At 73.8% G+C, this 461373-nt stretch carries 406 protein-coding genes, 1 tRNA gene, 2 pseudogenes and 2 riboswitches (2 of these 411 cut by a window edge); of the genes and pseudogenes, 169 read left to right on the top strand and 240 right to left on the bottom strand.

The features are described 5' to 3' along the window. From ACN27A_RS32775 to rpe, 6 genes are all read right to left on the bottom strand, one after another. Nucleotides 1-306 carry the beginning of a bifunctional 3,4-dihydroxy-2-butanone-4-phosphate synthase/GTP cyclohydrolase II gene (locus ACN27A_RS32775; protein WP_421458286.1) on the bottom strand. The gene continues 960 nt to the left of window position 1, outside the view, so the window shows 306 of its 1266 coding nt (coding positions 1-306); it begins with the start codon at nt 304-306; its stop codon lies off the left edge, out of view. Nucleotides 307-373: 67 nt separating this feature from the next. Then, nucleotides 374-1072 (bottom strand): nicotinamide riboside transporter PnuC, encoded by a 699-nt coding sequence (pnuC, locus tag ACN27A_RS32770; RefSeq protein ID WP_421458285.1) that lies wholly within the window; start codon nt 1070-1072, stop codon nt 374-376. Then, nucleotides 1072-1752, bottom strand: coding sequence for a riboflavin synthase (locus ACN27A_RS32765; RefSeq protein WP_421458284.1), 681 nt, complete (start codon nt 1750-1752; stop codon nt 1072-1074). Before ACN27A_RS32765 ends, pnuC begins: the two co-directional genes overlap by 1 nt. Nucleotide 1753: 1 nt before the next feature. Continuing rightward, complete coding sequence (ribD, locus tag ACN27A_RS32760) at nt 1754-2815, bottom strand: bifunctional diaminohydroxyphosphoribosylaminopyrimidine deaminase/5-amino-6-(5-phosphoribosylamino)uracil reductase RibD (RefSeq protein ID WP_357579345.1); 1062 nt, start codon at nt 2813-2815, stop codon at nt 1754-1756. 160 nt (nt 2816-2975) lie between these two features. Further along, a riboswitch (FMN riboswitch) is annotated at nt 2976-3150 on the bottom strand. Nucleotides 3151-3231: 81 nt separating this feature from the next. Beyond that, nucleotides 3232-4188 (bottom strand): GGDEF domain-containing response regulator, encoded by a 957-nt coding sequence (locus ACN27A_RS32755; protein WP_121395205.1) that lies wholly within the window; start codon nt 4186-4188, stop codon nt 3232-3234. Between the two features lies 1 nt (nt 4189). Beyond that, nucleotides 4190-4870, bottom strand: a complete 681-nt coding sequence (gene rpe / locus ACN27A_RS32750; RefSeq protein WP_132240180.1) for a ribulose-phosphate 3-epimerase — start codon at nt 4868-4870, stop codon at nt 4190-4192. A gap of 247 nt (nt 4871-5117) precedes the next feature. Here rpe and ACN27A_RS32745 point away from each other — a divergent pair, with 247 nt between their 5' ends. Next, nucleotides 5118-6005, top strand: a complete 888-nt coding sequence (locus ACN27A_RS32745) for a septum formation family protein (protein WP_421458283.1) — start codon at nt 5118-5120, stop codon at nt 6003-6005. Nucleotides 6006-6117: 112 nt separating this feature from the next. After that, nucleotides 6118-7008 (top strand): septum formation family protein, encoded by an 891-nt coding sequence (locus ACN27A_RS32740; RefSeq protein WP_421458725.1) that lies wholly within the window; start codon nt 6118-6120, stop codon nt 7006-7008. Nucleotides 7009-7051: 43 nt separating this feature from the next. On the opposite strand, the gene ACN27A_RS32735 is transcribed toward ACN27A_RS32740, so the two are convergent. The 19 genes from ACN27A_RS32735 to pyrR form a co-directional block, all read right to left on the bottom strand. After that, nucleotides 7052-8794, bottom strand: coding sequence for a M28 family peptidase (locus ACN27A_RS32735; protein WP_421458282.1), 1743 nt, complete (start codon nt 8792-8794; stop codon nt 7052-7054). 164 nt (nt 8795-8958) lie between these two features. Continuing rightward, nucleotides 8959-10506, bottom strand: a complete 1548-nt coding sequence (locus ACN27A_RS32730) for an RsmB/NOP family class I SAM-dependent RNA methyltransferase (protein WP_421458281.1) — start codon at nt 10504-10506, stop codon at nt 8959-8961. Beyond that, complete coding sequence (gene fmt, locus ACN27A_RS32725; protein ID WP_151454093.1) at nt 10503-11429, bottom strand: methionyl-tRNA formyltransferase; 927 nt, start codon at nt 11427-11429, stop codon at nt 10503-10505. Before fmt ends, ACN27A_RS32730 begins: the two co-directional genes overlap by 4 nt. Nucleotides 11430-11433: 4 nt before the next feature. Then, nucleotides 11434-11994 (bottom strand): peptide deformylase, encoded by a 561-nt coding sequence (gene def, locus ACN27A_RS32720; protein WP_132240175.1) that lies wholly within the window; start codon nt 11992-11994, stop codon nt 11434-11436. A 146-nt stretch (nt 11995-12140) separates the two neighbouring features. After that, nucleotides 12141-13124 carry an AAA family ATPase gene (locus tag ACN27A_RS32715; protein ID WP_421458280.1) on the bottom strand — a complete coding sequence of 328 codons (984 nt, stop codon included), beginning with the start codon at nt 13122-13124 and terminating at the stop codon, nt 12141-12143. 257 nt (nt 13125-13381) lie between these two features. Continuing rightward, the gene (locus tag ACN27A_RS32710) at nt 13382-15418 is read right to left on the bottom strand and encodes a primosomal protein N' (RefSeq protein ID WP_421458723.1); all 2037 of its coding nucleotides are present in this window, start codon (nt 15416-15418) and stop codon (nt 13382-13384) included. A 71-nt stretch (nt 15419-15489) separates the two neighbouring features. Then, nucleotides 15490-16683 (bottom strand): methionine adenosyltransferase, encoded by a 1194-nt coding sequence (gene metK, locus ACN27A_RS32705; protein WP_091632919.1) that lies wholly within the window; start codon nt 16681-16683, stop codon nt 15490-15492. An 88-nt stretch (nt 16684-16771) separates the two neighbouring features. Then, complete coding sequence (gene coaBC / locus ACN27A_RS32700; RefSeq protein WP_421458279.1) at nt 16772-17980, bottom strand: bifunctional phosphopantothenoylcysteine decarboxylase/phosphopantothenate--cysteine ligase CoaBC; 1209 nt, start codon at nt 17978-17980, stop codon at nt 16772-16774. Nucleotides 17981-17994: 14 nt separating this feature from the next. Further along, nucleotides 17995-18258, bottom strand: a complete 264-nt coding sequence (rpoZ, locus tag ACN27A_RS32695; protein ID WP_007075826.1) for a DNA-directed RNA polymerase subunit omega — start codon at nt 18256-18258, stop codon at nt 17995-17997. 46 nt (nt 18259-18304) lie between these two features. Further along, nucleotides 18305-18838: a guanylate kinase gene (locus ACN27A_RS32690; RefSeq protein WP_421458278.1), complete on the bottom strand. Its 534-nt coding sequence runs from the start codon at nt 18836-18838 to the stop codon at nt 18305-18307. 25 nt (nt 18839-18863) lie between these two features. After that, on the bottom strand, nt 18864-19181 hold the full coding sequence (mihF, locus tag ACN27A_RS32685; protein WP_007458370.1) for an integration host factor, actinobacterial type: 318 nt from the start codon (nt 19179-19181) through the stop codon (nt 18864-18866). Between the two features lie 175 nt (nt 19182-19356). Next, nucleotides 19357-20196, bottom strand: a complete 840-nt coding sequence (gene pyrF, locus ACN27A_RS32680) for an orotidine-5'-phosphate decarboxylase (RefSeq protein WP_421458277.1) — start codon at nt 20194-20196, stop codon at nt 19357-19359. Between the two features lie 105 nt (nt 20197-20301). Further along, the gene (locus ACN27A_RS32675; protein WP_421458276.1) at nt 20302-21576 is read right to left on the bottom strand and encodes an adenosylmethionine--8-amino-7-oxononanoate transaminase; all 1275 of its coding nucleotides are present in this window, start codon (nt 21574-21576) and stop codon (nt 20302-20304) included. Then, nucleotides 21573-22592 (bottom strand): quinone-dependent dihydroorotate dehydrogenase, encoded by a 1020-nt coding sequence (locus ACN27A_RS32670; RefSeq protein ID WP_421458275.1) that lies wholly within the window; start codon nt 22590-22592, stop codon nt 21573-21575. Before ACN27A_RS32670 ends, ACN27A_RS32675 begins: the two co-directional genes overlap by 4 nt. Nucleotides 22593-22701: 109 nt before the next feature. Next, complete coding sequence (gene carB, locus ACN27A_RS32665; protein ID WP_421458274.1) at nt 22702-26103, bottom strand: carbamoyl-phosphate synthase large subunit; 3402 nt, start codon at nt 26101-26103, stop codon at nt 22702-22704. Beyond that, entirely contained in the window at nt 26096-27259 is a 1164-nt protein-coding gene (carA, locus tag ACN27A_RS32660) for a glutamine-hydrolyzing carbamoyl-phosphate synthase small subunit (RefSeq protein ID WP_421458273.1), read from the bottom strand. The genes carB and carA overlap by 8 nt, the downstream gene beginning before the upstream one ends. Further along, nucleotides 27256-28533 (bottom strand): dihydroorotase, encoded by a 1278-nt coding sequence (locus ACN27A_RS32655; protein ID WP_421458272.1) that lies wholly within the window; start codon nt 28531-28533, stop codon nt 27256-27258. The genes carA and ACN27A_RS32655 overlap by 4 nt, the downstream gene beginning before the upstream one ends. Then, nucleotides 28530-29456, bottom strand: a complete 927-nt coding sequence (locus ACN27A_RS32650; RefSeq protein WP_121395245.1) for an aspartate carbamoyltransferase catalytic subunit — start codon at nt 29454-29456, stop codon at nt 28530-28532. Before ACN27A_RS32650 ends, ACN27A_RS32655 begins: the two co-directional genes overlap by 4 nt. Further along, a complete protein-coding gene (gene pyrR / locus ACN27A_RS32645) occupies nt 29453-30037 on the bottom strand; it encodes a bifunctional pyr operon transcriptional regulator/uracil phosphoribosyltransferase PyrR (protein WP_421458271.1) in 585 nt (194 codons plus the stop codon). The genes ACN27A_RS32650 and pyrR overlap by 4 nt, the downstream gene beginning before the upstream one ends. Nucleotides 30038-30321: 284 nt before the next feature. Here pyrR and ACN27A_RS32640 point away from each other — a divergent pair, with 284 nt between their 5' ends. Continuing rightward, nucleotides 30322-30810 (top strand): transcriptional regulator, encoded by a 489-nt coding sequence (locus ACN27A_RS32640; RefSeq protein ID WP_013285505.1) that lies wholly within the window; start codon nt 30322-30324, stop codon nt 30808-30810. Between the two features lie 123 nt (nt 30811-30933). On the opposite strand, the gene nusB is transcribed toward ACN27A_RS32640, so the two are convergent. The 5 genes from nusB to ACN27A_RS32615 all read right to left on the bottom strand — a co-directional run bounded on the left by nusB (nt 30934) and on the right by ACN27A_RS32615 (nt 35208). Next, nucleotides 30934-31344, bottom strand: a complete 411-nt coding sequence (gene nusB / locus ACN27A_RS32635; RefSeq protein ID WP_172896683.1) for a transcription antitermination factor NusB — start codon at nt 31342-31344, stop codon at nt 30934-30936. Between the two features lie 23 nt (nt 31345-31367). Beyond that, a complete protein-coding gene (gene efp / locus ACN27A_RS32630) occupies nt 31368-31925 on the bottom strand; it encodes an elongation factor P (RefSeq protein WP_132240163.1) in 558 nt (185 codons plus the stop codon). A gap of 704 nt (nt 31926-32629) precedes the next feature. Next, entirely contained in the window at nt 32630-33061 is a 432-nt protein-coding gene (gene aroQ, locus ACN27A_RS32625; RefSeq protein WP_421458270.1) for a type II 3-dehydroquinate dehydratase, read from the bottom strand. Further along, nucleotides 33058-34134 (bottom strand): 3-dehydroquinate synthase, encoded by a 1077-nt coding sequence (aroB, locus tag ACN27A_RS32620; protein WP_421458269.1) that lies wholly within the window; start codon nt 34132-34134, stop codon nt 33058-33060. The genes aroQ and aroB overlap by 4 nt, the downstream gene beginning before the upstream one ends. A gap of 108 nt (nt 34135-34242) precedes the next feature. Then, nucleotides 34243-35208, bottom strand: a complete 966-nt coding sequence (locus ACN27A_RS32615; RefSeq protein WP_421458268.1) for a helix-turn-helix transcriptional regulator — start codon at nt 35206-35208, stop codon at nt 34243-34245. Nucleotides 35209-35288: 80 nt separating this feature from the next. Here ACN27A_RS32615 and ACN27A_RS32610 point away from each other — a divergent pair, with 80 nt between their 5' ends. Beyond that, nucleotides 35289-36017, top strand: coding sequence for an alpha/beta fold hydrolase (locus ACN27A_RS32610; RefSeq protein WP_421458267.1), 729 nt, complete (start codon nt 35289-35291; stop codon nt 36015-36017). A gap of 31 nt (nt 36018-36048) precedes the next feature. On the opposite strand, the gene ACN27A_RS32605 is transcribed toward ACN27A_RS32610, so the two are convergent. From ACN27A_RS32605 to ACN27A_RS32595, 3 genes are all read right to left on the bottom strand, one after another. Then, the gene (locus ACN27A_RS32605) at nt 36049-36552 is read right to left on the bottom strand and encodes a shikimate kinase (protein ID WP_421458721.1); all 504 of its coding nucleotides are present in this window, start codon (nt 36550-36552) and stop codon (nt 36049-36051) included. Nucleotides 36553-36598: 46 nt separating this feature from the next. Beyond that, on the bottom strand, nt 36599-37777 hold the full coding sequence (aroC, locus tag ACN27A_RS32600) for a chorismate synthase (protein ID WP_421458266.1): 1179 nt from the start codon (nt 37775-37777) through the stop codon (nt 36599-36601). Between the two features lie 141 nt (nt 37778-37918). Next, nucleotides 37919-38944, bottom strand: coding sequence for a hypothetical protein (locus ACN27A_RS32595; protein WP_421458265.1), 1026 nt, complete (start codon nt 38942-38944; stop codon nt 37919-37921). A gap of 117 nt (nt 38945-39061) precedes the next feature. Between ACN27A_RS32595 and ACN27A_RS32590 the strand changes: the two genes are divergently transcribed. Then, entirely contained in the window at nt 39062-39718 is a 657-nt protein-coding gene (locus ACN27A_RS32590) for a TetR/AcrR family transcriptional regulator (RefSeq protein WP_421458264.1), read from the top strand. 7 nt (nt 39719-39725) lie between these two features. Here ACN27A_RS32590 and ACN27A_RS32585 read toward each other — a convergent pair whose 3' ends face one another. From ACN27A_RS32585 to ACN27A_RS32530, 12 genes and pseudogenes are all read right to left on the bottom strand, one after another. Next, the gene (locus ACN27A_RS32585; protein WP_421458263.1) at nt 39726-40646 is read right to left on the bottom strand and encodes a glycosyltransferase family 2 protein; all 921 of its coding nucleotides are present in this window, start codon (nt 40644-40646) and stop codon (nt 39726-39728) included. Next, a complete protein-coding gene (locus tag ACN27A_RS32580; RefSeq protein WP_421458718.1) occupies nt 40643-41263 on the bottom strand; it encodes a glycosyltransferase in 621 nt (206 codons plus the stop codon). Before ACN27A_RS32580 ends, ACN27A_RS32585 begins: the two co-directional genes overlap by 4 nt. Nucleotides 41264-41331: 68 nt before the next feature. Next, nucleotides 41332-41814, bottom strand: coding sequence for a UDP-N-acetylglucosamine--LPS N-acetylglucosamine transferase (locus ACN27A_RS32575; RefSeq protein ID WP_421458262.1), 483 nt, complete (start codon nt 41812-41814; stop codon nt 41332-41334). A gap of 226 nt (nt 41815-42040) precedes the next feature. Beyond that, nucleotides 42041-43300: a hypothetical protein gene (locus ACN27A_RS32570; RefSeq protein ID WP_421458261.1), complete on the bottom strand. Its 1260-nt coding sequence runs from the start codon at nt 43298-43300 to the stop codon at nt 42041-42043. Next, nucleotides 43297-44199 (bottom strand): sulfotransferase domain-containing protein, encoded by a 903-nt coding sequence (locus tag ACN27A_RS32565; RefSeq protein ID WP_421458260.1) that lies wholly within the window; start codon nt 44197-44199, stop codon nt 43297-43299. Before ACN27A_RS32565 ends, ACN27A_RS32570 begins: the two co-directional genes overlap by 4 nt. 8 nt (nt 44200-44207) lie before the next feature. Next, the gene (locus ACN27A_RS32560; protein WP_421458259.1) at nt 44208-45821 is read right to left on the bottom strand and encodes a lipopolysaccharide biosynthesis protein; all 1614 of its coding nucleotides are present in this window, start codon (nt 45819-45821) and stop codon (nt 44208-44210) included. Next, nucleotides 45818-47056, bottom strand: coding sequence for an O-antigen ligase family protein (locus tag ACN27A_RS32555; protein ID WP_421458715.1), 1239 nt, complete (start codon nt 47054-47056; stop codon nt 45818-45820). Before ACN27A_RS32555 ends, ACN27A_RS32560 begins: the two co-directional genes overlap by 4 nt. Before the next feature lie 117 nt (nt 47057-47173). After that, complete coding sequence (locus ACN27A_RS32550) at nt 47174-48796, bottom strand: lipopolysaccharide biosynthesis protein (protein ID WP_421458258.1); 1623 nt, start codon at nt 48794-48796, stop codon at nt 47174-47176. Further along, nucleotides 48789-49340, bottom strand: a complete 552-nt coding sequence (locus ACN27A_RS32545; protein WP_421458257.1) for an acyltransferase — start codon at nt 49338-49340, stop codon at nt 48789-48791. The genes ACN27A_RS32550 and ACN27A_RS32545 overlap by 8 nt, the downstream gene beginning before the upstream one ends. A 94-nt stretch (nt 49341-49434) precedes the next feature. After that, nucleotides 49435-51363, bottom strand: a complete 1929-nt coding sequence (locus ACN27A_RS32540; RefSeq protein ID WP_421458256.1) for a hypothetical protein — start codon at nt 51361-51363, stop codon at nt 49435-49437. Between the two features lie 221 nt (nt 51364-51584). Next, nucleotides 51585-53285, bottom strand: coding sequence for a DUF7594 domain-containing protein (locus ACN27A_RS32535; protein WP_421458255.1), 1701 nt, complete (start codon nt 53283-53285; stop codon nt 51585-51587). Nucleotides 53286-53439: 154 nt separating this feature from the next. Next, nucleotides 53440-53538 (bottom strand): annotated as a pseudogene (locus tag ACN27A_RS32530) (shikimate dehydrogenase); the annotation flags it as partial. Nucleotides 53539-53715: 177 nt separating this feature from the next. Here ACN27A_RS32530 and ACN27A_RS32525 point away from each other — a divergent pair. Further along, the gene (locus tag ACN27A_RS32525; protein ID WP_421458254.1) at nt 53716-53979 is read left to right on the top strand and encodes a hypothetical protein; all 264 of its coding nucleotides are present in this window, start codon (nt 53716-53718) and stop codon (nt 53977-53979) included. Between the two features lie 687 nt (nt 53980-54666). Here ACN27A_RS32525 and ACN27A_RS32520 read toward each other — a convergent pair. The 9 genes from ACN27A_RS32520 to ACN27A_RS32480 form a co-directional block, all read right to left on the bottom strand. After that, nucleotides 54667-55494 (bottom strand): shikimate dehydrogenase, encoded by an 828-nt coding sequence (locus ACN27A_RS32520; RefSeq protein ID WP_421458253.1) that lies wholly within the window; start codon nt 55492-55494, stop codon nt 54667-54669. Next, on the bottom strand, nt 55494-56699 hold the full coding sequence (gene mltG / locus ACN27A_RS32515; protein WP_421458252.1) for an endolytic transglycosylase MltG: 1206 nt from the start codon (nt 56697-56699) through the stop codon (nt 55494-55496). Before mltG ends, ACN27A_RS32520 begins: the two co-directional genes overlap by 1 nt. After that, the gene (gene ruvX / locus ACN27A_RS32510; protein WP_421458251.1) at nt 56696-57157 is read right to left on the bottom strand and encodes a Holliday junction resolvase RuvX; all 462 of its coding nucleotides are present in this window, start codon (nt 57155-57157) and stop codon (nt 56696-56698) included. Before ruvX ends, mltG begins: the two co-directional genes overlap by 4 nt. Nucleotides 57158-57229: 72 nt before the next feature. Beyond that, nucleotides 57230-59908, bottom strand: coding sequence for an alanine--tRNA ligase (gene alaS, locus ACN27A_RS32505; RefSeq protein ID WP_421458250.1), 2679 nt, complete (start codon nt 59906-59908; stop codon nt 57230-57232). Then, nucleotides 59905-60210, bottom strand: coding sequence for a hypothetical protein (locus ACN27A_RS32500; protein WP_132240143.1), 306 nt, complete (start codon nt 60208-60210; stop codon nt 59905-59907). The genes alaS and ACN27A_RS32500 overlap by 4 nt, the downstream gene beginning before the upstream one ends. A gap of 28 nt (nt 60211-60238) precedes the next feature. Then, complete coding sequence (locus tag ACN27A_RS32495; protein ID WP_089000990.1) at nt 60239-60700, bottom strand: DUF948 domain-containing protein; 462 nt, start codon at nt 60698-60700, stop codon at nt 60239-60241. Nucleotides 60701-60849: 149 nt separating this feature from the next. Then, the gene (locus ACN27A_RS32490; RefSeq protein ID WP_311414457.1) at nt 60850-61473 is read right to left on the bottom strand and encodes a hypothetical protein; all 624 of its coding nucleotides are present in this window, start codon (nt 61471-61473) and stop codon (nt 60850-60852) included. Between the two features lie 2879 nt (nt 61474-64352). After that, nucleotides 64353-65861, bottom strand: coding sequence for a replication-associated recombination protein A (locus ACN27A_RS32485; RefSeq protein WP_421458249.1), 1509 nt, complete (start codon nt 65859-65861; stop codon nt 64353-64355). A gap of 76 nt (nt 65862-65937) precedes the next feature. After that, the gene (locus tag ACN27A_RS32480; protein WP_089000992.1) at nt 65938-66159 is read right to left on the bottom strand and encodes a hypothetical protein; all 222 of its coding nucleotides are present in this window, start codon (nt 66157-66159) and stop codon (nt 65938-65940) included. A gap of 165 nt (nt 66160-66324) precedes the next feature. Here ACN27A_RS32480 and ACN27A_RS32475 point away from each other — a divergent pair, with 165 nt between their 5' ends. Beyond that, complete coding sequence (locus ACN27A_RS32475) at nt 66325-67065, top strand: GNAT family N-acetyltransferase (RefSeq protein WP_421458248.1); 741 nt, start codon at nt 66325-66327, stop codon at nt 67063-67065. Nucleotides 67066-67231: 166 nt separating this feature from the next. Here the strand turns inward: ACN27A_RS32475 and ACN27A_RS32470 are convergent, their stop codons facing one another. From ACN27A_RS32470 to ACN27A_RS32440, 7 genes are all read right to left on the bottom strand, one after another. Next, a complete protein-coding gene (locus ACN27A_RS32470) occupies nt 67232-68581 on the bottom strand; it encodes an MFS transporter (RefSeq protein ID WP_421458247.1) in 1350 nt (449 codons plus the stop codon). Between the two features lie 2 nt (nt 68582-68583). Continuing rightward, complete coding sequence (locus ACN27A_RS32465; protein ID WP_421458246.1) at nt 68584-69156, bottom strand: ArsR/SmtB family transcription factor; 573 nt, start codon at nt 69154-69156, stop codon at nt 68584-68586. A 112-nt stretch (nt 69157-69268) separates the two neighbouring features. Then, complete coding sequence (locus ACN27A_RS32460) at nt 69269-70081, bottom strand: SDR family oxidoreductase (protein ID WP_421458245.1); 813 nt, start codon at nt 70079-70081, stop codon at nt 69269-69271. 150 nt (nt 70082-70231) lie between these two features. Beyond that, nucleotides 70232-72037, bottom strand: coding sequence for an aspartate--tRNA ligase (aspS, locus tag ACN27A_RS32455; protein ID WP_421458244.1), 1806 nt, complete (start codon nt 72035-72037; stop codon nt 70232-70234). Nucleotides 72038-72188: 151 nt separating this feature from the next. Next, on the bottom strand, nt 72189-72377 hold the full coding sequence (locus ACN27A_RS32450; RefSeq protein ID WP_421458243.1) for an MFS transporter: 189 nt from the start codon (nt 72375-72377) through the stop codon (nt 72189-72191). A 103-nt stretch (nt 72378-72480) separates the two neighbouring features. Beyond that, on the bottom strand, nt 72481-73530 hold the full coding sequence (locus ACN27A_RS32445) for a S1 family peptidase (RefSeq protein WP_421458242.1): 1050 nt from the start codon (nt 73528-73530) through the stop codon (nt 72481-72483). A 289-nt stretch (nt 73531-73819) separates the two neighbouring features. Continuing rightward, entirely contained in the window at nt 73820-74296 is a 477-nt protein-coding gene (locus tag ACN27A_RS32440) for a winged helix-turn-helix transcriptional regulator (protein WP_421458241.1), read from the bottom strand. 56 nt (nt 74297-74352) lie between these two features. Between ACN27A_RS32440 and ACN27A_RS32435 the strand changes: the two genes are divergently transcribed. Next, nucleotides 74353-74874 (top strand): PaaI family thioesterase, encoded by a 522-nt coding sequence (locus ACN27A_RS32435; protein ID WP_421458240.1) that lies wholly within the window; start codon nt 74353-74355, stop codon nt 74872-74874. Nucleotides 74875-74961: 87 nt separating this feature from the next. On the opposite strand, the gene ACN27A_RS32430 is transcribed toward ACN27A_RS32435, so the two are convergent. The 3 genes from ACN27A_RS32430 to ACN27A_RS32420 form a co-directional block, all read right to left on the bottom strand. Continuing rightward, the gene (locus ACN27A_RS32430; protein ID WP_421458239.1) at nt 74962-75894 is read right to left on the bottom strand and encodes an acyl-ACP desaturase; all 933 of its coding nucleotides are present in this window, start codon (nt 75892-75894) and stop codon (nt 74962-74964) included. 69 nt (nt 75895-75963) lie between these two features. Further along, the gene (hisS, locus tag ACN27A_RS32425) at nt 75964-77292 is read right to left on the bottom strand and encodes a histidine--tRNA ligase (protein ID WP_421458238.1); all 1329 of its coding nucleotides are present in this window, start codon (nt 77290-77292) and stop codon (nt 75964-75966) included. Between the two features lie 90 nt (nt 77293-77382). After that, a complete protein-coding gene (locus tag ACN27A_RS32420) occupies nt 77383-78099 on the bottom strand; it encodes an MBL fold metallo-hydrolase (protein WP_421458237.1) in 717 nt (238 codons plus the stop codon). A gap of 323 nt (nt 78100-78422) precedes the next feature. Here ACN27A_RS32420 and ACN27A_RS32415 point away from each other — a divergent pair, with 323 nt between their 5' ends. Together ACN27A_RS32415 and ACN27A_RS32410 are read left to right on the top strand one after the other, a co-directional pair. Continuing rightward, entirely contained in the window at nt 78423-79310 is an 888-nt protein-coding gene (locus ACN27A_RS32415) for a peptidylprolyl isomerase (RefSeq protein ID WP_421458236.1), read from the top strand. Between the two features lie 65 nt (nt 79311-79375). Continuing rightward, complete coding sequence (locus tag ACN27A_RS32410) at nt 79376-80215, top strand: peptidylprolyl isomerase (protein WP_421458235.1); 840 nt, start codon at nt 79376-79378, stop codon at nt 80213-80215. A gap of 241 nt (nt 80216-80456) precedes the next feature. Here the strand turns inward: ACN27A_RS32410 and ACN27A_RS32405 are convergent, their stop codons facing one another. The 8 genes from ACN27A_RS32405 to ruvC all read right to left on the bottom strand — a co-directional run bounded on the left by ACN27A_RS32405 (nt 80457) and on the right by ruvC (nt 89863). Next, entirely contained in the window at nt 80457-82970 is a 2514-nt protein-coding gene (locus ACN27A_RS32405) for a RelA/SpoT family protein (RefSeq protein ID WP_393166976.1), read from the bottom strand. A 169-nt stretch (nt 82971-83139) separates the two neighbouring features. Then, nucleotides 83140-83706: an adenine phosphoribosyltransferase gene (locus ACN27A_RS32400; protein ID WP_421458234.1), complete on the bottom strand. Its 567-nt coding sequence runs from the start codon at nt 83704-83706 to the stop codon at nt 83140-83142. Nucleotides 83707-83807: 101 nt separating this feature from the next. Then, nucleotides 83808-85001 (bottom strand): protein translocase subunit SecF, encoded by a 1194-nt coding sequence (gene secF, locus ACN27A_RS32395; RefSeq protein WP_421458233.1) that lies wholly within the window; start codon nt 84999-85001, stop codon nt 83808-83810. Nucleotide 85002: 1 nt separating this feature from the next. Continuing rightward, nucleotides 85003-86928, bottom strand: a complete 1926-nt coding sequence (secD, locus tag ACN27A_RS32390) for a protein translocase subunit SecD (RefSeq protein WP_421458232.1) — start codon at nt 86926-86928, stop codon at nt 85003-85005. Between the two features lie 258 nt (nt 86929-87186). Further along, nucleotides 87187-87531 (bottom strand): preprotein translocase subunit YajC, encoded by a 345-nt coding sequence (gene yajC / locus ACN27A_RS32385; protein ID WP_421458231.1) that lies wholly within the window; start codon nt 87529-87531, stop codon nt 87187-87189. 138 nt (nt 87532-87669) lie between these two features. Continuing rightward, nucleotides 87670-88740 (bottom strand): Holliday junction branch migration DNA helicase RuvB, encoded by a 1071-nt coding sequence (gene ruvB, locus ACN27A_RS32380; protein WP_421458230.1) that lies wholly within the window; start codon nt 88738-88740, stop codon nt 87670-87672. Then, nucleotides 88737-89339, bottom strand: coding sequence for a Holliday junction branch migration protein RuvA (ruvA, locus tag ACN27A_RS32375; protein WP_089001017.1), 603 nt, complete (start codon nt 89337-89339; stop codon nt 88737-88739). Before ruvA ends, ruvB begins: the two co-directional genes overlap by 4 nt. Then, nucleotides 89336-89863, bottom strand: a complete 528-nt coding sequence (gene ruvC / locus ACN27A_RS32370) for a crossover junction endodeoxyribonuclease RuvC (protein ID WP_132240119.1) — start codon at nt 89861-89863, stop codon at nt 89336-89338. The genes ruvA and ruvC overlap by 4 nt, the downstream gene beginning before the upstream one ends. A 211-nt stretch (nt 89864-90074) precedes the next feature. On the opposite strand from ruvC, the gene ACN27A_RS32365 reads away from it, so the two are divergent. Continuing rightward, on the top strand, nt 90075-90857 hold the full coding sequence (locus ACN27A_RS32365) for a 3-hydroxybutyrate dehydrogenase (RefSeq protein WP_421458229.1): 783 nt from the start codon (nt 90075-90077) through the stop codon (nt 90855-90857). 14 nt (nt 90858-90871) lie between these two features. Beyond that, nucleotides 90872-92791, top strand: a complete 1920-nt coding sequence (locus tag ACN27A_RS32360; protein ID WP_421458711.1) for a helix-turn-helix domain-containing protein — start codon at nt 90872-90874, stop codon at nt 92789-92791. 91 nt (nt 92792-92882) lie between these two features. Here the strand turns inward: ACN27A_RS32360 and ACN27A_RS32355 are convergent, their stop codons facing one another. Together ACN27A_RS32355 and ACN27A_RS32350 are read right to left on the bottom strand one after the other, a co-directional pair. After that, on the bottom strand, nt 92883-93491 hold the full coding sequence (locus ACN27A_RS32355) for a TetR/AcrR family transcriptional regulator (protein ID WP_327027709.1): 609 nt from the start codon (nt 93489-93491) through the stop codon (nt 92883-92885). An 11-nt stretch (nt 93492-93502) separates the two neighbouring features. Then, complete coding sequence (locus ACN27A_RS32350; protein WP_421458228.1) at nt 93503-95071, bottom strand: MFS transporter; 1569 nt, start codon at nt 95069-95071, stop codon at nt 93503-93505. Nucleotides 95072-95744: 673 nt separating this feature from the next. Here ACN27A_RS32350 and ACN27A_RS32345 point away from each other — a divergent pair. Then, nucleotides 95745-96329, top strand: coding sequence for a hypothetical protein (locus tag ACN27A_RS32345; RefSeq protein WP_421458227.1), 585 nt, complete (start codon nt 95745-95747; stop codon nt 96327-96329). Between the two features lie 187 nt (nt 96330-96516). On the opposite strand, the gene ACN27A_RS32340 is transcribed toward ACN27A_RS32345, so the two are convergent. From ACN27A_RS32340 to ACN27A_RS32310, 7 genes are all read right to left on the bottom strand, one after another. Then, entirely contained in the window at nt 96517-96852 is a 336-nt protein-coding gene (locus ACN27A_RS32340) for a hypothetical protein (RefSeq protein WP_421458226.1), read from the bottom strand. A 58-nt stretch (nt 96853-96910) separates the two neighbouring features. Beyond that, a complete protein-coding gene (locus ACN27A_RS32335; protein ID WP_421458225.1) occupies nt 96911-97558 on the bottom strand; it encodes a transcriptional regulator in 648 nt (215 codons plus the stop codon). A 76-nt stretch (nt 97559-97634) separates the two neighbouring features. After that, the gene (locus ACN27A_RS32330) at nt 97635-98651 is read right to left on the bottom strand and encodes a branched-chain amino acid ABC transporter permease (protein WP_421458224.1); all 1017 of its coding nucleotides are present in this window, start codon (nt 98649-98651) and stop codon (nt 97635-97637) included. Further along, the gene (locus ACN27A_RS32325) at nt 98648-99529 is read right to left on the bottom strand and encodes a branched-chain amino acid ABC transporter permease (protein ID WP_421458223.1); all 882 of its coding nucleotides are present in this window, start codon (nt 99527-99529) and stop codon (nt 98648-98650) included. Before ACN27A_RS32325 ends, ACN27A_RS32330 begins: the two co-directional genes overlap by 4 nt. A gap of 7 nt (nt 99530-99536) precedes the next feature. Then, the gene (locus tag ACN27A_RS32320; protein WP_421458222.1) at nt 99537-100796 is read right to left on the bottom strand and encodes an ABC transporter substrate-binding protein; all 1260 of its coding nucleotides are present in this window, start codon (nt 100794-100796) and stop codon (nt 99537-99539) included. Nucleotides 100797-100836: 40 nt separating this feature from the next. After that, entirely contained in the window at nt 100837-101529 is a 693-nt protein-coding gene (locus ACN27A_RS32315; protein ID WP_421458221.1) for an ABC transporter ATP-binding protein, read from the bottom strand. Then, on the bottom strand, nt 101516-102277 hold the full coding sequence (locus ACN27A_RS32310) for an ABC transporter ATP-binding protein (protein WP_421458220.1): 762 nt from the start codon (nt 102275-102277) through the stop codon (nt 101516-101518). Before ACN27A_RS32310 ends, ACN27A_RS32315 begins: the two co-directional genes overlap by 14 nt. A 310-nt stretch (nt 102278-102587) precedes the next feature. Between ACN27A_RS32310 and ACN27A_RS32305 the strand changes: the two genes are divergently transcribed. Continuing rightward, nucleotides 102588-103448 carry an SPFH domain-containing protein gene (locus tag ACN27A_RS32305; RefSeq protein WP_421458219.1) on the top strand — a complete coding sequence of 287 codons (861 nt, stop codon included), beginning with the start codon at nt 102588-102590 and terminating at the stop codon, nt 103446-103448. Nucleotides 103449-103491: 43 nt separating this feature from the next. Here ACN27A_RS32305 and ACN27A_RS32300 read toward each other — a convergent pair whose 3' ends face one another. From ACN27A_RS32300 to dnaE, 3 genes are all read right to left on the bottom strand, one after another. After that, the gene (locus tag ACN27A_RS32300) at nt 103492-104529 is read right to left on the bottom strand and encodes an aminotransferase class V-fold PLP-dependent enzyme (protein WP_421458218.1); all 1038 of its coding nucleotides are present in this window, start codon (nt 104527-104529) and stop codon (nt 103492-103494) included. A 72-nt stretch (nt 104530-104601) separates the two neighbouring features. Next, a complete protein-coding gene (locus ACN27A_RS32295; RefSeq protein WP_421458217.1) occupies nt 104602-105513 on the bottom strand; it encodes a hypothetical protein in 912 nt (303 codons plus the stop codon). 61 nt (nt 105514-105574) lie between these two features. Further along, the gene (gene dnaE / locus ACN27A_RS32290; RefSeq protein WP_421458216.1) at nt 105575-109105 is read right to left on the bottom strand and encodes a DNA polymerase III subunit alpha; all 3531 of its coding nucleotides are present in this window, start codon (nt 109103-109105) and stop codon (nt 105575-105577) included. Between the two features lie 257 nt (nt 109106-109362). Between dnaE and ACN27A_RS32285 the strand changes: the two genes are divergently transcribed. From ACN27A_RS32285 to ACN27A_RS32275, 3 genes are all read left to right on the top strand, one after another. Beyond that, nucleotides 109363-109926, top strand: coding sequence for an RNA polymerase sigma factor (locus ACN27A_RS32285; protein WP_421458215.1), 564 nt, complete (start codon nt 109363-109365; stop codon nt 109924-109926). Then, nucleotides 109923-110549, top strand: coding sequence for a hypothetical protein (locus tag ACN27A_RS32280; RefSeq protein WP_421458214.1), 627 nt, complete (start codon nt 109923-109925; stop codon nt 110547-110549). The genes ACN27A_RS32285 and ACN27A_RS32280 overlap by 4 nt, the downstream gene beginning before the upstream one ends. 82 nt (nt 110550-110631) lie before the next feature. After that, complete coding sequence (locus ACN27A_RS32275) at nt 110632-111480, top strand: NmrA/HSCARG family protein (RefSeq protein ID WP_421458213.1); 849 nt, start codon at nt 110632-110634, stop codon at nt 111478-111480. Here the strand turns inward: ACN27A_RS32275 and ACN27A_RS32270 are convergent. Next, complete coding sequence (locus tag ACN27A_RS32270) at nt 111477-113045, bottom strand: serine/threonine-protein kinase (protein WP_421458212.1); 1569 nt, start codon at nt 113043-113045, stop codon at nt 111477-111479. The two genes, ACN27A_RS32275 and ACN27A_RS32270, sit on opposite strands and share 4 nt — an antisense overlap. Before the next feature lie 245 nt (nt 113046-113290). Between ACN27A_RS32270 and ACN27A_RS32265 the strand changes: the two genes are divergently transcribed. The 7 genes from ACN27A_RS32265 to ACN27A_RS32235 all read left to right on the top strand — a co-directional run bounded on the left by ACN27A_RS32265 (nt 113291) and on the right by ACN27A_RS32235 (nt 119512). Further along, nucleotides 113291-113926 carry a hypothetical protein gene (locus ACN27A_RS32265; RefSeq protein ID WP_421458211.1) on the top strand — a complete coding sequence of 212 codons (636 nt, stop codon included), beginning with the start codon at nt 113291-113293 and terminating at the stop codon, nt 113924-113926. 131 nt (nt 113927-114057) lie between these two features. Then, nucleotides 114058-114399, top strand: a complete 342-nt coding sequence (locus tag ACN27A_RS32260) for a PadR family transcriptional regulator (protein ID WP_089001033.1) — start codon at nt 114058-114060, stop codon at nt 114397-114399. Next, nucleotides 114396-115346, top strand: a complete 951-nt coding sequence (locus ACN27A_RS32255; protein ID WP_421458210.1) for a permease prefix domain 1-containing protein — start codon at nt 114396-114398, stop codon at nt 115344-115346. The genes ACN27A_RS32260 and ACN27A_RS32255 overlap by 4 nt, the downstream gene beginning before the upstream one ends. Nucleotides 115347-115473: 127 nt before the next feature. Next, nucleotides 115474-116760 carry a sensor histidine kinase gene (locus ACN27A_RS32250; protein WP_421458209.1) on the top strand — a complete coding sequence of 429 codons (1287 nt, stop codon included), beginning with the start codon at nt 115474-115476 and terminating at the stop codon, nt 116758-116760. A gap of 14 nt (nt 116761-116774) precedes the next feature. Continuing rightward, nucleotides 116775-117476, top strand: coding sequence for a response regulator (locus ACN27A_RS32245; protein WP_421458710.1), 702 nt, complete (start codon nt 116775-116777; stop codon nt 117474-117476). An 81-nt stretch (nt 117477-117557) separates the two neighbouring features. Beyond that, nucleotides 117558-118451, top strand: a complete 894-nt coding sequence (locus ACN27A_RS32240) for an ABC transporter ATP-binding protein (RefSeq protein WP_421458208.1) — start codon at nt 117558-117560, stop codon at nt 118449-118451. Next, on the top strand, nt 118448-119512 hold the full coding sequence (locus ACN27A_RS32235) for an ABC transporter permease (protein ID WP_421458207.1): 1065 nt from the start codon (nt 118448-118450) through the stop codon (nt 119510-119512). Before ACN27A_RS32240 ends, ACN27A_RS32235 begins: the two co-directional genes overlap by 4 nt. Nucleotides 119513-119573: 61 nt before the next feature. Here the strand turns inward: ACN27A_RS32235 and ACN27A_RS32230 are convergent, their stop codons facing one another. From ACN27A_RS32230 to ACN27A_RS32215, 4 genes are all read right to left on the bottom strand, one after another. Continuing rightward, a complete protein-coding gene (locus tag ACN27A_RS32230; protein WP_421458206.1) occupies nt 119574-120236 on the bottom strand; it encodes a DUF402 domain-containing protein in 663 nt (220 codons plus the stop codon). A 198-nt stretch (nt 120237-120434) separates the two neighbouring features. Then, nucleotides 120435-121184, bottom strand: coding sequence for a YebC/PmpR family DNA-binding transcriptional regulator (locus ACN27A_RS32225; protein WP_101409175.1), 750 nt, complete (start codon nt 121182-121184; stop codon nt 120435-120437). A gap of 235 nt (nt 121185-121419) precedes the next feature. Continuing rightward, complete coding sequence (locus ACN27A_RS32220) at nt 121420-121716, bottom strand: hypothetical protein (RefSeq protein ID WP_421458205.1); 297 nt, start codon at nt 121714-121716, stop codon at nt 121420-121422. A gap of 2 nt (nt 121717-121718) precedes the next feature. Beyond that, entirely contained in the window at nt 121719-122378 is a 660-nt protein-coding gene (locus ACN27A_RS32215) for an NADPH-dependent FMN reductase (protein WP_421458204.1), read from the bottom strand. A 104-nt stretch (nt 122379-122482) separates the two neighbouring features. On the opposite strand from ACN27A_RS32215, the gene ACN27A_RS32210 reads away from it, so the two are divergent. Then, on the top strand, nt 122483-123334 hold the full coding sequence (locus tag ACN27A_RS32210) for a helix-turn-helix transcriptional regulator (RefSeq protein ID WP_421458707.1): 852 nt from the start codon (nt 122483-122485) through the stop codon (nt 123332-123334). Between the two features lie 39 nt (nt 123335-123373). On the opposite strand, the gene pdxT is transcribed toward ACN27A_RS32210, so the two are convergent. The 6 genes from pdxT to pgsA form a co-directional block, all read right to left on the bottom strand. Next, nucleotides 123374-123982, bottom strand: coding sequence for a pyridoxal 5'-phosphate synthase glutaminase subunit PdxT (pdxT, locus tag ACN27A_RS32205; RefSeq protein ID WP_421458203.1), 609 nt, complete (start codon nt 123980-123982; stop codon nt 123374-123376). A 99-nt stretch (nt 123983-124081) separates the two neighbouring features. After that, on the bottom strand, nt 124082-124999 hold the full coding sequence (gene pdxS / locus ACN27A_RS32200) for a pyridoxal 5'-phosphate synthase lyase subunit PdxS (RefSeq protein ID WP_151456191.1): 918 nt from the start codon (nt 124997-124999) through the stop codon (nt 124082-124084). A gap of 216 nt (nt 125000-125215) precedes the next feature. Then, nucleotides 125216-125710 carry a hypothetical protein gene (locus ACN27A_RS32195; protein WP_393167334.1) on the bottom strand — a complete coding sequence of 165 codons (495 nt, stop codon included), beginning with the start codon at nt 125708-125710 and terminating at the stop codon, nt 125216-125218. A 12-nt stretch (nt 125711-125722) separates the two neighbouring features. Beyond that, on the bottom strand, nt 125723-126883 hold the full coding sequence (locus ACN27A_RS32190) for a glycosyltransferase family 4 protein (protein WP_311414472.1): 1161 nt from the start codon (nt 126881-126883) through the stop codon (nt 125723-125725). A 15-nt stretch (nt 126884-126898) separates the two neighbouring features. Beyond that, nucleotides 126899-127831, bottom strand: a complete 933-nt coding sequence (locus tag ACN27A_RS32185; protein ID WP_421458202.1) for a phosphatidylinositol mannoside acyltransferase — start codon at nt 127829-127831, stop codon at nt 126899-126901. Between the two features lie 43 nt (nt 127832-127874). Next, nucleotides 127875-128507, bottom strand: a complete 633-nt coding sequence (gene pgsA / locus ACN27A_RS32180) for a phosphatidylinositol phosphate synthase (RefSeq protein WP_327027678.1) — start codon at nt 128505-128507, stop codon at nt 127875-127877. Nucleotides 128508-128759: 252 nt separating this feature from the next. Between pgsA and ACN27A_RS32175 the strand changes: the two genes are divergently transcribed. Further along, a complete protein-coding gene (locus ACN27A_RS32175; RefSeq protein ID WP_421458201.1) occupies nt 128760-130922 on the top strand; it encodes an elongation factor G-like protein EF-G2 in 2163 nt (720 codons plus the stop codon). A 161-nt stretch (nt 130923-131083) separates the two neighbouring features. Here ACN27A_RS32175 and ACN27A_RS32170 read toward each other — a convergent pair whose 3' ends face one another. Both ACN27A_RS32170 and ACN27A_RS32165 read right to left on the bottom strand, forming a co-directional pair. Further along, nucleotides 131084-132142, bottom strand: coding sequence for an aldo/keto reductase (locus ACN27A_RS32170; protein ID WP_421458200.1), 1059 nt, complete (start codon nt 132140-132142; stop codon nt 131084-131086). A 190-nt stretch (nt 132143-132332) separates the two neighbouring features. Continuing rightward, a complete protein-coding gene (locus tag ACN27A_RS32165) occupies nt 132333-132845 on the bottom strand; it encodes an HIT family protein (RefSeq protein ID WP_421458704.1) in 513 nt (170 codons plus the stop codon). Between the two features lie 224 nt (nt 132846-133069). Between ACN27A_RS32165 and ACN27A_RS32160 the strand changes: the two genes are divergently transcribed. Further along, complete coding sequence (locus ACN27A_RS32160) at nt 133070-133807, top strand: D-Ala-D-Ala carboxypeptidase family metallohydrolase (protein WP_421458199.1); 738 nt, start codon at nt 133070-133072, stop codon at nt 133805-133807. Nucleotides 133808-133868: 61 nt separating this feature from the next. Here the strand turns inward: ACN27A_RS32160 and thrS are convergent, their stop codons facing one another. Beyond that, nucleotides 133869-135869 carry a threonine--tRNA ligase gene (thrS, locus tag ACN27A_RS32155; protein ID WP_421458198.1) on the bottom strand — a complete coding sequence of 667 codons (2001 nt, stop codon included), beginning with the start codon at nt 135867-135869 and terminating at the stop codon, nt 133869-133871. Nucleotides 135870-136135: 266 nt separating this feature from the next. Between thrS and ACN27A_RS32150 the strand changes: the two genes are divergently transcribed. Continuing rightward, entirely contained in the window at nt 136136-137032 is an 897-nt protein-coding gene (locus tag ACN27A_RS32150; protein ID WP_421458197.1) for a YcnI family protein, read from the top strand. 43 nt (nt 137033-137075) lie between these two features. Here ACN27A_RS32150 and ACN27A_RS32145 read toward each other — a convergent pair whose 3' ends face one another. Further along, nucleotides 137076-137996: an ADP-ribosylglycohydrolase family protein gene (locus tag ACN27A_RS32145; RefSeq protein WP_421458196.1), complete on the bottom strand. Its 921-nt coding sequence runs from the start codon at nt 137994-137996 to the stop codon at nt 137076-137078. A 74-nt stretch (nt 137997-138070) separates the two neighbouring features. Between ACN27A_RS32145 and ACN27A_RS32140 the strand changes: the two genes are divergently transcribed. Both ACN27A_RS32140 and ACN27A_RS32135 read left to right on the top strand, forming a co-directional pair. Beyond that, nucleotides 138071-138760 (top strand): response regulator transcription factor, encoded by a 690-nt coding sequence (locus tag ACN27A_RS32140; RefSeq protein ID WP_089001050.1) that lies wholly within the window; start codon nt 138071-138073, stop codon nt 138758-138760. Between the two features lie 29 nt (nt 138761-138789). Next, nucleotides 138790-140178, top strand: coding sequence for a HAMP domain-containing sensor histidine kinase (locus ACN27A_RS32135; protein ID WP_421458195.1), 1389 nt, complete (start codon nt 138790-138792; stop codon nt 140176-140178). 238 nt (nt 140179-140416) lie between these two features. Here ACN27A_RS32135 and ACN27A_RS32130 read toward each other — a convergent pair whose 3' ends face one another. Both ACN27A_RS32130 and ACN27A_RS32125 read right to left on the bottom strand, forming a co-directional pair. Further along, the gene (locus tag ACN27A_RS32130) at nt 140417-141442 is read right to left on the bottom strand and encodes an adenosine deaminase (RefSeq protein ID WP_421458194.1); all 1026 of its coding nucleotides are present in this window, start codon (nt 141440-141442) and stop codon (nt 140417-140419) included. After that, nucleotides 141439-142245 carry a trans-aconitate 2-methyltransferase gene (locus ACN27A_RS32125; protein ID WP_421458193.1) on the bottom strand — a complete coding sequence of 269 codons (807 nt, stop codon included), beginning with the start codon at nt 142243-142245 and terminating at the stop codon, nt 141439-141441. Before ACN27A_RS32125 ends, ACN27A_RS32130 begins: the two co-directional genes overlap by 4 nt. Before the next feature lie 85 nt (nt 142246-142330). On the opposite strand from ACN27A_RS32125, the gene ACN27A_RS32120 reads away from it, so the two are divergent. Then, nucleotides 142331-143314, top strand: coding sequence for an aldo/keto reductase (locus tag ACN27A_RS32120; protein WP_421458192.1), 984 nt, complete (start codon nt 142331-142333; stop codon nt 143312-143314). 40 nt (nt 143315-143354) lie between these two features. Further along, nucleotides 143355-143549, top strand: a complete 195-nt coding sequence (locus tag ACN27A_RS32115) for a hypothetical protein (RefSeq protein ID WP_421458191.1) — start codon at nt 143355-143357, stop codon at nt 143547-143549. 198 nt (nt 143550-143747) lie between these two features. On the opposite strand, the gene ACN27A_RS32110 is transcribed toward ACN27A_RS32115, so the two are convergent. The 7 genes from ACN27A_RS32110 to ACN27A_RS32080 all read right to left on the bottom strand — a co-directional run bounded on the left by ACN27A_RS32110 (nt 143748) and on the right by ACN27A_RS32080 (nt 148364). Beyond that, nucleotides 143748-143951, bottom strand: a complete 204-nt coding sequence (locus ACN27A_RS32110) for a cold-shock protein (RefSeq protein ID WP_007075740.1) — start codon at nt 143949-143951, stop codon at nt 143748-143750. Nucleotides 143952-144243: 292 nt separating this feature from the next. After that, a complete protein-coding gene (locus ACN27A_RS32105) occupies nt 144244-144516 on the bottom strand; it encodes a DUF4235 domain-containing protein (protein ID WP_416607350.1) in 273 nt (90 codons plus the stop codon). Further along, nucleotides 144513-144863, bottom strand: a complete 351-nt coding sequence (locus ACN27A_RS32100) for a DUF3618 domain-containing protein (protein WP_421458190.1) — start codon at nt 144861-144863, stop codon at nt 144513-144515. Before ACN27A_RS32100 ends, ACN27A_RS32105 begins: the two co-directional genes overlap by 4 nt. Then, the gene (locus ACN27A_RS32095; RefSeq protein WP_151456905.1) at nt 144860-145294 is read right to left on the bottom strand and encodes a phage holin family protein; all 435 of its coding nucleotides are present in this window, start codon (nt 145292-145294) and stop codon (nt 144860-144862) included. Before ACN27A_RS32095 ends, ACN27A_RS32100 begins: the two co-directional genes overlap by 4 nt. Before the next feature lie 543 nt (nt 145295-145837). Beyond that, complete coding sequence (locus ACN27A_RS32090; RefSeq protein WP_421458189.1) at nt 145838-147034, bottom strand: mechanosensitive ion channel family protein; 1197 nt, start codon at nt 147032-147034, stop codon at nt 145838-145840. Nucleotides 147035-147117: 83 nt separating this feature from the next. Next, nucleotides 147118-147939 carry a DUF1206 domain-containing protein gene (locus ACN27A_RS32085; protein ID WP_421458188.1) on the bottom strand — a complete coding sequence of 274 codons (822 nt, stop codon included), beginning with the start codon at nt 147937-147939 and terminating at the stop codon, nt 147118-147120. A gap of 59 nt (nt 147940-147998) precedes the next feature. Further along, entirely contained in the window at nt 147999-148364 is a 366-nt protein-coding gene (locus ACN27A_RS32080; protein WP_421458187.1) for a hypothetical protein, read from the bottom strand. Between the two features lie 91 nt (nt 148365-148455). Between ACN27A_RS32080 and ACN27A_RS32075 the strand changes: the two genes are divergently transcribed. Continuing rightward, on the top strand, nt 148456-149682 hold the full coding sequence (locus ACN27A_RS32075; RefSeq protein ID WP_421458186.1) for a cysteine desulfurase-like protein: 1227 nt from the start codon (nt 148456-148458) through the stop codon (nt 149680-149682). Beyond that, nucleotides 149679-149966: a GNAT family N-acetyltransferase gene (locus ACN27A_RS32070; protein ID WP_421458185.1), complete on the top strand. Its 288-nt coding sequence runs from the start codon at nt 149679-149681 to the stop codon at nt 149964-149966. The genes ACN27A_RS32075 and ACN27A_RS32070 overlap by 4 nt, the downstream gene beginning before the upstream one ends. Before the next feature lie 19 nt (nt 149967-149985). Here ACN27A_RS32070 and ACN27A_RS32065 read toward each other — a convergent pair whose 3' ends face one another. Then, on the bottom strand, nt 149986-151482 hold the full coding sequence (locus ACN27A_RS32065; protein ID WP_421458184.1) for a glycoside hydrolase family 3 protein: 1497 nt from the start codon (nt 151480-151482) through the stop codon (nt 149986-149988). A 178-nt stretch (nt 151483-151660) separates the two neighbouring features. On the opposite strand from ACN27A_RS32065, the gene ACN27A_RS32060 reads away from it, so the two are divergent. From ACN27A_RS32060 to ACN27A_RS32045, 4 genes are all read left to right on the top strand, one after another. Further along, on the top strand, nt 151661-151783 hold the full coding sequence (locus tag ACN27A_RS32060; RefSeq protein WP_255474757.1) for a hypothetical protein: 123 nt from the start codon (nt 151661-151663) through the stop codon (nt 151781-151783). A gap of 91 nt (nt 151784-151874) precedes the next feature. After that, a complete protein-coding gene (locus tag ACN27A_RS32055; protein ID WP_421458183.1) occupies nt 151875-152825 on the top strand; it encodes a TIGR03557 family F420-dependent LLM class oxidoreductase in 951 nt (316 codons plus the stop codon). Nucleotides 152826-152912: 87 nt separating this feature from the next. Then, nucleotides 152913-154544 (top strand): RecQ family ATP-dependent DNA helicase, encoded by a 1632-nt coding sequence (locus tag ACN27A_RS32050; RefSeq protein ID WP_421458182.1) that lies wholly within the window; start codon nt 152913-152915, stop codon nt 154542-154544. Between the two features lie 68 nt (nt 154545-154612). Continuing rightward, a complete protein-coding gene (locus ACN27A_RS32045) occupies nt 154613-155116 on the top strand; it encodes a hypothetical protein (protein ID WP_132236000.1) in 504 nt (167 codons plus the stop codon). A gap of 67 nt (nt 155117-155183) precedes the next feature. On the opposite strand, the gene ACN27A_RS32040 is transcribed toward ACN27A_RS32045, so the two are convergent. Continuing rightward, nucleotides 155184-155957, bottom strand: a complete 774-nt coding sequence (locus tag ACN27A_RS32040) for an ABC transporter permease (RefSeq protein ID WP_225852357.1) — start codon at nt 155955-155957, stop codon at nt 155184-155186. Beyond that, nucleotides 155950-156915, bottom strand: a complete 966-nt coding sequence (locus tag ACN27A_RS32035; RefSeq protein WP_421458181.1) for an ATP-binding cassette domain-containing protein — start codon at nt 156913-156915, stop codon at nt 155950-155952. The genes ACN27A_RS32040 and ACN27A_RS32035 overlap by 8 nt, the downstream gene beginning before the upstream one ends. 68 nt (nt 156916-156983) lie before the next feature. Between ACN27A_RS32035 and ACN27A_RS32030 the strand changes: the two genes are divergently transcribed. Together ACN27A_RS32030 and ACN27A_RS32025 are read left to right on the top strand one after the other, a co-directional pair. Further along, nucleotides 156984-157775, top strand: a complete 792-nt coding sequence (locus ACN27A_RS32030; protein WP_421458180.1) for a TetR/AcrR family transcriptional regulator — start codon at nt 156984-156986, stop codon at nt 157773-157775. Nucleotides 157776-157859: 84 nt separating this feature from the next. Continuing rightward, nucleotides 157860-158840 (top strand): helix-turn-helix domain-containing protein, encoded by a 981-nt coding sequence (locus ACN27A_RS32025; protein ID WP_421458179.1) that lies wholly within the window; start codon nt 157860-157862, stop codon nt 158838-158840. A gap of 218 nt (nt 158841-159058) precedes the next feature. Here ACN27A_RS32025 and ACN27A_RS32020 read toward each other — a convergent pair whose 3' ends face one another. Genes ACN27A_RS32020 through ACN27A_RS31985 form a run of 8 tightly spaced genes read right to left on the bottom strand, consistent with a single transcriptional unit; the run spans nt 159059 to nt 167827 of the window. After that, complete coding sequence (locus tag ACN27A_RS32020; RefSeq protein WP_421458178.1) at nt 159059-160042, bottom strand: DNA topoisomerase IB; 984 nt, start codon at nt 160040-160042, stop codon at nt 159059-159061. Further along, nucleotides 160026-160979, bottom strand: a complete 954-nt coding sequence (locus tag ACN27A_RS32015; RefSeq protein WP_421458177.1) for a glycosyltransferase family 9 protein — start codon at nt 160977-160979, stop codon at nt 160026-160028. The genes ACN27A_RS32020 and ACN27A_RS32015 overlap by 17 nt, the downstream gene beginning before the upstream one ends. After that, nucleotides 160976-161677 (bottom strand): SDR family oxidoreductase, encoded by a 702-nt coding sequence (locus ACN27A_RS32010; RefSeq protein ID WP_421458176.1) that lies wholly within the window; start codon nt 161675-161677, stop codon nt 160976-160978. The genes ACN27A_RS32015 and ACN27A_RS32010 overlap by 4 nt, the downstream gene beginning before the upstream one ends. After that, nucleotides 161674-163233, bottom strand: coding sequence for a PfkB family carbohydrate kinase (locus tag ACN27A_RS32005; RefSeq protein WP_421458175.1), 1560 nt, complete (start codon nt 163231-163233; stop codon nt 161674-161676). Before ACN27A_RS32005 ends, ACN27A_RS32010 begins: the two co-directional genes overlap by 4 nt. A 16-nt stretch (nt 163234-163249) precedes the next feature. Continuing rightward, nucleotides 163250-163906, bottom strand: a complete 657-nt coding sequence (locus ACN27A_RS32000) for a D-sedoheptulose-7-phosphate isomerase (protein WP_421458701.1) — start codon at nt 163904-163906, stop codon at nt 163250-163252. After that, a complete protein-coding gene (locus ACN27A_RS31995; RefSeq protein WP_421458174.1) occupies nt 163903-165117 on the bottom strand; it encodes a glycosyltransferase in 1215 nt (404 codons plus the stop codon). The genes ACN27A_RS32000 and ACN27A_RS31995 overlap by 4 nt, the downstream gene beginning before the upstream one ends. Next, the gene (locus tag ACN27A_RS31990) at nt 165102-166079 is read right to left on the bottom strand and encodes a glycosyltransferase (RefSeq protein WP_421458173.1); all 978 of its coding nucleotides are present in this window, start codon (nt 166077-166079) and stop codon (nt 165102-165104) included. The genes ACN27A_RS31995 and ACN27A_RS31990 overlap by 16 nt, the downstream gene beginning before the upstream one ends. Then, nucleotides 166076-167827 (bottom strand): HAD-IIIA family hydrolase, encoded by a 1752-nt coding sequence (locus ACN27A_RS31985; protein ID WP_421458172.1) that lies wholly within the window; start codon nt 167825-167827, stop codon nt 166076-166078. Before ACN27A_RS31985 ends, ACN27A_RS31990 begins: the two co-directional genes overlap by 4 nt. Nucleotides 167828-168016: 189 nt before the next feature. On the opposite strand from ACN27A_RS31985, the gene ACN27A_RS31980 reads away from it, so the two are divergent. The 3 genes from ACN27A_RS31980 (at nt 168017) to ACN27A_RS31970 (ending at nt 170329) form a co-directional block, all read left to right on the top strand. Next, nucleotides 168017-168445, top strand: a complete 429-nt coding sequence (locus ACN27A_RS31980) for an SRPBCC family protein (protein WP_421458171.1) — start codon at nt 168017-168019, stop codon at nt 168443-168445. After that, complete coding sequence (locus ACN27A_RS31975) at nt 168442-169443, top strand: SDR family oxidoreductase (RefSeq protein ID WP_421458170.1); 1002 nt, start codon at nt 168442-168444, stop codon at nt 169441-169443. Before ACN27A_RS31980 ends, ACN27A_RS31975 begins: the two co-directional genes overlap by 4 nt. Nucleotides 169444-169561: 118 nt before the next feature. Continuing rightward, complete coding sequence (locus tag ACN27A_RS31970) at nt 169562-170329, top strand: polyprenol monophosphomannose synthase (RefSeq protein ID WP_421458169.1); 768 nt, start codon at nt 169562-169564, stop codon at nt 170327-170329. A gap of 680 nt (nt 170330-171009) precedes the next feature. Here the strand turns inward: ACN27A_RS31970 and ACN27A_RS31965 are convergent. Continuing rightward, nucleotides 171010-172614: a phytoene desaturase family protein gene (locus tag ACN27A_RS31965; protein WP_421458168.1), complete on the bottom strand. Its 1605-nt coding sequence runs from the start codon at nt 172612-172614 to the stop codon at nt 171010-171012. A gap of 70 nt (nt 172615-172684) precedes the next feature. Between ACN27A_RS31965 and ACN27A_RS31960 the strand changes: the two genes are divergently transcribed. Continuing rightward, nucleotides 172685-174118, top strand: a complete 1434-nt coding sequence (locus tag ACN27A_RS31960; protein WP_421458167.1) for an aldehyde dehydrogenase family protein — start codon at nt 172685-172687, stop codon at nt 174116-174118. Nucleotides 174119-174179: 61 nt separating this feature from the next. Here the strand turns inward: ACN27A_RS31960 and ACN27A_RS31955 are convergent, their stop codons facing one another. Further along, nucleotides 174180-174581, bottom strand: a complete 402-nt coding sequence (locus tag ACN27A_RS31955) for a ChaB family protein (RefSeq protein ID WP_091095813.1) — start codon at nt 174579-174581, stop codon at nt 174180-174182. A 158-nt stretch (nt 174582-174739) separates the two neighbouring features. On the opposite strand from ACN27A_RS31955, the gene ACN27A_RS31950 reads away from it, so the two are divergent. The 4 genes from ACN27A_RS31950 (at nt 174740) to ACN27A_RS31935 (ending at nt 177077) form a co-directional block, all read left to right on the top strand. Then, nucleotides 174740-175720, top strand: coding sequence for a YihY/virulence factor BrkB family protein (locus tag ACN27A_RS31950; protein ID WP_421458166.1), 981 nt, complete (start codon nt 174740-174742; stop codon nt 175718-175720). A 72-nt stretch (nt 175721-175792) separates the two neighbouring features. Further along, nucleotides 175793-176209, top strand: a complete 417-nt coding sequence (locus tag ACN27A_RS31945; protein WP_132235968.1) for a DUF2795 domain-containing protein — start codon at nt 175793-175795, stop codon at nt 176207-176209. Nucleotides 176210-176261: 52 nt separating this feature from the next. Continuing rightward, nucleotides 176262-176723: an SRPBCC family protein gene (locus ACN27A_RS31940; RefSeq protein ID WP_151455771.1), complete on the top strand. Its 462-nt coding sequence runs from the start codon at nt 176262-176264 to the stop codon at nt 176721-176723. 93 nt (nt 176724-176816) lie between these two features. Next, nucleotides 176817-177077 (top strand): hypothetical protein, encoded by a 261-nt coding sequence (locus tag ACN27A_RS31935; RefSeq protein ID WP_421458165.1) that lies wholly within the window; start codon nt 176817-176819, stop codon nt 177075-177077. Between the two features lie 49 nt (nt 177078-177126). Here ACN27A_RS31935 and ACN27A_RS31930 read toward each other — a convergent pair whose 3' ends face one another. Further along, complete coding sequence (locus ACN27A_RS31930) at nt 177127-178332, bottom strand: MFS transporter (RefSeq protein WP_421458164.1); 1206 nt, start codon at nt 178330-178332, stop codon at nt 177127-177129. Nucleotides 178333-178486: 154 nt separating this feature from the next. On the opposite strand from ACN27A_RS31930, the gene ACN27A_RS31925 reads away from it, so the two are divergent. Continuing rightward, complete coding sequence (locus tag ACN27A_RS31925) at nt 178487-178699, top strand: hypothetical protein (protein ID WP_132235960.1); 213 nt, start codon at nt 178487-178489, stop codon at nt 178697-178699. 118 nt (nt 178700-178817) lie between these two features. Here the strand turns inward: ACN27A_RS31925 and ACN27A_RS31920 are convergent, their stop codons facing one another. Beyond that, nucleotides 178818-179267 (bottom strand): hypothetical protein, encoded by a 450-nt coding sequence (locus ACN27A_RS31920; protein ID WP_132235958.1) that lies wholly within the window; start codon nt 179265-179267, stop codon nt 178818-178820. A gap of 162 nt (nt 179268-179429) precedes the next feature. On the opposite strand from ACN27A_RS31920, the gene ACN27A_RS31915 reads away from it, so the two are divergent. Further along, nucleotides 179430-179807 carry a DUF6401 family natural product biosynthesis protein gene (locus ACN27A_RS31915; RefSeq protein WP_421458163.1) on the top strand — a complete coding sequence of 126 codons (378 nt, stop codon included), beginning with the start codon at nt 179430-179432 and terminating at the stop codon, nt 179805-179807. A gap of 168 nt (nt 179808-179975) precedes the next feature. On the opposite strand, the gene ACN27A_RS31910 is transcribed toward ACN27A_RS31915, so the two are convergent. After that, nucleotides 179976-180842: a mechanosensitive ion channel family protein gene (locus ACN27A_RS31910; protein ID WP_421458162.1), complete on the bottom strand. Its 867-nt coding sequence runs from the start codon at nt 180840-180842 to the stop codon at nt 179976-179978. A gap of 189 nt (nt 180843-181031) precedes the next feature. On the opposite strand from ACN27A_RS31910, the gene ACN27A_RS31905 reads away from it, so the two are divergent. The 3 genes from ACN27A_RS31905 (at nt 181032) to ACN27A_RS31895 (ending at nt 185271) form a co-directional block, all read left to right on the top strand. Further along, a complete protein-coding gene (locus tag ACN27A_RS31905) occupies nt 181032-183158 on the top strand; it encodes a SpoIIE family protein phosphatase (protein WP_421458161.1) in 2127 nt (708 codons plus the stop codon). A gap of 40 nt (nt 183159-183198) precedes the next feature. Beyond that, nucleotides 183199-183876, top strand: coding sequence for an HAD family hydrolase (locus tag ACN27A_RS31900; RefSeq protein ID WP_421458160.1), 678 nt, complete (start codon nt 183199-183201; stop codon nt 183874-183876). A gap of 105 nt (nt 183877-183981) precedes the next feature. Beyond that, a complete protein-coding gene (locus ACN27A_RS31895; protein WP_421458159.1) occupies nt 183982-185271 on the top strand; it encodes a cation:proton antiporter in 1290 nt (429 codons plus the stop codon). Nucleotides 185272-185307: 36 nt separating this feature from the next. On the opposite strand, the gene ACN27A_RS31890 is transcribed toward ACN27A_RS31895, so the two are convergent. Further along, nucleotides 185308-186249 (bottom strand): NAD(P)/FAD-dependent oxidoreductase, encoded by a 942-nt coding sequence (locus tag ACN27A_RS31890; protein ID WP_421458699.1) that lies wholly within the window; start codon nt 186247-186249, stop codon nt 185308-185310. Nucleotides 186250-186413: 164 nt separating this feature from the next. Between ACN27A_RS31890 and ACN27A_RS31885 the strand changes: the two genes are divergently transcribed. Further along, nucleotides 186414-186629 carry a DUF3072 domain-containing protein gene (locus ACN27A_RS31885; protein ID WP_421458158.1) on the top strand — a complete coding sequence of 72 codons (216 nt, stop codon included), beginning with the start codon at nt 186414-186416 and terminating at the stop codon, nt 186627-186629. Here the strand turns inward: ACN27A_RS31885 and ACN27A_RS31880 are convergent. After that, on the bottom strand, nt 186623-187138 hold the full coding sequence (locus ACN27A_RS31880) for a metallophosphoesterase family protein (protein ID WP_421458157.1): 516 nt from the start codon (nt 187136-187138) through the stop codon (nt 186623-186625). The genes ACN27A_RS31885 and ACN27A_RS31880 overlap by 7 nt on opposite strands. 157 nt (nt 187139-187295) lie before the next feature. Between ACN27A_RS31880 and ACN27A_RS31875 the strand changes: the two genes are divergently transcribed. The 5 genes from ACN27A_RS31875 to ACN27A_RS31855 all read left to right on the top strand — a co-directional run bounded on the left by ACN27A_RS31875 (nt 187296) and on the right by ACN27A_RS31855 (nt 191900). Then, on the top strand, nt 187296-188675 hold the full coding sequence (locus ACN27A_RS31875; RefSeq protein WP_421458156.1) for a glycoside hydrolase family 6 protein: 1380 nt from the start codon (nt 187296-187298) through the stop codon (nt 188673-188675). Between the two features lie 77 nt (nt 188676-188752). After that, entirely contained in the window at nt 188753-189562 is an 810-nt protein-coding gene (locus ACN27A_RS31870) for a helix-turn-helix domain-containing protein (protein ID WP_421458155.1), read from the top strand. A 52-nt stretch (nt 189563-189614) separates the two neighbouring features. Then, nucleotides 189615-190199, top strand: coding sequence for a general stress protein (locus tag ACN27A_RS31865; protein WP_421458154.1), 585 nt, complete (start codon nt 189615-189617; stop codon nt 190197-190199). Between the two features lie 221 nt (nt 190200-190420). Continuing rightward, nucleotides 190421-190903, top strand: coding sequence for a MarR family winged helix-turn-helix transcriptional regulator (locus ACN27A_RS31860; RefSeq protein WP_421458153.1), 483 nt, complete (start codon nt 190421-190423; stop codon nt 190901-190903). 10 nt (nt 190904-190913) lie between these two features. Next, nucleotides 190914-191900: a pirin family protein gene (locus ACN27A_RS31855; RefSeq protein WP_421458152.1), complete on the top strand. Its 987-nt coding sequence runs from the start codon at nt 190914-190916 to the stop codon at nt 191898-191900. Between the two features lie 120 nt (nt 191901-192020). On the opposite strand, the gene ACN27A_RS31850 is transcribed toward ACN27A_RS31855, so the two are convergent. Beyond that, nucleotides 192021-192149 carry a hypothetical protein gene (locus ACN27A_RS31850; protein WP_255474758.1) on the bottom strand — a complete coding sequence of 43 codons (129 nt, stop codon included), beginning with the start codon at nt 192147-192149 and terminating at the stop codon, nt 192021-192023. Nucleotides 192150-192291: 142 nt separating this feature from the next. On the opposite strand from ACN27A_RS31850, the gene ACN27A_RS31845 reads away from it, so the two are divergent. Continuing rightward, a complete protein-coding gene (locus ACN27A_RS31845; RefSeq protein WP_421458151.1) occupies nt 192292-193881 on the top strand; it encodes a phospholipase D family protein in 1590 nt (529 codons plus the stop codon). A 16-nt stretch (nt 193882-193897) separates the two neighbouring features. On the opposite strand, the gene ACN27A_RS31840 is transcribed toward ACN27A_RS31845, so the two are convergent. Next, entirely contained in the window at nt 193898-194635 is a 738-nt protein-coding gene (locus ACN27A_RS31840; protein ID WP_421458150.1) for a hypothetical protein, read from the bottom strand. A 376-nt stretch (nt 194636-195011) separates the two neighbouring features. Here ACN27A_RS31840 and ACN27A_RS31835 point away from each other — a divergent pair, with 376 nt between their 5' ends. Further along, a complete protein-coding gene (locus ACN27A_RS31835; RefSeq protein ID WP_357579948.1) occupies nt 195012-195839 on the top strand; it encodes a SigB/SigF/SigG family RNA polymerase sigma factor in 828 nt (275 codons plus the stop codon). Nucleotides 195840-195976: 137 nt separating this feature from the next. Here the strand turns inward: ACN27A_RS31835 and ACN27A_RS31830 are convergent, their stop codons facing one another. The 3 genes from ACN27A_RS31830 to ACN27A_RS31820 are packed head-to-tail and all read right to left on the bottom strand — an operon-like array spanning nt 195977 to nt 198799. After that, nucleotides 195977-196594 (bottom strand): GNAT family N-acetyltransferase, encoded by a 618-nt coding sequence (locus tag ACN27A_RS31830; RefSeq protein WP_421458149.1) that lies wholly within the window; start codon nt 196592-196594, stop codon nt 195977-195979. Further along, a complete protein-coding gene (locus ACN27A_RS31825; RefSeq protein ID WP_421458148.1) occupies nt 196591-198117 on the bottom strand; it encodes an APC family permease in 1527 nt (508 codons plus the stop codon). Before ACN27A_RS31825 ends, ACN27A_RS31830 begins: the two co-directional genes overlap by 4 nt. 40 nt (nt 198118-198157) lie before the next feature. Continuing rightward, the gene (locus ACN27A_RS31820) at nt 198158-198799 is read right to left on the bottom strand and encodes a GOLPH3/VPS74 family protein (protein WP_421458147.1); all 642 of its coding nucleotides are present in this window, start codon (nt 198797-198799) and stop codon (nt 198158-198160) included. A 126-nt stretch (nt 198800-198925) separates the two neighbouring features. On the opposite strand from ACN27A_RS31820, the gene ACN27A_RS31815 reads away from it, so the two are divergent. The 3 genes from ACN27A_RS31815 to hrpB are packed head-to-tail and all read left to right on the top strand — an operon-like array spanning nt 198926 to nt 202644. Next, nucleotides 198926-199768, top strand: coding sequence for a helix-turn-helix domain-containing protein (locus tag ACN27A_RS31815; RefSeq protein ID WP_421458146.1), 843 nt, complete (start codon nt 198926-198928; stop codon nt 199766-199768). Nucleotides 199769-199807: 39 nt separating this feature from the next. Beyond that, nucleotides 199808-200008: a DUF397 domain-containing protein gene (locus ACN27A_RS31810; RefSeq protein WP_132235920.1), complete on the top strand. Its 201-nt coding sequence runs from the start codon at nt 199808-199810 to the stop codon at nt 200006-200008. A gap of 29 nt (nt 200009-200037) precedes the next feature. Then, nucleotides 200038-202644: an ATP-dependent helicase HrpB gene (gene hrpB, locus ACN27A_RS31805; protein ID WP_421458698.1), complete on the top strand. Its 2607-nt coding sequence runs from the start codon at nt 200038-200040 to the stop codon at nt 202642-202644. Between the two features lie 86 nt (nt 202645-202730). Here the strand turns inward: hrpB and ACN27A_RS31800 are convergent, their stop codons facing one another. Further along, nucleotides 202731-203456, bottom strand: a complete 726-nt coding sequence (locus tag ACN27A_RS31800) for a PP2C family protein-serine/threonine phosphatase (RefSeq protein ID WP_132235916.1) — start codon at nt 203454-203456, stop codon at nt 202731-202733. A gap of 228 nt (nt 203457-203684) precedes the next feature. Here ACN27A_RS31800 and ACN27A_RS31795 point away from each other — a divergent pair, with 228 nt between their 5' ends. The 3 genes from ACN27A_RS31795 to ACN27A_RS31785 all read left to right on the top strand — a co-directional run bounded on the left by ACN27A_RS31795 (nt 203685) and on the right by ACN27A_RS31785 (nt 208084). Further along, a complete protein-coding gene (locus ACN27A_RS31795) occupies nt 203685-206297 on the top strand; it encodes a glycoside hydrolase family 9 protein (RefSeq protein ID WP_421458145.1) in 2613 nt (870 codons plus the stop codon). Nucleotides 206298-206482: 185 nt separating this feature from the next. Then, entirely contained in the window at nt 206483-207385 is a 903-nt protein-coding gene (locus ACN27A_RS31790; protein ID WP_421458144.1) for a hypothetical protein, read from the top strand. Between the two features lie 165 nt (nt 207386-207550). Further along, entirely contained in the window at nt 207551-208084 is a 534-nt protein-coding gene (locus ACN27A_RS31785) for a GNAT family N-acetyltransferase (protein ID WP_421458143.1), read from the top strand. Between the two features lie 193 nt (nt 208085-208277). On the opposite strand, the gene ACN27A_RS31780 is transcribed toward ACN27A_RS31785, so the two are convergent. Genes ACN27A_RS31780 through ACN27A_RS31770 form a run of 3 tightly spaced genes read right to left on the bottom strand, consistent with a single transcriptional unit; the run spans nt 208278 to nt 210987 of the window. Beyond that, a complete protein-coding gene (locus ACN27A_RS31780; protein ID WP_421458142.1) occupies nt 208278-209243 on the bottom strand; it encodes a TIGR03885 family FMN-dependent LLM class oxidoreductase in 966 nt (321 codons plus the stop codon). A 55-nt stretch (nt 209244-209298) separates the two neighbouring features. Continuing rightward, complete coding sequence (locus tag ACN27A_RS31775) at nt 209299-210711, bottom strand: NADP-dependent succinic semialdehyde dehydrogenase (protein ID WP_421458141.1); 1413 nt, start codon at nt 210709-210711, stop codon at nt 209299-209301. Between the two features lie 12 nt (nt 210712-210723). Continuing rightward, nucleotides 210724-210987, bottom strand: a complete 264-nt coding sequence (locus tag ACN27A_RS31770) for a DUF6343 family protein (RefSeq protein ID WP_421458140.1) — start codon at nt 210985-210987, stop codon at nt 210724-210726. A 289-nt stretch (nt 210988-211276) separates the two neighbouring features. On the opposite strand from ACN27A_RS31770, the gene ACN27A_RS31765 reads away from it, so the two are divergent. After that, complete coding sequence (locus ACN27A_RS31765) at nt 211277-211900, top strand: antibiotic biosynthesis monooxygenase (RefSeq protein ID WP_421458139.1); 624 nt, start codon at nt 211277-211279, stop codon at nt 211898-211900. A gap of 144 nt (nt 211901-212044) precedes the next feature. After that, nucleotides 212045-212896 (top strand): GDSL-type esterase/lipase family protein, encoded by an 852-nt coding sequence (locus tag ACN27A_RS31760; protein ID WP_421458138.1) that lies wholly within the window; start codon nt 212045-212047, stop codon nt 212894-212896. Between the two features lie 61 nt (nt 212897-212957). On the opposite strand, the gene ACN27A_RS31755 is transcribed toward ACN27A_RS31760, so the two are convergent. From ACN27A_RS31755 to ACN27A_RS31745, 3 genes are all read right to left on the bottom strand, one after another. Continuing rightward, nucleotides 212958-213716, bottom strand: coding sequence for an EcsC family protein (locus ACN27A_RS31755; RefSeq protein ID WP_421458137.1), 759 nt, complete (start codon nt 213714-213716; stop codon nt 212958-212960). 38 nt (nt 213717-213754) lie between these two features. Further along, nucleotides 213755-213898, bottom strand: a complete 144-nt coding sequence (locus tag ACN27A_RS31750; protein ID WP_357579935.1) for a hypothetical protein — start codon at nt 213896-213898, stop codon at nt 213755-213757. A gap of 103 nt (nt 213899-214001) precedes the next feature. Further along, nucleotides 214002-214838: a peptidase M23 gene (locus ACN27A_RS31745; RefSeq protein ID WP_421458136.1), complete on the bottom strand. Its 837-nt coding sequence runs from the start codon at nt 214836-214838 to the stop codon at nt 214002-214004. A 417-nt stretch (nt 214839-215255) separates the two neighbouring features. On the opposite strand from ACN27A_RS31745, the gene ACN27A_RS31740 reads away from it, so the two are divergent. The 3 genes from ACN27A_RS31740 to ACN27A_RS31730 are packed head-to-tail and all read left to right on the top strand — an operon-like array spanning nt 215256 to nt 217354. Then, nucleotides 215256-216176 carry a PAC2 family protein gene (locus ACN27A_RS31740; RefSeq protein WP_132235896.1) on the top strand — a complete coding sequence of 307 codons (921 nt, stop codon included), beginning with the start codon at nt 215256-215258 and terminating at the stop codon, nt 216174-216176. Nucleotides 216177-216213: 37 nt separating this feature from the next. Then, nucleotides 216214-217011 carry an exodeoxyribonuclease III gene (locus ACN27A_RS31735; RefSeq protein ID WP_421458135.1) on the top strand — a complete coding sequence of 266 codons (798 nt, stop codon included), beginning with the start codon at nt 216214-216216 and terminating at the stop codon, nt 217009-217011. Nucleotides 217012-217039: 28 nt separating this feature from the next. Then, nucleotides 217040-217354 carry an antibiotic biosynthesis monooxygenase gene (locus tag ACN27A_RS31730; RefSeq protein ID WP_327027597.1) on the top strand — a complete coding sequence of 105 codons (315 nt, stop codon included), beginning with the start codon at nt 217040-217042 and terminating at the stop codon, nt 217352-217354. Between the two features lie 155 nt (nt 217355-217509). On the opposite strand, the gene ACN27A_RS31725 is transcribed toward ACN27A_RS31730, so the two are convergent. Then, a complete protein-coding gene (locus ACN27A_RS31725) occupies nt 217510-218187 on the bottom strand; it encodes a class F sortase (protein WP_421458134.1) in 678 nt (225 codons plus the stop codon). Nucleotides 218188-218195: 8 nt separating this feature from the next. Then, complete coding sequence (locus ACN27A_RS31720; protein WP_421458133.1) at nt 218196-218783, bottom strand: hypothetical protein; 588 nt, start codon at nt 218781-218783, stop codon at nt 218196-218198. Between the two features lie 219 nt (nt 218784-219002). Here ACN27A_RS31720 and trmB point away from each other — a divergent pair, with 219 nt between their 5' ends. Together trmB and ACN27A_RS31710 are read left to right on the top strand one after the other, a co-directional pair. Beyond that, on the top strand, nt 219003-219632 hold the full coding sequence (gene trmB / locus ACN27A_RS31715; RefSeq protein WP_421458697.1) for a tRNA (guanosine(46)-N7)-methyltransferase TrmB: 630 nt from the start codon (nt 219003-219005) through the stop codon (nt 219630-219632). 113 nt (nt 219633-219745) lie between these two features. Beyond that, nucleotides 219746-222250 carry a DEAD/DEAH box helicase gene (locus tag ACN27A_RS31710; RefSeq protein WP_421458132.1) on the top strand — a complete coding sequence of 835 codons (2505 nt, stop codon included), beginning with the start codon at nt 219746-219748 and terminating at the stop codon, nt 222248-222250. A gap of 89 nt (nt 222251-222339) precedes the next feature. Here the strand turns inward: ACN27A_RS31710 and helR are convergent, their stop codons facing one another. Together helR and ACN27A_RS31700 are read right to left on the bottom strand one after the other, a co-directional pair. Next, nucleotides 222340-224487, bottom strand: a complete 2148-nt coding sequence (gene helR / locus ACN27A_RS31705) for an RNA polymerase recycling motor ATPase HelR (RefSeq protein ID WP_421458695.1) — start codon at nt 224485-224487, stop codon at nt 222340-222342. Between the two features lie 407 nt (nt 224488-224894). Further along, nucleotides 224895-225278, bottom strand: coding sequence for a hypothetical protein (locus tag ACN27A_RS31700; RefSeq protein ID WP_421458131.1), 384 nt, complete (start codon nt 225276-225278; stop codon nt 224895-224897). 194 nt (nt 225279-225472) lie between these two features. Between ACN27A_RS31700 and ACN27A_RS31695 the strand changes: the two genes are divergently transcribed. The 3 genes from ACN27A_RS31695 (at nt 225473) to ACN27A_RS31685 (ending at nt 229180) form a co-directional block, all read left to right on the top strand. After that, a complete protein-coding gene (locus tag ACN27A_RS31695; protein WP_132235878.1) occupies nt 225473-226117 on the top strand; it encodes a hypothetical protein in 645 nt (214 codons plus the stop codon). A 141-nt stretch (nt 226118-226258) separates the two neighbouring features. Then, nucleotides 226259-228043, top strand: coding sequence for a hypothetical protein (locus tag ACN27A_RS31690; protein WP_421458130.1), 1785 nt, complete (start codon nt 226259-226261; stop codon nt 228041-228043). Nucleotides 228044-228088: 45 nt separating this feature from the next. Continuing rightward, nucleotides 228089-229180 carry a glycosyltransferase family 2 protein gene (locus tag ACN27A_RS31685; protein WP_421458129.1) on the top strand — a complete coding sequence of 364 codons (1092 nt, stop codon included), beginning with the start codon at nt 228089-228091 and terminating at the stop codon, nt 229178-229180. 22 nt (nt 229181-229202) lie between these two features. On the opposite strand, the gene ACN27A_RS31680 is transcribed toward ACN27A_RS31685, so the two are convergent. The 4 genes from ACN27A_RS31680 to ACN27A_RS31665 are packed head-to-tail and all read right to left on the bottom strand — an operon-like array spanning nt 229203 to nt 233155. Beyond that, the gene (locus ACN27A_RS31680) at nt 229203-230147 is read right to left on the bottom strand and encodes an ABC transporter substrate-binding protein (RefSeq protein WP_421458128.1); all 945 of its coding nucleotides are present in this window, start codon (nt 230145-230147) and stop codon (nt 229203-229205) included. After that, nucleotides 230147-230995 (bottom strand): ABC transporter ATP-binding protein, encoded by an 849-nt coding sequence (locus tag ACN27A_RS31675; RefSeq protein WP_421458127.1) that lies wholly within the window; start codon nt 230993-230995, stop codon nt 230147-230149. The genes ACN27A_RS31680 and ACN27A_RS31675 overlap by 1 nt, the downstream gene beginning before the upstream one ends. Before the next feature lie 25 nt (nt 230996-231020). After that, nucleotides 231021-232112 carry a FecCD family ABC transporter permease gene (locus tag ACN27A_RS31670; protein WP_421458126.1) on the bottom strand — a complete coding sequence of 364 codons (1092 nt, stop codon included), beginning with the start codon at nt 232110-232112 and terminating at the stop codon, nt 231021-231023. Further along, on the bottom strand, nt 232109-233155 hold the full coding sequence (locus ACN27A_RS31665) for a FecCD family ABC transporter permease (protein WP_421458125.1): 1047 nt from the start codon (nt 233153-233155) through the stop codon (nt 232109-232111). Before ACN27A_RS31665 ends, ACN27A_RS31670 begins: the two co-directional genes overlap by 4 nt. A gap of 154 nt (nt 233156-233309) precedes the next feature. Between ACN27A_RS31665 and ACN27A_RS31660 the strand changes: the two genes are divergently transcribed. Beyond that, nucleotides 233310-233669 carry a YciI family protein gene (locus tag ACN27A_RS31660; RefSeq protein ID WP_311412870.1) on the top strand — a complete coding sequence of 120 codons (360 nt, stop codon included), beginning with the start codon at nt 233310-233312 and terminating at the stop codon, nt 233667-233669. A 13-nt stretch (nt 233670-233682) separates the two neighbouring features. On the opposite strand, the gene ACN27A_RS31655 is transcribed toward ACN27A_RS31660, so the two are convergent. Further along, nucleotides 233683-234117: a cytidine deaminase gene (locus ACN27A_RS31655; protein ID WP_366639046.1), complete on the bottom strand. Its 435-nt coding sequence runs from the start codon at nt 234115-234117 to the stop codon at nt 233683-233685. Nucleotides 234118-234291: 174 nt separating this feature from the next. On the opposite strand from ACN27A_RS31655, the gene hrpA reads away from it, so the two are divergent. Then, nucleotides 234292-238317: an ATP-dependent RNA helicase HrpA gene (gene hrpA, locus ACN27A_RS31650; RefSeq protein WP_421458124.1), complete on the top strand. Its 4026-nt coding sequence runs from the start codon at nt 234292-234294 to the stop codon at nt 238315-238317. Here the strand turns inward: hrpA and ACN27A_RS31645 are convergent. Both ACN27A_RS31645 and ACN27A_RS31640 read right to left on the bottom strand, forming a co-directional pair. After that, entirely contained in the window at nt 238284-239624 is a 1341-nt protein-coding gene (locus tag ACN27A_RS31645; protein ID WP_421458123.1) for an FAD-dependent oxidoreductase, read from the bottom strand. The two genes, hrpA and ACN27A_RS31645, sit on opposite strands and share 34 nt — an antisense overlap. A gap of 193 nt (nt 239625-239817) precedes the next feature. Next, nucleotides 239818-240747 carry a LysR family transcriptional regulator gene (locus ACN27A_RS31640; protein ID WP_421458122.1) on the bottom strand — a complete coding sequence of 310 codons (930 nt, stop codon included), beginning with the start codon at nt 240745-240747 and terminating at the stop codon, nt 239818-239820. Between the two features lie 77 nt (nt 240748-240824). Here ACN27A_RS31640 and ACN27A_RS31635 point away from each other — a divergent pair, with 77 nt between their 5' ends. From ACN27A_RS31635 to ACN27A_RS31605, 7 genes are all read left to right on the top strand, one after another. Further along, nucleotides 240825-241514, top strand: a complete 690-nt coding sequence (locus tag ACN27A_RS31635) for a succinate dehydrogenase cytochrome b subunit (RefSeq protein WP_421458121.1) — start codon at nt 240825-240827, stop codon at nt 241512-241514. A 1-nt stretch (nt 241515) separates the two neighbouring features. After that, nucleotides 241516-243453 (top strand): fumarate reductase/succinate dehydrogenase flavoprotein subunit, encoded by a 1938-nt coding sequence (locus ACN27A_RS31630; protein ID WP_151456381.1) that lies wholly within the window; start codon nt 241516-241518, stop codon nt 243451-243453. Then, the gene (locus ACN27A_RS31625; RefSeq protein WP_132235856.1) at nt 243450-244214 is read left to right on the top strand and encodes a succinate dehydrogenase/fumarate reductase iron-sulfur subunit; all 765 of its coding nucleotides are present in this window, start codon (nt 243450-243452) and stop codon (nt 244212-244214) included. The genes ACN27A_RS31630 and ACN27A_RS31625 overlap by 4 nt, the downstream gene beginning before the upstream one ends. Nucleotides 244215-244944: 730 nt before the next feature. Next, the gene (locus ACN27A_RS31620) at nt 244945-246129 is read left to right on the top strand and encodes a zinc-dependent alcohol dehydrogenase (protein ID WP_421458120.1); all 1185 of its coding nucleotides are present in this window, start codon (nt 244945-244947) and stop codon (nt 246127-246129) included. Continuing rightward, nucleotides 246126-247070: an SDR family NAD(P)-dependent oxidoreductase gene (locus tag ACN27A_RS31615; protein ID WP_421458119.1), complete on the top strand. Its 945-nt coding sequence runs from the start codon at nt 246126-246128 to the stop codon at nt 247068-247070. The genes ACN27A_RS31620 and ACN27A_RS31615 overlap by 4 nt, the downstream gene beginning before the upstream one ends. 86 nt (nt 247071-247156) lie before the next feature. Then, a complete protein-coding gene (locus ACN27A_RS31610) occupies nt 247157-248158 on the top strand; it encodes a serine hydrolase (RefSeq protein WP_421458118.1) in 1002 nt (333 codons plus the stop codon). A gap of 110 nt (nt 248159-248268) precedes the next feature. Beyond that, a complete protein-coding gene (locus ACN27A_RS31605; RefSeq protein ID WP_421458117.1) occupies nt 248269-249414 on the top strand; it encodes an MBL fold metallo-hydrolase in 1146 nt (381 codons plus the stop codon). A 6-nt stretch (nt 249415-249420) separates the two neighbouring features. Here the strand turns inward: ACN27A_RS31605 and ACN27A_RS31600 are convergent, their stop codons facing one another. Next, nucleotides 249421-250932 (bottom strand): deoxyguanosinetriphosphate triphosphohydrolase family protein, encoded by a 1512-nt coding sequence (locus tag ACN27A_RS31600; RefSeq protein ID WP_421458116.1) that lies wholly within the window; start codon nt 250930-250932, stop codon nt 249421-249423. Between the two features lie 146 nt (nt 250933-251078). Here ACN27A_RS31600 and ACN27A_RS31595 point away from each other — a divergent pair, with 146 nt between their 5' ends. Together ACN27A_RS31595 and ACN27A_RS31590 are read left to right on the top strand one after the other, a co-directional pair. After that, a complete protein-coding gene (locus ACN27A_RS31595) occupies nt 251079-253547 on the top strand; it encodes a Tex family protein (protein WP_421458115.1) in 2469 nt (822 codons plus the stop codon). 105 nt (nt 253548-253652) lie between these two features. After that, nucleotides 253653-254087 (top strand): hypothetical protein, encoded by a 435-nt coding sequence (locus ACN27A_RS31590; RefSeq protein ID WP_421458114.1) that lies wholly within the window; start codon nt 253653-253655, stop codon nt 254085-254087. A gap of 77 nt (nt 254088-254164) precedes the next feature. Here ACN27A_RS31590 and ACN27A_RS31585 read toward each other — a convergent pair whose 3' ends face one another. After that, the gene (locus ACN27A_RS31585) at nt 254165-255124 is read right to left on the bottom strand and encodes a DUF389 domain-containing protein (RefSeq protein ID WP_421458113.1); all 960 of its coding nucleotides are present in this window, start codon (nt 255122-255124) and stop codon (nt 254165-254167) included. A gap of 229 nt (nt 255125-255353) precedes the next feature. Here ACN27A_RS31585 and ACN27A_RS31580 point away from each other — a divergent pair, with 229 nt between their 5' ends. The 4 genes from ACN27A_RS31580 (at nt 255354) to ACN27A_RS31565 (ending at nt 259855) form a co-directional block, all read left to right on the top strand. Continuing rightward, entirely contained in the window at nt 255354-256049 is a 696-nt protein-coding gene (locus ACN27A_RS31580; protein WP_421458112.1) for a sugar transferase, read from the top strand. Next, a complete protein-coding gene (locus ACN27A_RS31575) occupies nt 256046-257194 on the top strand; it encodes a DegT/DnrJ/EryC1/StrS family aminotransferase (protein ID WP_421458111.1) in 1149 nt (382 codons plus the stop codon). Before ACN27A_RS31580 ends, ACN27A_RS31575 begins: the two co-directional genes overlap by 4 nt. Next, nucleotides 257191-257835, top strand: coding sequence for an acetyltransferase (locus tag ACN27A_RS31570; protein WP_421458110.1), 645 nt, complete (start codon nt 257191-257193; stop codon nt 257833-257835). Before ACN27A_RS31575 ends, ACN27A_RS31570 begins: the two co-directional genes overlap by 4 nt. 148 nt (nt 257836-257983) lie before the next feature. Next, nucleotides 257984-259855, top strand: coding sequence for a polysaccharide biosynthesis protein (locus ACN27A_RS31565; RefSeq protein WP_421458109.1), 1872 nt, complete (start codon nt 257984-257986; stop codon nt 259853-259855). A gap of 61 nt (nt 259856-259916) precedes the next feature. Here the strand turns inward: ACN27A_RS31565 and wecB are convergent, their stop codons facing one another. From wecB to ACN27A_RS31545, 4 genes are read right to left on the bottom strand one after another with little or no spacing between them, the layout of a single operon-like run. Continuing rightward, nucleotides 259917-261041 carry a non-hydrolyzing UDP-N-acetylglucosamine 2-epimerase gene (gene wecB, locus ACN27A_RS31560; RefSeq protein ID WP_357578507.1) on the bottom strand — a complete coding sequence of 375 codons (1125 nt, stop codon included), beginning with the start codon at nt 261039-261041 and terminating at the stop codon, nt 259917-259919. Then, the gene (locus ACN27A_RS31555) at nt 261038-262276 is read right to left on the bottom strand and encodes a glycosyltransferase family 4 protein (RefSeq protein ID WP_421458108.1); all 1239 of its coding nucleotides are present in this window, start codon (nt 262274-262276) and stop codon (nt 261038-261040) included. Before ACN27A_RS31555 ends, wecB begins: the two co-directional genes overlap by 4 nt. Continuing rightward, a complete protein-coding gene (locus tag ACN27A_RS31550; RefSeq protein ID WP_421458107.1) occupies nt 262273-263400 on the bottom strand; it encodes an NAD-dependent epimerase/dehydratase family protein in 1128 nt (375 codons plus the stop codon). The genes ACN27A_RS31555 and ACN27A_RS31550 overlap by 4 nt, the downstream gene beginning before the upstream one ends. Continuing rightward, nucleotides 263394-264434, bottom strand: coding sequence for an SDR family NAD(P)-dependent oxidoreductase (locus ACN27A_RS31545; RefSeq protein ID WP_421458106.1), 1041 nt, complete (start codon nt 264432-264434; stop codon nt 263394-263396). Before ACN27A_RS31545 ends, ACN27A_RS31550 begins: the two co-directional genes overlap by 7 nt. Nucleotides 264435-264734: 300 nt before the next feature. Here ACN27A_RS31545 and ACN27A_RS31540 point away from each other — a divergent pair, with 300 nt between their 5' ends. Then, nucleotides 264735-266171 (top strand): hypothetical protein, encoded by a 1437-nt coding sequence (locus tag ACN27A_RS31540; protein WP_421458105.1) that lies wholly within the window; start codon nt 264735-264737, stop codon nt 266169-266171. A 47-nt stretch (nt 266172-266218) separates the two neighbouring features. Here the strand turns inward: ACN27A_RS31540 and ACN27A_RS31535 are convergent, their stop codons facing one another. From ACN27A_RS31535 to ACN27A_RS31510, 6 genes are read right to left on the bottom strand one after another with little or no spacing between them, the layout of a single operon-like run. Beyond that, nucleotides 266219-267370, bottom strand: a complete 1152-nt coding sequence (locus tag ACN27A_RS31535; protein ID WP_421458104.1) for a glycosyltransferase family 4 protein — start codon at nt 267368-267370, stop codon at nt 266219-266221. Further along, nucleotides 267367-268689 (bottom strand): glycosyltransferase, encoded by a 1323-nt coding sequence (locus ACN27A_RS31530; RefSeq protein WP_421458103.1) that lies wholly within the window; start codon nt 268687-268689, stop codon nt 267367-267369. Before ACN27A_RS31530 ends, ACN27A_RS31535 begins: the two co-directional genes overlap by 4 nt. Then, nucleotides 268686-270080, bottom strand: a complete 1395-nt coding sequence (locus ACN27A_RS31525) for a lipopolysaccharide biosynthesis protein (protein ID WP_421458102.1) — start codon at nt 270078-270080, stop codon at nt 268686-268688. The genes ACN27A_RS31530 and ACN27A_RS31525 overlap by 4 nt, the downstream gene beginning before the upstream one ends. Nucleotides 270081-270090: 10 nt before the next feature. Then, nucleotides 270091-271209 carry an acyltransferase family protein gene (locus tag ACN27A_RS31520; RefSeq protein WP_421458101.1) on the bottom strand — a complete coding sequence of 373 codons (1119 nt, stop codon included), beginning with the start codon at nt 271207-271209 and terminating at the stop codon, nt 270091-270093. A gap of 60 nt (nt 271210-271269) precedes the next feature. Then, entirely contained in the window at nt 271270-272529 is a 1260-nt protein-coding gene (locus ACN27A_RS31515; protein ID WP_421458100.1) for a glycosyltransferase, read from the bottom strand. Further along, a complete protein-coding gene (locus tag ACN27A_RS31510) occupies nt 272526-273470 on the bottom strand; it encodes an NAD-dependent epimerase/dehydratase family protein (RefSeq protein ID WP_421458099.1) in 945 nt (314 codons plus the stop codon). The genes ACN27A_RS31515 and ACN27A_RS31510 overlap by 4 nt, the downstream gene beginning before the upstream one ends. Nucleotides 273471-273678: 208 nt before the next feature. On the opposite strand from ACN27A_RS31510, the gene ACN27A_RS31505 reads away from it, so the two are divergent. Continuing rightward, nucleotides 273679-274608, top strand: coding sequence for an NAD(+)/NADH kinase (locus tag ACN27A_RS31505; RefSeq protein WP_421458098.1), 930 nt, complete (start codon nt 273679-273681; stop codon nt 274606-274608). A 329-nt stretch (nt 274609-274937) separates the two neighbouring features. On the opposite strand, the gene pgm is transcribed toward ACN27A_RS31505, so the two are convergent. Both pgm and glgC read right to left on the bottom strand, forming a co-directional pair. Beyond that, nucleotides 274938-276584 carry a phosphoglucomutase (alpha-D-glucose-1,6-bisphosphate-dependent) gene (pgm, locus tag ACN27A_RS31500; protein WP_421458097.1) on the bottom strand — a complete coding sequence of 549 codons (1647 nt, stop codon included), beginning with the start codon at nt 276582-276584 and terminating at the stop codon, nt 274938-274940. Next, the gene (gene glgC, locus ACN27A_RS31495) at nt 276581-277813 is read right to left on the bottom strand and encodes a glucose-1-phosphate adenylyltransferase (protein ID WP_421458096.1); all 1233 of its coding nucleotides are present in this window, start codon (nt 277811-277813) and stop codon (nt 276581-276583) included. The genes pgm and glgC overlap by 4 nt, the downstream gene beginning before the upstream one ends. A 95-nt stretch (nt 277814-277908) precedes the next feature. On the opposite strand from glgC, the gene glgA reads away from it, so the two are divergent. Next, nucleotides 277909-279111, top strand: a complete 1203-nt coding sequence (gene glgA, locus ACN27A_RS31490) for a glycogen synthase (RefSeq protein WP_421458095.1) — start codon at nt 277909-277911, stop codon at nt 279109-279111. A 30-nt stretch (nt 279112-279141) separates the two neighbouring features. On the opposite strand, the gene ACN27A_RS31485 is transcribed toward glgA, so the two are convergent. The 4 genes from ACN27A_RS31485 to ACN27A_RS31470 form a co-directional block, all read right to left on the bottom strand. Next, nucleotides 279142-279597 carry a type II toxin-antitoxin system VapC family toxin gene (locus ACN27A_RS31485; RefSeq protein WP_421458094.1) on the bottom strand — a complete coding sequence of 152 codons (456 nt, stop codon included), beginning with the start codon at nt 279595-279597 and terminating at the stop codon, nt 279142-279144. After that, nucleotides 279587-279826 carry an AbrB/MazE/SpoVT family DNA-binding domain-containing protein gene (locus ACN27A_RS31480; protein WP_363621822.1) on the bottom strand — a complete coding sequence of 80 codons (240 nt, stop codon included), beginning with the start codon at nt 279824-279826 and terminating at the stop codon, nt 279587-279589. Before ACN27A_RS31480 ends, ACN27A_RS31485 begins: the two co-directional genes overlap by 11 nt. Nucleotides 279827-279895: 69 nt before the next feature. Beyond that, a complete protein-coding gene (locus ACN27A_RS31475) occupies nt 279896-281068 on the bottom strand; it encodes a helix-turn-helix domain-containing protein (RefSeq protein WP_421458093.1) in 1173 nt (390 codons plus the stop codon). A gap of 16 nt (nt 281069-281084) precedes the next feature. After that, the gene (locus ACN27A_RS31470; RefSeq protein WP_421458092.1) at nt 281085-281282 is read right to left on the bottom strand and encodes a hypothetical protein; all 198 of its coding nucleotides are present in this window, start codon (nt 281280-281282) and stop codon (nt 281085-281087) included. A gap of 242 nt (nt 281283-281524) precedes the next feature. Between ACN27A_RS31470 and ACN27A_RS31465 the strand changes: the two genes are divergently transcribed. The 3 genes from ACN27A_RS31465 (at nt 281525) to glgB (ending at nt 286296) form a co-directional block, all read left to right on the top strand. Further along, nucleotides 281525-281752 carry a winged helix-turn-helix domain-containing protein gene (locus ACN27A_RS31465; protein ID WP_121395625.1) on the top strand — a complete coding sequence of 76 codons (228 nt, stop codon included), beginning with the start codon at nt 281525-281527 and terminating at the stop codon, nt 281750-281752. Nucleotides 281753-282112: 360 nt separating this feature from the next. Beyond that, on the top strand, nt 282113-284206 hold the full coding sequence (locus ACN27A_RS31460) for a maltotransferase domain-containing protein (protein WP_421458091.1): 2094 nt from the start codon (nt 282113-282115) through the stop codon (nt 284204-284206). Beyond that, nucleotides 284194-286296 (top strand): 1,4-alpha-glucan branching protein GlgB, encoded by a 2103-nt coding sequence (gene glgB, locus ACN27A_RS31455; RefSeq protein WP_421458090.1) that lies wholly within the window; start codon nt 284194-284196, stop codon nt 286294-286296. The genes ACN27A_RS31460 and glgB overlap by 13 nt, the downstream gene beginning before the upstream one ends. A 47-nt stretch (nt 286297-286343) precedes the next feature. On the opposite strand, the gene ACN27A_RS31450 is transcribed toward glgB, so the two are convergent. Both ACN27A_RS31450 and ACN27A_RS31445 read right to left on the bottom strand, forming a co-directional pair. Then, nucleotides 286344-288380: a family 10 glycosylhydrolase gene (locus ACN27A_RS31450; RefSeq protein ID WP_421458089.1), complete on the bottom strand. Its 2037-nt coding sequence runs from the start codon at nt 288378-288380 to the stop codon at nt 286344-286346. 568 nt (nt 288381-288948) lie between these two features. Further along, complete coding sequence (locus tag ACN27A_RS31445) at nt 288949-289989, bottom strand: App1 family protein (RefSeq protein ID WP_421458088.1); 1041 nt, start codon at nt 289987-289989, stop codon at nt 288949-288951. Between the two features lie 209 nt (nt 289990-290198). Here ACN27A_RS31445 and ACN27A_RS31440 point away from each other — a divergent pair, with 209 nt between their 5' ends. The 4 genes from ACN27A_RS31440 to ACN27A_RS31425 all read left to right on the top strand — a co-directional run bounded on the left by ACN27A_RS31440 (nt 290199) and on the right by ACN27A_RS31425 (nt 294565). Next, nucleotides 290199-291818, top strand: a complete 1620-nt coding sequence (locus ACN27A_RS31440) for a hypothetical protein (RefSeq protein WP_421458087.1) — start codon at nt 290199-290201, stop codon at nt 291816-291818. 61 nt (nt 291819-291879) lie between these two features. After that, entirely contained in the window at nt 291880-292677 is a 798-nt protein-coding gene (gene yaaA / locus ACN27A_RS31435; RefSeq protein WP_421458086.1) for a peroxide stress protein YaaA, read from the top strand. A 101-nt stretch (nt 292678-292778) separates the two neighbouring features. Beyond that, nucleotides 292779-293453, top strand: coding sequence for a hypothetical protein (locus tag ACN27A_RS31430; RefSeq protein ID WP_421458085.1), 675 nt, complete (start codon nt 292779-292781; stop codon nt 293451-293453). Between the two features lie 137 nt (nt 293454-293590). Then, on the top strand, nt 293591-294565 hold the full coding sequence (locus tag ACN27A_RS31425; RefSeq protein ID WP_421458084.1) for a TAXI family TRAP transporter solute-binding subunit: 975 nt from the start codon (nt 293591-293593) through the stop codon (nt 294563-294565). Between the two features lie 36 nt (nt 294566-294601). Here ACN27A_RS31425 and ACN27A_RS31420 read toward each other — a convergent pair whose 3' ends face one another. The 3 genes from ACN27A_RS31420 to ACN27A_RS31410 form a co-directional block, all read right to left on the bottom strand. Beyond that, nucleotides 294602-296062 (bottom strand): ATP-binding protein, encoded by a 1461-nt coding sequence (locus ACN27A_RS31420; protein ID WP_421458083.1) that lies wholly within the window; start codon nt 296060-296062, stop codon nt 294602-294604. Between the two features lie 9 nt (nt 296063-296071). Further along, on the bottom strand, nt 296072-296728 hold the full coding sequence (locus ACN27A_RS31415) for a response regulator transcription factor (protein ID WP_132235788.1): 657 nt from the start codon (nt 296726-296728) through the stop codon (nt 296072-296074). Between the two features lie 141 nt (nt 296729-296869). Continuing rightward, nucleotides 296870-297181 (bottom strand): hypothetical protein, encoded by a 312-nt coding sequence (locus tag ACN27A_RS31410; protein ID WP_311412826.1) that lies wholly within the window; start codon nt 297179-297181, stop codon nt 296870-296872. A 114-nt stretch (nt 297182-297295) separates the two neighbouring features. On the opposite strand from ACN27A_RS31410, the gene ACN27A_RS31405 reads away from it, so the two are divergent. Next, nucleotides 297296-297634: a DUF952 domain-containing protein gene (locus ACN27A_RS31405; protein ID WP_311412825.1), complete on the top strand. Its 339-nt coding sequence runs from the start codon at nt 297296-297298 to the stop codon at nt 297632-297634. Nucleotides 297635-297793: 159 nt separating this feature from the next. Beyond that, entirely contained in the window at nt 297794-298336 is a 543-nt protein-coding gene (locus tag ACN27A_RS31400) for an acyltransferase (RefSeq protein WP_151454371.1), read from the top strand. Nucleotides 298337-298393: 57 nt separating this feature from the next. On the opposite strand, the gene ACN27A_RS31395 is transcribed toward ACN27A_RS31400, so the two are convergent. The 4 genes from ACN27A_RS31395 to ACN27A_RS31380 form a co-directional block, all read right to left on the bottom strand. Beyond that, nucleotides 298394-300139, bottom strand: coding sequence for a CDP-glycerol glycerophosphotransferase family protein (locus ACN27A_RS31395; protein ID WP_421458082.1), 1746 nt, complete (start codon nt 300137-300139; stop codon nt 298394-298396). Nucleotides 300140-300314: 175 nt separating this feature from the next. Next, entirely contained in the window at nt 300315-301598 is a 1284-nt protein-coding gene (locus ACN27A_RS31390) for a nucleotide sugar dehydrogenase (protein ID WP_421458081.1), read from the bottom strand. A gap of 4 nt (nt 301599-301602) precedes the next feature. Further along, nucleotides 301603-303174: a glycosyltransferase family 2 protein gene (locus tag ACN27A_RS31385; protein ID WP_421458080.1), complete on the bottom strand. Its 1572-nt coding sequence runs from the start codon at nt 303172-303174 to the stop codon at nt 301603-301605. After that, the gene (locus ACN27A_RS31380; protein ID WP_421458693.1) at nt 303171-304742 is read right to left on the bottom strand and encodes a glycosyltransferase family 4 protein; all 1572 of its coding nucleotides are present in this window, start codon (nt 304740-304742) and stop codon (nt 303171-303173) included. Before ACN27A_RS31380 ends, ACN27A_RS31385 begins: the two co-directional genes overlap by 4 nt. Nucleotides 304743-305028: 286 nt before the next feature. Between ACN27A_RS31380 and ACN27A_RS31375 the strand changes: the two genes are divergently transcribed. Beyond that, entirely contained in the window at nt 305029-306345 is a 1317-nt protein-coding gene (locus ACN27A_RS31375; RefSeq protein WP_421458079.1) for a hypothetical protein, read from the top strand. A 15-nt stretch (nt 306346-306360) separates the two neighbouring features. Here ACN27A_RS31375 and ACN27A_RS31370 read toward each other — a convergent pair whose 3' ends face one another. Next, nucleotides 306361-308172: a hypothetical protein gene (locus tag ACN27A_RS31370; RefSeq protein ID WP_421458078.1), complete on the bottom strand. Its 1812-nt coding sequence runs from the start codon at nt 308170-308172 to the stop codon at nt 306361-306363. A gap of 15 nt (nt 308173-308187) precedes the next feature. Beyond that, nucleotides 308188-309753: a glycosyltransferase family 4 protein gene (locus ACN27A_RS31365; RefSeq protein WP_421458691.1), complete on the bottom strand. Its 1566-nt coding sequence runs from the start codon at nt 309751-309753 to the stop codon at nt 308188-308190. Nucleotides 309754-309984: 231 nt separating this feature from the next. Here ACN27A_RS31365 and ACN27A_RS31360 point away from each other — a divergent pair, with 231 nt between their 5' ends. Beyond that, nucleotides 309985-311160: an acyltransferase family protein gene (locus ACN27A_RS31360; RefSeq protein WP_421458077.1), complete on the top strand. Its 1176-nt coding sequence runs from the start codon at nt 309985-309987 to the stop codon at nt 311158-311160. Between the two features lie 142 nt (nt 311161-311302). On the opposite strand, the gene ACN27A_RS31355 is transcribed toward ACN27A_RS31360, so the two are convergent. From ACN27A_RS31355 to ACN27A_RS31340, 4 genes are all read right to left on the bottom strand, one after another. Beyond that, complete coding sequence (locus ACN27A_RS31355) at nt 311303-313867, bottom strand: glycosyltransferase (RefSeq protein ID WP_421458076.1); 2565 nt, start codon at nt 313865-313867, stop codon at nt 311303-311305. An 83-nt stretch (nt 313868-313950) separates the two neighbouring features. After that, nucleotides 313951-314988: a Gfo/Idh/MocA family protein gene (locus tag ACN27A_RS31350; RefSeq protein WP_366638948.1), complete on the bottom strand. Its 1038-nt coding sequence runs from the start codon at nt 314986-314988 to the stop codon at nt 313951-313953. Continuing rightward, nucleotides 314985-316094: a DegT/DnrJ/EryC1/StrS family aminotransferase gene (locus ACN27A_RS31345; protein WP_151454984.1), complete on the bottom strand. Its 1110-nt coding sequence runs from the start codon at nt 316092-316094 to the stop codon at nt 314985-314987. The genes ACN27A_RS31350 and ACN27A_RS31345 overlap by 4 nt, the downstream gene beginning before the upstream one ends. A 95-nt stretch (nt 316095-316189) precedes the next feature. After that, nucleotides 316190-316870, bottom strand: a complete 681-nt coding sequence (locus tag ACN27A_RS31340) for a TetR/AcrR family transcriptional regulator (RefSeq protein ID WP_421458075.1) — start codon at nt 316868-316870, stop codon at nt 316190-316192. A gap of 150 nt (nt 316871-317020) precedes the next feature. Between ACN27A_RS31340 and ACN27A_RS31335 the strand changes: the two genes are divergently transcribed. From ACN27A_RS31335 to ACN27A_RS31320, 4 genes are all read left to right on the top strand, one after another. Next, on the top strand, nt 317021-317917 hold the full coding sequence (locus tag ACN27A_RS31335; protein ID WP_421458074.1) for an ABC transporter permease: 897 nt from the start codon (nt 317021-317023) through the stop codon (nt 317915-317917). Beyond that, nucleotides 317910-318725 carry an ABC transporter ATP-binding protein gene (locus tag ACN27A_RS31330; protein WP_421458073.1) on the top strand — a complete coding sequence of 272 codons (816 nt, stop codon included), beginning with the start codon at nt 317910-317912 and terminating at the stop codon, nt 318723-318725. Before ACN27A_RS31335 ends, ACN27A_RS31330 begins: the two co-directional genes overlap by 8 nt. 144 nt (nt 318726-318869) lie before the next feature. Next, the gene (locus ACN27A_RS31325) at nt 318870-320372 is read left to right on the top strand and encodes a D-ribitol-5-phosphate cytidylyltransferase (protein ID WP_421458072.1); all 1503 of its coding nucleotides are present in this window, start codon (nt 318870-318872) and stop codon (nt 320370-320372) included. 36 nt (nt 320373-320408) lie between these two features. Beyond that, nucleotides 320409-322136 (top strand): CDP-glycerol glycerophosphotransferase family protein, encoded by a 1728-nt coding sequence (locus ACN27A_RS31320; RefSeq protein ID WP_421458071.1) that lies wholly within the window; start codon nt 320409-320411, stop codon nt 322134-322136. 63 nt (nt 322137-322199) lie between these two features. Here ACN27A_RS31320 and ACN27A_RS31315 read toward each other — a convergent pair whose 3' ends face one another. The 3 genes from ACN27A_RS31315 to ACN27A_RS31305 all read right to left on the bottom strand — a co-directional run bounded on the left by ACN27A_RS31315 (nt 322200) and on the right by ACN27A_RS31305 (nt 325823). Beyond that, nucleotides 322200-322943 carry an alpha/beta fold hydrolase gene (locus tag ACN27A_RS31315; RefSeq protein ID WP_421458070.1) on the bottom strand — a complete coding sequence of 248 codons (744 nt, stop codon included), beginning with the start codon at nt 322941-322943 and terminating at the stop codon, nt 322200-322202. Between the two features lie 105 nt (nt 322944-323048). Then, the gene (locus ACN27A_RS31310; protein WP_421458069.1) at nt 323049-323894 is read right to left on the bottom strand and encodes a C39 family peptidase; all 846 of its coding nucleotides are present in this window, start codon (nt 323892-323894) and stop codon (nt 323049-323051) included. 229 nt (nt 323895-324123) lie between these two features. Next, a riboswitch (cyclic di-AMP (ydaO/yuaA leader) is annotated at nt 324124-324264 on the bottom strand. 320 nt (nt 324265-324584) lie between these two features. Next, nucleotides 324585-325823 carry an acyltransferase family protein gene (locus tag ACN27A_RS31305; protein WP_421458068.1) on the bottom strand — a complete coding sequence of 413 codons (1239 nt, stop codon included), beginning with the start codon at nt 325821-325823 and terminating at the stop codon, nt 324585-324587. A 310-nt stretch (nt 325824-326133) separates the two neighbouring features. Here ACN27A_RS31305 and ACN27A_RS31300 point away from each other — a divergent pair, with 310 nt between their 5' ends. The 3 genes from ACN27A_RS31300 to ACN27A_RS31290 all read left to right on the top strand — a co-directional run bounded on the left by ACN27A_RS31300 (nt 326134) and on the right by ACN27A_RS31290 (nt 329682). Next, complete coding sequence (locus tag ACN27A_RS31300; RefSeq protein WP_421458067.1) at nt 326134-327459, top strand: polysaccharide pyruvyl transferase family protein; 1326 nt, start codon at nt 326134-326136, stop codon at nt 327457-327459. A gap of 100 nt (nt 327460-327559) precedes the next feature. Next, nucleotides 327560-328195 (top strand): alpha-ketoglutarate-dependent dioxygenase AlkB, encoded by a 636-nt coding sequence (locus ACN27A_RS31295; RefSeq protein ID WP_421458066.1) that lies wholly within the window; start codon nt 327560-327562, stop codon nt 328193-328195. A 164-nt stretch (nt 328196-328359) separates the two neighbouring features. Next, a complete protein-coding gene (locus ACN27A_RS31290; protein WP_421458065.1) occupies nt 328360-329682 on the top strand; it encodes a uracil-xanthine permease family protein in 1323 nt (440 codons plus the stop codon). A 220-nt stretch (nt 329683-329902) separates the two neighbouring features. Here the strand turns inward: ACN27A_RS31290 and ACN27A_RS31285 are convergent, their stop codons facing one another. Together ACN27A_RS31285 and ACN27A_RS31280 are read right to left on the bottom strand one after the other, a co-directional pair. Next, on the bottom strand, nt 329903-332392 hold the full coding sequence (locus tag ACN27A_RS31285; protein ID WP_421458064.1) for a DNA gyrase/topoisomerase IV subunit A: 2490 nt from the start codon (nt 332390-332392) through the stop codon (nt 329903-329905). 29 nt (nt 332393-332421) lie between these two features. Next, on the bottom strand, nt 332422-334479 hold the full coding sequence (locus tag ACN27A_RS31280) for a DNA gyrase/topoisomerase IV subunit B (protein WP_421458063.1): 2058 nt from the start codon (nt 334477-334479) through the stop codon (nt 332422-332424). Between the two features lie 586 nt (nt 334480-335065). Here ACN27A_RS31280 and ACN27A_RS31275 point away from each other — a divergent pair. Continuing rightward, entirely contained in the window at nt 335066-336325 is a 1260-nt protein-coding gene (locus ACN27A_RS31275; protein WP_421458062.1) for a hypothetical protein, read from the top strand. Between the two features lie 159 nt (nt 336326-336484). Here the strand turns inward: ACN27A_RS31275 and ACN27A_RS31270 are convergent, their stop codons facing one another. Both ACN27A_RS31270 and ACN27A_RS31265 read right to left on the bottom strand, forming a co-directional pair. After that, the gene (locus tag ACN27A_RS31270; protein WP_421458061.1) at nt 336485-337126 is read right to left on the bottom strand and encodes a class I SAM-dependent methyltransferase; all 642 of its coding nucleotides are present in this window, start codon (nt 337124-337126) and stop codon (nt 336485-336487) included. A 9-nt stretch (nt 337127-337135) separates the two neighbouring features. Next, a complete protein-coding gene (locus ACN27A_RS31265; RefSeq protein WP_421458060.1) occupies nt 337136-337714 on the bottom strand; it encodes an Rrf2 family transcriptional regulator in 579 nt (192 codons plus the stop codon). 113 nt (nt 337715-337827) lie between these two features. Between ACN27A_RS31265 and ACN27A_RS31260 the strand changes: the two genes are divergently transcribed. The 3 genes from ACN27A_RS31260 to ACN27A_RS31250 all read left to right on the top strand — a co-directional run bounded on the left by ACN27A_RS31260 (nt 337828) and on the right by ACN27A_RS31250 (nt 341495). Beyond that, a complete protein-coding gene (locus tag ACN27A_RS31260) occupies nt 337828-339096 on the top strand; it encodes a globin domain-containing protein (protein WP_421458689.1) in 1269 nt (422 codons plus the stop codon). Nucleotides 339097-339315: 219 nt separating this feature from the next. Further along, nucleotides 339316-340533: a glycosyltransferase gene (locus tag ACN27A_RS31255; protein WP_421458059.1), complete on the top strand. Its 1218-nt coding sequence runs from the start codon at nt 339316-339318 to the stop codon at nt 340531-340533. A 98-nt stretch (nt 340534-340631) separates the two neighbouring features. Next, a complete protein-coding gene (locus ACN27A_RS31250) occupies nt 340632-341495 on the top strand; it encodes an alpha/beta fold hydrolase (RefSeq protein ID WP_421458058.1) in 864 nt (287 codons plus the stop codon). A 53-nt stretch (nt 341496-341548) separates the two neighbouring features. On the opposite strand, the gene ACN27A_RS31245 is transcribed toward ACN27A_RS31250, so the two are convergent. Then, the gene (locus tag ACN27A_RS31245; RefSeq protein ID WP_165947796.1) at nt 341549-341719 is read right to left on the bottom strand and encodes a hypothetical protein; all 171 of its coding nucleotides are present in this window, start codon (nt 341717-341719) and stop codon (nt 341549-341551) included. Nucleotides 341720-341910: 191 nt separating this feature from the next. Between ACN27A_RS31245 and ACN27A_RS31240 the strand changes: the two genes are divergently transcribed. Both ACN27A_RS31240 and ACN27A_RS31235 read left to right on the top strand, forming a co-directional pair. Next, entirely contained in the window at nt 341911-342546 is a 636-nt protein-coding gene (locus tag ACN27A_RS31240) for a hypothetical protein (RefSeq protein ID WP_421458057.1), read from the top strand. Between the two features lie 162 nt (nt 342547-342708). After that, nucleotides 342709-343074, top strand: coding sequence for a hypothetical protein (locus ACN27A_RS31235; RefSeq protein WP_421458056.1), 366 nt, complete (start codon nt 342709-342711; stop codon nt 343072-343074). A gap of 127 nt (nt 343075-343201) precedes the next feature. Here the strand turns inward: ACN27A_RS31235 and ACN27A_RS31230 are convergent, their stop codons facing one another. From ACN27A_RS31230 to ACN27A_RS31220, 3 genes are all read right to left on the bottom strand, one after another. Beyond that, nucleotides 343202-343729, bottom strand: coding sequence for a DinB family protein (locus ACN27A_RS31230; protein WP_421458055.1), 528 nt, complete (start codon nt 343727-343729; stop codon nt 343202-343204). Between the two features lie 60 nt (nt 343730-343789). After that, nucleotides 343790-343981, bottom strand: coding sequence for a hypothetical protein (locus tag ACN27A_RS31225; protein ID WP_421458054.1), 192 nt, complete (start codon nt 343979-343981; stop codon nt 343790-343792). An 87-nt stretch (nt 343982-344068) separates the two neighbouring features. Beyond that, the gene (locus ACN27A_RS31220; protein ID WP_421458053.1) at nt 344069-344980 is read right to left on the bottom strand and encodes a DUF72 domain-containing protein; all 912 of its coding nucleotides are present in this window, start codon (nt 344978-344980) and stop codon (nt 344069-344071) included. A gap of 201 nt (nt 344981-345181) precedes the next feature. Between ACN27A_RS31220 and ACN27A_RS31215 the strand changes: the two genes are divergently transcribed. From ACN27A_RS31215 to ACN27A_RS31195, 5 genes are all read left to right on the top strand, one after another. Then, nucleotides 345182-346252, top strand: coding sequence for a hypothetical protein (locus tag ACN27A_RS31215; protein WP_421458052.1), 1071 nt, complete (start codon nt 345182-345184; stop codon nt 346250-346252). Nucleotides 346253-346372: 120 nt separating this feature from the next. After that, on the top strand, nt 346373-347128 hold the full coding sequence (locus ACN27A_RS31210; RefSeq protein ID WP_421458051.1) for a Pr6Pr family membrane protein: 756 nt from the start codon (nt 346373-346375) through the stop codon (nt 347126-347128). Nucleotides 347129-347239: 111 nt separating this feature from the next. Then, a complete protein-coding gene (locus ACN27A_RS31205; RefSeq protein ID WP_421458050.1) occupies nt 347240-348286 on the top strand; it encodes an NAD(P)-dependent alcohol dehydrogenase in 1047 nt (348 codons plus the stop codon). Between the two features lie 24 nt (nt 348287-348310). Continuing rightward, complete coding sequence (locus ACN27A_RS31200) at nt 348311-348826, top strand: 2'-5' RNA ligase family protein (RefSeq protein WP_421458049.1); 516 nt, start codon at nt 348311-348313, stop codon at nt 348824-348826. Between the two features lie 101 nt (nt 348827-348927). After that, on the top strand, nt 348928-349794 hold the full coding sequence (locus ACN27A_RS31195; protein WP_421458048.1) for a S1 family peptidase: 867 nt from the start codon (nt 348928-348930) through the stop codon (nt 349792-349794). Nucleotides 349795-349846: 52 nt separating this feature from the next. On the opposite strand, the gene ACN27A_RS31190 is transcribed toward ACN27A_RS31195, so the two are convergent. The 4 genes from ACN27A_RS31190 to ACN27A_RS31175 form a co-directional block, all read right to left on the bottom strand. Continuing rightward, nucleotides 349847-350767 (bottom strand): carbohydrate ABC transporter permease, encoded by a 921-nt coding sequence (locus ACN27A_RS31190; protein ID WP_421458047.1) that lies wholly within the window; start codon nt 350765-350767, stop codon nt 349847-349849. Then, entirely contained in the window at nt 350764-351714 is a 951-nt protein-coding gene (locus ACN27A_RS31185; RefSeq protein WP_421458046.1) for a carbohydrate ABC transporter permease, read from the bottom strand. The genes ACN27A_RS31190 and ACN27A_RS31185 overlap by 4 nt, the downstream gene beginning before the upstream one ends. Before the next feature lie 10 nt (nt 351715-351724). Next, entirely contained in the window at nt 351725-353074 is a 1350-nt protein-coding gene (locus tag ACN27A_RS31180) for an extracellular solute-binding protein (protein WP_421458045.1), read from the bottom strand. A gap of 156 nt (nt 353075-353230) precedes the next feature. After that, on the bottom strand, nt 353231-354307 hold the full coding sequence (locus ACN27A_RS31175) for an NYN domain-containing protein (protein WP_421458044.1): 1077 nt from the start codon (nt 354305-354307) through the stop codon (nt 353231-353233). A gap of 149 nt (nt 354308-354456) precedes the next feature. Here ACN27A_RS31175 and ACN27A_RS31170 point away from each other — a divergent pair, with 149 nt between their 5' ends. The 3 genes from ACN27A_RS31170 (at nt 354457) to ACN27A_RS31160 (ending at nt 357784) form a co-directional block, all read left to right on the top strand. Then, nucleotides 354457-355746 (top strand): histidine kinase, encoded by a 1290-nt coding sequence (locus tag ACN27A_RS31170; protein WP_421458043.1) that lies wholly within the window; start codon nt 354457-354459, stop codon nt 355744-355746. Further along, nucleotides 355734-356402, top strand: a complete 669-nt coding sequence (locus ACN27A_RS31165) for a response regulator (protein WP_421458042.1) — start codon at nt 355734-355736, stop codon at nt 356400-356402. Before ACN27A_RS31170 ends, ACN27A_RS31165 begins: the two co-directional genes overlap by 13 nt. Nucleotides 356403-356635: 233 nt before the next feature. Beyond that, nucleotides 356636-357784: an endonuclease gene (locus tag ACN27A_RS31160; RefSeq protein ID WP_421458041.1), complete on the top strand. Its 1149-nt coding sequence runs from the start codon at nt 356636-356638 to the stop codon at nt 357782-357784. Nucleotides 357785-357984: 200 nt separating this feature from the next. Here ACN27A_RS31160 and ACN27A_RS31155 read toward each other — a convergent pair whose 3' ends face one another. Next, on the bottom strand, nt 357985-359148 hold the full coding sequence (locus tag ACN27A_RS31155; protein ID WP_421458040.1) for an LLM class flavin-dependent oxidoreductase: 1164 nt from the start codon (nt 359146-359148) through the stop codon (nt 357985-357987). A 190-nt stretch (nt 359149-359338) separates the two neighbouring features. Here ACN27A_RS31155 and ACN27A_RS31150 point away from each other — a divergent pair, with 190 nt between their 5' ends. From ACN27A_RS31150 to ACN27A_RS31140, 3 genes are read left to right on the top strand one after another with little or no spacing between them, the layout of a single operon-like run. Further along, a complete protein-coding gene (locus tag ACN27A_RS31150; RefSeq protein WP_421458039.1) occupies nt 359339-360319 on the top strand; it encodes an aliphatic sulfonate ABC transporter substrate-binding protein in 981 nt (326 codons plus the stop codon). After that, nucleotides 360316-361146 (top strand): ABC transporter permease, encoded by an 831-nt coding sequence (locus ACN27A_RS31145; RefSeq protein WP_421458038.1) that lies wholly within the window; start codon nt 360316-360318, stop codon nt 361144-361146. The genes ACN27A_RS31150 and ACN27A_RS31145 overlap by 4 nt, the downstream gene beginning before the upstream one ends. Then, nucleotides 361119-361850, top strand: coding sequence for an ABC transporter ATP-binding protein (locus ACN27A_RS31140; RefSeq protein WP_421458037.1), 732 nt, complete (start codon nt 361119-361121; stop codon nt 361848-361850). The genes ACN27A_RS31145 and ACN27A_RS31140 overlap by 28 nt, the downstream gene beginning before the upstream one ends. A 129-nt stretch (nt 361851-361979) precedes the next feature. Here the strand turns inward: ACN27A_RS31140 and ACN27A_RS31135 are convergent, their stop codons facing one another. The 5 genes from ACN27A_RS31135 to ACN27A_RS31115 all read right to left on the bottom strand — a co-directional run bounded on the left by ACN27A_RS31135 (nt 361980) and on the right by ACN27A_RS31115 (nt 377000). Continuing rightward, nucleotides 361980-362546 (bottom strand): flavin reductase family protein, encoded by a 567-nt coding sequence (locus ACN27A_RS31135; RefSeq protein ID WP_421458036.1) that lies wholly within the window; start codon nt 362544-362546, stop codon nt 361980-361982. 444 nt (nt 362547-362990) lie between these two features. Next, nucleotides 362991-363623 (bottom strand): CG0192-related protein, encoded by a 633-nt coding sequence (locus ACN27A_RS31130; RefSeq protein ID WP_421458035.1) that lies wholly within the window; start codon nt 363621-363623, stop codon nt 362991-362993. 83 nt (nt 363624-363706) lie between these two features. Continuing rightward, nucleotides 363707-364738, bottom strand: a complete 1032-nt coding sequence (locus ACN27A_RS31125) for an MBL fold metallo-hydrolase (RefSeq protein WP_421458034.1) — start codon at nt 364736-364738, stop codon at nt 363707-363709. Next, nucleotides 364735-375753: a MupA/Atu3671 family FMN-dependent luciferase-like monooxygenase gene (locus tag ACN27A_RS31120; protein ID WP_421458033.1), complete on the bottom strand. Its 11019-nt coding sequence runs from the start codon at nt 375751-375753 to the stop codon at nt 364735-364737. Before ACN27A_RS31120 ends, ACN27A_RS31125 begins: the two co-directional genes overlap by 4 nt. Then, on the bottom strand, nt 375750-377000 hold the full coding sequence (locus tag ACN27A_RS31115; RefSeq protein ID WP_421458032.1) for an MFS transporter: 1251 nt from the start codon (nt 376998-377000) through the stop codon (nt 375750-375752). The genes ACN27A_RS31120 and ACN27A_RS31115 overlap by 4 nt, the downstream gene beginning before the upstream one ends. A gap of 223 nt (nt 377001-377223) precedes the next feature. Here ACN27A_RS31115 and ACN27A_RS31110 point away from each other — a divergent pair, with 223 nt between their 5' ends. Next, nucleotides 377224-378024: a crotonase/enoyl-CoA hydratase family protein gene (locus ACN27A_RS31110; RefSeq protein ID WP_421458031.1), complete on the top strand. Its 801-nt coding sequence runs from the start codon at nt 377224-377226 to the stop codon at nt 378022-378024. Nucleotides 378025-378148: 124 nt separating this feature from the next. Here ACN27A_RS31110 and ACN27A_RS31105 read toward each other — a convergent pair whose 3' ends face one another. Beyond that, a complete protein-coding gene (locus tag ACN27A_RS31105; protein WP_421458030.1) occupies nt 378149-379243 on the bottom strand; it encodes a sugar kinase in 1095 nt (364 codons plus the stop codon). 3 nt (nt 379244-379246) lie between these two features. Next, nucleotides 379247-379912: a bifunctional 4-hydroxy-2-oxoglutarate aldolase/2-dehydro-3-deoxy-phosphogluconate aldolase gene (eda, locus tag ACN27A_RS31100; protein ID WP_421458029.1), complete on the bottom strand. Its 666-nt coding sequence runs from the start codon at nt 379910-379912 to the stop codon at nt 379247-379249. Nucleotides 379913-379966: 54 nt separating this feature from the next. Between eda and ACN27A_RS31095 the strand changes: the two genes are divergently transcribed. From ACN27A_RS31095 to ACN27A_RS31085, 3 genes are all read left to right on the top strand, one after another. Then, complete coding sequence (locus tag ACN27A_RS31095) at nt 379967-380743, top strand: IclR family transcriptional regulator (protein ID WP_421458028.1); 777 nt, start codon at nt 379967-379969, stop codon at nt 380741-380743. Nucleotides 380744-380935: 192 nt separating this feature from the next. Beyond that, entirely contained in the window at nt 380936-382489 is a 1554-nt protein-coding gene (locus tag ACN27A_RS31090; protein WP_421458027.1) for a ricin-type beta-trefoil lectin domain protein, read from the top strand. A 94-nt stretch (nt 382490-382583) separates the two neighbouring features. Next, nucleotides 382584-383846 carry a family 16 glycosylhydrolase gene (locus tag ACN27A_RS31085; RefSeq protein ID WP_421458026.1) on the top strand — a complete coding sequence of 421 codons (1263 nt, stop codon included), beginning with the start codon at nt 382584-382586 and terminating at the stop codon, nt 383844-383846. A 127-nt stretch (nt 383847-383973) separates the two neighbouring features. Here ACN27A_RS31085 and ACN27A_RS31080 read toward each other — a convergent pair whose 3' ends face one another. Further along, nucleotides 383974-384915, bottom strand: coding sequence for a phosphotransferase (locus ACN27A_RS31080; RefSeq protein WP_421458025.1), 942 nt, complete (start codon nt 384913-384915; stop codon nt 383974-383976). Nucleotides 384916-385094: 179 nt separating this feature from the next. Between ACN27A_RS31080 and ACN27A_RS31075 the strand changes: the two genes are divergently transcribed. The 5 genes and pseudogenes from ACN27A_RS31075 to ACN27A_RS31055 all read left to right on the top strand — a co-directional run bounded on the left by ACN27A_RS31075 (nt 385095) and on the right by ACN27A_RS31055 (nt 391595). Then, complete coding sequence (locus ACN27A_RS31075; protein ID WP_421458024.1) at nt 385095-385634, top strand: hypothetical protein; 540 nt, start codon at nt 385095-385097, stop codon at nt 385632-385634. A gap of 671 nt (nt 385635-386305) precedes the next feature. Then, nucleotides 386306-387832: a TROVE domain-containing protein gene (locus tag ACN27A_RS31070; RefSeq protein WP_421458023.1), complete on the top strand. Its 1527-nt coding sequence runs from the start codon at nt 386306-386308 to the stop codon at nt 387830-387832. A 165-nt stretch (nt 387833-387997) separates the two neighbouring features. Further along, a complete protein-coding gene (locus tag ACN27A_RS31065) occupies nt 387998-388897 on the top strand; it encodes a bile acid:sodium symporter family protein (RefSeq protein ID WP_421458022.1) in 900 nt (299 codons plus the stop codon). Nucleotides 388898-388981: 84 nt separating this feature from the next. After that, nucleotides 388982-389464 carry an NUDIX domain-containing protein gene (locus tag ACN27A_RS31060; RefSeq protein WP_421458021.1) on the top strand — a complete coding sequence of 161 codons (483 nt, stop codon included), beginning with the start codon at nt 388982-388984 and terminating at the stop codon, nt 389462-389464. A 261-nt stretch (nt 389465-389725) separates the two neighbouring features. Then, nucleotides 389726-391595: pseudogene (locus ACN27A_RS31055) on the top strand (ATP-binding cassette domain-containing protein). 49 nt (nt 391596-391644) lie between these two features. On the opposite strand, the gene ACN27A_RS31050 reads toward ACN27A_RS31055, so the two are convergent. The 3 genes from ACN27A_RS31050 to ACN27A_RS31040 all read right to left on the bottom strand — a co-directional run bounded on the left by ACN27A_RS31050 (nt 391645) and on the right by ACN27A_RS31040 (nt 395644). Then, entirely contained in the window at nt 391645-393228 is a 1584-nt protein-coding gene (locus ACN27A_RS31050) for a DHA2 family efflux MFS transporter permease subunit (protein ID WP_421458020.1), read from the bottom strand. A gap of 191 nt (nt 393229-393419) precedes the next feature. Continuing rightward, complete coding sequence (locus tag ACN27A_RS31045) at nt 393420-395048, bottom strand: isovaleryl-CoA dehydrogenase (protein WP_421458019.1); 1629 nt, start codon at nt 395046-395048, stop codon at nt 393420-393422. Continuing rightward, on the bottom strand, nt 395045-395644 hold the full coding sequence (locus tag ACN27A_RS31040) for a TetR/AcrR family transcriptional regulator (RefSeq protein WP_421458018.1): 600 nt from the start codon (nt 395642-395644) through the stop codon (nt 395045-395047). The genes ACN27A_RS31045 and ACN27A_RS31040 overlap by 4 nt, the downstream gene beginning before the upstream one ends. A gap of 135 nt (nt 395645-395779) precedes the next feature. On the opposite strand from ACN27A_RS31040, the gene ACN27A_RS31035 reads away from it, so the two are divergent. Then, nucleotides 395780-396526, top strand: coding sequence for a hypothetical protein (locus tag ACN27A_RS31035; protein ID WP_421458017.1), 747 nt, complete (start codon nt 395780-395782; stop codon nt 396524-396526). A 108-nt stretch (nt 396527-396634) separates the two neighbouring features. On the opposite strand, the gene ACN27A_RS31030 is transcribed toward ACN27A_RS31035, so the two are convergent. The 6 genes from ACN27A_RS31030 to ACN27A_RS31005 all read right to left on the bottom strand — a co-directional run bounded on the left by ACN27A_RS31030 (nt 396635) and on the right by ACN27A_RS31005 (nt 403405). Then, on the bottom strand, nt 396635-397075 hold the full coding sequence (locus ACN27A_RS31030) for a hypothetical protein (protein ID WP_132236024.1): 441 nt from the start codon (nt 397073-397075) through the stop codon (nt 396635-396637). A gap of 101 nt (nt 397076-397176) precedes the next feature. Next, complete coding sequence (locus tag ACN27A_RS31025) at nt 397177-398340, bottom strand: FG-GAP repeat domain-containing protein (RefSeq protein ID WP_421458016.1); 1164 nt, start codon at nt 398338-398340, stop codon at nt 397177-397179. Nucleotides 398341-398504: 164 nt separating this feature from the next. Further along, nucleotides 398505-399431 carry a hypothetical protein gene (locus ACN27A_RS31020; RefSeq protein ID WP_421458015.1) on the bottom strand — a complete coding sequence of 309 codons (927 nt, stop codon included), beginning with the start codon at nt 399429-399431 and terminating at the stop codon, nt 398505-398507. A 128-nt stretch (nt 399432-399559) separates the two neighbouring features. Next, on the bottom strand, nt 399560-401008 hold the full coding sequence (gene rox, locus ACN27A_RS31015) for a rifampin monooxygenase (RefSeq protein ID WP_421458014.1): 1449 nt from the start codon (nt 401006-401008) through the stop codon (nt 399560-399562). A 273-nt stretch (nt 401009-401281) separates the two neighbouring features. Then, a complete protein-coding gene (locus tag ACN27A_RS31010; protein WP_421458013.1) occupies nt 401282-401956 on the bottom strand; it encodes a DNA alkylation repair protein in 675 nt (224 codons plus the stop codon). Nucleotides 401957-402106: 150 nt separating this feature from the next. Continuing rightward, nucleotides 402107-403405: an MFS transporter gene (locus ACN27A_RS31005; protein WP_421458012.1), complete on the bottom strand. Its 1299-nt coding sequence runs from the start codon at nt 403403-403405 to the stop codon at nt 402107-402109. A gap of 161 nt (nt 403406-403566) precedes the next feature. Between ACN27A_RS31005 and ACN27A_RS31000 the strand changes: the two genes are divergently transcribed. Beyond that, nucleotides 403567-404682: a MerR family transcriptional regulator gene (locus ACN27A_RS31000; RefSeq protein ID WP_421458011.1), complete on the top strand. Its 1116-nt coding sequence runs from the start codon at nt 403567-403569 to the stop codon at nt 404680-404682. 116 nt (nt 404683-404798) lie between these two features. On the opposite strand, the gene ACN27A_RS30995 is transcribed toward ACN27A_RS31000, so the two are convergent. Further along, nucleotides 404799-405542 (bottom strand): SDR family NAD(P)-dependent oxidoreductase, encoded by a 744-nt coding sequence (locus ACN27A_RS30995; protein ID WP_421458010.1) that lies wholly within the window; start codon nt 405540-405542, stop codon nt 404799-404801. A 142-nt stretch (nt 405543-405684) separates the two neighbouring features. Between ACN27A_RS30995 and ACN27A_RS30990 the strand changes: the two genes are divergently transcribed. The 6 genes from ACN27A_RS30990 (at nt 405685) to ACN27A_RS30965 (ending at nt 410720) form a co-directional block, all read left to right on the top strand. Continuing rightward, on the top strand, nt 405685-406317 hold the full coding sequence (locus tag ACN27A_RS30990; protein ID WP_421458009.1) for a hypothetical protein: 633 nt from the start codon (nt 405685-405687) through the stop codon (nt 406315-406317). A gap of 57 nt (nt 406318-406374) precedes the next feature. Further along, nucleotides 406375-406929: a GrpB family protein gene (locus ACN27A_RS30985; protein ID WP_421458008.1), complete on the top strand. Its 555-nt coding sequence runs from the start codon at nt 406375-406377 to the stop codon at nt 406927-406929. 146 nt (nt 406930-407075) lie between these two features. Beyond that, nucleotides 407076-407441 (top strand): DUF6204 family protein, encoded by a 366-nt coding sequence (locus ACN27A_RS30980; protein ID WP_421458007.1) that lies wholly within the window; start codon nt 407076-407078, stop codon nt 407439-407441. A 452-nt stretch (nt 407442-407893) separates the two neighbouring features. Next, complete coding sequence (locus ACN27A_RS30975) at nt 407894-408181, top strand: hypothetical protein (RefSeq protein WP_132235651.1); 288 nt, start codon at nt 407894-407896, stop codon at nt 408179-408181. Between the two features lie 592 nt (nt 408182-408773). Then, the gene (locus ACN27A_RS30970; RefSeq protein WP_421458006.1) at nt 408774-409148 is read left to right on the top strand and encodes a hypothetical protein; all 375 of its coding nucleotides are present in this window, start codon (nt 408774-408776) and stop codon (nt 409146-409148) included. 21 nt (nt 409149-409169) lie between these two features. Beyond that, on the top strand, nt 409170-410720 hold the full coding sequence (locus ACN27A_RS30965; protein ID WP_421458005.1) for a hypothetical protein: 1551 nt from the start codon (nt 409170-409172) through the stop codon (nt 410718-410720). Between the two features lie 303 nt (nt 410721-411023). On the opposite strand, the gene ACN27A_RS30960 is transcribed toward ACN27A_RS30965, so the two are convergent. Beyond that, a tRNA-Val gene (locus tag ACN27A_RS30960) sits at nt 411024-411095 on the bottom strand. 104 nt (nt 411096-411199) lie between these two features. After that, complete coding sequence (locus ACN27A_RS30955; protein WP_421458687.1) at nt 411200-411745, bottom strand: TIGR02611 family protein; 546 nt, start codon at nt 411743-411745, stop codon at nt 411200-411202. A 303-nt stretch (nt 411746-412048) separates the two neighbouring features. Between ACN27A_RS30955 and ACN27A_RS30950 the strand changes: the two genes are divergently transcribed. Continuing rightward, the gene (locus tag ACN27A_RS30950) at nt 412049-412480 is read left to right on the top strand and encodes an SsgA family sporulation/cell division regulator (RefSeq protein WP_053653619.1); all 432 of its coding nucleotides are present in this window, start codon (nt 412049-412051) and stop codon (nt 412478-412480) included. Between the two features lie 103 nt (nt 412481-412583). Here ACN27A_RS30950 and ACN27A_RS30945 read toward each other — a convergent pair whose 3' ends face one another. Then, on the bottom strand, nt 412584-413360 hold the full coding sequence (locus ACN27A_RS30945; RefSeq protein ID WP_132240034.1) for a glucose 1-dehydrogenase: 777 nt from the start codon (nt 413358-413360) through the stop codon (nt 412584-412586). A 270-nt stretch (nt 413361-413630) separates the two neighbouring features. Between ACN27A_RS30945 and ACN27A_RS30940 the strand changes: the two genes are divergently transcribed. From ACN27A_RS30940 to ACN27A_RS30930, 3 genes are read left to right on the top strand one after another with little or no spacing between them, the layout of a single operon-like run. Then, nucleotides 413631-414533, top strand: coding sequence for a helix-turn-helix transcriptional regulator (locus ACN27A_RS30940; RefSeq protein ID WP_421458004.1), 903 nt, complete (start codon nt 413631-413633; stop codon nt 414531-414533). Between the two features lie 7 nt (nt 414534-414540). After that, nucleotides 414541-414996: an RrF2 family transcriptional regulator gene (locus ACN27A_RS30935; RefSeq protein ID WP_121398934.1), complete on the top strand. Its 456-nt coding sequence runs from the start codon at nt 414541-414543 to the stop codon at nt 414994-414996. Further along, nucleotides 414996-415508, top strand: a complete 513-nt coding sequence (locus tag ACN27A_RS30930; RefSeq protein ID WP_421458003.1) for a GNAT family N-acetyltransferase — start codon at nt 414996-414998, stop codon at nt 415506-415508. Before ACN27A_RS30935 ends, ACN27A_RS30930 begins: the two co-directional genes overlap by 1 nt. 39 nt (nt 415509-415547) lie before the next feature. Here the strand turns inward: ACN27A_RS30930 and ACN27A_RS30925 are convergent, their stop codons facing one another. Next, nucleotides 415548-416117, bottom strand: coding sequence for a flavin reductase family protein (locus tag ACN27A_RS30925; RefSeq protein ID WP_421458002.1), 570 nt, complete (start codon nt 416115-416117; stop codon nt 415548-415550). Nucleotides 416118-416442: 325 nt separating this feature from the next. Between ACN27A_RS30925 and ACN27A_RS30920 the strand changes: the two genes are divergently transcribed. Next, entirely contained in the window at nt 416443-416622 is a 180-nt protein-coding gene (locus ACN27A_RS30920) for a DUF4236 domain-containing protein (RefSeq protein WP_007075522.1), read from the top strand. A gap of 57 nt (nt 416623-416679) precedes the next feature. Here ACN27A_RS30920 and ACN27A_RS30915 read toward each other — a convergent pair whose 3' ends face one another. After that, complete coding sequence (locus ACN27A_RS30915; protein ID WP_421458001.1) at nt 416680-417570, bottom strand: hypothetical protein; 891 nt, start codon at nt 417568-417570, stop codon at nt 416680-416682. A gap of 125 nt (nt 417571-417695) precedes the next feature. Continuing rightward, nucleotides 417696-418217, bottom strand: coding sequence for a VOC family protein (locus tag ACN27A_RS30910; protein ID WP_421458000.1), 522 nt, complete (start codon nt 418215-418217; stop codon nt 417696-417698). A 50-nt stretch (nt 418218-418267) separates the two neighbouring features. On the opposite strand from ACN27A_RS30910, the gene ACN27A_RS30905 reads away from it, so the two are divergent. Further along, on the top strand, nt 418268-418729 hold the full coding sequence (locus ACN27A_RS30905) for a MarR family winged helix-turn-helix transcriptional regulator (protein ID WP_421457999.1): 462 nt from the start codon (nt 418268-418270) through the stop codon (nt 418727-418729). Nucleotides 418730-418786: 57 nt separating this feature from the next. Then, nucleotides 418787-420349 (top strand): tetratricopeptide repeat protein, encoded by a 1563-nt coding sequence (locus ACN27A_RS30900; RefSeq protein ID WP_421457998.1) that lies wholly within the window; start codon nt 418787-418789, stop codon nt 420347-420349. A 157-nt stretch (nt 420350-420506) separates the two neighbouring features. On the opposite strand, the gene ACN27A_RS30895 is transcribed toward ACN27A_RS30900, so the two are convergent. Together ACN27A_RS30895 and ACN27A_RS30890 are read right to left on the bottom strand one after the other, a co-directional pair. Continuing rightward, nucleotides 420507-422033 carry a sensor histidine kinase gene (locus ACN27A_RS30895; RefSeq protein ID WP_421458685.1) on the bottom strand — a complete coding sequence of 509 codons (1527 nt, stop codon included), beginning with the start codon at nt 422031-422033 and terminating at the stop codon, nt 420507-420509. Between the two features lie 95 nt (nt 422034-422128). Beyond that, nucleotides 422129-422785 (bottom strand): response regulator transcription factor, encoded by a 657-nt coding sequence (locus ACN27A_RS30890; RefSeq protein ID WP_132240027.1) that lies wholly within the window; start codon nt 422783-422785, stop codon nt 422129-422131. A gap of 93 nt (nt 422786-422878) precedes the next feature. Here ACN27A_RS30890 and ACN27A_RS30885 point away from each other — a divergent pair, with 93 nt between their 5' ends. Both ACN27A_RS30885 and ACN27A_RS30880 read left to right on the top strand, forming a co-directional pair. Next, nucleotides 422879-423973, top strand: a complete 1095-nt coding sequence (locus tag ACN27A_RS30885; protein ID WP_421457997.1) for a LolA family protein — start codon at nt 422879-422881, stop codon at nt 423971-423973. A 173-nt stretch (nt 423974-424146) separates the two neighbouring features. Beyond that, a complete protein-coding gene (locus ACN27A_RS30880) occupies nt 424147-426453 on the top strand; it encodes a HelD family protein (protein WP_421457996.1) in 2307 nt (768 codons plus the stop codon). 85 nt (nt 426454-426538) lie between these two features. Here ACN27A_RS30880 and ACN27A_RS30875 read toward each other — a convergent pair whose 3' ends face one another. Continuing rightward, a complete protein-coding gene (locus ACN27A_RS30875) occupies nt 426539-426946 on the bottom strand; it encodes a hypothetical protein (protein ID WP_421457995.1) in 408 nt (135 codons plus the stop codon). Between the two features lie 393 nt (nt 426947-427339). On the opposite strand from ACN27A_RS30875, the gene ACN27A_RS30870 reads away from it, so the two are divergent. After that, entirely contained in the window at nt 427340-427744 is a 405-nt protein-coding gene (locus ACN27A_RS30870) for a hypothetical protein (RefSeq protein WP_151455875.1), read from the top strand. Between the two features lie 69 nt (nt 427745-427813). Here the strand turns inward: ACN27A_RS30870 and ACN27A_RS30865 are convergent, their stop codons facing one another. The 3 genes from ACN27A_RS30865 to ACN27A_RS30855 all read right to left on the bottom strand — a co-directional run bounded on the left by ACN27A_RS30865 (nt 427814) and on the right by ACN27A_RS30855 (nt 432118). Then, on the bottom strand, nt 427814-428773 hold the full coding sequence (locus tag ACN27A_RS30865) for a sporulation protein (RefSeq protein WP_421457994.1): 960 nt from the start codon (nt 428771-428773) through the stop codon (nt 427814-427816). Between the two features lie 419 nt (nt 428774-429192). Next, the gene (locus ACN27A_RS30860; protein ID WP_421457993.1) at nt 429193-429969 is read right to left on the bottom strand and encodes a DeoR/GlpR family DNA-binding transcription regulator; all 777 of its coding nucleotides are present in this window, start codon (nt 429967-429969) and stop codon (nt 429193-429195) included. A gap of 22 nt (nt 429970-429991) precedes the next feature. Then, nucleotides 429992-432118 carry a beta-galactosidase gene (locus ACN27A_RS30855; RefSeq protein ID WP_421457992.1) on the bottom strand — a complete coding sequence of 709 codons (2127 nt, stop codon included), beginning with the start codon at nt 432116-432118 and terminating at the stop codon, nt 429992-429994. A gap of 271 nt (nt 432119-432389) precedes the next feature. On the opposite strand from ACN27A_RS30855, the gene ACN27A_RS30850 reads away from it, so the two are divergent. Genes ACN27A_RS30850 through ACN27A_RS30835 form a run of 4 tightly spaced genes read left to right on the top strand, consistent with a single transcriptional unit; the run spans nt 432390 to nt 437736 of the window. Further along, nucleotides 432390-433715, top strand: coding sequence for an ABC transporter substrate-binding protein (locus tag ACN27A_RS30850; RefSeq protein ID WP_421457991.1), 1326 nt, complete (start codon nt 432390-432392; stop codon nt 433713-433715). Between the two features lie 21 nt (nt 433716-433736). Beyond that, nucleotides 433737-434693 carry a carbohydrate ABC transporter permease gene (locus tag ACN27A_RS30845; RefSeq protein ID WP_421457990.1) on the top strand — a complete coding sequence of 319 codons (957 nt, stop codon included), beginning with the start codon at nt 433737-433739 and terminating at the stop codon, nt 434691-434693. Continuing rightward, the gene (locus tag ACN27A_RS30840; protein WP_421457989.1) at nt 434690-435601 is read left to right on the top strand and encodes a carbohydrate ABC transporter permease; all 912 of its coding nucleotides are present in this window, start codon (nt 434690-434692) and stop codon (nt 435599-435601) included. The genes ACN27A_RS30845 and ACN27A_RS30840 overlap by 4 nt, the downstream gene beginning before the upstream one ends. Further along, on the top strand, nt 435598-437736 hold the full coding sequence (locus tag ACN27A_RS30835) for an alpha-galactosidase (RefSeq protein ID WP_421457988.1): 2139 nt from the start codon (nt 435598-435600) through the stop codon (nt 437734-437736). Before ACN27A_RS30840 ends, ACN27A_RS30835 begins: the two co-directional genes overlap by 4 nt. A gap of 125 nt (nt 437737-437861) precedes the next feature. On the opposite strand, the gene ACN27A_RS30830 is transcribed toward ACN27A_RS30835, so the two are convergent. Together ACN27A_RS30830 and ACN27A_RS30825 are read right to left on the bottom strand one after the other, a co-directional pair. Continuing rightward, on the bottom strand, nt 437862-439652 hold the full coding sequence (locus tag ACN27A_RS30830) for a trypsin-like serine protease (RefSeq protein ID WP_421457987.1): 1791 nt from the start codon (nt 439650-439652) through the stop codon (nt 437862-437864). Between the two features lie 435 nt (nt 439653-440087). Next, the gene (locus ACN27A_RS30825; protein ID WP_421457986.1) at nt 440088-441476 is read right to left on the bottom strand and encodes a cellulase family glycosylhydrolase; all 1389 of its coding nucleotides are present in this window, start codon (nt 441474-441476) and stop codon (nt 440088-440090) included. A gap of 239 nt (nt 441477-441715) precedes the next feature. Here ACN27A_RS30825 and ACN27A_RS30820 point away from each other — a divergent pair, with 239 nt between their 5' ends. Further along, nucleotides 441716-442678: a TIGR03557 family F420-dependent LLM class oxidoreductase gene (locus ACN27A_RS30820; protein ID WP_421457985.1), complete on the top strand. Its 963-nt coding sequence runs from the start codon at nt 441716-441718 to the stop codon at nt 442676-442678. Between the two features lie 11 nt (nt 442679-442689). After that, entirely contained in the window at nt 442690-443532 is an 843-nt protein-coding gene (locus ACN27A_RS30815) for an alpha/beta fold hydrolase (RefSeq protein ID WP_421457984.1), read from the top strand. Between the two features lie 311 nt (nt 443533-443843). Here the strand turns inward: ACN27A_RS30815 and ACN27A_RS30810 are convergent, their stop codons facing one another. The 7 genes from ACN27A_RS30810 to ACN27A_RS30780 form a co-directional block, all read right to left on the bottom strand. Beyond that, on the bottom strand, nt 443844-444614 hold the full coding sequence (locus ACN27A_RS30810) for a hypothetical protein (protein ID WP_421457983.1): 771 nt from the start codon (nt 444612-444614) through the stop codon (nt 443844-443846). A 277-nt stretch (nt 444615-444891) separates the two neighbouring features. Further along, nucleotides 444892-445743 carry an endonuclease/exonuclease/phosphatase family protein gene (locus ACN27A_RS30805; RefSeq protein ID WP_421457982.1) on the bottom strand — a complete coding sequence of 284 codons (852 nt, stop codon included), beginning with the start codon at nt 445741-445743 and terminating at the stop codon, nt 444892-444894. Nucleotides 445744-445751: 8 nt separating this feature from the next. Then, on the bottom strand, nt 445752-447242 hold the full coding sequence (locus ACN27A_RS30800) for a phosphatase PAP2 family protein (protein ID WP_421457981.1): 1491 nt from the start codon (nt 447240-447242) through the stop codon (nt 445752-445754). A gap of 79 nt (nt 447243-447321) precedes the next feature. Then, on the bottom strand, nt 447322-448323 hold the full coding sequence (locus tag ACN27A_RS30795; RefSeq protein WP_357577568.1) for a YihY/virulence factor BrkB family protein: 1002 nt from the start codon (nt 448321-448323) through the stop codon (nt 447322-447324). Beyond that, entirely contained in the window at nt 448316-449323 is a 1008-nt protein-coding gene (locus ACN27A_RS30790) for a diacylglycerol/lipid kinase family protein (protein ID WP_421457980.1), read from the bottom strand. The genes ACN27A_RS30795 and ACN27A_RS30790 overlap by 8 nt, the downstream gene beginning before the upstream one ends. Before the next feature lie 262 nt (nt 449324-449585). After that, nucleotides 449586-450164: a Clp protease N-terminal domain-containing protein gene (locus tag ACN27A_RS30785; protein WP_421457979.1), complete on the bottom strand. Its 579-nt coding sequence runs from the start codon at nt 450162-450164 to the stop codon at nt 449586-449588. Continuing rightward, nucleotides 450164-450400 (bottom strand): HTH domain-containing protein, encoded by a 237-nt coding sequence (locus ACN27A_RS30780; protein ID WP_089001290.1) that lies wholly within the window; start codon nt 450398-450400, stop codon nt 450164-450166. The genes ACN27A_RS30785 and ACN27A_RS30780 overlap by 1 nt, the downstream gene beginning before the upstream one ends. A 133-nt stretch (nt 450401-450533) precedes the next feature. On the opposite strand from ACN27A_RS30780, the gene ACN27A_RS30775 reads away from it, so the two are divergent. Further along, complete coding sequence (locus ACN27A_RS30775; RefSeq protein ID WP_421457978.1) at nt 450534-450968, top strand: VOC family protein; 435 nt, start codon at nt 450534-450536, stop codon at nt 450966-450968. A gap of 109 nt (nt 450969-451077) precedes the next feature. After that, entirely contained in the window at nt 451078-451830 is a 753-nt protein-coding gene (locus ACN27A_RS30770; RefSeq protein ID WP_421457977.1) for a PP2C family protein-serine/threonine phosphatase, read from the top strand. A 257-nt stretch (nt 451831-452087) separates the two neighbouring features. On the opposite strand, the gene ACN27A_RS30765 is transcribed toward ACN27A_RS30770, so the two are convergent. Beyond that, nucleotides 452088-452336, bottom strand: a complete 249-nt coding sequence (locus tag ACN27A_RS30765; RefSeq protein ID WP_421457976.1) for a hypothetical protein — start codon at nt 452334-452336, stop codon at nt 452088-452090. Between the two features lie 151 nt (nt 452337-452487). Beyond that, on the bottom strand, nt 452488-453081 hold the full coding sequence (locus ACN27A_RS30760; protein ID WP_421457975.1) for a hypothetical protein: 594 nt from the start codon (nt 453079-453081) through the stop codon (nt 452488-452490). A gap of 1135 nt (nt 453082-454216) precedes the next feature. Here ACN27A_RS30760 and ACN27A_RS30755 point away from each other — a divergent pair. The 3 genes from ACN27A_RS30755 to ACN27A_RS30745 all read left to right on the top strand — a co-directional run bounded on the left by ACN27A_RS30755 (nt 454217) and on the right by ACN27A_RS30745 (nt 458669). Then, nucleotides 454217-455074: a universal stress protein gene (locus tag ACN27A_RS30755; protein ID WP_421457974.1), complete on the top strand. Its 858-nt coding sequence runs from the start codon at nt 454217-454219 to the stop codon at nt 455072-455074. Nucleotides 455075-455170: 96 nt separating this feature from the next. Beyond that, nucleotides 455171-457573: a phosphoketolase family protein gene (locus tag ACN27A_RS30750; protein ID WP_421457973.1), complete on the top strand. Its 2403-nt coding sequence runs from the start codon at nt 455171-455173 to the stop codon at nt 457571-457573. Between the two features lie 223 nt (nt 457574-457796). Then, nucleotides 457797-458669: a universal stress protein gene (locus tag ACN27A_RS30745; RefSeq protein ID WP_421457972.1), complete on the top strand. Its 873-nt coding sequence runs from the start codon at nt 457797-457799 to the stop codon at nt 458667-458669. Between the two features lie 102 nt (nt 458670-458771). Here the strand turns inward: ACN27A_RS30745 and ACN27A_RS30740 are convergent, their stop codons facing one another. Beyond that, a complete protein-coding gene (locus ACN27A_RS30740; protein WP_421457971.1) occupies nt 458772-461114 on the bottom strand; it encodes a heavy metal translocating P-type ATPase in 2343 nt (780 codons plus the stop codon). Nucleotides 461115-461304: 190 nt separating this feature from the next. Between ACN27A_RS30740 and ACN27A_RS30735 the strand changes: the two genes are divergently transcribed. Then, a protein-coding gene (locus ACN27A_RS30735; RefSeq protein WP_421457970.1) for an Acg family FMN-binding oxidoreductase crosses the window boundary here: on the top strand, nt 461305-461373 show its beginning. It continues 942 nt past the right edge of the window; only the first 69 of its 1011 coding nucleotides appear in the window; its start codon is at nt 461305-461307; its stop codon lies beyond the right edge, outside the window.

Genomic DNA, 461373 nt, shown 5'->3' with positions numbered 1-461373 from the left:
GGCGGAGATGCCGGTGCCGATCCCTTCCCGGGCGTCCACGGTCACCGTGTAGGCGGTGCCGCGCCGGTCCTGGTTGGTGTGGTGCTGCGGCGGCAGGTCCAGCCGGTCGCACTCGCTCTCGGTCAGCGGCGCGCAGATGTAGCCGGACGTGTGGCGCACCATGAAGGCGAGCAGCTCCGGCGTCGCCAGCTCGGCGGCGAAGATCAGGTCGCCCTCGTTCTCCCGGTCGGCGTCGTCGACCACGACGACGGGCCGGCCGGCGGCGATGTCCGCCACCGCCTGCTCGATGCTCGCAAAGGTGGTCATGCCGGCACTCCGCTTCGCTCCGTGCCGCCATGAGGCACCACCACACTGAGCCTGATGATTCGCTCGCTCATGCCACGGCCTCCGAGTAGGTCGACGGGATCGGGGCGGGCGCCGGGCGGGCGGCCCGCGAGGTGCGCCACCAGGCGACCAGGCCCCAGGCGCAGAACGCGCCGTAGACGAGGTACATGGCGGCCGAGGGGTAGAACCCGCCGCGCAGCAGCAGCGGCACGCCGACCGCGTCGACGGCGATCCAGATGAGCCAGAAGTCCACCCAGCCGCGCGCCATGCCGTACGTGGCGAGCAGGCTGCCGGTGAGGATCCAGGCGTCCGGCAGCGGCCCCCAGGAGCCGAGCGCGGCGAGCAGCGGGTACGCCGCGGCGGTGCCGATCCCGGCCGCGGCCAGCAGGCCGAGCCGTTCCCGGCCGGTGGCCCAGCGGGGCGCCACCGCGACCCCGTCGCCGTCGCCGCCGTGGCGGCGGTTGCGCGACCAGCGCCACCAGCCGTAGACGCTGAGCGAGAAGAAGAAGACCTGCCGGCCCGCCTGCCCGTAGAGGTCGTGCGCCTGCGGCGTGACGAAGACGCCGCCCAGGAAGACCGTGAACAGCAGCGCGTTGCCGATCATGCCGACGGGCCAGGCCCAGACCAGCCGGCGCAGGCCGAACACCGCCGACGCCAGCCCGAAGCCGTTGCCGACGATCTCCCGGACCAGCACCGGCGACCCGGCGATGTCGACCTGCGCGTGGAGCAGCCAGCCGAGCGGGCCCATCAGGCCGCCCCGCCCGTCGTGGCGACGCCCGGCAGACCCGCGACCGGCAGCCCGGGCGGGCCGGCGTCGGGGACGGCGGGATCGGCCAGCCGGGCGCCGAGCAGCCGCTCGACGTACTTGGCGAGCACGTCCACCTCGAGGTTGACCGGGTCGCCGACGCCCCGGGCGCCGAGGGTGGTCAGCTTCAGCGTGGTCGGGATCAGGCCGACCGCGAACCAGTCCGGGCCGACCCCGGAGACGGTCAGCGAGACGCCGTCGACCGTGATCGAGCCCTTCTCCACCACGTACCGGGCGAGGGCGGCGGGCAGCCGGAACCGGACCGTCTCCCACTGCGCGGCCGGCTCGCGGGCGATCACCTCGCCGACGCCGTCGACGTGCCCCTGCACGAGGTGCCCGCCGAGGCGGCTGCCCAGCGCGGCGGCCCGCTCCAGGTTGACCGGATCGCCGGCCCGCAGCGCGCCCAGCGCGGAGCGGCGCAGCGTCTCCCCCATCACGTCCGCGGTGAAGGTCCCGTCGGAGACGTCGACCACGGTCAGGCAGACGCCGTTGACCGCGATCGAGTCGCCGTGCCGGGCGTCCGAGGTGACCAGCGGGCCGCGGACCGCGACCAGCGCCGAGTCACCCGCCGTCTTCGTGATCCGGACGACCTCACCCAACTCCTCGACGATGCCGGTGAACATGTCAGCCCTCCCTCTTCCGGGGCAGCGCGGTGATCCGCAGGTCGGGTCCGACCTGCGTGACGTCGACGAACTCCAGGTCGATGGCCTCGGCGATGGTGTTCACCCCGGCGTCGACCAGGGCGGTCGGGCCGGCGCCGAGCAGCCGGGGCGCGACGTAGCCGACGATCTTGTCGACCAGGCCGGCGGCCAGGAAGGCGCCGGCCAGCTTCGGGCCGCCCTCCAGCAGCGCGGCGCGGATCCCCCGCCCGTGCAGCGCGGCGAGCAGCGCCGGCAGGTCGACCCGGCCGTCGGGCCCGGTGCCGACCTCCGCCGCGGTGGCGATCCACGTGCGCGCCGCGCCGTCGCGGACGCGGGCGTCGGCAGGCGTACGGCCCTCGGTGTCCACCACGACCCGCAGCGGCTGCCGGATGGCGAGCGTGCCGTCGCGCAGGTTGCGGGCGGTGAGCCGGGGGTCGTCGGCGAGGACCGTGCCGACGCCGGCGAGCACCGCGTCGACGGTGCCGCGCAGCGCGTGCACGTCCATCCGGGCGGCCTCGGAGGTGATCCACATGCTGGTGCCGTCGGCCGCCGCCGACCGGCCGTCCACCGTCGCGGCGAACTTCCAGATCACGTACGGCCAGCCCCGGCGCATCGAGGTGAGCCAGGCGACGTTGCCGGCCTCCGCCTCGCACGCGCGTACCCCCGTGTCGACCTGGATCCCGGCGGCGCGCAACGTGGCGGCGCCCCCGGTGGCGAGGGGGTTGGGGTCGGGCACGGCGATGACGACCCGCGCGACGCCGGCGCGCACCAGCGCGGTGCTGCAGGGGCCCGTGCGACCGGTGTGGTCGCAGGGTTCCAGGGTGACCACGGCGGTGCCGCCACGGGCCCGCTCCCCCGCCTGGGCGAGCGCGACGATCTCGGCGTGCGGCCCCCCGGCGTAGGCGTGGAACCCCTCGCCGACCACCTGCCCGTCGGCGTCGAGCAGCACGCAGCCGACCACCGGGTTGGGGCTGGTCGTGCCGAGACCGCGCGCGGCGAGTTCCACCGCGCGACGCATCGCCTCGTCCACGGAGACGCCGGCCATGCCCTGCCCTCTCACTCGCCGATCGACGCGCGGGCGGGCACGGGAGGCAACGGCATGGGGCCGCGAGCGTGCGGCGGCGGAGATCCGGGTACGGCGGGGCCGCCCCGGGGGGCGCGCACGGCACGCTGAGGCCAGCGGCCGGGCAGGGCCCGTCCGTCCCGCGCGCTGTCTCCCATCCGGACTGTCTGGGGGCGGGGTTTTCCCGCTCCCAACCGTCGGCCCCGGAATCTCACCAGGTCCACCGGGCGGCACGAGGCCGACCGGGTCGCGGGCTTACCACGGTCACACCGTGGATCACCGCCGGTTCGGAATTACACCGAGTCCCGCCAGCGCGTGGTGGGTACACGGGAAGTGTTACACGCCGGACGGGGGGTCGTGCCACCCGGGCGTGGTACTTCACAGCAACAGCGCACGAATCAGGTAACCCCGCGCCGGCGGTCCACCGCCACGTACGAGCCGGGTTGACTCTTGGCCACCGTCTTCATCTCCGACGCGACCGCGATCGCCTCCAGCGGGTCGGTGAACCGCTTGCCGGAGTCGGAGAGGGAGACGCCGATCGACAGGGTGACCAGGGCGGCCCGCCGGATGTTGCCCCGGCGGTCCTTCAGCTCCACGTAGCCGCGCGCGGCGTCGACCGGGTCGTAGAGCGAGTCGGCGGCCTTCTCGAAGTCGGCGGAGACCCGGGAGGTGAGCGGCCGGACCTGCTCCGGGGCGCAGACGATGACGAAGTCGTCCCCGCCGACGTGTCCCAGGAAGGCCGGCGGCAGCCCGACCGAGACCACCGCCCGGTGCAGGCTGCGGGCCAGGGCCGAGATGAAGTCGTCGCCGCGGACGAAGCCGTACCGGTCGTTGACGCTCTTGAACCGGTCGATGTCGATGTAGCCGACCGCGTAGTCGACCCCGCTGCGGACGCGGTCGGAGATCTCCCGGCGGATCCGGCTGTTGCCGGGCAGCCCGGTCAGCGGCGAGACCTCGCGGAACTCCTTGTTGCGGCGCAGCGTGGAGCTGACCCGGGCGACCAGTTCGGCGGTGTCGAAGGGCTTGACCAGGTAGTCGTCGGCGCCGGCGCTGAGCCCGTGCACCTTGTCCACCGTCATGCCCTTGGCGGTCAGCATGATCACCGGCAGGGCGGAGGTCATCGGGTCGGCACGCAGCCGCCGGGTCAGTTCCAACCCGTCGATGCGCGGCATCATCAGGTCGACCACCGCCAAGTCGGGTCGCTGGCGCTCGATCACCTCGAGCGCCTCCTGCCCGTCGCTGGCGTGGATCACCTCGAAGCCGTGCAGCCGGAGGTTGAACGCGACGAAACGCGCGATGTCCTCGTCGTCGTCCACGACGAGGATGACGTCCGGACGGTCGCCGGCCGGTTCCACGTCAGGCCCCGGGGGCGGCGTGTTCCGCGAGTGCCCGCAGCTTCCGGATGGCCTCGGCGGGGTCGTCGGCGCCGTAGACGGCGGTGCCGGCGACGAACGCGTCGGCCCCCGCCTCGGCCGCCTGGGCGATGGTGTCGGCGGCGATGCCGCCGTCGACCTCGATGCGCAGTTCGAGGTGGCCGGCGTCGACGTGCCGGCGGGCCGTACGCACCTTGTCGAGCAGCTGCGGGATGAACCGCTGCCCGCCGAAGCCGGCCTTGATGGTCATGATCAGCAGCGTGTCGAAGCTCGGCAGCAGCTCCAGGTACGGCTCGATCGGGGTGTCCCGGTCGATCGCCAGCCCCGCCTTGGCCCCCGCCGAGCGCAGGTCCTTGGCCAGGGCCACCGGGTCGTCGCACGCCTCGGCGTGGAAGGTGACGTTGTACGCCCCGGCGTCGGCGTAGCCGGGCGCCCAGCGGCGCGGGTCCTCGATCATCAGGTGCACGTCGAAGGGCAGCTCGGTGGCGGCCCGCAGGCTCTGCACCACGGGCAGCCCGATGGTCAGGTTGGGCACGAAGTGGTTGTCCATGACATCCACGTGCAGCCAGTCCGCGGCGTTCTCGACGGCGCGGACCTCCTCGGCGAGGCGGGCGAAATCGGCGGCGAGGATGCTGGGCGCGACGATCGGCGGCGGTACGGTCACCGGGCCAGTGTACGAACGTGGCCGACGGCCGCCCGCAGCGCGCCACCAACGGGACACCCGGTGACCCGACGGTGACCAGTGGTGCAGAATTGGCCCTCCCGGCTCGGCGAAACCGGACGAAGGGCCATCCGTGACTGGCCGGACGACGGAAACGCGGCGAGACTCCATCAGGGACGGTGACGTGAGCCGCACGCCCGCGCGGTGCCCCGGCGGCGGTCGACGCGTCAGCTCCCGGAAAGGGCGGACGATGCGACGGTGGCTCGCGGCGCTGGCGCTGGCCGGCACGCTGACGGTCCTGCTCTCCGGCTGCGTACGACCGGGCGGCTCCGACGGCGACCTCACCGACGACTGGCCGGCGCTGCGGGCGCCGCAGCTGTTCGTGCCGGCCACCGACGCCTGCCTGCCCCGGATCACCGCCGTCGTGCAGGCCCGCACCTACGAGGCGGTGGACTGCTCCCGCAACCACCTGGCCGAGACCGTGCACGTGGGCAGGTTCGCCGGGCCGACCGCCGACGGCGACCGGCCCGAACCGGGATCCGCGGCCCTGCGCCCCGCCCGCGCCGAGTGCGACCAGCGCGCCCGCGAGGTGCTCGGCGGCGACTGGCACGCCGCCCGCGTCACCCTCACCGTCGCGCTGCCCTCCGCCCCCGCGTGGCGTGCGGGCGCCCGCTGGTTCCGCTGCGACCTGAGCGAGACCGGCAGCATCGACAACACCCGGCCGGTGAACCGCACGGGCAGCCTGCGGGGCGCGATGATCGGCGATTCCCCGCTGCTGCACCGCTGCTTCGACCCCAAGCTGATCGGCGACAACCTGAACTACATGGCCCCGGTGCTGTGCACCGAGCCGCACCGCGCCGAATTCGTCGGCGTCTACCTGGAGCGGGACATGACCTGGGCCGAGTTCGGCCGGTCCCACCAGCAGGCGCACACGCGCTGCATGGCGCTCATCGCCGCCTTCGCCGAGGTGCCCGTCAACAGCGACCTGCCGTACCGGGCGGGCTCGATCTTCTATCCCCCGTCGCAGCGGGAGTGGCAGGAGGGCGACCGGGGCGTGCGGTGTTTCCTGTGGAGCGACGACCGGAAGCTGACCCGCTCCATGCGGGGCGCCGGCCCGCAAGGGTTGCCCGCGAGCTGAGCGGGGGTGCCGTATGCTGCCGCACCGTGGCGTGTCCGGCCGCCTGCGCGCCGGCGGGACCGCCGCGCTGGCCGCCCGCCGGGGTGCGGCCCACGAACGGCGGGAGGTCGGGATGCGACGGTGGTGGACGGCGGCCACGGTGGGCGCCGTGGCGGCCCTGGCGCTCGCCGGTTGCGGCACCCCGGCCGGCACCGACCGTGACCTGACCGACGACTGGCCGGCGCCCGCCGCGCCGCAGGCGTTCGTGCCCGCCGCCGGGGTCTGCCACGCCGGCGTGCAGGACGTCGGCTACCTCACCGCCTACCACCCCGTCGACTGCGCCGTGTCGCACCGCACGGAGACCGTGCACGTCGGCACGCTGACCGGGGCGGGAGCCGAGCGGGTCACGCCCCCGCCGGCCGGCTCGGCCGGCATGCGCGCCGCCCGCGCCGAGTGCGACGCGAAGGTCAACGAGATGGTCGGCGGCGACTGGCGCTCGGGCCGGCTCGGGCTGAGCGTGGTGCTGCCGTCGCCGCAGGCGTGGGGCGGCGGCGCCCGCTGGTTCCGCTGCGACCTGAGCGAGCAGACCAGCCTCGACGAGGCCGCCGCGAAGGCCCGCACGGGCAGCCTGAAGGGCGCGCTGACCGGCGCCGCCCCGCTCGCCCACCGCTGCTTCAACCCGAGGACCCGGGCCGACGAGGTGCGGGAGATGGTGCCGGTCGCCTGCACCAGCAAGCACCGCGCCGAGTTCGTCGGGGTGTGGCAGGCCCCCGACACCAGCTACGACGACTTCGGCCGCGACACCCGGAAGGTGCACCGGGCGTGCCGGACGCTGATCGCGAAGTACGCGAAGGTGCCGGACAACGGCGACCTGCAGTACCGGGCCGGCTCGATCTACTACCACCCGTTCGAGCGGGAGTGGCGCAACGGCAACCGGGGCGTGCAGTGCTTCCTGTGGGTCAGCGACCGCAACCTGACCCGGTCGGCGAAGGGCGCCGGCACGAAGGGCCTGCCGGTCACCTGAGCGGGGCGGCCGGCGTGGCCGACCGCCCCGACCCTGTGGTGTGTCAGCTGGCCTGCAGCGTCACGTCGTCGACGACGAAGCTGGTCTGCAACGAGGCGTCCTCGGTGCCGGTGAACTTCAGCGTCACCGTCTGGCCCGCGAACCCGGCCACGTTGAACGACCGCTGCGTGTAGCCGGCCGCCGCGTTCAGGTTCGAGTACGTCGCCAGCGTCGTCGAGCCCACCTGCACCACCAACCGGTCGTACGCGGTGCTGGTCGTCGTCTCCGCCGTGTCGACGTGCAGCCAGAACGACAGCGTGTAGCTCGCACAGCCCGCCGGGATCGTCACCGACTGCGACAGCGTCTCCGTCCGCGTCGAGCCGTAGCCCAGCAGCCACGCCTTGTACGAGCCCGTCCGCGCCGGCTGGCGGGTGTCGTTGGTGATCACGCCGGACGACGCCGTCCACGGCGACGACCCGCTCTCGAACCCGCCGTTGCCGATGAGCTGCCCACCGGAGCACCCGCCGCTGCCGCCGACGGTCAGCGTGTAGCTGGCCGACCGCGAGACGCCCCCGGAGCCCGCGCCGGTGACCGTGACGGTGTAGGTGCCCAGCGTCGCCGAGGCCGACGCGCTGAGCGTCAGGGTCGCGGAGCCGCCGGAGGTGACCGACGACGGGCTGAACGAGGCGGTGACGCCGGCCGGCAGGCCGGTCGCGGACAGGCCGACCGTCTGGGCCGTGCCGGCGGTGGTGGCCGTGGAGACCGTCGCCGTGGTCGACGCGCCCCGCTGCACCGAGCCCGACGTCGGGCTCACCGCGACGGAGAAGTCGTTGGTCGCCGAGCCCACGGCGAGCTGCCAGATGGCGTACGCGATCCCGTCGGCGCTGCGGTTGAGCACCGTGGCGCTGACGTTCGAGGTGGTGTCGCAGGACCGGTGGTAGCAGGGGTCGTACGCCGAGCCGGACGTGCCGCCCCACTTGGTGGCCTGCGCCGAGGTCTTCCGGGCGCTGGCGCCCGCGGCGTACCCGGAGGTCTGGATGCCGGCCTGCGCGAACGGGTAGTCGTCGGAGCGGCCCTGGCCCTCGACGTTCTCCTCGGGCTGGATGTTCAGCGAGTCCCAGTACGCCTTGAGCGGGGCGGCGGTGGCGGAGGTGATCCGGTTGATGAAGTAGCCGCCGTTGACGGAGCCGATCATGTCGAAGTTGTAGTAGCCCTTGATGTAGCCCCGCTGGGTGGCGCTCAGCGAGCGGACGTAGAACTCCGAGCCGTTGAGGCCCTGCTCCTCGTCGGTCCACCAGGCGAACCGGACCCGCTTGGTCATCGTCGGGTTCTGCTGGGCCAGCACCAGCGCGTTCTCCAGCAGCGCCGACGAGCCGGTGGCGTTGTCGTTGATGCCCGGGCCGGCGGAGACGCCGTCGAGGTGCGAGCCGAACATGACGACCTGGTCGGCGGGGCCGCCGGGCCACTCGGCGATCAGGTTGTTCGACCGGTACGTGCAGTCGGTGCAGACCTGCTCGGTGACCGTGTAACCGGCGGCCTGGAGCTTCGTCTTGACGTACGCGACGGAGGCCGTGTAGCCGGCGGACCCGGCCCGCCGGTTGCCGCCGTTCTGGGTGGCGATGGTCTGGAACTGCGTGAGGTGGGCCTGGACGTTGGCCACCGCGATGTCCGGCGCCGCCAGGGCCTGCGCGGCGGGCGCGAGCGCGCCGGCGGACGGGGCCGCCGCCGCCGGCCCGACGGCCGGTGCGACCGCGGCGGCGGCGAGGACGGCGAGTGCGGCACCGACGGTCAGGACTCTTCGTTTCATGGACACTCCTCGATAGGTGACGACATGATGCCACCTTGGAGCGCGTTTTGGGGAGACAGTGGAGGGACGGCGATCCCGGCCGCCGGCGCGCCGTGCGCACGACGGCCCCGGGCGTCGCCGGCCCGCCCCGACCGGGGCGGACCGGTTTGTCCCGTGCGCCCCGCTCAGGTGCGGCGGAGCATCGCGAGGAACATCGCGTCGGTGCCGTGCCGGTGCGGCCACAGCTGCACCGTCGGCCCGTCGCCGAGGCCGGGCATGCCCGCCGGCAGCAGCGGCCGGGCGTCGACGAAGTCGACAGGCACGCCGGAGCGGCGGGCCGCCTCGGTCACCGTCACGTGCGTCTCCACGGTGTGCGGGGAGCACGTCACGTAGGCGACCAGCCCGCCCGGCCGGACGGCGCGCAGCGCCGCGGCGAGCAGCTCACGCTGCAACCGGGTCAGCGGCGGCAGGTCCGAGGGCTGGCGCCGCCAGCGCGACTCCGGGCGGCGGCGCAGCGACCCCAGTCCCGTGCAGGGCGCGTCGACGAGCACCCGGTCGAAGTGCGCCTCCGGCAGCTTCGGGTCCGCGCCGACGGTGCGGCCGTCGGTGTGCAGCACGGTCACGGGCAGGCCCCGGGTGGCCTGCTCGACCAGCCGGGCCCGGTGCTCCGAGACCTCGACCGCGGTCAGCCGCGCGTCCCGCTGGGCGGCGAGGGCGCCGAGCAGGCCCGCCTTGCCACCCGGCCCGGCGCACAGGTCCAGCCAGCGCCCGTCCGGGCCGTCCAGCGGGGCCACCGCCAGGGCGTTGGCCACCAACTGGGAGCCCTCGTCCTGCACGTGGGCACGCCCCTGCGCGAGCGCCGGCAGGTCGCCGGGCGCCCCACCGGAGAGATAGACCGCGTACGGGGAGAAGGCTCCCGGCGCGCCGCCGGCCTCGTCGGTCAGCTCCGCCGGATCGGCCAGCCCGGGCCGGGCGCACAGGTGCACCGGCGGGCGCTCGTTGTCCTCGATGAGCAGCCGGGTGGTCTCGCCCAGGTCGCCGCCGAGCGCCTCGGCGAAGGCCCGCACGATCCACTGCGGATGGCTGTACGCCAGGGCCAGGTGCCCGATCGGGTCGCTCTCCGCCGACGGGGCCAGCTTGGCCACCCAGGCGTCGGCGTCGCGGCCGGCCACCTCGCGCAGCACCGCGTTGGCGAAGCCCGTCGCGCCGACACCCACCGACTTGACCAGGTCGACGGTCGAGGAGACGGCGGCGTGCGCCGGCACCCGCGTGTGCAGGAGCTGGTAGGCCCCGAGCCGCAGCGCGTCGCGCACCGGCGGGTCGATGCGCTGCACGTCCCGCCCGGCGGCGTCGCCGAGGATCGCGTCGAGGGTGCCGAGGTGGCGCAGCGTGCCGTAGGTCAGCTCGGTGGCGAAGGCGGCGTCCCGGCCGACCAGCCCCGCGTCGCGCAGGAGTGACGGGAGCACCAGGTTGGCGTACGCGTCGTCCCGGTGCACCGCCGCGACCGCCTCGTAGGCCACCTGGCGGGGCAGGTCCACCGCCGGGCGGGCCGGGGGACGCCGGCCGCCGTCGCGGCGGTCACCGCCGGACCGGGCACCCCACTGGCCGCCCCGCGCCGGCCGCTCGCCGCGCTGGCCGCCCGGGGGACGCTGCTCGCGCCCACCGAACCGCTCGCCGCCGGAACGCTCACCGGAGAAGCGGTCGCCCGAGGGCCGTTCCGAAGTGCCCGTCACGCGACTTCCTCCCCCGCGGCGACCCGGACGCCCCGCGCCCAGTCGGTCGCCGGCATCGCCCGCTTGCCCGCCGCCCGGACCTCGCCGAGCCGCACCGGGGTGGTGGCCGTGCCGGCCAGCACCCGGGACTTCTCCACCAGCAGCTCGCCCGGCTTCAACTCCGGGCCGTCGGGCACCGGGGTGACCGGGCCCAGCTTGACGCGCTCGCCCCGGAACGTCGTCCACGGGCCGGGCGCCGGAGTGCAGGCCCGGATCCGCCGGTCCACCGCGAAGGCGGGATCGGACCAGCGCACCCGGGCGTCCTCCACGGTCAGCTTCGGCGCCAGCGACACCCCGTCGGCGGGCTGCGGCTCGGCCCGGGCCGTGCCGTCGTCGATCGCGTCGAGGACGGCCACCAGCAGGCCGGCGCCGGAGTGGGCCAACCGCTCCAGCAGGTCGCCGGACGTGTCGGCAGGACGGATCTCGTCGGTCAGCGTGCCGTAGACCGGACCGGTGTCCAGCCCCTCTTCCAGCTGGAACACGCTCGCCCCGGTCAGCTCGTCGCCGTGCAGCACGGCGTGCTGCACGGGCGCGGCCCCGCGCCAGGCGGGCAGCAGCGAGAAGTGCAGGTTGATCCAGCCGTGGCGGGGGATCTCCAGGGCGGCCGGCGGCACCAGCGCGCCGTAGGCGACCACGGGGACGCAGTCGGGGGCCAGCTCGCGCAGCCGGTCCTGGAACTCCGGCTCACGCGGCCGGGCGGGGGTGAGCACCTCGATCCCGTGCTCGTCGGCCCACGCCCCCACCGGGGAGCGGGCCAGCCCGCGACCGCGCCCGGCGGGGGCGTCCGGCCGGGTGACCACGGCGACGAGCTCGTGCCGGGAGGCGGCCACGGCGGCCAGGGCGGGAACGGCGACGGCCGGCGTGCCGGCGAAGATCACGCGCACCGGCTCACCGACCCAGTCCGAAGGGGCTGCCCGAGGCGTGCGGGTTGAGCTTGACCGTCGGTGGGGTGGTCGGGTCGTACCACTCCGCCTGGCGGATCGCCTTCATCGCCTCCTTGCGCCCGGCCGGGTCCAGCCGGTCCACGAAGAGCACCCCGTCGAGGTGGTCGGTCTCGTGCTGCACGCAGCGGGCCATCAGGCCGGTGCCGACGATCTGCATCGGGTCGCCGTAGCCGTTGAAGCCCTTGGCGATCACGTTCTGCCGGCGCTTGGTGTCGAAGTAGAGGCCGGGAATGGACAGGCAGCCCTCGGGGCCGTCCTGCTCCTCGGCGTCGGGAAACTCCAGCACCGGGTTGACCAGGTGGCCGACCACGTCGTCGACGTCGAAGGTGAACACCCGCAGGCCCACACCGAGCTGCGGCGCGGCGAGGCCGGCGCCGTTCTGCTCACGCATCGTGTCGGTCAGGTCGGCGACGAGCTTGCGCAGCTCGACGTCGAAGTCGACCACCGGATCGGCCGGCGTGCGCAGCACCGGATCTCCGAACAGACGGATGGGCTGGACGGTCACTCGGCATGGCTCCTTCGGCGGGCGGACTGGTGCCGTACCAGTCTACGGAGTGCCGTCGGCCGCCCCGGCCGGCGTACCGCGAAGCGGCGCGGCCCGTCGCGTGTCGATGGTCACCAGGAGGCGCCCGTGGCCGCGCAGGAAGCGGCTCAGACGGCGGTGCCCGGCTCGCCGGCCAGGACCGCGTCGCCGCCGAGCAGGGCGTGCTCGGGCAACGGCAGCTCGATGGAGTGGGCAGCCTCCCAGTCGTGGATGAGGCCGGGCCGGGCCTGGGCGGCGAAGTAGTCCACCGCGCTCATCCCGCCGACCACCGGCTCGTCCACCTCGGCGACGAGCTGGGCCGGCACCAGGCGGAAGCCGTTCTGGAGGGCGGCGCTGAGGCGGCGGTGCCCGTCGACGACGAAGAAGTACTCGCCGGTGTAGCCGATCCGCAGGGGCTCCAGCGCCTCGTCGCCGGCGGCGGCCACCTCGCCGACGAACTCCGAGTCCCACAGGTCACGCAGGTGGGCGATGTCCTCGGTCGGGTAGACGCGGGCCGGGTCGAGCAGCAGCAGCGGCGGCGCGTCGCGCAGCACGTCCGCGCACAGCCGCCCCTCGTACGCGTCGATGATGTGCTCGATGACCTCGGAGGCCGAGGCGCGGGTGGTGTCGCAGATCAGGTCGTAGTTGCGCAGCCGGGCCTTGTCCACCCCGTAGCGGACGATGAACCGGCCCCGCTCGCTCTCGCTGCGCTCCAGCAGCTTGGCCTTGGCCTCCTCCATCGAGGCGTAGCTCTCGGCCGGGCCGGAGGGGCGGGCGAGGACCCGTCGGGCCGCCTCGCCCGGCTCGGTGATCATGTGCACCTTGAGCGCGTCGGTGAAGAAGTGCCAGGCCAGCCGGGAGTCCATGACGAGCCGCTCGCCCGAGGCCGCGATGTCCCGCTGGAGCTGGTCGACGTAGCCGTCGACGGCCTGGTCCAGCTCCGCGTGCAGGTTGAGCTGGAGCGCGGTCATCTGCCGCTCCTGCGCCATCTGGCGGTAGAGGTCACCGACGCTGACCCGGCGCAGGCCGAGCCGCTCGGCGATCACCACGGAGACGGTGCTCTTGCCGCTGCCGAGGTCACCATTGAAGACGATCGACTGACGAACGGTCACGACTGGTCCACCCCTGATCACCGGCTGTTTGGAATCATCGGCACCGCGCCGAACCGACGCGCTCCCGCCTTCGTCGCGCGATCCTGCGACGACCCCGGCTCGGCGCGGTGTGGCGCCGCGCCGCGACCTGGAGCCGTCGTACGCCCGGGCATGACGGGCGATGCTATCACCCGGGTGTCGACACACCGCCGGACACGGCGTGCGACGACGGGCCAGGTCGGGCGGTGGGTGCGGCGCCGGATCGGCCGGGCCGTCGGTCAGAAGAGGGCCAGCGGGTCGACCTGGAGGCGGACCGGCTCGGCGGCCTTGCGGGCGGTGCGAACCCCCGCCGCCGAGTGCAGCGCGCCGGCCAGCGCGCCGGCCCGGGCCCGGGGAACCCGGACCAGCATCCGCTCGCGCTCCCCGTCGGCCGGCACCGGCCCGAGCAGCTCGGCCTCCGCCGGCAGCCGGGCCTCGGCCAGCAGGTCGGCCACGGCGTCCGGCAGGCCGGTCACGCTGGCCATCCGCACCGCGGGCGGGAAGCCCAGCTCCCGCCGTTCGGCCAGCTCCCGGGCGGCGAACCAGCCGGCGTCCCAGCGCAGCAGCGCCTGTACGGGGGCGAGGGCCCCGTCGGCGACCACCACCACCCGGCCCCCGGCGGCGGCGGGACGGGCCAGCGCGGCGGCCGCCAGCCAGCGGCGCAGCGCCTCCTCCCCCGCCCGCAGGTCGGCCCGCGTGAGCAGGGCCCACGAGTCGAGCAGCAGCACCGCCCCGAAGCCGCCGTCGGCGACCGGCTCGGCGCCGGGGGTGGCGATGACCAGGCCGGCGCCGCCCGGGACCGTGGCCAGCACCTCCTCCCGCCCGGAGGTGCGCACCGGCACGCCGGGGAAGGCCCGGCCCAGTTCCTCGGCGGTGCGCCGGGCGCCGGTGACGGAGGCGCGCAGCCGCCGCCCGCCGCACTCCGGGCAGGCGTACGCGGCGGCGACCCGCCCGCACCAGCGGCAGGCCGGGGTGCCCTCGGCGGAGGGCAGCGCGAGCGGGCCGGCGCAGTGCGGGCACCGGGCCGGGGTGCGGCACTCGGCGCAGGCCACCGACGGCAGGTAGCCGCGGCGGGGCACCTGGACCAGCACCGGCAGGTCCGCCCGGAGCGAGTCCCGGGCGGTGGTCCAGGCCAGGCTGGGCAGCCGGGCGGTGGCCGCCCCGGGGTCCCGGGCCAGCTGCGGGTCGTCGCCGGTCGGCGCGATCGCCGGCATCCGGGCCCGGAGGGTCGCCCGGTCGGCCACCACCTCGCGGGCCCATCGGGTCTCCACCAGCAGCTGCGCCTCGGCGGTGCGGGTGTAGCCGCCCACCAGGGCCGCGGCGTCGCCGAGCTGGGCGCGGGTGAGCAGCACCTCCCGGGCGTGCGGATAGGGGGCCCGGGGCTCGGCGTGCAGGTCGTCGCCGTCGTCCCAGATCGCCACCAGCCCGAGCCGGGCGACCGGGGCGAACATCGCGGCCCTGGTGCCGACCACCACCGGCACGTCGCCGCGCCGGGCGGCGAGGAACGCCCGGTAGCGCCGGGCGGGACCGAGCGCGGCGGAGAGGCAGACGTGCCGCCCCGGGCCCAGGGCGTCGTGCAGGGCGGCGTCGAGACGGTCCAGGTCGCGGTTGTCGGCGACGACCACCACCGCGCCCCGGCCGCCGGCCACGGTGGCGGCGACGGCCTCGGCGTACCGGGCGGGCCAGTCCTCCCCCGGCAGCGCCGACCAGACGGCCCGGGCGGCCCGGCCGTCGGCGAGCGCCCGGAGCAGGGCCGGCCCGGCCGGGTAGTCCCGCCAGGCGTCGGGACCGGGCCCTGCCGGCACGACGGGGTTCTCGTCGGCGGCGGCAAGGTTCTCGCCGAGGGCGGCGGGGCCCTCGTCGGGGGCGACGGGGCTCCCGTCGGGAGCGACGGGGTTCTCGCCGGAGGCGGCGGGGCCCTCGCCGGGAGCCGCGGGGTTCTCGTCGGGGGCGGCGGCGCGGGCGCGGACGTCCTTCTCCACCCGGGCGTGCCGGGGCGGGACGGCGAGGCGGAGCACGTCGGCGAGGTTGCCGGCGTAGCGGTCCGCGACCGCCCGGGCCAGCCGGGCGACCTCCGGCGCGAGCACCGGCTCGGGCGAGACGACCTTCTCCAGGTACGCCAGCCGGCCGGTGTGCCCCGAGTCGTCGGCCCGTTCCAGCAGCCAGCCGTCGACGAGCTGCCCCGCGAAGCGGACCTTCACGCGTACGCCGGGGACGGCGTCGGCGTCCAGCTCGGCCGGGACGAGGTAGTCGAACGGGCGGTCCAGGTGGGCCAGGGGGACGTCGACGCAGACGCGAGCGACCGGCGACCCGTCCGCGGGTCGCCGGTCGCTGCGCCTGGTGCCGGTCAGGCTCCCGCGGCCGACTTGAGGTCGGCGGCCCGGTCGGTGCTCTCCCAGGTCAGGTCCGGCAGCTCCCGGCCGAAGTGGCCGTAGGCGGCGGTCTGCTGGTAGATCGGGCGGAGCAGGTTCAGGTCCCGGATGATGGCGGCCGGGCGCAGGTCGAAGACCTCGGAGACGGCCTTCTCGATCGAGGCGACCGGCACGGTCTCGGTGCCGAACGTCTCGACGAAGAGGCTGACCGGGTGGGCCTTGCCGATCGCGTACGCGACCTGGACCTCGCACCGCTCGGCCAGGCCGGCGGCGACCACGTTCTTGGCCACCCAGCGCGTCGCGTACGCCGCCGAGCGGTCCACCTTCGACGGGTCCTTGCCGGAGAACGCGCCGCCGCCGTGCCGGGCGTAGCCGCCGTAGGTGTCGACGATGATCTTGCGGCCGGTCAGGCCGGCGTCGCCCATCGGGCCGCCGATCTCGAACCGGCCGGTCGGGTTGACCAGCAGCCGGTAGCCCTCGGTGTCGAGCCCGAGGCTCTCCAGCTCCGGGGCGATGACGTGCTCGCGCACGTCGGGGGTGAGCAGCGAGTCCAGCGAGATGTCCGCCGCGTGCTGGCTGGAGACGACGACCGTGTTGAGCCGGACGGGGCGCAGCCCCTCGTACTCGATCGTGACCTGGGTCTTGCCGTCGGGGCGCAGGTACGGGATCGTGCCGTCCTTGCGGACCTGGGAGAGCCGCCGGGCCAGCCGGTGCGCCAGTGCGATCGGCAGCGGCATCAGCTCCGGCGTCTCGGAGCAGGCGAAGCCGAACATCATGCCCTGGTCGCCGGCGCCCTGGGCGTCCAGCGCGCTCTCCGACGCCCCGGTACGCAGCTCGAAGGCGTTGTCGACGCCCTGCGCGATGTCCTCGGACTGGGCGCCGATGGAGACGCTGACGCCGCACGAGGCGCCGTCGAAGCCCTTCTTCGACGAGTCGTAGCCGATGTCGAGGATGGTCCGGCGGACGATCGTCGGGATGTCGGCGTACGCCTTGGTGGTCACCTCGCCCGCGATGTGCACCTGACCGGTGGTGATCAGGGTCTCCACGGCGACGCGGCTGCGGGGGTCCTCGGCGAGCAGGGCGTCGAGGATGCCGTCGCTGATCTGGTCGGCGATCTTGTCCGGGTGGCCTTCCGTGACCGATTCGGAAGTGAAGAGGCGGCGTGTCACGGCACTCCTAAATTGTGGAAGTCGTTCCGCGGCAGTGTAGTCATCCGCGTCAGAGCCTGGCCTCTTCGGTCGTGCCCGTTTCCAGCCGTCAGGAACGGCCGGGCAACCGGGCCACCACGAGATCCCAGACGCCGTCGGCGAGGTCCTCCTTGGACCGCTCGGGCATCCGGCTGACCGAACCGTCCGCGCCGATGACCGTCGCCGCGTTGGTCTCGGCGCCGAAGACCTTGTCGGACCCGACCTCGTTGATCACGACGAGGTCCGCCCGCTTGCGGGCGAGCTTGGCCCGGCCGTTGGCCTCGGCGTCGCCCGTCTCCGCGGCGAACACCACCAGCACCTGCTCCGGTCGACGGCGCCGGCCCAGCTCGGCCGCGATGTCCGGGTTGGTGACGAGCTCGATGGTGGGCGCACTGCCGTCGTCCGACTTCTTGATTTTGCCAGGCGCGTAGGTCGCGGGGCGGAAATCGGCCGGAGCCGCCGCCATCACCACCGCGTCGGCGTCGGCCGCCGCCGCGAGCGTGGCGTCGCGCAGCTCGCCCGTGGTGCCGACGCGGACCAGGTCGACGCCGGCGGGGTCGGGCAGCGAGACGTTGGCCGAGATCAGGGTGACCCGGGCGCCCCGGGCCACGGCGCAGCGGGCGAAGGCGTAGCCCTGCTTGCCCGAGGAGCGGTTGCCCAGGAAGCGGACCGGGTCGAGGGGCTCGCGGGTGCCGCCGGCGGTCACCACCACGTGCCGCCCGGCGAGGTCGGCGGGGGCCCCGACGCCCCGCGCGAGGGCCCGGCGGGCGACCGCGAAGATCTCCGCCGGGTCGGGCAGCCGGCCCTTGCCGGTGTCGGCGCCGGTGAGCCGGCCGACGGCGGGCTCGACGACGCGCACGCCCCGGGAGCGCAGCGTCGCGACGTTGGCGACGGTGGCCGGGTGCTCCCACATCTCGGTGTGCATGGCCGGGGCCAGCACGACCGGGCAGCGGGCGGTCAGCAGCGTGTTGGTGAGCAGGTCGTCGGCGAGGCCGTGGGCGGCCTTGGCCAGCAGGTCGGCGGTGGCCGGCGCGACCACCACCAGGTCGGCCTGCTGACCGAGCCGGACGTGCGGCACCTCGTGCACGTCCGACCAGACGTCGTCGGCGACGGGCTGGCCGGAGAGCGCCGCCCAGGTCGGAGCCCCGACGAAGCGCAACGCCGACGCGGTCGGCACGACCCGGACCCGGTGGCCCGACTCGGTGAAGAGCCGCAGCAGCTCGCACGCCTTGTAGGCGGCGATGCCACCGCCGACCCCGAGGACGATCCGGGGGGACATCGACGCGGGGCGGATTACGGCTGGTCGGTCGGCTCGGCGGTGAGCAGGCCCGCGTTGATCTCGCGCATGGCGATGGAGAGGGGCTTCTCCTGCGGCGTGGTCTCGACCAGCGGGCCGACGTATTCCAGCAGACCCTCACCGAGCTGGCTGTAGTAGGCGTTGACCTGGCGCGCGCGCTTGGCGGCGAAGATCACCAGCGCGTACTTCGAGGTCGTCTTCTCGAGGAGCTCGTCGATCGGCGGGTTGGTGATGCCTTCGGGGTTTGCGATGGATCCCACGAATTAACCTCTGCGTCTATCGCACCGCGCTTGGCGGTGCTGGCGGTCAGCCGCGCATGTGCGGTGGCGCCGGAGCCAGGAAAGAAGAACCGGACAAGCCTACCAGCTCGTCGACGACCCGCCCGGTGAGGTCGTGCGCGAGGGTGTGTTCGAAGGCGGCCGGTGTGACCTGCGGGGGGAGGCTCCCCGGCGGGTGCAGCAGCACCAGCCGGGCGTCGGGCAGCACCGCCCGGACCAGCAGCGCGCCGGCCAGGTCGAGGCCGATCAGCACCGGCTGCCCGGCGGCGAGCCGGGCGCGCAACGGTTCGAGGGGGGTGCCGCGCCGGTACGGCCCGGCCCGGCTCCACTCCAGCAGCTCCCCGGCGGCAACCATCCGGTCGAACCCGGCGGGGGTCAGGAAGAGCCGGTCGACGCCGTCCAGCTCGCTCTCCCGGCGGGAGCGCGTGGTGGCCGGCACCGGAACCCACACGGACGGAGAACGCGCCCGGACGCGCTCGACGACACTCTCCGTGCCGGAGCCCGAAGGCCCCGCCAGGACAGTGAGCCGAGCCGCCGGGCGCGCCTCGTCATCCGTGCTCACTGCTTGTTTCTACACGCAGCCAGGCTCAGTTGGCGGCGAACTCTCCAAGCAGTGCCTTGCGCTGCTGCTCGCCGAGGCCACGCAGGCGACGGCTGTCGGCGATCTTGAGCTTCTCCATGATCTGGGTGGCCCGGATCTTGCCGATACCCGGCATCGCCTGCAGCACGGCGGAGACCTTGAGCTTGCCGACGACGTCGTCGGACTCGGCACGCTCGAGGACGGCTCCGAGGGTGGTCTTGCCCTGCTTGAGCTGCTCCTTCAGCTCAGCACGGGCCTTGCGGATCTCCGCGGCCTTCTCCAGCGCGGCAGCGCGCTGTTCGGGGGTCAGTGACGGGAGCGGCACCAGTTCTCCTCAGGTCCCTATCGCGACGGGCGGGACGCACCGCCGCATCTGTGAAACGTGGTGTCGCTGTGAACCAAGGGGTCCGTGGTTCCCAGCGCGGGGAAAACTAGCGGTCGACGGCGCATTCGGCAACGTGGACGCGCGATGATCTTCACAAAGGTGACCGAGCCGTCAGTCAGTCACCAGCGGCGAGGGCGGCCCGACAGCCGGTCAGGGCCCGGTCGGCAGCGGCCCGCAGCGCGTCCGGATCCGGGCCCGCACCCAGCACCTCGCGGGAGTACGAGGGCAGCACCGCGGGCAGGGCGGAGCCGAAGACGACGCGCAGATCGGCCGCCATGGCGCCCTGCGCGCCGAGGCCCGGAGCGAGCAGCGGACCGTTCACGGCGGACAGGTCGTGACCGGTGTCGCCGATGGTCGCGCCGACCACCAGCCCGACGCTGCCGAGTGGCTGCGCACCCGCGTTGAGCTGGGAAATCTCGTCGATCACGGTCTGCGCGACGGTGCGTCCGTCGGCGGTGTGCGCGCGCTGCACGGCGGCGCCCTCGGGGTTGGAGGTGAGCGCCAGCACGAAGACCCCGCCGCCGTGCTCGGCGGCCAGTTCGAACATCGGGGCGAGCGCGCCGACGCCGAGGTACGGGCTCGCCGTCACCGCGTCCACATGGACCGGGCTGGATGGATCGAGGTACGCCGAGGCGTACGCGGCGACGGTCGAGCCGATGTCGCCGCGCTTGACGTCCAGCAGAACGAGCGAGCCGGCATCGCGTAACTGTCGGATAGTTGACTCAAGAATCGCGATACCTTTCGAGCCGAACCGCTCGAAAAAGGCCGACTGGGGCTTGATCACCGCGACCCGGTCACCGAGGGCGTCCGTGACCGTCCGGGCGAACCGGTCAAGCCCCCGGATGTCGTCGTCGAGCCCCCAGCGGGCCAGCAGCCCCGGGTGCGGGTCGATGCCGACGCAGAGCGGACCCCGCTCGCTGACGGCCCGGTGCAGGCGGGCGCCGAAGCTCTCCATCCGGTTCTCTCCCTCTCCTCGGCACCCGGGGCGTCCGCCGCCGGGGCACGCTCCTGTCGCGGGCGGCGCGCGCCCGCGTACTCCCGCCGGATGGTGACCGGCGGCTCAGCCGGCCCGCACCGCGGCGGCGACCCCGGCGGCGATCCGGGCCAGGTCGGCGTCGTCGGTGACGTACGGCGGCATGGTGTAGACCAGGTCGCGGAACGGCCGCAGCCAGACCCCCTCGGCCACCGCCGCGGCGGTGGCGGCGGGCAGGTCCACCTCGTGGTCCAGCTGGACCACGCCGATCGCCCCGAGCACCCGCACGTCGGCCACCCCCGGGGCGCCGCGCAACGGCTCCAGGCCGGCCCGCAGGCCCGCCTGCACCCTCGCCACCTGCCCCGCCCAGTCGCCGGCCCGCAGCAGGCCGAGGGAGGCGTTGGCGACCGCACAGGCCAGCGGGTTGCCCATGAACGTCGGGCCGTGCGCCAGCACCCCGCCAGCGGAGATGCCCCGGGCGACCTCCGCCGTGCAGAGCGTGGCGGCAAGCGTCAGGTATCCGCCGGTGAGCGCCTTGCCCACGCACATCACGTCGGGCACCACCCCGGCGTGCTCGGCGGCGAACATCGTGCCCGTGCGGCCGAAGCCGGTGGCGATCTCGTCGAAGATCAGCAACACGCCGTGCGCCCGGGTCACCTCGCGCAGCACCCGCAGGTAGTGCGGGTGATGGAAGCGCATCCCCCCGGCGCCCTGGACCACCGGCTCCACGACGACGGCGGCCAGCTCGTGGGCGTGCCGCTCGACCGCCTCCACCAGGGCCGCCTCGTAGGCCGGCTCGGGCGGGGTGGCGAAGCCGCCGGGCGGCACGGGGGCGAAGACCTGCCGGGGCAGCACGTCGCCCCAGAGGTGGTGCATGCCGCCCTCGGGGTCGCAGACGCTCATCGGGTGGAACGTGTCGCCGTGGTAGCCGCCCCGCCAGGTGCCCAGCCGGCGGCGCTCCGGCCGGCCGGTGGCCCGCTGGTACTGCAGGCACATCTTGATCGCGACCTCGACGCCGACCGAGCCGGAGTCGGCCAGGAAGACGTGCTCCAGACCGTCCGGGGCCAGCTCGACCAGGGTGGCCGCCAGCCGCACCGCCGGCTCGTGGGTGAGCCCGCCGAACATCACGTGGCTCATCCGGCCGAGCTGGTCGGTCACGGCCGCGTCGAGCACCGGGTGCCGGTAGCCGTGGATCGCCGCCCACCACGACGACATCCCGTCGACCAGCTCCCGGCCGTCGGCCAGCCGCAGCCGTACGCCCGCCGCGCCCTCCACCACGTAGGGCGCGCTCGCCGGCGGCAGGGCCGCGTACGGGTGCCACACGTGCGCCCGGTCGGCGGCCAGGACCTCCTCGGGGGTCACCCGCCCGTCCCCGTCGCACGGGCGGCGGCGCGGACCAGGGCCGGGCCGCGGTAGATGAAGCCGGTGTAGAGCTGCACCAGGGCGGCGCCCGCGTCGAACATCCGGGCCGCCGCGTCCGGGTCCACGATGCCCCCGACGCCGATCACCGGCAGCCGCCCTCCGGCCTCCCGGTGCACGAAGGCGACCACCTCGCGGGCGCGGTCGGCGAGCGGGCGACCCGACAGGCCACCGGTCTCCGCGCCGCGCGCCCGGTCCGCCGGGGCGAGGCCGTCGCGGGCCAGCGTGGTGTTCGTGGCGATCACCCCGGCCGCGCCCCGGGCCAGGCAGACCTCCAGCAGCTCGGCGATCGCCGGCTCGGTGAGGTCCGGGGCGATCTTCACGAGCACCGGCTTCTCCCCCACCAGCGCCGCCAGGATGGCGTCCAGGTGCGCCCGGTCCTGCAGCGCGCGCAGCCCCGGGGTGTTCGGCGAGGAGACGTTGACCGCGAAGTAGTCGCCGTGCCCGCGCAACGCCCGGTAGGACGCCTGGTAGTCCGCCACCGCCTCGTCCAGCGGGGTCACCTTGGACTTGCCGAGCGAGATGCCCAGCGGCACGCCGATCGGGCGCGGCAGCGCCGCGAGCCGGGCCGCGAGGGCCTCGGCGCCGGCGTTGTTGAAGCCCATCCGGTTCACCACGGCCTCGCTGCCGGGCAGCCGGAACAGCCGGGGCCGGGGGTTACCCGGCTGTGGGTGCGCGGTGACCGTGCCGACCTCGACGAAGCCGAAGCCCAGCGCCGGCCAGGCCGGCAGGGCCGCGCCGTCCTTGTCCATCCCGGCGGCCAGCCCGACCGGGTTGGGGAACTCGACGCCGAACACCGTGCGCGGCGCCCGCACGGCGTACCGGGCCCGCAACACCCCCAGCGCCGCCGGCCGGCGGGACAACCCCGCCAGCCGCCGCAGCGTCCACTCGTGCGCGGCCTCGGCGTCCCCGCCGCCGATCCGGAACAACCCCGGCCGGACCACCCGCTCGAACATCACGACCGACCACCCCCGTCGATCATGAAGTTGTCGCCGCGACACGCCGTGCCGGCCGGCGACAACCTCATGATCAACGCGTACGGGCGGCGGTGGGGGTGCGGGTGGGGGGTCATTCGGCGGACCGGAGGGCGGCGTGCAGCTCCTGGAGCGGGCGGACCTGCATGTCGCCCCGGATCCGCGCCTCGATGCCCATCACCGCCGCCGCCGCGCCCGGCACCGTGGTGATGCACGGGATGTCCGCCGTGACGGCGGCGCTGCGGATCTCGTAGCCGTCCGAGCGGGCGCTCGCGCCCGAGCCCTGCGGAGTGTTGATCACCAGCGCCACGTCGCCGCCGAGGATCAGCGACACCGCGTCCTCGCCCCCGCCGGACTCGTAGTGCTTGCGGATCTGCTCGCAGGCGATGCCGTGCCGGCGCAGCACCTCCGCCGTGCCGGTGGTGGCGACGATCTCGAACCCCAGGTCGGCCAGGCGCTTGATCGGGAAGATCATGCCGCGCTTGTCCCGGTTGGCGACCGAGACGAAGATCTTCCCGGCGGTCGGCAACGAGCCGTACGCGGCCGACTGCGACTTGGCGAAGGCGTGCCCGAAGGCGGTGTCGATGCCCATCACCTCGCCCGTGGACTTCATCTCCGGGCCGAGCAGCGAGTCCACGCCCTTGCCGGTGGGGGTGCGGAACCGCTTGAACGGCAGCACCGCCTCCTTGACCGCGATCGGGGCGCCGGCCGGCAGCGAACCGCCGTCCCCGGTCGCCGGGAGCAGCCCCTCGGCGCGCAGCTCGGCGATGGTGGCGCCCAGCGCGATCCGGGCCGCCGCCTTCGCCAGCGGCACCGCCGTCGCCTTGGAGACGAAGGGCACCGTCCGGGACGCGCGCGGGTTCGCCTCCAGCACGTAGAGCACGTCGTCCTTCAGCGCGTACTGCACGTTGAGCAGGCCCCGCACGCCGACGCCCCGGGCGATCGCCTCGGTGTAGCGGCGCACCTGGGCCACGTGCGAGCCCGCCAGGGTGATCGGCGGCAGCGCGCAGGACGAGTCGCCGGAGTGGATGCCGGCCTCCTCGATGTGCTCCATGACCCCGCCGAGGTAGACCTCGCCGTCGGCGTCGCAGAGCGCGTCCACGTCGATCTCGATGGCGTCGTCGAGGAAGCGGTCGACCAGCACCGGGTGGTCCGGGGAGATCTCGGTGGCCCGCCCGATGTAGTCACGCAGCGTGGCGTCGTCGTAGACGATCTCCATGCCCCGCCCGCCCAGCACGTACGACGGCCGGACCAGCACCGGGTAGCCGATCTCGTCGGCGATCGCCTTCGCCTCGTCGTACGAGGTGGCCATGCCGTGCGCCGGCGCGCGCAGCCCGGCCCGGGCCAGCACCGCCCCGAACGCGCCCCGCTCCTCGGCCAGGTGGATCGACTCCGGCGAGGTGCCGACGACCGGCACGCCCGCGTCCTTCAGCCGCTGCGCCAGGCCCAGCGGGGTCTGCCCGCCGAGCTGGACGATCACCCCGACCACGCCCGGCCCGCCGGCCGCCCTGCCGGAGGAGTCCTCCGCGTGCCAGACCTCCAGCACGTCCTCGAAGGTGAGCGGCTCGAAGTAGAGCCGGTCGGCGGTGTCGTAGTCGGTGGAGACGGTCTCCGGGTTGCAGTTGACCATCACGGTCTCGAAACCGGTGCCGGAGGCGGAACCAGTGCCCGCGGCGGCCGGGGCGGCGGTGCCGACCGGCGCGCTCCGCAACGCCTGCACCGCGTGCACGCACGAGTAGTCGAACTCGATGCCCTGGCCGATCCGGTTCGGCCCGGAACCCAGGATGATCACCTTCGGCCGGGCCGACGGCACGACCTCCGTCTCCTGGTCGTACGTCGAGTAGTGGTAGGGCGTGGTCGCCTCGAACTCGGCGGCGCAGGTGTCCACCGTCTTGTAGACCGGACGGACGTCGAGGCGGTGCCGCAGCGTCCGTACGCCGTCCTCGGCGGCCAGCTCCGGACGCAGCGCGGCCAGCTGCCGGTCCGACAGGCCGGCCCGCTTGGCGCGGCGCAGCAGCTCGGCGTCGAGCACCGGGGCGTCCACGATCTCCGCGCGCAGCTCGACGAGGGCGGCGATCTGGTCCAGGAACCAGGGGTCGATCCCGCCCGAGGCGGCGGTGACCTCGGCGATCGACGCGCCGAGGCGCAGCGCCCGCTCGACGGTGTAGAGCCGGCCGTCGTGCGGCATCCGCAGCGCGTCGAGGGTGTTCTCCTTCGTCGCGCCGGCCGGGTCCGGCAGCGTCCAGAACCCGCCCGCCTTCGTCTCCAGCGACCGCATCGCCTTGTTCAGCGCCTCGCTGAAGTTGCGGCCCAGGCTCATCGCCTCGCCGACGGACTTCATGGTGGTGGTCAGCTCCGGGTCGGCGCCCGGGAACTTCTCGAACGCGAACCGGGGGATCTTCACCACCACGTAGTCCAGGGTCGGCTCGAACGCCGCCGGGGTCTTCAGGGTGATGTCGTTGGGGATCTCGTCGAGGGTGTAGCCGATGGCCAGCTTCGCGGCGATCTTCGCGATCGGGAAGCCGGTGGCCTTCGAGGCCAGCGCCGACGACCGGGACACCCGGGGGTTCATCTCGATCACCACGATCCGGCCGTCGGCCGGGTTGACGGCGAACTGGATGTTGCAGCCGCCGGTGTCCACCCCGACCTCGCGCAGCACCGCGATGCCCAGGTCGCGCAGCTGCTGGTACTCGCGGTCGGTGAGCGTCATGGCCGGGGCGACGGTGACGCTGTCGCCGGTGTGCACGCCCATCGGGTCGACGTTCTCGATCGAGCAGACCACCACGACGTTGTCGTGCCGGTCGCGCATGAGTTCGAGCTCGTACTCCTTCCAGCCGAGCACGCTCTCCTCGATGAGCACCTCGTGCACCGGGCTGGCGGCCAGCCCGTCGCCGGCGATGCGGGCCAGGTCCTCCGGGGTGTGCGCCATGCCGGAGCCGAGGCCGCCCATGGTGAACGACGGCCGGATCACCACCGGCAGGCCCAGCTCGGCGACCGTCGCCTCGACCTCCGCCATCGAGTGGCAGACCCGGGAGCGGGGCACCAGGCCCGCCGGGTCGTCGAGCCCCAGGCGTACGCCGGCCTTGGCGACGATGTCCTTGAACAGCTGCCGGTCCTCGCCGCGGTTGATCGCCTCGATGTTGGCGCCGATCAGCTCCACGCCGTACTTGTCGAGCACGCCTGCCTCGTGCAGGGCGACCGCGGTGTTCAGCGCGGTCTGCCCGCCGAGGGTGGGCAGGATCGCGTCGGGGCGCTCCTTGGCGATCACCAGCTCGACGAACTCCGGGGTGATCGGCTCGACGTACGTGGCGTCGGCGAACTCGGGGTCCGTCATGATCGTCGCCGGGTTCGAGTTGACCAGGCTGACCCGGATCCCCTCGCTGCGCAGCACCCGGCAGGCCTGGGTGCCGGAGTAGTCGAACTCGCAGGCCTGCCCGATCACGATCGGCCCGGAGCCGATCACCAGGATGTGCTTGAGATCGGTCCGCTTAGGCATGTGTGCGCCCCTCGCTCTGGGTCCGGCCCTCGATGAGCTCGGCGAAGCGGTCGAAGAGGTAGTCCGCGTCGTGCGGGCCGGCCGCCGCCTCCGGGTGGTACTGGACGGTGAAGGCGGGCACGTCCTTCGCCCGCAGCCCCTCGACCACGTTGTCATTGAGGCAGACGTGTGACACCTGGACGCCACCGAACTCGGTCTCGATCACCTGGTCGGGTACGACCGCCCCGGCCACGGCGCCCGGCACCTGGACGGCGAAGCCGTGGTTGTGGCTGGTCACCTCGACCTTGCCGGTGACCCGGTCGAGCACCGGCTGGTTGATGCCCCGGTGGCCGTAACCGAGCTTGTAGGTGCCGAAGCCCAGCGCCCGGCCGAGGATCTGGCTGCCGAAGCAGATGCCGAAGAGCGGGATCCTGCGGCTGAGCACCTCCCGCGCCAGGGCCACCGGCGCGTCGGCGGTGGCCGGGTCGCCCGGACCGGGCGAGAAGAAGACCGCGTCCGCGCCGGTGGCGAGCAGGTCGTCGATGGTGGAGCCGGCCGGCAGCACGTGCGTGGTGACCCCGCGGGCGGCGAGCCGGCGCGGGACGTTGCGCTTGATGCCCAGGTCCAGCGCGGCGACCGTGAACCGGTGCTCGCCCTCGGCTCGGACCACGTACGGCTTCTCGGTGGTGACCTCGGCGGAGAGGTCCGCGCCGACCATCTCCGGGGCCTGCCGCACCCGGGCCAGCAGCGCCCGCGGGTCGCTCTCGACGCTGGAGATGCCGACCCGCATGGCGCCGCGCTCGCGCAGGTGCCGGGTCAGCGCCCGGGTGTCCACGCCGCTGATGCCGACCACGCCCTCGGCGGCCAGCCGCTCCTCCAGCCCGCCGGTGGCCCGCCAGTTCGAGCCGATCCGGGCCGGGTCGCGGACCACGTAGCCGGCGACCCAGATGCGGCCCGACTCGTCGTCCTCGCCGTTGACGCCGGTGTTGCCGATGTGCGGGGCGGTCTGCACCACCACCTGACGGTGGTAGGACGGGTCGGTCAACGTCTCCTGGTAGCCGGTCATGCCGGTGTTGAAGACCGCCTCGCCGAAGGTCTCCCCGACGCTGCCGTACGCCTCACCGTGGAACGTGCGCCCGTCCTCCAACACGAGGATCGCCGATTGTCTGCGGGTCACTTGAGAGCCTTTCCGTCCAGGACCGTCGGCTCGCCGCGCAGGAAGGTCGCCACGATGCGACCCGGCAGCGTCATGCGGGCGTACGGGGTGTTGCGGCTACGGCTGGCCAGCTCCGCCGGCTCGATGGTGCGGCGGGCGGCCGGGTCGACCAGGGTCAGGTTCGCCGGCACGCCGGGCGCCGGGTCGAGGCCGTGCCCCTCCAGCCCGGCGATCCGGGCCGGGGTGCGCGACATCCGCTCGGCGATCAGGTCCCACTGCGGGCCGAGCACGTCGAGGGCGATCGACAGCGCCGTCTCCAGGCCGAGCATGCCCGGCCGGGCGTACGCCCACTCGCACTCCTTGTCCTCCACCGCATGCGGGGCGTGGTCGGTGGCGACGATGTCGATCACGCCCTCGACCAGGGCCGCGCGCAGCGCGGCGACGTCGGCCGCGGTGCGCAGCGGCGGGTTGACCTTGTAGACCGGGTCGTAGGTCTCGGCCCGGGAGTCGGTGAGCAGCAGGTGGTGCGGGGTGACCTCGGCGGTGACCCGGACGCCCCGGGCCTTGGCCTGGCGCAGCACCTCCACGCTGCCGGCGGTCGAGACGTGGCACACGTGCAGGCGGCTGCCGACGTGCTCGGCGAGCAGCACGTCGCGGGCGATGATCGCCTCCTCGGCGACCGCCGGCCAGCCGGTCAGGCCGAGCCGGGTCGAGACCTCACCCTCGTGCATCTGCGCGCCCTCGGTGAGCCGGGGCTCCTCGGCGTGCTGGGCGATGATCCCGTCGAACGCCTTCACGTACTCCAGCGCCCGGCGCATCAGCCTCGGGTCGGCGACGCAGTGCCCGTCGTCGGAGAAGATCCGTACCCGGGCCGCCGAGTCGGCCATCGCGCCCAGCTCGGCGAGGTGCTCGCCGGCCAGGCCGACGGTGACCGCGCCGACCGGCTGCACGTCCACCAGCCCGGCCTCCCGGCCCAGCCGCCAGACCTGCTCGACCACGCCGGCGGTGTCGGCCACCGGCGAGGTGTTGGCCATCGCGCAGACCGCTGTGTAGCCACCGAGCGCCGCCGCCCGGGACCCGGACTCGACGGTCTCGGCGTCCTCCCGGCCGGGCTCGCGCAGGTGGGTGTGCAGGTCGACCAGGCCGGGCAGGGCGACCAGCCCGGTGCCGTCGACGACGGTCGCCTCCGGCGCGTCCAGCCCGGCGCCGACGGCCGCGACGACGCCGTCGCGGATGAGCACGTCGGTCGGCGCGGCGCCGACGACGCTGACGTTGGAGATCAGGTACGAGCTCACCGGTTGTTCCCCCCGAGCAGCAGATAGAGGACGGCCATCCGCACGGAGACCCCGTTGGCGACCTGTTCGACGATGGTGGAGCGGGGCGAGTCGGCCACCTCGGGCGTGATCTCCATCCCCCGGTTCATCGGTCCGGGGTGCATGACGATCGCGTGCTCGGGCAGCCGGCGCATCCGCGGGCCGTCCAGGCCGTAGCGGCGGGCGTACTCGCGGGCGGACGGGAAGTAGGAGGCGTTCATCCGCTCGCGCTGCACCCGCAGCATCATCACCACGTCCGACTGCGGCAGCACCGCGTCGAGGTCGTAGGAGACGTCGGTGCCGGGCGCGAGCGCCTGCGCGATGTGGACGGGGATCAGCGTCGGCGGCCCGACCAGGGTCACCTTGGCGCCGAGCGTGGACAGCAGCAGGACGTTCGAGCGGGCCACCCGGCTGTGCAGGACGTCCCCGACCACCGCGACCGACAGGCCGGCCAGCCGCCCCAGCCGGGAGCGCATCGTGTACGCGTCGAGCAGCGCCTGGGTCGGGTGCTCGTGGGTGCCGTCGCCGGCGTTGACCACCGAGCCGTCGACCCAGTCGGCGAGCCGGTGCGGTGCGCCCGAGGCAGGGTGCCGGACGACCACGGCGTCGGCCCCCATCGCCTGGAGGGTCAGCGCGGTGTCCTTCAGGCTCTCGCCCTTGGTCACGCTGGAGCCCTTGGCCGAAAAGTTGATCACGTCGGCGCTGAGCCGCTTCGCCGCCGCCTCGAAGGAGATCCGGGTGCGGGTGGAGTCCTCGTAGAAGAGGTTCACCACGGTGCGCCCGCGCAGCGCGGGGAGCTTCTTGACCTCCCGGCCGGCGACCGTGGCCATCTCGGCTGCCGTGTCCAGGATCTCGGTGGCGGTGGCGGCGTCCAGGTCGGCGCCGGAGAGCAGATGCCTGATCATGAGGGAGTCCCCCCGTACAGCCTGACCTCGTCGGTGCCGTCGGTCTCCGCGAGGGTGACCTTCACGCTCTCCGCCAGGGACGTCGGGATGTTCTTGCCGACGTAGTCGGCGCGGATCGGCAGCTCGCGGTGGCCGCGGTCGACCAGGACGGCGAGCTGGACGGACGCCGGCCGCCCGACGTCGTTGAGCGCGTCGAGCGCGGCCCGCACCGTACGGCCGGAGAAGAGCACGTCGTCGACGAGGACGACCCGCTTGCCGTCGATGCCGCCGGGCGGCACCTGGGTCGGCCCGACCGCGCGGGTGGCGTGCCGGCGCAGGTCGTCGCGGTAGAGGGTGATGTCGAGCACGCCGACCGGGACGGTCACGTCCTCGAAGGTGCTGATCCGGGCGGCGAGCCGCTTCGCAAGTGGGGCGCCCCGGGTGGGGATGCCCAGCAGCACGGTGTCCGCGGCGCCCTGGGTCTTCTCCAGGATCTGGTGGGCGATGCGGTCGATCACGCGCTGGACGTCGGCGCTGGCGAGGATCACCTTCACCGAGGGTTGTCGCGGCGGCGGCGACGGGGCAGCAGGTGGGTAGGCCACGGCGGACCTCCTTCCCCGCCTCACGGGACGGGTCGTTAAAGGACGTCGGATGCCGGTACCGGGACGCGAGCGGCCCGGACCGGGGCTTCCCGCCACGTTACCAGTGGTCACCGCACCGACCGCCGCCGGCCACTGACCCCCTGGTCAGCCCGGCGAAATGGGGACAACTCCCCCGGTGATCCCAACGGTAAGGTCACGACCACTTGACCAGTTGTGCCAATCCCCGTACCGTCACGCTCCGTAGCGATCGCTGGGAGAACCCCGAGCAGCACTGGGAGTGTTTAATGCCCTCTGAATACGCCAAGTCTCTGGGCGCCCGCCTGCGCTCCATCCGCCAGCAGCAGGGCCTGTCCCTGCAGGGCGTGGAGGAGAAGTCGAACGGGCGGTGGAAGGCGGTGGTGGTCGGCTCCTACGAGCGCGGCGACCGCGCCGTCACGGTGTCGCGCCTGGCCGAGCTTGCCGACTTCTACCGCGTTCCCGTCTCGGAGCTGCTGCCCGACGGCAGCGGGGTTCGCCACGAGCCCACCAGCAAGATCGTCCTCGACCTGGAGCGGCTCTACGACGAGGCCTCCGAGGACCTCGCCTACGTCGCCCGGTACGCGCGTGCCATCCAGCAGCAGCGCGGTGACTACAACGGCCGCGTGCTCTCCATCCGCGCCGACGACCTGCGCGCGCTCGCGATCGTGTACGACGCCTCGCCGTCCGGCCTGATCGAGCGGCTCACCGAGCACGGCGTGCTGGTCGCCGACCCGCGGGCGTTCTTCGCCAGCTGACCAGGAACGCGAGAGGGGCCCGTGCCGTCCGGCACGGGCCCCTCTCGTCGTCGTCGTTCGTGTCGCGTCCCGCCTGTTGAGCACACTGGCTGTGACGCACGTCTGGGTGTGACGTGCGCCGCGTCAGCGGGTGGCGTACTCGGCGATGCGGCCGAGGATGCCGTTGAGGAAGCGCGGCGAGTCGTCGGTCGACATCTGCCGGGCCAGCTCGACGGCCTCGCTGATGGCCACCGCGTCGTCGATCTCGTCGACGTAGAGCAGTTCGTAGACCGCGATCCGGGCGAGGTTGCGGTCGACCGCCGGCATCCGGTCCAGCGTCCACCCCTCGGCGTAGCTGGCGATCACCTCGTCGATCCGGTCGAGGTGGGCGGCCACGCCCTCGACGAGGCTCACCGCGTATCCCAGGTGCTCGGGTCGGGGCTTCTCGATCCGCTCGATGTAGCCGGCGAGCACCTCGACCGGCGGGCGGTCCCGCAGGTCGGCCTCGAAGAGCACGTCCAGCGCCCGCTTACGCGCCTTGCGGCGCGCAGGCATCTGCTGCTTGGGGCCCTCGGCCATCAGGCGCGGCCGAGGTAACGGCCGTCGCGGGTGTCGACCTTGATCTTTTCGCCGGTGGTGATGAAGAGCGGCACCTGGACCGTCGCGTCGGTCTCGACGGTGGCCGGCTTGTTGCCGCCGGTCGACCGGTCGCCCTGCAGGCCCGGCTCGGTGTACGTGACCTCCAGCACGACGCTGGTCGGAAGCTCGATGTAGAGCGGGACACCCTCGTGGGTGGCCACGGTCGCCTCAGCCTCGGGCAGCAGGTAGTTTGCCGCGTCGCCGACGGTGGCACCCGGCACGTTGATCTGGTCGAACGTCTCCAGGTCCATGAAGACGTAGTCCTCGCCGTCGGCGTAGAGGTACTGCATGGTGCGCTTGTCCACGGTCGCGGTCTCGACCTTGGTGCCCGCGTTGAAGGTCTTGTCGACCACCTTGCCGGACAGCACGTTCTTCAGCGTGGTACGCACGAACGCACCACCCTTACCGGGCTTGACGTGCTGGAACTCGACGACGGCCCAGAGCTCTCCGTCGAGGTTGAGTACCAGGCCGTTCTTCAGGTCGTTGGTGGTGGCCATTTCCTGCCTTGATCATCAATTGGCGGACAGACCTGGCAAGTCTACTAGTTGCGCCGAACGTCGCTGTCCGCCGCTTCCCGCCGCCCGCTCGCGACGCTTTCCACCGCGCCCCACCGTTCGCCGCCGCCGCTGCCGCAGTTGCCCCGCCGGTCCCGCCACTGGTTGCCCGCCGACCGACCGAGCCGCTGTCGCCCCCGCGGCTCCGCTCCGCCGCCCCGCCAGCCGAGCCGCCGTCGCCTCGCAGCCGCCCAGCCGCCGTCGCTCCGCCGGCCGAGCCGCCGGCCCAGCCACCTTGCGGGGTTGCCGGCGACAACGCACGCCGACGCTCACGCTCCGTAAGCTGCCACGCTCCCCAGCAGGGCCCCTCCACGCTCCCTTTGCTCTGCACCCATGGAGGCACCAGTTACGCATAGTCACTCTGCCGCCTCCGGCCACGAATCGCCGCCGACAAGAAATCCCAGCTCATCCCCGTGGTGCGAATTTGGATGCAGAGCAAAGCGTCGGAAGGGTAGGGAGCACGAGCCACCCAGGCGGTCACTGACAGCAATGAGGAGAGATGTCACTCACCGTCACGACGGCTGGAGCGCAGAGCGTGCCACTGGCACTCATCTCGCCGCTTCCGCGCGCGGCGGGCGGGACGCGCGCGGCGGCAGGACGGGCGGGATGGGCGCGGCGGGCAGGACGGGCGGGGGGGCGACCGGGGGTCAGCGGATCAGTGCGGCCAGGTGGTGCAGGGCCAGGCGGTAGCCGTCGACGCCGAGGCCGCAGATCACCCCGGTCGCCACCGCCGACACCACCGAGTGGTGCCGGAACTCCTCGCGGGCGTGGATGTTGGAGATGTGCACCTCGACCAGCGGCCCGCGCAGCATGGCGCAGGCGTCCCGGACCGCGTACGAGTAGTGCGACCACGCGGCGGGGTTGAGCACCACGGCGGCGCCCTCGTCGGCTGCGGCGTGCAGCCAGGCCAGCAGCTCGTGCTCGGCGTCGGTCTGCCGGACCGTCACGTCCAGGCCGAGCTCCCGCCCGGTCGACTCGCAGAGCGTCACCAGATCCGCGTAGCTGGTCGCCCCGTAGACGTCCGGCTGTCGGGTGCCGAGCCGGCCGAGGTTCGGCCCGTTCAACACGTGGACCTTCACGCGGCCACCTCGCGGTAGGCCGCCTCCAGCAGCTCGTCGTCCGGGCCCTCCAGGATCGCCGGCCGGGCCAGCCCGTCCAGCACGACGAAACGCAGTTGGTTGCCCCGGGCCTTCTTGTCCACCCGCATCGTGGCGAGCAGTCCGGGCCAGGCCTGGGCGGGATAGCTGGTGGGCAGGCCGAGCGCCGCCATGGCCGTCCGGTGCCGCTCGGCGGTGGGAGCGTCCAGCCGCCCGGCCAGTCGGGCCAGCTCACCGGCGTAGACGACGCCGACCGACACGGCGTGGCCGTGTCGCCAGCGGTAGTCCTCCGCCTTCTCGATGGCGTGGGCCAGGGTGTGACCGTAGTTGAGCACCTCCCGCACGCCCGACTCGCGCAGGTCGCCCGAGACCACGTCGGACTTCACCCGGATCGCCCGCTCGATCAGCTCGCGGGTCACCGGGCCGGTCGGGTCGGTGGCCGCCGCCCGGTCCCGCTCCACCAGGTCGAGGATCACCGGGTCGGCGATGAAGCCGCACTTGACCACCTCGGCCAGGCCGGCGGCGAGGTCGGCCTGCGGAAGGCTGTCCAGCGTCGTCAGGTCGGCGAGGACGCCGACCGGCGGGTGGAACGCCCCGACCAGGTTCTTGCCGGCGGCGGTGTTGATCCCGGTCTTGCCGCCCACCGCCGCGTCGACCATGCCCAGCAGGGAGGTCGCCACCGGAACCCAGCGCACCCCCCGCAGCCAGCAGGCCGCGACGAAGCCGGCCAGGTCGGTCACCGCGCCGCCACCGACGCCCACCACCGCGTCGGTACGGGTGAAACCCGCCTCGCCCAGCCGGTCCCAGCAGGTCGCCGCCACGTCGATGCGCTTGCCCGCCTCGGCGTCCGGCACCTCGATCAGCAGCGGTGCGACGCCGGCGGCGCGCAGCCGCCCGCCGATCGCGTCGGCCAGTTCCCGGAGGGGGTGCGCGTGCAGCACCGCCACCCGGGTCGCGTCCGGCAGCAGCCCGGGCAGCGCGTCGAGCAGGTCGCGTCCCACCAGCACGTCGTACGGGCGCTCGCCGCCGACCGGGATCCGGGTCACCTCGTCCATCGCCGGCAGCCTAGTCCAGCCGCCCGATCCGAGGGGGGAACTGTCCACTTCGTGGCCACCCGTTCCCGCGCCGGGGCGGGACCGCGCGGGCCGCCCCCCGGGGCGGGATCACCCGGGCACCCGGGCCGCCCACGCGGCCAGCCCCCGGGCGTGCGCGGCGACCTCGGCGCGCAGGGCCTCGGGGCGTACGACGGTGAACGGCCAGCCCAGCCCCGCGAGCAGTTGGGCCATCCCGGCCAGGTTCTCCGCGCGGGCGCGCAGCAGCACGCCTCCGTCGGTCGTACTCAGCTCGGCCACGCTGGGCGGCAGGCGGCGTCGGGCGGCGGCCAGGTCGGCTTCCAGCAGCACCTCGACGTCGTGGGCGTACGGGACGCGGGCCAGCGAGCGGGTCACCTGGGCGACCGGGTCGAAGCCGTGGGGCACGGTGAAGGTCTCCTCCCCCGGCAGCACCTCACCGATCCGGTCCAGTCGGAACGTGCGCACCTCCCCGCGCAGGTGGTCGTGGCCCGTGACGTACCAGCGGCCGGAGTGGAAGACCAGCCCGTACGGGTCGAGCTCCCGGCGGGTCACCGTGCCGGAGGAGGAACGGTGCTCCAGCCGTACCCGGCGCCGGTGCCGAGCGGCGGCGCCGAGGGTGAGCAGCGTCCCGGTCGCGGGCCGGGGCTGCGGCGCCGATCGCCGCAGGGTGAAGCCGAGGTGCTCCTGCACCGCCGCGAGGCGGTCACTGAGCGTGGGCGGGAGCACCCTGCGGATCTTGGCCAGCGCGGTCGCGGTCGCCGGTTCCTCGGTGCCCAGCCCGAGCCGCTCGGCGGCGACCAGACCGAGCAGCACGGCGACGGCCTCGTCGTCGGTGAGCATCAGCGGCGGCAGCTTGTAGCCGGGGCGCAGCCGGTAGCCGCCGTGGCGGCCCCGCTCGGCGGCGACCGGGATGCCCAGCTCGGCCAGGGTGGCGGCGTAGCGGCGCACCGTACGCCCGTCCACCCCCAGCCGGCGGGCCAGCTCCGCCCCGGTGAGCCGGTGGTGGCTCTGGAGCAGTTCGAGCATGCCGAGCACCCGGGCGGCGGGATGCGACACGTACCACTCCTTCAAAGCGGGCGGAAAGCGTCCGGATTCGATCGTACGGTGATCGCGAACAACGAGAGAGGGAGGCCGCGATGGCGACGTTCGTGCTGGTACCGGGGTTCTGGTTGGGCGGTTGGGCGTGGCGCGACGTGACGGCGGCGCTGCGCGGGCAGGGCCACGAGGTGCACCCGGTGACGCTGACCGGGGTGGCCGAGCGCGCCCACCTCGCCGGTCCGGAGGTCGGCCTGGAGACACACACCACCGACATCGTCCGGTTGATCGAGGTGGAGGAGCTGCACGACGTCGTGCTGGTGGGCCACTCCGGCGGCGGGCTGCCGGTGGACCAGGCGGCGGACCGCCTCGGCGAGCGGATCGCCCAGGTGGTCTATGTGGAGAGCGGGCCGATGCCCGACGGCATGTCGCAGTTCGACAGCAACCCGCCCGAGGAGCAGGAGCGGCTGCGCGCCGAGATCGGCGACGGGCACCTGCTGCCGCCGCCCGCGTTCGATCCTGCCGAGGACCCGCAGAACCTGGCCGGGCTGACTCCTGCCGCGCTCGCGCTGTTGCGGCGGCGGGCCACCGCCCACCCGCTGCGCGCCGCCACCGACCCGGTCCATCGCACCGGTGGGCGCGCGGTACCGACGGCCCTGGTGGCGAGCACCTTCCCGCTCGCGGTGGTCGAGGACATGATCGCGCAGGGCCACCCGTTCTTCGCCGGGCTGGCCGGCGGCCGGCTGTACGCGCTGCCCACCGGCCACTGGCCGATGCTCAGCGAGCCGAAGGGCCTGGCCGACGTGCTCGACGGCATCGCCCGCGACTGACCCGGCCGCCGGGGCAGCGGCCCGTGCGGGCTCAGCGCTTGAGCAGCGCGGCGATCTCGGCGGCGATCTCCGCCGGTTCCCGCCCGTCGGTGACGACCGTCGCGGTGGCCACCTCGGTGTAGAGCGGGCGGCGCTGGTCCAGCAGGTACTTCAGCGTCGCCCGGGGGTTGATCGCCAGCAGCGGGCGGCCCCCGCCGAGCCCGACCCGCTTCACCGCGTCGGACAGCTCCACGGAGAGGTGCACCACGGGGTGCCCGATGAGGGCGGCGCGGTTCTCCTCGGCGAGGACCGCGCCGCCGCCGAGGGCGAGCACGCCCTCGCACGAGGCCAGCCCCGCCGCCACGGCCGCCCGTTCGAGGGTACGGAAGTGGTCCTCACCCTCGTCGATGAAGATCTCGGAGATCGGCTTGCCGGCCAGGCGCACGATGTCCAGGTCGGTGTCGCGGAACTCCACGCCGAGCAGCTCGGCAAGCGCCAGCCCGACGGTGGTCTTGCCCGAGCCGGGCGCCCCCACCAGCACGCAGACCGGCGCCATCAGCGGCACCGCCGAACCGCCGCGCGCCCCGCCCGCCGGCCCGCGCTCACCGGATCACCAGGGCGTCGAGGTAGCCGGCCAGGTTGCGGCGGATCTCGGCGACCGAGTCGCCGCCGAACTTCTCGGTGGCGGCCTCCGCCAGCACCAGCGCCACCATCGCCTCGGCGACGACGGCGGCGGCGGGCACGGCGCAGACGTCCGAGCGCTGGTTGATCGCGGTGGCCGGCTCGCCGGTGGTGACGTCCACGGTCGCCAGGGCCCGGTTCAGCGACGAGATCGGCTTCATCGCGGCCTTCACGCGCAGCGGCTCGCCGGTGGTGATGCCGCCCTCCAGCCCGCCGGCCCGGTCGGTGACCCGGCGTACGCCGGTGGCGGTGGGGATGATCTCGTCGTGCGCCTCGGAGCCCCGGGAGCGCGCCTGCTGCCAACCGTCGCCGATCTCCACGCCCTTGATGGCCTGGATCGACATCAGGGCGGTCGCGAGCCGGGCGTCGAGCTTGCGGTCCCACTGCACGTGGCTGCCCAGGCCCGGCGGCACCCCGTACGCCAGCACCTCGACCACACCACCCAGGGTGTCGGCGGCCTTCTTCGCGGCGTCGACCTCGGCGACCATCCGGGCGCTGGCCTCCGGGTCGAGGCAGCGCAGCGGGTCCGCGTCGATGCGGTCGGCGTCGGCGGGCGTGGGGCGCAGCCCCGGCTTGGCGGCGACCGGGCCCAGCTCCACCACGTGCGAGACGATCTCGATGCCGAGGGCCTGCCGGAGCAGCGCCTTGGCGACCGTGCCGACGGCGACCCGGGCGGCGGTCTCCCGCGCGCTGGCCCGTTCCAGGATCGGCCGGGCGTCGGTGTGGCCGTACTTCTGCATGCCGGCCAGGTCGGCGTGGCCCGGACGGGGGCGGGTGAGCGGCGCGTTGCGGGCCTGGCTGGCCAGTTCCTCCGCGTCGACCGGGTCGGCGGCCATCACGGTGCGCCACTTGGGCCACTCGGAGTTGCCGACGCGGATCGCGACCGGGCTGCCGAGGGTCGCCCCGTGCCGCAGCCCGCCGATGACCTCCACCTCGTCCTGCTCGAACGACATCCGCGCGCCCCGGCCGTAGCCGAGCCGGCGCCGGGCCAGCTCACCGGCGATGTCCCCGGTGGTCACCTCGACGCCGGCGGGTACGCCCTCCAGCATCGCGACGAGGGCGGGACCGTGCGATTCCCCTGCAGTCAACCAGCGCAACACAGCGGTCAGTCTGTCACGCCCGGTGGCCGCCGCCGTGCGGTGCCCGCCGCGTCCCGCCCTGCGGACGCGGCACGGCCCGCCGCGACCGCCGGGGTGGCCCGCCCCGCCCGGCCTCAGCCGCTTCCCTCTGCTCCGGGCCTGTCACCTCCGATAGCGCTGTGCCACCGCCGCGAAGGCGGCCTTGGGCTCCCATTCCATGTCGGGGTACGTCTGCCCACGGCGTCCTTCGAGCAGCTTGACGATGCCCAGGCTGGCCCGGTCCAGGTCGTCCCTGGGGTCGCCGTCCGGGCGGTGCGGGTAGCCGGGCAGGGCGAACAGGAACACGAACGCGCTGTCCACGCCCTCGGTCTCGAAGATCTCCAGGAGCTCGCTCAGATAGGTGGCCTGGCCGGCCTCGTCCCGCTCGTGTACGCCGTCGAGCCGGACCGGGACCCTGGTCTCCGGGTCGTACTCGACCACTTCCAGCACCCGCCCGCCGCGGTCTCCCGCGCCGCGGTAGGCCGCGGTGCCGAACCCGGTGATGGCGAGCGGCTTCGGGCCCTGGGCCAGGGTGCGCACCGCGTCCCGGAACCGGTCGGCGACCCCGGCGGAGCGGATCAGCTCGAACGCCACGATGTCGAAGGGGGTCCAGTCGACCTGCTCGAACTGGATGGACGCGTAGGTGAGCCTGCCCTGGAAGCGCTCGCGGACCGTGGCCACGGCGTCGCGCAGGAACGCGTTGATGTGCACGCCGAGTTCGCGGATGGCTTCGGCCCGCCGTTCGGGTCGGCTCAACAGCCGCGCGACCCGATCCTCGGGGCTCTCGCCGGGCAGGAACCCGCGGTTCATCACGCTCAGCTCGACCCCTGCGACGAACACGACTGCGGCCCCCTGCTGCCGGAGCCGTTCCGCCCGCTCGGCGCAGTCGTGGAAGAGCGTGAGGATCTGCTCCGGATCCAGCTCCAGCGGATAGGGCGAGAACCAGACCTCCAGGCCGAGTTCGGCGGCGGCGCCGGCGGCCAGCTCCAGTCGATCCGGGTCGCCGCCGATGATCTGGACCGCGTTGCAGTGCAGGTCGTCGCGGATGATGGCGAGCTCGCGCCGGACCACCGCAGGATCGAAGTGCTCGCGGGACGTCTGGCCGTGCACGACGAATCCGGTGTCGTAGGTCATTCCCCTTGCGCGCATGGCGGCGTCCTCTCCGTCGGTCCCGGTCGGGTCGAGACTGACAGGAGACGTGCGTGCACGCAAGTTTTCGTTCACGCAACTTTGCGGGCGCGTAGCCCTGCGTGGGACCCTCACACCGTGACGACGCCACCACCATCAGGGCTGCGGGAGCGGAAGAAGCAGGCCACGCGCGAGGCGCTGCGCGAGGCGGCCCTGCGCCTGGCCGTGCAGCACGGACCGGACCAGGTGCGGGTCGAGGACATCGCCGAGGCGGCCGGGGTCTCGCCGCGCACCTACAACAACTACTTCGCCAGCCGGGAGCAGGCGATCGTCTCCGCCGTCACCGCCGACCGGGAGGCGCGGATCGCGGCGGCGGTCACGGCCCGGCCCGCAGGAGCGCGCCTGGCCGACGTCGTCACCGAGGCAGTTATCGAGCAGTACGCGAACACCGGCGAGCACGAACGCCAGGTGCTGCTGTTGATCACCACCCGGACCGCGCTGCGCGAGGCGTTCCTCGACACCACCACCGGCATCGAGCCCCCGCTCACGGCAGCGATCGCCGGACGCCTGGGTGACGCCGGAGCGCACACGGCCCGCGTCCTCGCGGCAAGCGTGGCCGCGGCGGTGCGCATCGCACTGGAGGGCTGGCTCCAGCCGGCCGGGAACGCGGCCGCCGAGGGCTTCGGAGCCGGAGGACTGGTCGTGCCCTCCGGCTCACTGCCCGATCAGCTCCGCGCGGCGCTGGCCCCGCTCGCGCCCGCGTTCGACGCCGCGGAGCGACGCACCCGGCCATGAACGCGGCTCAGATGCCCCGGCCGCGCTTGTGCAGGGTGCGCAGCACCGCGTCGGCGCGGACCATCCGCCCGGCCACGGCGAGTGCCAGGTACGCCCTCGGCTCGCGCGGGTTGCGCCGGATGGTGTGCCGGGCCCAGCGCATCGCGCCCCGCCGGTCGCCGGACGCGGCCCGGGCGAAGGCGATCTGCCCGGTGACCCGCGCCTCGCCGGCCGGCTGGGTGCCGAACTCGGGGTAGCGCTCCAGCAGCCACTGCAACGCCTCGGAGATGGTGTCCCAGCGCTGCGCGAAGTAGGACCGCTTGTGCCAGCGCACCAGCACGTACGGCGTGCGCAGGTTGACCAGCGGCGCGCTGCGGGCGGCCCGGAGCAGGAACTCGTAGTCCTCCGCGTAGCTGCCCGGGATCTCCTCGTCGACCAGCCCGAACCCGTCGCGCAGCGCGGCGGCGCGGATCAGGAAGGTCGACGGGTGCAGCTCCGTCATCCGGTCCCGCAGCAGGTCGGCCAGGGTGACCGAGTCCTTCGGCAGCGCCCGGTCGACGGTGTGCCCGTCGTAGCTGACCCGGATGCCGCAGCTGACGAACTCCGCGTCGGGGTGGGCGGCCAGCGCCTCGACCTGGGCCCGCAGCTTGCCGGGCAGCCACTCGTCGTCGTCGTCGCAGAACGCGACGAGCTCGCCGGTGGCGGCCAGGACGCCCGAGTTGCGGGCGCCGGCCAGGCCGGGGGCGCGCTCGTTGCGGATCACCCGGACCACCCGGTCCGGGCGGGACAGCTCGGCCAGCGAGGCGTCCGGCTCGGACTGGTCGTAGACCACCACCACCTCGATCGGGCCGGGGTGGTCCTGGTCGAGGATGGCGCGCACGGCGACCCGGAGCAGCTCCGGGCGGTCCCGGGTGGGCACCACCGCGCTCACGCTCGGGTGTTCGGTCATCGCCGCTCTCCGTTCCGGCCCGGCCGTGCCCACGGCCGCCACCTCGTCCGCTGCCGTCGTCCGGTCGACGCGGCCACCAGGTCCTCCACGATCCGTCCCACCTGCTCGACCGCCGCGCGGCGCGCCCGGGACGCGTCCGGGTCGGCCGCGACGGCGAACCGCGACGGGTCGGCGAGGCCCGCGGTGAGCGCCTCGAACAGCGCCTCCCGGGTCTCGGCAAGCGCCACCATGCCGGCCGCGCCCAGGCGACGGGCGAACAACTGCTGGTGGTCGTCGACGTGTTCGCCCCGGGTCGGGTCCCGTGGGACGACGATCGGCAGGTGACCGTGCCGGCGGGCCTCCAGGATGGTGGCGGGGCCGCCGTGGCAGACCACGAGGTCGGCCTCGGCCATCGCCGTCTGCAGCTCGTCGTGGCCGAGGAAGGGCATCGCCCCGGGCACCCCGGGGGCCCGGGTGTGTCCGTGCTGGACGGTCAGCCCGACGTCCTCGGCGACGGCGGGATGCCACTCCTCCAGCCAGCCCACCAGGCGGTCGAACGGATGCTTGTCGGTGCCGACGGCGACCAGCAGCCGGGCCTGTGCGAGGCCGCCGGAGTCGCGCGGCCGGGGCACCCGGATGGCGGGCGCGGGCCGGGGACGGCCGGGGGCGACGCGGTGGACGGGGGCGGTTCCGGTGCTCTCGGCGCTCACAGCAGGGTCCCCACGACGGTGGCCTCCGGGTACTGGCGGCGCTGCTCGTCCCACTGCACGAGCATCGCGGAGAGGAACGGCCGGCAGAGCCGGGCGGTCAGGGTCGGGGTGTCGATGCGGTCGTACACCTCGATGTAGACGGTCGGCACGCGCCGGAGCCGGGCCAGCACCACGAACGGGACCGCCACCCCGGCGCCGGTGGTCACCACCGCGGCGACCCGGCGCGAGCCCAGCACCCGCCAGGCGAGGACGGCGTTGCGCAGCAGGTTCGGCACGTTGCGGGTGGTCGGGTGGTGCGCCGGGACGAGTTCCTCGCCGGCCAGCAGCGAGAGCGCCTCGGGTGTGTCGAAGGTGACCCAGCACCGCCGCCAGCGTTCGTACCACGGGCGCAGGGCGAGCAGTTGGGCCAGGTGGCCGCCGCTGGAGCCCACCAGGAGCAGGACTCCGGGCTCGCCGGCTTCCTCGGTCGTCGTTTCCACGCGACTCCCCACAAGTTCGCTTGGATGTTCGGTGGTCGCCACGCGACAGCAGATCACACGTCCCCCGGCTGGTGAAATAGGGCGACCGGGCGACAGGTCGATCTCCGCGGGTGGCGGATCGGGTGCGCTGCGACGACCATCGGTATCGACGATCGTCACGACCTGGAGTTTCTTCGTCACTATCCGGAGTCGACGGTGGCCCGCAGGCCCCGGCGAATTCGGTGGATCAGCCGCTATGTCGTTTCTCGATGACGTCCAGCAGGGCGGGATGCAGCGCCGCGTTCCAGCCCGCGCCCGCGTCGGCGAGGCGCCAGGTGCGCAGCCACATCTCCAGCAGGTAGGCGTCGGCCACCAGCCGCCGGGCCGCCGGCCCGAGCCCGAGGTCGGCGCCGTACCGGTCGAGGTGGGCGTCGACGGCCCGCGCCGCCGCCTCGGCCGGCTCGCCCCGCAGCACCAGGGCCCGCTGGAACGCGTCGTGCGCCAGGTCGAAGCCGAGCGGCACGTCCGGCCCGCTGTGCTCCCAGTCCCAGGCGACGAGGCGGCCGGCGTGCACGCCGAGGTTCCAGGGCACCCAGTCGCCGTGCCAGTGCCCGAACTCGACGGCCGTGCCGCCGTACCGGTCGGTCAGGGCGGCGACGGCGGCGACCGCCCGGGCCCCGTCCGGCGTGCCGGCGGCGGCGCGCCCGGCGCCGGCGGCGAGCCGGGTCAGGAACGCCGACCCGGCCAGGGGGCGCGGTGGCGCCGGCGGGCGGCCCCGGCGGGCCACGGCCAGCAGGGCCGCGATGCGCGGTGGTTCGCCGGCCGACACGCCCCGCACGGCCGGCGGCAGCGGCTCGACCAGCGCGACGACCTGGCCGGCGGCCGTCGTCTCGGCCAGCAGCCGGGGCGCCGCCGGATGGTCGGGCACGCCGGTCACCGCCGGCAGTTCGCGCAGGGCCGCCGCCTCGGTGGTCACCAGCGCCCGGGTGGCTTCGTTCCAGCCGATCTTCGCGTAGCCGAGAGCCCGGCCGTCCGGGGCGAACAGTTGCAGGGTGGGCTTGTGGTTCGGGTCCGGCGGGCGGACCCCGCAGGCCGCGTACACCGCCGGTCTCCCGAGCGCGGCGCCCAGCCGCCCGGCCAGCAGCGCCTCGTCGGCCGCGACGCCCTCGGGCAGCGACACCGTCAGCCGGGGGAACGGGGCCAGGTCGACCGCGCCGACCCGCGCCAGCGTGCCGAGACCGGCCCGCACGGCCCGCACCTTCGGCGGGCGCAGCGCGTTGTACGCCAGCAGCGAGGCTGCCGTGGCCCGGGGCGCGCCGAGCGGCAGCAGGAAGCGGGCCCGGGCGAGCGACGCGACGACGGCGTACCGGGCGACGGCGCGGTGCCCGGGCGGCGGCGGGGCGCCCACGGTCAGGGCGATCCGCTCGTCACCGAACACCGCCCGGGTGACCCAGCCCAGCCCGTCCGTGCGCGTGCGGGGGTCGGTGGCGGTGGCCCGCGCCGTCACGGGGCCTGGTCCGGCCAGTCGAGCTCCAGCCCCAGCCGCTGCCGCAACGCGTCGTTGTACGGGCGGTAGTACTCGGTCAGCTCGGCGCGCACCGCCGGCTCCAGCGGCGACGAGCGGCGGTCGTTGTAGACCTTGAAGTCGGGCAGGTCGTGCGGGGGCAGGCCGAGGAAGTCCAGCGTCCGGCGGTAGGTGGACCGGGCGTCGCGGTAGAGCTCCTCGCTGGGCAGGAAGAGGATCTGCTCCCGGTCGAAGCGCTCCAGCCACGGCTCCAGGTGCTCCAGGTAGCGGCCCCGGGCCCGGTAGGTGTACCAGTCGTACGGCTCGCTGAAGTACTCCGGCTCGGCGATCAGCCGCTCCCGCTCCCCCGCCGTGCGCTCCTGCTCGGCGGCGAGCGCGGCGGCGAAGTCGAGCGGCTCGATGCCGTGCGTGCGCCGCTCCTTCCAGTGCGAGTACGCCCGCTCCACCGGGTCGCGCAGCAGCACGATCAGCCGCACCGACGGCATCAGCGCGGCGACCCGCTGCGCCGCGAGGGGGTGGAACATGTACAGCGGCGCCGCCTCGCCGACGCGTACCGGCCCGCCGTGCTTCTTCTCCAGCGCCTCCCGGTGGCGCTCGGTGGGGAAGTGCGAGCGGTACCAGGCCTCGCCCCGGCGCCAGTGCTCCTCGAAGTAGTGCGAGGACTTGGTGTTCCAGGCCGGGAAGAGCCGGGGCACCAGGGGGTGCTGGATCAGGTAGTTCCACAGCGAGGTGGTGCCGCCCCGCTTGGTGCCGATGATGAGGAAGTCCGGCAGCGGTCGCCGGTCGCTGGTTCGTACCCCGTAGTCGACGAGCGACTCCCGCACCCGCTCCGTCACCTGGGTCGGTACGAGCTGCTTCACCCGGTCTCGGATGGACGGCACGACGAACCTCACCTGCCCTTCGATTCCTCCGGGGCGCGCCCGGTGGCGGCCGGGGCCGCCTCCTGCCGCCCACGAACCTGCACCATGGTCACCCGGATGCGGTGCCGCACCCGGGGCAACGTCAACAAGCCGACGCAGCCGGCGGCCAGCACGCCCAGGGCCACCGCCAGGCCGCCGATCCCCCGGCCGCCGGCCAGCACCCCGATCCCCGCCGCGGCCCCCACCCCGGCGACGGTGGCCGCCCCGGCCCGCAGCATCGCCGCGTCGACAAGCGGCTGGCCGACCACGGCCCGGGCGCAGCCGACCGCCGTGAGGTTCTCGGTGGCGATGCCGAGCGCCCAGGCCAGCGCCGCCCCCGTGGCGCCGTGCGCCGGGATCAGCCACAGGCCGAGGGAGACCGTGACCAGCAGCCCGGCCAGCGTGGCGGCCAGGTGCAGCCCGCTGCGCCCGCCCATCAGCAGCAGGCTCTGCACGTTGCCGACCCCGGTGTTGACCAGCATGGCCAGCGCGAGCACGGTCATCGCGGGGGCGCCGGCGGTGAACTCGGGCCCGAAGAGCTGGAGGAAGGCCAGCCCGAAGACGGCGAGCAGCAGGTAGACCGGCCAGGACAGCACCAGCCCCCACGTGGTCAACTGCCGGTGCACGGCCGCCGCCGCGGCCCGGTCCCCGCGCCCGAGCAGCCGGGACAGCTGCGGTGACACCGCCACCCGCAGCCCCTGCATGGCCAGCTGGCCGGCGAGGATGTAGCGCCCGACGGCGCCGAACACGCCGGCGTCGGCCGGCCCGGCGAGCACCGACGTCAGCAGCACGCCCACCCACATGTTGCCGGCGTCGATGGCGGCCGACGCGGCCCTGGGCAGCGCGAAGCGCCAGAACGCCGACCAGTCGTCCCGCGCGGGCCGCAGCGCCGCGCCCCGGCCGACGCCGAGCGGGCCGGCCACCAGCGTCAGGCAGGCCAGCAGGGCGAGCGCCGCCGGCACCAGCCAGCCGGTCATGCCGGCCAGCAGGCCACCGCCGGCCAGGGCCGCCGCGCCGACCAGCACGGGCCGGGCCACCGGCAGCAGGAAGAACTGCACCCCGACGTACGCCCGGATCGGGCGCACGCAGCGCAGCGCCGCGAGCAGCAGCGTCATCGCCACCACCACCGGCACCGCGGCGAAGCTGGCCGTCAGCAGGGCCGCGCCGTCGACGCCGGAGCCGCCGAGCAGGCGCGGGGCGAGCGCGTCGGCGGCGAGCACCCCGCCCACGGCGACGGCGACCGCGACCAGCAGCGGCGGGACCAGCGCCACCGGGAGCACCCGGGCGGCGTCGCCCCGTGCACCGAGGCGCCGGCGGGGCAGCGCCCACATCAGCCCGGTCTCCGCGCCGAGGGTGCACACGGCGGTGGCGACGGTGACCACCCCGATCGCGGCGAAGAACGCCCCGGAGCCGACCGTGCCGTAGCCGCGGGTGATGACCACCGCGAGCAGGAAGCCGAAGAGGCCGCTGGTGGCCGCGCCGACCAGCCCGGCCACGCCGCTGCGGACGCTGCGCCGGGTCTCCGTGTCGTCGCCGGTCGGGCCCGGCGCGACGGGTGCGGCGGCCGGGTGGGGGCCGGACGGCGGGCGGGTGGCGGCGGTCACGCGGGCACCGCTTCCGGGCGCGGGATGCGGGGGCGGTGCAGCCGGGCCGCCGTCTCCCGCTCGGTGAGCGCCATCGCGAAGGCGACCGCGAAGAAGGCGACCGCGAGGTTCTGGTTGGCCATGCCGTAGAAGGGGATCTGCACCAGGCAGACCACCGGCACCACGGCCAGCCACTGCCCGGCGGCGGACGTGGCCCGGGCGCAGATCAGCGCGGCGACCACGAACCAGGCGAGGAAGCACAGCAGCGCGGGGACGCCGTGGCTGAACAGCACCATCCACAACTGCCCCTGGGTGCCGATCGGCGCCTCGGCGCTGACGGTGTCGACGTTCACCGGCGCGCCGTAGCCGAGCCAGGGCGACTCCCGTACCCGCCGGATCACCTCCACGTAGAGGGAGAGCCGGTCGGTGTTGGTGTCGCTGGACTCGACCCGGTTGCCGATCAGCTGGGTGACCGGGATGAACAGGGTGACGAGGCCACCGGTGACCACCACCCCGACGATCGACGCGGCCACCCGGACGTTGCCGCGCAGCGCCGCCCGGACGCCGAGCACCGCCAGCCCGGCGCCGAGGCTGAGGAACATCGCCCGGTTGAGCGTGAGAAAGGCCGGCGCCAACGACAGCGGCAGCGACGCCAGCAGCGCCCAGCGCAGCACGCCGCGCCGGCGCAGCATGGTGAAGGCCACCACGCAGGGCAGCGTCATCGCGTACGCGCTGCCGTAGTTGTTCGTGTACGCGAACGGCGCGGCCGGCCGGTAGATCGGGTTCAACGACCGGGCGCTGTACTCCGCGGTGGTGAGGTGGACCATGTCCTGGATGAACGGGGTGTTGGCCACCCCGCCCGGGAGCAGCACCTCCACCGGGGTGGTCAGCGCGAACCGGGGGGCCAGCACGCCCAGCCAGCCCAGCGCGACCAGCCCGAACCAGAAGGCGCAGAGCGGAAGGAGGACGGCGACCTGGTCGGGGCGTTCCCGGGCGACCGCGTAGACGTAGACGCCCACCACGAGCGCGGTGAGGTAGAAGGCGAGCCGCAGGGCGAACGTCAGCACCGAGGCCGGCGAATGCAACTGGGTGGCGCTGACCACCACGATGGCAAGGAACAGCAGCCAGATCCCGGCGGCCGGGGGCAGCGGCACCCGGCCCCGGATGAACAGCAGCGCGAACAGCAGGGCCCCGAGCAGGGGCCACCCGAGGTAGAACGCGCCGGCCAGCCACCACACGGGCACCAGGCCGAACATCAACGCCAGCGGCCAGAGCGGCAACCGTGGCGGGGGCGGCGGCTGCGGCAGCAACGCGGCGGCGCCCGGGCCGCCGCCCGGCTCGGTCGTGGCCGGCGCGCGGGTGACCGGCACGGATCAGCCCCGGCCGCAGCGCGTCAACACGAAGCCGAGCGGGGTGACCCCGGCGGCGCGCAGCCGCTCCACGAGGCGGCGCAGGTCGCCCTGCCGGGTCCGGTCCTGTTCGACCACGACGACCGCCGTGCCCTGCCGGGCGACGGCCACCCCGCGCTCGTCGGACTCCGCCGGCGGGGCGTTGAACAGCACCAGGCTGTGGTCGGCGCCCTGCCGCCAGGTGCCGAACCGGACGCTGCCCGCGCCCACCGTCACCGGGTCGGTGCTCGACGCCTTGCCGTTCTCACCGGCCGCCGTCGAGGTGACCCGGGGCAGGGTCAGCGTGGCGTCCGGGTCGGTGGACGGGCGGGCGCCGATCGGGTGCGGCGACGGACGACGGGCCGCGGCCGGCTCCGCGGTGCCGCCGCTCTTGCCGTCCGTCGTCGAGCCGCCCGGCCGGGGCTTCGGGACGAGCGGGCGGGACGGGTCCGCCGCGGCGGGCAGCCGCTCCCGGTCGGCGAGCACGGTGCTGCGCAGCCGGTCGGCGCGCCCGCTGTCGTCGGCGACGAAGACCTCCCGGCCGACGGCCGCCAGCGCCACCGCGAGCCCGGCGGTGATGGCCGTCGGGTCCTCCTCGCGGGCGGTCAGCAGCGACACCCGGGCGGGCTGGCGCACCCGCTCGGCGATGGCCATCGCCACGTACCGGATGTCGGCGTCGACCGCCTCCTTGCCGCCGCGCCACCGGCGGCTGCGGACCGTGCCGAGCAGCGGGAGCCCGGTGGCGTCCCGGCCGTCGTCGACCGACCGGATCCGCCGGTCCATCGACTCCCAGGCGTACGCCAGCACCACGCCGAGCAGCGTCCCCCCGAGCAGGCCGGCGAGCAGGTAGAGCGGGCGGTTGCCGGCGGAGGAAGCCAGGGCCCGCTCGGCGGTCTGGGTGACCCAGCCGGGGTTGACGTCGACGGCGGCGATCTCGGTGCGGGCGGCGTTGAGCTGGGTGAGCTGGTTGTTGATGCCGGTCAGCTCGGTCACGGCGGCGTCGACCGCGCCCTCCCGGGCGTTGTTGACCCGCTTCTGGAGGGCGGCCTGCTGGGCGGCGACCTTGGCGATGCTCTCGTCGTACGAGCGCAGCATCTCCTCGCGCTGCTTTTCGTACATCGTGCGGCGCACGTCGAGGTAGGCCTGGGCGGCGAGGTTGACGCCCTCGACCGCCTGCTCCGCGGTGGGGGCCTGGTAGACGAAGCGCAGGATCTGCCCGCCGGTGGGCACCTCGACCTCGAGGGCGTCGCGCACCTCGCGCGGGTCCATGCCGCCCGAGTCGGCCAGCCGCTGCACCACGTCGGTGCCCGTGGCGATGCCGCTCTCCACGTTCATGTTCACCGCCCGGTCGGCGGCGGCGCCGCTGGGCGTGAACGCGTCGGTGACGACGGGACGCACCGCCACGACCGCGCTGGCGGACACGGCGGCCGGTACGAGCACCACGTAGCCGAGCGCGGCGAGCAGGCCGATCGCGGCGACGGCCCCGACGAGCCGGATCCGGTGCAGCGGGACGCGCAGCAGGTCGGTCAGCGTGACGGTGCGGCCCGGTGTGCCGCCACCGCTGGCGGGTACGTCCGTGGCCCAGGTGCCTGAGGAAGCGTCAGTCATTGAACTTCTTCACCGTCTGTTGTGGATTTCCAGCGACCACGACCCGCGGCGGCACGTCCGTACGGACCACCGTGGCGGCGCCCACGACACTGTCCCGGCCGATCCGCACACCCTTCATCACCAGGGCGTGCGCCCCGACCCACACGTTGTCCTCGATCGTGATCGGGGCGCGGGTGGCCGGGACGGGCGGGTCGTGCCGCTGCTCGGGCGGCAGGTTGTGGAAGTCGTTGTCCAGCAGCTCGCAGTCCGAGAGCAGGCACCGGTCGCCGATGGTGACCGACGTCCAGGTGCCGATCCAGGTGGCGTTCAACAGGCAGTCGGCGCCGACCCGCACCTCGCCGGGACCGGCGAAGCGGACCAGCTTGTTGATCCGGGTGCGGTCACCGATGCTCACCCGTACGCCCCGGCGCAGCCGGATCCGGCCGCGGATCTCCACGCCCCGACCCAGCGTCAGCCGGGGATAGCGCAGCGTGTACCAGCGGCGCTTGACCGCGAAGACGACCCGTACCGCGAGCCCTCTGCGGTTGCCACCCGAGCCGGCCAACGACCCTCCCCACGTCGTGCGGGCCGGCGACGGCTGATCCGTCGCCGGCCCAACGTGAACAATCTACCGATGTTCCGTTACGAACAGTCGACCGTCACTGCACGGAGAAGAAGGTCGACGGCGTTGACCACGTCACGCCGGCGGTCGCCGGGACCACCGTCGCCGTCGTTCCGTCGACCGCCGGGGCGGCCGTCGGGTCGAACGGCACGCTGCGCAGCGTTCCGTCGGTGGCACCGTACACGATCCGGCCGGCGACCCAGGCCATGCCCCGCACGGCCGACCAGGTGACTCCGGTGGTGGGCAGCGTGAACTCGGTGGCGCCGAGGTAGTTGCCGTCGATCTCGAAGTAGCGGTAGTAGAGGCCGCTGGCGCCCGAGCGGGTGTAGTAGAGGCGCCCGTCGAGGTAGAACGCGCCGGTCATCAGCGCCGGGTTGAACCAGTCGTTGTAGCCGGACGCCTCCCACGGGGCGCCGATCGCGCCGCCGTTGAACAGCGAGATGTCGATCCGGCTGCCCGTGGGGGTGCCGGCGACCGTGTGCGACCAGTAGATCCGGTCGTCCACCCGCCAGGTCGCGCCGGCCGCCGTGTAGTTGGGCTGGCTGACCGTGCTCGGGGTGCCCAGGCTGGTCCCGTCGAACGGCACCTTGGCCAGCTCGCCCGCGCCGGTGCCGACGTAGAGGTTGCCGGTGGTCGCGGTCGGCGCGTTCTTCGGGGTGATGGTGCGCCCGCCGGTCAGCGGGAACATCCCGAGCCGGCCGTGGTACTCGTTGCCCATGCCGTCGGAGTTGTGGCCGAAGTAGAGGCCGTCGCTGCCGCGCCAGAGCACCGGCACGGAGGAGCCCCAGTTGCTGGTGCCGGCCGGCATCGACGCGCTGCCGCTGCGGCGGGGGTTCCAGTTGACCGGCATGCCGGTGGCCGGGGTGACCGCGGCGATGCCGAGCCGGTCGATCGCGCCCTTGCCGGCGGTGTCGCTGGCGTTCGGGTTGTTCAGCCAGCGGAAGTGCCCGCCGAGGTAGATGACGTTGTCGGCGACCTCGACGGAGGTGATGGTGTCGTTGCCGGTGTAGTCGACCCAGGTGCCGAGCTGCCCGGTGCCCCGGGCGGCGGTCTCGAAGCGCACCAGCGCGTCGCAGTACGCGGCCGGCCAGCCCGAGCCGCCGTTGGTGCCGACGACGAACCAGCTGCCGTCGCCGCCGAACTTGACGTCCTGCACGTAGTGCACGAAGGTCGCCGGCGACGCGCACGGCGGCACGAACTTCTCCGTGCTCCAGTCCAGCACCGCCGGGGTGCCGGTGAGGTCGACAAGCGCCATCTGGTTGCGCGGCAGGTCGTTGACGAGCGTGAAGTTGCCGCCGACGGCCAGGGTGCCGCCGTCCGGGGCGACGTCGATCGTCCACACGTACGAGGTGGTCCCGTGGCGCCCGACGGTCGCGTCGACGTTGAAGGTCGGGTCGATCGCGCCGGTCGTGGCGTTGAGCCGGCCGAGCCCGGCGTGCGCGGTGCCGTTGAGCCAGTTGAAGGCCCCGGCCACGTAGAGCCAGTTGCCGTGCAGCGCCAGGTCGCGCACGGTGCCGCCGTCGGAGCGGCCGACCCAGCTGTCGACGATCGCGCCCGTGGCGGGGTTGAGCGCCACCAGGTTCTTGCGGGAGACGCCGTTGACGTTCTTGAAGGTGCCGCCGACGATCAGCGTGCCGCCGGGCCCGGCGACCAGCGTGTTGACCGCGCCGTCCAGCACCGGCAGGAAGCTGGTCGAGATCGTGCCGGTGGCCCGGTCGTACGCGAAGAGGTAACGCTGGGTGGTCCACGCCGCGCTGGCGGTCTGCCGGATCTGGGTGAAGCTGCCGCCGACGAACACGGTGGAGCCGACCTGCGCGAAGGCGCGGGTCTCGCCGTCCCTGGCGTGCGGTGTGGCGTCGGCCGGATTGGCCGAGACCAGGGTCGCCGGTTCGGGCGCCGGCACCAGGGCGGCGGAGGTCCCGGTGGGGACGGCCAGCACGGCGGCGGCGGTCACGAGTGCGACCACCCCCGCCCGGGTGCGGAGTCCGGCGGTTCGCCGAGAGAGCGGGATGTCGGGCACGCTACGCCTCCATGTCGGGAGAGAACCCGCGTAGCGTGCCTGGTCGACCCAGGCCGGCGATATCCGCCGATTGGGCGGTCACTGCATCAGCAACATGACACCGCACACAGCAAGTCGGATGTCCGACTCGCCCGTATCACTGTGGGTCGAAATGTGAACGCGCGGTGTCAGCGGACGCCCCCGGTGGGCTGGCGCAGGTAGCTGTCGCGCCCGGCGCGGGCGAACCCCGCCACCGACGCGGCGTCGTGGTTCATGGTCATGTCACAGGTGTCCGTCCGGCGGGTCATCCCCGGGGAGTTGAAGTAGATCGCCGCCTTGATCTTCGGGTGCGCCTTCAGCGCCGCCGGGAACTCCTCGAACCAGCGCCGCTTCGCGTCCGGGTCGGCCGCGTCGAAGTTGGTGCCGAACTCGGCGAGCATCCGCGGCTTGCCGACCCCGAGGCGGTTCTCGTCCAGCCAGCGGTAGAAGCCGCCGATGGTGGTGGCCGGGCTCTTCCAGACCTTGCTGCCGTTGCAGACGTGGAAGTTGTACGGGTCGTAGCCCACCCAGTCGACGTACCGGTCACCGGGATAGAGACCGGCGTAGCGGTCGTAGTGGCCCGACCAGCCCATCATCGTCCACACCCACACCGCGTTGTCGGCGCCCGCCTTGGCGAACCGGTCGTGCACGTGCTGCCAGGCGCGGACGAAGTCGGCGTCGCTGCCCTTGGCCGGCTCGTCCTCCGGCTCGTGGTCGAAGCCCATGAACACGGGCACGCCGGTGTCGCGGATCCGGCCGGCGACCGCGTCGATGGTGGCGTCGTACCGGCCACTGTAGACGTCCTGCCAGGTCAGCACCGTGCCGGAGGAGAAGATCCGCGACTCCCAGGCGAAGAACATCAGCCGACCCTCGCGCATCTGCTGCCGCTGGTAGGCGTCGGGGAAGGCGCCGTTGCTGCCGGAGTTGGAGAAGTCGTGGTAGCGGTGCACGATGTCGAACTTGCGCCCGACCTGCGCCTCGACGTCGGCGACCGCGGCACCGTGGTCCCAGCCGTCACCGGCGTTCGACGGGGAGTACATCCCCCACCAGGCGCCGCAGGAGGGCACCAGCCTGCTCGACACCGCGCCGCAGCGGTCCGTGCCGGCCGACGGGCTCGCCGACGGGCTCGGGGTGGCGCGGGTGGGGCTGGCGCTGGGCGTCGGCTTCGGCGCGGGGCTCGGCGCGACCGTCCGGCTCGGCGACGGCGCGGCGCTGGTCACCACCGGCGTGGGCCGGGTGCCGACGTCGTAGCGGATCTCCAGGCGCGGGCGCAGGTCGGGGTTGCGGTTCTCCGTCGACGCCCAGTAGATCCTGGTCTCCAGCCCCGTCTGCGCGAGCGAGACGGTGAAGGTGCCGTTGCCCTTCACCAGGGCCGAGACGTCCCACTCGTTGAAGCCCTTCGCCACCTTCGAGACGGTGTCGAGGGCCGCCCCCGGCAGCGCCGGCGTCGGCCGGGCCGCGCGGGCGTCCACCGCGGAGGCGTGCGCGCTCACGGTCGCCGGGAACTCCTGCCACGCGTGCACCCGCAGGGTGGCCCGCACGTTGACCGCCGCCGCCGGCAGGGTGGTCACGGCGAACTGGACGACAGCCTCCCGGCCGCCCCGGGGATTGCCGTCGCAGCGGACCGCGCAGGTCGCCAGCGTCGTCTTCGCCCCGTTGTCGCCGTCCTGCGACACCATGGTCGCCGTGGTGTCGGCGGTCGCCGGGATCGACAGGTCGTCGGCGGCCAGCAGCGGCATCGTGGTGGCCACGATGCCGGCCACCACGGTGGCGCCGGCCACGCCGAGGACGACGGCCTTGCGCCGAGGGCCGGCTTGCCGGGTGAGGCGGTGCAGTCCGTGCCGAGCCAAGGTGAACTCCCTGTGTGTCGGGCGGTGACGGTCAGCAGCGTAACCACGGCCACGGCGTGACGTGGGGACGACAGCCGGACCTAAGCGCGTCTTAACCGTCGCCTAAGGATGCCCTGGACGACCACAGGGGACACTCCCGCCCCCGCGCCGATGGTCAGGCGGCGCGGGCGGCGGCCATCGCCGCCCGGGCTGCCGCGACGCCCGTGGAGTGCGCGAACTGGCCCACCGCCTGGGCCAGCAGCAGGCCGAGCCCGCACGCTTGCGGCGACATGTGCGGTCGGTCGGTTGGTCCTGTTCATCGGCGGGTACCTGTCGCACGCGGTCGCCGCCATGACCGGTGTCACCATTTGGTCAGGGCAGGAATTCCGACCGTGCGAACCGAAGAAGAGAATGGGGGCCCGCCGAGGTGAGAGAAGCTAGCCGGAGCACGATGCAGGCCCGGGGGGCCACAATCCTGGTCATCTCAGCGCTGGTTGCCGTCGGCGCCGGTCTGCTCGTCGCCAAAGCCGACGGCAATGTCACGGCCTATGTCGTCGGTGGGGCACTGCTCGCCATCATGCTCTACATCATCGCCAGCACTGTGATCAACTGGACGAAGGCCACGGCAGGTAAGGACCCGCCAGCGGCTTCACCAAGTACGGCCAACGCTGGTACAACCCCGCCCAGGGCCGCTTCACCCAGCAGGACAACCTGAGCTTCATCGGCAATCCCCAGTAGGGCAACCGGTACGCCTACGCTGGCTGCAGCCCGACCAACTATATTGATCCGACGGGCCTCTTCTTCGACTGGTCGGACATCTTCGGAACCGCGGCGGGCACGGCTTTCGGAAGCGCGTGCCAGACCATCGCCACCATTGCGGCCTGGACAGCAGCACCCGCGACGACGGAATATCAGCAGTCGCTGCGCCCGTCGCCGCGAAGATCGGTTGCTGGGCAGCAGGAACGATCGTCGGTTACTGGGTAACGACCGAGTCCAACAACGATGGTTGATAGAGCAGGCCCCAAAGCGTCCATCGGTGCCGACGCCACGGCAGCAAGTTAGTGTCGTGCTCGTGGTGTGCCACCAGGAAGGCGGGTTGATGATTCGAAGGAAGAGCTTCTGGCTGGCGCTGACAGCTCTACTCGTATTGCCGCTGGCGAACGTATTCCTCTTTGAGGGTTCCTACTGGTCCGGACTCCTTATAGCGCTCGCCGTGGGTGCTGGCGTGTTGCTTGTCGACCGGCTCCAGAGAGGTGCTGGAGACCCACGAAGTTAGGAACCGCACTGACGACAAGCCGGGTCGTGCTGTCAACGACCCGGCTTGTCCGACATGGGAACGCGGATGTCCGGCATGTGGGGCGTCGACCGGAACAACGGCTCAGCGGCGGCTCATACTCGACCGCTAGGCGGCGCGGGCGGCGGCCAGGGCGGCGGCCATCGCCGCCCGGGGCGCGGCGACGCCCGTGAAGTGCTCGAACTGGCCCACCGCCTGGGCCAGCAGCAGGTCGAGGCCGGAGACGATCCGGCAGCCGGCCGCCTCGGCCGACGCGGCCAGCGGCGTCGGCCACGGGTCGTAGAGCGCGTCGAAGAGCACCGTCTCCGGCCGCCAGTCCGTAGCGACGGCCAGCGGGTCGGCGACCCCCTTCGGCACGGTCGAGATCACGACGTCGGCGCCGACGTGGGTCGCCGCGTCGTCGTCCCAGGCCGCCGCGCGCATCGGCACGGCGACGGCGCGGGCCACCGGGCGCAGTTCCTCGACCGCCGCCGGGCGGCGGGCCACCACGGTCACCGCGCGGGCGTCGAGCCGCCCCGCCGCGGCCACCGCCGCGCGCGCGGTGCCGCCCGCGCCCAGCACCGTCACCGTCGCGCCCGGGCGTACCCCGGCGTCGGTGAGCACCTCGACCATGCCGACCACGTCGGTGTTGTCGGCGTACCAGGAGCCGTCCGGGCGGCGTACCAGCGTGTTGGCGGCGCCCACGGCGGCGGCGACCGGCGAGACCTCGGCGGCCACCGCGAGCGCCGCCTCCTTGCCCGGCATGGTCACCGACAGCCCGGCCCACTCCGTACCCAGGCCGGCGACCACGCCCGGCAGCTCCGCCGCCGCGCACTCGATCCGGGTGTACGACCACCCGGTCAGCCCCGCCGCCGCGTAGCCGGCGTTGTGGATCACCGGGGAGAGGGAGTGCGCGATCGGCGTGCCGAGCACCCCCGCCCGGCGTGCGGCCGTCATCAGATGATGCCGTTCTCCCGGGCCTTCGCCATGTTCTTCTCGTGTTCCGGGAAGGTCTCGGCGAACTCGGAGTGCCCCTCCTTGTCGATCGCCACGAAGAAGAGCCACTTGCCGGGCGGCGGGTCCATCGCCCCCTCCATGGCCTGCTTGCCCGGATTGTTGATCGGGGTGGGCACGAGGCCGGGCAGCTTGCGGTTGTACGGGTTCTTCGGGTTGTCCAGGTCGGCGGCCGTCATCTGCCCGGACGTCTTGGTCTTCTGCCCGGTCAGCTCCAGGTAGTAGTTGACCGTGACGTCCATCTCCAGGCAGTTGCACGGGAACTCGCCGAACACCCGGTTGTACGCCACCCGGGCGACCTTGCCCAGGTCGTCCTTGTTCCCCGCCTCGGCCTGCGCCAGCGACGCGACGATCAGCGCCTCGTACGGGCTGATGCCCCCGCGCTCCTTCTGCACCCGGTCGGCGAACTGCATCTCGCCGGTCACGCTGAGGAAGTTCTGGACCATCAGCTCGATGATGGTCTCGGCGGTCGCCTTCGGCGGGATCTCGTAGGTGTCCGGGTAGAGGAAGCCCTCGATCGACGGCTTGACCTTCTTGTTGTCGCTGCGCTTGAACCACCAGTCCGGCACGCCCCGAGCGATGGGGTCCTTCGCCGCCGCCTCGAAGTCCTTCACCGGGATCTTGGTTTCCTTGGAGAGCAACTGGTAGACGTTCTTCGCCGTCCGGCCCTCCGGGATGGTGACCCCGTTGACGATCCGGTTCTTCAGGTCGAGCATCGCGGTGACCGCGCTCTCGCCGCTCATCTGCTTGCGCAGCTTGTACGTGCCCGGCTGGATGTTCTTGCTGCGGGCGTTGCCCTCGGCGGCCTCGATGAACGCCTTGGCGCTCTTCACCACGTCGGCGGCGACCAGCGCGTTGGCCATGTCGGCGATCAGCGCGCCCTGCTTGATCTCGACAGTCACCTCGCCGGTGCCCGCGCCGTCGTAGTCGGGGGTCACGAAGTAGCTCTGGACGCGGTCGAAGCCGTAGAAGGCGCCGCCGCCGATCGCGCCCAGCAGGACGACGGCGAGCAGCAGCGCGAGGACCGTCTTGCCCCGGCCGCCACCGCCGGAGGAGCCCTCCTTGCGCTTGCGCACCGCGCCGCGCCGGTGCTTGCCCTTCTCCCCCCGGTCCTGCTCGTCGAACCCGAGGTCAAGATCGTCCATCATCGCGTCCGCCTCCGCTGCGCGTCCAGCCAGCTCTGCAGAATCTCCACCGCGGCAGCCTGGTCGACCACCGCTCGTTGCCGTTTTCCTCGGACCCCACGCTCGGCAAGCCTACGAGACGCCACGACCGTGGACATCCTCTCGTCGGTGAGCGCCACCGGAACGGGCGCTATTACATCAGCCAGTCGGTCAGCGTACGCCTTCACGTGTACGGCGGCGGGACCGTGCCTGCCGGCGAGATTGACCGGAAGGCCGACGACGATCTCCACCGCCTCGTGCTCAACCACCAGCGCGGCGAGCGCGACGATGTCGGCCGGCACCGCGTCCGGAGCGGCGGTGAGGTCGCGGGCGAGGGTCACCAGCGGGGTGGCCAGCACGCCGTGCGGGTCCGAGCGGGAGACCCCCACCCGGACCTGCCCGACGTCCACCCCGAGCCGGACACCCCGGGACAACTCACTCACGGTCGTTGACTCCCCTGAAACGGCGAACCAGGGCGGACCACGCGGGTCCGCCCTGGCCGCTGCGAGCACGTATCACGCGTCGGCGATCGCCTTCTCGACCGTGCGGAGCAGGTTCGGCGCCTCGGCGGCCGGCAGGCCGCCGCCCTGGGCCAGGTCGGGGCTGCCGCCGCCGCGCCCGGAGAAGGCCGCCTTGACCAGGTCCGACGCGGCCAGGCCCCGGCTGCGGGCGGCCTGGTTCACCGCGACGACGAGCGAGGCCTTGCCGTTGGCCCGGGCCGCCACCGCGACGACCGCCGGCCGCGCCGGGTCGATCTTGCCCCGGACCTCCTGGGCGAGGGTACGCACGTCGTTGCCGGCCGCGCCCTCCGGCGCCTCGGTGCCCACGTACGCGACCCCGCCCACGTCCTTGGCCTGTGCCGCGAGCGCCGCCGCGCCGCCGAGCACCAGTTGGGCCCGCAGCTTCTCCAACTCCTTCTCGGCGTCGCGCAGCTGCGTCACGGTCTGCTCGACCCGGTCGGCGACCTGATCGTTGGGCACCCGGTACAGCTCGGCGAGGCGGGAGACCAGCAGGTGCTCCCGGGCGAGGAAGTTGAAGGCGTCCATGCCGACCAGGGCCTCGACGCGGCGCACCCCGGAGCCGATCGACGACTCGTTGAGGATCTTCACCAGGCCGAGCTGGCCGGAACGGGAGACGTGGGTGCCGCCGCACAGCTCGCGGGCGTAGTCGCCGACCTCGACGACCCGCACCTCCTCGCCGTACTTCTCGCCGAAGAGCGCCATCGCGCCGATGCGCCGCGCCTCCTCCAGCGAGGTGATGAAGGCGTGCACCTCCAGGTCGGCCAGGAGCACCTCGTTGACCTGCTGCTCGACGTCGCGCAGCACGCTCGGCGCCACCCCCGTCGGGGTGTTGAAGTCGAAGCGCAGCCGGCCCGGGGCGTTGAGCGAACCGGCCTGGGTGGCGGACTCGCCGAGGAAGTTGCGCATCGTCTGGTGCACCAGGTGCGTCGCCGTGTGCGACCGGGAGATGGCCCGCCGGCGGGTGGTGTCGATCTCGGCGTAGCCGGTCTCCCCCGCCCGCACCTCGCCCCGCAGCACCCGGGCGCGGTGCACGATCAGGCCGGGCACCGGCTGCTGCACGTCGAGCACCTCGACCTGGCCGCCGCCGACGGTGATCATGCCCAGGTCGGGCTGCTGCCCGCCGCCCTCGGCGTAGAACGGGGTGGCGTCGAGCACCAGCTCGATCGTGTCGCCCTCGACCGCCGCCTGGCGGGGGCCGTCGACACCGAGCACCGCCCGCACCGTCGACTCCCGGGACACCTCGCCGTAGCCGGTGAACCGCACCGGGCCGCCCGAGTCGAGCACCGACCGGTACGCCGACAGGTCGGTGTGCCCGGTCTTGCGCGCCTGGGCGTCGGCCTTGGCGCGCGCCCGCTGGTCGGCCATCAGCCGGCGGAAGCCCTCCGCGTCGACCGTCAGGCCCTGCTCGGCCGCGATCTCCAGCGTCAGGTCGATCGGGAAGCCGTACGTGTCGTGCAGCTGGAACGCCTTCTCACCCGACAGCGCCGGCTTGCCGGCCGTACGGGTCTCCGCGATGGCCGTGTCCAGGATCGTGGTGCCGGCCCGCAGGGTGGACAGGAAGGCGTCCTCCTCCGCGTACGCGTAGTCGGCGATCCGGTCGAAGTCGGCGGCCAGCTCCGGGTACGACGGGGCCATGCAGTCCCGGGCCACCGGCAGCAGCTCGGGCAGCGCCCGTTCCTGCCAGCCCAGCAGCCGCACCGACCGGATCGCCCGGCGCATGATGCGGCGCAGCACGTAGCCGCGCCCCTCGTTGCTCGGGGTTACCCCGTCGCCGATCAGCATCAGCGCCGTACGCACGTGGTCGGCGATCACCCGCAGCCGCACGTCGTCCGGGTGCGACTCGCTGGCGACCTGGCCGGACCGGGCGCCGTAGCGCTTGCCGGTCAGCTCGGCGGCCTTGTCGAGGATCGGCCGGACCTCGTCGATCTCGTAGAGGTTGTCGACGCCCTGGAGGATGGAGGCCATCCGCTCCAGGCCCATGCCGGTGTCGATGTTCTTCGCCGGCAGGTCACCGAGGATCGGGTAGTCCTCCTTGCCGGTGCCCGGGCCGCGCTCGAACTGCATGAAGACGAGGTTCCAGAACTCCATGTAGCGGTCCTCGTCGACCGCCGGGCCGCCCTCGCGGCCGTACTCCGGGCCACGGTCGTAGAACAGCTCGGAGCACGGGCCGCACGGGCCGGGGATGCCCATCGACCAGAAGTTGTCCGCCTTGCCCCGGCGCACGATCCGCTCGGTCGGCACCCCGACCGAGCGCCAGATCTCGAACGCCTCGTCGTCGTCGAGGTAGACCGTCGGCCAGATCCGCTCCGGGTCCAGGCCGAACCCGCCCTGCTCCTGGGACTTGGTGACCAGGTCCCAGGCGAGCGGGATCGCCCCGTCCTTGAAGTAGTCACCGAAGGAGAAGTTGCCGTTCATCTGGAAGAACGTGCCGTGCCGGCTGGTCTTGCCGACCTCGTCGATGTCGGGCGTACGGATGCACTTCTGCACGCTGACCGCCCGCCGGTACGGCGGGGTCTGCTGCCCCAGGAAGTAGGGCACGAACTGCACCATGCCGGCGTTGACGAACAGCAGGTTCGGGTCGCTGATGGCGGGCAGCGGAGCGGACGGCACCACGGTGTGGCCGTTCGCCTCGAAGTGGGCGAGGTACCGCCGCTTGATCTCCGCCGTCTTCATCGCTGGTGTTCCTCCGGAAAGATCTCTCGGTCGCCGATGCGCGGGTCCTCCCGCAGCTCGGCGAACTGGTCGTCGAACGCCTCGCCCTGGGCGAACGCCTCGTGGATCTCCTGCTCGCGCTCGGCCATCGCGATCCGGACGTCCTCCACGAAGCTACGCAGCGACTCCGCCAGCCCGCCAGCGGATTCGGTCACCGTGCTGGCGATGCCGGCCGGGGTGTACGCCTGTGCGGTGCGGGTGGCCTTGCGGACCACCACCACGCCGACGGCCAGCCCGATGCCGAGCCAGAACAACCGCCTCATCTCCGAAGCTCCTCCTGGTCGTGCCGGATCAGCGGTTGCCGCGCTTGGCGGCCCGCCGCTGCTGCTTGATGGTGTCGCGCACCTCGCGCTCGGTCTCGGCGTGCCGACGGGCGGAGGCGGCCTTGCGCACGCCGTAGCCGAAGGCGGCCACCTTGACCAACGGGTTGGCGGCGGCGGCGGAGACGACGGTCGCCAGGTTCGCGACGTTGGCGGTGACGTTCTGCGCGTGGCTGGTCATGGTGTCGACCTTGGCGAGCTGGAGGTTGACCCCGTCCAGGGAGGTCTGCACCTGCTCCAGGGCGGTGTTGACGTTCTTCACCGTGGTGTTCACGTCGCCCAGCAGCGGCGCGGTCCGGTCGTTCAGGTCGTTGATCATCCGGGTGGTGGCGTCCACGGTGTGCCGCAGCCGCAGGATGGGCAGCGTCAGGATCAGCACCAGCATCGCGAACGCGATCGCCGCGATCAGCGCCGCGACCTCGAAAAAGCCCACGCCTGTCCTCCTCAAGCAGAGTTCCGGGAACCCGACGCCCCCGGAACGTGCGACCGTCCTGCCCACACCGCCGCCCGGCACCCGCGAGGGGCCGGCGGGGGCTGGCGGTCCGCCAGCCCCAGACCCTACCGTCCGTGATGGAAACCGGCTCAGGACGGTGAGGGTGTCGGCGTCGCGAGCGGATCCTCGCTGACCGTCGGGAAGGGATCCTCCCCGGTGAGTGACGGGTCGGTGGTGGGCTGGGGCCGGGTCCGCTCGTCGTCGATCGCGTTGCGGACCTTCACCGACACCAACGAGCCGGAGCACTGCTCCGCAGCGGTCGCCGGTTCGGGCGACGGCACGACCGCCGGTTCCCCGTCCACCGGCGGCGGCACGCAGGCGGGCTCGCGTACCCACAGGTCGAGGGTCAGCTCGTCCCGGCGCCAGCACGTGTAGCTCCCCTTCGCGGGTTGCTCGGGGCAGCGGCTCACCTTCCACGGCTGCCAGCCGTCGTCGGCCAGCGCCCGCTCGTAGACCTGTGCCGTCTCCGCCGGCGGCCGCTCGGAGGTGGCCGTGCGTTCGCGGAGCCGGCAGTCGAGCAGGCACCACCGGCTGCCGCTGACGTCGTCGACGGTCTGCACCGCCGCCCAGCCCGGCACGTCCAGCTCGTCGAGGGTGTCGAAGACCGGATCGCGGCTGAGCGTACGGATGCCGAAATAGAGCGGGACCGCGCCGAGCAGCACCACGCTGACCAGGGCGAGGATGCCCATCCGCAGCCGCCGCCGCTCACGCATCCGGCGGCGCAGCTCGGACCGCGCGCCGCGCAGCCCGCCGGGGCCGGCCGCGTCGTCGTCCGGCGAATCCGGTTCCGCGGGCCGGCGCAGCGCCGGTCCGTCCGCCGGCTCGACGGGTGGTACGACAGTCGCGGCGGCCCGCGCCACCACCGGCTCGCCCGCGGCCCCCGGCGGTGGCACCGGCGCAACGCCTGACGGCTCGGGCCGCCCCGGCTCGCGGTGCGGCGGGATCGCCCGCCCGGCGGCGCGGTCATCGGGCCCGGGGCGGGGCGCCGGGGCGGCCGCCCGGGCGACGCCGGACGCAGCGCCGGGGCCGGGTCGGGGGCCGGCGCCGGACGTCGGCTCGGGCCGGTCCCGCCCGACGGCCGGCGGCCGGGCGGCACCGGAACCCGCACCGGGCCGGGCCGGGCCCGGCGCAGTGGCGGGCGGGCCGGACGAGGTCTGTTCGGCTCCCCCCGGTACGGCTGGGTGCGTCCCCGGACCGGCGGGGCCCGACGGGCCGGGCCCGGGGCGGCGCGGGCCGGGCGGCGCGCTCACGTTCGCGGCGGCCGGGGACGGCCCGGCGGCGGAAGCCGCGCCGGAGGGCGGCGCGACGGGCCGCGCGGCACCCGGCGGACCGACGTCGGGACGCGCGGCACCCCGGACGGGACCCGCCAGGCCGGGATCCGGACGCGCGGCACCCCGCGCCGGACCCGCCAGGCCAGGATCGGGACGCGCGGCACCCAGGGCAGGACCCACCAGGCCGGCGTCGGGACGCGCGGCGCCTCGGACGGGACCCGCCAGGCCGGGGTCGGGACGCGCGGCGCCCAGGGCAGGACCCGCCGGGCCGGCGTCGGGACGCGCGGCACCCCGCGCGGGTCCGGCCGGGGGCAGGTCGGGGTGGGGCCGGCCGGCCGGGGTCGGGGAGCCGGGCGGCGGCGGTGCACCGGCCGGCGTGGGGCGGGCGGCGCCCCGGGCCGGCGGCCCGGGGTGGGGGGTGTCGGCGGGCCGGGGCGGCTCGGCGACGGGCCGGGCCCGGCCCGCCGGCCGTCCGGGTTCGGTGGCGTCGGTGGGTCGCGGCGGCTGCACGCCGGGCCGCGCCCGACCCGCCGGGACGTTGCCGGTCCCGGCGCCGCGCGGCTCCGGCCCGGGCGGCACCGGCGACGGACCGCCCGCAGCGGGCGGCACCGGCCGCTTGACCGTCGGCAGGGCGGGATCGGTGTGATGTGCCCGGCCGGCCTGCCGCAGCCAGTCGGCGGGGCGCTCCGGTCGGCCGGCCCGGGAATCACCGGGCCGGCGGCGCCCCGCTTCCCCGTCGGCCGGGCGCGGCGGGTTCTCCGCCTCGTCCGGGGCCGCGGGGCCGCCGGGGGGCGGGACCACCCCGGCGTCCGCACGGCGCGCGGGGGGCTGACTGCCGCCCGTGGCGCGTCCGGCCCGGCCGGAGGTCTCGTCGTCGCCGGCCGCACGCCGGCCCCGACCCGCGACCTCGACGTCGTCGGGCGCGGCGCGTCGGCCGCGCGGGGCGGAACCGTGCGGCGGCTGCACCCCGACGCCGGGAGGCGCGGCGGGCGCACCGGGCACGGGCGGGGCGTTGCCGGAGCGCGGCACCGGCGGGGCGTCGCCAGTGCCGGGCACCGGCGGGGCGTTGCCGGAACGCGGCACCGGCGGGGCACTGCCCGGGCGCGGCACCGGCGGGGCACCGCCCGGACGGGGTGCCGGCGGGGCACCGCCCGGACGGGGTGCCGGCGGCGCGTCCTCCTCGGCGGCGCGGCGTCGGCCGGCCGGGGCACCGGGGCGTCGGCCCCGGTCGGTGCCGTCGCCGTCGGGCATTGGCGGGGCGGCCGCCGGCACGGCTCCGGTGCCGTCCGTCGGGACGGGCACGCCGGCGTCGACCGGGCCCCGCCGCATCCGGCCGGAGCGGGGGTCACGTCCGTCGGCGGGGGCGCCGCGCAGCTCGCCGGTCGGCGGACCGGCGGGCGGCTGGGCGGTACCTGGGGCCGGGACACCGACCCGGGCGGCGCCCACGGCACCGCCGGGCCGCCCGGTGGCGGCCGGTGGCGGCGCACCGCCCGGCACCGCCGCGCGGCCGTCGGGGCGCCGACCGGCCGGGTGCGGCGCGTCCGGGTGCGGAGACACCGGCGCCCCCGGACGCGGTCCGGTCGGCGTGCCGGCGTGCGTGCCGGGCGGCGGCCCGACCTGGGGGCCGGCGGCCGGACCGGGCTGCGGCCCGGTCCGCGGCTCGGCCTGCGGAGCCGCCGGGAAGCCGGCCTGCGGATGCGCCGGGAAGCCGGCCTGCGGATGCGGCGCGGAAGCCCGCTGCGGGCCGGCCGGCGGGGCCGCCTGCGGGCCCGCCGCGGTGCCGGCCGGTGCGCCCCCCGGCGGAATCGCCTGCGGGCCCGTCGGGGTGCCCGGAACGGGGCGTGGCCGCCGGTCCGGGCCGTCCGGGCCCGGTTGCGGACGACCGGCCGCCGGGCGGCGGACGGGCTGGTGCGGGGGAACGGCCTCGGGGGTGGCGGCGGGGCCGGCCGGCCGGGGTGGTTCCGGCGCACCGGGCCAGGGTCCGTCCACCGGACGGGAGCGCGGCGGCTCGGCGTCGGCGCGGCGCACCGGGGGTGTGGCGGCCGGGCCAGGGCCACGGTGGGGCGGCGGCCCGGCGGGGCCGGGAGCCGTCGGATCACCCGGACGGGGGGCGGCAGGCGAGGCGGGTTCCAGCCCGCCCGGCCCCAGCTCGGTGCGCTGCTGCTTGGCCGAGCGCAGGTCGTCGATCCAGCCGAACTCCTCGCCGCTGATCGGCTCCTCGGGCTCGGCCTCGGCCTTGCCCCGTCCCCAGCGGCGCCCCTTGGCGCGGGAGTCGCGCCGCTCTTCGGGGCCGTCCTCCGGTCGCTCCGAACCACGCGATTTCACTGCTGACCCTCCCCGGCGGTGTCACTGCCGCCCTCTCGCGCCGCGTCGGCGCCGCCCGTGTCCGTCTGCCGGCGGCCGTTGTCCGCCGCACCGCTCCCGACCCCCGCCGCCGGGGGCGCGGCCGGCGCGGGCAGCCCCCGGACGATACGGCGCAGCAGCGGCAGCCGGGTGGCGACCGAGCGCTCGGCGCCGTGCTGACTCGGCCGGTAGTAGTCGGTGCCGGCGAGATCGTCGGGGGCGTACTGCTGGGTGACCACGCCGCGCTGGTCGTCGTGCGGGTAGCGGTAACCGGTCCCGTGCCCCAGCCCCTTGGCGCCCGAGTAGTGCGCGTCGCGCAGCCCGCGCGGCACCGGGCCGCCCCGGCCGGCCCGCACGTCGGCGATGGCCGCACCGATCGCGGTGGTCGCCGAGTTGGACTTCGGGGCGGTGGCCAGGTGGATCACCGCCTGGGCGAGGTTGAGCTGCGCCTCGGGCAGCCCGACGTACTCCACGGCGTGGGCGGTGGCGGTGGCCACGCTCAGCGCCGTCGGGTCGGCCATGCCGACGTCCTCGCTGGCGAAGATGACCAGGCGACGGGCGATGAACCGGGCGTCCTCGCCGGCGACCAGCATCCGGGCCAGCCAGTGCAGCGCGGCGTCCACGTCGGAGCCGCGCATGCTCTTGATGAAGGCGCTGGTCACGTCGTAGTGGGCGTCGCCGGCCCGGTCGTAGCGCACGGCGGCCACGTCGACCGCCTGCTCGGCGGTGGCGAGGTCGATCCGCTCGACGCCGAGGGCCGTGGCGGAGCCCGCCGCCGCCTCCAGCGCCGTCAGCGCCTTGCGCACGTCGCCGGACGCGAGGCGTACGAGATGGTCCTCGGCCTCGGTCTCGAGGGTGAGCGCGCCGCCGAGGCCGCGCTCGTCGGCGACCGCGCGGCGCAGCAGGTCGCGCACCGCCGCGTCGTCCAGCGGCTGGAGGGTGAGCAGCACGCACCGCGACAGCAGGGGCGAGATGACCGAGAAGTACGGGTTCTCGGTGGTCGCCGCGAGCAGCGTGACCGTGCGGTCCTCGACGGCGGCGAGCAGCGAATCCTGCTGGGTCTTGCTGAACCGGTGCACCTCGTCGATGAAGAGCACCGTCTGCGGGCCGCCGGAGCGGCGCTGGCGGCGGGCGGTCTCGATCACCGCGCGCACGTCCTTGACCCCGGCGGTGAGGGCCGACATGGCGACGAACCGGCGGTCCGTGGCCCGCGCCACCAGGTGCGCGATGGTCGTCTTGCCGCTGCCGGGCGGGCCCCAGAGGATGACCGACATCGGCGCCGTGGCCGAGACGAGCTGGCGCAGCGGGGCGCCGGGCGCGAGCAGGTGGTCCTGACCGACCAGCTCGTCGATGCTGCGCGGGCGCATCCGGACGGGCAGCGGCGAGTCCTCCCCCACCGCGGTGAACCCGTCCACACCGACGGAACCCGCGGGCGTCAGGGGCGCTCCGGCGGGTTCACCGAGGGAGAAGAGGGCGTCGGACTCCATCAGGGGAACAGTACAAGGCCCGGCCGACGGCGCCGGAAGCGCGCCGTCGGGCCGGGCCCGTGATGATCGGATACGGTCAGCCGCGGCCGGGACGACGGCCCCGGTACCAGCGGCCGCCACCGCCGCCGCCACCGCCGCGCGGGCCCCGGCCGACCCCGGCCAGGTACAGGGAGAGCAGCAGCAGGCCGATCAGTACGAGGGTGTTCCAGTTGAACAGGTCCGGGGCACCGAAGTTGGTGTCCAGCAGGTCGATGAGCAGGGCGAAGCCGAAAACGACCGCCGCGAGAATGGCGAGCATGACGTTCCTCCGGTGGGGGTTCCCAGTGGGTCGGCGCGGGATGTACCCAATCGGTCCGCTCGCCAATCTCCACCGTGGATCGGCCCCGTCCCCGGCCGGCTTCGGCGACGGCCGGAGACCAGGGTCCGCCGGCAGGAGGCCGGAGACCGTCCTAGGCTTGCTGACATGATCATCGCCGACCAGGTCCTGGAGGGGCGGGACGCCATCCTGGCGGCCGCCGGTCACCACCCGTACGTCCGGCACGCGCTCGCCCGCGACGAGGTGCCGCGCGGTTGGCGGCGCGACGACGCGGTGGGCTGGCTGCTGCCGGCGGAGCACGGCCCCCGCGGCGGCGCGATCGGCGCCCCAGGGCCGGCGGTCGAGGTCTTCGCCGACCAGGTCGCGCGGGGCGCGCTGCGGCCTGGCCAGTGGCTGCACCTGCCGCGGCTCGACCCGGCGGCGCTGCCCGGCCGGCTGGCGGTGGCCCGGCACGACGAGTGGGACTTCCTCTGGAGCGCCGCCGCGCCGCCGCGCCAGCCCGACGAGGAGCGGGTGGTCCGGCTCACCGGGGCCGACCACCCCGCGCTGACGGCCCTGATCGACGAGGCGTTCCCGAGCACCACCTCGCGACCGGGCGACCCGAGGATCGTCGACTGGTACGGCATCCGCGACGGCGACCGGATCGTCGCCTGCGGCGCCGACCGCAGCCGGGGCGACATCGGCTTCCTCGCCGGGCTGACCGTCGCCCCCGACCTGCGGGGACGAGGGCTGGGCGCGGCGCTGACCGCCGCCATGACCCGGGCCCTGCTCGCCCGCCACGACACCGTGGCGCTCGGTGTCTACAGCGTCAACGTCGGGGCGATCCGGCTCTACCGGCGGCTCGGCTTCAGCGGCGCGCTGGCCCGCAGCTCGGTGCACCTGGCCTGAGACGCGCGGCACGGCCCGGGTCGGCGCGGGGACCGTCGCTCGTGCATCGTTGCGGCCCCTGCATCGTCCCGGCCCGCAACGCGGGACCGTTGCTCGTGCATCCTTGCGGCCCAGGCATGGTCCCGGCCCGCACCGCCGGGGCGACCGTCCGCCGCCCCGGCGGAAGTCAGGCGGACGTTTCCCGACCGCCATCGGCGTTGCCGCTCGTCAGGGCCATGTCAGCGGCACGATCCGCGGGCCGCACGGGATCGGCGGTGTCGGGCCCGACCGGGCCCGACCGCCTCCGCCGCTCGGCCCGCCAGGCGGGCAGGTAGAGCGGGGCGGCGACGGCCAGCACCACGGCACCGACGAACATCGCGAGGCTGATGCTGGTGCGGTCGGCCAGGGCGGTCAGGACGACGGCGCCGAGCGCTCCGGCCGGCTGGGACATCATCGAGTTCAGCGAGATGACACTGGTCCGGTAGGGACCGTCGACCTGACGGTGCAGCAGCCCCATGTGCAGCGGGTTCGACGCCCCGTGGACGGCGTAGCAGGCCAGGAAGGCGATCAGCACCCCGACCGGGCCGGCGAAGAGGCCCATCCCGACGACCGTGACGCCCTGCAGGACGCGCAGCAGCGCGGCGCTGGGTGCGGCACCCAGCCGGCGCAGCATCAGCGGGGTCAGCGCGGCGCCGGCCGCGTTCGCCAGCCAGGCCACCGAGGTGGCCGGGCCGAGCAGCGCCGCCGCCCGGTCGGCGTCGCCGACGACCTCCGCGAGGCGGACCGGGAGTAGCGACTCGAAGGTGACCATGCCGAAGCCCCAGAACAGTTCCACGGCCACCAGGGCCAGCAGCACCCGGGAGCGGCGCAGCAGCCCGAACGCCTGCCCCACCATCCGGGGCGCCTCGATGATCGAGGCGCGCAGGGCGCCGGCGCCCTTGGCCGAGCGGGTCTCCGCCAGCAGCATCAGCAGCGCGACCAACGCCACCGTCTGAAGGGCGATGGCGGCGAGCACCGGCAGGGTCAGCGCGCTCACCGGCCCGATCGGGCCGAGCGCGACCAGGCCGCCGCTGAGCAGCGCGCCGGCACCGATGGCGACGCCGATCACGGTGCCGGCGTGGCCGAGGCCGGGCTCGTACTCGGCCTCCGGGTCGGCAGCGAGGGTGGCGTCGACGTACCAGGACTCCAGCGGGCCGCTGTCCAGCGCCCGGTAGACGCCCTGCAGGGCCCAGGAGAGGAAGAAGAGCCAGAACGAGTCGGCCACCGCGAAGACGGCGAGCGAGATCACGCAGGTCACCCAGGCGGCAACCAGCACGGGCTTGCGGCCGAGCGCGTCGGCGAACCCGCCGGTGGGTAGCTCCAGCGCGAGGACGATCAGACCCTGCGCGGTGACGACCAGGCCGATCTGGGAGAGCGAAAGGCCGCGTTCCTGCATCAGCAGGATCATCACCGGGATGAGCAGGCCGGCGGGCAGCCAGCGCAGGCCGTAGAGCACGAGAAAGCGATGCCGGATCTGGCGTACGGAGAGGGCGCTCACCGCTACCCCTCCACCCGGGGGAACGCGGCCAGGAAGACGAGCACCGACTCCGCCTCCGGCTCGTCGGTCACCTCTTCGTCACGGTAGCGCTCGAGCAGCTGCCACATCTCGTCGTTGAGGGCCCGCAGCTGCGCCGGACCGAGCGTCAGCAGCATGTCGCTCATGCCGGCGGCGTCGCGCCACTGCCGGGAGTAGCCGTGTTCGACGGCCATCCAGCGCTCGGCCTGCTCGGCCAGCAGCCGCACCTGGTCGCCCTGGATCCACTGCACCGCCGCCCGGGCGTCCGGGTCGTCGTCGAAGTCGGTCGGCTCGAAGTTGCTGATGTCGTGGGCAGCCCGCCACCACCGCTGCCGGCCGGTGCCCCGGTCGAGGTCCTCCGTCACCAGCCCCACCTCGGCGAGCTGACGCAGGTGGTAGCTGGTCGCCCCCGTGTTGGTGTCCAGCTTCTCGGCCAGCGTGGTGGCTGTCGCGGGCCCGTCCGCCCGCAGCGTGCCGAGCAGCCGTATCCGCAGCGGATGGGCCAGGACGCGGACCTGCCGGTTGTCGAGGTGGACGGCGCGCGGCGTGTTCTCCATGGACGCACAATATCTGTGCACACTTTCTGTGCACAAGAGTTCTGCACAGAAAGTGTGCATCGACGGCGCGCGCACCTGGCACGGGTCGTCCGGGCGGGTCTCCCGGGACGGATCAGCGGGTGAGCAGTTCGCGCACCCCGCGCAGGCGGGTGCCGAGCAGCCCGGCGGCGCGGGTGGAGTCGAGGCGCACCTCCGCGGGGCGGAGCACGCCGGCGGCGGCGCCGGTGGTGGTCTTCATGCCGGCCGGGTCGATGCCGGCGTGCGCGGCGACCAGCAGGCCCAGTTCCGCGCGGCTGACCGCGTCCGGACCGGCCACGTTGAGCGGGCCGGCGTAGTCGGTGCCGAGAAGCTCCAGCACGGCGGCGGCCAGGTCGGTGACATCGATCGGACAGCGCAGTTCGTCGGTGAACAGGCTCGCCCGGCCGGCGAGCGCGTCGCGGCAGAGCTGGATCTGCTTGCTCCCCTCCCCGACGATCAGCGAGGTACGGACCAGCACCGCGCCCGGATCGAGGACGCGGACGGCGGTCTCGGCCGCCGCCTTGGCCGCCCCGTACGGGAAGATCGGGCTGGGCGGCTCGTCGTCGGCGTACGGCTGCGGGCGGCCGGCGTGCACCGCGTCGCTGGACACGTGCACGAGCCGCGCCCCCGCCCCGACGGCGGCGTACGCGACATGGGCGGCCCCGTCGGCGGTGACCGCCCAAGCGCCGTCCCGGTAGGGGGTGCCGACCACGGCGTCGGGGCGGACCCGGGCGACCAGCTCGCGCACGGCGGCCCGGTCCGTCACGTCGAGCCGGCGCGTCTCGACGCCCGGCACCTCGACCCGGCCCGAGTGGTACGTCCCCACCACCGACCAGCCGGCACCCACCGCCTGCCGGCACACCTGGGTGCCCAGGAACCCGCTGGCTCCCACCACGAGCAGCCTCATGTCCCGCCCCCTCCGCTCTTCCCTCCCACAAACGATCAAGAGGTTTGCGTCATGTCGTCGCGCAGATCATGACGCAAACCTCTTGATAGACACACGAGGGCGAGCCGGGGCGGAGGCCCCGGCTCGCGCGCGGAGGGAAGGTGGGTGGGGTCAGGTGGGGTCGGAGACCGGGGCGGCCGGGCCGGCCGTGCCGGTGTGCGGGGCGGCCTGCGGCTTCGGCTTGGCGTCGATGCCGGCCTCGGTGCGCTGCTGGCCGGTGATCGGCGTGGGCGCGCCGGTCAGCGGGTCGAAGCCGCCCCGGGTCTTCGGGAAGGCGATGACCTCGCGGATCGAGTCCGCGCCAGCGAGCAGCATGCAGACCCGGTCCCAGCCGAACGCGATGCCGCCGTGCGGCGGGGCGCCGTACTTGAACGCCTCCAGCAGGAAGCCGAACTTGTCCTGCGCCTCCTCGGGGGTGATGCCGAGCAGCTCGAAGACCCGCTTCTGCACGTCGCCCCGGTGGATACGGATCGAGCCGCCACCGATCTCGTTGCCGTTGCAGACGATGTCGTACGCGTACGCCAGCGCCCGGTCCGGCGCCTCCTCGAACCGGTCGACCCACTCGGCGTTCGGCGAGGTGAACGGGTGGTGCACAGCCGTCCAGCCGCCCTCGTCCGTGCGCTCGAACATCGGCGCGTCGACCACCCAGCAGAACGCCCAGGCGCTCTCGTCGACCAGCCCGGCCCGCTTGGCGATCTCGATCCGGGCCGCGCCGAGCAGCTCCTGCGCCTCGCGGGTGTTCGTGCTGGCGGCGAAGAAGACCGCGTCGCCCGGCTTCGCGCCGACCGCGTCGGCGAGCCCGCCCAGGTGCGCGGCGGAGAGGTTCTTCGCCACCGGCCCGCGCGCCTCGCCGGTCTCGGCGTCGAGCACTACGTACGCCAGGCCGCGCGCGCCGCGCGCCTTGGCCCAGTCCTGCCAGCCGTCGAGCTCCTTGCGACTCTGCGCCGCGCCACCGGGCATGACGACCGCGCCGACGTAGCCGCCCGCGTCGATCGCGCCGGCGAAGACCCGGAACTCGGTGCCGCGCAGGTAGTCGGTCAGCTCGGTCAGCTCGACGCCGTAGCGCAGGTCGGGCTTGTCGGAGCCGTAGCGGGCCATCGCGTCGTGCCAGGTGATGCGCGGGATCGGCCGGGAGATCTCGTGGCCGGCCAGGTCCTTCCAGAGCGCCGAGACGATCGCCTCGCCGAGGTCTATGACGTCGTCCTCGGTGACGAAGGACATCTCGATGTCGAGCTGGGTGAACTCCGGCTGCCGGTCGGCGCGGAAGTCCTCGTCGCGGTAGCAGCGGGCGATCTGGTAGTACCGCTCCATGCCGCCGACCATCAGCAGCTGCTTGAACAGCTGCGGCGACTGCGGCAGCGCGTACCAGCTGCCGGGCTGCAGGCGCACCGGCACCAGGAAGTCGCGGGCGCCTTCCGGCGTGGACCGGGTCAGCGTCGGGGTCTCGATCTCCAGGAAGTCCCGCTCGTGCAGCACGTTGCGGGCGAGCTGGTTGGCGCGCGAGCGCAGCCGCATCGCCTTCGCCGGGCCGCTGCGGCGCAGGTCGAGGTAGCGGTAGCGCAGCCGGATGTCGTCGCCGGCCTCGACCTGGTCGTCGACGGGCAGGGGCAGCGGCGCCGCCTCGGAGAGCACCTCCAGCTCGGCGGCGGTCACCTCGATCTCGCCGGTCGGCAGCTCCGGGTTCTCGTTGCCCTCGGGGCGGCGGGTCACCTCGCCGGTCACCCGGACGCAGAACTCGTTGCGCAGCGCGTGCGCGTCCTCCTCGCGGAACACCACCTGGACCACGCCGGACCCGTCGCGCAGGTCGACGAAGATCACGCCGCCGTGGTCGCGCCGGCGGGCCACCCACCCGGCGAGCGTCACCGTGGTGCCGGCGTCCGTCGCGCGCAGGCTGCCGGCGTCATGGGTACGGATCACGACTCGCGTCTCCTCATCTGCGGTACACCGTTACCCCTGGCATTCTGTCAGCCCTCCCCCGCCCCCGGTTGCGGGGTGAGGGCAGGTGGGGTCCGGCGGCGACGCGGATCCGGTCCTGCCACCTACCGGGGGATGTCCCAGGCGCTCACGGTCAGCACCACAGTGCCGTCGTCGTTGACGTCGGTGACCTGCACCCGGGCCATCTTCCGCCGACGGCCTGCATCCAGGTGCCCACGTTGCTGGCCAGTACCGCCAGCCAGAGGCTGCGGAACGCGGCGAGCCGCAGCGGGGCCCAGGCGGACGTGACGGCGTCGGCGGGCGGGGTCGGGGAGGCGCTCACCGACCGGAACGTACCCCGGCCCGCCCGCTCGAGTCCGGCGAACCGCTCCGGGCACGCGGACGGGCCGCCGGGATCACCCGGCGGCCCGTTGCGGTGCGATCGATCAGAAGACGCTGACGCCGTAGCGGCTCAGCGCCTCGCCGACCGGCTGGAAGTAGGTCGTGCCGCCGGTGCGGCAGTTGCCGCTACCACCGGAGGTCAGACCCAGGGCGATGGTGCCGCTGAACAGCGAGCCGCCGCTGTCGCCCGGCTCGGCGCAGACGTTGGTGCGGATCAGGCCGGAGACCGAGCCCTCGGCGTAGTTCACCGTGGCGTTGAGCGCGGTCACCGAGCCGCCGCGCAGGCCGGTGGTGCTGCCGGAGCGCTGCACCGACTGGCCGACGTAGGCGTTGCCGGCGGCGGTGATGTCCCGGAAGCTGCCGTTGTAGAGGGAGACGTTGCCGGCGGCGTTGGCGGAGTTGTTGTGCCGCACGATGCCGTAGTCGTTGCCGGGGAAGCTGGTGCCGGTGCGGCTGCCCAGCAGGTTGGTCTGGGCGGAGTTGCTGTACCAGCTGGCCGAGATGTTGGTGCAGTGCCCGGCGGTCAGGAAGTAGTAGGTGCTGCCGCTGCGGACGTTGAAGCCGAGCGAGCAGCGACCGCCGCCACCGGCGTAGATGGCCTGGCCGCCGGAGATGCGGGTGCCGAGCACGCCGGCCTCGGCCTCGATCCGGATCGCGCCGTTCATCCGCTCGGCGGCGGCCTTGACGCGCTCCAGCTTGGCGCCGGTGACGGTGCTGTCGACGGAGACGACGACCTGGTTGGTGGCCGGGTCGGTCCACCACGCGGTGCCGGGGATCTTGGCGGAGCGGTCCAGCTCCGAGGTGGCCCGGGCCAGCTCGCTGGCGCCGCGCTTGACGATCTTCGGGGTGGCGCCGGCGGCGCTGACCTGCCGGGCGGCGAGCGCGTCGGTCACGGTGACGACCATCTTGCCGTTGGCGTCGGCGTACGTGCCGGCGGACCGGTCGCCGAGGCGCTCGGCCAGGCCGGCGGCGGCGTCGGGCGAAGCGAACGAGGGTGCGGCCTGGGCGGGCGCGCCGATCAGCGAGCCGGCGACCATGGCGCCGGCCGCGGCGACGACGGCGGCACGACGGAGCGAGGACCTCGTGGGTCGCATGCAACAACCTCCAGAAGGGGGTGACAGGCCCGCGCCGGGGCGACACGAGCCGGGAGCAGCCCTGCCGATCTGGGGGTACCGGCCGAGCACACTGAAGTATTCACATACTTGAGTTCGTATGCAAGACCCGAATATGCCCCTTTCGCCCCGGCTATCGCGGCCATCGGCCCGAAACATTGTGGACACAGGCGTACGTCTATACGCTTCGCTCCACCGTCCCACCATCCGGTACGCGCGACCCGGCGGCTCCCTCGACGCCACCCCACTGACCGGCGCCGTCGGCGGGCGGTCAGCCGGCGCGGCGGCGCGCTCCGGGCCCCGGCCGCGGCACCACGTCGCGCGGCCGGTCGACCTCGTGCCCGCGCTCGCAGCGCAGCTCGACGCGGACCTCCGCGCCGCAGTCGCGGTGGGCGACCGTCAGCGGCGAGCCCTCCGGGTCGGCCAGGTAGCGGTCCCCCCAACCGAGGACGGCGACCAGGACCGGCCACAGGTCGAGCCCCATCCCGGTCAGCCGGTACTCGTGGCGCTCCCGGCTGCCGGGCTCCCGGTAGGGCTCGCGCCGCAGGACGCCGCGCTCCACCAGCATCGCCAGCCGGTTGGCCAGCACCTGCCGGGGCACGCCGGTGCGCACCCGCATGTCGTCGAAGCGGCGGACGCCGTTGAAGACCTCGCGCAGGACGACGAGTGTCCACCGCTCACCGAGGATCTCCATCGCGCGGGCGATGGTGCAGTTCTCCACCGACCAGTCCAGTGCCGCGGGTCTCATGCGCTCCAGGCTAGGTCTGATTGACAGACTCAGCAACGCGCTGCCAGGCTGGGTCCATGACACAGACGCAGGATCCGGCGCGCAGCCGTACCTTCTCGTGGTCCGACCCGGGCATCAACGCCGCGCACGTCGGCCGGCGCGGCGGCCTGGAACTGCTCCGCGCGATGATCGCCGGCGAGCTGGCGGCGCCGCCCATCATGCACCTGGTCGACATGTCCCGGATGGAGGCCGACGAGGGGTGGGTGGCCGTCGAACTCGTCCCGCAGGAGTTCCACTACAACCCGCTGGGCACCGTGCACGGCGGGGTCATCTCCACCCTGCTGGACACCGCCGCGGCGTGCGCGGTGCACACCACCCTGCCGGCCGGGGTCGGCTACACCTCGCTGGACCTGAACGTGAAGTTCCTGCGCCCGGTCACCGTCGCGAGCGGCACGCTGCGTTGCGAGGGCACCGTCCTGCAGAGCGGTCGCCGTACGGCTCTGGCGGAGGCGAAGCTGCTCGACGCGAAGTCGCGCCTGGTCGCCCACGCCACCTCCACCTGCCTCTTCTTCCCCCTGGACCCCCCACCCACCGAATAGTCGATCATGCAGTCGTGGTGCCGGGATACTGGCGGTTCACGGCTTCCATCCCCCGCCACAACTGCGTGATCGGCGAGGCGCCGGGGGTCAGCGGGAGGCCAGGCGGGCGGCGCGGGCGTCGCGCTTCTCCTCGAAGCGGGCGGCGGCGCGCTCAAGGTCGTCGAGGTGCGCGGCGATCTGGTCGCGGGCGGCCTCGCCGTCGGCGTCGAGCCCCGTCACGTTGAAGACGTCCCACTGGCGCAGCACCGGCGCCACCACCTCGTCGCGGTGCTGGCGCAGGTCGTAGATGCCCGCCAGGGCGATCGCCACGGACTTGCGGGCGAAGCCGTCGATGCCGTTGCCCGGCATCTGGAAGTTGGCCAGCACGTCGGCGACGGCCCGCATCGTCTGTCCGGGCGCCACCTCGAAGGCCGCGCCCAGCAGGTTGCGGTAGAAGATCATGTGCAGGTTCTCGTCGGCCGCGACCCGGGTCAGTAGCGCCTCGCACACCGGATCGCCGACCGCCCGGCCGGTGTTGCGGTGCGAGATCCGGGTGGCCAGTTCCTGGAACGAGACGTACGCGAGCGAGTGCAGCATCTCCTCGTCGTGCGCGTTGCGGTAGCCGGCGGACATGTGCGTCATCCGGGCCCGCTCCAACGCCACCGGGTCGACCGCCCGGGTGACGCTCAGGTAGTCGCGGATGGCGGTGCCGTGCCGCCCCTCCTCGGCGGTCCACCGGTGCACCCAGGTGCCCCAGGCGCCGTCGCGGCCGAAGAGCGTGGCGATCTGGTGGTGGTACGAGGGCAGGTTGTCCTCGGTCAGCAGGTTGACGATCAGCGCGGTACGGGCCACGTCGGGGATCGTCGAGTCGCTCTCCGCCCACGCCTCGCCGCCCAGCGGCCCGTCGAAGGTGCGCCCCTCGCTCCACGGCACGTACTCGTGCGGGAACCACTCCTTGGCGATGGCCAGGTGCCGGTCGAGGTTCTTCTCGACGACGGGTGCCAGTTCGAGGAGCAGGGCGGTCTGGCTGAGTGCGGTCACGACGATCTCCCTACGGTGGCGTAACTTACGCCACCGTAGGTCCGATCGCGCGTACGCGCCAGTAATGTCTCAGCTGACCAGCGGCCTGAGGTCCGCCCGGGGCGGCGTCCACTCCCCCGCCGCGGCGGCGACCTGCTCGCCGGAACGGATGTCCTTCACCTCGTCGGCCGCGCCGTCCACCCCCGGGAACCAGACGTACGGGATGCCCCGCCGCTCGGCGTAGCGGATCTGCTTGCCGAACTTCGCCGCGCTCGGCGACACCTCGGTCGGCACACCCCGCGAGCGCAGCGCCTCGGCCACCCGGTTGCTGGCGGCGCGCTGCTCCTCGCTGGTCACCGCGACCAGGACGCAGGTCGGCACGTCCCGCGACACCGACAGCGCGCCGGCGCCGAAGAGCAGCCCCAGCAGCCGGGTCACCCCGATCGAGATGCCGACCCCCGGGAAGCGGGTGGCGCCGGCGCTGGCCAGGTCGTCGTACCGGCCGCCGGAGCAGATCGAGCCGAACCGCTCGTAGCCGATCATCTGGGTCTCGTAGACCGTGCCCGTGTAGTAGTCCAGGCCCCGGGCGATGCGCAGGTCGGCCACGCAGAGCCCCGGCGAGTGCGCGGCGGCCGTCTCCACCACCCGGACCAGCTCCTCGACCCCCTCGTCGAGCATCGGGTCGCTGACGCCCAGCGCGCGGACGGCGTCGGCGAAGGAGGCGTCCGGGGCGGAGATCTCCGCCAGCGACAGGACCGCCTTGGCCTGCGCCTCGCTCGCCCCGGCCGTCTGCGCCAGCAACTCGGCCACCCTCGCCGGGCCGATCTTGTCGAGCTTGTCCACCGCGCGCAGGGCCGCCTCCGGGTCGGTCAGCCCGATGCCCCGGTAGAAGCCCTCGCAGATCTTGCGGTTGTTGACCTGGATCTTCACCGGCGGGATCGGCAGCGAGCGCAGCGCGTCGCCGATCACCAGCGGCATCTCCGCCTCGTGGTGCGGGGCGAGGGTGTCGCGGTCGACGATGTCGATGTCGGCCTGGAGGAACTCGCGGTAGCGCCCCTCCTGCGGCCGCTCGCCCCGCCACACCTTCTGGATCTGGTAGCGGCGGAACGGGAACTGGAGCTTGCCGGCGTTCTCCAGCACGTAGCGGGCGAACGGCACGGTCAGGTCGAAGTGCAGGCCGAGCGCGTCGTCGCCGGTCGGGCCGTCGGCGTCGGCCTGGAGCCGCCGGATCAGGTAGACCTCCTTCGAGGTCTCCCCCTTGCGCAACAGCTGGTCCAGCGGCTCCACCGCGCGGGTCTCCAGCGGGGCGAAGCCGTACAGCTCGAAGGTGTCGCGGATCCTGTCGAGGACGTACTGCTCGATCATCCGCTGCGCGGGCGTCCACTCCGGGAAGCCGGAGATGGGCGTGGGCTTGCTCATGATGCTCCGTTCGCGGTCCCGCGCGGTCGGCGCGGGCGAAGAGTCGGCGCGGCCGGCCACGGCCGCGGGGCGAGAAGTCGGTGCGGCCGGTCAGAGGCCGCGGGCGGGGGCCGCCGGTCGCGCGCCGCCACCCGCCACCTCGACGAGGTACGGGTTGGTCGCGCGCTCGCGGCCGATGGTGGTCGCGGGGCCGTGGCCGGGCAGCACGACGGTGTCGTCGGCCAGCGGGAGGATCTTGTCCCGGAGGCTGGTGACCATCCTCGTCATGCTGCCGCCCGGCAGGTCGGTGCGGCCGATGGAGCCGGCGAACAGGACGTCGCCCGAGAGGCAGAGCTGCTCCGCCTCCCACGACGAGCCGGCGGCCGGCAGCCGGAAGAGCACCGACCCGCCGGTATGGCCCGGGGCGTGGTCGACGGTGATCTCCAACCCGGCGAGGGCGAGCGTGGCGCCGTCGGTCAGCTCGGCGACGTCCTCCGGCTCGGTGTACGGCAGCCGCCCCCCGAAGAGCGAGCGGAGGTCCGCCGACAGCCCCTTGGCCGGGTCGGCGAGCATCTCCCGGTCGCCGGGGTGCACGTACGCGGTGATGCCGCGCGCGCCGCAGACCGGCGCCACCGAGAACGTGTGGTCGAGGTGGCCGTGGGTGAGCAGGACGGCGGCCGGGTGCAGCCGATGCTCGGCCAGCAGGGCGTCGAGCCGGTCGATCACCCCGATGCCGGGGTCGACCACCACGCACTGCTCCCCCGGCGCGGCGGCGACCACGTAGCAGTTGGTGCCGAAGGCGTCCGCGGGAAAGCCGGCCACGAGCACGTCCGCTCCCCTTCCGTCGAGTGGGTTGCCTGTCAGCAGCCTATCGGGCGGGGCGAGGAGGTTCTGCGCGTGCGTCCGGGGCGTCCCGCGTGGCCCCGATCGCGCCCGTCCCGGGCACCGCGTGCGGCGACGATCGCGTGCGCCCCGTGGGCTGCGCCGGGCGCAGTGACGCGTTCCGATAAACCCGGCCCGGACCTCGTACACCACTTTCCCAGCCGGTAGCCGTACACTCTGGCGGGCGTGTGGCGTGGCGCACCTGCCGCCGAACGGGCGCAGGACGCCCGACCACCGGTGACGACCAGGGTAGAGGAAGGGGAGCACGGGTGGCTTCCAGCAGGGACCGGCAGCGCAAACTGGCGCGCGCCAAGCTCGACCGGCAACTCGCCCGCCGGGCCGCCGCCGTCAAGCGTCGTCGGCAGATCCAGGCCGGAGTCGGCGTCGCCGTCGTCCTCGCGCTGATCGTGGGCGGCTCGGCGTGGGCGCTGGGCGCCTTCGACGACGAGCCGAAGGAGAACACGGCCGCCGAGGACGTCTGCCTGTGGACGCCGCAGGACGCCACCGCGAACACCAACCTCAAGGATGTCGGCACCCCGGCCACCGAGGGGCTGCCCACCGACGGCGTACGTGCGATGACGGTCACCACCAACCAGGGCGCGCCGATCACCGTCGAGCTGGACCTGGCCAGTGCCCCGTGCGCGGCGGCGAGCATCGCCCACCTGTCCAGCCGGTCGTTCTACGACAACACCAAGTGCCACGAGATCACCGCCGAGGGCGCGGTGCGCTGCGGCGACCCGAGCGGCACCGGGCTCGGCGGGCCCACCTACTCGTTCTACGACGAGAACGTGCCCACCGCGCCGTCACCGTCGGCCAGCCCCGCCGCCGGCCAGCCCGCGACGTACCCGAAGGGCACGGTCGCGATGATCGCCAACCCGCCGGGCGCCAACGGCAGCCAGTTCCTGATGTTCTTCAAGGACTTCACCACGGCCGACCCGAAGTATCCGATCATCGGCCGGGTCACCGGTGGGATCGACGTGGTGGCGAAGATCGGTGCCAAGCCGACCGTGGACAATGGGACAGGGGCCAAGGTCAAGCCCAAGGACGACGACGTGGTCGTGCAGAGCCTGACCGTCGGCGAGCCCGTGGCGCAGGCGACCTCGGCACCGACGCCGCCCGCTTCGGGCGCTCCGGCGGCCAGCCCGAGCGCCGGCTGACCCGGCCGCCCCACCAATCGCAGCGGCACCGACCGCGCCACCCGACAGCCCAGGAGGATCCAGGCGTGACGTCCACCAGAGAGCGGCAGCGCGCGGCGGCGCGCGCCCGGCTCGAGAAGGAGATGGCCGAGCGCGCGGCCAGGGCCCGCAAGCGCCGGCAGACCCAGGCGGTCGTGGGGGCCGCCTCGGTCCTGGTCCTCGTCGTCGCCGGCACGGTCTGGCTCGTCACCACCCTCGGCGGGGACGACGACAAGACCGACACCGCCGGCCCGGCTGCCGGCAACGTGCAGTGCGCCTGGACCGAGATCCCCGCCGACCAGCGGTCCCCGCAGATCAAGGACGTCGGGGTGCCGGCCGTGCAGCAGTCGGCCACGGGCACCCAGACGATGACGATCGACACCAACCTGGGCCCGATCACCGCCACGATCGACCGGTCGGCGGTGCCCTGCACCGCGGGCAGCTTCACCCACCTGGCGGAGAAGAACTTCTTCGACAACAGCAAGTGCCACCGGCTGGTGACCGAGGGCATCAAGGTGCTGCAGTGTGGTGACCCCGGCGCGACGGGCAAGGGCTGGCGCGAGACCGACGGCACCGGCGGCCCGAGCTACCGGCTCGCCGAGGAGAACCTGCCCACCGACAAGCGGCCCCCGTACCCGGAGGGCGTGATCGCGATGGCCAACTCGGGCCAGCCGGGCAGCACGGGCAGCCAGTTCTTCATCGTCTACGGCGACTCGCCGCTGGACCCGAACTACACCGTCCTGGGCACCGTCACCGGCGGCATGGACCTCGTGAAGCAGGTCGCGGCGGCGGGCGACGACAAGGCGTTCGCGAAGCAGGCCGGTGGCGGCCACCCGAAGAAGGAAGTCGTGATCAACAAGCTCACCATGAGCGCCCCCCAGGGCTGACCCACACCCAGCCGTACGACGAGCGCCCGCCGGCCCCGCCGGCGGGCGCTCGTCCGTTCCCGCCCTCCCCGGCCCGCTCTCGGCGATCATGAGGTTGGCGGCGATCCCGATCTACCTGGCTGCCGCCAACCTCATGATCGCCGGGGTGCAGGGGTGGCACGGCGGCAGAGCGGGGCGCCCCGGCTCGGTCGGTGCCGGGCCGGGGCGCTGGTGTGCGGGGGGGGGGGGGGGGTTGGCGGGGTCAGGCGCCGGAGGTGACGCGGTAGGCGTCGAAGACGCCGTCCACCTTGCGGACCGCCGCCAGCAGGTGGCCCAGGTGCTTCGGGTCCGCCATCTCGAAGCTGAACCGGCTCACCGCCACCCGGTCGCGGGTGGTGGTGACCGTGGCGGAGAGGATGTTCACCCGCTCCTCGGAGAGCACCCGGGTCACGTCGGCGAGCAGCTTGTGCCGGTCCAGCGCCTCGACCTGGATGGCGACCAGGAACGTGGACGCCGAGGTGAGCTTCCAGCTCACCTCGACCACCCGCTCGGCCTGCGCCCGCAGGTCCTCGGCGTTGGCGCAGTCGTCGCGGTGCACGCTCACGCCGCCGGAGCGGGTGACGAAGCCGAAGACCGAGTCCGGCGGCACCGGCGTGCAGCAGCGCGCCAGTTTGATCCACACGTCGCTGACCCCGCGTACCACCACGCCCGGGTCGGCGCTGCTCTGCCGGCTGCGGGGCGGACGGGTGGCGACGGCGGTCTCGGCGATGTCCTCCGCCGCGCCCTCCTCGCCGCCGTACGCGGCCATCAGCTTCTGCACCACCGACTGGGCGGAGACCTGGCTGTCGCCGACCGCCGCGTAGAGGGAGGCCACGTCGGCCAGGTGCAGGTCCCGGGCGATCGCCATCAGCGCGTCGGAGGTGAGCATCCGCTGCAACGGCATGCCCTGCTTACGCATCGCCTTGACGATCGCGTCCTTGCCGGCCTCGATCGCCTCCTCGCGCCGCTCCTTGTTGAAGTACTGCCGGATCTTCGTGCGGGCGCGAGGGCTCTTGACGAAGCCCAGCCAGTCCTGCGTCGGGCCGGCCGTGTCGGACTTCGACGTGAAGATCTCGATCACGTCGCCGTTGGACAGCGTCGACTCCAGCGGCACCAGCTTGCCGTTGACCCGCGCCCCGATGCACTTGTGCCCGACCTCGGTGTGCACCGCGTACGCGAAGTCCACGGGCGTCGAGCCGGTCGGCAGCGGGATGACGTCACCCTTCGGGGTGAAGACGTACACCTCCTGGCTGGACAGGTCGAAGCGCAGCGCGTCGAGGAACTCGCTCGGGTCGGCCGCCTCCCGCTGCCAGTCCAGCAGTTGGCGCAGCCACGTCATCTCGTCGATGTGCGCGGGCGGGCCGACGATCTGGGTGCCCTTGTGTTCCTTGTACTTCCAGTGCGCGGCGATGCCGAACTCGGCGGTGCGGTGCATCGCGTAGGTGCGGATCTGCATCTCCACCGGCTTGCCGGTGGGCCCGATGACCGTCGTGTGCAGCGACTGGTACATGTTGAACTTGGGCATCGCGATGTAGTCCTTGAACCGGCCCGGCACCGGCTGCCAGTTGGCGTGGATCACGCCCAGCGCCGCGTAGCAGTCCCGCACCGTGTCGACCAGGATCCGCACCCCGACCAGGTCGTAGATGTCGTTGAAGTCGCGACCCCGCACGATCATCTTCTGGTAGATCGAGTAGAGGTGCTTCGGCCGTCCGGTGGTCTCCGCCTTGATCTTGGCGGCCTTCAGGTCGGTCTGCACCTTCTGGGTGACCTGGCGCAGCAGCGCCTCGCGCTGCGGCTGGTGCTCCCCGATGAGGCGGTTGATCTCCTCGTAGCGCTTCGGGAAGAGCGTGCCGAAGGCCAGGTCCTCCAGCTCCCACTTGATCGTGTTCATACCCAGCCGGTGGGCCAGCGGGGCCAGGATCTCCAGCGTCTCCTTCGCCTTCTGCTCCTGCTTGGGGCGGGGCAGGAAGGTGAGGGTACGCATGTTGTGCAGCCGGTCGGCCAGCTTGATCACCAGCACCCGCGGGTCCTTGGCCATCGCGACGACCATCTTGCGGATCGTCTCGGCCTTGGCCGCGTCGCCCAGCTTGACCTTGTCAAGCTTGGTCACGCCGTCGACCAGCAGCGCCACCTCGCCGCCGAAGTCGGCCCGCATCTGGTCGAGGGTGTATTCCGTGTCCTCGATCGTGTCGTGCAGGAGCGCGGCGACCAGGGTGGTGGTGTCCATGCCCAGGTTGGCCAGGATCGTGGCGACCGCGAGCGGGTGGGTGATGTAGGGGTCGCCGGACTTGCGGTACTGCCCGGAGTGCCAGCGGGCCGCCGTGTCGAAGGCGCGCTGGAGCAGCCGCGCGTCCGCCTTGGGGTGGGCGTCCCGGTGGGTCGAGATCAGCGGCTCCAGCACCTCGCTGACCTGCGAGGACTGCCACGGCGCGTTGAACCGCGCCAGCCGCGCCCGGACCCTGCGGCCGGTGGGCGCGGTGGAGAGCGCGAAACCGGCGCTCGGCATGTGGTCGCCGACGACGTCGGCGGGGAACGGGAGCAGGACCCCCTCGGCCGCCGCGCCCGCGCCGCCGGCCGTGGCCGTCGGCGTGTCGGGGCGTACGGGCTCGGCCGGGACGGTCACGCCGGGGCCCGCCTCCGGGGCCTGCGCGTCACCGTTGGGTGCGGTCGCCGAGCCGTCCGCGTCGCCTGTCGGGTACACCGTGCCCTCCACCGGAGGGGCGACATCGTGGGACACCGGCCTCCTCACCGCTCGCCGGGAAGTCACCGACCGTGCGCCGGCCGGCCTGGTCTCGCGCCGCCCGGACGGGTCCCGCCCGGTCAGCAAAGGGCAATGCTACCCGCACGCACGGTGCCCCGCCGCTCCGCCGGACGGTCCGCACCGGGTCCGCCCGACGGTCGGCGGGTCAAACGGTCAACAGGGCATGCACCGGGCGCGGGGCCAGCCGCTCCCGGCCGCCGAGGAAGGCGAGCTCCAGCAGGACGGTGAAGCCGGCCACGGTCCCGCCGGCCCGCTCCACCAGGTCCAGCGTCGCCTCGGCGGTGCCGCCGGTGGCCAGCACGTCGTCGACCACCAGCACCCGGTGCCCGGCCGTGAAGGCGTCCTCGTGCACCTCCAGCGTGGCCTCGCCGTACTCCAGGGCGTAGGAGGCCGAGTAGGCCGGCCGGGGCAGCTTGCCGGCCTTGCGCACCGGCACGACGCCGACCCCGGTCGCGTACGCGATGGCGGCGGCGACCACGAACCCGCGCGCCTCGATGCCGACGACGACGTCGAACGACTCCCGCCCGTGGTACGCGACGATCCCGTCGATCACCTGACGGAACGTGTCGCCGTCGGCGAACAGCGGCATCAGGTCCTTGAACATGACGCCGGGCTTCGGGAAGTCGGGCACGTCGAGCACCCAGCTGGCGACCAGCGCGGCGGTGGCCGGGCCGCTGTCTCCCCGTACCCCGGTGCTGTGGGTCTCCGTCACGGCAGTTCCGCTCCCCTTCACGACGACGGCGTCCTGCATGCTGCTCGCACAGCATGAAGGACGCCGTCGGATCGGTTCCTACCGGGTCTGCCCGGCCCGGCTCAGCGCCGCTTGCCGCCACCCGGCCGGTTGCCACCGCCGCCGGCGGGTCGGCCGCTCCGGGCGCCGGTCGGCCGCTTCCCGGACGGTCGGGCGCCCACCCGCGGCGCCGCGCCGGCCAGCGCGGCCGACTCCGGGTCGACCGGCTCGTCGTCGGACTCGTCGGTACGCGGGGCGGTGCCCCTGCCGGTGACCTCGCCCCGGGCGATCGCGCCCCGGCGGGCCAGCACCCGCTTGTTGTGCGCCTGGATGCGCGGGTCGTAGTTCTTGAGCAGCACCAGCAGCGGCGTGGCCAGCAGGATCGAGGTCAGGAACGCCACCGCCATACCGACGAAGAGCACCAGGCCGAGGTCCTTCAGGGTGCCCGCGCCGAGCAGGCCGGCACCGATGAAGAGCAGACCGCCGACCGGCAGCAGCGCGACCACGGACGTGTTCAGCGACCGCATGAGGCTCTGGTTGATCGCCAGGTTGGCGGCCTCGCCGTACGTCTGGTTGTTGTTGGCGGTGATGCCGCGGGTGTTCTCCTGCACCTTGTCGAAGACCACCACCACGTCGTAGAGCGCGAAGCCCAGGATCGTGAGGAAGCCGATGACCGTCGACGGGGTGACCTCGAAGCCGACAAGCGAGTAGATGCCGGCGGTGAGGATCAGGTTCATGATCAGCGAGGCGACGGCCGCGACCGCCATCCGCCATTCGAAGCGCAGGATCAGGTAGACCATCACCACCGCGATGAAGATGACCAGACCGAGCAGCGCCCGGGAGGTGACCTGGCTGCCCCACGCCTCGCTGACCTGGTTGCCGCTGATGGCGGCGGCGTCGATGCCGAACTCCCGGGCGATCTCGTCCTTGACGGCGTTGGACTGCTCGGTGTCCAGCTGCGTGGTGCGCACCTCGTAGAAGTCGCCGCCGGTGCCGCCGACCTTCTGCGTGGTGACCACGTGGGCACCGTCGCCGGCCGTGCCCAGGGCCTCTTCCACCTTCAACTCGGTCTGCTCCAGCGTGCCGACGCTGGCCGGGATCTGGAACGAGTTGCCGCCGGCGAACTCGATGCCGAGGCTGAAGCCGCGCAGCCCGAAGCTGAGCAGCGACAGCAGGATCAGCGCGAGCGCGACGCCGAACCAGAGCTTGCGCCGACCGATGATGTCGAGGCCGGCCTCGCCGCGGTAGAGGCGGCTCGCGAGACCACTCTTTGCCATCTCAGGCCTCCTTGACGCGCGGGTTGCGGGGCTTGGCCGGCTCGGCCGTCCGGGGCGGGAGCGCCCGGCCGAGGCCGCTGACCCGTGGGGACAGGAACGCGGAGGTGCGGGCGAACATCGTCATGATCGGGTGCCGGAAGAGGAACACCACGACGAGGTCCAGCACCGTGGCCAGGCCGAGGGCGAACGCGAAGCCCTTCACCGTGCCGACCGAGACCACGTAGAGCACCACCGCCGACATCAGCGTGATCGCGTTGGCCGAGATGATCGTGCGGCGGGCCCGGATCCAGGCACGCGGCACCGCGCTGCGCGGGCTGCGCCCCTCGCGGATCTCGTCCTTGAGCCGCTCGAAGTAGATGACGAACGAGTCCGCCGCCACACCCAGTGACACGATCATGCCGGCGATGCCGGCGAGGGTGAGGGTGAAGCCGATCTGCCGGCCCAGCACCACCAGCGCGCCGAAGACCAGCAGCGCCGAGAGGACCAGGCTCAGGAAGATGACCGAGCCGAGCAGGCGGTAGTAGAAGAACGAGTAGACGATGACCAGCAGCATGCCGATGCCCGCCGCGAGCAGACCCGCCCGCAGGTGGCTGGCACCCAGGGTGGCGGTGACGTTCTGCTGCTCCTGCGCCTCGAAGGTCACCGGCAGCGCGCCGTAGCGCAGCTGGCCGGCCAGGGCGCTGGCGTCCTTCTGGTTGAAGTTGCCGGTGATCTGCGAGTTGCCCGTCAGCACGCCCTGGATCTCGGGCGAGGAGACGATCTCGTTGTCCAGCACGACGGCGACGCGGCACTTGCCGTCCTGGCCGAGGGCGGTGGCGTCGCAGGCCTGTCCCTCGTTGTTGAACGCCTCGCGGGTCAGGTTGGTCCACTTGGTCTGACCGTCGCCCGTGAAGTCGAGGCTCACCACCCACTGGCTGGTCTGGTCCAGCACCGCGCTGGCGCCCTTGACGTCGGTGCCCAGCACCTTCGCCTGGTCGAGCAGGTACTTCGCCACGCCGTCCTCGCAGGCCACCGCCTGCTGGTCGGCGGCCGAGATCGACGCCGGCGGGCGCTTGTCGAGCTGGGCGCAGCTGATCTGCGGCACGTTGAACTGCACCGCCGCCGGCAGCACCGCGACCTCGCGCGGGTCGAGAGCCGCGAACGGCTTGAGCTTCTCCGCCAGCGACGGGTCGGCGGCCAGATCGGCCGGGGCCTGGAGACCGCTCGCGGCCGCCCAGGCGGCGGCGCCGACCTTCTGCTCGACGGCCTTGCGCTGCTCTTCGATGCTCTGCGGCACCGGCTCGCCGCTGGCGCTCGGCGTCGGGGCGGCGGCCGAGGGGGTGGCGCTCGGGGCGGTCGACGCGCTGGCGCTCGGGGCCGGGGCCATACCGCCCTGGCCGCCACTCGGCGACGCGGTCGCCTTCGGGGCGGCGCTGCCCGACGGGGCGGCGCTGCCCGAGGGCTTCGCGCTGCCCGACGGGGCCGGGGCCGCACTGCCGGACGGGGCCGGGGTGGCGGCGGGCGGCGGGGCGGTGGCCGCGCCGCTGCCGTCGGCGGCCTTGAGCACCTTGCGGAAGCGCAGCTCGGCGGCGTCGCCCACCTCGGTCAGGTCACGGTTCTCGCCGGGCAGGGAGATCACGATGTTGCGGTTGCCCTCGGTGACCACCTCGGCCTCGGCGACGCCGAAGGCGTTGACGCGGCTCTCGATGATCTGGCGGGCCTCTTCGAGGTTCTCCGCCGTGGGGGGCCGGCCGTCGACGCTGTTGGTCGCCTCCAGCGTCAGCCGGGTGCCGCCGACGAGGTCCAGGCCGAGCTTGGGCTCGAGCCTGTCCTTCAGGCCGCCGCTGGCGCCGCCCGCGAAGAACACCAAAAGATAGAGGACGACGAAGATGAGCCCGAGCACGGCCAGTTGCCGTCCGGGCCGCATCTGTCCCTGAGGTGGTGCCACGGCTGTCCTGTCTCCCTGTACGGTCGCGCCGCTGGTGCGGCGGGTGTCGGCCGGTCCGGCCGGCGGGTCCGACGGGCCGGCGTCGGAGGCCGGCATCCGGCTCCGGGGCTCGACGCGGGGGCGCCGGGCGGAACGGGACGAGCCGGCTTCCGGCGTCGGGCCCAACTATCCAGTTTTCACGTCGACTCCGCTGCCCCGTCGGGGAAAGTCGTCACCGGGGCCCGGCGACGACCATCCCGCGCGGGGCGGGAGCGACAGTCATTCCTTGACGACGTCCGCGTCCTCGACGACCGGCTCGTCGGCCGGGCGCTGCGCCTGGCTGACGACCCGGGCGATGGCCGGACGGGCGTAGCGGGTCTGCACACCGGGCGCGACCTCGAGCAGGACGGTGTCGTCGTCCACGCCGGTGACCGTGCCGTAGAGGCCACCGATGGTGACCACCTCGTCGCCGGGGGCCAGGGCGGACTGCATGGACTCCGCCTCACGGCGGCGCTTCTGCTGCGGGCGGATCATCATGAAGTACATGACGCCGAAGAGCAGAGCGATCATGAGGATCGGCGTCAGGCTGCCGGCACCCCCGCCGCCCTCTGCTGCGTAAAGCACGGTGAAAGACCTTCCCATTGGCCCCCGGCCCGGCGCGGGCGCGCCGGAGCGGAAGCGGATTCTCACGTCCTGTACAGACCGGCGCGAGTCTAATCCCTGCACCTGGGAACGCCGAATGCGGCACAGATCACGTTCACATCACGGCTGATCGACATCTGTCGAGAACAGATCGGGCACCGCAGGAGCATTCACGCCAAATGTACCATTCGGCGGCGTGCGACCCAGATGCCGCCAGGCGGCCTCCGTGGCGACCCGGCCGCGCGGCGTACGGGCCAGCAGGCCGGCCCGGACCAGGAACGGCTCGCAGACCTCCTCCACCGTGTCCGGCTGCTCACCCACCGCCACGGCCAGCGTGGACAGGCCGACCGGCCCGCCCCGGAACGAGTCGACAAGCGCGGTCAGCACCGCCCGGTCCAGCCGGTCCAGGCCCAGCGCGTCGACGTCGTACACCGTGAGGGCGGCCCGGGCGGTCTCCAGGGTGACCACCCCGTCGGCCCGGACCTCGGCGAAGTCGCGGACCCGGCGCAGCAGGCGGTTGGCGATGCGGGGCGTGCCCCGGGAGCGGCCGGCGACCTCGGCGGCGCCGTCGTCGGTGATCGGGACGCCGAGGATCCGGGCCGAGCGGCGCAGCAGCACCTCAAGGTCGGCCGGCGAATAGAAGTCGAGGTGCGCGACGAAGCCGAACCGGTCGCGCATCGGCCCGGTGAGCAGGCCGGAGCGGGTGGTCGCGCCGACCAGGGTGAACGGCTCGACGTCCAGCGGGATCGCCGTCGCGCCCGGACCCTTGCCGACGATCACGTCGACCCGGAAGTCCTCCATCGCGCTGTAGAGCAGCTCCTCCGCCGGCTTGGCGATCCGGTGGATCTCGTCGATGAAGAGCACGTCGCCCTCGGCGAGGCTGGTCAGGATCGCCGCCAGGTCGCCCGAGCGCTCGATCGCCGGGCCGCTTGTCACCCGGATGCCCGAGCCCAGCTCGGCGGCGACGATGTTGGCCAGGGTGGTCTTACCCAGGCCGGGCGGCCCCGAGAGGAGGATGTGGTCGGGCGGGGAGCCGCGTCGCATCGCGCCCTGGAGCAGCAGGTCGAGCTGGTCGCGGACCCGGTGCTGGGCGATGAACTCCTCCAGCCGCTTCGGCCGGACCGTGGCCTCCGCGTCCAGGTCGGCGTCGTGAACGTAGGCGGAGACCAGCCCCCCGTCGGAGCCCGTCACCGGGTGCGGCCCAGCAGCCGGATGGCCTGCTTGAGCAGGACTGGCACCGGCGGCACGTCACCGTCGACGGTCTCCGCCACGGCGGCCACCGCCTGGTCGGCCTGCCCGGCCGTCCAGCCGAGCCCGACCAGCGCCTGGCGGACCTGCTCGGGCCAGGCCCCGCCGGTGACCCCGGCCGCGCCGTCGGCGCCGACCGGCACCGGGCCGACGCGGTCGCGCAGCTCCAGGACCAGGCGCTCCGCGCCCTTCTTGCCGATGCCGGGCACCCGGGTCAGCGCGGCGGTGTCGGCGTTGGCGATCGCCTTGCGCACCGCGTCGGGGGTGTGCACGGCGAGGACGGCCTGGGCCAGCCGGGGGCCGACACCGCTGGCGGTCTGGAGCAGCTCGAACAGCTGCTTGGCGTCGTCGTCGGCGAAGCCGTAGAGGGTGAGCGAATCCTCCCGGACGACCAGGCTGGTGGCCAGCCGGGCGGGCTGGCCGATGCGCAGGTCGGCGAGGGTGCCCGGGGCGCACTGCACCGCCAGGCCCACCCCGCCGACCTCCACCACGGCGTGGTCCGGACCGGTCGCGGTCACCACCCCGCGCACGCTGGCGATCATCTGGCTCCTCCTCGTCGTACCCGGTCGGCCGCGGCGGCCAGCTTGGAACGCGTCCCGCCGCGCCACACGTGACAGATGGCCAGGGCCAGGGCGTCGGCGGCGTCCGCCGGCCTCGGCGGCTCGGCCAGCCGCAGCAGCCGGGTGACCATGGCGGTCATCTGCGCCTTGTCGGCCTGGCCGGAACCGGTCACGGCCGCCTTCACCTCGCTGGGCGTGTAGGTCTGCACGGGCAGCCCGGCGCGGGCGCCGGCGAGCACGGCGATCCCGCTGGCCTGGGCGGTGCCCATCACGGTGCGGACGTTGTGCTGGCTGAAGACCCGCTCGACGGCGACGCTGTCGGGTCGGTGCTCGGCGACCAGGTCGGTGAGCGAACGGTCCAGGTGCAGCAGGCGCAGCGCCAGGTCGTCGTCCGGATCGGTGTGCACGACGTAGTAGGCGATCAGCGTGCAGGGGCGCCCCGGCACACCCTCGACCACGCCGACCCCGCACCGGGTCAGCCCCGGGTCGACGCCCAGCACGCGCACGCCGCCTCCTCCCCCAGCCGCCGGCGAGACCCCAGCCGCCAGCAGTACGTGTGTTCGACACCCTATCGAGCCGGGCGACACCCCGCCGCCGGGGACACGCCGGGCGCGCCGACACGCCGCCGGGGGCGCGCGGCGGCCACACATGCCGGGCGGTGAGTATGTGTCGCCGGCCCATGTGCGCCCGGACACACAGCTCGTAACTTCATGCGCCATGACGGCAGAACCCGTGGCGGTCCCCCACGTCGTACACGTCGACCTCGCTGGTCGTACCGCCCTGGTGACCGGGGGCGGGAGCGGCATCGGCCGGGCCTGCGCCCTGCGGCTTGGCGCCGCCGGCGCCAAGGTCCTGGTGGTGGACCGCAACGTCGAGGCGGCCAAGGCGGTGGCGGCGGAGGCCGGCGGGCGGGCCGAGGGCGTGGACCTGGCCGACCCGGACGCGGTGGACCGCCTCGACGCCGACGTGGACATCGTGGTGAACAACGCGGGCCTGCAGCACGTGGCGCCGGTGCAGGAGTTCTCCGCGGAGCGCTTCGCCCACCTGCACCGGGTGATGGTGGAGGCGCCGTTCCTGATCATCCGTCGGGCGCTGCCGCACATGTACGCCAGGGGCTGGGGGCGGATCGTGAACATCTCCTCGGTGCACGGGCTGCGCGCCTCGCCGTACAAGTCGGCGTACGTCTCCGCCAAGCACGCGCTGGAGGGGCTGTCGAAGGTGGTCGCGCTGGAGGGCGCCCCGCACGGCGTGACCGCCAACTGCATCAACCCGGCGTACGTGCGCACGGCGCTGGTGGAGAGCCAGATCGCCGACCAGGCCGCCAGCCACGGCATCCCCGAGTCCGAGGTGGTCGAGAAGATCATGTTGGCGCGGGCGGCGATCAAGCGGCTGATCGAGCCGGAGGAGGTGTCCGAACTCGTGGCGTACCTCTGCTCGCCGCCGGCGGCGTTCATCACGGGCGCGTCCATCGCGCTCGACGGGGGCTGGACGGCGAACTAGTGGCAAGCCGCACAATGTCGGTCATGTCGTCACCGGTGGAGTTCCTGGAGCTGCTCGCCCGCGAGGCCGCCGCGGTGGAGTTCGAGGGGCCGCTCGTCGCCGCGCGCGCCGCCGGGCTGCCGCCCGCGCGGCTCGCCGAGCTGGAGCAGGCCAAGACGGTCGCGCTGCGGGTCCGCGCGCTGCTGGAACGCCGCCGCCGCCGGGAGGTCGAGCTCTCCGGGCTGTACGACACGGTCAGCGACCTGGCCGGGCTGCGCGACCTGGACGACGTGCTGCGCGCGATCGTGCACCGGGCGCGCAACCTGCTCGGCGCGGACGTGGCCTACATGACCCTCGACGACGAGGAGCGCGGCGACACGTACATGCGGGTCACCGACGGCTCGGTCTCCGCCCGCTTCCAGCAGCTGCGGCTGCCGATGGGTGCCGGCCTCGGCGGCCTCGTGGCCCAGTCCGGCGCCCCGTACGTCACCGCGAACTACCCGGAGGACGACCGCTTCCACCACACCGGCGAGATCGACGCCGGCGTGGGCGAGGAGGGCCTGGTGGCCATCCTCGGGGTGCCGCTGCGGCTCGGCTCGACCTCGATCGGGGTGCTCTACGCGGCCAACCGCTCGGCCCGGCCGTTCGTCCGCGAGGAGGTGGCGCTGCTGGTCTCCCTCGCCGCGCACGCGGCGGTGGCGATCGACACCGCTCGGCTGCTCGCGGAGACGCAGGCGGCGCTGGAGGAGCTGTCGACGGCCAACACCACCATCCGGGCGCACAGCAGCTCCGTGGAGCGGGCGGCGGCGGCGCACGACCGGATGACCGCGCTGGTGCTGCGCGGGGGCGGCGTGGAGGACGTCGCCGCGGCGGTCACCGACGTGCTCGGCGGGGCGCTGCTGGCGCTCGACGCGGAGGGCCGGCTGCTGGCCCGGGTCGGCGAGATCGAGGAGCCGGACCGGGCGGACATGGTGGAGGCGGTGGCCGCGTCCCGTACGGAGGGCCGCAGCGTGCGCCGGGGCCGGCTCTGGTACGCCGCCGTGGTGGCCGGGGCGGAGAACATGGGCGCGTTGGTGCTGCGCCCCGACGACGAGCTGGTCGACGCCGACCAGCGCATCCTGGAGCGGGCGTCGCTGGTGACGGCGCTGCTGCTGCTGTTCCGGCGTACCGTCGCCGAGGCGGAGGGGCGGGTCCGGGGCGAGCTGCTCGACGACCTGATCGCCCGGCCGCTGCGGGACACGGACGCGCTGCGCAGCCGGGCCCGCCGGCTCGGGGTGGACCTGGACTCCCCGCACGTGCTCGTGGCGGTCGGCGACGACGCCATCGCCGCCACCGGCTCGGCCCGGCAGCGGGTGCTCTCCTGGGCCACCACGTACGCCTCGACCCGGGGCGGGCTGGCCGCGGCCCGCGACGGGCGGGTGGTGCTGATGCTGCCCGGGCAGGACGCGGGCGGCAGCGCCCGGGCGGTGGCCCGGGACCTGTCCCGGGTGACCGGCCGGCCGGTCACCGCCGGGTCGAGCGGCCCGTCGACGGGGCCGGCGTCGCTGGCCGCGACGTTCGCCGAGGCGGAGCGGTGCCTGACCGCCATGGGCGCGTTGGGCCGCTCGGGGCAGGGCGCGAGCACGGCCGAGCTGGGCTTCGTCGGGCTGCTGCTGGGCGCGGTCGGCGACGGGGGCGACAAGGACGTCAACCGGTTCCTGACCGCCACCGTCGGGCCCGTCGTCGACTACGACGCCCGGCGGGGCACCGCGCTGGTGCGGACCCTGGAGGCGTACTTCGGGGTGGGCGGCAGCCTCGCCCGGGCCGCCGAGCTGCTGCACGTGCACGTCAACACGGTCACCCAGCGGCTGGAACGGGTCGGGCAGCTGCTCGGCGCGGACTGGCAGAAGCCGGAGCGGGCGCTGGAGGTGCAGCTGGCCCTGCGCCTGCACCGCCTGCGTACGCCCGCCGCCTGACGGCCCGCGCACCTGGGCGCCGACGACCTGGCCGCAGCGTGACCGGCAGGCGTCCGCCCGCCGGGGCCCGCCGCCCGGCGGGGCGGGGCCGTCAGCGGGCGCGGATGCCGTCCAGGACGCCGTCGACGATGCGCTGCGGCAGGGTCGCCTCGTCGAGGTCGGGGTGCCAGCGCATGACGCGCTGCACCAGCATCGGGCCGGTCAGCATCGCCATGACCACCTCGACGTCGAGATCCGCGCGCAGCTCGCCGGAGCGCATCCCGCGCCGCAGCACCTCGCGCATCATCTCCCGCCGCGGCTCGATGATGTTCTGGTAGAGCTGGTACTGCTCGGGGCTGCGGTTGACCTCCGGCACGAGGCAGGGCATGATCCGTGCCGCCCGCGGGTCGATGTGGTTACCGACCGCGCCGACCAGCAGGATCAGGTCGTCGCGGACCGAGTGGCCGGCGGGCTCCGGCGGGGTGCCCTTGAGCGTACGCAGGGCGTCGCGCAGCAGCGCGTCCTTGCCCGGCCAGCGGCGGTAGATGGTGGCCTTGCCGACGCCGGCGCGGGCGGCGATCGCCTCGATCGAGATCGCCTCGATCGTGCTGCCGTCGGCGAGCAGGTCGAGGGCGGCCTCGACGATCGCCTCGTCCGCGCGGACGCTCCTCGGCCGCCCGGGCGGCCGGGGAGCGTCGGCGGTGGAAGTCATGTCGGACATTGTTCCCGAAGCTAGGCGGTCCCGGCCAACTCGGGTTCCCCCACCGGCGCCGGTCTCCCCTCCGCGTCGGCGGAGCGGCCGGGCATCCAACGCAGCACCACGAGGATGCCGAGCGCGGCGATCGCGGCGGCGAGGCCCGCCGCCCAGTGCATCGCCGCCAGGAAGGCGTCGTCGGCGACCGCGATCAGCTGCGGCGCCGCCGGCCCGAGCTGACCCGCCGCGGCGTACGCGCCGGAGATGGACTCGCCGGCCGCCTCGCGCGCCCCGGCGGGCAGGTCCCGCAGGGCGGGGTCGACGTCGGCACGGTAGACCGCGGAGAGCACCGACCCGAGCACCGCCACACCGAGCGCGCCGGCCACCTGCCGGACCGTGTTGCTGACCGCCGAGCCGACGCCGGCCTTCTCCCGGGGCAGCGCGGACATGATGGACTCCGTGGCCGGCGGCATGATGTTGGCCATCCCGGTGCCCTGGAGGAAGAAGACCACCAGCACCACCCAGATCGGGGTGGTCGCGTCGACGAACGCGAACGCGCCCAGCGCGACCACGGTCAGCGCCAACCCGACCGCCGCGACGGCCCTGCCTCCGTACCGGCGGACCATCGCCGCGCTGGCCGGGGCGAAGACGAGCTGGGCCGCCGCGAAGGGCAGGAAGAGCAGGCCGGTCTCCAGCGGGCTGTAGCCGCGCACCAGTTGCAGGTAGAACGAGGTGAAGAACATGACGCCCATCGCGGCGAAGAAGATCAGCCCGACGATGGCCACGGGCGCGGCGAAACGCGGCACCCGGAACAGTCGCACGTCCAGCGACGGGTGGTCGCTGCGCCGCTCGTACGCGACGAACCAGGCCAGCACCGCCAGGCCGCCGAGGATCGCGACCCAGACCAGCGGGCGGCCGAAGCCGTGCTCGCCGCCGTCGATGATGCCGTAGGTCAACGCGACGAGCCCCACCACCGACAGCAGCACGCCGGCGACGTCGACGCGGCCCGGCTCCGGGTCCCGCGACTCCGGCACGAGCAGCGCCACCAGCACCACGCCGAGCACCACCACCGGCACGTTGATCAGGAAGACCGAGCCCCACCAGTAGTGCTCCAGCAGCGCGCCGCCGAGGATCGGGCCGATGGCCACGGCCAGGCCGACCGCGCCGGCCCAGACGCCGATCGCCCGGCCCCGCTCCCTGGGGTCGAAGACGTTGGAGATGATCGAGAGCGTGACCGGCATGATGGCCGCGCCACCCACGCCCATCAGCGCGCGGGCCGCGACCAGTTGCGCGGGGCTCTGCGCGTACGCCGACAGCAGCGACGCCAACCCGAAGAGCACCAGGCCGATCAGCAGGAAGCGCTTACGCCCGGCGCGGTCACCGAGCACGCCGAAGGTGAACAGCAGGCCGGCGAAGACCAGCGTGTAGGAGTTGATCGACCACTCCAGCTCGCCCTGGCTCGCCCCGAGGCCGTGCACCGGGTCGGCGAGGGTCCGCAGCGCGACGTTGAGGATCGTGTTGTCCAGGACGACCACGAGCAGGCTGATCACCAGCACCCCGAGGATCGCCCACCTCCTCGGGTGTCCCGTGTGCTCGTGCGGTGGCATCTTCGCGTTCTCCCCCCGGACCCCGTTTCGATACGGGCCAGACTCGTAATTCGGCGGTGTCAGCGTAGGCGGGTGGTTATCGATACGAAACCGGTTCGTATCTTATGTGGCGGCGGTCACTCGTGTCCTCTCTCCGGGTGCTGCTTCGGCTTTCCGGGTGCGGCCGCGTTCGCCGGGCTCCCGCCGGAGATCTTGGCGAGAAACCGCCCCTCCAGGGGCCGTCTCCTACCAAGATCTCCAGCGGGGTGACGTGGCGTGCCGAATGTGCGGTTTGGGGTGTGACCGGGGGCATGGTGGGGGCGGAATCGTGGCGGGGGCGGGGTCGTTACATCCTGCGTACGGCCGAGCAAGACGCACGCCGCCGAGGTCACGCCGCCCCGATGGGTTGGCGGGCCCGGGGCGCCCGGAATGATGGCGGGCCGGCGGTGGTTACACATGGTCCGGCCGACGCGAGGGCGTCCGCCCCGCACGACAGCCCGGCCTCCCTCCGGCCCGCACGGGTCATCCGGCCGGCACGGCCGATCTGATCTTTCCTCCGGCTCAATGTCGGAGATCCTCTCCAGGTTCGCTGGAGATCCTCCGTGAGTTCGCATGAGCGCCGACGGTGCTTGCACCCGCGTGAGCCGATCCCCCTTCGGTGTGTGGGTGCCGACCCCCGAATGGAGCGTTTCTGATGAACACGATCATGCGTAAGAGCGTTCTCGGTATCGCTGGTCTCGCGTTCGCCGGTGGCGTGTTCGCCGGTCCCGCGACCGCGCACGCGGCCCCGTCGGTGGAGTCGACGCCGGTGGCAGTCGTGCAGGCCGACAAGCCGGACACGGGCAAGCTGATCCCGCACGGCGTGCAGGGCGCCCAGTCGCGTATCGACCTGTCCGACGAGCAGGTCGCCAACGTCAAGGCCATCATCGCGGCGACGAAGAAGGCCGGCATGGACGAGCGCGCCGCGGTGGTGTCGATCGCGACCGCGTTGCAGGAGTCGAAGCTGGAGAACCTGGGTCACCTGGGTGACCGCAACGACCACGACTCGCAGGGCCTGTTCCAGCAGCGCCCGTCCTCCGGGTGGGGCACGGTGGAGCAGATCACCGACCCCGAGTACTCGACGACGGCGTTCCTGAAGGGTCTCAAGCAGGTCGACGGGTGGCAGGACATGCCGCTGACCAAGGCCGCGCAGACGGTGCAGGTGTCGGCGTACCCGGACCACTACGCCCAGTGGGAGCAGATGGCCGCCGACCTGGTGGCCGAGCACTGGAACAGCTGACACAGACTTTCCACCACAAGGGGGATCGCTGGCCGGCACCCGAACACGGGGTGCCGGCCAGCGGCACATCCACCGCCGGCCATCCGGAGAGGGCTCGACGTCACGTTCCTGGCCGGACGGCGGCCGAAGCCACGACGGACCGGTGGGCAGCCGGAGGCTGACGAGTGGGCAGCCGGAGTGGACGCTCCTACCGTTCGTCAGGGACGGGCGGCTGGCTGAGCCCGTAGATCTGGTTGAGGTCGAGTACGTGGTGCCCGGCCACCGATGCGTTCCGGAGGTCGAGCACGAGCACCAGGAACACGTTCGGGGTGTCGCAGGCGATGAGGACGTGCTGATGCGCCCCGTCCGGCATCTGCCACACGTGGGTGACTTCGTCGTCGCTGAAGTCGTGGCCACCGAGGTCCTCGCGGGGGATGGCGTCGAAGTAGGACCAGAAGTCGAACGGGGCAGACTCGTCGACGTTCACCGGCGCCAGTGGCGTGCCGATCGTGGCGGTGAACTCCTCGGCGGTAAGTAGTCGCACGGAGGTCATGGTGCCTGGTCCGCCTGGCGGGGACGTGGTGTCGCCCCCACGTTCCCCGTCAGGGCAGGAGTGGCGCAGGCGGTGACGGCGGCGCGGCGCAGGCGGTGACGGCGGCGGGCAGCGTGGACAGTCGGGTCGCCGGCGCGGCGAGCGGCTCGATCCAGCCCGGGCCGGCGCCGTACACCCGGATCGCCGGGAAGTCGCGGGCGAAGCGCACCAGGCGGTACGCGCGGCCGGTGACCGGCGTCTGCGCCCAGACCACGACGATGCGCGGGCGGACCCGACGGGCGGCGCTGGCGAGCGCCGTCCACGGCAGTGCCGGCCCGAGCAGCAGGCTCCCCCGGGACCGCTCGCGCAGCGCGGCGGCCAGCGCGTGCAGGCCGAGGCAGTGCGTCTCCTGCTCCGCGCCGGCCAGCAGCACGCCGCCGGTGGGCAGCGGGCGGCCCGGTACGCGCCGGAACACGTCCAGGCCGACGCGGACGCCCTCGGCGAGGGCGTGCTCGACGGCGACCTCGATGGCGGTGTGCCCGGGCAGTGCGGCCAGCATCGGCACGCAGACCTGTTCCCACAGCGCCGCCGCGCCCCACTCGTCGGCCACCTCGACGACGAGCGCCGCGACCCGGTTGGCGTCGAGGTCCTCGGCGGCCAGCGACAACTGCTTGCGCGCGGTCTCGACGGCCCCGACCGGCATGGGATCTGTCAGCACCAGACGTACCCCCGGGTAGACGTTCACTACCCGGGGGTTCGTCGGGAGGGCCGCGGATGGATGCGCCCGGGTGCGACTACCGGCGGCGGGATGCCGCCCAGCGCGTCGCCAGGGCGGCGGCGCTGCCCCAGATGCCGCGCCGGAACACCAGGACGACGAGGACGAAGATCCCGCCGGTGACCAGGCCGATCGCCTCGAACCCGGAGAACGACAGCCAGTCCTCCAGGCGGACCAGGATGCCCGCGCCGAGCACCCCGCCCCAGAGCGTGCCGATGCCGCCGAGCACCACCACGATGACCGCCTTGCCGGAGGTCGTCCAGTGCAGCACGTCGAGGGAGACGAAGCGGTGGCCGACGGCGAACAGACCGCCGCCGAGCCCGGCGATGAAGCCCGACAGCACGAACGCGGTCAGCTTGTAGCGGTGCACGGGGTAGCCGAGCGCGCGGGCCCGGGCCGGGTTGTCGCGGATGCCGACCAGCACCCGACCGAAGGGCGAGTGCACGATCCGCCAGGCGGCGGCCAGCCCGAGCAGCACGATCGGCAGGATCGCGTAGTAGAAGTAGTAGTCGTCGGTCAGGTCCAGCCCGAACAGCTCGCGGGGCACGCCCTGCAGGCCGTTCTCGCCGCGGGTGACCGAGCGCCACTCGTTGGCCACGTAGTAGACCATCTGCGCGAACGCCAGGGTGACCATGGCGAAGTAGATGCCCGTCCGCTTGACCGCCAGGTAGCCGATCGGCACCGCGAGCACGGCCGCGGCGAGCGCCCCGGCCAGCACGGCCGCCGGGAACGGCAGGCCGAGGTGGATGGCCGTCAACCCGGTGACGTACGCGGAGGCGCCCCAGAAGGCGGCGTGCCCGAAGGACATCAGGCCGGTGAAGCCGAGCAGCAGGTCCACGGCGACGGCGAACAACGCCCAGCAGAGGATGTCCACCGCCACCGCCGGGTAGAGCCCGTTGGGCAGCCAGAACGCCACCAGCAGCCCGACGGCGAGCAGCGCGTACCGGACCCAGCCGGGGGCCCGGGTCACGGCGACCAGCCCGGACCTCGGCGCCGGGCGACCGGCCTCGGTCTCGGTGTCGACGGTGCTCGTCATGCCGGTGCCTCCTCACGGCCGAACAGCCCGGCCGGGCGCCAGAGCAGCACGACGGCCATCACGATGAAGACGATCGTCTGCGACACGATCGGGAAGTCGGACAGGTACGCCTCGCCCCACGCCTGCACCAGGCCGATGCCGAAGCCGGCGGCGACGGACCCGAAGATCGAGCCCAGCCCGCCGATCACCACGACCGCGAAGACCACGATGATCAGGTCGGCGCCCATCAGCGGGTTCACGGCCCGCATCGGCGCGGCCAGCACCCCGGCCAGCCCGGCGAGGCCGATGCCGAAGCCGAAGACCGGGGTGACCCAGCGCCCCACGTCGATGCCGAACGCCCGGGTCAGCTCGGGCCGCTCGGTCGACGCCCGGACCACCATGCCGATCCGGGTGCGGGTGAGCACCCACCAGACGCCGGCGCAGACGGCGAGCGCGAAGCCGAGGGTGAAGACGCGGTAGGTGGGGAAGTCGAAGAGCCCGAAGTCGACCGATCCGCTGAGCGCGGACGGGGTCTCGTACGGGCTGGACTGCACGCCGTAGCGGAGCTTCACCAGGTCCTGGAGGATGAGCGTCAGGCCGAAGGTGAGCAGGAAGTTGTAGAGCGGGTCGAGCCGGGTGAGCCGGTGGATGAAGGCCCGCTCCAGGGCCATGCCGACCAGGGCCAGCCCCACCGGCATGATCACCAACGCCGCCCAGAACGGCACGCCCGCCTCGGTGAGCAGCACGTACGCGCCGAAGGCGCCCAGCATGTAGAACGCCCCGTGGGCGAAGTTGACCACCCGCAGCATCCCGAAGATGACCGCGAGCCCGAGGGCGAGCAGGGCGTAGAACGCCCCGCTCACCAGCCCGTTGAACGTGTTCTGCAAGAAGCTGGTCATACCCTGGTCACATCTTGCAGTCCGCCGACGGGGCGCGGAACGCCTCGGCAGCGGGGATGGTCTTGAGAACCTTGACGTAGTCCCACGGCTCACTGACCTCGGACTGCGGCTTCACCTGGGCGAGGTAGGCGTCGTGGATGACCCGGTGGTCCTCGGCGCGGAACTTGCCGTTGCGCAGGAAGACGTCGTTGACCTCCTTGCCCTCCAGCTCCTTGACGATCGCGTCGGCGTCGTCGGTGCCGGCGGCCTGCGCGGCCTCCAGGTACTGCATCGCGGCGGAGTAGTTGGCCGCGTGCGCGAAGGACGGCCGGGTACCGGTCTCGGACTGGAACCGGTCGGCGAACTCGCGGTTCTGCTGGTCGGAGTTCCAGTACCAGGCGTCGGTGTAGGTGGTACCGGCGAGCGCCGCCGGGGTGAGCGAATGGATGTCGGTGATGAACATCAGGCCGACCGCCAGCCCGACGCCCTTGTCACGCAGCTTGAACTCGTTGTACTGCTTGACCACGTTGACCAACTCCGCGCCGGCCTGCATGGTGCCGAGCACCTGCGGCTTCGGGTTGAGCGTCGGCGCCTTGAGCAGGAAGGTGGAGAAGTCGCCGCTGGTGTTCGGGAACGGCGCCCCGTCCTTGCCGACGACCTGCCCGCCGGCGGCGGTGATGGCGGTGGTGAAGCTCTTCTCCATGTCCTGGCCGAAGGCGTAGTTCGGGTAGAGGATGTACCAGTTCTTGCCGACCTGCTCGGTGGTGACCTTGCCCGTGCCGTTGGCCAACATGTACGTGTCGTACGCGTAGTGGAACGTGTACTTGTTGCAGCTCTTGCCGGTCAGGTCGGTGGTCGCGGCGCCGATGTTGAAGTAGAGCTTCTTCTTCTCCTTCGCCACGTCGGCCACCCGCAGCGCCGCCGACGAGGTGGGCACGTCCAGGATCAGGTCGACGCCCTGGCGGTCGTACATCTCCTGGGCCTTGCTGTTGGCGATGTCGGGCTTGTTCTGGTGGTCGGCGGTCTCCACGGTGATGTCCTTCGTCACCGCCTTGTCGCCGTGCCTGGCCTTGAAGTCGGCGATGGCCATCTCCACGGCCTTGACCGAGTTCTTGCCGGACAGCTCGGAGTACGCGCCGGACTGGTCGTTCAGCACGCCCAGCACGATCTTGCCGCCGGTCAGCTTCTGGTCCCCGCCCGCCTGGGGACCACCGCCGCCGCAGCCCGCGACCAGCACCATCGCCGCCGCCGAAGCGGCGGCCACACCCACCGTCCTACGCATGCCCATCCCTCCACCCCGCGCGCCGCGCGGGTCGTCGAATCGGAATTCAGATGCCGAGGTACGACAGCAGCTCCCGTTCCCGGGAGCGCACCTCGGAGTTGTCCATCGCCTCCACGACGCGTCCCTCGGCCAGCAGGTAGTGCCGGTCGGCGACGCCGGTGGCGAAGTGCAGGTTCTGTTCGACCAGCAGCACGGTCACCCCGTGCCGTTTGGCCTCGCGCAGGAGGTCGCCGACCTGCTGCACGAGCAGCGGCGAGAGCCCCTCGGTCGGTTCGTCGCAGAGCAGCAGCCGGGCGCCCATCCGCAGCACCCGGGCCAGCGCGAGCATCTGCTGCTCGCCGCCGGAGAGCATGGTGGCCGCCGAGTCCCGCCGCTGGTGCAGGGCGGGGAACGCCTCGTACACGCGCTCCAGGGACCACGGGTCGGGCCCGACGGTCGGCGGCAGGGTGAGGTTCTCCGTCACGCTCAGCGTGGCGTAGCTGCCCCGGTCGTCGGGGACCCAGCCGAGCCCCAACCGCGCCCGCCGGTACGCGGGCAGCCTCCCGACGTCCCGCCCGTCCAGCTCGATCCGGCCGCGCTGGCCGGCGTGCAGGCCCATCACGCAGCGCAGCAGGGTGGACTTGCCGGCGCCGTTGCGCCCGACGAGGGTGACCACCTCGCCGGCGGCGACGTCCAGGCTGACCTCCCGCAGCACCTGCGCCTCGCCGTAGAAGGCGGACAGGTTCTCAATGCGCAGCATCGGCGGCTCCCAGGTAGGCGGTGATCACGCGCTCGTCGGCGCGCACCTGCTCGTACGGGCCCTCGACGAGGACCTTGCCGGCCTGTAGGACGGTGACGGTGTCGGCGAGCCGCCCGACCACGCTCATGTTGTGCTCGACCAGCACCACCGTCCGGCCCCGCCGGACCCGCGCCACCAGCTCGACGGTGCGGTCGACGTCCTCCAGGCCCATCCCGGCGGTCGGCTCGTCGAGCAGCAGCACCTTCGGGTCCAGGGCGAGGGCGATGGCCAGCTCCAGCGCCCGCTTGCGCCCGTACGCCAGCGCCTCGGCGGGGGCCTCGGCCAGCTCGGCCAGCCCGACCATGTCGAGCAGTTCGCCGGCCCGGTCGGTGTAGCGGCGCATCAGCTTCGCCGAGCGCCAGAACCGCCAGCCCAGCCCGCTCGGGCTCTGCAGCGCCAACTCGACGTGCTCCCGCGCGCAGAGCTGCGGGAAGAGGCTGGTGATCTGGAACGACCGGGCCACGCCGAGCCGGGCGACCCGCTCGGGGGGCAGCCCGGTCACGTCGCGGCCGGCCAGCTCGATGCGCCCGCCGCTGGGCCGCAGGAAGCCGGTGAGCAGGTTGAACAGGGTGGTCTTCCCGGCGCCGTTCGGGCCGACGAGTGCGTGGACGCTGTCCGCCGCGATGTCGAGGTCGACCCCGTCGACCGCCCGGAAACCCCGGAAGTCACGGGTCAGCCCGCGGGCCGACAGGAGCGCTTGCCCGGCCATCGCCTACTCCTTCGTAGGTCCGGCGACGACCGGATCGGTGACCGGGGTCACATGGCCGTCGCGTGCTGGAAACCTACGGCGGCGCCGTGATGTCGAACTATGTCGATGGCAGCCACATTCCGGGACGCCCGACCGTGCGGGAACTCCACCCCGCCGCCCGGCCACCCCACCCGCCGGCATCGACGGCGGTAGCTGTGGAGTCACGGCGTACCACGTCATGTGGGCGTGCCACGGCCGCGCCCCACAGGCGTTTCGCCTTGACCGGTGCCCCTAGGGTGATGGCCCCCTCCCGCGAAAGGTGCCGAGCGAAATGCCCTTCGGCTTCACTGTTGCGATCATCTTCGCCGTCGGCCTGGCGATCTCCGGCCTACTGGCGCTCGCCGCTCCGAACAGGTCGACCAAGCGGACCGCCACCCTGGCGGCGCTCGGCTGCCTCGTCGGCGCGGTCGTGTTCGTCGTCGGCTCCAGCGCCCACTCCGTGCCGATCCGCTCGGTCGGCATCGTCACCAGCTTCAACAAGCCGACGGGCAAGGTCACCGGCTCCGGCCTGAAGTGGGTCGCCCCCTGGCACAAGGTCGGCGAGTGGGACGCCGGCCGGCAGAAGTACGACCACATCGGCGGCGACCACTGCGTGCGGGTCCGCACCGGCACCCTCGCCGACGCCTGCGTCGAGGTGCTCGTCGAGTGGCAGGTCAAGCCGGAGAACGCGCCCAAGCAGTTCATGGACTACAAGGGCGACTTCGACAGCTTCCGGGGCCAGCGGGTGGGCGTGCAGCTCGACAGCGCCGTCAACGACGCCTTCGCCACCTACAACCCGCTGGAGAAGATCGACTCGGCGACCGGCAGCCTGAACGTGGACCTGAAGCCCTTCGCCGAGAGCATCAAGACCAGCGCCGAGTCGCGGCTCTCCAGCGACGTCGACATCCTGTCGGTGACCATCACCCGGGTCAACCACGACGACAAGACCGAGGGCAACATCAAGGCCTTCCAGGACAAGCTCGCCCAGACCCGCAACCTGGAGCAGGACCGGAAGAACGCCGCCATCCAGAAGCAGATCACCGAGACCAACGCGAAGGTCGACAAGGTGTCGCGGTGCCTGGAGATCGCCGAGCGCAACGGCAGCAACCCCGGCCTCTGCATCAACCCGGGGATCGTCACCGGCGCCAAGTGACGGCCGGCCGGCGTCGACCCCACCCTCGGCCCCGCCCCCGGCCTCAGCCGGTGAGCGCGTCCAGGGCGAGGTCGACGTCGGCCACCGTGGAGTAGACGTGGAAGGACGCCCGCACCCGGCCGGCACGCACCGCCGCCCGGACGCCAGCCCGCTCCAGCCGCTCCGCCGCGCCCGGCACCTCCACCGCGACGATCGCGCTCTCCCCCGGCGGGCGGCCCAGCCCGGCCAGGAACCGGTTGGCCAGGGCGACGTCGTGCGCGTGCACGGCAAGCACGCCGATCTCGGCGAGCAGTTCCAGTGCGGGGGCCGTGCCGACCCAGCTGAACCACGCCGGCGAGATGTCGAACCGGCGCGCGTCCCCGGCCAGGCGCAGCGGCGGGCCGTAGTAGGAGGCGTGCGGGTCCTCCCCCGCGTACCAGCCGGCGGCGTCGGGGCGCAGCCGCTCCCGCAGCGCGGGCGCCAGGTAGGCGAACGCGGAGCCGCGCGGGGCCATCAGCCACTTGTACGCGCCGACCGCGACCACGTCGGCGAGGCTCGCGTCGAACGGCAGCCAGCCACACGCCTGGGTGGCGTCGACCGCGACGAGGGCGCCGTGCGCCCGGGCCGCCGCGACGATCCCGGCGTACGGGGCGACCGCGCCGTCGGCCGACTGCACCAGACTGAACGCCACCAGGTCGGTGTCGGCGTCGATCGCGTCGACGAGCCCGGCCAGCGGCACGGTGCGCACCCGCACGCCCCGCTCGACCTGCACCAGCCACGGGAAGAGGTTGGAGGTGAACTCGACCTCCGGCACCACGACGGTCGCGCCGGCGGGCAGGGCCGCGGCGACCGGGGCCAGCAGCTGCGAGACCGTGCTGCCGACCGCGACGTCGGCGACCGGCACCCCGACCAGGCCGGCGAAGGCGGCCCGCGACCGCTCGGTGGCCTGGCCCCAGCTCTCCCACGACGTGCGCCCACCCCGCCAGTCGGTCAACGCCTCCTGCACCGCGTCCCACGCCGGATCGGGCGGGAGCCCGTAGCTGGCGGTGTTCAGCCAACCCGGCTGCGGCTGCCACAACTTCTGCGCCTGTGCGATCTCCACCCCGCCGACGCTAGCCGCCCGCGCCGCGTACCTCCGATGGCCAATCCCGCGCTCGCGGCCCCGGGTGCCGGTTCAGGTCGCCGCGCGCAGGGCGTGCAGACCCCGTCGCACCTCGCCGAGCCCCCGGTCGAGGTCCCAGGCGGCGATCTCGTGCAGCGGGTGGCGCTCGCGCAGGAGCCGGACCAGTTCCAGGCCGACCAGGTAGCCGCAGCGGCGCGGCAAGTCGCCCCGGTGCACGCTGTCGCGCATGAGGAACCAGGCGGCGTACCGGTCGAGGTCGGTGGCGTCCACGTCGACGGCGATCCGGTGCAGGATCTCCGGCCAGCGGCGCCGGCAGTCGGCGAGCCACCGCCGGTGGGTGGCGCCCATCCAGAGGTACTCGTCGTCCGGTCGTCGCGGGTCCAGCTCGGCCGTCACCTGGGTGGCCAGCCCTTCGGTGAGCAGCGCGGGGGCGACCCCGTGCTCCGGCCAGTCCCGGATGCCGGCCAGCCGGTCGTGCACCACGTGCGCCACCTCGTGCCGGACCAGCAGCTCGTCGTGCTCCGGCTCGCCGAGCCGCTCGACGGCGAGGAACAGGGCGAAGCGGCCCCGGAACTCGTCGGCCCAGCCGTTGGCCTGCTCCAGCCCGACCAGCAGGACGCAGTCGAGCGGTTCCCCGTCGCCCGGCCAGCCCATCGCCCGGCCCACCCCGGCGACGGTGGCGGGCAGCAGCGCGGCCAGCCGCTCCGCGCGCGCGGCGAACGCCGCCTCCCGCCCGTGCAGCCGCTCCAGGACGGCTTCGAGGTCGTCCACCCCGGACCAGTCGCCCCGGCGGTCCAGCGCCGCGTACAGGTCGCGGTGGGGCGCCAGGTAGTGCGTCCGCCACAGCTGCGCCCACCGCTGCCGGGGGACGTGCGCGGCGCGGCGCGCGTACGCCAGGAAGTCCGGCACCAGGTCGCGGACCCGCAGCGGACTCGCGTCGGCCTCCCCGGCGGGCACGGTCATGCCCGCGATCATGCCGCATCCGCCGCGGGCCCGCCGGGCTGCCGAGCCAGGCCCGCCAACGTCAGCTGACGTTGGCGGGGCCGAGGACGCTCTTCAGGTCGCCCATCAGCGCGGTGGTGGCCGCCACCCGGAACGGCCCCAGCCGCAGGGTGGTGGTCCGGCCGCCGTTGAGCAGCTTGACGTGCACCTCGGTGTCGCCCGGGTGCAGCACCAGGGTCTCCTTGAGCCGCTCCACAAGCGGCGGGGTGCACCGGTGCACCGGGATGGTCAGGGTGACCGGCTTGCTCCCCGGGGTGCTGCTGACGTCCGGCATGGACATGTCCATCGCCATGATCCGGGGCGTGTCGTCGCGCCGGTCCACCCGCCCCTTGACCACCACGATGGCGTCCTCGGCGATGTACTGCCCGATCACCTCGTAGGTGTTGGGGAAGAATAAGGTCTCCACGCCGCCGGCGAGGTCCTCCAGGGTGGCCGACGCCCAGGCCCGGCCCTGCTTGGTGACCCGCCGCTGCACCCCGGAGAGGATGCCGGCGAGGGTCACCACGGCCCCGTCCGGGACGGTGCCCTCCTCGGACAGGGAGGCGATGGTGCAGTCCGCCGCCGCGCCGAGGACGTGCTCCAGGCCGAAGAGCGGGTGGTCGGAGACGTAGAGGCCGAGCATCTCGCGTTCGAAGGCGAGCTTGTCGCGCTTGTCCCACTCCCCGTCGCCGATCACCGGCATCACCGTGGTGCTGTTGGTCTCCGCGTCGCCGAAGCCGGCGCCGAAGAGGTCGTACTGGCCGACGGCCTCCTTGCGCTTGACGTCGGCGTACGCGTCGATCGCCTCCGCGTGCACCGTGAGCAGCGCCTTGCGGGAGTGCCCGAGCGAGTCGAACGCCCCGGCCTTGATCAGGGATTCGATGGTCTTCTTGTTGCAGACCACGGCGTCGACCTTCGACAGGAAGTCGTAGAAGTCGGCGTACTCGCCCTTCTCGTCGCGGCAGCGCATGATCGCGGCGACGACGTTGGCGCCGACGTTGCGCACCGCGCCGAGGCCGAACCGGATCTCCTTGCCGACCGGGGTGAACGGCCCCGCGGAGGTGTTCACGTCCGGCGGCAGCACCTGGATGCGCATCCGGCGGCACTCCGAGAGGTAGAGCGCCATCTTGTCCTTGTCGTCGCCGACGGAGGTGAGCAGCGCCGCCATGTACTCGGCCGGGTAGTGCGCCTTCAGGTACGCCGTCCAGTACGACACCAGCCCGTACGCCGCCGAGTGCGCCTTGTTGAAGGCGTAGCCGGCGAACGGGACCAGCACGTCCCAGACCTTCTGGATCGCCTCGTCCGAGTAGCCCCGCTCCCGGCAGCCGTCCCGGAAGGGGATGAACTCCTTGTCGAGGATCTCCTTCTTCTTCTTGCCCATCGCGCGGCGCAGCAGGTCGGCCTGGCCGAGGGTGTAGCCGGCGAGGATCTGCGCGGCGCGCTGCACCTGCTCCTGGTAGACGATCAGGCCGTAGGTGGGCGCGAGGATCTCGCGCAGCGGTTCCTCCAGCTCCGGGTGGATCGGGGTGATCTCCTGGAGGTTGTTCTTGCGCAGCGCGTAGTTGGTGTGCGAGTCGACGCCCATCGGGCCGGGCCGGTAGAGCGCGAGGACGGCGGAGATGTCCTCGAAGTTGTCCGGCTTCATCATCCGCAGCAGGGAGCGCATGGGCCCGCCGTCGAGCTGGAACACGCCCAGGGTGTCGCCCCGGGCCAGCAGCTCGTACGCGGCCCTGTCGTCCAGCGGCAACGCCAGCAGGTCCAGCTCCTTGCCGTGGTTGAGCTGGATGTTCTTCACCGCGTCGTCGATGATCGTCAGGTTGCGCAGGCCGAGGAAGTCCATCTTCAACAGCCCGAGCGACTCGCACGTCGGGTAGTCGAACTGGGTGATGATGACCCCGTCGGAGTCCCGGCGCATCAGCGGGATGTGGTCGATGATCGGCTCGGCGGACATGATGACGCCGGCGGCGTGCACGCCGGTCTGTCGGATCAGCCCCTCGATGCCCCGGGCGGTGTCGATGACCTTCTTGACGTCCTGTTCGGCCTCGTACATGCCCCGGATCTCGCCGGCCTCGGCGTAGCGGGGGTGCTTGGGGTCGAAGATGCCCTCCAGGGGGATGTCCTTGCCCATCACCGCCGGGGGCATCGCCTTGGTGATCCGGTCGCCCACCGCGTACGGGTAGCCGAGCACCCGGGCCGAGTCCTTGATCGCGGCCTTCGCCTTGATGGTGCCGAAGGTGGCGATCTGGGCGACCTTGTCCTCGCCCCACTTGTCGGTGACGTACTTGATGACCTCACCGCGCCGGCGCTCGTCGAAGTCGATGTCGACATCCGGCATGGAGACGCGCTCGGGGTTGAGGAAGCGCTCGAAGATCAGGCCGTGCGGGATCGGGTCGAGGTCGGTGATGCCCAGCGCGTACGCGACAAGCGAGCCGGCGGCCGAGCCACGGCCGGGGCCCACGGCGATGCCCTGGTTCTTGGCCCACTGGATGAAGTCGGCGACCACGAGGAAGTACGACGGGAAGCCCATCTGGATGATGACGCCCAGCTCGTACTCGGCCTGCCTGACGTGCCCCTCGGGGATGCCGCCGGGGTAGCGCCGCTCCAGCCCGGCGAAGGTCTCCTTGCGGAACCAGGACTCCTCGGTCTCCCCCTCCGGGACGGGGAAGCGCGGCATCAGGTTGTGGAACTCGAACATCCCCGTGGGGTCGACCTTCTCGGCCACCAGCAGGGTGTTGCGGCAGCCCTCCAGCCAGAAATCGGAGTTGTCGACGGCGCGCATCTCGTCGGCGGACTTGATGTAGTAGCCGCTGCCGTCGAACCGGAACCGGTTCGGGTCGGCGACGTTCGCCGCCGTCTGCACGCAGAGCAGCACGTCGTGCGCCTCGGCCTGGGACTCGTGGGTGTAGTGCGAGTCGTTCGTGACCACCGGCGGGATGTCGAGCTTGCGGGAGATGTCGTGCAGCTCCTGGCGGACCCGGCTCTCGATGCTGATGCCGTGGTCCATGACCTCCAGGAAGTAGTTCTCCTTGCCGAAGATCTCCTGGTACCGCGCGGCGGCCTTGAGCGCCTCGTCGTACTGGCCCAGGCGCAGCCGGGTCTGCACCTCGCCGGAGGGGCAGCCGGTGGTGGCCATCAACCCGTCGGAGTTCGCGGCGAGCAGCTCCGCGTCCATCCGCGGCCACTTGACGAAGAACCCCTCCGTGTACGACCGGCTGGTGAGCTTGAAGAGGTTGTGCAGGCCGGTCTTGTTCTTCGCCCAGATGGTCATGTGGGTGTAGCCGCCGCTGCCGGAGACGTCGTCGCTCTTCTGCTCCGGCCGGCCCCACTTCACCCGCTGCTTGTGGAACCGCGACTCCGGCGCCACGTACGCCTCGATGCCGAGGATCGGGGTGACGCCGGCGGCCATCGCCTGCTTGTAGAAGTCGTTCGCGCCATGCATGTTGCCGTGGTCGGTCATCGCCACCGCCGGCATGCCCTGCCGCTTGACCTCGGCGAAGAGGTCCTTCAGCCGGGCCGCCCCGTCGAGCATCGAGTACTCCGTGTGCACGTGCAGATGCGCGAACGAATCGCCCATGCGTGGCGCCCCCCGGGTCGGATCTTGGGTTGGTCGAGCTCGGACGGCCTACCCTATCGCCGCCGTCGAAGACGGCTCCAGACGCCGCGCGGACAGGGCCGGGCCGGGTGGCGCGCGTCTCCCCGACCGCCCCGCCCCGCACGCTCGGCGGGGCCCACGACCGCCTCCGGCAGTCGGTTCCCGGACTCGGGGCGCCCCGATCGGCGGCGGCGGCCGTAGCCTGGGCGGACGGTATCCGGCGAGCATTGGACGACCTGATGCCCCTCCCGGACGGTGTCGAGGAGCTTGTCGAGTCGGCGGCGCGCGGCGATCCCGCGGCGCTCGACGCGCTGCTGGTCGCGGTCCGCCCGGAGGTGCTGCGGCTCTGCGCCCGCCTGCTGCCGAACCGCCAGGACGCCGAGGAGGCGTGTCAGGACGCGCTGCTCGCGCTGGCCCGGGGCGTCGGCCGGTTCGAGGGCCGCTCGTCGTTCCACACCTGGCTGTACCGGCTGACGGCCAACCGGGCCCGCTCGACGTACCGGGTGCTGCGGCGGCGCTGGCTGGTGGAGGCCGGCGGCGTGCCGCTGCCGGACCCGGTGGACCCGCGCCGCACGAGCGTGGTCGCCGGCACCCGGCTGGACCTGCTCGACGCGCTCGACGCGCTGCGCCCCGAACTCGCCGAGGCGGTGACCCTGCGCGACGTCCTGGGGCTGGGCTACCGGGAGATCGCCGGCCTGCTCGGCGTGCCCGAGGGCACCGTCAAGTCGCGGATCCACGAGGCCCGCCGGCAGCTGCGGCACCGGCTCTCCGCTGAGCCCGCCACCGACGAGGGCCGGCGGTGACGGCGACGGGCCGCCGGGGCGCACCGCGCGGCTCCGGCGGCTCGCGGTTCTCCGCACCGCGGCTCGCCGGGATCGCGGTGGCCGCCGTGACCGTGGCCGTGCCGCTCGCGGCGTGTGGCGGCGGCGACGCTCCCGTCTCGCCGCTGCCCGTGCAGGCGCCGGCCTCCCGCTCCCCCGGCCCGGCGTCGCCCTCCCCGTCGGCCCTCCCGCCGTCGGCCTCCCCGCCACCGAGCACGCCAGGCCGTCCGCCGGGCACGTCGGCCGTCGTCCCGCCGTCCCGCCGGCCCCCGCCGGCTGCGCCCCCGACGACCGCCGCCGGGCGTACGCCGACCGCGACGCGCTCGCCGGGCGAGCTGCCCGGCACCTGCTTCGGGGCGGTACGCCACGACCTCGTGCTGGCCGAGACCGAGCTGGCGCTGGTGCGCTCGCTCTGCTTCGCGACCGGCGGGGTGCTGCGGATCGTCGGCATCGGGCCGGGTGAGGTCGGCGTGGACCGGGAGGACCTGGTCTCCCGCAGCTACGAGGCGGGGGTGGTCGACATCCGGTTCGTCCGCCCCGGCACGGTCGACGTGCTGATCCCCCAGGGCGGCACGACGCACACGGTCACGGTGGTGGTGCGCTAGCGCCGACGGAGGGCGTACGCCCCCGTCGATGGCAGGCCCCTTGCCGTCGGGCTGACCAGCCGTTTCCCTAGGCTGGACCGTCATGACGGAGCGGAAGACGATTCTCGTGACCGGCGCCACCGGCAATCAGGGCGGCGCCACGGCCCGCCGGTTGCTCCAGGACGGCTGGCAGGTGCGGGCACTCGTCCGCGATCGGACCAAGCCGGCCGCGCGCCTCCTCGCGGAGCAGGGCGCCACCCTGGTCGAGGGGGACATGGACGATGCCGGGTCGCTACGCGCGGCGATGCGCGGCGTGCACGGTGTCTTCAGCGTCCAGGCCCTGGCGCACACTCCGGACGGCCTCGCGGCCGAGGTCAGGCAGGGCCGGACGGTCGCCGAAGTGGCCGGGGAGACAGGTGTCGCGCACCTGGTCTACAGCTCGGTGGGCGGCGCGGAGCGGCGGACCGGCATCGACCACTTCGAGACCAAGGCCGAGATCGAGCGGCACATCCAGGCGTCGGGCCTGCCCGCAACCATCCTGCGCCCGGCGTTCTTCATGAACAATCTCCTCCATTACGCCGACGCCGAGGGGGAACGGGTCCTGCGCCTTGAGGTCCTTCCCGACCGACCGCTGCAGATGATCGCCTCCGACGACGTCGGCCGCATCGCCGCGTACGCCTTCGCGCACCCCGCGGACCACCTCGGCACGCAGATCGAGATCGCCGGGGACGAGCTGACCCTCACCCGGGTCGCCGAGATCTACGAGGCGCTCACCGGCACCCCCACCCGCCTGGAACCGCAGCCGGTCGAGCACCGCATGTACGCCTGGTTCGCCGAGAGCGGATACCAGGCCGACATCGCCGGCCTGCGGAACCGGTTCCCCTGGCTGCTGACGTTCGAGGAGTTCCTGCGCGACCGCCTCGGCCGGGCGGCGGCGTCCGCTCCGCACTAGCCCACCCTGACCCCGGCCAGCAGCGTGTCGACGAAGTCGGCCCGGCTGCCGGCCGGGGGCGTGATCTGCACGTAGATCAGGCCGGCGCGGCCGGGTGCGAGCCCGGCGGCCTCGACGACCTCGGGCCGCCCCCGGTCACAGGTGAACCGGGCCACCACCCAGTCCACGCCCGCCTGTCGGGTGCGGCGTACGGGCGCGGCGGCACACGCCGCGTGGGGACGCTCGGCGACGAATCCCGCCGGGCTGGTGCGCGAGGCGATGCTGGCGGAGAGCCCGACGAAGGCACCCGGCACGGTGGGGTCGGCCGCCCACCGGTGCGGTTCGGGCGACATCACCAGGGCCGGTTCGAGCCGGCCGTCGGGTCCGTACCGGCCGGCCCAGCCGGTGCCGGTGGCCCGCCACCCGGGCGGCAGGGCGACGGTGACCGGCCCGCTCGTCCAGCTTCCGGCGTCCCGCTGGCCCGTCGTGTCGTCGCCGGCGGTGGACAGGGCCGCCAGGAGGGTCAGGACCCCGAGCGCCAGCGCGCCGAGCCGCCACCGGGCGACCGGCCGCCCCGCCCTGCGCGCCCGCCGGGTCGGATGCCTGACCGTCCCGTCGGCCGGCGTGGGAGCGGCCGGGGCGGGAGCGGCCGGCGCAGGGGCGGCCGGGGCGGGGGCGGCGGACACGGGAACGGCCGGGGCGGGGGCAGCTGGCGCGGGAGCGGCCGAGGCGGGGGCGGCCGAGACGGGGGCGGCCGAGGCGGGGGCGGCCGGCGCAGGGGCGGCGGCCGGGGCGGGGCGGCGCAGGGCGGCGCGGAAGGCGGTGGCGTCCGGGTACCGGTCGGCGGCCCGGGGCGCGGTGGCCCGGCGCAGGACCTCGGCCATCTCCGGCAGGACGCCCCCACCCGCCCCGCCCTCCGCGCGGGCGACGGCGACGGCACCGGGGGCGGCACCGACGTCGGCGGCCGGGGCGAGGAGGCGGAGGCCGAGCCGGCCCAGCGCGTACACGTCGGCGCGGGTGTCGACGACGGCGAACGGGTCGTCCTGCTCCGGGGCCATGTAGCCGGGGGTGCCGGCCCGGGCGGTGAGACCGGAGGCGGCGGCGAGGGCCTTGGCCAGCCCGAGGTCGGCGATCAGCACCCGCTCGCCGTCCGGGCCGGAGCGGAACAGGACGTTGCCCGGGCTCAGGTCGCGGTGCACCACGCCGTGCCGGTGCAGGACGGCGACGCCGGCGGCGATCTCGGCCAGCAACTCCAGGGCGGCGGGCGCCGGCATCGCCCCGGCCGCCAGCCGGTCGCGCAGGCTGCCGCCGTCGGCCCAGGTCAGCACCGAGTACGGCCGGCCGTCGGCCAGCTCGCCGACCGCGTGGACGCGGACCAGCCGCTCGTCGTCGAGCCGGCGCAGCAGGCGGGCCTCGTCCAGGAAGCGCTCCCGCACCCGCAGGTCGTGGTGCCAGTTCTCGGCCAGCACCTTGATCGCCACCCGGGAGTCGAGCACCGGATCGTGGGCAAGCCACACCGTCGCGAACGACCCCGTGCCCAGCAGCCGCTCGACCCGGTAGGGCCCGATCCGCCCCGGACTGGTCACCGCACCACCCCCGACACCGGCACCGCCGGTCGCCGTTCCGTCTCGACAGTAGACGCCGCAGCGGGCCGGGGGCAGCCCGCGACGCCACGCGGGGTGGCGCGTCGGTCGGGCCGGGGCGCGCCGGCCGGAGCCTGCCGGTCGGGTGCCACGGTCCGGGCGCATCGGTCGGGAAACCGACGAACCGATCCGGCCGGGCGGGTGACCAACAGGACAAGGACACCCGCACTCCGGAGGAGGAGATCCCCGTGCACCGTCTCTCGTACACCGTCGTCACCGCCCTGCTGGCCACGGCCGGGCTCGTGCCGATCACCACGGCGGCACCGGCCGCCGCCGCGCCCCTGCCCGCCGCCGTCGCCGGGAACCTGTCCGAACGTGCCGACGGCCGCCTCGGCACGGGCACGGACGGCACCGCCCGCCCGGCCGCCGCAGATCCCGACGAGGTCCGGATCATCAGCGTCCGGGGCGCCGGACCGTTCCGGATCGGGGCTTCCCTGGACCGCCTCTCGGCGGCCGGCCTCATCGACTGGGTCGCGCCGGGCTGCGGCCGCACGGTCCACACCGGCGTCACCGGAGCCTGGGCAGGCAAGATCATCCTGACCTTCCGCGACGGGCGGCTGGTCGAGGTGGGCACCGCCACCGCGCCGCCCCGCACGCCCGCCGGGGCGGGGGTGGGCATGTCCTTCGCCGCGCTGGAGGAGATCTACGGCCCGCGGGGCTCGATGATCCGCAACGACGCGGGCGACGCCTCGGCCTATCTGGTGCGCGTCGGCTCCCGGGTGGAGCTGTTCACCGGCCACCCGATCCGGCCGGGGGTCGGCTACCTCCAGGTCGGGCCGGCGTCCGTCGTCGAGCGCGGCTTCCGGGAGGGCCGGTCCTGCTGAGCGACCGGCACCACGGCGGCGGACCCCACCGAGGGTCCGCCGCCGTCCGTTTCGCCCGAACACACTGATGTTGACACGCACGATGATGTAGCGCTGGACGATAGTGTGTGCCACACAGTATGGTGTGACGCATGGTTAGCGATGAGATCCTGCGAACGCACCTCCAGGAGTTGCGCCGGGGCACCGTGGTGGTGGCGAGCCTCGTCGCGCTGCGCCGTCCCGACTACGGTTACGCGTTGCTGCAACGCCTCTCCGACCACGGCTTCCCGGTCGACGCCAACACGCTCTACCCGCTGCTGCGGCGGCTGGAGGAGCAGGGGCTGCTGACCAGCGAGTGGAACACCGAGGAGAGCCGGCCACGCAAGTTCTACCGGACCAGCGAGGAGGGCGAGTCGGTGCTGGGCCGGCTCCTCACCGACCTCGCCACAGTGCAGACCTCCCTGACCGGGCTGATCGAAGGAGCCGACCGATGACCACCCTGACCGACCGATACCTCACCGCGACCCTGCGTTCGGTGCCGGTCGCGCGCCGCGCGGAGATCGACACCGAGCTGCGCGCCTCGATCGCGGACATGATCGAGGGCCGTACGGCCGGCGGGCAGGACGCCGCCGCCGCCGAGCGGGAGGTGCTCACGGAGCTGGGCGACCCGGACAAGCTCGCCGCCCGCTACGCCGACCGCCGGTTGCAGCTCATCGGCCCGGCCTACTACCTGGCCTGGTCGCGGCTGATGAAGCTGCTGCTCAGCTTCATCCCGGCCCTGGTCGGCGTGCTGGCCGGCCTGCTCAGGGTCGCCGACGGCGGCAACGCGGGCGAGGGGATCGGCGCGGGCATCACCACCGCCTTCCAGGTGGCCGTCCAGATCGCCTTCTGGGTGACCGTGGTCTTCGCGGTGCTGGAGCGCACCAAGACCCCCCTGCACCTGCCCGCGTGGAGCGTCGACCAGCTTCCGGAGGACACGACCGACCGGCAGATCACCCTCACCGACATCGCCGCCTCGGTCACCTTCCTGGCGCTGGTCATCGCCTACCTGCCGATGCAGCACTTCCGCTCGTTCGTGCCCACCGACGACGGCGAGAACCTGCCGGTCCTCGACCCGGCGCTGTGGAGCTTCTGGCTGCCGTTCCTGATCGCGGTGCTGGTGGCCACGATCGGCCTGGAGTTCGCCAAGTACCGGGTCGGGCGCTGGACCTGGTCGCTGGTCGCGGTCAACGCGGCGCTCGGCCTGGCGTTCGCGGCGCCGGTGGTCTGGCTGATGTCGACCGACCGGCTGCTCAACCCCGAGTTCGTGGCCCGCTTCGAGTGGCTCGGCGAGGGCGACAACCTGAACCTGGTGGCGACGGCCGTGATCGCCGGCACGGTGCTGGTGACGCTCTGGGACATCCTCGACAGCGCCGTCAAGACGTGGCGCAACCGCACCTGATCCACCACCGCCACGGCCCGGCGCGCCACGCGTGCCGGGCCGTGACGGTGCCGGCCCCGCGACGGGCCGGGGCGCCCCGGCCGGGTGCCGGCACGGCGGCGCCCGGCGGGATGAGATCCTGACCTGGATGAACAGCGACACCGACGAGGACTGGCGGCGCCCCGGGCCCACCCCGGAGCAGCGCCGGCTGGACGTCTACATCGGACTGGCCGCGACCGTGCTGGCGCTGTTCAGCCTGACCCTGACCCGCAGCGCCGGAGCGTTCCTGCTCGGCCCGCCGCCGTCCGGCCCGGAACAGATCTTCTGGACCGTCGCGGTGACCCTGCCGCTGATCTGGCGACGCCGGTTCCCCGCCGCCGTCACGCTGGTGGTCTCGATCGCGTTCATCGCCGCGCAGGCCCGCTCCGCCCCGGAGACGCAGCTCGCCTCATGGGCGCTGTTCGCCGCCCTCTACACGCTGGGCGCGTGGGGCCGGGAACGGCGGCTGTCCCGGCGGCTGCGGATCGGCGTCATCGCCACCATGTTCCTGTGGCTCGGGGTCTACTACGCGACCACCTACACCACCATCCCCCCGGACGCGTTCGCCCGCGCCGTCGGGCCCGTGCCCCCGTTGCTCGCGGCCATGGTGAACGGCGTGCTGGTCAACGGCCTCTACTTCGGGTTCGCGTACTTCTTCGGGGAGACGGCGTGGCTGGCCGCCCGGCGGCAGCACGAGGTGCAGGCCCGGGCCGAGGAGCTGCGCCGCTCGCAGGCCGAGATCCGCGAGCACGCGGTGGTGGGCGAGCGGGTCCGCATCGCCCGGGAGCTGCACGACGTGGTCGCCCACCACGTGTCGGTGATGGGGGTGCAGGCGTCCGCCGCCCGCCGGGTGTTCGACAAGGACCCGGTCAAGGCCCGCGCGGCGCTGAGCGCGATCGAGGAGACCGCCCGCACGGCCGTCGACGAGCTGCGCCGGATGCTCGGCCTGCTCCGCGCCCGAGACGGCGGCCCGGACCGCCCGGAGCAGCCGGGACCGGCCGGAGTCGACCAGATCGCGGCCGTGGTCGAGCGCGCCCGCGAAGCCGGACTGCGGGCCACCATTGGCGTGTACGGGGACCCGGCGCCGCTGCCGGAGTCGGTCTCGCAGGCCGCGTACCGGGTGGCCCAGGAGGCCGTGACGAACACGCTCAAGCACGCCGAGGGCGCGACCGCGCTCGACGTGCGGATCCGCTACCTGGCACACGAGGTGGAGGTCGACGTGACCGATGACGGACGGGCGACCCGCCCCGCGAACGCCGACGGGCTCGGCCTGGTCGGGATGCGCGAGCGGGTCGCCACCCACGGCGGCGCGCTGGAGGTCGGCCCGCGCGCCGGCGGCGGCTGGCGGGTACGGGCCCGGTTCCCGCTGCCGCTGCCGGTGGGGCGGCCCGCGTGAGCGCCGGGCAGGAGGTGCCCGGGACCGACCGTCCGGTCCGGGTGCTGCTCGCCGACGACCAGCACCTGGTCCGCACCGGCTTCCGGGTCATCCTGGAGGTGGAGGACGACATCGAGGTCGTCGGGGAGGCCGCCGACGGGGAGCGCGCCGCCAGCATGGCCCGGGCGCTGCGTCCCGACGTCGTGCTGATGGACGTCGAGATGCCCGGGGTCGACGGGCTGGAGGCCACCCGGCGGATCACCGCCGGGGAGGACGGGCCGGGCGGGCCGGCCGTACTGATCCTCACCACGTTCGACCGGGACGACTACCTGTTCGCCGCGCTGCGCGCCGGGGCCAGCGGCTTCCTGCTCAAGAACGGCACCCCGGAGGCCCTGATCGAGGCGATCCGGGTGCTCGCCCGGGGCGACGGTCTGCTCGCCCCGGAAATCACCCGGCGGGTGATCGCCACCTTCGCCCGCCCCGGCGAGCCCGGCCCGCCGGGCGGCCCGAGGACGGCTCCCGAGGCGGCGCTGCGGGACCTCACCCCCCGCGAGCGGGAGGTCCTGGTCCTGGTCGCCGGCGGCGCCAGCAACGCCGAGATCGCCGCCGAGTTGCACCTGGGCGAGGCGACGGTGAAGACCCACGTCAGCCGGGTGCTCGCCAAGCTGGGCCTGCGCGACCGGGTGCAGGCGGTGGTCTTCGCGTACGAGCACGGGGTGGTGCGTCCCGGCGGCTGACCCGGCTCCGCCATGAGGGGGACGGCGTGCTCGATCTCGGGGCGGACGGCGGGGCGCGGCCGGCGCTCTAGCGTGGAGGCCGTGACCAATGTGCTCCGCCTCGACGGCGTCGACCGCAGCTTCGGCGACCGGCGGGTGCTCCAGAACGTGTCCTTCGACGTGGCCGCCGGCCGGATGACCGGCTTCGTGGGCGGCAACGGCGCCGGCAAGACCACCACCATGCGGATCATCCTCGGGGTGCTCGCCCCGGATGCCGGCGAGATCACCTGGCAGGGCGCTCCGCTGAGCCGGCAGGCCCGCCAGCGCTTCGGCTACATGCCGGAGGAACGCGGCCTCTACCCGAAGATGAGCGTCCGGGAGCAGGTGAGCTACCTGGGTCGGCTGCACGGGATGACCGCCGCCGCGGCGCGACGCAACACGGACGCGCTGCTGGAGCGGGTCGGGCTCGCCGAGCGCGGCGACGACCTGCTGGAGACGCTGTCGCTGGGCAACCAGCAGCGCGCGCAGATCGCCGCCGCCCTGGTGCACGACCCCGAGGTGCTGGTGCTCGACGAGCCGTTCTGCGGGCTCGACCCGTTGGCCGTGGACACGGTCGTGGCGGTCCTGCGGGAGCGGGCCGCCGCCGGCGCGCCGGTGCTCTTCTCCAGCCATCAGCTGGACGTCGTCGAGCGGCTCTGCGACGACCTGGTGATCATCGGGGGCGGCGTGATCCGGGCCGCCGGCAGCCGCGAGGAGCTGCGCGCGACGTACACCGTGCCCCGGTACGAGCTGGTGGTGCAGACCGACGCCGGCTGGCTGCGGGACCAGCCGGGCGTGACCCTCATCGACCTGGACGGCGCGCGCGCCGTGTTCGACCTCGCGCCCGGCGCGGACGAGCAGCCGGTGCTGCACGCGGCGCTGGCGCGCGGCCCGGTCCGCGCGTTCCGCCCGGTCAGCCCCTCCCTCACCGAGATCTTCCGAGAGGTCGCCCAGTGAACACGATGCAGGCCACCCGGCTGGTCGCCGGCCGGGAGATCCGGGTCAAGCTGCGCGACCGCACCTTCCTGTTCAGCACCCTGTTCTTCCTGCTGATCGCCGCCGCCGCGACCATCCTGCCGCCGCTGCTCTCCGGCGGCCCGTCGAGCGTGGCGGTGACCGCGTCGGCGGCCGGCCCGCTACGCGAGGCGGGGCTGGAGGTCCGTACGGTCCCCGACGACCGCGCCGCCGAGCAGGCCGTACGCGACGGCGACGTCGACGCCGCGGTGGTCTCCGGGCCGGCGGTGCTGGCCATGGACGAGGCCCCCGACGACGTGGTGGCCGCGCTGAGCACGCAGCCCGCGGTCCGGCTGCTGGACCCCGACGCGGTGGACCCGGTGGTGGCCTTCCTGGTGCCGTTCGCCTTCGCGTTCATCTTCTTCGTCACCTCGCAGACCTTCGGCGTGCAGATCGCGCAGAGCATCGTCGAGGAGAAGCAGACGAGGATCGTGGAGATCCTGGTCGCCGCGGTGCCGGTACGGGCGTTGCTGGCCGGCAAGATGATCGCCGGCACGCTGCTGGCGCTCGGGCAGATCGCCCTGGTCGCCCTCGTGGCCCTGGTCGGCGTGCAGTTCGGCGACAGCGGCGGGCTGCTCTCGCTGCTGGCCCCGGCGATCGGCTGGTTCCTGCCGTTCTTCCTGCTCGGCTTCGTGCTGGTCGCGGCCATGTGGGCGGCGGCCGGCGCACTGGTGAACCGCCAGGAGGACATCGCCGGCGTGTCGACGCCGGTGCAGCTCGCGGTCATGCTGCCGTTCTTCGCGGTGATCTTCCTGAACGACAACGCGACGGCCATGCGGGTGCTGTCCTACGTGCCGTTCTCCGCGCCGACGGCCATGCCGTTGCGGCTGTTCACGGGGGACGCGGCCGGCTGGGAGCCGCTGGTGTCCCTGGCCCTGCTGCTGGTCGCGGCCGCCGCGTTCGTGGTCGCCGGGGCCCGGGTGTACGAGGGCTCGCTGCTGCGCACCAACGGCCGCACCTCGGTGCGGACGGCGTGGCGGTCGCGCGAGAAGACGCTGGGCTGAGCGCCGGCGCCGGCGGGCCACCGGCCCGCCGGCACCACGCCGGCACGTTCGTCGGCGGCGATCAGCGGGGCGGTGGGACCGTGTCCCAGCCGGTCGGCAGGGCCGGCACCGGCCAGGCCGGGTCCGGACGCCAGGTCGACCAGGCCTCGTCCCACCAGCGCTCCCCCGCGTCGAGCAGGGCGGCGATCCGGTCGCCCTCGGCCCGGATCGCGTCGGCCATCCCCGGGTAGCGCCCCTCTTCCAGGCGCTGGGCGAACATCTCCACGTCCTTCAAGACGTAGCGGTCGGCGCCGGCACCCCACCAGAGGTCCAGCTCGTGGTCGAGGGTGTCCACCCCGATCGGGGTACGCCGCACCGGCTCCTGGAGGTTGAAGTACCACCCGGCGAAGGCGCGCTGCGGGCCGGTCCAGAAGACGTCCACGGAGTGCGCCTCACCCGGGCGGTGCAGCATCAGCTTGCCGTGCCCGCTCCACGCCCGGTGCCCGGCGACCTGCCACGGGTGCCGCCCGCACGGGAAGCCGCCGGCCTCGGGGAAGCCGAACTCCGCGCCCGGGGGCAGGTAGAGCACGAGCAGGTCGGGCGTGTCCTCGACGCAGATCGTCGGGCAGCCGAACCATACCTCGCCGCGCAGGATCTCGCGCCGGACCACGACGTCGCCCGGCTTGAACCGGCCACCGTCGCCCGCCCGACCATCGTCTCGCTCCGCCCGGCCCGAGTGGTCCACGTCCGCAGCCTAGCCAGCGCGGGGCGGAACACCCCCGATCGCGGACCCCGCGAGTCCGGCGGGATCGGTCGTACGTCGGACGGCACGTCCGCGCGGCGGCGACCTGCGGGCCACCGCCTCCCGCCGCCGGCTCCCGGGTGGTGCCGGGAGTCGACGGCGGTCGCGGCGGTGCCGGCCCGCGCGCCGGGGACGCCGGGATCAGCCGACGGCCTCCATCACCTCGTCGCTGACGTCGAAGTTCGCGTAGACGTTCTGCACGTCGTCGCAGTCCTCCAGGACGTCGATCAGCTTGAAGATCTTGCGGGCGCCCTCCTCGTCGAGGGGGACGTTGACGCTCGGGATCAGCGACGACTCGGCCGACTCGTACTCGATGCCGGCGTCCTGGAGCGCGGTGCGCACGGCGATCAGGTCGGTCGGCTCGGAGACCACCTCGAACGCCTCGCCCAGGTCGTTGACCTCCTCGGCGCCGGCGTCGAGGACCGCCATCATCACGTCGTCCTCGGTCGTGCCGGCCTTGGGGACGAGCACGACGCCCTTGCGGGAGAACATGTACGACACCGAGCCCGCGTCGGCGAGCGAGCCGCCGTTGCGGGTCAGCGCGGTGCGCACCTCGGTGGCCGCGCGGTTGCGGTTGTCGGTGAGGCACTCGATGAGCATCGCCACGCCGTTGGGGCCGTAGCCCTCGTACATGATGGTCTGCCAGTCGGCGCCGCCGGCCTCCAGGCCCGAGCCGCGCTTGACGGCGCGGTCGATGTTGTCGTTGGGGACCGAGTTCTTCTTCGCCTTCTGGATGGCGTCGTAGAGTGTCGGGTTGCCGGCCGGGTCACCGCCGCCGGTGCGCGCGGCGACCTCGACGTTCTTGATCAGCTTGGCGAACATCTTGCCGCGCTTGGCGTCGATGACCGCCTTCTTGTGCTTGGTCGTCGCCCACTTTGAGTGGCCGGACATCTGCTACCTCCGTTGCTACCCGCCGTCTGCATCGACCGACCGCGCACGCCCCCGCTCCCGCCGGCGCACGCGGTGGTGCCGGGCAGCCCTGCGGGAAAGCCGTGGACGGGCAGCTGGCCCCGCCGAATCTCGGCAATCCTACCGACGCCCGGCGGGTCGCTGTCACCGCGCCGCGCGCCGCCGGCCCGCCCCGCCCGCCCGCAACGGGACGGACGGGACGAAAACGCGGCGGCGGTCAGAACCCGAAGCCGTACGAGCCCAACACCCTGAACCCGGAGGTGGACCGCTGTTCGCACCGGTCCTCCAAGCCGGGCCGGTAGCGGCGGAACGACTCCAGCTCCGGCAACGGGCCCGGCAGCTCGGGCGCCACGGCGATGTCCACGAAGCTCCGCTCGTCGTCCAGTTGGAGCGTCACGAACCGCAGCCCGGCCGGCTGGATCCGGGCCACCTCCTCGTGTACGGCCCCGAGCAGTCGCAGGTGCTCCGACAGGTGCCCGGCCCGGACCCGGTAGCTGATGATGATCGTCTCCATGCTCACCCCACCCGCTCCGCGCCGGCGTCGGCCGCCACCGGATCACCGGGGCGCGACTCACGCGACTGGGCGACGAGCTCCGTCAGCATCGCCGACAGGGCTTCCGCCCGCTCGGTCGCCGGGGCGATCCGCCCCGGTGCCGTCGGATCGCTCGGATCCGCCTCGGAGAAGTCGAAGTCGGTGAAGACGGTCAGCGAGACCGCGGTGGGCACGACCATCGCCCGCACCTCGGTCAGGACCTGCCGTAGGTGCTCGCCGGCGAGGGTGCCGCCCCGCACGCCGTAGCTGAGTATTCCGGCCGGCTTGCCGTTCCACTCGGCGTGGAGGTAGTCGACGGCGTTCTTCAGCACGGCCGGCACGGAGTGGTTGTACTCCGGCGTGACGAACACGAACGCGTCACAGGCCCCCACCAGGGCGGACCAGCGGCGGGTGTGCGGGTTCCGGTAGTCGCCGAACATCGCCGGCACCGGCTCGTCGAGCAGCGGCAACTGCTGCTCCGCCAGGTCCAGCACCGTCACGGTCGCCGCACCGGAACGCACCGCGTCGTGCCCCGCCGCGACCTCCGTCGCCCACCCCGCGACCGCCGGGCCGCGCCGGCCGGGACGGGTGCTTCCCACGATCAGGCCGATCCGGACCGGCCCTGCTGTCTGTGCGTTCTCCATGCCGACGAGCCTGCGACCGGACCGGCGGCGTGGGGAGACCGCCGCAAGGGTGGCCCCGACAGGGCCACCCTCCGTCGGCGGAACACTGCCAGGATGGCCGGGTGATGGACGGAGAGCTGGGCGCGTTCCTGCGTAGCCGCCGGGAAGCCGTGCAGCCGGCCCAGGTCGGCCTCGCCGCAGGGTCCCGGCGGCGCACGCCCGGGCTGCGTCGCGCCGAGCTGGCGACGCTCGCACAGGTCAGCGTCGAATACCTGACCCGCCTGGAACAGGGCCGCGACACCCATCCGTCGCCCGAGATCCTCGCCGCGCTCGCCGACGCCCTGTTGCTCGACGACGCCGACCGCGAGCATCTGCGGCAGTTGGCGGCGGCGAACCACGGCCGGCGCCTGTGTCCGGGTGAGCGGCAGACAGTCTCCCGCACGGTCCGGCCGACCGTCGGCGCAGTGCTCGACGCGCTGCGGGACTCCCCCGCGTACGTGCTGAACCGGCTGGGCGACGTGCTGGCCTGGAACGATCCGTTCGACCGGCTGGCCCGCCCGCTGGGCCTGTTCGACGGCCACCGCCCCAACCTGGTGTGGTTCGTGCTGGCCGACGAGCGCGCCCGCGACCACTTTCCCGACTGGGCACAGCTGGCCGACCACCAGATCACCGAGCTGCACCGGCTGCGCCAGGGTGACCCGGCCGTCGACGACTTCGCCGAGCGGCTCGCCCGTACGGTCGGCGCGCCCTTCACCGAGCGGTGGCGGCGGCGACCGGTGGCCGCGCCGGTCACCGGCGTGCGGGGGGTGCGGCACCCGGAGGTGGGGCTGCTGCGCCTGACCTACGAGACGCTGGAGTTCGCCGACAGCGACCACCAGCGTCTCGTCGTCCACCTGCCCGCCGACGCGGCCACCGCGGCCGGGTTGGACCGGCTGCGGGGCCGCCTGCCCGGGCATCTGCGCCCGGTGGCCGGCTGAGGCGAGGGTCCTCCCGGGCGGAGGACCCGCCGCCGCCAGTCAGCGGGACGCGCGGACCATCGCCACGAAGTACGCGTGCACCCGCGCGTCGCCGGTCAGCTCGGGATGGAACGAGGTGGCCAGCAGGTTGCCCTGCCGCACCGCCACGACCCGTCCGGCGGCCGGGCCCTCGGTCACCGTGCCGAGCACCTCGACGCCGTCGCCGACCCGCTCGACCCACGGCGCCCGGATGAACACCGCGTGGAACGGGCCGCCCTCGACCCCGGTGACCCCCACCGGCGCCTCGAACGAGTCGACCTGCCGGCCGAACGCGTTGCGCCGTACGGTCATCTCGATGCCGGCGAAGCCGCGCTGGTCGGGCCGGCCGTCGAGGACCTCGGTGGCCAGCATGATCATGCCGGCGCAGGAGCCGTAGACCGGCATGCCGCCGGCGATCCGCTTGTCGATCGGCTCGCGCAGCTCGAAGATGTCCGCGAGCTTGCTGATCGTGGTGGACTCCCCGCCGGGGATGACCAGCCCGTCCACCGCGTCCAGCTCCTGCGGGCGGCGTACCGGGCGGGCGTCCGCACCGGCCTCGGCGAGCGCGGCCACGTGCTCGCGGACGTCCCCCTGAAGGGCGAGCACGCCGATCACGGGTGCGTCGCTCATCTGCCGTTCCTCTCGTAATGAACGTGCCGGCGTGGTTGCTGTGTCAGGAAGGGCACCTTCCCATGCACCAGGCGATGGGAAGGTGCCCTTCCTGACAGCTCACCAGCCGCGCTCGGCCAGGCGGTGCGGCTGCGGGATCTCGTCGACGTTGATGCCGACCATCGCCTCACCGAGGCCCCGGGAGACCTTGGCCAGCACGTCCGGGTCGTCGTGGAAGGTGGTGGCCTTGACGATCGCGGCGGCGCGCTGCGCGGGGTTGCCGGACTTGAAGATGCCGGAGCCGACGAAGACGCCCTCGGCGCCCAGCTGCATCATCATCGCGGCGTCGGCCGGGGTGGCGATACCACCGGCGGTGAAGAGCACCACCGGCAGCTTGCCGCTCTCGGCGACCTCCTTGACCAGCTCGTACGGCGCCTGGAGCTCCTTGGCGGCCACGAACAGCTCGTCGGTCGGCAGCGAGCTCAGCCGGCGGATCTCCTGGCGGATCTTGCGCATGTGGGTGGTGGCGTTGGAGACGTCACCGGTGCCGGCCTCGCCCTTGGAGCGGATCATGGCCGCGCCCTCGGTGATCCGGCGCAGGGCCTCGCCGAGGTTGGTCGCCCCGCAGACGAAGGGGACGGTGAAGGCCCACTTGTCGATGTGGTTCGCGAAGTCGGCCGGGGTCAGCACCTCGGACTCGTCGACGTAGTCGACGCCGAGCGACTGGAGGATCTGGGCCTCCACGAAGTGACCGATCCGGGCCTTGGCCATGACCGGGATGGAGACGGCGTTGATGATGCCGTCGATCATGTCGGGGTCGCTCATCCGGGACACCCCGCCCTGGGCGCGGATGTCGGCGGGCACCCGCTCGAGCGCCATCACCGCGACGGCGCCGGCGTCCTCGGCGATCTTGGCCTGCTCGGCGTTGACCACGTCCATGATCACGCCGCCCTTGAGCATCTCGGCCATGCCGCGCTTGACGCGGGCGGTGCCGGTGACGGGGCTGGCGCTAGCGTTCTGGGCAGTGGTTTCGGGCACGGGTCATCGCTCCTCGAACGTGCTCGGGGGGTGGCTGCGGAAATGCTACGACGGCTCCAACGCCGATCCGACAGCCAATCAGACCCACGGTGGCCTGCACTGTGGCAGCCATCACCGGCCCCGCGTGGTTCCTTCCCACCTGCCCCGCTGCTCCCGGATGCGAAGTCCGTCCCCTCTCCGCCCGCGATGTTCCCGTGCGGGGACGCCCGTTGGGGGTCAGGTGGCGGGGACGTCAGCCGGGACGGTCAGGGTGGGGTCGTCGATGTCGAAGTAGGTCGGCCAGGGGCGTCGGCGCCCCATCCGCAACAGGCGCACCAGCGGGCGGCCCCGTGCCGCGCGGGCGTCGCGGACCAGGTCGGTGTGCACCTGGCGGGCCAGGGCGAGCCGCCGGCTGGCGCCGATCACCGCCTCGCAGCCCGGATCCGCCGGGTCCAGCTCCACCGCCCGCAACTGGCGGGTGAGGTCGTTCTCGGCGGCCTCCCGCTCGTCGGGCTCGGCGTCCAGCGCGATCCGCGCCGCCGCGTACAGCTCGACGCCGTAGCGGCGCTCGGCCAGGACCGCGGCGGCGGCCGCCCGGCGCAGCAGGTGGGCCTCCAGGGCGCGGGCCGCCAGCTCCGCCCGCGCGTGCAGCCGGGCGACCCGCCCGGCGGTCCAGACGAGGTACGCCGCCACCAGCCCGACGACCAGGGCCGCGAGCACCACCCACCACATGCCCGACATCGTCTAGTCCAGCCCCACCCATTCGGTGTCCATGACCCGCCCGTCGGTGGCCTCGATCGCCGCCGCGTACACCTCCAGCACCCGCCGGGCGACCACCGGCCAGTCGAAGGTGGCCACCACCTGGTCGCCGCAGGCGGTCAGCGCGGCCCGGGCGCCGGGATCGTCGAGCAGGTCGGCCAGGGCGGTACGCAGCGCGGCCGGGTCCCCGGTCGGGAAGAGCCGGCCGGCCCGGCCGCCGTCGAGCACCCGGCGGAACGCGTCGAGGTCGCTGGCGACGACGGTCGTGCCCGCCGCGAGCGCCTCGGTGAGGATCATGCCGAAGGACTCGCCGCCGGTGTTCGGCGCCACGTAGAGGTGCACGCTGCGCAGCATCCGCGCCTTGTCCTCCTCGGAGACCAGCCCGAGGAAGGTCACCCGGTCCCGCAGGTCGGCCGGGAACCGCCCGAACAGGTCGTCCGCGTCGCCGGGCCCGGCCACCAGCAGCCGCAGGCCGGGACGCTGCCGGGCCAGCTCGACGAAGGCGTCGCGCAGGATCGGGAAGCCCTTGCGGGCCTCGGTGAACCGGCCGAGGAACCCGATTGCCCCGTCGCGGCCCGGCGGGCACTCCCCCGGCCAGCCCGGCAGGGGCTGCGCGTGGCTGAACTTCGCGACGGCCACCCCGTTGGGGATCTCCACCGCCCCGCCGTCCATGTGCTCGACCTGCACCTTGCGCGCCAGGGCGCTCACCGCGATCCGGGCGGTGATCCGCTCCAGCACGATCTGGAGCACGCCCTGCGCGGCGGCCAGCGCCCGCGACCGGGTCATCGCGGTGTGGAAGGTCGCCACCACCGGGCCGCGGGCGGAGAGCACGGCCAGCAGCGACAGGCTCAGGGTCAGCGGCTCGTGCACGTGCAGCACGTCGAACTCGCCCCGGATGATCCACCGCCGCACCCGCGCGGTGGAGACCGGGCCGAAGGCGATGCGGGCCACCGAGCCGTTGTACGGCAGCGGCAGGGCCCGTCCCGCCGGCACCACGTACGGCGGCAGCGGGGAGTCCTCGTCGGCCGGGGCGAGCACGCTCACCTCGTGCCCGAGCCCGATCAGCGCCTCGGCGAGGTCCATGACGTGGTTCTGCACCCCACCGGGCACGTCGAAGGAGTACGGGCACACGATGCCGATGCGCACGTGCAAACGCCTCCCTTACGCCTGTCCGGCGGCCGGGGAGGGCAGGGCCGCGTCGCCGCCCCTGCCGTGCTGGTCCAGCCACATCCGCTGCAACATGTGCCAGTCTTCCGGATGCCGGGCGATGCCCGCCGCCAGACCGTCGGCGATCCGCTGGGTCAGCGACCGGACCCGCTGGTCGAGCGGGCCCTCCTCGGGGCCGGGCAGCGGCAGCGGTCCCTCGATCGAGGCGCACGCCGCGTCCGCCTCGTACCACATCGAGGCGACGTAGAGGGGCGCTCCGGTGCGCAGCGCGAGCAGGGCCGGGCCCGGGGGCATCCGGGTGCGGTGGCCGAAGAACTCGACCTCCACGCCCCGCGCGGAGAGGTCCCGGTCGGCCAGCAGGGGCACCACCGTGCCGGCCCGGACCCGGTCGACCAGCACGTCGAAGGCGTTGCGCTCGCCGCCGTGGGTGGGCAGGATCTCCATGCCCAGGCTCCGGCGGAAGGCGAGGAAGCGCTGGTAGACGCCCTCGGGCTTGAGCCGCTCGGCGACCGTGGTGATCGGCCAGCCGGTCGCCGCGACCCAGGCGCCGGCCGCGTCCCAGTTGCCGGCGTGCGGCAGCGCCACCACCGCGCCCCGCCCGGCCGCCACGTCGGCGGCGAGCTTCTCCTCGCCGTCGAGCCGGAACCCGGCCAGGATCTCCGCCCGGCTGAGCGCGGGCAGCCGGAACGCCTCCAGCCAGTACCGGGCGTACGAGCGCAGGCCACGACGGACCAGCTCGTCGAGCTCGGCCTCCGGCAGGTCGGGGCCGACCACCCGGCGCAGGTTCGCGCGCAGTCGGGCCGTACCCCCGCCGCCGCGACGGTGGGCGCGGTCGGCGCCCGCCCGGAACGCCGCCGCCGCGACGGACCGGGGCAGCGCGCGGATCACACGCCACCCGGCGACGTAGCCGAGCTCGGTGAGGTTCACCGGCGCCGGCCCCCCGGCCCCGGCCGACCGGCGGGTGTCGCGCTCACCCCTGCCCGCCCGGGGTGTGCACCCGCTGGGCCTGGCGGTAGACGTGCGCCATGCGCTGGCCGACGGTGAAGATCGACACGGCGGCGAGCAGCCAGAGCGCGATCTCCAGCGCGGGCTTGACGCCGACGCCGGTGAGCAGCCCGCCGACGCCGACGATGAGCAGCCGCTCGGTGCGCTCGGCGATGCCCACGTTGCAGGTCATGCCGAGCCCCTCGGCGCGGGCCTTGACGTAGGAGACCAGCCCGCCGGCGGCCAGGCAGAGCAGCGCGGCGGCGACGCCCGAGTACTGGTGCTGGGTGGCCAGCCAGTACGCCACCGCGCCGAAGACGGCGCTGTCGGCGACCCGGTCCATGCTCGAGTCGAGGAACGCCCCGAACTTCGTCGAGCCCCCGCTCATCCGGGCCATCGTCCCGTCGAGCAGGTCGGTGAGCGCGAAGAAGGTGACTATCAGGGCCCCGGCGACCAGATGACCGCGGGCACCGAAGCCGAGCGCGCCGACGAGCACCCCGAGGGTGCCCGCCACGGTGACCGCGTTGGGAGTTACGCCCGCTCGGAGCAGGCGGCGTGCGACCGGCTCGACGACACGGGTCATCCCCGCGCGGGCCGACACTTGGAAGATCTTCGCCATGGCGGTCCCACGATAACGGTCCGCGTAGCAGCAGTGGTACGGCCGGTCAGGCGACCCGCGGGGACGGAGCCTTGTGCCGGCCCCGGATCGGGTGTGAGATCGGGGCAGGGAAGTGAGCCAGCTCACCCACCCGCCCGTTGATTACCCGCAAACCGGCACCACACCGGAGGATGTCGCCGCGGAACCCGACCGGGCCGCTTCCCCGTCGCGCGCGGCGGTCGCCACCAACCACGGCTGAGGGAGGTGCGCCCCATGGCGCAGAAGAGTCAGGAGAAGGGGGCCGCCGGCGGCGCGCCGGTGGTGACCGAGCCCGGCAGGATCCGCAACGTGGTGCTCGTCGGGCACTCCGGGGCGGGCAAGACGACCCTGGTCGAGGCGCTGCTCGCGGCGAGCGGCACGATCGGCCGGCCCGGCAACGTCGCGGACGGCACCACCGTCTGCGACCACGACCCGGCGGCCGTACGCCAGCAGCGCTCGGTGAGCCTGGCCTGTGCCCCGCTGCTGCACGACGGGGTCAAGGTCAATCTGCTCGACACCCCCGGCTACGCCGACTTCGTGGGCGAGCTGCGGGCGGGCCTGCGGGCCGCCGACGCGGCGCTGTTCGTGGTCTCCGCCGTCGACGGGATGGACGCCGCCACCGCCGCCCTCTGGGAGGAGTGCGCGGCGGTCGACATGCCCCGGGCGGTCGCCGTGGCCCGGCTGGACCACCCGCGCGCCGACTTCGACGAGGCCGTGGCGCTGTGCCAGCGGGTCTTCGGCGACAACGTGCTCCCCCTCTACCTGCCGATGCTCGGCGACGACGGGATCTCCACCGTCGGCCTGCTCGGCCTGATCACCCGCCGGGTCTTCGACTACACCGCCGGCCTGCCGGCCGAGGTACGCGAGCCGGACCCGGAGCACCTGCCCGCCATCGTCGAGTCCCGCAACGAGCTGATCGAGGGGATCATCGCCGAGAGCGAGGACGAGTCCCTGATGGACCGCTACCTCGACGGGGAGGAGATCGGCACCGACGTGCTCGTCGACGACCTGGAGAAGGCGGTCGCCCGCGGCCACTTCTACCCGGTGGTGCCGGTCTGCGCCGAGACCGGCGTGGGGCTGGACGCGCTGCTGGAGGTGCTCACCGCCGGCTTCCCCTCGCCGCTGGAGCACGAGCTGCCGGCGGTCGCCGGGGTGGACGGCTCCCCCCGGCCGCCGCTGACCTGCGACCCGGACGGCCCGCTGGTCGCCGAGGTGGTCAAGACGACCGTGGACCGGCACGTCGGCCGGGTCTCCCTGGTCCGGGTCTTCTCCGGCACCCTGCGCCCCGAGCAGACCGTGCACGTCTCCGGGCACGGCATGGCCGAGCGCGGCCACCCCGACCACGACGCCGACGAGCGGGTCGGCCACATCTACACGCCGCTGGGCGCGAGCCTGCGCGAGGTGGGCGCCTGCGTGGCCGGCGACATATGCGCGATCACCAAGTCGGGCAGCGCGGAGACCGGCGACACCGTCTCCGCCAAGGACGAGCCGCTGCTGATCGCCCCCTGGGAGATGCCCGAGCCGCTGCTGCCGGTGGCCGTCGTGGCCCGCAGCCGCGCCGACGAGGACGCCCTGGCGCGCAACCTGGCCCGCCTGGTCGCCGGCGACCCCACCATGCGGCTGGAGCGCAACCCGGAGACCCACCAGCTGGTGCTCTGGTGCATGGGCGAGGCGCACGCCGACGTGGTGCTGGAGCGCCTGCGCGCCGGCGGGGTGGAGCTGGACACCGAGCCCGTCCGGGTCGCGCTGCGCGAGACGCTGACCGTCCGGGCGTCGGGGCACGGCCGGCACGTCAAGCAGTCCGGCGGCCACGGCCAGTACGCCGTCTGCGACATCGAGGTCGAGCCGCTGCCGCCCGGCGCCGGATTCGAGTTCGTCGACCGGGTGGTCGGCGGGGCGGTGCCGCACAACTACGTCCCCTCCGTCGAGAAGGGCGTCCGCGCCCAGATGGAGCGCGGCCTGGTCGCCGGCCACCCGGTGGTGGACCTGCGGGTGACCCTCGTCGACGGCAAGGCGCACAGCGTCGACTCCTCCGACGCGGCCTTCCAGACCGCCGGCGCTCTCGCCCTGCGCGACGCCGCCGGGAAGGGGCAGCCGGCGCTGCTGGAGCCGATCGACGAGGTGGCGGTGCGGGTGCCCGACTCCTCGGTGGGCGCGGTCATGGGCGACCTGTCCGGCCGGCGCGGCCGGGTGCTCGGCACCGAGGCCGACCCCGAGGCCGAGGGACGCACCGTCGTCCGGGCCGAGGTACCGGCCACGGAGCTGCTCCGCTACGCGGTCGAGCTGCGCTCCATGACGTCGGGCACCGGCACGTTCCGCCGCCACTTCGTCCGCTACGACCCGATGCCCGCCCACCTGGCCGACCAGCTCCGCAAGGAACACCCCACCCACCCCTAGCCCGCCCCGCCCCGGGGTCGCGGAGTCGAGGGGTCGATCATGCAGTTGTGGTGCCCCGCATAAGGCTCGATACAGGGCATCACGCCCACCACAACTCCATGATCGGCGCCGCCGGGACGGGTGGGCAGCCGGGCCGGCGAGGCCGGCGAGGGGGGCGGGCGTCAGGGGCGGGCGGTGGGGGGCAGCGGGCTCGGGTGGTGGGGGCGGTCGGCGTCGCGGAGGGCGGCCGAGCGCAGCGCGGCCAACTGGCGCTCCACCTCGGCGAACTGGTCGGCCGGCAGCGGACCCCGGCGCAGGGCCCCGGCGTTCTCCTCCACCTGGGCCACGGTGCGGCAGCCGGGAATCGGGACGGTGCGGTCGCTGCGTGCCCAGAGCCACCCGAGCGCGCCCTGCGCGAGGGTACGCCCGTCAGCGGTCAACGCCGCCCGCACGGCGGTGACGCGGCGCAGCCACTCCGGCGCCGGCCGGCCGCCCCGGAACCACTCCAGCCAACCGGGGGCGACGCCGCGCACGTCGTCGCGGGGCAGCGTGGAGCCGGCCGTGTACTTGCCGGAGAGCAGGCCCATGCCCAGCGGTCCCCGGTTGACGCTGGCGAGGTCGTACTTGTCGCAGACGGCGAGCAGTTCGGGGGCGTCCCGGAGCACCGACAGCGTGTGCTGCACGGCGGTGGCGTGCCGGGCGTCCCGCCCGAACGCGGCGGCCCGGTCCGGGCGGTCGGTGCTCCAGCCGTACGCCCGGATCAGCCCTTCGGCGACCAGGTCCTCCAGGGTGCCGACGAGCGCCTCGGCCCGCGGCACCGGCAGGTCCGCCAGGTGCAGCTGGTAGAGGTCGATCCGGTCGGTGCCCAACCGGCGCAGCGAGTGTGCGACGGCCTGCCGCAGGTACGCCGGGGAGGGGTCCTCGCCGGTGGCCTGGCGGGCGGCCTCGTCGAAGGTGTAGCCCCACTTGGTGGCGATCACGGCCTCGTCGCGCCGGCCGGCGAGGGCCCGGCCGAGCACCCGCTCGCCGTGCCCGGCCCCGTAGGTGTCGGCGGTGTCGAAGAGCGTCACGCCGAGGTCGAGCGCGTGCCGGATCGCGCGGACCGACTCGTCGTCGTCGACGGCGCCCCAGCCCAGCGGCTGGCCGCCCTCGGCCCAGGGGCCGCCGATCGCCCAGCACCCCATGCCGAGGGCGCTGACCTCGATGCCGCTGCGGCCCAACGTCCGCGTCGTCACTGCCATCGCCAGATCGTGCCACCTCGCGCCCGACCCGGGACAGGAAGTTTGCCGACGACACGGCCGCCCGCAGCCGCCGACCGGCCCGGACGCTTCTTGAGGAGCGATCGGTGCGGGAGCGAGGCCGGCGGGCGGGGAGGGGCCCGCAGGCGGAGCCGTGCGCCGTCACGGACCGCCGGGAAGAGCGAGGGTCGGTCTAGGTCGGCCAGGCCCGGGTGAACAGGTCGCGGGTGTCGGTGAGCAGTTGCGGCAGGACCTTCGTCTGCCCGATCACGGGCATGAAGTTGGCGTCGCCGCCCCAGCGGGGCACCACGTGCTGGTGCAGGTGCGCGGCGATGCCCGCGCCGGCCACGCCGCCCTGGTTCATGCCCAGGTTGAACCCGTGCGCGTTGCTCACCTTGCGCACCACCCGCATGGCGGTCTGGGTGAACGCCGCCAGCTCGGTGGTCTCGGCCAGGTCCAGCTCGGTGTAGTCGGCCACGTGCCGGTAGGGGCAGACCAGCAGGTGCCCGGGGTTGTAGGGATAGAGGTTGAGCACCGCGAACACGTGCTCGCCCCGGGCCACCACCAGGCTCTCCCCGGGCGCCAGCCCCGGGGCCCGGCAGAACGGGCAGCCGGCCGGCCGCTCGTAGCCGCCCTCGGGCCGGTCCTCCCCGGAGATGTAGGTCATCCGGTGCGGAGTCCAGAGCCGCTCCAGGCCGTCGGCCATGCCGCTGTCCGTGTGCCGTTCCACCCCAGTCACGCCACCGATCCTACGTTCCCGGCGACGCCCGCTCCGGACGCCGTACGCCGGTCCGCGCCCGCCCCCGACGCCCCCCTGGGGCCCGGATCGCGTCCAGGGGGACGGATAGGGGGTGAAAGTTCTTGACGAACTGATGAACGTGAATGAAGAATCCATCCACAGACATCATCCCTTGTCGATGGGAGCCCATCGTGAGAACCGCATTCCGCCGCTTTGGCCGGGCACTCGCCGCCTGCGCGCTCGCCGCCTCCACCGCCCTCGTGGGCGTGGTGGCGACCAGCAGCCCCGCGCAGGCGGACGGCTGCTACACATGGGGACGCGTCCTCTCCCAGGGCGCCACCGGCGAGGACGTCCGGCAGCTGCAGATCCGGCTCGCCGGCTACCCCGGCTACAACGCCCAGCTCTCCCTCGACGGCGCGTTCGGCCCGGCCACCCGGTCCGCCGTGATCCGCTTCCAGCAGGCGTACGGCCTGGCCGCGGACGGCATCGCGGGGCCGGCGACCCAGAACCAGCTCTACGCGCTCCAGGACAACGACTGCACCCCGGTCAACTTCACCTACGCCGAGCTGAACCGGTGCAACAGCACCTGGTCCGGTGGCGCGGTCTCCGCCAGCACCGCCAAGTTCAACGCGCTGGTGTCGATGTGGAAGCTCCAGGCCATGCGCAAGGCCCTCGGCAGCGTGTCGATCAACATCAGCAGCGGCTTCCGCAGCTACTCGTGCAACAGCGCGGTCGGCGGCGCCTCCAACAGTCGGCACCTCTACGGCGACGGCGTCGACCTGGTCGGGTCGCCCTCGTTCTGCCGGCTCGCCCAGCAGGCCCGCTACCACGGCTTCGGCAACATCCTCGGCCCCGGCTACCCGGGCCACAACGACCACACCCACGTCGGGGCGGTCGGCGGCTGGTCCGCGCCGAGCTGCGGGATCTGACACCTGACGACCCCATGACGAAGGCCCCCCGCGGTGCGGGGGGCCTTCGGTGCGTCGCGGGTCAGGCGGCGGACGGGCCGACGTTGGTCCGGGAGCCGACCACGTCGAGCACGTGGGCCACGGCGTCGGCGACCGGCACCCCGTTGCGCTGCGAGCCGTCCCGGTAGCGGAACGAGACGGTGCCGGCGGCCACGTCGTCGTCGCCGGCGATCACCATGAACGGGACCTTCTGCTGCTGGGCGGTGCGGATCTTCTTCTGCATCCGGTCGTCGCCCGCGTCGACCTGGGCGCGGACGCCCTCGGCGCGCAGCGCGGCGACGAAGCCGTGCAGGTAGTCGGTGTGGTCCTCGCGGATCGGGATGCCGACCACCTGCACCGGGGCCAGCCACGCCGGGAACGCGCCCGCGTAGTGCTCGGTGAGCACCCCGAAGAAGCGCTCGATCGAGCCGAAGAGCGCCCGGTGGATCATCACCGGCCGCTGCCGGGTGCCGTCGGCGGCCTGGTACTCCAGCCCGAAGCGCTCCGGCAGGTTGAAGTCGACCTGGATGGTGGACATCTGCCAGGTCCGGCCGATGGCGTCCTTGGCCTGCACCGAGATCTTCGGGCCGTAGAAGGCCGCGCCGCCCGGGTCGGGCACCAGGTCCAGTCCGGACTCCTCGGCGGCGGAGCGCAGCGCCTCGGTGGCCCGCTCCCAGTTCTCGTCGGTGCCGACCGACTTCTCCGGGTTGCGGGTGGACAGCTCCAGGTAGAAGTCGTCCAGGCCGTAGTCACGCAGCAGTTCGAGCACGAAGACGAGCAGCGACTTCAGCTCGCCCGCCATCTGCTCCTCGGTGCAGAAGATGTGCGCGTCGTCCTGGGTCATGCCGCGTACCCGGGTCAGGCCGTGCACCACGCCCGACTTCTCGTAGCGGTAGACCGTGCCGAACTCGAACATCCGCAGCGGCAGCTCGCGGTAGGACCGCCCCCGGGACCGGAAGATCAGGTCGTGCATCGGGCAGTTCATCGGCTTGAGGTAGTAGCTCGCGCCCTCGACCTCCATGGGCGGGAACATGCCGTCGGCATACCAGTCCAGGTGACCGGAGACCTCGTACAGGTGGCCCTTGGTGATGTGCGGGGTGTTGACGAAGGCGTAGCCGGCCTGCTCGTGCTTGATGCGCGAGTAGTTCTCCATCTCCCGGCGGATGATGCCGCCCTTGGGGTGGAAGACCGCCAGGCCCGAACCCAGTTCGTCGGGGAAGCTGAACAGGTCCAGGTCCACGCCGAGCTTGCGGTGGTCGCGCCGCGCGGCCTCCTCCAGCAGCTTCAGGTACGCCTTCAGCTCGTCCCGGGTCGGCCAGGCGGTGCCGTAGACCCGCTGGAGCTGCGGGTTCTTCTCCGACCCGCGCCAGTACGCGGCGGCCGAGCGCATCAGCTTGAACGCGCCGATCAGTCGGGTGTTCGGCAGGTGCGGGCCCCGGCACAGGTCCGACCAGCAGACCTTGTCCTCCTTGGCGGCGAGGTTGTCGTAGATGGTCAGCTCGCCGCCGCCCACCTCCATCACCTCGGAGGTGTCCAGCCCCTCGCCCTTGACGTCGATGAGCTCCAGCTTGAACGGCTCGGCGGCCAGCTCGGCCTTCGCCTCGTCGAGGCTGCCGAAGCGCCGGCGGCGGAACCGCTGACCGGACTTGACGATCTCCTGCATCCGCTTCTCGAGCTTGCCGAGGTCGTCCGGCTGGAACGGCTTGTCGACGGCGAAGTCGTAGTAGAAGCCGTTCTCGATGGGCGGGCCGATGCCGAGCTTGGCGTCCGGGAAGACGTCCTGCACGGCCTGGGCGAGCACGTGCGCGCAGGAGTGCCGCAGCACGTTGAGCCCGTCCGGCGAGTCGAGGCTGACCGGCTCGACCTCGGTGTCGGCCTGCGGGGCCCAGTCCAGGTCGCGCAGCTGGCCCTGCGGGTCGCGGACCACCACGATCGCCTTCGGGCCGGACGCGGGCAGACCGGCCGCGGCCACCGCGTCGGCCGCCGTGGTCCCGGCGGCGACGACGACGGGGTCGGCCACGGCGGGGGTACGGGGTGCGGACACGGTGACTCCTCCAGCAGACGGCACGGATGACGCCGAACGTTCGGCTCCTGCGATGCTATCGGTCGCCCCCGCCGGGGCGGTCGCCGACGCCACCGCCCCCGGGGTCCGTGGGACGGGCGTCGCCCCGCCGCCGCCCCGGGACGGGCCGGGCGCGCCGGGTCCGGCCGGCGTCCTGGGCCCTGCGTTGAACCTTTGCGTCCCCGCGTCCGAACTACCGGACGTGGCCGGAACCGTGCCGGCCCCGTGGAGACGGATGGGACCGAACGATGGCGACGATGCACGGTGTGCGGCCCGGGTCCCGGCGCCGGGCCGCGACGGTGGCCGTCCTGGCGGCGGCCGGGGTGCTGACCTGGCCCGCCCCGGCGTACGCGGCCGACGTGACGACCAGCCCGACGCAGGCGCGACAGGGCGGTGCGGTGAAGCTGGAGTTCGTGGTGCCCGACGAACTGCCGGGCGCCCGCGCCGAGCGGATCGAGATCCGGCTGCCGGCCGACGCCCCGATCGCCGAGGTCTATCCGATGTCGGTGCCCGGCTGGGCGCCCCGGATCACCACCCGCAGGCTCGACCAGCCGGTCGCCGGCATCCACTCGTCCCGGGTCGACGAGGTGACCAGCGCGGTGACCTGGGTCCGGATGCCCGGCACGGCTCCCGGTCCGGCCCGACTCACCCTGTCCATGGGGCCGTTGCCGCAGACCGACCGGCTCACCTTCGAGGTGCTGCGCACGTACGCCGACGGCACGGTGGTGCGCTGGGCCGGGCCGAGCGGGGATCGCCGGGCACCGGCGCTCACCCTGCTGCCGGCGGCCCCCGGCGCGGCGGCCGGGCACGGCGGGCACGGCGCCGCCCCGGCGGCCGGGGCGGCGGCTGGCGGGGCGGGCGACGTCCCGGCGGCGGGGGCCCGGGCGGCCGGTGCGCCGGCGGCCGGCGACGTCCCGGTCGGCAGCGGGAACGCGGACGGGATGCTGGCCGCCGGGCTGCTCGCCGGCCTCGGCGGAGGCGCGGCGATCGGCTGGCTGGTCAGCCGGTGGCGGCGCCGCGAGCCGGCCGAGCCGGTCGACCTGTCGGTGCTGCGGGAGGACCCGACGCCCCGGACCGGCCCGGACGGGGCCGGGCCGGCCGCCGCCGAAGCGCAGTCGCCGGGCAGGCCGGTCGCCGCCCGCTGAGCATGGTGCGCGGGGCGCGCGTCGGACCCCGGATAGGCGGCGGTCAGCCGGCCCAGTCCGGCAGGGGCTCGCGGGCGGCCAGCCAGTCGGCCGGCACCCCGCCCGGCGTGCCGACGCCGGTGTGCGCGGCCACCACCGCCCCGACGATGGCGGCGGTGGTGTCGACGTCCCCGCCGGCCTCCACGCACGCGCTGACCGCCGCCGGGTAGTCGTCCAGGTGCACGGCGGCCACCCAACAGGTGAAGGCGACGGTGTCCTGGGCGGTGACCCGGGAGCCGTTGCCGAGCACGTCGGCGGCCACGGCGACCGGGCGGTCGAGCAGGCCGGCGGCCCGGCGTACGCCCCGGTGCACCTCCGTGGCCGGGTCCAGCGCGGCGGTCACGCCGGCCAGCAGCCGCTCCGGGGCGGGCCGGTGGCCGTCGAGGCGGGCGCGGGCGGCCAGTGACGCGGCCACCGCCACCGCGACCGCGCCGGCGACGCCCTCCGGGTGCGCGTGGGTCACCTCCGCCGACGCCCGGGCCTGTGCCGCCGCCCGCGCGGTGGAGTCGGCGTACCACGCGCCCAGCGGACCGACCCGCATCGCCGCGCCGTTGCCGCAGGAGCCCTGACCGTCGAAGGCCGAGGCGGCCGCCACCGGCCACGGCGTGCCGGTGCGGATCAGCCGCAGGATGGTCACCGCGCCCGGCCCGTACCCCCGGTAGGGCTCGCAGCGCTCGGCGAAGGCCGCGGCGAGGGCGTCGCGGTCGATCCGGCCGGTCTCGGCCAGGGCGGCGACCACCGAGCAGGCCATCTCGGTGTCGTCGGTCCACTGCCACGGCGGCGGGGGCAGCTTCCCGGCGGCCAGGTCGGCCGGGTGCCGGCCGGGAACGAAGAACTGCGAGCCGAGCGCGTCGCCCACCGACAGGCCGGCGAGGGAGTCCCGGGCCAGCGCGAGGCGGGTGTCGGGAAAGAGCGTGAAAGACATCGTTGTACCAGCTTGCCCTGTTGCCTCGTGTGCCGCAAACGCGATCAACTTGCCACCGCGAGTACGGTCTTGCTGTGGCCACCGTGCTCCTGGTCGAAGACGATCACGTCGTACGCGGCGCGATGCTGCGATCCCTCGCCGACCGGGGGCACGCCGTGCACGCCGTCGGCACGGCGCTGGACGCGCTGCGCCGGGTGGCGGCCGAGACCCCCGACCTCGTGGTGCTCGACCTCGGGCTGCCCGACCTCGACGGCTCGGACGCGCTGCGCATGCTGCGCGGCATCACCGACGTGCCGATCATCATCGCCACCGCCCGCGACGACGAGCAGTCCGTGGTGCGGCTGCTGCGCGCCGGGGCCGACGACTACATGGTCAAGCCGTTCACCGGCGCGCACCTCGACGCGCGGATCACCACCGTGCTGCGCCGGGCCGGGCGGGCCAGCCGGACGGTGCAGCCGGCCGTGCACAGCGTCGGCGGGCTGCGGGTGGACGTCGGCGAGCGCAGCGCCCACCTCGACGGCGAGCCGCTGGCGCTGACCCGCAAGGAATTCGACCTGCTGGCCTATCTCGCCGCGCGGCCGGGCCGGGTAGTGTCCCGCCGGGAACTTCTGGAGGAGGTATGGCGGCAGCCATCGGTCGGCGAGGACCAGACCATCGACGTTCACCTGTACTGGCTGCGCCGCAAAATGGGCGAGTCCGCGGCGAAGCCGCGCTACCTGCGCACCGTGCGGGGGGTCGGCTTCCGGCTGGTGGCGCCGGACTGAGGCCGTCGCTGGCCCTGCTCACGGCCGGCATGTGCGCCCTGGTGGCGCTCGCGTTCCTGGTCCCGCTCGCCCTCGGTCTCGCCGACCGGGCGCGCGAGGAGGCCATCGCGGACGCCGCCCGACGCAGCGCGCTGGTGACCGGCGCGCTCGCCGTCAGCACCGACCCCGCCGTGGTGCAGCGCGTCGTGGCGGCCAGCGGCGACGACCCGGCCACCCGGCCGGTCGTGCACGGGCTCGGGGTGGACGAGTCGGCGGGCCGGGCCGACGCCGGGAGTCTCGAGCGCGCGCGGGCCGAGCGGCGTTCCGTGGTCGTCGACGTCGAGGGCGGCGTGCTCCGGCTGGACCCGGTGGTGCTCGGCGACACCACGGCCGTGGTCGAGGTCTTCGTGCCCGAGTCGGAGTTGGCCGGCAACAGCCGGTGGCTGCTGCTGCTCGGGGTGGCCGCCGCCCTGGTGGGCGCGGCGGTGCTGGTGGTGGACCGGGTCGCCGCCCGCGCGGTCGACTCGGCCCGGGGCCTGGTCCGCGCGGCGCTCGCGATCGGCGACGGCGACCAGGGCGTACGCGTCGACCCGAGCGGCCCACGTGAGCTGGCCGAGGCCGGGCACGCCTTCAACCGGATGGCCGACCGGCTGGACGCCGCCCGCACCGACGAACGGGAGCTGGTCGCCGACCTGTCGCACCGGCTGCGCACCCCGCTGACGGTGCTGCGGCTCGACGCGGAGGCGCTGGAGTCCGACGACACCAGCGTGGGCTCGTTCAGCGAGGCGGAACTGGACCGGCGGCGCGGCATCCGCCGGATCCGGCAGGCGATCGTCACCCTCGAGGGCGAGATCGACGTGCTGATCAAGACCACCCGCAAGGCGGTCGCGCACGAGGCCGGGCCGGCGATGTGCGACGTCAGCGAGGTGGTACGCGACCGGATGGTGTTCTGGGCCGCCCTGGCCGGCGACCAGAACCGGCCGCACCGGGTCAGCGGCGCCCAGCTGCGCATCCCGGCACCGGTTCCCCGGGCCGAGCTGGCCGCCGCGCTGGACGCGGTGATCGGCAACGTCTTCCGGTACACCCCGCAGGGCACCGCGTTCGAGGTGGCGGTCTCGCGTCGCGACGGGTACGTGGCCATCCGGATCGACGACGCCGGGCCGGGGATCGCCAACCCGGACCGGGCGCTGCGCCGGGGCGCCAGCGATCAGGGCTCGACCGGGCTGGGGCTGGACATCGCCAAGCGGGTGGCGTTGCAGGCGAACGGCTCGGTCAGCATCGACCGGGCCCGGCTGGGCGGGGCGAGCGTGGTGATGCTGCTCGCCGACCCGGAGGCGACGCCCCGGCAGGTCAGCCGGTTCGGCCTGGTCGGCCGGATGGCCCGGGAGCAGAAGACCGGCAGCCGCCGCTGGCCCCGCCAGCGGCCCACCGACGACTGAGCCGCGGCCCGGCCGGGCGCCCCGGTCCGGCGGCCGGTTGTGGGGCGGCGCAAGTCTTCCTTAGATCGCGGTTAACCGTGGTGCCGGAGCGGGCCGGCGCTGACAGGATCGAATCCGAACCCATCAGTTCCACCGGCCAATGCCTCGGGGCACCCCACCGGCCGGTGGAGCCGGGCGCGCGGCGGGAGACTCGGTCCCCCCACACCTCCTCCCGCCGCGCGCCGCCCCCTCTCCGCGCTCAGCCGGTGGCGGCGGCCAGGTGGGCGTCGATCTCGGCGGTGATCCGCCGCTTGCCGGCCGGGTCCAGGAACGAGGCGGTCACCGCGTCGCGGGCCAGCGCCGCCAGCCCCTCCGGGCCCACGTCGAGCAGCCGGGCCGCGACGGCGTACTCCTCGTCGAGGGTGGTGCCGAACATCGGCGGGTCGTCGGAGTTGATGGTGACCAGCAGGCCGGCCTCGACCAACTGCCGCAGCGGGTGCTCCTCGATGCTGACGACCGCGCGGGTACGCACGTTGGACGTCGGGCAGACCTCCATGCCGATGCGGTGCTCGGCGAGATAGGCCAGCAGCTCCGGGTCCCGCGCGGCGGAGATGCCGTGCCCGATCCGCTCCGCGCCGAGGTCGCGCAGCGCGTCCCAGACCGTCTGCGGGCCGGTGGTCTCGCCGGCGTGCGGCACCGAGCGCAGCCCGGCCGCCCGGGCCCGGTCGAAGTACGGCTTGAACTGCGGCCGGGGCACCCCGATCTCGGGGCCGCCGAGGCCGAAGCTGATCAGCCCGTCCGGGCGCTCCTCCAGCGAGATGCGCAGCGTCTCCTCGGCCGCCGGCAGGCCGGCCTCGCCGGGGATGTCGAAGCACCAGCGCAGCTCGATGCCGAAGTCCGCCTCGGCCCGCTTGCGGGCGTCCTCGATCGCCTCGCAGAAGGCGGGCGCGGGGATCCCCCGGTGCACGTGCGAGTAGGGCGTGACGGTCAGCTCGGCGTAGCGGACCTGCTGGCGGGCCAGCTCGCGGGCGACCTCGTGGGTGAGCAGCCAGACGTCCTCGGGGTCGCGGATGAGGTCCACGACGCTCAGGTAGACCTCGATGAAGTGCGCGAAGTCGCGGAAGGCGAAGTAGTCGGCGAGTGCGGCCGGGTCGGCGGGCACGGGGCTGCGGCCCTCGTGGCGGGCAGCCAACTCGGCGACGATCCGGGGCGAGGCGGAGCCGACGTGGTGCACGTGCAGCTCCACCTTGGGCAGTCCGGCGATGAAGGTTTGCAGGTCGGTCACTGGTTCTCCTCTGCGCGGGCGCCGGTGCGGGCGACGAAGAAGACGCGGCGGAACGGGAAGTGCACCTGAGCGTGCCGCACCGGGTACGCCTCGGCGAGTCGTACGCCCAGCTCGGCCCGGAAGTCGGCCCAGCCGGCGGCGTCCAGGGCCGCGCGGACCGGCCGGAGCGCGGTCCCCTCCAGCCAGCTCAGCACGGGGTGGTCCGCGTCGACGCGGGCCGGCAGCAGGTGCACGTAGGTAGTCTCCCAGGCGTCCACCGCGCAGCCGGCACCGGTCAGCAGCTCGGCGTAGCCGACGGCGGTGTCGTCGGCCGGGGGCCGGCGCAGCAGCGGGGCGACGTCGGCACGCCACGCCGGACGGTCGGCGACCTCGCGCAGCGCCCGGTGCGAGGGGGCGTCGAAGTTGCCCGGCACCTGCACGGCCAGCCAGGCGCCGGCGGGCAGTTCTCTGGCCCAGCGGGTGAGCAGCTCCCGGTGGCCGGGCACCCACTGGAGCACGGCGTTGCTGACCACGACGTCCACGTCGGGCTCCGGGTGCCAGTGCCGGACGTCGCCGACGGCGAAGGAGACCCCGGCGGCGGCAGGGGCAGCGGCGGTGGCCTCCGCGATCATCTCCGGCGAGGAGTCGAGGCCGGCGATCCGGCTGTCCGGCCACCGCGCGGCGAGGGTGGCGGTGAGGTTGCCCGGGCCGCACCCGAGGTCGACCACCGCGCGCGGGCGCTCGGCCGGGACCCGGGCGAGCAGGTCGTGGAAGGGCCGCGAGCGCTCGTCGCCATAGCGCAGGTACGCCGTCGGATCCCACATCGCTGCCTCCCAAACCGTACGTCCGTCTTGTTTCACCGTACGGCCCGTCGCGCGACCGGACAAGCCGATCACTAGGCTCAGTCCCATGGAGCAGCGCACCTTTCCCCGGCTGGGGCGGCGCGTCGGGGTGATCGGGCTGGGCGCCTGGCAGCTCGGCGCGGACTGGGGCACGGTCAGCGAGGCCGACGCCACCGCCGTGCTGACCGCCGCCGTCGAGTCGGGGGTCACCTTCCTCGACACGGCGGATGTCTACGGCGACGGGCGCAGCGAGCAGCTCATCGGGCGGTTCCTGCGCAGCCGGCCCGACGCCGGGCTGACCGTGGCCACCAAGATGGGCCGCCGCGTCGCGCAGACACCCGAGGCGTACACCCTGGCGCACTTCCGCGAGTGGACCGACCGGTCCCGGCGCAACCTCGGCACGGACACCCTCGACCTGGTGCAGCTGCACTGCCCGCCCACCGCCGTCTTCGCCGACGACGCAGTCTTCGACGCGCTGGACACCCTGGTCGCCGAGGAACGCGTCGCCGGCTACGGGGTGAGCGTGGAGACCTGCGAACAGGCGCTCACCGCGATCGCCCGGCCGGGGGTGGCCAGCGTCCAGATCATCCTCAACGCGCTGCGGCACAAGCCCCTCGACCGGGTGCTCCCGGCCGCTGCCGCCGCCGGGGTCGGCGTCGTCGCCCGCGTCCCACTGGCCAGCGGGCTGCTCTCCGGCCGGTACGACGAACACACCACCTTCGCCGCCGACGACCACCGCACCTACAACCGGCACGGCGAGGCGTTCGACATCGGCGAGACCTTCTCCGGTGTCGACTTCGCGCTGGGCCTGGCCGCCGTGCGCCGGCTGGCGCCGCTGGTCGGCGACGGGCGCAGGATGGCCCAGTTCGCGCTGCGCTGGGTCGTCGACCAGCCCGGCGTCACCGTGATCATCCCCGGCGCCCGCGACGCCACCCAGGCCCGGGGCAACGCCGCCGTGGCCGGCCAGGCCCCGCTCTCCGGACGGGAGCTGGCGGCGGTGGCGGAGATCTACGACGAACTGGTCCGTCCGCGGGTGCACGACCGGTGGTGAGTCGGGCGGCCCGGACCGGCAACGACGGAGGGAAGACGCGATGAAGGGCTGGCTGCCGCTCACCCTCGGCCTGCTCGCCGTGGTCGGCGGTGCGATGTGGACGGTGCAGGGCCTCGGCTACGTCGAGGGCAGCGTCATGACCGACCAGCGTATCTGGGCCGTGCTGGGGCCCGTCGTCGTCCTGGCCGGGCTGGTCGCGCTCTGGTTCGGGATGCACGCCCGCAAGCGACGCTGAGCACGGGGCCCGCCGCCCGCCGCTCCCAGTGGGCGGCCAGGGTGGCGAGTGGCAGGCCGGGCGCCGGCAGCTCGCGTACCGGCTGCGGCGGCGGGCCCCGTGGACGCGGAAAGCCCCGCATCCCGGGCGGGATACGGGGCTTCGCTGTGATCCGGGCGTCGGATCACCCACTGGCCGGCGGCTGCCGACCGGCACTGCTCAGATGGGGCGGACCTGCTCGGCCTGCGGACCCTTCTGACCCTGGGCGATCTCGAACTCCACCCGCTGGTTCTCCTCCAGCGTGCGGTAGCCGCTGGTCTGGATGGCCGAGAAGTGGACGAACACGTCAGCACCCCCGCCGTCGACGGTGATGAAGCCGAAGCCCTTGTCTGCGTTGAACCACTTCACGGTTCCCTGCGCCATGTGTATCTCCTTCTAAAACTGGCGGCCGAGCACGCCGTGCGGCCGATTGGCCGTTTTCGAGCAGCGGTGCCTGAGGCGGCCCCCACGAAGGAGACTTCGCTCAACCCACGCCATCTCTCAACAGCGTGGAACAGCAAACCACGTAGCGAAAACTCTGCACAGAGTACCGGACGAAATTCTTCGACATGTGACCTGACGGGTGCCGAAGATCCGCTGGGTGGGCCCTTGCACCCGTGCGAAAAGACCCCCGCACCAGCGCACCGGTACGGGGATCCTTTTCGTCGTCGTCGGGTCAGTCCGGCCAGCTTCCGGTGAACCGGCGTACGCCCACCGCGCCACCCCGGTCGACGGCGGCCCGGACGACCGAGAAGATCGCGCCCTGCAACGCCGCCGCCGCCAGGACCTCGCCCCAGCCGCGGTCCTCGTCGGTGGCGCTGGGCGCCTCACCGTCGCCCGCCGTCATCTTCCACACCTGCCGGAAGATCGCGCCCGCGACCGCGCCGGCGGCGATGCCCATCAACACGCCGACCGGCTTGTACGCGGCCTTCCCGATGCCCCTGCTCACCGCTGCCTCCCCCGAACGATCATCAACACGATCACGGCCGCCACCGCGCCCGCCGCGAGGGCGACGAACGGCGTCGGGTTACGCCGTACGACGGCACCCTTCTCCTGCGCCTGCTCCCGCGCGAGCTGCGCCTTCTGCGCCGCCTGCCCGCGCACCCGGGCCACGGTCTGCGCCGTCTGGTCCCGCATCCGCTCCTTCGCCTGGTCGGCGGAGGACCTCAGCCGCGCCTTGACGTCGGCCTTGGCCGCCAACGCCTCCATCGTCTCCCCCAGCTCGACCCGGGTCCGCCGGATCTCCTCCCGCAGCGCCTCAGTGTCGCCGGTGCCCCGGCCGTTGCCCGTCGTCATGCCCGTCCCCTGTCCTTCACGGCGGCGGCGACCGTGTCCACGTCCGCCCGGACGCTACGGACCGCGGCCTGCGGCACCGGCGGGACCGCCTGGCTGACCTGCTTCTTGCCCACCAGGGCCAAGACCCCGGCCATCGCGAAGAGCACCACCGCGACGATCAGGGCCGCCGCCCAGGCCGGAAGCACCAGGTCGAGCAGCAGGATCGCGGTGGCGACCAGGGCGCCCAGGCCGTACAGCGCCAGCGCCCCGCCGCCGCCGAAGAGACCGATACCGATGCCGGCGTGCTTGCCCTTCTGGGTCAGCTCCGCCCGGGCCAGGGCCAGTTCGTCCCGGACCAGGCGGGAGACCTGCTCCGTGGCCCGCTGCACCAGCTCGGCGGTGGACGGCTCGCTCCCGGTCCGGGATGTGCGGGCGTTCGCCACGTCAGCCATGCTGTCCTCCTTTCATCATCACCGCGCTGTATGCCCGGAGTCGCCGCCCGTCAATCCTTCGCCCGGCAGCCGTTGAGCCCGGACCGCCGCGTCCCCGAGCCGCCGCACGGCGCGGAAGAAGGTGCAGAAGCGTCGCGCAGCAGGTCCCCGCCAAACGCCCGGTCAAACTTCCCGAGCCAGCGCACTCCGCCCGGTCGCCCCCACGAGGCACAACCCCGCCCACACCTCCAACGCCCCCACCCCCCACAGGTCACGCCCCACCCACCCCACCCGCGCCCCCACCCCACCGGACCCGCGCCCCCACCCGACCCGCGCCCCCTGGCCCCGCCGCACCCCGGGGCCCCGCCCACCGCTCGGGGTCGATCATGCAGTTGTGGCGGGCTTTATCCGAACGATGCCCCTTTTGCGGGGGACCACAACTGCATGATCGACGCCCCGCCCCGGGCGGGCATGCACGCCTGGGGCGAGGCGGCCCGCCCTTGGGGCGGGTGCCCTGGGGAGGGACGGGGCACGCCCGGCCCTTGGGGTGGGGGAGGGAAGGGGTCAGCGGCGGGCTTCGGCGGGCTCGTCGGGGCCGACGAAGGCCTCGCTGCGGGCGTCACCGTCGTCGCTGCCGCCGAAGACCCGCGCGTCGTCGGGCACCTCGGCGTCGTTGAGCCGGCGCACCGGCCGGCGGGGGCGTACCCACTGCCAGGCCAGGTTGCTCTCCGCGTCCCCGATCTCGGTACGCATCCGGGGCATGGCGGTCGGCCGGTGGTCGCGGATCCAGGCGACCAGGTGCTCGCGGACCAGGCAGCGCAGGTCCCAGAGGCTGCCGGCGTCGGCGGCGCTGACCAGGGCACGTACCTTGATCGTCCCGCCGGTCGCGTCGGTCACCTGGAGTACGCAGACCCGGCCGTCCCACAGCTCGGTGCCCTCGACGAGCCGACGCAGCTCCTCCCGCATGGCCTGCACCGGCACCGCCCAGTCGACGTCGAACTCGGCCGTGCCCAGCACCGCCGCCTCGGTGCGGGTCCAGTTCTGGAACGGCTTGCTGGTGAAGTACGAGGTGGGCAGGATCAGCCGCCGGTCGTCCCAGATCTGCACGACCACGTAGCTGAGCGTCAACTCCTCGATGCGCCCCCACTCCCCCTCGACCACCACCACGTCGTCGAGGCGGACCGCGTCGCTGAAGGCGAGCTGGAGCCCGGCGAAGACGTTGCCCAGCAGGCTCTGCGCGGCCAGGGCGGCGACCACACCGACCACACCGGCACTGGTCAGCACGCCGGCGCCGATGCCGCGTACGGCCGGGAAGGTCATCAGCATCACGCCCACCGCCAGTACGACGATCACCGCGATCGTCAACCGGCGCAGCATGACCACCTGGGTCCGCACCCGCCGCGCGTGCCGGTTGTCCGGCACGTCCACCCGGAACCGGGCCAGTGCGGTGTCCTCCGCCACGACGAGCAGCGAGGCGACCAGCCAGGCGACGCTGGCGATCACGCCGAGCACCAGCAGGTGCAGCAGCACCTGCCGCCACTGGTCGCCGACCGCGTAGCCGGTGCTGAGCCGCACGGCGAACTGGACGGCGACGACGGTGGCGGCGACCTGGATGGACCGGTGCGCGTGGTCGGTGAGCTCGGTCAGCAGCAGCGAGCGCCGCCCGACCCGCCGGATCACGCGGTGCGCGACCTCGACCGCGAACAGGGCGATCGCCGCCGCAGCGAGCGCGGCGACGATCGTCCCGAGGTAGCTCTGCACGGGTTTCTTTCCTCCTCCTGGCGCCGGGCACGTGCTTCGGGCAAAGGCCCAATAGTGCCCGGCGACGCCGGAATCGACCAGGTTCAGACCTTGCGATACCGGGACTGCAGGAAGCAGAAGACGCCGAAGGCGGCGATGCCGAGCGCCACCAGGGTGAGCAGGATCTGGCCGTACGCCTGGTCGCGCAGCGTGCGCAGGGCCGCGTCCAGACCGCGGGCCTTCTCGGGGTCGTAGTTGACGGCGGCCACGATGATCAGCAGGCCGGAGATGCCGTACGCGACGCCCTTGGCGATGTAGCCGGCCATGCCCAGCCGGCGGGTGAGCTGGCGCGTCTTCGCGTTCATCTCACCGGTCTTGAGGTGCTTCTCGAAGCGCTTGATCAGCCCGTAGATCACCAGGCCGACGCCGATCGCGGCGAGGCCGAGCCCGGCCAGGCCGACCAGCCAGCGGCCACCGGAGGACTCCATGAGCTTGCCGGTCAGCGCCTCCTGCTGGTCGGCGCTGTTGGAACCGGCGTCCTTGAAGACCTTGAAGGCCGTCCAGGCGAAGTAGAGGTAGACGATGGTCCGTCCCGCCGAGGCGAGCCGCTCCCAGACGCGCTCCTTGCCGCGCTCGGCGCGGTGCCCGACGGCCGCCTCCAGCGCCTGCCAGATCGCCATGGCGAGCAGGCCGACCGCGATGGCGATGACGAGGAACTTGCCGAGCGGCTGGGCGGCGATGGTGCGCAGCGCGCCGGACTGGTCGCCGTCGTCGCCGGCCTTACCGAACGCGATCTGCAACGCCAGCCAGGCGAACAGGAGGTGCACGATGCCGTAGCCGATGAAACCGACTCTGGCCAACAACTCGAGCCACCTGCTGTTCGCCGTGCGGGAGGCGGTGGCTTCGGCATTCCGGGTGAGTGACATGGCGCCACAATCACCGAATACGAAGATTTCCAAACGTCGGCCACCGCCGCCCCGGCGGGTCAGTTGCCGGGATTCCTCGACACCCGGATCTTGACCTCCTGGTCGGTGACGCTGTCGAGCGTCACCGCGAAGCCGCCGACCTCGGTGGCCTGCTGGCCGGTCGTCAGCGACAGCTGCTCGCCGGCGACCTCGACGGTGACCTGGTCGCCCTGCGCGCCGATCAGCTTGGCCTCCACCCCGAGGATGGTGGCGCTGGCGTCCACGCCCCGGTCGAAGGTGACGGTGCAGGCGTCCAGACCGCAGTCGGTGCTGGCGCCCTCGGAGCTGCAGCCGGCGAGCAGGGCGGCCCCGAGCGCCAGGCCGGCCAACAGGCCGGCGGCCCGGCGGGTGGGGGTCAGCGGGAAGGCAACACGTCGGTTCGTCACCCCGCCAAGGGTACGAGACGCGGGCCACTCCGGCAGGGTGTGATCATCCGCGCAGGTGGGGCGCCGGAGGCGGGGCGTTAGGGTCCCGGGCATGCCGTTCGACATCGCCCGCACCCGGGCCGCCTACCCCGCCCTCGCCGAGGGCTTCGTCCACCTCGACGGCGCCGGGGGCACCCAGACCGCCGCCGGAGTCGTCGACGCGGTCACCGCCGCCATGCGCGCGGCGGTGGGCAACCGCAGCGCCGCCTTCGCGCCCGGCCGGCGCTCGCTGGAGATGGTGGCCGCCGCCCGCTCGGCCGTGGCCGACCTGCTCGGCGCCGAACCCGACGGGGTGGTGCTGGGGCCGAGCGCCACGGCGCTGACGTACACCCTGGCCCGGACCCTGGGTGCCGGCTGGCGACCCGGCGACGAGGTCGTGGTCTCCCGGCTCGACCACGACGCGAACGTACGGCCCTGGGTGCAGGCCGCCGAGGCCGCCGGAGCGACGGTGCGCTGGGCCGAGTTCGACCGGGACACCGCCGAGCTGCCGGCGGCCCGCTACGCGGAACTGGTCGGCGAGCGGACCCGGCTCGTCGCGGTGACCGCGGGCAGCAACGCGACAGGCACCGTCCCGGACGTGGCGGCGATCGCCGCGACCGCGCACGCCGCCGGCGCGCTGGTCTGCGTCGACGGCGTGCACTCGGTGCCGCACGGCCCCACTGACGTCGCCGCGCTGGGCGCCGACTTCCTGGTCACCAGCGCCTACAAGTGGTCGGGCCCGCACCTGGCCGCGATGGTGGCCGCCCCGGCGACGTGGGAGCGGCTGCGCCCGGCGAAGCTGCTGCCCTCCTCCGACGCGGTGCCGGACCGCTTCGAGTACGGCACCCCGAGCTTCCCCCTGCTGGCCGGCGTGGCCGCCGCCGTGGACCACCTGGCCGGGCTGGACCCGGCGGCCACCGGGAGCCGCCGCGAGCGGCTGGTCGCCGGGCTGGGCGCCGCGCGGGCGTACGAGGAGTCACTGCTGGACCGGCTGCTCGCCGGGCTGGCCGCGCTGCCCGGGGTCACGGTGCTCGGCTCCCCCGCCCGGCGCTGCCCGACGGTGTCCTTCCGGCTGGCGGGGCTCTCCCCGCAGCGGACCCAGGAGGAGCTGGGCGCGGCCGGCTTCTGCCTCTCCGCCGGCGACTACTACGCGTACGAGTACTTCCAGGCGATGGGGCTGCGCGACAGCGGCGGGGCGGTGCGCGCCAGCCTCTACCACTACAACACGGCCGACGAGGTGGACCGGTTGCTCGGCGAACTGGACCGGCTCGCCGGTCAGGGGGGCAGAATGGCCGGGTGAGCACCCTGGTCGAGGACAATCCCGCCAAGCACCGGTTCGAGATCCTGGTCGACGACGCGCTGGCCGGGTTCACCGCGTACCTGCCGCGCGGCGAGGTGCTGGTCTTCACCCACACCGAGGTCGACCCGAGGTTCCAGAACATGGGCGTCGGCGCGGCGCTGGTCCGGGGCACCCTCGACCAGCTCCGCGAGCGCGGCACGACGCTGGTGCCGCGCTGCCCGTTCGTGGCGGCCTTCATCGGCCGCCACCCCGAGTTCGCCGACCTGGTCACCCCCGAGCCGTAACCGGGGAGTGCGGGGTCGGTCAGCGACCCGTCAGCAGCCCGACGGCGGCGTGGGCGGCGGCCCGGGTGGCGCCGTGGGTGGCGACGTGGACCGCGCCGGTGACCAGCTCGGGCACGCCCAGCTCGACCACGACCGCGTCCGGGCGGGCGGCCAGCGCACGGCTCACCGACGCCCGCATCCAGTCGTGCCGGTGCAGGTCGCGCACCACCAGCACCACGCACCGGCCGGCCGCCCCGGCGGTCGGGTCGGCGGGCACGTCGGCCTCGGCGTAGCGGACGGTGGTGGTGCCGGCGAGCAGGTCGGCCAGCGGGGCGGCGAGCCCCCACGGGGTCTCCGGGCCGATCGCGATGTTGCGCGGCGGCTCGAACTCGACCACGTGGGCGGGACCGGTCAGCGGCAGCGCGCCGACGCCGGCGGGCGCGGTGGTGACCCGCAGCGCCCGGCGGGCGGCGGCCAGCCCGACGGCCGAGCCGGCGGCGCTCGGGCGGGACCGGGACGGCTGCTCGGCCCGGGCGGCCACCGTCCAGGCGGCGAGCTGGCCCACCCGCTTGGCCGCCTCGGCGAGGCGCTCCTCGGGCAGGTCGCCGGCGACGACCGCGGCGACGATCGCGTCCCGCAGCAGCCGGGCCGCCCCCTCGTCGGCGCGTTCCCCGCCGATGCAGATCGCGTCGGCGCCGGCGGCGAGGGCGCGCACGGCCGTGGCCGCGAAGCCGTACCGGTCGGCGACCGCCCGCATCTCCACCGCGTCGGTGACCACGACGCCGGAGAAGCCCAGCTCGTCGCGGAGCAGCCCGCCCAGGATCCGGTTGCTGAGGGTGGCGGGCAGCTCCGGGTCCAGCGCCGGCACCAGCAGGTGGCCGGTCATCACGGCCTGCACCCCGGCGGCCACGGCGGCCCGGAACGGGGCCAGCTCCACGGCGTCGAGGCGGGCCCGGTCGGCGCCGATCCGGGGCAGGTCGTGGTGCGAGTCGACCTGGGTGTCGCCGTGCCCCGGGAAGTGCTTGGCACAGGCGGCGACCCCGCCCGACTGGAGGCCGCGTACCCAGGCGGCGGTGTGCCGGGCGACCAGCGCCGGCTCGGCCCCGAAGGCGCGTACGCCGATGACCGGGTTGGCCGGGTTGGAGTTGACGTCGGCGTCGGGGGCGTAGTCGAGGGTGATCCCCAGCGCGGCGAGGTCGGCGCCCAGGTCGCGGGCCACCTCCTCGGTCAGCGCCGGGTCGTCCACCGCGCCGAGGGCGAAGTTGCCGGGCCGGGAGCTGCCCCGGGCGGACTCGATCCGGGTGACGTCGCCGGCCTCCTCGTCGATGGCGACGACGACGTCGGGGCGCTCGGCGCGCAGGGTGGCGGTGAGGGCGGCCACCTGCTCGGGGTCGACCACGTTGCGGGCGAAGAGCACCACGGAGCCGAGGCCCTCGCCGAGCCAGCGGCAGATCCAGGGTGGCGGCGTGGTGCCGACGAAGCCCGGCTGGAGGACGGCGGCGGCCAGGGCCGTCAGGCTGCCGTCGCGCCCGTTCACGCCGGCCCGCCGGTGTGGTGGCTGATGTGTCGCTCGCTCATGCGGTCGTCGTACCCCCGTCTTCTCCGCGCCCGGCGGCCCGCCACCGGCGGCGGTGCTGACATGGTCACACCGTGCGAGTAAATAGTCAATAAACCTTACAGTTGCCGTCGGGCGCGGAGCTGGGGACAGTTCGGGGATGGATCCCCTGCTGCTGGCCGACGCGACGAGCCCGGCCGACATCCCCGGCGTACGCCTGCTCGGCCTGGTCGTCGGCGGCCTCCTACTGCTCGCCGCGATCCGCGCGATGTTCCGGCGCTGAGGCGCCGCCCGGCGCCGGCACCGCGGTTCGACGGCGGCCGTCGGGGTACCGCCTGTCTCGTTGGACCGGTACGACACGGCGAGGGGGAACGATGAGGATCGGCTACTTTCTGTCCACCGAGGAGTACACGCCGGCCGAGCTGCTGGAGCAGGCGCGCGGCGCGGAGCGGGCCGGCTTCGAGGCGCTCTGGATCTCCGACCACTACCACCCGTGGACGGACGCGCAGGGGCAGAGCCCCTTCGTCTGGTCGATGATCGGCGCGCTCAGCCAGGTCTGCCAGCTTCCGGTCACCACCGCCGTGACCTGCCCGACCGTGCGCCTCCACCCGGCCGTCCTGGCGCAGGCGGCGGCCACCAGCGCGGTCCTGCACTCCGGGCGGTTCGTGCTCGGGGTGGGCAGCGGCGAGGCGCTCAACGAGCACATCCTCGGCGACGCCTGGCCGCAGGCCGACGTCCGGCTGGAGATGCTGGAGGAGGCCGTCGAGGTGATGCGCGAGCTGTGGCGGGGCGGCTTCGTCAACCACCACGGCAAGCACTACACCGTCGAGCACGCCCGGATCTACACGCTGCCGGACGCTCCCCCGCCGGTCTACGTCTCGGGCTTCGGCCCCAAGGCCGTCGACCTGGCCGCCCGCATCGGCGACGGCTTCGTCAACACCTCGCCCGACGCCGAACTCGTCCGGCGGTTCCGGGAGAACGGCGGCGGCGACAAGCCGTGCCAGGCCGGCTTCAAGGCGGCGTACGCGCCCAGCGAGGAGGAGGGCGTGCGGATCGCGTACGAGCGCTGGCCGAACGCCGGGGTGCCCGGCGAGCTGTCCCAGGTGCTGCCGTCGCCGCGGCACTTCGAGCAGGCCGGCGAGCTGGTCCGGCCGGAGGCGATGAAGGACGCCTTCGTCTGCGGGCGGGACACCGACGCGCACCTGGCGAGGATCGAGGAGTACGCCAAGGCCGGCTTCGACGAGGTCTACGTGGCCAACACCGGCCCGAACTGGCAGGGCCTGCTCGACCTCTACCAGCGCGAGGTGTTCCCCCGCGTACGCTGACCGCCGCCTCAGGTGTAGGGAAGGGCCCCTTCCTTACCCCTGAGGCACGGTTTCGGCGCTGGTCGCGTCGGGTACCTCCGGCCCTCGATGAAACTGTCCACGCACTCCACGACACTGCGCCGCGCGGCCAAGAGCCTCTTCGGCTGGACCGCACTGCGGCCCCACCAGTTGGCCGCCATGCGGGCGGTCATGAAGCGCCGTGACGCCCTGGTGGTGCTGCCCACCGGCGCCGGCAAGTCGGCGATCTACCAGATCCCGGCCAGCCTGATCCCCGGCCCGACCGTGGTGATCTCCCCGCTGCTCGCCCTCCAGCAGGACCAGATCGCGGCGCTCAACGAGCGGCAGCGGCCGGAGCTGCGTGCGGTGCGGATCAGCTCGAACGAGTCGGCCGCCCAGCAGGCGCAGGCGATCACCGAGATCCGCGAGGGGCGGGCCGAGTTCCTCTTCATCACCCCGGAGCAGCTCGCCAACCCGGACCGGATGGCCGAGGTGAAGTCGCTGAAGCCGGCGCTGGTGGCGATCGACGAGGCGCACTGCATCTCCGCCTGGGGGCACGACTTCCGCCCGGACTACCTGGCGCTGGGTCACCTCATCGACGGCATCGGCAGGCCCCCGGTCGTGGCGCTGACCGCCACGGCCTCCCCGCCCGTACGCGACGACATCATCGCCCGGCTGCGGCTGACCGAGCCCGAGGTGGTGGTCTCCGGGCTGGACCGGCCGAACCTGTTCCTCGAGGTGGCGCACTGCCCCACGGAGGACTACCGGTGGCGGCGGTTGCTCGCCCTGCTGAGCGACGACACCCGGCCCGGCATCATCTACGTGCCCACCCGGCGCTCCGCCGAGGAGTTGGCGGCCCGGCTCACCGACGCCGGTTACCCGGCCCAGTACTACCACGGCGGAATGGCGGCCGGGCCACGCGCCGAACTGCACGAGGCGTTCCTCGCCGACCAGGTTCCGATCATGGTCGCCACCTCGGCGTTCGGCATGGGCATCGACAAGCCGAACATCGCCTGGGTGGTCCACATGGCGCTGCCGGACTCCCCGGACAGCTACTTCCAGGAGATCGGGCGGGCCGGCCGCGACGGCGCCCCGGCCCGGGTGCTGCTGCTGTGGCAGGGCGAGGACGTCGGGTTGCAACGCTTCTTCAGCGGCGGCCTGCCGAACGCCGACGAGCTGCGCGACCTGTCCGCGCTGCTGCGCAAGAAGGCACGGAACAAGAAGGAGCTGCGCGAGCTCACCGGGCTCGGCCCGCGCAAGCTCGGCCAGTACCTCGCCCTGCTGGAGCAGGTCGGCGCGGCCGAGCCGAGGGCCAAGCAGCGCATCGGTGCCCCCCGCTACTCCCCCGCGCCCGTGGACGCCGCCGCGGCGGCCCTGGCGGAGGCCGAGCGGCAGCAGACCGTGACCCGGTCGCGTACCGACATGATGCGGGCCTTCGCCGAGACCACCGCCTGCCGGGGGCAGACGCTGCTGGCCTACTTCGGTGAGCAGATGACCGAGCTCTGCGGGCACTGCGACAACTGCCACGCCGGCACCAGCACCCCCGACGACGGCGCGGTCGGGCCCTTCCCCGTGCACAGCCAGGTCCGGCACCCGGAGTGGGGGCACGGCCTGGTGCTGAGCTATGAGGAGGACCGCATGACGGTTCTCTTCGACGAGGTGGGGTACAAGACCCTGTCCGTCAGCGTGGTGTCCGAACAGGGCCTGCTGACCCTCGACTAGCCTGAGCCGGGCACCGCTGGCCGGGGCCGTGGACGACGAGCGACATCAGTGCGGAAAGGGGCTTTGCCGTGATCGAGCAGCCGGCGTACACCGGATTCGGTTTCTCCGACGAGGAGTGGGGGCTGTTGGTCGGCCTGCCGCAGTCGGTGCTGACCGCGGCGAGCGCCGCCGAGTCCGACGGCACCCGGCGCACCATGGCCGAGAACGCCGCCGGGCTGGAGACCATCGCCGCCGGCCGGGAGTCGGCCAGTCCGCTGGTCGCGGCCGTGGCCGGCGAGATCGTCACCCGGGTGGGCGACCCGGAGGCCGGCGAGGAGATGCCGGTCATCGCGCCGTCCGACCCGCGCGCCTACCTGGAGGACGTGCTGGGCCGGGCCAGGGAGGCGGCGGTGCTGCTGGCCGCCCGGACGGACGAGGGCGAGGCCGGCGCCTACAAGCACTGGCTGGTGGAGATCGCCGAGCAGGTGGTGGGCGCGGCCTCCAGCGGCGGCATCCTGGGCCTCGGCGGGGACGTGGTCAGCGACTCGGAGCGGCGCTTCCGCGACCGGCTCTCCCAGGTGCTCAACGACTGACGCGACGACGACGGCGGCACCGGACGAGGTCCGGTGCCGCCGTCGCGTACCCCCAGGGTGGGGGCGGTCAGGCCACGCGGCGGCGGAACAACACGGCGGTCAGGGGCACCGAGACGGCCAGGACGCCGAGGCACCAGGCCACCGCCAGGGCCGGGGCGGTGCCCGTCGGGGTGCCCAGCAGCAGGGCGCGCAGCGTCTCGATGACGGGCGTGACGGGCTGGTGGTCGGCGAAGCCACGGATCCAGCCCGGCATCGTCTCCACCGGCACGAAGGCGCTGCTCGGGTACGGCAGGAACATCGCCAGGAAGGTGAAGCCGCTGGCGGCCTCCGGGGTGCGGGCCAGCAGGCCGAACGCGGCCGACAGCCAGGACACGGCGAGCAGGAAGAGCAGCAGCACCCCGAACGCGGCCAGCCAGCGCAGCGGGTCCACGGCCGGGCGGAAGCCGATGGCGACGGCGAGGGCCAGCACCAGCACGGTGGACACGGTGTTGCGGGCGATGCTGGCGGCGACGTGCCCACCGAGGATCGCGGTGGCGCTGACGTCCATCGTGCGGAACCGCTCGATGATCCCGTTGGTCAGGTCGGTGGTCACGCTGACGGCGGTGGTCGCCGCGCCGAAGCTGGCGCAGAGCAGCAGGACGCCGGGCACGACGTAGGTGACGTAGCGGGTGCCGGTGTCGATCGCGCCCCCGAACAGGTAGACGAAGAGCAGCATCAGCAGCACCGGCAGCAGCAGCGAGGTCAGCAGCGCGTCGACGTTGCGCCGGGACAGCCGTACGCAGCGCGCCATCATGACGAGGGCCTCGCCGGCACGGGTCGGCCGCAGGGTCAGCTCAGACACCGGCCGCCTCCCGTCGGGCGGGCACCGGGTCGCCGGTGAGGGTGAGGAAGACGTCGTCCAGGGTCGCCTCGCGGACGGTGAACCGGGCGAGCCCCTGCCGGTCGGGGTCGACCTCGTCGAGCAGGTGACGGATCTCCGGCGCGCCGCCGTCGGTGGCGACCGCCAGCTCCAGCCGGGCCGGGTCGCGGTGCGTGACGCGCCCGCCGAGGCGGTGCGTCGCCTCGGCGAAGCTCCGCGCGTCACGCAGCGTCAGCTCCAGCCGGTGGGCGCCGAACCGGCGCTTGAGGTCGCCCGCGCTGCCCTCGGCGGCCAGCCGGCCCCCGTGCAGCACCGCGATCCGGTCGGCGAGCCGGTCGGCCTCCTCCAGGTACTGCGTGGTGAGCAGCACGGTCACCCCGGCACCGGCCAGCTCGGCGACCACCTCCCACAGCCCCTGCCGGCTGCGCGGGTCGAGGCCGGTGGTCGGCTCGTCGAGGAAGATCACGGACGGCTGGCCGACCAGGCTGGCCGCGAGGTCGAGCCGGCGGCGCATCCCGCCGGAGTAGGTCACCACCCGACGGCCGCCGGCGGCGACCAGGTCGAAGCGCTCCAGCAGGTCCGTGGCGCGCCGCCGGGCGGCGGCCGGGGCCAGCCCGGCCAGCCGGGCCATCATGTGCAGGTTCTCCGCGCCCGTCTGCTGGTCGTCGAGCGCCGCGTGCTGGCCGGCGAGGCTGATCGCCCGCCGGACCCGGCTCCGGTCGCGGACCACGTCGTGGCCGTCCACGCGGGCCACGCCCCCGTCGGGCGTGGTGAGCGTGGCCAGGATCCGGACGGTCGTGGTCTTGCCCGCCCCGTTCGGGCCGAGCAGGGCGTGCACGCTGCCCCGGGCGACCCGCATGTTCAGGCCGTCGAGCACCGCCACCCCGCCGTAGGACCTGCGTAGGTCGACGGTCTCCACCGCCGCGTCCGTCACTCCCATCGCCCCTCACCCTCCGATTTCTGCGTACGTCATACGCTGTTCTGCGTGTACCATACGCAGAAGCTAGGATGGCGGTCAACGCCGCGTACCGGGAGGTGAGGATGAGCGACGCCGACGTCGAGCTGCCGGAGAGCATCGAGCTCGCCTGGGGCCTGCGGGAACGCCCCGGCAGGGGACCCCGGCGCAGCCTCACGATGCGGCAGGTGGTGGCCGCCGGCATCCGGGTGGCCGAGGCCGACGGGCTGCCGGCGGTGTCGATGAGCCGCGTCGCCGGCGAGCTGGGCGTGGCGACCATGTCGCTCTACCGCTACGTCTCCGCCAAGAACGACCTGCTGGAGCTCATGGCCGACACCGCGTACGGGGACCCGCCCGCGCCACGCGCCCCGGGCGAGGGCTGGCGGCCGGCGCTCGCCCGCTGGGCGCTGGCCAACGTGACGGCGATCCACCGCCACCCGTGGATCCGGCAGGTCCCGATCAGCGGCCCGCCGCTGGGCCCCAACCAGGTGCGCTGGATGGAGCAGGGGCTGGCCGCCCTGCACGGCACCGGCCTGCACGGCGTCGAGCGGCTCTCGACGGTCATGCTGGTCAGCGGGTACGCCCGGAACTGGGCCGCCCTCACCGCCGACCTCGACGAGGCCGCGGCGCGCGAGCAGCTCGACCCCGACGACGCCGGAATGCGGTACTGGCACCAGCTCGCCCTGCTGACCCGGCACGGCGCCTACCCGGCGATCCGGGAGCTGCTGACGGAGGGCGCCGAGGGACGGCAGGACGAGGTGTTCGACACGGAGTGGCAGTTCGGCCTCGACCGGATCCTCGACGGCGTCGAGGTGCTGATCCAGGGCCGTACGGCCACGGCCTGACCCGGGGCCGGGAAACCCGCTGTGCGGGACGGGCGCCCACGATGGACAATCGGCACCCGGACCGGCGCGAGGACGGGGGAGCGGATGCTTCGGCCGACCGTCGTCGACACCGAGCAGGTGCCGGCGGCCGAACGCTTCGACATGTGGCTCGACCTCGTGGCGCGTACGGCCTCGCCGCTGCGGATCCGCACCGAGCACGCGCACGACTTCGCCGCCCGGGCGGAGATCGTCGAGCTCGGCCCGATCCAGGTGGTCAACTACCGGTATCCGTCGCTGGAGGGCGTCCGGACGCCGAGGCTGGGGCGCGAGTCGGCCCCGGAGATCTACACGCTGGCGCTCACCGTCGACGGGGACGGCGCGGCCAGCCAGGCCGGCCGGAGCAGCGTGCTGGGGCCGGACGAGTTCATCTTCTACGACGGGTCGCGGCCGCACGGGGTGCGGCACATCGGCGACGACGGCGGCCGCGAGCCGGCCCGTTCCGTCGTGGCGCTCATCCCGCACGCCGCGCTGCCGCTGTCACCGGACCGGCTGGCGCCGCTGCTCGGCGGCCGGATGTCGGGCACCGAGGGGATGGGCGCGCTGCTGGCCCAGTTCCTCCTCCAGATCGCCCACCATCCCGAGCAGTACCACGCCGCCGACGCCGCCCGCCTCGGCGCCGTCGGGCTCGACCTGGCGTCCACGATGCTCGGTCGGCACCTGGTGGCCGAGGACGTGGTGCCGACCGAGGTCCGCAGGCGCGCCCTCGTCACCCAGATGCGGGCGTACATCCAGCGGCATCTCGGGGACGCGACGCTGAGCCCGCAGGTGGTGGCGGACGCGCACCACGTCTCGCTGCGTACCCTGCACCGGCTCTTCGCGGCCGAGGAGTCGACGGTCGCGTCGTACATCCGGGAGCTGCGGCTGGCGCGGTGCCGGCACGACCTCGCCGACCCGGGCCTGCGCGGCCAGCCGATCCAGGCGATCGGGGCCCGCTGGGGCTTCCCCGACAAGGCCCACTTCAGCCGGATCTTCCGCAAGGCGCACGGCGTCGGGCCACAGGCCTGGCGGGCCGGCCAGGCGGAGTGAGCGCGGCACGGAGAGTCAACCCGGCGGCGTCCACGGTCAACCCGGTCGGGGCAGACTGACGTCGAGGGGTCCGATCCCTGCCTGCCCCGGCGCCGGCCGGGATCGGACCGCCGACGGGGGCCGTGGCGAGCCGCCCGCCGCCACGGGGGAGGCGGGCGGTCGCCCGGTGACCTGGACCGGCCCCGGCGCTCCCCACCCAGGACGGCGCCGGGGCCGCCTCAGGCGTCCTCCAGCAGTTCGAGAACGATCCGCTCGGCCTTCTCGCGGGGCGTCGCGGGGTCGACCGGAGCCACCACGCCGTCGTGGAAGAGGTCGACCACGCGCGGGTCGACGTAGGACGTGCGGGCCACGGTGGCGGTGTTGCCGAGCAGCTCGGCGACGTCACGCATCACCGCCGCGACCGCCCGCCTGCCGGCCGTCGCCGAGCGCGGCGGGCCCACCGTCGCCAGTTCGGTCGCCGCGCGCACCGTGGCGTGCCAGGTGCGGAAGTCCTTCGCCGTCATCTCGCCGCCGCTGGCGTCCCGCAGGTACTCGTTGACCTCGTCGCTGCGCACGTCGCGCCAGTCCCCGCCGTCCCGGTAGCCGAACAGGCGGTCGGCCGCCCGGCGCTGGCGGCGCAGGTTGACCAGCACCCGGCACAGCTCCGGGTCCTCGATGCGGCGCACCTGCTCGACGCCGCCCTTGGCGGGAAACTCGAACACCACGCAGCCACCCCGGGACCGGGCGTGCTCGGGGCGCAGGGTCGACACCCCGAACGTCGGTTCGTCGCCGGCCGCGTACTGGTCGCTGCCGACCCGGAACGTGCCCATGTCCAGCAGCCGGGTCACCGTCGCCAGCACCCGGTCGCGGTGCAGTCCCCGGCCGGACAGGTCCCGCCCGACCCGCTCGCGCAGCACCGGCAGCCGGCGGGCCACCTCCAGCACGTGGTCGAACTTCGCCTCGTCGCGCTTCTCCCGCCACGTCGGGTGGTAGAGGTACTGCTTGCGCCCGGCCGCGTCGATGCCGGTGGCCTGGATGTGCCCGTTCGGGTACGGACAGATCCACACGTCGCGCCAGGCGGGCGGGATCACCAGCTCACGCAGCCGGCCCAACCGGTCGGGGTCGCGGACCGGCTGCCCGGACGGGTCCAGGAAGAGCCATCCCCGCCCGCGCCGGCGTCGCCCGTACCCCGGCCTGCCCGGATCACTACGCCGCAACCGCACGACAGTCCCGCACCGCCCGTTCCACCTCGTCCACGGCGGCCACCACCTCGTCGACCCCGATGGCCGCCAACGTCGGATGGCTTCCTACCCCCTCCCACCTGGGCAAACCCTGTCCACCCGCCCACAGCGCCCGGTGGCGGGAGCGGTCCGACGGCGGCCCCCACCGGGCCGGGGAGACCGGGCCGAAGAGCACCACCGACGGCGTGCGGTAGCCGGTCGCCAGGTGCGCCACGCCCGTGTCCCCGCTGACCACCAGCCGGGCGTACGCCACCAGCGCGGCCAGCCGGCCCAGGTCCGTCCGGCCGGCGAGCACCGCGTCGGCGGGCAGCCGGGCGGCGTCCGCGATCCGCTGCGCGGTGGCCCGCTCGTCGGGGCTGCCGGTGAGCACCACCCGGTGCCCCCGGGCGGCCAGTTCCCGGGCCAGCGCGGCGAAGCGTCCGGGCGGCCAGCGCTTCGCCGGGACCTTGGAGCCCGGGTGCAGCACGGTCACGCCGGTCGGGGCGCCGCCGGAGGCCGGGCGCCGCAGGTCCAGGTCGGTGCGGTCGGCGGGGATGCCGTACCAGCCGAGGAGACGGCACCAGCGGTCGACCTCGTGTTCGTCGTCGCGCCATTCGGGGCCGTCGTGGTGGCCGGCCTCCGGGCTGGCGTAGGCGAGCAGCCGACCGGGACGGGTGCCGGCGAGCATCCGGTGCGACTCGGGGCCCCGGCCGTGCAGGTTCACGGCGACGCGCGGCGTCCCCAGGGCCGGGTCGGGGCGACCGAGCCCGTCCGTGGGCACCAGCCGGTCGACGCCGCCGACCAGGTCGACCAGCGGCGCCAGCCAGCCGGGTGCCGCCAGGACGAGGTCCCGGCCGGGGTGGGCGGCACGCAGGGCGCGCAGGGCCGGGACGGCGGTGGCGAGGTCGCCGACGCCGAGGGCGCGCAGGGCGAGGATCACGGGTAGGAGGTCTCCTGGTCGGCGCAGACGACCATCTCGCGGACGGCGCAGCCGGCGGGTTGGGACAGCGCGAACATGACGGCGGCGGCGGTGTCGGCGGGGTCGTTCAGCACGGCGTCGGGACCGGGCTTGTACGCGGCGTCGCGCTCGTCGAAGAAGGCCGTGCGCATGCCGCCGGGGATGAGCAGCGTGACGCCGACCCTGCCGGCGAGCTCGGCGGCGAGGGCCCGGGTGAAGCCGACGACCCCGAACTTCGCGGCGCAGTACGCGGTCGCGTCGGCCACGGCCTTCACCCCGAGCGTGGAGGCGACGGTAACGACGCTCCCCCGGGAGGTCTCCAGGAAGGGCAGGGCGGCCCGTACGACGGCCGCCGTGGCGAGCAGGTCCACGGCCACGATCCGCTCCCAGGTCTCGCCGGGAATGTCCGCCAGCTTCCCGGGCACGTCCATCCCCGCCGCGGTGACCACCGCGTCCAGCCCGCCCGAGCGCTCGGCGAGCTGCCGGGTGGCGGCCTCCGCGGCGCGGGTGTCGGCCAGGTCGCACTCCACCCACGGCACCCCGTCGGCAGGCGCCTGCCGGTCGAGCACCAGCGGTCGTCCGCCGGCCCGGGCCACGGCCGCGACCACGGCGGCGCCCAGGCCGCTCGATCCGCCCGTGACCAGCACGGTGCGCCCCGCGCCGGGCGACCCGGCGCTCATCGGGTGCCCTCCGTCGTCGTCGGTCCCGCGAGGCCGGCCCGCGCCCGTCCGGGCTCGCCCCCGGGCCTCGCCGACGCGCCGGGCGCGGGACCGGGCGGCGGCGCGCAGGCCGGCGGCACGGTGTCGGTGAGCGGCGGCCCGGCGGTGCCGGTGGAGCGGGCGGCGGCGATCAGCCCGGTCGTGGAGCGGCCGTCCAGGTACGGCACCACCACGGCGTTGCCGCCCCAGCGACGCAGCACCTCCGCCTCGGGCAGGGCGGGCTCGCCGCCGTCACCGGCGTAGTCGCCACCCTTCACCCAGACGTCCGGCCGCAGCCACGACAGCGCCGCGTGCGGGGTGGCCTCGTCGAAGATCATGACCGCGTCGACGCAGCTCAGCGCCGCGAGCAGCCGGGCCCGGTCGCCCTGCGGGATCACCGGCCGGTCCGGGCCCTTCAGCCCCGACACGCTCGCGTCGGAGTTGAGGCAGACCACCAGGCAGTCGCCGAGCTGCCGGGCGGCCTGCAACGTCGCCACGTGCCCGGCGTGCAGCAGGTCGAAGCAGCCGCCGGTGGCCACCACCGTCCCGCCGGACGCGCGTACCGCCGACACCACGCCGGCGGCCGCGGCCACGCCGACGCGCTCGCCGCCGGGGCCGGAGACCGCCGGCGGCAGCGGACGCACCGCCCGCGGCAGCGCCGTCGCCACTCCCCCGCCGGCCACGTACGCCGACGCCTCCGCAACCGCCTCCTGCACCGCCTCGGAGACCAGCGCCCCCCGCGCCAGGGCGAGGCTGGCGGTGGCCGCGAACCGGTCACCGGCCCCGCAGGTGTCCCCCTCGGCGACGGCCGGGGCGGGCACCACCATCGGCGTCGCGCCGGCGTGGCAGAGCAGCGCCCCGTCCCCGCCCAGGGTCACCGCGACCGCGCCGGCGCGCCAGCGCTGGCGCAGCCCCTGGGCGCCCCGCGCCGCCGTCGCCAGCCGGGTCGCCCCCGGCGTGACCGTGACCAGTTCCCGCACCTCGGACTCGTTGGGGGTCACCAGGTGCACCCCCGCGACCGCCTCCGGTCCCCGTGGATGCGGGTCCCAGACCACGGGGGCCCGGGTGGCGGCGAGGGCGGCACGCAGCGCGGGCTGCCGGACGACGCCCCGGCCGTAGTCGCTGACCAGCACGGCGGAGGCCCGGGCGATCACCCGCAGAACCACCTCGGACGGCTCGCCGGGCGTACCGGCCGCGCCGCCCCGGTCGTGGCGCAGCAGCACCCGGCCCCGGGCGCGCAGCCGGACCTTCTCCGGCGTGCCGCCGCGCAGCCCGAGGGGATACACCTGCACTCCGGCGTCGGTGAGCAACGAGGCGAGCCGGGCACCCCCCGCGTCGTCCGCCAACGCGGTCACCAGCACCACGTCGGCGCCCTGCGCGGCGGCGAAGACGGCGGCCAGCCCGGCGCCGCCGGGCCGGTCGACGTGCGCGGTCTCGTCCAGCACCGGCACGGGCGAGTCCGGGCAGAGCCGGTTCACCACCCCCTCGACGTCCCGGTCCAGCAGGGTGTCACCGACCACCACGACGGGTCCCCTCACGCTGCTTCCCTCCTCATCACGCCTGGACCTGCTGACCTGCGCCGCCGTCGAGCACCACCTCGACCCCGGTCCGTACGGGCGCCCCGGGCGCGGCGGGCGCCACCGGCAGCGCCCGCTCGACGTACTCGCAGAGGAGGTGGCTGGTCACGAGGTGGAGTTCCTGCACGACCTGGCTGTCGGCCGAGCCGACGGCGAGCACGTCGTGGCACAGCTCCGCCAGGGGGTTGGGGGCGGGGCCGGTCAGGGCCCAGCAGGTGAGCCCGCTGTCGCGGCCGGCCCGGGCGGCGGCGAGCAGGTTGGCGCTGGTGCCGCTGGTCGACAGCAGCAGCAGGACGTCGCCGGCGCGGCCGTGGGCGCGTACCTGACGGGCGAAGACCTCGTCGTAGCCGTAATCGTTGCCGATGGCGGTCATCGCGGAGGTCTCCGCGTGCAACGCGATGGCGGACAGGGGCTGGCGGTCGTCGCGGAGCTTCCCGACGAGTTCGGCGGTGAGGTGCTGGGCCTCGGCGGCGCTGCCGCCGTTGCCGGCCACCAGCAGCCGGCCGCCGTCGACCAGCCGACGCGCGAGGGCCTCCCCCCACCGGGCCAGCAGCGTCTCGTGCCGCCGGAAGGGCACCAGCGCCGCCGCCAGGTTCGCCAGGTGCGCGTCCAGCGGCGTGGGTGCCGCCATCAGGCCACCACCCGGGTCGGCCGGTGGACCGCCACGTCGCCGTAGACCTCCACCAGCCGCTCCGCCGTGGCCGCCCAGGAGTACCGCCGCCGGGCCCGTTCCCGCGCCGCCGTCGCGTACGCGAAGCGGCGGATCCGGTCGTCGAGCAGCCCCTGGATCGCGGCGCCCAGCGCACGCGGGTCCCGGGCCGGCACCAGGTCGCCGGTGACGCCCTCGACCACGGTGTCCTTGATCCCGCCGACGGCGGTGCCCACCACGGGCACACCGCACGCCATCGCCTCCAGCGGGGTGAGCCCGAACGGCTCGTACCAGGGGGCGGCCACCAGGACGTCCGCCGAGCGGTACCAGCGGCCCATCTCCTCGCGGGGCACCGCGCCGACCAGTCGCACCCGGTCGGCGACCCCGCAGCTGACCGCGAGGGCGCGCAGCCGGCGGGCGTACGGGTCGGTCTCCAGCAGGCCGGCGGGCGGGCCGCCGACGACCACGCACTCGGCCTCGGGCACGTACGCCATCGCGCGCACCACGGTCTGGAAGCCCTTGCGCTCGACCAGCCGGCCGACGGTCAGGATCCGCGGCCGGCCGTCCTCCCGCTCGGCGATCGGCCCCAGCGGGGCGAACGTGCCCAGGTTGACGCCGGACGGCACGACCGTCATCCGGGAGCGGGGCACGCCCATCCGGACCAGCTCGCCGACCTCGTCGCCGCACTGGGCGATGACCCGGTCGACGGCCCGGCCCAGCTCCCGCTCGTAGCCGATCCGGCGGGCCGGGCTGGTGTCCTGCACGCCCTGGTGGCGCCGCTTGACCACCCCCAGGGCGTGGTACGTCTGCACGACCGGAACGCCGGTCTGCCGGCTGGCGGCCAGCGCGGCGAGACCGCTCATCCAGAAGTGCGCGTGGATCACCTCGGGCATCCAGTCGCCGCCCCGCCACCGGTCGACCAGCCAGCGGCTGAACTCCCGCATGTGCGGCAGCAGGGCGTCCTTGGCGACCGGCTCGGCCGGCCCCGCCGGGACGTGCACCACGTCGTAGCCGTCGGCGCTGCGTACGGTCACCGGCAGGTCCACGGCGTCGCGGCGGGTGTAGACCCGCACGTCGTGTCCGGCGGCCGCGAGGGCGGCGGAGAGCTCGGCGACATGCGTGTTCTGACCGCCGGCGTCCTCGCCGCCCAGGATGGCGAGCGGGCTGGCGTGCTCCGAGATCATCGCGATGCGCATACTTCCTCCTCCAGCAGCCGGTCCCAGTCGGCGAGGAAACGGTCGAGGCCGTAGCGGTCCCGGGCGGCGACGCGGGCCCGCTCCCCCGCCCGGCGTGCCTCCGCCGGCTCGTCGACGAACCGGCGGGCGGCGTCGAGCAGGGTGTCGAGCCGGGTGGACAGCGCGCCCGCCCCCGGTGGCACCGCCATCGCCGCCTCCGTGGCGGCCAGCGCGACCACCGGCATCCCGATGGACATCGCCTCGATCAGGCTCAGCCCCAGCGAGGTCCACCGGCACAGGTGCAGGTACGCCCGCCGCCGCCCCAACTCGGCGTGCATCCGGTGCTGGGGCAGGTCGTCGTGGCTGGTGAGCCGCTCGGCGGGCAGGCCCAGGTGCTCGGCCAGCCCCGCCACCTTCATGCCGAAGACGTCCAGCGGGGCGATCTCGGCGAAGCGGGGCAGCAGATCGGTGCCGGTGACCCGCCCCCGGCGTACCGGTTCGTTGATCACCACCGCGAGCCGGTCGAGCTCGCCCGTGTACCGCACGGCGGGCGGGACGATGCCGTGGTCGACCACGGTGGTGCGGGTGGCCCCGGTGTCCCAGAACAGCTCGTTGAACCCGGTGACGTGGGCGACGAGCAGGTCGTCGCGATCGGCCATGGGGTGCCGGCTGTTGGGCACGTCGCCGTCCTTGGGCGTGTTGTGCTCGACGTAGACGGCGGGTACGTCGCGGCCGGGCCGCCGGCCGAGCCACCGCTCCGCGAGGTCGATCTCCTCGGGGCGTTGCAGGACGACCAGGTCGACGTCGGCGGTGCGCAGCTGCTCGGGGGTCACCTCGACGGCCGTGTCGGGCCACGGGTAGGTGCGGGCGCGGCCGAGGCCGTAGGGGCCCCGGTCCGGGGTGACGGGCACCAGGTACCGGTGCTTGCCGTGCACGAACGACGTGGTCCAGGAGCCGTGCACGTGCCACAGGAGCAGGTTCATCGGCCACTCCCGCCGATGGTGGCCAGCGTCGGCCCGCCGGCGGACGGGCTGCCGGTGGTCGGTGCCGGCCGGGCCGACGGGGTCACCCCGAGCAGCCGCAGCGCGTCGACGACCTCCTCGGGGTCGACGTTGCTCAGGCAGGGGTGTCCGGGCACCGGGCAGCGCGCCGCCCGGGTGTCGCGGCAGGCGGCCTCCGCGTCGCCGAGGCGCACGGTGGGCACCCGCCACGGCCCCCACTGCCCGAACGGCACCGTGGGGGCGAACAGGCTGACCACCGGCACCCCGTGGGCGGCGGCGAGGTGCGCGGGGCCGGTGTTGCCGACCACGACCGCGCCGGCGCCGGCGACCGTCGCGGCCAGCGCGGCGAGGCCGGTCCGCCCGCCCAGGTCGACGGCGACGTCGCCGGCCACCCGCGCGGTCAGCTCCTGCTCGTCGGGGCCGCCGGTGACCACCACCCGGTGACCGGCGGCCGTCAGGGCGCGGGCGATCCGCGCGGCCAGCTCCGGCGGGCAGCCCCGGGCCTGCGCCGCCGAGCCGGGGTGCAGCACCACGTAGCCGGACGCGCCGACCTCCGGCGGCGGCGCCTGCGCCGGACGCAGGCGCAGGGCGGGTCCGTCGTGGTCGGCGAGGGCGAAGCCGGCGGCGGCGGCGAGGGAGAGCGCGCGTTCCGGTTCGGGTACGCCGGCCGGCACGCGGTGCCGTACGTCGAGCAGGCTGCCCGGGTAGTCGTCGCTGATGGCGCTCACGCGCCCGACCCCGGCCAGGCGCAGCAGCAGGGCCAGGGGCAGGGGCGACTGGTGGAAGCTGGTGAAGACGACCGCCTCGTCGGCGTGCACGGCGGTGAGCCGGTCGGCGAGTCGACGCATGTCGGCGGGGTCGACGGGGTCGGGCGCGGGGTCGATCCAGGGCAGCCGGTGTTCGACGATCTCGTCGACGCCGGGCAGGAGTTCCGCCGCGGCGCGTCCCCGGGGCCCGCACAGCAACACCACCCGCTCGGCGTGGGCGGCGACGGCGCGGATGGCGGGCCCGGTCACCAGCACGTCCCCGGCCGAGTCGGCGCGTACCACCAGCACCGTCCCCGCCCGCCGCCCGCCGGCGCCCCGCGCGGCGTCGGTGCCGGCCTGCCGGTGGGTGGCCGGGTCGAGCGCCGCCTGGCGGCGCAGGATCTCCGCCACCGCCGCCGGGAGATCGGGGGCCACCTGCGGGGCGGCGGCCACCTCCTGAGGGCGGGTCACCGGCGTGGGCACCAGGATTCCCGACGCGCCCGCGGCCGACGCCGCGACCATGTCCCGGCCGATGTCCCCCACCAGCACGCACCGCGCCGGCACGGTGCCCAGCTCCCGCGCCGCGGCGTGCACCAGCCCCGGCGCCGGCTTGCGGCACCCGCATCCGTCGCCGTCGTCGTGCGGACACACCAGCCAGGCGTCGAACGGCCCCAGCAACCGCTCGACCCGGGCGTGCACCGCCCGCAGCTGCGCCTCGGTGAACAATCCACGGGCCAGGCCGGACTGGTTCGTCACCACCGCCAGCCGCAGGCCCGCCGCCCGCAACCGGTCCAGGGCGGCCCGCGCTCCCGGCAGCGGCCGTACCTTCTCGGGGTCGCCGTTGTACGGCACGTCCTCGATCAGCGTGCCGTCGCGGTCGAGCAGCACCGCGTCGAACAGGACGGGCTCGGACCCCGCCGCGTCAGCACCGGCAAAAACCCGGGCTGACCTGCGCTGATCCGGCTCCACCTGGTCCTGTCGCACAGCCGGCGGGTTCCCGACGCCCCGGGGAGTAAACGTCGTCCCGGACGCGCCCGCCGCGTCGTACGCCGGCGGCGCCGACACGCCGGCCCGCAGGTGCCGTTACCCGTCGCCCGGGAGAAGCTAACCCGTCGCCACCGTTAGCCCCGACCGCACCCGGGGTATGGGAGCGCAGTGGCGATTGTGGAGAAAGTGATCGAAGCTTCCCCGCAGCAGGTCTGGGCGGTGCTGGCGGACGGGTGGACGTACAGCGACTGGGTCGTGGGCACGGTGCACGTGCGCGACGTGGACGACGCCTGGCCCCGGGTGGGCAGCCAACTGCACCACAAGGCCGGGCCGTGGCCGTTCTCCCTGCACGACGTCTCCACGGTGCTGACCTGTGATCCGACGCGCCGGCTGGTGATCCGCGCCGGCCTCTGGCCGGCCGGCGAGGCCATCGTGGTGTTCACCCTCGAAGCGGTCGGCGCGGACGCCACCCGGGTACGCATCGGCGAGGACTTCGCCGCCGGTCCGCTGCACTGGATACGCAACAAGATCAACGACCTGGTGCTGCACCAGCGCAACAAGGAGACCCTGACCCGGCTGGCCGACATCGCCATGCGGCAGAAGGCGGACGCATGACGCAGACCGTGGTGGTCACCGGGGCGAGCGCCGGCGTGGGACGGGCGGTCGCCCGCCGGTACGCCGAGCGCGGCGCCCGGCTCGCGCTGCTCGCCCGCGGCGAGGCCGGGCTGGCGGCCGCCGAGCGCGACTGCCGGGAGCTGGGCGCCTCGGAGGTGCGCACCTACCGGGTGGACGTGGCCGACGCCGAGGCGGTGCAGCAGGCCGCCGACGACGTGGTGCACCGGTTCGGCGGCATCGACGTGTGGGTGAACAACGCGATGGTCTCGGTCTTCGCCCCGGCGTGGGAGATCCCGGCCACCGAGTTCCGGCGGGTCACCGAGGTCAACTACCTCGGCACCGTGCACGGCACCCTCGCGGCGCTGCGGCACATGCGGGCCCGTGGGCGGGGCGCGGTCGTGCAGGTCGGCTCCGCGCTGGCCTACCGCGGGATCCCGTTGCAGTCGGCGTACTGCGCGAGCAAGCACGCCGTCCAGGGCTTCAACGACTCGCTGCGGGCGGAACTGCTGCACGACTGCCCGGGCGTGAAGCTGTCGATGGTGCAACTGCCGGCGATCAACACCCCGCAGTTCTCCTGGGTACGCACCCGGCTGCCCCGGCACCCCCAGCCCGTACCGCCGATCTTCGCACCCGAGGTGGCCGCGAGGGCGATCGTCTGGGCGGCCGACCACGGGCCGCGCGAGCTGAACGTGGGTGGCCCGACCTGGCGCGCCCGGCTCGGCGACGTCCTCGCCCCCGGCCTGCTCGACCGGAAGCTGGCCCGCGACGGCTACGACAGCCAGCAGACCGAGACCCCGATCGACCCGGCCGCCTGGCGGGACAACCTGGACCGTCCCGGGGACGACGAACGGGACCGGGGCGCGGAGGGCGTGTTCACCGACCGGGCCCGGGGCCGCTCGGCCGCCCTGTGGATCGGTACGCACAAGCCGGCCGTCTCCGGCGCCGCCCTGGCGGGCCTGGCGGTGGCCCTCACCGCGCTGGCCCGCCGCCTCCGCTGACCCCGGACGGCCCCCCGTCGGGGCGGAAGACGGGGCGGTAGGGGTGGCCTTTTCGACCCGGATGTGGCAACTGGCTACGCTCTGAGGGAGCCCTGTCCGCCGACCGAGGATGTCCGACATGATCGAACCCGTGCAGTTGCCCGTGCCGTGGCGGGACGCACGCCTGACCGTCGTGGTTCCCACCTACAACGAGGCGGGCAACCTCCCGGTGCTGGTCGAGCGGCTGCTGGCCCTGCCGCTGCCGGGCCTGAAGATCCTGGTCGCCGACGACAACTCGCCGGACGGCACGGGTGAGGTGGCGGACAAGCTGGCCATCGAGCACCCCGACCGGGTCGAGGTCGTGCACCGGGCCGGCAAGGAGGGCCTCGGCCGGGCCTACGTGGACGGCATCGGGCGCGCCATCGAGGGCGGCGCGGAGTACGTGGCGCAGATGGACGCCGACCTGTCGCACCCGCCGGAGGCGCTGCCGGGCATGCTCGGCGCGCTGCTCTCCACCCAGGCCGGCGTCGTGATCGGCTCCCGGTACGTGCCGGGCGGCGAGCTGGACGAGAACTGGCCGCTCTACCGGCGGGCGCTCAGCGGCTGGGCCAACCTCTACGTGCACACGCTGCTGCGGGTCCGGATCCGCGACCTCACCGCCGGCTTCAAGATCTGGCGGGCGGACGCGCTGCGCGACATCGGCCTGGAGCGGGTGCAGTCCAACGGCTACAGCTTCCAGGTGGAGATGCACTACCTGGCCACGAAGCTGGGGCACACCATCCTGGAGGTGCCGATCCGCTTCGAGGAGCGGCGCGACGGCGCGTCCAAGATGACCACCGCGACCAAGATCGAGAGCGCGCTGATGCCGTTCAAGCTGCGCAGCAAGCACCGCAACATCGAGCGCTGACCCGACCGATCCCCGCCACGCACCCGCCCTGCCACCCTGCCACGCCACGTCCTGCCCTGGTCCCGGGTCCCGTTCAGCGGGCCGGGCCCGGGCGGCAGGCGAACCGGCCCGGCGGTGGCGGGGCGGCTTCCTCGGCCCGAACGGCTCGGCGAGCTGCTGGTCCGGCACTTCGTCGACCGGGGGGGGGGAGACCGACGGGACGGCGGCGGACGACGGACAGGTGGAGCAAGGGCGAAGGCGAGCGGTAGCGGCGGCGAGCGGCGGACGGGCGACCTTGAGTCTCAGCCGTCCGCCGCACGGAACGTCCGACACCCGGCACCGCGACTGCGAAGCGTAACCCTCACCATCCGTGACTATCGACGGCGCCCCGGGATCGCCGCTCTCCGCCCTTTGCTCTGCAGCCATGGACGCACCACGTCGCCGACCTGGGGTTGACTCGCCGTTGGTGCGGCGGACTCGCCCGCACATCGTTACCCGCAGCAACCGTTGCATATATGGATGCAGAGCAAAGGGTGCGGCGAGCGACCCGCGCGGCCCGCGCTCCCCTTACTGTCCGTCAAAAACTCCCCCACAATCCGCCAACGGGCACGCGCGGCGTCCGGGTGCCTGCTGGCCCGGATCTACGAAGTGTCGGCCTGTTCATGCGGGCCGCAGTGCACATCGCCCTGCGCCCCGCGCGGTCAGCGGTAGATCGCGCGGTGCGCGGCGTCGATCCCGGCCGCGTACAGCGGGCCGGTGAGGGCGCGGTCGCGGGCCAGGGCGGCGCGGGCCGCGTTCGCACCGGGTGCGCCGTGCACGCCGCCGCCCGGGTGCGCCGACGCGCTGGCCAGGAAGAGCCGATCCACCGGGGTGTCCGCGCGGCCCAGGCCGGGGATCGGACGCAGGAACAGCTGCTGGTACGCGGCGGCGGTGCCCCCGCCGAGCGCGCCGCCGACCAGGCTCGGGTCGCCCGCCTCCAGGTCGGCCGGGCCGGCCACGTGCCGCCCCACGATCAGGCTGCGGAACCCCGGCGCGGCCTCCTCCAGCACCTGCTCCATCCGCTCGACGTGCGCGGCGATCTCCTCGACCCGCCACTTCTGGCGGAACGGCAGGTGGGTGTACGACCAGAGCGACTCCGTGCCCGGCGGCGAGTGGCTCGGGTCGGCCACCGACATCTGTCCCAGCAGCAGGAACGGGTCGCGCGGGATCTCCTTGCGGGCCAGCGCGGCGGCGTAGCTGGTGAGGCCGTCCAGGTCCGCCCCCAGGTGCACGGTGCCGGCGGTGGCGACCGCCCGGTTGGTCCACGGCACGGGGGCGGACAGCGCCCAGTCCACCTTGAGCGTCGAGCCGTCCCAGCGGAAGTGCGCCAGGTCCTCCACCAGCCGGGGCGGCAGCGCCGCCGCACCGACCAGGTCCAGGTAGAGGGCGGGCGCGGGGACGTCGGCGAGCACCGCGCGGCGGGCCCGCCAGAGGGCGCCGCCGGTGGTACGCACGCCCATCGCCCGGCCGCGGGCGGTCAGCACCCGGTCGACGTGTGCGCCGTAGAGGATCCGGCCGCCGCGCTCGGTCAGCCGGGCCACCAGCGCGTCGGTGATCTTCTGGGCGCCGCCGTCGGGCACCGGCCAGCCGACCTGCTGGCCGAGCATGGCGAGCAGCCAGCCGTACACGCCCGAACCGGCCTCCTCGGGCGACAGGTCGGTGTGCAGGGCGCAGCCGGCCAGCAGCACCGGGCCGCCCTCGCCATCGAAGAGTTCGTCGCCGAGCTTGCGCACCGGCACCACGAGCCGCCGGGCCAGCCGCAGCGCCCCCGACACGCGCAGGCGGCGCAGCAGGGTCAGGCCCCCGCGCACCGGCGGGAACGGCCTGGTGATGCTCTCCAGCATCGGCTCGGACACCTGACGCCAGTCGTCGTACGCGTGCAGCCAGCGCTTGCCGTCGCCCGGGGCGAACGCCTCCAGCGAGGCCGCGGTGGCCTCCGGGTCGCGGTTGAGCACCGCCGCGCGCCCGTCGGGCAGCAGGTGGGCCAGCACGTCCGGGGAGTGTCGCCAGCGCAGCCCGTACCGGTCGAGCCCCAGCCCGCGCAGCACGGGCGAGGCGTAGCCGAGGGGGTAGAAGGAGCTGTAGAGGTCGCTCAGGTAGCCGGGGGCCGTCACCTCGGCGGAACGCACCGCCCCGCCCGGGCTCTCCGTGGCCTCCAGCACCAGCACGTCCCAGCCGGCGTCGGCGAGCAGATTGGCGGCGACCAGGCCGTTGTGGCCTGCTCCCACGATGACGGCGTCCGCGCTCTCCGCGCCGGGCGAACTCATCCGATCCGCCTACCCGGCCAGCAACCGGGCGAAACGCGTTTGCCGCGCCGGGGCCGGGGCATGCACTGCCATGTACACGGTTGCGCAGCTCATAGGCGGAGTGTGGGGCGCGGGCGGCGAGGGTGGCGAGTTGGTCGTACACGATCCGGCCGACGGCTCCCCGGTCAGCTCGGCGCCGGTGGCGACGGCCGACGAGGTCGGCAAGGCGGTGGAGGCGACGCGCGGCGTCGCGGCGGAGTGGGCGGCGACCGCCCCGGCGGAACGGGCGGCGGCCCTGCACCGGGCGGCGGACGCCGTGGCGGCGGCGGCCGACGACCTGGCCCGGGCCACGACGGCCGAGATGGGCAAACCCCTGTCGGACGCCCGGGGCGGTGTGGAGGCGGGGATCGGCACGCTGCGACAGTACGCGGAACTCGCCCCCGTGCGCGGGGGACGGACCCTGCACGGCGCCACCCACGCCATCGACTTCATGACGCCGCAGCCGCGCGGGGTGGTCGCCGCGATCACCCCGTGGAACGACCCGGTGGCGGTCTCCTGCGGGCTGCTCGGCGCGGCCCTGGTCACCGGCAACGTGGTGCTGCACAAGCCGAGCGAGCGCGCCCCGGCGACCGGCTGGCTACTGGCGAAGGCGCTCGACTCCGCGCTGCCGCCCGGGGTGCTGTCGCTGCTGACCGGGGGCCCGGAGGTCGGGGCGGCGCTGGCCGCCCAGGAGGTCGACGTCGTCGCCCACGTCGGCTCCACCGCCACCGGGCGGGCCATCGCGGCCGCGGCGGCACGGACCGGGGCGAAGGTGCTGCTGGAGAACGGCGGCAGCGATCCGCTCGTCGTGGACGGCGACGTCGACCCGGTGTGGGCGGCCGGGCAGGCGGCGATCGGCGCGTTCGCCAACGCGGGGCAGATCTGCGTCGCGGTGGAGCGGATCTACGTGCACCGGGACGTCGCGGAGGACTTCGCGCTGGCGCTGGTGGAGCGGGCCACGGAGCTGCGGACGGGCCCGGGCGGCGACCCGCGTACCGAGCTGGGGCCGCTGGTGGACCGGCGGCACCGCGACCACGTGCACGGGCAGGTGACCGCGGCGGTGGCCCAGGGCGCGCGGATCCGCTGCGGGGGCGTACTGCCCGACGGGCCGGGGGCGTTCTACCCGGCGACCGTGCTCACCGACTGCCGGCACGACATGACTGTGGTACGCGAGGAGACATTCGGGCCGGTCGCCGCGATCGTGGCCGTCGACTCGTTCTCCGAGGCGCTGCGGTGCGCCGCCGACTCCCCGTACGGGCTGGCCGCGACCGTGCTGACCGGATCGATGAGTCACGCCCAGCGCGCCTGGCGGGAACTGCCGGTGGGCACCGTGAAGGTCAACGCGGTGTTCGGCGGCGCGCCGGGCGGTGCCGCGCACCCGCGCCGGGGCAGCGGGCACGGCTTCGGCTACGGGCCGGAACTGCTGGACGAGTTCACCGCGACGAAGGCGGTGCACATCGAGGCGCCCGGCGGCGGGCACTGGTGAGACACGCGCGGGGGCTGTCCGTGCTCGGACAGCCCCCGCGTCGCGTACCCGGAAGGTGGCCTCAGCGGCCGCGGGCCTTGGCGGTCTGGCGGTTGTTCGCCTTCTCGATGGCCTTGACCAGTTCGGGCTTCGTCATGCTCGAACGGCCGGGCACGTCCAGCTTGCGGGCCACCTTCATCAGGTGGTCCTTGGTGGCGTTGGCGTCCACCCCGCCGGCCGTGGGCGCCCGGCGCTCCGGTCCGCCGCCGGCCGCCTGGCGGTCGCTCGGCCCCTTGCGGCCCTTGGGCTCCCAGTGGTCGCCCACCTTCTCGAACTCGTGCTTGACGGCGGCGAAGGCGGTGCGGTGCGCCCGCTCCCCCTCGCCGTACGTCTCCACGGCCGAGTCGTGCGTCTTCTCCCAGGTGCGCTGCGCCTTCTTGGGGGAGCGTCGCAGCGTGCTGGGCAGTACCTCGCGCCCGGGCATCTCGTCCTCCTCCGCGTCGATGGGTTCCCCAGATCGTTCCCCCGCGTCCGGTCGGCAAACCGGAGGGCGGGTTTGTCGATTTCCGGCCAGGGGTACCGGCGGGCCAGGCGAAGCCGGATGCACCGGGTCATCCGGCGGCCGGGGCACAGGGAGCGGGCATGACGACGACGGAACCCGGCGCGGTGCTCGCCGGGGAGCGGCGACCGCGGATCCCCCGCCGGGTACGGCAGCTGAGCTGGCGCACCTGGCGCGGAGTGCTGGTGCGCAGCGTGCGCAACTTCGTCAAGGACAACTGCGCGGACTGGGCCGCCGCCCTGACCTACTACGGGGTGCTCGCGCTCTTCCCGTCCACGATCGTGGTGGTCGCCCTGGTCGGGCTGGTCTCCAACGGCGAACAGACCGTCGACACCGTGCTGGACCTGGCCCGGGACATGGGCGCCGGCTCGGTGGTGGCCAACGAGGGCTTCGTCGGCGTGGTGCGGGGCGTGGTCGACCAGAACGACTCGGCCAGCGCGCTGCTGAGCTTCGGTCTGCTCGGTGCCCTCTGGTCGGCGTCCGGCTTCATCGGGGCGTTCACCCGGGCCTCCAACGCCGTCTACGGGGTCGAGGAGGGGCGGCCGATCTGGAAGCTGCGGCCGGTGCAGATCGGCCTGGCGGCGATCTCGCTGGTGCTGTTGGCGATCGTCGCCACCGGGCTGATCGTCAGCGGGCCGGTCACCGACGCGGTGGGCGACCTGATCAACGCCGGCGGGCTGGCGCGTACGGCGTGGAGCGTCGCCAAGTGGCCCGTGCTCGCGCTGATCATGATGGTGCTGCTGAGCCTGCTGTTCTGGATCGCGCCGAACGTCCGGCAGCCGCGGTTCCGCTGGCTCACCCCGGGCGGCGCGGTGGCACTGGTGGCCTGGGCCCTCGCCTCCTTCGGCTTCGGCCTCTACGTGGCCAACTTCGGCTCGTACGACGCCACCTACGGCAGCCTCGGCGCGGTGATCGCCTTCCTGGTCTGGCTCTACCTGTCCAACTCGGCGCTGATGCTCGGCGTGCAGATCAACGCGGAACTCCAGCGCGGCCGGGTGCTCCAGGCCGGCGAGCCGGACCCCGACGAGCCGGTCCTGCCCCCGAAGACGCCGGCCACCACCTGACCCGTGCGGGTTTACCGGCCGCGACGCCGGAGCGCCCGTTTACCGCCGGTGCCACCGGGTAGCGCAGAAGGCATGGAACGTGGCAGCAGCAAGCACGGACCGAGGGTCGACGAGCAGATGAGCCGGGAGGTCAGCGGCCTCGTGCAGGGGCCGGGGACCGGCGGCTCGCGGGTCGACGAGTCCCGTGTGCCGGAGCCGGCGGGTGAGGACCAGCCGGAGCCGACCACGGCCCCGGCCGGCGAACTGCGTACGGGCGCGCCCAAGGGGATGAGCTCCGAGGACGTCGAGCGACGCAGCCGGCTCGGCCGGTTCATCACGATGGCCGCCCTGCCCGGTGACCGGGAGACGCTGATCGCCAACGCGCGGGACAACGAGGCGCCGGCGGACATCGTCGCCGAACTGGAGCGGCTGCCCGAGGGCACCCGCTACCAGACGATCTCCGAGGTCTGGGCGGCGCTCGGCCACAAGAACGAGACGACCCGTTGGTGACCGGATCCCCGCACGATCCGGCCCGTCACCGGCGGACGAAGGAGGATGCCTTATGAGTGGCGTTACCGAGCACGTGGACGTCTCCGTCCCGGTCCGCACCGCGTACGACCAGTGGACCCAGTTCGAGGACTTCCCCCACTTCATGGAGGGGGTCCAGGAAGTCCGGCAGCTGACGGACACGATGACCCACTGGACGGTGGAGATCGCCGGGGTGAAGCGGGAGTTCGACGCCGAGATCACCGAGCAGCTCCCGGACGAGCGGGTCGCGTGGCGCTCCACGGGCGGCACCCAGCAGGCCGGCGTGGTGACCTTCCACCGGCTGGACCCGGACACCACCCGGGTCACGCTCCAGCTCGAGTTCGAACCGCACGGCGTGGTCGAGCAGGCCGGCGACAAGCTCGGCGTCGTCGACCGGCGTGCCAAGGGCGACCTGGAGCGGTTCAAGCAGTTCATCGAGCGACGCGGTCAGGAGACCGGCGCCTGGCGCGGCAAGGTCGACCGTCCGCAGCCCTGATTCCTCGCCCCCGGGTGTGAACCTCCGATGGCCGCCGGCTCCCCCGGCGGCCATCGTCGTTTGCGGGGACCCGGCCGGGGTACCGCGACTGGCATGACGGACGACGACAAGGTGTGGCGGGACGAGGAACGGACTTCGCTCCAGGAACTGGACCGGGCCGTCGCGCGGTCGACCCTGGACGGCCAGGCCGACGACGTGACGGGGAACGACGCCGGCGAGGAGGCGGCCTTCGGGCACGGCCCGGAGGCGGCGGACCGGGGCGGGCAGGCCGCCGGTACGGGCCGGGAGCCGACCGACCCGGAACGCGCGTACCGGCCCTCGACGACCGGCCGGACCGGACCGGACACGATGTGAACCGCACGGCGCGGCGGGCGGGCCCACCCGGGTCCGCCCGCCGTGCCGCTCAGCGGGGCGTGGGGACCGGCCGGCGGGTCCCGGCCGCGTGCAGGGCGATCAGGCCCAGCGCGAGGACGACGAGCGCCGGCCCCAGCAGCTCGACCGAGGTGTTGCCGAGCAGCACCCCGATGCCGGCGGGCACCAGCGCGCCGCCCAGCCCGGCCGCGGCGATCTGGAGCCCGATGGTCCGGTCCGCGTGCGCCGCACCGACCCGCTCGGCGGTGGTGAGGGTGAGCAGCGGGAAGACCGGGGCGGCGGCGAAGCCGACGACGAACAGCCCGGCCACGGCGACCCAGGCCGGTGCCGGCAGCGCGATCAGGACCGCACCGACCGCCATCCCGGCGAGGCTGCCCCGCAGCACCACCGCCCCGCCCAGCCGTTCGGCCACCACGCCCTGCACGACCCGCCCGACGAACAGGCTGCCCCAGTAGCCCGAGACGCAGACGCCGGCGACGGCCGCGCCGAGGCCGCGTCCCTCGGTCAGCAGCAGGAACGCCCAGAGCCCGGCCGCCACCTCGATGGCCACGTAGACGGCGAAGGCCGACGCGCCGAGCCAGACCGCCGGCAGACGCAGCGTCTCGCGTACCCGGGTGACGGTCGGTGGGGCGGCCGCCTCCCCGGCGGCGGACGCGGCGGGCTCGCGGGCCGGGGCGCGGTCCCGCCAGGCCCGCACGGTCAGCGCGAACGCGGCGGCCAGCGCGAGCTGGGCCCCCGCCACCAGGCCGTAGCCCCAGCGCCAGGAGAGCCCGGCGCTGAGCGCGCCGGTCATGATCAACGGTCCGAGCGCCACGCCGAGGCCGAAGAACGCGTGCATCCAGTTCATGTGCCGGGGGCCGAAGGCGCCGGCCGCGTACGCGTTCAGGCCGGAGTCGATCGCGCCGGAGCCGAGGCCGAGCACCAGCGCGCAGCCCACCATCAGGGTGAGCCCGGGCGTCGACGCGTAGCCCGTGAGCGCGAGGCTGGCCAGCAGCGTGCTGCCGGCGAGCAGCCAGCCGACGCCGAGCCGGGCCAGCGTGAAGCCGGCCAGCACGCTGGAGGTCAGGTAGCCGGCGGTGCCGGCGGTGAGCACGAGGCCGACGGCCTCGGTGGGCACGTCGAAGTCGGCCCGGATCGAGGGCCAGCCCACGCCGATCAGGCCGTCGGGCAGGCCGAGGCTGACGAAGGCGAGGTAGGCCAGCAGGAGCAGCGAGGCGCGGGGCGGGGCGGTGGACACGGAGGACCATCCTGCCCGGAGACGGTGGCGGCGCCAGTCCGCCTCCCCCGGTGGGACGAAGATTACGGTCCGGACGGGCGGTAAAACGGACAGCTCATCCAGAATCGGCCGTTCGGCTGACGGCAAGCGCCGGGTCGCGAGCAAGACTTTCGGGATGCATCAGGGCTCCGGCATCCTCTCCACGCGTCAGCGCCGCCTGGCATGGCTCGGCTTCCTCCTCGCCGCGCTGCAGGCTCCCGTCTCCGCCAAGCTGGCATCGGACGACTCCTGGTTGTTCAGCCTCTGCGTCGCGCTGATGGTGGCGACCGTGATCATCGCCGACGACGCGGCCCGCCGCCGCCCGGCGGACGCCCGCTCCATGGAGTGACGCGGCAGCCGGCGCTGCGCGTGACGCGGCAGCCGGCGCTGTACGTATCGCGGCCGGGCTGGCCGCGCGGTGGCCGCTCCGTCGGGGCAGCGCCTCGTGACCGGGGCGCCGACAGGCGCTAGCCGGCCCCGTCGGGGCGCGCCTCGTGACCGGGGCGGCCCCGGCTGCGCCGCCGCTCCTTCATCTCCGCCTCGTAGAGGTGCCGGCGACCGCCGACCAGCTCCTCCCGGGCCGCCCGATCCAGGTCGCGGAAGAGGGCGTAGTAGTTGTCGTCGAAGTCCTCGACGATCTGGAACGTCCACCGTCCGGCGATCACGTTGCGGCCCAGCAGGTCGGTGTCGATCCGGTCGGCGATCCGGTCGTGCCCGGCGGCGCGGAACATCTCCACCGCGTCGTCGAGCATCAGGTCGGCGTGCCCCACCAGCTGGTGCAGCGAGTAGAGGTGACCGCGGACCCGCTCGACGCACTCCAGCGCCTCGCTGAGCTTGCCGAGCGCCGCCACCGTCTCGTCGCTGACCCCGGCGGGCCTGCGGTGCCGTTCGTCCGGCCCGTCCTCGTGTCGTCCCATCCGTTCCTCCAGGTTTCGGCTGTGCCCGTCCGGGCGGTTCTCCTCCTGCCCCACCCGCGTCGGATCAACCCCCGCGCCGCCCGCTGACCGTTCGGGGGAGGGTGAAAAACCCGCCGACCGGCCGAGGTCGACCCTGGTCACGGCCGGATAGCCTCGGTCACCATGCGTGTGCCGTTCACCCGGGTCGAGGCCCGTTCCGCCGCCAGTTCGGCGCGAGCCACCCTCGCTCTCCTGTCCACCTCGGTCGGCGCCGAGGGACTGGCCGCCGCCGCCGCGCGTCCGGGCCTGCTCGCCCTGGTCGACCAGCACGCCGCGGCGGTGCGGGAGAGCCTGGACGGCGACCGCCGGCCGCTGAGCGCCGCCGCGCTCGCCGGCTACGCGGAGGGCGTCCGCGCCGCCGCGCTGGAGCACGGCTGGCAGCCGCCGGCGGCCCCGGTGGACTGGTCCGCACCGGACTGGCTGCTCACCCGGCTGCTCGCGGTCTGCGCGCTGACCCGCTCGCTCGGGGCCCCGACGACCGCCCCGCTCCCGCTGGCCTGAACCGCCGCCCCCGGGAGGCCGCGCCGACCGCCACGGGCCGGGGCGGCCCGCTCGTCTGAGGCCCCGGACGCCGTGCCGGCCGGCACGGGCCGGGCGGGCCCGGCTGGAGACGCCGGAGGGGCGCCCGCACGTCCGCGGACACCCCTCCCCGTCTCGCTCACCGCCAGGTCAACGGCGGAACTGCTGGGTCTCGTCGCTGACGTTCCCCGACTGGTACGTGCCGCGCCCGCCGGCCGTCGCGGACTCCTGCCCGCGGGGCATGACCTCGGTGCGCTCGGCCGCCGTCCGGTCCGCCATCTGCCGGCCGACGTCGGTCTGACCGGCCTCCCGGGCCCGGCGGTGCTCCTGCACCGCCCGCGACTCCTCGGCCATCCGGTTCAGCCAGCCTTCCCAGCGGTTCTGCATCGGCCGCACCAGGCCACCGCCGACGCCGACGATCAGGATGCCGGCCACGGTGGCGAGCACCGCGATCAGCACCGGTGTGGTCACCGTGGTGGCGATGCCCACCTGGTTCAGCGCGGCGATCACACCCAGCGCGAGGATGAAGACCGCCACCAGGTCCGCCAGGACCTTGCCGTACGCGAGCCCGCCCAGCGCCCCGGTGACCAGATCCCGGACGGCGTTGGCGATCGCGGCGGCCACGACGATGATGACGATCGCCACGAAGGCGCGTGGCAGCCAGGCGACCACGCCGCTGATCAGGTCACTGATCGCGTTGGGTCCCCACACCCCGAAGGCGAACTGCAGGGTGAACAGCAGTACGGCGTAGTACGCGAGTCTCGCCAGGATGTCACTGGCGTCGTACTTGGTGCGTTCCAGCGCGCGCTTGATGCCGCCCCGTTCCACCGCCCTGTCGAACCCGACCCGTTCCAGCGCCGTGTCCACGATCTTGAGCACGGCTCTGGCGATGAGCCATCCGACCACGAGGATCGCGATGAACGCGATGGCCCGCGGTATGAAGAGCAGCACCGACCTCCACATGTCGGCCACGGCGTCGCCGATGTCGACCTGCCTGACCGCGAGGCTTTCCGGCATGATGTCCCTCCTGTCGCATGGACTGCGCCGCGCGCTTACCCCGTCGCCGACGCGGCACGCCGTCGGAGTCCCCGAGTTTTTCCCGACATGTCACCGCAGAAGGGCCTTGACCTGCCCGAACGTTCGACCCCGGCGTGGTGCGGGGCATGATCGGAAACAGCCGGCGGAGCCTCCGGCTAGGCTGCGCTCATGCCAGGAACGGTCGGACGGGTCCCGAACCCACCAGCCCCGGTCTCGGGAACGCCCTCCGCGTCGGGCATGGCGGCCGCCGTCCCGCGCCACGACTGGGGTGGCACCCCGCTCGGTGCGTGGCGGACGTGGGACCCGGCGGTCCGGGCCGCCGCGGAACTGCTCCTCGCCTCGCCCGTACCGATGGCCCTCACCCTGGGCGACGAGCACCTGCTCGTCTACAACGACGCGTACGCGGAGCTGATCGGCGACCGACACCCCGACGCGGTGGGTCGGCCGGCGGCCCAGGTTTTCGCGGAGTCCTGGCCGCTGCCCGGCGTCGGGGACGCCATCGCGCACACCTACCGCTCCGGGGAGCCGTTCCTGGAGAAGGAGACCACGCTTCCGCTGCACCGCCGTTCGGGCCTGGTCGAGCAGTCGGTCTTCACCCGGGGCTACTCCCCCGTACGCGACACCTCCGGGCGGATCGTCGGCGTGCTGACCGTGGCCGCGGAGACCACCCAGGTCACCCAGCAGTTGCAGAGCCTCAGCGACTTCGCCGCGGCGCTCGCCGGCACCCTCACCCTGGACGACGTGGCCCGGGTCGCGCTGCGCTACGCGATCACGGCGTTCGACGCCGACCGGGTCTCGTTCGCCGTCGACGAGGGCGGCGGCGGCTGGCGGATGGTCCGGCGCATCCGTGGCGAGCTGATGGACGAGGCCGACGAGCGGCTCCCCCCGCTGTGGCGGCGCATCCCGCCGGACTGGCTGGGGCCGGTGGTGACCTCCGCCCGCAGCGGTGTGCCGTACTTCGTCGACGACGGCCAGCCGCTGCGGGACATCGCGGTGGACCGGCACGACCAGAAGGTCCGCTCGCTCGCGGCGGTGCCGCTGCGGGCCTCGGTGGTGCGCGGCGGGCTGACGGTCGGCTACCAGGTCCCGCACGTCTGGTCGGCCGCCCGGCGCGCGCTGCTGGCCGCCTCGGCCGAGCTGGTCGGCCAGGCCGCCGAGCGGGCCCGCCGGTTCGAGACCCAGCACGGCACGGCTCAGCTGCTGCAACGCAGCATGCTGCCGGAGCACCTGCCCGATCTGCCACGGACGCGGATCGCCGCCCGCTACGACCCGGGCGTCGACGGCAACGCCGCCGGCGGGGACTTCTACGACGCCTTCCTGCTGCCCGACGGCGGCCTGGGGATCGTGCTCGGCGACGTCGCCGGCCACGACGTGCAGGCCGCGGCCCGGATGGGTCAGGTCCGCGCGGCGCTGCGGGCGCTGGCGCTTACCGACCCCCGCCCCGACGCCGTGCTGGCCGGGCTCGACCGGTTGGTGACCAGCCTGGGCGCCGAGGGCGACACGCACGAGCTGTTCGTGACGGTGGTCTTCGGGGTCGTCGACGCCGACCGGCAGCGGCTCACTCTGGCCAGCGCCGGTCACCCCGCCCCGCTGATCCGCCGGTGCGCCCCGGACGGCGACCCGGTCGCCGAATACCTCGACGTGCCCGCGGGCGCCCCGCTGGGCCTGGGCTGCCGGCCGCGCACCGTCACGGTGCCCTTCGCCCCCGGCGACACGCTGCTGCTGTTCAGCGACGGTGTGGTGGAGCGGCGCCGGCAGGACCTGACGACCGGCCTGGACGCCCTGGCCGTCGCCGTGGCCGGCGCGGGCAGCGGCGACCCCCGCGCGTTGTGCGCGGTGGCCACCGCAGCGGTGCCCGGCGCCACCGAGGACGACGTCGCGGTGCTGGCGGTGGAGCACGCGCTGCGGCCATCCCGGTCGACGAGCATGGAGGTGCCGGCCGAGCCGACCGCGCCGAGCCGGGTACGGCACTGGATGACCGCGCAGCTGACGGAGTGGCAGGTGCCCGAGTCGATCGTCGGCGCGGCGGTGCTCTGCACCAGCGAACTGACCACCAACGCCCTGCTGCACGCGGGCACGGCCGCCCGGGTGGAGATCGACCTCAGCCCGGAGCGGCTGCTGGTGTCGGTCGCCGACTCGGGCACCCGGGGCACGGTGACCCGCGCGCAGACCGACACGCTCAGCAGCCGGGGCCGGGGGCTGGGGCTGATCGAGGAGCTGAGCGACGCGTGGGGGACGGACCCGACCGTACGCGGCTCGACGGTCTGGTTCGAGATCCTCATCCCGCCCGCCTGAGCGGGGGCGTCAGCCCGGCCCGACGGGGTAGGAGGACCGTATGCCCACCGACGAGCCCACCGGTGTCCTCTTCGACGTGGACGGCACCCTGGTCGACACCACCTACCTGCACACCGTGAGCTGGTGGGAGGCGCTGCGCCAGACCGACCGGCCCGTACCCATGGCGACGATCCACCGCGCGATCGGGATGGGCTCGGACAAGCTGCTCGACCACCTGCTCGGCCCGGAGCGCGACCGGAGCGCGGACCAGAAGCTGCGCGCCGCCCACGACACCCTCTTCGCCGAGTACTGGGAGCGGCTGGTTCCGCTGCCCCGCGCCGCCGACCTGCTGCGCGCCTGCGCGGAGCGGGGACTGCGGGTGGTGCTGGCGACCTCCGCCGCCGAGCACGAGGTGACCGCGCTGCGCCGGGCGCTGGCCGCCGACGACGTGATCCACACGATCACCAGCTCGGCGGACGCGCGGGAGAGCAAGCCGGCGCCGGACATCCTGGTCGCCGCGCTGGAGCAGTCCGGGCTCGCCGCCGAACGCGTGGTCTTCGTCGGTGACTCGGTGTGGGACGTCGCCGCCGCCGGCGAGCTGGACATCCCCTGCGTCGGGCTGACCTGCGGCGGCACCGGCCGGGGCGAGCTGGCCGGGGCCGGTGCGGTGGCCGTCTACGAGGACCCCGCCGCGCTGCTCGCCGCCCTCGACGACTCGCCGGTCACCCGGGCGGGGTGACCACCGCCGACTCCGTCGCTCCGGAGAGGAATACGAGAAGTCTTCCGGGGGCAAGGACTTGCACCACCTGCCCGCACGCCGTGGGCGAGGCGGAGAGGTGGGGTCGTGGAGCCGGTAGACGTGGCGTTCGCGGTGGTCGGTCTGGGCGCGTTGCTGGCGGGGATCCTGCCCCGCGTGCTCGAACGTCGGCCACTGTCCATGCCGATCGCCTTCCTCGGGCTGGGCATGCTGGTCTTCCTCCTGCCCGTCGGACTGCCGGACCCTGACCCGCTCGCGCATCCGCAGATCGCCACCCACCTCACCGAGATCGGCGTCATCGTCGCGCTGATGGGCGCCGGGCTGAAGATCGACCGGCCGTTGAGCTGGGCCCGCTGGTCGTCGACCTGGCGGCTGCTGGCGATCGCCATGCCGCTGTGCATCGTGGCGGTGGCGGTGCTCGGCTGGTGGTGGGCCGGGCTGGTGCCGGCCGCCGCGCTGCTGCTGGGGGCGGCGCTCGCCCCGACCGATCCGGTGCTCGCCGCCGACGTGCAGGTCGGCGAGCCCACCGACGTCGAGGACTCCGAGGACGAGGTCCGCTTCGCCCTGACCTCCGAGGCCGGGCTGAACGACGGGCTGGCCTTCCCCTTCGTGTACGCGGCCATCGCCATCGCCACCACCAGCCTCGCCCCGGGCGACTGGCTGGGCCACTGGCTCGGCGTGGACGTGCTCTGGAAGGTGGCGGCCGGGGTGGCCGGCGGGTGGCTGGTCGGGTGGCTGCTCGGCAAGCTCTTCTTCCGGGCCCCGAGCAAGCTGCGGCTGGCCCGGCACTCGGAGGGCTTCCTCGCGCTGGCCGCGACCTTCCTGGCGTACGGGCTGGTGGAGGTCATCAGCGGATACGGCTTCCTGGCGGTCTTCGTGGCCGCGCGGGCGATCCGGGCCGCGGAGCGCACCCACGAGTTCCACTCCGTGCTGCACGACTTCGCCGAGCAGGTGGAGCGGCTGCTCACCGTGCTGTTGCTGCTGCTCTTCGGCGGCGCCGTGGTGGGTGGCCTGCTGGGCCCGCTGACCTGGCCGGCCGCCGCGGTCGGGCTGGCGCTGGTCTTCGTGGTCCGCCCGCTGCTCGGCTGGTTGTCGCTGCGGGGGGCGCCCGGCCGGCCGGCCGAGCACTGGGTGATCGCCCTGTTCGGCATCCGGGGCGTCGGCTCGTTCTTCTACATCGCGTACGCGACCGCGAAGACCGACTTTCCCCAGGCGGACCTGATCTGGGCGACAGTCGGCCTCGTGGTGATCGTCTCGGTGGTGGTGCACGGCATCGCGGCGACCCCGGTGATGCAGTTGCTGGACCGGGCGGGGGAACGCACGTCCGACCCGTCCGAACGCCGCCACGCCGGCGAGCCCGTCACCACCGGGGGTTGACCGCCCGGCCCGCCGGTGTGCGCAGGGGCCGCTTCCTCACCCTGCGCCCAGGCGGGTGACGAGGGCGCGGCCGAGGTCGCGACCGGAGAGCCAGGCGCTCTGCACCCGGGGTGCGCCGAAGGCGTCGCCGGCCAGCCCGACGCCGTCGGCGTCGAGGTGGTACGTGCCGCCGGGGCCTTCGGTGGGCTTCGCGTACGTCCAGCGGTGCACGTGCACGTGCTCCGCCGCTTCGGGCAGCCCCAGCAGGTCCCGGACGGCCTCCTCGATCGCCGGGCCGGCACCGGAGGGCTGGGCGAGGTGGCCGGCGGCGAACTCGGGCGTGGTGTGGGCGACCAGCACCGGCGCGTCGTCGCCGCGGCGGTCGCCGTCGTCGCAGACGAGGTTCAGCAGCGGGTGGTCGTTGACGAAGGCGCCCCGGAAGGTGGCCCACCGGCGGGCCGGGAAACGCAGCACCCCGGCCAGGGACGGCGACCAGCGTTGGACCTGCGTGGCCCGGGTGGCGGCGGCCAGGGCCGGGTCGAGCAGCAGGGCCGCCTGCGGCCCCGGCATGGCGAGCGCCACCGCCTCGCAGGGCCGCCCGTCCACCACCGGGCCGGGCGCGACGCCGAGCACGAGCCGGTCCACGGTCACCGGCAGGTCCCGGGCCAGGTGCTCCACAAGCGTCCGCAGCCCTCGGGTCGCCGCCCAGCGCATCGGGCCGGGCACCTGCCGCCGGCCGTCGGCGCCGTACGCGACGAAGGTGTCGGTCCACTCGCGGGCCAGGCCGGCCGTGCGCCAACCCTCGGCCACCTCGGCGAAGTCCGGATCGCTGACCGTGAAGTAGGCGGCGCCGGTGTCGGCCGGCCGGCCGTCGAAGCGGCGGCTGGCCATCCGGCCGCCGACCACCCGGGCGCGCTCGCGGATCTCCACCGGGATGCCGGCGCGGGCCAGTTCCGTCGCGCACGCCACTCCGGCGATGCCCGCGCCGACCACCACCACACCCGCCCGCTGCGCCGCCGTCATCCGGTGATCGTATGCGCGCCCGCGTCGCCCGGACGGCCGGAGACACGCCCGACGCGTCCGCGCGGACGACGCGCCGGAGGGCGGCATGGATCGGCGCCGCGCGGGGTATTGGCACGTCTGTTCGAAGGAAGGTGGAGAGCATGACGGACCGCAACAGCAGCCAGGCCAACCCGCAGGGCGCCATCAAGGACCCGGACGAGTGGGTCACCGGCGAGGAGCCGCCGACCGCCGCCCAGGAGTCCTACCTGGCGACCCTGGCCCGGGAGGCCGGCGAGGAGCCGCCGGAGGGCCTGACGAAGGCCGAGGCCTCCAAGCGGATCGACCAGCTCCAGGAGGAGACCGGCCGCGGTCAGTGACCGGGCGGGCGGCGCGGTGGCAGGCGGTGCAGTTCGACCTCGTCGAGCCGTCCCGCCGCCACCCGCGCCGTCAGGTACGTCGCGTACGGCTGGGCCCGCCGGTCGGTGGGCGAGCCGGGGTTGAGCAGCCGCAGGCCACCCGGGGCGAGCGTGTCCCAGGGGATGTGCGAGTGGCCGAAGACCAGCACGTCGGTGTCGGGAAAGCGGGCCGCGCAGCGGCTCTCCCGCCCGGTCTTCGGGCCGGTCTCGTGCACGACGGCGATCCGCAGCCCGTCGAGTTCCACCCGGGCGACCTCCGGCAGCCGGGCGCGCAGCGCCGGCCCGTCGTTGTTGCCGTACACCCCGACGAGGCGGCGGGCCCGGGCGGCGAGGGCGTCCAGCAGCACCTCGTCGACCCAGTCCCCCGCGTGCAGCACCACGTCGGCGGCGTCGACCGCCGCCCAGAGCGGCTCCGGCAGGTCACGGGCCCGCTTCGGCACGTGGGTGTCGGCGGTGATCACCAGGCGCATCCCGCCATTCTCCCCGCAGGCCGTGCGCCGGCGGCCGGCGCGCCGGCCCGCCGCCCCGGAAAGTCGCGGCCTCTTCACATCGCGGCAATCAACACGTATTTTGACGGCGACGCATGGGAGCGCTTCCAGCGGTGCTCCTCGATGGAATGGAGATCCCGTGAGAAGCAGACCCGCACTCGCCGCGCTGAGCGCCGCGGCGGCGCTCACCGTCGCCGCCACCGTCACCGTCGGCATCGTCCGCGCACCCGCCGCGGTCGCCGCCGACTCGGCGTTCTACGTCGACCCGGCGACGGCCGCGGCGGCCTGGGTCGCCGCCAACCCTGGCGACCCCCGGGCCGCCGTGATCTCCGACCGGATCGCGAACGTTCCCCAGGGCCGGTGGTTCACCCGGACCAACACCTCGACCGTTCGGTCCGAGGTCGACGCCCTGGTCGGCGCGGCGGCGGCCGCCGGCAAGGTGCCGATCCTGGTCGTCTACAACATCCCGAACCGGGACTGCAGCGGCGCGAGCGGCGGCGGCGCGCCCGACCACGCCACGTACCGGCAGTGGGTCGATCAGGTCGCGGCCGGCCTGGCCGGGCGGCCGGCGACCATCGTCCTGGAACCCGACGTGCTGCCGCTGATGACCAGCTGCCAGAACGCGGCCCAGCAGGCCGAGACGAGGGCCTCCATGGCGTACGCCGGCAAGAAGCTCAAGGCGGGCTCGGCCGCTGCGAAGGTCTACTTCGACATCGGGCACTCCGCGTGGCTCGCCCCCGGCGAGGCCGCCTCCCGGCTGCTCGGCGCGGACGTCGCCAACAGCGCGGACGGCATCTCGCTCAACGTCTCCAACTACCGGCGCACCGCCGACGAGGTCGGCTACGCCAAGGCCGTGATCGCGGCGACCGGGGTGTCCCGGCTCAAGGCGGTCGTCGACACCAGCCGCAACGGCAACGGGCCGGCCGGCTCCGAGTGGTGCGACCCGGCCGGACGGGCCATCGGCACCCCGAGCACCACCGCCACCGGCGACTCCGCCATCGACGCGTACCTGTGGGTGAAGCTGCCCGGCGAGGCCGACGGCTGCATCGCGCCGGCCGGCCAGTTCGTGCCGCAGCGGGCGTACGACCTGGCCCTGGCCGCCGGCCCGGCCCCCACCACCGCCCCGCCGACCACCGCCCCGCCCACGACGGCGCCCCCGACCACCGCCCCGCCCACGACGCCCCCGCCGAGCACTCCCCCGCCGACCGGCGGCTGCTCGGTGTCGTACACCCCGAACTCGTGGTCCGGCGGCTTCACCGCCGAGCTGCGGGTGACCAACCACGGCGCCGCGCTCACCGGCTGGACGCTGACGTTCGCCCCCGGCGCCGGGATCCGGCTGACCAACGGCTGGAACGGCGACTGGACCCAGTCGGGCGACCGGATCACCGTGCGCAACGCCGCGTGGAACGCCGGCCTGCCCACGGGCGGCACGGTCTCGCTCGGGTTCCAGGGCACCTGGCCGGGCGGCGCCCTGCCCACCCCGACCGGGTTCACCCTCAACGGCACCGCCTGCTCCTGACCGCCACGCCTCGCCCGCCCCGCACGGGGCGGGCGGGGCCCGGAGCCGTCGCGTGCGGGGCGGCCTAGGATCGGCGCGTGGACGCGGCCGTGGCGGCGCAGGAGCGGCGGGCGCCGGTCGGGGCGCTGCTGCGGCAGTGGCGCCGGCGCCGCGGGCTCAGCCAGCTCGCCCTCGCGGTCGGGGCGGAGATCTCCACCCGGCACCTCAGCTTCGTGGAGACCGGGCGCTCCGCGCCCAGCCGGGAGATGGTCCTGCGGTTGGCCGAGCACCTCGACGTGCCGCTGCGCGACCGCAACCGGCTGCTGCTGGCCGCCGGGTACGCCCCCGTCTACTCCCACGCCCCGCTGGACTCCCCCGAGCTGCGACGGGTCCTCGCCGCGGTACGCCGCGTCCTGCGGGCGCACGAGCCGTACCCGGCCGTCGCGGTGGACCGGCGCTGGAACCTGGTGGCCGGCAACGCCGCCCTGCCGCTGCTCACGGAGGGTGCCGCCGCGCACCTGCTCCGGCCGCCGGCCAACGCGCTGCGGCTGACGCTGCACCCCGAGGGCATGGCGCCCCGGATCGCGAACCTCGGCGAGTGGCGGGCCCACCTGCTCGGGCGGCTGCGCCGGCACCTGGCGCTGACCGACGATCCCGATCTGGGCGCCCTGCACGACGAGCTGCGCGGCTACCCGGGCGGGCCGGCCGACCCGGAGGCGGGCCTGCCCCGCGCCGGGGACGTGGTCGTGCCCCTGCGGCTGCGCCTCCCGGGCGGCGAGCTGGCCTTCCTCAGCACCGTCTCGACCTTCGGCACCCCGCTGGACGTGACGGTCGAGGAGCTCTCCATCGAGTCCTTCTTCCCCGCCGACGAGGCCACCGCCGCGTACCTGCGTGCCGCCGCCCGCTGAGCGTTACCTCGCGACGGCGGCGGGAACGCGGGCGGTGACGAAGGAGGAACTCATGACCACACCGTCGAGTCCCACCTCGGCATGGCGGCCCGGGATGCCGGGCGGCGACACCCTCCCGTCCGGTCCGGCCGGCCGCCCGAGCGGCCCCGGCCACGACGGGCACGGCCCACAGACCGGCCCGCCCACCGTGACGATCGGCTCGTACCCGGACTATCCGTCCGCCCAGCGGGTCGTCGACTACCTGGCGGACAACCGGTTCCCGGTCGAACACAGCGCCATCGTCGGCACGAACCTCACCCTGGTCGAGACCGTGCTCGGCCGGATGACGACGGGGCGGGCGGCCCTGGCGGGTGCCGGCACGGGGGCCTGGTTCGGGCTCTTCATCGGGCTGCTGTTCGGCATCTTCACCGCCGGCAACTGGGTCGCGGCGATCCTGGTCGGGCTCGTCGTCGGCGCGATCTGGGGAGCGGTGTTCGGCGCGGTCGCGCACGCGATGACCGGCGGGCGGCGCGACTTCACCTCGGCCAGCTCGCTGCGCGCCGGCCAGTACGCGGTGCTCGTCGACGCGCAGTACGCCGAGCAGGCGCGTCAGCTGCTCGGCCGGATGCACATGGCGGCCGCACCGCCCGCCCGCTGAGGCCCTCGCCGGGGTCGCCCGCCGGCCGCGACCGGCCCCGGCCCCTCTGTCCGGCAGCCGGCGTCCGCCCCAAACGGACGCCGGCTTCCGGGCCGGCCCGGGCCGGCGGCGACCCGCCCCGGCCCGGAAGCACCCTTCAAAGCTGAACGGCACTGCCGCCTCGCGGGTGACCGCGCTCACGGGACACTAGTTAAATTTTGAAAGAGTGCTACTGTCATGGCGTGACCGAGAGCCTGGACAGTGCCCGACTCGCCGCCTGGCGCGCCTACATCGAGGCCAGCCAGCGGCTCTACACGCGGCTGGAGGACGATCTGCGCGCCGCCAGCGCGCTCAGCTTCGCCGACTACCACGTGCTCGTCCTGCTCTCCGAGGCGCCGGGCCAGCGGCTGCGGATGGGCGAGCTGGCGAGCCGGCTGGTCTTCTCGCCCAGCCGGCTGACGTACCAGATCACCACCATGCAGCGGCGCGGCCTGGTCGCCCGGGAGTCCTGTCCCGACGACCGCCGCGGCAGCGAGGCCGTGCTCACCGCCGCCGGGCTGCTGGCCCTGCGCGAGGCCGCCCCGCACCACCTGCGGTCGGTGCGCGCCCACCTGATGGACGACCTCGACGACGCCGAGGTCGCCTGCCTCACCCGGATCTTCGAGCGACTCGGCCGGCGCCTGCGCGCGGACCGCGACGCGTCGACCGCCCACCCGCACAGCTGAGGAGCCCCCGATGCCCGCCATCACCGTCGACAACGTGCTCGTCCTGCCCCGCCTGCCCAGGCTCGACGAGTCCACGGCGTTCCGCCCGGTCCGCCGGCTGACCACCGCGCCCAGCGGCTACGAGGGCGAGGGCTTCCCGGTCCGCCGGGCGTTCGCCGGCGTGCCGGTCGGCGAGCTGGACCCGTTCATCCACCTGGACCAGATGGGCGAGGTGGACTATGCCCCGGGCGAGCCGAAGGGCACGGCCTGGCATCCGCACCGCGGCTTCGAGACGGTGACCTACATGATCGACGGGATCATGGACCACCAGGACTCGCAGGGCGGCGGCGGCACGATCACCAACGGCGACACCCAGTGGATGACGGCCGCGAGCGGCCTGCTGCACATCGAGGCACCGCCGGAGCACCTCGTCATGAGCGGCGGGCTGTTCCACGGCACCCAGCTCTGGGTCAACCTGCCCCGGGCCGCGAAGATGAACCCGCCCCGCTACCAGGACATCCGCGGTCGCGAGGCGGCCCTGCTGACCACGCCCGACGGCGGCGCGCTGATCCGGGTGATCGCCGGCGAGATCGCCGGGCACCGGGGGCCGGGCTCCACCCACACCCCGATCACCATCACGCACGTCACCGTGCAGCCGGGCGCCCGCGTCGACCTGCCGTGGCGGCCGGACTTCAACGCCCTGGTCTACGTGCTGGGCGGGCGGGGCACGGTGGGCACCGACGGGCGGCCGGTGCACACCGGGCAGCTCGCCGTGCACGGTTCCGGCGACGCGCTGACCTTCGCCGCGGACGCCAGCCAGGACAGCCACACCCCGACGCTGGACCTCTACATCATGGGCGGCGAGCCGATCCGGGAGCCGGTGGCGCACTACGGCCCGTTCGTCATGAACACCCGCGACGAGCTGCTCCAGGCGTTCGAGGACTTCAAGGCCGGTCGGCTCGGTGTCGTCCCCGCGGAGCGGCTGCCACACACCGACGGTGAGGCCCCGAGGCCCTGATCCGAGGCGCGGACGGTGGGCGCCCCCGGCACGGCCGGGTGGCGCCCACCGGCGCGTCGGGACATGGCGCCCACCGGGCGCGTCAGGGCGTTGCCCCCACCGGCGCGGCGGGACGTGACGTCAGGAGACGGCGAAGATGCCCGCGACTCCCAGGATCACCATGAGCAACACCGTCACCAGCGCGCCCCGCTCGCTTTCGACCGCCTGCTCGCGGTACTCGGTCACGGGGTTCGTCGTCTCGCCGGGCATGGTGTTGCCTCCTCGGTGTTCGCGTCGTGATCGGACGGGCTGTCGGGGGCCGTCCGACCGGTCACCGGAGTGCCGGCCGGGATGCGGACCCGCGACACGGGTCCTACCGTGAGGACGTTGTCGACCTCGGGGGGCTGGAACGGTGGCACCACGCAACTGGTTCCTGAGCGCAGCCGAACGCGCCAACCCGGTCTCAGAGTTACCCGTCTGGAGCACCGGAAACCTTGCCGAGCCGTTAATTCACGGTGCCGCGTACTTCGACCGGCTGGTCGACGAGGTGCAGGCGCTGGAGGCCGGCGACCACCTCTTCTTCACCGACTGGCGGGGTGACCCGGACCAACGGTTGCGCCCGGACGGGCCGACCGTGGCGCAGCTCTTCGCGCGCGCCGCGCAGCGGGGCGTGGTGGTCAAGGGCCTGATCTGGCGCTCCCACCTCGACCTCCTGGCCTACAGCGAGGCGGAGAACCGCAACCTGAGCGAGACGGTCTCCGCCGCCGGTGGCGAGGTGCTGCTCGACCAGCGGGTCCGCCGGGGCGGCTCGCACCACCAGAAGCTGGTGGTACTGCGGCACCTGCGCGCGCCGGAACGGGACGTCGCCTTCGCCGGCGGGATCGACCTGTGTCACAGCCGCCGCGACGACGCCGCCCACCGGGGTGACCCGCAGGCGGTGCAGATGTCCGCCCGCTACGGCGACCACCCGCCCTGGCACGACGTGCAGCTCGCGGTGCGGGGGCCGGTGGTGGGCGCGCTGGACACCACCTTCCGGGAGCGCTGGAGCGACCCGATGCCGCTGGACTCGGAGAACCCGCTCGCCTACCTGCGCGACCGGCTGCGCCGCGCGGACCTGCGGCCCGACCCGCTGCCGCCGCAGCCGGCCGACCCGCCACCCTGCGGCCCGCACGACGTCCAGGTGCTGCGCACCTACCCCGCGGTCCGGCCCCGCTACTCCTTCGCCCCCGACGGCGAGCGCACGGTGGCCCGCGGCTACACCAAGGCGGTCCGGCGGGCCCGGCGGCTGATCTACCTGGAGGACCAGTACCTGTGGTCCAGCGAGGTCGCCGACCTGTTCGCCCGGGCGCTGCGGGAGAATCCCGACCTGCACCTGGTCGCGGTGGTCCCCCGGTTCCCGGACGTGGACGGCCGGCTGGCGCTGCCGCCCAACACCGTGGGCCGCGAGCAGGCGCTGTCGCTCTGCGAGCGGGCGGCCCCGGACCGGGTGCACGTGCTCGACGTGGAGAACCACGCCGGCACCCCGGTCTACGTGCACGCCAAGGTGTGCGTGGTCGACGACGTGTGGGCCAGCGTGGGCAGCGACAACTTCAACCGCCGGTCCTGGACGCACGACAGCGAGCTGTCCTGCGCGGTGCTGGACGGCACCCGGGACGACCGGGCGCCGACCGACCCGGCCGGCCTCGGCGACGGCGCCCGGGTCTTCGCCCGGGACCTGCGGCTGCGGCTGTGGCGCGAGCACCTGGACCGCGACCCCGACGGCGGCGAGGACGCCGACCTGATCGACCCGGCCGACGCCGTGGCGGCGATCAGCGCCGCCGCCGACGCGCTGCAACGGTGGTACGACGACGGGCAGGCCGGCCCAAGGCCGCCGGGCCGGCTGCTGCCGCACCGCGCGGAACGGCTGCCCTGGTACACCCGGGCCTGGGCGCTGCCGGCGTACCGGCTGGTCTACGACCCGGACGGCCGGCCGCTGCGGGCCCGTCGGGCGGGCACGTGGTGAGCGCTCGGGCCTGACCTCAGGCGGGTACGAAGAGGGCGTCGGCCCGGCTGCGGGCGGGCGCGGCCTCGACGGGGCCGGCGTCGGCGGTGTGCACCGTCAGCCCGCCGGGGTAGGCGAACGAGGCGCGCGGGGAGTAGAAGCCGAACCCGATCGTCAGCGGGTTCTCCGGGCGGAGCGCGTAGATCGGATGGGCCGGCTCCAGGAACTCCACCGACTCGATCACGAACGGGTCGACCGGTTCGGCGACGTACGGGTAGACGGCGCTGAGCAGCTGCCCGTCCCGTGCGGTGAAGTAGCGGTGGTGGCCGCTGCTGATCGCCCGGCCCGTCTCACCCACCTGGCAGCGGGCCCGGATCACCGGTACGCCGTCGATCTCCGTCTCGGCGACGATCTCCCCGTCGTGGTGCTCGATGCGGGTCCGGCCCACGACGGCGGGCGCCCCCCGCGCGGCGGCGTAGGCGCGGACCCGTGCGCTACAGGTCACATAGTCCGTCCACCAGCCGCCGGGGTTCGTCCCGCCCGGCGCGTCCACCCCCGCCAGCACCACCCCGAGGTAGGTCAGCGAGTACGCGCCGAAGCCGGAGGTCTGGCTCTCGTCGTCGACCACGTACTGGTTCATGAAGACCAGGCGGTCGGCCGACGGGCGCAGCCCGGCCGGCACCAGCGCCGCGACCGCGTCCGGGTCCGCCGGCAACCAGCCGAAGAAGAGCGTGCGGCTGTTGACGACGAGATGGGGGGCGGCGGGATCGAGCACGGCACCTCCGGATCGGGGCGGGTACCCGCACGCTACGGCCCGTCCCGTGGACGGGACAACGACGGAAAGCCGACATTCGGCGCCGGTCATCCGGGGTGACCGTGACCGCTCGGCCGGGCGGTCCGGACCGCCCGGATGCGGCATCGTCGATGTCCGACGGGGCCGGCTGACCGTACGCCCGAGGTAAGCCGGCCCACAATCCGAGGCCGCTTTGCCCGATTAGCGCCGTCCGTGCCATAAAATTACTTAAGTACATCGTACTTTCGGCTAGATTTCGTCATACCGATCGGGCTAAGGTGACTCCCGAACGGACATCTGAATCTAAACCTAAGCGTCACGTCTTTTATCCGCGGACGAGGTGCAGGGAGGACCACCCATGACCGCGCCAACGATCAGCGAGCCGGCGACCACGACAGCGCCGAGCACCGCCCAGAAGCTCGACCCGCGTGCGCTCACCGACAGCGCCGCGGACCTGCTCAACGCGATGGCCGCGCTGCCGGCCGGCCACCCGTCCCGCGCCGCCCTGCGCGACAGGGCGATCGAGGCCTGGCTGCCGCTCGCCAACCACCTCGCCCATCGCTACAGCGGCCGGGGCGAGCCCACCGACGACCTGGCCCAGACCGCCGCGGTCGGCCTGATCAAGGCGATCGACAAGTTCGACCCGTCCCGCGGCGTCGACTTCGCCGGCTACGCGATCCCCACCATCATCGGTGAGCTCAAGCGGCACTTCCGCGACCGCACCTGGGACATCCGGGTCCCCCGCCGGCTCCAGGAGCTGCGGCTGGCCATCTCCGACGCCAACAGCTCGCTGTTGCAGACCCTGGGCCGCTCGCCCACGGTGGCCGACATCGCCGCCCACCTCAAGCTCACCGAGGAAGAGGTCCTGGAGGGCCTGGAGGGCGCCCGCGCCTACAACGCGGTCTCGCTCTCCACCCCGACCGGCGACGGCGACCGCGCGACCGAGCTGGGCGACATGCTCGGCGGCGTGGACGGCGAGTTCGAGCTGGCCGAGCTGCGGGTCGCCCTCGGCCCGGCGCTGGCCACGCTCGACGAGCGGGAGCAGAAGATCCTCACGCTGCGGTTCTACGGCAACCTGACGCAGTCGCAGATCGCCGAGCAGATCGGCGTCTCGCAGATGCACGTGTCCCGGCTGCTGGCCCGCGCGCTGACCAAGCTGCGGGGTCAGCTCGACGGCACGTACTAGGGGTCGTGGGCGATGGCCGGGCCGGCGGGCCCGGCCATCGCCGTGTCCGGGGACGGGCGCTCCACCGCCGCAGAAAGACGCCCGGGTCACCCCCTCGCTGAGGATGACCCGGGGCAGGTGGAACCGGGCGCCGTCGTTCAGGCGGGCTGCCCGGCCGCCGTCGCTCCGCGGGCGGGCTCCCGCCACATCGGCCAGAACGGCGTGCCGTCGGGCAGGTGGAAGGGCTCGGCGACCTGGTAGCCGTGCCGCGCGTACAGGTCGCGACCGGTCTCGCTGGCGGCCTCCAGGTAACCGGGCACCCCCTCGGCGTCGAGCACGGCGTGGTGGTGCCGCAGCAGCGCGCTGCCCAGCCCCTGCCCCTGCCGGCCCGGTGCGACGGCGAGGAACGCCAGGTGGTGGTGGTCGGGGTGCGGGTGGTGGGCCTCGAAGAGCTTGTCCAGGTGGGCGAACCGGTCGGTCCACTCCCCGCAGGCCGCGGCCAGCCGGGCGTCGTAGTCCGCCGGCGGCGGGGCCGGGTCGCCCACCGAGGGGAACCAGACCGCGACCCCCGCCCGGTCCGCGGTCGCGTGGACGAGGCCGTACCGCATCGCGTGGTCCACCAGGATCGCGAAGTTGCCGGCCAGCACGGACTGCCGCCGCGCGGCGTCGGGCACCAGCCACCGGGGCGCGTCGAGGGCCATGAACGCCTCGGCGATCCGGCCGGCCACCAGCGACGTCTCCCGCGGCCCGAGCCGCTCGATGCGCACCTCGCTCACCGCCGCGCCGCCGTCCCGCTCGGGACGGGCCCGCCGAGGTGGGCGGCCGGCGGCGCCGTCACCGCCACGCTCTCCGCGCCCAGACCGATCCGGGCGTACGTGTCGGGGCGGCTGCCGCGCAGCACCAGCGCCCACAGCAGGCCGAGCAGCGCGGCGACCGGGTAGACCGCCGGGACCGCCCAGCGCAGGGGCGAGTCCGGGGCCACCCCGAGCAGGTCGGCGAAGTTGACCACCGCGAGCAGGACGATCACGGCCAGGGCCACGGCGGCGAGGCCGGGGGCGACCGCGCGCCGCCACAGCGTCTCGTCGACACCGTCGCGGGCGAAGAAGGCGATCACCGCGACCGAGGTGGTGGCGATCAGCAGCAGCACCCCGAAGCCCCCGGCGGTGCCGACCCAGTAGAACAGCTGCACCACCGGGTCCCAGCCGTTGAGCGCGTAGAGCAGGATCACCACGAGGCCGAGCGCGCTCTGCGCGAGGGAGGCGGCCCGGGGCGAGCCGGTGCGCGGCGAGGTCTGCCCGAACACGGCCGGCAGCACCCGCTCCCGGCCGAGCGCGAACGTGTACCGGGCGGTGGTGTTGTGGAAGGAGATCATCGCGGCGAGCACCGAGGTCAGGAAGAGCGCCTGGCCGATGGTGACGGCGGTGCCCCCGAGGTGCGCCTCGGCCAGGTTGAAGATCAGTCCGATGCTCTGCTCGCCCGCCTCGGCGGCGATCCGGTCCGGCCCGACGGCGACGGTCATGCTCCACGACGACAGCGCGTAGATCCCCGCGATGATGGCGATGGAGAGATAGGTGGCCAACCGCACCGTCCGCCGCGGGTCCTTGCTCTCCTCGCTGAACACCACGGCGGACTCGAAGCCCACGAAGCCCAGGATGGCCAGCACCAGCACCGCGCCGGCGCCGGGCACGACGAGGTTCTCCGGTGACAGCGCGGCGAAGCTGACGTCCCCGCCGGCCGGGTGGGTCAGCTGCCCGAGGTCGAAGACCACGATCACCACCATCTCGGCGACCAGCAGCGCCGCCAGCACCAGGCCGTTCAGGTCGATGCGGAGCAGCCCGAGCACGCCGACCGTCGCCCAGGCGACCAGCGCCACCACCCACCACGCCGGGGCCACCCCGAACAGGCGGCCCAGCACCGGTTCCGCGGCGGCGCCGATGGTGCCGTAGAGCCCCACCTGGAGGGCGTTGTACGCGATCAGCGCCACCCAGGCGGCGCCGACGCCGGCCGGCCGGCCCAGCCCACGGGCGACGTAGGCGTAGAACGCGCCGGCGTTGGCCATCCGCCGGGCCATCGCCACGTACCCGATGGAGAAGAGAGCGAGCACCGCGGCCACCGTCAGGAAGGCCAGCGGGATGCCGAGCACCCCGACGACCCCGTAGCCGGTGGTGACGACGCCGGCCACGACGGTCAGCGGGGCGGCGGCGGAGAGGACGAAGAAGATCACCGACGGCACGCCGAGCCGGCCACGGGCCAGGGCCTCGGAGACGTTGCTCGGTCGGTCGAGCGTGGGGGTCGACATACGCGGACTCCGGTTCGAGGGGAGGGAGGGGTGGAGGGCGTCAGCCGACGCCGCGCAGCACGGCGGCGCCGACGGCGGCTTCGGTGTGCGCCACGAGTTCCCGCAGCGGCGGGGGCAGCGCCGGGATGAGCACGCCCAGCCGGTGGTGCGCCCGGGGGCCGGCGCTCCACAGCACCTCGCGGCTCAGCCCGGCGGCGACGACCAGACCCAGCAGTGTCCCGTCGGGCACGCTCGGCGGTTCCGGCCGGTCGAGCAGGGCGCGCAGCCGGGTGGCCGGCCAGGCCACCGCGTTGAGGTCGATCGGCAGGTAGCTGACGGTGGTGCGCAGCAGCCGCCGGGTCTCCTGCCGGCGCAGCACCCCCGCTCTGACCAGCCGCTCGCCCACCGAGGTGGTGGCGGTCTGCGCCAGGAAGCTCAGCCAGGTACGCACCGGGTGCTGCTGCGTCTCGCCGACCAGCTGGTCCAGCACGGTGTGCGCCAGCGCGTCGGCCGGCGGGCGACGGTCGAGCACCGTGACGACCCCGGCGGAGACGGTGGCGTGTCCACGCAGGACCAGTTCGCCGAGCAGCCCTGCGGCGAGGCCGAGGCCGGTCGCCGTCGGGTGCAGCTTCGCCTTGCCCCGACTGTCGTTGTGGGTGATCAGGAAGAACTCGTCGGCGATGTGCAACCGGTCCTCCCGCACGGGTTGTCCACAGTGTTCGCAACCGGGCAAGGATGCACCGGCCGTGACTGCAACGCAACTCCCGTTTATGGAAGTTGCACTCCGTGCTGGCCCCACCTGCGGATCTTGCCGTGACAGACTCGGAGGGTGACCGCGAGCCCCACCGTCCGCCGCCGCCGCATCGCCCGGGAACTCCGCCAGCTCCGCGAGCGCGCGGGCATGACCCTGGACGTCGCCGCCCGGCAACTGGACATGTCCAAGAGCAACCTGTCCCGCATCGAGAACGCCCAGATCGGCATCAAGCCGCGCGACGTCCGGGCCGCGCTGGCGCTGTACGAGGTGACCGGGGCCGACGCCGAGGCGCTCATCGAGATCGCCCGCGGGGCGCAGCAGCGCGGCTGGTGGCAGAAGTACAGCGACGTCCTGCCGGAGTGGTTCGAGTTCTACGTCGGGCTGGAGGCGGAGGCGGCGAGCCTGCGCACGTACGAGGTCGAGGCGGTGCCCGGGCTGCTGCAGACCGAGGCGTACGCGCGGGAGGTCTTCCGGCGCACCGCGGGCGAGGACGGGATCGAGCGCAAGGTCGCCGCGCGGCTGCATCGGCAGAACGTGCTGCACCGCGACAATCCGGTCGAGTTGTCGGTGGTGCTCAACGAGGCGGTGCTCTGCCGCCCGGTCGGCGGCAACGCCGTGATGGCCGACCAGATGGCCCACCTCGCGAAGGTCTCTCAACTACCGAACGTGACCCTCCAGGTACTTCCGTTCTCCGCCGGCGGGCACCCGGCGATGAACGCGCCGTACGTCGTGCTGACGTTCGCCGACACCGCCGACGCGGCCGTGGTTTACCTGGAAAACCTCACGATGGGGCTGGCTCTGGAGGAGGCCGGGCAGGTGCGCGGGTATAGCCTTGTGCACGAGGAGATGTGCCGGATGGCACTCGGTCCGGAGGCGTCCCTGACCCGCCTGATGGAAGCTTCTCGTCACTTTGCGTGACCGTTGACGCGGCGCGCCGGCACAGACGGGGGTACCGCGATGAGCGCGCTCGACCTGACCCGCGCCCAGTGGCGCACCAGCAGCCGCAGCGTGGGCAACGGCAACTGCGTGGAGGTCGCCGCCGCCGGGGACCGGATCGCCGTCCGGGACAGCAAGGACCGGCCCGGCCCCGTGCTCGCCTTCCCGGCGTCGGCCTGGCGCGCCTTCGTCACCGGCGTCGACGGGGTACGCCCCGGCTGAGCCGTTTCCGGGCGGTGCGAGACTGGGCCGTGCTCTCGGACGTGCCCCTCGACCTGCCCGTACGCCCGGTGCTGCCGGAACTGGTCGCGGCGCTGCGCGGCGCCGGCGCCGGGGTGCTGGTCGCCCCACCCGGCACCGGCAAGACGACCCTCGCCCCGCTGGCCGTGGCCGACGAGGTCCCCGGGCGCGTGCTGGTCGCCCAGCCGCGCCGGGTGGCGGCCCGCGCGGCGGCGCGCCGGATGGCCGCGCTGCTCGGCGAGCCGCTCGGCGAGCGGATCGGGTACGCCGTGCGCGGCGAGCGCCGCAGCGGACCCCGGACCCGCGTCGAGGTGGTCACCACCGGGCTGCTGGTGCGGCGGCTGCACCGCGATCCCGAGCTGGCCGGCACCGGCGCCGTGCTGCTCGACGAGTGCCACGAGCGGCAGCTCGACGCCGACCTGGCGCTCGCGTTCGCGGTGGAGGCCCGGGCCGCGCTGCGCCCCGACCTCTGGCTGCTGGCGATGTCGGCCACCCCCGAGGCGGACCGCTTCGCCGCGCTGCTCGGCGGCGGCGGCGCTCCCGCGCCGATCGTCCGGGCGTCCTCGGCCCTGCACCCGGTGACCCGGATCTGGGCGCCGCCACCCCGGCCGGTGGCCGCGCCGGGGGCCGGTCCGGTCGACCGGGGCCTGCTCGACCACGTCGCAGCGACGGTGCGCCGGGCGCTGCGCGAGTGCGACGGTGACGTGCTGGTCTTCCTGCCCGGGGCCGGCGAGATCGGTGCCGTCGCGGGCCGGCTGGCCGACCTGCGCGACGCGGTCGCCGTCCTGCCGCTGCACGGCCGGCAGCGCGGCGCCGACCAGGACGCGGCGCTGCGACCGGCCGACCGGCGGCGGGTGGTGCTGGCGACGGCGGTGGCGGAGAGCAGCCTGACCGTGCCGGGCGTCCGGGTGGTGGTGGACGCCGGGCTGTCCCGGGTCGCCCGGATGGACCTGGCCCGGGGCCTGGGCGCCCTGGTCACCGTCGGCGTGTCCCGGGCGGCGGCCACCCAGCGGGCCGGCCGCGCGGGCCGGGAGGCGCCCGGGCACGTCTACCGCTGCTGGTCGGCCGCGACCCACGAGCGGCTGACCGCGCAGCCGGAGCCGGAGATCGCGACCGCCGACCTGACCGGCTTCGCCCTGGAGCTGGCCGCCTGGGGTTCGCCGGACGGCGCCGGGCTGGCCCTGCCCGACCCGCCCCCGGCGGCGTCGATGACGGTGGCCCGCGACACCCTCACCACCCTCGGCGCGCTCGACGCCGACGGGCGGATCACCGACCGGGGCCGGGCGATCGCTGCGGTCGGGGCGCACCCCCGGCTGGCCCGGGCGCTGCTCGACGGGGCCGCCCGGGTGGGGGCGGACCGGGCGGCGGAGATCGTGGCGCTGCTCGCCGAGGACACCGCCGCCGGGCCGGGCGACGACCTGACCGCCGCGTGGCGCCGGCTGCGCGCGGGCGCGGACCCTGGTGCCACGGCCCGCTGGCGTGCGGAGGTACGCCGACTGCGCGCCGCCCTGCCCGACGCGCGATCGGGACGGCCCGACCGGGGCCGCCCGCCCCTTGCTTCCGACGCACCGGCGGGAGGCACCGGCCGGTCGAGGTCGGCCGGCGACCCCGCGCGGGCCGGCGAAGCGGGCCGGTTGACCGACGACCTGGCCGCCGGGCTGCTGGTCGGGCTGGCCCACCCGGAGCGGCTGGCCCGGGTGCGGCGGCCGGGCGGCTCGGCGTACCTGATGAGCGGCGGGACCGCGGCGGAGCTGGCGCCCGGGTCGGCGCTGGCCGGCGCCGACTGGCTGGCGGTCGCGGTGGCGGACCGCTCCCCCGGCGCGCCGACCGCCCGGGTGCGGCTGGCCACCCCGCTCGACGAGGCGACCGCCCGGGAGGCGGGCGGGCCGCTGTTGCGCACCGAGCGGGAGGTCGGCTGGGCCGGCGAGGACGTGGTGGCCCGGGAGGTGCTGCGGCTGGGCGCGATCGAGCTGGTCGAGCGGCCGCTCGCCCAGCCCGATCCGGCGGAGGTGGCGGGGGCCCTGCTGACCGGCCTGCGCCGTACCGGCCTCGGCCTGCTGACCTGGACCCCGGCGGCGCGGGCGCTGCGCGAGCGCCTGGCGTTCTGCCGGCACGCGCTCGGCGGCGACTGGCCCGACGTGGGCGACGAGGCGCTGCTCGCCGACGCGCCCGCCTGGCTGGGCCCGGAGCTGGCCCGCGCCCGCCGCCGCGCGGACCTGGCCCGCCTCGACGTGGCCGGCGCGCTGCGCCGGCTGCTGCCGTGGGCGCTGGCGGCGCGGCTGGACGAGGTGGCGCCGGAGCGGATCGCGGTGCCGAGCGGGTCGCGGATCCGGCTCGACTACGCCGACCCGGCGGCGCCGGTGCTCGCGGTCAAGCTCCAGGAGACCTTCGGCTGGCGGGACGCGCCGCGCATCGCCGACGGCCGGGTGCCGGTGCTGCTGCACCTGCTCTCGCCGGCCGGGCGGCCGGTGGCGGTCACCGCCGACCTGGCCTCCTTCTGGCGCACCGGCTATCCGCAGGTACGCGGGGAGCTGCGCGGGCGCTACCCGCGCCACCCCTGGCCGGAGGACCCGACCACGGCCCCGCCCACCCGGCACGCCACCCCGCGCCGGCGCTGAGCGGGCTCATGTCGTCGCCTCCCTGCGGTCGGCGACGCCACGAGGCTCCAGGGCGCTGAACCGGCTGGTTCGCTCGCGACGCTCGCTCACTCCTGCACGACGTCGGCGACGACCACCGTGACGTTGTCCGGCCCGCCGGCGCGCAGCGCCAGGTCGATCAGCCGGCGGGCGCAGTCCGCGCGGTCGGGGTGCTCGGCGAGCACCTCGGCGAGGGTGTCCGGGCGGACGACGTTGGACAGCCCGTCGCTGCACAGCAGCCAGCGGTCCCCGGCCCACGGCACCATCGTCGCGTACGCCGGGGAGACCTCCTCGCCCTGCAACGCCTGGGTGACCACGGCCCGGCGGGGGTGGCTGCTGGCCTGGTCGGCGGTGATCACCCCCTGGTCGACGAGCATCTGCACGAACGTGTCGTCGCGGGTGATCTGCTTGAGCACGCCTTCGCGGAACAGGTAGGCGCGGGAGTCGCCGACGTGGGCGAGGGCCAGGCAGCTGCCCGTCCGGGCGAAGAGCAGGGCGGTCAGCGTGGTGCCCATGCCCTGCCGCTCCGGATCCTCGGCGACCGCCTGGTGGATCCGCTCGGTGGCGAGCTGGATGCCGCTCTGCAGTGCGGCCACCAGCGCGTGCTCCGGGGTCTCCACGTCCAGCGGAGCGACCGCGTCGATGGCGATCGCGCTGGCCAGGTCGCCGGCCGCCATCCCGCCCATGCCGTCGGCGACGGCGACGAGCCAGGTGCCGGCGTGCAGGGCGTCCTGGTTTCCGCTGCGGATCAGCCCACGGTCGCTCGTTCCCACGGAACGCAGCTTCAGGGTCATGGGTGGCAGCCTGCCAGGCGGAGGGCTCAGTTGTCTCTAGGAGATCAGGACCTCGGCGCGTCGCGCGGCGAATCTCACTGTCCCGGGGGCCCGTCGGGCGGGCCCACGCCATCCAGCCGGGTCGATTGACAGGGTGCCGGAGGCACTGGAACCATCGACAGGACCTGGGAGCGCTCCCAGGTCGTCACCGCCATCCCCCGTCCCCGCAGTCGTCCGGAAGGAACACCCGTGACGCCATCCCGACGTCGCCTCGCGCTGCTCGCGACCGCGACCGCCCTCGCCCTGACCGGAGCCACCGCCGGCACGGCCCACGCCGAACCGCCCCCCGACGCCCCCGAGCAGATCGACAACGGCGACTTCAGCGCCGGCGTGTCCCCCTGGTTCTCCTACGGCACCGGCCCGCTCGCGGTCACCGACGGCCGGCTCTGCGCCACGGTGCCCGGCGGCCTGGCCAACCCGTGGGACGCCGGCATCGGCCAGGACGGCGTGCCGCTGGTCGCCGGGGCCGAGTACACGCTCGGCTTCGACGTCTCCGCCACCCCCGGCGCCGCCGTCAAGGCCGTCCTGCAACTGGGCACCGCCCCCTACACCACGTACGCCAGCGTCGACGCCACCGCCAGCGGCACCGCCCAGCGCTTCGAGAAGACGTTCACGGTGCCCGAGGCGAACCCGGCCGCCCAACTGATCTTCCAGGTCGGCGGTGCCGCCGCCGAGCAGACCGTCTGCCTGGACGACGTCTCGCTGCGCGGCGGCGACCCGCCCGCGCCGTACGTGCCCGACACCGGGCCACGGGTGCGGGTCAACCAGGTCGGCTACCTGCCCGGCGGGCCGAAGAACGCCACAGTGGTGACGACGGCGACCGAGGCCCTGCCCTGGCAGCTGAAGTCGGCCGCCGGCGCGGTCCTGGCCAGCGGCAGCACCACCCCGCGCGGCGTGGACGCCGCCTCCGGGCAGAACGTGCAGACGCTCGACTTCTCGTCGTACCGGACCCCGGGGGCGGGGCTGACCCTGACCGTCGACGGCGAGACCAGCCACCCCTTCGACATCTCCGGCACCCTCTACGACCGGCTGCGCGCCGACTCCCTCCAGTTCTTCTACGCCCAGCGCAGCGGCATCGCCATCGACGGCGACCTGATCGGCGCGGAGTACGCCCGCCCGGCCGGGCACCTCGACGTGGCACCCAACAAGGGCGACACCAACGTGCCCTGCCAGCCGGGCGTCTGCGACTACTCCCTGGACGTGCGCGGCGGCTGGTACGACGCCGGCGACCACGGCAAGTACGTGGTCAACGGCGGCATCGCCACCTACCAGCTGCTGAACACCTTCGAGCGGACCCGCACGGCCGCCACCGCCGGGCACGGCGCGGCCCTCGGCGACAGCACGCTGCGGGTGCCCGAGCGCGGCAACGGCGTACCGGACGTGCTCGACGAGGCGCGCTGGGAGCTGGAGTTCCTGCTGCGCATGCAGGTGCCGGCCGGCAAGCCGCTCGCCGGGATGGCCCACCACAAGATCCACGACCGGAACTGGACCGGGCTGCCGCTCGCCCCGCACGACGACCCCGAGCAGCGCGAGCTGCACCCGCCGTCGACCGCCGCCACCCTCAACCTGGCCGCCGTCGCCGCCCAGTGCGCGCGGCTCTTCGCCCCCTACGACGCGGCCTTCGCCAAGCGCTGCGACACGGCGGCGAAGACGGCCTACGCCGCCGCCAAGGCCAACCCGACGCGGTACGCCAGCCCCACCGACAGCACCGGCGGCGGCGCGTACGACGACACGAACGTCACCGACGAGTTCTACTGGGCCGCCGCCGAGCTCTTCCTGACCACCGGCGAGCAGCCGTACCTGGCGGACCTGACCGCGTCGCCGCACCACACCGGCAACGTGTTCGACCCGCGCGGCTTCGGCTGGCAGGGCGTCGCCGCCCTGGGCCGGCTCGACCTGGCCACCGTGCCGAACGGGCTGCCGGCCGCCGACCTGGCCCGCGTACGCGCCTCCGTCACCGCCGCCGCCGACGCCCACCTCGCCGAGGCGGCCCGGCAGGCGTACGGGCTGCCGATGCCCGGCGACGCCGGCAGCTACTTCTGGGGCGGCAACAGCAACATCATCAACAACGCGGTCGTGCTGGCCACCGCCTTCGACCTGACCCGCGACGCGAAGTACCGCGACGGCGCGGTGCAGGCGATGGACTACGTCCTCGGCCGCAACGCCCTGAACATCTCGTACGTGACCGGGTGGGGCGAGCACGCGGCCGAGAACCAGCACAGCCGGATCTTCGGCCACCAGCTCGACCCCGACCTGCCGAAGCCGCCCGCCGGCTCGCTGGCCGGCGGCCCGAACGCCGCCCTCCAGGACCCGTTCGCCGCCAAGCTGCTCGCCGGCTGCAAGCCGATGTTCTGCTACGTCGACGACATCAACTCGTACGCGACCAACGAGGTGGCGATCAACTGGAACTCGGCGCTGGCCTGGATCGCCTCGTTCATGGCCGACCAGGGTGACTCGAAGGCGGTGCCGGCGCCCACCTGCACCGCCACGTACACCAACTACGGCACCTGGGAGGGCGGCACCGGGTTCACCGCCCAGGTGACCATCCGCAACACCGGCACCAGCGCGATCGACGGCTGGGCGGCCCGCTTCGCCTTCACCGGCGACCAGAAGGTACGCGAGGCGTGGCTGGCCAAGGCGACCCAGGCGGGGGCCACGGTCACCGCCAAGAACGAGTCGTACAACGCCAGGATCGCCCCGGGCGGCACCGTCACCTTCGGCTTCAACGCGGTGACCGGCGGCGGCGCCAACCCGGCACCCGGCCTGATCACCGTCAACGGCGCGGCCTGCGCGCTCTCCTGACCGACCCGTGCTCCGGTACGCCCCGACGATCCGTCGCCCCGGCCGCACCGGCTGAGGATCGTCCCAGGTGACGAGCGCACCGCCCGCGTAACGGCCTCCCTCGGATCCCCGGGGGAGGCCGTTACCGGGTCCGGCCGTCGATTCTCGGTGGACGGCCTCCCGGGGCGTACGACAGGGTGTCCGACATGGACGACGCGGAGCGGCGGGTCTGGTCGCGACTGCCGGACGGCACCCGGAGCGCGCTGGCCGGCCTGAGCCCGGCGGACCTGCGCACGCTGCTGCTGGCGGTGGCCCGGGACCGGGCGGCGGCGGTACGCCCGGCGGACCTGGTCCGCCGCTGGCGCACGGACCGCTTCACCCGGCCGGCAGCGGCCGACCCCCGCGCGCTGGCCGCCGTCGAGGCCCGCCTGTGGGAACTGCTCCCGACGGAGTTCGCCGGCGTCGAACTCTCTCCCGTCGCGCCGCTCGGCACCTGCGCGGTCGTCACGCCGATGAGCCAGAACCGCATCGTCACCACCTTCCGCGCCACCGAGGTGCTCAGCGACCCCACCAACGCGCTCGCGATCGAGGCCGCGGTACGCCGCCGGGAGCAGCCGGCCGACGGCACCGTGCACCTGGCCGCCTGCCACCGGGTGCTGCGGGCGCAGGACTTCGGGCCGACCCGGTCGGCGCACTTCCAGCTCTTCACGCTGGTCTCCAGCGCCCGCGACACCGGCTCGGGGCGCACCGAGGCACGGCTGCTCACCCTGCACCTGGCGTACTGGCGCACGGTGCTCGCCACCCTGCTGCCGCAATCGGCGGCGGCCCGGGTGCGCCTGACCGTGCTGGACAGCCCCGTCGTCGGGGAACGGATCGCCGACACCGTCCGGCCGACGCTGGGCCCGTCGGGCGTACCGCTCGTTGACGAACCGGAGCGCCGACGCGGCCGGGGCTACTACGTCGACGCGGCGCTGCGGATCACCGCCGGCGAGGTCCAACTCGGCGACGGCGGCTTCACGGACTGGACCGCCAGGATGACGAGCGACGCCAAGGAACGCTGCCTGACCTCCTGCCTGGCCACGGAACCCCTGACCACCCTCACCCCCTGACCCCCTCACCCCTCCCTCCCACCCCGGCGTGGTCGATCATGTAGTTGTGGTGGGCGGCATGCCCTGGATCGCACCTTTCGCGGGGCACCACAACTGCATGATCGACGCAGTAGGGGCGGCACGGGCGGGGGCGGGGGCGGGGGCGGGTGTAGGAGCATGTCCGTCATGAGCGATCGAGGGAGCCTGGGGCTGCGGTGCGGCGGGCCCGACGACGCGCCCGCCGTGCTGCGGCTGCTCGACGACGCCACCGCCTGGCTGGCGGCGCGGGGCCGCACCGGCCAGTGGGGCACCGAAGCGGCCTCGACCGACCCGCGGCGGATCGCGCAGGCCGAGGCCTGGACGAGCGGCGGCGGGCTGTGGCTGGCGACGCTCGCCGACCGGCCGGTCGGCGCCCTGGTGGTCGGGACGGCGACCGAGTACGTGCCACCCGCCACCGAACCCGAGCTGTACGTGAACCTGCTGGTCACCGACCGCGCGCACGCCGGGTCGGGCATCGGCGGCCGGCTCCTGGCGCACGCCGCGGAGCTGGCCCGGGAGCGCGGGCTCGGCCTGCTGCGGGTGGACTGCTACGCGGGCGACGACGGTGCGCTGGTCCGCTGGTACGAGCGGCAGGGCTTCACCGCCACCGACCCGTTCACGGTCGAGCGCCCGGGCCGCGACCCGTGGCCCGGGCAGGTCCTCGCCCGCCGCCTGCCCTGACCCGCTCGCCCGTCGACACGGCTCGTCCCCGACAGCGGCCCGGGCCGCCACCGCTCAGCCGGCACCGCGCAGGCCCGGGCCGCCACCGCTCAGCCGGCACCGCGCAGGCCCGGGCCGCCACCGCTCAGCCGGCACCGCGCAGGCCCGGGCCGCCACCGCTCAGCCGGCACCGCGCAGGCCCCGACGGGACCGCTCAGCCGGCGCTGCGCAGCTTCGGCAGCACCTCGGCGCCGAACGCGTCGATGAAGTCCCGCTGCTCCTGCCCGACGTGGTGCAGGGCGATCTGGTCGAAGCCCAGCTCCAGGTACTCCTCCAGCCAGCCGACGTGCCGGCCGAGGTCGGCGGAGACGTTCACGACGTCGTGGACCTTCTCCATCGGCACGTCCCGCGAGACCACGTCGAAGTGCTCCGGGGTCTCCAGGTCCCAGCAGACCGGCGGGGCGAAGACGTTGCTGCGCCACTGGTCGTACGCGAGCCGCTCGGCCTCGGCCTGCTCCGGCGCCCAGCTCACGTGCACCTGGAGGTGCAGCGGCCCGCGCCCGCCGGCGTCCCGGTACGCGTCGATCATCTGCCGCAGGTGCGCGGTCGGGGCGTTCACGGTGATCAACCCGTCCGCCCACTCGGCGCACCAGCGGGCGGTGGCCACGCTGACCGCCGCCCCGATCAGCGCCGGCGGTTCCTCCGGCCGGGTCCACAGCCTCGCCCGGTCCACCTGGACCAGGCCGTCGTGGCTGACCTCCTCGCCGGCCAGCAGCGCGCGGATCACGTCCACGCACTCGCGCAGCCGGGCGTTGCGGACGTCCTTGCGCGGCCAGGCGTCGCCGGTGATGTGCTCGTTGCTCGCCTCGCCGGTGCCGAGGGCGGCCCAGAACCGGCCCGGGTACATCGCGCCCAAAGTGCCGATCGCCTGGGCGATGATCGCCGGGTGGTAGCGCTGACCGGGGGCGTTGACCACCCCGAACGGCAGGTTGGTCGCCTGGAGCGCGGCGCCGAGCCAGGACCAGGCGAAGCCGGACTGGCCCTGCCGCTCGCTCCAGGGCGCGAAGTGGTCCGAGGACATGGCGGCGTCGAAGCCGGCCCGCTCGGCGTGGATCACCGCCTCCAGCAGGGCGCGGGGATGGATCTGCTCGTGGGACGCGTGGAAGCCGAACACCGTCATGGCGTCATTCCGTACCCACGACGGCGTCCGGTTACGCCGACGGAGCCGGGCGGGGCTACTCCGCGTGCGCCCCGGCGCCGGCCGAGGCGGCCCCCTCGCCCACCCAGACCGTCTTGGTGTTGCAGAACTCCCGCATGCCGAGCGCGGAGAGCTCGCGGCCGTAGCCGGAGTTCTTCACCCCGCCGAAGGGCAGTTCCGGGTACGACGTGGTCATCCCGTTGACGAAGACGTTCCCGGCGTCGAGGTCGACGGCGAAGCGCTCCTGCTCCTCCGGGTCCCGGGTCCAGGCGTTGGCTCCCAGGCCGAAGGAGGTGCCGTTGGCCACCTCGATCGCCTCGTCGTACGACGACACCCGGTAGAGGCCCGCGACGGGCCCGAAGACCTCCTCGGACCACATCCGCATCTCCGGCCGCAGGTCGGTGACCACCGTCGGCGGGTAGAACCAGCCGGGGCCGGCGGGCGGCTCGCCGCCGCAGAGCACGGTGGCGCCCTTGTCGACGGCGTCGCGCACCTGGGCGTGGATCTCGTCCCGCCCACCCTCACTGGCCAGCGGGCCGACGTCGGTGCCGGCGTCCATCGGGTCGCCGACCCGCAGGGCCGACATGTTCGCGGCGAACTGCTCGGCGAAGGCGTCGAACACGTCGGCGTGCACGATGAACCGCTTCGCGGCGATGCAGGACTGGCCGTTGTTCTGGCAGCGGGCGGTGGTGGCGACCTCGGCGGCCCGGTCCAGGTCGGCCGAGGGCATCACCACGAACGGGTCGCTGCCGCCGAGCTCCAGCACGGTCTTCTTCAGCTCCCGGCCGGCGATCTGGGCGATCGAGCGGCCGGCGCCCTCGCTGCCCGTCAGCGTCGCCGCGCGCACCCGCGGGTCGCTGAGCACCCGGTCGACCTCGGCCGAGCCGACCAGCAGGGTGGTGAACGCCCCCTCGGGGAAGCCGGCGCGGCGGAACAGGTCCTCCAGCAGCAGCGCGGTCTGCGGCACGTTGGAGGCGTGCTTGAGCAGGCCGGTGTTGCCGGCCATCAGGGCGGGCGCGGCGAACCGCATCACCTGCCACAGCGGGAAGTTCCACGGCATCACCGCGAGCACCGGCCCGATCGGCTGGTAGCGGACGAAGGCCCGGGTGGCCTTGACCGCTCCCGCGTCGGCGGGCTCGTCGGCGAGGAACTCGGCCGCCTTCGCCGCGTAGAAGCGGCAGGCGGCGGCGCACTTGGTGACCTCCGCCTGGGCCGAGGCGTACGTCTTGCCCATCTCGGTGGTCATCAGCCGGGCGGTCTCGTCGCGCTCGGCCTCCAGCAGGTCGGCCGCCGCGTTCAGCCAGCGCCCGCGCTGGTCGACGGTGGTGCCGCGCAGCTGGCGGTACGCCAGGTCGGCCCGCTCGATCGCGGCGTCGATCTGCTCCGGCGACATCGGGTCGTAGGTCTTGAGCGTCTGTCCCGTGGCGGGATTGGTGCTCGCGATGGGCATCTCGTACTCCTGTCACTCGAAGAGTGAGTGGCGGGTTCCCGGTTCCTCCCGGCGGCGGGCGGCGCGGCGCCGCTGGATGATGATCAGATCGACCACGGCGACCACCGCGAAGACCACGCAGAGGACCCCGAGCCACACCAGGTCGGCGTTGAACGCCAGCACCGCGAAGACGGTCATGGTCACCAGACCGAACCCGGCGAGCAGGAGCCGCATGTTGAGCGCGCTGTAGGCGTGGCCGACCGTGCCACGGGCGCGCCGGGGCTGCGATCTCGTCATCTCACCGGCCTACCCCCGATCGACCCGCTTAACCCGACCCTGCGGTGGGCCCCGGGGCTCCCCCCCCTCGCCCCTCACGCGGGTTGGCCGGCCGCCACCCCGCAGATCGACCGCGCCGCCCTCGCCGGTCGACCGCGCCACCCCGCCGGTCGACCGCGCCGGTCCCGCCGGCCCGCCGGTCCCGCCGCGTCGGCCCTCGCGGTGGGCCGCGTCACCCCGCTGGTGGGGTGCGTTACACCGGTGGCCCGTGAGCCTGTCGAACCGGCTCCGAGCGGAGAGGATGGCCGGTATGACGATGACCCACGCGCTGCCGGTGACCGTCGCCGTCGCCCGGCGCACCGACCCCGCCCGGACCAGCGAGATGGTGGCCTGGATGCGGGCCGGCACGGCGCTGGCCGAGGCGTTCCCGGGGTTCCTCGGGTCCGGCTGGGTACGCAGCGCGCCCGGCTCCGGGGAGTGGCACATCATCTACCGCTTCGCCGACCACGACACGCTGCGCCGCTGGGAGGAGTCCCCGCAGCGGCACTGGTGGCTCTCCTCGGCGCAGGGCATCGTCGAGCACACGCGGGTCGAGCGGCGTACCGGCGTCGAGGGCTGGTTCGACCCGCCGCGCGAGCACGTGACGCAGACCGTGCCGGTCAGCGCCGAGCCGACGGTCCCGCCGCCCTCCCCGCCGCGCTGGAAGCAGGCGGTGACGATCTGGCTGGCGTTCTTCCCGCTCAGCCTGACCGCGACGCTGCTCACCAGCCGTTTCCTCCCGGACGTGCCGCTGGCCGCCCGGGTGCTGATGATGACCCTCACGCTGACCCCGCTGATGACCTACCTGGTGCTGCCCCGGATCACCCGGACCCTGCACTGGTGGCTGCACGGCCAGCCCGCGCCCTGGCGCGCCGACCCCCGCCTGGCCCGCTGACCCCGCCCGACGTATCGATCCGCTAGCATGCGAAGCCGCGCCGGAACAGCCCTCTGCCGCATTGTCGACAGCGGCGGGTGGCCCCGCCGGGGCCGCGCTTAGAGTTACCGCGCTGTCGCTCTCCGCTGCGGGACTGGGGATGGTATGCCTCGACGCTGGGTCACCGTGGCCGCCTGCCTGCTGGCGCTGGTCGCGCTCGCCTGCGAGGGCGGCGGGGAGCCCGGCTCCCGCCCACCACGGGAGACGCCGTCGCCCGGCTCGCCCGGCGGCATCGCGGCCCTCGGCGACTCGATCAGCACCGGCTTCGGCTCCTGCCTGGTGCTCGTCTCGTGCGAGCGCAACTCCTGGTCCACCGGCGACGGGCTGCGCGTCGACAGCCTCTACCGGCGGCTGCTCGACCGGAACCCGGCGATCCGGGGCAGGGCCCACAACCACGCCAGCCCCGGGGCCCGCGCGGCGTCGCTGGAGGGGCAGGCCCAGCGGGCGGTACGCGACCGCGTCGACCACGTCACCGTGCTGATCGGCGCCAACGACGTGTGCCGGGGCGGCATCGAGGCGATGACCCCGGTGAAGCAGTTCCGCGCCGACGTGGACCGCGGCCTGCGGGTGCTGCGGAAGGGGCGGCCGAAGGCCCGGGTGCTGGTGGTGAGCGTGCCCAACCTGCACCGGCTCTGGGAGGTCGGGCACACCGACGCGCGGGCGGTGCGGGCCTGGAAGCGGGGCGTCTGCCCGGCGCTGCTGGCGAATCCCACCTCGACGGACCCGCTCGACCGGGCCCGCCGGGCGGCCGTGCGGGAGCGGATCGCCGACTACAACGCCCAGCTCGCCGCCGCCTGCCGGGCGTACGGCTCGCGCTGCCGGCACGACGGCGGGGCGGTGCACCGGGTGCGGTTCGACCTGGAGCTGGTCAACCCGCTGGACTGGTTCCACCCCAACGCCGCCGGGCAGGACCGGCTGGCCGACGTGGCGTGGCGCGCCTCGGGCCTCGGCTCCTGACCCTGCCGGCCGACCGCGCGCCCACAGGGGCGGGCGGTCGGGCGGCGGGTGGCAGCCGGCGTCAGGGCCGGCGGGGTTCGGGGACGGTCGGTCCGCCGTACTGGCGGTAGAGGGCGTGGGAGCGCACGGCGAGGTCCTTGGTGGCCGACGAGTTGGCCCAGGTGCCGAGCACGATCGCCGCGCCGGGCACCACCTTGGCGAAGATCCGCTTCGCCGCGCGCACCCCGGCCATCTGGGCCAGTCGCACCCCGAGGCGCAGCATGACCTTGCCGAGCGGGTTCTGCCCCCCGCTGCCGAAGAGTGCCCCGGCGCGCTCCCGGCCGGCGGCCACCCCGAGCGCGAGCCGGGCGCTCTCGGCGACCTTGTGCACCTTCTGCAACACCAGCAGGTCGGTGGCCCGGTCGCCGTGCAGCGGGTCGACCCCGTACGCGGCGGCGACGTGCAGCACCATCCGGGCCTGGGTCCAGGCCAGGATCCCCACGTCGATCACGGCGCCGGGCAGCCCGGCGGCGCCCGAGACCGCCCCCGAGAGCCGGGCGTGGTTGACGAACTTGCGTACCGCCTGCTCCGCCAGGGCCTCGGCGGGGACGCCGGGCTGCTCGGCCCGGGCCCGGGCGGCCCACTGCGCCGCCTCCGGCCCCAGCCGGCGTACGGCCTCCAGGGCGAGGTGCTCCGGAGCGTACTGCGGGTCCTCCCGCATCCGGTCCCAGAGCTTGAGCGGCGGCGCCTCGGTGGCCTCCTGCGTCGGTACCGGAACCACGGCCGGCGGCTGAGGTCCTCCGGCGACGTGCTGGTCGTCGGCGGGCGCGGGATCGGTCACAGGGTCTCCCGGGGGTCGGAGAGGTCGGCGGTGACGGGTCAGCGGCGGTTCTGGAGCTTGGCCGCGAGACCCCGGAGCTTCTGCTGGGTGGCGGGCTTGGCCAGCTCGCGACGGCCACGGTCGACCATCTGCTGACCCTTGGGCGAACGCAGGAAGGTGCTGATCCGCTGCATCAGTGACATGTCGTCCTCCAGTCGGTGGTGCCTGTTCCATGTGTACCTCGGAGCGACAACTCATGTACCCCGGATGCGCGAACCGCAACCGTCCACTGTGGTTGGTGAAAGCCTACTGCCCGGCCTCCAGGCACGCCGCGACGACCTTGGTGGCGCGCCACTCGTGCTTGGCGTAGTGCTCCGGGTAGGCGGAGATCTGCACCGCCTGGGCGGCGTCGGTGAGCCGCATCTGCTGCCAGCCCGGCACCCGCGCCAGCGCCGAGAGGAACTGCCGGGTGGCGAATTCCGGGTCCATCAGCTCACCGACCTCGCCCCAGCCGCTGCTGGAGCGCTGCTGGAACAGCCCGACCGAGTCGTGGTCCCACCCGATGCCCTGGTGCGGGTACTCGCGGGACTCCGGGAGCACCCCGCTGGCGACGTTGTAGAGGTTGCTCTCCTGCATCGCGGTGGCGACCGCGATCACCAGCGCGCGCCGGGGCATCCCCATCTCGCGCCCGGTCCGCACGATCTCCTCGGCGTTCTCCATCTGGGCGTCGTCGAGCCCGACGACCGGGGCGGGGTCGACCGGCTTGCGGGTGGTCTTCTCCGGTGCCGGGGTGGCGGTGTCGGGGTCGGCGGCGCGGGTCGGGCTGGCGGAGGCGGCGACGCGTTCCACCTTGCGGGAGGCCGGGTCCGGCTCGGCGCGCTCGGCGAGCGCGGAGGGGGCGGCGGCGGGGGCCGGGTCGGCGGAGTCGTCCCGCGCGCCCTGGGCGACGGCGGTCAGGCCGAGGCAGCACAGCACGCCGGTGGCGAGGGCGATCCGGGCCCGGGCGGGCCCGCGGTTCAGCAGGTGGGCGTATGCCCCGGCGGCACGGAGGGCGGTTGACCGAACGTACGAGGGGGTATCGTTCGAACGGCCAACCGGGTCACCGGGGGCGATCTGGTCGTCGAGGGTGCGGTCGTCACGCATCAGCCGAGGCTAGGCAGGCCCACCCGGCGATCACCCCGGGTGATCTCGTGGCTTTCCTCACGATTTGGGCCGGGTCGGGTGGACGCCCCTGCCGCCCCGGGCAGCCCGGGGGACGGACCTCGCGGACCGGTCAGACCTCCGGGTCGCCCCGGCCCGCCCCTGCGCGCCCGGAACACGGACAAACCCCCGCTGCCCGGTCCATGATCCCCAAACTCGCCCGTTCGGCCGATAGCCTGGTCGTCCTGACGGTCAGCGTTCCTCGTCCGCCGGTGGGCTTGCGGGCATACGCCCGATTACCGGACAGGTGACGACCCGCGGCGGGGCGCGGCGAGGAATGCACGAGGATGGCGGGTACGTTCCCCGAACCGGGTGCCCTCGCGCGGCGACCCGTACGCACGACCAGGGAGGTCCGCACCGGTGCTCGACCCACACGAGCTCTACGAGCTCACCGACGATCTGCCCGACCTAGGTCAGCCGGTCCTGATCCAGACCCTCACCGGCTTCGTCGACGCCGGCAGCGCCACCCGACTGGCCAGGGAGCAGCTGCTCACCTCCCTGGACGCCCGCCCGATCGCCCGGTTCGACGTCGACCAGCTCTTCGACTACCGCTCGCGCCGCCCGGTGATGACCTTCGTCGAGGACCACTGGGAGGCGTACGACGCCCCGGAGCTGGAGCTGCACCTGCTCCGCGACGACGACGAGACCCCCTTCCTGCTGCTCACCGGCCCGGAGCCGGACCTGCAGTGGGAGCGCTTCGTGGCCGCGGTGGCCGGCATCTCCGCACGGCTGGACGTCCGGCTCACCGTCGGGCTCAACTCGATCCCGATGGCCGTGCCGCACACCCGGCCCGCCGGGGTGACCGCACACGCCACCCGCCGCGAGCTGATCGCGGGCTACGAGCCGTGGTTGCAGCGGGTGCAGGTGCCGGGCAGCGTCGGGCACCTCCTGGAGTACCGCCTCGGCGAGCTGGGCCGTGACGCCCTCGGCTTCGCCGCCCACGTGCCGCACTACGTGGCGCAGACGGAGTACCCGGCCGCCGCCGAGGTGCTGCTCGCCTCCGTGTCCCGCAGCACCGGGCTGCTGCTGCCCCGCGACGGTCTGCGTTCGGCGGCCGAGGTGGTCCGGGTGGAGATCGACCGGCAGGTCGCCCAGACCGACGACGCCGCCCAGCTGGTGCAGGCCCTCGAGGAGCAGTACGACGCGTTCGCGCGCGGCCGGGGCGAGCGGAACCTGCTGGCCGCCGAGGCCGGGCCGCTGCCCACCGCCGACGAGCTGGGCGCCGAACTGGAGCGGTTCCTGGCCGAGCAGACCCGCCCGGGCGACACCCCGGGCAGCTGAACCGGCGACGCGCGCGGGGATGGGGCAGGCTGGTCACATGCGCCTGGCGACCTGGAACGTGAACTCGGTGAAGGCCCGCCTGCCCCGGCTGCTGGACTGGTTGGCGGGCACGGGGCCCGACGTCGTCTGCCTTCAGGAGACGAAGTGCCCGGACGGCGCCTTCCCGGTGACCGAGGTGGGCGAGCTGGGCTACACGGTGGCCAGCCACAGCGACGGCCGGTGGAACGGGGTGGCGATCCTGTCCCGGGTCGGCCTGGCCGACGTCACGGTGGGGTTCCCCGGCGAACCGGGCTTCCCCGATCCCGAGGCCCGGGCCATCTCGGCCACCTGCGACGGGGTCCGGGTCTGGTCGGTGTACGTGCCGAACGGCCGGGCCCCGGACGACCCGCACTACGCGTACAAGCTCGCCTGGTTCGCGGCGCTGCGGGACGCGGTCGAGGCGGAGCTGACCGGCGGCCTGCCGCTGGCGGTCTGCGGCGACTTCAACGTGGCGCCCACCGACGCAGACGTCTGGGACCCGGCGTTGTTCACCCACTCCACGCACGTCACCCCGGCGGAGCGGGCGGCCCTCGCGGCGCTGCGCGACCTCGGGCTCTCCGACGTGGTGCCCACGCCGATGAAGGGCCCGCACCCGTTCACCTACTGGGACTACCGGGCCGGCATGTTCCACCAGAACAAGGGCATGCGGATCGACCTCGTCTACGCCTCGGCGCCGTTCGCCCGGGCGGTCCGCTCCGCGTACGTGGACCGGGAGGCGCGCAAGGGCAAGGGGCCCTCCGACCACGCGCCGATCGTGGTCGACGCCGACCTGGTTCCGGCCGTCGAGTCGTTCTGAGCCCCGACCTCGTCGCTAGGGTGGAGCCATGGCAGTCGTGAAGATCAACGCGATCGACGTCCCTCCCGGCGCGGGCGAGGAACTGGAGAAGCGGTTCGCCGCCCGGGCCGGGGCCGTGGAGAACTCCCCCGGCTTCCTCGGCTTCGAACTGCTGCGCCCGGTGGCCGGGGAGAACCGCTACTTCGTGTACACCCGCTGGGAGACCGAGGAGGCTTATCAGGCATGGGCCGCCGGCCCCTCCCGTGCCGCCCACGCCGGGACGGGCGAGAAGCGTCCCCCGGTCGCCTCCGGCGCCACCCTCCTGGAGTTCGAGGTCGTCCAGCAGGTCCCACCCCGCCCCTGACCCCCCTCCCTCCCCCGCCCCTGACCCCCCTCCCTCCCCCGCCCCTCCCCGCCCCCTCCCCAACGCGTTGATCATGAGGTTGGCGTCGAAGTCGATCTCCGTGGATGCCGCCAACCTCATGATCGACGGGATCGGGGGGCCGGAACGCGGGAGGGTCAGGCAGGGCGGGAGGAGAGCAGGGTGGCGAAGGCGATGATGTTGTCGGCGTAGCCCGTCCGGCCGCCGAGCCAGTCGCCGCCGCAGGTGATCAGGCGCAGGCCCGCGGGGCCCTCGTCGCCGTAGACCCGCTCCGCCGGCAGCCGCTCCTTGGGGAAGTGCTCCACGGAGTCGACCCGGAACACCACGACCGATCCGTCCGCCCGGGCCACCTCGACGGTGTCGCCCGGGCGCAGCTTGTGCAGGTCGTAGAAGACCGACGGGCCGCGCTTGGTGTCCACGTGCCCGACGATGACCGACGGGCCCGGCTCGCCCGGGGTGGGGCCCCGGTCGTACCAGCCGGTCTCGTCGGCCCGCTCCAGCGGCGGGACGGCGATGGAACCGTCCCGGGCCTGGCCGACGGGGGCCACCGGGGCGGACACCTTGATCGCGGGAATCGACAGGCGCACCGGCCGGCTGGCCGCCAGCGCGCCGTTCTCGCTGCGGGCCGGCCGGTCCTGTCCCCCGCCGGCGGCCCAGTCGAACGGCCCGGCGGTGCGCCCCAGGCCCGCGCCGGTGGCGAAGACCCCGGCCAGCACCAGCACCACGGCCAGCGGCACCGACCAGGGGCGGCGTCCGGGCGGCCGCGGGCTGCGGGCCGCTGCGGCGGCCGGCTGCGGGGCGGGTGTGGGGACCATGACCGGGCTCAGCGTCGGGCGGTACGCGGGCGGCGCGCCGACCGGACCGCGAGCACGATGCCGGTCACGATCAGCGCGAGGCCACCCGGAAGCAGCAGCCCACCCGTGACGCCACCTGCGCCTCCGCCGAACCCGGTCGCCGGGCCGCGACTGGGCTTCACGGCCTTGACGACCTGGAGCATGGTCGAGGCGGTCTCGCCGTCGCGGCACTCCAGCTTGATCCGGTAGTTGCCGGGCCGGGTGCGCTCCCGCACCATCGGCGCGGCCGTCAGCGTGCTGCCCTGCGGCTGCACCTGCACCCGGCCGAAGGCGTCCGAGACCACGGTCGCGGGGACCGAGTTGTCCTGGCAACTGGCCCGGATCCCCACCAGGAAGCCGGGCTCGACGGTGCTCGGGCTGACCTCGACGAAGACGCGCGGCCCCGGCGGCCCCGGCTGGGGCGCGCCGGCCCGGGCCAGCAGGGCGACGTTGGGCGGCTGGGCCACACCGGGCACGGCGGTGGCCGGCTGGACGGCCGGGGCCGGCGAGGCCGCGAGCAGGGGACCGGCGACCACGGTCACGATCGCCAGCGCCACACCGCCGCGGTGCACCGACATGACGCCCCCTCCCGGCGCGTTGGGGCAGTGCCGGGCACTACCAGACGCCCGGTCTGCCGTACGGGATGGATCCTCTCATCCTTGGGCGAACATCACATCCGATTCGGCGCGGTCGTCGCGTACCCTCGGGTCGTTGTGACCTCCACCGACTCCCCCGCCGCCGTCCCCGCGCCCGCCGCCGCCCGGACGATCCGGACCTTCCATCCGCGCCGTGGCCGGATGAGCAGCCGCCAGACGGACGCCCTCGACCGGCTCTGGCCGGTCTACGGCCTGGACGTGCCCGAGCGGCCCGGCACGCCGGTGGACCTGGCCGGCCTGTTCGGCCGACGGGCCCCGCTGGTGCTGGAGATCGGTTCCGGGATGGGCGACACCACGGCCGAGATGGCCGCCGCCGACCCCGACCGAGACTATCTGGCGGTCGAGGTGCACACGCCCGGGATCGCCAACCTGCTGGACCTGGTGGACCGGCACGGCCTGCGCAACGTACGGGTGGCGCAGGGCGACGCGCTGGACCTGGTCGCGGGCCTGCCGGAGGCGTCGCTGGCCGCGGTGCACGTCTTCTTCCCCGACCCCTGGCCCAAGTCCCGACACCACAAGCGGCGGATCATCCAGCCGGCCCACGTGGCGCTGCTGCGCTCCCGGCTGGTGCCCGGCGGCACCCTGCACTGCGCGACCGACTGGGCCGAGTACGCCGAGGCGATGCGCCAGACCCTGGACGCCGACCCGGGGCTGGCGAACGCGCACGACGGCTTCGCGCCCCGCCCCGCCCACCGCCCGGTCACCAAGTTCGAGCGCCGGGCCCTGCGGGCGGGTCGCCCGATCTTCGACCTGATCCACCGCCGGCCGTGAAAGGAAGGGCCCCCTGTCAACGGATTCCGTTGTACAGGGGGCCCTTCCTCACACCTCGGGCGCGCGGAGCCGGTTGGCGTTCGGGGGCATGGTCCAGGCACCATGGACGCGCTATGACGCTCACCGCCGCGCTGCCGACAAGCGCCGACCCCGACACCCTCTTCGACGCGTTCGCCGGCTGGGCGAAGGAGCGCGGCCTCGACCTCTACCCCCACCAGGAGGAGGCGGTCATCGAGATCGTCTCCGGCGCCAACGTGATCATGAATACGCCGACCGGCTCGGGCAAGAGCCTGGTCGCGATCGCGGCGCACTTCGCGGCCCTGGCCGACGACCGGACGACCTTCTACACCGCCCCGATCAAGGCGCTGGTGTCGGAGAAGTTCTTCGCCCTCTGCGAGGTCTTCGGCGCGGACAACGTGGGCATGCTGACCGGCGACGCCAGCGTCAACGCCGACGCGCCGATCATCTGCTGCACCGCCGAGATCCTCGCCAACCTGGCGCTGCGCGAGGGCGACCGGGCCGACGTCGGCCAGGTGGTCATGGACGAGTTCCACTTCTACGCCGAGCCCGACCGGGGCTGGGCGTGGCAGGTGCCGCTCATCGAGCTGCCGCAGGCGCAGTTCGTCCTGATGTCCGCCACGCTGGGCGACACCACCCGCTTCGTCGACGACCTGACCCGGCGCACCAACCGGCCCACCGCCGTCGTCCGCTCGGCCGAGCGGCCGGTCCCGCTGATCTTCTCGTACGCGATGACGCCGCTGCACGAGACCCTGGAAGAGCTGCTGGAGACGAAGCAGGCACCCGTCTACGTCGTGCACTTCACCCAGGCCGCCGCCCTCGAACGCGCCCAGGCGCTGATGAGCGTCAACGTCTGCACCCGCGCCGAGAAGGACATGATCGCCACCGCGATCGGGAACTTCCGGTTCACCTCCGGGTTCGGCAAGACCCTGTCCCGGCTGGTCCGGCACGGCATCGGCGTGCACCACGCCGGGATGCTGCCCAAGTACCGCCGGCTCGTCGAGACCCTCGCCCAGGCCGGCCTGCTCAAGGTCATCTGCGGCACCGACACCCTCGGCGTCGGCATCAACGTGCCGATCCGCACCGTGCTCTTCACCGGCCTGTCCAAGTACGACGGGGTGCGTACCCGGCTGCTCAAGGCCCGCGAGTTCCACCAGATCGCCGGCCGGGCCGGGCGGGCCGGGTTCGACACCGTCGGCCGGGTCGTCGTGCAGGCCCCCGAGCACGTCATCGACAACGAGAAGGCGCTCGCCAAGGCCGGCGACGACCCGAAGAAGCGGCGCAAGGTCGTGCGCAAGAAGCCGCCGGAGGGGTCGATCGGCTGGGGCAGGCCCACCTTCGACCGCCTGGTCGAGGCCGAGCCGGAGCCGCTCACCTCCAGCTTCCAGGTCAGCCACTCGATGCTGCTCAACGTCATCGGCCGGCCCGGCGACGCGTTCGCCGCGATGCGGCACCTGCTCACCGACAACCACGAGGACCGCGCCGCCCAGCGCCGGCACATCCGGCGGGCCATCGCCATCTACCGGGCGCTGCGCGCGGGCGGGGTCGTCGAGCAGCTCGACGAGCCCGACGAGACCGGGCGTCGGGTCCGCCTCACCGTCGACCTCCAGCTCGACTTCGCCCTCAACCAGCCGCTCTCGCCGCTGGCGCTGGCCACGATCGAGCTGCTCGACGTCGAGTCCCCCGCGTACGCCCTCGACGTGCTCTCGGTGGTCGAGTCGATCCTGGACGACCCGCGCCAGGTGCTCTCCGCGCAGCAGTTCAAGGCGCGCGGCGAGGCGGTCGCCGCGATGAAGGCCGAGGGCATCGAGTACGAGGCCCGCCTCGAGCTCCTCGACGGGGTGACCCACCCGAAGCCCCTCGCGGAGCTGCTGGACTCGGCGTACGAGATGTACCGGCAGGGGCACCCGTGGGTGGCCGACCACCAGCTCTCCCCCAAGTCCGTCGTCCGGGACATGTACGAGCGGGCGATGACCTTCACCGAGTACGTGCAGTTCTACGGGCTGACCCGGTCGGAGGGCCTGGTCCTGCGCTACCTCGCCGACGCGTACAAGACGCTGCGCCAGACGGTGCCCGAGGACGCCAAGACCGAGGAGCTGGTCGACCTCATCGAGTGGCTCGGCGAGCTGGTCCGGCAGGTCGACTCCAGCCTCATCGACGAGTGGGAGCGGCTGCGCAACCCCACCGACGCCGCCGAGGCGGCCGAGGCCCTGGACGACCGCGTGCCGGCGGTCACCCGTAACGCCCGGGCCTTCCGGGTGCTGGTGCGTAACGCCCTGTTCCGCCGGGTCGAGCTGGCCGCCCTGCGCCGCTGGTACGACCTCGGCGAGCTGGACGCCGCGTCGGGCTGGGACGCGGACGCCTGGGCCGACGCCCTGGAGCCGTACTTCGAGGCGTACGACTCGATCGGGGTGGGTCCGGACGCCCGCGGCCCGGCGCTGCTGATGATCGATCAGGGCCGGGAGCGGTGGACGGTCCGGCAGATCCTCGACGACCCCGAGGACGACCACGACTGGGGGATCAGCGCCGAGATCGACCTCGCGGCCTCCGACGAGGCGGGCGCGGCGGTCGTCCGGATCACCTCGGTCGGCCAGCTCTAGCCACCGCCACGACCGTGGAGCCGCCCCGCCGCGGGCTCCGCTGACGCCGCGCGTCCCGCCGCCTGCCGGGACGCGCGGCGGTCGCGTCGTCAGGAGGTGGTGAGGACGACGAGCTGCCGGGTCGACCGGGTCATCGCGACGTAGCGGTCGACCGCTCCCTCGACGCCGGCGCCGAACGCCTCCGGGTCGACGAGGACGACCAGGTCGAACTCGAGCCCCTTCGCCAGCTCGGGGGTCAGCGACCGGACGCGGGACGTCGCCCGGAACGTGGGGTCGCCGATGACGCAGGCGGTCCCCTCGGCGTGGGCGGCGAGCCAGGTGTCGAGGATCGCGTCCCGATCGGCGGCGGATCCGCGTACGACGGGAGCGCCGCCGCCGCGGATGGAGGTCGGCACGTTGGCGTCGGGGAGCACGGCCCGGATGACGGGCTCGGCCTCCGCCATGACCTCCTGCGGCGTCCGGTAGTTGACGGTCAGGGAGGTCACGGTGATCCGGTCGAGCCCGACGCGCTCCAGCCGTTCCCGCCACGACTCGGTGAACCCGCGCCGGGCCTGGGCGCGGTCCCCGACGATGGTGAAGCTCCCCGACGGGCAGCGCAGCAGCAGCATCTGCCACTCGGCGTCGGTCAGCTCCTGAGCCTCGTCCACCACGATGTGGGCGAACGGTCCGGCGAGCAGGTCCGGCTCCACGTGGGGCAGGGCGGTCTCGTCGACCAGGGCGTCCTGGAGGTCCAGCTGGCGCAGGCTCGACAGCACGCCCTCGCCGTCGTCGTAGGCGTCGGCCTCGATCAGGTCGTCGACGACGGCGGCCATGCGCGCGCGTTCGACGGCGACGACGGCCTCCTGCCGGCGCCTGCGCCCGGACGCCTCCGCGTCGCCGAGCCGCTGCCGCGCCGCGTCCAGCAGCGGCAGGTCGGACACCGTCCACGCCCCGGCGTCGCGGCGCTGGAGGGCGCGGACCTCGTCGGGGCTGAGCCAGGGAGCGCACCGGCGCAGGTAGGCGGGCACCGACCACAGGTCGCCGACGAGGTCGGTCGCCTCGATCAACGGCCAGGCCCGGTTGAACGCCGTACGCAGCTCCCGGTTGCGCAGCAGCGAGGCGCGGACCACGTCGTCGGGCTCGTCGCCGTCGTACTTCTCCACCAGGATCGTGAGCAGCTCCTCCCAGACCTCGTCGCGCGCCTCGTTGTGGGGCGTACCGGGCCCCGGCGCCTCGAACGCCTCGGCCCAGTCGGCGGCGCGCAGCCGGATGTCGGCCTCGTCCGTGCTGACCGTCATCGGGGCGCTCGGCGGCTCCTCGTAGAACCTGACGGCCGACTCGATCGCCTTCACCATCTCCGCCGACGACTTCAGGCGGGCCACCTCCGGGTCGGTCTCGACGCTCGCCGAAGCCCCCTCGGGCACGAGGTCGCGCAGGGTGCAGGTCTGCACCTCCTCCTCCCCCAGGCTGGGCAGCACGTCGGAGACGTACGCCAGGTAGGGCTGGTGCGGCCCGACGAACAGCACCCCGCCCCGGCGGTGACCGAGGCGCGGGTCGGCGTAGAGCAGGTACGCGGTGCGGTGCAGCGCGACGACGGTCTTGCCGGTGCCGGGACCGCCGTCCACGACGAGCGCCCCGCTCGACCCCGCGCGGATGATGGCGTCCTGGTCGGCCTGGATCGTGCCGAGCACGTCGCGCACCCGCGGCGACCGGCTGGCGCCCAGGCTGGCGATGAAGGCGGACTGGTCGTCGAGCGCGGCGGCGTGCCCCTCGAGGGCGTCCGGGGTGAACACCTCGTCCCAGTAGTCGGTGATCCGGCCGCGCGTCCAGCGGTACCTGCGGCGGCTCGCCAGGCCCATCGGGTTGGCTTGGGTCGCCGCGAAGAACGGCTCGGCCGCGGGGGAACGCCAGTCGAGCAGCAGCCGCCCGCCCGCGCCGTCGGTGAGGCCGCGCCGTCCGACGTACACGGGCGCGGGATCGTCGGCGCCGACCATGCGGCCGAGGCACAGGTCCACGCCGAAGCGGCGCAGTGTGCGCAGGCGGGCGGCCAGCCGGCGGACCTCCATGTCCCGGTCCACCGCCTGCCGGCCCTTGCCGCCGGGGGCCCGGCGCTCGGCGTCGAGGCGGTCGGACAACTCGGTGCCCGTCCGCTCGATGCTCCCGGCGACCGCCGCGAAGTGCTGCTCGTCGGCGGCGATCAGCGTCGGGTCGGCCTTGGCGGCGAGGCGGTCGGGAAGGTCGAACACGCTGGTCGTCAGGCGATCCACGTCGGTAACTCCACTCTCGTTTCCGGCTCCTGGCCCGCGATGCCGTGCGCCGCACGCGCGCACCGGGCGTCCGGCCATCGGCTCGACGTTTCCATTCGGCCGTACGTCGACGGCGACCCATGCTGTCGCTGGTCCCGTTTCCGCAGCTCGCGGCCTCGGCCGGTGATTCTGCGGCACGAATGGGGTCTTGCCGCAAGCCCCCGGGTGCGATATACCTTGAAAAGGGAAAGGGGTGAACACACTCCCTTTCCCTTTGTTTCTTTCCGGGGCGCGGAAAGCCTTTCGGAATCGGCGCCGCACAAGATGGCACCGCACAAGGCGGCAGCGGGGCGCGCCTCGGCGCGGGCCGTCGGCGCGGATCTCCCGCGGGCGCGTCGGGGCCCGTCCTCGCGCGGCTGCTACGCGCTGGGTACGCGAACCACGTCGTCGAAGAGTTCCTGCAGTCGGTTCCGGCAGCGCAGCAGCAGGCCGGTGATCTCGTCGAACGTCATTGCGTCCACCCGGCCGTGCTCCGACCACAGCGCCCGAACGGCTCTCTGGCTCTGCGTCAGATACAGCGCCGCGGAGTCGAGCAACCTGCTGAACTCGTCGTGGCGGTCCGCGGCGGCGAACCGGACCAGGTCGCGTGCGGCCAGCAGGGGATCTCCGGGGACCGCGAAGACGGTCGCCGGATCGTCGCCTGCCTGGTCCGCCACGATCCGCGCGAGGAAGTACTCGAGTTCGGCCGCGGCCAACGTCAGCCTGCCGACTGCCAGGACCGTCTCATCGGTGAGCCGCTGCATCGGCTCACCGTATCCGAGCACCGGCCCACGGCACCCCACCTCCCCGCGTGTCCCGGCTCCCCCGCGCCTCGATCAGCCGGTGCCGGTCGGCCGTCGGCGGACCGGGCGAGACAGTCCCCGCGAACCCTGGGAGATGTCACACCTGTCGATTAGAATGTGTGTACTAATCGAGGTCCTGACCTGGGAGGACGCCCGTGACCACGCCCGCCTCCGCCCCACCCACCCCCTACGCCACCCTGCTCGGCTTCACCCGCTACGTCGACCGCACCGGCCCGACCAAGGCCACCTTCGTCGGGGGCCTGCGCAAGCAGCGGGCCAGCCGCTCCGGCTTCAACCCGCACGGCCAGTTCGTCAAGGCGCTCAAGGCCGACATCGCCTTCCACACCGGCGGCACCCACCTCGACCAGGTGGTCGACGTGGTCAAGCCCCGCTGGCGACCGCTCTACCAGGCCCTCGTCCCCGGCGCGACGACCTGGCTGCGCTCCCTCGGCGAGCCGAGGGCCGTCGACCTCGCCCAGACCCGCGACGCGCTCGCGATGCTGGGCGACCTGCCCGTCAAGGTCAACCCCCAGTTCGGCGTACGGCACGCCGACGGTCGCGTCGAGGCCGTCCGACTGCACTTCGACGAGGCGCCGCCCAGCGAGGAGGCGACGCTCGCCACCCTGCACCTGATGGCCCGGCACATGGACGCGGTGCTCCCGCACGCCGAGCCGGTCCTGGTCGACGTCCGCCGTGGCGAGGCCCACCGCATGCCCGCCGACGCCCGCCCGGAGCAGATCGAGCGCTGGCTGGCCGGCGAGGCGGCGGCCTTCCGGGCCATCTGGGCCACCGCCGCCTGATCCCTGCCCACCACCCACCCGATCCCGCTCGCCCGGTCCGGCCGACGTGGCCGGGCCGGGCGGCTCGACCGACCCGCCCGGAAGCCCATATCCCGGGCGGCGGATCGACACGGCGGCCACCATCGTGAATCATCTATCTTCATGACCACCGGGTCCACGGACGCCCAACCGTCCGCCGAAATCGCCGACCACGACCAGGCTCCCGACCCCGGGGACCCCGGCCGACGGGACCGGTGGGGCTGGCTGCGCCACGAATGGACGCTGGCGGTGCTCGGCGGGCTGCTGCTGGCGGTGGTGCTGACCTGGCCGACGATGCGACATCCGGCGAGCACCATCCCCGGCGACATCGGCGACCCCACGTTGCAGTCGTGGCAGATGGCCTGGGCCGGGCACGCCGTGCTCAACAACCCGACCGGTCTCTGGCACTCGAACACGTTCTTCCCCGAGACCTACACGTACGCCTACAGCGACACCCTGCTCGGCTACGCCCCGTTCGGGATGCTCGGCTCGGGCTTCGAGGCCGCCCTGGTCCGCTACAACGTGATGTACGTGCTGGTGCACGCGTTGGCCTTCATCGGGGCGTACGCGCTGGCCCGGCAGCTCGGGGCGGGCCGGCTGGGCGGGGCGGTCGCCGGGATCGCGTGGGCGTACGCGCCCTGGCGGCTGGCGCACTCCGGCCACCTGAACATCCTGTCCAGCGGCGGGATCGCGTTGTGCCTGGCGATGCTGGCGCGCGGCCACGGCTGGTCGCTGCGGCACGGCTACCGGCCGGAGCGGCGGCGACCGGGCTGGGCCTTCGCGGGATGGCTCGTCGCCGCCTGGCAGATCAGTCTGGGCTTCGGCATCGGGCTGCCACTGGTCTACTTCCTGCTGGCCGCGGTGCTGGTCGGGGCCGGCGGCTACGGCTGGTCGTGGTGGCGGCGCGGGCGACGACCCGCGTTCGGCCGGCGGCTGCTGGTCGCCGACGTGGCCGGTGGCGCCGTCTTCGGCGCGGTGACGCTCCTGCTGGGCCTGGTCTACCTGAAGGTCGTCGACCTCAACCCGCAGGCCGAACGGTCGTTGGCCTGGACGGAGATGTTCTCGCCGCCGCTGATCGGCTTCGTCACCGCCCCGGCGGACTCGTGGTGGTGGGGCGAGCGGCACGCGGCGGCGCGGGAACAGCTGTCCTGGCCGCCGGAGATGGCGCTGCTGCCCGGGATGGTCCTGCTCGCGTTGGCCGCGGCGGGGCTGTTCGTCTCGGTCTACCCGGCCCGGCGCCGGGTCGCGTTGGCGCTCGGCGTGCTCGGCACGGTGCTGCTGGGCCTGGGCGTCACCCTCGGCGGCGACGGCGATCCGGGCTACCTGACGCTGTCGAAGCACCTGCCGGGCTGGGACGCGCTGCGGACGCCGGGCCGGATGATGCACTGGACGAGCCTGCTGCTGGCGGTGCTGGCGGCCGGCACGGTGACGGTGTTCGCCACGGCGGTGCGGCGCTGGTCGTCCCGGGGCTGGGCCAGGCTCCTGGCACCGGTGCTCCTGCTGGTGCCGCTGGCCCTGGTCGGGCTGGAGGGGGTCAACCGGACGCCGCATCCGGTGGTGCCGACGCCGCCGGCCGCGATGCGTACGGCGGCGGACCCGATGCTGGTGCTGCCCGCCGGCGGCGCGGTCGACCTGATCTTCATGTTGTGGACGACGGACGGGTTCCCCCGGGTCACGAACGGGCTGGGCGGGTTCGAGCCGGTGACCCAGGCGCAGACCCGGGTCGCGACGGCCACCTTCCCCGACGCGGGCAGCGTCGCGTACCTGCGCGGCATCGGGGTGCGGTCCGTGGTGGCCCTGCCGGGCTGGACCGCCGGGACGCCCTGGGAGGGCATCGCGGACCGGCCGATCGACGGGCTCGGCATCACCCGGGAGGAGATCGATGGTGTGCTGGTCTACCGCCTCTGAGCGGGGCGGCGCGGGGCGGGCGTCCTCGGGCGCCGGCCGGGCGGGGTGACGCAGGTGCGCCTGTCTCTGGTGGTGCCCTGCTTCAACGAGGAGGCCTCGGTGGAGCGCCTGCACACGGCGGTGACCGCCGCGGTCGCGGAGCTGACCGACGTCGAGATCGAGGTGGTCTACGTCGACGACGGCAGCTCCGACGGCACCCTCGTGGCGCTGCGTCGGCTCGCCGCCGCCGATCCCGCCGTGCGCTACACGTCGCTGAGCCGCAACTTCGGCAAGGAGGCGGCGATGCTGGCCGGGCTGGAGCGGGCCACGGGGGACGCGGTGGTCATCATGGACGCCGACCTCCAGCACCCGCCCCGGCTGTTGCCCGACATGGTCGCGTTGTACCGGCAGGGTTTCGACCAGGTCATCGCGCGCCGGGACCGGCGCGGTGACCGCCTCGTCCGGATGCTGGCCTCGCGGTCCTTCTACCGGGTGGTCAACTGGTGGATCGACGTGCGACTGCTGGACGGGGCGGGCGACTTCCGGCTGCTGTCCCGGCTGGCGGTGGACGCGGTGCTGGCGATGCCGGAGTACAACCGCTTCTCCAAGGGGCTGTTCTCCTGGATCGGCTTCCGCACGGTGGTGGTCGCGCACCGCAACGAGACCCGGCAGGCGGGCCGGAGCAGGTGGACGTTCGGCAAGCTGTTCAACTACGCGTTCGACGGGCTGCTGTCGTTCAACAACCGGCCGCTGCGGCTGGCGATCTACGGCGGCCTGTTCCTCACCCTGATCGCGGTGGTCTACATGGCCTGGGTGGTCGCCGACGCCGTCAGCAAGGGAATCGACGTTCCCGGCTACACCACCATCATCGTCAGCGTGATCGGTCTCGGCGGCATCCAGATGACGATCCTGGGCGTGATCGGGGAGTACATCGGCCGGATCTACTACGAGACCAAGCGTCGGCCGCACTACCTGGTCCAGGAGACCGAGGACCTCCTCACGCAGCACGGGGAGACGCCCCGGGTGCCGGACCAGCCGGCGGTGCACCCGGCCGAGCGGGTCCGGCAGGGCGGGCCGGCCCGCGAGAACCTCTCCCGGTACCGCTCGCTGCGGCGCGCCGCCGGCGAGTCCGTGACGGGCGACGCGCGGCAGCCGTAGCGGCTGCCGCGCGCGACACGGGTCAGGCGGTGAGGTACTTCGCCAGGTCGTCGAGGATCTTGTTGGCGGCGCCGATGCCGATGCCGGTCATCCAGATCTCGTCGGAGACGACGTGCGACTTGCCGGCCTTGACCGCCGACAGCCCCTTCCAGAGCGTCCCGCCGGTGACCTTGGCCTGCTCGGCGGCGGCCTTCTCGCCGTACGCGGTGACGAAGATGACGTCGCCGTCGACCTCGCCGATCCGCTCCGGGCTGACCCGGTCCATCCGCCGGTCCTCCTTGCCGGTGAGCTGCTGGCGCTCGGGGCGGCCCAGGCCGGTGTCGCCGATGACGATGCCGGAGAACGAGTCCGGCCCGTACACCCGGATCTCGGTCGGCATGAAGCGGACGATGGAGACCTTGCGGTCGGCCGCGTCGCCGAGCTTGCCGCCGAACTCCCTGGCCCGCGTCTCGTACGCGGCCAGCAGGTCCTTGGCCTGCTGCTCCTTGCCGAGCGCCGCGCCGTCGAAGAGGAAGTTCTCCTTCCAGGTGATGCCGACCTTCTCGGTGAAGACGGTCGGCGCGATGGCGGCCAGCTCGTCGTAGAACTTCTCCTGGCGGAACTTGCTGCCCAGGATCAGGTCCGGCTTGAGGGCGTTGATGGCCTCCAGGTCGGGCTCGGTGAGCACCCCGACCTCCTTGATGCCGGCGAGCTTCTCCTCGCCGAAGTAGGTCGGCCAGCTCTTCGCCTCGCCGGCGGTGGCGGCGCCGACCGGTGTGACGCCGAGTGTCAGGGCTGTGTCGATCTTGTCTGTGTCGAGCACGACGACCCGCTTGGGCTCCACCGGCACCTTGGTGGTGCCCATGGCGTGGACGATCTCCCGGGTCTGTCCGGTGGTGGTGTCGGCGACCGGGTCGCTCTCACCGCAGGCGGTGAGAGCGACGCCGAGGGCCAGCGCCGCGGTGAGGGCGGCGGCGAGACGACGCATCAGATTCCTTTCGAAGGGTGCGAGCCGGTCAGCGGCGTCGCCGCGTTCCCGACGGGCAGGCGGGTCAGGGAGGGACTGGTGAGCGCGGGCACCACCAGGGGCGCCCCGGTCACCGGGCAGGGCACGACCACGCAGTCGAGGCCGAAGACGTCCCGGACCAGGTCGGCGGTGAGGATCTCCCGGGGCGGCCCGGCGGCCACCACGGCACCGGAGCGCATGGCGATCAGGTGGTCGGCGTACCGGGCGGCCTGGTTGAGGTCGTGCAGTACGGCGACGACCGTCCGGCCCCGCTCGACGCGCAGCCGGTGCAGCAGGTCCAGCACCTCCACCTGGTGGGCGAGGTCGAGGAAGGTGGTGGGCTCGTCCAGCAGCAGCGCCTCGGTGTCCTGGGCGAGGGTCATGGCGATCCAGACACGCTGCCGCTGGCCCCCGGAGAGGGTGTCGACCGGCCGGTCCGCCAGCGCCGTCACGTCGGCGAGCGCCATGGCCCGGTCGACGGCGGCCCCGTCGGACTCCGACCACTGCCGCCACCACCGCTGGTACGGCTGCCGGCCCCGACCGACCAGGTCGGCGACGGTCACCCCCTCGGGCACCAGCGGGCTCTGCGGCAGCACGCCGAGGCGGCGGGCGACCTCGCGGGTCGGCAGGTCCCGGATGGCGGTGCCGTCCAGCAGTACGGCGCCGCGCCGGGGCGTGAGCAGGCGGGCGATGGTGCGCAGCAGGGTGGACTTGCCGCAGGCGTTCGGCCCGACGATCACCGTGAACGCGTCGCCGGGCAGCTCCAGGTCGAGCCCGTCCAGCACGGTCCGCTCGTCGTAGCCGGCGACCAGGTCGCGGGTGGAGAGCATCACGCCTCCTTGCCAGGGTGGGACATCACGAGGGCCGCCGCCGGCCGCGGAGCAGCAGGAAGATCAGGTACGGGCCACCAATGGCGGCGGTCAGCACCCCGGCGGGCAGCTGGGTGGGGGCGAACAGCCGCCGGCCACCCAGGTCGGCGAGCACCAGCAGCAGGGCCCCGAGCAACGCGGCGCACAGCAGCGGCGGGCGCTCGGCGCGGACCAGCCGCCGGGCCAGCTGCGGGGCGACGAGGGCCACGAAGTCCACCGCGCCCACCTGCGCGGTGACCATCGCGGCGGCCAGCACCCCCGTGCCGGCGAGGCCGACCCGGCGGGCCACCGGGCGCAGGCCGATCCCCCGGGCAGTGTCGTCGTCCAGGGCGGTGCTGTTCAGCGCCCAGCCGGCCCAGGCCAGCACCGGCAGGAGCGCGGCCAGGGTGAGGGCGATCCACAGGCTCTCGTTCCAGCCCTTGCCGGCGAGCGTGCCGATCAGCCAGATCTGCGCGCGCAGCCCGTCGATCGGGTCGGCGGTGAGCAGGACGACCTCGGTCAGGGCCCGCAGCGCGAAGGCGACCGCCACGCCGGCGAGCACGAACCGCTGGGCGGCCAGCCCGTGCCGGGCGCCGAGAAGGAACAGCAGCGCGGCGGCGACCAGCCCGCCGAGCAGCGCCGCCGGGGCCACGAGCACCGCCGCGGCGCCGGTCGTCAGGGCCACCGTCGCGGCGAGGCCGGCGCCCTGGGTGATGCCGACGACGTCGGGGCTGGCGAGCGGGTTGCGGGCCACGCTCTGGATCAGCGTGCCGGCCACCCCGAAGGCCGCGCCGGCCACCGCGGCCAGCACCAGCCGGGGCAGTCGCAGGTCGAGGACCACCAGGTCGTACGGGGTGCCGGCGCCGGAGAGGGCGCGCAGCACGTCGGCCGGGGCGACGTACGGGGTGCCCAGGGAGAGGCTGAGCACCCCCGCGGCGAGCAGCAGCACGACAAGCGCGGCGGCGACCAGCACGGAGCGGCGGCGGACCTGCACGCTGACCGGGCCGACCCGCACGAGCGACCGCCCCGGCAGCGCGGTGACGCCCACCCGGGGACGGCCCGCCGGCCGCCCGGCGGCGGGGGCGGCGGGGGCGCTCACGCCGTCACGACCTTCGCGCGGCGGACCAGGAAGGCCAGCAGCGGGGCGCCGATCAGCGCGGTGACGATGCCCGCGGGCACCTCCCCGGGCGGCGCGACGAGCCGCCCGACGACGTCGGCGCCGAGCAGCAGCGCGGGCCCGAGCAGCGCCGAGACCGCGAGGGTCCACCGGTGGTCGGCGCCGACCAGGGCGCGGGCCAGGTGCGGCACTGCGAGCCCCACGAACGCGATCGGCCCGGCGGCGGCGACGGCCGCCCCGGTGAGCAGCACCGCGGCGACGCCGCCGCCGATCCGGACCAGCCCGATCCGGTGCCCGAGGCCCCGGGCCACGTCGTCGCCGAGGGCGAGCGCGTCCAGGCCCCGCGCGACGAGGGCGGCCAGGACCAGCCCGGCGAGCACGAACGGCACCACCTGGGCGGCCACCGTGAGGTCCCGGCCGGTCAGCCCGCCGACCACCCAGAAGCGGTACTCCTCGAAGGTGCGGGCGTCCATGCTGAGCAGCGCGTACACCACGGAGGCGAGACTGGCGTCGAGGGCCGCGCCGACCAGCGCGAGGGTGACCGGGCTGGCGCCCTCGCGGGCCTTGGCCGCGACGGCGAAGACCAGCACGCCGGCCCCGAGCGCACCGGCGATGCCGAACCAGACGTACCCGGCGAGCGTGCCCACGCCGAAGACGGAGATGGCCAGCACCACGCCGAACGAGGCGCCGGCGCTGATGCCGAGGATCCGCGGTTCGGCCAGCGGGTTGCGGGTGAGGGCCTGGAAGAGGACACCGGCGACGGCGAGCGCCAGCCCGACGGCGAGGCCCAGTGCGGTGCGCGGCATCCGCAGTTCCCGCACGATCGTGGCGGCCTCGCCGCCGTCCGGGGCGACCAGCGCGCGCCACACCTCGTCGACGGCCAGCGCCCGGCTGCCGAGCGCGAAGCTCGCCAGCACGGCCAGCAGCAGCACCAGCGCGGCGGCGACCGTGACCGCGAGCCGACGCCCCCCACGCGCCCGGGGCCGGGTGCCGGCAGGTGCCGGGCGGGTGGCGAGGGTGGTCACGAGGCTCCTGCACGTTCGGGCTTAGGGTCGCCTAACCGTAGCGGAACGCCCTGGCCGGGCCTAACTCGCCGTCGTCGATCCGGGCGGCGCTGAGCAGGGCGGACAGCGCCGGATCCGGTCGGGCGGCGGCCCCGGCCGCCCTAGGGTTGTCAGCATGCGATTCGACCAGCACACCGTGGTGCTCCTGAGCCGGCCGACGGACGCGCCGCAGCTACCGCTGGACGCGGCCGACCGGTTGCAGGACGCCCACCTGGCCCACCACGCGGGGCTGGTGGAACAGGGGCTCGTCCTGGCCGCGGGGCCCTTCGTCGACGCCGACGACGAGCGGCTGCGCGGGTTCGTCGTGCTCTCCATCTCCCCGCAGGAGGCCCGAGAGCTCTACCACAACGACCCGGCCGTGCGGGCCGGGCGACTGGGCGTGCAGGTGATGAGCTGGATGGTGCCGGAGGGCATCGTGCGGTTCGAGAGCGTGCCGCTGCCCCGGTCGATCCTGGCGGCCGCCGCCGGCGACTGACGGCCCCGGGAGGTCAGTCGGCCGGTCGCGGCGCGGGGAGCGGGCCGGCGGGCCCGTCGAGCTGCTGGTCGGCCCAGACGTACGTCTCCGGCAGCAACTCGGCGACGTGCACCACGCGCAGCGCGTCCATCGGCCCGACGATGACCCGGACGGTGGGGAAGTAGTCGCGCAGCACCTGCCGGCAGCGCCCGCAGGGCGGGATCACCCCACGCCCCCGGTCGCCCACGGCGACGATCGTCTCCAGCTCGGTGACGCCCTGGGTGGCGGCGGCGCCGACGGCGACCACCTCGGCGCAGGGCCCACCGGTGAAGTGGTAGACGTTGACCCCGGTGAAGACCCGGCCGTCGGTGGTCCGCGCGGCGGCGGCGACCGTGTGGTTGTCGCTGCGGCAGCGCAGCTTGGCGACCGCCGTGGCGGCCTGCACCAGGGCCCGGTCGGTGTCCCGCATCGTCATTCCATCCCCCGCGGCCAAGGTCGGTCGGCGCCCCACTCTAGTCCGAGGCGGCACCGCCCCGCTTGCCCTGACGGGCGCCGCCGAGGGGCGTGTGCGCGGGCGGCCCGGGGCGGGGCGGCGGTAACCCGGGGGCGGTCCGGCCGTCGGCTGCCTATCCTTGGCGACGACATGCAGAATCCAGCCGCACCCGCCGCGACCGACCCCGTCCGCGAGCTGCACCGCCGCCTCCGTCCCCTGATGTTCCGCGACCAGCGCCGCCTGCAACGGCGCCTGGACGGGGTGCGCCGGCTGCGCGACCCGCAGCGCCGGGAGTCGGCGCTCGAGGAGATCGCCGCCGACGTGGCGCGGGCCGAGGCGGTGCTGGCGGGGCGGCGGGCCGCCGTGCCGGTGGTCACCTATCCGGCCCAGCTGCCGGTGAGCGAACGCAAGGACGACATCGCCGCCGCGATCCGCGACCACCAGGTGGTGATCGTGGCCGGCGAGACCGGCTCCGGCAAGACCACCCAGCTGCCGAAGATCTGCCTGGAGCTGGGGCGCGGGATCACCGGGCTGATCGGGCACACCCAGCCGCGCCGGCTGGCCGCGCGTACGGTGGCGGACCGGATCGCCGAGGAGCTCGGCACCGAGCTGGGCGACGTGGTCGGCTACAAGGTGCGCTTCAGCGACCAGGTGAGCGACCGCAGCCTGGTCAAGCTGATGACCGACGGCATCCTGCTCGCCGAGTTGCAGACCGACCGGATGCTGCGCCAGTACGACACGTTGATCATCGACGAGGCGCACGAGCGCAGCCTCAACATCGACTTCATCCTCGGCTACCTCCGGCAGCTCCTCCCCCGCCGCCCCGACCTCAAGGTGATCATCACCTCGGCGACCATCGAGACCGAGCGCTTCGCCCGGCACTTCGCGGGCCCGCCCACCGCGGACGAGCCCGACGGCGTACCGGCGCCGGTGGTCGAGGTCTCCGGGCGCACGTACCCGGTCGAGGTGCGCTACCGGCCGCTGGTCGAGGTGGCCGAGGGCGAGGACGACGGGGAGGACGAGGAGAACGTCCGCGACCAGGTCCAGGCCATCGGCGACGCCGTCGAGGAACTGGCGGCCGAGGGCCCCGGCGACGTCCTGGTCTTCCTCAGCGGCGAACGGGAGATCCGCGACACCGCCGACGCGCTGGGCAAGCTGGTGGAGAAGAGGCCGGCGCTGCGCGGCACCGAGATCCTGCCGCTCTACGCCCGGCTCTCCACCGCCGAGCAGCACCGGGTCTTCGCCCCGCACGCCGGGCGCCGGGTGGTGCTCGCGACCAACGTGGCGGAGACCTCGCTCACCGTGCCCGGCATCAAGTACGTGGTGGACCCGGGCACGGCCCGCATCTCCCGCTACAGCAGCCGGCTCAAGGTGCAGCGGCTGCCGATCGAGCCGGTCTCGCAGGCGTCGGCCAACCAGCGCAAGGGGCGCTGCGGGCGCACCTCGGACGGCATCTGCATCCGCCTCTACGACGAGCAGGACTTCCTGTCCCGCCCGGAGTTCACCGACCCGGAGATCCTGCGCACCAACCTCGCCTCGGTCATCCTCCAGATGACCTCGATCGGGCTCGGCGACGTCGCCGCGTTCCCGTTCATCGACCCGCCCGACCGGCGCAACGTCGCCGACGGCGTCAACCTGCTGCACGAGCTCGGCGCGCTGGACCCGGCCGAGGCAGACCCGGCGAAGCGGCTCACCCCGCTGGGCCGGCGGCTGGCCCAGCTCCCCGTCGATCCGCGGCTGGCCCGGATGGTCGTCGAGGGCGAGCGCAACGGCTGCGCCACCGAGGTGATGGTGATCGCCGCCGCGCTGTCCATCCAGGACCCGCGCGAGCGGCCCGCCGACAAGCAGGCCCAGGCCGACCAGGCGCACGCCCGGTTCACCGACCGCGAGTCGGACTTCGTGTCGCTGCTCAACCTGTGGCGGCACCTGCGCGAGCAGCAGCGCGAACTGTCGTCCAGCGCGTTCCGGCGGATGTGCAAGGCCGAATACCTCAACTACCTGCGCGTACGCGAGTGGCAGGACATCGTCAGCCAACTGCGCCAGGTGCTGCGTACCCCCGAAGAGGGACGAGCGACGCGCGACGGCGGCGGGCGCCGGGGCGGCGCGGACCTGCCGGAGGAGATCGACACCCCGAAGGTGCACCAGTCGCTGCTGCCCGGCCTGCTGTCGCACGTCGGGCTCAAGGACGCGCAGAAGCACGAGTACCTGGGCGCCCGGGGCGCGAAGTTCGCGCTCTTCCCCGGCTCGGCGCTGTTCAAGAAGCCGCCGCGCTGGGTGATGGCGGCCGAGCTGGTGGAGACCTCCCGCCTCTGGGGCCGGGTCGCCGGCCGGGTCGAACCCGAGTGGGTCGAACCGCTGGCCCAGCACCTGGTCAAGCGCAGCTACAGCGAGCCGCACTGGGAGAAGAAGCAGGCGGCCGTGATGGCCTACGAGAAGGTGACCCTCTACGGCATCCCGCTGGTCACCTCACGCAAGGTCAACTTCGGCCGGATCGACCCGGCGCTGTCCCGGGAGCTGTTCATCCGGCACGCCCTCGTCGAGGGCGACTGGCAGACCCACCACCACTTCTGGCGCGACAACCAGCGGCTGCTGGCGGAGATCGAGGAGCTGGAGCACCGCGCCCGGCGCCGCGACATCCTCGTCGACGACCAGACCGTCTTCGACTTCTACGACGCGCGCGTCCCGGCCGACGTGGTCTCCGGGCGGCACTTCGACGCCTGGTGGAAGAAGACCCGCCGGGAGCAGCCCGACCTGCTCACCTTCACCCGGGAGCTGCTGGTCAACGCCGGCCGCACCGGCGTGGACGAGGCCGACTATCCCGACGAGTGGTCCGCCGACGGGGTGACCCTGCCGCTGACCTACCGGTTCGAGCCGGGCACCCCGACCGACGGCGTGACAGTCGACATCCCGCTGCCGCTGCTCAACCAGGTGCCGGCGGAGAGCTTCGACTGGCAGGTGCCCGGGCTGCGCGAGGAACTCGTCGTCGCGCTCATCCGGTCGCTGCCCAAGGCGGTGCGCCGCAACTTCGTCCCGGTGCCGGACTACGCCCGCGCGGCGCTCGCCGCGATGCCGGCCGGTGAGGAGCCGCTGCTGGACGCGCTGACCCGGCAGCTGCGCCGGATGACCGGCGTCACCGTGCCCCGGGACGCGTGGGAGCCGGAGAAGCTGCCGCCGCACCTGCGCGTCCGTTTCCGGGTGCTCGACGAGGAGAACAAGCCGGTCGCCGAGGGCAAGGACCTGCCAGCCCTGCAACGCCAGCTCAAGGCGGAGGTACGCCAGGTCGTGGCCGCCGCCGCACCCGACGTGGCCCGTACCGGGCTGCGCGAGTGGAGCATCGGCGATCTTCCTCGCACCATCGAGCAGGTCCGTTCCGGCTACGCGGTGACCGCGTACCCGGCCCTGGTCGACGAGGGCGACACCGTCGGGGTGAAGGTCTTCGACTCCCCCGCCGAGCAGGAGGCCGCGCACTGGGCGGGCACGCGGCGGCTGCTGCGGCTGACCGTGCCGTCGCCGGCGAAGTTCCTCCAGGGGCGGCTGTCCAACGAGGCGAAGCTGGCGCTGAGCCGCAACCCGCACGGCGGCGTGCAGGAGCTGATCTCCGACGCGGCCGGGGCGGCCATCGACAAGCTGATCGGCGACGCGGGCGGCCCGGCCTGGGACGCCGAGGGCTTCGCCGCCCTGCGGGACAAGGTCCGGGCCGACCTGGTGGACACCGTGGTCGAGATCATGGACCGGGTGCGCCGGGTGCTCGCCGCCGCGTACGCGGTGGAGCAGCGCCTCGGCGCCACCCGGAACCTGGCGGTGGTGGCCGCGCTGGCCGACATCCGGGCCCAGCTGAACGGCCTGGTGCACAAGGGCTTCGTCACCGAGACCGGGTACGCGCGCCTGCCCGACCTGCTGCGCTACCTCACCGCGATCGAGCGGCGGCTGGACCGGCTGCCGGGCAACCCGCAGCGCGACAAGCAGCAGCAGGACCGGGTCGCGGTGGTGCAGAAGGAGTACCAGGAGATGCTCGCCGCGCTGCCGCCGGGGCGCCGGCAGTCGACGGCCGTCCGGCAGATCCGCTGGATGGTCGAGGAGCTGCGGGTGAACGTCTTCGCCCAGGCGCTGGGCACTCCGTACCCGGTGTCGGAGCAGCGGATCTACCGGGCGATGGACGAGGCCGAGGGCCGGTAGGGCGACCCGCGCAGCACCCGCAACAGCACCGGCGGGGAGAGCAGCCGCGTCGGCGGGTCGACGAGGTTCACCACCCGCAGGAACGCCGCGCCCAGCGCCGGGTCCCGGGTCGCCGCCTCGTGCAGCCGGCCCACGTACGCGTTGACCAGGCGTACCCGCGGCGAGCGGCGGCCGGGCACCTCGGGGAAGCGCAGGTCGGTGCCGACCGCGATGGACCACGGCCCGTCGATCAGCCGGGCCGCGCCCCGGAAGAACCGCCGGGCGAGCCGGTCGGACGGCCGCCGCAGCAGTCGGCGCAGCAACAGGGCCTCCAGCGCGGCCACCGTCATGCCCTGCCCGTAGACCGGGTTGAAGCTGCACACGGCGTCGGCCACCACCAGGTAGCCGGCCGGGAAGCGGCGCAGCCGCTCGTAGCGCCGCCGCACGCTGGCCGGGAACTTCATCGTCGCCGGTGGGCTCTCCGGCCGCGCCGTACGCAGCAGGTCGGCGATCTGCGGGGCGGCGAGGGTCTCGGCGAAGGCGGTCATCCCCTCGTCGTCGGCCGGCGGCTCCTCGCCGAGCATGCCGCTGAGCGCCACCGCGAACCGGCCCTGCTCCTGCACGGCGACGATGCCGCCCCGGGGCTGGCCGGGCACGGCGTTCGTGAGCGCGCCGAGCAGCCCCTCCAGGTGGTGCGGCTCCCGCCGGTAGGTGCGGGTGAGGTAGGTGACGCCGACCTTGACCCGCTCCTCCGGCGCCGGCCGGTAGCCCAGCTCGGCCAGCCACACCGGGCTGCGGGTGCCCCGGCCGCCGGCGTCGACGACGAGATCGGCGGTGACGGTGGTCGGGTCCCCGTCGCGGGGGCGCAGCCGTACGCCGGTGACCCGTGCCCGGTCGAGGGTGGTGGTCAGCCCCTCCACCTCGCAGCCCGCCACGATCCGCACCCCGGGCAGGGCGGACACCCGCTCCCGGACGACCTGCTCCAGCAGCGGCCGGCTGACCCCGAGGGCGAACAGCGGGGACGGCGCGCGCCGCATCCGGTGGCCGTTGTTGTACCAGTGGACCTGCTCGTGCAGGTCGACCGTGGGCACGCCCCGCGCGCTCAGCTCCGCCGAGATCCCGGGCAGCAGCTCCTCGAACGCCTGCCGGCCCCGGGTCAGCAGGACGTGCAACTGCCGCCCCTGCGGTACGCCCCGACGGCTCTCCGCCTGCTCGGGCAGCAGGTCACGGTCCACGAGGGTGACCCGCTCGTACGCCTCGGTGAGTGCGCAGGCGGTCAGCAGCCCGCCCATGCTCGCGCCGATCACCACGGCGCTGCCCGTTGCCATGCGGGCAGCGTAGGCGGGCCGGCGGGGCCCGGTCGTCTTCCGTCGTGCGCACCTGACGGCGTCGGCCGGCGCGGCCGGGCGGCGTGGGACCGGCGCGGTCCGGGCGGCGTGGGAGCGGCGCGGCCCGGCGGCCTGGGAGCGGCGCGGCCCGGCGGTGCGGAACCAGTGCGGCAGGGCGCGCGTGCCGGCGGGGTCAGAGGGGCTCGACGCCCGGCGGCAGATCCCCGCCGGTGGTGGCGTCGCGGACGTAGTCCAGCAGTATCCGGCGCAGCTCCCGGCCGGCGTGGGTGGGCACCACGTCGCGGCGCCGGGCGACCGCGATGGTCCGCCGGACGCCGGGTGGGGCCAGCCGGGTGACGCGCACGCCGGGGCGCCGGGCCACCACGATGCCGGGGACCAGCGCGACGCCCAGCCCGGCCTCGACGAAGCTCAGCACCGCGTCCATCTCGCCGCCGTCCACGGCGATGGTCGGCTCGAAGCCGGCCTCCCGGCAGGCCTGGAGGGTGGCGTCGCGCAGGTCGTAGCCCTCCCGGAACATCACCATCGGCTGGTCGCGCAGGTCCGCGACGCGCAGCTGCCCGGTCTCCGGGGCCACGGACAGCTCCTCGACGGAGGCGACCACCAGGCTCTCCCGCAGGATGGGGTCGGCGCGCAGCCCGGGGTCGGTGCCCTGGGCCGGCATGATGATCAGTGCCAGGTCGAGGTCGCCGCGGAGCAGGCCGCGGACCAGGTCCTGCGAGCCGCTCTCCTCCACCCGCAGGTCGATGGTGGGGTGGGCGTCGCGGAAGCGGCGCAGCACGGGCGGCGCGAGCGAGGTGGCGAGGCTGGGGGTGGCGCCGAGCCGGACCCGGCCACGGCGCAGGCCGACCAGCTCCTGCACCTCGCGGGTCGCGGTGTCGACGTCGGCGAGGATCCGCTTGGCCAGCGGCAGCAGCACCTCACCGGCCGCGGTGAGGGTGATGTTGCCCCTTACCCGCTCGAACAGCGGGGCGCCGAGGCCGTCCTCCAGGGCGTGAACTTGCTTACTCAACGAGGGCTGGGTGATGCCCACGATGTCGGCGGCTTGGGTGAAATGTCGTACTTCTGCCACCGCAACGAAGTACTTCAGCTGATGGAGCTGCATCTACATAGCCTATAGCTATGAAGACTGCGAGTTCGATGCATTGGACGACTGAATCAAGTGCTCCTAGCGTCGATCGCGTGGTAGTCACGAGAACTCGGTCGCCCATCCGCTCCAGCGTCGGCCTGAAGGCCGTCATGGCGGTGACGGGCATCATCCTGGTGCTGTTCCTCATCGCGCACATGCTCGGCAACCTGAAGATCTTCACGGGGGCGACCTCGTTCGACCACTACGCGCACTGGCTGCGCGAGATCGGCGCCCCGATCCTGCCCGGCGTGTGGTTCCTGTGGATCCTGCGGGTCGGCCTGCTGGTGTCGGTGCTCGGCCACATCTGGGCCGCGACCGCCCTCGCCGTGCGCGCCCGCGCCGCCCGCCCGGTGCAGTACGCGCACCGCAGGAAGGTCCAGGGCAGCTACGCGGCCCGCACCATGCGCTGGGGCGGCGTGATCATCCTGCTCTTCGTGATCTACCACATCCTGGACCTCACCACCGGCACGCTGAACCCGGTCGGCGACCCGAGCCGGCCGTACGCCAACGTGGTGGCCGACTTCGCCCCGGAGCGCTGGTACGTCACGCTCTTCTACACCCTGGCGGTCGTCACCCTCGGCTTCCACCTGCGGCACGGCCTGTTCAGCGCGCTGCGCAGCCTCGGCCAGCAGAGCCCGCGCGGCGAGCGGCGGGCCCGGGCCGTGGCGCTGGGCTTCGCCGTCGTGCTCTGCGCCGGCTACCTGGCGGTCCCGTTCGCCGTACTCACCGGATTGGTGTCCTGACATGGATCTCTACACCGAGGGCGACCCGATCGCCGACACCAAGGCTCCCGACGGCCCCATCGAGACCCGCTGGGAACGCCGCCGCTTCGAGGCCAAGCTGGTCAACCCGGCCAACCGCCGCAAGATGACCGTGATCGTGGTCGGCACCGGCCTGGCCGGCGGTTCGGCCGCCGCCACGCTGGGCGAGCAGGGCTACCGGGTCAAGACCTACTGCTACCAGGACAGCCCGCGCCGGGCGCACTCCATCGCCGCGCAGGGCGGCATCAACGCCGCCAAGAACTACCGCAACGACGGCGACTCGGTGCACCGGCTCTTCTACGACACCGTCAAGGGCGGCGACTTCCGCTCCCGGGAGTCCAACGTGCACCGGCTGGCCGAGGTCTCGGTCAACATCATCGACCAGTGCGTCGCCCAGGGCGTCCCGTTCGCCCGCGAATACGGCGGTCTGCTGGACACCCGCTCCTTCGGCGGCGCGCAGGTGCAGCGCACCTTCTACGCCCGGGGCCAGACGGGCCAGCAGCTGCTGCTCGGCGCGTACCAGGCGCTTGAGCGGCAGATCGGCCTCGGCAACGTGGAGATGAACACCCGGCACGAGATGCTGGAGCTGATCGTCGTCGACGGCAAGGCCCGCGGCATCGTCGTCCGGGACATGGTCACCGGCGAGATCACCACCGAGTTCGCGGACGCCGTCGTGCTCGCCTCCGGCGGCTACGGCAACGTCTTCTACCTCTCCACCAACGCCAAGGGCTGCAACGTCACCGCCACCTGGCGGGCCCACCGCAAGGGCGCGTACTTCGCCAACCCCTGCTACACGCAGATCCACCCGACCTGCATCCCGGTCTCCGGCGACCACCAGTCGAAGCTGACCCTGATGAGCGAGTCGCTGCGCAACGACGGCCGGGTCTGGGTGCCCAGGACCAAGGGCGACACCCGCAGTCCGCGGGAGATCCCCGAGGACGAGCGGGACTACTACCTGGAGCGGATCTACCCCTCCTTCGGCAACCTCGTCCCCCGCGACATCGCGTCGCGCGCCGCGAAGAACGTCTGCGACGAGGGGCGCGGCGTCGGCCAGACGGGGCTCGGCGTCTACCTCGACTTCTCCGACGCGATCGACCGGCTCGGCCGCAAGGCCATCGAGGCCAAGTACGGCAACCTCTTCGAGATGTACGAGCGGATCACCGGCGAGGACCCGTACGAGGTGCCGATGCGCATCTACCCCGCCGTGCACTACACGATGGGCGGCCTCTGGGTCGACTACGACCTCCAGTCGTCCATCCCGGGCCTGTTCGTGATCGGCGAGGCCAACTTCTCCGACCACGGCGCGAACCGGCTCGGCGCCTCGGCGCTGATGCAGGGCCTGGCCGACGGCTACTTCGTGCTGCCCAACACCGTCGCCCACTACCTGGCGTCCGGCCCGTTCGAGAAGGTCGACGCCACGCACCCGGCGGCCGTGCAGGCCCGCGCCGACGTCGAGGACCGGATCCAGCGGCTGCTGGCCGTCGACGGCGACCGGACCGTGGACTCGTTCCACCGCGAGCTGGGCCAGATCATGTGGGAGCACTGCGGCATGGAGCGCAGCGAGGCCGGGCTGCGCAAGGCGATCGACGAGATCCGTGCCCTGCGCGAGCAGTTCTGGCAGCGGGTCCGGGTGCCGGGCACCGGCGAGGGGCTCAACCAGTCGCTGGAGAAGGCCGGCCGGGTGGCCGACTTCTTCGAGCTGGCGGAGCTGATGTGCATCGACGCCCTGCACCGCGAGGAGTCCTGCGGCGGTCACTTCCGGGCCGAGCACCAGACGCCCGACGGTGAGGCCGAGCGCGACGACGACCGCTTCGCGTACGTGGCGGCCTGGGAGTTCACCGCCACCGGCGAGCCCTCGGTGCTGCACAAGGAAGACCTGAACTTCGAATACGTCCACCCCACGCAGCGGAGCTACAAGTGAACCTGACCCTGCGCATCTGGCGCCAGTCCGGCCCCGAGGACAAGGGTCGGATGGTGACCTACAAGGTCGACGACGTCTCCCCGGACATGTCGTTCCTGGAGATGCTCGACGTCCTCAACGAGCGGCTGATCCTCGCCGGCGAGGAGCCGGTGGCCTTCGACCACGACTGTCGCGAGGGCATCTGCGGCATGTGCGGCCTGATGATCAACGGCGACGCGCACGGGCCGCAGCGCGGCACCACCGCCTGCCAGCTGCACATGCGGCAGTTCTCCGACGGCGAGACGATCGACATCGAGCCGTGGCGGGCCCGGGCCTTCCCGGTCATCAAGGACCTGGTGGTCAACCGGGGCGCCTTCGACAAGATCATCGCGGCCGGCGGCTACATCACCGCGCCGACCGGCAGCGCCCCCGAGGCGCACTCGACCCCGGTCGCCAAGGCCAACGCGGACGCCGCCTTCGAGGCGGCGGAGTGCATCGGCTGCGGTGCCTGCGTGGCGGCCTGCCCGAACGGCTCCGCCATGCTCTTCACCGCCGCGAAGGTCACCCAGCTCTCGCTGCTGCCGCAGGGCCAGCCGGAGCGCTACACCCGGGTCATCGGCATGGTCGACGCGCACGACGAGGCCGGCTTCGGCGGCTGCACCAACGCCGGTGAGTGCACCGTGGTCTGCCCGAAGGGCATCCCGCTGAACACCATCGGCCGGCTCAACCGCGACTTCCTGATGGCCACCTCGAAGCGGGGCGACAACACCCCCGGTTCCTGAGGACACCAGCCTGAGGACACCAGCCTGACGACACCCGGGCGGACTGGACGGGCGGGCCGCCGCACCCACGCGGGTGTGGCGGCCCGCCCGCGTTCCGGTAGGGGCCCCGTCAGCCGGTGTACGCCCTGTCGGCCCCACGCCACGCCCCGGGTGACGTCCCTCGACGGCCCCTGTCGAGCTGCCCCGTCCGTGAGACCGGCCGTCACCGGCGGCGCGCGACGTGGAGGGCGGACGTCCCCCGTACCGACGGCACCCGCACGCTCCCCGCATCCCCACGCTCGCCGGCCGTCGTCAGTCCCCGCACGCCGTCCGTCACCGGCCGGTCGCTCTCTCCACGGGTCGCGGTCCGCGCCGCCATGTCCCGGTTCCCGCCCGCCCATCCCGCCGGGCGGTTTCCCGACCGACGCACCGCCTGCGCCACTCAACGGGCCGCCCCACGCCACGAGGCAGCTCGGCTTCGGTTCCCGCCCACCCAACCGCCGGGCGACTCCCCGACCGACGCGCCGCCTGTGCCACCCAACGGGCCGCCCCACCCCACGGGGCAGCTCGACAGCGCCCACGCGACACGCCCTGGCTCGGAGGGCCGACGGGCCTCGCGGGCCGAACGGAAGGCGCGGCGCGGCCCCAGCGCGCGGTACCACCACGTGAACGCCGCCGGGTGGGCCGCCGGTTCAAGTCGCCGGGGGCGGGTAGCAACCCCGGGGACGGCACGAGGAGGGGACGACGGGACATGAAGGCACTGACCTGGCAGGGCAAGCGGGACGTACGGGTGGAGGAGGTGCCCGATCCGCGGATCGAGGAGCCGACCGACGCCGTCGTCCGGATCACCTCGACCGCGATCTGCGGCTCCGACCTGCACCTGTACGAGGTGCTCGGGCCGTACCTGAAGCCCGGCGACGTCCTCGGCCACGAGCCGATGGGCATCGTCGAGGAGGTGGGCGCCGGGGTGACCCGGCTCAAGCCGGGCGACCGGGTGGTGGTGCCGTTCAACATCTCCTGCGGCTCCTGCTGGATGTGCGACCGGCAGCTGTACGCGCAGTGCGAGACCACCCAGGTGACGGCCGAGGGCAAGGGCGCCGCGCTGTTCGGCTACACGTCGCTCTACGGCTCGGTGCCCGGCGGGCAGGCGGAGTACCTGCGGGTGCCGCACGCCCAGTTCGGCCCGATCAAGGTGCCCGACACCGGGCCCGACGAGCGTTGGCTCTACCTCTCCGACATCCTGCCGACCGCCTGGCAGGCGGTGAAGTACGCCGACACCCCACGCGGCGGCACCCTCGCCGTCTTCGGGCTCGGGCCGGTCGGCCAGCTCTGCGCCCGCATCGGCCGACACCTCGGCGCGGACCGGGTCATCGGGCTGGACCTGGTGCCGGAGCGGTTGGCGATGGCCCGCCGGCACGGCATCGAGGTGCTCGACGTCAGCCAACTGGACGACGTGCCCAGCGCGCTGATCGACCTCGTCGACGGGCGCGGCCCCGACGCCGTCATCGACGCGGTGGGCATGGAGGCCCACGGCGCGCCCCTCGGCAAGCTCGCCCAGACCGCCGCCGGGCTGCTGCCGGACAAGCTCGCCCAGACCATGACCGACAAGGCGGGCGTCGACCGGCTGGTCGTGCTCAAGGCCGCGCTCAAGGCCGTCCGGCGGGGCGGCACGGTCTCCATCTCCGGCGTCTACGGCGGCGAGGTCGACCCGATGCCGCTGATGGAGATGTTCGACCGGGGCGTCCAGCTGCGGATGGGGCAGTGCCACGTGCGCCGGTGGACCGACGAGATCATCCCGCTGCTCTCCGGCGACGACGACCCGCTGGGCGTGGAGGACCTGCGGACCCACCGGGTGCCGCTGGTGGAGGCGCCGCAGGCGTACGAGATGTTCCAGAAGAAGGAGGACGGCTGCGTCAAGGTCGTGCTCGCACCGTGACCCGGACGGTGGTCGTGACCGGCGCGACCAGCGGGATCGGCCGGGCGGCGGCCCGGGCCTTCGCGGCACGCGGGGACCGCCTCGTGCTCGCCGCCCGCTCCCCCGCCGCCCTCGCCGCGGTGCGCGACGAGTGCCAGGCGGCGGGCGCGCAGGTGCTCCAGGTGCCCACCGACATCACCGCCGACGGCGCGCTGACGGCGCTCGCCGACGCGGCCCTCGACCGCTTCGGCGGCATCGACGTCTGGGTGCACACGGCGGCGGTGATGGCGTACGGCCGGTTCGAGGAGACCCCGGAGCGGGTCTTCGAGCAGGTGGTGCGCACCGATCTGCTCGCCGCCGCCGCGGTCGCCCGGGTGGCGCTGCGCCGCTTCTCGGCGGACGGCGGGGGAACGCTGATCCTCACCGGGTCGGTGCTCGGCCACATCACCGCGCCCTACATGAGCGGCTACGTGGCGAGCAAGTGGGGATTGCAGGGGTTGACCCGCACCCTGCAACAGGAGGCCCGGGAGACCCCGGGGGTGCACGTCTGCATCGTCAACCCGGGCAGTGTGGACACCCCGGTCTACCAGCGGGCCGCGAACTACCTCGGCCGGACCGGCCGGCCCCCGCCGCCCGTCACCACCCCGGAGCGGGTGGCGCGGGCCATCGTGGACTGCGCCGACCGGCCCCGCCGGGAGGTGTCGGTGGGCCGGGTCAACCTGGTCATGCGGGTCGGCTTCACCATGCTGCCGGGCGTCTACGACGCCCTCGTCGGGCCGTTGATGCGACTGCTCGGGCTGACCGACCGGCCGGTCGCACCGCACGACGGCACGGTGTTCGCGCCGGACCCGGCCGCCGCGTCGGTGCGCGGCGGCTGGCTGCCCGACCTCCAGCGGGTGGCGCGGGCCGTCGGGGAACTGCCCGGCCCGGTCGTGGCGGCCGTCCGGCGCCGGCTGCCGTGAGCGCCGCGCGGGATCACCGGCGTCGATCGTTTCGCCTAGGGTGGTGGGCTGGCCCACCACGACGGGAGAGACGATTGACTATCCGGGTGAACCGCAGGACCGCGCTGGGACTGGGCACGGTGGCCACGGCGGGAACGGTGCTCGGCGCCGCCGCGCCGGCGTCCGCCGCCCCCGAGGTCGCCGAACCGGCTCCGGCGACGCCCGGGCAGGCCGCCCGCCGGGTGGCCGCGATCTACGAGCGGCAGACGGTGGCAGCGGGCGGCAACTGGCAGGCGTACGTCAGCGTCGCCGACCCGGCCGGCGCCCCGGTGGTGGCCGTGTCCGACGAGCCGGACCGGCGCATCGAGGCGTACAGCGTCAACAAGATCGCGGTCGCCGTGGCGGTGCTCGACAAGGTCGACCGGGGACTGCTGACGCTCGACCAGCGGGTCGAGGTGACCGAGGCGATCGTGGTGCCCGGCGGGGACGGCATGTTCAGCCTCGACGGGGCGTACCCGAGCTTCGTGACGCTCGGGCACGTGCTGGCCAACCTGCTGACCGTCTCCGACGACACGGCCGTACGACTGTGCGGCCTGGTCTGCCCGGCCGCCGAGCTCAACGCGATCCTGCGCGGCAAGGGCTTCCCGAACACGCAGGTGCAGCCCGTCGCCAACCCCAACCGGTTCTTCCTCGGCACCAGCACCCCCCGGGAGACCCACGACCTGCTGCGCGCGCTGGTGGCCGGCACGCTGCTCTCGCCGGCCGGCACGGCGTTCGTGCTGCGGCTGCTGCGCGCTCCCGTCGCGTACACCGACGGGATCCGGCGGGTCATGTCCTCGACCGAGCGGGCCCGCGTCGCCACGAAGGCCGGCTGGTTCGCCGACGCCCGGCACGAGGCCGGGGTGATCTTCGACACGGCGGGCGCGCCCGTGCTGACGTACGCCCTCTTCGCCGACGGGCAGGCCGAGCCGGCCGACTACGGCGCGACGCACCCCGCCGTCGAGGCCCGCGCCCGGATGGGCCGGCGCTTCCTGGCCTCGGTGGACCGCCTCACCGGCACCGGCGTCACCCACCGGCCGACCGCCCAACGGCCCAGCAACGGCGGCTGAGCCGCCCCGCGACGTGCGGGGCCCGCCGTCCCGGCGGGCCCCGCCGACCTTCCGCCGGTCCCATGGTGACCGGGCTACCGTGTACGACGGGACACGGCGGAGGGACGACGATGGGCGCAGCACCGGAACGCGCGGGACCCGACCGGGCACTCGGGCGGCGGCTACGCGGGGCGGCCGGGCTGGCCGCGCTCGCCGGGCTCGCGTGGGTGGCCCGGGACGTGCCGGCGGCGCTCGGCGGCCGGCTCACCGGCGCCCGCGCGGAGCGGGCCGCCCGCTCGCCCCGGTTCCACGACGGCGTCTTCCGCAATCCGGGCGGCTCCCGCTCGATGGCCGGCGCCCCCGACCGCAACCTCGTCCGTGAGCTGATCTTCGGCAAGCAGAAGCGCCGGCCGAGCGTCGCCGTGCCGCTGTCGCGTCCGGGCGCCGCCCCGGCCACCGACGCCGGGCGTGAGCTGAACGTCGTCTGGTACGGCCACGCCTCCGCGCTGATCGAGATCGAGGGCCGCCGGGTGCTGCTCGACCCGGTGTGGAGCGACCGGTGCTCCCCGTCGAGCCTGGTCGGCCCGCGCCGCCTGCACCAGCCGCCGGTACGCCTCGACGAACTGCCCCCGGTGGACGCGATCCTGATCTCGCACGACCACTACGACCACCTCGACATGGCGACCGTCCACGCGCTGACCGCCCTACAGTCGGCGCCGTTCCTGGTGCCCCTGGGCGTGGGCGCGCACCTGGACCGGTGGGGCGTACCGGCCGGGCGGATCGTCGAGCTGGACTGGGAGGAGAGCCACCGCGTGGCGGGGCTGGAGATCACGGCCACCGCCGCACAGCACTTCTCCGGCCGGGGGCTGCGCCGCGACGGGACGCTCTGGAGCTCCTGGGTGGTCGCCGGCGCGCACCGCAAGGTCTTCTACACCGGCGACTCCGGCTACTTCGACGGCTACGCCGAGATCGGCGAGCGGCACGGGCCGTTCGACGTCACGCTCATGCAGATCGGGGCGTACGACCGGGCCTGGCCGAGCATCCACATGTTCCCCGAGGAGGCCGTCGCCGCCCACCTCGACCTGCGCGGCGGGCTGCTCCTACCGGTGCACTGGGCGACGTTCAACCTCGCCCTGCACGACTGGTCCGAGCCGGTGGACCGGATCTGGGCCGAGGCGAAGGCCCGGGACGTACGGCTGGCCGTGCCCCGCCCCGGCGAACGCGTGGTGGTGGACGACCCGCCGGCCGTCGACGGCTGGTGGCAGGCCGTCGCCTGAGCGCCCTCAGAGGACGAAGGCGTCGGTCCAGAGCGCCCCGGAGCGGCCCGACAGGGCGTCCAGCATGGCGACCGCCTGGCCGTCGGTGAGCTGGGCGACGAAGTCGACGATCGCCCGCCCGCGGGCCTTGCCGATCCGGTCCGGCGTACGCGGGTGCAGCTCCGCCTCGGCCAGCTCCACGAGGTCGTGCAGGCGGCGCGGCAGCCGGGACTCCTCCTCGGGGTCGAGCAGCCACTCCAGCAGCGCCTCCACCAGGGTGCCCAGCAGCCGGGCCTGCCCGCGCTGGTGCAGGGCCAGGTCCGGCCGGGCCAGCACGAACCGGTGGTGGACGAACTTGAGCACCTGCACCTCGTGCCACTGCGCGGGGGCGAGCAGCACGTGACCGGAGCGGACCGCCGGCTGCTCGACGACGGTGATCGCGTCGACGAAGCGGGTCGTCCACCGGGCGGAGAACCGGGCCACGTACTGCTCGGCCTCGATGGAGCCGTCGAAGGGCATGGCGAGCAGCCCCTCCACCAACTCCTCGCGGACGTGCTCGACGGCGGCGGCGAACGCCTCGTCGTCGGCGATCCAGGCGTCCTTGCGGTGCAGTTGCCGGCGCAGCCGCTCGATCGCCGAGCCGGGCCGGCGGGCGGCGGCGGCCAGGGCCGCGTCGGTGATGGCCCGGAAGTGCCCGCTCTCGCGCTGCCAGGCCATCAGCTCGGCGGCCACCGCGCCCTGCTGGAGCACCCCGACCCGGTAGAAGTCCTCCACGTCGTGGATCGCGTACGCGACGTCGTCGGCGGTGTCCATGATCGACGCCTCGGGGGTCTGCTGCCAGTCCGGGATGCGCCCCACGAACGGCTCCCGGGCCTGCCGCAGGTCGCCGAGCTCGGTCCGGTACGCCCCGAACTTCGACGAGCCGCTGTCCGGGTCGTCCGGCGGCGGGGTGGCGCCGCGCGGCGGCGGGTCCAGCAGCCGGGGGTGCGGATCGGGATGGTCCAGCCGCGTCCACGGATACTTCAGCAGGGCCGCCCGCACCGCCGCCGTGAGGTCGAGGCCGGTGGTCGCCGCGCCGCGGATCTCGGTGCTGGTGACGATCCGGTACGACTGGGCGTTGCCCTCGAACCCGTCGGTCAACCCGAGCCGCTGCCGGGCCAGCCGGTCCAGCACCCGCTCCCCCAGGTGCCCGAACGGCGGGTGGCCGAGGTCGTGCGCGAGCGCGGCGGCCTCCACCACGTCCGGGTCGCAGCCGCCCAACTTCTCCAGCAGGTCGCGGTGCGCCTCGTCGGCGGTGAGCCGCTCGGCGATGGCACGCGCCACCTGCGCCACCTTGAGGCTGTGGGTCAGCCGGTTGTGCACGAGCAGGCCGGAGCCGCCGGGGCTGACCACCTGGGTCACGCCGTTGAGCCGGGCGAAGAACGGTGAGGCGACGATGCGGTCGCGGTCGGCCCGGAACGGGCTGGTGGCGAGGTCGCCGAGCGCCCGGGCGCTGCCGCCGAAGAGCCGCCGGGCGCGCGGGTCCACGGGATTTTCCATGATCGCCACGCTAGCGCAGCGGGCGGCGTCGCGGGCGGGCGGTGCGAGGAAGGGCGGGGCGGCACGCCGGGGCGGGGGCGGCGACGGGCGTCGGTGCGGGCCGGCACAATGCAGGGCGGAACCCACACCGAAGGCGGATCGAGATCGTGACCCTCTCTGTTCATCAGCGGATCGCCGACGAGCTCGGCGTCGCCGAGCGTCAGGTACGGGCGGCCGTGGAGCTGCTCGACGGCGGTGCGACCGTGCCGTTCATCGCCCGCTACCGCAAGGAGGCCACCGGCCTGCTCGACGACACCCAGCTGCGCACCCTGGAGGAGCGGCTGCGCTACCTGCGCGAGCTGGACGAGCGGCGCGCGGCGGTGCTGGAGTCGATCCGTGGCCAGGGCAAGCTCGACGAGGCCCTGGAAGCGCAGATCATGGCGGCCGACTCGAAGTCCCGCCTGGAGGACATCTACCTGCCGTACAAGCCCAAGCGCCGCACGCGGGCGCAGATCGCCCGCGAGGCCGGGCTGGAGCCGCTCGCCGAGTCGCTGCTGGCCGACCCGGGGCAGGACCCGCGCCAGGCCGCCGCCGGCTTCGTGGACGCGGAGAAGGGCGTGGCCGATGCCGCCGCCGCCCTGGAGGGCGCCCGCGCGATCCTCATCGAGCGCTTCGCCGAGGACGCCGACCTGATCGGCACGCTGCGCGAGCAGATGTGGTCGCGGGGCCGGCTGGCTTCCCGGGTACGCGACGGGCAGGAGTCGGCCGGCGCGAAGTTCGCCGACTACTTCGACTTCGCCGAGCCGTACCCGAAGCTGCCCTCGCACCGGATCCTGGCCATGTTCCGGGGCGAGAAGGAGGGCGTACTCGACCTGACCATGGAGCCCGAGGAGGCCGGCGAGGCCGACGCGGTGGTCACCGGGCCGAGCCGCTACGAGGCGGCGATCGCCGGGCGGTTCGGCATCACCGACCAGGGCCGGCCGGCGGACCGTTGGCTGGCCGACACGGTGCGCTGGGCCTGGCGTACGCGGATCCTCATCCACCTCGGGGCGGACCTGCGGATGCGGCTGTGGCAGGCGGCCGAGGAGGAGGCGGTGCGGGTCTTCGCGACCAACCTGCGTGACCTGCTGCTCGCCGCGCCGGCCGGCACCCGACCCACCATGGGGCTGGACCCGGGCCTGCGTACCGGTGTGAAGGTCGCCGTGGTGGACGCCACCGGCAAGGTGGTCGCCACCGACACGATCTACCCGCACGAGCCGCGCCGGCAGTGGGACGCCTCGATCGAGACCCTCGCCCGGCTGGCCGGGGCGCACGGCGTCGAGCTGGTCGCCATCGGCAACGGCACCGCCAGCCGGGAGACCGACAAGCTCGCCGGCGAGCTGATCAAGCGGTACCCGCAGCTCAACCTGACCAAGGTGGTGGTCTCCGAGGCCGGCGCGTCGGTCTACTCCGCCTCCGCGTACGCCTCCCAGGAGCTGCCCGGGCTGGACGTCTCGCTGCGCGGCGCGGTCTCCATCGCGCGCCGCCTGCAGGACCCGCTCGCCGAGCTGGTGAAGATCGACCCGCGCTCGATCGGGGTCGGCCAGTACCAGCACGACCTGTCGGAGGTGAAGCTGTCCCGGTCGCTGGACGCGGTGGTGGAGGACTGCGTCAACGCGGTCGGCGTCGACGTCAACACGGCCTCCGCGCCGCTGCTGACCCGGGTCTCGGGCATCGGCGCCGGGCTGGCGGAGAACATCGTGCTGCACCGCGACGCGAACGGTCCGTTCCGCACCCGCTCGGAGCTGAAGAAGGTCGCCCGGCTCGGGCCGAAGGCCTTCGAGCAGTGCGCCGGCTTCCTGCGTATCCCCGGCGGCGACGACCCGCTGGACTCCTCCAGCGTGCACCCCGAGGCGTACCCGGTGGTCCGCCGGATCCTGTCCACCACGGGGCAGGACCTGCGGTCGCTGATCGGCAGGAGCGCCATCCTGCGAGGGCTGCGGGCCACCGACTTCGTCGACGACACCTTCGGCCTGCCCACCGTCACCGACATCCTCGCCGAGCTGGAGAAGCCGGGCCGCGACCCGCGGCCGGAGTTCCGCACCGCCACCTTCGTCGAGGGGGTGGAGAAGATCGGCGACCTGGTCCCGGGCATGGTGCTGGAGGGCGTGGTGACCAACGTGGCCGCGTTCGGCGCGTTCGTGGACGTCGGCGTGCACCAGGACGGGCTGGTGCACGTCTCGGCGATGTCCCGGACGTTCGTGAAGGACCCGCGCGAGGTGGTCAAGTCCGGCGACGTGGTCCGGGTCAAGGTGCTCGACGTCGACGTGCCCCGCAAGCGGATCTCGCTCACCCTCCGGCTGGAGGACGACGCAGAGGCGGGCGCCGGACGCGGCGGCCCGGACGGCGGGCGCCGCGACCGTGGCGGTCAGGGCGGACCGCGCGGCGACCGGGGCGCCGCGCGGGGCGGGCAGGGCGGCCAGCCCGGCCAGGGCGGTGGACGCGGTGACCGGGGCGCGCAGGGCGGCGGGCGCGGCGGTCAGTCCGGGCAGGGCGGCGGGCGAGGCGGGGCGCAACGGCAGGGCCGTGGCGGAGCGGGACCCGCGCCGGCCAACGACGCCATGGCGGACGCGCTGCGCCGGGCCGGACTGGCCTGACGCCACGCCGGCCCACGAGCGACCCCCACCGACCGGACACCGAATCCCACGGTGACGGGCGGTGGGGCTGTCCGGTGGTGGGCGGTGGGGCGTACCGTCGCGTTCGTGGATGTGGGCGACGGCCTGGAGTGGCGGGAGCGGCAGCAGCGGGCGGTGCGGGCGCACGCGGCGGCCGACGAACGCCGGCGGGCGGCCGAGCGCACCGAGGCGGCGGAGCTGGTCGGTTGGTTCGTCGCCGAGGCGACCCGGCGCGGGCTGCCCACGGAACGGCTCACGGCCCGGGGGCTCGACGGGCGCGGCAGCTACCGGACGGGGCTGCGCGGCTGGTACGTCGACCGGGCCCGCACCCGGGCCGTCGACGTCGACGGGCGGTTCCACCTGCTGACCGTGGCCGGCGGACCGCGCGCCCTGCTGTTCGGAGTCGAGCCCCAGCCGAGTCCGCCGCCGCTCGTGGTCGGCGCGGGCGGTCGCGACGGCGAGTCGATCCCGCTGCGCACGCTGCTGGAGCGCCGGTTGGAGGCGGGCGGCGCGACGCCCTGAGCGGGGCGCGGTGTTCGGAGCAGCGCGTGGGGGCAGGCCTCCGGGCTGGGCGCGGGCGGCCCGGCGGCCCAGGCGGGTCAGCGGATGACGCCGCCCGGTCGGCGGAGCCGGCGCCGCCGGCCCAGGTGCCACCACCAGGCCTGCTGCACCAGCAGGGTGGCCAGGCCGGCGAGCAGGATCGCGCAGAGGTTGATCACCAGTTGGAGCGCCGAGCCGGACGCCTCGTGCCAGACCCCGTAGGCGACGGCGACGGCCGCGTTGGCGGCGGCCGGCACGGTGGTCACCGAGATGAGCACGCCGACCAGGCTGCCGGACTTCTTCGAGGTCAGGGAGAGCATGCCGGCGACTCCTGCCAGCAGGCCGACCACCCAGGACAGCGCGTCGGGCCGCCAGATGAAGTCGGTCAGGGGGCGTTCGGACTCCAGCATCCCGCGCTCGACCAGCCCCACCGCGTCCAGGCCCCAGGTGCTGAGGACGGTGACCACCATCGCGGCGAGGAAGCCGACCACCAGGGCCTGCACCGACCGGCCGATGACCGGCAGGTCGCGGCGCAGCAGCGCCACGCAGAGCGCCGCCAGGGGGCCGAACTCGGGGCCGACGACCATCGCGCCGACGATGAGGATCGGCTGGTCGAGCAGGACGCCGACGCCGGCGAGCATGGTGGCGACGGTGATCAGCACGAGGTAGGTGGCGGAGAGCTCCGTCTGCTCGCCGGTCTTGGCGGCGATCTCGTCCCAGACCACCGCGTCCGCCCCGCTGCCCGGCGCCTTCCGGGCCGCCCGGTCGGCCGCCGATGAGATGGCCAGCTCGACGTCGTCGGCCGAGATGGCGCCGCGCTCCTCCACACCGAGGCGCCGCAGCCCGGCCAGCACGTTGTCGGCGCTCTCCCGGACCACGTCGCAGAGGATGAGGTCGCCCGCCGGCTGACGGGCGGCGCCGGGGAGCACCGCCAGGTGGGTCACTCCGGGATCGGCGGCCAGCAGGTCCGCCACGGCCGAGGACTGGTCCGGCGGCGCGATCACCCTCAGATGCAGCACCGGATCTCCCCCGTGTCGTCGACCGTCGGCACTCTACTGCCGGCGCGCTCGCGTCGGGAAGCACGTCTTTCCGCGTCCGGCCGCGTCCTGACGGGCCGTTGCGCGGTTGACCTGTCGGGAACGGCGCGAGTGTCGCCATTTCGCACCACTGGCGCGTTCGCCCCTGTTAGAACGTGTTTGTCGACTGGTGCCCGACTCTGCCCTGGAGGTCGAAGCCTTGCCTGGTTCCGTGCACACGCCGGGAGGAAGCCTCGCGGAGCGGCCCCGACCGGAGGCCCTGAAGCGGGCGATCGACGTGCTGGCGGCCGCGGTGCTGCTGGTGCTGACCGCGCCGCTGGTCCTCGTCGTGGCGGTGCTGGTGGCGGCGGGACTCGGTCGGCCGGTGCTGTTCCGGCAGCCCCGCGTGGGGCGGCACGGCCGGGTGTTCGATCTGGTCAAGTTCCGCACCATGCTCCCGCCGGATCCGCTGCGGGGACGGGTGCGCGACGGGGACCGGCTGACGCCGCTGGGGCGCTTCCTGCGTTCCACCAGCCTGGACGAGCTGCCGACGCTGTGGAACGTGCTGCGCGGCGACATGAGCCTGGTCGGGCCCCGGCCCCTGCTCACCGAGTACCTGCCGCGCTACTCCCCCACCCAGGCCCGCCGGCACGAGGTCAGGCCGGGCGTCACCGGGCTGGCCCAGGTGCGTGGCCGCAACAGCCTGGGCTGGGAGGAGAAGCTGGACCTGGACGTCTGGTACGTCGACCACCGCAGCCTGCGGCTGGACCTGTCGATCCTCGCCGCGACCGTCCGCACCGTGCTGCGCCGGGAGGGTATCTCCGCGGCGGGCTCGGCCACGGCGCCCGAGTTCCTCGGCACGCCCCCGCCCGCCCCCGCGGCGCCGGGTCCCGCCGCCCTCACCGTTCCCGCCGGAGGTGGCCGATGAGCGGGACCATCCACCTGTCCCCGCCCGACGTCGGGCCGCTGGAGGAGTCGTACGTCGTCGCCGCCCTGCGGTCCGGCTGGGTCGCGCCCGTCGGCCCGGACCTCGACGCGTTCGAGCGCGAGGTCGCCACGCGGGTGGGCACCCGCGGGGCCGTCGCCGTGAGTTCCGGCACGGCCGCGCTGCACCTGGCGCTGCTCGGGGTGGGAGTCGGGCCCGGGGACGCCGTCATCGTGCCGACGCTGACGTTCGTGGCGAGCGCGAACGCGGTCCGCTACGCCGGCGCCCGGCCGGTCTTCGTCGACTGCGACCCGCACTCCGGGAACGTCGACGTGGCCCTCGTGGACGAGCTGATCCGGGCACTCGTCCTGCGGGGACAGCGCGTCGGCGCGGTCGTCCCCGTCGACCTCTTCGGCAGCTGCGCCGACCACACCGCGCTGGCCCCGGTCTGCGCGGCGGCGGGCGTACCGGTGGTCGAGGACGCCGCGGAGGCCCTCGGCGCGACCCATCACGGCCGGCCCGCCGGCTCCTTCGGCCAGGTGGGCATCCTCTCCTTCAACGGCAACAAGATCATGACCACCTCGGGCGGCGGGATGCTCGTCTCCGACGACACGGCCCTGCTGGCCCGGGCCCGGTTCCTGTCGACCCAGGCCCGCGAGCCGACGCCGCACTACGAGCACCGCGAGACGGGCTACAACTACCGGCTGAGCAACCTGCTCGCCGCGTTGGGCCGCGCCCAGCTCGTCCGGCTGGACGGGATGATCGCCCGGCGCCGGCACCTGCGCGACCAGTACGCCAAGCTCTTCGCCCCGATCCCGGGTGTGCGGCTGCTCGGCGTGGAGGACCCCGGTTCCAACTGCTGGCTGACCACCATCGCGGTCGACCCGCAGCGGGCCGGCTGGCGGGCCGCCGACCTGGCCACCCACCTGGCGGGGCGGGACATCGAGACCCGCCCGGTCTGGAAGCCGATGCACCTGCAACCGGCGTACGCCGACGCCGAGTGCCTCGTCACCGGGGTGGCCGAGCGGCTGTTCGCCGACGGGCTGGCCCTGCCCAGCGGCAGCGCGATGAACGAGCGGCAGGTCGGCCTCGTCCTCGCCGCCGTCGACGAGTTCCTGGCGGCCCGCATGGGAGGGTCGACGGCGTGACGGTCCCGCTGGTGGTCGTCGGCTGCGGCGGGCACGGCCGGGAGGTCCTCACGATCGCGCGGGCGATGGACGTCGCCGCCGGCCGGCCACGCTGGCGCCTCCTCGGGTTCGTCGACGACCGGCCCTCCGAGGAGAACCTGAAGCGGGTGCAACGGCTCGACGTGCCCTATCTCGGCGGGGTCGCCTGGCTACGCGACGCGCCCCCGGACGCGCACCACGTCGTCGGCATCGGCGACCCGCGCGTGCGGCGTGCGGTCGCCGCCCGGGTCGAGGCGTACGGCATACCGGCGGCGAGCCTCGTGCACCCGGCGGCGACGATCGGGCCGGACACGGTGCACGGCCCGGGCCTCGTCGCCTTCGCCGGGGCCCGGGTCACCACCAACGTCACGCTCGGCCGGCACGTGCACCTCAACCAGAACGCCACGGTCGGGCACGACTGCACCCTCGCCGACTTCGTCTCGGTCAATCCGCTGGCCGCCGTCTCGGGCGACTGTCACCTGGCGGAGGGGGTGCTGGTCGGCACGACGGCGGCCGTGCTGCAGGGCCTGCGGGTGGGCCGGGACAGCACCGTCGGGGCGGGCGCCTGCGTCGTCCGGGACGTGCCGGACGGTGTCGTGGTCAAGGGCGTGCCTGCCCGTTGACCCGACGAGCCCTCAGCCCCACGGACGAAAAATCGGTCATCAAACCCGAAACTCCCCAAAAATTATGTTCGGGCATGTATCAACCTAAAGAGCCTAAAAGCTCCTTTCGCCTGTAGCGGAAGCCCTCGGAGACGGACAGGGAGCACAGATGCCGCCCGAAGCAGAGGCCACCCGACTCGGTGAACAGATTTCACACCGGGCCAGGGCGCGTCGCCGCACCATCGGATTCCTCGCCACCGACAGCACCGCCTGGATCGGTGGGTTCACCGCAGCGGTCTGGTTCCGTTACGAACTCGACCTGGCCTCCGGCCAGCTCGCGCGTGCCGCCGCCTGCGGCGCCCTCGCCGCCGTCGTGCACGTCGCCGTCGCGGCGGTCCGCCGGATCTACTCCGGACGCCACCCGCTGGGCAGCCTCCAGGAGGTGCAGGGGGTCGCCGGCACGGCGGCCACCACGGCCGCGATCATGCTGATCGGGCTGCTGCCGGCCGGCGTACGACCGGTGCCGGCGAGCACCCCGCTGGTCGGCGGCGCCCTGGCGCTGCTGTTCATGCTGACCGCCCGGTTCACCTACCGGCACCGCCGTGACCTCGCCATGCGGCCCGACGCCCGGTCCTCCAACCCCGTGCTGCTCTTCGGGCTCGGCGACGCCGGGCAGGGACTGCTACGGGCCATGCTCGGCGATCCGCGGGGACGCTACCGGCCCGTGGGCGCCCTCGACGACGACCCCGACAAGCGGGACCTGCGCATCGGCGGCGTACGCGTGCTCGGCGGCCGTCAGGACGTGGCGGCGGCCGTCCGGCGCACCGGCGCGACGACGGTGATCTTCTCCGTCGCCAACGCCGACGCCGCGCTGATCCGGCAGATCCGCGAGGCCACCCTCCAGACCGGGGCGGCGTTCAAGGTGCTGCCGCCGGTGCGGGACCTCGTCGACCACCGGATCACCGTCACCGACGTCCGCGACGTGCAGATCGACGACCTGCTCGGCCGCCGACAGGTGGTCGCCGACATGGCGCTGAGCGGCGACGGGCTCAGCGGCCGGCGGATCCTGGTGACCGGCGCCGGCGGCTCCATCGGCTCGGAGCTGTGCCGGCAGCTGATGAAGGCGGACCCGGGCGAGCTGATGATGCTCGACCGCGACGAGTCGGCCCTGCACGGCCTCCAGATGTCACTGACCGGCCGGGCCATGCTGGACGGTCCCGAGCTGATCCTCGCCGACCTGCGCGACGACGAGGGCATCCGGCGGATCCTGCGGGAGCGCCGGCCGGACGTCATCTTCCACGCCGCCGCCCTCAAGCACCTCACGCTGCTGGAGCGGCACCCCGGCGAGGCGGTGAAGACGAACGTCTGGGGCACCCTCTCCGTGCTCGACGCCTGCCGCGACGTGGCCCGCTTCGTCAACATCTCCACCGACAAGGCCGCCGACCCGATCAGCGTCCTCGGCTACTCGAAGCGGATCACCGAGCGGCTGACCGCGCACGCCTCCTCCCGGTTCCCCGGCACCTTCCTCAGCGTCCGCTTCGGCAACGTGCTGAGCAGCCGCGGGTCGGTGGTGACCGCGTTCCAGCGGCAGATCGAGCTGGGCCACCCGCTCACCGTCACCCACCCGGAGGTGACCCGCTACCTGATGACGGTGCAGGAGGCGGTGCACCTGGTGTTGCAGGCCGCCGAGATCGGCCGCGACGGGGAGGCGCTGGTGCTGGACATGGGCGAGCCCGTCCGCATCGCCGACCTGGCCCGGCAGCTGGCCGAGCAGGCGGAGAGCGGCGTGCCGATCGTCTACACCGGGCTGCGCCCCGGCGAGAAGCTGCACGAGGACCTGTTCGGCACCGGCGAGACCGACGCCCGGCCGCTGCACCCGCTGGTGTCGCACGTGGCGGTGCCCGCCCTGGACCCGATCGAGGTCAGCGGACTCGACCCGTACGACGATCCGGAGAAGGTGGTCGCGCAGCTCGCCGCGCTCTGCGACCACCCGGTCGTGCCGGTCCCCCGCGCCTCGGTGCAGGTGCCGTTGTCCCGCTGACGCGCCACACAATGAGGGCCGGCGACCGGGAAGCTCCGGTCGCCGGCCCTCGCCGTACGGGTCAGCGGCGGATGCCCGCCCAGTCGTGGTGCCGGCGGACGGTGGAGAGGATGAAGTCGACCACCCGGCGGGAGGTGTCCGGGACCCGGTAGTCCACGGGGCACGGCACCCCCTGGGCGGCGACCTGGGCCACGGTGACCTCGACCGCCTCCACGACGCCCTGCGGGTCGAGCCCGGTCATGATGATCCCGCCGGCGTCCAGCGCCTCGGGGCGCTCGATCGACTCGCGCAGCGTCACGGCGGGGAAGCCGAGGATCGCGGCCTCCTCGCTGATCGTGCCGCTGTCGGAGAGCGTGCAGAACGCCCTGGTCTGCAGGTGCACGTAGTCGAAGAGGCCGAACGGCTCGTGGAACGCGATCCCGTCGAGGGCGGCGGCGTCGGGCGCCAGCGCCTCCAGCCGCTTGCGGGTACGCGGGTGCGTGGAGACCAGCACCGGGTGCCCCCACCGGTCGCGGACGGCCCGGAGGCAGTCGAGCAGGCGCTGGAGGCGGTCCGGCTGGTCCACGTTCTCCTCGCGGTGCGCGCTGACCACGAAGTACCGGCCGGGCGCGAGGTCGAGCTGGCGCAGGACGCCCGACGCGGCGACGTCGGCGCGGTAGTGCTCCAGCACCTCCCGCATGGGCGAGCCGGTGTGCAGGATCCGGCGCGGGTGCAGCCCCTCGGCCAGCAGGTTGCGCCGCGCGTGCTCGGTGTAGACCAGGTTGAAGTCGGCGACGTGGTCGACGAGCCGCCGGTTGGTCTCCTCGGGGACGTTGAGGTCGAAGCAGCGGTTGCCGGCCTCCATGTGGTAGACCGGCACCCGCATCCGCCGGGCCATCAGCGCGGCGATGCAGCTGTTGGTGTCGCCGAGCACGAGCAGCGCGTCCGGCCGGGTCTCGGCGATCGCCGTCTCCATGCCGACCAGCACGCCGCCCAGCACCCGGCCGAGCGACGAGGTGTCCACCCGCAGGAAGCGGTCCGGCTCGCGCAGCCGCAACTCCTTGAAGAAGACGTCGGAGAGGGTGCTGTCCCAGTTCTGCCCGGTGTGCACCAGCAGGTGGTCCACGGTGTCGTCGAGCCGGGCGATCACCCGGGACAGTCGGATGATCTCCGGTCGGGTGCCGACCACCGTCATGATCCGGGTCATGCCCGTCCTCTCTCTGCTGCCAGCTTGGTCATGATGTCCTCGAACTGGTCCACGCCCACCCGCAGCGACATGCGCTCCTGGTAGACCCGTCGGGCCCGCCGGCCCAGTTCCGCCCGGGCGTCCGCGGACTCGGCCGCCGCGACGGAGAAGCGCGCGGCGAGCGCACGCCAGTCCCCCGGCGGGGAGACCAGGCCGACCCCGGCCGAACGGACCAGGGCCGCGGCGTCGCCGCCCACCGACGCGATCACGGGACTGCCGCAGGCCAGCGCGGCCTGCAACTTCGACGGGATACTGCCGCGCAGCGCGGGCAGGTCGCGCAGGCAGATCAGCTGCCAGTCGGCGGCGGCGTACAGCGCGGCCATCCGTTCGGCGGGCCGCCGGCCGACGAACCGCACGTTGTCGGCGCCGAGATCCGCGGCGAGCCGGCGCGCGGCCTCCTCGCCGGCGCCGGAGCCCACGAGCACCAGATCGATCCGGTCGCGCACGACGGCCGCCGCCCGGATCGCGGTCTCGATCCCCTGCAACAGGCCGATGTTGCCGGCGAACATCACCGTGCAGCGCCCACGGTGGCCGAGCGCCGCACGGGCCTCGTCGGTGGCCGGCACCGGCCGGAACAGCGCGTCGTCGGTCCAGTTCCACACCACCCGCACCCGGTCCGGGTCCGCGCCCCGGGCCACGACCAGGTCGGCCATCGCCGGCGAGATCACCACCACGGCGCCGGCGAGGCGGTACGTCGCGCGCATCAGGGCCGCGACGCCGCGCTCCAGGGCCCGGCCCGCCCGGCCGGCGGGCGCCATGCCCGAGCCGAGCACCGACTCCGGCCACAGGTCCTGGACGTGCAGCACGATCGGCGTACGCCGGGCCAGGCGGACCAGCGCCGCGGCGGCAGCGGAGGTGGGTGGCGGGTGGTAGACGTAGGTGACGTCGACGCCGGCCAACCAGCGGACGCCGCCCAGCGCGCTGCTGGCCCCGAAGGACAGGTGGCTCAGCGCGCGCCGGGCGGCGGACGTGTCGTGGCTGGGATAGGCGGGCACCCGCCGCACGGCGACCGGCCCGTCGGCCTCGGTGTGTCGCCAGCGCTGCCGCCAGCCGGGGAAGATCCGGCCGTGCGGGTAGCTCGGGAAGGTGGTGAGCACCCGCACGTCGTGGTCGCGCTCGGCCAGTTGCCGCGCCAGGTTGCCGGGGATGAACACCCCTTCGGGCGGGTACCACTGGCTGACCAGGCCGATCCTCACGTGGCGGCCACGGCGCGCTCCGCCCGGCCCGGCTCCACCGGCTCGGGCCAGGTGTCCGGCCGTTCCGGGTCGAACAGCTCGTTCGTCCAGAACATGGTGACCAGGTCGTCGCCGCCGGTGTTGACCAGCTTGTGCGCCCACATGGTGGGCATGTCCACGAGTGCCGGCTCGTCGCCGGAGACCGCGAACCGCACCACCCCGGTGTCGCCGACCCGGCGCAGGCTGATCTCCGCCGTGCCACGCAGCACGACGAAGCGTTCCACCTTGGCCAGGTGGAAGTGCTCGCCCCGGGTGATGCCGGGGCGGGTGGTGGAGCAGAAGGTCTGGCCGCCTCCCCCGTGCGTCCTGACCGTCTCGACCAGCTCGCCCCGGGCGTCCGCCCGGCGCGGCAGCGCCAGCGGGTAGTGCGCCGGGAAGCAGTGCGAGCGGTAGGTGTTGAACAGCCGCACGTCGTGCCGGTCCACCAGGGCCGGCAGCTCGCCCGTGCGGTAGGTGGCGGCGACGTCGGCGAGCCGGTCGGCGAGGGCCCGTACGCCGGTCCGCAGCGCCGGCATGGCGGGGTCCCACGAGCCGCCGGCCGGGACGCCGACGAGCCGGGCCGCCGCGTCGGTGACGTGCACCAGGTTCAGCTCGCGGTCGCCGTGCACCTCCGGCTGCCCGCCCTCGGCGAGCAGCCGGCAGAACGTCGCGACCGCCGAGTTGTAGTACGGCCGGCCGTGCTCGCCGTACAGGTTGGGCAGCAGGACGTCGTCGAACGGCAGGCCCGTGTCGGCCAGGATGCCGGCGGCGGCGGCCTTGGCGTCGCCGTACGGGGTGCCGTTGCCGGCCTGCACCGAGTTGGCGAAGACCACCGCGCCGGGGGGCGTCGGGCAGTGCTTGAGGCCCTGCGCGAGCTGGGCGGCGAGCTGCACGTTGCCGGCGGCCACGTCGGCCGGCTCGCCCCGGTTGACCCCGGCCAGGTGCAGCACCCGGTCGACGCCGTCGAGCTTCGCCGCGACCCGCTCCGGGTCGGTCAGGTCGGCCCCGGTGACGACGACCGGCTCCGGCCGGCCGAGGACGCGCAGCAGCACCCGCACGTGCCAGCCGAGGAAGCCGCCGGCGCCGGTGACCGCCAGCCTCAGCACGCCAGCACCGGGTCCCGCAGGGCCAGCTCCGCGCGTACCTCCGGCAGCGTCTTCAGCAGCTCGACGATCTCCGGTACGCCCAGCCGCGGGGCGTTGGCGGAGTTGAAGTCCTCCCGCGGCCCCCGGCCCAGCTCGCCCTCGGAGACGTAGAGCGCGTAGTTGAGGTCGCGGGCGTCGAGCGGCACCCGGAGGAAGTCGCCGAAGTCGTCCGCCTGGGCGAGTTCCTCCCGGCTGGCCAGCGTCTCGTCCTGCTTCTCGCCGTGCCGTACCCCGATCACGTCGAGCTTCGCGGGCACGTCGAAGAGTTCGCAGACCGCCTCGGCCAGGTCGCCGACGGTGCAGGCGACGGCCTTGCGGATGAAGATGTCGCCGGGCCGGGCGTGCTGGAAGGCGTGCTCGACCAGCTCCACCGAGTCGTCCAGCGACATCAGGAAGCGGGTCATCCCCGGGTCCGTGACGGTGGGCGCCCGGCCCGCCTTGATCTGCTCGATGAACAGCGGGATCACCGAGCCGCGCGAGTACATGACGTTGCCGTACCGGACGCAGGAGACCGTGGTCGCGCTGTTCGGGTTGTTCCGGGCGTGCGCCTGGGCGACCTTCTCCATCATGGCCTTGCTCATCCCCATCGCGTTGACGGGGTGGACGGCCTTGTCGGTGCTCAGCACGACGACGGAGCCGACGCCGTTGCGCTCCGCCGCCTCGACGACGTTGGCGCTGCCCAGGACGTTGGTCCGCACCGCCTCCAGCGGGAAGAACTCGCACGAGGGCACCTGCTTGAGCGCCGCCGCGTGGAAGATGTGGTCGATCCCCCGGCTGGCCCGCAGCACCGAGTCGTAGTCGCGCACGTCCCCGACGTGGTAGCGGACCCGGTCGTCGCCGAGCTGCCGGCGCATGTCGTCCTGCTTGGCCTCGTCGCGGCTGAGCACCCGGACCTCGCCGACGCCACGGTCGAGGAGGCGGCGGACCATCGTCTTTCCAAAGGAACCCGTGCCGCCGGTGATGAGGACCCGGCGGCCGTTGGTCGAATACGTCACTGGTTGCTCCCCGTCTCGGTTCTGGGATCGCGACGGCCGCGCCGCAGTTCGCAGGGCGGCGGTCACACCTCCCGCAACGAGCCAGGCGAGCGGGGGGAACGCTCAAAACGGACGAACATGCCGTCAAGGCGGCAATACCACTGTGGGCCTCCGGTTGCCGGCCCTCGGGTCGACCGACATTCATGAAACACCCGAGGACGCCGCCGGGGTGCTGCTATAACGAGGGCACTCACCCATCGAGCAGACATCCGTCGGACGATCCTGCGCCGACAAGGCCGTAAGGGCAGGAGCGCGGACCACATGACGACGATCTCGACGAGGGCCACGCCGCGCGGCGCGACACAGGACGGCACAGGCGGCTGGAACGCCGCCTACATCCCCCTCAAGTTGGCCGTCGCCTATCTGGCCGGCACCTATGTGCTCTTCCTGACGCTCGGCCGCGCGGCGGAAAGCCCCGACCTGATGAAGCTCACCCTCTTCGTGTCGGCAACCATGGTGGCGCTGTGCGTCGGGTACGTCGTGCACGTGGCCCATGGGTCCTCGACCAGGTCGCTCCGGCCAGCCGCCGGCCGCCGTCACGCCGCACCCCGCAGACTGGTGGTCGTCTGCGCCACGTACGTTCTGCTCCTCGGGGTCGCGCAACTCCACGTGATCGGCATATCGGGTCCGGCCGAACTCGCACACGCCGTCACCAACCCCGGCGAGCGCTACTTTCTGCAACTACAGCAGGAGGGACAGTTCTCGCGCCCGGTACAGCTGCTCACGCTGCTGTCCGCGCTCTACCCTCTGCTCATACCAGTCGCCGTCCTCCACTGGTCGAAGCTCGGTCGGTTGCTACAGCTCTACGTCGTCGGCAGTCTTGCCTCCTACGCGGTCTACTACATGGCGATCGGCATCCTCAAGGGACTGGGTGACATGCTGATCTGGTGGGCAGCCAGCTATCTCCTGCTGCTCGGCTCCAGGTCGATACGCACCAGCCGGACGATGAGGCTGGCAAGCTGGCGGCACCTGGCAGCCTTCGCCGCAATGTTGGTGCTCTTCCTCGGTTACATGTCCTTCAACCAGAGCGACCGGGCACGGACATCGGGACAGGGCCCGGCCGTACAGGGCAGCCCCGTGGTCGCGGGCCTGATCGGAGAAGATCTCGCCGCAGGTCTCGCGATCACCATCTCCTATCCGACGCACGGATACCTGGGCCTCAGCCACAACCTGAGCGTGCCCTTCGAATGGACGAGGGGGACCGGATCGTCACCGGCGCTCAGCAGCTACATCGAGCAGTACACAGATCTCGACTCCCAGCGCGAACGGCGATACACCACTCGCACCGAGGTGGCGACCGGTTGGCCTGACGGGATGTACTGGTCGACCATCTACCCGTGGCTCGCCTCGGATCTGACATATCCTGGGGCCATTCTGCTCATGGCGGTGGTGGGATGGTTCCTTGCCAAGTTCTGGCATGAGGCCGTCCTTCAGCGACGCGTCCTGTCGATGGCCCTCTTCGGCCAACTCGCCCTGCTGATAGCCTTCGTGCCCGCCAACAATCAACTCGGTCAGACGAGACCGGCGCTGATCGGGTTCGTCTCGCTGTGCGCGTTGTCGGTGCTCGCCCGGATCCAACAACGCATGCTGCTGCAGAGCGCGACTGCTGCCTCATCGTTGCCCACCGGTCGACACCACCGGGACGCCGCTGGTGGTGCCATCCGAGGTCGTCGTCCCGTCAGCCTCTCCAGGGCCTGAGCCGCCACCGGGAGCGCGGCCCGGCCGCCCCTTGCCACGTGCCCCGCTCAGCCAGCGGCATCAGGCGTGACGGCCGACCTCGCACCTGTCTCGGCCGACGCCGACCCATCGGTACGGGAAACCCAGCGCCACAGTCCCTCGTAGCGGCCGAAGACCACGGGCAGCGCGTACTCGCCGGCCGCCTTCGCCCTGGCTCGCTCGCCGAGCCGGACACGACAGGCCGGGTCGCCCATCACCGCCGCCAGCGCGGCAGCGAGACGATCCGGCTCACGCGGCGGAACCACCACCCCGCAGCCGTCGCCCAGCATGTCCGCCACCGCCCCCACGTCGGTGGCCACCACCGCCCGTCCGAGCGCCATCGCCTCGAGGATCGCGTTGGGGAAGCCCTCCGAGTGACTCGGCAGCACGAAGACCTCGCACCTGGCCATGAGTTCAAGCAGGTCCTGTCCCGCCAGCTCGCCCGGGAAACTGACGGCATGCCCGTCCGCCAGCGGTCGGATCCGCCGCAGGTAGCCGCTCTCGCAGGGACCGGCGACCACCAACTCCCAGCCGGACGTGTCGATGCCGGACCAGGCGGACAGAAGTTCCTCGACACCCTTCGCGGGAATCACCCAGCCGGCGAAGAGCACCCGTTTGCGCGGAGTCTCGTGGTCGGCCGGCTCCGGCAGCGTCGACGTGTCGACGCAGTTGGGAATGCGCAGGAGGAGACCGTGATCGGCGTACATCCGGATGGCGCGCTCCGTGCGTTCGTCGAGGACCACCACCGCCGCGGCCCGCTCGACGACCCGCCGCATCAGGCGCCACTCCCTGCGGCACCCCGCCGCGATCTGCGGCACCCTGCCGAACCTGATGTGGTAGACGAACGGCACCCCGAACGCCCGGGACATCTGGAGCAGCACGAGATCGCGGACCGTGCCCAGATGCCCGGACGTGTTGACGTGCACGACGTCCGGCCGCCGCCGTACCATCTCCCAGCCGAGCGACCACGAGCTGCGGGCGATCTGGACGGCTCCCGCGACGACCCGCCGGAAGAGCGACGTCTGATGGATCGACCGGCCTCTGAGCGCGATGTCCACCACGACCAGGTCGACCGCGTCGACGTCCTGTGCGGCGCCCTCGATCATGCGGGTCCACCGTGCGATGCCCCCCTGCGGGGGCGGCAACGGCGAGACGAGAGCCACCCGGAGCGGACGGCTCACGACCGCGTCTCCCCCGCCGCACCCGCCACCCTGGCGAGATGGGACGCGAAGTCCGCGGCCACCTCCTGGCGTGAGTGGTGCGTCTTGGCGTAGGAGTGGCCGGCGTCCCCGAGCCGCTGCCGCAGCAGGGGATCCGCACAGAGTTGCGCGATCCGCCACGTCAACTGCGCCACGTCCTCCTCCCCCACCACCAGCCCGGCGCCCGCCGTCAGGATGTGCCGCATCGAGGCGAGTCCGGCCGGGCCGTGCCCGAGGACGGGTCGGCCTGCCGCCAGGTACTGCGGCAGTTTCGTCGAGAGCGACAGACGGGTGTACCGCGCGAGATCAGGCTCGAAGGACTCGACGTGGACGAGCACGTCCGCACCCCGCAGGATCGGGGCGACCTCCACGCTGTCGACCGACCGAGCCAGGTGCACCGCTGGCAGGTCGGCGAACGCGTGCGCGTAGCGTGCCAGGTCACGCTCCGGCGCGTACACCGTCAGCCGCGCGGGCGGACGCGGCGATCCCGTCCGCTCCAGCGCCGCTCCGATCCGGGCCAGTGCGGACCAGCGGCCCAGGTGCAGGCCGCCGACGTAGACGAACTCGAGCCCGTCCTCGACCGGCACCGACCCCGGCGCCTCGCGGCCCTCGCGGTACCCGTCGAAGGCGGCGCTGTCCACGCAGTTCATGAAGGCGGCGAAGGGAATCCGGTAGCGGCGGCGGTACTCGTCGGCCATGGGCCCGCTGATGCACAGCCCGGAACGGGAGAGCCGTACCGCCCTGCGAAGGCCCGCTTCGACCGCCCGCCGGCCGAGGCCGAGCAGTTCGCCGTCGGCGTAGAGGGTGCTCGGCCAGTCGTCCATGAAGTGCGGCACGATCGGCACCCCGCAGGTCCGGGCCAGGCCACAGGCCAGCCGCATGACCCGGACGCTGCCGAGCACCGAGTAGATGACGTCCGGACGGTACCGGCGGGCCCACCGGCGCAGTTCCCGTGGGACGACGAGCGGGCTCAGGTCCGCCATCGCCCGCATGTGCTGCCGCAGCCGCCCCTGCCACGACGGGACGGCGGAGCCGGAGCCCGGCACGGACACGCCGCCTGCGGAGCCCCTGGTCAGCAGACGCCGCACCCAGTAGTCGACCGGCGCGCTGCGCGGGTCCAGCGCGTAGTGGTGCCGGCAGACGTCCGTGGAGGGTGTCGTCGCGGAGATGTGGACCTGTGCCAGACGATCCGCCGGCCAGCCGCCGAAGAGGTTGGACAGCGTGATCCCGGTGCCGGTCGTACGCCCGAACGGTTCGGCGCCGACCACGAGTACACGGGGGTGCGGTGTCACGTCCGTCATCGATGAGGTTCCTTCGCTCGTGCCAGGTGGTTCCCGCACGCCAGGCGGTATCCGTACAGCGCCCCGGGAACCACCGTCAGCAGGTAGACCAGGGTGCCGGTGATCGGTACGGCGGCCACGCCGTACCGGCCGGCCGCGTACCACTTGAGGGGGATCGAGACGGCCAGGTAGAGCGTCCAACCCCACAGTTGGGGGCGGACGACGCCAGCGGCGTTCTGGACCATGAAGCACGGCGACATCGCGGCCAGCAGGATCCACCAGCCGGCGAGCCCGGCGAGCAGCCACACTCCCCCGGCGGGACGGACGCCCGCCCACGCTTCGAGCAGCGGGCCGCCGGCGATCACCAGACCGGTTCCCACGGTGACGCCGATACCGGACGACACGATCGTCATCCGGCGGCCCGTCCGCCGCACCCAGGCCAGTTCGCCGCGCGCGAGGGCGTCCCCGTTCGCCGACCACAACGGCACGTTCACCAGCGAGATGAGAACTCCCAGTTGGGCGAAGAGTCGCGCGGCGACCGCGAAGTCGGTGACGTCCCGCATCTGCAGCACGTGCGCGATCACGAGGGCGTCTGCGTTGATCGCCACGGACATGACAATCGTCAGCAGCAGGAACAGCCCGCCCAGGGCCAGCAGTTCCCGCGCACCGGCACGATCGGCCGCGCGCAACCCGGGCCGCAGTCCCGGCAGCGCGCGGCCGTACACCCAGCAACTGGTGAGCAGGTTCGTAAGGACCGGACCCGCCACACTGGCCGTCACCACGCCCACGGGCGGCAGGTCGACGTACACCGCGAGCAGCACCAGCGGCACCGTCATCAACCCGCCGAGCGCCTGCCACAGGTTGCTCTGTGCGACCTGCTGGTATGCGAACTGCACCCGGACGACCAGGGAGAGAGGCACGTTGACGACGAAGGCGGTGAGGCAGGCGAGCACGAACGGCTCCGCCGCGGCGCCGGCCGTGTCGCCGCCGGCGCCGAAGAGCCCCGACCACGGGACCAGCGGCGAAGTCGACCACAGGCACAGCAGGATCAGGCCGGCGATGGCGGTGAGCAGGAGATAGGCACTCGACACGTACCGGCGGGCGCGAGGGGTGTCACCCGTCGCGTAACAGGGTGCGAGTCTGGTCATCAGACCGTTGCCGAGACCGAGGTCGGCGAAGGCCGCCATCGCCGTCACGGTGCCGACCGCCGCCCACAGCCCGTAGAGATCCGGCCCGAGATCCCTGAGCAGCACCGGTATCAGCACGAGTGGGGTCACCACGCCGACCGCTCGGCAGACCACCGTTGCCGCCATGCCGGTGAGGAGACGTCGTTGGCGGTCACGGGCGGGCAGCGCCGCCGCGTCCGCCACCGTCACCGGGGGCGCGGGCCGCACCGTCGGTGCGCCGGTCATGGCCGCCCGCTCATGCTGCCCTGGCGGAGTAGCGCTTCAGCCGCAGGGCGGGCTTCTCCACCAGGTGCCAGGAGGCAGCCGCGCAGGCCAGGGTAAGCGCGAGCATAAGGACGACCAGGGCGGTGCCATGCACCGGCCAGTGGTCCCGGCCGAGCCAGATGAAGAAGTTGACCAGGGGCATGTGCCAGATGTACGCCCCGAAGCTCAGGTCGCCGATGCGAGCGGTGAGACCGTGGAATGCGGCCGGGCCGCGATACGCCAGCCAGAACACCAGGTAGGAGAGGGGAACGCCTGCCAACATGCCGAGCACGACGCGCCCCGACGGGCTGGTCAGGTGCTGTGCCCAGGTGAGCGCCAGGTATCCGCAGAGCGCGCCGAGCGCGACCACCCCCGACCGGGGTGCCCGCTGCCAGAGCCGTGACCACATGACGCCGAGCAGGAAGTAGCCGAGCCAGGGCAGGGTCGAGACGCCGAGCAGTTGCGCGACAGGGTGTTCGTCGGCCAGGCTCAACGACCAGGCGTACAGACCACACCCCGTCACGGCGACGAGTGCCGCGATGCCCGTCATCGCGCGGAACGAGCGACGAACGGCCAGCAGCACCAGCACCGGCACGATCATGTAGAAGCCGATCTCGGCCGGGATCGTCCAGAGGCTGCCGTTGATCACACCCGTACCGAAGTCGCTGAACAGGGACGGATGGTAGACCGGTACCAGCAACAGGGTGCTGCCGAACCAGCCGGCGAACCGGACGTCGGCCAGGGAACGGACGCCAATGACGCCGATGAGCAGGAGGGCCGCCGTCGTCACCAGCAGATAGACGTGGATGGCCGGTGCGACCCTCAGCAACCGGTTCCGGAAGTACTCGGTCCAGCCCCGGCCACTCCGCTGGCACCTGAGCGCCGAGGAGAAGACCAACCCGCCGCTGATGATGAAGAAGACGGCGACCCCGTCGCCGAACCACCTGGCGCTGCCCGGTTCGTACCAGAGAAAGCTACTGCCCGTGTGCTCCACGGCGTGCTGGACGACGACCGCGAGTGCCGCCAGCAGTCGCAGCAGATCGAAACAGTTGCCGCCCTGTTGTCGCGGAGATCCGGTCCGGCGTTCCGCCGAGCGGGCGATGGTCGTCATGTGAGGTCGTCTCCCAGCGATCGACATGTCCGTACAGCTGCCGCAACCGCAGCCCTACGCCTACCGCCGCCCGGTGAGTGATCCGAGGAACGCGGCGAGCGGGCCAGCGAACCTCCGGTGGTCGAAGGAGGATTCGGCTGTGGCGCGCGCGGCGAGGCGCATCTCCTCCCGCTGGGGGCGGGGAAGCACAGCCGCCCGCCGCAGCACCCGTTGGAGTTCGTCGCTGCGGTGATCGGCGCAGACAAGACCTTGCCGACCGTCGGCCAGGTACTGCCCGATGTCGCTCGTCAGGTTTGCGATCACCGGAGTTCCGCAGGCCAGGCTCTCCACGAACTTGGTGGGAAAACCGGCATGCGTGAACCTCTCGGACGGGCGAACCAGGATGCTGAAGTCCGCTCCCCGGACGATCTCCTCGACCTCCTGCTGCGGCACCCGGCCGGGCACCCGCACCGAGGGCGGCAGTTGGGCGCCACCGAGCATGCCTCGGACCTGCTCGATCGAGGGCCCGTAGACGGAGAGGGTGAGCCGCGTCGTGCGCCCGACCGTGTCAGCCGCGCGGATGATCGGCGTCAGCAGGTCCTTGCGTCCCGGTGTTCCGAAGTACACGACGTTGAGCGGACTGCCCTCCGCTCTGATCGCCTGGTCGCCGGTCTTCACCCCGAGGACGTCCAGCGTCGGCGGTACGCGCAGGACCCGGCATCCGCGTGCCCGGTAGTGGTGTTCCAGAAGGGAACTGATCGCGATGATCCCCTGACAGCGGGGGTAGTAGTGGTGCAACGCCAGCTTGGCGCTCAGGTGGGGCGGGCCGAGGGCTCCGCCCGGTAGCTGATGCGGGGCGTACCACTCCACGACGTCGGCGACAAGTGCGACGCCGTTCCGGCGGCACCACCGTCCCACCCGAGCCATGTACTGCGCTCCACCGCCGTAGACGACGACGCAGGACGGGCGGGTGGGCTGCGCGTCGAGCCACCGCACGGTCCGCGCACCGAGGCCGACGACCACCCGGATGGCCTTCGACACCGCGCTGGCACCGCCCGCGGGTCTCTCCCCCGCGCCGACATGCCAGACGGTGCCCGAGCCCGACGTCCCGGTGACCGCGACCGGCGTCGTCGGTCCGCTCTCACCGCTGACCACGAAGACGTCCGCGCCGGTCATGGCCATCGACTGGGCCAGGCCGAAGACGCGTCGCGAACCGGGCTCGCCCCAGGGGAACCGGAACGGCCCCACGTAGGCGATCCACGCCCTTCTACCTGTCATCGTCGCGCCAATCCGGTCGGCCTGACGCACCGCCGCTGTGCCGGCCGGCGGGGAGGACGTCACAGCTCGATGAGCACACGATCCGACATCCAACGGACGGTCTCCGCCAAGCCGGCGCGGAGCGGATACCGCCGCACGTCGGGGAACAGCTCCAGCAGTTGCGTGCAGTCGGCCTGCGAGTCGCGCACGTCGCCGGCCCGGGGCGGCCCGTGCACCACCTCGAGCCGTCGGCCGAGCACCTCCTCCAGCTCGGCGATCAGCTCCAGCAGGGAGATCCGCGCGCCGAAGGCGAGATTCACCACGTCGGGTGCGCAGACGCGCCGCAGGACCGCGTCGACGATCACGTCGGTGACACTGCCGACGTAGGTGAAGTCGCGGGTCTGGGTGCCGTCGCCGTGCACCTGGAGCGGTTGGCCCCGCAACGCCGCGGAGACGAAACGCGGCACCACGGCGGCGTACGCGTGGTTGGCGGCCTGACGGGGGCCGTAGACGTTGAAAAAGCGGAACGGCAGCACGTCGATGCCGTAGCAGGCGGCGTAGGCGAGCGTGTACGCCTCGGTGGCGAGCTTGGAGACCGCGTACGGGCTGACCGGCATCGGCCGCAGCGACTCCTGGCGGGGCAGGACGGGGTTGGCGCCGTAGACGGAGGACGACGAGGCGACCACGACGTGCGGGACCTCATGTCGGCGGACCGCCTCCAGCACGCTCAGCGTGCCCGTGGCGTTGGCGTGGTGGCTGCGCAGCGGGTCGTCGATGGAGCGGGGCACCGAGCCGAGGGCGCCGAGGTGGATCACGCTGGCGGCCCCGCTGACCGCCTCGTCGAGCAGGTCGGGGTCGAGGACGGTCGCGGTGAACAACCGGACCGGTGCGTCGAGGAGATTGTCCAGCGACCCGGTCGAGAGGTCGTCCACCACCACGATCTCGCTGACCTGTGGTGCGTCAGTGAGGGCGCGTACCAGGTTGGAGCCGATGAAACCGGCGCCACCGGTAACGACGATCTTCAAGGGTCCTCCTCGTGGTCCCGCCCGGCGCGCCAGCTGCGCGCGGGCACGGGGCACCGAGCCGTCGGGCCGTGCCCGCTTCGACCAACGACCGGCACACCGGTGCGTCACGCAGAATGTGCGGAACGTGACGACGGGGGCGCGTCGTGCGCCCACCGGCCCGCCTTCCGATACGCCCGTCGGGGCGCCTGGGATGTGGTGAGCTGTAGGCATGGACCGGAGCTGCCTCGGGCTGGTGCTGCACCCCACCCGGGACGTCTCCGAGGTGGTCGACACCATCGTGAACTGGGCCGCCCGGCACCACATCTCCCTGGCCGTACGCGCTGAGGACCGGCACCGCGTACCGGCCACGGTCGAACCGCTGCCGGTGGGCGAGGTGGCCCTCCGGTCGGACGCGCTGATCGCCATCGGCGGCGACGGGACGATGCTCGGCGCGCTCCGGTCGGCCGTCCACGATCCGAAACCGGTGCTCGGCGTACACGTCGGCAAGCTCGGCTTCCTCGTCGAGGTGGAGCCGCCCGAGCTACCGCGGGCCCTGGACCGGCTGGTGGCGCACGACTTCACGGTGGAGAACCACAGCTGCCTGGCCTGCGACGTCTGCGGCGACGACCTCGTCGCGTTCAACGACATCGCGCTGATCCGCCAGCCCGGTGCCGGCTTCGTCAGCGCCTCCCTCGCCGTCGACGGGCAGCAGTACGGGTACTACCGCTGCGACGCGCTGGTGGTCAGCACCCCGACCGGCTCGACCGCCTACAGCTACGCCGCCGGCGGCCCGCTCGTCTCGCCGGCCACCGAGGCGGTGGTGGTGACCCCGTCCGCCCCGATGGCCGGCATCTCCCGTGCGCTGGTGCTCTCCCCTCACGAGACGGTCCGCCTGCAACTGCGCGAGGGCTCCGGCCCGGTCGCGGTGGAGGTGGACGGCCTGGTCATCCGGGACGCCGCGACGGAGGGCGTCGTGCAGATCCGCTACCGGCACGACGCCGGCCTGGTGGTCCGCCTGGACCCGCGCCGCTACCAGGAACGCAACCAGCTCAAGCTGAGCCTGCTGGATTTGCCGTTGCTGCCCGAGCAGCTCCGCGAACTGCTGCCGGAGGGCCTCCGCGAGCGACTCAACCGCCGCGAGCTGCCCCCGCCCCGCTGACCGCTCGCTGCCCGGACGCCCTGCTGCGGGGGGTGGTGGGGCGCTGTCGAGCTGCCCCGTCCGTGAGACCAGCCGAAGCTGCCCGCCGCCCCATCCATGGGGGCAGCTCGACAGCAAGGTACGCCCCACGGACCGCTCCGCGCCCGGCACGCCCGGCCAGGCACCACCACATACCCGGTCCGGTCCGCCCATAGACCCGGTCCGGTCCGCCCGCAGGCCGGGGCTCGGCCAGCCCGCCCCACAAGCCAGGCCCGGCCGGCGCCGCCCGCAGGCCAGGACCAGCGATGCCACGCCGTCCGACCGCAACGGGCGGGCCGGTGATATCGAACTCAGCCCTTCTCGAGGACCTCGGAGACCAGGTCCTTCGCCTCCTGCTGGATCCGGGCGAGGTGCTCCGGGCCCTGGAAGGACTCGGCGTAGATCTTGTACACGTCCTCGGTGCCCGACGGCCGGGCGGCGAACCAGCCGGACTCCGTGGTCACCTTGAGCCCGCCGATCGACGCGCCGTTGCCCGGTGCGGTGGTGAGGGTCGCGGTGATCGGTTCGCCGGCCAGCTCGGTGGCGGTCACCTGCTCCGGCGAGAGCTTGCCGAGCACGGCCTTCTGCTCGCGGGTCGCCGGCGCGTCGATGCGGGCGTACGCGGGCGCGCCGAAGCGCTCGGCCAGCTCCGCCCAGTGCTCGCTGGGGGTGCGGCCCGTGGTCGCGATGATCTCGGCGGCGAGCAGGCAGAGCAGGAGGCCGTCCTTGTCGGTGGTCCAGGTGCCCCCGTCGCGGCGCAGGAAGGACGCGCCGGCGCTCTCCTCGCCGCCGAAGCCCACCGCCCCGTCGAGCAGCCCCGGCACGAACCACTTGAAGCCGACCGGCACCTCCAGCAGCGGGCGGCCCAGGTCGGCGGCGACCCGGTCGATCATCGAGGAGGAGACCAGGGTCTTGCCCACGGCGGCGGCCGGGCCCCACTGCGTCCGGGTGCGGAACAGGTGCCCGATCGCCACCGCGAGGTAGTGGTTGGGGTTCATCAGGCCGCCGTCGGGGGTGACGACGCCGTGCCGGTCGGCGTCGGCGTCGTTGCCGGTGGAGACCTGGTAGTCGGCGCGGGCGGCGATCAGGGAGGCCATCGCGTTCGGCGAGGAGCAGTCCATCCGGATCTTGCCGTCGCCGTCCAGGGTCATGAACCGCCAGGTCGGGTCGACCGTCGGGTTGACCACGGTCAGGTCCAGCCGGTGCCGCTCGGCGATCTCGCCCCAGTAGGCCACGCTCGCGCCGCCGAGCGGGTCGGCGCCGATGCGCACCCCGGCGTCGCGGATCGCGTCGACGTCGATCGCCGCCGGCAGGTCGTCGACGTAGCGGGCGAGGAAGTCGTACGACCCGGTGGTGTCGGCGGCGCGGGCCCGGGCGTACGGGATCCGCCGGACCTCCTTCAGCCCGTCGGCGAGGATGGCGTTGGCGCGGTCCTGGATCCACCTCGTGACGTCGGAGTCGGCCGGGCCGCCGTGGGTGGGGTTGTACTTGAAGCCGCCGTCGTCGGGCGGGTTGTGCGACGGGGTGATGACGATGCCGTCGGCGAGCCCGCTGGTGCGGCCCCGGTTGTGGGTGAGGATGGCGTGCGACACCGCCGGGGTGGGCGTGTAGCCGTCGCGGCTGTCGAGCAGCACGGTGACCTCGTTGGCGGCGAGGACCTCGAGCGCGTCCACGGCCGCCGGGGCGGAGAGCGCGTGGGTGTCGCGGCCGAGGAAGAGCGGCCCGTCCAGGCCCTGCTCGCGGCGGTAGTCGCAGAGCGCCTGGGTGACCGCCAGGATGTGGTCGGAGTTGAACGCGTGGCGCAGGCTCGACCCGCGGTGACCGGACGTGCCGAAGGAGACCTGCTGCGCCGGGTCCTGCGGATCGGGGTGCTCGGCGTAGTAGGCGGTCACCAGCCGCGGCACGTCGACCAGGTCGGCGGGCTGGGCGGGCTTGCCGGCCCGGGGATGACTGCTCACGGTTCCACCTTCTGTCCCTTGCCGATCACCACGATGCCGTTGTCGGAGACCGTGTAGCGCTGCCGGTCCTTCTCCAGGTCGACACCGATCTCGGCCCCCTCGGGCACGATCACGTTCTTGTCGAGGATCGCCCGGCGCACGACCGCGTGCCGGCCGATGTCGACCCCCTCCATCAGCACCGCGCCGTCCACGTGCGCCCAGGAGTGCACCTTCACCTTGGGCGAGACGACCGAGTTCTCCACCAGCGAGCCGGAGATCACCGCGCCGGGCGACACCATCGAGGCGACCGCCCGGCCGACCCGCTCGCCCCACTGGTGCACGAACTTGGCCGGCGGGTACGTCAGCTGCCCCGTGTAGATGGGCCAGTCGAAGTTGTAGAGGTTGAACACCGGGTGCACGTTGATCAGGTCCATGTGGGCGTCGTAGAAGGAGTCGAGCGTCCCCACGTCGCGCCAGTAGCCGCGGTCCCGGTCGGTGCTGCCGGGCACCTCGTTGTCACGGAAGTCGTAGACGTTGGCCTCGCCGCGCTCCACCAGCATCGGGATGATGCTGCCGCCCATGTCGTGCTTGCTCGTCTTGTCCTCCGCGTCGCGCTCGACCGCCTCGCACAGCGCCTTGGTGCTGAACACGTAGTTGCCCATCGAGGCGTAGATCTCATCGGGCGCGTCGGGCAGGCCGACCGCGTCGGTGGGCTTCTCGCGGAACGCCCGGATCCGCCGGCCGTCCTCGCCGACCTCGATGACGCCGAACTGGTCGGCCATCGACAGCGGCTGCCGGATGCCGGCCACCGTGACGCCGGCGCCGGAGGCGATGTGGTCCTCCACCATCTGCCGGGGGTCCATCCGGTAGATGTGGTCGGCGCCGAAGACGATCACGTGGTCGGGCTGCTCGTCGTGGATGAGGTTGAAGCTCTGGTAGATCGCGTCGGCGGAGCCGGCGAACCACCACGGGCCGCGCCGCTGCTGCGCCGGCACCGGGGTGACGTAGTTGCCGAGCAGCGTCGACATCCGCCACGTCTTGGTGATGTGCCGGTCCAGCGAGTGGGACTTGTACTGGGTCAGCACGACGATCTTGAGATAGCCGGCGTTCGCCAGGTTGGACAGGACGAAGTCGACCATGCGGTACATCCCGCCGAACGGGACGGCCGGCTTGGCCCGGTCCGTGGTGAGCGGCATCAGGCGCTTGCCTTCTCCGCCGGCCAGGACGATCGCGAGCACCTTGGCAGCCATGTCCAGACGCTATCTACCCCGCCGTCACTTCACCACTCGTACGGCACAGTTCCACAGCCGGGTGCGGCGGCGCGTTCTGCACTAGGGTGCCGTTCATGAACGACTCCGCCGGGCTGCGCGTCGACCTGCTGACCCGTGAGTACCCGCCCGAGGTCTACGGCGGCGCCGGTGTGCACGTCGAGTACCTGGCCCGGGAGCTGCGCCGGCTCGCCGACGTACGGGTGCACTGCTTCGGCGCGCCCCGCACCGGGGCGGGCGTCACCGCGTACGCCGAACCGGCGGGCCTGACCGGCGCGAACGCCGCGCTGCGGACGATGGGCGTGGACCTGGAGATGGCGGCGGCGTGCGCCGGCACGGACGTGGTGCACAGCCACACGTGGTACGCCAACTTCGCGGGGCACACGGCGAAGCTGCTGCACGGCGTGCCGCACGTGGTGACCGCGCACAGCCTGGAGCCGCTGCGGCCGTGGAAGGCCGAGCAGCTCGGCGGCGGCTACGCGCTCTCCTCCTGGTGCGAGCGCACGGCGTTCGAGGCGGCCGACGCGATCGTCGCGGTCAGCGAGGGGATGCGGCGCGACGTGCTGACCGCCTACCCGGCGGTGAACCCGGACCGGGTCCGGGTGGTGCACAACGGCATCGACACGGCGCAGTACGCCCCGGACCACGGCACGGACGTGCTGGACCGGCTCGGCATCGACCCGGCCCTGCCCAGCGTGGTGTACGTGGGGCGGATCACCCGGCAGAAGGGCCTGCCCTACCTGCTGCGCGCGGCGCGGGACCTGCCGGCGGACACCCAGCTGGTGCTGCTCGCCGGCGCACCGGACACCCCGGACATCGCCGCCGAGGTGGAGGGCCTGGTGGCGGAGCTACGGGCGAAGCGCTCCGGGGTGGTGTGGGTCGCGGAGATGCTGCCGAAGCACGAGGTGATCCAGGTGCTCACCCACGCGACGGTCTTCGTCTGCCCCTCGGTCTACGAGCCGATGGGCATCGTGAACCTGGAGGCGATGGCCTGCGAGACGGCGGTGGTGGCCACCGCCACCGGCGGCATCCCCGAGGTGGTCGCCGACGGCGAGACGGGGCTGCTGGTCCCCGTCGGGCAGGCCACCGACGGCTCCGGCCGGCCGCTGGACCCGGACCGCTTCGTGGCCGACCTGGCGGCGGCGATCAACGAGCTGCTCGCCGACCCGGCTCGCACCGCCGACCTCGGCCGGGCCGGGCGGCGGCGCGCCGTGGAGCACTTCTCCTGGGACACCATCGCCGCCCTCACCGTCGAGCTCTACCGCTCGCTGCTGAAGTGAGCAGGTGAGGCGCCGGCTGGCCGAGCGGCCTCAGCTCGTCGGGGTGATCAGATCGAGCTTCGGGAAATAGGTGCGGTAGCGGGTGCCGTCGCGGGTGAGCAGCCGATACCCGCACACCGCCGCGTGCGCCCCGATGTAGAAGTCGGCGATCGGCGACCGCTTGACCCCTCCCTGGGAGCGGTATCTCGCGTAGGCCTTCCCGGCCAGGAACCCGGCCGGGTAGGGCAGTTCCTCGCGGAGGAAGTCCGCCGCCGGAAGCGCCTCGTCGAACTCCTCGATGGTGTCGAACCGCACGGAGACCTCGGCGTAGACGATCGGGTTGATCACGAGTGCGCCGGCGTCCCGGGCGGTCACGAGGGCATCGCTCGACCAGTCCGCCCAGTTCGGGTCCTCGGTGAAGATGTCGAGCAGCACGTTCGTGTCCACCAGCGTCGTGGCCGAGTCGGCGGGCCGCGGTGCCAGCGCGCGGAGTCGCTCACTCCCCACGTAGCAACTCCATCAGCTCATCGGTGGACATGCCACGGGTCTGCTTCGCACCGCCGCGACCGCGCATGTGCCGGACCAGGCGCTGGCCCCTGGTCTCCGCGCCGCTCACCCGGACGATCCGCAGCGCACCGCCCTCCTCCACGACGTCCACCTCGTCGCCCTCGTGCAGCCCGTGTCGGGCCCGCAACGCGGCCGGGATCGTGACCTGACCCTTGCTGTTGAGCTTCATGACGCCCCCTCTACCACGTAATACCAACGATACGTATCAGAAGTGGAATCGGGCAGGACATGCGGAACCTCAGGTGACGTGCAGGGCGGCGGCGAGGCGGGCCAGGCCGGCGGGAGCGGCGGTGGACCGGGCCACGACGGCGACGAGGTCACGCACCGCCGGCCGCTCGTGCACCTCGCTGTGCGCGGTGCGTTCGGCGTCCAGCACCGCCCGCCCCGCCTCCGGCATTGCGCCAGCGAGAGCGTGCACGCGGGCCACGTCGAGCAGGTACGCCGCCCGGTGCTCGGGCGGCAGCCAGCGCCACTGCTCACCGGAGACCAGCCGCTCGTGGCGTACCGTCGCCTCCGCCGCGTCCCCGACGGCGGCCTCGGCCACCACCCGCGCCGCCTCGACCGACGCCCGGCCGAAGCTTCCGCCGGCCGCTGCGATCGTCGCAGCCTGGTCGAGCAGGCTGGGAACGCGGCGTTCGTCGCCCCGCTCGGCGGCGGCGAGGGCGGCTTGGAGCAGCAACGTCTCGCGCAGCGACGAGCCACCGGCACCGCCCGGCGCCAGGGCACCCGCAGCCGACTCGCGCGGCGGGCAACGGCGCGCGGCCACGACCGCCGCCTCCATCGCGGAGCGCCGCCGGCCGACGGCCCGCAACGCCTGACTCAGCGGTACGGTCGCGACGGCGGCCAGCCGTGCGTCGTCCGTGGCCAACGCGACGGCCATCCCCCGGTCGGCGGCCAGCCACGCCAGCTCCCCCTGCCCGACCTTGACCAGCACCAGGGCGACGAGGCCGTACGCCGGCACCAGCACCTCGTCGGTGGCCCGGCCGGGGCGGGCGGCCTGCGCGTCGCGGGCGGCGTCGAGCAGACCGGGCAGCAGGTCGAGCAGCATCGGGTACCGGGCGTGCCGGTAGCTCTGCTCGGCGTGGTCGAGGCGGGCCCGCACCTGCGCGACGTCGGGCGGCCGGGACGACGCCTCGACGTGGTAGCGGGCCAGGGCGGCCCGGACCCGCGCCACGCCGGTCACGGTGACGTCCGGTTGTCCGATCCGCTCCGCGAGCAGCACCTCCGTATCGATCCGGAGCGCCTCGGCGACCTCCCGCAGGTTCGACATCCGTTCCAGCCTGCGTACTCCGCGCTCGACCTTGTCCACCCAGCTCTTGGACTTGCCCAGGCGGTCGGCGAACTGCTGTTGCGTCATGTTGCGCCGCACCCGCCACTGGGCGACCCGGCGACCCACCGGCAGCTCGTTCACCGTCGGCCCGTCCCGTTCACCGCAGGATCCCGACCGCGACGAGCACGAGTACGAGCAGCGCGAGCGTGAGGCCGCAGGCGTACTGGCGACGGGTGAGCGGCGCGCGCTGCGGGCGGGGCGGACAGGGCACCTGATCCCCGTCGGGGTGCCGGGCGCGGGCACCCGGGACCGGATGCGCCGCCGGCAGCGGCCCGTCAGGCGGACGCTCGTCCATCTGTGCCTCCTTGCGGGTGAATACGAAGCGTGTGGTCAGGACGAGGTGTGCGAAACATGCGGTGTGGGCCAGGGCGCGTTTGGCGGGAGCGGACATCCGGTTCCCTCGCCCGGCCCGGGGCACTCCGCTGCTGACGAGAGAACCCCTGCCATCCGAAGGCACTGCCTTCACAGTCAACAGAGCATGCACGGCGCGTCACTCCGGGTGCGAAGATCGGTTCGCTGACGAGAGGTGGCGCCACCATGCCGCAAGCACCGTTGTATGAGCAGATCATCGCCGATGTAACGGCCTCCATCCGCGCGGGCACTCTTCAGCCCGGTGACAAGCTGCCGTCTATCGCCGAGATGCGCGAGCAGTACCAATCGAGCGCATGGCCCGTGCGATACGCGCTGCGGATCCTGGAGGAGAGAGGCTGGATCGTGACCCGGCAGGGCAAGGGATCGTTCGTGGCGCCGGAACCGCCCGCCTGAGCCATGCCACTTCCCACGCAGCGAGCTCCTGCTTCCGAATGTCGGGATCCCGGAAGATCCTGGTAGGCAAGTGACCCTGGAGGGGCCGATTTCTACCAAGGCCTATAACGATCCGGGGCAACAGCAGGTCGTCGGCATCCTCGTTGCATGCTCCTCGGCGGGGCGGGGCGGGGCGGGGCGGCGGGGGCGTGATGAGCAGCGCACTCCGTTGGTCGGCATCGGCAGGCGGGCGAGTCGTTGACGACATCAGCTCGACAGGGCATCAGGAGCTGGTGCAGCCCGCCGTCCTCGCCGGGGGCCGGGGTGGAGAAGGGGACGCTTGGCCGCGCGCGAAAGGATCTCGCGCAGTAGGTTGAACCGGTGACTGGACGGTTCCCGATCGAAGACGTCTCCCCCGTCGTCTCCTGCGGTCGTTACCCGGCCAAGGCGGTGGTCGACGAGCCGGTGCCGGTGTCGGCCCGCGCCTACCGGGAGGGGCACGACGCGCTCGGCTGCAACGTGGTCTGGCGCGGTCCCGACGGGCGGACCCGACCGTTCACCCGGATGCGCCCCGGCGAGCCCGGGCAGGACCGCTGGCACGCGGTGATCCGCCCCGACGCGGTCGGCGAGTGGACCTTCACCGTCGAGGCGTTCCAGGACCCGTACCTGACCTGGCAGAACGCGGTCACCAAGAAGATCGCCGCTGGTCAGGGGCCGGCGGACCTGGCCAACGACCTCGCCGAGGGCGCCCGGGTGCTGACCGCGGCCGTGGAGCTGGTGCCGGCCGACGACGCGGGGCGGGTCCGCGCGGCGGTGGCGGCGCTGGACGACGCCGACAGGGAGCTGCCCCGGCGGGTCGCCCCCGCGCTGGAGCTGGCCGACCTGCTCTGGGAGCACCCGGTCCGGGAGCTGGTCACCACCGGCGCGGAGCACCGGCTGTGGGTGGACCGCAGGCGGGCGCTCTTCTCCGCCTGGTACGAGTTCTTCCCCCGTTCGGAGGGCGCCATCCCGGCGACGGTCGACGCGCCGGCGCGCTCCGGCACGTTCGCCACCGCCGTCGAGCGCCTGCCCGGCGTCGCGGCGATGGGCTTCGACGTGCTCTACCTGCCGCCGATCCACCCGATCGGCCGGGTCAACCGCAAGGGCCCCAACAACTCGCTGACCGCCGGGCCGGACGACGTCGGCTCGCCGTGGGCCATCGGCGCCGCCGAGGGCGGCCACGACACCATCCACCCCGACCTGGGTACGCCGGAGGACTTCCGCGACTTCGTCGCCGCCGCCGCCGAGCAGGGCCTGGAGGTGGCGATGGACCTGGCGTTGCAGTGCGCGCCGGACCACCCGTGGGTGACCGAGCACCCGGAGTGGTTCACCACCCGGGCCGACGGCAGCATCGCGTACGCGGAGAACCCGCCGAAGAAGTACCAGGACATCTACCCCGTCAACTTCGACAACGATCCGGAGGGCATCCGGGCCGAGGTCCTGCGGGTGGTGCTGCACTGGGTCGGCGAGGGCATCCGGATCTTCCGGGTGGACAACCCGCACACCAAGCCGTTCGACTTCTGGCACTGGCTGATCGCCGAGGTGAAGAAGGTCGACCCGGACGTGCTCTTCCTCGCCGAGGCGTTCACTCGGCCGGCGATCATGCACGGGCTGGGCAAGATCGGCTTCACCCAGTCGTACACGTACTTCACCTGGCGCACGTCGGCGGCGGAGATGCGGGCGTACTGCGAGGAGCTGGTCGAGGCGGCCGACTACATGCGGCCCAACTTCTGGCCGAACACGCCGGACATCCTGCACGAGTCGTTGCAGCACGGCGGCCCGCCGATGTTCAAGATCCGGGCGGTGCTGGCCGCACTGCTCTCCCCCTCCTGGGGCATGTACGCCGGCTACGAGCTGTTCGAGCACGTCGCCCGCCCCGGCGCGGAGGAGTACCTCGACAACGAGAAGTACGAGCTGCGCCCCCGGGACTGGTCCGGCGCGCAGGCGCAGGGCCGCTCCCTCGCGCCGTTCATCGCGGTGCTCAACCGCGTACGCCGGGAGAACCCGGCCCTGCACCAGCTGCGCAACCTGGTCTTCCACGACATCGACAACCCGGCGCTGCTCTGCTGGTCCAAGCACGACCCGGACACGGGCAACACCGTGCTCGTGGTCTGCTCGTTCGACTCGCGTGAGGTGCAGTGGGGCAACACCACGCTGGACATGCCCGCGCTCGGCCTCGACTGGCACGACCGGTTCACGGTGCGCGACGAGCTGACCGGCGCCAGCTACGACTGGGGGCAGCGCAACGCCGTGCGCCTCGACCCGTACCTGCAACCGGCGCACGTGCTGACGGTGCGGCGACCCGCGCCCGGTGCCGGCCCCGCGCCGGCGCAGGCGGCGCCGGACCTGACCGTCGAAGACGTCCCCGACGACCTCTCGGGCGGCACCGCCCCCACCACTTCCGCCCAGAAGGACGACGCCCGATGGACCAGTTGATCGCCGGCGCCACGCACGACCCGCACGCCGTCCTCGGCGCGCACCCGGCCGACGGGCGCACGGTCGTCCGGACGCTGCGCCGGGACGCCGCCGACGTCGCCCTCGTCGTCGACGGCGAGCGGCACCGGATGCGGCGGGTGCACGACGTCGGCGTCTTCGAGGCGGAGGTCGCGGGCGAGGTGCTCGACTACCGCGTCGAGGTCGACGGCCGGACCCACGACGACCCGTACCGCTATCCGCCCACCCTGGGCGAGCTGGACCTGCACCTGATCGGCGAGGGCCGGCACGAGCGGCTCTGGGAGGCGCTCGGCGCGCGGGTCTTCGACGAGGGCGTGGCGTTCACCGTCTGGGCGCCGAACGCGCGCGGGGTGCGGGTGGTCGGGGACTTCGCGGGCTGGGCGCCGGACGACGGCTGGCCGATGCGCTCGCTCGGCGGCAGCGGGGTGTGGGAGCTGTTCGTCCCGGGCGTCGGGGCCGGGGCCCGCTACAAGTACCGGATCCTGGGCGCCGACGGGCAGTGGCGGGACAAGGCCGACCCCATGGCGGCGTACGCGGAGGTGCCGCCGGCCACCGCGTCGGTGGTGCACCACTCGACGTACGAGTGGGGCGACGCCGACTGGCTGGCGCGGCGGGCCCGACGGCAGCCGCACCAGGAGCCGATGAGCGTCTACGAGGTGCACCTCGGCTCGTGGCGCCCCGGGCTCAGTTACCGGGAGCTGGCCGAGCAGCTGACCGCGTACGTCACGGAGCTGGGCTTCACGCACGTGGAGTTGCTGCCCGTGATGGAGCACCCGTTCGGCGGCTCCTGGGGCTACCAGGTCACCGGCTACTACGCGCCGACGTCCCGCTTCGGCGACCCCGACGAGTTCCGGCACCTCGTGGACGCGCTGCACGCCGCTGGCGTCGGCGTCATCCTGGACTGGGTGCCGGCGCACTTCCCCAAGGACGAGTGGGCCCTCGGCCGCTTCGACGGCACCGCCCTCTACGAGCACCCCGACCCGCGCCGGGGCGAGCACCCCGACTGGGGCACGTACGTCTTCGACTTCGGCCGCCCGGAGGTGCGCAACTTCCTGGTCGCCAACGCGCTCTACTGGTGCGACCAGTTCCACGTCGACGGGCTGCGGGTGGACGCGGTCGCCTCGATGCTCTACCTGGACTACTCCCGCCAGGAGGGGCAGTGGCTGCCCAACCGGCACGGCGGCCGGGAGAACCTGGAGGCCATCGCGTTCATGCAGGAGGTCAACGCGACGGTCTACAAGCACCACGCCGGGGTGACGATGATCGCCGAGGAGTCCACCGCCTGGCCGGGGGTCACCCGCGCCACGGCCGACGGCGGGCTCGGCTTCGGCTTCAAGTGGAACATGGGCTGGATGCACGACACCCTGCTCTACACGTCGAAGGACCCCGTCCACCGGCAGCACCACCACCATCAGCTCACGTTCTCCCTGGCGTACGCCTGGAGCGAGAACTACGTGCTGCCGATCAGCCACGACGAGGTGGTGCACGGCAAGGGCTCCCTGGCCGGCAAGATGCCCGGCGACACCTGGCAGCGCCTGGCCAACGTACGCGCGCTGCTGGCGTACATGTGGGCGCACCCCGGCAAGCAGCTGCTCTTCATGGGCTGCGAGCTGGCCGACGACCGGGAGTGGAGCGAGGAGCGGGGCCTCGACTGGTACCTGCTGCACGACCCGGCCCGCGCCGGGGTGCAGCGGCTCGTCGGCGACCTGAACCGCGTCTACCGGGACACCCCCGCGCTGTGGGCGCAGGACACCGAGCCGGCCGGCTTCCGCTGGATCGCCGGCGACGACGTCGCCAACAACACCGTCTCGTTCGTCCGGATCGCCCCCGACGGCGCGACCCTGGTCTGCGTGGCGAACTTCTCCGCCCTGCCGCTGGAGGACTACCGGATCGGACTGCCGGCCGGCGGCACGTGGGCGGAGGTGCTCAACACCGACGCCCACCACTACGGCGGCTCGGGGGTCGGCAACCTGGGCGCCGTGCACGCCGAGGACGTGCCGTGGCACGGGCTGCCCGCCTCGGCGGCGCTGCGGGTGCCCCCGCTCGGCGTGCTCTGGCTGCGCCGCGACTGACCGGGTCGTTCCCCGGGACGTCAGGGCGCCCCGGGGAACGAGCGGGCTCAGAGGCGGGTGATTCGCACCGCGTCGGCGACGACGTACCCCTGGGTGCTGGTCCAGCGGCTGACCCCGACGACCTGGCGCGTGCCGGCGGCGAGGTCGTAGGTGCCGAGCACGCGCCACTGTCCGCCGCCGCTGCGCTGGTCGACGGTGGCGGTGACGTTCCCGTTCGCCGTCGCCACCAGGTGCGGGGTGGCGCTGTTGTAGCCGGGGTCGGCCGGGTACCAGACCTCGACCCGGTACGAGCCGGCTGCGGGCAGCGTCGCGGTGAACCAGGCCGGGTCGCTGACCGCCTGCGGGTTGGCGAACCGGTAGTTGGCCCCGTAGCGCGCCGGGAGGTACGACGACGTGCCCCAGGTGGTGGCGGCCGTGAAGCCGCCGGCCGTGGCGTTGTCCACGATCACGCTGAACGTACCGCCCGTGCCGGTGACCACCCGCGCGTTGCTGGCAACGCTCTCGTGGTGCAGCCTGTCCAGCGCCGTCACCAGGTAGCGGTACGTCGAGCCGGCCGCGGCGGTGGCGTCGGTGAACGTCCCGGTGCCGCCCGAGGCACGGACCGTGCCGAGCAGGTTGCGGGCGTCGGCCAGGTCGCAGGCGTCGACCGCGCCGTCGCCGGGCAGCCGGTACACCGCGTACGCGGCGGTGCTGCCGGTGGCGCCGCGCTGCCAGGTGAGGGTCACGCCGCCGGTGCCGCGTACCGCCGAGGTGAGGTTCGGAGCGGCGGGCGCGGCGCCGCCCACCCCGGCCGGCGCCAGCGCGGGCCGGCGGTAGTGGTCGGTCGCCGTCCGGGAGACGGCGCCGATGCGGTCCGCGCGGACGTCCTTGGCGCTGAAGTGGATGTCGCCGACGATCCTCGGGTAGCTGCGGTTCAGCGTGAGGTGGTCGGTCAGCTCGGCCGGGTCCTGCCAGGCGGCGTCCTGCCCGGACGCGCCGGCGCGGTAGGTGGCCTGCCCGACGAGCAGCTGCACGTCGGTGCCGGTCACGGTCTCGGACCACCAGCGGACCAGCTCCGCGTAGTCGGCCGCCGGGTGGCCGATGTGCCAGTAGATCTGCGGGGCGATGTAGTCGACCCACCCCTGCCGCACCCAGCGCCGGGTGTCGGCGTAGATCGCGTCGTACGACTGGAGGCCCGTGGTACGCGAGCCGAGCGGGTCGGTGCCGGCGTTGCGCCAGATGCCGAACGGGCTGACGCCGAGCTTCACCCACGGCTTGGCCGCCCGGATCTTGTCACGCATCTCCCGGACCAGCAGGTTGACGTTGTTGCGCCGCCAGTCGCCGATGGTGCTGAAACCGGCGCCGTACTGGGCGTAGGTGGCCTGGTCGGGGAAGGCCACCCCGCTGACCGGGTACGGGTAGAAGTAGTCGTCCCAGTGCACCGCGTCGATGTCGTAGCGCTTGACGGCGTCCATCATCGCGTCCTGCACGAAGGCGCGGACGGCGGGAATGCCGGGGTTGTAGTAGATGTGTCCGCCGTAGGTGACGGTCCAGCCCGGGTTCTTGCGGGCCGGGTGGCTGGCCGCCAGCTTGGTCAGGTCGGTGTGGTTCGCCACCCGGTACGGGTTGAACCAGGCGTGGAACTCCAGGTTGCGGGCGTGCGCCTCGGCCACCATGAAGGCCAGCGGGTCGTAGCCGGGGTTGCCGCCCTGGGTGCCGGTGAGCCACTGCGACCACGGCTCGTACGTCGACGGCCAGAACGCGTCGGCGGCGGGGCGGATCTGCACGACGACGGCGTTCATCCGCCGCTGCGTGGCCAGATCGAGCCAGCCCCGGTACTCCGCCTGCTGGGCGGCGGGGGTGAGCCCGGTGCGGCTGGGCCAGTCGATGTTGGCCACGCTGGCGATCCACATGCCGCGCAGCTGCCGCTTCGGAATGGCGGGGTCGGTCACGCAGGCCGCCTGGGCGGCGACGGGGACGGTATCCGACGCGGTCCCCGGCTCGGCGGGCGGGGCGGCGGGGGCGGCCGTGGGGAGGGCCACGCCGAGCGCCAGCGCCGCCACCAGCGCAAGCCCGGACAGGTATCGACCATAATCTCTACGCACGAAAAAGATGTTCAATGTTGCCGGCTTGTTGCGCAAGTATCCTTCACAATTTTTCGCCCCGCGAACCTCGCCCCGGGGCCGGACGAGAGAACCCGATGACGCGCCGACCACGGTGCGTGACCATCCAGCCAAAGAGCCCCGATTCTCACCCCGCGTAATCGGCACTTGCCCTGCGGAAAGGTAAGAACTCCCAACCCGACACCAGAAACGGGCGCTACAGGGCACTTCGCTCATTCCGCCAGGGAAACCTCAATGCCTCCGCGCGCACTTTGCTCTGCAGCCATATACGCGCCACTAACGCAGCGTGCCTGGTGCCGATATGGCTGCAGAGCAAAGCGAGCGGAGCGGAAGTAGCCGGAAGGAGGATTCGACCACTCTGCGTAACGTTCTTCGCTGTGACGGCCGCCAAGGAACGCTTCCCCCCGAGGGCGCGCCGCTCCGGGCGAAGTAGGGCGCTCCGAGCGAAGCAGGCTCCCCCGCCACCCGTTTGCCCGCAGCCGCCCGCAGCCGCCCGCAGCCGCCGGCAGCCGTAGCCACCCGCAGCCACCGCCTGCCGGCAGCGGCGGCGTCAGACGAGGCCGGCGTCGCGCAGCAGCTTCCACAGGCCGGCGCCGTCGGGCGCGGAGAGCCACTTCTGCCCCACGGGCCCCGCCGACGACTCGCCGGCCGGGGTGGGCAGGCTACCGGCCAGCACCGCCTGTGTGGGCGAGAGCCGGCGGATGCCCACACCGGCCACGTTCTCCGGGTGGGCGGCGGCGAACTCGCGATAGATCTCCGGGTCGTGCTGCCCGTCGTCGCCAACCAGCAGCCACTTGACCTCGGGGAACTCCTTGGCCAGCCGGGCCAGGGTGACCCGCTTGTGCTCCCGCCCGCTGCGGAACCAGCGGTCGGCGGTCGGTCCCCAGTCGGTCAGCAGCAGCGGCCCGGCCGGGTAGAGGTGCCGGGACAGGAACCGGGTCAGCGTCGGCGCCACGTTCCAGGCGCCCGTGGAGAGGTAGAAGACCGGGGCGCCCGGGTGCGCGGTGACCAACCGCTCGTAGAGCACCGCCATGCCGGGCACGGCGTTGCGGGCGTGCTCGTCGAGGACGAACGTGTTCCAGGCGGCGAGCAGCGGCCGGGGCAGCGCGGTGACCATGACCGTGTCGTCGATGTCGGAGAGGATGCCGAAGCGCACCTCCGGGTCGAGGATGCGCACCGGCGCCTCCACCGGCTCGGCGTCCGGCAGACTGATCCGCACCGAGCCCCAGCCGGGCGGCAGGTCCGCCTCGACCACGGCGTCGACGAACCCGCTGCGGTCGGCCCGCGCCTCGTGCCGTTCCCCGCCGGCCTCGATGGTGACCGTGACGTGCTTGGCCGGCAGCGTGGTGAAGCTGCGCCACCCGCGCACCTTCTCCAGCCGGCCGCGCTGGCGGGTGTCCGGCCGGCCCAGCAGCACCCGGCACATCACCCGCACCCAGCCGGGCGCGCCGTAGCCGGTGTACGCGATGACGTTCGTCCGCCAGCCGGTGCGCCGCAGCCGGCGCTCGACCAGCGAGTGCACGGCGTCCTCGATCCGCGCGGCCCGGTGCAGGTTCGGTACGGCCAACTGGCCGGCGGCAGTGGGTGGCACGCCAGCAACCCTGCCACAACCCGGCCACCTCGGCCACGCGAGGCGATCTTCCCCCGGCCGGCGGAGGGCCCGACGCCTTCCCCGGCCGCCGGGAGGCCCGACGTCGTGCCCGCCGTGGTCCGGCGGATCGTCCGCGCTGCGCCGATCCGCCCCGGCCGGGCCCGACGGCGTGAAACACTCCGGTCGGGACGACGACGGGGGCGTTGGTCGTGTCGCAACCAGTGCGCAAGCGTGGGCGGTGGCGCCCGCAGCTCGACCGGCCGGCGCTCGTGGCGCTGCTGTTCGGGCTCGCCGGGGTCGGCTACCGGCTGGTCCTGACCCTGCACACGGTGCCCGTGTCCAACAGCGACGAGGCGACGTTCGGGCTGGCCGCGCTGCACATCGCTCAGGGCCGCGAGCTGCCGGTCTTCCTCTACGGGCAGCGTTACATGGGGGTGCTGGAGTCGTACCTGGCCGCGCCGCTGATCGCGGTGGCCGGGCCGGGGTGGCCGCTGCTGCGCCTGCCGCTGCTGCTGCTCTACGCCCTCTTCCTCTGGCTGATCCACCGGCTGACCCGGCGGATCGGCTCGCCCTGGTTCGCCACCGGGATCGTCGGCCTGCTGGCGCTGGGCGGGGAACGGGTCGTCCGGGACCAGCTGACCGCGGTCGGCGGCCGCCCGGAGGTCAAGGTCGCGGTGCTGCTAATGCTGCTGATCGCGGTGGGACTCGCCCGGGGAACGGTGCGGCACCGCCGGCTGGCCGTCGGGCTCTTCGGTCTGCTCGCCGGGGTGTCCGTCTGGTCGGACTGGCTGATCCTGCCCTACCTGGCGGTGGCCGCGCTGGTGCTGGCGTGGGTGGCCCGCCGGGAGCTGCTCGGTTGGGCCGGGGCGCTGCTGCTGGCCGGGTTCGCCGTCGGGATCGCGCCGATGATCCGGGACAACCTGCTCGCCCCGCCCGGCGAGGACTCGCTGTCGGTGTTCCGCGAGATCAGCACCAAGGCGGGGCCGACGCCGCCGTGGTCGCGGCGCCTCGACGGCGGGCTGCTGGAGGGGGTGCCGCTGGCCGCCGGCCTCTGTCCGGTGGACGGCTGCGCCCGCTGGCAGGGCTGGTTCGGGCTGCTCTACCCCGTGCTGCTGGCGGTCGCCGCCGCGCTCGCCGTCCTCGCGTACCGCCGGGCCGCGGGCGCCCCGCGCGGCGAGCGGGTCGGCCCGGTGGTGCACCTCGCGCTGGTCGTCGGCGCGGCGCTGACCCTGCTGTCGTACGTGCGCAGCCCCCTCGCGGCCACCAGCCCCCTGGACAACGCCCGCTACCTGTCGGTGCTCCAGCTCTCCCTGCCGGCGGTGCTCTGGCCGCTCTGGGTGGCGGCGGTCGCCTGCTGGCGGGGCACGGTCGGCGCGTTCGGCCGCCTGGCCGGCGCGCTGGCCACCGCCGTGCTCGCCGCGCTGGCCGCGACCACGCTGGTGGTGACCGTGCTGTTCGCGGCCACCGGCACCGGGGCGTCCCGGACCGAGGAGCGGCAGGCCCGCGAGCTGGCCGACACGCTCCGCGCTGGCGGCCCCCGCGAGGTGTACGGGGACTACTGGACCTGCAACCGGCTGATCTTCAACACGGCCGAGGCGGTGGTGTGCGCGGTGCTCGACGGCGACCTCACCCCCGGGCAGAACCGCTATCCCGCGTACTGGCGGCAGGTGGGGCGGGCCGACCGGCCCGGGTACGTGCTGGAGGCCGGCTCGGCGGCGGAGCGGCGGCTGCGCCGGCTGCTGGGCGACCGGGCCGACGCCGCGCTGGTTGCCGACGTGGGCGGGTATCGCGTGTACCACCCCCGGACGCCGGTGCGGCCGTGGCGGTAGGGCCGGCCCGTACGCTGGCTGGACCGGCGCGCGGACGCCGCGCCGAGCCGAGGAGTCACCGATGCTCATCCTGCTGCCGCCCTCCGAGGGGAAGGCCGACGCCGACACCGGCCGGCGGCTCGACCTCGCCGGGCTCTCCCTGCCGGAGCTGACCGGCGCCCGGGAGGAGGTGCTGACGGCGCTGGTGGCGCTCAGCGCCGACGGCGACGAGGGGGCGGCCCTGGCGGCGCTGGGGATCAGCGAGGGCCAGCGCGGCGAGTTGCGCCGCAACGCCCGGCTGCGGGTGGCGGCCACCGCGCCCGCCGGCCGCGTCTACACCGGGGTGCTCTACGAGGCGCTCGATCTCGCCTCGCTGCCGGCGACCGCGCAGCGGGCCGCCCGCCGGTCGGTGCTGATCAGCTCGGGGCTCTGGGGCGCGGTACGCCTCACCGACCGGATCCCGCCCTACCGGTGCCCGATCGGGGCGCGGCTGCCGGGGCTCGGCGCGCTGTCGGCGTACTGGCGGCGGGCGCTCGCGCCGGCGATGGCCGCGGCGGCCGGCGACGGGCCGGTGCTCGACCTGCGCTCCGGCGCGTACGCGACCACCTGGGCGCCGCGCGGCGAGGTGGCCGACCGTACGGTGACCGTCCGGGTGCTGCACGAGCGGGAGGTCGACGGCGTGCCCGTCCGGTCGGTGGTGAGCCACTTCAACAAGGCGACCAAGGGCCGGCTGGTCCGGGACCTGCTGACCGCGGGCGCCCGGCCGCGTACCGTCGGCGGGCTGCTGACCGCGCTGCGCGACCTGAAGCATCCGGTGCTGGAGCAGCCCGCCCCGCCCGGTCGGCCACGCCAGGTCGACGTGATCGTCACGGAGCTGTAGGACAGCCGCAAGATTTCCTCAAGGCTGGGGCCGATCGGTTTCCCCGGCGGCGTCGAGCGACCACGGTAGAGGGACCCCGACGCCGACAAGGAGTGCCCACGTTGGCTCCCGAACAGATCCTGCTCGATCGGCCGCGCCTGCCCTCGACGCCGCCGCCGTTGGACTGGTCCACCCTGGCCGACGCGTTCGAGGCCGCCTGTCTGCTGCGCTGCACGCCCCCGCCGGCCGTCGTCGGCACCCGCCGGCCAACGGCGGAGCACCGGCCCCCGTCGGTGGAGTTCAACCGGGAGGAGGCGGCGCACCGCATGCGTCAGCTCCTGCACCGGCTGGACGTCCCCATCGAGCACGAGGTGACCGTGGGCGGCCTGCGCCGCCGCTTCGAGCTGCACCGGCTCTCCGTGCCGCACCAGCACCGGCCGGCGTACGCGAGGACGCTGGAGGCCGGTTGGCGGCAGGGCCGGCGCGAGCTGCTGGGCGGGCCGGTCCCGGGCGCGTCGACCGTACGGCGGGCGTGGCGGCCCCGGCTGGCCGCCGCCGCCTGGCGGGCCGCCCTGCTCGCCGGTGGGCGGCACGTCCGCCGGCACATCCTCGGCGTCCGGATCACCGACCGGGAACTGGCCGCCATCCTGGTACGCGGGGCCGCCCTGCTGGACGTTCCGGCGCTGCTGCGCCCCGGCACCGGCTGTTACCTGGTCTGTGTCGCCGACGGCCCGGACCGTCAGCGGATCCTGCACAGCACCGCGCTGGATCCCGCCCACCTGCGCGTGCGGTCCTGATTGCCGGATGAGCACGTCCGGCGGCGCTGCGGACCGGGCGCGTACCGCAGCGAGCTGACCATCGTCACCGACCCGCCGCCGGGTTCCTAGCCCGGTCGGTGGGCGGCGGGTTGCGGCGACGGCCCGCACGGCGCAGAGTGCAGCGCGTGAGTCGCACCGGGTTCCGCCGTGTCCGCCCGCGCCGTGTCCGCCCGCCGGCGCTGCTGGCGCTGCTGCTGGTGGTGGCGATGCCCGGCGTCGCCGGCTGCCAGGACGATCCCGAGCCACCGGTACGGATCCGGATCGCGACCGGCAGCCCGACGGCGGTCTACCACGCCTTCGGGCAGTCCCTGGCCGCCGTGCTCAACCGGGAGCTGCCGGACGTCCGGGCCAGCGTGGTGGTGACCGCCGCCTCGGCGGAGAACGTCCGGCTGGTCGGCTCCGGCGAGGCCGAGCTGGGTTTCACCCAGGCCGACGTGCTGCCGGCGGCACCGGCGACGCACCCGTCCGTGGTCGCGGTCGCCCGGGTCTACGACGATCTGCTGCACCTGGTCACCACCGCCGGCGGTCCCGTCCGCACCCTGAGCGACCTGCGCGGGCGGCGGGTGTCCGTGGGCGCGCCCGGCTCCGGCACCGAGATCACCGCCGTCCGGCTGCTGGAGGTGGCCCGCCTCGGTGGTGACCGGGTACGCCAGGAGCACCTCGGCCTCGACGACTCGGTCGCGGCGTTGCGGGCCGGCACGATCGACGCGTTCTTCTTCTCGGGCGGGCTGCCGGTCAGGGCGCTGGAGCAGCTCACGGACGACAGCGCGACCCGGATCGTCGACCTCGGCGAGTGGACCGGGCCGCTGCGCGAGAGCAACCCGGAGGTCTACGTCTCCCGGGACATCCCCCGCTCGGTGTACGGCACCGACCCGGTGACCACGGTGGCCAACCCGAACTTCCTGATCGTCCGGGCCGACCTGCCGACGCCGCTGATCCGGGAGGTGACCCGGCTGCTGATGGAACGCCGCCAGGAGTTGGCCGCCGCGCATCCGGCCGCCGGGCGGATGAGCCCCCGCTCGGCAATCGCCACCGCCCCCCTGCCGCTGCACCCCGGCGCGGCCGACTGGTACCGCGCCGCCAAGCCCTGACCCCGCGGCACCCTCGCGCCCGCCGCCAGGCCCGCCCTACGGCACGTCAGCGGGGTTAGCGGCGGCGTCGGCGAGGGTGGGGGCGGCGTCGGCGCGGGCGAGGGCGGCGGGGCCAGCGTCGGCGGGGGCGGCGGGGGCGGGGAACCAGAGGCCGGCGACCAGGCCGCGCGGCTCGCCCCCGCGCATGGTGAGCCGCCCGTCCGAGGCGTCGACCAGCACGGCGACGATGGTGAGGCCCAGCCCGGCCCCGTCGATGTTCTGCACCTCCGGGGCCCGCCAGAACCGCTCGGTCGCCTGCCCGAGCTGGCTGGCCGTCATGCCCGGCCCGGTGTCGCGGACCTCCAGGGCGGTGCCGTCGCCGTCGTGCCGGACGGTCACCGTCACCTCGCCACCGGCGTCGCTGAACTTGACCGCGTTGTCGATCAGCGCGTCCAGGGCCTGGTCGATGGCGGTCGGCACGGTCCGCGCGTACGCCGGGGCGTCCCCGGCCACCAGCCGGAGGGTGATGCGGTGGTGCCGGGCGAGCGGCTCCCAGGCGGCCACCCGGGACGCGGCGACGGCCGCCGCGTCGACGGTGACCCGCTGGTTCTCCCGCCGCTCGGCGCGGGCCAGGGTCAGCAGCGCGTCCAGCACGAGGGCCAGCCGGTCGGTCTCCTCCAGGGCCAGTTGGTGCTCGGCACGCCCGTCCGCGTCGGTGAGGCTCGGGCCCAGCTCCTCCACCCGCAGCCGCAGCGCGGTCAGCGGATTGCGCAGCTGGTGGCTGGCGTGGGCGACGAAGGCCCGCTGCCGGTCCATCACGTCGGAGACGACGTCGGCCATGTGGTTGAAGCTGGTCGCCAGGCGACGCAGCTCCGGCGGGCCGAGCCGGTGCTGCACCCGCGCGCCACGGTCCCCCTCGGCGATCTCATGGGTGACCGCGTCCAGCTCGGTGACCGGGCGCAACACCCAACCGGCCAGCCCGAACGCGGTCAGCACGCAGGCCAGCACGGCGAGCAGGCCCGTTCCGGCCAGCGCCAGCCACCAGACGGTCACGGCCCGCCGGACCGGATCGGCGGGGGTGGTGATGACCACCGCCCCGAGCACCTCGCCACCGTCGTTGATCGGCACCGCCACGACGATCGGCCCGTCGACCCACGGCCAGACCGAGTCCGGCCCGCTGGCCTGCTGGCCGGAGAGCGCCATGTCCAACGCCTCGCGGGAACCCGGGGCCATCCGCCAGCTCCCGGAGGCCGCCACCGTCCGACGCTCCCGGTCGACCACCGCCGCGCCGATGTCGTACAGGGCGTCGTAGCTGCGCAGCTCGTTGGCGAGCGGGCCGGGGGTGCCGCCCCGCAGCGCCGGGCCGGCCAACGAGGCGAACCGGGTGGCGTCGGCGAGCCGGTCCGCGCGTACCCGGTCGGTCTCCCGGTTGGCCAGGGTGACCGCCAGCGGGGTCTCCAACGCGATCAGCACCAGCACCATCAACAGCAGATAGCTGATCACCAGCCGACGTCGCACGGCGTCCCCTCACTCGCCGCGCAGGCGGTAGCCGACCCCGCGTACGGTCTCCACCAGGCCGGGGTCGCCCAGCTTGCCACGCAGCGAGCCGACGTGCACCTCGACCGTGTGCCCGTCGCCCCAGGTCGAGCCCCAGGCGTCGAGCAGGATCCGTTCCCGGGCCACCGCCACGCCGGGCTGCCGGGCCAGGGAGAGCAGGACGTCGAACTCCTTGCGGGTCAGCGCCACCGGCCGGCCCCCGACGGTGACCGTCCGGGCGGCCACGTCGACGCGTACGGGCCCCACCTCGATCAGGTTGCGTTCCGGCACTGCGTGCGCCGCGCGGCGCAGCACCGCCTCGATGCGCGCCTGGAGTTCGGTCATGGAGAAGGGCTTGACCACGTAGTCGTCCGCGCCGAGCCGAAGGCCGAGCACCCGGTCCCGTTCCTCGCCCCGGGCGGTCACCGCGATGATGCCGAGCTGGCTGCTGCGCCGCCGCAGCTCCCGGCACAGGTCGGTGCCGTCCCCGTCGGGCAGGGTCAGGTCCAGCAGCACCAGGTCGCAGGGGGCCGCGCAGAGGGCCGCGGCGACGGTCGCGGCGTGCTCCACCTCGTACCCCCGGCGGGTGAGGGCGGAGGAGAGCGCGGCGGCCACCCGGCGGTCGTCCTCGACCAGCAGGATGCGCACCCGGGGCCCCCATTCGTCGGTCCGTCGACCCCGAATGGTGGCAGAAGTACGCCCGCGACGGGAGGCCCGGTCCCGCGCCGACCCGGCACCAGCCCCGTCGGCGCGCCGGCGCCGGGGCGCCGGTGGTGCTCGACCGGCAGGTCAGAGACCGAAGACCTCGTCGGCCGTGGCGTCGCGGACCCCGTCGACGAAGCCCCGGAAGCCGGGGTCGTCGTGGCTGGCGGGCACGCTGGTGACGATCTCGCCGGTGGCCTGGGTGACCGCGTCGACCAGGGGCGGATAGTCGATCTCGGCGTCCGGGAGGGTGTCGTCGTCCGCCTGGCCGAGGTTGATCACGTGCTGCACGTCCTCGGTCGGGGTGTCCGGGTCGCCGGCCCACTCGCCGCCGGCCCGGTGGCACTCGTCGTACAGCGCCCGCTGGCTGTCGGTCCAGTCCTCGTCGTAGCTCTCCATCGCCATCCCTCCGCGACCCGCTGCCCCGAGCATGCCCGGCGGCGGCGGGCACCGGGGCGGTACCGGGAAACCGGGACGGCCGCCGGGGCGACCGGCCGCGCGTAGGCTGCCGGGGTGATCTACAAGCTCCTCACCACCACCGAGTGGGACGACGCGCTGGCCGCCGGCCACCTGGACGGTACGGCGCTGGACCGGCAGTCCGGGTTCATCCACCTCTCCGGCGCCGACCAGGTGGTCGGTACGGCCCGGCGGTACTTCGCGGGCGCCACCGGGCTGACCCTGCTGACGGTGGACCCGGACCGGCTGGGCGACGCGCTGCGCTGGGAGCCGTCGCGCGACGGGGCGCTCTTCCCGCACCTGTACGGCCCGCTGCCGGTGCCCGCCGTGGTGGCCGCCGACGCGCTGCCGGCGGACCTGCCGGTCGCCGACGCGGTGGCGGCGCTGCTCGCCTGACGGGTCGCTATGCTACGCCGAGTCCGCTCCCCCGGCCTCGCCCGCGCGTCCCGGGGCGGGTGTGGCAGAACCGGTCCGCGCGATCGACGCCCGCCCGGCGTACGCCGACGCGGATCACCGACGGCGCGACGCCGCGCCCCGAGCCATGCGAGTTGAAGGATGACTGACAGCAGTTCCCTGCCCCCCTCCGTCTTCGTCCACCCGACGGCCGACGTCGAGGAGGGTGCCCGCGTCGGCGACGGCACGAAGGTCTGGCACCTTGCCCACATCCGGTCCTCGGCGCAGGTCGGCGCCGGCTGCGTCATCGGCCGCAACGTGTACGTCGACGCCGGCGTGACGGTCGGCGACCTGGTCAAGATCCAGAACAACGTCTCGGTGTACCAGGGCGTCACCATCGAGGACGAGGTCTTCGTCGGCCCGTGCGCGGTCTTCACCAACGACTTCCGGCCCCGGGCGCAGAATCCGGACTGGACGATCACGCCGACCCTGGTCCGCCGGGGCGCCTCGATCGGCGCCAACGCCACCCTCGTCTGCGGCATCGAGGTCGGCGAGTACGCGATGATCGCGGCCGGGTCCGTGGTGACCCGGGACGTGGCGCCGTACCAGCTCGTCGCCGGCAACCCGGCGCGCCCGAAGGGCTGGGTCGACGAGCGCGGCGAGGTCGTCTCGCGGGACGTGGAGAACCCGCCGCAGCGGGGCTGAACGGACGACGCGGGGGCGGTGACCGGCACCACCGGACACCGCCCCCGCGTCGACGCGTCAGCCGCAGAGCCGGTCGATCTCCGCCCGGAACCGGTCCATCGCGTTCGGCTCGTCCGGGCCCAGCAGGTACGTCTTCAGCTCCCGACGCGCCTCGGTCATCGGGTCGTCACCGGCCCGGGTCACCGCGACGATCTTCGGCAGTTCCCCGCAGTCCGCACCGAGCAGGTACGCGGCCCGGGCGGTGGGGTACCGGCGGCGGAACTCGTCCTCGGGCAGCCCGGCCGGGTTCGCCACGACGTACGGCCGCTGGCTCTGCATGAAGTCCGAGACGACGCTGGAGATGTCGCTGACCAGCAGGTCGGTCTGGTTGAAGCAGTCGAACAGCCCCGGCGCCCGGCCGGTGACCACGAGGTGCGCGTCGCCGGCGAGCGAGGTCGCGTCGCTCTGCCCGCCGGCGGCCCGGATCCGACGGACGATCCGGTCGTTGGCCGACCGGGCCTTGGCCGACCGGCTGCCGGTGAGCGGGTGCGGCTTGTAGATCACCCGCACCCCGGGGGTCGCCAGCAGCCCGGCGACGATCCGCTCGCCCATCAGCACCACGGAGGTGTGGTAGACCTCCTCCTCCAGCCAGCCCTCCCAGGTCGGGGCGTAGAGCACGGTGAACGGCCGCTGCGTGGCCGTCGAGCCGAAGGTGTGCACGCCGGCCAGCTGCGGCCGGCCGATCTCGACGATGTCGCGGTCGAGCACGCCGACGCCGCTGAGGGCGTAGCGTTCCCGCCCCGCCGGACCGGCCACCCAGACCTCGTCGTACACCTTGCTGTAGGGGTTGACGCTGGCCTGCTTGTCGCTGTCGCCGTGGCCGACGAAGACGTGCTTCACGCCCGGCTCGCGCAGCAGGTGGATGTTCGCGCCGACGTTCGCCACGTAGAGGGCGGCCCGGAGGCTGCCCAGTTCGAGGTTCATGAAGTCGGTGCCGGCGGGTACGCAGACCACCGGCAGGCGGGTGTCGGCGAGCGCCCGGAACGCCTCCTCCTGGCGCATCAGCACCACCGCCCGCCGGCCGGTCGCCTCGACCGGGGCCAGCCACATGTTGGCCTGGTAGACGTCCTTGACGGGGCCGGCGAAGTAGAGCGCCAGGTCCGGCTGCTCGCGGGCCAGCCAGCTCTGCACCGCCGGCAGCGCCGAGGTGGCCCGGCCGCGCCCACGCAGCCAGGTCAGCGCGAGCACGGCGGCGACCAGCGCCCCCGCCACCAGGGTGACCGCCGCGGTGAGCACCACCGGTGCCACGTCGTCGGCCAGCACCGCGACCACGGCCGCCGGCACCAGCGCCAGGTTGAGCAGGGGCAGCCGGTCGCCCTCGACGGCGACGGCCCAGGCCGGCGGCCGGGGCGCCCCGGAGGACCGCCCGACCTCGATGTTGCGGACGAAGGCGACGGCGGCGGCGCCCCGCTCGCCGAGGCGCGCCAGCACCCCCGTGCCGAGGGCGAGCGCCAGCAGCGCCGCGGGCAGCAGCAGCACCAGGACCAGCGCCGTCGGGCCGGGGCGGACCGCCGTCACGATCAGCAGGACGACCGCCAGGTCCCGGGCCAGGTGCCGGTACAGGCTGCCGATCCCGGCCTTGTCCAGCAGTTCCCCACCGGCCGGCCGGCGCAGCAGGGTGAGTTCACCGGCGGCCACGGCCAGGCCGGCGACCGCGAGGGGGATCATCCAGCCGAGGGCCCCGGCCAGCACCATGACGGCGTACGACAGCAGTAGCGTGCCGATGAGGCCGGCGTCCGGCTGCCTGCGCAGTTTGCTGAACAAAGACACGCTCCCCTATCGATCACCGGCGAATCCGGGCAGGTGCGACCTTAACGTGGCATGTCCTTCGAGTATTGCCGGGGTGTCGCGCGGCCCACCAGCGGGCCACGGCGGCACCCCGCTCGACGCGACGGGGCCCCGGCCGTTGTCGACCGGGGCCCCGTGACGCGACGGCGGATCAGCCGCCGATGACCACCCGCCGCACGCCGGCCCAGCGGGCCGGGTCGGTGACCCGGCGGCCGTCGACCAGGACGGTCACGCCGGGCAGGTCGGCGGGGCTGAGGGTGCGGTACTCCGCGTGGTCCGCCTGCACGACGGCCGCGCCGAGCGGCTCACCGTCGTACGGCGGCAGGCCGTGCGCGGTGAGTTCCTCGGCGGTGTACATCGGGTCCGAGACGTACGGCCGGGCACCCCGCCGCCGCAGCGCGTCCACGGTCGGGAAGACACCGGAGAAGGCGGTCTCCTTGACCCCGCCCCGGTAGGCGGCGCCCAGCACCAGCACCCCGACGTCGGTCAGGTCGCCGTAGGCGGCGGCGAGCAGGTCCACCGCGTACTCCGGCATGGCCGCGTTGGCCTCGCGGGCCGAGCGGACGACGGTGGCCGCCGGGTCGTTCCACAGGTACATCCGGGGGTAGATCGGGATGCAGTGCCCGCCGACCGCGATGCCCGGCTGGTGGATGTGGCTGTACGGCTGGGTGTTGCACGCCGCGATGACCTTGGTGACGTCCACGCCGACGGTGTCGGCGAAGCGGGCGAACTGGTTGGCCAGCCCGATGTTGACGTCCCGGTAGGTGGTCTCGGCCAGCTTGGCCAGCTCGGACGCCTCGGCGGAGCCGAGGTCCCAGACGCCGTTGGGCTGCTCCAGGTCGGGCCGCTCGTCGAAGTCCAGCACCGCCTCGTAGAAGCGCACGCCGTGCTCCGCCGACGCCTCGTCGACGCCGCCGACCAGCTTCGGGTAGCGGCGCAGGTCGGCGAAGACCCGCCCGGTGAGCACCCGCTCGGGGCTGAAGACCAGGTGGAAGTCCTTGCCCGCGGTCAGCCCCGAGCCCTCCTCGAGCATCGGCGCCCAGCGGTTACGGGTGGTGCCGACCGGCAGGGTGGTCTCGTAGCTGACCAGGGTGCCGGGCTTGAGGCCGGCGGCGATGGCGCGGGTCGCGTCGTCCATCCAGCCGAAGTCCGGCACGCCCTCGGCGTCCACGAAGAGCGGCACGACCACCACGACCGCCTCGGACTCGGCGACCGCGGCGGCGGTGTCGGTGGTGGCGCTCAGCAGCCCGGCGGCGACGGTCTCCTTGAGCTTGACGTCCAGGTCGGTCTCGCCCGGGAAGGGCACCGCCCCGTCGTTGACCAGCCCGACGACCCGCTCGGAGACGTCGGCACCGATCACCCGGTGGCCCTTCGTGGCGAACTGCACGGCGAGCGGCAGACCGATCTTCCCCAGCGCGACGACGCAGATGTTCATGGAACTACTTTCCTCCTAGTGGAAGCCTGCGTCGCAGGCGGGCCACCACCCGGCGCAGTGTCACCGGCGAGACGGCGATCACCAGGTGGCCCTTGTGGTTCGTGGTCGTGGTGAACACGTACAGCTGTCCGCCGTGCCGGTGGAGCACCCGCTGCCGGACCGGCGGACGTGGCCCGCGCAGCGGGGTGGAACCGCTCTCCCCGGCCGCCACGGCGGTGACCCGGACGGTCCGGGTCCGGCCTCCCTGCGGGAGGCCGGCGAGCAGGTCGACGGCCCGGAACGTGACCCGGACGGTGGTCCCCAGCGGGTCCTCCGTCAGGCCGGTGACCGTGCCGGCGGCCGAACCCACCTTGAAGGTGAGCCCGCCGTCGGCGAGCTCGGCGAGCTCCGGCCAGGGGCTGCGCGCGGCGACCGTCAGCGTCCTCTCCCCGCCCCGGTCGGGGGACCAGGTCGCGGAGACCGCCTCCAGCCGGGCGAGCCACTTGGGGTCGGACCGGCTGACCTCGAACCACTCCTCGGACAGCGCGGATCGGGGGTCGCCGAAGCCAGGGTACAGGGCGTACCAGCGCTCGTCCTGCACCACCGTGGGCGGCAGCCCCTCCTCGACGTCCTGCCTGATCACGGCCCGCAGGTCGGCGAGCGACCCGAGCCAGGCGGCGCCGATGCGCACCCGGGCGGTGACGCCCAGCCGGTCCCGGATGGGGTCCGTGAGGTGCTTGCGGGCCAGGTTGGCCACGCCCGCGCGGACCTGCTCCTGGACGTCGGGCTCCAACGTCAGGAAGTCGTCCTGGAGCAGCTTGGCGATCTCCCAGGTGAAGTGCCGGTACAACACCGCGTCGCGCCGCTCACCGGGCTCGATCAGCTCCGCCACCACCTCGACGACGCGCTCGACGCCGCGCAGCCGGGCGAGGTGGTTGCTGCGGTAGGTGATGTTGCCGGCGTTGAGCCGCTTGACCGCGTAGTAGTAGTCGTAGTCGGCGAGCACCGAGATGCGCCCGGCCCGCAGGCACGCCTCCAGGGTGAACGGCTGGTCGCTGCCGACCGGCATGTCCTCCGGGTAGCGCAGCGCGTACTTCTCGATCAGGTCGCGCCGGAACAGCTTGGTGTTCGACAGGGCGAACGGCAGCGCGGAGGAGAAGAGGTCCACCTCGGCCCGGGTGCTCTCGAAGATCGCCTGGTGCACGTAGCGTTCGTTGACCCCGACCATCCGGCCGAGCAGCACGTCGGAGCCCCACTCGTCGGCCGCGGCGACCATCCGGGCCAGCGCCTCCGGCCCGAGGTGGTCGTCGGCGCCGATGAACAGGACGTAGCGGCCGGTGGCGTGCTCCAGCGCGCGGTTGCTGGGGGCGGCGGGGCCGCCCGAGTTCGCCTGGTGCAGCACCTTCACGGTGCCCGGGTACGCCGCCGCGAAGCGGTCCAGCTCGGCGCCGCTGCCGTCGGTGGAGCCGTCGTCGACCGCGACGACCTCCAGCCGGTCCAGCCCGATGGTCTGCTCCACCAGGGAGGTCAGGCACCGGGTCAGGTCCGGCATCGTGTTGTAGACGGCCGTCACCACCGTCACGTCGGGCGTGGTCACGCGCCGACCCGCAGGGCTGGCGGCTCGGCGCCCGGGGTGGTGTCGTCACCGCCGGCACCGCGACCGGCGGGCAGCAGCCGGGAGTAGACACCGTCGAGCACCCGCGCCTGCGCCTCCCACGTCCACGACTCCAACAACCCCGGACGCTCGTACGCCTCCCGATAACGCCCCGGATCCCCCAACACCGCACGCACCACCCGCACGAAGTCCCCCACATCCTCCGCCCGGAACACCTCACCCTGCCCCGTCGACCGCACCGTCTCCGCCATCGTCCGCACATCACTGACCACCAACGGCAACCGCGCATGCGAATACTCGAAGAACTTCGTGATCAACGCAATCTCATGATTCGGCCAATGATGAATCGGAATGACCCCCACCGAAGCCCCCGACAAGAACGGCACCACCTGATGATGCGGCACGTACGACAACACGTGCACCCGCTCGGCCACCCCCAACTCACCCGCCCGCACCACCAACCCCTTCACGTACGCGGAGTCGGGCTTGTTGACCACGAAGGCGGCGTGCGCCCCGGGCAGTTGCGGCAGCGCCTCGACCATGACGTCGAGGCCGCGCCGCGCGGCGGCGACACCGCTGTAGACCAGCAGCGGCACGTCGGGCCCGATCCCGCAGAGCTGGCGGATGTCCGGCGCGGGCTCGTCACCGGGGCCGGGCAGCTCGGCCAGCGAGGGGGCGTTGAGCACGACCTCGGGCCGTTCGGCCAGGCCGTGCTCCTGCTGCAACAGGTCGGCCAGCCCGCCGGAGACGGTCGTCGCCGCGTCCGCGTACGGCACGAACTCCCGCTCGTGCGCCATGTTGCCCGGCAGCCACCGGACGTTGTCGCGCCACGCCTGCACGCCGGGGAGGTACTCGTGGGCGTCCCAGACGACCGCGACCCGCCGGCCCTTGGCGGCGGCCCGCAGCTTGGCCCGCGCGGCCACGCCGAGCATGCGGAAGTCGTTGGCGTGGATCAGGTCCGGGCGCAGTTCGTCGACCGTCGGGCCGTAGGCCAGCTCGTAGTCCCACAGCCCCGGCTCCAGCCGCCGCCAGGCGCCGTCGCCCTGCACGGCCTGCCAGAACCTGGTGTACGCCCGGTCCAGCGGCCCGTCCAGCTTCTTGCGGCCGCGCCGGGACCGGGTGAGCTGCCAGTGGCGGAACGAGACCCAGCGGCGGGTCGCCCCGGCGACCAGCTCCTCCGCGCGCAGCGCGTGCCACCGCAGCGGTGACGGACGGCCGGCGCCACCGGCGCGCGCGGCCACCGTCAGGGCGGCCCGCCGGAAGGTCAGGTCCGCCCGCCAGGCCTTCATCGCCTGGCTGCGGTGCGCGGCGATCCCGGTGGGCGGGTACGCCAGCGGCCAGCGCAGCCAGCCACGGCGGAACTCGTGCCGGCGCTTGGCCAGCGGCTCGGGCATCGGCAGCAGGCGCACCTCGGCGTCGCCGAGGTGCCAGCTCTGTTCGCGTCCGGCGGCTGTGCGGCCGAGCAGGACGACCTCCCAGCCGGCGTCGGCGGCCGAACGGGCGGCCTTCTGTACCCGGGAGTCACCGTTGACCCCGTTGTCGACCAGCATGACAACACGCCCCCGGGCGCCGGCGCCGCCGTTCAGCCCCATCGTCTGCTACTCCGCCTCTGCCCGGTGCTGTCCGGCCGGGTCACCCGGCCCGGATCCCGAGCGATTGTACGAGACCGCCGGCCGGCACCCTCGCACCATGGATGTGGGAAAGCGCGGGTCGACTTCGCCTCCGCGCGCCCCGGAGCGTACCCTCCCCGCTGTCCGTCCCGGCGCCGACCGCGTCGTTGCGCGCTCCGCGCGAGGAAACTGTCAGCCGGATACCTTCCGCCGGAAGTAGGGCGAGATGTCGAGTAGCCAAAACGTCGGTGACGCACCGGTGGCCGCGCCGGACGCCCGCCGGGCCCGTGTCCGGCTGGTGCTCGGCCTGCTCGCCGCCGCCGCGCTCGGCAGCCTGCTGTGGGTGGCCCGCTGGGAGACCGCGCCGCAGCACGCCTACCCGGACACCTACTGGTACGCCCGGCAGGCGGTCACCATGACCGGCACGCCGTCCGCCGAGGCGGACCGGTTCGCCGCCCGGCTGGTCTGCCGCCAGGGCATGCCGAGCCCGCGCCCGGGTGTCTCCTGCGTCGCCGCCACCCGGCAGTGGGCCGCCAGCATGCCCCCGCGCTACCAGCGGATCTTCACCACCCGGCCCGGCTACTCGCTGACCGTGGCACCGTTCGTGCTGGCCTTCGGGGAGCGGGGAATGGTGCTGGCCACCGCCGCGCTCGCCGTGCTGGCCGGCGTGTTGGCGGCCCTGGCGGTCCGGCTGCTCGGCGGTGGCCTGGTCAGCTCGCTCGCGGCCACCGCGCTGCTCTTCCTCCTGCCCACCGGGTTCTGGCTGAGCCGGCTGCTGGCCGAGGCCGGCGCGACGGCGTTCGCGTTGGCCGCGCTCTGCGCCGCCGTACCCCTGCTGCGGCCGGGCGGCCCGACGCGCGGCCGACTGCTGCTCGGCGGCGCGGTGCTGGCCGGGCTGCTCGCCTCGACCGTCACCCGGCCGGCGACCGGCCTGCTGCTGTCGGGCGCGCTGACGGCGGTGCTCGGCGCGCTGACCCTGGCCCGCCGCCGCCGGGCCGGCTGGGAGCCGGGGCTGGTCGTGCTCACCGCCGCCTGCGGCGTGGCCACTGCGGTCTGGCTCGGCCTCAGCGCCGCGCTGGACATCCCCGGCGCCGCGGAGACGCTCCAGGACAAGTTCACCGTGCACTTCACCCGGCCGGACGTGCCCGACCCGTGGCCCCGCCTGGTGGAGTTGAACCGGGACTTCTGGCCCGCCCAGCTCAACGCCTGGTGGAACGGGGGCGCGCCGCTGGCCGCCTCGCCGTTCCTGGCCCTGCTGCTGGTCGGCTTCGCCGCCCTGTTCCGGGCGCTGCCCGGTCGGGCCGCGCTGCTCTTCGCCACGGCCGGGGCGACCGGACTGCTCACGCTGGTGGCCCACCCCAAGGAGTCCGAGGCGGACCGGCTGGTCCTGGTCATCTGGCTGCCGGTGGTGGTCGGCCTCGCCATGCTGCTGGGCAGGCCCGCCCGGCCCGCCCCGGCGCCCGCCCCGGGCACGGCGGGCGGGCCGGACACGGCAGGCGCCCCGGACACCGCGGTCGGGCCGGGGCGGCAGCCCTCGGAGTAGGGACCGCCCGGGCGGTCAGCGGGTCAGCGGGCGGACGTCCCAGAGCCAGACGTCGTCGACTCGGCGGCCCGGGCCGAAGCACGCGTCCAGCACCGCGCGGAGCGCCTCGGCGCGGGGATGCCGGGGCAGCGCCACGGCGTCCGCCCGCCAGTGCCGCACGTCCAGCTCCGCCTGCGCGCGTTCCGCGGGGGTGATGGTGACCGGCGCCGGGCGTTCCCCGGTGGCCACCTGGGTCAGCAGGACCGCGGTGGGCCGGGGATCCACCCCCCACCGGCCGGTGTCGTCGGTGGGCGAGGTCGGTCCGAGGAAGTAGCCCTGCGGCACGGCGAAGCCGACTCCCGCGGCAGCGCCCCAGCGCACCGAGGTCATGTTCTCCACCGGCACCGGCACGAGCGTCCGCCCGGGCGCGACGTGCTCCCGCCACCCGCCGGCGGTGACGAAGTCGGGCACCTCCGGGCGGCCCACGGCCGGCAGCGGAGTGGGCAGCAGCGGCACCAGCGCGACTGCCAGCGCCACCGCGACCAGCGGCCGGACCGGCACGACGCCCACCCGGGCCGGGACCCGGCCGGAGAGCAGCCGGTCCACCACGATCGCCACGAGCACCCCGAGGGCGGCCGTGGTGATCAGGGCGAAGCGGGCCACCACCATCGCGTCGACCACCGGCAGGCCGTTCAACAGCCGGAACGGCCCGGGGACCCCGGGCCCGCGGACCGCCCAGTTGATCGTGTTGCCCAGCGAGAAGAGCGCCGCCAGCACCGCGGTGAACCCCAGCACCCGGACCAGGTGCTCCCGGCGCAGCCAGGCCACCGCGGCGACCGCCACCAGCACCAGCGGCCAGCCGTAGAAGCTGGCCTCCTCGGTGACGTTGGCGGCCAGCCGGCGGTCACCCTGCGGGCCGCCGCCGAGCGACTCGGTCGCGTAGCTGAAGTAGGAGGCGAGCCGCAGGGCGTACTTGTCGGGGTCGGTGGGGTGTCCGCTGCGGTGCTGCGGGCCGAGGAACTGCATCCAGAGCGGGTACGCCGTCACCAGCAGGGTCAGTGCGCCGGCGACACCCAGCACGGCCAGCGCCCGGGGAGCCGCGGCCAGCGCCGCCCGGGGCCGGAACAGCACGTGGCCCAGCAGCGCCATCACGCAGGCCAGGGCGAGGATGAAGAGGATCTCGACGCTGACGAAGAACTGCGCGGAGACCAGCGCGCCGAGGATGAGCCCGTCGCGCAGCGGGCGCCCGCCGCGGGTGAGCCGGGCCACCCGCCACACGATGAGCGGGACCAGCCACTGCGCGGTGATGTGCGGGTGACCGTTGCTGTGCGAGATGAGGGCCGGCGCGAAGGCGCAGCAGGCGGCGCCGACCAGCGCCGCCGCGCGGTTGCCGACCACGTGCCGGGAGAGCACCCAGTACCAGGCGAAGCCGGTGCCGGCGAGGTTGAGGGTCATCAGCACCAGGTAGGACAGCGAGGCGCCGCCGAGCAGGGTGACCGGCGCCAGCAGGATGCCGGGCAACTGGATGCCCACGTTGGTCATCAGGTTCACGCCGTCCGGCGCGTTCTGCAACGTCGTGAAGAACGGGTTCTCCAGGTTGGCCACCGCGTGCGCCGCGTGGGCCAGCATCCACTCGTTGAAGTCCTGGTCCGCCGGCTGCGCGCCGAGCACCCGGCCGTGCACGTCGCGCCAGCCCCGGGCGGTCACCCAGAGCGCGCCGGCGAGAAGGACGAGCACGGCGAGGAGGTCCGGCCGGCGCCGGCGGGACTCCCGGGGCGGGTCAGCCGGCGCGCGCTCCTCGGCGGCGTCGGTGGAGAGGTCTGTCGCCGGGGGATGCGCTGCGGTCACGGTGTTCGATCCTACTCATGGCGACACGCTCCACGGTGCCTCCGCTCCGGGCGCCGGGGGGTGCGCCGGAGCGGGCGGGTGGTCGGGCAGCAGCCGGGAGTAGACACCGTCGAGCACCCGCGCCTGCGCCTCCCACGTCCACGACTCCAACAACCCCGGACGCTCGTACGCCTCCCGATAACGCCCCGGATCCCCCAACACCGCACGCACCACCCGCACGAAGTCCCCCACATCCTCCGCCCGGAACACCTCACCCTGCCCCGTCGACCGCACCGTCTCCGCCATCGTCCGCACATCACTGACCACCAACGGCAACCGCGCATGCGAATACTCGAAGAACTTCGTGATCAACGCAATCTCATGATTCGGCCAATGATGAATCGGAATGACCCCCACCGAAGCCCCCGACAAGAACGGCACCACCTGATGATGCGGCACGTACGACAACACGTGCACCCGCTCGGCCACCCCCAACTCACCCGCCCGCACCACCAACCCCTTCACGTACGGGGCGGCGGGGCGGGGCACCACCAGCGCCACGTGCGCGCCGGGCAGCTCGGTGAGCGCCTCGACCATGATGCCGAGGCCCCGCTGTTCCGCCGCGGCACCGCTGTAGACCAGCAGCGGCACGTCCGGTCCGATCCCGCAGAGCTGGCGGATGTCGGGCACCCCGTCGCCGCCGCCCGCCGCGTCCGCGCTGCTCGGGGTGTTCAGCACGACGGTGGGCTGCTCGGGCAGGTCGTGCCGCTCGCGCAGCAGGTCGGCCAGCCCGTCGGAGACGGTGAGCACCGCGTCGGCGTACGGGGCGTACTCCCGCTCGTGGGCCGTGTTGGCCGGCAGCCACCGGGGGCTGTCGTTCCAGCGCCGGATGCCGGGCAGGAACTCGTGGGCGTCCCAGACCAGCGCGACGCGCCGGCCCTTGGCGGCGGCCCGCAGCTTGGCCCGCGCGCCGACCCCGAGCATGCGGAAGTCGTTGGCGTGGATCAGGTCCGGGCGCAGCTTGTCGACCACCGGCCCGTACGCCAGCTCGAAGTCCCACAGCTCCGGGTCGAGCCGGCGCCAGGCGCGGTCGCCGGCCACCGTCTGCCAGAACCTGGTGTAGAGCTGGTCGACCGGCGTGACCAGGCCCTTGCGCGCCTCCTGCGCCCGGTTGAGCTGACGGCGCCGCAGCGACACCCAGCGGCGCGACACCTTCGTCGCCAGCAGCTCACCGCGCAGCAGCTGCCGGCTCAGGGTCAGCCCGGCGGAGGAGCGCCCGTCCCCCCGGGCCTGGCTCAGCGCGCCGAGCCGCGCCTCCAGGTCGGCGCGGCGGGCGCGCACCTCCTGCTCGCGCCGGGCGGCGATGCCGGTGGGCGGGTACGCCAGCGGGCCGCGCACCCAGTGGCGGCGGAACTCGTGCGGCGCCCGGGCGAGCGAGGTGGTCATCGGCAGCAGCCGGACCTCGGCCCCGCCGAGCTGCCAGGTCTTGACCTTGCCCGTGGCCGAGCGGCCCAGCAGGACCACGTCCCAGCCGGCCTCGGCGGCCGAGGCGGCGGTCTTCTGCACCCGGGAGTCGCCCTCGACGGCGTTGTCCACGAGCATGACCACCCGACCCCGGGTGGCGGGGGTGGCCGGTCCGGCGGCGCCGTCGGTCATGGGTGTCTCCTCCGTCCGTACGGCCCCGTCGGGCCCCGGCGAGTGTACGGCAGCGGCGGACGCCCGGACGCCACGCTCCCGGTGCGCCGGGGCGGTCGACGGCCGTCGCGCGGTGGTCGACCCACCGGCCGCGGCGGCGTCGGCGGACACCCCCGCCCGGGGCACTAGCATGGCCCGGTGACCGCCTCCCACCCTGTCAACGTCGCGCCGGCCGTCGGGGCCGGCCCCACACCGTCGCCGGCCCCGCCCCGGTCGGACGGCGCCGTCGCCACCGCGCACCCGGAGGGCCGGGCCGGCGGACCACCACCGCGCGAGTACGGGCTGGACGCGCTGCGGGTCGTGGCGATCTGCGGCGTGGTGGCGATCCACGTCTTCGGCGTCATCGTCGGCCAGGACGACCTGCGCGGCAACCTCGGCTGGTGGGTCGCGACCGCCATCGACATCGGGGCGATCTGGACCGTGCCCGCGTTCATCATGATCAGCGGGGCGTTCGTGCTCGATCCGCGGGCGCACCGGGCCGGCCCGGCCGCGTTCTACCGCAAGCGGTTCGCCCGGATCCTCCCCGCCATGATCGTCTGGCACGTGGTGTACGTGGTCGTGGTGCGGATGGCGATGCGGGGCGAGGAGATGACCCTCACCCTGCTCACCCGGCTGCTGATCGACGGCAAGGTCTTCACCGCGCTGTACTTCCTCTGGCTGATCGCCGGGCTCTACGTGCTCGCGCCCGTCATCGCGCCGTTCCTGCACGCCGGCGGGCGGCACCGCGCGCTGGTCACCGCAGGGGTGGCGCTGGGCTGGACCATGGTGGCGTACATGATCCCGGGCATCGCCCTGATGCTTGGCGACTCCCGGCCGAACATCCTGACGAGCTGGAACCGGTGGTGGCCGTACGTCGGCTTCTTCATCGCCGGCTGGGCCCTGCGCCGGGTGGTGCTCAACCGGCTCTGGACGGCGCTCGCCCTGCTCGGCGCCGGCGTGCTGCTGGCCGAGGCGATCTGGCAGTTCGGGGTGGCGCCCCAGTACCGCCTGCTCCAGGTCACCTTCCCGGTGATGGCGACCGGCACCCTGGTCGCCGCCGCCACGCTGCTGATCTTCATGGCCTCGGTGAGCATCGGGTCCCGGGTCACCTGGCGCCCCACGGTGGGCCGCCTGGTGACGCGCCTCTCCGACGCCTCCTTCGGGGTGTTCCTGATCCACCTGCTGGTCTTCGAGGTCTTCCGGCAGCTCATCCCCGACGTGGAGGCCGGACGGTCGCTGGTGGTCATCGGGCTGACCTACCCGGCCGTGCTGGTGATCTCCTTCGCCGTCTCCATGCTGGCGTCGAAGATCCCGTACGTCCGCGCGGTCTTCTGACCGCCCCCACCGCGAGCACCGACGGCGGCCCGGACGATTCCGAATCGTCCGGGCCGCCTTCACGCGCGTGGGCCGGGCCTGACGGCCGACGGCCGCCCGGCTCCCGCCTCGGCGGGGGACGGACGGCCGTGGGCGCGTCGTGTCAGCGGAGGAACGAGGTGAGCTGCCGGGCCGTCCAGGTGCCGTCGTGGTAGGTGCGGGCGTACTCGGCGGAGGCGAGGCCGATCTTGGCGGTCGCCTCCCTGTCGTCGAGCAGGGACTCGACGACCGTGGTGAGGTCGGTCGGGGTGGCGTTGACGATCGGCAGGTCGCCGCCGACGGTCTTGGTGACCTGCTCGCTGAGGTAGGCCACCACCGGCTTGCCGGCGGCCATCGCCTCCACGGCGAAGGTGCCGAAGCTGCCGGTGGTGAACTGGTCGAGCACCAGGTCGCAGTCGCGGACCAGCTCGCGCATCTCCGCCCAGGCGACCCCCTCGGCCAGCCGCAGCTCGATGACGCCCCGGTCGTGCAGGGCCTGCATCGCCGGCAGGATCCGGTCGGTGCCCTTGGTCCACCGCTTGGACGGCGCGTGCAGCACCAGCGGGCGGGACCGCTGCATCACCGGCCGGTCGCACGCCCACGCGTCGACGTCCACCACCAGCGGGGCCCACGTCGCCCAGGGCAGGTCCTCCAGCAGGTCGGGCGTGGTCACGAAGGCCGGCAGCCCGGACTCCTCGGCCACCCGCCGGTTGCGCTCGGCCTTCTTCCGCAGCTTCGCCGCGATCCCGTCGGGAGCGTCGGTGAACAGGGAGAACTCGTGGCGCTGCTGGTGCCGGTCCGGATGCCGGATCTCGCTGCCGTGCGCCAGCAGCGCGACCTTGATCCCGGCCTTGTGCAACGCCGGCAGGTCACCCTCGATGTTGTCGCCGTTGAGCTGGCCGAACAGCGGCATGAACGCGTCCACCAGCACGTGGGTGTACTGGCTGAGCACCCGGTTGACCTGCTCCAGCTGGAAGTCGAGCTCCGGCTGGCGCAGCGAGTCGAGGTAGACGTCGGCCGGGTAGTCGAACGAGCCGGGCAGCTTGTTCATCACCACCTGCACCGACACGTCGGCGTTGTCCCGGCAGATGGCCCTGGCGAAGGCGGCGGCCTGACCGGCGTAGTTGGCCGGGCCGAGGCCGAGGCGGATCGGCGTGTCACCGATCTCACGCCAGCCGCCCAGGGGCCGCGGCTCGGCCGTGCCCGTCGACGGCGCGGTGACCGGACGCTCCTGCACCGTCCAGGGCACCTCGCGCGGGCCGGCCGGCGCGACGCCGGAGAGGTCCCGGTAGAGCTGGAGCAGCTTGCTGCTCTGCCGCTCCCAGGACAGCTCGTCGAGGATCGGCTCGCTGATGTGCGCGGCCAGCTCGGCCCGGCGGGCGGTGGCCCGCCGCGTCGCCGCCACGAAGCCCGCCACGTCGCCGGAGGTGAAGGTCTCCCCGATGTCGTGCCCCTCGACGAACGCCCGGACCACCTGCACGTCGCTCGTGACCAGGGGAAGGCCGGCATGCAGGTACTCGGAGACCTTCGTCGGCAGGGACAGCTCGCAGTTCGGGGTCCGCTGGAACGGGATCAGGCCAAGGTCGGCGGAGCTGAGGTAGTCGGCGACCTCGTACGGCGCGACGTAGGGCACCACGTGCACCCGGTCCCGCGTGCCGTTCGCCTCGGCCCGGGCGAGCAGATCCTCCAGCAGCGGGGTCATCCGGCCGCTGACCAGGGCCAGGTGGTGCTCCGGCAGCTGCGGCAGCGCCGCGATGACGGTGTCCAGCCCGCGTTCCTTGCCGATCCAGCCCGCGTACACCATCAGGGGCACGCCCTCGGCGACGCCGGCGCGCTCCCGCACCGAGGCGCTCACGGCGCCGCTGCGGATGCCCTCGCGCACCGGCGAGTTCCCCACCACCATCGGGGTCTTCGGCAGCCCGTACTCGGTCTGGAGCTTCTCCGCGATCTGCTCGGAGACGGTGACCACCGCGTCGGCCCGGCCGATGAACTCCCGCTCGGCGGCCCGCACGCCGCTGGCCTGCTGCGGCTTGGGCCAGGCGACGCCCTGCACGTACTCGTGGGCGTCGTAGAGCCAGACGCAGCCGCGCCCGCGCGCCCGCAGCCGCGCGGCGCTCATCGCCGCCGTCGGGATGGTGTTGATGTCGTTGGCGTGGATGACGTCCGGCTCCAGCTCCTCCAGCACCGGCCCGAACGCGAGGTCGATGTCGACGAGCGTCGGCCAGTCGGTCCGCCAGTCGCCGGTCGGCGGCAGCGGCTGGGTGCTGTGGAACTGTTCCCAGCCCCAGGCCCGCAGCCGGAACTGGTGCACCGCCTCGTGCGCCCGCAGCCAGGCGCGCGGCGGAGGCTTGCGCTTCGCCGTCTGCGTCCGGAGCCAGGCCTGGTGCGAGGCACGGTAGCGGGCCAGGGCGGACTTGTCCGGGATGCCGAACTGCGTCAGCGTGCGGCGGATCCGGTGCTCGCGGGCGGGCCGGCGGGACAGGGTCTGCGGCACCGGCACCCGGATGACCTGGATCGGTCCCATCGCGGACCGCTCCGGCTCACCCTTCTTGCGGCTGCTCCGGCCCACCAGGACCACGTCCCAGCCGTCCCGGGCGGCGGCGAGGGCGGTCTTCTGCACGCGGGAGTCGCCGGTGATGCCGTTGGCGACCAGTACGACGAGCCGCGGCGCTCGGCGGGGCGTTGACATGCGCTGTCCTTAGGTGGGAGGAGGGCTGGCGGTGCGAGGTGCCGGACCGCGGCCCGCCGGACGCGGACCGCGGTCGCCCATCGTCAGCGGGTGGGAACGGTGTCCCCCGCCGGGGACGCGGTGCCCGTCCCCACGGTGATCGTGCTGCCGTCGGTCGCGGAGCGCAGGACGGCGCCGGCCACCTCGACCGTACGCAGGCCCTGGCGCAGGGTCACGATGTCGCTCTCCTTGCCCTCGACCGCGTCGCGGAAGCGCTCGTGCTCGACGAGCAGCGGCTCCCGCTTCGGGATCGCGTAGCGCACCATGTCGCCCTCGGCGACGCCGCGGAACGCGCGCAGCGCCTCCCACTCGGTGTCGATGGCGCCGTTGGCGTAGAAGGTGAGGTCGGCGGTGAGGGTGTCGGCGACGAAGCAGCCCCGGTCACCGGTGATGACGGTGGACCGCTCCTTGAGCGGGCTCAGCCAGTTGACCAGGTGGTTGACCATGGTGCCGTCGGCGAGCTGCCCCACCACGGCGACCATGTCCTCGTGCAGCCGGCCGCTGCGCGACACCGTGCGGGCCGACACCGAGGTGTATTCCTGGCCGGTCACCCAGCTGGTCAGGTCGATGTCGTGGGTGGCCAGGTCCATCACCACGCCGACGTCGGCGATGCGGTGCGGGAAGGGGCCCTGCCGGCGGGTGACGACCTGGTAGACCTCGCCCAGCTCGCCCGCCTCCAGCCGGGTGCGCAGGTTCTGCAGGGCGGGGTTGTAACGCTCGATGTGCCCGACGCCGGCCACCAGGCCGGCGGCCTCGAATGCCTCCACGAGCCGCACCGCCGCGTCCACGCTCTGCGCGAGGGGCTTCTCGATCAGGGCGCTGACGCCGTTGGCGGCCAGCTCCAGGCCGACCTGCTCGTGCAGCGCCGTCGGGCAGGCCACCACCGCGTAGTCGACGCCGAGGGCGAGCAGGTCGCCGAGCTCGGGCACCACCGGCGCCCGCAGCGTGCCGGTGGTGTCGCCAGCCGGGTCGACGATGCCGACCAGCTCGACGCCGTCCAGGCCGGCGAGGACGCGGGCGTGGTTGCGGCCCATCGCGCCGAGGCCGATCAGGCCGGCGCGCAGCTTGCGGCCGGCGCTCACCGAGCACCCCCGGCCAGGTTCGCGCCCTCGGCGATGCGCTCCAGCTCGGCCTCGGTCAGCGAGGGGTGCACCGGCAGGGAGACGACCTCGGCGGCGGCGCGCTCGGTCTCCGGCAGGTCCCAGGGGCCGGGCTTGCCGTCCTCGGTCAGGTAGGGCTTGAGCCGGTGGATCGGGGTCGGGTAGTAGACGGCGTTGCCGATGCCCAGCTCGGTGAGGCGCTGCTGGGCGGCGTCCCGGTCACCCTGCACCCGCACCGTGTACTGGTGGTAGACGTGCCGGGCGGCGTCGGCGACCGGCGGGGTGACCATGCCGGTGATCTTCGAGTCGAGGAACTTGGCGTTCGCCCGGCGCTGCTCGGTCCACTCGCCGAGCTGGCCCAGCTGGACCCGGCCGATGGCGGCGGCGACGTCGGTCATCCGCATGTTCGCGCCGACGATCTCGTTGGCGTAGCGCTGCTCCATGCCCTGGTTGCGCAGCAGCCGCAGGGTGCGGGCCAGCTCGGCGTCGCCGGTGCTGACCATGCCGCCCTCCAGGGCGTGCATGTTCTTGGTGGGGTAGAAGCTGAAGCAGCCGGCGGTGCCGAACGCGCCCACCGGGGTGCCGTGCAGCGCGGCGCCGTGCGCCTGGGCGGCGTCCTCGACGACGGCCAGGCCGTGCCGCTCCGCGATCGCCATGATCCGGTCCATGGCGGCGGGGTGGCCGTAGAGGTGGACCGGCATGATCGCCACGGTGCGCGGGGTGACCGCGGCGGCGACCGCCTCCGGGTCGAGGCAGAAGCTGCCCGCCTCGATGTCCACGAAGACCGGCTCGGCGCCGACCAGCCGGACGGCGTTCGCGCTGGCCGCGAAGGAGAACGACGGCACGATGACCTCGTCACCCGGGCCGAAGCCCAGGGCCATGAGGGTGAGCTGCAGGGCGGAGGTGCCCGAGTTCACCGCGACGCAGTGCCGCCCGGCGACCAGCTCGCCGAACTCCTCCTCGAAGGCCGCGACCTCGGGACCCTGCACCACCCGGCCGCTGCGGAGCACCCGGACAGCCGCTTCGATCTCGGCGTCGCCGATGATCGGCCGTGCTGGGGGAATGAACTCTGGGTGCGGCCCAGCCATGGGGCATCCTCCTGTGTCAGATGGTGCTCGGGTGGGGGTTCGGGGTGCGATACTAGCCCGTTGCGAATCAGGCCGAGACCGACGAGGTCAACGTTTCACGCACCGGCCCGATGGGGTTCAGAAGTGGTCAGGGACCGGGTGTCCCACACCGCCGGCTCGTCGAGGGACGGACCGGTACATGCTACCCGCAGGGCCGCGACGATCGCGGCGGCCATGCGCGTGATCTCCGGCGTGTCAAGGGGTGTCCGCGAAATCGCCAGCCGCCAGTAGACCGGCCCGACGATCAGATCCGCCGCGCCGCGCCGGTCGGCGCCCGCCGGCAGCTCGCCCCGCTCGACCGCCCGGCCGATGACGAGTTCGCCGATCCGGTCCTGGTAGCCGGCCAGCGCGCGCTGGAGGGTCTCGGCGATCTGCGGGTTGCGCGCCGCCTCGGCGAGCAGGTCCGGGATGATCTGCGAGGCCAGCGGGTGCCGTAGCGCACCGGCGGCGACGAGCAGCAGCAGCTCCACGTCCCCGTGCAGGCTCCCGGCGTCGACCATGGGCAGCTTGCGGCCGGCGACCGCGGAGACCATGTCGAGCACCAGTTCGAGCTTGGAGCGCCACCGGCGGTAGATCGCCGTCTTGCTGACCCCGGCCCGCCGGGCCACCGCCTCTATCGACAACCGGCCGTAGCCGACCTCCGCCAGCTCCTGCGTGACCGCGCGGCGGATGGCCGTGGTGATGTCGTCACGGAGCACCGCCGCACCGGCCGGCACCCGCCTCTTATCGGTCTTCACGTGCAACAATGTAGCGCAGCGACGGTACGGTTGCGTCCCGACGTGTTTTCCACTACGGTTCGCCCGGCGACGAGGCGGCGCTCCGCACGGCCACGCTCTCCCGTCGTCGCGCACAACCCGTTGGCACGAAAGAGATCGGAGCGCCTAACCATGGCCAACACCACGGTGGCGGACCCGGATTCCGGGCTCACCGGGGCCCAGCTCGCCAAGCGGTACGGGCTCCGGTTCGCCGGCGAACGGCCGTCCCTCGGCGAATACGCCGGGCAGCTCTGGCGCTACCGGCACTTCATCGCCGCGTACGCCAACGCCAAGCTGGTGGCGTCGTTCAGCAACGCCCGGCTCGGGCAGCTGTGGCAGGTGCTCACCCCGCTGACTAACGCGGCGGTCTACTACCTGATCTTCGGTATGGTGCTGGAGCAGGACCGGACCCCGAACTTCATCGCCTACCTCTGCACCGGCCTGTTCATCTTCAACTTCACCCAGACCGCGGTGCAGAACGGCACGCAGTCGATCACCAGCAACCTGGGCCTGATCCGGGCGCTGCACTTCCCCCGGGCCTGCCTGCCGCTGGCCGTGACGATCACCCAGTTCCAGCAGCTGCTCGGCTCGATGGTGGTGCTCATTCTCATCGTGCTGGTGACCGGCGAGCCGATCACCCTGGCCTGGCTGATGCTGCCGCCGGCGATCCTGCTCCAGACGATCTTCAACGCCGGGCTGACCATGGCGATGGCCCGGATGGGCTCGAAGCTGGCGGACCTCAAGCAGGTCATGCCCTTCGTCATGCGCGCCTGGATGTACGGCTCCGGGGTGCTCTACAGCGTGACCCTCTTCGAGGAGCAGCTGCCCGCCTGGGCCGCCAGGCTGGTCGAGCTCAACCCCGCGCTGGTCTACATCGAGCTGGCCCGGGTCTCGCTGCTGGAGAACACGCCGACGCTCAGCTCCTCCCTGCCCCAGCTCTGGGTGACGGCGCTGGGCTGGGCGATCGTGATGGGCGTCGGGGGTTTCATCTACTTCTGGCGAGGCGAACAGGAGTACGGCCGTGGTTGATCACTTCGAGTCGTCCAACGACGTGACGGTGACGCTGCCCAGGGTGCAGGAGCGCATCCCCACCGTGGTGGTGGACGACGCCCACGTCATCTACCGGATCCACAAGGGCGCCGGTGGTGGCGGCGGCCCCGTCGGCGCGCTCAAGCGGATCATGAGCCGCACCTCGGCGCCGAACATCCAGGAGGTGCACGCGGTCAAGGGGGTCAGCTTCACCGCGTACCGGGGCGAGGCCGTCGGGCTGATCGGCAGCAACGGCTCCGGCAAGTCGACCATGCTGCGCGCCATCGCCGGCCTGCTGCCGGTCAACCGCGGCGCGGTCTACACGCAGGGGCAGCCCTCGCTGCTCGGCGTCAACGCGGCCCTGCTCAACGACCTCTCCGGCGAGCGCAACGTCGTGCTGGGCTGTCTGGCCATGGGCATGTCGCCCGAGGAGGTGCAGCGGCGGACCCCGGAGATCATCGACTTCTCCGGCATCAACCAGCGGGGCGACTTCGCCTCGCTGCCGATGCGCACCTACTCCTCCGGCATGGGCGCCCGGCTGCGCTTCTCCATCGCCGCGGCCAAGAAGCACGACGTGCTGCTCATCGACGAGGCCCTCGCCACCGGCGACAAGATCTTCCGCAAGCGCAGCGAGCGGCGGGTGCGGGAGCTGCGGGAGGGCGCCGGCACGGTGTTCCTCGTCAGCCACCAGCTCTCCTCGATCCGGGACACCTGCGAGCGGACGATCTGGCTGGAATCGGGCGTCCTGCGCATGGACGGCCCGACCGACGAGGTCGTCCGGGAGTACGAGGCGTTCAGCGGCAAGTAGCACGACGGCGCACGTACGGCATCCGCCCGGTGCCGGCCGACCGCGTCGCCCCGTGGGGGCGGCGCGGTCCGCGCGTTAAGGTTCATCCGGTCGCCGCGCGGGCGGAACCTTCTGTTCACGCACCCTGAGAGTGAGGCTTCGGCAATGACGCAGGACCACACCACTGGCCCGGACGCCGCACCGGAGGACCCGGCGCCGTGGCGGCCCTCGCGGACGGTGGCGGTGGTGCTGGCCGGCGGCACCGGGACCCGGCTGGGCCTCGGCATCCCGAAGCAGCTGCTGAAGATCGCCGGTAAGCCGATCATCGAGCACACCCTGGCGGTCTTCGAGGCGGCGCCCGAGATCGACGAGATCGTCGTGCTGATGGCCACCGGCCACGTCGCCGACGCCCAGCAGATCGTCGACAAGGCCGGCTTCCGCAAGGTCACCAAGGTGATCGAGGGCGGCGACACCCGCAACGCCACCACCCGGATCGCGCTCGACGCCGTCGGCGAGGGCGACTGCAACATCCTCTTCCACGACGCGGTGCGGCCCCTGGTCAGCGGCCGGATCGTGCGGGAGTGCGTGAACGCGCTCTGGACGTACTCGGCGGTCGACGTGGCCATCCCGTCGGCAGACACGATCGTCCAGGTCGACGAGGACGACTGCATCACCGACATCCCCGTGCGCTCCTCGCTGCGCCGGGGCCAGACCCCGCAGGCGTTCCGCTCGGGCACCATCCGCGAGGCCTACCGGCTCGCCGAGGACGACCCGCACTTCGCCGCGACCGACGACTGCGGGGTGGTGCTGCGCTACCTGCCCGGCACCCCGATCAAGGTCATCGACGGCTCCGACGAGAACATCAAGGTCACCCACCCGGTCGACGTGCACCTGGCGGACAAGCTGTTCCAGCTCGCCGCCGCGCAGGCGCCCCGGGTGACCGACGAGCGCAGCTACACCGAGGAGCTGACCGGCCGGACCATCGTGGTCTTCGGTGGCAGCTACGGCATCGGCCACGACCTCGCCGAGCTGGCCCGCCGCTACGGCGCGCAGGTCTTCCCGTTCAGCCGCTCCAGCACCGGCACCCACGTCGAGCGCGCCGAGGAGGTCGAGGCGGCGCTGAAGACCGCCTTCGAGGCCACCGGGCGGATCGACCACGTGGTGGTCACCGCCGGCGTCCTGGAGAAGGGCGCCCTCGCCGAGATGGACCAGGAGACCATGGACCGGGTGCTCCAGATCAACTTCGTGGGGCCGGTCATCGTGGCCCGCCAGTCGCTGCCCTACCTCCAGCAGACCAAGGGCCAGCTGCTGCTCTACACCTCCAGCTCCTACACCCGGGGCCGCGCCGACTACGCGCTCTACTCCTCCACCAAGGCGGCCCTGGTCAACCTCACCCAGGCGCTCTCCGACGAGTGGGCGGAGTTCGGCGTACGGGTCAACTGCGTCAACCCCGAGCGGACCGCGACGCCGATGCGCACCAAGGCGTTCGGCGAGGAGCCGGAGCACACCCTGCTCGCGGCCGAGACCGTAGCCCAGGCGTCGCTGGACGTGCTGATCTCGGACCTGACCGGCCAGGTCATCGACGTGCGTCGCGCGCCCGGCGAGGTGCCGGCCCAGCCGGGACCGGCGCGGGTCGAGCGGGACGCCAGCCCGGCCGACGCCGGCTGACGACGGATCTCTGGCACGGCGGAAAACGGAGCCGACATGCGTGGTGACCTGGTTCGGAAGCTGCTCGCCCGCGCGCTGGCCACCGGCCTGGCGGTGCTGGCGTTCCTCGTCGTCGCGCTGACCGGCGCGACCGGCTGGGGGCTGGGGCTGGCCGTGGCCGCCCTCGCGGCGGCCACCTGGGAGCGGCGGGTGCGCCCGGGCGCCGACAACGCCGCCGAGACCACGCTTGTCGCGGCGGCGATCCTGGTCGGCTACGCCCGCCGCCTCGACGCCGGGTTCGATCCCGCGCTGGCCGTGACCGCACTGGCCCTGCTGGGGCTGGTGCTGCTGGTCAACCCACTCCGCGACGCCGGCGGCCTGGAGGTGCGCGCCGCGAACCTGCCGGTGCGCTCGTGGACACCGCTGGTCGCCGCCCGCCTCGGCGACGCGCTGGCGGGGCTGCTCGCCCTGCTGGCGCTGGCGGCCGTCGCGGGCCTGCCGGCCGGTGTCGCGCTGGCGGCCGTCGCCCTGGTCGCCGCCGGCGCCGCGGCGGTCGGGCTGGACCTGGCCCGGCGCAAGTTCCGGCCGGGGGCCGGCGGTTCGGCGGTGTCCCGCGCGCTGCGCCGGCACCAGCCCGAGTTCCTGCTGCACTTCTCCGCGCCGCCCGGCTCGGAGTACCAGGTCACCATGTGGCTGCCGTACCTGGAGCGGATCGGCCGGCCGTTCCTGGTGATGGTGCGCGAGCCGGAGTTCCTGCCCCTGGTCGCCGCGGCCACCAGCGCGCCCGTGGTCTACTGCCCCACCACCAGGGCCATGGACGAGGCGCTGGTGCCGAGCCTGCGGGTGGCGTTCTACGTCAACCACGGCGCGAAGAACAGCCACTGCATCCGCTACACCCAGCTGACCCACGTCCAGCTGCACCACGGCGACAGCGACAAGGCCCCCAGCGCCAACCCGGTCTCGGCGATCTTCGACCGGATCTTCGTCGCCGGCCAGGCCGCCATCGACCGGTACGCCCGCGCCGGGGTGGACATCCCGGCGGAGAAGTTCGTCGTCGTCGGCCGCCCGCAGGTCGAGTCGATCGAGGTACGCCCGGAGCCGGCGCGCGGGCGGGCCAACCCGACCGTGCTCTACACGCCGACCTGGACCGGGCACAACGCGGACGCGAACTACTGCTCCCTGCCGGTGGCCGAGACGCTGCTGCGCCGGCTGCTCGACCGGGGCGCGACGGTGATCCTGCGGGCCCACCCGTACACCTCGCAGAACCCGGCCTCCGCCCGGCAGCTGGGCCGGCTCACCGAGCTGCTGGCCGCCGACCGGGCCCGCAGCGGCCGGCAGCACGTCTTCGGGGCCGCCGCCAGTCGGGAGCTGACCCTGACCGAGTGCGTGAACCGCTCGGACGCGCTGGTCTCCGACGTGTCCGGGGTGATCTCCGACTACCTCTACTCCGGCAAGCCCTACGCGGTGACCGACATGGTGGGCTCCGGCGACCGGTTCCCCGAGCAGTTCCCGCTCGCCGGGTCGGGCTACGTGCTGCGGCGCGACATGGCGAACGTGGACGAGGTGCTGACCGCGCTGCTGGACACCGATCCGCTGGCGTCGGCGCGGTGGGCCACCCGGAGCCGCTACCTGGGCGACTTCCCCGCCGAGTCGTACGCCGAAGCGTTCCTGGCGGCCGCCCGGCGCCAGCTCGACGAGGGCTGGCGGACGCCCGCCCCGCGCACGGGCGGCGCGACCGGCCTGCCGCTCGACCCGGACGAGGCGACCCTCTCCCCCGCCACCTGACCGCCCCGGTCGGAGAGGCACACCGGCCACGACGGCGGACCTCCGGGCCGTTCGCGGGGGGCGTCAGCGGTACGGCTCGACGAGGTCCAGGACCGCCTCGGGGGCCTCGACGTGGGCGTTGTGCCCGAGGCCGGGCAGGGTGGCGACCGGCACCCCCAGCTCGGTGAGCTGGGCGTCGGTGACCATGGGGTCGTGCTCGCCGCGGGCCAGCAGCACGGGCACGTCGGTCGCCGCCAGCAGGGCGGGCAGCTCTGGCGCGCCCACGCCGAACGCGGCCGGGTCCATCGCCAGCCGCCAGCGGCCGTCGACCTGCCGCAGCCCCGCCTCCACGACGGGGTGTTCCGGGGCGAAGAGCCCGGTCAGGCCGGCCACCCGCAGGTAGCGGCGGGCCGCCTCGTCCCGGCTGGCGAACCAGGTCACCGGCCGGGCCGCCAGCTCACCCGCCTTGGCCAGCTCCGCCGGCGACCAGACGGCCTTGATGCCGAGCCCGACGACGGCGTCGACGGGCAGCCCGGCGCCCCGGGCGGCCAGCGCCAGCCCGACCACCCCGCCGAGGGAGTGCCCCAGCACGACGAGCCGGTCCCCCGGCGCGAGCCCCGCGGCGATCCGCGCGGCCAGCCCCGGGAAGGAGTACTCCGGCAGCGGCGGCGACCAGCCGTGGCCGGCGAGGTCCGGCGCCAGCCACCGCCCCGCCCACCGATGCTCCAGCAGCGGCGCCCAGGGCAGCCACACGTCGCCGGTCGCGCCCATGCCGTGCAGGAGCAGGAGCACCCGCCGGCCGTCCCGGTCACCCGACTCATCGACCATGGGCGCAGTGTGCCACCCGTCGGGCGCCGCGGGCGAGGGCCGTGACCCGGACACGACATCGGGCGCCGACCCCCCGGGTGAGGAGCCGACGCCCGACGGCGTCGCTCAGGCGGAGTAGCCGCGGGTGGCGGCCCAGTTCGCCAGGGCGATGGTGCTCATCCAGTACGACGCGGTCGCCGGGTTCGCCGAGTCGGCGATCTTCACCAGCCGCCCCTCGTCCTGGTAGCCGACCACCGCGACGTAGTGGCCGCCGGGGAAGGAGTGCCAGCCGCCGTCGGTGTCCGTGGCGCTACCGGCGACGTTGACCACGACGCCCCGCCCGTCGGCGATGGCCGCGACGACGTCGGCCTGGAGCCGGTCCATCTGGGCCGGGGTGGCGGCGCCACCGGGGATCATCCGGGTCCGGTACGGGTCGCCCTTCACCGTCGCGTTCAGCACGCGGGTGGTGTCCTGGGCCGAGTCGGTGCCCATCTGGTCGGTGCCCAGCTGGGCACCGAGGGCGTCCTGGCTGCGCGCGATGCCGGCGGCGCTGAGGGCGTGCCGGACGGCCGCCGGACCACAGTTGTAGAAGGTGGTCTGGGCCTGGTAGTCGTAGTCCAGGCTCTTGGCGGCCGGCGGCTTCGGCGGCGCCGGCTTGCGGGTCAGGTCCGGGTCCGGGGCGGCGCTGGACGCGCTGGCCGACGGGGCGGCGCTGGACGCGGCCGGGGCGGCGCTGGACGGGGCGGGCGCGACCCGGGCCTGGCTGCGCGAGGCCGCGGCGTCGTCCCGCAGCTCGGTGGCGGCCACCGGGGCCTGCGCGGCGGCGGGGGCCTCGTCGGCTCCGGCCAGCAGCGCGCCCGTGCCCGACGCCAGCACGAGCGCCGCGGCGGACGCGGCGGCCAGCTGGTACGGACGCTCGGACGTGAGGCGACGCAGCTGTCGCTTGAGGTGGTGCTTCACGGTTTCCTCCACGGGCTCGGGGGGTGAGCGGCCGTCGGTCCGCGCCGAGGGCAGGACGGACCGCCGCGCGGACGGGCGTCCGGGCGGGTGGTGGACCACTCAGGGGATGCGCCCGGGACGCCGGGCGACGGACGGTGACCGGTGGGTCAGCTCATGACCTGCGGGCGGACGAGCGCGGTCACCGCGGCGCCGTGGAGACGGCGGCACAACCGAGGGGTGTACGGGTGTGGCATGAAGATGGAACTCCTTCCGACACCGCCGACCGGGTTAGCTGACGGATTCGGGCGGGAAGAACGCCCTACCACGGGCCCACGGCCCACGGATTCACCCCAACGAGCACTGGGTCCCCGGTTCGTCGTTCACGATTAGGCGGGTCGGCGCGGCGTCGCCTCTGGCGATCGGGTACCGCACCGGACGCGCCGACATTACTGGCCGGTCCGCGCCCTGCCAACCCCGTCCCACCTGCCTAAACCTTGATCGGGAGACAATTTTTGCGGGCACTTCGCCACTGACGCGACTCAATGGGACGACCGTTTCTGCGCGCACCTTGAGGCGACAACGGGACAAGTGGCGGGCAGCGGCGCCGAAACCCCGACAGGAATCGGCCGGGCCGCGCCCGATGACCGGTTCGCCGACGTGGTGACCGGCGTCACCGAAACGGTCGGGATTTCGTCGCCCGGACTCTCCGGCCGCCGGGGGCGCTCAGCGCGAGTCGGCGTACGTCGGTCGGTGGTCGCCCTGCGGATCGGCGGCCCGGGGGCGCGGCACGGCGCTGCCCCGGTCCCCCGGCGCCGCCCCGGGGCCGCCGGAGTCCTTCCCGGCGCCGTCCCCGTCCCGCGGCGTCCGGGCCGGCCTGCGCGGGGTGAGCAGCCGCATCATCGGCGTCTCGACGAGCCGGTGCAACAGGCCGGCCAGGGCCAGGTTGACCAGCAGGAAGCCGAGCACCACCGCCAGCCCCCACCAGCCGGTGAAGCCGACGCCCCAGTCGCCGGTGAGCCGCAGGACGGTGATCATCACGAGGACGTGCACCAGATAGAAGGCGAAGGAGACCTCGCCCAGCCAGACCATCTGCCGGGACCGCCACGGCGAGCGCCGCCCGCGCACGTCCGCGTCCGCCGCCGCGGCGATGACCAGGATGTACGCGACCGAGAGCAGCGCAGCCCACAGCTCGGCGCGGACCCACTGCGCGGCGACCACCCAGGTCGCCACGAAGAGCAGGCTGGCCAGCGGCAGGCCCGGCCCGCGCCACCGGCCACGCCGCATCAGCTCGGCGGCGGCGACGCCCATCCAGAACTCCAGCGACCGCACCGGCGGGAAGATCTGGGTGAACCACCAGCGGCTCTCCTCGGGCACCAGCGCCTGGGCCGGCCAGAGCGCCAGGATGAGCAGCGGCACCGCGACCACGACCGCCCACAGGGCCCACGGTCGGGCCCGGCGGATCAGCGGCAGCGCCAACGGCAGGCAGAGGTAGAAGAAGAACTCGCAGGACAGCGACCAGCTGACCGTGTTGATGCTGTAGAAGTGGCCCGGCCGCGGGTCCCACGCCTGAAGGAGGAACAGGTTCTCCACCGCCACGAACCGGTCCACGGGGTCGGCGAACCAGGCCGCGACCGCCAGCGCCGCCACCCACAGCACCACGTGGCTCGGCCAGATCTTGGCCACCCGGCGCCGCCAGAACGCCCGACGGGTGTCGGTGGGGCGGGCCGACCAGACCAGCACGAAGCCGCTGAGGATGAAGAAGAACTGCACGCCCGACAGCCCGAGGGCGAAGGCCCAATCCACGACGGCCTTCTGGCCGGGCTCGGCGATGATGCCCATCGTCGCGACGTGGAAGCCGAAGACGAGCAGGGCGGCGACCCAGCGCAGCCCGGTCAGCGACGGCAGGCGGCTGGCCGGGGACGCGTGCCGGGCGGCCGGCGCGACGGTCGCGGCGTCGTTCATGCCGGCATCCCGACGATCCGCAGGGTCACCAGCACGTACGTCTCCTCCTCGACCCCGTCCTCAGGGCCCCGAAGGTGCCCCGTGGCGGTCCACCGCTCGGCGCCGCCCCGCCGGGCACCCTACCCGCCGGGCCTGAGGCTCTGTTCCGTCCCGTCCGCGAGTGCCCGTTCTGTCCCGTGGGGTAATCCCGGGTCCCCCCGTCCCTCCGTGACCGTTGCGTCCCCATCCGTGACGGCGGTGGCGGGCCTCCGGGTTCCGGCCGATCGGGTGGCTAGTATTCCCAGACCCGGAGGTGACGAGAGGCGGGCGGATGCACCAGCGAATCCTGATGCGGGCGAAGAAGGGCCCGTTCGACGTCTACTCGGCGGAGGAGACGCACGAGCGGAACTGGATCGGCGACAACAACGGCAACCTCGTCTTCAGCCACGCCGCCCACAAGCTCCTGCGCACCGCCACCGCCGAGATCACCTCGACCGAGTTCAGGATCAACCCGCGCGACGCCGACATGATCAACGAGCGGTACGACGTCTACGTCGTACCGCTCGCCAACGCCTTCCGCCGCAGCTACGCCCACCGCGTCGAGGCCATGACGAAGCTCATCGAGCAGCTGAAGATCCCGGTGGTGGTGCTCGGGGTGGGCGTGCAGACCGACGTCAACGGCGACCGGGAGTACCTCCGCCCCATCGACGACGTCGTGACCCGCTTCGTACGGGCGGTCCTCGACCGCTCGCACAGCATCGGCGTACGCGGCGAGATCACCCGTGACTACCTGCGCACCCTGGGCTTCTCGGCCGTCGACGTGATCGGCTGCCCGTCGATGTTCCTGCACGGCGACAGCCTGCGGGTGGAGAAGAGGAAGGCGTCCCTGTCGCCCGACGACAGGCTCGCGCTCACCGTCTCCCCGTACGTCACGTCGATGGCGGAGATCATCGCCCGGCACCACGAGCGGTACCCGAACCTGCGCTACCTGCCGCAGGACCTCAAGACGCTCGGCACCCTGCTCTACGGCGACGCCCCCGGCGACCGGGGCAGGACCAGCAGGATCCCGATCCACACCTCGCACCCGCTGTTCACCGAGGACAAGGTGCGGATGTTCGTCGACCCCTGGACCTGGATGGACTACCTCTCCGGGTTCGACTTCGCGTTCGGCACCCGGATCCACGGCACCATCACCGCGCTCATCGCCGGCACGCCCGGCTACCTCTTCGCGCACGACTCGCGCACCCTGGAACTCGCCCGGTACTTCGAGATCCCGCACCGGGTGATGAAGGACGTGCCGGTCGACGTCGACGCCGCCCAGCTCTACGCGGAGGCGGACTACACGGCGCTCAACGCCGGCCACAAGTCGCGCTACGAGACGATGCTCGCCTTCCTCACCAAGCACGACCTGGGCCACGCCTTCGCCGACGGCGACAGCGCGGCCCGGTTCGACGCGCAGGTGCGCTCCACCGCCTTCCCGCCCGCCGTACGCCCGGCCGCCGCGACCGCCCCCGACGCGCTGCTGGAGCGGATCCAGTGGCTGCGCGACCGCAACGTCGAGCTGCGCAAGGAGACGGAGACGCTGCGCGGGCAGCGCCTGCAGGCCCGGGTCAAGCAGGTGATCGGCGGCCGGGTGCGCCGGATGCTGAACCGCTGAGGCGGGGTCCGCACCGTCCGACCGGCCCCTCTTGACGGCGGGTCGGCGGGCGGGCGACGCGTCCGTACACCTGTACCAACACGCCGGGTACGCTGGGCGGATGACCGGGGCCGCCTACCAGCCGTCGATGTTCGACCTCACCGCCACCGGACCGTCGCTGAGCCCGCTGGCCGACCGGCTGCGCCGGCACCCGCTCACCCACGGCGCGTGGGTCGACCATCTCCCCGGCTGGGTCACCGGCTCCGACCAGGTCTTCGACGTCCTGCTGCGGGACGTCCCCTGGCGGGCCGAGCGCCGCACGATGTACGACGCCGAGGTCGACGTGCCCCGGCTGCTCTGCTGGTACGCCGGGCACCGCCCGCTGCCGCACCCGCTACTCACCGAGGCGCGCGCCGCCCTCACCCGGCACTACGCCCCCGAGCTCGGCGAGCCCTTCGTCACCGCCGGCATGTGCCTCTACCGCTCCGGCCGGGACAGCGTCGCCTGGCACGGCGACACCCAGGGCCGCTCCGCACACACCGACACCATGGTCGCCATCGTCTCGTTCGGCTCGCCACGCACACTGCTGCTGCGGCCCCGCGGCGGCGGCGACAGCCTGCGCTTCCCACTCGGCCACGGCGACCTCGTGGTGATGGGCGGCTCCTGCCAGCGCACCTGGGAGCACGCCGTGCCCAAGACCACCCGCCCCGTCGGGCCCCGCGTCAGCGTCCAGTTCCGCCCCGCCGGCGTCGCCTGACCCGCCCCGACGCAGGCAACCGTCGCGTCCCCCAACGGCGGCGCCCAGGCCACCAGCCGAAACCCTGCCGGGCCACCGGCCGGGCCGAGCCGGGCCTCTGCTAGAAACGACTCCTGGGTTTCACCTGCGCCCCCGTCACCTCTTGACGACGCGAAGGGCGTTCCATGACCCAGTCATCCACCGAGCCGCGCTCCCGTTGGTCCGCCTGGGCGGTCCACGGCGACGGCCGGTCCATCCGCCCCGGCGACGTGGTCCACCCCGACGAACGCCTCTCCTGGCCGCGCACCCTCGGCGTCGGCGTGCAGCACGTCGTCGCGATGTTCGGCGCCACCTTCACGGTGCCGCTCATCACCGGCTTCCCGCCGGCCACCACGCTCTTCTTCTCCGGGCTCGGCACGCTGCTGTTCCTGCTGATCACCGGCAACCGGCTGCCCTCGTACCTCGGCTCGTCCTTCGCCTTCATCGCGCCGGTGCTGGCGGCCAAGGCCGGCGGCGACATCGGCCCGGCGCTCGGCGGCATCGTCGTCGCCGGCGCGGCGCTGGCCGCCGTCGGCCTGATCGTCCAGCTCGCCGGATCGCGCTGGATCGACGCGCTGATGCCGCCCGTGGTCACCGGGGCGATCGTCGCGCTGATCGGCCTGAACCTCGCCCCGGTCGCCTGGGACGGCGACGGGAGCGGCACCGGCGTGAAGGCGCAGCCGCTGATCGCGGTGGTGACCCTGGCCGCCATCCTGCTCGCCACAGTGGCCTTCCGGGGCTTCCTGGCCCGGCTCTCCATCCTGCTGGGGGTGGTGGTCGGCTGGGTCCTCGCCGCCGTGCTCGGCGACCTGGATCCGAAGGCGGTCGACGGCCTGCGGGACGCCGCCTGGGTCGGCCTGCCCGAGTTCCACGCGCCGAGCTTCAGTCTGCGCGCGGTCGTGCTGGTGATCCCGGTGATCCTGGTGCTGATCGCCGAGAACGCCGGGCACGTGAAGGCGGTCGCCGCGATGACCGGCCGCAACCTGGACCGCGACATGGGCCGGGCGTTCATGGGCGACGGCCTGGCCACGATGCTCGCCGGCTCCGGCGGCGGCTCCGGCACCACCACCTACGCGGAGAACATCGGCGTGATGGCGGCGACCCGGGTCTACTCCACCGCCGCGTACTGGGTGGCCGGCCTGACGGCGGTGCTGCTCGGGCTCAGCCCGAAGTTCGGCGCGCTGATCCTCACCGTGCCGGCCGGCGTGCTCGGCGGCGCCACCACCGCCCTGTACGGCCTGATCGCCATCCTCGGCGCGCGGATCTGGATCGAGAGCCGGGTGGACTTCCACGACCCGGTGAACCTCATGACCGCCGCCGTCGCGGTGATCGTCGGCGCGGCCAACTACACCCTCACCGCCGGCGACCTCTCGTTCAACGGCATCGCCCTCGGCACCGCCGCGGCCCTGACCGTCTACCACGGCATGCGCCTGGTGACCCACCTCCGCGGCACCACCCCCACCCGCTGACCCAACCCGGCCCCCCGCCCCGCCCCTCGCAGCGTTGATCATGAAGTTAGCGGGGCAATATGCCCGATTCCGACCAGCCAACCTCATGATCGACGGGGGCAGGTGAACCGGCGGGGGGGGCGGGAGGCGGGAGTGCCAGCGACCCGTCGAGCGGGGCTGGGTGGAGCGCAGGGAGCAGGAAGGGCCGGCTGCGGTGCAGCCGACCCTTCCTGCTGACAGGTCAGTCGCGTTCGATCTGGTGGCCGACGACGGTGGGACCCAGCATCACGGCGAAGCCGGAGCCGTCGCGGCGCGGGTCCGCCGCCGGCAGCTCCACCGGCTCGCCGGTGGCGGTGGCGGCCACCGGACGCGACCCGACCCAGGCGACGGCCACGTCGGTCTCACCCTTGAGGAAGCGGTGGGCGCGCACGCCGCCGGTCGCCCGCCCCTTCGCCGGGTACGCCTGGAACGGCGTCACCTTCACCGTGGCGCCCGTGGAGGTGACCACCATCGGCTCGCCGTGACCCGGATCATCGGTGCGGACCGCACCGAAGAACACCACCCGGGCACCGGCGGGCAGGTTGATGCCCGACATGCCGCCGCCCTTGGTCCCCTGCGGCCGGACCAGCCCCGCGGCGAACCGCAGCAGCGACGCCTCCGACGTGACGAAGGTGAGCGTCTCCGCGCCGTCGGTGAGCCAGGTCGCCCCGACCACCTCGTCGCCCTCCCGCAGGCCGATCACCTCGAACTCGTCCGAGCGCACGGGCCACTCCGGCGCGCAGACCTTGACCACGCCCTGCCGGGTGCCCAGGGCGAGGCCCGGGGAGCCCTCGGCCGTCGGCCCGAGCGGGGCCAGCCCGACCACGGTCTCCCCCGATTCCAGCGGCACCAGCTCGGCGGCGGCCATCCCGCCGCGCAGCGACACCGTCCCCGCCTGCTCGGGCAGGACCGGCAACGGCAGCACGTCGACCTTGAACGCCCGGCCGGCGCTGGTCACCAGCAGCACCTTCCCCCGGGCGGTGGAGTGCACGACGGCGCGTACGGCATCGTGCTTGGTCCGGCCGTGCCGCCGGCGGCCCTCGGACGCCTCCTCCGACTCCGCCGCCGTCCGGGCGACCAGCCCGGTCGCGGAGAGGATCACCTGGCAGGGGTCGTCGGCGACCTCCAGCGGGCCGGCCGGCGCGGACGCGGCCAGCACCTCCTTGAGGTCCCCGTCGACGAGCGTGGTGCGGCGCGGGACGCCGAACTGCTTCACCACCGCCGCCAGCTCGTCGGAGACGACCTTCTTCAGCACCTTCGGGTCGTCGAGGATCGTGGAGAGCTCGGCGATCTCCTTGCGGAGCTTCTCCTGCTCGGCCTCCAGCTCGATCCGGTCGTACTTGGTCAGCCGGCGCAGCGGGGTGTCCAGGATGTAGGTGGCCTGGATCTCGGAGAGCCTGAACTTCTGCATCAGGCCGTCCTTGGCGGCCTGGGCGTCCTCGCTGGCCCGGATGAGCTTGACCACCTTGTCGATGTCGAGCAGGGCGATCAGCAGGCCGTCGACCAGGTGCAGCCGCTCCTCGCGCTTGCGGCGGCGGTACGAGCTGCGCCGGGTCACCACCTCGTAGCGGTGGGCCAGGAAGACCTCCAGCAGCGCCTTCAGCCCGAGGGTCCGCGGCTGCCCGTCGACCAGCACCAGGTTGTTGACGCCGAACGACTGCTCCAGCGGGGTGAGCCGGTAGAGGTCGGCGAGCAACGCCTGCGGGTTGACGCCGACCTTGCACTCGACGACCAGGCGGGTGCCGCTCTCCCGGTCGGTGAGGTCCTTGACGTCGGCGATGCCGGTGAGCCGCTTGGTCTTGTTGACCTCGTTGGTGATGGCCGCGATGACCTTCTCGGCACCGACGCCGTACGGCAGCTCCACGACGGTGATCGCCTGCCGGCCCCGGCTGCCCTCCAGCGGGCCGATCTCGACCTTGCCCCGCATCCGCACGACGCCGCGCCCGGTCTCGTAGGCCCGACGCACCTCGTCGAGCCCGAGCAGCAGGCCGCCGGTGGGCAGGTCGGGGCCCGGGACGAACTCCATGAGCTTGTCGAGGGTGGCGTCGGGGTGGTTGATCAGCCAGCGGGCGGCGGAGACCACCTCGCCGAGGTTGTGCGGGATCATGTTGGTCGCCATGCCGACCGCGATCCCCGACGCGCCGTTGACCAGCAGGTTGGGGAACGCGGCGGGCAGCACGGTGGGCTGGGTCAGCGAGCCGTCGTAGTTGGGCTCGACGTCGACCGTGTCCTCGCCCAGCTCGCCGACGAGCAGCATCGCCTCGCGCGACATCCGGGCCTCGGTGTAGCGCGCCGCCGCCGGCCCGTCGTCCGGGCTGCCGAAGTTGCCGTGCCCGTCGATGAGTGGCACGTTCAACGAGAAGTCCTGGGCGAGCCGGACCATCGCGTCGTAGATCGCCGTGTCGCCGTGCGGGTGGTAGCGGCCCATCACGTCGCCGACCACCCGGGCGGACTTCACGTGCGCCCGGTCGGGGCGGAAGCCCGCCTCGTTCATCGCGTAGAGGATGCGCCGGTGCACCGGCTTGAGGCCGTCGCGGGCGTCGGGCAGGGCCCGGGAGTGGATCACCGAGAAGGCGTACTCCAGGTAGGAGTCGGAGACCTCGGTGACCAGCGGGTTGTCGAAGACCCGCGCGCCGGCCTGGTCGAAGGCGGACAGGTCCACCTTGGCGCGGTCGTCCTTGCGGCGTGCCATCGTTCAGCTTCCCTCTCGGCGGGCGGTGCTCATGCGTCGATCGCCTCGCGGTCGACCCGGTCGGCGGAGTCGATCAGCCAGTTGCGGCGCGGCTCGACCTTCTCCCCCATCAGCAGTTCGAGGATCCGCTCGGCGGCGTCGACGTCGTCGAGGGTGATCCGGCGGACGGCCCGGGTGGCCGGGTTCATCGTCGTCTCCCACAACTCGTCGGCGTCCATCTCGCCGAGACCCTTGAAGCGCGGGATCGGGGTGACGATCTGCTTGCCGGCCTTCTCCAGCTTGCGGACCGTCGCCTCCATCTCCGCCTGGGTGTAGGTGTAGATCGTCTGCGGGTTGCGCCCCCTGGTGGTGATCTTGTGCAGGGGCGGCATCGCCGCGTAGAGGCGGCCGGCCTCGATCAGCGGTCGCATGTAGCGGGCGAACAGCGTGATCAGCAGGGTGCGGATGTGCGCGCCGTCCACGTCGGCGTCCGCCATGATCAGCACCCGGCCGTAGCGCATGGCCGACAGGTCGAACGTGCGGCCGGAGCCGGCGCCGAGCACCTGCACGATGGCGGCACACTCGGCGTTGTCCAGCACCTGCTGGAGGTTGGCCTTCTGCACGTTGAGGATCTTGCCTCGAATCGGAAGAAGCGCCTGATATTCGGCAGATCGGGCAAGTCGCCCCGTCCCGAGTGCGCTGTCCCCCTCCACGATGAACAGCTCACTGCGCTCGATCCCCGCCGCGCGGCAGTCGACCAGCTTCGGCGGCATCGACGCGCCCTCCAGGGCGGTCTTGCGCCGGGCGGCGTCCTTCTGCTGCTTCTGGGTCAGCCGCACCCGCGCCGCGTCGACGATCTTCTGGAGGACCGTACGCGCCTCGGCCTTGGTCCGGCGGTCCTCCAGCCACGCCTTCAGGTGCTGCTCGACCAGCCCCTGGATCACCTTCGTGATGCCGGCGGTGGAGAGCTCGTCCTTGGTCTGCGAGGTGAACTGCGGCTCCGGGATCCGGACGTGCACGACCGCGGTCATGCCCTCCAGCACGTCGTCGAGGGTCGGCGGGTCCTCCTTGGCCTTGAGCAGGCCACGGGTGTTGCGGACGGCGTCGGCGAGGGTACGCGCCAGGCCGCGCTCGAAGCCCTTGCGGTGGGTGCCGCCGTGCGCGTTGCGGATGGTGTTGGTGAAGCACTCGACGGTGCGCTCGTAGCCTGTGCCCCAGCGGAAGGCCACCTCGACCTCGGCCCGACGCTGCACGTTGGACTGCATGACGCCGTTGGCGTCGGCGGCGTTCTCCCGGTAGGTGCCCTCGCCGGTGACCATCAGCATGCCGGAGACGGGCCGGTCGCCGGCCGGGGCGAGGAACTCCACCATGTCCGTCAGGCCGTCGGGGTAGTGGAAGCTCTCCTCGGTCGGCTCCTCGCCGGTGTGGTCGCGCAGCGTGTAGTTCACGCCCGGCACCAGGAACGCCGTGTTGCGCAGCTTCATCCGCACGGCCTCGGCGTCCAGGCGGGCGCCGGTCTCGAAGTAGCGCGCGTCGTGCCACCAGCGGATCGAGGTGCCGGTGCGCTGGCCGCGCTTCATCGCGCCGACGATCTGGAGGCCGGGGCCCGGGGTGAACGCCGCGTCGGGACCGTCGCCGTCGAAGATCCCCGGCACGCCGTGCCGGAACGACATCGCGTGGACCTTGCCGCCCCGGCGTACGGTCACGTCGAACCGGCGGGACAGGGCGTTGACCGCCGAGGCGCCCACGCCGTGCAGACCGCCGGAGGTCTTGTAGCCGGAGCCGCCGAACTTGCCGCCCGCGTGCAGCCGGGTGAGCACCAGCTCGACGCCGGAGATGCCGGACTTCGCGTGCACGTCGGTGGGGATGCCCCGACCGTCGTCGTCGACCTGGACCGAGCCGTCGGCGTGCAGCGTCACCTCCACCTTCGTGGCGTGGCCGGCGACGCCCTCGTCCGTCGAGTTGTCGAGGATCTCGTTGACGAGGTGACCCACGCCACGGCTGTCGGTGGAGCCGATGTACATGCCGGGCCGCTTGCGGACGGCGTCCAGCCCCTCGAGGTGCGTGAGGTCGTCGGCCCCATACAGGGTCTCAGGCTCTGCGGTCAACTGGTCGTACTCCCAGGTCTCGGCGATGTGGTGCCGCGTCCGACGTCGTCGGCCGGCCCGCGCGCCGCAGCGAGCCTAACCGGGAGATGCGACAGGACGACGGCACCCCGCAGCGAGGCACGCGCCTCGTCGCGGGTCGGGCCCGGGCGGCAGGGTAGCGCGTTCCGCCCGGTTCCGGCATATCGGAGCCACCGTGACCGGTTTGCGTGCGGGGCCGGTCGCGGGTGGTCCACCCGGACAACAACGATGCCGTGGCCGGCCTTCCCCCACGCGGCGGGCGCCACCACGGACGCCGGGCCCCGGGCACCCGGACGCCGGGGTTCTCCGGGCGGCAACGCCGGCCCTCGGGCACGGGAACGCCGGTTCTCCGGGCGCCCCTGGTGGCCGGTGTCACGGGCCGCCGACACTCCACCGCCGACGCGCCGGACCTGCGCTCCGACCGCCGACGCCGCCGGGGCCACGGCCGGGGCGAGTGTGTCCCTCTCGGAAAGATCTTGTTACGGGCCATTGACGCCCGTCGCGCCGGAGTGATCTGATCGCGCCCTCGGAGGATCTTTCACGTTTCGATGGACAGTTAGGGGACGTCATGTCCAGGTTCCGTCGTACCGCACTCGCGGCGGCGCTCGCCGTCGCCACCGCCACCCTGTCGACCGCCGTCGGGCTGAGCGCCCCGGCCTCGGCGGCCCCGCCCACCGCCGCGGTGGCGCTCGGCGACAGCTTCATCAGCGGCGAGGGCGCCGGGGCGTACACCCCGGTGACCGACGCCAACGGGGTCGCCCAGGGCTTCCCGGGCTGGACGGCCGCGAACAACAACGCGTTCTTCTGCCACCGCTCGGCGAACGCCTCACTGCACCGGGCCAACCTGCCGGGCATCCAGGACCGGTTCAACCTCGCCTGCTCCGGCGGGCAGCCGCACGACATCGCCGCCGCCTCCTCGGCCCGGGCCAACGGCCGTCAGGTGGCCGCCCAGCTCGACCAGCTCCGCGCGGTCGGCCGGACCCACGACATCGACCTGGTGCTGCTCGGGCTCGGCTCGAACAACAGCTCGTTCACCTTCGGCAACGTCGCGGAGAAGTGCGCCAACCGGTTCATCGCCGACGCCTGGACCGGCTGGTGGGAGTTCTGGGCCTACCTGAACGGCCCCGTCGAGCAGAAGCCCTGCTCCGACGCCGACCTGGCCACCGCCGCCCAGTGGAGCGCCGCGACGGCGGAGACCACCTCGGCCGTACGCCAGCTCCTCGCCACGCTGCGCGAGATCGACGCCGACGGCCAGCACCGGATCGTCTTCCAGGACTACACCAACCCGCTGCCGTTCGACCTCGCCCCCGGGTTCCACGAGGAGGACAGCCGGGACGACACCCGGGACAAGTTCCGCGCGCTGGGCGCCGAGCGGTACGCGGCCGGCTGCCCGATCCACCGGGCCAGCCTGCTGCCGGGGCACCGCTTCTCGCAGGGGCTGGGCACCCTGGTGAAGTCCACCCGGGACACCCTGGCCGCCGAGTTCCCCGGCGCGGACCTGGTCTACCTCAACGTGCAGCGGGCCTTCGACGGTGCCCGCCTCTGCGAGTCGGGCACCAGCCCGGCCGGCACCCTGGCCACCCCGATCCGGTTGCAGGACAGCCCGCCCAACGGCGTCTTCGTCACCAGCCTCGCCGGCAAGGACAAGATCGCCATCCAGCGGATCGCGAACACCTGCGTGAGCTACTTCCAGACCTGCCAGGAGTCGTGGCACCCGAACGCCGCCGGCCACCAGGTGCTCGGGCAGTGCCTGACGGGCGCGGCCACCACGGGTGCGCGTTCCGTGGCCTGCGTCCGCGCCGGGGACGGCTCGATCACGGTCTCCTGACCGCGACCGCGTCCCGGAACCCCGTGCCGCCCGGCACGGGGTTCCGCCACGTCCGGGCCCGGAACGGACCGACGCGGCAACGGTGAGGGGCACCGGTCCGCCGGCCACGGACAGCCGACTCAGTCACGGACGACTGGCACGGCCACGGACGGCGGTGGATCAGTCGCGGGTGGCCACGCCGAGCACGTGCGGGGCGGCGGGGGCCGGGAGTCGGCTGTCGGGGAAGCGGAACGCGTCCAGCTCGGTGACGGTGAAGCCCGCCGCCCCGATCGCGGCCACCGTGTCGCGGCCCGTGTGGCAGCCGCCGCAGAGCAGCGGCCAGACGGTCGCGTCGGCCAACCGCTGCACGCGGCGCAGGCCGGGACTCTGCGCGCGTACGTGCTCGAAGAAGCGCACCTGACCACCGGGCCGCAGCACCCGGCGGGCCTCGCGCAGCGCGGCGGCCTGGTCGGGCACCGAGCAGAGGACCAGGGAGAGCACCACCGCGTCGGCGTCGCCGTCGGGCGCCGGCAGCGCCTCGGCGAGGCCGTCGACCACCTCCACGGGTACGGGAGCCGTGGCCGCCGCCTCCCGGGCCGCCGCCCGGAGCCGGGGCTCCGGTTCCACCGCCAGCACCCGCTCGACGGTGCCCGGGTAGTGCGCGAAGGTGCGGCCGTTGCCGGCGCCGACCTCGACCACCCGGCCCGCCAGGCCGGCGACGAGGCGCCGCCGGTGAGCGGCCGCCCCGGCGCGGTCCATCGCCACGCTCGCCCGCTGGAACACCCGGGCGAAGACCGGGTGGGAGACCGCGTTGCCGGGCATCGTCACTTCTCAGACCGGACCGGGTACGACCGGCCGGGCTCCGGCGGGCCCGACAGGCGACGGCGTTGCGTGGGGCTCCGGCGGGCCCGACACGGTCGCGGAGGGCGACGCGCCGCGCCCCGGCGGCCCCCCGGACGGCGTCGCGTCGGTCGCCGGCCGGGGGCGGGGCAGGCCGAGGGCGAGCAGCGCCGGGCCGGTCGGCCCGGCGACGAGCTCGCCGAGGGTCACGTCGTCCAGCACGGCGAGGAAGGCGTCGCGGGCGCGGCGCAGTTCGCCGCGCAGCCGGCAGGCCGCGCGCAACGAGCAGGCCGGCTCGTCGCAGGACACCACCTCGTCGTCGCCCTCGAAGGCCCGGACCACGTGTCCGACCGTGGCGTTCCCGCCGTCCTCGGCGAAGGCCACCCCGCCGGAACGACCCCGGATGGTGACCAGCACCCCGAGCCGCTGCAACCGCTGCACCACCTTGGCGACGTGGTTGCGGGGCAGGTCGAGCTGGTCGGAGAGCTCGTCCACGGTCATCCGTCGCGGGTTCGCGGCGGCGAGCATGGCGATGCGCAGCGCCATGTCGGTGGACCGGTTGAGCTTCACGCCTCGACCCTAGCCAGCGCGGTCGACCGCCCACCACGGCCGGCCGGGCCCCGGATGTGATCCGGACGACCCTCGACCCGGGACCTTCGGCCCTGAAGAGGTATTTCTAATACCTGTTTTGCTGTCGGGGCCCGAGCGGTTCAGTCCAGAAGGAGACAGTCGTGCTCTCGGAGTCCTCAGCAGCAGTGGTGACGGCGACCCTGCCCGCCGTGCAGGCGCACGGCGAGGCGATCACCGGCCGGTTCTACGAGCGGATGTTCGACGCGCACCCCGAACTGCTGAACATCTTCAACCGCAGCAACCAGGCCACCGGCACCCAGAAGGCCGCCCTCGCCGCCGCCGTGGTCGCGTACGCGGAGCACCTGACCGGCGGCAGCCACGCACCGTGGGGGCCGATCCTGGACCGCATCGCGCACAAGCACGCCTCGCTCGGCATCACCGCCACCCAGTACACGATCGTCGGCCGGCACCTGCTCGCCGCCGTCGGCGAGGTGCTCGGCGACGCGGTCACCGACGAGGTCGCGGCGGCCTGGGACGAGGTCTACTGGCTGCTGGCCTGCGAGCTGATCGCCCGGGAGGCGCGCCTCTACACCGTGGCCGGGCTGGCCGAGGGCGAGCCGGTCTGGCGGGACTGGCGGGTCGTCGCCCGGGCCACCGAGGCGCTGGACGTCGTGTCGTTCACCCTGGTCCCGGCCGACGGCGGCCCGGTGCCCACCTTCGTCCCGGGCCAGTACACCTCGGTCGCCGTCGACCTCGGCGGCGGGCGCGGTCAGCAGATCCGCCAGTACAGCCTCTCCGGCCGTCCCGGTGCCGACCACTGGCGGATCACCGTCAAGCGCGTACGCGGTGTCGGCGACGCCCCCGACGGCATGGTCTCCACCTTCCTGCACGAGTGCGTGGGTGTCGACGACGTCCTCCGGCTCAGCCCGGCGTTCGGCGAGGTCAGCGCAGTGGCCGGGGAGGGCCCGCTGCTGCTGGTCAGCGCGGGCATCGGCCTGACCCCGGCGATGGCAGCCCTGGAGCACCTGGCCGCCACCGAGCCGCAGCGCCCGGTGGTGCTGGTGCACGCCGACCGGGCCGGCGCGGCGCACGCGTTCCGCGGCGAACTGCCGCGCCTGCACGCCGCGCTGCCCAACCTGCGCACCGCCCTCTGGTACGAGGACCTCACCGACGGCGAACTGGCCGGGGTGACCGCCGAGGTCGTCGCAGGCCGGGTCGACCCGGCGTTGATCCCGCTCTCCCCCGACGCCCACGTGCACCTCTGCGGGCCGCTGCCGTTCATGAACACCGTCCGGGGCGGCCTGCTGCGCCGGGGGGTGCCGGTGGAGCGGATCGCCTACGAGGTCTTCGGGCCGGGCATGCTCCACGACGACCGGTCCTGACCGGCCGCGACCGGGCGGTCACGGGCGGTGGGGCGGTTCGCCCCGCCGCCCGCCGGCCTCTCCACCCGACGGACGGCCCGTCAGGACGAGCCGGGCAGGCGGCGGTTAGGAGGGAAGGTCGGGGGTAGGGACTTCTGCGGCGGGGTCCGCCAGGCGGCGAGGAGACGCCCCGGGGCTCGACCGGGTCCCCGCCGACGGGCCGGCCGATGGAGGAAGCACATGCGTATCGCGATGATCTCGGAGCACGCCAGTCCGCTCGCCGTCGGAGGGGTGGAGGAATCCGGCGGTCAGCACACGCACGTGGCGGAACTCGCCGCCGCGCTGGTCGGCGAGGGGCACGACGTCCGCGTCTACACCCGCCGGGACTCCACCGTCCCGCCCGACTCCGTGGTCACCCCGGACGGCTACCGGGTGTGCCACGTGCCGGCCGGTCCGGCACTGCGGGTGCCGAGGGACGAGCTGCTGCCGCACCTGGGCGAGTTCGGGCGCTGGCTGGCCGGTCAGTGGCGCGACGGCGACTGGGCGCCGGACGTGGCGCACGCCCACTTCTGGACGAGCGGGCTGGCCACCCTGCACGCCGGCCGGCGCACCGGGGTGCCGGTGGTGCTGACGTACCACAGCCTCGGCTCGGTGAAGCGGCGGTTGCCGGGCGCCCGGGACACCAGCCCACCGGGCCGGGTGGGCTACGAGCGGGCCCTGGGCCGGGCCGCCGACCGGATCATCGTGCAGTGCCAGGACGAGGTCGGCGAGCTGGTCCGCCTCGGCGTGCCCCGGTCGCGGATGACGATGGTCCCCGCCGGGGTCGACCAGGAGCTGTTCCGTCCCGACGGGCCCGTCGCCCCGCGCGACCCGGCCCGCCCCCGGATCATCACCGTCGGCCGGATGGTGGAGCGCAAGGGCATCCAGGACGTCATCCGAGCGCTGCCGGCCGTGCCGGACGCCGAGTGCGTGGTGGTCGGCGGCCCGCCGGCGGAGTTGCTCCCCGCGGACGGCTTCGCCCGTCGGCTCCGCGCGCTCGCCGAGTCGTGCGGGGTCGCCGACCGGGTGAAGCTGCTGGGTGGGCTGCCCCGGGAGGAGCTGGCCCCGTGGTACCGCTCGGCGGACCTGCTGGTGGCCGCCCCCTGGTACGAGCCGTTCGGGTTCACCCCGCTGGAGGGCATGGCGTGCGGCGTACCGGTCGTCGGCACGAACGTCGGCGGGATCGCCGACACCGTGGTCGACGGCCTGACCGGCGACCTCGTGCCGCCCCGGGACCCCCGGGCCCTCGGCACCGCGGTCCGCCGGCTGCTCGCCGACAAGGTCCGTCGCTTCGCGTACGCGACGGCGGCGCTGGACCGGATCCGCAACCGGTACTCGTGGAAGCGCTGCGCCGAGCAGCTGAGCACGGTCTACGCCACGGTCAGCACGGTCGGCCGGCCCGCCCCGGCGGTGGCGTAGCGCGGGGTGGTGGTGGGCGCCCCCCGGTCGTCGCCCGGGACGTGACGCCCACCACCCCACGGTTACCCGCCGGTAGCCTCGGGCCGTAGCCTGGGCCGGTGAACGCGACGGGGGAATACCGGCAGGAGTTCGTCGAGGTCGACGGGGCCCGCCTCGGGCTACAGGTGTATCCGGATCCGGAGGGCGTCGCCGACGCCCCGCTGGTGCTGATCACGCCCGCGATGGGCGTCCGGGCGCGCTACTACCGGCCGTTCGCCGCCGCGCTGCGCGCCGCCGGCCTGGCCGTGGCGGTGGCCGACCTACGCGGCACCGGGGAGAGCAGCCCGAAGCCGAGCCGCGCCTGCCGGTACGGCTACCCGGAACTGGCCGCCGACGTGGGCGCCGCGCTGGCGGCGCTCAAGTCCCGGCGGGACGGGCGCAGGACGCTGCTGCTCGGGCACTCCCTCGGCGGGCAGGCGGCGCTGCTGCACCTCGCCCTGCACGGCGAGCACGACGTCGACGGGCTGGCGCTGGTCGCCGTCGGCGTACCGTGGTGGCGCAGCTACCCGGGCCTGCGCGGGTACGGCGTCCTGCCGTACACCCAGGGGATCGCGGCGACCGCCCGGCTGCTCGGCGTCTGGCCGGGCTGGGGCTTCGGCGGCCGGCAGGCGCGCGGGGTCATCCGGGACTGGGCGTACACGGCGCGGACCGGGCGCTTCCCGCACCTCGACGGGGTGGACGCCGAGGCGGCCGTGCGGGCGCTGCGGACCCCCGTCCTCGCGGTCAGCGTCGACGACGACCAGTACACCCCGCACGAGACCGTCGACCACCTGTGCGCGAAGCTGGTCGCGGCGCCCGTCGCGCGCGAGCGCTACACGCCGGCGCAGGCCGGCGCCCGAATGGACCACTTCACCTGGGTACGCGCGAGCGCCCCGCTGGCGGCCCGGGTGGCCCGCTTCGCCGCCGACCTGCCGGCCCGCTGACCCTGGCGGCACGCGTCCCGGGCGGCGCGACCACCGCCCGGGACGCGTGCCGCTCACTCGTCGGTGTCGACGGGCACCATCTCGCCGTCGCGCTCCACGCGGGTCTCGCCGCGCTCGGCGGGCGGCGGCACCTGGGCCGTGGTCCTGCGCGGATCGTTGTCCGGGTGCATCAGCACCGCGTCGGTCGACGCGGTCTTCTCCCGGCTCTCCTCGGGCTGCGACATCCGCTTCCCCTCTCGCTCGGGTCGTCCGACGAACTACCCGCGCCGGCCCCGACGACTCCTCGCACCCTCTCCGGCGACAGGGCCACGGGTCCGGTATCTGTGCGGCCGAGGCGTATCGGCAGGTCACGGGCGGGATTAGCCGGCCGGGCGGCGGGTATGCCGCACCGCCCGACACGGTGGAAGGGGATCAGATGTCCGAACGGCACACCGCACTGCGCTCGATGCACGACCTGGGCCTGGCGGCCTGGTTCGGGGGCTCCCTGATGGGAGCGTTCGGCGTCAACGGCGCGGCGGCACAGATGAACGACTCGACCCAGCGGTTGCCGATGGCCTCGGCCGGCTGGGCCCGGTGGACCCCGGTGAACGCCGCGGCGATCGGCGCCCACCTGGCGGGGGCCGTCGGGGAACTGGTGACGGAGAGCCCCCGGGTGGCCGCCCAGTCGGGGGTGGCCCGGGCCAGCACGCTGAAGACCGCGTTGACGGTCGGCGCGCTGGCGGTGACCGGCTACAGCCGACTGCTCGGCATGAAGCTGGAGAAGGCCGGCGGACCGGCGGTCGAGGGGGTCACCGAGCCGAACTCGCACACGCCGTCGAACGTGGCGTCGTGCCAGCGGCAGATGCGGATGCTCCAGTGGGCGATCCCGGCGATGACCGGGGCGCTCATCGTGATGACCGCGTACATGGGCGAGCAGCAGAAGCCCGGCGAGGTGTTCCGGGGGATGTTCGGGCGCATGGGCGGCATGCGGAACGCCCCGAAGGGGCTGGGCGCGCTCATGGCGATGGGCGGGACCAGGCAGAAGCGGATGGCGAAGTCCGGCCGCTGCTGACCGACGTGCCGCCGGACGGCGTCCCGCCGACTCCTCGGCGGCGGGGCGCCGCTGCGCGCGTCCCCACCCGCCCGCGCCGGGGCCCCGGGGCGCGGCGAGGCATGACCGCCCCGGTGACGGGCATTCGGGGCCGGTACCGGCGGACCGAGCAGCGAGGTGGCCATGACGGCAGGAGAGGGACGCGGCGGGGGCCGACGCGCACCGGAGGCGACCACGCCCTGGGTGACCAGGGACGGCATGGACGCGGAGGCGCCGTGGGGCGTCGGTGAGCACGACCCCATGAACGAGGGCAGCGAGGAGACCGCCGTGCCGGAAGGGCGGCGCGGGGAGCGGCGGGCCGACGAGCCGGCGGGACCGTCCGGCCCCGCCGGGCGGCACGGCTTCGGCCCGGTCGAACCGACACCCACGCGGCCGGCGGGCCCCGGCGCGCCGCCCGACCCGGCGCCGGCCCGACGGTCCTTCCCCGACGCCGCCGACGTCGAGGAGCGGACGGAGGACGCGCTGCGGACCAGGGGCCGACGTTCCTGACCGGCACGCCCCGGCGCGGGGCTGCACGAGGCGTGGCTCCCCGACCTGGGCGCCCCCCTGCTGCGGACGCACGCCGACGAGGCCGAGCCGCGCGGACGGGACCGCCCCCGGCCGGAACGCCCGGCGGTCAGGCGCGCCCCGCCGCCCGCAGCAGCCGGAGCTGACCGATCTCGGCCGCGTTCTTCATCAGCTCGGCGTTGACCCAGCCGAGCATGTGCGCCACCGTGTGGCCCGGGTCGTCCTGCCACGGGAACGGCGCGGTGCCGTCGAGGTCGGCGTCGGTGAGCCGGTCGAGGTGCCCCAGCCACTCGGCGCGCAGGCCCCGCAGCCAGGCGACCGTCGGCTCGCCCGCGCCCGGCCATCGCACGTCGGTGCGCTGCCGTGCCGGCCGTCCCCCGAGATGGTCCATGGTCACCGTCCACCACCAGCCCATGTGCCAGGACAGCCAGCCGATCGTCGGGACCGGCACGGGGTCGGGTTCGGTGTCGGCCCAGTCGGGTGTCCAGCCGCCGGCAGGATCGCGACGCACCGTCCAGCAGAGCGCGGCCGGTTCCCAGAGGAAGTCCGCCGCGTCGAGGCGCTCGAGGTGGTACTCGAACAGCGACCATGTCAGGTCGAACTGCCAGCGCAGGAGCGCACGGGAGGTTGTCGCCATCCGGCGATCATGCCGGAGGGCACCGGCCCGGTCCACGGAATTGGACCCCGCGCGGCGGGGTCAGCCGCCGGCGCTGTCCTCTCCGGCGACCTCGGCCGGGTCCGCCGCCACCGGGTGACCGGTGTCGTCCACCAGAGCGGGCGCCATGCTGCCGCCGTGCGCCTCCTGCGCCTCCCGGGTCTCGCGCGCCGCCGCGTCCTCCGGTACGCCCGGCGTCACCTCCCCGGGGTGCTCCTGCCGCTGCTCACCCATCACCGCGTCCCCTTCCGTCGCTCACGCCCCCGCCGGTACCCGGGCGGCCGGCGGGGAAACCTGGCCGCCGTGCCGACGATCCCGTGCTCAGGAGGGCGAACCGGCTCCCGCCCGGTCGCGTCCCGCCGGGCGGACCCCGAGCAGCTGCGCGAGTCGGGCGGCGTCACGCTGGGCCTGGTCGCCGCAGCAGTTGTTGAACAGCGCGTGCAGCTCCCCCGCCTGCCCGGCCAGCTCGACCAGGAGTTCCGACCAGCGGCGCAGTTCCTCGTCGCCGTACGCGTAGCGGAACTTCTCCTGCTTGTCCCCCGTCTCCCAGGCGGTGCTGTGGCCGTGGAACCGGACGACCGCCAGCTCCGCCGTGGCGAACAGGATGGGCGGCACCGACGAGGCGTGCCCCTGCGGCATGTCGACGCAGACGAACGACAGCCCGCGCTCCCGCAGGAACCCGAGCGTGTCCAGCGCGGCGGTGCCGTCGAACCAGGACGCGTGGCGCAGCTCGACGGCGACCCGCCACGGCTGGCACCGCTCCGCCAGCTCGGCGATGCGCCGCTCGGCGGCGGCCCCACGGGCCAGCCACGGCGGAAACTGGAGCAGGACCGCGCCGAGCCGGTCGGCCGCCGCGATCGGGTCCAGCGCCGCGCGGAACCGGTCCCACAGCTCGTCGTACGCGGCCGCGGGGAGGTCCCGGCGGCGGATCCGGCTCGGGCCGCCGGCCGGGCGCAGGTCGCGGGGCAGCGCCGCCACCGGTGTCGGGTGACCGGTGAAGAGGCTGAACGCCTTGACGTCGAAGGTGAAGCCCTCGGGCGTGGCGTCCACCCAGCCTCGCGTCGTCTCCGGCACGGGCACCGCGTAGTAGGAGGTGTCCACCTCGACCAGCGGGAAGCGCCCGGCGTAGAAGTCGAGCCGACCGGCCGGGGTGTTGGCCGCGCGGGGATACCAGCCCGAACGCAGCAGCATCTGGTCCGCCCAGGACGACGTGCCCACCTTGATCACACCCATGTGATCCAGTGCACCGCGCACCGGACGAATCGGCAACCGCTGGCGGAAACCCGGCGTCCGGGCATTCCGCGCGGGGCGATCGACCGACGCCAGTGATCATGGGCGGACCCGCGGAACCGGTCGGTCCCGGCCGGCACTTGTCGGACGTCACACCCCGGCCCGTGTGACGGCCCGACGGCCCGTGACGCTGAGGGACACGAGATGAACGCACACCGGATGGACCAGGAGACCGTCGAGCGGCTGCTCGACGGCCCTGTCCTCGACCCGCAGGACGGCCCGCAGCCCCTCACGTCGCTGTTGGCGGCGGTCCGCGCCACGCCCCACGCCGACGAACTGGCCGGCGAGGAGACGGCCGTCCGGGCCTACCGGCTGGCCCGGGCCGGCAACCCCCTCGGCCGGCCGGAGCCACGCCGCCGTCGCGCCCTCACGGGGTTCGGCGTACGCGCCGCGCTGGCCGGTGCCGCCCTCGCCCTCACGGGCGGGGTGGCCCTCGCCGCCACCGGGGGCGCGCTGCCCCATCCGCTGCGGGGACCGGCACCCACCACCGCCGCTCCCAAGCCCGCCCCCACCACGGGCGCCGCCCCCACGAGGGCCCACCATCCGCCGTCCGCCCCCACGGGCGGGATGGACGGTCGGCCGGAGCCGGACGCGGCGGTGCGGGAGTCGTGCCGGGCGTACCGGGCGGACGCCGGCGACGGCGGTCTCCCGGACGCGGCCGCCTTCGGCGACCTGATCCGCGCCGCCGGTGGCCACGGGGAGGTGGCCGGCTACTGCGAGCGGGTGCTGGCCGACGCGCCGCAGAGCCCCGCCCCGCACGGCAGCCCCTCCAGCGGGCCGACGGTCACGCCGACCGGCCACCCCGGAGCCGACCCGACGGGCCACCCCGGAACCGACCCGACGGGCCATCCGGGAGCGGAGCCGACCGGCCGACCCGGAGCCGACCCGACCGGCCGACCCGGAGCCGACCCGACCGGCCGACCCGGAGCCGACCCGACCGGCCGACCCGGAGCCGACCCGACCGGCCGACCCGGAGCCGACCCGACCGGCCGACCCGGAGCCGACCCGACCGGCCGACCCGGAGCCGACCCGACCGGCCGACCCGGAGCCGACCCGGGCCGGCGGACCGGGTCGCCGCCCGCGGCATCGCCGTCGGCCACGGCCGCGCGACCGGCCGGGCCCGGCCCCGCCCACCTTCCGCCGGCGCAGGGGCGCCACACCGCCGCGCCGAGCGTCGGCGGGTGGGCTGACCGGACCGCCGAACCGCCGGGTTGAGCGGCGGCGAGGCGGGCTGACCGGGCGGCGCTCGTCCCTGCCGGCACGCCCTCCCCCGGCGGCTGGCCCGCGTGGCGTCGGCCGGTGACCTCGGCTCCAGGCTGCTGGTAGCTTGCCCCGATGAGTCTGCGGCGTCGACGCGTGGCGGTGGTCTTCCGCCTGGCGATCGTGATCAGCGTGCTGGCCGGGATCGTGCTCACCGCGCTCGGTTCCGCCACGCTCACCGGCCTGCTGCCCTACTTCACGATCCAGAGCAACCTCGCCGTCGGGCTCTTCGCCGGATACGCCGCCTGGCTGGCCCGGCAGGACCGGCCCGAGCCGCCCTCGGCGCTCAAGGGCGCGGTCACGCTCTACATCACCATCACCGGCGTGGTCTACCACCTGGTGCTGGCCAACCCGGCCAGCCCGTTCGCGATGCCGCAGGCCGACCGTACGCTCGGCGAGGCGCTGGGCAACCAGTTCCTGCACACCGTCGTGCCCCTGCTGGCGGTGGCGGACTGGGCGCTGTTCGACCGGCGGGGCCGGCTCCGCCCGCGCTACGCGGCCTGGTGGCTGGCGTTCCCCCTCGGATACCTCGGCTTCGCGCTGCTGCGCGGGCTGGTGGTGGACAGGTACCCGTACCCGTTCATCGACGCGGGCGAGTTGGGCTACGCCGGGGTGGCCGTCAGCGCGGTCTTCTTCGCCGCCGCGTTCTGGCTGCTGGGCCTGCTCCTCGTCGCCGTCGACCGGGGCCTGGGCCGCCGTGCCGGAGCGCCGGCCGCCCCCTCGACCGGCCCGGACGCCCCCTCGATGGCCCCGGACGCCCCCTCGATGACCCCCGAAACCCGCTCCACGGCCCCGGACGCCGCCCGGCCCGACGCGACGGCCCTGCCCTGAGGTCCACGCCTGCGGCGGCCCACCGCCACCGGAGCGTCGCGGCGGGCCGTTTGGGCTCCCGCGGAACGGGCAGCCGGCAGGCGGACCGGAAGCGGGAGAACGGGAGGCGTCATGCGCGCGCTGCGATTGCCCAACTGGAAGTCGGAGCCCGAACTGGTCGAGGTCGACGAGCCGACCCCGGGCCCGGGTCAGGTGGTCGTGAAGATCGGCGGTGCCGGCGCCTGCCACTCCGACCTGCACCTGATGCACGACTTCGAGGCCGGCGCGGTGCCCTGGAACCCGCCGTTCATCCTCGGCCACGAGAACGCCGGCTGGGTGCACGCGCTCGGCGACGGGGTGAGCGGGCTGACGGTGGGGCAGCCGGTGGCCGTCTACGGGCCGTGGGGCTGCGGCACCTGCGAACGCTGCCGGGTGGGCGTCGAGTCGTACTGCGAGAACGTCGCCGGGGCGCCGGTGCCCGGCGGGGGCGGCGGCCTCGGCCTGGACGGCGGCATGGCCGAGTACATGCTGGTGCCGCACGCCCGGCTCGTCGTGCCGCTGCCCGACGGGCTCGACCCGGTGCTGGCGGCGCCGCTGACCGACGCCGGGCTCACCCCGTACCACGCGATCCGCCGGTCCTGGGCGAAGCTCGGTCCGACCAGCACCGCCGTGGTGATCGGCGTGGGCGGGCTCGGGCACGTCGGCGTGCAGATCCTCAAGGCGACCACCGCGGCCCGGGTGATCGCGGTGGACACCCGCGAGGAGGCGCTGAGGCTCGGCGAGGAGTGCGGCGCCGACCTCACCATGCTCTCCGGCGCGGACACCGCCCAGGAGATCCGCCAGGCCACCGGCGGCCGGGGCGCCGACGTGGTCCTGGACTTCGTCGGCGCCGACCCGACCCTCGCGCTCGGCGCCGCCGCCGCCCGCACCGTCGGCGACCTCACCATCGTCGGCATCGGCGGCGGCACCCTGCCGGTGGGCTTCTTCTCGGTGCCGTACGAGGTGAGCATCCAGACCACGTACTGGGGCAGCCGGCCGGAACTCATCGAGGTGCTCGAACTGGGCGCCCGGGGCCTGGTGAAGCCGAAGGCCAGCACCTTCCCGCTGGACGAGGCGGTCGTCGCGTACCGGAAGATGCGCGACGGCACGCTGGAGGGCCGGGCGGTCGTCGTGCCGTGACCACCGCGACCCTAGGATGATCATGTGGTCGCGGCGCTGGAGCTCTACCTGGACACCGACGCCACCCGGCGGATCCGGGTGCTCTGGGACGCGCTGGAGTCCGAGGGCGTGCAGAGCATGCGGTCGCTGCTGGAGCAGCGTCACCGGCCACACGTCTCACTCGCCGTCGCGACCCGCTTCGATCCGGAGCGGGTCGCGGCGGCGTTGCGCGGGACGGTGGTGGCCGCGCCGCTGCGGCTGAGCTTCGCGCACGCCGGGCAGTTCGTCGGCCGGGTGCTGTGGCTGGGCCCGACCCCCACCGCCGAACTGCTCGCGCATCACGCACGGGTGCACGACCGGCTGGCCCAGGCGGGGATCGAGCTGGTCGAGCACTACCGGCCGGGGCGTTGGGTGCCGCACTGCACGCTGTCGATGCGGGTGCCGAACGCCCTGATGGCCGCCGCCGTGCGCCGTTGCCTGGAGATGCTGCCGCTGGAGGCCACCGTCGTCGGCGCGGCCCTCACCGACCACGCCCGGGGCATCTCCCAGCCGTTGCCGTAGCCGGACCGTGGACGGGTCGTCGGCACGACGAGCCGCTTGTCCGTGTCACGCCGGGGGTGGATCCTGTAGGGAATCGACAGAAACGAATCTATGGAGGTTCGATGCGTCGTCTCCCGCCCGCCCTGCTCCTGCTCGCCGCGCTGCTGCTCGGCCTGCCGACGCCCGCCCACGCCGCCCCCGGCCACGGCGGGGCCGCCCCCGACCACGACACCGGCCGCGCCGCGGCCGCGCTCGCGCAGGTCCGCACCGCCGGCACCGCCTGGGGGCTCGACCCCGCCACCGGCCGGATGACCCTGACCGTCGACGACACCGTCTCCGCCCGGGACGTCGCCGCGCTGCGGGCGACCGCCGCCCGGGCCGGTGCGGTGCTCCGGCACGAGCCGGGCGAGCTGCGCATCCTCATCGCCGGCGGGCAGGCGATCTACAGCGGCGGCCGGTGCTCCCTCGGCGCCAACGTCCGCAGCGGCACCACCTACTACTTCGTCACCGCCGGCCACTGCACCTCCGTCGGCACGACCTGGTACGCCAACAGCGCGCAAACCACAGTCCTCGGCAGCCGGGCGGGCAGCAGCTTCCCCGGCAACGACTACGGGCTGGTCCGCTACACGAGCCGGGTCGCCCACCCCAGCGCCGTCTACACGTACCCCGGCCTGCTCACCATCAACGGCGCCGGCAACGCCTACGTCGGCCAGGCGGTCTGTCGCAGCGGCTCCACGACGGGGGTGCGCTGCGGCACGGTCACCGCGCTCAACGCGACCGTCAACTACGCCGAGGGCAGCGTCTCCGGCCTGATCCGCACCAACATCTGCGCCGAGCCGGGCGACAGCGGCGGGCCGCTCTACGCCGCCGGCACCGGCACCATCCTCGGCATCCTCTCCGGTGGCAGCGGCAACTGCACCAGCGGTGGCACCACCTACTACCAGCCGATCATGGAGATCCTGGCCGCGTACGGCGTGACCGTCCCCTGACCCGTCGAGGCCCGGCCCGGCCCGCGCGACGGGCCGGGCCGGGCGCGGCGGGTCAGCCCTTGCGGCCGGTGGTGGCGATGCCCTCGACGAAGTGCCGCTGGGCGAGGAAGAACAGCACGAGCATCGGCACGGTCGCGATGACGCTGCCCGCGAGCACGACCTCCCACTGCTGCTCGCCGCCGTAGCCGAAGCGGTCCAGCACCACCTTGAGCCCGCGCGGCAGGGTGTACAGCTCCTCGTCGCGCAGGTAGATCAGCGGCTTCATCAGGTCCGTCCAGCTCGCCTTGAACTCGAAGACGAAGGCCACCAGCAGGGCGGGCCGGATCAGCGGGAAGGCCAGCTTCCAGAACAGCTGCGGATAGCTCGCCCCGTCGACCCGGGCCGCCTCGAAGTACTCGCGGGGCAGCGAGAGCAGGAACTGCCGCAGCAGGAAGATGTAGAACGCCGAGCCGAAGAGGTTGCCCGCCCACAGCGGCACCTGGGTGCCGGTCAGCCGCAGTTCCGTCCAGATCAGGTACGTCGGGATCATGGTCACCGCGAACGGCAGCATCATCGTCGCGAGCACCAGGCCGAACAGCAGGTCGCGCCCCGGGAACCGGAAGTACGCGAAACCGAACGCCACCCACGCGCTGGACAGCGTCACCGCGACCGCCGCCGCCGTGCCGACCACCACGCTGTTGGCCAGCCAGGTCACCATCGGCACCGCCTGCCACGCGTCGGCGTAGTTCCCCGGCGCGAACGGGGTGGGCAGGAACCCGCCGGAGAAGACGTACTCGCGGGGTCGCAGCGAGGCGCCGATCAGCCAGACGAACGGCAGCATGAACACCACGGCGGCGCCGACGAGCGCGACCACGAACAGCACCCGCTGCCACAGCGGGCGCCCGCTCTCCTCGGCCGTCGCGCGGCGGCCGGCGTCCCCCGGCGCGGTCACGGGTCCGGGCGCGGCGACCGCCCGCTCGACAGTGGCGGTCACGACCGGTCCCCCTCGTAGTAGACGAACCGGTTGCCGAGCTTCACCTGCACCAGCGTGATGATCAGGATGATCACGAAGAGCAGCCAGGCCATCGCGGAGGCGAAGCCCATGTGCAGGAACTGGAACGCCTCCTGGAACAGGTGGATCACGTAGAACGACGCCGCGTCGCTGTTGAACGACCCCTGCGTCTGCCGGTTGCCGAAGTACATGGTGTAGACCTCGGTGAACATCTGCAGCGACGAGATGGTGTTGACGATCAGTGTGAAGAACAGCGCGCCCGAGATCATCGGCAGCGTCACGTGCCGGAACCGCGCCCAGCCCCCGGCGCCGTCGATGCTCGCCGCCTCGTACAGGTCACGCGGCACGTTCTGCAGGGCGGCCAGGTAGATGATCACGGTGGAGCCGAGGCTCCACAGGCTCATCAGGACGATGCCGGGCATCACCCAGTCCGGGTCGGTGGTCCAGCTCGGACCCTCGACCCCGACCAGGGCGAGGCCGCGGTTGATCAGGCCGTCCTGGGTGTTGAGCAGGAGCAGGAACAGGATGCCCACGGCCACCGCCGGGGTCATCACCGGCAAATAGAAGACGGTACGGAAGAAGCCCTGCAACCGTCCCACCCGCTTCAGCAGCACCGCCAGCCCCAGCGAGATCGCCATCACCAGCGGTACGTGCAGGACGGTGTAGTACACGGTGTTGCCGAGGCTGCGCGCCACCATCGGGTCGGACATCAGCTCCCGGTAGTTGTCCAGCCCCGTGTACCGGGGGGCGCTGATCGCGTCGTACTCCGTGAGGCTGAGCCAGGCGCTGGCGATCATCGGCCCGGCGTTGAAGACCAGGAAACCGACGATCCACGGCGCCAGGAAGAGGTACGCCCAGCGCGCCTCCCGCCGGGCCAGCGGCGTACGGCGCCGCCGGCCCGTGGGAGCGGGGACGGTGGTGACGGCCATCCCCCCGGGCCTACTTCGAGGCCTTGTCGAGGGCGGCGGTCGCCTCCTGCTGGGCGCGGGCGAGGGCCTGCGCCGGTTGCGCCTGACCCGAGAGGACCCGGTTGACGGCGTCCGTCCAGGCCTTGTCGAACTCGGCGCCGGCCGGCGAGGCCGGCATCGCGAACGCGGCGTCCTGCACCGAGCGGATGGTGGCCACCGCGTCGTCGAAGCGCTTGTTGCCGGTCGGCTGGTAGATCTCGTCGAAGATCTTCTGGTCGGCGGCGACGTTGCCCGTGTAGACGCCGGTGAACGGCTGGCCGGCGGCCTTGCGCGCGTCGGCGCGGGCCTTGGCGGCGGCGACCCAGGTGTCGGTGGCGGTGACCTTCCTGGCGAAGGCGCACGCGGCGTCCGGGTTCTTCGCGCCCTTGGGGATCACCCAGGCCTGCCCCGAGGAGAGGGTCAGCGGCTTGCCCTGCCGGTCGACGAACGGCTTGACCACCAGTTCGGCCTTCGGGCTGTTCTTGGCGGCCTGGTTGAGGAACCACTCCTCCATGGGCCAGGCGACGATCTGGTTCTTCGCGAGCGGGTTCTGCGCACCGAAGAAGTCGAAGGTGTCGCGGAAGGACTTGAACTTGCCCCAGCCGCCCTGGTCCTGGATCAGCCGCACGCCGGTGGTGAGCGCCTCGGCGACCTTCGGGTCGTCGAGGTTGGCCTTGGTGCCGTCGGCGGAGAGGATGTCGACCCCGTTGGCCTTGGCCCACAGGGGCAGGAACTCGGGGATCTTCGGGTCGATGCCGATGCGGGAGAGCCGGCCGCCGGAGACGGTGGCGAGCTTGGCGTTGAGCGCGGGCAGCCCGGCCCAGTCCGCGAGGTCGACGTCGGCGGCGGTCAGGCCCGCCTGCCGCAGCAGCGCCTCGTTGAGGTAGAGCACCCGGACGCTGGAGAACTCGGGGATGCCGTAGACGGTGCCGTCGAGGGTGACCTGGTCCTTCGCGGCCGGCCGGTACTGCCCCATGTCGACGTCCTGCTTGTCGACGCAGTCGGTCAGCGGCTGGACGGAGCCGCGCTTGGCGTACGTGCCGACCAGCTTGCGGTCCATGTAGACCAGGTCGGGCGGGTTGCCGGAGGCGACCGCGGAGAGGAACTGCTGCTCGTCGAAGGCTCCCTCGACGATCTTCATCTCGACGCCCGGGTTGTCGCGCTTGAACGCGTCGACGCGCGTGGTCGCGATCTCGTCGGACAAACCGAAGCCCATCGTGGACAGCGTGCCTGTGGTGGCGGTACCGCCGCCCTCGTCGCCGTCACCGCCGACGCCCCCGCATCCGCTGACCGCCAGGGCGAGCACCCCGGCGATCGCGGCAGCACGCACCGTCCGTGTCATTGTCTCTCCTCCTGCCGATCGGCGGGCACCGATGCCCGCCTCGACCGGCACTTCTCCGGTCCGCGACCGCGCTAAACGTCTTCAGGAGGAATTGGCGTTTGTGGGAAACACAGGTCGAAAGGGAGCGCCGCCCCGACGCCGCCGGGCGGCAGCAGCTCAGGCGGCCCGGGGAGTGAGCAGATAGTCGTCGGCCTCGGGACTCCACCGCAGGTCGACGACGCCGCTGGTGGCAGCCGCCTTGCAGAACTGGAGGAAGCTGCGGTAACCCAGCTTCTTCTCGCTGAAGTCGGGCCGCGCCCGGCGCAGCTGGTTCTTCAGCCCGGAGAGGGCCACCGCGCCCTCGTCTCCGGCGAGGTCCGACACCACAGAGCCGAGCAGCCCGAACGCCACCTCCCGGTCGCCGTGCTCGGGCAGCGAGACCTCGGGGTCGCCCTTGGCGGGTCCCTCCGCCAGCTCGACCACGTTGTGCTGGGCGAGGTGCCGCATGAGCTCCCCGAAGGTGCGGAACCCGTAGTCGGACTCGCTGAACGTCGGGTCCTTGCGCAGCAGGGTGCGCTTCAAGGTCGAGGCCGTCACCTCGCCGCTCGAACTGCCCTGGAGGCCGGCGACGGTCTGCGCCACGAGCACGGCGAGCGTGTCGACGTCCCGGCCGGCCTCCTCGGCCGCCGGCTGCGGCTCGGGCTCCTGCTCCACCCGCGGCACGTCGGGGCTGGGCAGGCGGGCCGGGCGGCCCCGCCGGACCCGGGCGGGAGGGATGTCGACGCCCTCCAACCGGTCGTAGTAGAGGAACTCGTCGCACGCGGGCGGCAGCAGCGCCGAGGTCGACTTCTCCACGCCCACCCCGATGACGCGCTTGTTCAGCTCCCGGAGCTTGTGGACCAACGGGGTGAAGTCGCTGTCGCCGGTGCAGATCACGAAGGTCGAGATGTACCCGCGCTCGAAGGCCAGCTCCACCGCGTCCACGGCCATCTTGATGTCGGCGGCGTTCTTGCGCGAGGCCCCCATCCGCTGGGGAATCTCGATCAGCTCGACGTGCGACCGCGTGAGCATCCGCCGGTCCTCGTCGAAGTACGACCAGTCCGCGTACGCCCGGCGCACCACCACCCGGCCGCGCTCGGCGAGGGCGTCGGCGATGGGACGGAAGTCGAAGGCCACGCCGCCGAGGTGGTCGCGGGCCCCCAGCGCGAGGTTCTCGTAGTCGAGGAAGAGGGCGATGCGGTCTTCGTGATCCACGCAGGTCAGCCTACCCCCGGCGGGGCGTCGCACCGTCGCGTCCGCCGCTGGCCCGCCGGGGCATCCGGCCACCGGGTAGTGCTGGCCCTACCCGGGAACTACCTCCAGACGGCTGGGTCGGCGCGTCGCCCGCCGTTAGCGTCAGCGGCATGACGACAGCCCGTCCCCTGTGCCTGGCCGAGGCGCTGCGCCGGCCCGGATACCTGCTCTCCCCGTGGCCGTGGCGCGCGCTGGCCTACCTGCTCACCACCGTCCCGGTCGCCGGGGTGCTCGCCGTCGGGCTGCTCGTCGTCGCGGCGCCCCTGCTGGCGGCGGTCAACGCCGCCCGGCAGGGCCGCCCGGTCGAGCTGCCCCTCGTGCTGTTCCTGGCCGTCGGCGCGCTGACGGTACTGGCGTCGGCCCCGGTCGTGAGCATCGCGGTGACCGCCGTGGAACGGCAGCGGCTCGGCCTCGTGGACGGGCGGCCGTTGCCGGCGTACCGGTGGCGGGGCCTGGCCGCGCGCTACACCGGCGCCGACGCGTGGCGGGAGGTCGCTCACACCTTCTGGCTGGGCGGCGTCGTGCCGCTCGGCTACGCCGTGTCCACCCTGCTCGTGCTGCTCGACCTCACGCTTGTCGCCAGCCCCTGGCTGGTGGGCGACGCCGACGAGGTCATCGTGGTCTGGACCACCGTCGACACGGCCGGCGAGGCCGTCCCGTACGCCGTCCTCGGGGTCCTGCTCCTCCCGGTGCTCTGGTACGGGCTCGGCGTGCTCGCCGCGGCCCAGGGCGCGGTGGCGCGGTGGCTGCTCGGCCGGCCCGCCGACGGGGCGGCCCTGCGGGAGGTCAGCCGCTCGCGGGCCCGGCTGGTCGACGCGTACGAGACCGAACGCCGCCGCATCGAGCGCGACATGCACGACGGCGCGCAGCCCCGGCTGACCAGCCTCACCCTCCACCTGGGCCTGGCCCGGCTGGACGTGCCCGAGGACTCCCCCGCCGCCGCCCCGCTCGCCGTGGCGCACGACCAGGCCAAGAACCTGATGGTCGAGCTCCGGCAGATCGTGCAGGGCATCCGCCCGCAGAGCCTCACCGACCTCGGCCTGGCCGGCGCGGTACGGGAACTGGCCGGCGAGGCCACCGTCCCGGTCACCGTCCACGCCGACCTCGGGCAGCCGCTGCCCGAACTCGTCGAGAGCACCGCGTACTTCGTGGTGTCGGAGGCGCTGGGCAACGTCGTCCGGCACGCCGGGGCGACCCGGGCCGAGGTCCGGCTCGTCCAGGCCGACGGCGAACTCGTCGTCGAGATCTCCGACGACGGCCACGGCGGGGCCGACCCGGCGCGGGGCACCGGCCTGACCGGCCTCGCCGACCGGGTCGCCGCAGTCGACGGGCGGCTGCTGCTCGCCAGCCCGCCCGGCGGCCCCACGCTCGTCCGGGTGGAGTTGCCGTGCCGCCGGTGACGCGCGTCGTGCTCGCCGAGGACGAGGTCCTCCTGCGTGAGGGCCTCGCCGGCCTGCTGGCCCGGTTCGACTTCGAGGTGGTCGCCGCCGTCGGCACGGCACCGCAGTTGCGCGACGCGGTCCGGGCGCACGAGCCGGATCTGGTGGTGACCGACATCCGGATGCCGCCCGGCCCGCACGACGACGGGCTGCGGGCCGCCGTCGACCTGCGCGCCGAACGGCCCCGGCTCGCCGTCATGGTGCTGAGCCAGCACGTGCAGGCCGAGTACGCCGCCGCCCTGCTCGCCAGCGGCGACGGCCGGGGCGTCGGCTACCTGCTCAAGGACCGGATCGCCGAGGTCGCCGAGTTCGCCGGGCAGCTGCGTACGGTCGCCGGCGGCGGCACGATCGTCGACCCCGACGTGGTGCGGCGGCTGCTGCACCGCCCGCGCGACCCGCTCGCGGCCCTGTCCGCCCGGGAGCGCGAGGTGCTGACGCTGCTCGCCGAGGGGCACTCCAACGCGGCGATCGCCGCGCGGCTGCACGTCACCGAGGCGGCCATCGGCAAGCACATCGGCAACGTCCTGGCGAAGCTCGGCCTGCCGCCCAGCGACGACACCAACCGCCGGGTGCTGGCGGCCCTCACCTACCTGCGCGCGGGCCCGTCGCCACGGTAGCCACCTCCGGCGCGACTGGTGGCCGGCTCCGGCGCGGCCGTGCGCCGGGCAGGTGCGGCCGTGCGCCGGGCAGGCGCGACCGTGCGCCGGGCAGGTGCAACCGTGCGCCGGGCAGGTGCAACCGCCGCGCCGAAAGTTGCGGTCCCGATCTCCCGCCGTTCACCCGCGCCCCGATAGCATCGCTGCTCATGAATACGAGGAGCAGTACCCGTTCGGGCCCCAGAAGGCTGGCGATGGCGTTCGCACTGGCCGTCGCCCTGGTGGCGCCCGTGGCGGTCACGGCGGCGGCGTCGGCCGCCGGGCCCCTTACCGTGGCCCAGGCGCTCGCCGCGCAGGACGGCCGGACGGCCGCCGTGACCGGCTACGTCATCGGCCAGCCGACCAGCGCCACGACGGTGCTCAGGTCCGGCTTCACCGCCGACACCGCGATCGCGATCGCCGACACGGCCGCCGAGACCGGCGCGAGCAGGATGCTCTACGTCCAGGTCACCGCCGCCTACCGGAGCACGTTCGGGCTGCTCACCAACCCGGGCCTGCGGGGCCAGCGGATCACCGCCACCGGCACGCTCACCGCCTACTTCAGCCACGGCGGCCTGAAGAACCCGACGGCGATGACCCTCGGCGGCACCACGCCATCGCCGAGCCAGTCCCCGACTCCGGCCCCCACGGGCACCCCGGTACCCGGCGGCGACTACGACTCCACCTACTACGCCAACGCGATCGGCAAGTCCGGCACGGCGCTGCGCAGCTCGCTGCACTCGATCATCAAGGTGCAGACGAAGCTCTCCTACGACCAGGTGTGGGAGGCGCTGAAGGACACCGACCAGGACCCGGCCAACACCAACAACGTCATCCTGCTCAACACCGGCCGGTCGCAGAGCAAGAGCAGCAACGGCGGCGGCGTGAACGACTGGAACCGCGAGCACGTCTGGGCCAAGTCGCACGGCGACTTCGGCACCGCGACCGGGCCGGGCACGGACGTCCACCACCTCCGGCCGGAGGACGTCTCGGTCAACTCGACGCGCGGCAACAAGGACTTCGACACCGGCGGCAGCCCCGTCGCCGAGGCGCCGGGCTGCTACACCGACGCCGACTCGTGGGAGCCGCGCAACGCGGTCAAGGGCGACGTGGCACGCATGCTGATGTACATGGCGATCCGGTACGAGGGCACCGACGGCTGGCCCAACCTGGAGCTGAACCAGTCGGTCAACAACGGCAGTGCGCCGTACCACGGCAAGATGTCGGTGCTGCTCCAGTGGAACCTGGCCGACCCGCCGGACGCCTTCGAGAAGCGCCGCAACCAGCGGATCTACGAGCGCTGGCAGGGCAACCGGAACCCGTTCGTCGACCACCCGGAGTGGGCGACCGCCATCTGGGGCTGACCTCGCCACCGCGGCGTGTCCCGGCCGGTCCTCCGTCGGGGGACCGGCCGACCGGCGGGCGGTCGATCGGCACCCGCCCGTGGGACCGGCGTGCCACGCGCCGCGCCCGCGCCTGATCCGTCCGCCCGCGCCCCGGACGGACCCGGCAGGCCGGCGGGCCCGGGCGGATCCACCGGCCCGGCCCGCCGGGGCGGAGATCGTCACCGCGCGCCGGCGGGTTCCGGGACGAACGGCAGGCTCCTCGGCTGCACCGGCTGGGCCTCGCCGGCCGGGTGTCGCCACAGCCCCCGCGCGCGCAGGATCGGCAGCACGCCCTCGCCGAACCAGTACGCCTCCTCCAGGTGCGGGTGGCCGGAGAGGATGAACTCGTCCAGGCCGAGCGCGTGGTACTCGGCGATCCGGTCCGCCACCTCCGTGTGGCTGCCCACCAGGGCCGTGCCGGCGCCGCCCCGGACCAGGCCGAAGCCGGCCCAGAGGTTGGGCGCGACCTCCAGCCCGTCGCGGGAGCCCCCGTGCAGGTCGAGCATCCGGCGCTGCCCCTCGGACTCGCTGCCGCGCAGCCCCGCCTGGGCTGCCCGCAGGTCGTCCTCGGCGATGCCGTCGAGCAGGCGGCGGGCCTGCGCCCAGGCCTCCTCGGCGGTGTCCCGGGTGATGACGTGCAGCCGGATGCCGAAGCGCAGCTCGCGGCCGGCCTCGGCGGCCAGCGCACGGACCCGGTCGAGCTTGCCGGCCACCTGGGCCGGCGGCTCGCCCCAGGTCAGGTAGACGTCGCTGTGCCGCACCGCCACCGGCAGCGCGGCGGCGGAGGAGCCGCCGAAGTAGATGGGCGGGACCGGGTCGGGCAGCCGGTTGAGCCGGCCCTGCGCGATCCGCAGGTGCTCGCCGGCGTGGTCGACGGTCTCGCCGCGCCACAGCGCCCGCACGACGTGCAGGAACTCGTCGGTGCGCGCGTACCGGGCGTCCTTGTCCAGGAAGTCGCCGTAGGCGCGCTGCTCGTGCGACTCGCCGCCGGTGACGACGTTGACCATCAGCCGGCCGCCGGAGAGCCGCTGGAACGTCGAGGCCATCTGCGCCGCCAGCGCGGGCGTGAGCAGTCCGGGGCGGAAGGCGACCAGGAACTTCAGCCGCTCGGTCACCTCGGTGAGCATCGCGGTGCTCAGCCAGGCGTCCTCGCACCAGGCGCCGGTCGGGGTGAGCGCGCCGACGAAGCCGAGCTGCTCGGCGGTCCGCGCGATCTGGCCCAGGTAGGCGACGGTCGCCGGGCGGGCGCCGCCGGCCGTGCCGACCGGCACGCCGTGGCCCCCGCCGACGATGTCCCGGCTGTCGCCGTAGGTGGGCAGGAACCAGTGGAAGGTGAGGGCCATCCGGATCTTTCCTCCAGTGCGGTGGCGAGAAGAGGTGCGGCGGAGCATGCGGCCGGCGGTCGGGTGCTCCTGAGGGGTGGGACGATCCCGGCGACAGTCTACCCATAAAACCTATCGGGTTAGTAGGCTTAATGCGATCGGCGGCTGTCAGTGCCGTCGCGCCCCCAGGTCCATCTCCGTAGGAGCTGTCATGCGAACCCCCAGAACGGCCCTCCCCCGTCGGCACCGCCTGGTGACGGCACTGCTCACCGCCGTGGCACTGGTCGCGGTCGGCGGCGTCAGCGCCTGCGGCGACGGGTCCGCGGCGGCCGGCGGCGACGAGGGCCCACTTCGGATCGGCTACCAGCGCTTCGGCGGACTGAGCCTGGTCAAGGCCCGCAACGCCGCTCCCGATGTGGAGTGGTCGTTGTTCGAGAGCGGCCCGGCGCTCACCGAGGCGCTCAAGGCCGGCTCGATCGACATCGGGCAGGTCGGCGAGGCGCCGCCCGTCTTCGCCGCGGCGGCCAAGATCCCGTTCTCCGTCATCGGCACCTCCGCGCCCGTCCCGCAGGGCGAGGCGGTGCTGGTCAAGGACGACAGCGGTTACCGCACCTTCGCCGACCTGCGGGGCAGGACGGTGGCCCTGAACAAGGGCTCCAACGTGCACTGGCTGCTCGTGCGCCTGCTGGAGGCGCACAAGATGACGTTGGACGACATCAACGTCAGGTACCTCAAGCCCGCCGAGGGACGGCCCGCGTTCGACAACGGGCAGGTCGACGCCTGGATCATCTGGGACCCGTACTTCGCCCTGGCCGAGCGGCCCGGGGTCCGGGTGCTCGCCGACGCCACCGGCCTCGCCAGCAACCGGGAGTACGTCCTGGCCGCCCCGGACGCCGTGCAGAACCGGTCGGACGACATCCAGGCGTTCCTGCGGACGTACCGGACGGTGACGGACTGGGGCATCGCCAACCCCGACGAGCGCGCCCGCACCCTCGCGCCAGAGCTGAAGATCGCGCAGGACGTCACCGAACGCGCCCTGCTCCGCAGCGCCAAGCCCCTGTCCCCGGTCACCCCGGCCATCGGCGACGAACTCCAGGCGATCGCGGACGGCTTCGTCGCGCTGAAGCTCGTCCCGGGGCCGGTCGACATCCGGGGCCGCGTCGACGGCCGGTTCAACGAGGTCTTCCAGTGAGTCGTACGACGCTGGCCGACGCCCCGGCCCCGGCGACCGCACCGACGTGGCCTGAGCGACCCGCGCGGCCGGCCCGGCGGTGGCGCCGGGCCGCCAGCCCGCTGCTGCTGGTGCTCTGCTGGGAGCTGGCCGCCCGGATCGGGCTGCTGGCGCCCGAGAAGCTGCCGACGCCGAGCGACGTGCTGGCCACCGGATGGCGGCTGTCCCGCGACGGCACCCTGGCCGTCCACCTGGTCGACTCGCTCACCCGGGCCGGCGTCGGCCTGCTGATCGGCGGGGGTCTCGCCCTGCTGCTCGGTACCGTGGCGGGGTTGCTCCGGCTCGGCGACGACCTCGTCGACCCCCCGGTGCAGATGGCCCGGATGCTTCCCCACCTGGGACTGGTGCCGCTGCTGATCATCTGGGTCGGCATCGGCGAGTCGCTCAAGATCAGTCTGGTGGCCCTGGGTGCGTTCTTCCCGATCTACTTCAACACCTACGCCGGCATCCGGGACATCGACGAACGCCTCGTCGAGGCGGCCCGGACGTGCGGGCTGGGGCAGGCCGCCCGGCTGCGCCACGTGGTGCTGCCCGGCGCGCTGCCCGCCCTCTTCCTCGGCCTACGCCTGGCGATCGGGGCGGCCTGGCTCAGCCTGGTCGTCGGCGAGCAGGTCAACGCCCAGACCGGGATCGGCTTCCTGATGATGGAGGCCCGCGAGTTCAGCCAGACGGACGTGGTCGTGCTCGGCCTGCTGATCTACGCGCTGCTCGGCCTGGCGTCCGACCTGGCGCTGCGTGTCGCGGAGAGGAGGACGCTGACATGGCGTCGCGGACTGCGGGCGACCTGACGGACGCGGGGCCGGTGCTGACCGCCCGCACCGTACGCCGGGCCTTCGGCCCGACGGTCGTGCTGGCCGGCGTCGATCTGACCATCGCCCCCGGCGAGGTGGTGGCCCTGCTGGGCGGCAGCGGCTCCGGCAAGAGCACCCTGCTGCGCATCCTCGCCGGCCTCGACGGCGAGGCCACCGGCGGGACCACCGTGCACGGCACGGCCGCCGTGGTGTTCCAGGAGCACCGGCTGCTGCCCTGGAAACGGGTGGCCGAGAACGTCGGGCTCGGCCTGTCCGGCCCGGATACGGACCGACGGATCGACCGGGCCCTGACCGAGGTCGGGCTCGCCGACCGGCGCCGCGCCTGGCCCGCCGAGCTCTCCGGCGGCCAGGCCCAGCGGGTGGCCGTCGCCCGGGCGCTGGTCCGCGAGCCCGACCTGCTGCTGCTCGACGAGCCGTTCGGCGCCCTCGACGCGCTCACCCGGCTGCGGATGCAGGGGCTGCTGCGCCGGCTGCGCGCCGAGCACGGCTTCGCCGCCCTGCTGGTCACCCACGACGTGGACGAGGCCCTGCTGCTCGCCGACCGGATCCTGCTGCTGGAAGGGGGCGTCATCGCCGAGGAACTCCCGGTCGACCTGGGCAACGGCCGTACGCCGGACGATCCGGCCTTCGGCGCGCTGCGCCGCCACCTGCTGGACCGCCTCGGCGTGCCGGCCGCCTGACCGCGCCGCCGGCCCCGCACCGGCCGGCCGTCGCCGCCGAGATCCGTCCACGGCCCCGGCCCCACCCGGCAGATCCGGGTGGGGCCGGGGCCGCTCACGCCGATCCGGGCCGACCGGCGGGAAGCCGGGTCACGCGGCCTCTCGGCCCGCCCCGTCGACCCCGGTGTAGCGGCCCTGGTGGTGCAGCAGCGGCGAGCCGCCGTCGGCGTGCCGGATCAGTTCCGGCTCGGCCAGCACGACGGCGTGATCGCCGACGGGCACCCGGTCGACGACCCGGCAGAGCAGCCAGGCCAGGACGCCCCCGAGGATCGGCGCCCCCTCCGGTCCGGTACGCCACCGGGTGGGGGTGGCGAACCGGTCGATGCCGCTGGTGGCGAAGGTGCGGGCCAGTTCCCGCTGGTCTTCGGCGAGCAGGTGCACCGCCACGTGGCGGGCGCCCGCCAGGGTCGGCCAACTGGACGATCCGAGGTTCACGCAGAACGACACGACCGGCGGCACCAGCGACACCGAGGTGAACGACGTGGCGGTGAAGCCGACCGGCGGCGCGCCGGGCGCGGTGACCACGGTGACGGTGCTGGCCTGGTGGCGCAGCACCGTACGCAGCGCCCGGGCGTCGGCGTCGACCGTCCACCCACCCTCCGGGCCGTCCCGCCACTGTGGGACGAGGGGGTCGGTGTCGTGCCGCGCGATGACCATCGGAACCTTCCGGAGGGGAGTCAGGCAGAGAGTCGTGACGGAGCGGCGACGCCGGCCCTGCCGCCCGCGGCGACGCCACGCGGACCTCGGTCCACGGCGGCATCCTGGAGTCGGAGAGCGCCGGGACCAGGAACCGCACCCGCGGGTCGTCGACGACCGCGACGGGTGGCCGCGCCCGCCGCGTCGAGGTGGCAGGTGATCACCGAGGCGGCGACGAAGCCGGGAACCGACCGGTGCGCCCCTCGGGCGCGACGCGATCGGCGGTCAGGCCGCCGGGCGCGGACCGGGACAGAGCTGCGAGGCGACCCGCATCAGGTCGACGACCCGGCGGGAGGTGAACAGCGGTACGCGCGGCATGGCCCCATTTTCCTACCGGATCAGTAGGAATACAAGCCCCTTCGCCGCCGGTGGGCCGAAGGAGGTCGGCGCCGGCGGTGCGTTCCGTCAGCGTTGGCGGGCGTACGCCAGCGGCAGAGGGCTCGGCTGGCCGCTCCACGTGCCGGTCAGCACGGCGCCCTCCGACGCGGTGCCGCCGTCGGGGCGGCGCACGACGGCCAGCTCCACGGAGTCGGTGACGATGACGGTGAGGTCGTCCTCCACCACGCGACGCACGGCACCGACGGGCGGGACCTCGGCGCCCCGGGGGCCGCTGCCGGCGATGGTCATCGACAGCTCGCGGTACTCCCGCCGGCCGTCGACCTCGAAGTACTCCTGCGCCTGCCCGGCGTCGGCGAGGACGGCCGCCGCCAGCGTCGCGGCGTAGACGGGGTCGGCGCACGCGTCGTAGACCCAGCGGCGGCCGAGCACGGAGTGCTCGGTGGTGCCGACGAGCCAGTCGTCGCCGCCGTCGAGGGGCGCGTCGCGGTAGGTCAGCGGGACCTGGTGGATCGGCCCGTCGCCGGCCCTGACGATCAGCGTCTCGACGCCGACGGCGCCGGCCGGATCGTCGAACCGGTAGGCCGCCACGCGCTCGACGTCGGCGCCGGCCGGCCCCTGGTACCACGGTCGGCCGGGCAGCCACGCCGCCAGGAGTGCGAACTTCGTGGGGCGCATCTCCGCCCGGTACAACAGCGCCATACGCCGCATCGTAGGGGCACCTCCGTGCCCGCGCTGACCCGGCCGCACCGCGACGCGCCCGGCGCGAGCGGGGTCCCGGCGGGTCAGGCGGTGGCGTAGCGGTGCAGCCCGTCGACGTCGGACCGGGTCAGGCGGCCCTGGGCGAGCAGGAGTTCCAGGTGCGCCGCGGTCTCGGTGACGGCGAGCATGGCGTTGAACACGTCGAGGTCGGCCAGCCGGCGCTCCCGCCGGGTCCAGGGCAGCCGCGCGGCGACCTCGTACGCCGAACTCGCCCCCCGGGCCACGGCGGCCTCCGTCTCGTCGAGCCGCGCGCCGTGGTGCGCGACGAGTTCGTCGACCCGCGCGTGCACGCTCGGGGTCACCGGCCCGTGCGCGGGCAGCAGGCGCGCGTCCGGTCGCCCGCGCACCAGCGCGAGCGATGCCAGGAAGTCGCCGAGCGGGTTCGCCGACAGTGCGGCCTCGAAGCCGATCGAGGGCGTGATGGTGGGCAGCACGTGGTCACCGGCGAACAACAGGTGCGAGCCGGTGTCGTGGAAGACGACGTGCCCGCGCGTGTGGCCCGGCGTCTCGACGACGTGCAGGGTGCGCTCGCCGTGCCTGATCTGCTGACCGTCGTGGAACCAGTCGTCCGGCAGGTCCCAGTCCTCGGTGCTCAGCCGCGTCCCGGTCAACCCCGCCAGGGTGTCGGCCAGCTCGCCGGCGCCCAGCAGCCGCAGGCGGGCGAGCTGCTCGGCGAGCGGGTTCCGGTGCGGCGTCATGGACGCCGCCAGGCTGTCGCGCTCGCCGGCGCCGAGGCTCACCCGCATGCCGTACTCGCGGCGCAGGTGCACGGCCTGCGTGTAGTGGTCCCGGTGGACGTGCGTGACGAGGAACCGGCGCACGTCCCCCAGCGAGCAGTCCAGCTCCTTGAGCGCCGCGTCGAGCGCGGAGCGCGCCTCGGCGACCGCCCACCCGGAGTCGACGAGCACGAGACCGTCGTCGTCGCGCAGGACGTACACGTTCACCGCGCGCAGGCCGTCGTTCGGCAGCGGCAGCGGCACGCGATGGACGCCGGGGGCGACCTCGAACGTCCCGGGCGTGGTCCAGTCGTCGGAGTTGCCGGTGCCCGAGGTCATGATCCGACCATAGTGCGCGCCGCGACCCGCCCCGGCCCCTCGTCGGCGGCCGCGACGAGAATGGCGACGAAACGGTCGCACCAGGCCGCCACCGTCGCCCGGTCGAACAGGTCGGTGGAGTACTCCACGACGCCCCGCAGGCCGCCCTCGTGCGGGGTGACGACGGTGGCGTAGTCCCGGCGGGCGCAGCCGAGCCCCTGGTCGGTGACGTGCGTCACGAGCCCCGGCAGCCGCACCTCCGGCATCCCCGGATTCCAGCCGAACAGCGTCGTGGCGACCGGCGGCGGCATGCCGACCCGCCAGTGCGGATCGAGGGCCGCGTACACCTCGGCCAGGGGCGCCGGCTGGTGCCGGATCGCGTCGAGGAACACCCGGTCGGTGCCGGCCGTCAGCTCCGCGAAGGACGCCGCGCGCTCCAGCGGGGGCCGCAGCAGCAGCGGGCTGGTGAACAGGCCCACGACCGACTCGTCCTCGCGGTTGTCGCGGTGGGCGTACGGGCAGGCGAGCACCACGTCACGGGTGCCGGTGAGTTCGCGCACGAGCAGTGCGTACCCGCTGGCCAGGACGGGGAACAGGGTCGTGCCGCAGCGCTCGGCGAGGCCGGTCAGGCGGTCGGTCAGCTCGGCCGGGACGTCGAAGGCGAACTCGCTGCCCCGGCCGGAGGGCCGCGCCGGCCGTGGGCGGTCGGCCGGGAACGACACCGCGCGGGGCGCTCCGGCGAGCTGGTCCCGCCAGTACCGCAGGACGTCCGGCGGGACGGCGGTCGCGCGTTGCCGGCGCGCGTGGTCGACGTATCGTGCCGTCGGCGCGACGGGGGCCGCGCCCTGGCCGATCTCTGCGGCGTAGCCCCTGCCCAGCTCGTCGAGCAGTTGGAGCATCGACCAGCCGTCACCGCAGAGATGGTGCACGACCAGCATCAGCACCCACGCGCCGTCGTCCCGCCGCGCCAGCCGGGCCCGCAGCCATGGTCCCGTGTCCTCCGGGAAGGGCTCGCGGCCGGTCCGCACGCACCACTGCTCGACCTCGTCGGCGGCGAGGTCGCGCACCGGCAGGGTCCCCGGCCGGGCCGGGAGCACCTCCTGGACCAGCTCACCGGCGCGTTCCGCCAGGCGGGTGCGCAGCGCCTCGTGCCGGGCGACCAGGCCGTCGACCGCCCGTTGCAGGGCCGGCACGTCGAGCCGACCGGCGAGGGTCACCCGTACCGCCATGTGCACGGCCGGCGGGTCGGGGGCCTGCCGCTGACGGTGCCACATCAGTTCCTGCGGGTAGGTCGCCGGCGCCCGGTCCACGACCTCGGACCCGCCGTCCGCGGTCGTCAGGTCCCGCGCCATCGCCCGGATGCCCGGGCTGCGCAGCACCCGGTGCGCGCCGACCTTCAGGTCCAGCAGGTCCGTCAGCCGGTTCGCCAACCGTACGGCCGCCAGGGAGTGACCGCCCGCGGCGAAGAAGGGGACGTCCACCGGCAGCCGGGCCACCCCGAGCTCGGCGCACCAGGCGTCGTGGACGAGCTGCTCCGTGGCGGTGCGGGGACGGTCGGCGGCGCCGGTCACGACGGGTGCCGGCAGCCGCGACCGGTCCACCTTGCCGTTGTCCGTGGTGGGCAGGGTGTCCAGCAGTACCCAGGCCCGGGGCACGAGGTGTGCGGGCAGGCGCTCGGCCAGCACGGCGGCGAGCCGCTCCGCGCGGGTCGCGGCCGGTTCCCCGTCGTCGTCCGCCACGACGTACGCGGCGAGGTACGGCTCGTCGCCCCGGTCGTGCCGCGCGATGACGGTGGCCTGGCGTACCCCGGGCAGCGTGGCCAGCTCCGCGGCGGCCTCGCCGGGCTCCGTCCGCTGTCCGCCGATCTTGACCTGGTCGTCCACCCGTCCGACGAACTCGAGGGTCCCGTCGCCCCGTTCCCGGACCAGGTCCCCGGTCCGGTAGATCCGTGCCCCGGGCAGGCCGGGATCGGGCAGGAAGGCGGCGGCGGTCGCCGCGGGTCGGCCGAGGTAGCCCCGGGCCACGCCGGTTCCGCCGACGTACAGCTCCCCCACCGCCCCCCGTGGCACCGGCACACCGCGCTCGTCCAGCAGGTACAGCCGATGGTTGTCGACCGGGGTGCCGATGTCGACCGGCCCCGTGGCGTCCGCCCGCACGGGACCCGCCGTGGCGACGATGCTGCACTCGGTCGGACCGTAGGCGTTGATCACCTCGGCCGGGAAGCCGGCGGGCGGCCGGCGCCGGAGCTGGCTGCCGCCCACGACGAGGGTGCGCGGGGCGCGCGGGGGCATCGGAAGGGCGAAGACCAGCTCGGCGAGCGGCGCCGGCAGGAAGGCCACCGTGACGCCGCCGCGGGACCATTCCTCGACGAGGGCCGCGGGGTCGGTCCGCGCCTCCTCCGGTACGAGATGCACGGTGGCGCCGGCGGCGAGCGCCGGATAAATCTCGGCGAGGTTCGCGTCGAAGCCGAGTCCGAGCGCGTGGCCGACGGTGTCGGCGCCGGTGAGGGCGAGGGCCCGCACGTGCCAGTCGACGGCGTCCACGGCGGCCCGGTGCGGCACCAGGACGCCCTTCGGCCGGCCGGTCGAGCCGGACGTGTGGACGCACCAGGCCACCTGCTCCGCCGTCGGCACCCGGCCCGGGGCCGGCAGGTCCGGGTCACCGGGATCCTCGACCCGCAGGCAGACCGCGTCCGTCGGCGCGTCCGCGTCCCCCGTGGTGACCAGCAGCCGGGCGCCGCTGTCGGCGAACAGGGTGGCCACCCGGGCGGCGGGCAGCCCCGGATCGAGGGGGAGGAAGCCCGCGCCGGCCATCAGCACGGCGAGCTGGGCGGCGATCAGCTCCGGCCGGCGCGGCAGGAGCACCGCGACGAGGTCGTCGGGCCCGACGCCGGCGGCGGCGATCCGGCGGGCGAGCAGGTCGGCCCGCTCGCGCAGTTCGCGGTACGTCCACCGGGTCGGCCCGCACACGACCGCCACGGCGTCCGGGGTGCGGGCCGCCTGCCGCAGGAACAGCTCGTGCAGCCGGGCGTCGCCGACGGGTGTCCGCGGCCCGTGCAGGCGGTCGGCGGAGTCGTCCAGGTACGCCGCCAGGCCCGACAGCGGCTCGTCTGGCTCCCGGGTCGCCCGGTCGAGCAGCCGCTCGACGTAGTCCAGCAGCCGGCGCACCGTCGCCCGGTCGAGCACGTCGGTCCGGTACTCGACGTGGCAGCGCACGGTCTCGCCGTGTGACAGGTAGACGACCAGGTCGACCGGGGCCTTGTCCAGGCCCACCGGGATCGGCTCGGCGGTGACCCCCGGCAGGTCGAACTGGAACGCCGGGGCGCCGCGCTCGTACTCGACGACCACGTCGAAGAGCGGGTGGCGGCCGGCCTCCCGGTTCGGGGCGAGCGCGCTGACGAGGTCGTCGAAGGGCACGCCCGCGTGTTCGTACCCGTCCGCCGAGCGGTACTGGACCCGGGCGAGCAACTCCCGGAAGGTGGGGTCACCGCCGAGGTCCAGCCGCAGCGGCACGGTGTCGACGAAGAACCCGATCAGGTCCTCGGAATCCTCGTCGCGGCCGCTCATGCCGGTGCCGATCACCAGGTCCGGTTGGCCGCTGAACCGGAACAGCGCCACCCCGATCGCGCTGAGCAGCGTGGTGAACGGGGTGACCCGCTCGACGCGGCTGAGCTGCCGGACCCGTTCGGTCAGCTCCACCGGGATCTCCGCGAGGAGGCTCCCACCGGCGGCCGAGACGGCGGCCGGTCGCTGCCGGTCCGAGGGCAGCACGAGGGTGGGCGGCAGCGGATCGAGCAGGTCGAGCCAGTACGCCAGGCTCTTGTCCACGCCGTCCCGCGCCGACCGCGCACGCGCCCGGGCCAGCTCCGGGTAGCTGACCGGCAGCGGGGGCAGCACGGCCGTCGTACCGGTCGACCGGGCCCGGTAGCACGCGCCGACCTCGCGGGTCAGGACCGCGTACGAGCCGCCGTCGGTGGCCAGGTGGTGGAACGACATCACCAGCACGTGGTGTGTCGGGGAGAAGCGCAGCAGCTCGAACGCGAAGACCGGCCCCTCGACGAGGTCGAACACCCGCGCGCTCTCCCGGGCCATCGCCGCCCGCACCACGGCGTCCTCGTCGGCACCGGAATGCTCCCGCACCGGCAGGTCGACCGTCGCCGTCGGCCGGACGACCTGGCAGGGTTGCCCGTCGACTTCGCGGTAGGTCGTCCGCAGTGGCGCGTGCCGGTCCACGACGTCCTGCAACGCTCCGCGCAGCGCCCCCGTGTCGAGCGCGCCGCACAGCCGCACGGCCACGCCCTCCGTGTAGGCCGGGGTGCCCGGGTACGCCTGCTCGACCAGCCACAGCCGCCGCTGGCCGGGCGTCAGGGGCGCGATCTCGACGGCCGGCGGCGCGGCCATCTCGACGGGCTCCGGCGCCGCCGACCCGACGACTACCGCAGCCGGTACCGGGGCCACAGCCGCGGCCGGGGTCGGGGTCGGGGTCGGGGTTGGGGCTGAGGCCCGGGCCGGGGTTGGTCGACGGGGGGTGGCCCGCCGCAGCGCGTCGATGGCCGGCAGGCCGTCCCGCACGGTCCCCGCCGGCAGGCCGAAGTCGACGAAGCAGGCGATCTCGTCGGCGCCGGCGTCGAGGACCGCGTCGAGCACCGGCCGGCAACTCTCCGGCGAGCCGATCAGGGCCCGCTGCTCGCAGTACCGCTGGTAGGCACGGGACAACACGAACCGGACGTCCTCGTCGGGGGTGTCGGCGAGGTCGACGTTCATGCCCAGGCTGTTGACCACCTGGCCGAGCAGGCTGAACGAGGAGCGCAGGTAGGCGCAGAACGGCTCGAACGCCGTGGCCCGCGCCTGCTCGGCGTCGTCGCCGAGGAAGGTGTGCAGCAGCACCACCACCCGCCCCGCAGCGGGGTCCAGACCGTGTTCGGCCCGGGTACGCCGGTACAGCGCGACGTTCTCGGCCAGCCGCGCGACGTCCTGGGTCATCAGGTTGGTGACCACGCCGAGGCCGCGGCGGGCCGCCTCCCGGTAGCTGTCCGGGTTGCCGACGATCGCCGTGAAGGTCGGCGGTTCCGCCTGCACCGGGCGGGGGAACAGCCGGATGTCGACGTCTTCGCCGCTGCCCGACCGCGCGGTGATCGCCTCACCGCGCCAGAGCCGCCGTACGGTGTCGAGATTGTCGTACATCACCTGCTTGTGGCGACGGTAGTTGTCCGGGTAGAAGACGAAGTCGTTGGCGTGCCAACCGGGCGCGCACCCCAGCCCGACCCGTCCCCCGGAGAGGTTGTCCACCATGGACCATTCCTCGGCGACCCGGACGGGATGGTGCAGGGGCAGCACCACCGAGCCGGCGTTGAGGCGCAGCCGGCGGGTCCGGGTCGCGAGGGCCGCGGCGAGCACCGACGGGTTGGGAAAGAGCCCGCCGAAGGAGTGGAAGTGCCGTTCGGGCAACCACACCGCGTGGAAGTCGTGGGTGTCGGCGAACTCGGCGGCCTCGATGATGGTTCCGTAGGCGTCGTCCCGGGCCGAGTCGGGGTAGTCGCCGAAGAAGTACAGGCTGAAGTCGACGGTGTCCGGCGCGCCAGCGACCGACGCGGCCGACGCGGGCCGCGTCGACGGCTCGGGGGCGACGGCCGCACCCCCACCACTGGTGCCGCCGTGGGCGCTGCCGCCGGCGCCGAGAAGAGCGAGCTGGTCGCGCATCAGGTCCAGCTGGCGGTGCACGATCGTGACGAGGTCGGCCGGCACGTCCCGGGGAGCGTCGCCCGGGTCGGCCGGTGCCGCCGAAGCGACGGGCACGGGTGCCGACGGGTCGTGCACGGGAACTGACGCGGCGGGCATGGAAACCGACGCGACAGGGACGGAGGGCGACGCGGTCGGCGGACCGGCCGGCGGGGCCGCCGCAGGGAGCACGCCGGCCGAGGCGCCGCGCGTCACCGCCTCGGCGAGCCGGCGGGGGGTGTCCACGGCGGCGAACAGGTCCCGGACGGGAACCCGCACCCCGAACGCGTGGTCGATCTCCCGGGACATGGTGATCAGGAGCAGCGAGTCGGCACCGAGGTCGAGGAAGGTCTCGTCCGCATCGACCTCTCCCACGTCCAGTCCGAGCCGCTCGGCCGTCAGGGCCCGGACGCGCGCGAGCACCTGCTCGGCCCCGACGTCGAGTCCGGCCGGCGGCCGGGGCGCCCCCGGCTCGGCGGTCGCCGACGATCCGGCCGCGCCGCTCGCGGCAGGGGTGCCGGTCGCAACCCGGACATCGGTCGCGGCAGAAGTGTCGGCCGCGACCCGCACGTCGGTCGCGGCGGAGGTGCCGGTCGCGGCGGAGATGTCGGCCGCCCCGGGCGCGGAGACCCAGAACCGCCGGCGCTGGAACGGATAGGCCGGCAGTGGCACCGCCCGGCCACCGCAGTCGGCGGTCAGCGCGGCCCAGTCGACCGGGAACCCCGCCACGTGCAACTCCGCGACGGCCCGCCACAGTCCGTCGACCGGTGGAGTGCCACGACGTTGCGACGGCACCCACCACAGGTCGGATCCCGCGCCGCGGGCGATGCCGGTCAGCGCCCCGTCCGCGCCCGCCTCGACGACCGACCGCACGCCCTGCTCGGCGAGGGTGGCCACGGCGGCGCTCCAGGCGACCGGCTCGCGCGCCTGCCGGCACAGGTGGTCGGCGTCCGGCAGCCAGCCGGGCGGGCGTACCCGGCCGTCCAGGCTGCTGACCAGGGGCAGGCGGGTCGGTGCGAACTCCACCTCCCCGATCATCCGGCGGAGCCGGTCGAGGACCGCGTCCACGCCGGTCGAGTGGAACGCCCGGTCGACCGGGAGCGGGCGGGTCGCCACGCCGCGCCGTTCGGCTTCCCGGACGACCGCCGCCAGGGCATCCGGGGGACCCGCGAGCACGTGGTGCTCCGCGCCGTTGCGGGCCGCGATCTCCGCCGCCGACCCACGCAGCAGCTCACCGACCGTCGCTTCGTCGGCCAGCACCGCGCACATCGCGCCGGGTGGCAGCGCGTCGCGCATCAGGACTCCCCGGTGCGCGGCCAGCCCGACCGCGTCGCCCAGGGACAGCGCACCGGCCACGACCAGTGCGGCGTACTCGCCGACGCTGTGCCCGAGGACGACGTCCGGTGTGAGCCCCCACGACCGCCACAGCTCGGCGAACGCCACCGCGGTGACCACCAGCGCAGGCTGCGCCACGTCCGTCGGGCGGCCCGTTCCGACGGGGCGCTCCCGCAGCCGGGCGACGAGGTCGCCACCGGTCGCCCGGCGGTACGCGTCGGCCCCCTCGGCCAACACGTCCCGCGCGACCGGGAACCGCTCGGCGAGATCGAGGACGACGCAGCGACGGTCGCCCTGCCCGGGAAAGGCCAGCGCGAGCGGGGTGACGCCCGCCGGCTCCGCCCGGCCGGTCAGCACGTTTCCCGCCACGCCCGCCTCGACGTACCGGTGGAGGCCGTCGGCCAGCTCGGCGGCGGAGGTGCCGAGCGCGACCAGGCGGTGCCGGAGGTGGCGCCTGCGCCGCCCGGCGCTGGCGACCACGTCGGCCAACGCCGGCCCGGGGTCCTCGCGGAGCAGGTCACGGTGGCGGGCGGCCAGCTCCACCAGCGCCGACGGGTCGGCCGCCGACAGGGGCAGCAGTCCCGGCGCGGGCTGGGCCGGCGGCTCGTCCGACCGACGTCGGTCCGCCGGGGGCGGCTCCTCGACGATCACGTGGGCGTTGGTGCCGCCCACCCCCAACGCGCTGACGGCCGCCCGGCGCGGCCGCAGGTCCGCCGGCCACCGGGTGCCACGGGTGGGCACCGTGAAGGGGCCGGCGGCCAGGTCGATCGCCGGATTCGGCCGGCGGAAGTTGATCTGTGGGGCGACCCGGCCGGAACGCACGGTCAGGATCGTCTTGACCAGGCCGGCCATGCCCGCGCAACTGTCCAGGTGACCGATGTTCGCCTTGACCGAGCCGAGGAACGGTCGACCGCCCGCGTACACCTCGGCGAGGGCGTGGTGCTCCACCGGGTCGCCCAGGGCCGTGCCCGTACCGTGCGCCTCGACGTACCCGATCGACTCCGCCGGGACCCGCGCGGCGGCCAGCGCCCGCCGGGCGACGTCGACCTGCCCGGCCACCCCGGGTGCCGTGAAGCCCACCTTGCCGGCGCCGTCGTTGTTCACGGCCGAGCCGATGATCACGGCGTGCACGGTGTCGCCGTCGGCGAGAGCCCGATCGAGCGGCTTCAGCACCACGGCGGCGACGCCGTTGCCGCCGACCGTTCCGTCCGCGTCGGCGTCGAAGGGCCGGCACCGGCCGCTCGCCGACAGGATCGATCCCGGGGTGTGCCGGTAGCCCGTCACCTGCGGCACGTGTACAGCCACGGCGCCCGCGACCGCCTGGTCGACCTCGCCGTCGAGCAGCGCCCGCACCGCCAGGTGCACCGCCACGAGCGAGGTCGAGCAGGCGTTCTGCACGTTGATCGCCGGCCCGGTCAGCCCCAGCCGGTACGCCACCCGGGTGGCCAGGAAGTCCGGCTGGTTGCCGAGGGCGACGCCGATCGGGTCGGCCGGATCGGCGGAGACCGTCCGGTGGCCTAGCTGGCGGAGGTAGGTGTGGTGCGGATAGAGGTTCATCCCGCTGCCGGCGTAGAGGCCGGTCCGCAGCCCCCGCGCGTCGCCCGGGTGCCCGGCGTCCTCCAACGCGTGGTGACAGGTCTCCAGGAACAGCCGGTGCTGCGGGTCGAGCAGCTCCGCCTCCCGGGCGCTGATCGAGAAGAAGCCCGCGTCGAAGCCGGCGACGTCGTCGTCGAGGACCCCGCTGGCCGCCACGAAGTCAGGCGCGTCGACGGTGTCGCGTGGGATTCCCGCCGCGACGAGTTCGTCCGGTGTGAAGGCGCGCACGCTCTCCACCCCGGCGGTCAGGTTCGCCCAGTACTCGTCGACCGTACGCGCTCCGGGGAACCGGACCGCCATGCCGATCACCGCGATCCGCCGGTCCCGTACCGGCCCGCCGACGGGCTCCGCCGTGGGCGTGACCGCCGGGGCGGCGAGGTGCGCGCTGAGCGCGTCGACCGTCGGGTGGGCGAAGAGCACCGGCTGCGGGACCGGGCGCTCCAGTGCCCGCTCCAGGCGGGCCCGGAGACGGACGATCTCGACCGAGCCGATGCCGAGCTCGTAGAACGGACGCGCCGGGTCGACCTGGCCGCCCGTCAGGTCGCCGAGGATGCCGGTCAGCAGGGCGCGCACCTCCGCCCTGCCCGGTCCGGCCGCGCGCGCCGCCGGGACCCCGGCGGAGTCGGTGGTCGCCCGCCGCCCGTCGTGCGGCCGCTGCGGCGACCGGTCGGCCAGGCAGCGCCGGACCAGCTCCGCGTGCCGGATCTTCCCCCCGGTCGTACGCGGGAACTGCTCCGCGGGGAGCGACAGCACCCGCTCGGGTACGACCTGCCAGCGTCGGGCCACCGCCGCCCGCACCGCCTCGGCCACCCCCGTCGCGGGCGCGTCGTCGTCGGGCACGTAGAAGATCACCAGCGACTCGGTGCCGGTGCGGGGCTCCGGTACGCCGACGGCGGCCACCAGGCCGCGCCGTACCCCGGCCACCTCCCCCGCCACCTGCTCGACCTCGTGGCAGGGCAGGTTGTGCCCGTTGAGGATGATCATGTCCTTCGCCCGGCCGGTGATGGTGATCCGACCGTCCCGCATGAAGGCGAGGTCGCCGGTCTCCAGCCAGCCGTCGCCGTCGGGGAAGGCCAGGCGGTTCGCCTCCGGGTCGGCGAGGTACCCGGGCGTGACCCGCGCCGACGAGACCTGGAGCCGGCCGATGCGGCCCTCGGGAAGCACCGCGCCGGCGGCGTCGACGATCCGCAGGGTGGCACCGGGCGCGGGCGGCCCGACGGAGAGGAACTCGGTGACGTCGGCCGGGTCGTCGTCCTCGGCGTACTCCAGGTCGCCGCCCAGGCTCGCCGTACGGATCCGGAGGCGGGTGCCGGGCTCGGTGAAGGAGGCGAAGGTGATTCCCGTGCTGGTCTCCGACATGCCCCAGGCCGGCGTCATCGCCTCCGCCGGCACCCCGGTCGCGGCGACGAACGCCTCGAAGGTCTCCGGCAGGCACTGCTCCCCGCCGCTGACCATGCGGCGTACGCCGCCGAGGTCCCACGGTTCACCGGGGGCCCGGGCGACCGCGTCGGCCACCAGCCGCAGGCCGAAGTTGGGCGCCCAGCTGTGCGTGACCCGGTGCCGCCGCATCAGCTCCAGCCACCGCAGCGGATCGTCGAGCACCCACTCGGTGGCGACGTGGACGGACGTGGCACCGAGGAAGACGCCGCCGAGGTGGTAGAGCAGCAGGCCCGCGACGTGGTCCAGGGGGAGCCAGTTGAGCAGGACGTCCCGCGGGCCGATGTCGAGCATCGTCCGGGCGCCGACGGCGTATTCCGAGAGCCCCCGGTGCGTCAACGGGATCACCTTCGGCCGGCCGGTGCTGCCCGAGGAGAGCTGCAGCAGCGCCACCGACCCGGGGTCGGTGTCCGCCGCCTCCGGTACGGAAGGGGCGGGGCCGTCGGGAGCGGTCGCCGCGGCCAGCTCCGCCACCGCGACCACCCGGTCCCGCAGCGGCAGCCGGTCCAGCACGTCCAGGTCCTCCGGCCCGGCCAGCACCACGGGCTCCCCCAGCACCCGCCAGGCGTGCACGAGGGCGGCGGCGGTGGGGTTGTCCGCGTCGTACCCGGTGGGCGCGCCGACGGTGAGCGGCACGATCCCGCCGAGGACGCAGCCGAAGAAGGTCGGCCAGTACTGCGCACCCGAGGTGATCCGCAGGACGACGTGGGAGCCCCGCCCCAGGCCGTGGGCCCGCAGACCGGGCAGCGCCGCGCGCGCCTCGGCGAGCAGCCGCCCGTGGTCGAGAAACTCCTCGCGCCCGTCGGGACCCACGATCCGGATGCCCGCGTCCGGGTGGTTCCGGGCCGCCCGCAGCAGCGCCTCGTCCAGGGTCAGGGGATGGTCGACGGGGCCGGGGAGGCCCCCGCCGTGGCTGACGGCGGCGGGGCGGTCGGCGGACGTCGACTTCACGGTGCTACCTCGACTTCTTGCGTTTGGTACGGACGGTGCGCCGGCGTGCGGGCGTGGGAGATGAGGAAGGCACCGGCGGCGGCGAGCGCCAGGCCGTGCGCCAGCGCGACCACCGGCAGAGGCGCCAGGCGGTCGAGCGCGAAGGCGCTGACGATCATGCCGATGCCGAACCCCGCGTTCTGCGCCGAGCTGGCCAGGCCCATGAGTTGCGGCAGCCGGGAGGGCTCGACGGTCTGCAACCGGGTGGTGTAGCTGATCTCGGCGTAGCCGTCCGCCATGCCGGCGGCCAGCGCCAGGACGGCCACCAGCCAGATCGGGGGCCCCGCGAAGGCGAGCACGAACAGCAGCGACATCGCGCAGGTGGCGACGCCGAAGGCCCTCGGCGATCCCGGGCGGGAGGTGCCGGCGGCCCGCCGGGCGTACCACCGGCCGGCGACGAGACTGCCGACCGCCCAGGGCGTGGTGAACAGGGCGGCGAACGCGGCGGGGGCGTCGGGCCAGGCCAGGTTCGCGTACACCGGCAGGCCCACGTTGTGGGAGGCGGACCCGAACGCGTCGACGGACCGCACCGCGATCATGGCCAGGATCACCGGGGCGACCGCGGGCAGGAGGCGCCGGAGCCCCGCCCCGCGGCGGGAGCCCTTGGCGGGCGGCCCGGCGGGGCGGCCCACGACGCGCCAGGCGCGGACCGCGGAGAGCAGCAGGGCGGACAGCGCGAACGAGGTGGCGTCGAGCAGGAACGCGGCGTGGTAGCCGAACAGGGTCACGAGGATCCCCGCGCTGCCGAAGCCCAGCAGCATGGCCACCGAGCGGGCTGCCACCAGGTTCGCGTTGGCCCGGGCCAGGTCGTCCGGGCCGACCAGCGCGGGCAACCCGCTGCGCAGCGCGACCACCCACAGCGTCTGGCTCCCGCCGAGGAGCACGGCCAGCGTGTGCAGCATGGTCGGTTGCGCGGCGGACGGCATCGCGACCAGCAGCACCAGCGCGCCGGCCGACAGCAGGTCGCCGCCGATCATGAGCCTGGCCCGCGCGTACCGGCTGACCAGCGTGCCGGCGGCCAGCCCCATCAGCACGCCGGCGCACAGGCGGACCGCCATGAAGATCCCGGTGGACACGGCGGAGCCCGTGATCTCCAGGGTGAACAGCCCCAGCGCCACCATGTTCAGGAAGCTGCCGTACGTGGACACGGCGTGCGCGGCGATGACGAGACGGAGCGGACGTGCGGGAGGTTCCTCCGTTGCTGGCACCTGTCGAGATCCGCCCCGCTCATGATCGTGTATGGAGCGAGGATCATGCCATTGCTGGTACAGGCATCTCAATACGTCGAAGGATCGGCGCCCGCATCGCCGACGGCGGCTGTCCGCCCGCCGGGGCGCAGAGCCGTCCGGGGCACCCCCCGCCTTGCCGGCCGGGCGGGCGTGTGATTGGTTTCGGGGCAGACCAGATCAGCGGCACACCGAGGAGACACGCGTGGACGACCCGGTTCTCGTCGAGCGGGACGGTCCCGTGGAGACGTGGACGATCAACCTGCCGGAGGCCCGCAACCCCATCTCCGGCGACGACGTGATCGACGCGTTGGTGGCCCGGGTCGACGCGGTCAACGCCGACCGGTCGGTCCGGGCGGTCATCCTCACCGGCGCGGGCAGCGCCTTCTCCGCCGGCGGCAACGTCAAGGACATGGCGGACCGGGTCGGCCTCTTCGGCGGCGCCCCGCACGAGCTGCGCGACGGCTACCGCCGCGGCATCCAGCGGATCCCCCGGGCGATGTACGCGTGCGACGTGCCGCTGATCGCGGCGGTGAACGGAGCGGCCGTCGGCGCCGGCTGCGACCTGGCGCTCATGTGCGACCTGCGGATCGCCTCGGAGCGGGCGTTCTTCGCGGAGAGCTTCGTCAAGCTCGGCATCATCCCCGGCGACGGCGGCGCCTGGCTGCTGCCCCGGGCCGTCGGCGCCGCCCGGGCCGCCGAGATGACGCTGACCGGGGACCGGGTCGACGCCGCCACCGCCCTGGAGTGGGGGCTGGTCTCCCGGGTCGTGCCGCACGAGGAACTGCTCACCGAGGCGCGCCGGCTGGCCGACCGGGTGGCGGCGAACCCTCCGCACGCCGTGCGGATGGCCAAGAAGCTGCTGCGCGAGGCCCAGCACCAGAGCCTCGACAGCGTGCTGGAGCTCTCCGCCGCGATGCAGGCGCTGGCGCACCAGACCCGGGACCACGACGAGGCGGTCCGGGCCTTCCTCGACCGGCGCGAACCGCACTTCACCGGGGAGTGAGCGGACCGGCGGCCGGCGCGCCGCCGCAGGTGCCGGCCCCTGCTCACCCGCGCCACGATGTAAGGAAGGGCACCTTGCCATCGCGTACGCGATAGGAAGGTGCCCTTCCTTACCTTCGAGGGCGTCAGCGCTGCACGCGCGCGCCGGCACCCCGGACGAGCGCCTCGACCTCCCGGAGGCTGGCCATCGAGGTGTCGCCGGGCGTGGTCATCGCCAGCGCGCCGTGCGCCGCGCCGTACTCGACGGCCGTGGCCAGGTCGCCCTTCTCCATCAGCCCGTAGATCAGGCCGGAGGCGAAGCTGTCGCCGCCGCCGACCCGGTCCATGATCTCCAGGCCGGGCCGGTGGGTCGCCTCGACGAACCGCCCGTCGGCCCAGGCGATGGCGCCCCAGTCGTTGACGGTGGCCGTACGGACCGTACGCAGGGTGGTGGCGACGACCTTGAAGTTGTCGTACTCCCTGGTGGCCGCCTCGATCATCCGCTGGAAGTTGGCCACCTCCAGCTCGGACAGCGAGGCGTCGGTGTCGGGCACCTCGAAGCCCAGCGAGGCGGTGAAGTCCTCCTCGTTGCCGATCATGACGTCGACGTACCGGGCCAGCCGACGGTTCACCTCCTGCGCGCGGGCCTGCCCGCCGACCGCCTTCCAGAGGCTGGGCCGGTAGTTGAGGTCGTACGAGACGACGGTGCCGTGCCGGGCGGCGGCGGCCATCGCCGCCTCCATCGTCTCCGGGGTCGTCTCGGACAGGGCGGCGTAGATGCCGCCGGTGTGCAGCCACCGCACCCCCAGGGTGCCGAACAGGTGGTCCCAGTCCACCTGGTCGGGCCGGAGCTGGCTGGCGGCGCTGTGGCCGCGGTCGGAGGTGCCGACGGCGCCCCGGACGCCGAAGCCGCGCTCGGTGAAGTTCAGCCCGTTGCGCGCGGCGCGGCCGACCCCGTCGTAGGGCAGCCAGGTCACCAGCGACGTGTCCACCCCGCCCTGGAGCACGAGGTCCTCCAGCAGCCGGCCCACCTCGTTGTCGGCGAACGCGGTGACCACGGCGGTCCGCAGCCCGAAGCAGCGGCGCAGGCCGCGCGCCACGTTGTACTCGCCGCCGCCCTCCCAGGCGCGGAAGGTGCGGGCCGTGCGGACCCGGCCCTCGCCCGGGTCGAGCCGCAGCATGATCTCGCCGAGGGAGACCAGGTCGTACCGGCACTCGCCGGCCGGACGGATGGACAGCACGGCTCAGGCCTCCACGGCGGGTCGGGCGGCCTCGACGGCCGCGGCGGTGCGGGCGGTGACCTCGTCCCAGCGCCCGGCGGCGATCAGGTCGGGGGCGACCATCCAGGTGCCACCGACGGCCAGGACGGCCGGCAGGGCGAGGTAGTCGGAGAGGTTGGCGGTGTTGACCCCGCCGGTCGGGATGAACCGCACCGAGCGGTACGGCGCGGCGAGCGCCTTGATCATCGCGACGCCGCCGAGCTGCTCGGCGGGGAAGAACTTGACCGTGTCGAGCCCGGCGTCGAGGGCCATCTGGATCTCGGTGCCGGTGGCGACGCCGGGGAAGACGGGCACGCCCGCCTCCTGGCAGCGCCGGACGACCGCCGGGGAGAACCCGGGGGTGACGACGAACCGGGCGCCCGCCTCGACGGCCCGGTCGACCTGGGCCGGGGTCAGCACGGTGCCGGCGCCGACGAGCAGGTCGCCCCGCTCGGACATGACGCGGATCGACTCGGCCGCGGCGTCGGTGCGGAAGGTCACCTCGGCGCAGCGCAGCTCGCCGCGCACCAGCGCCTCGGCCAACGGGGCGGCGTCGCGGACGTCGTCGAGCACGACGACCGGCAGGATCCGGGCCGCGCCGACGGCCGCCACGACCGATGGGCTCTGTTCATCATTCTGTACGCCAGTCACATATGTGACCCTAGCGCCGCCGTCCGGCCTGTCAACCCCGCTAGAGTGGCGCCCATGACGCTGCCCGGCGGGTTCCAGCCCGTGAAGTCCTCCACCCGGACGCTGGAGGTGCTGGAGGCGCTGGCCGCCTCGCCGCAGCGGCGCTCGCTGGTCGACCTGGCCCGCGCGCTGGACATCCCGAAGAGCAGCCTGCACGGCATCCTGCGCACCATGGCCCAGCGCGGCTGGGTCGAGAGCGACCCGACCGGCACCCGCTTCGGGCTCGGGGTGCGCGCGCTCCAGGTCGGTGCCGCGTACCTCACCAGCGACGACACCGTGGGCCTGCTCGGCGGGGTGCTCGACGACCTGTCCCGGCAGTTCGGCGAGACCGTGCACCTCGGGCGCCTCGACGGCGCGCACATCGTCTACCTCGCCAAGCGCGAGTCGGTGCACCCGCTGCGGCTCTACAGCGCGATCGGCCGGCAACTGCCGGCGCACGCCACCGCCCTGGGCAAGGCGCTGCTCGCCGAGCGCCCCGACGAGTCGCTCGACGGGCTGCTGACCTGGCCGCTGTCCGCCCTCACCCCGCACACCGTCACCGACCCCGACGCGCTGCGCGCCGAGCTGGCCGCCGTCCGGGAGCGGGGGTACGCGGTGGACCGCGAGGAGAACACCGAGGGCATCGTCTGCTTCGCGACGGCCGTACCCCTGACGGCGCCGGCCACCGACGCGATCAGCCTGTCGGTGCCGGTGGCCCGGCTGGGCGCCGCCGGCGAGGACCGGATCGTCGCCGCGCTCCGCCGGGCCGTCGACCAGGTCCGGGCGGCGCGCGGCCTGCTCTCCACCGCCTGACCCGGCGCCGCTTCGACACCCCCGCCGCCCACCGCCGGGCCCGGCGCGGGCGCACACCGGCCGTCGCCGAGGGCGACGCGCGGGCCACAACTGGCAACCTTCTTGACAGATGTGTCGAGATATCGACAGACTTCTTTCAGAGAGCGCTCTCTTGATCCGTCTGCCACCCCTCGCCGCACCGGGAGAATCCTCTTGTCTCGAAGACTGCGCATGCTCGTCCCCGCCGCCGCCGGCCTCCTGCTCCTCGGCCTGACCCCGGCGGCGGGCCACGCCAGCGACACGTCCCCCACCGCCCCGGACCGCACCTCGGCTGCCCCGGCCGACCTCAGCCCCGCCCTGGTCGAGGCGATGCGCCGCGACCTCGGCCTCACCCCCACCCAGGTCGACGAACGCCTGCGCACCGAGGCCGCGGCACCGGTGGTCGAGCGGCGCCTGCGGGCGAAGCTCGGCACGGCGTTCGCCGGCGCGTGGATCCCGGCCGGCGGGCACCGGCTCACCGTCGCCGTCACGGACCGCGCGCTCGCCCCGGCCGTCCGCGCCGAGGGCGCCGACGTCGCGGTCGTGGCCCGCGACGAGCGCACCCTCGACTCGGTCAAGCGGGCCCTCGACCGGCGGGCCGCCGACGCCGATCCCCGCGACGTCCACGGCTGGCGCGTCGACGTCGCCCGCAACAGCGTGGTCGTGACGGCCCGCCCGGGCGCCACCGCCAAGGCGCTCGCGTACGCCAAGGCCGCCGGCGTGCCCGCGGACGCGATCCAGGTGGTCACCTCCGCCGACGCGCCCCGCCCGCTCTACGACATCCGCGGCGGCGACCAGTACGTGATCAACGGCAACACCCTCTGCTCGGTCGGCTTCGCGGTCGTCGGCGGCTTCGTCACCGCGGGCCACTGCGGGGGCGTCGGCAGCCCGACCCTCGGCTTCAACAACGTCTCCCAGGGCACGTTCGCGGGATCGTCGTTCCCCGGCAACGACTACGGGTGGGTACGCACCAACGGCTCCTGGACCCCACAGCCGTGGGTGAACAACTACTCGGGCGGCAACGTGACGGTCGCCGGCTCGCAGGACGCGGCGATCGGCAGCTCGGTCTGCCGCTCCGGGCGTACGACCGGCTGGCGCTGCGGGACCATCCTGGGTCGCAACGAGACAGTCAACTACCCGCAGGGCGCGGTGTCGGGCCTGACCCGCAGCAACGCCTGCGCCGAGGGCGGGGACTCCGGCGGGGCCTGGGTCTCCGGCAACCAGGCCCAGGGCGTCACCTCCGGCGGCTCCGGCAACTGCTCCACCGGCGGCACGACCTTCTTCCAGCCGGTCAACGAGATCCTCGGCGTCTACGGGCTGACCCTGGTGACCACCGGTGGCGGCGGCGGGAGCCGGCTGATCAGCAACTGGAACAACCGCTGCATCGACGTGCCGAACTCCAACTTCTCCGACGGGGTACCCCTGCAGACCTGGACCTGCAACGGCACCGCCGCGCAGTCGTGGACCTTCACCGGCGGCACGCTGCGTACCCAGAACAACAAGTGCATGGACGTGGCGTGGGGGTCCACCGCCAACGGCGCGGTCATCCAGATCGCCAACTGCAGCGGCAACCCGGCGCAGCAGTTCGTCCTGTCGGCGGCCGGTGACCTGGTCAACCCGCAGGCGAACAAGTGCGTCGACATCAAGGAGTGGAACAACTCCGACGGCGCCCGGCTGCACCTGTGGGACTGCCTCGGCGCCGCCAACCAGAAGTGGCGGCGCGGCTGACCCGGTGCCCGCCCGTCGTCGCACCCGCAGCGACCGGCCGATCGACCGCCGCGAGAGACGTCGCGCCGGCGCATCTTCGCCAAGGAGGTCCTACATGTTCAGAGTCCGTACCCGCCGCCGGCCGTGGGCGCTCGCCCTCGCCGCGACCGCGATCATCGCCGCCACGGCGGCAATCTCCGTACCGATCCACCCCGAACCGGCGCAGGCCGCCATCGGGGGGATCACCTGGCAGGACGAGTTCAACGCCTCCGCCGGCACGCCCGTCAACCAGAGCAAGTGGCGCTTCGACATCGGCGGCGGCGGCTGGGGCAACAACGAACGGCAGTACTACACCAACAGCACGAGCAACGCCGTGCACGACGGCCAGGGCAACCTGGTGATCACCGCCCGCCGGGAGAACCCCGCCAACTACCAGTGCCACTACGGCCGGTGCGAGTACACCTCGGCCCGGCTGCTCACGGCGGCCACGTTCACCCAGACGTACGGCCGGTTCGAGGCCCGCATCAAGATTCCGCGCGGGCAGGGCATCTGGCCGGCGTTCTGGATGCTCGGCAACGACATGGGCAGCGTGGGCTGGCCGAACGCGGGCGAGATCGACATCATGGAGAACATCGGCCGGGAGCCGAACACCGTCTACGGCACCATCCACGGCCCGGGCTACTCGGGCGGCGGCGGCATCACCGGCAGCCGCACCATCGGCCAGCCGCTCGCCGACACCTTCCACACCTACCGGGTGGACTGGGAACCGAACTCCATCATCTGGTACCTCGACGGCGTCGAGTTCCACCGGGTCGACCCGGGTCGGCTGGGCGGCAACCGCTGGGTGTTCGACCACCCCTTCTTCATGATCCTCAACGTGGCGGTGGGCGGAAACTGGCCGGGCTACCCCGACGCCTCCACGCAGTTCCCGCAGCAGATGCTCGTGGACTACGTACGGGTCTCGGGCTACACCTCGGGCGGCAACCCGCCGACGGGCACCAACGCGATCCGGGGCGCGCTCAGCGGTCGCTGCATCGACATCCCGAGCGCCAACCCGGTCGACGGGGCCAAGCTCCAGATCTGGGACTGCAACGGCACCGCCGCGCAGGCCTGGACGTTCGCCGCCGACGGCACGATCCGCGCGATGGGCAAGTGCATGGACCCGGCCTGGGCCGGCACGGCGAACGGCACCGAGGTCAACCTCGTCACCTGCAACGGCAACCCGGCGCAACGCTTCACGCTCAACGCCGCCGGTGACCTGGTCAACCTCAGCGCCAACCGCTGCGTCGACGTGCGGGACCGCAACCCCAACAACGGGGGCAAGCTCCAACTGTGGGACTGCACGGGCGACGCCAACCAGAAGTGGTCCCGCGTCTGATCCCTCGGGCAGTACGCGGGCGCCGGCGGGGTCGGCCGGGGCACACCGCCTCGACCGGCCCTGCCGGCTCGCGCCCCTCAGCGGCCGTCCTGCCGGTCCCGCACCACGACCGCCTCGTCGGCACACGTCACACCCTGTCCGGCACGCCACGCCCCACCCAACGCCGGACCTGCTCGGCCGCCTGGTCGGCGACGGCGTGCCCCAGGGGGCGAGTCACCAGGTCACTCAACGCGAACATGTCCAGGACCCGCCCCACGTAGGCCCAGTCCTCGACCAGGGCCAGGTCCGCGGGCTGCTGCTCAGCGAAGCCCGCGCGGAAGCCGTCCAGGAAGCCGGCGGGATAGTCATCACCGAACCGGGCCATGTTGGCGGCGTCGCCATACGGGCAACCGGAATAGCTGAACTCCCAGTCGAGCAGCGCATCCACCCGCCAACCGCCGCCCACGCGAGAGACCAGGATGTTCTTCGGGTTGATGTCGGCATGCACCAGCCGGGTGTGACCGTTGACGCCCTCCAGTGCCGACGAGTGGGCCGCGCACAACTCCACCCAGGCGCGACGCGTCCCGCCGTCGAGCCGGCCCTCGGGAACCGCGGCCATACACGCCTCAGCGACCTCGGCCAGTTGCTGCGACCACGGGTCTTCCTCCTTGATGGTGAGGTCCCCGTCGACGAAGAAGCCTCGTCGGTCGAACGTCACGACGGCGACCTCCGCGACGACCCCTCCGACCTCAGCCCCCAGCTCACCCGCTTCCACCCGGCCGAGATCACCCTTGGCGAGCACCCCGCTCAGCACATCGCCGTCCACATACTCGATGACCATCGCCGGCCGCACGCTCTCGTCCTCACCGGGCGTGACCAACAGGACGTCCGGAACTGGCACGTGCCGACGGGCAACGGCCATCACCCCGGCCTCGATCGCCGGGTCCGTTCCTCCGAACCGGGCAACGACCTGGCCGTCAGCAAGCGTGAGCAGACACGTCTCGTGAGAGAAGCCGCCCGCCAACACGGACGTCGTCATCACCTTGCTACCCAGTGCCGCCGCGATGCCCTCGAGTTCTTCGATCCGCATCGGCCCAGTCAAGCAGGACGGTAGGACATCCAACCGACCGAAGTTACGTGCCGACGTACGCAGCGACCGCTGCTCCGCGGAGTGGCGGCACCCGGCCCCGCCGTCCCCACCGGTTTAGGCCCGGCCCGGTCGCGGCCTTCTGCCGTTTGTCACCCCGTCAGGCCGGGCAAGGGGCCACAGTGACCCGCACCGATGAACCCCGCTCCGTCGAGTTCGGACGGTCGACCCTCCGGCTGGTCCGGAGGGCGGCCCTGGGGCTGCTCGCCCCCGCAGCGATCGGGGTCGTCGTCAGCCTGGTGCGGGGCCGGCCGTGGTGGGACGCGCTGTGGTACCTGCTGTTCGCCATGCTCTTCCACTCCTGGCGGCTACCGACCCTGCCGGGAGGCAGCCAGCGGACTCGCCTGCCGGTGCGGCTCGACGACCAGCGACTGGAGGTGTCGGGCCCCGGCGACACGACGCTGGCGATCGACTGGTCGAACGTCGAGCGCGCCGAGATCCGTGGGCGCCTGACGCCGCTGCTGCGCGTCGAGCCGGCCGATCCGGAGCTGACCCGACCACCGATGAGGCGATGGCAGTGGGCCGGGTACGGGCAGAGCCGCCCGTACGAGATCGTGGTGCCGCTCACCGGGATGACGCCCGGCCCGGGTGTGCTGCGCCGCGAGCTGGCCCGGCGGTTGCCGGGGGCCACCCGGGAGGACACCCTGGGGCTGCGGCAGTGAACCTGCTTGCCCACTGCCACACCGGTCGCCTACCGTCCGTCGGGCACCTCCCGGTGCGCAGGCAACGGCTACTTCCGCTTCCAACGGGGAGACGCGGGTGCGAATCCCGCCGCCGCCGGAAGGCGGTGTCGACCAGCAGCCCAGGTCACCTTGGCCCGCGAGGGCCAGTCTCCGTTGCCGCTTCGATCTCGGGAGGCGCCCGCGCCGCGTACCCGGTGCGACAGACACAGCTACTTCCTGGCTAGGAGCCTGGGCCCCGCGGTGGTGATTCGCGGCGCTGTGTCGGACCTCGGTCTCGGGTGCGCGGCGTCGCCCGTTCCGGCCTCCGCGACCACGGGCCGGCAAACTCCGTTGTCCGCTCGGCGCCGCCGCCGCTACGGTCGTGCCCGCACCTCCCGGTGCGAAGGCGACGGTTACATCTTGGAGGGGTGCCCGCACCCCGTTGAAGAGGCCGTCCGTCGCCGGCTCCGATCTCGGGAGGCGCGACCACGCCGCACGCCCGGTGCGCAGGTGACGGTTACTTCAGGGATCCGCGGGTTGGAGGTTCGAGTCCTCCGCCGCCTCCGGGCGGCTAGCTCAAGCGGCAGAGCAGCGGACAGGTCCGTCGCCGACCTCTGGTCTCGGGTGTGCGGTGCGGTCGCGCCTTCCGCTCCACCCACACGGGGTACGCGATGGCCAAGTTCAACCTCAAGCTGCGGCGCGACAAGCTGCCCGTCACCGCCGAGGGCGCGCCCGGCTTCGCCCGCGATCCACGGGCCGAGCTGTTCCTGCTGGGCGTGTCGAACATAGTCGGCGAGGACACCTTCTACGAGGGCGCCGCCGACCGGGACTCCCGGTTCCGCGAGCTGGTCGCCGCCGTGGCCGTCACCGACCCCGACTGGTTCGCGCGTTTCGTGCGGTGGCTGCGTACCGGCGCGATGCTGCGTTCCGCATCCGTCGTGGCCGCCCTGGAAGGTGCCCGCGCGCAGGTCGCCGCCGGCATCCCCGGTTCCCGGGCGGTGGTGGACTCCGCGTTGCAGCGGGCCGACGAGCCGGGCGAGGCCCTCGCGTACTGGCTGGGTCGCCACGGCCGGGCGATACCCAAGCCGGTCAAGCGGGGCGTCGCCGACGCGGTGACGCGGCTGTACCACGAGCGGAGCCTGCTCAAGTACGACGCCGACGGCAGCGCGGTGCGGTTCGGCGACGTCATCGACCTGACCCACCCGACGGCGCGGGACGAGCGGCAGGGCGACCTCTTCCGGCACGCGCTGGACCGCCGGCACAAGCGCGACAACCCGCTGCCCGGGTCCCTCACGGTGCTGGCGGCGCGGGCCGAGCTCATGGCGTTGCCGGTCGAGCGGCGCGTCGAGATCACCGACCCGGCGGTGCTGGGCGCGGCCGGCATGACCTGGGAGGCCCTCGCGGGCTGGCGGCAGACCGCGATGGACGCCGCGGCCTGGGAGGCGATCATCCCGACCATGGGCTACCTGGCGCTGCTGCGCAACCTGCGCAACTTCGACCGGGCCGGTGTCAGCGACACCGTCGCCGAGGCGGTGGCGGCCAGGCTGACCGACCCGGGCGAGGTCGCCCGGTCGCGCGTGCTGCCGATGCGGTACCTGTCGGCGTACAACGCGGCACCGGGCCTGCGGTGGGCGTACCCGTTGGAGCGGGCGTTGCAGCAGGCGCTGGCGCACGTGCCCGCCCTGGACGGGCGGACCCTGGTCCTGATCGACACGTCGGGGTCGATGAACAGCGCGTTCAGCAAGGACGGCACGCTGCGCTGCTGGGACGCGGCCACCGTGTTCGGCCTCGCGCTGGCCGCCCGCGCGCGGGACGCCACGGTGGTGTCGTTCTCCAACGCCAGCACGGTGTTCCCGGCCGTCGCCGGCGAGTCGGTGCTCGCGGCGGTGCGCCGGTTCAAGGAGGGTGGCTACTTCCACGGCGCCGGGACCCAGACCGAGAAGGCGGTGCGCGACCACTACGACCGGCACGACCGGGTGGTCATCCTCACCGACGAGCAGGCGCACTGGCACGGCGCGGCGGACGTCACGGCCGCCGTGCCCGCGCGGATACCGGTGTACACCTGGAACCTGGCCGGCTACCGGGTCGGGCACGCGCCGGCGGTTGGCAGCCGGCACACGTTCGGCGGCCTCTCCGACGCCGCGTTCGCGATGATTCCGCTCATCGAGGCGGGGTCACGCGACCAGTGGCCCTTCTGACCCGTGTCGCGGCGTCGGCCCCGTCGCCCGGGGCCTGCGCCGGGGCACGGCCGGCGGACGACGCCCATTGACGGTCGTCTCCGCACGTTGCAAGATGCGGGCGCACCCCTCGTGGTGTGAAGCTCCGGTGATCCCTGGCGTACCGCGATCAGGAGGCCCAGCACTGTGAATACCGGTCTGTCGCTCGTGCTCTTCCCCATCGCGCTGGGCATCGTCATGCTCGGCCTCGGGCTGACCCTGACCATCGCCGACTTCCGTCGCGTCGTCGCCTATCCCCGGGCCGTGATCATCTCCCTGGTCTGCCAGATGCTGGTCCTGCCGGCCGTCTGCCTGGGCCTGGTGCTCGCCGCCGACCTGCGCCCGGAGTTGGCCGTCGGAATGATGCTGCTCGCCGCCTCCCCCGGCGGCAGCACCGCCAGCCTCTTCAGCCACCTGTTCCAGGGCAACGTCGCGCTGAACGTCACCCTGACGGCCATCAACTCGGTGCTCGCCCTGTTCACGCTGCCGGTGATCGTCAACCTCTCCGTCGCCGCGTTCATGGGCTCCGACAGCTCGCTCGGCCTCCAGTTCGACAAGGTGCTCCAGGTGTTCGCCCTGGTGCTCATCCCGATCGCGATCGGCATGGCCGTCCGGCAGCGGCGTCCCGCGTTCGCCGAGCGCATGCAGCGACCGGTGAAGATCCTCTCCATCGTGGTCCTCATGGTCGTGATCGTCGGCGCGGTCCTCGGCGTCAAGGACGAACTCGCCGCCACCATCGGCGCGGTCGGCCTCATCGCCCTGCTGTTCAACCTGCTCAGCCTGGCCATCGGGTACGCGGCGCCGCGCCTGCTGCGCGTCGGGCACCGGGATTCCGTCGCGTCGTCGTTCGAGATCGGCGTCCACAACGCCACCCTGGCCATCACGATCGCGCTCAGCCCGGCCCTGCTCAACAACACCGACATCGGTATGCCGCCGGCGATCTACGGCATCCTGATGTTCTTCACCGCCACCGCCTTCGGCTTCGTCGCCGCCCGCCGATCCCGGACCGCGGACGATCCGAACCGCCTGCCCGCCCCGACGGCGTGAGCGGGCATTGAGACACACCGCGCGAGCGGCGGCGCGCCGTACCGCCGCTCGCGCGCGTCATCGGGCTTCCCCTGGTGTCCGGTCATGACGCCTGAGGGTCCCGACTTCACGGCCGGGCTGCCCCGCAAGCGCATGGGCGCCGGTCTGCTCATGACCGACTCCGCCGGCCGGGTCCTTCTCGTCGAGCCGGCGTACAAGACGTCGTGGGAGATTCCCGGCGGGTGCGTCGAGGCGGACGAGTCTCCGCACCGGACGGCGGCCCGTGAGTGCCGTGAAGAGCTCGGGCTCACCATCGAGCCAGGGCGGCTACTCGTCGTGGACTGGGTCTCCCCGCGCCATCCCAGGACCGAGGGGGTCATGTTCGTCTACGACGGGGGCCGGCTGACCCCGTCGCAGGCCGCCCGGATCGTGTTGTCGCCCGCCGAACTGCGGAGTTGGTCGTGGTGTGACCGGCGGGAGGCCGACGGACGGCTGGTCCCGGTGCTGGCCCGACGGGTCGCGGAGGCACTCGCGGCGCGCGACGACGGCGTCACCCGCTACCTGGAGGACGGCTTCCGGGTGAGCTGACCCGTCCCGGATCCGCTCCGTCTTCCCTGCCATGGGGTCTGGACCAGCGCGTCGTCGACAGTGACCATTGGTAGCTGTGTAAATACTGTGGGTTGGATTACTCGCTCCCCCACCGCCACCCGACCCGCGACCGCCGACCACGTCACCGCGCAGCGAGGAGACACGCCCGTGACCGGAGCCGCCACCCGCACCGAACGGGGCACCACGTCGGAACAGTCGGCTCCGGCAGGGGCGCAGTCGGTCCTGCCGGAGCTGCGGACGATGTACTGGGAGACCGGGATGCAGGCGCGGTCGGAAGCCGGCCTGTTCACCGTGTTCGCCGAACTGCCCCGGCTGGTCTGGACGGCGGTCCGGACCAGTTGGCGGGCCGACCGCCTCCGGACCTCGGTGGTGGCCGCCGCGACCCTCGGCGGTGGGGCGATGGCCGCCTTCGGGCTGCTGGCCACCCAGCGGGTGCTCGTCGAGCTGTTCGCCGGGGGCCCGACCACGGAGAAGGTGGTCGCCGCGACGCCCGCGCTCGCCGTGCTGGCGGGGGCGACCGCGCTGCGCGCCGGCATGGGCATCGCCACCGGGTACGCGCAGAACGGGCTCACCCCGCGGGTGAGCCGGGAGGTGGAACGCGGCCTGTTCGAGATGTCCACGGCGGTACGGCTGGAGGCGTTCGACGCCGACGCGTTCGCCGACGACATGGAGCGCGCCTCCCGGGGCACCGAGTCGACGGTCGACCTGGTGGAGTCGTCGATGAACCTGCTCGCCGGGCTGGCCGGCCTGCTCGCCGTGGCGGTCGCCGTCGTCGTCATCCACCCGCTGCTGCTGCTGGCGCTGCTGGTCGCGACGCTGCCCAAGGCCTGGGCGTCGCTGCGGGCCGGGCACCTGCGCTACCGGACCTACACGGCCGGCTCGGTGCGGCGGCGGCGGCTGTGGCTGCTGCACCGGCTGATGGCCGAGCGGGACTCGGCGCCGGAGCTGCGCTCCTACGGGCTGCGCCGCTTCCTGCTGGACCAGTACGACCGGGTGATGGAGGTCGAGACGGACATCGAGCTGGCCCTCGCCCGCCGGGTCACCACGACCACCACGGTCGGGGCGGTGATCGGCGGAATCGCCACCGCCGTGGTCTACCTCCTGCTCGGGCTGCTGCTCGTCGACGGTCAGATCCCGCTCGCGGCGGCGGCGACCTGCGTGGTCGCGGTGCAGGCCGCGCAGCGTTCGCTGGCCGTCACCACCTTCCAGGTCGACCGCGTCTACACCGAGGGTCAGCACTTCGGCGACTACACCGGGTTCATGACCCGCGCCGCCGACTACCTGCCCGATCCGGCGGCGGGCGCCGACCCCGGCCCGCTGCGCGAACTGGCCGTGCGGGAGGTCAGCCTGCGCTACCCCGACCGGGACGTCCCCGCCGTGGACCGCGTGACGCTGACGATCACGGCGGGGCAGACGGTGGCGTTCGTGGGCGAGAACGGCTCGGGCAAGACCACCCTCGCCGCGATGATCGCCACCCTGCGCGCGCCTTACCGAGGGCGTCATCTGCTGGAACGGGCGGCCCCTGCCCGAGTGGGACCTCGACCGGCTGCGGGCCCGCATCGCCGTGGTCACGCAGGAATACCACAAGTGGCCGTTCACGGCCGCGACGAACATCGCCGTCGGCGACGTCGAGAGCGAGGCCCGGCAGGACCGGATCGAGGCCGCCGCCGCCCGTGCCGTCGCGCACGACATGATCCAGGAGCTCCCCGACGGGTACGAGACGCTGCTCGACCGGACGTTCGCCAGGGGTCAGGACCTCTCCGGCGGCCAGTGGCAGCGCATCACCGCCGCCCGCGGCTTCCTCCGCGACGCCGAGCTGCTGGTCATGGACGAGCCCTCCTCCGCCCTCGACCCGCGCGCCGAGGACGCCCTCTTCCAGGCCATCCGGGACCGGCAGGGTCGGGCGACCACCATCCTCATCACCCACCGGCTGGCCAACGTCCGGCACGCCGACCGGATCTTCGTCCTGCACGACGGCGCGCTGGTCGAGGCCGGCAGTCACGCCGAACTCGTCGCCGCCGGTGGCCGGTACGCCGAACTGTTCGCCCTCCAGGCCGCCGGCTACCACGGCGGCCAGGACGAGCACGCCCCCGCGCCACGGCAGCGTTGACCGACGGGCGCTCCGGCCCCCGGGGCGTCCCGAGGGCCGCAGCGTCGCGTCAGTGGATGATGACGGGAGCCTTCGGCTGCCCCTCCTGCTGGCCGTCGAGCAGGTGCGACGGCTCGCGCCGGCGCGGCAGGAACGCCACCGGGACGAACGTGAGGAGCACCAGCGCGAACGCGACCCAGAACGTGGTGGCGAAGGAGCTGGCGGCGAAGTCGAGGCCACGCTGGATGAGCGACGGGTCGACCGGGAACTGCTCGGCCAGCTCCGGCTGCTGCTGGAGGGCGATGGCGAGACCGGCCTCCGTCACCGGTTCCCCGCTCGGGTCGGTCGCCCCCGGGATCGGCCGGGATCCGTTCAGCTCGCTGGTGAGGATCACCGACATCATGGCGGCGCCCACGGACCCGCCGATCTGCTGGAGGATGTTGACCAGGGTGGAGCCGCGGGCCACGTCGTGCGCCTTGAGGGTCTTCAGCGCCGAGGTCATGATCGGCATCATGGTGCCGCCCATGCCCAGGCCCATGACGAACAGCGACCCGCAGAGCAGGACGTACGAGGTCTGCGGGTCGACCTGGGTGAAGGTGAAGAACCCGAGGGCGATGAGTGCCAGCGCGAACGGCACGGTACGGCCGACGGGGACCCGGTCGGCCAGCATCCCGGCCACCGGCATGGTCACCATCGCGCCGATGCCCTGCGGCGCGATCAGCAGGCCGGCGGTCAGCGTCGACTCGCCGCGGATCTGCAGGAAGTAGCTCGGGAACAGCAGGCCGGCGCCCATGAACGCGATGATGAACACGAACATGGTCACGGACGCGATGGTCAGGTTGCGGTTGGCGAACAGCCGCAGGTCCAGCAGGGGGTGCCGGGGCCGGAAGGAGTAGATGACGAAGGCGACAAGGAGCGCGCCGCCGAGCAGCATGGGTGCCCACACCCCGGTGTCGGCGAACGTGCCGGTCTCGGGCAGCGACGAGACGCCGTAGAGGAAGAGGGCGAGCCCCGGCGAGAGCATCAGCATGCCGAGGAAGTCGAACGACTCGGACGGCTCGGGGTTGTCCTTCGGCAGCGCGAGTGCGGCATAGACGAGCCCGACGGCGCCGATCGGCAGGTTGATCAGGAAGATCCAGTGCCAGCTCGCGATGTCGATCAGCCAGCCACCGAGGATCGGGCCGCCGATGGGCCCGAGCAGCATCGGGATGCCCAGGACGGCCATCAGCCGACCGATCCGGTGCGGACCGGCCGCCCGGGTCATGATGGTCATGCCCAGCGGCATGAGCATGCCGCCACCGAGGCCCTGGAGCACGCGGTAGCCGATCAGTTCCTCGAGGGTGTCGGCGGTGGCACACAGCCCTGACCCGATCGTGAAGAGGGCCAACGCGATCATGTAGAGGCGTTTGGTGCCGAACCGGTCGGCGGCCCAGCCGCTGAGTGGGATCACCGTGGCCAGGGCCAGCGTGTAGGCGGTCATGGTCCAGGCGACCTCGGCGTAGGACGCCTGGAACTCGCGCTGGAAGGTCGGCAGGGCGACGCCGACGACCGTCACGTCGAGGATCGACATGATCGCGCCGAGGACGACGACCCCGGCGATCTTGAGCACCGAGGCGTCGAGTTTGTCCGAGGTCGCGATGGATTGCTGTGTCACTAATACTCCTGGGTCCCCGTGGTGGCCGGCGCGAGCCGTGCCTCGACCTGTCACGTCCTGACACTGTCCGCAGGCAGACTAACGAGCGGCACCGACGATCGGCGTACGATTTCCGACCGCCGGGGAGTGGGCGACGCCACGTCGGCGAGCGGGTCGACCGCCGGACGGAGCACACCTTCGCGCGAAGGCGGTCAGCCCACCTTGGGTACGGCGCGGGAGATGATCGCGGCGAAGTCGACGCCGCGAGGCAGCGTGCCGTACGCCTGGCCGTGGTCGCCGCCGAGCCGGGAGGCGCAGAAGGCGTCGGCGACGGCGGGGTGGCCGTGCCGCACCAGCAGCGAGCCCTGCAGGACCAGGGCGAGCCGTTCGACGACCCGGCGGGCCCGCAGCTCGACGTCGTCGCGGTCGGACAGCTCGGCCTGCACCTCGCGTACGGCGGCGTCGAGCCGGGCGTCGGCGCCGGCGGCGGCCGTGACCTCGGCCCGGAACGCCGCCATGACCTCGGGTTCCCTGGCCAGGGCGCGCAGCACGTCCAGCGCGGCGACGTTGCCGGAGCCCTCCCAGATCGAGTTCAGCGGGGACTCGCGGAACAGCCTCGGCATGCCCGACTCCTCGACGTAGCCGTTGCCGCCCAGGCATTCGAGGGCCTCGGCGGCGTGCGCCGGCCAGCGCTTGCAGACCCAGTACTTGCCGACGGCGAGGGCGAGCCGCTTGAACGCGGTCTCGCCGGCGTCGCCGCGCGCGGACCGGTCGGTGGCCCCGGCGAGGCGCATCATCAGGACGGTGGCGGCCTCGGACTCGACCGCGAGGTCGGCGAGCACGTTGCGCATCAGGGGCGCCTCGACGAGGTACCGGCCGAAGGCCTGCCGGTGGGTGGCGTGGTGGGCGGCGGTGGTCACGCCCTGGCGCATGCCGGCCGCCGCGCCGATGACGCAGTCGAGGCGGGTCAGGTTGACCATGTCGATGATGGTGCGCACGCCACGGCCCTCGTCGCCGACCCGCCAGGCGACCGCGTGCTCGTACTCGACCTCGGCGGAGGCGTTGGAGCGGTTGCCGAGCTTGTCCTTGAGGCGCATCAGCCGCATCGGGTTGCGCGTGCCGTCGGGCAGGACGCGCGGGACGAGGAAGCAGGTGAGCCCGCCCGGCGCCTGGGCGAGGGTGAGGAAGAGGTCGCACATCGGCGCCGACGTGAACCACTTGTGCCCGAGCAGCCGGTAGGTGCCGTCCGGCTCGGGGCGGGCGGTGGTGGTGTTGGCGCGTACGTCCGAGCCGCCCTGCTTCTCCGTCATCGACATGCCGGCCAGCAGTCCCCGCTTGGCCAGCGGCGGACGCAGCCCGAAGTCGTACGACGTGGCGGTGAGCAGCGGCTCGTAGCGCGCGGCCAGCTCCGGGGCGTGCCGCAGCGCCGGCACGGCGGCGTAGGTCATCGAGATCGGGCAGCCGTGGCCGGCGTCGGGACGCCAGGTGTAGAACTTGGCCGCGCGGGCCACGTGCGCGCCCGGCCGGTCGTCCGCCCACGGCGCGGCGTGCAGGCCGTGCGTGACCGCCGTACGCATCAGCTCGTGCCAGGCCGGGTGGAACTCCACCTCGTCGACGCGGTGGCCGTGCCGGTCGTGGGTGCGCAGGACCGGCGGGTGCTCGTTCGCCAGCCGCCCGTGCTCGATCGCCTGCTCGCCGCCGCCGAGGCGGCCCAGCTCGTGCAGCTCGGCGGCGGCCCAGCCGGCGCCCTCGCGTTCGAGCCCGTCGAGCAGCGCCGCGTCGTCGGCCGTGTCGTGACCGACCAGCGGTGGAACCTGGTTGAGGACCTCGTGCGTCGTCACGGCGACACTCCCAGCGCGCGGTGGAGGAAGGCGATCAGGTGTTCGATGGTGCGCGGCCCGGCGACCCCGGCCGCCAGGGGGCCGACCATCGCCTCGGCCAGGGCGCCGACCAGCGCGGTGGCGGTCAGCTCGGGATCCTGCGGGGGAAGTTCGCCGCTCGCCACCCCCTGGGCGACGTGACCGGCGATCAGCTCGGCGTACGCGCGGCGGAAGACGAGCCGCTCGGCGTCGACGGCCGGGTCGGCCGGCTCGGCGAGCAGCGCGTACGCCAACCGGGGCGAGCGCAGCGCCCGGCCGGAGAACGTCTCGATGACGGCGGTGACCCGTTCGGCGACGGTGCCCTCCAGCGCCGCCGCGCGCGCCACCGCGTCCACCTCCCGCTGCGAGGCGGTGCGGAACACCTCGGCGACCAGGTCGGCCTTGGTGGGAAAGTGCCGGTAGACGCTGCCGGTCGCCATCCCGGCCCGCTCGGCGACGGCGGCGACCGAGCAGCCGGCGTACCCGTGCTCGGCCATGATCTCCAGCGCGGCGGCGATGATCCGCTCCCGGGACGCGCTCAGCCGGGCCTTCACGCGTTCGGTGCTCCGGTAGACCACGCAAGGATTGAACCATCATTCAATCCTTGCCGGCAAGGCGCCTGCCGGGCTGGCGTGCGACCCGCCCACGACGCGGTCTAGGCTCCCTCTCTTCGGCAGGCGTACGCCCCCGGAGTCCCCGAAGGCGGTCCCGCCGTGACCCCTGACCTGACCGACGTGAACCGCCGCCTGGACGCGGCGCTGGCGGGCGTGGCCGCCGCGTTCCGAGGCATGACCGCCCACCGGCGGGAGTCCAACTGCGAGTGTCACTGGGGCAGCGCCGAGGAGCTGGCGCTGCTCAAGACCCCGGACGCGCCGCTCGACGAGGACCTGCTCCGCCGCACGTACTGGACCACGGACTGGCACTACCCGGGGCCGCTCCTGCGCCGGATCCTGCCCCCGGTGACCCGACGCCTCGCGGCGGGTGAGGTGGAGTCCGTCTCCGGGATGGACCCCCTGGCCCGCCTGTTCGTCAAGGGCCGCTGGCAGGACTGGCCCGCCGCGCAACGCGACGCGGTACGGGAGTTCCTGGCAGCCTGGTGGCAGCACACGCTGGTGGATCCCGGGGCGAGGGTCCCCGCTAACGAGGCCCTGGCCTTCGTCGCCGAGGTCACCGGGCAGCTCGCCCCGTGGCTGGACACCTGGACGCGACTGCTGCCCGACCCGACGGCTCGGCGACGACTGGTCGCGGCGGCGGACGAGTGGTCGTACGACCTGGTCGTCGACCGTCTGCCCTGGTCGAGCTGGCGGGACGAGGAGGACACGGCATGCCTCGCGCTGTCGATGTGGGTGCTGCGGCACGCGCCGGCCGCGCTACGGGAACACGACGCGTCCGCCGAGCTGCGCGACCTCGTACAACTGCTGGCCCTCCCCGACGCCGACCGGTGGGACAAGCGCGGCTAGCCACGCGAGGCTGCCGGGAACGGCGAAAGGGGGCACCCCCGTCTCGGGAGTGCCCCCTGGGCCGCAGCCGGCACATGGTCCGCGGGCCGGCCGGGCCGGTGCGATGCGTCAGCAGCCCTGCCGGCGGCTGTAGATCTGGTGGCGCGCGCCCGCCCAGCCGATGTAGCCGACCGCCTCGACGCAGTAGGACGCCGTGCCGGTGACGCCGACCGGGCCGGCGTGGTAGCTGAAGTCACCGGAGTCGGTGTCCGCGCTGCCCGAGCGGGTGCAGTGCGCGCCCTCACCGGAACGCTCGGCGCAGCGGTAGATCTGCACGAAGGTGGGTGCCGACTTCCCGTAGGCCGCGCCCCGGTGGTAGAAGCACGCGCTGTTGGTGCCCCCGTTGCTGCTGTTGTAGTAGATCACCAGTTCGCCGTAGCCCGACGACTGCACCTGGCTGTAGATGATCGTGCCCGAGCAGGAGCCGGCCGCCTGGGCGGCGGGTGCGCCGATCGTCATGACCGACGCGACGGTCACCAGTGCCATCAGGGTCGAGAACACTCTCTTCATGGTCACCAAGGCCCAATCCACAGTCGACTGTCTTGCGTTGTGGATCATGATCGCACGACGCGCGCCCCGGCATCGCCCCGTGGGCGACACGCCGCCGGGCGTCAGAGCTGCCGCAGGATGGCCACCTTGTCGTACGCGACGGCGACCACGTCCGGCTTCCCGTCCCCGGTGACGTCGCCGACGGCCAGGGCGTCCTCCTGGAATCCGACCCCGTCGACGCTGTTCGTCGCGTACCCGCCGAGCGTTCCGGTCGGCCCCTGCAGGTGGACGCTCACCGCCAACCAGTTGGCGTGCGCGACGACCAGGTCGTTCCGGTTGTCGCCGGTCAGGTCGCCGATGACGAGCCCGGCGGCGCAGTCGTAGGCGGGATACCTGGTCGGCGTCGCGGCGAGCCCACCGGAGCCCTGCGCGAACACCTGGACGGCGGAGTCCGGGGTGTTGCCCTGGACGCTGGTCACCAGGTCGGCCCGCCCGTCGCCGGTCACGTCGCCGACCGCCGCGCCGAGGCCGACCCGGCGGTAGCCGTTGTCGTTCGCCGGCGTCCGGTAGGTCGTCGCCGGCCCGTAGGAACCGTCCGCGCGGCGTAGCCGCACCCAGGTGCCGTGGCCGTAGAACTGCGCGAGGTCGACCCGGGCGTCCCCGTCGAGGTCGGCCACGAAGACCTGGTTCACCGGCGCACCGGCCGTGAACGGCCCGGTGACCGTCGTGTACGCCGGGAACGTGTGCGTCGCGCTCTGCGCGTGGATCCGCACCTCGCCCTGCCTCGCGCCGACGACCAGGTCCGGACGCCCGTCACCGGTCACGTCCGCGATCGCGACGTCCTCGGCGCCACCTGCCACCAGCACCGGCGCGGCGAGCCGCCCGCCCCGCTGGAACAACACGTCGACGCCGGCGGACGAGGACATCGCCACGTCCGTACGCCCGTCGCCGTCGATGTCGCCGACCGCCAGCCGTACGTCGCTGTTGTAGCCGCCGTGCGCGGGGATCCTCGTGGGAGCGCCGTACCCGTGGTCGGCCTGCTGGGCGAAGACCAGCACCGAACTCGTCTGCGTGCCGTCGACGGCGTCCACGCCGACGACGATGTCACGCCGCCCGTCGCCGGTGACGTCGGCGACGGCGACCGCGTTGGTCGCGGTCGACCCCGTGGCGAGGTACCGCGCGGGCGCGAAGGTCCCGGCGCCCGCCGCCCCGGCGCGCGCCGGCACCGCCACCCCGGCCGCCACGGCGAGCGCCGCCGCCATCCCGACCCTGACCAGTCTGTCCATTCCGTCCCCCGTTCGCATCCCGGCCGTCGATCGACGGCCGCGCATGCGCCACGTGCCCCGGGCGCCGACGCCGCAAACCCCGCGCGACGCCGGCCCCTGGGCGGCCGGCACGGGGACGCGGCCTGCCCCGGCGGCGCGGACACCCGCCCACGCCGCGGCCGGCGTCACGGGGCGTGGCGCCACCAGGGGTTCTCGAAGACGAGAGCCTCGAGGTCACGGACGTTCTCGGCAACAGTCTGCGCGGGGATGTCCGGGCGTTGCAGCGAGACGCGGAGGTCCGCGGCGAGGTAGCTCGCCTCGCGCACCTCGCACTCCCGGCGCAGGGTGGCCGGGGACGTCCCCGTCTCGTCGGCGACGACGTCGAGGACGGCCTCCATGTGCGGGCCGCTGAACCGGACCAGGAAGAACCAGTCATCCATCGGTTCGCCGAAGCGCGCCCACTCGAAGTCCAGCAGCGCCGTCACACTGCGGTCGCGAGCGAGCCAGTTTCCCCAGTGGCAGTCCGCGTGGACCGGGACGGCCACGCTCGCCTGCGCCGGCGCGCCCTCCGCTATCGCCGCCAGACCGTCGAGCACCCGGCGAGGGATGATCCCGTCCCGGTTCAGGGCGGCGAGGTCCTCCACCTCGGCGAAGAGCGCGGCCCGGCTGACGAACCCGCCGTGGTCGAGCGTCTCCGCCAGCGTCTGCCGGGCGGGGGCCGAAGGCGTCCAACGGTGCAGTGCGTGCAGCCGCTGCACCGCCTCCGCCGCCAGCAGGCACGCGGTCACCTCGTCCACGCCGGGCATGTCCATGCCGGGCGTCGCCCCGGGCGCGCGGGCGTAGCAGGCGTAGCGGACCTCGCGGGTCTCCAGCTCGTAGCGCCCGCTGTCGAGCAGCGGCGCCGTGATGCCGGCGGGCAGGTGGGGCGCGAGGGCGATCTCCCGGTCCAGTCGCGAGTGGCGGTCGGCGTCGATGACCTTCACGACGATGTCCGCCCCCAGGTGGACGTGGTGCGAGAGGCTGTCGGCGACGGTCAGGGGGCCGGGGTCCCGGCCCAGGGCCGCCGTGGCGATCGCGTGGGCCACGTCGTGGGCCTGGCGCGGGTCGATCATCGGCGGTCGCACCGCGGCGTGGCCGTCGTCCTGGAGAGCGTCATCCGAGTGTCCGATCGTGAGGGCCGGTCGCCACACTATCCCCGTACGGCGATCGTCGCTGTCCACCCTCGACGTGCAGGCGGCCCTCACCCGGCCGTGGGAGTTCCCGCGGCCCCGAACCACCTGGCGAGCGCGACGTCGAGCGCCCGCTGGTCCTCGCCGACCCACGCGACGTGCCCGTCCGGCCGGAGCAGCACCGCCGGCACGCCCCACTCTTCGCTGGTGTCGGCGACGTGGTCGACCCGGTCGGCCCAGCCGTCCACCGACAGCCGCCCCGTCCGGTCGAGCAGCAGCCCGTTGCCGGTGCGCAACAGCTCGAACAGGCGCCCGGGCTTCAGCCCGACGTCGCGCAGCCGCCGCCCGAGCAGGTCGTGGCCCGCACCGAAGTCGTACCGGACGTCGATCGCCGTGATCTTCTCGATGAGGAACCGGTTGACGTCGTTGAAGTCCATGAGCTGCGCCAACAACCGCCGTACCGCCTGCGGTCCGGGCTCGTTGGTCGTCAGCTGCATCTGTGCGCGGGTGTTGTCCAGCACGTCGGCGGCCACCGGATGCCGCTCGGACTCGTAGCTGTCCAGCAGGTCGTCCGGCGCCCAGCCGTTGACGGCCGCCGCCAGCTTCCAGCCCAGGTTGAACGAGTCCTGGAGGCCGAGGTTGAGTCCCTGCCCACCCATGGGCGGGTGGACGTGCGCGGCGTCCCCGGCCAGGAACACCCGGCCGACCCGGTAGCGCTCGGCCTGGCGGGTCGCGTCGCCGAAGCGCGACAGCCAGCGCGGGGAGTGCGCGCCGAAGTCGGTGCCGGCGTACCTGCGTAGCTGTCGCGTGAACTCCTCGAACGTCGGCGGCACCGAACGGTCCTCGGCCACCCCCTCCGCCGGCACGACCGCCCGGAACACCCCCGGCTTGCCCGACGGCCCGATCCCGAACCGCTTCTCGGTCCTGCGCACCTCGGTCATCACCTCGGTGAGGTGTTCCGGGGACGCCGTCACCTCCATCTCGCCCAGCAGGGTGTCGATCTTCGACGGCTCGCCGGGGAACCCGACCCCGAGCAGTTTCCGAACCGTGCTGCGCCCACCGTCGCAGCCGACGACGAACCGCGCCCGCAACGCGGTCGCGGTCTCGCTTTCCAGGTGTACGGTCACGCCGTCGTCGTCCTGCGCCAGACCGACCACCGCACCACCGCGCCGGATCTCGGCCCCGACTTCGGCCGCGTGCTCGGCGAGCAGCCGGTCGGTGAGCGTCTGCGGAATGCCGAGTACGTATCCGTGGGCGGTGTCCAGCCCGGTCGGGGCGGGCTTTTCGATGCCCGCGAAGAATCCCCTGAGCGGATACTGCCTGCCGTTTTCGAGGAACCGCTCCAACAGACCCCGCTGATCCAGCACCTCGATACTGCGCACGTGCAGCCCGAGCGACCGCACGAACGGCGGCGGCTCGGCGTCCTTCTCCAGCACGAGCACGTGGACGCCCCGAAGACGCAATTCACTCGCCAGCATCATGCCGGTCGGGCCGCCGCCAACAATGATCAGATCGAACATGAATCCCCCATGGTGTGCCGATTCCTGCGCTCGGCCGACGATTCTGCGCCACGACCGGGGTCTTGCCGCAAGCCCTGGGGTGCGGTATATGTTGATGGTGGCAAGGAGTTCTCCTCCTTGCCTTTGTTGTTGCTCGGCCGCGGTCAGGTCCGGTCGGAGAGGACCGCTCCCACCGCGCGCTGGGCGAGGGCGCACATCGTGGGGTTGGTCTCCCGGTAGGCCGGCGGGGCATCGACCCCGGCAACCTCCGGTCAGGCGAGCGTCACCGGCTCCTCACGGACTGCCCTGCTGCCGGCGCGCCATCTCGGTGATCCAGACGGGCGCGAACGGAGACGTGCAGCCCGGGGAGGTCGGGTAGTCCCTGAGCACCCCCAGCCGCTCACCGATCTCGATCGCACGGGCGCGGTGCCCGGCGTGCTCGATCCCGATACGAGCCAGGCACTCGTTCATCGACCACTGCAGGCGATCCGGCGCGTCTCCCATCTCCGCCTCGATGACGTCGAGCAGTCCTGCGAGGTCGAGGCCTTCGGGCCTCTTCGTCACGCGTTCGGCGGTCAGGGCCCAGCCGGCACTCGCCACCACCGGATCAGGATCGGCGGACCACGCCAAGCGCAGCTCCTCGGAGTGCGGGTTCTTCTTCACCACGTAGTTCACGAGCCAGTCGTGCACCTTGGGTGTGCGCGCCTCGCGCAACATGGCGTCCAACTCGGCACGCCCGAACGCCTTCGGGCGGCAGATCAGGATCGCCAGCAGCCTCGCCGCGGTGTCGTCCGTCGCCCAGAGCCGGCACGCGAGTTCCTGCTGCGTCCTGAGCCGCTTCGCGAGCGCGCGCAGCTTGCCGAGGTGCACACCGTGGTCATCACCGTGTCTCCTGTTCACCTCGCGCGCCTTCGGGTCCTCGAGCGCGGCCAACTCGGCCAGCACCTCGGCCACGGTCGTCTCCGTCACCCCAGCCTCCTCCCCCGTCTGTGCGCTTCAGCCTACGAGGGTGGCGCGGGTGAACCAGCCGATCAGCGAGGGCATGGTCGGGACCACCCATCCGCTGTGGCGTCGTGGGCGCTTCGTCTGCGTGCCGGGCTCCGCTGGTCGCCGGTGGGCCTAAGGTGCAGCAGAACCCTGTGCTCGCGCCGGGTCGACGGATCCGCCCGTCGCGCTGGCTGGCTGCGGGGCCTCCGTGCCGGCCGACCGCGCCCGCAGCCGGCGTACCTCCGGCACCGCGAGCGTCGCTGCCGTGCCGACCGCGACGGCGCCCGCCCCGGCGACCAGCGTCGCGCTGGCTCCGATCAGGGCGCTCGCCGGGCCGGCCAGGGCATAACCGATGGGTTCGAAGGTGTAGGCGCCCAGCCAGTCGTACGAGCTGATCCGCGACAGGGTCTCCGGCGGGACGTTCTCGTGCATGGCCGTCTGCCAGTACGTCCAGAAGACGGACTGGGCGATCCCGCCGAGGAACGCGACCGCGGCGATGGCGACCGGGGAAGCCGCGACGGAGAGCAGCAGGAGCATGGGTACGAAGAGGAACGCGCCGGCCACCGCCGGGATCAACGGCCGCCGGGGGTGGGCCGACATGGCGACGAATCCACCGACGAACGCCCCGAGGCTGATCGCGCCCAGGATGAGGCCCCAGCTGGCCGGCCCACCGAGCTCGTCCTTCGCGATCAGCGGGCCGAGCACCATGAACGGCGCCAGGCCGAGCATCCGCACGAGCGCGCTCTGGAGGGTCACCGGCCAGAGCCACCTGCGCGACCGGAAGTCCTGCCAGCCGTCCCGAACGTCACGCAGCACGCTCTTGCCCGAGTTGGCGACGGGCGCGGCGCCGACCCGGATCGCGCTGATGAGCACGGCGCTGAGCAGGAAGGAAAGCGAGTCCAGCGCCAGCGCGTAACCGGCGCCGACCGCCACCACCAGCAGCCCGCCCAGAGCCGGCCCCACCACCCCCGCAGCCGCGATCATCAGCCCCCGCAGCGCGTTGGCCTCGCGGTGGTGCTCCGCCGGCACCGTCTCCGGTTGCAGCGCGCTGACGGCCGGGATGAAGAACGCCGAGGCGATTCCGGACACCACCTGCAACAGCAGGAGGTGCCAGATCCTGGCGTGGCCGGAGATCAGCAGCGCCGCCATCACGCCCTGCGACGCGAACCGCACCAGGTCGGCGGTGATCATGAGCCGGCGCCGGGACATCCGGTCCGCGACCGCGCCGCCGATCACGAGGAACAGCGCCAGGGAGAACGCCTCCACGGCGAGCACGAGCCCCAGGTCGGAGGCGGAACCGGTCAGGTCGAGCACCCCGAAGGCCAGGGCCACGACGGTGATCTGGTTGCCGAGCTGCGAGGTGATGCGCCCGCCGAGCAGCAGCCGGAAGTCCCGCTCCCGCAACACGCGCAACGATGGAAGTGTGAACAAGAGGGGGCCTCCTCAGAGCGGACGGACTGCGCCGTGCCGCGTCACGGCGGCGGTCACGAGCCCTCCATCCTCGCCCAACCGTCGGGCAAGGACGCCGCGAACTTCCGCCATCCAGCGAAGCGCTTGCTCCTCACGCGACGTCATGCCACATAGTCGGGGGCGTGGCGGAGCACCTGACGGTGGGGCGTGTGGCGGAATTGGCCGGGGTCAGCGTCCGCACCCTGCATCACTACGACGAGATCGGCCTCCTGGAGCCGTCGACGCGGACCGCGGCCGGGCACCGGGCCTACTCCGCGGGCGACGTGGAGCGGCTGCGTGAGGTGCTCGCCTACCGGCGGCTCGGCTTCGGGCTGCGCGAGATCGCGGATCTGGTCGACGACCCGGCCACCGACGCGGTCGCGCACCTGTGCCGGCTGCGCGGCCTGCTGGTGGACCAGCGCGACCGCGCTGCCGCCATGGTGACGGCCATAGACAGGGAACTGGAGGCACGGGCGATGGGGATCAGGACGACGCCGGAGGAGCAGCTGAAGGTGTTCGGCGCACAGTTGTACGACGCCATCGGCGCTGCCTACCCGGCGACGCGGCGCACGGAGCCACGGATCGCCGCCCGCATCTGGGACGCGCTGGGGGACGCACGGACGGTGCTGAACGTCGGGGCTGGCACCGGCTCCTACGAACCACCCGACCGGGACGTCACGGCCGTGGAACCGTCGGCGGTCATGCGGGCGCAGCGTCCCGCGGGCGCGGCGCCGTGCGTGGCCGCCCATGCGGAGAATCTGCCGTTCGAGGACCAGTCCTTCGACGCCGCGATGGCCGTCAGCACCCTCCACCACTGGCCGGACCCGGTCGCCGGGCTGCGTGAGATGCGGCGGGTGGCCCGCCGCGTGGTGGTCTTCACGTACGACGCGGATGACACCGGCTGGCGTGAACGGTTCTGGCTCACCCGCGACTACCTGCCCGAGTTCGCGAACCTTCTCGTCGGCTGGCCCTCACTGGCCGACCTGACCAGCGCGATCGGAGGACGCGCGGAGCCGTTGCTCGTCCCGTGGGACTGCGCCGACGGCTTCTTCGAGGCACACTGGCGCCGGCCCGAGGCGTACCTCGACGAACGTGTCCGCCGCGCGGTCTCGGTGTGGACCAGGGTCGGACCGCAGGCTGAGCAGCGGGCGGTCCGCAATCTCCGCGAAGACCTCGCCTCAGGCCGGTGGGCCGAACGCAACCGCGACCTCCTCGCCCTCGACACGGCAGAGCTCGGCCTCCGCCTGCTCGTGGCCTGAACCGCTGTGCACCATGCGGATGCGCCGGGTGACCGGCAGTGCTACGGCCCGTTCCCGACGGGGGAACGGGCCGTAGCTGTGGTGCAAGGGTGGACAGGGCGGCGGCCAGCCGGTGATCAGATGGTGAAACCGCCGTCCACGTTGATCGTCGCCCCGGTGACGTAGCGCCCGTCGGCGCTGGCGAGGAACGCCACCGCAGCGGCCACATCGGCCGGGTCCGCGTAGTGGCCGAGGGCGGTGAACCCGTTGATCGTGTCGGCGTTGGGGCCGTCGGCCGGGTTCAGTTCCGTGTCCGTGGCCCCTGGATTCACCAGATTCACGGTGATCGCTCTGCCGCCGAGTTCGCGTCCGAGTGCTTTGGTCAGGCCGATCAGGGCGGTCTTGCTCATCGCATACAGCGCGAAGCCCGGGAAGACGGCCCGCTCTGCCACGTTGCTGCCGATGTTGATGATCCGCCCACCGGCCGACATGTGTCGCACCGCAGCCTGGGAAGCGACGAACGGTGCCCGGACGTTGACCGCGACGGTCTGTTCGAACTCTTCCAGCTTCAATTGCTCCAACGGTCCGAGCAGGAACGCGCCGGCGTTGTTGACCAGGATGTCCAACCGACCCAGCTCGCCGGCGACCCGGTCGACCGCGCCGACCACAGCCGCCGGGTCGGCGCTGTCCGCCTGCACGGCGATGGCCCGCCGTCCCGCAGCCTTGATCCGGTCCACCACGTCATCGGCGCGCTGCTGATCCTGCTGGAACGTCAACGCCACGTCGGCGCCGCCCTCCGCCAAGCGCAACGCCACCGCGGCGCCGATGCCACGACCACCACCAGTAACCAGAGCTACCTTGCCGTCAAGTGCGTTGTTCATGACAGCAGCCTGGCCGACGGGAGACCGACCGTCTGGCGGCGATCGGACGGTGCGTTCTGTGAGTCACCGTCACGTGCCGTCGCCCCTGTGCTCGGGCTGCCGGCAGGCCGGTCTCGGTTGCCACGTGCCGGATGATCGTGGCGTGGAATACCTCGACCTGTCGCCGTACGACTACCTCGGCTTTCCCCTGCCGATGCGGGCCGTCGGGTGGCTGGGGCGCCGCCACGGAGTGCAGGACGCCAGCGCGACGCCGATGACCGGTGCCCAGTTGGAGCGGCTCAGGGCCGCCTCCCAGCGGCTCGGCAGCGTCACGCTCGGCTGGCACGACTGCGACTTCTGCGGGAACTTCGAGGGCAACGGCGAGTACCGCTACTACCTGCCCGACGGGAAGATCTACGCCGCGCCGATGATGATCCTGCATTACGTGGAGGAGCACGGATACCGGCCGCCCAGGGAGCTGCGCGACGGCTTACCGGCAGCCGAGCAACCGCCGTGGGACTGGCGCGCGGAGCGCTTGCACGCGGTGCTGCTGGACCCGTCGGAACACCCGGATTTCCGGTGCCAGGCCGCAGTCGACCTCGCGAACTGGAAAGACCCGCGCGCGCTGGACGCCCTGCGACGCGCCGCCCACGATGAGGAACTGGCCGACGTGGCAGGAGACGAGATCGGCCGCTCGTTGGCAGCGTTCATGGATCATGGCCTCGCCAAGGACCTACTCACCGAGGATCTGCACGTCATGGTGCGGTACGGCATCGACGAAGCGTCGGGCCGGTGAAGTCGCCGGGCATAGCGACCGCGCGACGCAGGTACTACATACTGAAAGGCAGGTCTTGTGGACGGCACACCGGTTACCCTCAGCCCGTACGATCCGCAATGGGCTGTGCTGTTCGAGCAGGAGCGGGTCATTATCGAGACCGCTCTAGCGCAATGGCTGGTCGGGCCGGTCGAGCACATCGGCTCCACATCGGTTCCCGGTCTGGCAGCAAAGCCGATCATCGACATGATGGCGCCGGTGCGCAGTCTGTCAGAGGCAGTAGCCGCCATCGAGGTGGTGACCGCTCTCGGTTACCGCAACGGTGTGCACCGTCCGGAGGAAGCGCACTACTTCTTCAAGCCGGAGACCGACAACTGGTGGGAGCGCACCTACCAGCTTCATCTCACCGAGCCGACCTCCCTGCTGTGGCGGCGACGAGTCGCGTTCCGCGATGCGCTGCGGTGCCGGGCGGATTACCGGTCCCGGTACGAGCGCCTCAAGCGCGATCTCGCGCACGCTCACGGCGCTGACATCATGGCCTACGCACGCAACAAGGACGATTTCGTCAACGAGGTCCTCGGCACGCGCGACAGGACGCAAGCCCCGACCGTCAGCGACACCCGGAAACCCTGACAATCTCTCACCCGCTGTGAAATGCCCATGCGTCTCTGTGTTCCTCCGGGTAGGGTCGCCAGCGCCGTACTGGTCAGCCAGCGGCATGACGACGGCGATCTGTTCGCTGCCCTTCCGGCCGCATCAGCCCGCCGAGCGATGGCGTGATGCTCAGCCGAAACCGGAGGCCCTCAGCAATGGCCCGCAAGACATATCAGGTCATCGTGCGTGGCAAGTTCGCGCCACTCGATGACGAGCAGCGGGCCGCACTGCTCGCCAAGGCTGACGAACACGACGTGTTCCGGGCGAAGTTCACCGAGGAAGGCACTGTGACCTACGAGCGGTCCCTGCTCGCCTTCACCTTCCGTTGCCTGGTCCCGGCCACCGAGGAGGACGAGGAAGCGACCGTGATTGGCAAGGCGGAAGCGCTCGCGGCAGCCGCCGTCTCGGGAATCGGTGCCGACTACCGCGACCTCACGTCGGTGTCGACCGACCTCGACGACATCAAGATCCGCCGCCGACGGGAACACTGACACCCGTAGCCCGTCACGTCGATCACTAACGTGATGTGGCCCCCTCAGACCGGACGCTGCCTGACGGCGCTGAAGTGCGCCGCGAACGACGACGAGACGCGAGCAGCCGCCGGCAAGGCCTGGCACGAAACCGACCTGGCATCCATCACCCGCCATGGCACATCGATCGAGTCACGCAATTGCTTCGATCACCTTGTCGGTGTCCCGCATCCCTCGGTGCAGTCGCAGCAGGTGTCTCGGACAGCCAGGCCGACTCGCACACCTGCGGGACGCCGGCCGTCCAAGACCGTACCCAGGCGGGGCACCGTGACGAACGAACCCACCCGACGCGGGCTCGGAGACGTCCGGACCGCTGCACACCGTCGACACCATCGGCCCGTTCGTTGCTGTAGTTGATGTACGTCAATTTCTCTGGCAGGCTTGGCATTCGGATCAAACAGAGTGGAGTTCGTATGTCTGCACTTCGTCGGGTCGTCGCAGCCACAGCGCTGGTCGGGGCGGTGTCCGCGTCCGTCCTGCTCTCCGGGCCTGCGGTCGCCGCCGAGACCAAGGCCTTTTACGGCAACGGAATGAGTAACAACTACTTCACAGCGTTGACCAACGCCAACAACGCTGCACGCTCCCTTGCCAGCGCCGACGGCTTCGACCCGGACACGCAGTGCAGCCACGGTGGAAGCTTCACGACGCAGCCGTGGCCGGGCCTCTACTCGGTGCTGGCGCAGATCAACTGCACCCGCTGAGTATCCAACTCAGGGCCTTCGGGGGTTCGTGCTGCCTGGACTACTCCACCGCCCAGCGCGGCGTCACGTGCTCGCCCTCCGGCGCGTACTCGACGAACATCGGCCACGTCCGACTCGCGGGATCAACGCATGGCGACGCGTTCGCTGACGATCTGCTGACGCCCAACGACGACTGACGGTGGAATCAGCAGGAGCCACCCTCATCCGGGGGTGGCTCTTCTGCGTCACTTTGGTGGTGGGTGACCTGGGATTCCACCAGTCACCTCTTCGGTAAAAAACAGGACGCCGCACCGACTCTGACCTGACCTGCAGAAACGAGAAGCCGCAACCAGGAATGGACGCAGTTGCGAGCCGTTCGATGCAACCGGCATCGGCTGACGACGACTCCGGCGAACGGATGCCCGCAGCGGTCGCTGTTAGGCCCGCACCCGTGGGGCGGTCGATCCACCTGCTTCAGCAATCGCAGCGGTCACCCGGTTCTGCCCCCTGCCACGATCGACGAGTGTCCGGTTTCAGCATTACGCGCGCTGATCGCCGGATCAGTCGTAGTCTGCGTCCCTCCGCCCAAGCAGCGACTACATGGAGATGACAAGTGGAACCGGTGACGATGGTGGTGGCTGCCATGGCAGCCGGTGTATCGGCGGGACTGACGGAGACGACGTCCGGGGCCGTTGTCGACGCGTACCGATACCTTCGTGACGCGCTGCGCCGCCGTTCCGAGACGCACAGCTGGGACCCGGACGCACTGAGCGCCTACGAGGCCGACCCCCAGGCGAACGAACAGCGTCTGATCCGGCTCGTCGAAGCCACCGACAGCGGCCAGGACGAAGCGGTTCTTGCCGCCGCGGCACGCGTGCTCCGTCTTGTCGATCCTGGTGGCGCCGCCACCGGGAAATACATCGTGGACCTGCGCGACGCCAAGGGTGTGATCACTGGCGACGGAAACATTCAGATCAACCGCTTCTGACCGGCCGGGGTGAACCGCAATATGCAGCACAACGGCGTCGAAGGAGACGACGAAGGCAACCAGCGCGACCCACTCGTGGACGTACGGGACGGACGCGGCGTCATCGTCGGCCACAGCGGCACGATTATCAATCATTTCGGCAGCGAGCCCGATCTCACCGCCACCGCGCTCGCGGGCCTGCGCCCGCGTGCGGCCGCAGCCAGGATCGTGGACCTCTCGCGCGACCGGGCGCTGGTGCTGCTCACAGCCATGCCCGACAGGGCGGCCGCGGCGGTGCTCCAGGCACTGTTCGGGCTCAACGAAGACCGGACAGTCGCCCTGCTGGCAGAACTCAGCCCGGACCGGGCCGCCGAGCTCATCGCGCTGGCCCAGCTCGCCGACCTTGCCGACCTTCCCGAAGCAGTGGAAGCCATGGCGCATTGCCAGGACCGGTGGCGTGAGGTCTTCGATGCCCATCGGCAGGCTATCCACCGGTGTGGCCCGTCACAGGGACACGGCTACCGCGGATTCACTCAACGGTTTGCCAACGGCGCGATCTGCTGGAGCGCTGCCACCGGGGCACAACCGACGACATGGGCCATAGCAGCACACCACGACAGCCTTGGCGGGTGCGCTGGTCGGCTCGGCTTTCCACTCGCTCCGATGGAGAAGGCCCTGCCATCTCCATCGGGGACCCTCGGCACCCTGCAACGATTCGAGGGCTCCTTCGACTACGGCGATGGCACCCGCGCCAGGCAGCACGCGGCCGACGGCGCCGCAATCTACTGGGCCCCCCAGCATGGCGCGCACGCCGTCTGGGGCAGGATCGGCGAGTTCCACGAGAACCGGGGCGGGACGGCGGGAGATCTGGGCTTCCCGACCACCGATGAAACGGCTGTCGGACCATCCCGCTCAGGGGCCGGTGCCCGGGGTTGGCGGCAACGTTTCGAGGGCGGGACCGTGTACTTCACCCCCGAGACCGGCGCTGTCCGCGTCCCGACGGAGATCGCGGACTACCACGACGACGAGGGCGACGTTTCCGGAGTGCTGGGCTTCCCCCGTAGCCCTGTGACACAGGCCGCGGACTCGCCGCAGGGCACGTCGGGGCGCTTCCAGCGCTTCGAGGGCGAATGGGACTACCCGCCGGACGTGGCCGACCGGCTCCTGGGACTCGAACACGGCGGCGGCGCGACCGTCTACTGGTCCCGGGAGCACGGGGCCCACACGGTGCGCGCCGGCAACGGCCTCTGCTACGAACAGCTCGGGGGCACGGCCAGCTGGCTCGGGTTCCCGGTGTCCGACGAACAGGATGTCCAATCCACGTCGGGCGATCGGGGGACCGCGCAGACGTTCCAGGGCGGCATCATCTTCTACACAGAGACGCACGGGTCGCTACCCGTGTCTGATCCGGTTCTTCAGGCCGTGGCGGCGTCGGTCCCACCTACGGTCGCGTCGACGTGGGCGCACCTGATAGTTGACGCCATTGGGTTCCCCGTTTCCGCAGAGCAGTTGGTCGGTCCGAGCCGAGTTCAGCTCTTTCAACGGGGCGTGGTGACCACTGACGATGACCGCATCGAGGTATGGCGTAAGTAGAGCGCTACACGTGCGGCGATCCCGGCCCTCGACCTGCCAGACATCGACCGCGCCGATGCGCTATGGATGATCCTCGCCATCTCCGACGTACCCCGTCATCGCTACCACGCTCGTTCGGCGTCGGCTGAGCGCACGGCTGCCGACAGACGTCACGGGGTCCGTCGGCAGGTCTCCATGAAACCGACCCGCGAAGCACTCAAGCGGCTTGGTGACTCGCTCGACAGCTGACCGTTGCTGTACTTCACTGCTGTACGGGTAGCAGAAAGGCCACCTTCATCGATGGAAGGTGGCCTTTGACCTGCGTGGGCGATACTGGGATCGAACCAGTGACCTCTTCGGTGTGAACGAAGCGCTCTCCCGCTGAGCTAATCGCCCTCAGTGCCGCTGACTCTACCTGATCGAGGGATCGGACCGGAAATCCGGGGTCCGCGCGCCGCGCCGCGGTCGGTCGACCCGACAGGACGCCGGGTCGGTCCGGGTCAGTGCGTCGCCAGGTAGTGCAGCGCCTCGGCGACCACGTCGATGCCGAAGCTGTACTTCAGTGACAGCCAGACCACCGAGCCGACGAAGATCAGGCCGACGGAGCCGAGCACGAAGCGTACGGCCAGTGAGCGGTCCTTCACCCACTGGGTCCAGTTGTGCACGTGCCGGCGGGTGAAGCCGAGCAGCCGGCGGGCCCAGTGGAACTCGACGGCCCAGATGCCGAGGCCGGCGATCACCAGCAGCCAGCCCGGCCCGGGTAGCGGGATGAGGGCGATGCCGATGGTGACGACGAGGGCGCCGGCGATGGCGACGAGGATCTTGAGGGTGACCCGTCCGGTCGGGTTGGCCCGGATCAGGTCGAGGGTGGTGCTCAGCCGCTGCCGCCAGCGGGGTCGCTGCCGCTGCTCGGCCAGCGTCGTGGCGCCTGCGCCATCCCGGTCGGTCGTCGGCCGACCGGGCCGGTCGTGCTGCTCCGTCGGCACCCCGTACCCCCGCCTTTCGGCTGCTCGGGCCGCGACGTTCGGCGGGCCCGGCACTGCCATCGGATCCACTGAGGATCGTTTCGTAACCATTTCCTCCCCCAGTGTGGCTCGCGCCCGTCACTGCAACGGCCGACTGGACGTTACCGGAGTAAGTCGACGACTGAACCACCCGATGCCGGGCGGGATCACGCACTGGGCAGAACCGGAAATCCTACATGAATATTCACATTCACGCGGCCTTTCCGACCCCCTTCCCACCACTGGGTGAAGTCAGCGTATGGCGGAGCGTAGCCAGGAGTAGCACCTGAGTATGGGAAAAGCGGGACACGCGCGTTCCGCAGCGGTGCCGGGGGGAGATCGTCCATGAGTGTCATCCGACCGACGACCGTAGAGGTCGAGACGTCGCTAAGGCTCGTCGCACCTGACGCCACCGCCTTGCCGGTGCGTGCCAGTCTGCGTTACGACCCTGCTGATCCGTATGCGGTCCATGTCCTGTTCCACGCCGAATCCGCCGGCGGAGAGGCGGTCAGCTGGTCGTTCGCCCGGGAGCTGCTGGTCACGGGCCTCGACGAGCCGGCCGGCATCGGCGACGTGCGGGTCTGGCCCTGGGCCACCCCGCGCGGGGACTTCGTCGCGCTGGCGCTGTCGTCGCCCGACGGCAACGCCCTGTTCGAGGTGCCGCGCAGCGTCCTGGTGCGCTTCCTGCGGCGGACCTACGTCGTCGTCCCGCGCGGCCGCGAGGCCGAGCACCTGGACGTCGACACCGCGGTGACCCGGCTGCTCGCCGGCCGCTGAACCACCGGCCACACCGGCCGTCCGGGGCCGCGCGGATCTGCCGAGTCCGCGCGGCTCCGGCCCACCAGGGGGTACGCGCACCGTCTCCCGCCCTTCGTCAGGCTCAGCCGTGGGTGGTGATGCCGCCGTCGACCGGGATCACCGCACCCGTGAGGTACGCGCCGGCGCGGGACGACAGGTAGATCGCGGTGCCGGCCATGTCCTCCGGCCGGCCGATCCGGCCCAGCGGCACCTGGCCCTCGATGGCTGCCCGGGACGCGGGGTCGTCCAGCGCGAACGCCATCATCTTGCTCTCGAACGGCCCGGGCGCGATCGCGTTGACGGTGATCTGCTCGCCGGCGAGCTGGTGGGCCAGGCTGCGGGTGAGCATGTGCACGGCGGCCTTGGTCGCCGAGTACGCGTACACCTCCATCATCGGGACCCGGATGCCGTCGATGGAGCCGATGTTGATCACGCGGGCCGGGTCGTCGGCGCTGGCCGACGCGCGCAGCGCGGGCAGCAGCGCGGTGGTGAGCCGGAAGACGGCCTTGACGTTGACGGCCCAGAGCTTGTCGAACGCGCTCTCCGGGTACGACTCCAGCGGTGCGCCCCACGTCGCGCCCGCGTTGTTGACCAGCACGTCGAGCCGGTCGAACCGCTCCCGGACGGCGGCGGCCAAGCCCTCGGCGCCCGCGTCGTCGCCGAGGTCGGCGGGGATGGCCTCGCAGCGCCCCTCGGCGGAGAGTTCCTTGGCCACGGCCTCGCAGACGTCCGCCTTGCGGGACGAGATGACCACGTGTGCGCCGGCCCGGACGAAGCCCTGGGCGATCATCAGGCCGATCCCCCGCGAGCCGCCGGTGACCAGGACCGTCTTGCCTTCGACCGAGAACAGATCCGTCATGCCCATCCCATCGCGAGTCGGCCGGGGCCGCCGGGGGCGGGGCGGCCCGGGTCCGGCGCGGACCGGCTCCGGCCGTGCCTCCACCGGACGGCGCTACCGTTCGGTAACGTAGCCCGCCCCCGACGACCTCGACAACCCCCGCCGGGCGCCCGCGTGGCCCGGCGCACCGCTCGGCCGGCGGGCCGGAGCCACGGCGTGACTGGCCGGCCGCTGGCCTGGGCGGCCGTCCCGGGATGCGTCGACCGTCGCCCCGGGCTACCGTCGCAGGCGATGGTCTCTTCCGGTCAGCTCTCCCCCGCTCCGCCCGGCAAGCCGGCGACCGCCCCCGCCGAGATCGACACGGTCGTCCTCGGTGACCTCGCCCCTGAGCCGCGCTGGCCTCGTCCGGTGCTGCTGGAGAAGGACCTGCTCGTGCTGACCACGGGCGGACACGGCACGGCCGAGCTGGACTTCCGCGCCCTGCCCTGCCGCCCCGGCACGCTGCTGCGGGTGCGCGCCGGCCAGGTGCTGCGCTGCGCCGGCCCGCAGCTCGACGCGACGGTGGTGCGCTGGGATCCGGCGGCGCTGCACGGGCTCGACGTCGACCCGGACGCCGTCCCGGCCTGGCTCCAGCTCGCCGGCGAGGACGAGGACGCGGTGATCAACGAGGTGAGCCAGCTGGCGGTGGACTGCCAGCGGCACCGGGGGTTGGGCGTCGCGCGCGGACTGCTCCGCCACCAGCTCGCCGTGCTGCTGCTGCGGCTGTCGATGCTGCCCGAACGCGCCCACCCGGCGACGCGGGCGGAGGCCGCCACCTTCCATCGGCTGTGCCGCGAGGTCGAACGCGGCTACCAGCACACCCGCCGGGTCGAGGACTACGCCGCCCGGCTGGGCTGCTCGGTGCGTACGCTCACCCGGGCCTGCCTGGCGGTGACCGGACGCAGCGCCAAGCAGGTGGTCGACGAGCGGGTGGCCCTCCAGGCGAGCCGGCTGCTGGCCGCCACCGACGAGCCGATCGCCCGCATCGGCCGGCGGCTGGGCTTCTCCGAGCCGACGAACTTCGGCCGGTTCTTCACCCGGGAGGTCGGGGTGAGCCCGGGCGCGTTCCGCGCGGCCCGCGAGCAGCCGGTACCCGGGCCGGTGGTCCGTCCCCGCCCGCCCGCCGACGCGGCCGGCCGACCGGGCGGGGCATGATGTCGGGGTGCAGATCTCCGCGCGCGGCGACTACGCGGTACGGGCGGCCCTGAGCCTCGCCACCGCGTACCCTCGGCTGCTGTCCACCCAGGCCATCGCCACGGAGCAGGACATGCCGCGCAAGTTCCTGGAGGCCGTCCTGGCCGACCTGCGGCGGGCCGGCATCGTCCGGGCGCAGCGCGGCGCCGAGGGCGGCTACACGCTGGCCCGGCCGCCGCGCGAGGTGACCGTCGGTGCGGTGCTGCGCGCCGTGGAGGGTCCGCTGGCCGGGGTGCGCGGGCTGCGCCCGGAGGAGACCAGCTACGAGGGCGCGGCGGAGAACCTCCCCGGGCTCTGGGTCGCGGTGCGGGCCGCCGTGCGACGGGTGGTCGACGAGGTGAGCCTCGCGGAGATAATCAGTGGCCGGTTGCCCGCCCACGTCCGTAGGTTGACGGCTTTGCCCGACGCCTGGGAGCCGCGCTGATGCCCACCCCCGTCCTGCACACCGACCGCCTGCTGCTGGAGCCCTACCGGCCGGACGACGCCGAGGACGCCGTGTCGCTGCTCGTCGACCCGGAGGTGGGCCGGTTCATGGGCGACGGCCCGCTGAGCGCCGAGGCGGCCGGCGCCCTCTTCGGGCGGATCTTCACGAAGGTCTACGCGGAAGACCTCTTCGACGTCTGGGCGGTGCGCCGGGACGGTCGCTACGTCGGGCACGCCGAGATCAAGCGGACGGACCAGGTCGACGGTCACGAGATCATCTACGCGCTGGCGAAGCCGGCCTGGGGCGCCGGTCTCGGCACGGAGCTGGCCCGGGCCCTGGTCCGCTACGGCTTCGACACCCTCGGCCTGCCCCGCGTGTACGCGACGGTCGCCGACGCCAACCACGCCTCGCTGTCGCTGCTGGCCAGGATCGGCTTCGTCCACGAACGCGACATCGCCGAGGACGACGGCAGCACGACCCGCGTGCTCGTCGTCGACCGCGCCCCCGCCTGACCAGGGCCGGCCGGCCGCGCCTCGGGGGCCCGGCCCTCGTCAGTGCCCCGGCGGCGGGCCCGTCGTGGTGTAGCCGCCCCGGTGGTAGACCAGCGGGTCCCCGTCCTCGCCGCCGCCGAGCGCGAGCGGCTCGACCACGAAGAGGGTGTGGTCGCCGAGCGGCACCCGGTGCGCGACCCGGCACAGCAGCCGGGCCAGCGCTCCGGTCAGCAGCGGCACGTCGAACGGCCCCGGCGTCCAGTGCGGATAGGCGGCGAACCGGTCGATCCCACCGGTGGCGAAGACCCGGGCGGCCTCCCGCTGGTGGGCGCCGAGCAGGTGCACGGCGACGTGCTCGGCGCGGGCGAAGACGGGCCAGCTCGACGAGGCGGTCCCGAGGCAGAACGAGACCAGCGGCGGGTCCAGCGAGACCGACGTGAACGACGTGGCGGTGAAGCCGGCCCGGACGGGCCCGCCGGAGGCGTCCGGGTGGGCCGGCGCGGTGCCAGGGGCGACGGCGGTGACGACGGTGACGGTGGCGGCCTGCCGGCGCAGCAGCGTCCGGAACAGGTCCCGGTCCACCGGCAGCAGGTCGGCGTCGCCCTGCCTGAGCCACTCCACGGTGGTCACGCCGGCTGCGGGGTCGGGTGGGCGCCGGAGGCGCCGGGCAGCCCTGCGTCGACGGGCAGGCGAGCCGCGTGGAGAAGATCGTCCCGCTGCGTCATCGCCCCATGCTGCCGGGGGCCGGGGCCCCGGTCAATGCCCCTATCGGAGACGGGATCGACGTCGGCCGACACCGCCTCGAACCCCTATGCCGGCAGGTGGGGTTCGACGCCCTCGGACGCACGGGCGCCCCACCACCGTCCAGAGCGGACGGGCTGGGGTTTCACGATTCGGCGATCCGGGCATGTTCGGGTTCGACAGGGCAGGGAAGGGAATCGAAGGGAGTCCGACGATGGGTCTGATGTTCCGCAAGCGCAAGAAGTACGGTCCGATCATCCTGAACTTCACCGAGAACGGCTTCTCCTCCTGGAGCATCAAGATCGGTCGCTGGTCCTGGAACTCGCGGGCCAAGGCGCACCGGGTCGACCTGCCGGGTCCGCTGTCCTGGAAGCAGGACAAGTCCCGGGCGTGAGGTCCCGAGGTCGAGCGGGGTGCCGGTGATCCACCGGCACCCCGCTCGACGTTCGCGTCAGGACGCCGGCCCGTCCCCGCGCGCCGAGACGACCACGTCCCCGCCGAGCCGGCCGTGCTCCGGGTCGCGGGTCGCCTCCCCCGCGTCGAGCAGGCCGGTCAGCGCCCGGACGGCGTCGGACGACCGGTAGGCGGTCGCCGTGAGGGCGTGCCGGCGCAGCTCGGTGACCGTACGCGGACCGGAGCGCGCCAGCTCCGCCAGCAGTTCGCGGCGTAGCGGGCCGGGCTCCGGGGCCGCGACGACGTCGAGCAGCCGCCCCGCCGGGTCGCGGTAGCGCACGCCGGCGGCACCGTCGACCGCCCAGAGCGCCTCCTTGAACGCCTCCAGGCTCTTGTCCGACCCCGTCGCGAAGGCGAGCAGCCGCGCCGGGGCCCCGTCGGCGGGCACCAGCTCCACCTCGGTCGTCAGCGGGAACCCGGCGTCGGCGAGAGCGGCGCGCGCGGGGGTGCCGGCGGCGGTGGCGAGCAGCACGTCCGCCGGCTTGCCGATCGCCGCGGCGGTCAGCACGGCGGGATCGGCGGCGGCGTCGTCCACGACGGACAGCAGGGGCGCGCCGGCCGCGCCGGCCGCCTTGACCGCCACCGGCAGCCGGGCCGGTCCGCCGGGCACGAGGTGCACGGCGACGCCCGCCGGCAGCTCCGCCTCCACGGCGCCGAGCCGGGCCGGCAGTTCCTCGGTGCCGTCGGCGAGCACCAGCACGGTGAGCTGGCGACCCCGCAGCCGGTCGGCGTGCCGGGCGACCACCCGCAGCGCGGCCTCCGCGAAGCCGGCGTCGCCGCCGGCGTACGCCAGGGCCAGGGTGGCCCGCCGGGCGCGGTGCAGCGCCCCCGGCAGCCAGGTCTCCAGGTGTCGGACGAGCAGCTCGCGCAGGACGGCGTCGGTCGGCATGCTGCCGTTCTACCGCACGCCCGTCCCGGGCCGGGCACAGCTCCCCCATCCGGGCCGGACGGCGCGGCGCGCGGTCGGGGCGGCGTCGGTGTCCCCGGGCCGGCCAGGACGGGACGCCGTCGGGGTCAGGCCGGGACGGAGACGCCCACGCCGCCACGGGTCTGGCCGCCGTAGCGCCGCCGCTCGGCGTCCAGGTCGAGCCGGCCGATCCGCTTGCGGGCGGCCAGGGCGGCGTCGTCGAGCCGGTCGGCGGGCACCAGCCAGACGATCTCGAACTCCAGCCCGTCCGGGTCCTGGCCGTAGAGGCTCTTGGTGGTGCCGTGGTCGGACGCGCCGACCAGGGCGCCGGCGGCGGCGAGCCGCTGGGCGGTCACCTCCAGCTCGTCGAGGGTGTCGACCTCCCAGGCCAGGTGGTAGAGCCCGACGGTGCCGCGGCCGGCGGTGGAGGGGCCGGTGCCCGCGCCGACCTCGAACAGGCCGAGGTCGTGGTCGTTGGTGGAGCCGGGCGCCTGGAGGAAGGCGGCGCCCCCGAAGCCGTCCGGCGTCATCGGGATCGGCCGGAAGCCCAGCACGTCGCGGTAGAAGGCGACGCTGCGGGCGAGGTCACTGACGTAGAGCACGGCGTGGTTGAGGCGGTGGATTCCCATGCCACCGACGCTAGCGCGGTTTTGTTGAACGTTCAACTATCTTGCGTATGATGGGCGTCATGACCCGCTGGCTGGACCCCGACGAGCAGCGCACCTGGCGCGCGTACCTGACCGCCTCCCGGGCGCTGATGGAGGCGCTGGACCGGGAGCTGCAACGCGACGCCGGGATGCCGCACGCCTACTACGAGATCCTGGTCCGGCTCTCCGAGGCGCCGCAGCGGCGGCTGCGGATGAGCGACCTCGCCGAGGTCAGCGGCTCCTCGCGCAGCCGGCTCTCGCACGCCGTGGCCCGGCTGGAGGCGGCCGGCTGGGTCCGCCGCGAGGAGTGCCCCACCGACCGGCGCGGGCAGATCGCGGTCCTCACCGAGGAGGGATTCGCCACCCTCGCCGCCGCCGCGCCCGGCCACGTCGAGGGGGTACGCCGGCACCTGTTCGACGCGCTGAACCCGGCCCAGGTGGACCAGTTGCGCCGGATCAGCGAGACGCTCGCCGCACACCTGACCGGTTCTTGACCAATACACTCCCGCTCGGGTCTTGTACTTACCGTCGTCGGATGAGCACGATGGGGCGTGCCTTCCGGCTTCGGTGAACTGACTGACCAGGCGCATTACCTGGTGTCCTCCGGCGACCTCGCCGGTGCCCAACGGCTGCTCGCCGACGCGCTGACCGACGCCGACCCGCGTCCGGCCAACGCCACACCCGAGCTGGCCGAGGCCGCCAGCCTCCAGGCCCGCGTGCTGGTCGCCCTCGGCGAGCCGCACTCGGCCCGGGGCTGGGCCGCCTTCGCGTACGCGGCCGCGACCCGGCTGCACGGGCGCTCCGACCAGCGCACGGTGGCCGCCGCGGCCACCCTCGCGGCGGTGCTGCACCGGGTCGGCAGCTGGTCGCGCGCCGCCCGGCTCTACCAGGAAGTGATCATCGAGCTGACCGCGCTCGACGGTCCCGAGTCGCTACGGGTGCTCGCCGCCCACGCCGACCTGGCCACCGTGGAGTACGCGCGCGGCCAGTGCCAGGTGGCCCGCGACCGGCTGCTGGACGCCTGGGAGCTGCACCGCGAGGTCTACGGCGACGGGCACCCCAGCGGCATCAAGATGCTGGCCCGGCTCGGGGCGATGCGGCGTGACTGCGGGCAGTTCGCCGAGGCGCACGACAACCTGGCGCTGGCCAGGGAGCTGTGCCGGCAGCACCTGCCGGCGGACGACCCGCTGGCCACGCAGGTGGCGGGGCTGGCCAGGGCGGCGGCCAACCCGGACCACGTCTGCGCCGACACCGCGCCCGTCGACCGGGACGGTCCGATCGTGCCGTCCGCGCGTACCCCGCCTCCGGGCGACGGGCCGGCGACGGCACAGCACCCCTCGCAGGCGGGCTACCGCCCGGCGGAGCCGGACCCGTACGCCGGGCCGCCGCACGTGGTGCCGACGCCCCGGCAGCCGACGGAGGACCCGCCGCCCGGCTGGTGGCCGCCCGAGGCCGACGCCGGGGACGGGCCGGCCGACAGCGCTGTGCCGCCGGCGGTCGTCCCCCTGGCCGGCGGCGCCACCGAGGAGGCCGAGGGGGTGCACCGGGTCCGCCAGCCCGGCGCGCCCGAGGAGCCCTACCAGCCGTCGCGGCTGCTGCCGGTGCCGGTGCACCGCGCCCCGTCCCGGCGCGGCAACCGGCTGCTGCCGCTCGCCGTCGGCGGCGTCCTGGTGGTGCTGCTGGGCACGGCCGCGGTGATCGCCGGGGTGGCCGGGGTCGACGGTGACCCCGACCCGGCACCCCCGGCGGCCACCGGCGCACCGGCCTCCACGCGGGCCGGGGACCCGGCCGGCACGGGCGCCCCGCCCGCCGCCGGCCCCACGGCCGGGGCCGTGGCCTCCCCCGGCAGCCCGCCGGGTTCGGTGACGCTGCGCGACAACCGCGACAACGTGGCGCTGCGCTGGACGTACCCGGCCGGCGGCGAGGGCCCGGTGGTCATCTCGGGCGGCCGGGAGGGCCAGGCGCAGACGGCCTTCGCCAACCTGCCCGCCGGCACCACCGCCTTCGTCGTCTACGGACTGAACCGCAGCACCGACTACTGCTTCACCGTCGCGGTCGTGTGGTCGACCGACACGATCGCCCGCGCCCAGCAGGTCTGCACCCGCCGCGGCTGACGGCCCGTCTTGGCTGACGGTCAGTCGCGGCTGACGGGCCGTCGGCGACTGACGGGCCGCTCCGGCTGACGGGCCGTCGCGGGTCCCGGTGGCGCGGCGCCGATCGCGGGTGCGGCGGGCGGTCCGGCTGGGCCACCGTCCGGCGTGACCCGGTCCGTCAGGGCCGCTCCGGGTCGGGCAGGGCCGGCAGCAGCAGCCGTACCCGCAGCCCCGGACCGCCGCCCCTGCCAGGGCGGGCGTCGGTCAGGACGATGCCGCCGCCGGCCCGGCGGACCAGCTCGCGCACGATGGCCAGCCCGAGGCCCGCGCCGCCGTCGTCCCGGGCGCGGGCGTCGTCGAGCCGGGTGAACCGCCCGAAGACCCGCTCCCGGTCCGCGGCCGGGATCCCCGGCCCGTCGTCGGTCACCGTCACCAGGTGGTACGCCCCCGCGCCGCTGCCGCCCGCTCCCCCGCCCGCGGTCCCGCCGTCCGACACTCCCCGACCGGCCGTCCCGCCGTCCACCGCTCCCGGGCCGGCTGTCCAGCCGTCCGCCGCTTCCCGGCTGGCCAGACGGCCGTCCACCGCTCCCCGACCGGCCGTCCCGCCGACGCCGCCCGCCTCGTCGGCGCCCGGACCGGCGGTCAGCACCACCTCGCCGTGGGCGTACCGGACGGCGTTGTCGACCAGGTTGGTGAGGATCCGGCGCAGCTCGTCGGGATCGCCCTCGGTCCACAGCGGCGTCACCGGCGCGTCGAGGCGCACCGGCGGCGACGGGTACCGGGCGGCCACCGCCGCCAGCAGGGCCCCCAACTCGACCGGCCCGGTGGCCCGCGCCGTCGGCCGCTCGTCGAGCCGGGCCAGCAGCAGCAGGTCGTCGACGAGCCGGCCGAGCCGCTCGGTGTCGGCGAGCAGGTTCGCCGACACCGCCGTCCAGTCCGTCCGGTCGGCGAGCCGCCGGGCGACCTCCAGCTCGGTACGGATGTTCGTCAGCGGACTGCGCAGCTCGTGGGCGGCGTCGGCGACGAACGCCCGCTGCCGGTCCCGGGCGGACTCCAGCCGGCCCAGCATCCCGTTGAGCGTGACCGCCAGCCGGTGGATCTCGTCCTGCGACGCCGGTACGGGCAGCCGCCCGCCCCCGTCCCGCCCGGTGATCTCCTCGGCGCCCCGGCGCAGCGCCTCCACCGGGCGCAGGGTCGCGCCGACCACCCGCCACGCCACGGCGGCCAGCACCGCCACCAGCAGCGGGAAGCTCACCAGCAGGATGGTCCGTACGACGTGCGCGCTGTGCCGTACGTCCGCCAGCGACCGGGCCACCAGGACGGTGCGCGGGTCGGCGGCGGTGCCCGCCGGTACGGTCACCACCCGCACCGGCCCGGCCAGGCCGACCCGCTCCCCCGACACCGTCAGCCGCTGCCGCGCGCCGGTGTCGATCCGTTCCGGCGACACCATCGGCACCAGCCGGTCGGCGTCGATCGAGGCGGCCCGGACCCGGCCCTCGGCGTCGATCACCTGCACCCGGACCTGTCCACCGGCCACCGGCAGCGGATCGGGCAGGACCTCCTCGGCGGCGAGCAGCGCGACCGCGTCGGCGGTCTGGAACGCCTCGGTGTCCACGGCGCGTTGCAGGGCCCAGCCCAGCACCGCGAGCAGGACGAGCCCGCCGACGGCCAGTCCCCCCGACACCCCGAGCACCCCGACCGCCATCAGCCGCCCGCGCAGCCCGAGCGCGCCGCGCACCCCGGCAAGGAAGGGCACCTTCCTACCGCGTACGCGGTAGGAAGGTGCCCTTCCTTCGCTCTTCACGGGGCGAGCCGGTAGCCGGCGCCCCGGACCGTCTCCAGGCGCTCGCGGCCGATCTTGCGCCGCAGGTACCCCACGTACACCTCGACGGCGTTGGGCGCCGTCTCGACGCTGGCGTCCCAGACGTGGTCGAGCAGCTCCGTCTTGGAGACCACCTCGCCGGGGCGGCGCATCAGGTAGTCGAGCAGCGCGAACTCGCGGCTGGTCAGCGCGACCTCGGCGTCGGCCCGGGTCACCCGCCGCCGGGCCGGGTCGAGCCGCAGGTCGCCGACCGCCAGGACCGTGGGGCGTTCGGGGGCGCCGCGACGCAACAGGGCCCGCAGCCGGGCCAGCAGCACGACGTACGAGAAGGGCTTGGTGAGGTAGTCGTCGGCCCCGCAGTCCAGCCCGTCGGCCTGGTCGTACTCGCCGTCCTTCGCCGAGAGCATGAGCACCGGGAGCCAGTGCTCCTCGGCGCGCAGCCGGCGCACCAGCTCGTAGCCGGAGAGGCCGGGCAGCATCACGTCGAGGATCATCGCGTCGTACCCGCCGTGCCGGGCCGCGTCGAGCCCCGCCGGGCCGGTCGCCGCCACGTCCACCGCGAACCCCTCGGCCTGCAGACCCCGTTGCAGGGCGGACGCCAGCCGCGACTCGTCCTCCACCACCAGCAACCGCACGGGGTCAAGGGTGCCACCCGTGCGGGCGGTCGCACGGTCGTCCTCAGCGCCCTCACAGCGTCGTTCGGGCAGGATGTCGGCAGGAGGTGTCACATGTCCGTCCTGAAGAGCCGTCCCGTCCTACGCTGGCTGGTCCCGGTGACCGCCGTCGTGACCGTCATCGGCGGCGGCGCCGCGCTCGGCACGTTCGCCGCCCAGGCCGAGCCGAGCCTGCCGCCGCGTACCGCCGCCCAACTCCTGGTCGACCTGCAGACCTCCCGGCTGGAGGGGCTCTCCGGCACGGTCGTGCAGCGCGCCGACCTGGGTCTGCCGCCGCTGGCCGGCCTGGTCGCCGGCGACGGGCCGGCCGGCCTGCTGACCGGCACGCACACGCTGCGGGTCTGGCACTCCGGGCCCGACCGGCAGCGCATCGCCCTCGTGGACACGCTGGGCGAGCGGGACGTCATCCGCAACGGCCGCGACGTGTGGGCCTGGAACAGCCGGTCCAACACCGCCACCCACCGCACGCTGCCCGAGGGCGCCGCCGGGGCCGGGAGCCAGGAGTTGCCGGTCACCCCCGGGGAGGCGGCCGACCGGGCCCTGGCGGCGATCAGCCCGAGCACCGAGGTGAGCGTCGGCCGGTCCGCCACGGTCGCCGGCCGGGACGCGTACGAGCTGGTGCTCGCCCCGCGCGACGCCGCCTCGCTGGTGCACCAGGTGCGCATCGCCATCGACGCGCGCGAGCACGTGCCGCTGCGCTTCGAGGTCTTCGCCGACGGCAGCGACAAGCCGGCCTTCGAGATGGCCTTCACCCAGGTGTCGTACGCCCGGCCGGACGCCGAGCAGTTCACCTTCAACCCGCCGCCCGGGGTGAAGGTGACCGAGGAGACCGCCGGGAGGCAGCCCGCCGACGCGCCCGGGAAGCGCCCGGCGCACGGCGAGCGGCCGGACGTGCGTACCGTCGGCGAGAGCTGGGCCACGGTGGTGGTCGCGCGGCTCGACGGCGCCGGCGCGCCCGCCGACCGGGCCGGGGACGGGTCGACCGGCGACGCGGCGGCGCTGCTCGGCAGGCTGCCGAAGGTCAGCGGCGACTGGGGCAGCGGCCGGCTGCTGACCGGGAAGCTGTTCAGCGCGCTGCTCACCGACGACGGCCGGCTCATCGCCGGAGCGGTGACGCCCGAGCGGCTCTACGAGGTCGCCAGGGGCTGAGGACCGGCAGTCCCGGGGGCCCGCCACGCGGCGGGCCCCCGCTGTCTGTGCGGGGCGGCCTGTGGCGTGGCCCGACGCGCTTGGTCGCGGCGGCCGGCGCACGGTATCTTTCTCAGTTCAGGCAACAAAAAAGAACGGCCATCGAAAGCCGTTCCGAGAGAGATGCTAACCAAATGGGAGACGGCTTGTCAAGGCATTCCGCCGATTCCGCCGAATTGCAGTCCGATGACGAAATCGGCCGCGAACAGGAATACGTCTCGATGCTCTACCGCCGGCTGGACGAGCTGCGCGAGCAGGCGTCCCAACGGTTGACCGAGGAGCTGCGGGCGACCGGTGGCACGCTCCAGGCCCGTTCCCAGCGCGACAGCGCGGTGCGGATGTACGCCGACCAGGTCGAGCAGCTCTCCGCCGTCGAGAGCGGCCTCTGCTTCGGCCGGCTCGACACCGACGACGGCGGCCCGCACTACATCGGCCGGATCGGCATCTTCGACACCGGCGGCGACTACGACCCGCTGCTGATGGACTGGCGTGCCCCGGCGGCCCGCGCCTTCTACCTCGCCACCGCGGCCAACTCCCAGGGGGTGCGCCGCCGCCGGCACCTGCGCACCCGGGAACGCAAGGTGATCGCCCTCAACGACGAGGTGCTGGACCTGGACACCGCCTCCCCCACCGCCCACGAGGAGCTGACCGGCGAGGCGTCGCTGCTCGCCGCGCTCAACGCCGGGCGCACCGGCCGGATGCGCGACATCGTCGAGACCATCCAGGCCGAGCAGGACCGGATCATCCGCGCCGACCTGCCGGGCGTACTGGTCGTGCAGGGTGGCCCCGGCACCGGCAAGACCGCCGTCGCGCTGCACCGCGCGGCGTACCTGCTCTACACCCACCGCGAGCAGCTCTCCACCCGGGGCGTGCTCATGGTCGGGCCGAACGCCACGTTCCTGCGCTACATCTCCCAGGTGCTCCCGGCGCTGGCCGAGACGGGCGTGCTCCTGCGGACGCAGGGCGACCTCTTCCCGGGGGTCAGCGCCCGCCGCGCCGAGCCCGCCGAGACCGCCGCGCTCAAGGGCCGCGCGGTGCTGGTCGAGGTGCTGGCCGCCGCCGTACGGGACCGGCAGTGGGTGCCCGACGAGCCGCTGGAGATCGAGCTGCCGCAGCAGGAGGTGCTGCTGCTCGACCCGGAGACCGTCCGCGCGGCCCGGGACCGGGCCCGCCGCTCCGAGCGGCCGCACAACCTGGCCCGGGCGCTCTTCGACGTCGAGATCGTCCACGCCCTGGCGGCCCAGGTCGCCGAGCGGATCGGCGCGGACCCGCTGGGCGGGGAGAACCTGCTCGACGAGGCCGACGTGGCGGAGATCCGCCGCGAGCTGCGGGAGGAGCCCGAGGTGCGGGCCGCGCTGGACCAGCTCTGGCCGGTGCTCACCCCGCAGCGCCTGCTCGCCGACCTGTACGCCTCCCCCGACCGGATCGCCGCCGCCGCACCCATGCTCAGCGAGGACGAGCGGGCCCTGCTGCACCGCGAGCCGGGCGGCTGGACGCCGGCCGACGTCCCGCTGCTCGACGAGGCGGCCGAGCTGCTCGGCGAGGACGAGCGCGCCGCCGCCGCCCGCCGGGAGCGGATCCGGGCCCTGCAACGGGAGTACGCCGAGGGCGTGCTGGAGATCGCCCGGGGCTCCCGCTCCATCGACGTGGAGGACGAGGCCGACGGCGGTGAGATTCTCGGCGTCACCGACCTGATCGACGCCGACCGGCTGCTGGAGCGGCAGGAGGAGGCGGACCGGCTCACCACCGCCCAGCGGGCCGCGGCCGACCGGGGTTGGGCGTTCGGGCACGTGATCGTCGACGAGGCACAGGAGCTCTCGCCGATGGCCTGGCGGCTGCTGATGCGCCGCTGCCCGAGCCGCTCCATGACCATCGTCGGCGACGTGGCGCAGACCGGCGCGCTGTCCGGCACCCCGTCCTGGGCCGACGCGCTGGAGCCGTACGTGGCGCAGCGCTGGCGGCTGGAGGAGCTGACCGTCAGCTACCGCACCCCGGCCGAGATCATGGCGGTCGCCGCCGACGTGCTCACCGAGATCGACCCGGCGCTGCGCCCACCCCGCTCCGTACGCTCCAGCGGTGTGCCGCCGTGGGACCGCGCGGTGGCACCGGAGCGCCTGGCGGCGGAGCTGGTCGCCGCCACCACCCGGGAGGCTGCCGGCCTGGACGACGGCCGGCTCGGAGTGATCGTGCCGGCCGGTCGGGTGGACGAGCTGGGCGCCGCGCTCACCGCAGCCCTGCCCGAGGCGGCCATCGGCGAGGACCCGGAGCTGGAGAGCCGCGTGGTGGTGCTCACCGTCGGCCAGGCAAAGGGCCTCGAATTCGACTCGGTCGTCCTGGTCGACCCCGACCGCATCGTGGCGGAGTCACCCCGGGGCCGCAGCGACCTCTACGTCGCCCTCACCCGCGCCACCCAACGCCTCGGCATCCTCCGCCCCACCTGACCCGCCGGCCCCGTTGCGCCTGCCGGCCCGGTTCCACCCGCCGGCCCCGTTGCGTCCGCCGGCCTCCTGCGACCGGGTCGGCGGGTCACTCCGGGGTGAAGTCGCCTACCTGGCTGGCGATGCCGGACTGGTCGCTGGTGGAGCCACCCGCCGGGGTGCTCAGGCCGCCGGTGGTGGCGTCGCCCGTGGTGGTCGGCGCCACCTTGCCCGGGTGCCGCTCCGGCTGGCGTGCCACCCGGCGCACGCTGGCCGGGCCGGCGGTGCCGCCGGTCGTGGTGACGGCGCCCTGCCCCCGGGTCGGTCCACCGTCGCGCAGCACCTCCGGGTCGACCGGAACGTGCGCCGGGTCGTCCGGGTCCTCGTCCTGGATGACCCGCTGCACGTCGGTAGGGGGCACGGTCACCTCGTCGAGAACGCCCTCGCCGTACACGCCACCGGCGATCCGCTCCTCGGCCCGCCGGGCGGCGTCCTGTCGCACGTCGTCCTCACGCATGTCCATCACCTCACAGGAGTGGTCGGTCCGACCTGCGTGCCCGCCACCCCCACCAACAAACCCGCCCACCTCCCGCCCCGCTGTCCCACCGCCGCGCGCCGCCCCACCCACCCCCGGCGTCGATCATGCAGTCGTGGTGCCCGTGGGATACCGATTCAGGCGTTTTGCACCCCACCACAACTGCATGGTCGACGCCGGACTTCGCGGCGCGGGCCGGGCCCGGGTGGGTGCGGGGAGGGGGCAAGTTTCCGGGGTGCCGGGGGTGTTACTGCCCCCGTCGGGTCGGGTAGACGGCGGGTGTCCCCGCCATGCACGCGAACCGTGCCGTGGCCGACACGCGGTAGCGGGGCGAGGGAACGCAGGTACGACTCATCGCATCCTGAGGAGGACAAGATGAGCACGCAGGCTGCTTCCACCAGGCCGATGAACCGGCCGACGCAGGACGCGCCCAACCGGGCGATGCAGGACCGGGCGATGCAGGACCGGGCCATGCAGGAGACGCCCACCCGCCCGATGCCGATGATGCACGACGGGCACCGGGAGGCCATGCAGGCACCCGGCACGGAGACCAAGCCGTCGCTGCGTACGACCGAGTTCTGGGTCTACATCGCGGCCGTGATCGGCGTGCTGGCCGCCTCGCAGCTGGTCGGCCAGAACTCGACCGGCGTGGACATCTTCCGAGCCGACAACGCCTGGTTCATGATCACGCTGCTGACCATCGGGTACCTGGGTAGCCGTGGTCTGGCCAAGGCCGGCAGCAACTGGCGCAGTGGTGAGGAGCGCAAGGCCCGGCACTGACCGGGCGACGCACCACGGCAACGGTGGCCCCCGGGACTACGGTCCCGGGGGCCACCGTCGTGTGTGGTCCTACTCCTCGAAGCCGCCGAAGTCCTCACCGTCGCCCTCGAAGGCGTCGCCGATCATGTCGCCGACGATCATGCCCCCGACGGCTCCCATCGCGGCACCGGCGACGACGCCGCCCATGCCGACGCCACGGCCGTGACCATGCCCGTGCCCGTGGCCGCCGAAGCCGTGGGCGCCGCGCAGGCTGCCGTAGCGGGACGTCGTCTCCCGCAGCCAGCCGTCGACGACCTGGACCCAGTCCGTCGTGTCGGCGTCGGCGTGCGAGAGCCGGTAGTGGCCGAAGGCGTCGTGCCCGGGGGTCAGGAACCCGCCGCGCTTGTCGCACTCCAGGATGACCTCGACGCCGTGCGGGCTGGTCACGAAGGTCAGCTCGACCTCGTTGATGGTGCTCGCGTACTGGGGCGAGGCGAAGAACTCGATCTCCTGGTAGAACGGCAGCGTCTGCTGCGTGCCGCGGATGTGGCCGCGCTCCAGGTCGGCGTGCTTGAACCGGAAGCCGAGCCGCTGGAACGCCTCCAGGATCCGCTCGTGCACCGGCAGCGGGTGCACGTTGACCTGGTCCAGGTCGCCCTTGTCGACCGCCCGGGCGATGGCCAGCTCGGTGCGCAGCCCCATCGTCATGCCGCGCAGTCGCTGGCCGTAGACGTCGGTGATCGGCGTCTCCCACGGGACCGGGAGCTGGAACGGCAGGGAGAGCTGCTGCTTCGCGGCGAGCTGGAACGCGCCGCTGACCGGCAGCCGGTGGAACTCCATCACGCCGGCGTACTCGGTGTCACCGCCCTCGATCTCGACCCGGGTGACCAGGCTGACGACGACCTGCTCGACGTTGGCCGGGGCGTCCCCGCCCTGCAGGTTGACCTGACCCTCGAGGGTCAGGCCGGGGCGGGTGTTCGGGTTGGTCAGGACGGTGTCGACGCTCGGCCCGCCCACTCCGAACGCGCTCAACATCTTCTTGAAGACCATCGGAACTCCCGTGCAAAGACACCCTGCTCCACCTTGGAGCCGGTCGCTGACTTGCCCGGACCCTACCGAGAACCGCTGTGAAGTGCCTGTGAAGGCACGCCAGTCGGATGTACGCCCGAGGATGGGAGGCAGGGGCAGGGGGCACTCGTGCCACGTTCGCCCCCTCGAACTCACCCGGTCGGGGGACGGTACGTCCGGCCGATCGTTCCGCTCCGGTGCAGCGATTGGCGGCGGCGCTGAACGCTTCGAAGCAACAAAGGCGGGAAACCGAGATGTCATGACCAAGAGCCCCGCGAGCGGGAGCGCCGACTGGGCTCGCTCCACGACAAACAGGCCAGAGGGTCGGTAATCCTGCTTCCGGCGGCACCTGTCTCCGCTGCCGAGGAGAATCGTCCGCTGCGGAAGCAGCCCCACGGGTGTCAGCCGGCCTCGACGACGATCAGCTCGCCCACCTGCCCGGCGAGCTGGTCGCGCGCCTCCTCGGGCAGCCCGGCGTCGGTGACGAGCACGTCGGCCTCGGAGAGCGGGGCGATGGTGGCCATTCCGATCGTCTCCCACTTGGTGTGGTCGGCGAGCACCACCAAGCGCCGGGCCGCGCCGACCAGGCACCGGTCGGTGCCCGCCTCCAGCAGGTTCGGCGTGGTGAATCCGGTACGCGGGCTCATCCCGTGTACGCCGAGGAAGAGCACGTCGACGTTGAGGGCGCTGATCGCCGCCTCGGCCACCGGCCCGGTCAGGGCGTCCGACGGGGTACGGATCCCGCCGGTCAGCACGACCGTCTGGTCGGCGCCCGGGTGCTGGTGCAGGGCCTCGGAGACGGGGATGGAGTTGGTCACCACGGTCAGGCCGCGTACGTCCGCCAGCAGGGTGGCCAGCGCGGCGGTCGTGGTGCCGGCGGAGAGCGCGACGGCCATGCCGGGCTCGACCAGGGCGGCGGCCCGTTCGGCGATGGCCCGCTTCTCGGCCCGCTGCCGCAGCGACTTCGCGGCGAAGCCGGGCTCGTCGCCGGGTCCGGGGCCGACCAGGGTCGCGCCGCCGTGGACCTTGTCGACCAGTCCCCGCTCGGCCAGCACCTCCAGGTCGCGCCGGATCGTCATGTCCGAGACGCCGAACCGGCTCACCAACTGGCTGACCCGCACGCCGCCGCGCTGCCGGATCATCTCGAGGATCGCGGCCTGTCGCTGTCGGGCCAGCATCCGGAGGACCTCCTTCGCACCGTCACGCCGCGGACGAGCGGGCCGCCGCACCGCCGGACGAGCGGGCCGGGCCGTCCGACGCGCGGGCCGGGTCGTCCGACGCGCGGGCCGGGTCGTCCGACGTACCGGCCGGGTCGTCGGAACTGCCGGCCGCCGCGGCCGCCGGTGCCTCGCGGATGACGGCCACCTCGCCAGCCGGCACGACCAGGTCGCCGGAGCAGCGCGCGCCGGTCAGCAGGTCCACGCCGGTGGCGTCGAGCCGGGCGTCGGCGTCGGTGTGGTTGATGACGAAGAGCCAGGTGCGGTCGCCGGCGCGGCGCCGGACCACCTCCACCTCGGCGGGGACCCGCGCCGCCGGGCGCACCCCCGACTCGGCCACCAGCCGGGCCACCAGCCGGTCCGTCGCCGCCGCGTCCAGCCGGGTGCCGACGTACCAGGCCGCGCCCGCGCCGACCGGATGCCGGGTCAGCGCCGGCACGCCCGGCAGGGGCCCGTCGGCGTACGCGGCGAGCACCTGCGCGCCCTCGGGATGCAGCCACTCCGTCCACACGTCGGCGACCGCGCCGTCGTCCAGGGTCACCCGCTCCCCCGCCCGCAGCGGGAAGAACTCCTCGACACGGACGCCCAGCAGTTCCCGGAACGCCCCCGGGTAGCCGCCGAGGCGGATGTGGTCGTGCTCGTCGACGATGCCGCTGAAGTACGTGACCAGGGCGGTCCCACCGGCCTCGACGTACGCGCGCAGCGCCGCGGCGTGCGCGTCGCGCACCAGGTAGAGGGTGGGCGCCAGCACCAGCCGGTAGCGGGACAGGTCGGTGGCCGGGTGCACGACGTCGGCGGTGATCCCGGCCCGCCACAGCGCGTCGTGCAGCGCGCCGAGGCGGTCGGCGTACGTGACGTCGACGGTCGGGTGCGAGTCGAGTTCGGCGCCCCACCACGCCTCGTAGTCGAACAGGATCGCCACCTCGGCGTCGACCCGGCTGCCGCGCACCTCGGCGAGGGCCCGCAGGTCCGCGCCGAGCCGGCACACCTCGCGGAACACCTTGGTCTCCGGACCGGCGTGCGGCAGCAGCGCGGAGTGGAACTTCTCCGCCCCGGCGCGGGAGGCCCGCCACTGGAAGAAGAGCACCCCGTCCGCGCCGCGCGCCACGTGCGCCAGGCTGTTGCGACGCAACTGGCCGGGTGCCTTGGCGACGTTGCGCGGCTGCCAGTTGACCGCGCTGGTGGAGTGCTCCATCAGCAGCCACGGGTCGCCGCCGGCGACGCCCCGGGTGTGGTCGGCCGCGAGGGCGAGCCCGACGTGGGCGCGCGGGTCGGCGGCGGTGAGGTAGTGGTCGTTGGCGACGACGTCCACGTCGGACGCCCAGGAGTGGTAGTCGAGGTACTTGATGCCGGTGCCGATCATGAAGTTCGTGGTGACCGGCTGGCGGACCCGGCGCGTGAGCACCTCGCGCTCGGCGCGCAGTTGGGCGCGCTGCTCGTCGGAGGAGAAGCGCAGGAAGTCCAGTTGCTGGGTGGGATTGGCGAAGGTCGGCGCCGTGCGCGGCGGGTTGATCTCGGCCCAGTCGCCGTAGCGCTGGCTCCAGAAGGCCGTGCCCCAGGCGTGGTTGAGCCCGTCCAGGTTGCCGTAGCGCTCGCGCAGCCAGCGGCGGAACGCCCCGGCGCTGACGTCGCAGTAGCAGTGCACGTTGTGGCAGCCCAGCTCGTTGGAGACGTGCCACATGACCACGGCCGGATGGTCGGCGTACCGGGTGGCGAGGGCCTCGACCAGGGCCAGCGACCGCTCCCGGAACACGGGCGAGCTGGGGCAGTACGCCTGCCGCCCGCCCGGCCAGAGGATCGTGCCGTCGGCGCGCCGGGGCAGCGTCTCCGGGTGCCGGTGGGCGAGCCACGGGGGCGGGCTGGCGGTGGCGGTGGCCAGGTCGACCGAGATCCCGCCGCCGTGCAGCACGTCCATCGCCCCGTCCAGCCAGCCGAACTCGTACGCGCCGGGGGCGGGCTCCAGCAGCGCCCAGGAGAAGATCCCCACCGACACCAGGTTGACCCCGGCCCGGCGCATCAGCGCGACGTCCTCGGCCCAGGTCGACTCGGGCCACTGCTCGGGGTTGTAGTCGGCACCGAACCAGATGTCGTCACCCTGCCATCGCCACATGGATGCAGAGCGTGCCCGGCCGCGGCAGCCAAGTCAACACGTTCCAACATCGATCATCTTTACAACGTTTACCTCTCGACGGCCTTGTCGCAACCGGGTTGTCGGGAGATTGCCGCCCCCTTGACACCGCCCGGAGGACGAGTAGCTTGAGGCGCCACTGGCAATTCGTGTTCGCCAATGTGGATTCGCGATGGATCCGGGTGTGTGTTCACGGTTGCCGGGACACCGCCACCGACGGCCCTCGGGCACCTCTTCATCCGCAGGAGGCACCATGTCCCGTCCCCGCACCCGAGCCGAGTACCTCGCCCGGCTCGTACCCCCCTCCGTGGCCGGCCTCGACCGTCGTTCGCTGCTGGCCGGCGCGGCCGGCACCACCGCGCTGCTCGGCACGGGCCTGCTCGCCGGCTGCGGTTCCGACTCCGGCGGCTCCGGCGCCAAGACGGTGTCGCTGGGCTCCAACCAGTCCGACCCGAAGCCCAAGGAGGTGATCGCGAAGGTCATGGACGGCTTCCGGACCTCGTCCGGCCTCGAGGTCGCCGTCAACACGGTCGACCACAACACGTTCCAGGAGAACATCAACAACTATCTCCAGGGCAAGCCGGACGACGTGTTCATGTGGTTCGCCGGCTACCGGATGCGCTTCTTCGCCGCCCGGGGCCTCGCCGGCGACCTCAGCGACGTCTGGGGCAGGCTCTCCGGGATGTCCGACGCGTTCCGCAAGGCGTCGACCGGCGACGACGGCAAGCAGTACTTCGTGCCGTCGTCGTACTACCCGTGGGCCGTCTTCTACCGCAGGTCCGTCTGGCAGCAGAACGGCTACCAGGTGCCGAAGACCCTCGACGACCTGACCGCGCTCGCCGGTCAGATGAAGAAGGACGGGCTCACCCCGATCGCCTTCGCCGACAAGGACGGCTGGCCGGCGATGGGCACCTTCGACATCCTCAACCTGCGGATCAACGGCTACCAGTTCCACATCGACCTGATGGCCGGCAAGGAGTCCTGGACCTCCGACAAGGTGAAGAAGGTCTTCGACACCTGGCGCGGCCTGCTGCCCCTGCACCAGCCCGACAGCCTCGGCCGGACCTGGCAGGAGGCCGCCCAGTCGTTGCAGCAGAAGAAGAGCGGCATGTACCTGCTCGGCCTCTTCGTCGGCCAGCAGTTCGACGGCGCCGACCTGGCCGACCTCGACTTCTTCACCTTCCCCGAGATCGACCCGGCGATCGGCGCCAAGGCCCTGGACGCGCCCATCGACGGCTACATGATGGCCCGCAAGCCGAAGCAGGAAGCCAACGCCAGGAAGCTGCTGGAGTACGTCGGCTCGAAGGCGGCCGCCGACATCACCGTCAAGAACGACCCGAGCACGCTGGTCGCCAACAGCGAGGCCGACACCAGCGGCTACAGCGCCCTGCAGAAGAAGGCCGCCGAGCTGGTCGGCTCGGCCACCGAGATCGCCCAGTTCCTGGACCGCGACACCCGCCCGGACTTCGCCTCCACGGTGATCATCCCGGCGCTCCAGCAGTTCATCAAGGATCCGAAGGACATCGACGGGCTGACGTCGAGCATCGAGAACCAGAAGAAGTCGATCTTCACCGACTGACGGCGAGAGGGTGAGGGCACCGTGTCCGACCTGCCCCTGATCCAAGCGGATCGCGCCGCGCCGCCACCGGCCGCGACCACCTCCACGGGTGGTCGCCGCCGGCGCGTACGGCTGCTGTCCCGCACCGACCGCGTGGTCGTCGCGCTCATGGTGGCCGTACCGCTGCTGCTCGTCGTCGGCCTGGTCTGGCTGCCGGCGGGCGCCACCGTGCTGCTCTCCGGCACCGACTGGGACGGCATCGGCCCGGTCTCCGAGATCGAGTGGGTCGGCGGCCGCAACTACGCCGACGTGGTCCAGAACTACCCGCCGTTCGTGCCGGCCGTGCAGAACAACCTGTTCTGGCTGGCGGCGCTGTTCGTGGTGGCCACCCCGTTCGGCATGTTCCTGGCCGTCCTGCTCGACAAGGAGTTGCGCGGCACCCGCTTCTACCAGACCGCGCTCTACCTGCCGGTGGTGCTCTCCCTGGCACTGATCGGCTTCGTCTGGCAGCTGCTCTACTCCCGCGACCAGGGCCTGGTCAACGCCGTCCTCGGCACCGGCGTCGACTGGTACGGCGACCCGGACGTCAACATCTGGGCCGTGCTGGTGGCGGCCGGCTGGCGGCACGTCGGCTACATCATGCTGCTCTACCTGGCCGGGCTGAAGGGCGTCGACCCGTCGCTGCGGGAGGCCGCCGCCGTGGACGGCGCGTCGGAGGGCCGGACGTTCTTCAAGGTGATCTTCCCGGTCCTGCGGCCCATCAACATCATCGTGCTGGTGGTGACGGTGATCGAGTCGCTGCGCGCGTTCGACCTGGTCTGGGTCATCAACAAGGGCCGCAACGGCCTGGAACTGATCTCCGCACTGGTCACCCAGAACGTGGTCGGCGAGGCGAGCCGGATCGGCTTCGGCTCGGCGCTGGCCACCGTCATGCTCGTCGTCTCGCTGGTCTTCATCACCGTCTACCTGGCGACCGTGCTGCGGGAGGGACGCCGATGAGCACCGCGACCGTGCCCCGGGAGGACCGGACCGCCCCCGCGACCGGACGCCGCCCGCCGCCGCGCCCGGCCCGGGTGGTGCTGCACGTGTTCCTCGCGGCGGTGGCGATCGGTTGGCTCTTCCCGATCCTCTGGGCCGTGCTGACCTCCCTGCGGTCCTACGAGTACACGGCCGCCAACGGCTACGTCTCGCTCGGCGGGTGGACCCTCGACAACTACGTCACCGCCTGGCGGACCGCCGAGTTCGGCAAGCACTTCCTCAACTCCGTCTACATCACCGTGCCGGCGGTGCTGCTGACCCTCTTCCTCGCCTCGTGCGTGGCGTTCGTCATCGCCCGGTTCAGCTGGAAGACCAACATCGCCCTGCTCGGCCTGTTCACCGCGGCGAACCTGCTGCCCCAGCAGGCCCTGCTGATCCCGCTGTTCCGGCTCTTCACCCAGGTGCCGCTGCCGGCGTTCATGAGCGACTCCGAGCTGCTCTACGACAGCTACTGGGGGCTGATCCTGGTCAACGTCGCCTTCCAGTGCGGCTTCTGCGTCTTCGTGCTCAGCAACTACATGAAGGCACTGCCGCGCGACCTCTACGAAGCGGCGATGGTCGACGGGGCCAGCGTCTGGCGGCAGTACTGGCAGGTGACCATGCCGCTGTGCCGGCCGGCCCTGGCCGCGCTGGCCACCCTGGAGGTGACCTGGATCTACAACGAGTTCTTCTGGGCTACCGTGCTCATGCGCACGGGGGACAAGTTCCCGGTGACGAGTTCGCTCAACAACCTGCGCGGTGAGTTCTTCACCGACAACAACCTGGTCTCGGCCGGCTCGGTGCTGGTCGCGATCCCGACCCTGGTGATCTTCTTCCTGTTGCAGAGGCAGTTCGTCCGGGGCCTGACCCTGGGGGCTTCCAAAGGATGACCATCGTCCACCTGCGCCGCGCCCGGACCAGCCTGGTGCTCGACGCGCGCGACCCGGGGCTGCCCCGGGTCGCGCACTGGGGCGCCGACCTCGGCCCCGTCCCACCCGACGACCTGCCCGCCCTGGTCGACGCCACCGTCGCGCCGGTCGTACGCAGCAGCTTCGACGCGCCGACGGTGCTGTCCCTGCTGCCCGAGGCGTCCGCCGGCTGGGGCGGCCGGCCGGCGCTCGCCGGGCACCGCGAGCGCCGGGACTGGTCCACCGCCTTCCGGCTGACCGGTCTCGACGTCGCCGACGACGGCACCGGCCCCGCCCGGGTCACCGTCCGGGCGGCCGACGGCGGGGCCGGGCTGTCGCTGACCGTCGAGATCGCGCTCGACCCGACCGGCCTGGTGCTGCTGCGGCACCGGCTGCGCAACGACGGCGACACGGCGTACGAGCTGCGGGAGCTGACGCCGGTCCTGCCGGTGCCGGCGGTCGCCACCGAGCTGCTCGACCTGACCGGCCGGTGGTGCCGGGAGCGGTCCCCGCAGCGGCACCCGTGGCCGATGGGCGCCTGGGTGCGCGAGGGGCGGCACGGCCGCACCGGGCACGACGCCACCCTGCTGCTGGTCGCCGGCACGGCCGGTTTCGGCTTCGGTCACGGCGAGGTGTGGGCGGTGCACACCGCGTGGAGCGGCGACCACGTGACCGTCGCCGAACGGCGGCCGACGGGCGAGTCCACCCTCGGCGGCGGCGAACTGCTCACCCCCGGCGAGGTGGTGCTCGACCCGGGCGGGGAGTACGCCACCCCGCTGCTGTACGCGGTCTTCTCCGCCGCCGGGCTGGACGGGCTCAGCGACGTCCTGCACACCCACCTGCGCGCCCGCCCGCAGCACCCGGCCACGCCCCGCCCGGTCACCCTCAACGTCTGGGAGGCCGTCTACTTCGACCACGACCTGGACCGGCTCCGCACGCTGGCCGACCAGGCCGCCGAGGTCGGGGTGGAACGCTTCGTGCTCGACGACGGCTGGTTCCGGGGCCGCCGCCACGACCGCGCCGGCCTCGGCGACTGGTACGTCGACGACACCGTCTGGCCGGACGGCCTGCACCCGCTCATCGACCACGTACGCGGGCACGGGATGCAGTTCGGGCTCTGGGTGGAACCGGAGATGGTCAACCCCGACTCCGAGGTGTTCCGGGCCCACCCGGAGTGGGTGCTGTCGGCGCCCGGCCGGCTGCCGCCCGCCTGGCGCCACCAGCAGGTGCTCGACCTGGCCCAGCCGCCGGCGTACGCGTACCTGCTGGAACGGCTGGACGCGCTGCTCACCAGGCACCCCGGCATCGGCTACCTCAAGTGGGACCACAACCGGGACCTGACCGAGGCGGGGCACCAGGGCCGCCCCGGGGTGCGCGAGCAGACCCTGGCGGTATACCGGCTCCTGGACGAGCTGCGCCACCGCCACCCGGGCGTGGAGATCGAGAGCTGCGCGTCCGGGGGCGCCCGGGTGGACCTGGAGATCCTGCGGCGCACCGACCGGGTGTGGGCCAGCGACTGCAACGACGCCCTGGAGCGGCTGGCCATCCAGCGCTGGACGGGGCTGCTGCTCCCGCCCGAGCTGGTCGGCAGCCACATCGGCCCGGAGCGCTCGCACACCACCGACCGCGTGCACGACCTGGGTTTCCGGGCGTCGACCGCGCTCTTCGGCCACCACGGCATCGAGTGGGACATCGGCACGATCGACGCGGCACAGCGCGGCGAACTGGCCGCCTGGGTCGCGCTGCACAAGCGGCTCCGCCCGCTGCTGCACGCCGGCCGGGTGGTCCGGGTCGACCATCCGGACCCGGCCGTCTGGGCGCACGGCGTCATCGCCCACGACGGCTCCCACGCGGTGTACGCCGTGGCCCAGCTGGCCACCTCGGTGACCCAGGCGCCCGGGCCGGTCCGGCTCCCCGGCCTCGACCCCCGCCGCCGGTACGCGGTGCGGCCCGCCGCCGGAGTGCCGGAGCCCGCGACGATCCAGCGGGCCGCCCCGGGTTGGCTGGCCGCCGGCGGCGTGACCCTCGGCGGCGCGGTGCTGGCGGCCGTCGGGCTCCAGATGCCCGCGCTGCATCCCGAGCAGACCGTGTTGCTGGAGGTCGCCGCCGTCGACTGACCGCGCACGGAATTGCGGCGGCCAGGAGTGGGCGGTGGCCGCGTGGTCGGAACTGTTCGTCGCGGCCCGAGGGAGAGCCGGCCCCCGCGCCGTGGGCGCGGGGGCCGGCGGTCAGGCGGTCGCTGTCACTCGCCGTCCATCTTCATGCTCGGCCACCAGCCGTAGACGGCCCGGCCGACGCGCCACGAGCCGAAGGGCACGTTGAACCCGCCGTCAGCCTTCGCCGTGAAGGTGTGCAGCCCGATGCCGTCGTCGGTGTACTGGTAGAGGATGGCCAGGTCGTCGCGCTTGTCGCCGTCGTAGTCGCCGGAGACCAGCTTGCTCCTGGCGAACTGGCCGAAGATCGTCGACGTCCAGGAGGCCAGCGGGGCGTCGAAGTTCCCGTCCGCCCTGGCCGTCCAGGTGAACAGCCGCAGGCCGTTGTCGGCGAGGAGGACGGCGACGTCGTCGCGGCCGTCGCCGTTGAAGTCTCCCTCGGCGAGCTTCATCGAGGCCAGCGCCCCGAACGGCTTGTCCGCCGGGGTCGACCAGGAGGTGTAGCCGGTGCCGAACTTGCCGTCGGCCTGGCCGGGCCAGGTGATCACCGCCATGGACCCGTTGCCGTACGCGTAGAAGAGGCTGGCGTCGTGCCGGCCGTCGCCGTTGACGTCTCCGGCGAAGACCGAGGTGCTCGACCAGTGGCCGAAGTTGGACGCCCGCCACGCCTCGATGGGCGCGTCGAAGCCGCCGTCGGGGCGGGCGAGCCAGTTGATCCAGGCCTCGTCGCCGTTGCCGTAGCCGTAGAAGGCGGTCAGGTCGGCCCGGCCGTCGCCGTTGAAGTCACCGGAGGTCATCTTCATGCTCGCCAGGTGGCCGAAGTTGCTGCCGTACGTCCAGGAGCGGATCGGCGCGCCGTGCTTGCCGTCCGGGCGGGTGATGAACGTGTCGATGGCGAAGCTGCCGTCGGTGCGGGTGGACAGCACGGCGACGTCCTTGATGCCGTCGCCGTCGAAGTCGTCGTTGAACACCTTGACCCGGTCGGCGGCGTACGCTCCGCCGCCGCCCTTCCACTCGCCGAGCGGGGCGTCGAATCCTCCGGTGGAGGTGGCGGGGAAGGTCTGTGGCGCGACGTCGCCGTTGGCGTACACGTAGAGGAAGTTGACGTCCTCGTTGCGGTCGACGGCCGGACCCTGCGGCATGGTGGCGGCCAGCCAGGGGCCCAGGTCGTCCACGCGGGTCTCCACCGCGTCCCGGCGCGTCCCGGTCTCGGCCAGGCACCCGCCCTGCCACGACGTGTGGTGCAGGGCCACGAGCTGCGGCTTGCCGTCGACGAGCCGGACGGTCGGACCACCGAGGTCGCCCCGGCAGATCGCGGCCTGCCCGCTGCCCAGGATCGCCAGCGTGCCGGCGTTCACGCCCTGCACGGCGAAGATGCCGGTGTGCAGCTGATCCGGCACCCAGGTGGTGGCGGTACGACCGAACCCGGCGACCGTCAGCTGCTCGCCCACGGCGGGGACGGCGCCCAGCGGCACCGGGGCCACGCCGACCCGCGCGGCGAGCCGGACGAGCACCACGTCGCGGGTGGGGTGCGGCACGATCCGGAAGACCGGCACGACCGCGCCGGTCGACGCGGTGAGGTCGGGGCGGCCCACGGTCACGGTGGCCGGCTTCGTGGGCTTGCCGGCGACGACCGGCTGGCCGGCGACGCTGAAGCAGCTCTTGGCGGTCAGCACCCACCACGGGTCGATGAGCGCGCCGCTACAGGCCTTGAGGCCGGGCCCTACCTCGATCTTCGCGGCGAACGCGAAGGAGCCGTCGCTGACGGCGGCGCCTCCGGTGACGGCCTGGGCCGGCGCGACGCCGAGCAACCCGGCCAGCAGTGCGGTGGCGAGCAGGCCGGCGGCCCGGGCTGTCCGCCGACGGTACGACGATGGCACAGACGATCCCTTCCGGATCAACTGGCAGGGGCCGGGTACGACGACAGGCGGCGCGACGGCCACGCGTGGCGTACGGCTTTCCCATGGCGACCGGCGCGTACGGCCGAGTGTGACGCCATGGGGAGTCGCGCCCAGCCGTGCGGCTGAGCACGATCGCGGACGATCATGAACGACAAGGACCCCCGTGTCCCTTGCGGACGTGCGAACGCCAGGAGGCGATCGCAGGGTCACCGTAGGCACGCGTACCGTCGACCGCTGCCCGGTCGGGGGTGGGGTATCCCACATCGTCGATGTCTTGCGCAGCCTCCGCCACGGCCCCTATGGGCCCGGGCCCCGACCGGGCGTTCCCATCGGGCGGCGCGGCCTCCCGCCGACCCGGGATGCGGCGGTGGCCGGGCCCGCGCGGGGCCCGGCCACCGGTGGTACGGGGAGTCCTCAGCTCGCGGTGCAGGTCACCGCGGGCGTGGCGTTGGTGCCGTTCCAGCTGGCGATGAAGCCGAAGCTGGTGCTGGCGCCGGCGCCCAGCCGGCCGTTGTAGTCGACGTTGCGGGCCGTGACGGTCGACCCGCTGCTGCTCAGGGCGGCGTTCCAGGACTGGCTGACGGTCTGGCCGTTGGCGAACGTCCACTTCGTCGTCCAGCCGGTGATCGCCGCCGAGCCGGCGGTCACCTTCACCTCACCCTGGAAGCCACCCTGCCACTGGTTGGTCACCGTGTACGTCGCCGTGCAACCGCCCGGCGGCGGGGTGCTCGGCGGCGGGGTCGTGGGCGGGGGCGTGGTGGGCGGCGGGGTGGTGGGCGGAGGCGTCGTCGGCGGCGGGGTGGTCGGGGGCGGGGTGCCGCCGAAGACCGTCGCCTCCTTCGCGGTGGCCTTGATCCCGTTCGCCCCGTTGAAGATGCGCTGGCCCCAGGTGCTCAGCGCGGCGGGGTTGAAGTTGGTGACCATGTCGAGGTACTCGACGCCCCCGCCGTTGCCGCTCCACGACCAGCCCAGGTAACCGATCCCGTTGGCCTGGCTGTAGGAGAGGATGGTGTCCTCGTCGGGGTTGCCGTCGGAGTGGTCGAAGCCGAACTCGCCGACCACGATCGGCAGCTTCGCGGCGCGGAACCGGCCGAGGTAGTCGCTGATCTCGGCGGCGGTGTCGAAGACGCCGTACATGTGGATGGAGAAGACCGTGTTCTTCTGCGGGTCGGCGGCGAACACCGACGCGGCGTTGTCGCGCATGGTGAACGACCAGTCCTGACCCCAGTTCGGGGCGTCGACCATGATGGTGTGCGTCAGGCCGCCCGTACGCAGCCGCTTGATGGCGTTGGCGGTGTCGGTCGCCCAGGTGCCGTAGCCCTGGTTGCCGTACGGCTCGTTGCCGATGTTGACGATGACGTACTTCTCCTGGCCGGCGAGGGCGCTGGAGACGCTGAGCCAGTAGTCGACCGCCTGGTCCAGGGTGGCCGCCCCGCTCTGCTCGCCGTAGCCGGTGGTGTCGTGCACCTCCAGCACGCAGATCAGCCGGTTGGCCTTGCACAGCGAGATGACGTTGGCGACGTCGGCGGTGTCGTTCTTCGCCCACCGCTGGCCGCTGGCCAGCACCACCCGCACCGTGTTCGCCCCGAGCGCCTTGATGTTGGCGAAGGAGCTGGTCTGCTGCTGGTACCAGGTGTGCGCGTGGTTCACGCCACGCATGACGAACTCGCTGCCGTTGGCGTCGTAGAGCTTGCCGTCGGCGACGGAGAAGCCGGTCGCGGCCCGCGCGGGCTGCCCGAACGCCAACACGGCGACCAGCAACGCGAGCAGGGCCGCACCGGCGGCGGAGAGTCTTTTCTTCATGGCCTTCCTCAAAGGGAGGACCCCCGCTGCCCAGGTGGGGGTGGGACGTCACAGGGGATGGCGGCTGCAGCCCGACAGCCGCCGCCCGGCTCCCGGCGGCGCAGGGATCAGCGTAGGCCGGTCGGGCCGGTCACGCAATGAACCGGTTAAGCAGCGGACCGCCGACACCGGACGCGAGGGTTGACCCGACCTGGCAGGGGTATCCGGGGATGATCCGCCCGGGTCGGAAGGAGACACCCATGGTCAAGGTCGGCTACACCCTGATGTGCGAGCAGGCCGGTCCGAAGCAACTGGTCGACTACGCGGTGCGGGCGGAGGCGGCCGGCTTCGACCAGCTCGTCATCTCCGACCACTACTACCCCTGGCTGGACTCCCAGGGCCACTCCCCGTACGCCTGGTCGGTGCTCGGCGCGGTCGCGCACGCCACCAGCCGGGCGGAGCTGATGTCCTTCGTCACCTGCCCGATCCGCCGCTACCACCCGGCGGTCGTGGCGCAGAAGGCCAGCACGGTCGGGGTCCTCTCGGACGGCCGGTTCACCCTCGGCCTCGGCGCGGGTGAGAACCTCAACGAGCACGTGGTCGGCGGCTGGCCGCACGTGCAGCAGCGGCACGAGATGTTCGAGGAGGCCCTCCAGATCATCCGGCCCCTGCTCAACGGGGAGACGCTGACCTTCTCGGGCAACCACTACGACGTGCCCGACGCGTACGTGTGGGACCGGCCGGCCCGCCCGGTGCCGATGGCCGTCGCCGCCTCCGGCCGCCAGTCGGTCACCCTCGCCGCCGAGTACGGCAACGGCCTCGTCGCGACCGAGCCGGACCCGCACATCATCGAGATGTACGACGAGGCCGGCGGGGCCGGGCAGCCCCGCTACGGGCAGGTGGCCATCTGCTACGGCCCGGACGAGGCGGAGTGCCGCAAGATCGTGCACGACCAGTTCCGCTGGTTCGGGATGGGCTGGAAGGTCAACGCCGACCTGCCCGGGCCGGAGTCGTTCGCCTCCGCCACCCAGTTCGTCCGCGAGGAGGACGTGGCCGAGGGGATCTCCTGCGGGCCCGACGTGGACCGGCACGTCGAGGCGTTCCGCAAGTTCGTCGACGCCGGCTTCACCCACGTGGCGATCGTGCAGGTCGGCGGCGGGACGCAGCCGATGTTCCTGGACTGGGCGCAGGAGCAGCTCCTGCCGAGGCTGCGCGAGCTGTGAGGGCGGCACCCGTGCGGCGTCCCCGGGTGACCCCGCCGGGCCGCTTCGGTCCGGCGGAGCTGCGCCTCGCGCTGGCCGCCCCGAAGCCGGCCGCCGGGCTGACCAGCGAGTGGCGGCTGGTCGACGGCATCCGTACGCACACCCGCCGCGCCGGCGACCCCGGCACCGCCGCCACCCCGGTCGTGCTGGTGCACGGGCTGGCCGTGTCCCACCGCTACCTGACCCCGCTCGCCCTCGCGCTGGCCGACACCCACCCGGTGTACGCGCCCGACCTGCCCGGCTTCGGGCTGACCGAGCGCCCCGGCCGCGCGTTCGACGTGCCCCGGCACGCCGCGCACCTGGCCGCCTGGCTGGCCGCGTACCGGATGCCGCCCGTCTGCCTGCTCGGGCACTCGTTCGGCGCGGAGGTCGTCGCGGCGCTCGCCGCCCGGCACCCCGACGCGGTCGCGGCGGTGGTGCTCGCCGGCCCGACCAGCGACCCGGCCGCCCGGTCCCGGCGGGGACAGTTCGGGCGCTGGCTGGTGGACACCCTGCGGGAGGCGCCGTTGCAGGCGCCGATCCTGCTCCGGGACGTCCTCGACGCCCGCCCCTGGCGGGTCCACGCGACGCTGTCGCACTCGGTGCGCAACGGCATCGAGGCGGACCTGGTCCGCATCGCCGCGCCCACCCTGGTGGTGGCCGGCTCCCGGGACCCGGTCGTGCCGCCGTCCTGGCGAGCGCAGGTGGGCCGGCTGGTGCCGCACGCCCGTACGGTCACCGTGCCGGGCGCCGCGCACAACGTCGTGACCACCGCACCGGCGCAGGTCGCCGACGCGGTCCGCGCCCTGCTGTCCCCCACACTCACGAACAGGTGACGACATGCGTATCGGCAACACGGAGATCCGTCCGGCCGGCGGCGGCCTGGGCTGCCTGCTGATGATCCTCTTCTCGATCGTCGCCTCGGTCGTCCTGACCGTGCTGCTCAACCTGCTCCTGTAACCCTGCTCCGGCTCGGGCGGTGGCTCCGGCTCCGGCTCCGGCTTCGGCTTCGGCTTCGGCTTCGGCTTCGAGATCTTGGTAGGGAAGTGCCCCTGGAGGGGCCGTTTCTTGCCAAGATCTCGCTCGGGCACCGCTCGTCGGGCACCGCTCGTCGGGTGCCCTCCGCCGTCGTCGCGGCGTCCGCGGGTCAGCCGCGCAGGCCGAAAGCGGTCAGCGCCTCACGGGTCGCCTGGCGAACCGGGTCCACGACAGCGCGGCGCACCCAGCGGACGGCCGGCGACACGGTCGCGCGCCACACGGCGGCCACCGCCCGACCCACCGGGCGGACGGCGTGCCGCCACAGCCAGCCCGCCCCGAGCACGAACGGCCGCAGCGTGAGCGCGTAACACCACCAGAGCAGCCGGCCGGCTGCCCACCACGCCCAGCCGAGCGCGCCGAGCAGCACCCGCCCCACCGCCGCCAGCCACCGCCCGACCACCACGAGCCCCGCCGCCAGCCACCGGCCGACCGCCACGAGCCCCGCCACCAGCAGGCGTCCGAGCGGCGCGAGGAGCCGGGCCAGCCAGCGCAGCGGAACCCAGATCAGGTGGTACGCCAACCAGGCCAGCGGTATCCACACCACCGTCCGGGCCAGCCAGGTCAGCCCGCGTGCGAGCCAGACCAACGGCACCCAGACCAGCGTGCGCAGCAGCCAGGACAGGCCAAGGCCGAGCCAGCGCAGCAGCCAGGCCAGGCCGCGGCCGAGCCAGCTCAGCGGCGCCCACACCAGGGTCCGCAACAGCCAGCCCAGCGGGCGCAGCAGCCAGCGGTGCAGCCACCGGCCGACGGCGGCGACCATCTCCCACGCCAGCCGGACGGGCACCACCACTACCAGCGCGATTCCCCGGACGACGGCGACCAGCAGCGGGGTGGGCGGGGACCCGGCGTTTCCCGGATCCGCGCTCGGCGAGTCGATCACCGGCTCACGGTAGTCAGCACCGGCAACGCGCCGCCCTCCCGGCCCTCCGGGGAGGACCGGGGTCGCCCGGCCCGGCCGACCAGGCGAGCGGGGCGGCCGGGCAGGGCGGGCGGGCAGGGCGGGCGGTCAAGCGGGGGCACGCGAGGGCAGGCCGGCCGAGCAGGCGAGGGCAGGGCGGTCAGGGCAGGCCCGGGCAGAGCGGTCAGGGCGGGCGGGGCACGCGAGGGCAGGGCGGTCAGGGCCGGCGGGCAGGGCGGGCGTAAGCGGGGCAGGGCGGTCAGGCGGGGTCGAGGTCCAGGTCCGCCACGACCGGATAGTGGTCGGAGGCGTACTCGGTCTCGCCGCCCCGCAGCACCCGGCAGTCGCGCACCCGGCCGGCGAGCGCCGCCGTGCCGAGCAGGTAGTCCAGCCGCATCCCGGAGAACTCCGCCCCGCCGCCGTGCCGGGTGGGCGCGGTCAGCCCGCCGTCGGGCGCCCCCGCCGTCGCGTACAGGTCGACCAGGCCGGCGGCGAGCAGCCGGGCCACCGCGCGGGTCTCCACCGTCCGCCCGTCCCGGCGCAGGTGACGGCGGCGGTACGCGGCCGGCAGCCGGGCGATGCGGTCGGTGTGGTCGGCGACCGGGTCGAGGGTGTTGAGGTCCCCGGCCAGCAGTCCCAGCTCCCCCGGCGCGCGGCGCAGCGCGGCGGCGACCCAGCCCGCCTCGACGCGCCGCCGCAGGCCCCAGTACGGGTCGAGGTGGACGCTCAGCACCGTCAGCGGGCCGGCGGTGGTCGCCACGGTGACCCGCTGCGCGGCATGGTGGAACGGCCGGCGTACCCGGGTCGCGGCGAGGACGCGCAGCGGCGGGCGCAGCAGCACCGCCACCGGCTGGCCGAAGCAGGAACGGGCCAGGTGGGGTCGCATCCCCACCCGGCCCGCGAAATCGGCGAGCACGCCGCCCGCAGCTGCGCGGAGGCCACCGGCTGGGGCAGGCCCAGCGGCCGGCCGCTCGTCGAAGCCCCGTAACTCCTGCAACGCCAGCACGTCCGGCCGCTGGTCGACGACGACCCGGACCAGCAGGTCCCGGCGGTCGGCGCCGCCGGCGTCCCGTCCGCCGGTGCGGATGTTCCAGGTCATCGCCCGCAGCATCGGCGGCGTCAGTCCGCCCGACCGGCCTTGGCCAGCTCGTCGTCGAGGGTGTGCACGTCCTCGGACTCGATGCTCGGCCGGTTGCCCTCGTGGACGTCCTCGTTGGGGCGGAGCACCCAGTAGAGCAGCCCGATCCAGAGGGTGGTGAGGATGATCGCGCCCATGAAGTCGGTGGGGTGGTGCATCCCCCGGTACATCCGGCTGATGGCCACGCCGGCCGGCATCACGACCGCCAGCGCCACGAAGATCCACCGCCACCACCGGTCGGTACGCGGGAAGACGATCACCGCGATCGCCACCCAGACGCAGAGCGTGGCGGCGATGTGGCCGGACGGGAAGGAGGAGGTCGGCATCGGCCCGTCGAGGTTGCCGACGGGCGGTCGCGGCCGGTCGACCGCGGCGGCGGAGGCGAGGAAGAGGCTCAGCTCGCCGAACATGGTCAGTGCCACGAAGAGCACCGGCCGCCAACGCCGCCAGACGGCCAGCACGAGCGGGCAGAAGACCAGCGAGATGAGCAGGATGGCGTGGGTGTCGCCGACCTTGCTCCACCAGTAGCTGAAGTCGTCCCGGCCGGGGGTGCGGTGCTCGGCGAACCACCTCGGCACGTCCGTGTCCAGGGTGGCGAAGAAGGTGCCGCCGGCGTGGTAGCTGACGAACATGCCGAAGCCGTAGAGCGCGCCGAGGATCAGCACCCAGCCGACGATCAGCTCGAACACGGCGGCCCGGGGGTGCGGCAACAGGTGCGCCTCGTCGGGGGCGGGCGCCACGTCGTGCGCGGCCTCCGGCTCCAGCCCGTCGGTCAACGCCGGGACCGGCCGGCCGCGCTCCAACCGCCAGAGCCGGAAGGCGTACGCGGTGACGCCGAGCCAGGCGGCGCCGAGCAGCCAGGCCCCCAGCACGTCCGAGACGAAGTGCACGCCCAGCGCGATCCGGGTCAGTCCGATGAGGAAGACGACGAGGGCGACCAGGGCGATCGCGGGCTTGCGCCAGCGGCGCGACATGGCCGGCAGGAAGACCAGCAGCAGCGCCCCGTACGCGACCATCGAGCCGAGCGCGTGGCCGCTGGGGAAGCTGTCCCCGGCGTACGTGCCGATGGGCACGTCCACCTCGGGGCGCAGCCGGTCGACAAGCGTCTTGAGCGCCGGGTCGAGGACGAGCGCGCCGACGCCGGTGACGATGAGGAACACCGCGAGCCGCCCCTGCTTGCGGATCAGCAGCCCGACCACGGCGACCGACACCAGCCAGATGATGACGGCCCGCCCGCCGAGGTCGGTGAGCGCGTTGAGCACGGTCACCAGCGGCCCGTGCGGGGCGACCAGGTCGTTGAGCCAGGCGGCCACGCCGTGGTCGACGTCGTAGAGCGGGGACCACCGGGTCCGGACCAGCACGAGGAGAATCCCGAACCCGACCCCGGCACCGAGGACGATCGCCAGGCCGGCGAGCGTACGCTCAGTGAAGTGACCCAAGGGTCGTCGCAACGCCTCTTTGACCGCGCCCACGGCAGCCTCCCTCTCGCTTCTGGCGTGCCGCATTACCCGATCGGCGCTCCGCGTACACCGGGGGATGTCCGATGCGGAGCTAGAGGGAGCTCATCTCGCCGGTGTCGTGGATCTCCTGGCGCTCGGCCTCGGGCTCCCAGAGGTCGGGCTGGGCGGGCTCGCGCACCCCGATGCGCAGCGCCTCCAGCTGGGCGGCGAAGGAGAGTCCACCGAAGAGGGCCATGCCGGTCAGGTTGGCCCAGAGCAGCAACGCCATCATCCCGGTCAGCGCCCCGTACGTCTGGCCGAACCCGCCGCTGAACCGCACGTACGCGGCGAGCAGGAGGCTGGCCAGCCACCACAGCGCGGTGGCGATGCCGGCGCCGAAGAAGAGCCAGGACAGGCCGGGCTGCTTGCGGCGGGGAGCGTGCCGGAAGATCACCGCGACGGCGAGGACGGTCAGGCCCAGGCTGAGCGGCCAGCGCACCACGTTCCAGAGGCCGTTGGCGAACTCGCCCCAGGCGTAGTGTCGCTGCACCGAGTCGCCCATCGGGCCGCCGCCGACGAGGATCAGGAACCCGGTGAGCGCCGGTACGCCGGCGGTGAGGGCGAGGACGCTCGCGCGGACGTACTTCCACAGCGCGGGCCGGTCCCGCTCCACGCCGTAGATCCGGTTGGCGCCGCGCTCGATCTGGGCCATGGTGGTGGTCAGCGCGACCAGGCCGGTGAGCATGCCGAGGCCGAGCGCCAGCTCCCCGGCGCGTTCGGTGCGGTCCCCCTCGCCGAGCAGCTCGGCCACCATCGGTTCGCTCGCCCCGGGGGTGAGGGCCAGGACCGTGTCGGCGACCACCCGGCCGCCCTCCTCCACGCCGAGTTCGCTGATCAGACCGGTCAGCGCGATCAGGAACGGCACCACGGCGAGGCAGAGTTGCAGCGCGAAGGCGCGCGAGTGGCTGAACCCGTCGCCGTAGCGGAACCGGATGAACGCGTCGCGCAGCAGGTGCCAGCCGCCCTGCCGGCGCAGTGTGTGCCAGGCGTCGTCGGCGTTGAGTTCCTCGTCGGACATCAGCCGGGTCTCCGGCACGATGCGGGTGCTACTCACGGCGGGCTTCCTCGATCAGCTGCTCACCACGCTCGGCGGCCGCCTTCGCGTCCTCGGCCAGGTCGGGATCCTGCGCCGGCTGCGGCACGCAGAGCCACAGCGCCCGCCGCCGGATCTCGGCCTTCAGGGTGCGACCCGGCTCGATGAGATCGCCGTCGAGCTCCCGGGGCTGGGCCCGGTTGCTGGTGATCTCCACCCGCCTGGCCTTGAAGACCTCCATGCGGGGGACGCGGTCCTGGCGGCGTACGACCGCCCAGCCGAGCGCCAGCCATTGCCGCAGCGTACGCGGGGTGAGCACCGCGACGTCGAGGTAGCCGTCGTCCGGTTCGGCGTCGGTGAGCAGCCGCACCCCGCCCTGGAGGCGGCCGACGTTGGCGACGAGGACGGAGCGGGCCCGGCGGCGGATGGGCTGCTGGTCGTCGATGCGGATGGAGACCCGCATCGGCCGGTCGCGCAGGTGCCGGGCGGCCCCCACGACGTACGCCGGCCAGCCGATCCGCTTCTTGGTGGTCTCCGAGGTGTCGGCGAGCATCTGGGCGTCGAAGCCCATGCCGGCCATCACCGTGAAGTAGTGGTCCTCGACCGCGCCGACGTCGAGCAGCCGGCGGCCACGCTCGACGGCGACCTCCAGCCCGGCGGCCAGGTCACCCGAGAGGCCCAGGTTGGCCGCGAGCAGGTTGCCGGTGCCCTGGGGCAGCACGGCGAGCGCCACCTCGGTGCCGACCAGGCCGCTGACGCAGGCCATCACGGTGCCGTCGCCGCCGCACGCGAAGACGACGTCCACGCCGGCCTCGACCGCCTCCTGCGTCTGGCCGCGGCCCGGGTCCTCGACCGTGGTCTCGAACCACAGCGGCTCGGGCCAGCCGGCCGCGGCGAGGGCGTCGTGGACCGTCTGACGCAGTTCGTCGAGGTCGGCCACCTTCACCGGGTTGACCACCACGGCGGAGCGCAGGCCACCGCCGTCGGGTGCCGCGCGTCGCTTGTCCTGTCGAGGGTCCACGGCGCCAGTGTGCAGCAGATCCGGCACGGCAGCGACCCGGCGGCGCGGTGATGTTACGCGCAGCGCAAACACGTTTGCCCCCGCCCGGGACCGTTCCCCACCCACCCCACCCCACCCCCACCCCACCCCGCCTGCGCCCCGTCGATCATGAGGTTGGCGGTGGTCCTGGAGATCGACATCACCGCCAACCTCATGATCGACGGGCAGGGGGCGGGGCGGGGGCGGGGGTCAGGCGGGGGCGGGGGTCAGGCGGGGGCGGGGGTCAGGCGGGGGTGCGGAGAGCCGTCTCGACGCGGCGACGCAGGTCGTCGAGGTCGGCGCCGGCCTCGGTGAGCACCCGTGCGCCCAGCCCATGGCCCTCGCGGAGCACGCCGAGCAGGATGTGCTCCGTGCCGATGTGGCGGTGGCGCAGCCGCAACGCCTCCCGCAGCGCAAGCTCCAGCACCTTCTTGGCGCGCGGGGAGAAGGGGCCGCCCGCGTACCGCCAGCGACCCCAGCGGCGGCGCGGCGCCGGCGCGGCCTCGCGCAGCGCGTCCGGGCCGAAGGACTCCTCGATCCGGGCCACGATGGCGGCCAGGTCGATGCCGATCTCGTGCAGGGCCGCCGCGTCGGCGTCGGCGAGGCCGGTGGCTCCGCGCGCGGTGTGCCGGCGGACGCGGGCCCGCAGGTCGTCGGCGCGGAGGCCGGCCTCGGCGAGCACCCGGGCGGCGAGGTTGTCGCCGTCGGAGAGCAGGGCGAGCAGCAGGTGCTCGGTCCCGACGGGCCGCTCGCCCTCGGTCCGGGCCTCGTCCCGGGCGTACCGCACGACCGTGCGGGCCCGGTCGGTGAACCGTTCGAACATCACGCCTCCCAGGAGGATCCGACCGCCGGACGACCGGCGTGCTTCTTGTGGACCGCCTGCCGGCTGACCTCGAGCTCGTCGGCGATCTCCTGCCAGGACCAGCCCTGTCGACGGGCGTTGTCCACCTGGACCACCTCGAGCCGTTCGAGCAACCGGCGCAGCGCGCGGACGGCGCGCAGTCCGACCCGGGGGTCGGTGCTGCCGGCTGCCGCCGCGAGTTCCGTTGCCTGACTCATGTCGTCAACTTACGTTGACATCGCGACCACGTCAACCCATGTTGACAACACTCGTCCGGGCCACCGGACGCCAGGCGTGGGTGCGCAGCGAAACGGGGGAGACGACGGAAGATCCCCCCTCTATGGTGGTCCGATGGCGTCGGTAAAGCAGGTCCAGGTCACCTTCGACTGCGCAGAACCTGAGCGCGTCGCTCGTTTCTGGTGCGAGGCGTTGGGATACGTCGTACCGCCGCCACCGGAGGGGTTCGCCACCTGGGAAGACTTCGATCGCGCGCTGCCGCCCGAGCGGCAGGGTTCCGCGTTCGCCTGCGGCGATCCCACAGGTGTGGGCCCGCGACTGTTCTTCCAGCGCGTTCCCGAAGGCAAGGTCGTCAAGAACCGGCTGCATCTCGACGTGCGGGTCGGCACCGGACTCGTGGGTGAGGAGCGCGTGGCCGCGCTCGAGGCGGAATGCGCTCGACTGGTCGCGCTCGGCGCGGTGCGCGTGCGACTGCTGACTGCCGACGGCTACGACGAGTCGTGCCTCGTGATGCAGGACGTCGAGGGCAACGAGTTCTGTCTCGACTGAGTGGCCGCGAACGGGGCAACCCGGACCACCTGCCCCGGCAACCCACAGTACGATCCGCCGGTGCCCCTCCTCCGCCGGCCGCCGCGCCGAGGTCACCGTGCCCGGTGACGTGCACCGTCTCCCGCTCGGCGAGGTCACGCTGGAGTTCGCCGGCGGCAGCGTGGTCGGCAACCGCTACCCGGCCAACTTCGACGTGCTGCACGTCGACCCCGCCCTGCCCTTCGTCGCGGTGGTCGACGGCATGGGCGCCGGCGAGGGCAGCCGCCGGGCCGGCACGACGGCCATGGGCACTCTCGTCGCGCAGGTCCGGGCCGCCTGGCCCGCGGTCGACGCGCGCCAGTTGCGCGCCGCCGTGGCCCACGTCCAGTCAGCCGTACGCGCCGCCGGCGCACAGTTGGCGGAGCTGACCGGCTGCACCCTGACCGCCCTGCTCGTGGAGCCCGACGGCGGGCAGGGCTGGCTCGTCCAGCTCGGCGACTCCCGCGCCTACCGCCTGCGCGACGGCCTGCTGGAACTCCTCACCGTCGACCACACTGCGGCCTGGCTGGGCGTACTGCACGGCTGGTACCCGGTCGGCTCCCCCGCCGCCGACCGCGCCCGCTACCAGCTCACCCGCTACGCCGGCCATCCGGACGAGCCGGAGGCGGACCTGCTCGCGGTGTCGCTGCGCCCCGGCGACGTCTGGCTGCTCTGCACCGACGGCGTCAGCGACCAGGTCGACTACCACCTGATGCGGGAACTCCTGGCGGCACCGCGACCGGAGGAAGCGGTGCGGGACCTGCTCCACGGCACCCTGGAGGCCGGCGGCGACGACAACGCCACCGCCGTGATCGTCCGGGTCCACGCCACGACTCCCCGCTGAAGGGGGTCCACCCGCCGCAGACGCCGCTGGCCGGCACCCCGAGATTGGGTGCCGGCCAGCGGCGATTCGGCTACTGCTGTCAGCTGTTCCAGTGCTCGGCCACCCAGGCCGGCGGTCCCACTGGGCGTAGTGGTCGGGGTAGGCCGACACCTGCACCGTCTGCACAGATTTCGCGGCACGGCAGTCAGCGGGGAGCGGGCGCGGCGAAGAATCGGACGTCGAGCGTGGTCAGAACCTGGGCGGTGGCGGTCGCGGTGTCAGTCTGGGGGGCGGTTGCGGGCGAGCTTGATGAGCAGCACCACCAGCAGACCGATGCCGAAGACGACCATCAGGCAGCAGTCGAAGCCACCGAACCCGGGCTTGGCGGGGCGTGCGTTCTGTCCCGCCCGCACCACGATCTCACCGCTGCCCGACGATGCCCAGGCCGCGACCGGCATGAACACCGAGAGCCCGACCGTACCGAGGACCGTGCCCAGGCGGCCCCGCCACTTGTCCCACGCAGACATGGCCCCATCATCGCCGGGACCCGCAACCGGGGCGCGGCGGACTACAACCGGGCCTGCACGGCACGCACAGGCCGGCAGACGCCGAACTGGCCGGGCCCCGGGTTGCGGGGTCCGGCCAGTCGGGCGTTGATTCTCACGACGGGGGTACAGGTCAGCTGTTCCAGTGCTCGGTGACGAGGTCGGCGGCCATCTGCTCCCACTGGGCGTAGTGGTCCGGGTAGGCCGAGACCTGCACGGTCTGCGCGGCCTTGGTCAGCGGCATGTCCTGCCACCCGTCGACCTGCTTGAGGCCCTTCAGGAACGCCGTCGTCGAGTACTCGGGGTCGGTGATCTGCTCGACCGTGCCCCACCCGGAGGACGGGCGCTGCTGGAACAGGCCCTGCGAGTCGTGGTCGTTGCGGTCACCCAGGTGACCCAGGTTCTCCAGCTTCGACTCCTGCAGTGCGGTGGCGATGGAGACGACGGCGGCGCGCTCGTCCATGCCGGCCTTCTTCGTCGCCGCGATGATGGCCTTGACGTTGGCGACCTGCTCGTCGGAGAGGTCGATACGCGACTGCGCGCCCTGCACACCGTGCGGGATCAGCTTGCCCGTGTCGACCGACGGCTTGTCGGCCTGCACGGCCACCGCCACTGCCCTGGCGTCCACGGACGGGGCCGCGTGCGCGGTCGCGGGACCGGCGAACACGCCACCGGCGAACGCGAGACCAGCAATACCGAGAACGCTCTTACGCATGATCGTGTTCATCAGAAACGCTCCATTCGGGGGTCGGCACCCACACACCGAAGGGGGATCGGCTTCACGCGGATGCAAGCACCGTCCGGCGCTCATGAACTCACGGAGGATCTCCAGCGAACCTGGAGAGGATCTCCGACATTGAGCCGGAGGAAAGATCAGATCGGCCGTGCCGGCCGGAGGACCCGTGCGGGCCAGAAGGGGGCCGAGCTGTCGTGCGGGGCGGGGGACGCCCTCGCGTCGGCCGGACCATGTGTAACCACCGCCGGCCCGCCATCATTCCGGGCGCCCCGGGCCCGCCATCTGTCGGGGCGGCGTGACCTCGGCGGCGTGGTCTTGCTCGGCCGTACGCAGGATGTAACGACCCCGCCCCCGCCACGATTCCGCCCCCACGATGCCCCCGGTCACACCCCCAAACCGCACACCCGGCACCGACACGCCAACCCGCTGACGACTCACCGGCTCAAGCCGCCCCAGCCAGCTACCACGAAACCGGACATCCGGTCACACCCGGGTCCACGGGTTATCGACTCCCGGCTCACTTGCTCGGCCGGCTCACCGAGGCCCCTTGGGCTCGTCGTGCTCATCCAAGTGAACCCGGGTGAGCCGGGGTGGGCCCGATGAGCCGGAAGGGCCCGGTGAGCCGGATGGGCCCGGTGAGCCGGATGGGCCCGACGGGCCGGACGGGCCGGACGGGCCGGGTCACTCGGGTCACTGCCGTCACCAAAGTCGCCTCGGATCCCGGGTCACGGAGGTACCGATGGAGATCTTGGTACGAGAGGCCCCCTGGAGGGGCCGTTTCTTGCCAAGATCTCCGGCAGCCCGGCGGGCGGACGCGAGAGCTTGCCAAGATCTCCAGTGGGATCCCGGCGAACGGCGCGAGAGTGGGCACCGACGGGGTGTGGCCCGCCGTGCCCGGCGCAGGGATCAAGCCTGACCGCCCGGAGCCGGGCACGGCGGGCCACACCCCCACCACGACGCACCGCAACCACCCGACGCACACACACCCCGAGCACGGGCCCGGCCCCGCAGACACCCCAGCCCGAAACCCCCGCCCCTCCGTCGCCCGCGATCCCGCCCCACCGTGCTACCGGCGCGACTAGCCTCGACAGGAGGGCCGGGCGCGACGCCTGCGGAGGTGATTCGGATGGCCGCACCCACCGACGCGGCGGTGCTGGTCGGGCTCGGCACGGAGCGCAACCTGCCCGTGGTCAGGCTGGCCGCGCAGGAGGCCGCCGCGCACAACCGTCCGCTGTGTCTGCTGCACGCGTTCAACTGGACGGCCGCGCTGCAAGCGCCGTCGGTCGCGGGGCCACGCGCGGACGCCGAGGAGCTGATGTCCCGGGCCACGGAGATCGTCGCCGAGGTCGAGCCGGGGCTGCCGGTGGGCGGCGAGATCGTCGAAGGTGCCCTCGTCGACACCCTGGTCCGCCGGTCGGAGACGGCGTTCCTGCTCGCCGTCGGGGACGGCGGCATGGCGACCAGCGGCGAGTGCGTGTCGGTCGAAGCGCCCACGGTGCAGCTCGCCGCCCGCGCCGGCTGCCCGGTGCTGGTGGTCCGCCGGGAGCCGCCCCCGCAGGGGCCGGTGCTGGTCGGGGTGGACGGCTCCGACAGCTCGCAGGCCGCGTTGGAGTGGGCGTTCGAGTGCGCGGCCCGGCGGAAGGCGCGGCTGTCAGCGGTCCGCGTCGTCGAGTCGGAGCAGGGCGCGGAGGATGCCGAGCTGCTCGTCGGGCTGGTGGAGCGGTCGGCGCGTCGGTTTCCGTCGGTGGCCGTGGAGTGCCACACGATCCGCGGCGATCCCGGCAATGTCCTGGTGGAGCAGTCCCGTTCGGCGCAGGTGGTGCTGGTCGCCGCCCGGGGCGACGAGCCGTGGCGGGGCATGCTCGGCGCGGTGAGTCAGGCGCTGCTCTACCACTCCCCCGCCCCGGTGATCGTCGTGCGCGGGCTGACGGGGATTCCGGGGCACGGGCGCGATGCCCGGCACCCACGGGACCAACGGCCCTGATCCACACCGGCGTCGACAGGCGATGCTGGGGCCGGCCCGGACGAATCCGCGCTCCGAGGATGCAGGATTCCCCTACCCGCGAGAGGCTCATGCAGTATGGACACCGCTCTCGACCTGCACAGCCCCCTGACCGATGACGAGCTGCGCCGGCTGGACGCCTACTGGCGGGCGGCGAACTACCTGACCGTCGGGCAGATCTACCTGCTGGACAATCCGCTGCTGCGCGAGCCGCTGGCGCCCGAGCACGTCAAGCCGCGACTGCTCGGCCACTGGGGCACCAGTCCCGGCCTGAACCTGCTCTACGCCCACCTCAACCGGGTCATCGTCGCCCGCGACCTGTCCGCCCTGTTCGTCACAGGTCCCGGTCACGGCGGCCCGGCGATCGTCGCGAACACCTGGCTGGAGGGCACCTGGAGCGAGGTGTACCACCACATCGGCCGCGACGAGGCCGGCATGGCAGGTCTGTTCCGCCAGTTCTCGTTCCCCGGCGGCATCCCCAGCCACGTGGCGGCGGAGGTGCCGGGTTCGATCCACGAGGGCGGCGAGCTGGGGTACGCGCTCAGCCACGCCTACGGCGCGGCGTTCGACAACCCGGACCTGCTGGTGGCCTGCGTCATCGGCGACGGGGAGGCGGAGACCGGCCCGCTGGCGGGAAGCTGGCTCTCCAACGTCTTCCTCAACCCGGCCCGCGACGGCGCGGTGCTGCCGATCCTGCACCTCAACGGCTACAAGATCGCCAATCCGACGGTGCTGGACCGGATCGACGAGGACGACCTCCTCGCCATGATGCGCGGCTTCGGCTACGAGCCGTACGTGGTCGCCGGCGACGACCCGGCGACGGTGCACCAGGCGCTCGCCGGCACGCTGGACCGGGCGCTGGACGAGATCGGCGCCATCCAGCGGCGGGCCCGCTCGGGCGGCGCCGTCGAGCGCCCCCGCTGGCCGATGATCGTCCTGCGTACGCCGAAGGGCTGGACCGGTCCGCGGGACGTCGACGGCAAACAGGTCGAGGGCACCTACCGCGCGCACCAGGTGCCGCTGTCCGAGGTGCGCAAGAACCCGGAGCACCTGGCCGAGCTGGAGCGCTGGCTGCGCAGCTACCGGCCGGAGGAACTCTTCGACGCCACCGGCGCACCGGTCGCCGAGCTGGCCGCGCTGCCGCCCAGGGGCGAGCGGCGGATGAGCGCCAACCCGGTCACCAACGGCGGGACGGTGCTGCGGGACCTGACGTTGCCGGACTTCCGCGAGTACGCCGTCGACGTGCAGCGGCCCGGCGAGACCGTGGCCGGCGCGACCGGGGCCCTCGGCCCGTGGGTCCGCGACGTGATCACCGCCAACCCGCAGACGTTCCGCCTCTTCGGCCCGGACGAGGTGGCCTCGAACCGGCTCGGCGCGGCGTTCGAGGTCACCGGCCGGGCCTGGATGGCCGGCACCGTGCCCGGCGACGACCACCTCTCCGCCGACGGGCGGGTGATGGAGGTCCTCTCCGAGCACCTCTGCCAGGGCTGGCTGGAGGGCTACCTGCTGACCGGCCGGCACGGCATCTTCACCAGCTACGAGGCGTTCATCCACATCGTCGACTCCATGGTCAACCAGCACGCCAAGTGGCTGAAGGTGACCCGGGGCATCCCGTGGCGCAGTCCGGTGGCCTCGCTGAACTACCTGCTCTCGAGCCACGTGTGGCGCCAGGACCACAACGGCTTCTCCCACCAGGACCCGGGCTTCATCGACCACGTGATGAACAAGAAGGCCGAGGTGGTACGCGTCTACCTGCCGCCGGACGCCAACACCCTGCTCTCCACGATGGACCACTGCCTGCGCAGCCGGCACTACGTCAACGTGGTGGTGGCCGGCAAGCAGCCCGCCCCGAACTGGCTGTCGATGGACGAGGCCGTGCAGCACTGCCGGCGCGGCATCGGGATCTGGGACTGGGCCAGCACGGACGCCGGCAGCGAGCCGGACGTGGTGCTCGCCTGCGCCGGGGACGTGCCGACGCTGGAGACGCTGGCCGCCGCGGACCTGCTGCACCGGCACCTGCCGGAGCTGAAGGTACGGGTCGTCAACGTGGTCGACCTGATGCGCCTGCAACCGCCGACGGAGCACCCGCACGGACTGTCGGACAAGGAGTTCGACACGATCTTCACGCGGGACAGGCAGGTCATCTTCGCGTACCACGGCTATCCGTGGCTCATCCACCGGCTGACCTACCGGCGGACCAACCACGAGAACCTGCACGTACGCGGCTACAAGGAGGAGGGCACCACCACCACGCCGTTCGACATGGTGATGCTCAACGACCTGGACCGCTTCCACCTGGTCATCGACGTCATCGACCGGGTGCCGGGGCTGGCCGACCGGGCCGCCCACCTGCGGCAGGAGATGGTCGACGCGCGCCAGTCCTGCCGGGACTACACCCGCGAACACGGCGAGGACGACCCCCGGGTCGCGGAGTGGCGCTGGGTCCGCGAGACGGACCCGGGACTCCGGGGGGACCAGTGAGCGCGAGGAGTGAGCTTGCGAGCCCCGCAGTCGCGAACGAAAGGCCAGCACCAGTGAGCGCGAGGAGTGAGCTTGCGAGCCCCGCAGTCGCGAACGAAAGGCCAGCACCAGTGAGCGCGAGGAGTGAGCTTGCGAGCCCCGCAGTCGCGAACGAAAGGCCGGTACCAGCGGGCGCGAGGAGTCACCTGGTGACCCCCGCAGCCGCGAACGAGAGGTGGACCCGATGAGCGGCAACGAGATCCTGGTCGGCTACGACGGCTCCGCCGACGCCTCCGCCGCGCTGGAGTGGGCGCTGGAGGAGGCCGGCCGCAGCGGACGGCCGGTGCGGTTGGCGTACGTCTTCGAGTGGCTCACCGTGGCCGGCTGGATCGGTCCCGGCGTCGCTCCCGGCGTCTGGCCTGACGAGACGGCCCGCCGGCAGGTCGAGGAGCTGGTCCGCAAGGCGGCGGCGGACGCGTCCGCCGCGCACCCGGAACTGACGGTCACGGGTGAGGTGTTCGACGGGCCGCCCGCGCTGGTGCTCCAGGAACGTTCGGCGCAGGCGGACCTGCTGGTGCTGGGCACCCGGGGACACGGCGGCTTCGGCGGGCTGCTGGTGGGCTCCACCGCCGTCGCGGTCACCGCCCATGCGCACTGCCCCGTGGTGGTGATCCGCGGCGAGGCCGCTGCCGGTGGCCGGAGCGGGCACATCCTGGTCGGCGTGGACGGCTCGGAGTGTTCGCTGCTCGCGCTGGGCTTCGCGTTCGAGCAGGCAGCGGCCCGACGGGTGCCCCTGCGCGTGGTGCGGGCCTGGCACGCGCCCGCCGGTCAGCGCCCGCCGACGGGTCCCGAGGCGCGGGAGGCCTCGGCGGTCGACCGGGCCGAGCTGGACGAGCCGCTCGCCCGGTGGGGTGCGACGTTCCCCGACGTGGCCGTCACCGTGGAGGTCACGGAGGGCAGCGCCGCGTCCCTGCTGGTCGACGCCAGCCGCGACGCGCGTCTGGTGGTGGTGGGCACCAGGGGCCGGGGCGGCCTGAAGGGGATGCTGCTCGGCTCGGTCAGCCAGCAGCTCATCCAGCACGCGCACTGCCCGGTGGCGGTGGTCCGGGAACGCTGAGCGGTCAGGAAGGGCCCTCTGCCATCGCATCCTGATGTGCAGGGGGCCCTTCCTTGCACACAGCACCAGCCGCCGGCCACGCCACGACGCCCGGCGGGGCGCTCAGCGGCTCTCGGCGGGTTCCGCCGGGCTGAGCGAGAAGTAGTCCTCCTCCTCCTGGGCGAGGTGCAGCCGCAGGATGGCCGCCAGGCCGTAGAGGGCGGCGAGCAGGTCGGTGAGCTGGTCCCGGCGCAGCGGGCCGTCGCCGGCCTGCGCGAGGTGGGCGCCGATCCGGTCCACCAGCCGCCGGATCTCCACGTGGGCGCGGCTCATCGTCGAGGTGGCCTCGGCGCTGCCCAGCGGGTCGGCCAGCGCCGGATAGAGCTGGCGCTCCTCGGCCGCCTCGTGCGGCAGCACCTGGTCGACCAGCCGGCGGTGCGTCCCGCGCAGCGTCGGCAGGCACTGCGGCGCGTCCGGCGCGGTGGCGACCAGGTCGGCGGTGTCCGTCAGCGCGGCGAGCACGTCGCGGATCCCGCCGTGTTCGGCCGCGTACCGGTCGAGCAGCTCCCGGGTGCCCGGCGGCACGTCGCGGCGGCGTAGCCCGCCCCCGAGGGCGCGCAGCGCATTGAGGATCACCAGCACGTCGATGCCCTCCTGGAGGAACGCCCCGGCGACCGGCGGGAGCCAGCCCAGGGCCGCGGCCAGCATCGCCAGCACCGCGAGGCCCATCCCCACGCTGGCGCTCTGCACCGCGATCCTGCGGGCGTACCGGGCGATCTCCACCGCGTCGGCGAGCCGGTCCAGCCGGTCGACGGTGAGCACCGCGTCGGCGACGTCGGCCGAGGCGGTCGCCCCGGTGGCGCCCATGGCCACGCCGACGTGCGCCTCGGCGAGGGCGGGGGCGTCGTTCACCCCGTCGCCGACCATCACGGTGACGGCCTGGCGCGCCTCCTCACGTACGCGGGTCGCCTTCTCCGCGGGGTCGCACCGGGCCACCACGTCGTCCACGCCCACCACCCCCGCCACCTGGGCGGCGACGTCGGGCCGGTCCCCGGTGACCATCACGATGCGCCGCAGCCCCGCCTCGCGCAGCCGGCGCACGGTGCGGCGCGCGTCGGGGCGTACCGGGTCCTCCAGCAGGATCGCCCCGAGCGGGTCCCGCTCGCCGCTGACCCAGACCACCGAGCGGCCGGCCAGCTCGGCGCGGGACCGGGCGCTCCCCGCCCAGTCGGGCAGGTCACCGTCGAGCTGGCCGACCCGCACCTGCCGCCCGTCGACCGATCCGCGTACGCCCCGGCCCGGCTCCTCGGTCACCCCCGCCGGCTCGGTCAGCGACAGGCCCCGCTCGCGCGCCTGCGCCACCAGCGCGCGGGCCAGCACGTGCGGGGAGAGCTGCTCGACGGAGGCGGCGAGACGCAGCACGTCGTCGCGGTCGCCGCCGGGGGCGGCCACGACCTCGGCGGCGCGGGGGCGGCCGGCCGTCAGTGTGCCGGTCTTGTCGACCAGCAGGGTGCGGGCCCGGCCGAGCAGCTCCAGGGAGCCGCCGTCGCGGACCAGCACCCCGCGCCGGGCGGTACGCGACAGCCCCGACACGATCGCGATGGGGGTGGCCAGCAGCAGCGGGCACGGGGTGGCGACCACCAGCACGGCCACCGCCCGCACGAACTCCCCGGAGAGCAGCCAGCCCAGCCCCGCCAGGACCAGGGTGAACGGCACGAACGCGGCGGCGTACCGGTCGGCGAGGCGCACCATCGGCGCCTTGTGGGCGGTCGCCTCCTCGGCGAGCCGGACGATCCCCGCGTACGTGCTCCCCGCCGCGTCGCGCGTCGCCCGCATCCCGAAGCCGGCACCGGCGTTGACCACGCCGCTGGCTACCTGCTCGCCGGCCGCGCGCCGCACCAGTTGGGACTCACCGGTGACCACCGACTCGTCGAGGGTCACCGGCTCGTCGACCTGCCCGTCGACCGGCACCACGTCGCCCGGCCCGACGAGCAGCCGGTCCCCCGCCGCCACCCGGTCCAGCGGCACCTCCTCGACGCTCCCGCCCGGGCCGCGCCGGCGGGCGGTGCGGGGGGCGCGGGTGAGCAGCGACCGCAGGTCCCGGGTCGCCCGCCCCTGGGCGTACGCCTCCAGCGCCCGCCCCGTGGCCAGCATCACCGCGATCACCGCCCCGGCCAGGTACTCCCGCACCACCAGCGCGCCGACCAGGACCAGCACGGCGATCACGTCCACCCCGAACTGCCGGCGCCACAGCTGCCGCAGCACCGACCAGGCGGCGGGCAACAGGGCGGCCACGGTGGCGGACGCCCACACCACCTCGGCCGCGCCCCGACGGCCGGCGAGCCACAGCACCGCCCCGGCCAGCACCAGCACCGTCACCCCGGTCAGGGGCGCCCAGAGCAGCAGGCGCGAGCGGTCCCGCCGTACCGGCTGCTCCGGCACGCACTCGCGCGGTTCCGTTCCCACCTGCGGATCGTCTCAGCGCCCACCGCGCCCGGGAGGGCATCCGCGCGAACCGGCAAGGGCTAGCTGCCCTGCCCCGCGGGGACCTACGTACCGTGCGTCGGCAGAGGGGATGGCGCAGGATGGAGCGGCAACCCCGCCCGGGGCACCGTCGGGCTGGGGCACGATGGGAAGAAACGGAAAGGTCGTGACCATGAGCCACGAGACACCGGCGGCGGAGCGTCCGCTGACCACCGCACTCGCGGAGGCCGCCGCGACGGCC

Source organism: Micromonospora sp. WMMD737 (assembly GCF_049179055.1).
GTDB lineage: Bacteria > Actinomycetota > Actinomycetes > Mycobacteriales > Micromonosporaceae > Micromonospora > Micromonospora reichwaldensis.
Note: the sequence above shows the minus strand (reverse complement) of the source record. Positions and strands in the feature narration are given on the sequence as shown.

What these genes read in the sequence shown, in the direction of transcription:
- pdxT (WP_421458203.1), bottom strand. Translation starts at nt 123,982, where the DNA reads ATGAGCGACGCACCCGTGATCGGCGTGCTCGCCCTTCAGGGGGACGTC.
- ACN27A_RS30905 (WP_421457999.1), top strand. Translation starts at nt 418,268, where the DNA reads ATGGGCGTCATGACCCGCTGGCTGGACCCCGACGAGCAGCGCACCTGG.
- ACN27A_RS30995 (WP_421458010.1), bottom strand. Translation starts at nt 405,542, where the DNA reads ATGAACAACGCACTTGACGGCAAGGTAGCTCTGGTTACTGGTGGTGGT.
- ACN27A_RS31235 (WP_421458056.1), top strand. Translation starts at nt 342,709, where the DNA reads ATGACGGCAGGAGAGGGACGCGGCGGGGGCCGACGCGCACCGGAGGCG.
- ACN27A_RS31290 (WP_421458065.1), top strand. Translation starts at nt 328,360, where the DNA reads ATGACCCAGTCATCCACCGAGCCGCGCTCCCGTTGGTCCGCCTGGGCG.
- ACN27A_RS32075 (WP_421458186.1), top strand. Translation starts at nt 148,456, where the DNA reads ATGCCGTTCGACATCGCCCGCACCCGGGCCGCCTACCCCGCCCTCGCC.
- ACN27A_RS31180 (WP_421458045.1), bottom strand. Translation starts at nt 353,074, where the DNA reads ATGACACGGACGGTGCGTGCTGCCGCGATCGCCGGGGTGCTCGCCCTG.
- ACN27A_RS30825 (WP_421457986.1), bottom strand. Translation starts at nt 441,476, where the DNA reads ATGAAGAAAAGACTCTCCGCCGCCGGTGCGGCCCTGCTCGCGTTGCTG.
- ACN27A_RS32035 (WP_421458181.1), bottom strand. Translation starts at nt 156,915, where the DNA reads ATGGGAGTGACGGACGCGGCGGTGGAGACCGTCGACCTACGCAGGTCC.
- ACN27A_RS32170 (WP_421458200.1), bottom strand. Translation starts at nt 132,142, where the DNA reads ATGGCAGTGACGACGCGGACGTTGGGCCGCAGCGGCATCGAGGTCAGC.
- ACN27A_RS31375 (WP_421458079.1), top strand. Translation starts at nt 305,029, where the DNA reads ATGTCGAGTAGCCAAAACGTCGGTGACGCACCGGTGGCCGCGCCGGAC.
- ACN27A_RS32110 (WP_007075740.1), bottom strand. Translation starts at nt 143,951, where the DNA reads ATGGCGCAGGGAACCGTGAAGTGGTTCAACGCAGACAAGGGCTTCGGC.
- ACN27A_RS30945 (WP_132240034.1), bottom strand. Translation starts at nt 413,360, where the DNA reads ATGACGGATCTGTTCTCGGTCGAAGGCAAGACGGTCCTGGTCACCGGC.
- ACN27A_RS31645 (WP_421458123.1), bottom strand. Translation starts at nt 239,624, where the DNA reads ATGGCAACGGGCAGCGCCGTGGTGATCGGCGCGAGCATGGGCGGGCTG.
- ACN27A_RS31195 (WP_421458048.1), top strand. Translation starts at nt 348,928, where the DNA reads ATGCGTCGTCTCCCGCCCGCCCTGCTCCTGCTCGCCGCGCTGCTGCTC.
- ACN27A_RS32490 (WP_311414457.1), bottom strand. Translation starts at nt 61,473, where the DNA reads ATGCGTGAGCGGCGGCGGCTGCGGATGGGCATCCTCGCCCTGGTCAGC.
- ACN27A_RS30785 (WP_421457979.1), bottom strand. Translation starts at nt 450,164, where the DNA reads ATGTTCGAACGGTTCACCGACCGGGCCCGCACGGTCGTGCGGTACGCC.
- ACN27A_RS31130 (WP_421458035.1), bottom strand. Translation starts at nt 363,623, where the DNA reads ATGGCGCTGTTGTACCGGGCGGAGATGCGCCCCACGAAGTTCGCACTC.
- ACN27A_RS32465 (WP_421458246.1), bottom strand. Translation starts at nt 69,156, where the DNA reads ATGGAGAACACGCCGCGCGCCGTCCACCTCGACAACCGGCAGGTCCGC.
- ACN27A_RS32350 (WP_421458228.1), bottom strand. Translation starts at nt 95,071, where the DNA reads ATGCCACCGCACGAGCACACGGGACACCCGAGGAGGTGGGCGATCCTC.
- ACN27A_RS32085 (WP_421458188.1), bottom strand. Translation starts at nt 147,939, where the DNA reads ATGTCACTCACCCGGAATGCCGAAGCCACCGCCTCCCGCACGGCGAAC.
- ACN27A_RS31735 (WP_421458135.1), top strand. Translation starts at nt 216,214, where the DNA reads ATGCGCCTGGCGACCTGGAACGTGAACTCGGTGAAGGCCCGCCTGCCC.
- ACN27A_RS31885 (WP_421458158.1), top strand. Translation starts at nt 186,414, where the DNA reads ATGACGGACCGCAACAGCAGCCAGGCCAACCCGCAGGGCGCCATCAAG.
- ACN27A_RS31465 (WP_121395625.1), top strand. Translation starts at nt 281,525, where the DNA reads ATGCCGCAAGCACCGTTGTATGAGCAGATCATCGCCGATGTAACGGCC.
- ACN27A_RS31080 (WP_421458025.1), bottom strand. Translation starts at nt 384,915, where the DNA reads ATGCGGATCGAAGAACTCGAGGGCATCGCGGCGGCACTGGGTAGCAAG.
- ACN27A_RS31210 (WP_421458051.1), top strand. Translation starts at nt 346,373, where the DNA reads ATGAGTCTGCGGCGTCGACGCGTGGCGGTGGTCTTCCGCCTGGCGATC.
- ACN27A_RS30755 (WP_421457974.1), top strand. Translation starts at nt 454,217, where the DNA reads ATGGCCGCACCCACCGACGCGGCGGTGCTGGTCGGGCTCGGCACGGAG.
- rox (WP_421458014.1), bottom strand. Translation starts at nt 401,008, where the DNA reads ATGTTCGATCTGATCATTGTTGGCGGCGGCCCGACCGGCATGATGCTG.
- ACN27A_RS32135 (WP_421458195.1), top strand. Translation starts at nt 138,790, where the DNA reads ATGTGCGCCCTGGTGGCGCTCGCGTTCCTGGTCCCGCTCGCCCTCGGT.
- ACN27A_RS31230 (WP_421458055.1), bottom strand. Translation starts at nt 343,729, where the DNA reads ATGGCGACAACCTCCCGTGCGCTCCTGCGCTGGCAGTTCGACCTGACA.
- ACN27A_RS32255 (WP_421458210.1), top strand. Translation starts at nt 114,396, where the DNA reads ATGACCACCCTGACCGACCGATACCTCACCGCGACCCTGCGTTCGGTG.
- ACN27A_RS30760 (WP_421457975.1), bottom strand. Translation starts at nt 453,081, where the DNA reads ATGAACACGATCATGCGTAAGAGCGTTCTCGGTATTGCTGGTCTCGCG.
- ACN27A_RS31150 (WP_421458039.1), top strand. Translation starts at nt 359,339, where the DNA reads ATGCGAACCCCCAGAACGGCCCTCCCCCGTCGGCACCGCCTGGTGACG.
- ACN27A_RS31900 (WP_421458160.1), top strand. Translation starts at nt 183,199, where the DNA reads ATGCCCACCGACGAGCCCACCGGTGTCCTCTTCGACGTGGACGGCACC.
- ACN27A_RS31765 (WP_421458139.1), top strand. Translation starts at nt 211,277, where the DNA reads ATGACGATGACCCACGCGCTGCCGGTGACCGTCGCCGTCGCCCGGCGC.
- ACN27A_RS30965 (WP_421458005.1), top strand. Translation starts at nt 409,170, where the DNA reads ATGCAGCACAACGGCGTCGAAGGAGACGACGAAGGCAACCAGCGCGAC.
- ACN27A_RS31945 (WP_132235968.1), top strand. Translation starts at nt 175,793, where the DNA reads ATGGAACGTGGCAGCAGCAAGCACGGACCGAGGGTCGACGAGCAGATG.
- ACN27A_RS32030 (WP_421458180.1), top strand. Translation starts at nt 156,984, where the DNA reads ATGGCGGTCAACGCCGCGTACCGGGAGGTGAGGATGAGCGACGCCGAC.
- ACN27A_RS31605 (WP_421458117.1), top strand. Translation starts at nt 248,269, where the DNA reads ATGGGCGCAGCACCGGAACGCGCGGGACCCGACCGGGCACTCGGGCGG.
- ACN27A_RS31095 (WP_421458028.1), top strand. Translation starts at nt 379,967, where the DNA reads ATGACGCTGCCCGGCGGGTTCCAGCCCGTGAAGTCCTCCACCCGGACG.
- ACN27A_RS31315 (WP_421458070.1), bottom strand. Translation starts at nt 322,943, where the DNA reads ATGGTCGATGAGTCGGGTGACCGGGACGGCCGGCGGGTGCTCCTGCTC.
- ACN27A_RS31800 (WP_132235916.1), bottom strand. Translation starts at nt 203,456, where the DNA reads ATGACCCTGAAGCTGCGTTCCGTGGGAACGAGCGACCGTGGGCTGATC.
- ACN27A_RS30940 (WP_421458004.1), top strand. Translation starts at nt 413,631, where the DNA reads ATGGTCTCTTCCGGTCAGCTCTCCCCCGCTCCGCCCGGCAAGCCGGCG.
- ACN27A_RS31850 (WP_255474758.1), bottom strand. Translation starts at nt 192,149, where the DNA reads ATGCCCGGCGAGACGACGAACCCCGTGACCGAGTACCGCGAGCAGGCG.
- ACN27A_RS30860 (WP_421457993.1), bottom strand. Translation starts at nt 429,969, where the DNA reads ATGCTGGCCCGACAGCGACAGGCCGCGATCCTCGAGATGATCCGGCAG.
- ACN27A_RS31770 (WP_421458140.1), bottom strand. Translation starts at nt 210,987, where the DNA reads ATGACGAGATCGCAGCCCCGGCGCGCCCGTGGCACGGTCGGCCACGCC.
- ACN27A_RS32250 (WP_421458209.1), top strand. Translation starts at nt 115,474, where the DNA reads ATGAACAGCGACACCGACGAGGACTGGCGGCGCCCCGGGCCCACCCCG.
- ACN27A_RS31215 (WP_421458052.1), top strand. Translation starts at nt 345,182, where the DNA reads ATGAACGCACACCGGATGGACCAGGAGACCGTCGAGCGGCTGCTCGAC.
- ACN27A_RS32320 (WP_421458222.1), bottom strand. Translation starts at nt 100,796, where the DNA reads ATGGGCATGCGTAGGACGGTGGGTGTGGCCGCCGCTTCGGCGGCGGCG.
- pnuC (WP_421458285.1), bottom strand. Translation starts at nt 1,072, where the DNA reads ATGGGCCCGCTCGGCTGGCTGCTCCACGCGCAGGTCGACATCGCCGGG.
- ACN27A_RS31905 (WP_421458161.1), top strand. Translation starts at nt 181,032, where the DNA reads ATGCCAGGAACGGTCGGACGGGTCCCGAACCCACCAGCCCCGGTCTCG.
- ribD (WP_357579345.1), bottom strand. Translation starts at nt 2,815, where the DNA reads ATGGCCGGCGTCTCCGTGGACGAGGCGATGCGTCGCGCGGTGGAACTC.
- ACN27A_RS30950 (WP_053653619.1), top strand. Translation starts at nt 412,049, where the DNA reads ATGAGTGTCATCCGACCGACGACCGTAGAGGTCGAGACGTCGCTAAGG.
- ACN27A_RS31480 (WP_363621822.1), bottom strand. Translation starts at nt 279,826, where the DNA reads ATGAAGCTCAACAGCAAGGGTCAGGTCACGATCCCGGCCGCGTTGCGG.
- ACN27A_RS32485 (WP_421458249.1), bottom strand. Translation starts at nt 65,861, where the DNA reads ATGGAGTCCGACGCCCTCTTCTCCCTCGGTGAACCCGCCGGAGCGCCC.
- ACN27A_RS32115 (WP_421458191.1), top strand. Translation starts at nt 143,355, where the DNA reads ATGAAGGGCTGGCTGCCGCTCACCCTCGGCCTGCTCGCCGTGGTCGGC.
- ACN27A_RS31345 (WP_151454984.1), bottom strand. Translation starts at nt 316,094, where the DNA reads ATGGCTGGGCCGCACCCAGAGTTCATTCCCCCAGCACGGCCGATCATC.
- ACN27A_RS31825 (WP_421458148.1), bottom strand. Translation starts at nt 198,117, where the DNA reads ATGTCGACCCCCACGCTCGACCGACCGAGCAACGTCTCCGAGGCCCTG.
- ACN27A_RS31975 (WP_421458170.1), top strand. Translation starts at nt 168,442, where the DNA reads ATGACGCAGACCGTGGTGGTCACCGGGGCGAGCGCCGGCGTGGGACGG.
- ACN27A_RS31880 (WP_421458157.1), bottom strand. Translation starts at nt 187,138, where the DNA reads ATGCGCCTGGTGATCACCGCCGACACCCACGTGCCGAAGCGGGCCCGT.
- ACN27A_RS31125 (WP_421458034.1), bottom strand. Translation starts at nt 364,738, where the DNA reads ATGACCTCGGGCACCGGCAACTCCGACGACTGGACCACGCCCGGGACG.
- ACN27A_RS31780 (WP_421458142.1), bottom strand. Translation starts at nt 209,243, where the DNA reads ATGACGGTGTTCGGCTTCCACGCGTCCCACGAGCAGATCCATCCCCGC.
- ACN27A_RS32595 (WP_421458265.1), bottom strand. Translation starts at nt 38,944, where the DNA reads ATGCGCGCAAGGGGAATGACCTACGACACCGGATTCGTCGTGCACGGC.
- ACN27A_RS31990 (WP_421458173.1), bottom strand. Translation starts at nt 166,079, where the DNA reads ATGAACCTGCTCCTGTGGCACGTGCACGGCTCCTGGACCACGTCGTTC.
- ACN27A_RS31620 (WP_421458120.1), top strand. Translation starts at nt 244,945, where the DNA reads ATGAAGGCACTGACCTGGCAGGGCAAGCGGGACGTACGGGTGGAGGAG.
- ACN27A_RS32285 (WP_421458215.1), top strand. Translation starts at nt 109,363, where the DNA reads ATGCCCCTCCCGGACGGTGTCGAGGAGCTTGTCGAGTCGGCGGCGCGC.
- ACN27A_RS31995 (WP_421458174.1), bottom strand. Translation starts at nt 165,117, where the DNA reads ATGCGCATCGCGATGATCTCGGAGCACGCCAGCCCGCTCGCCATCCTG.
- ACN27A_RS32055 (WP_421458183.1), top strand. Translation starts at nt 151,875, where the DNA reads ATGAGGATCGGCTACTTTCTGTCCACCGAGGAGTACACGCCGGCCGAG.
- ACN27A_RS31810 (WP_132235920.1), top strand. Translation starts at nt 199,808, where the DNA reads ATGAGCGCGCTCGACCTGACCCGCGCCCAGTGGCGCACCAGCAGCCGC.
- ACN27A_RS32520 (WP_421458253.1), bottom strand. Translation starts at nt 55,494, where the DNA reads ATGACGGCCGCACGCCGGGCGGGGGTGCTCGGCACGCCGATCGCGCAC.
- ACN27A_RS31910 (WP_421458162.1), bottom strand. Translation starts at nt 180,842, where the DNA reads ATGCCGGAAAGCCTCGCGGTCAGGCAGGTCGACATCGGCGACGCCGTG.
- ACN27A_RS30875 (WP_421457995.1), bottom strand. Translation starts at nt 426,946, where the DNA reads ATGCGTGAGGACGACGTGCGACAGGACGCCGCCCGGCGGGCCGAGGAG.
- ACN27A_RS32480 (WP_089000992.1), bottom strand. Translation starts at nt 66,159, where the DNA reads ATGCTCGCCATTCTCGCGGCGGTCGTTTTCGGCTTCGCCCTGCTCATC.
- ACN27A_RS32315 (WP_421458221.1), bottom strand. Translation starts at nt 101,529, where the DNA reads ATGCTGCGCATTGAGAACCTGTCCGCCTTCTACGGCGAGGCGCAGGTG.
- ACN27A_RS31960 (WP_421458167.1), top strand. Translation starts at nt 172,685, where the DNA reads ATGTACACGGTTGCGCAGCTCATAGGCGGAGTGTGGGGCGCGGGCGGC.
- ACN27A_RS31700 (WP_421458131.1), bottom strand. Translation starts at nt 225,278, where the DNA reads ATGCAGCGGCTCACCGATGAGACGGTCCTGGCAGTCGGCAGGCTGACG.
- ACN27A_RS31745 (WP_421458136.1), bottom strand. Translation starts at nt 214,838, where the DNA reads ATGCGTGACGACCGCACCCTCGACGACCAGATCGCCCCCGGTGACCCG.
- ACN27A_RS32275 (WP_421458213.1), top strand. Translation starts at nt 110,632, where the DNA reads ATGACGGAGCGGAAGACGATTCTCGTGACCGGCGCCACCGGCAATCAG.
- ACN27A_RS32435 (WP_421458240.1), top strand. Translation starts at nt 74,353, where the DNA reads ATGACACAGACGCAGGATCCGGCGCGCAGCCGTACCTTCTCGTGGTCC.
- ACN27A_RS31630 (WP_151456381.1), top strand. Translation starts at nt 241,516, where the DNA reads ATGGATCTCTACACCGAGGGCGACCCGATCGCCGACACCAAGGCTCCC.
- ACN27A_RS31835 (WP_357579948.1), top strand. Translation starts at nt 195,012, where the DNA reads ATGACCGCGCCAACGATCAGCGAGCCGGCGACCACGACAGCGCCGAGC.
- ACN27A_RS31575 (WP_421458111.1), top strand. Translation starts at nt 256,046, where the DNA reads ATGAGCGGGACCATCCACCTGTCCCCGCCCGACGTCGGGCCGCTGGAG.
- ACN27A_RS31205 (WP_421458050.1), top strand. Translation starts at nt 347,240, where the DNA reads ATGCGCGCGCTGCGATTGCCCAACTGGAAGTCGGAGCCCGAACTGGTC.
- ACN27A_RS31600 (WP_421458116.1), bottom strand. Translation starts at nt 250,932, where the DNA reads ATGGAAAATCCCGTGGACCCGCGCGCCCGGCGGCTCTTCGGCGGCAGC.
- ACN27A_RS31925 (WP_132235960.1), top strand. Translation starts at nt 178,487, where the DNA reads ATGCATCAGGGCTCCGGCATCCTCTCCACGCGTCAGCGCCGCCTGGCA.
- ACN27A_RS32095 (WP_151456905.1), bottom strand. Translation starts at nt 145,294, where the DNA reads ATGGCTGACGTGGCGAACGCCCGCACATCCCGGACCGGGAGCGAGCCG.
- ACN27A_RS31030 (WP_132236024.1), bottom strand. Translation starts at nt 397,075, where the DNA reads ATGAAGAGAGTGTTCTCGACCCTGATGGCACTGGTGACCGTCGCGTCG.
- ACN27A_RS32125 (WP_421458193.1), bottom strand. Translation starts at nt 142,245, where the DNA reads ATGTGGGATCCGACGGCGTACCTGCGCTATGGCGACGAGCGCTCGCGG.
- ruvA (WP_089001017.1), bottom strand. Translation starts at nt 89,339, where the DNA reads ATGATCGCCAGCGTGCGCGGGGTGGTGACCGCGACCGGTCCGGACCAC.
- ACN27A_RS30975 (WP_132235651.1), top strand. Translation starts at nt 407,894, where the DNA reads ATGTCTGCACTTCGTCGGGTCGTCGCAGCCACAGCGCTGGTCGGGGCG.
- ACN27A_RS31690 (WP_421458130.1), top strand. Translation starts at nt 226,259, where the DNA reads ATGACCACCGGGTCCACGGACGCCCAACCGTCCGCCGAAATCGCCGAC.
- ACN27A_RS32120 (WP_421458192.1), top strand. Translation starts at nt 142,331, where the DNA reads ATGGAGCAGCGCACCTTTCCCCGGCTGGGGCGGCGCGTCGGGGTGATC.
- ACN27A_RS32355 (WP_327027709.1), bottom strand. Translation starts at nt 93,491, where the DNA reads ATGTCCGACATGACTTCCACCGCCGACGCTCCCCGGCCGCCCGGGCGG.
- ACN27A_RS32225 (WP_101409175.1), bottom strand. Translation starts at nt 121,184, where the DNA reads ATGTCCGGCCACTCAAAGTGGGCGACGACCAAGCACAAGAAGGCGGTC.
- ACN27A_RS31365 (WP_421458691.1), bottom strand. Translation starts at nt 309,753, where the DNA reads ATGCTCGTGGACAACGCCGTCGAGGGCGACTCCCGGGTGCAGAAGACC.
- ACN27A_RS32605 (WP_421458721.1), bottom strand. Translation starts at nt 36,552, where the DNA reads ATGGCGCCGGTCTGCGTGCTGGTGGGGGCGCCCGGCTCGGGCAAGACC.
- glgA (WP_421458095.1), top strand. Translation starts at nt 277,909, where the DNA reads ATGAACGACTCCGCCGGGCTGCGCGTCGACCTGCTGACCCGTGAGTAC.
- ACN27A_RS32555 (WP_421458715.1), bottom strand. Translation starts at nt 47,056, where the DNA reads ATGTTCGGCCTGGTGCCCGTGTGGTGGCTGGCCGGCGCGTTCTACCTC.
- ACN27A_RS30775 (WP_421457978.1), top strand. Translation starts at nt 450,534, where the DNA reads ATGGCGTCGGTAAAGCAGGTCCAGGTCACCTTCGACTGCGCAGAACCT.
- ACN27A_RS31025 (WP_421458016.1), bottom strand. Translation starts at nt 398,340, where the DNA reads ATGGACAGACTGGTCAGGGTCGGGATGGCGGCGGCGCTCGCCGTGGCG.
- ACN27A_RS30780 (WP_089001290.1), bottom strand. Translation starts at nt 450,400, where the DNA reads ATGAGTCAGGCAACGGAACTCGCGGCGGCAGCCGGCAGCACCGACCCC.
- ACN27A_RS31070 (WP_421458023.1), top strand. Translation starts at nt 386,306, where the DNA reads ATGGCCAAGTTCAACCTCAAGCTGCGGCGCGACAAGCTGCCCGTCACC.
- ACN27A_RS32445 (WP_421458242.1), bottom strand. Translation starts at nt 73,530, where the DNA reads ATGCGACCCACGAGGTCCTCGCTCCGTCGTGCCGCCGTCGTCGCCGCG.
- ACN27A_RS31505 (WP_421458098.1), top strand. Translation starts at nt 273,679, where the DNA reads ATGGACCGGAGCTGCCTCGGGCTGGTGCTGCACCCCACCCGGGACGTC.
- ACN27A_RS31775 (WP_421458141.1), bottom strand. Translation starts at nt 210,711, where the DNA reads ATGCCCATCGCGAGCACCAATCCCGCCACGGGACAGACGCTCAAGACC.
- ACN27A_RS32365 (WP_421458229.1), top strand. Translation starts at nt 90,075, where the DNA reads ATGACGGCAGAACCCGTGGCGGTCCCCCACGTCGTACACGTCGACCTC.
- ACN27A_RS30855 (WP_421457992.1), bottom strand. Translation starts at nt 432,118, where the DNA reads ATGTGGCGATGGCAGGGTGACGACATCTGGTTCGGTGCCGACTACAAC.
- ACN27A_RS31240 (WP_421458057.1), top strand. Translation starts at nt 341,911, where the DNA reads ATGTCCGAACGGCACACCGCACTGCGCTCGATGCACGACCTGGGCCTG.
- ACN27A_RS32195 (WP_393167334.1), bottom strand. Translation starts at nt 125,710, where the DNA reads ATGTGGTGGGTGGTGCTCGCGGCCCTGGTCGTCGGGCTGGTGGCGGCG.
- hisS (WP_421458238.1), bottom strand. Translation starts at nt 77,292, where the DNA reads ATGAGCAAGCCCACGCCCATCTCCGGCTTCCCGGAGTGGACGCCCGCG.
- ACN27A_RS32460 (WP_421458245.1), bottom strand. Translation starts at nt 70,081, where the DNA reads ATGAGGCTGCTCGTGGTGGGAGCCAGCGGGTTCCTGGGCACCCAGGTG.
- ACN27A_RS31390 (WP_421458081.1), bottom strand. Translation starts at nt 301,598, where the DNA reads ATGAACATCTGCGTCGTCGCGCTGGGGAAGATCGGTCTGCCGCTCGCC.
- ACN27A_RS32330 (WP_421458224.1), bottom strand. Translation starts at nt 98,651, where the DNA reads ATGACGAGCACCGTCGACACCGAGACCGAGGCCGGTCGCCCGGCGCCG.
- ACN27A_RS32215 (WP_421458204.1), bottom strand. Translation starts at nt 122,378, where the DNA reads ATGGAGAACGCACAGACAGCAGGGCCGGTCCGGATCGGCCTGATCGTG.
- ACN27A_RS31275 (WP_421458062.1), top strand. Translation starts at nt 335,066, where the DNA reads ATGTCCAGGTTCCGTCGTACCGCACTCGCGGCGGCGCTCGCCGTCGCC.
- ACN27A_RS32745 (WP_421458283.1), top strand. Translation starts at nt 5,118, where the DNA reads ATGCGACGGTGGCTCGCGGCGCTGGCGCTGGCCGGCACGCTGACGGTC.
- pyrF (WP_421458277.1), bottom strand. Translation starts at nt 20,196, where the DNA reads ATGGAGAGCTTCGGCGCCCGCCTGCACCGGGCCGTCAGCGAGCGGGGT.
- efp (WP_132240163.1), bottom strand. Translation starts at nt 31,925, where the DNA reads ATGGCCACCACCAACGACCTGAAGAACGGCCTGGTACTCAACCTCGAC.
- wecB (WP_357578507.1), bottom strand. Translation starts at nt 261,041, where the DNA reads ATGACCCGGATCATGACGGTGGTCGGCACCCGACCGGAGATCATCCGA.
- ACN27A_RS32175 (WP_421458201.1), top strand. Translation starts at nt 128,760, where the DNA reads ATGGCGCAGAAGAGTCAGGAGAAGGGGGCCGCCGGCGGCGCGCCGGTG.
- ACN27A_RS31170 (WP_421458043.1), top strand. Translation starts at nt 354,457, where the DNA reads ATGACGACAGCCCGTCCCCTGTGCCTGGCCGAGGCGCTGCGCCGGCCC.
- ACN27A_RS31140 (WP_421458037.1), top strand. Translation starts at nt 361,119, where the DNA reads ATGGCGTCGCGGACTGCGGGCGACCTGACGGACGCGGGGCCGGTGCTG.
- ACN27A_RS30750 (WP_421457973.1), top strand. Translation starts at nt 455,171, where the DNA reads ATGGACACCGCTCTCGACCTGCACAGCCCCCTGACCGATGACGAGCTG.
- ACN27A_RS30910 (WP_421458000.1), bottom strand. Translation starts at nt 418,217, where the DNA reads ATGGGAATCCACCGCCTCAACCACGCCGTGCTCTACGTCAGTGACCTC.
- ACN27A_RS30895 (WP_421458685.1), bottom strand. Translation starts at nt 422,033, where the DNA reads ATGGCGGTCGGGGTGCTCGGGGTGTCGGGGGGACTGGCCGTCGGCGGG.
- ACN27A_RS32525 (WP_421458254.1), top strand. Translation starts at nt 53,716, where the DNA reads ATGCAGGCCCGGGGGGCCACAATCCTGGTCATCTCAGCGCTGGTTGCC.
- ACN27A_RS30835 (WP_421457988.1), top strand. Translation starts at nt 435,598, where the DNA reads ATGACCATCGTCCACCTGCGCCGCGCCCGGACCAGCCTGGTGCTCGAC.
- ACN27A_RS32150 (WP_421458197.1), top strand. Translation starts at nt 136,136, where the DNA reads ATGGCGACGATGCACGGTGTGCGGCCCGGGTCCCGGCGCCGGGCCGCG.
- ACN27A_RS31760 (WP_421458138.1), top strand. Translation starts at nt 212,045, where the DNA reads ATGCCTCGACGCTGGGTCACCGTGGCCGCCTGCCTGCTGGCGCTGGTC.
- ACN27A_RS31245 (WP_165947796.1), bottom strand. Translation starts at nt 341,719, where the DNA reads ATGTCGCAGCCCGAGGAGAGCCGGGAGAAGACCGCGTCGACCGACGCG.
- ACN27A_RS31785 (WP_421458143.1), top strand. Translation starts at nt 207,551, where the DNA reads ATGAGCGATCGAGGGAGCCTGGGGCTGCGGTGCGGCGGGCCCGACGAC.
- ACN27A_RS31710 (WP_421458132.1), top strand. Translation starts at nt 219,746, where the DNA reads ATGACGCTCACCGCCGCGCTGCCGACAAGCGCCGACCCCGACACCCTC.
- ACN27A_RS31060 (WP_421458021.1), top strand. Translation starts at nt 388,982, where the DNA reads ATGACGCCTGAGGGTCCCGACTTCACGGCCGGGCTGCCCCGCAAGCGC.
- ACN27A_RS31540 (WP_421458105.1), top strand. Translation starts at nt 264,735, where the DNA reads ATGACGACGATCTCGACGAGGGCCACGCCGCGCGGCGCGACACAGGAC.
- ACN27A_RS30930 (WP_421458003.1), top strand. Translation starts at nt 414,996, where the DNA reads ATGCCCACCCCCGTCCTGCACACCGACCGCCTGCTGCTGGAGCCCTAC.
- ACN27A_RS31380 (WP_421458693.1), bottom strand. Translation starts at nt 304,742, where the DNA reads ATGCTGGTCGACAACGGGGTCAACGGTGACTCCCGGGTACAGAAGGCC.
- ACN27A_RS30765 (WP_421457976.1), bottom strand. Translation starts at nt 452,336, where the DNA reads ATGTCTGCGTGGGACAAGTGGCGGGGCCGCCTGGGCACGGTCCTCGGT.
- ACN27A_RS31255 (WP_421458059.1), top strand. Translation starts at nt 339,316, where the DNA reads ATGCGTATCGCGATGATCTCGGAGCACGCCAGTCCGCTCGCCGTCGGA.
- trmB (WP_421458697.1), top strand. Translation starts at nt 219,003, where the DNA reads ATGAGCAGCCGCCAGACGGACGCCCTCGACCGGCTCTGGCCGGTCTAC.
- ACN27A_RS31410 (WP_311412826.1), bottom strand. Translation starts at nt 297,181, where the DNA reads ATGGAGAGCTACGACGAGGACTGGACCGACAGCCAGCGGGCGCTGTAC.
- ACN27A_RS31270 (WP_421458061.1), bottom strand. Translation starts at nt 337,126, where the DNA reads ATGCCCGGCAACGCGGTCTCCCACCCGGTCTTCGCCCGGGTGTTCCAG.
- yaaA (WP_421458086.1), top strand. Translation starts at nt 291,880, where the DNA reads ATGCTCATCCTGCTGCCGCCCTCCGAGGGGAAGGCCGACGCCGACACC.
- ACN27A_RS31565 (WP_421458109.1), top strand. Translation starts at nt 257,984, where the DNA reads ATGCCGCCCGAAGCAGAGGCCACCCGACTCGGTGAACAGATTTCACAC.
- ACN27A_RS32060 (WP_255474757.1), top strand. Translation starts at nt 151,661, where the DNA reads ATGGATCCCCTGCTGCTGGCCGACGCGACGAGCCCGGCCGACATCCCC.
- ACN27A_RS31530 (WP_421458103.1), bottom strand. Translation starts at nt 268,689, where the DNA reads ATGACGGACGTGACACCGCACCCCCGTGTACTCGTGGTCGGCGCCGAA.
- secF (WP_421458233.1), bottom strand. Translation starts at nt 85,001, where the DNA reads ATGGCAAAGAGTGGTCTCGCGAGCCGCCTCTACCGCGGCGAGGCCGGC.
- ACN27A_RS32475 (WP_421458248.1), top strand. Translation starts at nt 66,325, where the DNA reads ATGATCATCGCCGACCAGGTCCTGGAGGGGCGGGACGCCATCCTGGCG.
- ACN27A_RS31660 (WP_311412870.1), top strand. Translation starts at nt 233,310, where the DNA reads ATGCGATTCGACCAGCACACCGTGGTGCTCCTGAGCCGGCCGACGGAC.
- ACN27A_RS31720 (WP_421458133.1), bottom strand. Translation starts at nt 218,783, where the DNA reads ATGTCGGTGCACCGCGGCGGTGTGGCGCTGGCGATCGTGACCGTGGTC.
- ACN27A_RS31220 (WP_421458053.1), bottom strand. Translation starts at nt 344,980, where the DNA reads ATGGGTGTGATCAAGGTGGGCACGTCGTCCTGGGCGGACCAGATGCTG.
- ACN27A_RS32210 (WP_421458707.1), top strand. Translation starts at nt 122,483, where the DNA reads ATGGACGGAGAGCTGGGCGCGTTCCTGCGTAGCCGCCGGGAAGCCGTG.
- ACN27A_RS32260 (WP_089001033.1), top strand. Translation starts at nt 114,058, where the DNA reads ATGGTTAGCGATGAGATCCTGCGAACGCACCTCCAGGAGTTGCGCCGG.
- carB (WP_421458274.1), bottom strand. Translation starts at nt 26,103, where the DNA reads ATGCCTAAGCGGACCGATCTCAAGCACATCCTGGTGATCGGCTCCGGG.
- ACN27A_RS32305 (WP_421458219.1), top strand. Translation starts at nt 102,588, where the DNA reads ATGCCCTTCGGCTTCACTGTTGCGATCATCTTCGCCGTCGGCCTGGCG.
- glgB (WP_421458090.1), top strand. Translation starts at nt 284,194, where the DNA reads ATGGACCAGTTGATCGCCGGCGCCACGCACGACCCGCACGCCGTCCTC.
- ACN27A_RS32740 (WP_421458725.1), top strand. Translation starts at nt 6,118, where the DNA reads ATGCGACGGTGGTGGACGGCGGCCACGGTGGGCGCCGTGGCGGCCCTG.
- ACN27A_RS31185 (WP_421458046.1), bottom strand. Translation starts at nt 351,714, where the DNA reads ATGGCCGTCACCACCGTCCCCGCTCCCACGGGCCGGCGGCGCCGTACG.
- ACN27A_RS31285 (WP_421458064.1), bottom strand. Translation starts at nt 332,392, where the DNA reads ATGGCACGCCGCAAGGACGACCGCGCCAAGGTGGACCTGTCCGCCTTC.
- ACN27A_RS32100 (WP_421458190.1), bottom strand. Translation starts at nt 144,863, where the DNA reads ATGACGACGGGCAACGGCCGGGGCACCGGCGACACTGAGGCGCTGCGG.
- ACN27A_RS31355 (WP_421458076.1), bottom strand. Translation starts at nt 313,867, where the DNA reads ATGTCAACGCCCCGCCGAGCGCCGCGGCTCGTCGTACTGGTCGCCAAC.
- ACN27A_RS30840 (WP_421457989.1), top strand. Translation starts at nt 434,690, where the DNA reads ATGAGCACCGCGACCGTGCCCCGGGAGGACCGGACCGCCCCCGCGACC.
- ACN27A_RS30870 (WP_151455875.1), top strand. Translation starts at nt 427,340, where the DNA reads ATGAGCACGCAGGCTGCTTCCACCAGGCCGATGAACCGGCCGACGCAG.
- ACN27A_RS31305 (WP_421458068.1), bottom strand. Translation starts at nt 325,823, where the DNA reads ATGAACGACGCCGCGACCGTCGCGCCGGCCGCCCGGCACGCGTCCCCG.
- dnaE (WP_421458216.1), bottom strand. Translation starts at nt 109,105, where the DNA reads ATGGGCGATTCGTTCGCGCATCTGCACGTGCACACGGAGTACTCGATG.
- mltG (WP_421458252.1), bottom strand. Translation starts at nt 56,699, where the DNA reads ATGATGGACGATCTTGACCTCGGGTTCGACGAGCAGGACCGGGGGGAG.
- ACN27A_RS32050 (WP_421458182.1), top strand. Translation starts at nt 152,913, where the DNA reads ATGAAACTGTCCACGCACTCCACGACACTGCGCCGCGCGGCCAAGAGC.
- ACN27A_RS31655 (WP_366639046.1), bottom strand. Translation starts at nt 234,117, where the DNA reads ATGCGGGACACCGACCGGGCCCTGGTGCAGGCCGCCACGGCGGTCGCC.
- ACN27A_RS32325 (WP_421458223.1), bottom strand. Translation starts at nt 99,529, where the DNA reads ATGACCAGCTTCTTGCAGAACACGTTCAACGGGCTGGTGAGCGGGGCG.
- ACN27A_RS31155 (WP_421458040.1), bottom strand. Translation starts at nt 359,148, where the DNA reads ATGGCCCTCACCTTCCACTGGTTCCTGCCCACCTACGGCGACAGCCGG.
- ACN27A_RS31525 (WP_421458102.1), bottom strand. Translation starts at nt 270,080, where the DNA reads ATGACCGGCGCACCGACGGTGCGGCCCGCGCCCCCGGTGACGGTGGCG.
- hrpA (WP_421458124.1), top strand. Translation starts at nt 234,292, where the DNA reads ATGCAGAATCCAGCCGCACCCGCCGCGACCGACCCCGTCCGCGAGCTG.
- ACN27A_RS32295 (WP_421458217.1), bottom strand. Translation starts at nt 105,513, where the DNA reads ATGACCGTGCCCGCCGGGGAGGCCGACGCGAGTCCGCTGCGGGTCCGC.
- ACN27A_RS31855 (WP_421458152.1), top strand. Translation starts at nt 190,914, where the DNA reads ATGCCCGCCATCACCGTCGACAACGTGCTCGTCCTGCCCCGCCTGCCC.
- ACN27A_RS30805 (WP_421457982.1), bottom strand. Translation starts at nt 445,743, where the DNA reads ATGCTGCGGGCGATGACCTGGAACATCCGCACCGGCGGACGGGACGCC.
- ACN27A_RS32145 (WP_421458196.1), bottom strand. Translation starts at nt 137,996, where the DNA reads ATGTCTTTCACGCTCTTTCCCGACACCCGCCTCGCGCTGGCCCGGGAC.
- ACN27A_RS31725 (WP_421458134.1), bottom strand. Translation starts at nt 218,187, where the DNA reads ATGGTCCCCACACCCGCCCCGCAGCCGGCCGCCGCAGCGGCCCGCAGC.
- ACN27A_RS31085 (WP_421458026.1), top strand. Translation starts at nt 382,584, where the DNA reads ATGTTCAGAGTCCGTACCCGCCGCCGGCCGTGGGCGCTCGCCCTCGCC.
- ACN27A_RS30980 (WP_421458007.1), top strand. Translation starts at nt 407,076, where the DNA reads ATGCTCAGCCGAAACCGGAGGCCCTCAGCAATGGCCCGCAAGACATAT.
- ACN27A_RS32765 (WP_421458284.1), bottom strand. Translation starts at nt 1,752, where the DNA reads ATGTTCACCGGCATCGTCGAGGAGTTGGGTGAGGTCGTCCGGATCACG.
- ACN27A_RS32650 (WP_121395245.1), bottom strand. Translation starts at nt 29,456, where the DNA reads ATGATCAGGCATCTGCTCTCCGGCGCCGACCTGGACGCCGCCACCGCC.
- ACN27A_RS31920 (WP_132235958.1), bottom strand. Translation starts at nt 179,267, where the DNA reads ATGGGACGACACGAGGACGGGCCGGACGAACGGCACCGCAGGCCCGCC.
- ACN27A_RS31790 (WP_421458144.1), top strand. Translation starts at nt 206,483, where the DNA reads ATGGACGACGCGGAGCGGCGGGTCTGGTCGCGACTGCCGGACGGCACC.
- ACN27A_RS32550 (WP_421458258.1), bottom strand. Translation starts at nt 48,796, where the DNA reads ATGACTGACGCTTCCTCAGGCACCTGGGCCACGGACGTACCCGCCAGC.
- ACN27A_RS31135 (WP_421458036.1), bottom strand. Translation starts at nt 362,546, where the DNA reads ATGGTCATCGCGCGGCACGACACCGACCCCCTCGTCCCACAGTGGCGG.
- ACN27A_RS31730 (WP_327027597.1), top strand. Translation starts at nt 217,040, where the DNA reads ATGGCAGTCGTGAAGATCAACGCGATCGACGTCCCTCCCGGCGCGGGC.
- alaS (WP_421458250.1), bottom strand. Translation starts at nt 59,908, where the DNA reads ATGAAGACGGCGGAGATCAAGCGGCGGTACCTCGCCCACTTCGAGGCG.
- ACN27A_RS32220 (WP_421458205.1), bottom strand. Translation starts at nt 121,716, where the DNA reads ATGGAGACGATCATCATCAGCTACCGGGTCCGGGCCGGGCACCTGTCG.
- ACN27A_RS31680 (WP_421458128.1), bottom strand. Translation starts at nt 230,147, where the DNA reads ATGCGTCGTCTCGCCGCCGCCCTCACCGCGGCGCTGGCCCTCGGCGTC.
- ACN27A_RS31325 (WP_421458072.1), top strand. Translation starts at nt 318,870, where the DNA reads ATGACGCAGGACCACACCACTGGCCCGGACGCCGCACCGGAGGACCCG.
- ACN27A_RS30745 (WP_421457972.1), top strand. Translation starts at nt 457,797, where the DNA reads ATGAGCGGCAACGAGATCCTGGTCGGCTACGACGGCTCCGCCGACGCC.
- ACN27A_RS30915 (WP_421458001.1), bottom strand. Translation starts at nt 417,570, where the DNA reads ATGCCGACCGACGCCGTCCTGCGCGAGCTGCTCGTCCGACACCTGGAG.
- ACN27A_RS30885 (WP_421457997.1), top strand. Translation starts at nt 422,879, where the DNA reads ATGTCCGTCCTGAAGAGCCGTCCCGTCCTACGCTGGCTGGTCCCGGTG.
- glgC (WP_421458096.1), bottom strand. Translation starts at nt 277,813, where the DNA reads ATGGCTGCCAAGGTGCTCGCGATCGTCCTGGCCGGCGGAGAAGGCAAG.
- ACN27A_RS31295 (WP_421458066.1), top strand. Translation starts at nt 327,560, where the DNA reads ATGACCGGGGCCGCCTACCAGCCGTCGATGTTCGACCTCACCGCCACC.
- ACN27A_RS31915 (WP_421458163.1), top strand. Translation starts at nt 179,430, where the DNA reads ATGCGTGTGCCGTTCACCCGGGTCGAGGCCCGTTCCGCCGCCAGTTCG.
- ACN27A_RS31940 (WP_151455771.1), top strand. Translation starts at nt 176,262, where the DNA reads ATGAGTGGCGTTACCGAGCACGTGGACGTCTCCGTCCCGGTCCGCACC.
- ACN27A_RS32500 (WP_132240143.1), bottom strand. Translation starts at nt 60,210, where the DNA reads ATGAGGCGGTTGTTCTGGCTCGGCATCGGGCTGGCCGTCGGCGTGGTG.
- ACN27A_RS31225 (WP_421458054.1), bottom strand. Translation starts at nt 343,981, where the DNA reads ATGGGTGAGCAGCGGCAGGAGCACCCCGGGGAGGTGACGCCGGGCGTA.
- ACN27A_RS30850 (WP_421457991.1), top strand. Translation starts at nt 432,390, where the DNA reads ATGTCCCGTCCCCGCACCCGAGCCGAGTACCTCGCCCGGCTCGTACCC.
- ACN27A_RS31965 (WP_421458168.1), bottom strand. Translation starts at nt 172,614, where the DNA reads ATGAGTTCGCCCGGCGCGGAGAGCGCGGACGCCGTCATCGTGGGAGCA.
- ACN27A_RS31950 (WP_421458166.1), top strand. Translation starts at nt 174,740, where the DNA reads ATGACGACGACGGAACCCGGCGCGGTGCTCGCCGGGGAGCGGCGACCG.
- ACN27A_RS31865 (WP_421458154.1), top strand. Translation starts at nt 189,615, where the DNA reads ATGACCACACCGTCGAGTCCCACCTCGGCATGGCGGCCCGGGATGCCG.
- ACN27A_RS31520 (WP_421458101.1), bottom strand. Translation starts at nt 271,209, where the DNA reads ATGACGACCATCGCCCGCTCGGCGGAACGCCGGACCGGATCTCCGCGA.
- ACN27A_RS32610 (WP_421458267.1), top strand. Translation starts at nt 35,289, where the DNA reads ATGGCGACGTTCGTGCTGGTACCGGGGTTCTGGTTGGGCGGTTGGGCG.
- ACN27A_RS32310 (WP_421458220.1), bottom strand. Translation starts at nt 102,277, where the DNA reads ATGGCCGGGCAAGCGCTCCTGTCGGCCCGCGGGCTGACCCGTGACTTC.
- ACN27A_RS32345 (WP_421458227.1), top strand. Translation starts at nt 95,745, where the DNA reads ATGAACACGATCATGCGTAAGAGCGTTCTCGGTATCGCTGGTCTCGCG.
- ACN27A_RS31335 (WP_421458074.1), top strand. Translation starts at nt 317,021, where the DNA reads ATGGCCAACACCACGGTGGCGGACCCGGATTCCGGGCTCACCGGGGCC.
- ACN27A_RS31955 (WP_091095813.1), bottom strand. Translation starts at nt 174,581, where the DNA reads ATGCCCGGGCGCGAGGTACTGCCCAGCACGCTGCGACGCTCCCCCAAG.
- ACN27A_RS32640 (WP_013285505.1), top strand. Translation starts at nt 30,322, where the DNA reads ATGCCCTCTGAATACGCCAAGTCTCTGGGCGCCCGCCTGCGCTCCATC.
- ACN27A_RS31400 (WP_151454371.1), top strand. Translation starts at nt 297,794, where the DNA reads ATGACTGACAGCAGTTCCCTGCCCCCCTCCGTCTTCGTCCACCCGACG.
- ACN27A_RS31020 (WP_421458015.1), bottom strand. Translation starts at nt 399,431, where the DNA reads ATGATCGACCCGCGCCAGGCCCACGACGTGGCCCACGCGATCGCCACG.
- nusB (WP_172896683.1), bottom strand. Translation starts at nt 31,344, where the DNA reads ATGCCTGCGCGCCGCAAGGCGCGTAAGCGGGCGCTGGACGTGCTCTTC.
- ACN27A_RS31970 (WP_421458169.1), top strand. Translation starts at nt 169,562, where the DNA reads ATGATCGAACCCGTGCAGTTGCCCGTGCCGTGGCGGGACGCACGCCTG.
- ACN27A_RS32165 (WP_421458704.1), bottom strand. Translation starts at nt 132,845, where the DNA reads ATGGCCGACGGCCTGGAGCGGCTCTGGACTCCGCACCGGATGACCTAC.
- ACN27A_RS32585 (WP_421458263.1), bottom strand. Translation starts at nt 40,646, where the DNA reads ATGACCGAACACCCGAGCGTGAGCGCGGTGGTGCCCACCCGGGACCGC.
- ACN27A_RS32010 (WP_421458176.1), bottom strand. Translation starts at nt 161,677, where the DNA reads ATGAGCGCCGGGTCGCCCGGCGCGGGGCGCACCGTGCTGGTCACGGGC.
- ACN27A_RS31470 (WP_421458092.1), bottom strand. Translation starts at nt 281,282, where the DNA reads ATGGACGAGCGTCCGCCTGACGGGCCGCTGCCGGCGGCGCATCCGGTC.
- ACN27A_RS31750 (WP_357579935.1), bottom strand. Translation starts at nt 213,898, where the DNA reads ATGTCACTGATGCAGCGGATCAGCACCTTCCTGCGTTCGCCCAAGGGT.
- ACN27A_RS31640 (WP_421458122.1), bottom strand. Translation starts at nt 240,747, where the DNA reads ATGCAGCTCCATCAGCTGAAGTACTTCGTTGCGGTGGCAGAAGTACGA.
- ACN27A_RS31935 (WP_421458165.1), top strand. Translation starts at nt 176,817, where the DNA reads ATGACGGACGACGACAAGGTGTGGCGGGACGAGGAACGGACTTCGCTC.
- ACN27A_RS30920 (WP_007075522.1), top strand. Translation starts at nt 416,443, where the DNA reads ATGGGTCTGATGTTCCGCAAGCGCAAGAAGTACGGTCCGATCATCCTG.
- ACN27A_RS31675 (WP_421458127.1), bottom strand. Translation starts at nt 230,995, where the DNA reads ATGCTCTCCACCCGCGACCTGGTCGCCGGCTACGACGAGCGGACCGTG.
- pgsA (WP_327027678.1), bottom strand. Translation starts at nt 128,507, where the DNA reads ATGGCGAAGATCTTCCAAGTGTCGGCCCGCGCGGGGATGACCCGTGTC.
- aroB (WP_421458269.1), bottom strand. Translation starts at nt 34,134, where the DNA reads ATGGACGAGGTGACCCGGATCCCGGTCGGCGGCGAGCGCCCGTACGAC.
- ACN27A_RS32025 (WP_421458179.1), top strand. Translation starts at nt 157,860, where the DNA reads ATGCTTCGGCCGACCGTCGTCGACACCGAGCAGGTGCCGGCGGCCGAA.
- ACN27A_RS30820 (WP_421457985.1), top strand. Translation starts at nt 441,716, where the DNA reads ATGGTCAAGGTCGGCTACACCCTGATGTGCGAGCAGGCCGGTCCGAAG.
- ACN27A_RS32360 (WP_421458711.1), top strand. Translation starts at nt 90,872, where the DNA reads ATGTCGGTCATGTCGTCACCGGTGGAGTTCCTGGAGCTGCTCGCCCGC.
- ACN27A_RS31160 (WP_421458041.1), top strand. Translation starts at nt 356,636, where the DNA reads ATGGCGTTCGCACTGGCCGTCGCCCTGGTGGCGCCCGTGGCGGTCACG.
- ACN27A_RS31320 (WP_421458071.1), top strand. Translation starts at nt 320,409, where the DNA reads ATGCGTGGTGACCTGGTTCGGAAGCTGCTCGCCCGCGCGCTGGCCACC.
- ACN27A_RS32440 (WP_421458241.1), bottom strand. Translation starts at nt 74,296, where the DNA reads ATGAGACCCGCGGCACTGGACTGGTCGGTGGAGAACTGCACCATCGCC.
- ACN27A_RS30880 (WP_421457996.1), top strand. Translation starts at nt 424,147, where the DNA reads ATGGGAGACGGCTTGTCAAGGCATTCCGCCGATTCCGCCGAATTGCAG.
- ACN27A_RS32735 (WP_421458282.1), bottom strand. Translation starts at nt 8,794, where the DNA reads ATGAAACGAAGAGTCCTGACCGTCGGTGCCGCACTCGCCGTCCTCGCC.
- ACN27A_RS30955 (WP_421458687.1), bottom strand. Translation starts at nt 411,745, where the DNA reads ATGGCAGTGCCGGGCCCGCCGAACGTCGCGGCCCGAGCAGCCGAAAGG.
- ACN27A_RS31300 (WP_421458067.1), top strand. Translation starts at nt 326,134, where the DNA reads ATGCACCAGCGAATCCTGATGCGGGCGAAGAAGGGCCCGTTCGACGTC.
- coaBC (WP_421458279.1), bottom strand. Translation starts at nt 17,980, where the DNA reads ATGTCCCCCCGGATCGTCCTCGGGGTCGGCGGTGGCATCGCCGCCTAC.
- ACN27A_RS30865 (WP_421457994.1), bottom strand. Translation starts at nt 428,773, where the DNA reads ATGGTCTTCAAGAAGATGTTGAGCGCGTTCGGAGTGGGCGGGCCGAGC.